The organism is Pyxidicoccus trucidator, from assembly GCF_010894435.1.
Lineage (GTDB): Bacteria > Myxococcota > Myxococcia > Myxococcales > Myxococcaceae > Myxococcus > Myxococcus trucidator.
The window spans coordinates 115,343-576,715 of sequence record NZ_JAAIXZ010000005.1 but is presented as its reverse complement, the minus strand read 5'-3'; the positions used below and the strand labels follow the sequence as shown (position 1 = coordinate 576,715).

At 69.9% G+C, this 461,373-nt stretch carries 372 protein-coding genes, 2 tRNA genes and 4 pseudogenes (1 of these 378 running past the window's edge); 194 read left to right on the top strand and 184 right to left on the bottom strand.

Annotated elements, in window-relative coordinates; translation table 11 throughout:
- Positions 1-6,039 carry the 5' portion of a methyltransferase domain-containing protein gene (locus G4D85_RS18210; RefSeq protein WP_164013545.1) on the bottom strand. 21 nt of this gene lie to the left of the window's left edge, so 6,039 of the gene's 6,060 nt are visible here — the first part of the coding sequence; its start codon is at positions 6,037-6,039; the stop codon falls past the left edge of the window.
- 104 nt (positions 6,040-6,143) lie between these two features.
- Between G4D85_RS18210 and G4D85_RS18205 the strand changes: the two genes are divergently transcribed.
- From G4D85_RS18205 to G4D85_RS18195, 3 genes are all read left to right on the top strand, one after another.
- Positions 6,144-6,953 carry a plant Invertase/pectin methylesterase inhibitor family protein gene (locus G4D85_RS18205; RefSeq protein WP_205525592.1) on the top strand — a complete coding sequence of 270 codons (810 nt, stop codon included), beginning with the start codon at positions 6,144-6,146 and terminating at the stop codon, positions 6,951-6,953.
- Positions 6,954-7,549: 596 nt separating this feature from the next.
- A complete protein-coding gene (locus tag G4D85_RS18200; RefSeq protein WP_420821712.1) occupies positions 7,550-9,910 on the top strand; it encodes a ribonucleoside-diphosphate reductase subunit alpha in 2,361 nt (786 codons plus the stop codon).
- Positions 9,911-9,986: 76 nt separating this feature from the next.
- Positions 9,987-10,997 (top strand): ribonucleotide-diphosphate reductase subunit beta, encoded by a 1,011-nt coding sequence (locus G4D85_RS18195; RefSeq protein WP_164013541.1) that lies wholly within the window; start codon positions 9,987-9,989, stop codon positions 10,995-10,997.
- A gap of 140 nt (positions 10,998-11,137) precedes the next feature.
- Here the strand turns inward: G4D85_RS18195 and G4D85_RS50735 are convergent.
- Positions 11,138-11,272, bottom strand: a pseudogene (locus G4D85_RS50735) (IS481 family transposase); the annotation flags it as partial.
- Between the two features lie 1,316 nt (positions 11,273-12,588).
- Here G4D85_RS50735 and G4D85_RS49490 point away from each other — a divergent pair.
- The 7 genes from G4D85_RS49490 to G4D85_RS18155 all read left to right on the top strand — a co-directional run bounded on the left by G4D85_RS49490 (position 12,589) and on the right by G4D85_RS18155 (position 23,738).
- The gene (locus tag G4D85_RS49490) at positions 12,589-12,768 is read left to right on the top strand and encodes a hypothetical protein (protein ID WP_240359351.1); all 180 of its coding nucleotides are present in this window, start codon (positions 12,589-12,591) and stop codon (positions 12,766-12,768) included.
- A 672-nt stretch (positions 12,769-13,440) separates the two neighbouring features.
- On the top strand, positions 13,441-14,658 hold the full coding sequence (locus tag G4D85_RS18180; RefSeq protein ID WP_164013537.1) for an HlyD family secretion protein: 1,218 nt from the start codon (positions 13,441-13,443) through the stop codon (positions 14,656-14,658).
- A 2-nt stretch (positions 14,659-14,660) separates the two neighbouring features.
- Positions 14,661-17,390, top strand: coding sequence for an ATP-binding cassette domain-containing protein (locus G4D85_RS18175; RefSeq protein WP_164013535.1), 2,730 nt, complete (start codon positions 14,661-14,663; stop codon positions 17,388-17,390).
- Entirely contained in the window at positions 17,387-19,498 is a 2,112-nt protein-coding gene (locus tag G4D85_RS18170) for an ATP-binding cassette domain-containing protein (protein ID WP_164013533.1), read from the top strand. The genes G4D85_RS18175 and G4D85_RS18170 overlap by 4 nt, the downstream gene beginning before the upstream one ends.
- On the top strand, positions 19,495-20,961 hold the full coding sequence (locus G4D85_RS18165) for a TolC family protein (RefSeq protein WP_164013531.1): 1,467 nt from the start codon (positions 19,495-19,497) through the stop codon (positions 20,959-20,961). The genes G4D85_RS18170 and G4D85_RS18165 overlap by 4 nt, the downstream gene beginning before the upstream one ends.
- Positions 20,962-20,967: 6 nt before the next feature.
- Positions 20,968-22,716 (top strand): hypothetical protein, encoded by a 1,749-nt coding sequence (locus G4D85_RS18160; RefSeq protein ID WP_164013529.1) that lies wholly within the window; start codon positions 20,968-20,970, stop codon positions 22,714-22,716.
- A gap of 8 nt (positions 22,717-22,724) precedes the next feature.
- Complete coding sequence (locus G4D85_RS18155; protein WP_164013527.1) at positions 22,725-23,738, top strand: phosphotransferase enzyme family protein; 1,014 nt, start codon at positions 22,725-22,727, stop codon at positions 23,736-23,738.
- A gap of 160 nt (positions 23,739-23,898) precedes the next feature.
- Here G4D85_RS18155 and G4D85_RS18150 read toward each other — a convergent pair whose 3' ends face one another.
- Complete coding sequence (locus G4D85_RS18150; RefSeq protein WP_164013525.1) at positions 23,899-26,121, bottom strand: RCC1 domain-containing protein; 2,223 nt, start codon at positions 26,119-26,121, stop codon at positions 23,899-23,901.
- 107 nt (positions 26,122-26,228) lie between these two features.
- Between G4D85_RS18150 and G4D85_RS18145 the strand changes: the two are divergent.
- A pseudogene (locus G4D85_RS18145) lies at positions 26,229-26,369 on the top strand (ATP-dependent helicase HrpB); the annotation flags it as partial.
- 30 nt (positions 26,370-26,399) lie between these two features.
- Here G4D85_RS18145 and G4D85_RS18140 read toward each other — a convergent pair.
- The 4 genes from G4D85_RS18140 to G4D85_RS49480 are packed head-to-tail and all read right to left on the bottom strand — an operon-like array spanning position 26,400 to position 29,118.
- Positions 26,400-26,924: a methylated-DNA--[protein]-cysteine S-methyltransferase gene (locus tag G4D85_RS18140; RefSeq protein ID WP_164013524.1), complete on the bottom strand. Its 525-nt coding sequence runs from the start codon at positions 26,922-26,924 to the stop codon at positions 26,400-26,402.
- Positions 26,921-28,414, bottom strand: a complete 1,494-nt coding sequence (locus G4D85_RS18135) for a DNA-3-methyladenine glycosylase 2 (RefSeq protein ID WP_164013522.1) — start codon at positions 28,412-28,414, stop codon at positions 26,921-26,923. The genes G4D85_RS18140 and G4D85_RS18135 overlap by 4 nt, the downstream gene beginning before the upstream one ends.
- 9 nt (positions 28,415-28,423) lie before the next feature.
- Positions 28,424-28,816 carry a hypothetical protein gene (locus tag G4D85_RS49485; RefSeq protein WP_420821711.1) on the bottom strand — a complete coding sequence of 131 codons (393 nt, stop codon included), beginning with the start codon at positions 28,814-28,816 and terminating at the stop codon, positions 28,424-28,426.
- Positions 28,708-29,118, bottom strand: coding sequence for a hypothetical protein (locus G4D85_RS49480; protein ID WP_240359349.1), 411 nt, complete (start codon positions 29,116-29,118; stop codon positions 28,708-28,710). The genes G4D85_RS49485 and G4D85_RS49480 overlap by 109 nt, the downstream gene beginning before the upstream one ends.
- Positions 29,119-30,181: 1,063 nt before the next feature.
- On the opposite strand from G4D85_RS49480, the gene G4D85_RS49475 reads away from it, so the two are divergent.
- A complete protein-coding gene (locus G4D85_RS49475; RefSeq protein ID WP_164013518.1) occupies positions 30,182-31,084 on the top strand; it encodes a hypothetical protein in 903 nt (300 codons plus the stop codon).
- Between the two features lie 123 nt (positions 31,085-31,207).
- Here the strand turns inward: G4D85_RS49475 and G4D85_RS49470 are convergent.
- The 3 genes and pseudogenes from G4D85_RS49470 to G4D85_RS18110 all read right to left on the bottom strand — a co-directional run.
- A pseudogene (locus G4D85_RS49470) lies at positions 31,208-32,041 on the bottom strand (transposase); the annotation flags it as partial.
- A gap of 505 nt (positions 32,042-32,546) precedes the next feature.
- Positions 32,547-32,786 (bottom strand): DUF2188 domain-containing protein, encoded by a 240-nt coding sequence (locus tag G4D85_RS18115; RefSeq protein WP_164013517.1) that lies wholly within the window; start codon positions 32,784-32,786, stop codon positions 32,547-32,549.
- Positions 32,787-32,929: 143 nt separating this feature from the next.
- Positions 32,930-35,086 carry a M28 family peptidase gene (locus tag G4D85_RS18110; protein ID WP_240359348.1) on the bottom strand — a complete coding sequence of 719 codons (2,157 nt, stop codon included), beginning with the start codon at positions 35,084-35,086 and terminating at the stop codon, positions 32,930-32,932.
- Positions 35,087-35,355: 269 nt separating this feature from the next.
- On the opposite strand from G4D85_RS18110, the gene G4D85_RS18105 reads away from it, so the two are divergent.
- Positions 35,356-36,003 carry a hypothetical protein gene (locus tag G4D85_RS18105; protein ID WP_164013515.1) on the top strand — a complete coding sequence of 216 codons (648 nt, stop codon included), beginning with the start codon at positions 35,356-35,358 and terminating at the stop codon, positions 36,001-36,003.
- A 12-nt stretch (positions 36,004-36,015) separates the two neighbouring features.
- Here G4D85_RS18105 and G4D85_RS18100 read toward each other — a convergent pair whose 3' ends face one another.
- The 5 genes from G4D85_RS18100 to G4D85_RS18080 form a co-directional block, all read right to left on the bottom strand.
- Positions 36,016-36,648: a LysE family translocator gene (locus tag G4D85_RS18100; RefSeq protein ID WP_164013513.1), complete on the bottom strand. Its 633-nt coding sequence runs from the start codon at positions 36,646-36,648 to the stop codon at positions 36,016-36,018.
- A 518-nt stretch (positions 36,649-37,166) separates the two neighbouring features.
- Positions 37,167-37,994 carry an aquaporin Z gene (gene aqpZ, locus G4D85_RS18095; RefSeq protein ID WP_164013511.1) on the bottom strand — a complete coding sequence of 276 codons (828 nt, stop codon included), beginning with the start codon at positions 37,992-37,994 and terminating at the stop codon, positions 37,167-37,169.
- 206 nt (positions 37,995-38,200) lie between these two features.
- Positions 38,201-38,734, bottom strand: a complete 534-nt coding sequence (hpt, locus tag G4D85_RS18090) for a hypoxanthine phosphoribosyltransferase (protein WP_164013509.1) — start codon at positions 38,732-38,734, stop codon at positions 38,201-38,203.
- 14 nt (positions 38,735-38,748) lie between these two features.
- Complete coding sequence (locus G4D85_RS18085) at positions 38,749-39,564, bottom strand: uracil phosphoribosyltransferase (RefSeq protein WP_164013507.1); 816 nt, start codon at positions 39,562-39,564, stop codon at positions 38,749-38,751.
- A 53-nt stretch (positions 39,565-39,617) separates the two neighbouring features.
- On the bottom strand, positions 39,618-40,217 hold the full coding sequence (locus G4D85_RS18080) for a thymidine kinase (protein ID WP_164013505.1): 600 nt from the start codon (positions 40,215-40,217) through the stop codon (positions 39,618-39,620).
- A gap of 214 nt (positions 40,218-40,431) precedes the next feature.
- Here G4D85_RS18080 and G4D85_RS18075 point away from each other — a divergent pair, with 214 nt between their 5' ends.
- The 12 genes from G4D85_RS18075 to dnaB all read left to right on the top strand — a co-directional run bounded on the left by G4D85_RS18075 (position 40,432) and on the right by dnaB (position 50,219).
- A complete protein-coding gene (locus tag G4D85_RS18075) occupies positions 40,432-40,794 on the top strand; it encodes a DUF5658 family protein (protein WP_164013660.1) in 363 nt (120 codons plus the stop codon).
- Between the two features lie 136 nt (positions 40,795-40,930).
- Positions 40,931-41,230 (top strand): septation regulator SpoVG, encoded by a 300-nt coding sequence (gene spoVG / locus G4D85_RS18070; RefSeq protein ID WP_164013503.1) that lies wholly within the window; start codon positions 40,931-40,933, stop codon positions 41,228-41,230.
- A gap of 44 nt (positions 41,231-41,274) precedes the next feature.
- Positions 41,275-42,225 carry a ribose-phosphate pyrophosphokinase gene (locus G4D85_RS18065; RefSeq protein ID WP_164013658.1) on the top strand — a complete coding sequence of 317 codons (951 nt, stop codon included), beginning with the start codon at positions 41,275-41,277 and terminating at the stop codon, positions 42,223-42,225.
- Between the two features lie 181 nt (positions 42,226-42,406).
- Entirely contained in the window at positions 42,407-43,096 is a 690-nt protein-coding gene (locus G4D85_RS18060; RefSeq protein WP_164013501.1) for a 50S ribosomal protein L25/general stress protein Ctc, read from the top strand.
- Between the two features lie 78 nt (positions 43,097-43,174).
- The gene (gene pth, locus G4D85_RS18055) at positions 43,175-43,750 is read left to right on the top strand and encodes an aminoacyl-tRNA hydrolase (RefSeq protein ID WP_164013499.1); all 576 of its coding nucleotides are present in this window, start codon (positions 43,175-43,177) and stop codon (positions 43,748-43,750) included.
- Positions 43,751-44,018: 268 nt separating this feature from the next.
- On the top strand, positions 44,019-44,489 hold the full coding sequence (rpsF, locus tag G4D85_RS18050; RefSeq protein WP_164013497.1) for a 30S ribosomal protein S6: 471 nt from the start codon (positions 44,019-44,021) through the stop codon (positions 44,487-44,489).
- A gap of 50 nt (positions 44,490-44,539) precedes the next feature.
- Entirely contained in the window at positions 44,540-44,953 is a 414-nt protein-coding gene (gene rpsR / locus G4D85_RS18045) for a 30S ribosomal protein S18 (RefSeq protein WP_164013495.1), read from the top strand.
- A gap of 26 nt (positions 44,954-44,979) precedes the next feature.
- A complete protein-coding gene (gene rplI / locus G4D85_RS18040; RefSeq protein ID WP_164013493.1) occupies positions 44,980-45,423 on the top strand; it encodes a 50S ribosomal protein L9 in 444 nt (147 codons plus the stop codon).
- Positions 45,424-45,592: 169 nt separating this feature from the next.
- On the top strand, positions 45,593-46,762 hold the full coding sequence (locus G4D85_RS18035) for an acyltransferase family protein (protein ID WP_164013491.1): 1,170 nt from the start codon (positions 45,593-45,595) through the stop codon (positions 46,760-46,762).
- 6 nt (positions 46,763-46,768) lie between these two features.
- A complete protein-coding gene (locus G4D85_RS18030; RefSeq protein WP_164013489.1) occupies positions 46,769-47,896 on the top strand; it encodes a sensor histidine kinase in 1,128 nt (375 codons plus the stop codon).
- An 85-nt stretch (positions 47,897-47,981) separates the two neighbouring features.
- Complete coding sequence (locus G4D85_RS18025; RefSeq protein ID WP_164013488.1) at positions 47,982-48,752, top strand: LytR/AlgR family response regulator transcription factor; 771 nt, start codon at positions 47,982-47,984, stop codon at positions 48,750-48,752.
- 99 nt (positions 48,753-48,851) lie between these two features.
- A complete protein-coding gene (gene dnaB, locus G4D85_RS18020; protein WP_164013486.1) occupies positions 48,852-50,219 on the top strand; it encodes a replicative DNA helicase in 1,368 nt (455 codons plus the stop codon).
- Between the two features lie 8 nt (positions 50,220-50,227).
- On the opposite strand, the gene thiD is transcribed toward dnaB, so the two are convergent.
- From thiD to thiE, 3 genes are read right to left on the bottom strand one after another with little or no spacing between them, the layout of a single operon-like run.
- Positions 50,228-50,962 (bottom strand): bifunctional hydroxymethylpyrimidine kinase/phosphomethylpyrimidine kinase, encoded by a 735-nt coding sequence (gene thiD, locus G4D85_RS18015; protein ID WP_164013484.1) that lies wholly within the window; start codon positions 50,960-50,962, stop codon positions 50,228-50,230.
- Positions 50,959-51,720: a gamma-glutamyl-gamma-aminobutyrate hydrolase family protein gene (locus G4D85_RS18010; RefSeq protein ID WP_164013482.1), complete on the bottom strand. Its 762-nt coding sequence runs from the start codon at positions 51,718-51,720 to the stop codon at positions 50,959-50,961. The genes thiD and G4D85_RS18010 overlap by 4 nt, the downstream gene beginning before the upstream one ends.
- Positions 51,721-51,741: 21 nt before the next feature.
- Positions 51,742-52,398 (bottom strand): thiamine phosphate synthase, encoded by a 657-nt coding sequence (gene thiE / locus G4D85_RS18005; RefSeq protein WP_164013480.1) that lies wholly within the window; start codon positions 52,396-52,398, stop codon positions 51,742-51,744.
- Between the two features lie 91 nt (positions 52,399-52,489).
- Between thiE and G4D85_RS18000 the strand changes: the two genes are divergently transcribed.
- The 3 genes from G4D85_RS18000 to G4D85_RS17990 are packed head-to-tail and all read left to right on the top strand — an operon-like array spanning position 52,490 to position 53,696.
- Positions 52,490-52,741: a hypothetical protein gene (locus G4D85_RS18000; protein WP_164013478.1), complete on the top strand. Its 252-nt coding sequence runs from the start codon at positions 52,490-52,492 to the stop codon at positions 52,739-52,741.
- Entirely contained in the window at positions 52,738-53,052 is a 315-nt protein-coding gene (locus G4D85_RS17995; protein WP_164013476.1) for a DUF1844 domain-containing protein, read from the top strand. Before G4D85_RS18000 ends, G4D85_RS17995 begins: the two co-directional genes overlap by 4 nt.
- Positions 53,049-53,696, top strand: coding sequence for a hypothetical protein (locus G4D85_RS17990; RefSeq protein WP_240359347.1), 648 nt, complete (start codon positions 53,049-53,051; stop codon positions 53,694-53,696). Before G4D85_RS17995 ends, G4D85_RS17990 begins: the two co-directional genes overlap by 4 nt.
- A gap of 24 nt (positions 53,697-53,720) precedes the next feature.
- Here the strand turns inward: G4D85_RS17990 and G4D85_RS17985 are convergent, their stop codons facing one another.
- Positions 53,721-54,230: a hypothetical protein gene (locus tag G4D85_RS17985; RefSeq protein WP_240359346.1), complete on the bottom strand. Its 510-nt coding sequence runs from the start codon at positions 54,228-54,230 to the stop codon at positions 53,721-53,723.
- A 252-nt stretch (positions 54,231-54,482) separates the two neighbouring features.
- Between G4D85_RS17985 and clpB the strand changes: the two genes are divergently transcribed.
- A complete protein-coding gene (gene clpB, locus G4D85_RS17980; RefSeq protein ID WP_164013474.1) occupies positions 54,483-57,107 on the top strand; it encodes an ATP-dependent chaperone ClpB in 2,625 nt (874 codons plus the stop codon).
- 87 nt (positions 57,108-57,194) lie between these two features.
- Here clpB and G4D85_RS17975 read toward each other — a convergent pair whose 3' ends face one another.
- The gene (locus G4D85_RS17975) at positions 57,195-58,286 is read right to left on the bottom strand and encodes an alkaline phosphatase (RefSeq protein WP_164013472.1); all 1,092 of its coding nucleotides are present in this window, start codon (positions 58,284-58,286) and stop codon (positions 57,195-57,197) included.
- A gap of 145 nt (positions 58,287-58,431) precedes the next feature.
- On the opposite strand from G4D85_RS17975, the gene G4D85_RS17970 reads away from it, so the two are divergent.
- The 3 genes from G4D85_RS17970 to G4D85_RS17960 all read left to right on the top strand — a co-directional run bounded on the left by G4D85_RS17970 (position 58,432) and on the right by G4D85_RS17960 (position 61,259).
- Entirely contained in the window at positions 58,432-59,370 is a 939-nt protein-coding gene (locus G4D85_RS17970) for a LysR family transcriptional regulator (RefSeq protein ID WP_164013470.1), read from the top strand.
- Positions 59,371-59,503: 133 nt separating this feature from the next.
- A complete protein-coding gene (locus G4D85_RS17965; RefSeq protein ID WP_164013468.1) occupies positions 59,504-60,451 on the top strand; it encodes an NAD-dependent epimerase/dehydratase family protein in 948 nt (315 codons plus the stop codon).
- Positions 60,452-60,587: 136 nt separating this feature from the next.
- Positions 60,588-61,259, top strand: coding sequence for a polyamine aminopropyltransferase (locus G4D85_RS17960; RefSeq protein WP_164013467.1), 672 nt, complete (start codon positions 60,588-60,590; stop codon positions 61,257-61,259).
- Between the two features lie 218 nt (positions 61,260-61,477).
- Here the strand turns inward: G4D85_RS17960 and G4D85_RS17955 are convergent, their stop codons facing one another.
- A complete protein-coding gene (locus G4D85_RS17955) occupies positions 61,478-62,797 on the bottom strand; it encodes a DUF418 domain-containing protein (RefSeq protein ID WP_164013466.1) in 1,320 nt (439 codons plus the stop codon).
- Positions 62,798-62,943: 146 nt separating this feature from the next.
- Positions 62,944-63,924 (bottom strand): TIGR03885 family FMN-dependent LLM class oxidoreductase, encoded by a 981-nt coding sequence (locus tag G4D85_RS17950; protein ID WP_240359345.1) that lies wholly within the window; start codon positions 63,922-63,924, stop codon positions 62,944-62,946.
- A gap of 155 nt (positions 63,925-64,079) precedes the next feature.
- Here G4D85_RS17950 and G4D85_RS17945 point away from each other — a divergent pair, with 155 nt between their 5' ends.
- The 8 genes from G4D85_RS17945 to G4D85_RS17910 all read left to right on the top strand — a co-directional run bounded on the left by G4D85_RS17945 (position 64,080) and on the right by G4D85_RS17910 (position 72,059).
- Positions 64,080-65,711 carry an alpha-amylase family protein gene (locus G4D85_RS17945; protein ID WP_164013465.1) on the top strand — a complete coding sequence of 544 codons (1,632 nt, stop codon included), beginning with the start codon at positions 64,080-64,082 and terminating at the stop codon, positions 65,709-65,711.
- A 134-nt stretch (positions 65,712-65,845) separates the two neighbouring features.
- Complete coding sequence (locus G4D85_RS17940; protein WP_164013464.1) at positions 65,846-66,136, top strand: hypothetical protein; 291 nt, start codon at positions 65,846-65,848, stop codon at positions 66,134-66,136.
- A 78-nt stretch (positions 66,137-66,214) separates the two neighbouring features.
- Positions 66,215-66,505, top strand: a complete 291-nt coding sequence (locus tag G4D85_RS17935; RefSeq protein WP_164013463.1) for a hypothetical protein — start codon at positions 66,215-66,217, stop codon at positions 66,503-66,505.
- Positions 66,506-66,689: 184 nt separating this feature from the next.
- Positions 66,690-68,030: a hypothetical protein gene (locus G4D85_RS17930; RefSeq protein WP_164013462.1), complete on the top strand. Its 1,341-nt coding sequence runs from the start codon at positions 66,690-66,692 to the stop codon at positions 68,028-68,030.
- A 191-nt stretch (positions 68,031-68,221) separates the two neighbouring features.
- The gene (locus tag G4D85_RS17925; RefSeq protein ID WP_205525590.1) at positions 68,222-68,599 is read left to right on the top strand and encodes a hypothetical protein; all 378 of its coding nucleotides are present in this window, start codon (positions 68,222-68,224) and stop codon (positions 68,597-68,599) included.
- 33 nt (positions 68,600-68,632) lie between these two features.
- On the top strand, positions 68,633-69,553 hold the full coding sequence (locus tag G4D85_RS17920; RefSeq protein ID WP_164013460.1) for a hypothetical protein: 921 nt from the start codon (positions 68,633-68,635) through the stop codon (positions 69,551-69,553).
- Between the two features lie 169 nt (positions 69,554-69,722).
- A complete protein-coding gene (locus G4D85_RS17915; RefSeq protein ID WP_164013459.1) occupies positions 69,723-70,325 on the top strand; it encodes a peptide deformylase in 603 nt (200 codons plus the stop codon).
- A gap of 477 nt (positions 70,326-70,802) precedes the next feature.
- The gene (locus tag G4D85_RS17910; RefSeq protein ID WP_164013458.1) at positions 70,803-72,059 is read left to right on the top strand and encodes a zinc metalloprotease; all 1,257 of its coding nucleotides are present in this window, start codon (positions 70,803-70,805) and stop codon (positions 72,057-72,059) included.
- An 89-nt stretch (positions 72,060-72,148) separates the two neighbouring features.
- On the opposite strand, the gene G4D85_RS17905 is transcribed toward G4D85_RS17910, so the two are convergent.
- Both G4D85_RS17905 and G4D85_RS17900 read right to left on the bottom strand, forming a co-directional pair.
- Positions 72,149-75,238 (bottom strand): serine/threonine-protein kinase, encoded by a 3,090-nt coding sequence (locus G4D85_RS17905; protein WP_164013456.1) that lies wholly within the window; start codon positions 75,236-75,238, stop codon positions 72,149-72,151.
- The gene (locus G4D85_RS17900; protein ID WP_205525589.1) at positions 75,235-76,053 is read right to left on the bottom strand and encodes a hypothetical protein; all 819 of its coding nucleotides are present in this window, start codon (positions 76,051-76,053) and stop codon (positions 75,235-75,237) included. The genes G4D85_RS17905 and G4D85_RS17900 overlap by 4 nt, the downstream gene beginning before the upstream one ends.
- 113 nt (positions 76,054-76,166) lie before the next feature.
- Between G4D85_RS17900 and G4D85_RS17895 the strand changes: the two genes are divergently transcribed.
- A complete protein-coding gene (locus tag G4D85_RS17895) occupies positions 76,167-76,583 on the top strand; it encodes a hypothetical protein (protein WP_240359344.1) in 417 nt (138 codons plus the stop codon).
- A 21-nt stretch (positions 76,584-76,604) separates the two neighbouring features.
- On the opposite strand, the gene G4D85_RS17890 is transcribed toward G4D85_RS17895, so the two are convergent.
- The 3 genes from G4D85_RS17890 to G4D85_RS17880 all read right to left on the bottom strand — a co-directional run bounded on the left by G4D85_RS17890 (position 76,605) and on the right by G4D85_RS17880 (position 80,332).
- On the bottom strand, positions 76,605-78,257 hold the full coding sequence (locus tag G4D85_RS17890) for an LVIVD repeat-containing protein (protein WP_164013452.1): 1,653 nt from the start codon (positions 78,255-78,257) through the stop codon (positions 76,605-76,607).
- 176 nt (positions 78,258-78,433) lie between these two features.
- The gene (locus G4D85_RS17885) at positions 78,434-78,913 is read right to left on the bottom strand and encodes an FHA domain-containing protein (RefSeq protein ID WP_164013450.1); all 480 of its coding nucleotides are present in this window, start codon (positions 78,911-78,913) and stop codon (positions 78,434-78,436) included.
- Positions 78,914-78,937: 24 nt separating this feature from the next.
- Entirely contained in the window at positions 78,938-80,332 is a 1,395-nt protein-coding gene (locus tag G4D85_RS17880; protein WP_205525588.1) for a hypothetical protein, read from the bottom strand.
- 443 nt (positions 80,333-80,775) lie between these two features.
- Between G4D85_RS17880 and G4D85_RS17875 the strand changes: the two genes are divergently transcribed.
- Positions 80,776-82,221: a serine/threonine protein kinase gene (locus G4D85_RS17875; RefSeq protein WP_164013445.1), complete on the top strand. Its 1,446-nt coding sequence runs from the start codon at positions 80,776-80,778 to the stop codon at positions 82,219-82,221.
- A 200-nt stretch (positions 82,222-82,421) separates the two neighbouring features.
- On the opposite strand, the gene mtgA is transcribed toward G4D85_RS17875, so the two are convergent.
- Positions 82,422-83,321 (bottom strand): monofunctional biosynthetic peptidoglycan transglycosylase, encoded by a 900-nt coding sequence (mtgA, locus tag G4D85_RS17870; RefSeq protein WP_164013443.1) that lies wholly within the window; start codon positions 83,319-83,321, stop codon positions 82,422-82,424.
- A 274-nt stretch (positions 83,322-83,595) separates the two neighbouring features.
- Here mtgA and G4D85_RS17865 point away from each other — a divergent pair, with 274 nt between their 5' ends.
- A complete protein-coding gene (locus G4D85_RS17865; RefSeq protein ID WP_164013441.1) occupies positions 83,596-85,029 on the top strand; it encodes a S28 family serine protease in 1,434 nt (477 codons plus the stop codon).
- Between the two features lie 83 nt (positions 85,030-85,112).
- Here the strand turns inward: G4D85_RS17865 and G4D85_RS17860 are convergent, their stop codons facing one another.
- Together G4D85_RS17860 and G4D85_RS17855 are read right to left on the bottom strand one after the other, a co-directional pair.
- Positions 85,113-86,216: a PE-PPE domain-containing protein gene (locus tag G4D85_RS17860; RefSeq protein ID WP_164013439.1), complete on the bottom strand. Its 1,104-nt coding sequence runs from the start codon at positions 86,214-86,216 to the stop codon at positions 85,113-85,115.
- Between the two features lie 159 nt (positions 86,217-86,375).
- Positions 86,376-87,689 (bottom strand): hypothetical protein, encoded by a 1,314-nt coding sequence (locus G4D85_RS17855; protein ID WP_164013437.1) that lies wholly within the window; start codon positions 87,687-87,689, stop codon positions 86,376-86,378.
- A 242-nt stretch (positions 87,690-87,931) separates the two neighbouring features.
- On the opposite strand from G4D85_RS17855, the gene G4D85_RS17850 reads away from it, so the two are divergent.
- From G4D85_RS17850 to G4D85_RS17830, 5 genes are all read left to right on the top strand, one after another.
- Positions 87,932-92,110, top strand: coding sequence for an Ig-like domain-containing protein (locus G4D85_RS17850; RefSeq protein WP_164013435.1), 4,179 nt, complete (start codon positions 87,932-87,934; stop codon positions 92,108-92,110).
- A 490-nt stretch (positions 92,111-92,600) separates the two neighbouring features.
- Positions 92,601-93,905, top strand: coding sequence for an AHH domain-containing protein (locus G4D85_RS17845; RefSeq protein WP_164013433.1), 1,305 nt, complete (start codon positions 92,601-92,603; stop codon positions 93,903-93,905).
- A complete protein-coding gene (locus G4D85_RS17840; RefSeq protein WP_164013431.1) occupies positions 93,906-94,493 on the top strand; it encodes an imm11 family protein in 588 nt (195 codons plus the stop codon).
- Positions 94,494-94,555: 62 nt separating this feature from the next.
- Positions 94,556-94,750, top strand: coding sequence for a hypothetical protein (locus tag G4D85_RS17835; protein WP_164013429.1), 195 nt, complete (start codon positions 94,556-94,558; stop codon positions 94,748-94,750).
- A gap of 184 nt (positions 94,751-94,934) precedes the next feature.
- Positions 94,935-98,804 (top strand): G8 domain-containing protein, encoded by a 3,870-nt coding sequence (locus tag G4D85_RS17830; RefSeq protein ID WP_240359355.1) that lies wholly within the window; start codon positions 94,935-94,937, stop codon positions 98,802-98,804.
- 23 nt (positions 98,805-98,827) lie between these two features.
- Here the strand turns inward: G4D85_RS17830 and G4D85_RS17825 are convergent, their stop codons facing one another.
- The gene (locus G4D85_RS17825; protein ID WP_205525586.1) at positions 98,828-99,694 is read right to left on the bottom strand and encodes an energy transducer TonB; all 867 of its coding nucleotides are present in this window, start codon (positions 99,692-99,694) and stop codon (positions 98,828-98,830) included.
- Between the two features lie 266 nt (positions 99,695-99,960).
- Positions 99,961-102,552 (bottom strand): zinc metalloprotease, encoded by a 2,592-nt coding sequence (locus tag G4D85_RS17820; RefSeq protein ID WP_164013423.1) that lies wholly within the window; start codon positions 102,550-102,552, stop codon positions 99,961-99,963.
- Between the two features lie 669 nt (positions 102,553-103,221).
- Here G4D85_RS17820 and G4D85_RS17810 point away from each other — a divergent pair.
- Positions 103,222-104,667 (top strand): serine/threonine protein kinase, encoded by a 1,446-nt coding sequence (locus G4D85_RS17810; RefSeq protein ID WP_164013420.1) that lies wholly within the window; start codon positions 103,222-103,224, stop codon positions 104,665-104,667.
- A gap of 42 nt (positions 104,668-104,709) precedes the next feature.
- Here the strand turns inward: G4D85_RS17810 and G4D85_RS17805 are convergent, their stop codons facing one another.
- The 5 genes from G4D85_RS17805 to G4D85_RS17785 form a co-directional block, all read right to left on the bottom strand.
- Positions 104,710-105,162 carry a sigma-54-dependent transcriptional regulator gene (locus tag G4D85_RS17805; RefSeq protein WP_164013418.1) on the bottom strand — a complete coding sequence of 151 codons (453 nt, stop codon included), beginning with the start codon at positions 105,160-105,162 and terminating at the stop codon, positions 104,710-104,712.
- On the bottom strand, positions 105,152-108,211 hold the full coding sequence (locus G4D85_RS17800; protein WP_164013416.1) for an ATP-binding protein: 3,060 nt from the start codon (positions 108,209-108,211) through the stop codon (positions 105,152-105,154). The genes G4D85_RS17805 and G4D85_RS17800 overlap by 11 nt, the downstream gene beginning before the upstream one ends.
- A 234-nt stretch (positions 108,212-108,445) precedes the next feature.
- Positions 108,446-110,023, bottom strand: a complete 1,578-nt coding sequence (locus G4D85_RS48855; protein ID WP_205525585.1) for a DUF1501 domain-containing protein — start codon at positions 110,021-110,023, stop codon at positions 108,446-108,448.
- 12 nt (positions 110,024-110,035) lie between these two features.
- Positions 110,036-111,085 (bottom strand): hypothetical protein, encoded by a 1,050-nt coding sequence (locus tag G4D85_RS17790; protein ID WP_164013414.1) that lies wholly within the window; start codon positions 111,083-111,085, stop codon positions 110,036-110,038.
- Entirely contained in the window at positions 111,085-112,926 is a 1,842-nt protein-coding gene (locus G4D85_RS17785; protein WP_164013412.1) for a DUF1549 domain-containing protein, read from the bottom strand. The genes G4D85_RS17790 and G4D85_RS17785 overlap by 1 nt, the downstream gene beginning before the upstream one ends.
- 480 nt (positions 112,927-113,406) lie before the next feature.
- Between G4D85_RS17785 and G4D85_RS17780 the strand changes: the two genes are divergently transcribed.
- A complete protein-coding gene (locus G4D85_RS17780) occupies positions 113,407-114,129 on the top strand; it encodes a hypothetical protein (protein WP_164013409.1) in 723 nt (240 codons plus the stop codon).
- Between the two features lie 26 nt (positions 114,130-114,155).
- Here G4D85_RS17780 and G4D85_RS17775 read toward each other — a convergent pair whose 3' ends face one another.
- Positions 114,156-115,544 carry an alpha-amylase family glycosyl hydrolase gene (locus tag G4D85_RS17775; RefSeq protein WP_164013407.1) on the bottom strand — a complete coding sequence of 463 codons (1,389 nt, stop codon included), beginning with the start codon at positions 115,542-115,544 and terminating at the stop codon, positions 114,156-114,158.
- Positions 115,545-115,643: 99 nt separating this feature from the next.
- On the opposite strand from G4D85_RS17775, the gene G4D85_RS17770 reads away from it, so the two are divergent.
- From G4D85_RS17770 to G4D85_RS17760, 3 genes are all read left to right on the top strand, one after another.
- The gene (locus tag G4D85_RS17770) at positions 115,644-116,963 is read left to right on the top strand and encodes an amidohydrolase (RefSeq protein WP_164013405.1); all 1,320 of its coding nucleotides are present in this window, start codon (positions 115,644-115,646) and stop codon (positions 116,961-116,963) included.
- Between the two features lie 198 nt (positions 116,964-117,161).
- The gene (locus G4D85_RS17765; protein WP_164013403.1) at positions 117,162-118,184 is read left to right on the top strand and encodes a hypothetical protein; all 1,023 of its coding nucleotides are present in this window, start codon (positions 117,162-117,164) and stop codon (positions 118,182-118,184) included.
- A gap of 198 nt (positions 118,185-118,382) precedes the next feature.
- Entirely contained in the window at positions 118,383-119,342 is a 960-nt protein-coding gene (locus G4D85_RS17760) for an SMI1/KNR4 family protein (protein ID WP_240359343.1), read from the top strand.
- A gap of 32 nt (positions 119,343-119,374) precedes the next feature.
- On the opposite strand, the gene G4D85_RS17755 is transcribed toward G4D85_RS17760, so the two are convergent.
- The 5 genes from G4D85_RS17755 to G4D85_RS17735 all read right to left on the bottom strand — a co-directional run bounded on the left by G4D85_RS17755 (position 119,375) and on the right by G4D85_RS17735 (position 125,870).
- Positions 119,375-120,469, bottom strand: a complete 1,095-nt coding sequence (locus tag G4D85_RS17755) for a Zn-dependent alcohol dehydrogenase (RefSeq protein ID WP_164013399.1) — start codon at positions 120,467-120,469, stop codon at positions 119,375-119,377.
- A gap of 69 nt (positions 120,470-120,538) precedes the next feature.
- Complete coding sequence (locus tag G4D85_RS17750) at positions 120,539-121,957, bottom strand: aldehyde dehydrogenase family protein (RefSeq protein ID WP_164013397.1); 1,419 nt, start codon at positions 121,955-121,957, stop codon at positions 120,539-120,541.
- Positions 121,958-121,972: 15 nt separating this feature from the next.
- On the bottom strand, positions 121,973-123,154 hold the full coding sequence (locus tag G4D85_RS17745; protein ID WP_205525584.1) for an acyl-CoA dehydrogenase: 1,182 nt from the start codon (positions 123,152-123,154) through the stop codon (positions 121,973-121,975).
- A 5-nt stretch (positions 123,155-123,159) separates the two neighbouring features.
- Entirely contained in the window at positions 123,160-124,365 is a 1,206-nt protein-coding gene (locus tag G4D85_RS17740; protein WP_275900294.1) for a 3-oxoadipyl-CoA thiolase, read from the bottom strand.
- Between the two features lie 5 nt (positions 124,366-124,370).
- Positions 124,371-125,870 (bottom strand): 3-hydroxyacyl-CoA dehydrogenase, encoded by a 1,500-nt coding sequence (locus tag G4D85_RS17735; RefSeq protein WP_164013395.1) that lies wholly within the window; start codon positions 125,868-125,870, stop codon positions 124,371-124,373.
- A 108-nt stretch (positions 125,871-125,978) separates the two neighbouring features.
- Between G4D85_RS17735 and G4D85_RS17730 the strand changes: the two genes are divergently transcribed.
- Genes G4D85_RS17730 through G4D85_RS17715 form a run of 4 tightly spaced genes read left to right on the top strand, consistent with a single transcriptional unit; the run spans position 125,979 to position 130,798 of the window.
- Positions 125,979-126,830, top strand: a complete 852-nt coding sequence (locus G4D85_RS17730) for an IclR family transcriptional regulator (RefSeq protein WP_240359342.1) — start codon at positions 125,979-125,981, stop codon at positions 126,828-126,830.
- 14 nt (positions 126,831-126,844) lie between these two features.
- The gene (locus G4D85_RS17725; protein ID WP_164013392.1) at positions 126,845-127,996 is read left to right on the top strand and encodes an acyl-CoA dehydrogenase family protein; all 1,152 of its coding nucleotides are present in this window, start codon (positions 126,845-126,847) and stop codon (positions 127,994-127,996) included.
- Between the two features lie 25 nt (positions 127,997-128,021).
- The gene (locus G4D85_RS17720) at positions 128,022-128,981 is read left to right on the top strand and encodes an alpha/beta fold hydrolase (RefSeq protein ID WP_164013391.1); all 960 of its coding nucleotides are present in this window, start codon (positions 128,022-128,024) and stop codon (positions 128,979-128,981) included.
- A gap of 59 nt (positions 128,982-129,040) precedes the next feature.
- A complete protein-coding gene (locus G4D85_RS17715) occupies positions 129,041-130,798 on the top strand; it encodes a DUF885 domain-containing protein (protein WP_164013390.1) in 1,758 nt (585 codons plus the stop codon).
- Between the two features lie 13 nt (positions 130,799-130,811).
- Here G4D85_RS17715 and G4D85_RS17710 read toward each other — a convergent pair whose 3' ends face one another.
- Together G4D85_RS17710 and G4D85_RS17705 are read right to left on the bottom strand one after the other, a co-directional pair.
- Positions 130,812-133,358, bottom strand: a complete 2,547-nt coding sequence (locus G4D85_RS17710; protein ID WP_164013389.1) for a serine/threonine-protein kinase — start codon at positions 133,356-133,358, stop codon at positions 130,812-130,814.
- A gap of 47 nt (positions 133,359-133,405) precedes the next feature.
- Positions 133,406-133,963 carry a sigma-70 family RNA polymerase sigma factor gene (locus G4D85_RS17705; protein ID WP_240359341.1) on the bottom strand — a complete coding sequence of 186 codons (558 nt, stop codon included), beginning with the start codon at positions 133,961-133,963 and terminating at the stop codon, positions 133,406-133,408.
- A 416-nt stretch (positions 133,964-134,379) separates the two neighbouring features.
- Between G4D85_RS17705 and G4D85_RS17700 the strand changes: the two genes are divergently transcribed.
- Complete coding sequence (locus G4D85_RS17700; RefSeq protein ID WP_164013388.1) at positions 134,380-136,449, top strand: phage tail protein; 2,070 nt, start codon at positions 134,380-134,382, stop codon at positions 136,447-136,449.
- Positions 136,450-136,561: 112 nt separating this feature from the next.
- Here G4D85_RS17700 and G4D85_RS17695 read toward each other — a convergent pair whose 3' ends face one another.
- The 6 genes from G4D85_RS17695 to G4D85_RS17670 form a co-directional block, all read right to left on the bottom strand.
- Positions 136,562-138,334 carry a sensor histidine kinase gene (locus G4D85_RS17695; protein ID WP_164013387.1) on the bottom strand — a complete coding sequence of 591 codons (1,773 nt, stop codon included), beginning with the start codon at positions 138,332-138,334 and terminating at the stop codon, positions 136,562-136,564.
- Positions 138,331-139,038, bottom strand: a complete 708-nt coding sequence (locus G4D85_RS17690; RefSeq protein WP_164013386.1) for a response regulator transcription factor — start codon at positions 139,036-139,038, stop codon at positions 138,331-138,333. Before G4D85_RS17690 ends, G4D85_RS17695 begins: the two co-directional genes overlap by 4 nt.
- 9 nt (positions 139,039-139,047) lie before the next feature.
- Positions 139,048-140,301, bottom strand: a complete 1,254-nt coding sequence (locus G4D85_RS17685) for a vWA domain-containing protein (protein WP_164013385.1) — start codon at positions 140,299-140,301, stop codon at positions 139,048-139,050.
- Positions 140,302-140,405: 104 nt separating this feature from the next.
- On the bottom strand, positions 140,406-140,960 hold the full coding sequence (locus G4D85_RS17680) for a Uma2 family endonuclease (RefSeq protein WP_164013640.1): 555 nt from the start codon (positions 140,958-140,960) through the stop codon (positions 140,406-140,408).
- A gap of 222 nt (positions 140,961-141,182) precedes the next feature.
- A complete protein-coding gene (locus G4D85_RS17675; protein ID WP_164013384.1) occupies positions 141,183-143,159 on the bottom strand; it encodes a S8 family serine peptidase in 1,977 nt (658 codons plus the stop codon).
- Positions 143,160-143,261: 102 nt separating this feature from the next.
- Positions 143,262-143,684 (bottom strand): arginine repressor, encoded by a 423-nt coding sequence (locus G4D85_RS17670; protein ID WP_164013383.1) that lies wholly within the window; start codon positions 143,682-143,684, stop codon positions 143,262-143,264.
- A gap of 180 nt (positions 143,685-143,864) precedes the next feature.
- Between G4D85_RS17670 and G4D85_RS17665 the strand changes: the two genes are divergently transcribed.
- The 9 genes from G4D85_RS17665 (at position 143,865) to G4D85_RS17625 (ending at position 154,517) form a co-directional block, all read left to right on the top strand.
- Entirely contained in the window at positions 143,865-144,878 is a 1,014-nt protein-coding gene (locus tag G4D85_RS17665) for an N-acetylornithine carbamoyltransferase (protein WP_164013382.1), read from the top strand.
- 52 nt (positions 144,879-144,930) lie between these two features.
- The gene (argB, locus tag G4D85_RS17660) at positions 144,931-145,857 is read left to right on the top strand and encodes an acetylglutamate kinase (RefSeq protein ID WP_164013380.1); all 927 of its coding nucleotides are present in this window, start codon (positions 144,931-144,933) and stop codon (positions 145,855-145,857) included.
- On the top strand, positions 145,854-146,915 hold the full coding sequence (locus G4D85_RS17655; protein ID WP_164013378.1) for a M20/M25/M40 family metallo-hydrolase: 1,062 nt from the start codon (positions 145,854-145,856) through the stop codon (positions 146,913-146,915). The genes argB and G4D85_RS17655 overlap by 4 nt, the downstream gene beginning before the upstream one ends.
- Positions 146,908-148,257 carry an argininosuccinate lyase gene (argH, locus tag G4D85_RS17650; protein ID WP_164013376.1) on the top strand — a complete coding sequence of 450 codons (1,350 nt, stop codon included), beginning with the start codon at positions 146,908-146,910 and terminating at the stop codon, positions 148,255-148,257. Before G4D85_RS17655 ends, argH begins: the two co-directional genes overlap by 8 nt.
- Positions 148,258-148,283: 26 nt before the next feature.
- The gene (gene argG, locus G4D85_RS17645) at positions 148,284-149,477 is read left to right on the top strand and encodes an argininosuccinate synthase (RefSeq protein WP_164013374.1); all 1,194 of its coding nucleotides are present in this window, start codon (positions 148,284-148,286) and stop codon (positions 149,475-149,477) included.
- A 1-nt stretch (position 149,478) separates the two neighbouring features.
- Positions 149,479-150,540: a DUF1611 domain-containing protein gene (locus G4D85_RS17640; protein ID WP_164013372.1), complete on the top strand. Its 1,062-nt coding sequence runs from the start codon at positions 149,479-149,481 to the stop codon at positions 150,538-150,540.
- Entirely contained in the window at positions 150,537-151,604 is a 1,068-nt protein-coding gene (gene argC / locus G4D85_RS17635) for an N-acetyl-gamma-glutamyl-phosphate reductase (RefSeq protein ID WP_164013370.1), read from the top strand. Before G4D85_RS17640 ends, argC begins: the two co-directional genes overlap by 4 nt.
- A gap of 92 nt (positions 151,605-151,696) precedes the next feature.
- Positions 151,697-153,307 (top strand): Na+/H+ antiporter, encoded by a 1,611-nt coding sequence (locus tag G4D85_RS17630; protein WP_164013368.1) that lies wholly within the window; start codon positions 151,697-151,699, stop codon positions 153,305-153,307.
- A gap of 88 nt (positions 153,308-153,395) precedes the next feature.
- The gene (locus tag G4D85_RS17625; RefSeq protein WP_164013367.1) at positions 153,396-154,517 is read left to right on the top strand and encodes a serine hydrolase domain-containing protein; all 1,122 of its coding nucleotides are present in this window, start codon (positions 153,396-153,398) and stop codon (positions 154,515-154,517) included.
- Positions 154,518-154,535: 18 nt separating this feature from the next.
- Here the strand turns inward: G4D85_RS17625 and G4D85_RS17620 are convergent, their stop codons facing one another.
- The 8 genes from G4D85_RS17620 to G4D85_RS17585 form a co-directional block, all read right to left on the bottom strand.
- A complete protein-coding gene (locus G4D85_RS17620; RefSeq protein WP_164013366.1) occupies positions 154,536-156,155 on the bottom strand; it encodes a ChaN family lipoprotein in 1,620 nt (539 codons plus the stop codon).
- A 289-nt stretch (positions 156,156-156,444) separates the two neighbouring features.
- On the bottom strand, positions 156,445-158,055 hold the full coding sequence (locus G4D85_RS17615; protein WP_164013365.1) for a CBM96 family carbohydrate-binding protein: 1,611 nt from the start codon (positions 158,053-158,055) through the stop codon (positions 156,445-156,447).
- Positions 158,056-158,228: 173 nt separating this feature from the next.
- Positions 158,229-161,684 carry an Ig-like domain-containing protein gene (locus G4D85_RS17610; protein WP_205525583.1) on the bottom strand — a complete coding sequence of 1,152 codons (3,456 nt, stop codon included), beginning with the start codon at positions 161,682-161,684 and terminating at the stop codon, positions 158,229-158,231.
- A 198-nt stretch (positions 161,685-161,882) separates the two neighbouring features.
- Positions 161,883-162,509: a hypothetical protein gene (locus G4D85_RS17605; RefSeq protein ID WP_240359340.1), complete on the bottom strand. Its 627-nt coding sequence runs from the start codon at positions 162,507-162,509 to the stop codon at positions 161,883-161,885.
- A 20-nt stretch (positions 162,510-162,529) separates the two neighbouring features.
- Positions 162,530-163,327 (bottom strand): tRNA pseudouridine(38-40) synthase TruA, encoded by a 798-nt coding sequence (gene truA / locus G4D85_RS17600; RefSeq protein WP_164013362.1) that lies wholly within the window; start codon positions 163,325-163,327, stop codon positions 162,530-162,532.
- Between the two features lies 1 nt (position 163,328).
- Positions 163,329-164,552 carry a serine/threonine protein kinase gene (locus G4D85_RS17595; protein WP_164013360.1) on the bottom strand — a complete coding sequence of 408 codons (1,224 nt, stop codon included), beginning with the start codon at positions 164,550-164,552 and terminating at the stop codon, positions 163,329-163,331.
- Positions 164,553-164,588: 36 nt separating this feature from the next.
- Positions 164,589-165,575: a class I SAM-dependent rRNA methyltransferase gene (locus G4D85_RS17590; protein ID WP_164013358.1), complete on the bottom strand. Its 987-nt coding sequence runs from the start codon at positions 165,573-165,575 to the stop codon at positions 164,589-164,591.
- 7 nt (positions 165,576-165,582) lie between these two features.
- Positions 165,583-166,908, bottom strand: a complete 1,326-nt coding sequence (locus tag G4D85_RS17585; protein WP_164013356.1) for an amidohydrolase family protein — start codon at positions 166,906-166,908, stop codon at positions 165,583-165,585.
- 144 nt (positions 166,909-167,052) lie between these two features.
- Between G4D85_RS17585 and G4D85_RS17580 the strand changes: the two genes are divergently transcribed.
- Together G4D85_RS17580 and G4D85_RS17575 are read left to right on the top strand one after the other, a co-directional pair.
- A complete protein-coding gene (locus G4D85_RS17580; protein ID WP_164013354.1) occupies positions 167,053-168,219 on the top strand; it encodes a hypothetical protein in 1,167 nt (388 codons plus the stop codon).
- 12 nt (positions 168,220-168,231) lie between these two features.
- The gene (locus G4D85_RS17575) at positions 168,232-169,737 is read left to right on the top strand and encodes a hypothetical protein (protein WP_164013353.1); all 1,506 of its coding nucleotides are present in this window, start codon (positions 168,232-168,234) and stop codon (positions 169,735-169,737) included.
- A gap of 34 nt (positions 169,738-169,771) precedes the next feature.
- On the opposite strand, the gene G4D85_RS17570 is transcribed toward G4D85_RS17575, so the two are convergent.
- The 3 genes from G4D85_RS17570 to G4D85_RS17560 all read right to left on the bottom strand — a co-directional run bounded on the left by G4D85_RS17570 (position 169,772) and on the right by G4D85_RS17560 (position 174,069).
- A complete protein-coding gene (locus G4D85_RS17570) occupies positions 169,772-170,533 on the bottom strand; it encodes a MerR family transcriptional regulator (RefSeq protein WP_164013351.1) in 762 nt (253 codons plus the stop codon).
- A 281-nt stretch (positions 170,534-170,814) separates the two neighbouring features.
- A complete protein-coding gene (locus tag G4D85_RS17565) occupies positions 170,815-171,075 on the bottom strand; it encodes a hypothetical protein (RefSeq protein WP_164013349.1) in 261 nt (86 codons plus the stop codon).
- A gap of 165 nt (positions 171,076-171,240) precedes the next feature.
- The gene (locus G4D85_RS17560; RefSeq protein ID WP_240359339.1) at positions 171,241-174,069 is read right to left on the bottom strand and encodes a fused MFS/spermidine synthase; all 2,829 of its coding nucleotides are present in this window, start codon (positions 174,067-174,069) and stop codon (positions 171,241-171,243) included.
- Positions 174,070-174,146: 77 nt separating this feature from the next.
- Between G4D85_RS17560 and G4D85_RS17555 the strand changes: the two genes are divergently transcribed.
- The 3 genes from G4D85_RS17555 to mrpC all read left to right on the top strand — a co-directional run bounded on the left by G4D85_RS17555 (position 174,147) and on the right by mrpC (position 177,593).
- The gene (locus G4D85_RS17555) at positions 174,147-175,121 is read left to right on the top strand and encodes a sensor histidine kinase (RefSeq protein WP_164013346.1); all 975 of its coding nucleotides are present in this window, start codon (positions 174,147-174,149) and stop codon (positions 175,119-175,121) included.
- 9 nt (positions 175,122-175,130) lie between these two features.
- Complete coding sequence (locus G4D85_RS17550) at positions 175,131-176,582, top strand: sigma-54-dependent transcriptional regulator (RefSeq protein ID WP_164013344.1); 1,452 nt, start codon at positions 175,131-175,133, stop codon at positions 176,580-176,582.
- 264 nt (positions 176,583-176,846) lie between these two features.
- Positions 176,847-177,593, top strand: coding sequence for a Crp/Fnr family transcriptional regulator MrpC (gene mrpC / locus G4D85_RS17545; RefSeq protein WP_163999786.1), 747 nt, complete (start codon positions 176,847-176,849; stop codon positions 177,591-177,593).
- A 245-nt stretch (positions 177,594-177,838) separates the two neighbouring features.
- Here the strand turns inward: mrpC and G4D85_RS17540 are convergent, their stop codons facing one another.
- Positions 177,839-179,413 carry an aromatic amino acid hydroxylase gene (locus G4D85_RS17540; protein WP_164013342.1) on the bottom strand — a complete coding sequence of 525 codons (1,575 nt, stop codon included), beginning with the start codon at positions 179,411-179,413 and terminating at the stop codon, positions 177,839-177,841.
- A 92-nt stretch (positions 179,414-179,505) separates the two neighbouring features.
- Positions 179,506-180,426 (bottom strand): LysR family transcriptional regulator, encoded by a 921-nt coding sequence (locus G4D85_RS17535; RefSeq protein WP_164013340.1) that lies wholly within the window; start codon positions 180,424-180,426, stop codon positions 179,506-179,508.
- 190 nt (positions 180,427-180,616) lie between these two features.
- On the opposite strand from G4D85_RS17535, the gene G4D85_RS17530 reads away from it, so the two are divergent.
- Entirely contained in the window at positions 180,617-182,548 is a 1,932-nt protein-coding gene (locus G4D85_RS17530) for a sulfatase-like hydrolase/transferase (protein WP_164013338.1), read from the top strand.
- Between the two features lie 9 nt (positions 182,549-182,557).
- Here G4D85_RS17530 and G4D85_RS17525 read toward each other — a convergent pair whose 3' ends face one another.
- The gene (locus G4D85_RS17525; protein ID WP_164013336.1) at positions 182,558-183,151 is read right to left on the bottom strand and encodes a hypothetical protein; all 594 of its coding nucleotides are present in this window, start codon (positions 183,149-183,151) and stop codon (positions 182,558-182,560) included.
- Positions 183,151-184,008, bottom strand: a complete 858-nt coding sequence (locus G4D85_RS17520; protein ID WP_240359338.1) for a metallophosphoesterase family protein — start codon at positions 184,006-184,008, stop codon at positions 183,151-183,153. The genes G4D85_RS17525 and G4D85_RS17520 overlap by 1 nt, the downstream gene beginning before the upstream one ends.
- 342 nt (positions 184,009-184,350) lie before the next feature.
- On the opposite strand from G4D85_RS17520, the gene G4D85_RS17515 reads away from it, so the two are divergent.
- On the top strand, positions 184,351-186,024 hold the full coding sequence (locus G4D85_RS17515; RefSeq protein ID WP_164013332.1) for a hypothetical protein: 1,674 nt from the start codon (positions 184,351-184,353) through the stop codon (positions 186,022-186,024).
- A 19-nt stretch (positions 186,025-186,043) separates the two neighbouring features.
- Here G4D85_RS17515 and G4D85_RS17510 read toward each other — a convergent pair whose 3' ends face one another.
- From G4D85_RS17510 to G4D85_RS17500, 3 genes are all read right to left on the bottom strand, one after another.
- The gene (locus tag G4D85_RS17510) at positions 186,044-187,138 is read right to left on the bottom strand and encodes a vWA domain-containing protein (protein ID WP_240359337.1); all 1,095 of its coding nucleotides are present in this window, start codon (positions 187,136-187,138) and stop codon (positions 186,044-186,046) included.
- A gap of 80 nt (positions 187,139-187,218) precedes the next feature.
- Positions 187,219-188,232, bottom strand: a complete 1,014-nt coding sequence (locus tag G4D85_RS17505) for a sialidase family protein (protein WP_240359336.1) — start codon at positions 188,230-188,232, stop codon at positions 187,219-187,221.
- A 213-nt stretch (positions 188,233-188,445) separates the two neighbouring features.
- Positions 188,446-189,150 carry a hypothetical protein gene (locus G4D85_RS17500; protein WP_164013328.1) on the bottom strand — a complete coding sequence of 235 codons (705 nt, stop codon included), beginning with the start codon at positions 189,148-189,150 and terminating at the stop codon, positions 188,446-188,448.
- 97 nt (positions 189,151-189,247) lie between these two features.
- Between G4D85_RS17500 and dgcN the strand changes: the two genes are divergently transcribed.
- The 12 genes from dgcN to G4D85_RS17440 all read left to right on the top strand — a co-directional run bounded on the left by dgcN (position 189,248) and on the right by G4D85_RS17440 (position 206,500).
- Complete coding sequence (dgcN, locus tag G4D85_RS17495) at positions 189,248-190,264, top strand: N-acetyltransferase DgcN (protein WP_164013636.1); 1,017 nt, start codon at positions 189,248-189,250, stop codon at positions 190,262-190,264.
- Between the two features lie 6 nt (positions 190,265-190,270).
- A complete protein-coding gene (dgcA, locus tag G4D85_RS17490; RefSeq protein WP_164013326.1) occupies positions 190,271-191,254 on the top strand; it encodes an N-acetyl-D-Glu racemase DgcA in 984 nt (327 codons plus the stop codon).
- Positions 191,255-191,336: 82 nt separating this feature from the next.
- On the top strand, positions 191,337-193,175 hold the full coding sequence (locus G4D85_RS17485; RefSeq protein ID WP_164013323.1) for a MutS-related protein: 1,839 nt from the start codon (positions 191,337-191,339) through the stop codon (positions 193,173-193,175).
- 363 nt (positions 193,176-193,538) lie between these two features.
- Complete coding sequence (tssE, locus tag G4D85_RS17480) at positions 193,539-193,934, top strand: type VI secretion system baseplate subunit TssE (protein ID WP_164013321.1); 396 nt, start codon at positions 193,539-193,541, stop codon at positions 193,932-193,934.
- A 21-nt stretch (positions 193,935-193,955) separates the two neighbouring features.
- Positions 193,956-195,707, top strand: a complete 1,752-nt coding sequence (gene tssF, locus G4D85_RS17475; RefSeq protein WP_164013319.1) for a type VI secretion system baseplate subunit TssF — start codon at positions 193,956-193,958, stop codon at positions 195,705-195,707.
- The gene (gene tssG, locus G4D85_RS17470; RefSeq protein ID WP_240359335.1) at positions 195,671-196,717 is read left to right on the top strand and encodes a type VI secretion system baseplate subunit TssG; all 1,047 of its coding nucleotides are present in this window, start codon (positions 195,671-195,673) and stop codon (positions 196,715-196,717) included. The genes tssF and tssG overlap by 37 nt, the downstream gene beginning before the upstream one ends.
- Positions 196,718-196,748: 31 nt before the next feature.
- Entirely contained in the window at positions 196,749-198,893 is a 2,145-nt protein-coding gene (locus G4D85_RS17465) for a type VI secretion system Vgr family protein (RefSeq protein ID WP_164013317.1), read from the top strand.
- 27 nt (positions 198,894-198,920) lie between these two features.
- Entirely contained in the window at positions 198,921-200,228 is a 1,308-nt protein-coding gene (locus tag G4D85_RS17460) for a hypothetical protein (RefSeq protein ID WP_164013632.1), read from the top strand.
- Positions 200,225-204,283 carry a DUF6531 domain-containing protein gene (locus G4D85_RS17455; RefSeq protein ID WP_240359334.1) on the top strand — a complete coding sequence of 1,353 codons (4,059 nt, stop codon included), beginning with the start codon at positions 200,225-200,227 and terminating at the stop codon, positions 204,281-204,283. The genes G4D85_RS17460 and G4D85_RS17455 overlap by 4 nt, the downstream gene beginning before the upstream one ends.
- Before the next feature lie 65 nt (positions 204,284-204,348).
- Complete coding sequence (locus G4D85_RS17450) at positions 204,349-205,098, top strand: hypothetical protein (RefSeq protein WP_205525582.1); 750 nt, start codon at positions 204,349-204,351, stop codon at positions 205,096-205,098.
- 296 nt (positions 205,099-205,394) lie between these two features.
- On the top strand, positions 205,395-206,105 hold the full coding sequence (locus tag G4D85_RS17445; protein WP_164013313.1) for a polymorphic toxin type 44 domain-containing protein: 711 nt from the start codon (positions 205,395-205,397) through the stop codon (positions 206,103-206,105).
- 35 nt (positions 206,106-206,140) lie between these two features.
- Complete coding sequence (locus G4D85_RS17440; RefSeq protein WP_164013311.1) at positions 206,141-206,500, top strand: hypothetical protein; 360 nt, start codon at positions 206,141-206,143, stop codon at positions 206,498-206,500.
- Positions 206,501-206,570: 70 nt separating this feature from the next.
- Here the strand turns inward: G4D85_RS17440 and G4D85_RS17435 are convergent, their stop codons facing one another.
- Both G4D85_RS17435 and G4D85_RS17430 read right to left on the bottom strand, forming a co-directional pair.
- A complete protein-coding gene (locus G4D85_RS17435) occupies positions 206,571-207,743 on the bottom strand; it encodes a thiolase family protein (protein ID WP_164013309.1) in 1,173 nt (390 codons plus the stop codon).
- 79 nt (positions 207,744-207,822) lie between these two features.
- Positions 207,823-210,201 (bottom strand): 3-hydroxyacyl-CoA dehydrogenase/enoyl-CoA hydratase family protein, encoded by a 2,379-nt coding sequence (locus G4D85_RS17430; protein WP_164013307.1) that lies wholly within the window; start codon positions 210,199-210,201, stop codon positions 207,823-207,825.
- Between the two features lie 137 nt (positions 210,202-210,338).
- Here G4D85_RS17430 and G4D85_RS17425 point away from each other — a divergent pair, with 137 nt between their 5' ends.
- Positions 210,339-212,093, top strand: a complete 1,755-nt coding sequence (locus G4D85_RS17425; protein WP_164013305.1) for a M1 family metallopeptidase — start codon at positions 210,339-210,341, stop codon at positions 212,091-212,093.
- Between the two features lie 10 nt (positions 212,094-212,103).
- On the opposite strand, the gene G4D85_RS17420 is transcribed toward G4D85_RS17425, so the two are convergent.
- The 13 genes from G4D85_RS17420 to G4D85_RS17365 form a co-directional block, all read right to left on the bottom strand.
- Positions 212,104-212,982 carry a DNA-methyltransferase gene (locus G4D85_RS17420; protein ID WP_164013303.1) on the bottom strand — a complete coding sequence of 293 codons (879 nt, stop codon included), beginning with the start codon at positions 212,980-212,982 and terminating at the stop codon, positions 212,104-212,106.
- A 214-nt stretch (positions 212,983-213,196) separates the two neighbouring features.
- Positions 213,197-213,493, bottom strand: a complete 297-nt coding sequence (gene rpmE / locus G4D85_RS17415; RefSeq protein ID WP_164013301.1) for a 50S ribosomal protein L31 — start codon at positions 213,491-213,493, stop codon at positions 213,197-213,199.
- 112 nt (positions 213,494-213,605) lie between these two features.
- Entirely contained in the window at positions 213,606-214,544 is a 939-nt protein-coding gene (locus G4D85_RS17410) for a metallophosphoesterase family protein (protein ID WP_164013630.1), read from the bottom strand.
- Positions 214,545-214,616: 72 nt separating this feature from the next.
- Positions 214,617-214,751 (bottom strand): hypothetical protein, encoded by a 135-nt coding sequence (locus G4D85_RS50315; protein ID WP_275899187.1) that lies wholly within the window; start codon positions 214,749-214,751, stop codon positions 214,617-214,619.
- Positions 214,748-215,596: a tetratricopeptide repeat protein gene (locus G4D85_RS17405; RefSeq protein ID WP_164013299.1), complete on the bottom strand. Its 849-nt coding sequence runs from the start codon at positions 215,594-215,596 to the stop codon at positions 214,748-214,750. The genes G4D85_RS50315 and G4D85_RS17405 overlap by 4 nt, the downstream gene beginning before the upstream one ends.
- Before the next feature lie 83 nt (positions 215,597-215,679).
- Entirely contained in the window at positions 215,680-216,924 is a 1,245-nt protein-coding gene (locus G4D85_RS17400; RefSeq protein ID WP_164013297.1) for a CheR family methyltransferase, read from the bottom strand.
- A 66-nt stretch (positions 216,925-216,990) separates the two neighbouring features.
- A complete protein-coding gene (cheB, locus tag G4D85_RS17395) occupies positions 216,991-218,049 on the bottom strand; it encodes a chemotaxis-specific protein-glutamate methyltransferase CheB (RefSeq protein ID WP_164013295.1) in 1,059 nt (352 codons plus the stop codon).
- Positions 218,050-218,130: 81 nt separating this feature from the next.
- Positions 218,131-220,596 (bottom strand): hybrid sensor histidine kinase/response regulator, encoded by a 2,466-nt coding sequence (locus G4D85_RS17390; RefSeq protein ID WP_164013293.1) that lies wholly within the window; start codon positions 220,594-220,596, stop codon positions 218,131-218,133.
- Positions 220,593-222,410: a methyl-accepting chemotaxis protein gene (locus G4D85_RS17385; RefSeq protein ID WP_164013291.1), complete on the bottom strand. Its 1,818-nt coding sequence runs from the start codon at positions 222,408-222,410 to the stop codon at positions 220,593-220,595. The genes G4D85_RS17390 and G4D85_RS17385 overlap by 4 nt, the downstream gene beginning before the upstream one ends.
- A 7-nt stretch (positions 222,411-222,417) precedes the next feature.
- On the bottom strand, positions 222,418-224,226 hold the full coding sequence (locus tag G4D85_RS17380) for a methyl-accepting chemotaxis protein (RefSeq protein WP_164013289.1): 1,809 nt from the start codon (positions 224,224-224,226) through the stop codon (positions 222,418-222,420).
- On the bottom strand, positions 224,223-224,564 hold the full coding sequence (locus tag G4D85_RS17375; RefSeq protein ID WP_240359333.1) for a protein CrdC: 342 nt from the start codon (positions 224,562-224,564) through the stop codon (positions 224,223-224,225). The genes G4D85_RS17380 and G4D85_RS17375 overlap by 4 nt, the downstream gene beginning before the upstream one ends.
- Before the next feature lie 27 nt (positions 224,565-224,591).
- Positions 224,592-225,026 (bottom strand): chemotaxis protein CheW, encoded by a 435-nt coding sequence (locus G4D85_RS17370; protein ID WP_164013285.1) that lies wholly within the window; start codon positions 225,024-225,026, stop codon positions 224,592-224,594.
- 24 nt (positions 225,027-225,050) lie between these two features.
- Positions 225,051-225,803 (bottom strand): OmpA family protein, encoded by a 753-nt coding sequence (locus G4D85_RS17365; protein ID WP_164013628.1) that lies wholly within the window; start codon positions 225,801-225,803, stop codon positions 225,051-225,053.
- A gap of 215 nt (positions 225,804-226,018) precedes the next feature.
- On the opposite strand from G4D85_RS17365, the gene G4D85_RS17360 reads away from it, so the two are divergent.
- Positions 226,019-227,539 (top strand): sigma-54-dependent transcriptional regulator, encoded by a 1,521-nt coding sequence (locus G4D85_RS17360; protein WP_164013283.1) that lies wholly within the window; start codon positions 226,019-226,021, stop codon positions 227,537-227,539.
- 818 nt (positions 227,540-228,357) lie between these two features.
- Here G4D85_RS17360 and G4D85_RS17355 read toward each other — a convergent pair.
- Together G4D85_RS17355 and G4D85_RS17350 are read right to left on the bottom strand one after the other, a co-directional pair.
- Positions 228,358-228,666, bottom strand: coding sequence for an AzlD domain-containing protein (locus G4D85_RS17355; protein ID WP_164013282.1), 309 nt, complete (start codon positions 228,664-228,666; stop codon positions 228,358-228,360).
- Complete coding sequence (locus G4D85_RS17350; RefSeq protein WP_164013280.1) at positions 228,663-229,391, bottom strand: AzlC family ABC transporter permease; 729 nt, start codon at positions 229,389-229,391, stop codon at positions 228,663-228,665. The genes G4D85_RS17355 and G4D85_RS17350 overlap by 4 nt, the downstream gene beginning before the upstream one ends.
- Before the next feature lie 146 nt (positions 229,392-229,537).
- On the opposite strand from G4D85_RS17350, the gene G4D85_RS17345 reads away from it, so the two are divergent.
- Together G4D85_RS17345 and G4D85_RS17340 are read left to right on the top strand one after the other, a co-directional pair.
- Complete coding sequence (locus G4D85_RS17345) at positions 229,538-229,816, top strand: hypothetical protein (RefSeq protein ID WP_164013278.1); 279 nt, start codon at positions 229,538-229,540, stop codon at positions 229,814-229,816.
- 183 nt (positions 229,817-229,999) lie between these two features.
- Positions 230,000-231,517, top strand: coding sequence for an Hsp70 family protein (locus G4D85_RS17340; RefSeq protein WP_164013276.1), 1,518 nt, complete (start codon positions 230,000-230,002; stop codon positions 231,515-231,517).
- Between the two features lie 66 nt (positions 231,518-231,583).
- Here the strand turns inward: G4D85_RS17340 and G4D85_RS17335 are convergent, their stop codons facing one another.
- On the bottom strand, positions 231,584-232,999 hold the full coding sequence (locus G4D85_RS17335) for a cytochrome P450 (protein ID WP_164013275.1): 1,416 nt from the start codon (positions 232,997-232,999) through the stop codon (positions 231,584-231,586).
- A 118-nt stretch (positions 233,000-233,117) separates the two neighbouring features.
- On the opposite strand from G4D85_RS17335, the gene G4D85_RS17330 reads away from it, so the two are divergent.
- Positions 233,118-234,164, top strand: coding sequence for an AraC family transcriptional regulator (locus G4D85_RS17330; protein ID WP_205525580.1), 1,047 nt, complete (start codon positions 233,118-233,120; stop codon positions 234,162-234,164).
- Between the two features lie 46 nt (positions 234,165-234,210).
- Here the strand turns inward: G4D85_RS17330 and G4D85_RS17325 are convergent, their stop codons facing one another.
- The 3 genes from G4D85_RS17325 to G4D85_RS17315 all read right to left on the bottom strand — a co-directional run bounded on the left by G4D85_RS17325 (position 234,211) and on the right by G4D85_RS17315 (position 237,825).
- Entirely contained in the window at positions 234,211-235,095 is an 885-nt protein-coding gene (locus G4D85_RS17325) for a nucleoside hydrolase (protein WP_164013271.1), read from the bottom strand.
- A 195-nt stretch (positions 235,096-235,290) separates the two neighbouring features.
- Positions 235,291-236,226, bottom strand: coding sequence for a zinc metalloprotease (locus G4D85_RS17320; RefSeq protein ID WP_164013269.1), 936 nt, complete (start codon positions 236,224-236,226; stop codon positions 235,291-235,293).
- Positions 236,227-236,412: 186 nt separating this feature from the next.
- Positions 236,413-237,825 (bottom strand): neprosin family prolyl endopeptidase, encoded by a 1,413-nt coding sequence (locus G4D85_RS17315; protein ID WP_164013267.1) that lies wholly within the window; start codon positions 237,823-237,825, stop codon positions 236,413-236,415.
- A 173-nt stretch (positions 237,826-237,998) separates the two neighbouring features.
- Between G4D85_RS17315 and G4D85_RS17310 the strand changes: the two genes are divergently transcribed.
- Positions 237,999-238,388: a DoxX family protein gene (locus G4D85_RS17310; protein WP_164013266.1), complete on the top strand. Its 390-nt coding sequence runs from the start codon at positions 237,999-238,001 to the stop codon at positions 238,386-238,388.
- 9 nt (positions 238,389-238,397) lie between these two features.
- On the opposite strand, the gene G4D85_RS17305 is transcribed toward G4D85_RS17310, so the two are convergent.
- Positions 238,398-239,072, bottom strand: a complete 675-nt coding sequence (locus G4D85_RS17305; RefSeq protein WP_164013265.1) for an SOS response-associated peptidase — start codon at positions 239,070-239,072, stop codon at positions 238,398-238,400.
- A 97-nt stretch (positions 239,073-239,169) separates the two neighbouring features.
- Between G4D85_RS17305 and G4D85_RS17300 the strand changes: the two genes are divergently transcribed.
- The 4 genes from G4D85_RS17300 (at position 239,170) to G4D85_RS17285 (ending at position 242,818) form a co-directional block, all read left to right on the top strand.
- Entirely contained in the window at positions 239,170-239,385 is a 216-nt protein-coding gene (locus G4D85_RS17300; RefSeq protein ID WP_164013264.1) for a hypothetical protein, read from the top strand.
- A gap of 51 nt (positions 239,386-239,436) precedes the next feature.
- Positions 239,437-240,111: a hypothetical protein gene (locus tag G4D85_RS49465; RefSeq protein ID WP_240359331.1), complete on the top strand. Its 675-nt coding sequence runs from the start codon at positions 239,437-239,439 to the stop codon at positions 240,109-240,111.
- A 214-nt stretch (positions 240,112-240,325) separates the two neighbouring features.
- Positions 240,326-241,084: a spermidine synthase gene (locus tag G4D85_RS17290; RefSeq protein WP_240359330.1), complete on the top strand. Its 759-nt coding sequence runs from the start codon at positions 240,326-240,328 to the stop codon at positions 241,082-241,084.
- A gap of 198 nt (positions 241,085-241,282) precedes the next feature.
- The gene (locus tag G4D85_RS17285; protein WP_164013263.1) at positions 241,283-242,818 is read left to right on the top strand and encodes an MBL fold metallo-hydrolase; all 1,536 of its coding nucleotides are present in this window, start codon (positions 241,283-241,285) and stop codon (positions 242,816-242,818) included.
- A gap of 11 nt (positions 242,819-242,829) precedes the next feature.
- On the opposite strand, the gene G4D85_RS17280 is transcribed toward G4D85_RS17285, so the two are convergent.
- Together G4D85_RS17280 and G4D85_RS17275 are read right to left on the bottom strand one after the other, a co-directional pair.
- The gene (locus G4D85_RS17280) at positions 242,830-243,645 is read right to left on the bottom strand and encodes a LytR/AlgR family response regulator transcription factor (protein ID WP_164013262.1); all 816 of its coding nucleotides are present in this window, start codon (positions 243,643-243,645) and stop codon (positions 242,830-242,832) included.
- Positions 243,638-244,774 (bottom strand): sensor histidine kinase, encoded by a 1,137-nt coding sequence (locus G4D85_RS17275; protein ID WP_164013261.1) that lies wholly within the window; start codon positions 244,772-244,774, stop codon positions 243,638-243,640. Before G4D85_RS17275 ends, G4D85_RS17280 begins: the two co-directional genes overlap by 8 nt.
- Before the next feature lie 117 nt (positions 244,775-244,891).
- On the opposite strand from G4D85_RS17275, the gene G4D85_RS17270 reads away from it, so the two are divergent.
- Both G4D85_RS17270 and G4D85_RS17265 read left to right on the top strand, forming a co-directional pair.
- Positions 244,892-245,464: a hypothetical protein gene (locus G4D85_RS17270; RefSeq protein ID WP_164012805.1), complete on the top strand. Its 573-nt coding sequence runs from the start codon at positions 244,892-244,894 to the stop codon at positions 245,462-245,464.
- 38 nt (positions 245,465-245,502) lie between these two features.
- A complete protein-coding gene (locus G4D85_RS17265) occupies positions 245,503-246,294 on the top strand; it encodes a hypothetical protein (protein WP_164013260.1) in 792 nt (263 codons plus the stop codon).
- Between the two features lie 10 nt (positions 246,295-246,304).
- On the opposite strand, the gene G4D85_RS17260 is transcribed toward G4D85_RS17265, so the two are convergent.
- Together G4D85_RS17260 and dgt are read right to left on the bottom strand one after the other, a co-directional pair.
- Complete coding sequence (locus G4D85_RS17260; RefSeq protein ID WP_164013259.1) at positions 246,305-246,826, bottom strand: YkgJ family cysteine cluster protein; 522 nt, start codon at positions 246,824-246,826, stop codon at positions 246,305-246,307.
- 7 nt (positions 246,827-246,833) lie between these two features.
- Complete coding sequence (gene dgt, locus G4D85_RS17255; protein ID WP_164013258.1) at positions 246,834-248,333, bottom strand: dGTP triphosphohydrolase; 1,500 nt, start codon at positions 248,331-248,333, stop codon at positions 246,834-246,836.
- A 187-nt stretch (positions 248,334-248,520) separates the two neighbouring features.
- On the opposite strand from dgt, the gene G4D85_RS17250 reads away from it, so the two are divergent.
- Complete coding sequence (locus G4D85_RS17250; RefSeq protein ID WP_164013257.1) at positions 248,521-249,036, top strand: OmpA family protein; 516 nt, start codon at positions 248,521-248,523, stop codon at positions 249,034-249,036.
- A 3-nt stretch (positions 249,037-249,039) separates the two neighbouring features.
- Here G4D85_RS17250 and G4D85_RS17245 read toward each other — a convergent pair whose 3' ends face one another.
- Together G4D85_RS17245 and G4D85_RS17240 are read right to left on the bottom strand one after the other, a co-directional pair.
- Complete coding sequence (locus G4D85_RS17245; RefSeq protein WP_164013256.1) at positions 249,040-250,686, bottom strand: GMC oxidoreductase; 1,647 nt, start codon at positions 250,684-250,686, stop codon at positions 249,040-249,042.
- A gap of 258 nt (positions 250,687-250,944) precedes the next feature.
- Positions 250,945-251,841 carry a PilZ domain-containing protein gene (locus tag G4D85_RS17240; RefSeq protein WP_164013254.1) on the bottom strand — a complete coding sequence of 299 codons (897 nt, stop codon included), beginning with the start codon at positions 251,839-251,841 and terminating at the stop codon, positions 250,945-250,947.
- Positions 251,842-252,085: 244 nt separating this feature from the next.
- Between G4D85_RS17240 and G4D85_RS17235 the strand changes: the two genes are divergently transcribed.
- On the top strand, positions 252,086-253,306 hold the full coding sequence (locus G4D85_RS17235) for a M20/M25/M40 family metallo-hydrolase (RefSeq protein ID WP_205525579.1): 1,221 nt from the start codon (positions 252,086-252,088) through the stop codon (positions 253,304-253,306).
- On the opposite strand, the gene G4D85_RS17230 is transcribed toward G4D85_RS17235, so the two are convergent.
- The 7 genes from G4D85_RS17230 to G4D85_RS17200 form a co-directional block, all read right to left on the bottom strand.
- Complete coding sequence (locus G4D85_RS17230) at positions 253,307-253,513, bottom strand: hypothetical protein (protein WP_205525578.1); 207 nt, start codon at positions 253,511-253,513, stop codon at positions 253,307-253,309. It abuts the gene before it with no gap.
- A gap of 110 nt (positions 253,514-253,623) precedes the next feature.
- Positions 253,624-254,091, bottom strand: a complete 468-nt coding sequence (locus tag G4D85_RS17225) for a hypothetical protein (RefSeq protein ID WP_164013250.1) — start codon at positions 254,089-254,091, stop codon at positions 253,624-253,626.
- Between the two features lie 108 nt (positions 254,092-254,199).
- The gene (locus G4D85_RS17220; RefSeq protein ID WP_164013248.1) at positions 254,200-254,751 is read right to left on the bottom strand and encodes a response regulator transcription factor; all 552 of its coding nucleotides are present in this window, start codon (positions 254,749-254,751) and stop codon (positions 254,200-254,202) included.
- Positions 254,738-256,111 (bottom strand): ATP-binding protein, encoded by a 1,374-nt coding sequence (locus G4D85_RS17215; protein ID WP_164013246.1) that lies wholly within the window; start codon positions 256,109-256,111, stop codon positions 254,738-254,740. Before G4D85_RS17215 ends, G4D85_RS17220 begins: the two co-directional genes overlap by 14 nt.
- Before the next feature lie 131 nt (positions 256,112-256,242).
- Positions 256,243-257,745, bottom strand: coding sequence for an endo alpha-1,4 polygalactosaminidase (locus G4D85_RS17210; protein WP_164013243.1), 1,503 nt, complete (start codon positions 257,743-257,745; stop codon positions 256,243-256,245).
- Between the two features lie 209 nt (positions 257,746-257,954).
- Positions 257,955-259,493 carry a DUF1501 domain-containing protein gene (locus tag G4D85_RS17205; RefSeq protein ID WP_164013242.1) on the bottom strand — a complete coding sequence of 513 codons (1,539 nt, stop codon included), beginning with the start codon at positions 259,491-259,493 and terminating at the stop codon, positions 257,955-257,957.
- A 5-nt stretch (positions 259,494-259,498) separates the two neighbouring features.
- The gene (locus G4D85_RS17200; RefSeq protein ID WP_164013240.1) at positions 259,499-261,169 is read right to left on the bottom strand and encodes a DUF1800 domain-containing protein; all 1,671 of its coding nucleotides are present in this window, start codon (positions 261,167-261,169) and stop codon (positions 259,499-259,501) included.
- A gap of 193 nt (positions 261,170-261,362) precedes the next feature.
- Here G4D85_RS17200 and queD point away from each other — a divergent pair, with 193 nt between their 5' ends.
- Entirely contained in the window at positions 261,363-261,761 is a 399-nt protein-coding gene (queD, locus tag G4D85_RS17195) for a 6-carboxytetrahydropterin synthase QueD (RefSeq protein ID WP_164013238.1), read from the top strand.
- A gap of 6 nt (positions 261,762-261,767) precedes the next feature.
- Here the strand turns inward: queD and G4D85_RS17190 are convergent, their stop codons facing one another.
- The 4 genes from G4D85_RS17190 to G4D85_RS17175 all read right to left on the bottom strand — a co-directional run bounded on the left by G4D85_RS17190 (position 261,768) and on the right by G4D85_RS17175 (position 265,876).
- Positions 261,768-262,475: an SDR family oxidoreductase gene (locus G4D85_RS17190; protein WP_164013236.1), complete on the bottom strand. Its 708-nt coding sequence runs from the start codon at positions 262,473-262,475 to the stop codon at positions 261,768-261,770.
- Complete coding sequence (locus G4D85_RS17185; RefSeq protein ID WP_240359329.1) at positions 262,468-262,995, bottom strand: 6-pyruvoyl trahydropterin synthase family protein; 528 nt, start codon at positions 262,993-262,995, stop codon at positions 262,468-262,470. The genes G4D85_RS17190 and G4D85_RS17185 overlap by 8 nt, the downstream gene beginning before the upstream one ends.
- A gap of 93 nt (positions 262,996-263,088) precedes the next feature.
- Entirely contained in the window at positions 263,089-265,533 is a 2,445-nt protein-coding gene (locus G4D85_RS17180) for a protein kinase domain-containing protein (RefSeq protein WP_240359328.1), read from the bottom strand.
- Between the two features lie 151 nt (positions 265,534-265,684).
- On the bottom strand, positions 265,685-265,876 hold the full coding sequence (locus G4D85_RS17175) for a hypothetical protein (protein WP_164013229.1): 192 nt from the start codon (positions 265,874-265,876) through the stop codon (positions 265,685-265,687).
- A gap of 197 nt (positions 265,877-266,073) precedes the next feature.
- On the opposite strand from G4D85_RS17175, the gene G4D85_RS17170 reads away from it, so the two are divergent.
- Positions 266,074-268,467 (top strand): glycoside hydrolase family 31 protein, encoded by a 2,394-nt coding sequence (locus G4D85_RS17170; RefSeq protein WP_164013227.1) that lies wholly within the window; start codon positions 266,074-266,076, stop codon positions 268,465-268,467.
- 44 nt (positions 268,468-268,511) lie between these two features.
- On the opposite strand, the gene G4D85_RS17165 is transcribed toward G4D85_RS17170, so the two are convergent.
- Both G4D85_RS17165 and G4D85_RS17160 read right to left on the bottom strand, forming a co-directional pair.
- The gene (locus G4D85_RS17165) at positions 268,512-269,006 is read right to left on the bottom strand and encodes a hypothetical protein (RefSeq protein WP_164013225.1); all 495 of its coding nucleotides are present in this window, start codon (positions 269,004-269,006) and stop codon (positions 268,512-268,514) included.
- A gap of 9 nt (positions 269,007-269,015) precedes the next feature.
- Positions 269,016-269,909, bottom strand: a complete 894-nt coding sequence (locus tag G4D85_RS17160; protein ID WP_240359327.1) for a DUF2381 family protein — start codon at positions 269,907-269,909, stop codon at positions 269,016-269,018.
- 194 nt (positions 269,910-270,103) lie between these two features.
- Here G4D85_RS17160 and G4D85_RS17155 point away from each other — a divergent pair, with 194 nt between their 5' ends.
- Positions 270,104-270,493 (top strand): DUSAM domain-containing protein, encoded by a 390-nt coding sequence (locus G4D85_RS17155; protein WP_164013620.1) that lies wholly within the window; start codon positions 270,104-270,106, stop codon positions 270,491-270,493.
- Positions 270,494-270,526: 33 nt separating this feature from the next.
- Here G4D85_RS17155 and G4D85_RS17150 read toward each other — a convergent pair whose 3' ends face one another.
- Positions 270,527-271,297, bottom strand: coding sequence for a LamG domain-containing protein (locus G4D85_RS17150; protein ID WP_240359326.1), 771 nt, complete (start codon positions 271,295-271,297; stop codon positions 270,527-270,529).
- A 209-nt stretch (positions 271,298-271,506) separates the two neighbouring features.
- Here G4D85_RS17150 and G4D85_RS17145 point away from each other — a divergent pair, with 209 nt between their 5' ends.
- Positions 271,507-272,817, top strand: coding sequence for a monooxygenase (locus G4D85_RS17145; protein ID WP_164013221.1), 1,311 nt, complete (start codon positions 271,507-271,509; stop codon positions 272,815-272,817).
- A 25-nt stretch (positions 272,818-272,842) separates the two neighbouring features.
- Here G4D85_RS17145 and G4D85_RS17140 read toward each other — a convergent pair whose 3' ends face one another.
- Positions 272,843-274,015, bottom strand: coding sequence for a threonine synthase (locus G4D85_RS17140; protein ID WP_164013219.1), 1,173 nt, complete (start codon positions 274,013-274,015; stop codon positions 272,843-272,845).
- 127 nt (positions 274,016-274,142) lie between these two features.
- Here G4D85_RS17140 and G4D85_RS17135 point away from each other — a divergent pair, with 127 nt between their 5' ends.
- Positions 274,143-276,965: an alpha/beta hydrolase gene (locus tag G4D85_RS17135; protein ID WP_164013217.1), complete on the top strand. Its 2,823-nt coding sequence runs from the start codon at positions 274,143-274,145 to the stop codon at positions 276,963-276,965.
- Positions 276,937-277,476, top strand: a complete 540-nt coding sequence (locus G4D85_RS17130; protein ID WP_164013215.1) for a hypothetical protein — start codon at positions 276,937-276,939, stop codon at positions 277,474-277,476. Before G4D85_RS17135 ends, G4D85_RS17130 begins: the two co-directional genes overlap by 29 nt.
- A gap of 16 nt (positions 277,477-277,492) precedes the next feature.
- On the opposite strand, the gene G4D85_RS17125 is transcribed toward G4D85_RS17130, so the two are convergent.
- Together G4D85_RS17125 and xth are read right to left on the bottom strand one after the other, a co-directional pair.
- Complete coding sequence (locus G4D85_RS17125) at positions 277,493-279,454, bottom strand: PAS domain-containing sensor histidine kinase (protein ID WP_164013213.1); 1,962 nt, start codon at positions 279,452-279,454, stop codon at positions 277,493-277,495.
- A gap of 230 nt (positions 279,455-279,684) precedes the next feature.
- On the bottom strand, positions 279,685-280,455 hold the full coding sequence (gene xth, locus G4D85_RS17120) for an exodeoxyribonuclease III (RefSeq protein ID WP_164013211.1): 771 nt from the start codon (positions 280,453-280,455) through the stop codon (positions 279,685-279,687).
- 215 nt (positions 280,456-280,670) lie between these two features.
- Here xth and G4D85_RS17115 point away from each other — a divergent pair, with 215 nt between their 5' ends.
- The 24 genes from G4D85_RS17115 (at position 280,671) to G4D85_RS17000 (ending at position 306,514) form a co-directional block, all read left to right on the top strand.
- Positions 280,671-281,732, top strand: a complete 1,062-nt coding sequence (locus tag G4D85_RS17115) for a tetratricopeptide repeat protein (RefSeq protein WP_240359325.1) — start codon at positions 280,671-280,673, stop codon at positions 281,730-281,732.
- Between the two features lie 96 nt (positions 281,733-281,828).
- On the top strand, positions 281,829-284,450 hold the full coding sequence (locus G4D85_RS17110) for a penicillin-binding protein 1A (RefSeq protein WP_205525577.1): 2,622 nt from the start codon (positions 281,829-281,831) through the stop codon (positions 284,448-284,450).
- Positions 284,447-285,811, top strand: coding sequence for an FG-GAP repeat domain-containing protein (locus tag G4D85_RS17105; protein WP_164013207.1), 1,365 nt, complete (start codon positions 284,447-284,449; stop codon positions 285,809-285,811). Before G4D85_RS17110 ends, G4D85_RS17105 begins: the two co-directional genes overlap by 4 nt.
- The gene (locus tag G4D85_RS17100; RefSeq protein WP_164013205.1) at positions 285,808-287,178 is read left to right on the top strand and encodes a periplasmic substrate-binding domain-containing protein; all 1,371 of its coding nucleotides are present in this window, start codon (positions 285,808-285,810) and stop codon (positions 287,176-287,178) included. Before G4D85_RS17105 ends, G4D85_RS17100 begins: the two co-directional genes overlap by 4 nt.
- Before the next feature lie 10 nt (positions 287,179-287,188).
- The gene (locus G4D85_RS17095) at positions 287,189-288,868 is read left to right on the top strand and encodes an ATP-binding protein (RefSeq protein ID WP_164013203.1); all 1,680 of its coding nucleotides are present in this window, start codon (positions 287,189-287,191) and stop codon (positions 288,866-288,868) included.
- 161 nt (positions 288,869-289,029) lie between these two features.
- On the top strand, positions 289,030-289,443 hold the full coding sequence (locus G4D85_RS17090) for a response regulator (RefSeq protein WP_164013201.1): 414 nt from the start codon (positions 289,030-289,032) through the stop codon (positions 289,441-289,443).
- 202 nt (positions 289,444-289,645) lie between these two features.
- Positions 289,646-290,158, top strand: a complete 513-nt coding sequence (locus G4D85_RS17085; RefSeq protein ID WP_164013199.1) for a hypothetical protein — start codon at positions 289,646-289,648, stop codon at positions 290,156-290,158.
- A gap of 202 nt (positions 290,159-290,360) precedes the next feature.
- On the top strand, positions 290,361-291,737 hold the full coding sequence (locus G4D85_RS17080) for a phage tail sheath C-terminal domain-containing protein (protein WP_164013197.1): 1,377 nt from the start codon (positions 290,361-290,363) through the stop codon (positions 291,735-291,737).
- Positions 291,738-291,752: 15 nt separating this feature from the next.
- Complete coding sequence (locus G4D85_RS17075; protein ID WP_164013195.1) at positions 291,753-292,142, top strand: hypothetical protein; 390 nt, start codon at positions 291,753-291,755, stop codon at positions 292,140-292,142.
- A 3-nt stretch (positions 292,143-292,145) separates the two neighbouring features.
- Entirely contained in the window at positions 292,146-292,997 is an 852-nt protein-coding gene (locus G4D85_RS17070; RefSeq protein ID WP_164013193.1) for a hypothetical protein, read from the top strand.
- Positions 292,998-294,295: 1,298 nt separating this feature from the next.
- Entirely contained in the window at positions 294,296-294,544 is a 249-nt protein-coding gene (locus G4D85_RS17065; protein ID WP_164013191.1) for a hypothetical protein, read from the top strand.
- A gap of 4 nt (positions 294,545-294,548) precedes the next feature.
- Positions 294,549-295,577: a contractile injection system protein, VgrG/Pvc8 family gene (locus tag G4D85_RS17060; protein WP_164013189.1), complete on the top strand. Its 1,029-nt coding sequence runs from the start codon at positions 294,549-294,551 to the stop codon at positions 295,575-295,577.
- A 1-nt stretch (position 295,578) separates the two neighbouring features.
- Complete coding sequence (locus G4D85_RS17055) at positions 295,579-296,463, top strand: DNA circularization N-terminal domain-containing protein (protein WP_164013186.1); 885 nt, start codon at positions 295,579-295,581, stop codon at positions 296,461-296,463.
- Complete coding sequence (locus tag G4D85_RS17050; RefSeq protein ID WP_164013184.1) at positions 296,460-297,008, top strand: hypothetical protein; 549 nt, start codon at positions 296,460-296,462, stop codon at positions 297,006-297,008. The genes G4D85_RS17055 and G4D85_RS17050 overlap by 4 nt, the downstream gene beginning before the upstream one ends.
- Complete coding sequence (locus G4D85_RS17045; protein ID WP_164013182.1) at positions 297,005-297,637, top strand: phage baseplate assembly protein V; 633 nt, start codon at positions 297,005-297,007, stop codon at positions 297,635-297,637. Before G4D85_RS17050 ends, G4D85_RS17045 begins: the two co-directional genes overlap by 4 nt.
- Before the next feature lie 2 nt (positions 297,638-297,639).
- Complete coding sequence (locus tag G4D85_RS17040) at positions 297,640-298,290, top strand: hypothetical protein (RefSeq protein ID WP_164013180.1); 651 nt, start codon at positions 297,640-297,642, stop codon at positions 298,288-298,290.
- Complete coding sequence (locus tag G4D85_RS17035; protein ID WP_164013178.1) at positions 298,287-298,700, top strand: DUF2634 domain-containing protein; 414 nt, start codon at positions 298,287-298,289, stop codon at positions 298,698-298,700. Before G4D85_RS17040 ends, G4D85_RS17035 begins: the two co-directional genes overlap by 4 nt.
- A 32-nt stretch (positions 298,701-298,732) precedes the next feature.
- Positions 298,733-299,218: a hypothetical protein gene (locus G4D85_RS17030; protein WP_164013176.1), complete on the top strand. Its 486-nt coding sequence runs from the start codon at positions 298,733-298,735 to the stop codon at positions 299,216-299,218.
- Positions 299,215-300,774 (top strand): baseplate J/gp47 family protein, encoded by a 1,560-nt coding sequence (locus tag G4D85_RS17025; protein ID WP_164013174.1) that lies wholly within the window; start codon positions 299,215-299,217, stop codon positions 300,772-300,774. The genes G4D85_RS17030 and G4D85_RS17025 overlap by 4 nt, the downstream gene beginning before the upstream one ends.
- Entirely contained in the window at positions 300,771-302,162 is a 1,392-nt protein-coding gene (locus tag G4D85_RS17020; RefSeq protein ID WP_164013172.1) for a hypothetical protein, read from the top strand. Before G4D85_RS17025 ends, G4D85_RS17020 begins: the two co-directional genes overlap by 4 nt.
- Positions 302,159-303,799: a tail fiber domain-containing protein gene (locus G4D85_RS17015; RefSeq protein ID WP_164013170.1), complete on the top strand. Its 1,641-nt coding sequence runs from the start codon at positions 302,159-302,161 to the stop codon at positions 303,797-303,799. Before G4D85_RS17020 ends, G4D85_RS17015 begins: the two co-directional genes overlap by 4 nt.
- Positions 303,800-303,825: 26 nt before the next feature.
- Complete coding sequence (locus tag G4D85_RS17010) at positions 303,826-304,032, top strand: hypothetical protein (protein WP_164013168.1); 207 nt, start codon at positions 303,826-303,828, stop codon at positions 304,030-304,032.
- Between the two features lie 25 nt (positions 304,033-304,057).
- On the top strand, positions 304,058-305,740 hold the full coding sequence (locus tag G4D85_RS17005) for a hypothetical protein (protein WP_164013166.1): 1,683 nt from the start codon (positions 304,058-304,060) through the stop codon (positions 305,738-305,740).
- Between the two features lie 12 nt (positions 305,741-305,752).
- Positions 305,753-306,514: a hypothetical protein gene (locus tag G4D85_RS17000; protein ID WP_164013164.1), complete on the top strand. Its 762-nt coding sequence runs from the start codon at positions 305,753-305,755 to the stop codon at positions 306,512-306,514.
- Between the two features lie 52 nt (positions 306,515-306,566).
- Here G4D85_RS17000 and G4D85_RS16995 read toward each other — a convergent pair whose 3' ends face one another.
- From G4D85_RS16995 to hpf, 4 genes are all read right to left on the bottom strand, one after another.
- Positions 306,567-307,310 carry a PEGA domain-containing protein gene (locus G4D85_RS16995; protein WP_164013162.1) on the bottom strand — a complete coding sequence of 248 codons (744 nt, stop codon included), beginning with the start codon at positions 307,308-307,310 and terminating at the stop codon, positions 306,567-306,569.
- Positions 307,311-307,334: 24 nt separating this feature from the next.
- Positions 307,335-308,849 (bottom strand): GspE/PulE family protein, encoded by a 1,515-nt coding sequence (locus tag G4D85_RS16990; RefSeq protein ID WP_164013614.1) that lies wholly within the window; start codon positions 308,847-308,849, stop codon positions 307,335-307,337.
- 158 nt (positions 308,850-309,007) lie between these two features.
- A complete protein-coding gene (locus tag G4D85_RS16985) occupies positions 309,008-311,002 on the bottom strand; it encodes an MXAN_5187 family protein (RefSeq protein ID WP_164013612.1) in 1,995 nt (664 codons plus the stop codon).
- A gap of 143 nt (positions 311,003-311,145) precedes the next feature.
- Positions 311,146-311,505 carry a ribosome hibernation-promoting factor, HPF/YfiA family gene (hpf, locus tag G4D85_RS16980; RefSeq protein WP_164013160.1) on the bottom strand — a complete coding sequence of 120 codons (360 nt, stop codon included), beginning with the start codon at positions 311,503-311,505 and terminating at the stop codon, positions 311,146-311,148.
- Positions 311,506-311,662: 157 nt separating this feature from the next.
- Between hpf and G4D85_RS16975 the strand changes: the two genes are divergently transcribed.
- Both G4D85_RS16975 and G4D85_RS16970 read left to right on the top strand, forming a co-directional pair.
- Complete coding sequence (locus G4D85_RS16975; RefSeq protein WP_164013158.1) at positions 311,663-312,055, top strand: response regulator; 393 nt, start codon at positions 311,663-311,665, stop codon at positions 312,053-312,055.
- Between the two features lie 87 nt (positions 312,056-312,142).
- The gene (locus G4D85_RS16970; protein ID WP_164013157.1) at positions 312,143-312,589 is read left to right on the top strand and encodes a putative signal transducing protein; all 447 of its coding nucleotides are present in this window, start codon (positions 312,143-312,145) and stop codon (positions 312,587-312,589) included.
- A 27-nt stretch (positions 312,590-312,616) separates the two neighbouring features.
- Here G4D85_RS16970 and G4D85_RS16965 read toward each other — a convergent pair whose 3' ends face one another.
- Positions 312,617-313,576, bottom strand: coding sequence for an N-acetylmuramoyl-L-alanine amidase-like domain-containing protein (locus G4D85_RS16965; RefSeq protein WP_164013155.1), 960 nt, complete (start codon positions 313,574-313,576; stop codon positions 312,617-312,619).
- A complete protein-coding gene (locus tag G4D85_RS16960; RefSeq protein ID WP_205525576.1) occupies positions 313,573-314,556 on the bottom strand; it encodes a HEAT repeat domain-containing protein in 984 nt (327 codons plus the stop codon). Before G4D85_RS16960 ends, G4D85_RS16965 begins: the two co-directional genes overlap by 4 nt.
- A gap of 151 nt (positions 314,557-314,707) precedes the next feature.
- Here G4D85_RS16960 and G4D85_RS16955 point away from each other — a divergent pair, with 151 nt between their 5' ends.
- Complete coding sequence (locus G4D85_RS16955) at positions 314,708-315,025, top strand: DUF4398 domain-containing protein (protein ID WP_164013151.1); 318 nt, start codon at positions 314,708-314,710, stop codon at positions 315,023-315,025.
- A 17-nt stretch (positions 315,026-315,042) separates the two neighbouring features.
- A complete protein-coding gene (locus G4D85_RS16950; protein WP_164013149.1) occupies positions 315,043-316,476 on the top strand; it encodes an OmpA family protein in 1,434 nt (477 codons plus the stop codon).
- Between the two features lie 106 nt (positions 316,477-316,582).
- Here G4D85_RS16950 and truD read toward each other — a convergent pair whose 3' ends face one another.
- The 3 genes from truD to G4D85_RS16935 are packed head-to-tail and all read right to left on the bottom strand — an operon-like array spanning position 316,583 to position 319,979.
- Entirely contained in the window at positions 316,583-317,629 is a 1,047-nt protein-coding gene (gene truD / locus G4D85_RS16945) for a tRNA pseudouridine(13) synthase TruD (protein WP_164013147.1), read from the bottom strand.
- Positions 317,626-318,978 carry a DUF4388 domain-containing protein gene (locus tag G4D85_RS16940; RefSeq protein ID WP_164013145.1) on the bottom strand — a complete coding sequence of 451 codons (1,353 nt, stop codon included), beginning with the start codon at positions 318,976-318,978 and terminating at the stop codon, positions 317,626-317,628. The genes truD and G4D85_RS16940 overlap by 4 nt, the downstream gene beginning before the upstream one ends.
- A gap of 8 nt (positions 318,979-318,986) precedes the next feature.
- Complete coding sequence (locus tag G4D85_RS16935; RefSeq protein WP_164013610.1) at positions 318,987-319,979, bottom strand: DsbA family protein; 993 nt, start codon at positions 319,977-319,979, stop codon at positions 318,987-318,989.
- A gap of 73 nt (positions 319,980-320,052) precedes the next feature.
- On the opposite strand from G4D85_RS16935, the gene G4D85_RS16930 reads away from it, so the two are divergent.
- Both G4D85_RS16930 and G4D85_RS16925 read left to right on the top strand, forming a co-directional pair.
- Complete coding sequence (locus G4D85_RS16930; protein ID WP_164013143.1) at positions 320,053-321,114, top strand: asparaginase; 1,062 nt, start codon at positions 320,053-320,055, stop codon at positions 321,112-321,114.
- A gap of 70 nt (positions 321,115-321,184) precedes the next feature.
- Positions 321,185-322,096 (top strand): GGDEF domain-containing protein, encoded by a 912-nt coding sequence (locus G4D85_RS16925; protein ID WP_164013141.1) that lies wholly within the window; start codon positions 321,185-321,187, stop codon positions 322,094-322,096.
- Between the two features lie 19 nt (positions 322,097-322,115).
- On the opposite strand, the gene G4D85_RS16920 is transcribed toward G4D85_RS16925, so the two are convergent.
- Entirely contained in the window at positions 322,116-323,705 is a 1,590-nt protein-coding gene (locus G4D85_RS16920) for a HEAT repeat domain-containing protein (protein WP_205525575.1), read from the bottom strand.
- A gap of 132 nt (positions 323,706-323,837) precedes the next feature.
- Between G4D85_RS16920 and rpsU the strand changes: the two genes are divergently transcribed.
- The 9 genes from rpsU (at position 323,838) to G4D85_RS16875 (ending at position 332,223) form a co-directional block, all read left to right on the top strand.
- Positions 323,838-324,032 carry a 30S ribosomal protein S21 gene (gene rpsU, locus G4D85_RS16915; protein WP_002614080.1) on the top strand — a complete coding sequence of 65 codons (195 nt, stop codon included), beginning with the start codon at positions 323,838-323,840 and terminating at the stop codon, positions 324,030-324,032.
- A 92-nt stretch (positions 324,033-324,124) separates the two neighbouring features.
- Entirely contained in the window at positions 324,125-324,583 is a 459-nt protein-coding gene (locus G4D85_RS16910) for a GatB/YqeY domain-containing protein (RefSeq protein WP_164013139.1), read from the top strand.
- Between the two features lie 340 nt (positions 324,584-324,923).
- Positions 324,924-326,753: a DNA primase gene (dnaG, locus tag G4D85_RS16905; RefSeq protein ID WP_205525574.1), complete on the top strand. Its 1,830-nt coding sequence runs from the start codon at positions 324,924-324,926 to the stop codon at positions 326,751-326,753.
- A 92-nt stretch (positions 326,754-326,845) separates the two neighbouring features.
- Complete coding sequence (rpoD, locus tag G4D85_RS16900; protein ID WP_164013136.1) at positions 326,846-328,981, top strand: RNA polymerase sigma factor RpoD; 2,136 nt, start codon at positions 326,846-326,848, stop codon at positions 328,979-328,981.
- Between the two features lie 80 nt (positions 328,982-329,061).
- Positions 329,062-329,478 carry an MGMT family protein gene (locus G4D85_RS16895; RefSeq protein ID WP_164013134.1) on the top strand — a complete coding sequence of 139 codons (417 nt, stop codon included), beginning with the start codon at positions 329,062-329,064 and terminating at the stop codon, positions 329,476-329,478.
- Between the two features lie 128 nt (positions 329,479-329,606).
- A tRNA-Ile gene (locus G4D85_RS16890) sits at positions 329,607-329,679 on the top strand.
- 332 nt (positions 329,680-330,011) lie between these two features.
- Complete coding sequence (locus G4D85_RS16885) at positions 330,012-330,410, top strand: SRPBCC family protein (RefSeq protein ID WP_164013131.1); 399 nt, start codon at positions 330,012-330,014, stop codon at positions 330,408-330,410.
- Positions 330,411-330,576: 166 nt separating this feature from the next.
- Positions 330,577-331,047, top strand: coding sequence for an MOSC domain-containing protein (locus G4D85_RS16880; RefSeq protein WP_164013129.1), 471 nt, complete (start codon positions 330,577-330,579; stop codon positions 331,045-331,047).
- Between the two features lie 297 nt (positions 331,048-331,344).
- Entirely contained in the window at positions 331,345-332,223 is an 879-nt protein-coding gene (locus tag G4D85_RS16875) for a NosD domain-containing protein (protein ID WP_164013127.1), read from the top strand.
- Positions 332,224-332,331: 108 nt separating this feature from the next.
- Here the strand turns inward: G4D85_RS16875 and G4D85_RS16870 are convergent, their stop codons facing one another.
- Positions 332,332-335,181 carry a tetratricopeptide repeat protein gene (locus G4D85_RS16870; RefSeq protein ID WP_164013126.1) on the bottom strand — a complete coding sequence of 950 codons (2,850 nt, stop codon included), beginning with the start codon at positions 335,179-335,181 and terminating at the stop codon, positions 332,332-332,334.
- A gap of 603 nt (positions 335,182-335,784) precedes the next feature.
- On the opposite strand from G4D85_RS16870, the gene istB reads away from it, so the two are divergent.
- Together istB and G4D85_RS16860 are read left to right on the top strand one after the other, a co-directional pair.
- Positions 335,785-336,624, top strand: coding sequence for an IS21-like element helper ATPase IstB (gene istB / locus G4D85_RS16865; protein ID WP_164013124.1), 840 nt, complete (start codon positions 335,785-335,787; stop codon positions 336,622-336,624).
- A 1,224-nt stretch (positions 336,625-337,848) separates the two neighbouring features.
- On the top strand, positions 337,849-338,166 hold the full coding sequence (locus tag G4D85_RS16860; RefSeq protein ID WP_164013123.1) for a hypothetical protein: 318 nt from the start codon (positions 337,849-337,851) through the stop codon (positions 338,164-338,166).
- 192 nt (positions 338,167-338,358) lie between these two features.
- On the opposite strand, the gene G4D85_RS16855 is transcribed toward G4D85_RS16860, so the two are convergent.
- Complete coding sequence (locus G4D85_RS16855) at positions 338,359-339,030, bottom strand: hypothetical protein (protein WP_164013122.1); 672 nt, start codon at positions 339,028-339,030, stop codon at positions 338,359-338,361.
- A 225-nt stretch (positions 339,031-339,255) separates the two neighbouring features.
- Here G4D85_RS16855 and G4D85_RS16850 point away from each other — a divergent pair, with 225 nt between their 5' ends.
- The gene (locus G4D85_RS16850; protein WP_275900293.1) at positions 339,256-340,749 is read left to right on the top strand and encodes a DUF885 family protein; all 1,494 of its coding nucleotides are present in this window, start codon (positions 339,256-339,258) and stop codon (positions 340,747-340,749) included.
- Entirely contained in the window at positions 340,647-341,087 is a 441-nt protein-coding gene (locus tag G4D85_RS50310) for a DUF885 family protein (RefSeq protein ID WP_338052897.1), read from the top strand. Before G4D85_RS16850 ends, G4D85_RS50310 begins: the two co-directional genes overlap by 103 nt.
- 2 nt (positions 341,088-341,089) lie before the next feature.
- Here the strand turns inward: G4D85_RS50310 and G4D85_RS16845 are convergent, their stop codons facing one another.
- Positions 341,090-341,524: a RidA family protein gene (locus G4D85_RS16845; RefSeq protein WP_164013121.1), complete on the bottom strand. Its 435-nt coding sequence runs from the start codon at positions 341,522-341,524 to the stop codon at positions 341,090-341,092.
- A gap of 125 nt (positions 341,525-341,649) precedes the next feature.
- Here G4D85_RS16845 and G4D85_RS16840 point away from each other — a divergent pair, with 125 nt between their 5' ends.
- From G4D85_RS16840 to G4D85_RS16830, 3 genes are all read left to right on the top strand, one after another.
- Positions 341,650-343,902: a S41 family peptidase gene (locus tag G4D85_RS16840; RefSeq protein ID WP_164013120.1), complete on the top strand. Its 2,253-nt coding sequence runs from the start codon at positions 341,650-341,652 to the stop codon at positions 343,900-343,902.
- A 252-nt stretch (positions 343,903-344,154) separates the two neighbouring features.
- Positions 344,155-345,144, top strand: coding sequence for an alpha/beta hydrolase (locus G4D85_RS16835; RefSeq protein ID WP_164013119.1), 990 nt, complete (start codon positions 344,155-344,157; stop codon positions 345,142-345,144).
- 130 nt (positions 345,145-345,274) lie between these two features.
- Entirely contained in the window at positions 345,275-348,514 is a 3,240-nt protein-coding gene (locus G4D85_RS16830) for a serine/threonine-protein kinase (protein WP_164013118.1), read from the top strand.
- A gap of 1 nt (position 348,515) precedes the next feature.
- On the opposite strand, the gene G4D85_RS16825 is transcribed toward G4D85_RS16830, so the two are convergent.
- Together G4D85_RS16825 and G4D85_RS16820 are read right to left on the bottom strand one after the other, a co-directional pair.
- Entirely contained in the window at positions 348,516-349,751 is a 1,236-nt protein-coding gene (locus G4D85_RS16825) for an ADYC domain-containing protein (protein ID WP_164013117.1), read from the bottom strand.
- 59 nt (positions 349,752-349,810) lie between these two features.
- On the bottom strand, positions 349,811-351,610 hold the full coding sequence (locus G4D85_RS16820; protein WP_240359324.1) for a sigma 54-interacting transcriptional regulator: 1,800 nt from the start codon (positions 351,608-351,610) through the stop codon (positions 349,811-349,813).
- A gap of 211 nt (positions 351,611-351,821) precedes the next feature.
- Here G4D85_RS16820 and G4D85_RS16815 point away from each other — a divergent pair, with 211 nt between their 5' ends.
- Both G4D85_RS16815 and G4D85_RS16810 read left to right on the top strand, forming a co-directional pair.
- Positions 351,822-352,922, top strand: a complete 1,101-nt coding sequence (locus G4D85_RS16815) for a hypothetical protein (RefSeq protein ID WP_164013115.1) — start codon at positions 351,822-351,824, stop codon at positions 352,920-352,922.
- 18 nt (positions 352,923-352,940) lie between these two features.
- Complete coding sequence (locus G4D85_RS16810) at positions 352,941-353,756, top strand: hypothetical protein (protein WP_205525573.1); 816 nt, start codon at positions 352,941-352,943, stop codon at positions 353,754-353,756.
- A 193-nt stretch (positions 353,757-353,949) separates the two neighbouring features.
- Here the strand turns inward: G4D85_RS16810 and G4D85_RS16805 are convergent, their stop codons facing one another.
- Positions 353,950-355,119, bottom strand: coding sequence for a linear amide C-N hydrolase (locus G4D85_RS16805; protein WP_275900296.1), 1,170 nt, complete (start codon positions 355,117-355,119; stop codon positions 353,950-353,952).
- Positions 355,120-355,859: 740 nt separating this feature from the next.
- Here G4D85_RS16805 and G4D85_RS16800 point away from each other — a divergent pair.
- Positions 355,860-356,525 (top strand): DUF4386 domain-containing protein, encoded by a 666-nt coding sequence (locus G4D85_RS16800; RefSeq protein WP_164013109.1) that lies wholly within the window; start codon positions 355,860-355,862, stop codon positions 356,523-356,525.
- Here the strand turns inward: G4D85_RS16800 and G4D85_RS16795 are convergent.
- Both G4D85_RS16795 and G4D85_RS16790 read right to left on the bottom strand, forming a co-directional pair.
- Positions 356,503-357,108: a Crp/Fnr family transcriptional regulator gene (locus G4D85_RS16795; RefSeq protein ID WP_164013107.1), complete on the bottom strand. Its 606-nt coding sequence runs from the start codon at positions 357,106-357,108 to the stop codon at positions 356,503-356,505. The genes G4D85_RS16800 and G4D85_RS16795 overlap by 23 nt on opposite strands.
- Before the next feature lie 66 nt (positions 357,109-357,174).
- Complete coding sequence (locus tag G4D85_RS16790) at positions 357,175-359,754, bottom strand: hypothetical protein (protein ID WP_164013105.1); 2,580 nt, start codon at positions 359,752-359,754, stop codon at positions 357,175-357,177.
- Between the two features lie 387 nt (positions 359,755-360,141).
- On the opposite strand from G4D85_RS16790, the gene G4D85_RS16785 reads away from it, so the two are divergent.
- Both G4D85_RS16785 and G4D85_RS16780 read left to right on the top strand, forming a co-directional pair.
- Positions 360,142-360,687 carry a hypothetical protein gene (locus tag G4D85_RS16785; RefSeq protein WP_164013103.1) on the top strand — a complete coding sequence of 182 codons (546 nt, stop codon included), beginning with the start codon at positions 360,142-360,144 and terminating at the stop codon, positions 360,685-360,687.
- Between the two features lie 213 nt (positions 360,688-360,900).
- Positions 360,901-361,212: a hypothetical protein gene (locus G4D85_RS16780; protein ID WP_164013101.1), complete on the top strand. Its 312-nt coding sequence runs from the start codon at positions 360,901-360,903 to the stop codon at positions 361,210-361,212.
- 17 nt (positions 361,213-361,229) lie between these two features.
- On the opposite strand, the gene G4D85_RS16775 is transcribed toward G4D85_RS16780, so the two are convergent.
- The 3 genes from G4D85_RS16775 to G4D85_RS16765 all read right to left on the bottom strand — a co-directional run bounded on the left by G4D85_RS16775 (position 361,230) and on the right by G4D85_RS16765 (position 364,145).
- Entirely contained in the window at positions 361,230-362,060 is an 831-nt protein-coding gene (locus G4D85_RS16775) for an alpha/beta hydrolase (protein WP_205525571.1), read from the bottom strand.
- A 209-nt stretch (positions 362,061-362,269) separates the two neighbouring features.
- Positions 362,270-363,079 (bottom strand): GNAT family N-acetyltransferase, encoded by an 810-nt coding sequence (locus G4D85_RS16770; protein WP_164013099.1) that lies wholly within the window; start codon positions 363,077-363,079, stop codon positions 362,270-362,272.
- Between the two features lie 145 nt (positions 363,080-363,224).
- A complete protein-coding gene (locus G4D85_RS16765) occupies positions 363,225-364,145 on the bottom strand; it encodes an MBL fold metallo-hydrolase (protein ID WP_164013097.1) in 921 nt (306 codons plus the stop codon).
- 111 nt (positions 364,146-364,256) lie between these two features.
- On the opposite strand from G4D85_RS16765, the gene G4D85_RS16760 reads away from it, so the two are divergent.
- On the top strand, positions 364,257-365,174 hold the full coding sequence (locus G4D85_RS16760; RefSeq protein WP_164013094.1) for a LysR substrate-binding domain-containing protein: 918 nt from the start codon (positions 364,257-364,259) through the stop codon (positions 365,172-365,174).
- A gap of 38 nt (positions 365,175-365,212) precedes the next feature.
- Positions 365,213-366,427, top strand: coding sequence for a methyltransferase (locus tag G4D85_RS16755; protein ID WP_164013092.1), 1,215 nt, complete (start codon positions 365,213-365,215; stop codon positions 366,425-366,427).
- 151 nt (positions 366,428-366,578) lie between these two features.
- Here G4D85_RS16755 and G4D85_RS16750 read toward each other — a convergent pair whose 3' ends face one another.
- Positions 366,579-370,325, bottom strand: coding sequence for a carboxypeptidase regulatory-like domain-containing protein (locus G4D85_RS16750; RefSeq protein WP_164013089.1), 3,747 nt, complete (start codon positions 370,323-370,325; stop codon positions 366,579-366,581).
- 342 nt (positions 370,326-370,667) lie between these two features.
- On the opposite strand from G4D85_RS16750, the gene G4D85_RS16745 reads away from it, so the two are divergent.
- From G4D85_RS16745 to G4D85_RS16735, 3 genes are all read left to right on the top strand, one after another.
- A complete protein-coding gene (locus tag G4D85_RS16745; protein ID WP_164013087.1) occupies positions 370,668-371,927 on the top strand; it encodes a hypothetical protein in 1,260 nt (419 codons plus the stop codon).
- A gap of 201 nt (positions 371,928-372,128) precedes the next feature.
- Positions 372,129-372,524 carry a hypothetical protein gene (locus G4D85_RS16740; RefSeq protein WP_164013085.1) on the top strand — a complete coding sequence of 132 codons (396 nt, stop codon included), beginning with the start codon at positions 372,129-372,131 and terminating at the stop codon, positions 372,522-372,524.
- A gap of 93 nt (positions 372,525-372,617) precedes the next feature.
- Complete coding sequence (locus G4D85_RS16735; protein WP_164013083.1) at positions 372,618-373,163, top strand: hypothetical protein; 546 nt, start codon at positions 372,618-372,620, stop codon at positions 373,161-373,163.
- 130 nt (positions 373,164-373,293) lie between these two features.
- On the opposite strand, the gene G4D85_RS16730 is transcribed toward G4D85_RS16735, so the two are convergent.
- Positions 373,294-373,962: a hypothetical protein gene (locus G4D85_RS16730; protein ID WP_164013081.1), complete on the bottom strand. Its 669-nt coding sequence runs from the start codon at positions 373,960-373,962 to the stop codon at positions 373,294-373,296.
- Between the two features lie 34 nt (positions 373,963-373,996).
- Here G4D85_RS16730 and G4D85_RS16725 point away from each other — a divergent pair, with 34 nt between their 5' ends.
- On the top strand, positions 373,997-375,034 hold the full coding sequence (locus tag G4D85_RS16725) for a helix-turn-helix transcriptional regulator (RefSeq protein ID WP_164013079.1): 1,038 nt from the start codon (positions 373,997-373,999) through the stop codon (positions 375,032-375,034).
- A 48-nt stretch (positions 375,035-375,082) separates the two neighbouring features.
- On the opposite strand, the gene G4D85_RS16720 is transcribed toward G4D85_RS16725, so the two are convergent.
- From G4D85_RS16720 to G4D85_RS16705, 4 genes are all read right to left on the bottom strand, one after another.
- The gene (locus G4D85_RS16720) at positions 375,083-376,144 is read right to left on the bottom strand and encodes a DUF3466 family protein (protein ID WP_164013078.1); all 1,062 of its coding nucleotides are present in this window, start codon (positions 376,142-376,144) and stop codon (positions 375,083-375,085) included.
- Between the two features lie 147 nt (positions 376,145-376,291).
- Entirely contained in the window at positions 376,292-376,945 is a 654-nt protein-coding gene (locus tag G4D85_RS16715) for a response regulator (RefSeq protein WP_164013076.1), read from the bottom strand.
- An 89-nt stretch (positions 376,946-377,034) separates the two neighbouring features.
- The gene (locus G4D85_RS16710; protein WP_164013074.1) at positions 377,035-377,556 is read right to left on the bottom strand and encodes a hypothetical protein; all 522 of its coding nucleotides are present in this window, start codon (positions 377,554-377,556) and stop codon (positions 377,035-377,037) included.
- Positions 377,549-378,409, bottom strand: a complete 861-nt coding sequence (locus G4D85_RS16705) for an AraC family transcriptional regulator (protein ID WP_240359323.1) — start codon at positions 378,407-378,409, stop codon at positions 377,549-377,551. The genes G4D85_RS16710 and G4D85_RS16705 overlap by 8 nt, the downstream gene beginning before the upstream one ends.
- A gap of 100 nt (positions 378,410-378,509) precedes the next feature.
- Here G4D85_RS16705 and G4D85_RS16700 point away from each other — a divergent pair, with 100 nt between their 5' ends.
- Complete coding sequence (locus tag G4D85_RS16700) at positions 378,510-380,744, top strand: M9 family metallopeptidase (protein ID WP_164013072.1); 2,235 nt, start codon at positions 378,510-378,512, stop codon at positions 380,742-380,744.
- Positions 380,745-380,794: 50 nt separating this feature from the next.
- Here G4D85_RS16700 and G4D85_RS16695 read toward each other — a convergent pair whose 3' ends face one another.
- The 8 genes from G4D85_RS16695 to G4D85_RS16660 all read right to left on the bottom strand — a co-directional run bounded on the left by G4D85_RS16695 (position 380,795) and on the right by G4D85_RS16660 (position 390,421).
- Positions 380,795-382,360: an aldehyde dehydrogenase (NADP(+)) gene (locus tag G4D85_RS16695; protein ID WP_240359322.1), complete on the bottom strand. Its 1,566-nt coding sequence runs from the start codon at positions 382,358-382,360 to the stop codon at positions 380,795-380,797.
- A 23-nt stretch (positions 382,361-382,383) separates the two neighbouring features.
- Complete coding sequence (locus G4D85_RS16690) at positions 382,384-383,274, bottom strand: dihydrodipicolinate synthase family protein (protein ID WP_164013068.1); 891 nt, start codon at positions 383,272-383,274, stop codon at positions 382,384-382,386.
- Positions 383,271-384,548, bottom strand: coding sequence for an NAD(P)/FAD-dependent oxidoreductase (locus tag G4D85_RS16685; RefSeq protein WP_164013066.1), 1,278 nt, complete (start codon positions 384,546-384,548; stop codon positions 383,271-383,273). Before G4D85_RS16685 ends, G4D85_RS16690 begins: the two co-directional genes overlap by 4 nt.
- Positions 384,541-384,801, bottom strand: coding sequence for a (2Fe-2S)-binding protein (locus tag G4D85_RS16680; RefSeq protein ID WP_164013064.1), 261 nt, complete (start codon positions 384,799-384,801; stop codon positions 384,541-384,543). Before G4D85_RS16680 ends, G4D85_RS16685 begins: the two co-directional genes overlap by 8 nt.
- Positions 384,794-385,912, bottom strand: a complete 1,119-nt coding sequence (locus G4D85_RS16675; RefSeq protein WP_164013062.1) for an NAD(P)/FAD-dependent oxidoreductase — start codon at positions 385,910-385,912, stop codon at positions 384,794-384,796. Before G4D85_RS16675 ends, G4D85_RS16680 begins: the two co-directional genes overlap by 8 nt.
- Positions 385,909-386,844: a proline racemase family protein gene (locus G4D85_RS16670; RefSeq protein ID WP_164013060.1), complete on the bottom strand. Its 936-nt coding sequence runs from the start codon at positions 386,842-386,844 to the stop codon at positions 385,909-385,911. The genes G4D85_RS16675 and G4D85_RS16670 overlap by 4 nt, the downstream gene beginning before the upstream one ends.
- A 167-nt stretch (positions 386,845-387,011) precedes the next feature.
- Positions 387,012-387,494 carry an RICIN domain-containing protein gene (locus tag G4D85_RS16665; protein ID WP_164013058.1) on the bottom strand — a complete coding sequence of 161 codons (483 nt, stop codon included), beginning with the start codon at positions 387,492-387,494 and terminating at the stop codon, positions 387,012-387,014.
- A 458-nt stretch (positions 387,495-387,952) separates the two neighbouring features.
- A complete protein-coding gene (locus G4D85_RS16660) occupies positions 387,953-390,421 on the bottom strand; it encodes a WD40 repeat domain-containing protein (RefSeq protein WP_164013056.1) in 2,469 nt (822 codons plus the stop codon).
- Positions 390,422-390,656: 235 nt separating this feature from the next.
- Between G4D85_RS16660 and G4D85_RS16655 the strand changes: the two genes are divergently transcribed.
- Entirely contained in the window at positions 390,657-391,640 is a 984-nt protein-coding gene (locus G4D85_RS16655; protein WP_164013054.1) for a hypothetical protein, read from the top strand.
- A gap of 72 nt (positions 391,641-391,712) precedes the next feature.
- On the opposite strand, the gene G4D85_RS16650 is transcribed toward G4D85_RS16655, so the two are convergent.
- Entirely contained in the window at positions 391,713-392,369 is a 657-nt protein-coding gene (locus G4D85_RS16650) for a DinB family protein (protein WP_164013052.1), read from the bottom strand.
- 164 nt (positions 392,370-392,533) lie between these two features.
- Between G4D85_RS16650 and G4D85_RS16645 the strand changes: the two genes are divergently transcribed.
- The 3 genes from G4D85_RS16645 (at position 392,534) to G4D85_RS16635 (ending at position 397,558) form a co-directional block, all read left to right on the top strand.
- The gene (locus G4D85_RS16645) at positions 392,534-393,460 is read left to right on the top strand and encodes a hypothetical protein (protein WP_164013050.1); all 927 of its coding nucleotides are present in this window, start codon (positions 392,534-392,536) and stop codon (positions 393,458-393,460) included.
- Positions 393,461-393,599: 139 nt separating this feature from the next.
- Entirely contained in the window at positions 393,600-394,496 is an 897-nt protein-coding gene (locus tag G4D85_RS16640) for a transcriptional regulator (RefSeq protein ID WP_164013048.1), read from the top strand.
- Positions 394,493-397,558 carry a protein kinase domain-containing protein gene (locus G4D85_RS16635; RefSeq protein WP_164013046.1) on the top strand — a complete coding sequence of 1,022 codons (3,066 nt, stop codon included), beginning with the start codon at positions 394,493-394,495 and terminating at the stop codon, positions 397,556-397,558. Before G4D85_RS16640 ends, G4D85_RS16635 begins: the two co-directional genes overlap by 4 nt.
- A gap of 119 nt (positions 397,559-397,677) precedes the next feature.
- Here the strand turns inward: G4D85_RS16635 and G4D85_RS16630 are convergent, their stop codons facing one another.
- Positions 397,678-398,067 (bottom strand): hypothetical protein, encoded by a 390-nt coding sequence (locus tag G4D85_RS16630; protein WP_164013044.1) that lies wholly within the window; start codon positions 398,065-398,067, stop codon positions 397,678-397,680.
- Positions 398,068-398,694: 627 nt separating this feature from the next.
- On the opposite strand from G4D85_RS16630, the gene G4D85_RS16625 reads away from it, so the two are divergent.
- On the top strand, positions 398,695-399,354 hold the full coding sequence (locus G4D85_RS16625; protein ID WP_164013042.1) for a VOC family protein: 660 nt from the start codon (positions 398,695-398,697) through the stop codon (positions 399,352-399,354).
- Positions 399,355-399,419: 65 nt separating this feature from the next.
- On the opposite strand, the gene G4D85_RS16620 is transcribed toward G4D85_RS16625, so the two are convergent.
- The 5 genes from G4D85_RS16620 to G4D85_RS16600 all read right to left on the bottom strand — a co-directional run bounded on the left by G4D85_RS16620 (position 399,420) and on the right by G4D85_RS16600 (position 403,383).
- Positions 399,420-400,637: a hypothetical protein gene (locus G4D85_RS16620; protein ID WP_240359321.1), complete on the bottom strand. Its 1,218-nt coding sequence runs from the start codon at positions 400,635-400,637 to the stop codon at positions 399,420-399,422.
- 118 nt (positions 400,638-400,755) lie between these two features.
- On the bottom strand, positions 400,756-401,166 hold the full coding sequence (locus G4D85_RS16615) for a peptidase inhibitor family I36 protein (protein ID WP_164013040.1): 411 nt from the start codon (positions 401,164-401,166) through the stop codon (positions 400,756-400,758).
- A 240-nt stretch (positions 401,167-401,406) separates the two neighbouring features.
- Positions 401,407-402,201 (bottom strand): hypothetical protein, encoded by a 795-nt coding sequence (locus tag G4D85_RS16610; RefSeq protein WP_164013038.1) that lies wholly within the window; start codon positions 402,199-402,201, stop codon positions 401,407-401,409.
- A 139-nt stretch (positions 402,202-402,340) separates the two neighbouring features.
- The gene (gene lepB, locus G4D85_RS16605) at positions 402,341-402,778 is read right to left on the bottom strand and encodes a signal peptidase I (protein WP_164013037.1); all 438 of its coding nucleotides are present in this window, start codon (positions 402,776-402,778) and stop codon (positions 402,341-402,343) included.
- Between the two features lie 35 nt (positions 402,779-402,813).
- Positions 402,814-403,383, bottom strand: coding sequence for a hypothetical protein (locus G4D85_RS16600; RefSeq protein ID WP_164013035.1), 570 nt, complete (start codon positions 403,381-403,383; stop codon positions 402,814-402,816).
- Positions 403,384-404,353: 970 nt separating this feature from the next.
- Here G4D85_RS16600 and G4D85_RS16595 point away from each other — a divergent pair.
- Complete coding sequence (locus G4D85_RS16595; RefSeq protein WP_164013033.1) at positions 404,354-405,217, top strand: alpha/beta fold hydrolase; 864 nt, start codon at positions 404,354-404,356, stop codon at positions 405,215-405,217.
- 245 nt (positions 405,218-405,462) lie between these two features.
- Here the strand turns inward: G4D85_RS16595 and G4D85_RS16590 are convergent, their stop codons facing one another.
- Positions 405,463-406,437 carry an aldo/keto reductase gene (locus G4D85_RS16590; RefSeq protein WP_164013031.1) on the bottom strand — a complete coding sequence of 325 codons (975 nt, stop codon included), beginning with the start codon at positions 406,435-406,437 and terminating at the stop codon, positions 405,463-405,465.
- Between the two features lie 196 nt (positions 406,438-406,633).
- On the opposite strand from G4D85_RS16590, the gene G4D85_RS16585 reads away from it, so the two are divergent.
- The 3 genes from G4D85_RS16585 to G4D85_RS16575 all read left to right on the top strand — a co-directional run bounded on the left by G4D85_RS16585 (position 406,634) and on the right by G4D85_RS16575 (position 409,065).
- Positions 406,634-407,704, top strand: a complete 1,071-nt coding sequence (locus G4D85_RS16585; protein ID WP_240359319.1) for an alpha/beta fold hydrolase — start codon at positions 406,634-406,636, stop codon at positions 407,702-407,704.
- Complete coding sequence (locus tag G4D85_RS16580; protein ID WP_164013029.1) at positions 407,701-408,564, top strand: MerR family transcriptional regulator; 864 nt, start codon at positions 407,701-407,703, stop codon at positions 408,562-408,564. The genes G4D85_RS16585 and G4D85_RS16580 overlap by 4 nt, the downstream gene beginning before the upstream one ends.
- 147 nt (positions 408,565-408,711) lie before the next feature.
- Entirely contained in the window at positions 408,712-409,065 is a 354-nt protein-coding gene (locus G4D85_RS16575; protein ID WP_164013027.1) for a hypothetical protein, read from the top strand.
- 436 nt (positions 409,066-409,501) lie between these two features.
- On the opposite strand, the gene G4D85_RS16570 is transcribed toward G4D85_RS16575, so the two are convergent.
- Positions 409,502-409,699, bottom strand: a complete 198-nt coding sequence (locus G4D85_RS16570) for a hypothetical protein (protein WP_164013025.1) — start codon at positions 409,697-409,699, stop codon at positions 409,502-409,504.
- A 10-nt stretch (positions 409,700-409,709) separates the two neighbouring features.
- Here G4D85_RS16570 and G4D85_RS16565 point away from each other — a divergent pair.
- Positions 409,710-409,997, top strand: a pseudogene (locus G4D85_RS16565) (transposase domain-containing protein); the annotation flags it as partial.
- A gap of 80 nt (positions 409,998-410,077) precedes the next feature.
- Here the strand turns inward: G4D85_RS16565 and G4D85_RS16560 are convergent.
- From G4D85_RS16560 to G4D85_RS16535, 6 genes are all read right to left on the bottom strand, one after another.
- On the bottom strand, positions 410,078-410,554 hold the full coding sequence (locus G4D85_RS16560; RefSeq protein ID WP_164013023.1) for a transposase: 477 nt from the start codon (positions 410,552-410,554) through the stop codon (positions 410,078-410,080).
- A 168-nt stretch (positions 410,555-410,722) separates the two neighbouring features.
- Positions 410,723-412,888 (bottom strand): Z1 domain-containing protein, encoded by a 2,166-nt coding sequence (locus tag G4D85_RS16555; RefSeq protein WP_164013022.1) that lies wholly within the window; start codon positions 412,886-412,888, stop codon positions 410,723-410,725.
- Positions 412,881-413,378: a hypothetical protein gene (locus G4D85_RS16550; RefSeq protein WP_205525570.1), complete on the bottom strand. Its 498-nt coding sequence runs from the start codon at positions 413,376-413,378 to the stop codon at positions 412,881-412,883. Before G4D85_RS16550 ends, G4D85_RS16555 begins: the two co-directional genes overlap by 8 nt.
- A 460-nt stretch (positions 413,379-413,838) precedes the next feature.
- Complete coding sequence (locus G4D85_RS16545) at positions 413,839-414,078, bottom strand: hypothetical protein (protein ID WP_164013020.1); 240 nt, start codon at positions 414,076-414,078, stop codon at positions 413,839-413,841.
- Positions 414,079-414,589: 511 nt separating this feature from the next.
- Positions 414,590-414,961 (bottom strand): cupin domain-containing protein, encoded by a 372-nt coding sequence (locus G4D85_RS16540; protein WP_164013019.1) that lies wholly within the window; start codon positions 414,959-414,961, stop codon positions 414,590-414,592.
- A 207-nt stretch (positions 414,962-415,168) separates the two neighbouring features.
- Positions 415,169-415,372 carry a cold-shock protein gene (locus tag G4D85_RS16535; protein WP_164013018.1) on the bottom strand — a complete coding sequence of 68 codons (204 nt, stop codon included), beginning with the start codon at positions 415,370-415,372 and terminating at the stop codon, positions 415,169-415,171.
- Between the two features lie 334 nt (positions 415,373-415,706).
- Between G4D85_RS16535 and G4D85_RS16530 the strand changes: the two genes are divergently transcribed.
- From G4D85_RS16530 to G4D85_RS16515, 4 genes are all read left to right on the top strand, one after another.
- The gene (locus G4D85_RS16530) at positions 415,707-416,213 is read left to right on the top strand and encodes a periplasmic heavy metal sensor (protein ID WP_164013017.1); all 507 of its coding nucleotides are present in this window, start codon (positions 415,707-415,709) and stop codon (positions 416,211-416,213) included.
- A 62-nt stretch (positions 416,214-416,275) separates the two neighbouring features.
- Positions 416,276-416,542: a hypothetical protein gene (locus G4D85_RS16525; RefSeq protein WP_164012803.1), complete on the top strand. Its 267-nt coding sequence runs from the start codon at positions 416,276-416,278 to the stop codon at positions 416,540-416,542.
- A 15-nt stretch (positions 416,543-416,557) separates the two neighbouring features.
- Positions 416,558-417,238, top strand: a complete 681-nt coding sequence (locus G4D85_RS16520) for a response regulator transcription factor (protein ID WP_164013016.1) — start codon at positions 416,558-416,560, stop codon at positions 417,236-417,238.
- Between the two features lie 230 nt (positions 417,239-417,468).
- On the top strand, positions 417,469-418,809 hold the full coding sequence (locus G4D85_RS16515; protein WP_164013015.1) for a HAMP domain-containing sensor histidine kinase: 1,341 nt from the start codon (positions 417,469-417,471) through the stop codon (positions 418,807-418,809).
- 11 nt (positions 418,810-418,820) lie between these two features.
- On the opposite strand, the gene G4D85_RS16510 is transcribed toward G4D85_RS16515, so the two are convergent.
- The 6 genes from G4D85_RS16510 to G4D85_RS16485 all read right to left on the bottom strand — a co-directional run bounded on the left by G4D85_RS16510 (position 418,821) and on the right by G4D85_RS16485 (position 426,867).
- Complete coding sequence (locus G4D85_RS16510; protein ID WP_164013013.1) at positions 418,821-420,425, bottom strand: lipase maturation factor family protein; 1,605 nt, start codon at positions 420,423-420,425, stop codon at positions 418,821-418,823.
- 19 nt (positions 420,426-420,444) lie between these two features.
- Positions 420,445-421,299, bottom strand: a complete 855-nt coding sequence (locus tag G4D85_RS16505) for a carboxypeptidase regulatory-like domain-containing protein (RefSeq protein ID WP_164013011.1) — start codon at positions 421,297-421,299, stop codon at positions 420,445-420,447.
- Between the two features lie 86 nt (positions 421,300-421,385).
- Complete coding sequence (locus G4D85_RS16500; RefSeq protein WP_164013009.1) at positions 421,386-422,255, bottom strand: ABC transporter permease; 870 nt, start codon at positions 422,253-422,255, stop codon at positions 421,386-421,388.
- Positions 422,252-423,241, bottom strand: coding sequence for an ABC transporter ATP-binding protein (locus G4D85_RS16495; RefSeq protein ID WP_164013007.1), 990 nt, complete (start codon positions 423,239-423,241; stop codon positions 422,252-422,254). Before G4D85_RS16495 ends, G4D85_RS16500 begins: the two co-directional genes overlap by 4 nt.
- A 27-nt stretch (positions 423,242-423,268) precedes the next feature.
- Entirely contained in the window at positions 423,269-424,153 is an 885-nt protein-coding gene (gene cyoE / locus G4D85_RS16490; RefSeq protein WP_164013005.1) for a heme o synthase, read from the bottom strand.
- 326 nt (positions 424,154-424,479) lie between these two features.
- The gene (locus G4D85_RS16485) at positions 424,480-426,867 is read right to left on the bottom strand and encodes a tetratricopeptide repeat protein (RefSeq protein WP_164013003.1); all 2,388 of its coding nucleotides are present in this window, start codon (positions 426,865-426,867) and stop codon (positions 424,480-424,482) included.
- 207 nt (positions 426,868-427,074) lie between these two features.
- On the opposite strand from G4D85_RS16485, the gene G4D85_RS16480 reads away from it, so the two are divergent.
- The 4 genes from G4D85_RS16480 (at position 427,075) to G4D85_RS16465 (ending at position 432,609) form a co-directional block, all read left to right on the top strand.
- Positions 427,075-427,150, top strand: a tRNA-Ala gene (locus G4D85_RS16480).
- Positions 427,151-427,255: 105 nt separating this feature from the next.
- Complete coding sequence (locus G4D85_RS16475) at positions 427,256-427,882, top strand: DUF2760 domain-containing protein (RefSeq protein WP_164013001.1); 627 nt, start codon at positions 427,256-427,258, stop codon at positions 427,880-427,882.
- A gap of 61 nt (positions 427,883-427,943) precedes the next feature.
- Positions 427,944-429,806: an Hsp70 family protein gene (locus G4D85_RS16470; protein ID WP_164012999.1), complete on the top strand. Its 1,863-nt coding sequence runs from the start codon at positions 427,944-427,946 to the stop codon at positions 429,804-429,806.
- 25 nt (positions 429,807-429,831) lie between these two features.
- Positions 429,832-432,609, top strand: a complete 2,778-nt coding sequence (locus G4D85_RS16465; RefSeq protein WP_164012997.1) for an Hsp70 family protein — start codon at positions 429,832-429,834, stop codon at positions 432,607-432,609.
- Positions 432,610-432,807: 198 nt separating this feature from the next.
- Here G4D85_RS16465 and G4D85_RS16460 read toward each other — a convergent pair whose 3' ends face one another.
- The 3 genes from G4D85_RS16460 to G4D85_RS16450 all read right to left on the bottom strand — a co-directional run bounded on the left by G4D85_RS16460 (position 432,808) and on the right by G4D85_RS16450 (position 436,556).
- Entirely contained in the window at positions 432,808-433,194 is a 387-nt protein-coding gene (locus tag G4D85_RS16460; protein ID WP_164012996.1) for a hypothetical protein, read from the bottom strand.
- Positions 433,195-433,420: 226 nt separating this feature from the next.
- Positions 433,421-435,235 carry a bifunctional metallophosphatase/5'-nucleotidase gene (locus G4D85_RS16455; protein ID WP_164012993.1) on the bottom strand — a complete coding sequence of 605 codons (1,815 nt, stop codon included), beginning with the start codon at positions 435,233-435,235 and terminating at the stop codon, positions 433,421-433,423.
- Positions 435,236-435,290: 55 nt separating this feature from the next.
- Positions 435,291-436,556, bottom strand: coding sequence for a myxosortase-dependent phytase-like phosphatase (locus G4D85_RS16450; protein ID WP_164012991.1), 1,266 nt, complete (start codon positions 436,554-436,556; stop codon positions 435,291-435,293).
- Positions 436,557-436,698: 142 nt separating this feature from the next.
- Here G4D85_RS16450 and gmd point away from each other — a divergent pair, with 142 nt between their 5' ends.
- From gmd to G4D85_RS16425, 5 genes are all read left to right on the top strand, one after another.
- Positions 436,699-437,673 carry a GDP-mannose 4,6-dehydratase gene (gene gmd, locus G4D85_RS16445; protein ID WP_164012989.1) on the top strand — a complete coding sequence of 325 codons (975 nt, stop codon included), beginning with the start codon at positions 436,699-436,701 and terminating at the stop codon, positions 437,671-437,673.
- Positions 437,674-438,603, top strand: coding sequence for a GDP-mannose 4,6-dehydratase (locus G4D85_RS16440; RefSeq protein ID WP_164012987.1), 930 nt, complete (start codon positions 437,674-437,676; stop codon positions 438,601-438,603).
- A 43-nt stretch (positions 438,604-438,646) separates the two neighbouring features.
- Positions 438,647-439,174 carry a class I SAM-dependent methyltransferase gene (locus tag G4D85_RS16435; protein ID WP_164012985.1) on the top strand — a complete coding sequence of 176 codons (528 nt, stop codon included), beginning with the start codon at positions 438,647-438,649 and terminating at the stop codon, positions 439,172-439,174.
- The gene (locus G4D85_RS16430; RefSeq protein WP_164012983.1) at positions 439,171-439,830 is read left to right on the top strand and encodes a glycosyltransferase family 2 protein; all 660 of its coding nucleotides are present in this window, start codon (positions 439,171-439,173) and stop codon (positions 439,828-439,830) included. The genes G4D85_RS16435 and G4D85_RS16430 overlap by 4 nt, the downstream gene beginning before the upstream one ends.
- A gap of 157 nt (positions 439,831-439,987) precedes the next feature.
- Complete coding sequence (locus tag G4D85_RS16425; protein ID WP_164012981.1) at positions 439,988-440,581, top strand: DUF998 domain-containing protein; 594 nt, start codon at positions 439,988-439,990, stop codon at positions 440,579-440,581.
- 23 nt (positions 440,582-440,604) lie between these two features.
- On the opposite strand, the gene G4D85_RS16420 is transcribed toward G4D85_RS16425, so the two are convergent.
- Positions 440,605-441,330, bottom strand: coding sequence for a hypothetical protein (locus G4D85_RS16420; RefSeq protein WP_164012978.1), 726 nt, complete (start codon positions 441,328-441,330; stop codon positions 440,605-440,607).
- A gap of 116 nt (positions 441,331-441,446) precedes the next feature.
- On the opposite strand from G4D85_RS16420, the gene G4D85_RS16415 reads away from it, so the two are divergent.
- Positions 441,447-441,965, top strand: coding sequence for an NADAR family protein (locus G4D85_RS16415; RefSeq protein ID WP_164012976.1), 519 nt, complete (start codon positions 441,447-441,449; stop codon positions 441,963-441,965).
- A 10-nt stretch (positions 441,966-441,975) separates the two neighbouring features.
- On the opposite strand, the gene G4D85_RS16410 is transcribed toward G4D85_RS16415, so the two are convergent.
- Together G4D85_RS16410 and G4D85_RS16405 are read right to left on the bottom strand one after the other, a co-directional pair.
- Complete coding sequence (locus G4D85_RS16410; RefSeq protein WP_164012974.1) at positions 441,976-442,488, bottom strand: hypothetical protein; 513 nt, start codon at positions 442,486-442,488, stop codon at positions 441,976-441,978.
- Between the two features lie 14 nt (positions 442,489-442,502).
- On the bottom strand, positions 442,503-443,594 hold the full coding sequence (locus G4D85_RS16405) for a glycosyltransferase family 4 protein (protein ID WP_240359318.1): 1,092 nt from the start codon (positions 443,592-443,594) through the stop codon (positions 442,503-442,505).
- 41 nt (positions 443,595-443,635) lie between these two features.
- Here G4D85_RS16405 and G4D85_RS16400 point away from each other — a divergent pair, with 41 nt between their 5' ends.
- From G4D85_RS16400 to G4D85_RS16390, 3 genes are all read left to right on the top strand, one after another.
- Complete coding sequence (locus G4D85_RS16400; RefSeq protein ID WP_164012970.1) at positions 443,636-445,873, top strand: glycosyltransferase family 4 protein; 2,238 nt, start codon at positions 443,636-443,638, stop codon at positions 445,871-445,873.
- The gene (locus G4D85_RS16395; RefSeq protein ID WP_164012968.1) at positions 445,870-446,706 is read left to right on the top strand and encodes a hypothetical protein; all 837 of its coding nucleotides are present in this window, start codon (positions 445,870-445,872) and stop codon (positions 446,704-446,706) included. Before G4D85_RS16400 ends, G4D85_RS16395 begins: the two co-directional genes overlap by 4 nt.
- 271 nt (positions 446,707-446,977) lie before the next feature.
- On the top strand, positions 446,978-447,826 hold the full coding sequence (locus tag G4D85_RS16390) for a glycosyltransferase (RefSeq protein ID WP_164012966.1): 849 nt from the start codon (positions 446,978-446,980) through the stop codon (positions 447,824-447,826).
- On the opposite strand, the gene G4D85_RS16385 is transcribed toward G4D85_RS16390, so the two are convergent.
- Together G4D85_RS16385 and G4D85_RS16380 are read right to left on the bottom strand one after the other, a co-directional pair.
- Positions 447,804-449,696 carry a hypothetical protein gene (locus tag G4D85_RS16385; protein ID WP_164012964.1) on the bottom strand — a complete coding sequence of 631 codons (1,893 nt, stop codon included), beginning with the start codon at positions 449,694-449,696 and terminating at the stop codon, positions 447,804-447,806. The two genes, G4D85_RS16390 and G4D85_RS16385, sit on opposite strands and share 23 nt — an antisense overlap.
- Positions 449,697-449,708: 12 nt before the next feature.
- Positions 449,709-450,644, bottom strand: a complete 936-nt coding sequence (locus G4D85_RS16380) for a class I SAM-dependent methyltransferase (protein WP_240359317.1) — start codon at positions 450,642-450,644, stop codon at positions 449,709-449,711.
- A 262-nt stretch (positions 450,645-450,906) separates the two neighbouring features.
- Between G4D85_RS16380 and G4D85_RS16375 the strand changes: the two genes are divergently transcribed.
- Positions 450,907-454,686 carry an FAD-dependent oxidoreductase gene (locus tag G4D85_RS16375; protein WP_164012962.1) on the top strand — a complete coding sequence of 1,260 codons (3,780 nt, stop codon included), beginning with the start codon at positions 450,907-450,909 and terminating at the stop codon, positions 454,684-454,686.
- Positions 454,687-454,717: 31 nt separating this feature from the next.
- Here the strand turns inward: G4D85_RS16375 and G4D85_RS16370 are convergent, their stop codons facing one another.
- Positions 454,718-455,236 carry a hypothetical protein gene (locus tag G4D85_RS16370; RefSeq protein WP_240359316.1) on the bottom strand — a complete coding sequence of 173 codons (519 nt, stop codon included), beginning with the start codon at positions 455,234-455,236 and terminating at the stop codon, positions 454,718-454,720.
- 335 nt (positions 455,237-455,571) lie between these two features.
- Here G4D85_RS16370 and G4D85_RS16365 point away from each other — a divergent pair, with 335 nt between their 5' ends.
- Together G4D85_RS16365 and cyaY are read left to right on the top strand one after the other, a co-directional pair.
- Complete coding sequence (locus G4D85_RS16365; RefSeq protein WP_164012958.1) at positions 455,572-456,066, top strand: SixA phosphatase family protein; 495 nt, start codon at positions 455,572-455,574, stop codon at positions 456,064-456,066.
- Positions 456,067-456,079: 13 nt separating this feature from the next.
- On the top strand, positions 456,080-456,412 hold the full coding sequence (cyaY, locus tag G4D85_RS16360) for an iron donor protein CyaY (RefSeq protein WP_164012956.1): 333 nt from the start codon (positions 456,080-456,082) through the stop codon (positions 456,410-456,412).
- Here the strand turns inward: cyaY and G4D85_RS16355 are convergent.
- From G4D85_RS16355 to rpsB, 5 genes are all read right to left on the bottom strand, one after another.
- Entirely contained in the window at positions 456,400-457,767 is a 1,368-nt protein-coding gene (locus tag G4D85_RS16355; protein ID WP_164012954.1) for a diguanylate cyclase, read from the bottom strand. The genes cyaY and G4D85_RS16355 overlap by 13 nt on opposite strands.
- Positions 457,767-458,324, bottom strand: a complete 558-nt coding sequence (gene frr / locus G4D85_RS16350; protein ID WP_164012952.1) for a ribosome recycling factor — start codon at positions 458,322-458,324, stop codon at positions 457,767-457,769. Before frr ends, G4D85_RS16355 begins: the two co-directional genes overlap by 1 nt.
- 45 nt (positions 458,325-458,369) lie before the next feature.
- Positions 458,370-459,122, bottom strand: a complete 753-nt coding sequence (pyrH, locus tag G4D85_RS16345) for a UMP kinase (RefSeq protein ID WP_164012950.1) — start codon at positions 459,120-459,122, stop codon at positions 458,370-458,372.
- Between the two features lie 209 nt (positions 459,123-459,331).
- A complete protein-coding gene (gene tsf / locus G4D85_RS16340; RefSeq protein ID WP_164012948.1) occupies positions 459,332-459,985 on the bottom strand; it encodes a translation elongation factor Ts in 654 nt (217 codons plus the stop codon).
- Positions 459,986-460,139: 154 nt separating this feature from the next.
- Positions 460,140-461,135 (bottom strand): 30S ribosomal protein S2, encoded by a 996-nt coding sequence (gene rpsB, locus G4D85_RS16335; protein WP_164012946.1) that lies wholly within the window; start codon positions 461,133-461,135, stop codon positions 460,140-460,142.
- Positions 461,136-461,373 lie beyond the last annotated feature (238 nt).

Sequence of the window (461,373 nt, the reverse complement as noted above, 5' to 3'; positions counted from 1 at the left end):
CTTCGGAATTGTTGGGGGCGGCAGGTCGAGCGCGGGCATGGCGGTGCGGCCCGGCCTGGCCTGGGGAATGGTGGGCAGGCGGCCGGCCGTGCCCCCGGGCGCCCCGGGCGCGGGCGGGGTGCGTCGGGACAGCTCGTTCTTCACCGCGTTCAGCTCGGCGTTGGCGCGCTCGTAGATTTCCTGGACGGGGTTGGCACCGGCACGGGCCGCCTGACGACGCAGCGCCCCCAGCTCCGTCTCCTGGGCGGCGAGCTTCTTCTGGAGGTCCTCCACCACCGTCTGGAGCTGCTCCATCTCCGCGGCCATCTCCAGCACGGCCTCGGGCTGGGCGGAGGACTTGAGCTCCTCCACGGCCTTGAGGAGTTCCGTGCGCTCGGCGTCCAGGGAGTCCAGGCGGGCCTGCTGCTCGCGCACGCGGGTCTCCAGGCGGCCACGCTCGGCGCGGTCCTCCAGGAGGGTCTGCTTCTCCGCGCCCAGGGCGACCACCTGCTCCTTGAGGGCGGTGACTTCGGTGAGGAGCGTCTTGAGGCGGTCCGCGGAGCTGCCCTCGCGCTTCTGGAGCTGCTGGCGGGCTTCTTCCAGGGCCTGGGTGAGGCGCTCGCGCTCGACGCGCTCGGTGTCGAGGATGCGCACGGCGTCGGTGGACGTCGTCTCGATGGCGGCGATGCGGCCTTCGAGGCGGACGCGGGCCGCGCGGGCGACCGTCAGGTCCGACTGGAGGCGCTCGCGCTCGGAGGCGACGCTGGTGCGCTCGGCCTCGGCGCGGCTGAGGCGCTCCGTCGCGGACTGGAGGGCGGTGGCGTTCTCGGAGGCGGAGGACTCCAGCGCGGCGAGGCGGGAGGCCAGCTCGGACTTCTCGGCCTCGGCACGCGCGGTGGCCTCGGCGAGCTGCTGCTCCACGGTGGCCCTGTCCGCGTCGGCGCGGGTGGTGACCTCCGCGAGCCGCGACTCCAGCTCGGTGCGCTGCGCCTCGAAGCGGGCGGTGGCCTCCGTGAGTTGGGCCTCCAGCGCTTCGGCGTGAGCAGTGACTTCGGTGAGTCGTGCCGACAGCTCGGAGCGCTGGGCATCCGACTGCGCGGAGCCTTCGGCGAGCCGGGCCTCCAGCTCGGTGCGCTGCACCTCGGCCTGGGCTGTGAGGTCGGCGAGCCGCTCCTTCAACTCGGCGCACTGCGCCTCGGCCTGAGCCGTGACGTCCGCGAGCCGTGCCTCCAGCTCGGAGCGCTCTGCCTCATGCCGCGCGGAGAGCTCCGCCAGCCGCGCCTCCAGCTCGACGCGCTGGGCCTCCAAGCGAGCCGAGGCGTCCGCGAGCCCTGCTTCCAGCTCCGCCTGCCGAGCCTCGAAACGGGAGAGGTCCGCGTTCCGCGCCTCCAGCTCGGCGCGCTGCGACTCGACGACGGCGGTGCTCTCCGCCAGGCGCGAGTCCAGCTCCGCCCGCGCGGCGCTCAACCCGTCGGTGGCCTCCGCGAGGCGGGCCTCCAGCGAGGTCGCGCGCTCCTGCTCGGACTGCGCCAGCTCGGTGGCGTGCGCCAGCTCGGACTTCAAGGTCTCCAGTGCGGCGCGCTCGGCCTCCAGCGAGCTCTCCATCGCGGTGGCCTTGCCCGCGAAGCGCCGCGCCGTCTCGAGCTGCACCATGAGCAGCTCGGCGTTCTCCCGCTGCGCCGCGAGCCGCTCGCGTGCATCCACCAGCTCCGCATCGAGCCGGGCAAGGTGCATGCCCCGCTCGTGGAGGGCGGCCATGGCGCGCTGATGCTCCGCGCTCAGGCGCATGATTTCCTGCCGCGCGGCGCCCATGTGTGACGCTTCCGCGCGCAGCGCCATCAACTCCTGCTGCGCGGTCTCCAGGGCGAGGCGGGCCTCTTCCTGCTCGCGGGCGCGCTCGGCGCTCTGGGTGTCCAGGGCACGCTGCTGCCGCTCCACCCGGATGAGCGCCTCCTCGACCTCGGCTTCGAGCGAGTCCAGCTTCGTGCGCGACACCGCTTCCTGCCGCGCCAGGGCCTCGCGAGCCCCGGCCAGCGCCAGCTCGCGAGCCTCGGCGGCCTCCGTCAGGCGGCGGACCTCGTTCTCACCCTCCCCTGCCTGCTCCCGGAGCCGGGCCACCTGCGCCTGCAACTCCTGGAGGGACCAGTCGCGCTCGGAGACCAGGGCCTCCGCCGCGCGCCGTGCAGCCTCCATCTCGGTGAGGGACTGCTCCAGCGCGACACGACGAGCAGTCTCCGCGTCCTGGGTCTCCGCGAGCCGGGCCTCCAGCTCCGAGTGCCGGGCCTTCGCACCCTCCTCCACCGAGGAACGCTCCGACTCCAGCCGCGCCACCAGGGCCCGCAGCTCCTGCTCCCGAGCCGTGGCGGCGGCGCGCTCCTCTTCCAGGACGCGCTGCTGCTCGGCCATGACGCGCTCGGCGGCGTCCAGGCGCTCCTGCCGCGCCAGCTCCCGGGCGGCGCTCTCGGCACGCAGCGTCTCCAGTGCGCCAACAGCCTCCGCGCGAGCCTCCTGCTCGGTGTCGAGCCGCGCGCGGACCTCGGCCAGCGTGGCCTCCGCCTCGGCGCGAGCGAGCTGCTCGGCCTCCAGCTTCGTGCGCAGCTGCGCCTGACCCGCTTCGCCTTCGCTGCGTCCCTGTCGCTCGGCCTCCAGCTCCGCGCGAGCCTTGACGAGCGCCTCATCGAGCCGGGTGCGCTCCTCGCGCTCCGCCTCCAGCTGGGTCCGGGCCAGGGTGAGCGCCGCGTCCAGCCCGCTCCGGGCCTCGCGCTCTCCCTGGAGCTCCGCATGCGCCGCCGCGAGCGCCGCATCGACCCGGGCGCGCTCCTCGCGCTCGGTCTCGAGCGCATCCTGAGCCTCCGCACGCGCAGCCTGCGCCCGGACACGGCCCTCGCGCTCCGAGGTTGCCTCAGCCTGGAGTCGGGTGACGACCTCGTCCGCGCCAAAGGCGCGCTCCCGCATCGAGGTGAGCTCCGCCTCCACCCGCTCACGCTGCTCGCGCTCCGTGGCCAGCGCGTCCCGAGCTTCGGTCAGGGCCGCTTGAGACCGGGCCTCCAGCCGCTCGCGAGAGGAGACCAGCTCCTCCCGGGCCTCGACCAGCGAAGCCTCCGCCCGAGCCCGCTGCGCCTCTTCGTCGACGAGCGCCGACTCCAGCCGTGAGCGCTGCTGCGCCTCGGCCTCCAGTCGGGTCCGCGCTTCCGACAGCGCCGCTTCCGCCTGAGCGTGCTGCGCCTCGAGCTCGGCCGCCGCGGCCTCCGCCTGGGTGCGAAGCTGCGCCTCCTGCTGGAGCCGGGCCTGCACCTCCACCGCCGAGGCCTCCGCCTGGGCCCGCTGCCGCGCCTCCTGCTCGAGCCGGACTTCGACCTCCGCGGATGCGGCTCCCAGCTGAACGCGCTGCTGCGCCTCCTGCTGAAGGCGCGCCTGCACCTCCGCCGCCGAGGCCTCGGCCAGGGCGCGCTGCCGCGCCTCCTCCAGAAGCCGTGCCTGGGTCTCCGCCAGCGCCGACTCGGCCTGCGTGTTCCGCTGCGCTTCCTCCTGGAGCCGGGCCTGCGCCTCTTCGAGCGCCGCCTCCGCCCGGGTGCGCTGAGCGCCTTCAGCCTGAAGCGCCGCCTCCGCCTGGGCGCGCCGCTGCCCCTCCTCTTGGAGCTGCGCCTGCGCGTCCGCGAGCGCCGCCTCCCACCGCGCGCGCCGCTCCTGCTCGGTGGCCAGCGCCTCGCGAGCCTCGGCGAGCGCCAGTCGCGCCTCGTCCAGCCCCGCGCGGGTCTCCGCGAGTGCCTTCTCCGCCCCGCCGCGCTGCGCGTGCTCCGCGTCCAGCTTGGAGCGCAAGGCCTCCAGCGCGGAGCCGGACTGCTCCCGCCCCTCGCGCTCGGACTCCAGCGTGGCGCGAGCCTCGGCCAGCGCCGACTCCAGCTCGGTGCGCCGCAGCACCTCGGCGTCCAGCGACTCCCGGGTGCGAGCCAGGGTGGACTCGGCCTCGGACAGCCGCCGGGCCGCATCCTCCAGCTGCTCGCGAGCCAGCCGCAGCGCCTCCTCTACAGAGACGCGCGCCTGCCGCTCCTCGTCCAGCTCGCCGCGCACCTGCGACGTCCGCGCCTCCAGCTCCGTCCGCGCGGCCTGGAGCGCCAGCTCCATCTCCTCCCGCTGCGTCCGAGCACGTGCGGAAGCCTCCGCCTCCAGCTCCACCACGCGTCGGACGAGTGCCTGGCGCTCCTCCTCCAACTCCAGCCGCTGGGCCTCGCTGTCCGCCCGCGCCGCTGTCTCGTCACGGACCTTCCCGGCCAGCGCCTCCGCCCTGGCACGCGCCTCTTCCAGCGCCTGCTCCTGCGAGGCCAGCCGCTCCCGCAGCTCCGCCCGCTCGGTCTCCAGCGCCTGCCCGAGCCGCTCCTCGGTCCGCGCGCGCTCCGCCTCCAGCGCCGTCAGTCGCTGACTGGCCTCGTGGAGCGACTCCTCCAGTTGTGCCGCCGTGGCCCGCGCCGCCGCCTCGCCGCGCGTCAGCGTCTCCACCTCGCCGCGCAGCCGGGCCTCGGCCTCGCGCGACGCGGTCAGCTCCGTCTCCAGCCCACGCCCTTCGGACTGGAGCGCCTCCAGCCGCGCCTCCGCGTCCTTGCGCGCGCCTTCGGCCGACGCGGTCCGCTGCTTCGCGTCCACCAGCTCACGCGCCACGCGCGCCAGCTCGGCCTCCTTCACCGCCACCGCCGTGCCCGAGTCGCGAGACAGCTCCTCCGCCCGCGTCGCCTCGGCCTTCAGGTGCTCCACGGCCGCGAGCGCCGCCGAGTACTGCTCGGCGATGCGCAGCTCCCGCTCGCGCGCGGCCTCCGCCGCCTTGCGCCGGTCCTCGGACAGCTCGACGGCGCGCTCCGCCGCCAGCCGGTCCTTCTCGCGGTCGATGCGCAGCGTGGACAGCTCGTCCTGCACCTCGCGCACCTGCGCGTAGGCCTGGGTCAGCCGCTCCCGGGCCTCGTCCAGGGAGGCGACAGTCTCCTCGCGCCGGGCCCGCTCCAGCCGCAGGGCTTCCTGCGCGGCCAGCACCTGCACCCCCGCGTCCGCCTGGGCGCGCTGCGCGGCTTCCACCTCCAGCCGCTGCGCCGCGAGCCGACGGTCCGCGTCCGCCAGCCGCTCCTGCGCCACCTGCAACTCCAGCTCGCGTCGGCGCAGCTTCCCGGACAGGTCATCTCGCTCACGCTGCGACTCCTGCGTGCCGCGCGCCAGTTCCAGCTGCGCGGTGAGCCGCGCCACCGAGTCCCGAGCCACTTCCAACGCCGGCCGCAGCGACGCCGCCTCCGCCTCGCGGTCCGTCAGCTCCGCGCGGAGCTTCGTCAGCGACTCCTTCAGCCGGGCGCTGCGGTCCTCCCAGGACTTCGCGCGCGCCACCACCTCGTCCAGCTTCCCGCGGGTGAAGGCCAGCGGCTCCGGCGGCAGCTGCACCCACGTGGGGTCCACCACCCGCGACGGCTCCTGCCCTGCCACCACCAGGAAGTAGGCGGCCTCGCTGCCATTCACCAGCGTGCCGTCGACCTGGAGCCCCTCGCCGTTCTCGAACGCGAGCTGGTAGCCCAGCACCGGCGACTGCGTGGCCACCGCCACATGAGGGAAGTGGACGGAGAGCGCGTCGAGCAGCAGCCCGTACGTGGGCGGCACGCCCTCCTCGGGCTCCAGCAACTGCGGCAGCGCGAGCCCCGCCACGTTGCGCAGGCCGCCCAGGAGGTAGCCCTGCTTCGTCACCAGCCGCGCCAGCTCCGCCAGCAGCTCCGGAGCCTTCACGTACGGCGCCAGGTCCGCCACCAGCACCACGTCGAAGCTGCCGGACTCGAAGTCGTCGTAGACGTTGGCACGGAAGCGCAGCGCCGGGCCCCCGTGGGCCTTCTGCGCCGCCTCCACCGCCGTCACGTCCGCGTCGCACGACACCACGGCGCGCGCGCCGCGCTCGACGAGGAAGCGCGCGCTCTCGCCGCCCGTCGAGGCGACGGCGTCGACTTCCAGCACCCGGCGACGGGCGAAGAGGCTCTCCGCGAAAATGTACCGGGGCAGCAGTTCACTGGGCCCCATGCGGCGGAATGTGTGATGCATGGGTGTGTTCGGGGGTGGGAGTATAGCCGTGGGCGACCGAGCCCCAAGTTAAGCGCCAGGGCCGAAAATCGGCCTCGCGCCTGGACGACAGGAGAGCAGGCGACATGAACGCAGCGGGACAACAGGGTTTCGGCTACCGGGCCAGGCGCACCTTCACGCGGCTCATCGTCTTCACGCTCATCCTCGGCCTGACGGGTGTGAGCGTCTTCCTCCTCTCCCAGCTCAACGCGCGCACCTTCACCCTGGCCCTCCTGGACGGGCAGCTGGCGGTGATGAAGGGCCGCAACGCCCCCATGGGCGCCGTCCCCTACCGCCCCGGGGACCCGCGGCTGGCGGACGCCTACGCCCCCATCGCCGTGGAGGGCCAGGACGTCACCGCGCTCGTCCAGCAGAAGTTCACCGAGCGCGACGAGCTGGACCGCGCCCTCTTTCCCCTCCTGGAGGCCCTGGCGCGCCCCAGAATCGCCTCGGACGAGCCCGCCAGGGTGGACCAGGGCCTCTACTACCTGCGTCGCGCTGAGAAGCTCTCAGGCATCACCGAGGAGCAGAGCCTGACGCTCAAGAAGCTCATGACGGACGTCGCCTACTACCAGGCCCGCCAGAAGCTGGAGGACGCCCGCCGCCTCGTGGGCGACGCCCTCACCCAGCTCAAGATGGCCGCCGAGAGCGAGAGCCGCCACGCCCGCAGCGCCAACCAGATGCTCACCGCCGTCACGCCCCCCGCCCGGGAACTGGAAGAAGCCCTCCGCCGCGCCGTCCACACCCTGAGCGGCCCCGAGGCGGCACGGCAGCCCCCGCCTCAGCCCGCCCCGGAGCCGCCGGCTCCCGCACCTGCACCTACAGGTAGCACCCCGGAAGGGACGCCGCCCCCGGCGCCGGTTCCGGAGGTCCAGGACGCAGGCGACACCCCCTGACCTGGCGCCATTTCCGGCCGCTCAGGTTGGATTCCAGGAGGCCCATACACTGCGTCGCTGAGGCCCTCACCGAGTGTCGTCAGGAGAACGTGACGAAACGTGTTGGAGATCGATCATAGATTGCAATGATCGAGCCCACCCAAGCACTAGATCTCGCGTTGACAGGCTGGGGACCCCCCCATAGCTTGTGGCCGGTCGCCGGGGCCCCAGCCGGAGACGCCGCCGTGACGTGGGGCTGAGGAGGGGTTGTGGGTTACTTGCGCACAGCGAACTGCTGCCTCATAAAAGACCCCATCCTCCCGGCCTCCCCCAGACCCTAGACCCGTCCCCTCACAGGACGGGTCTCACCTGAACACTTTTCCAGTAGCGTGGCCTGGGGTCCGTCCTCCCCGGGGCAGATACCCGCGTCTGCCCAAGGCCATGCCTTTGTCCGGAGTGAGCCGCTCGTGAACTTCGAAACGCCCGTGAAGCCTGCTGCCGCCAACCTGGCCGTTCCGCCCACCACCAATGGCCACCCGGTGCCGTCCATGACGGCCACGCCAGCGCCAGCGCCAGCACCCACGGAGACCGCTCCCGCCGAGTTCGGCGCCACCACGATGCGCGTGAAGAAGCGCAACGGCGGCGCGGAGCCGGTGGACCTCAACAAGATTGTCCGCGCGGTGGGTCGCTGCTGCGTGGGCCTGCCCCGCGTGGACGTCATGCGCGTGGCCACGAAGACCATCTCCGGCCTGTATGACGGCGCCACCACGCGCGAGCTGGACGGGCTCTCCATCCAGACGGCCGCCGCCCTCATCGCCGAAGAGCCCGAGTACGGCCGCCTCTCCGCGCGCCTGCTGTCCGCCTTCATCCAGAAGGAGGTCAGCAACCAGGAGATCCACTCCTTCAGCCAGTCCATCGCCGCCGGCCACAAGCACGGCCTCATCGCGGACCGGCTGCTCCAGTTCGTCCAGGCCAACGCGCGCAAGCTCAACGCCGCCATCGACCCGACGCGCAACGACCTCTTCGAGTACTTCGGCCTGCGCACCGTCTATGACCGGTACCTCCTGAAGAACCCGCAGACGCGCGAGGTGCTGGAGACGCCGCAGGAGTTCTTCCTCCGCGTGGCCTGCGCGCTCAGCGGCGACAACGCGCGCGAGGCGATTGAGCTGTACCGGCTGTTCAGCTCGCTGGAGTACATGCCCAGCTCGCCCACCCTGTTCAACTCGGGCACGCGCCACGAGCAGCTCTCCAGCTGCTTCCTGCTGGACTCGCCCGCGGACGAGCTGGACGCCATCTACAAGAAGTACTCGGACATCGCGATGCTGTCGAAGTTCTCCGGCGGCATCGGCGTGGCGTACCACCGGGTGCGCGCGCGCGGCTCGCTCATCCGCTCCACCAACGGCCACTCCAACGGCATCGTCCCCTGGCTGAAGACGCTGGACGCCTCCGTCGCCGCCGTGAATCAGGGCGGCAAGCGCAAGGGCGCCTGCTGCGTTTATCTGGAGTCGTGGCACGCGGACATCGAGGACTTCCTCGAGCTGCGTGAGAACACCGGCGACGACGCGCGCCGCACGCACAACCTGAACCTGGCCAACTGGGTGCCGGACCTCTTCATGAAGCGCGTGGAGGGAGACGGCGACTGGAGCCTGTTCGACCCGAAGGTCGTCCCGCACCTGACGGACCTGTACGGCGACGCCTTCGAGAAGGCCTACGCAGAGGCCGAGGCCAAGGGCCTGGCCATGCGCAAGGTGAAGGCGCGTGACCTCTACGCCCGGATGATGAAGGTGCTGGCGCAGACGGGCAACGGCTGGATGACCTTCAAGGACATCTGCAACCGCAAGAGCAACCAGACGGGCAAGGACGGCAACGTCATCCACCTGTCCAACCTCTGCACCGAAATCCTGGAGGTGACGAGCCAGGGTGAGACGGCGGTGTGCAACCTGGGCTCGCTGAACCTGAGCCGCATGGTGGTGGACGGGAAGTTCGACTTCGACCGCCTGCGCGCCAACGCGCACCTGGCCCTGAAGCAGTTGGACCGGGTCATCGACCTCAACTACTACCCCATCTCCACGGCCGCGGACTCCAACCGCCGCTGGCGTCCGGTGGGCCTGGGGCTGATGGGCCTGCAGGACGTGTTCTTCCAGCTCCGCATGCCGTTCGACGCTCCCGAGGCGCGGGCGCTGTCGAAGAAGATCTCCGAGGAGATCTACTTCGCGGCCCTGACCACCTCGTGCGAGCTGGCCGAGCAGCTCGGCGCGCACCCCTCCTTCCCGGAGACGCGGGCGGCGAAGGGCGAGCTGCAGTTCGACGCCTGGGGCGTGGTGCCCGAGGACACGGCGCGCTGGGATGCGCTGCGCCAGCGCATCCTGAAGCACGGCCTGCGCAACTCGCTGATGATTGCGATTGCGCCCACGGCGACGATTGCGTCGATTGTCGGCTGCTACGAGTGCATCGAGCCGCAGGTGTCCAACCTGTTCAAGCGAGAGACGCTGTCGGGCGACTTCCTCCAGGTGAACCGCTACCTCGTGCGTGACCTGCAGGCGCTGGGCATCTGGAACGAGAACGTCCGCAACCGCATCAAGATGGCCGAGGGCAGCGTGCAGGACATCACCGAGCTGCCGGAGAACCTGCGGGCGGTGTACCGGACGGCCTGGGAGATTCCGATGCGCTCGCTCATCGACATGGGCGCGGACCGCGGGGCCTTCATCGACCAGAGCCAGTCGCTCAACCTGTTCGTGGAGACGCCGAACATCGGCAAGCTGTCGTCGATGTACTTCTACGCGTGGCAGAAGGGGCTGAAGACGACGTACTACCTGCGCTCGCGCCCGGCCACGCGGATTGCGAAGGCCACGGTGAACGGGGCGGGCATGGGCACGACGATGCCGGCGACCCCTGCTCCGGTGGAGGCGAAGGCGACCGAGGCCGAGGCGGTGGCCTGCTCGCTGGAGAACCCGGAGGCGTGCGAGGCCTGCCAGTAGGCCCGAGGCGCTGAAGCACCGCAGTTCCGAAGGACAGGCAAGAACCCGCGCGCGCAGCGCAAGGAGCACCGAAGCAATGCTGCTGAATCCTGGATTGAACCTGACGCTGCGCCCGATGGCGTACCCGCAGTTCTTCGAGATGTACCGGAACGCCATCAAGAACACCTGGACTGTGGAGGAGGTGGACTTCTCCACGGACCTGGTGGACCTGCGGTCGAAGATGACGGACGCGGAGCGCCATCTCATCCACCGGCTGGTGGCGTTCTTCGCGACGGGAGACAGCATCGTCGGCAACAACCTGGTGCTGAACCTGTACAAGCACATCAACGCGCCCGAGGCGCGGATGTACCTGTCGCGCCAGCTGTATGAAGAGGCGCTGCACGTCCAGTTCTACCTGACGCTGCTGGACACGTACGTGCCGGACCCGGCGGAGCGGGCGAAGGCCTTCGCGGCCATCGACAACATCCCCTCCATCCAGCGCAAGGCGCGCTTCTGCATGAAGTGGATGGACAGCGTCCACGGGCTGGACGAGCTGCGGACGAAGGACGAGCGGCGGAAGTTCCTGCTCAACCTCATCTGCTTCGCGGGCTGCATCGAGGGGCTCTTCTTCTTCGCGGCGTTCGCCTACGTGTACTTCCTGCGCAGCAAGGGCCTGTTGAACGGGCTGGCGGCGGGGACCAACTGGGTGTTCCGCGACGAGAGCGCGCACATGGGCTTCGCGTTCGAGTGCATCCAGGTGGCGCGCAAGGAGGAGCCGGACCTCTTCGACGCGCAGATGGAGCGCGACGTGGTGGCGATGATGCGCGACGCGGTGGAGTGCGAGACGCAGTTCGCGCAGGACCTGCTGAGCGGCGGAGTGATGGGGCTGTCCGTGCAGGAGATGCGCGGCTACCTGGAGTACGTGGCGGACCAGCGGCTCCAGATGCTGGGCATGGCGCCGGTGTTCCGGACCAAGAACCCGCTGCACTTCATGGACCTGCAGGACGTGCAGGAGCTCACCAACTTCTTCGAGCGCCGCGTGTCGTCGTACCAGGTGGCCGTCGGAGTCGGTGCGGCCACGGACGTGGTGTTCGACGCGGCGTTCTGACGTAAGAAAGTCAGTCGACTCATCAAGGGCAGTGCCGCACGACGTGTGGCACTGCCCTTTTTGGTTTGCCGTGAACGGCGTCACGAGGGAACAGCTCTCGCTCGCAGCCGGCCAGGCGCAGGCGGTGCCGCATTGCCCAGCTCATCGAGCGCCTTGGCGCGGCCTGCGTCCTTGCGCGGCTGGGGCCGCAGGGAGGCGAGGCCGTGCTTGCGGAAGCGGTAGTACCAGCGCTCCAGCGTCGGCACGCGGAAGTGCCGCGTGCGCTCGGCTGCGGGTAGGCCCCGGGGGTGGCCGGCCCGCGCGCGTAGCCGAGCTGCTGCCGCGTGCCCCGCCCGTCGTCCGCCTCCTGCAGCAGTCCGGTGGGCGCGGCGTCGAGCGCCACCGTACGCGCCTTGCCCGCCACCAGGCAGTACAGCTCGGCGTTGCCGCTGCCGACGACGTCCGCGGCCAGCGGCGCCGAGACGCCCATCCCCAGGGATGCGAAGGCGCCCACCGGCTGGGCGACGAACCCGTCGCCGGTGTTGGCGTACAGCGTCGAGGTGCCGCTGCCCGGGCTGTAGAGCAGCGCGTCGGCGAGGCCGTCCTTGTTGGCGTCGGTGAAGGTGACGTGCAGCCCCTGGATGGAGGCGAGCTGCTGCCCTTGAAACATTGAAACCGTGATGACTGGCCGAGGGTGGCTGACTCAGCAGGTCGGAGGATGGCTGACTCAGCAGGCCGGAGGATGGTGCCAAGTCATCTCAAGCAGGCCGATTCACTCATCAATGCTGGCGCGGCACACGGCGGAGCAGGGACAAAATGGCGGGCGAACCTGCCCGACTTGCAAGGTTGAGATTGAGGTACCGCTCAGCTCCGGGAAGCCACGAGACTGACACAACAACCACCCAGGAGCGCCCTGGAATACTCGGCTCAAGCGCATGAGACGTTCTGGAGCAACCTGGCAGGAACGAGCACCTGCAAGATCAAGACGTTGCCAGAAATGAGAGGAGGGGCTGATGGAAAATCCCCATCAGCCCCCCTCTGGTAATCGGAAACGAGGAACGACCAGCTTCGACAGCTGGCGTCAAAACACCTGACTACTAGCGCGCCTTCGGGCCGCCGCGGACGTGGAGCTTGATCTTCATGGTGTGCCTCCTTTCTAGGCTAAACGGTACTTGTACTCAAAGCTGGATGTCAAATCGAACCAAAGATAAATGTGTGGCGCATTGCGGCGATGCGGACGAAGTCTCGCGTCGCATCGAGGCGCCCGTATTCAGACAGGGAGCGTGAATCACAAAAGCAGTGGCCGAGGTGTTGACAGGGCGCGACCATCAAGGCGACCTTGGTTCGCGGACCATGGCATATCCCTTCGCGCGGACCCCTCGTTCCCTGAGCTACGAGTCGGACACGCGCCTCGTGTTCGTCGCTCTGATGGTGGCGTGCGCAGGCGGGCTCATCGCCTGGTCGCTGTTCGCCAAGGTCCCGCTCGTCAAGGCCAGCTCACAGGCCCGGATCGAGCCACACAACGCCGTCCATCGCATCGAGCCGCCCAGCGCGGGCAGGGTCGTGCTCTCGCTGCTCAAACTCGACCAGCAGGTCAAGGAAGGCGGCACGGGTGGACGAGGTCGCGGTCAAGGAGGCGCTGGGGAGGGAGCAGGAGCTCGCGCCCAGGCACCGGCTCGCGGTGGAACGCGCGGAGCTGGCCCTCAAGAGCCCGACGGGCGCGGTCTCGGAGATGGAGAAGCTCGAGCGCAAGTACCCCCAGGCCCAGGCAGCAGTGGCCGCTGCTGCCTGAACCCTTCAAAATCTCTGTGCCGAGGTACTCGCCGAGGGTGGCTGACTCAGCAGGTCGGAGGATGATGCTTGAGTCATTTCAAGCAGGCCGATTTGCTCATCAATGCTGGCGCGGCACACGGCGGAGCAGGGACAAATGGCGGGCGAACCTGCCCGACCTGCGAAGTTGGGGTTGAGGTATCGCCCAACTCCGGGAAGCGACGAGACTGGCACAACAGCCACCCAGGAGCGCCCTGGCATATTCGGTTCAAGCGCCTGAGACGTTCTGGAGCAACCTGGCAGGAACGAGCACCTGCAAGATCAAGACGTTGCCAGAAATGAGAGGAGGGGCTGATGGAAGATTCCCATCAACCCCCCTCTGATGATCGAAAACGAGGGACGACCAGCTTCGACAGCTGGCGTCAAAACGACTGACTACGAACGCGCCTTCGGACCGCCGCGAACGTGGAGCTTGATCTTCATGTCGTGCCTCCTTTCTAGTTGAACGCTACGTGTATTCGAAACTGGATGTCAAATCGAACCAGCACTCAATGTGTGGCGCATTGCGGCGATGCGGGCGAAGTCCCGCGTCGCATCGAGGTGCCCGTATTCATCCAATGGGAGCGTGAAATACAAAGCAGTGGCCGAGGTGTTGACAGGGCGCGACCATTAAGGCGACTTTGGTTCGCGGACCATGGCATATCCCTTCGAGCGGACCCTTCGTTCCCTGAGCTACGAGTCGGACACGCGCCTCGTGTTCGTCGCTCTGATGGTGTTGTGCGCCGGCGGGCTCATCGCCTGGTCGCTGTTCGCCAAGGTCCCGCTCGTCAAGGCCAGCTCACAGGCCCGCATCGAGCCACACAACGCCGTCCATCGCATCGAGCCGCCCAGCGCGGGCAGGGTCGTGCTCTCGCGGCTCAAACTCGACCAGCAGGTCAAGGAAGGCGATCTTCTCATCGAGTTCGACGCACGGGCCGAGCGCCTCGAACTCGATCGGAGCAAGGCGACGCTCACCGCGACCGAGAAGGAGCTCGCCATCATCCGCCAGCAGATCACCAACAAGCGCGAAGAGGCGGCTTTGACGGCACGGGTGGATGAGGTCGCGGTCAAGGAGGTGCTGGGGAGGGCGCAGGAGCTCGTGCCCAGGCACCGGCTCGCGGTGGAACGCGCGGAGCTGGCCCTCAAGAGCCCGACGGGCGCGGTCTCGGAGATGGAGAAGCTCGAGCGCAAGACCGATGTCGATGCGCTCAGCTTCGCGCAGACGGCGCAGGGCCTGGCGCTCACCCGACTGCAGCGCGAGCAGAACGTGCGCCGTCAAGCCCTCGCCGCGCAGCTGCTCGGACTCGAGCGCGAGGAGCTGGGCGCCGAGGGGCGGATCCGGGAGCTTCGGGGCACCATCGACCGCCTCGAGTACCAGATCGAGCGGAAGCTGTATCGGGCGCCGGCCACGGGCCACCTGGTCGACGTGGCGGAGCTCGGCTCGGGAGCATTCATCGCTGATGGGCAGCGGGTCGGCACCATCGTCGCGAGCAATGCCGAGGTGCGGGTGCGCGCCCGTTTCCCGAAGGAGGTCGTCGGATTGATCCAGCCCGGCCAGACGGCGCGCCTCAAGCTCGACGGCTACCCGAACACCATCTACGGGACGGTCCCCGCCAGGGTGACGGCCGTCGGGACCGAGCCCGGTCAGACGGCCACGCCCGAGGCCATCCCCGGTACGGTGCGCGTCGAGCTCAAGTTCGCACCCCCGGACGATCCGCGCATCCAGCTCCGCCACGGCATGACCCTGTCGGTGGAGGTCGAGGTCGCGCGGGCGTCGCCTGTCGCGCTGCTGATGCGGGCGCTCGGCGAATGGAATCCGCAGCCTGAAGAACCGCCCGTGACCGTGTTTCAGCCCGAAGCCGAGGCCCGCTGACCATGACTCCTCCCAGGGTCCGGCGCTCGATCATTCCCGAGGTGATCCAGATCTCGGCGACGGACTGCGGTCCCGCTTCGCTCAAGAGCCTGTTCGCGGGAATGGGCGTCGAGCTCAACTATCGCGTCCTTCGCGAAGTGTGTCAGACGGACGTCGACGGCACCTCGATCGTCACCTTGGATGAAGTCGCGAACCAGCTCGGGCTCGACTCCGAGGAGGTGATGCTTCCGCTTGATCACGTGGTGGTCCCTGAAGCCAAGGCGCTCCCCGCCATCATCGTCACGCTCAGCGCGGGAGGACGGCCGCACTTCGTGGTGCTGTGGAAGCGCGTCGGCCCATTCATCCAGGTCATGGACCCGGCGGCGGGCCGTCACTGGACCCGGATTTCGACGCTGCAGAGCCACCTGTACCAGCACACCACGTCCGTTCCGGCGGCCGGCTGGCGCGAATGGGCCGGGTCCGAGGAGGCGGTCGCGACGTTCGAGCGCCGCCTGCTGGACCTGGGGGCGACGCAGGCGCGGGAGCTGGTTGCCCGGGCGCTCGAGGACCCCGGGTATCTGTCGATCGCCAGGCTCGACGCCGCGTGCCGGGCGTCCGAAGCGATGATCCGCGCGGGCGCTGTCCGGCGAGGCCGGACGGCGGCGGGTCTGCTGCAATCCATGATTGCGAAGGACGCTTCCGGCGAGGTGCCCATTCCCGCTGCGTATTGGTCCGCTCGCCCCAACCCCGAGGTGGAGGGCGAGCTGTCGATGACCGGCGCGGTGCTGATGCGGGTTCGCGGTTGGCGCGAGGCTTCGAGCGCAGGCGAAGACGCGCCGAAAGCCGTGCTCGCGAGCAGCCTGGCGACGGAGCTCGTCGCAAAGCAGGTGAGCCCGGCGCGAACGCTGCTCCGCCTGCGAGGCGAAGATTCGTGGGTCGTTCCGGGCCTGATTGCGGTGGGACTGGTGTTCGCCACCTTCGGGCGGATCCTGCAAGCGCTGATGCTCCGGGGCGTGCTCGACCTGGGGCGCGACCTCGGCACGTTCGCGCAGCGCGCGACGGGCATGGCCGTTCTCGCGGGCGTCGCGCTCTGCTTCATGGTCATCCAAATCCCCATTTCATTGGGATTGCTCGGCATCGGCCGCCGGCTCGAGGTGCGGCTGCGGAAGGCGTATTTCGAGAAGCTCCCCGAGATGGAGGACCGCTATTTCCAGAGCCGGCTCGCCTCCGACATGGCGTCTCGCACGCACAACATCCAGGCGATGCGGTCGCTGCCGCTCCTGCTCGCGCAGGCCGTCATCCTGTCGCTCGAGGTCGCGAGCATCACCGCCGCGCTCATCTGGGCCGCACCGTATGCATGGCACATCGTGCTCGCGCTCGCGGCGGTCACGCTGCTCGTGCCCCTGGTCGCGCAGAAGCTGCTCTTCGAGCCCGACCTGCGCGTGCAGATGCACTCAGGCGCGCTCAGCGGATTCACCCTGAACGCGCTCGTCGGGCTCACGCCGATCCGGATCCACGGCGCCGAGCGGTCGCTGCGCCGCGCACAGGAGACCTTGCTCGTCAGCTGGACCAAGGCGCGCTATTGGATCCAGACGCTGTCGGTCGGGTTCGAAGGCGGGCTGATGCTGGGGAGCTACGGCCTCGTCATGCTGCTCGTCTATTCGTACCTCGCGGGCACCGAGCGGGCTTCGCTGGTGTTGTTGGTCGTCTATTGGGCGCTGCGGTTCCCCATCCTCGGCCAGCGACTGATGGTGCTGAGCCGCGCGTTCCCGAATGCGATGAACCGGGTTCGCCGGCTCCTCGACATCATCGGCGACATCAAGGAGACGCCGGCCCGGCCTGAGGCGCCAATGCAGGAGCCTGTCGCGCCCGCGGCCGCCGCGAGCGGCGTTTCGATTTTGATGGAGAAGGTCCGCGTGAAAGGCGGCGGTCACACCATCCTCGACAAGGTTTCCTTGAACATCGCCCCCGGCGAGCACGTGGCCGTGGTCGGTGTCTCCGGAGCAGGCAAGTCGACGCTGGTCGGCCTTTTGCTCGGCTGGCTCCGGCCGGCGCGCGGCGAGATCAAGGTCGACGGGCAGGTGCTCGATCAGGCCGCTGTCGAGCGGCTGCGGCGCACCACGGCCTGGGTGGATCCGGCGATCAGTCTCTGGAACCAGAGCCTCATCGACAACCTCCGGTATGGCAACGATGGCGCGCACGGCTGGTCACTGTCCGGGGCGCTCAAGGGCGCCGAGATGCTCGACATCCTCGAGGCGCTTCCAGACGGGCTGCAGACGTCGTTGGGCGAAGGCGGAGGGCTGGTCTCGGGCGGCCAGGGTCAGCGCGTGCGCCTGGCGCGCGCGATGCTTCGCTCCGGCGTGCGCCTGGCCATCCTCGACGAGCCCTTTCGCGGTCTCGATCGCGACCGGCGCGCGCGGCTCCTCGCCGAGTCCCGGCGGCTCTGGGCAGACATCACGCTCCTCTGTGTCACCCACGACGTCGAGCACACCCAGGAGTTCGATCGCGTGCTCGTGGTCGAGAACGGCCGGATCCTCGAGAACGGGTCGCCGAAGGAGCTGCTCGCGAACAAAGAGTCGCGGTACGCCGTGCTCCTTCGCGCCGACCAGGAGAATCGCACGCTGCTCTGGGGCGGTGGGCACTGGCGCCATTGGTGGCTTTCGGACGGCCAGCTGGTGGAGAGGCCGGCACCGAAGCCCGTGGAGACGCCGGTCGCGGAGCCCGGCGCAGGCGGCTTGGAGCTGGTGGGATGACGCGCTCGCACTCCGACTTGTTGTGGCCGGTCGAGCGACTGCCCGACGCGCTGGAGCAACTGGCGCAGAGGCAAGGCTATGGCAGGGCCGCGGGTGAGATCGCTCCGCCCGCGGCGGCCGTCGAGCCGAGCCGGGTCTGGATGTTCGCGCTCGGAGATCGACTTGGCGTGGAGCTCGAGCCGATCACGCCGCTCTACCACGAGCTGCCCGACGTCCTCGAACGCGCCGCGCCCTGCATCCTCCAGGTCCGGCGAGACGGCGTCCCGTCCTATCTGGTGCTGCTGGGGACGCGGCGCGGGAAGCTGCGCCTGCTCGCGCGCGACGCCACGGCGGTTTCGGTCTCGACGAAGAGCGCGCTCGCGCTCCTGCGCGAAGAGCAGGAAGCCACCGTCGCCGAGGTGGACCAGCTGCTCGGCGGCGTGGAGATGTCGCCCCGTGCGCGCGAGCACGCCCGCTCCCAGATGCTGCTGCAGCGGCTCGGCCAGGTGCAGCTGCGCACTGGCTGGATCATGCGCCCCAGACGCACCGCGAGTCGGCGGACGCTGCTCGGCGACATCCCGTCGCTCGTCGCCGGCATCCTCGTGAGCCACACGCTCCTCTCGCTGGTGCTGGCTGCCTCGTTCTGGTTGCTCGGTCGCGCCGCGCTCCAGGCCCACCTCGAGACCGGCTGGTTCCTGGGGTGGATCGCCGTGATTGCCTGCGCGATTCCGCTGCGCATGCTCGAGGTGTGGTGGCAGGGCGTGTTCTCGATCCGGCTCGGAACGCTGCTGAAGCAGCAGCTCCTCGCGGGAACCCTCAAGCTGACCCCCGACGAGGTGCGGCTCGACGGTATCGGCCGCCATTTCGGCCGCGTCGCCGAGGCGGAGGTCGTCGAGCAGCTCGCGGTCGGCGGCGCCCTGCTCGCGGTGTTGTCGCTCGTCGACCTGGTCCTGGCGGGCGTCATCCTCGTGCTCGGGGCGGGAGGGTGGCCCCAGGCGATAGTGCTCGTCCTGTGGGTCGTGGTCGCGTTCGTCCTCGCGCGCCGCCACTACGGCGTCCAGCGGGCGTGGTCGAGCGCGCGCGTCGAGATCACCCACGACCTGCTCGAGCGCATGCTCGGTCATCGAACGCGGCTGGCGCAGCTCCCACTCGAGCGCTGGCATGATGGCGAAGACGTCCGCTTGAGCTCCTACTCCGAGATCTCCAAGGTCATGGATCGCCGGACCATGCAGCTGACCGCGCTCCTGCGCGACGGCTGGTTGGTGCTCGCCCTGCTGACCTTGCTGCCGGCGTTCAGCAGCAGTACGGCCAATGCCAGCGCGCTGGCGGTGTCCGTGGGCGGCATCCTGCTCGCGCTGCGAGCCTTCGACGAGGTCGCCGTCTTCTTCCAGCAGGTCTCCCAGGCGGCGGTGTCGTTCGAGCAGATCCGCGACTTGTTGCTCGCGGTGGGCCGCCCCGAGCTCGAATCGAAAGTCCCTCTCGAAATGGAGGGAGGCAAGCCCACCGACGCCGCCGGCGGAGCCCTCATCGAGGCGCGGGGCGTGACCTTCCGGCACGACGCGCGCACCCGGCCGGTGCTCGAGAACTGCTCGTTCCAGATCGCGCAGGGCGACCGCATCCTGCTGGAGGGCCCATCCGGCGGTGGCAAGTCGACGCTGGTGTCGCTGCTCACGGGCATGAGGACGCCGCAGGGCGGGGTGATGCTGCTGCACGCGTTGGACCGCGCGACGTTCGGCTCCTCGGGCTGGCGCAAGCGCATCACCGCCGCGCCGCAGTTCCACGAGAACCACGTCCTGTCCGGCAGCTTCGCGTACAACCTCCTGCTCGGGCGCGAGTGGCCGACCTCGCCCGAGCTGCGGACCAAGGCCGCCGCGCTGTGCAAGGAGCTCGGGCTGGACGAGCTGGTCGCCAAGATGCCCGCCGGCCTCGAGGAGATGATAGGCGAGACCGGCTGGCAACTCTCGCACGGCGAGAAGAGCCGGCTCTACATCGCGCGCACGCTGCTGCAGGGGGTCGAGCTGGTCATCCTCGACGAGAGCTTCGCCTCCCTCGATCCCGAGACCATGCGGGTCGCGCAGCGCTGCGTCCTCAACCACGCCAAAGCCCTCGTGGTCGTCAGCCATCCATGAGACTTCGATTTGCGCTCGCCCTCCTCACGACGTTCTGCGCCGGTTGCGAGGTGATCCGTCCCGTCGTCGTCAAACCGCCTCCGGCGCCGAGCAGCTACTCGACCGCCGTCGATCTGCGCACCGGGGGCGGGGTTCCAAGCCCGCAGCCGTCGAAGGAGGGCGTGCCCGCGCAGCCAGCCGAGCGCGTCACCCAGGACACAGTCTGGTGGTCGGCGTTCGCCGATCCCGCTCTCGACACGGCCATCCAGGAGTGCTTCAGCAACAGCCTGGTCCTGCGCGACGTGCGGGAGCTGATCTACGAGAACCAGCTTGACCCCAACGTGCCGCAAGGTTGGTGGTACCCGCTCCAGGTCGGCATCCTCAACCCGGCGGGGCTGAATCATGTCATCGCCATCGTTCCGCCCGCGCCGGCAACCCGGGTCGAGTACGACATCGCCACCGCCGATTTCGGCGTGGCCTACCAGGTCGACCTGTTCGGAAACCTCGCTGCGCAGCGGCGCGCGGGATTGAACTTCGCCGAGCAGCAGCGGCAGCTCACCGAGGCCCGCGTCCAGGACCTCGCGCTGCGGATCACCCAGGTCTGGTTCGATATCCTCGAGGCCCGCGCGCTCCGGGACCTCACGCTGCGGCAGATCGACTACAACAAGGAGCTGCTCCGGCTGATTCGAGCGCGGTTCGAGCAGCACCTCACGCCCCGGCTCGCGGTGCTGCAGCAGGAGCAGTTGCTGGTGAACCTCGAATCGCAGGTGCCGCTGATCTCCACCCGGAACGCGCTCTTGAATTCGGAGCTGAAGGCGCTGCTGGGCCGGGTACCCAGCCCCGCGGACGACATCGTTCCACTGGAGCGACAGCTTCCCGATCTCCCGCCTCCGCCACAGCTCGGAACGCCAGGCGACCTGAACGTGAACACGCCCGAGATGCGGCTCGCGGAGCTGCGCCTCGCCGAGGTCGGGCACCGCATCAACGCGAACCGGGCGAGCTGGCTTCCGACGATTCAAGTGGTGGGCAGCGTGGGCGCCGCGAAGGTTGGCCTCTCGGAGCCGGTCCTCGGCCAGTCCGTCGTCGGGGTGAACCTGACCTGGGCCCTTTTCGATGGAAGGCGATTCACCGAGCACATGCGACTGCCGATCCAGCTCCAGCGTCGCGAGGTCCAATACCAGCTCGCGCTGCACACCGCGATCGGACGGGTGCAGGATGCCGTGGTCCAGGAGGAGAACGAGGCGACGAGCCTGCGCAGCCTGCGTGCGCAGGTCCAGCTCGGGCGGCAGCTCCTGGACGAGGCGAGGCGGCTCTTCGAGCAGGGGCAATCGGACTATCTGACGGTGCTCTCCGCCCTGACGAATCTGGTCGGGCTCGAGCGCGCGAGTCTGCAAGCGCAACGGCTGCTGCTCAACCATCGCGTCGAGGTCTATCGTTCGCTCGGCGGCACCTGGTCGCGCGACGTCACACTGCAGCGGGAGTGAGAAGCCATGGCACAGCTACAAGCGGATGAGTTGCTCTACATTCCCAATCGAAAGCGGCTCACGCACGACCGGCTCGACGCAGGCAATGGCCAGCAGGTCCTGCACCTCTTCTATGGCGAAGTGGAGCTCATCTTCGACGAGCCGGACATCGCGCCCTTGGGCGAGAAGCTGCTCCAGGTCGAGCAATTTCAAGCCTCCGACGCCATGGCGTGGTCGGACGGCGCGCCCCATTCCTGGGACAAGATCCGGGACCTGCTCGAAACCTTGATCGAACAGCGGGTGCTGAGGCGGGTCTCGGATGCGCCCACGGGCCGCACCGCGGTGTCCTACCCTGAGCGGTTGGGTGAGGTGCCAGCCGGGCGTGAGCCGCTCACGTTCAGCGCCCACGACAATCGTTGCCCCGTGCTGACCGAGCAGGCGTACGGACGGGCGTTGGAGCTCTCGAACCTCGAGGTGGTCGTGCCGGTCTACCGCGTGGCGCATCCGGCGCTCGACGGTGACGGCCGGCAAGTGGGCGAGAACAACGTCGGACCGCGCACCTTGTTCCTCGATCTCCCCACCGTGCGCAAGCAGTGCCACTACGCGGGGAGCCGGTACCAGAACGAACTCCCGATGAACGTGACCGCGATGAAGGCCATGGCACGTCAGTGGCCGGACCTGCTCTCGCTGACCGAGCAGTTCCGCAAGGCCTTCTTCGCGCGCATGCCGCCCCGGACCCCGGGCGTGCTCACCGCGGGCGAGCTCCACATGATGGTCGTCTGCACGCTCGCGTCGGTCGGGTACGTGATGGTGCGGGGCAACCAGCCGGTGCCGAACGGAGAGCTCGACAACGGGCTCGCGGCCATGTTCCGGCTGATCGACGGAGTTCGCCTGGTCACCAACGACCTGGTGCGCGACGCCCCCGAGCAGCCCGTCACCGTGCAAACGATCGTGGACTATGCCGAGCGTCACGCGGTCTTCAATGGTCCGCACGGCGTGTGCGCCGGGCCGCCGGCGCTGATCAACGAATACATGCAGGTGTTGACCGGCGCGGCCCCGGCACCGATTGAGGCCCAGCCCGACATCGCGGCGCGCCTCGGCGATCTCGACGCCGCGATCGATTACGGCCTGCTCGGGCAGCGCGTCGAAGCGGTGGTCCGCTTCCTCGGCGCGACCCAGGGGCTGCTCCACGAACGGCTCCGGGCGGCGTTCGCCGGACACCTCCCGCGCACCGCGCTGCAAGAGTTCGTGGAGGCGCCGATCGATGTCGCGCGTTACCCGTTGCTCCGGGACGATTTCCCACTCGCCGAGACATACCAGCGCGAGATCAAGCTCAGCCGCTGGTTGTTCGCGCGCATCGGCGAGGCGTTCCCCGGCACGCCACAGGGCACCTCGCTGGACGAGTTGGCGAAGCTGGATCCCGCCGAGCAGGACACGAGCCAGCGGCGACTGGCCGAGCTCTTCGCGCATGGGCTGCCGGGAGACAAGGTCGTGGCGGAGCCCATCTGCGGTGAGCTCGCTGGCGTCACTGCCAGCGCGTTCGCCCTCGAGCGCCGGTGCTTGCGCGTCGTCGAGCGCGAGCAAGCGATGCTGAACCAGCGGCTCCGGCGCCCGGATCACCCCCTGACCGGCACAGACCTGGCTGTGTTCACGCGGCCGCGCAATGGCCCCCCGTTGGCGGAGACCCTCGCGCGCGGCCTGGGCGTCTCGGTCACCAGCCACTCTGCCTCGACCGTGCTGGGCTACGGTGAGAGCAGCCTCACGTTGAAGGATTAGAGGGTTCGATGCATCCAGAGCTCGTCCGCCGCTTCCACGAACCGATTCGCGATGAGGCTGCGCGCCGGTATGGCCTGTCGCCCGAGCAGCTCACCGAGCTCGCGGCCTTCGAGAACTTCGTCTACGAGGCGGAGAACGACGACGGCGAAGGCCTTATCTTGCGCATCTCGCACAGTACGCGGCGAACGATCGACTACACGCTGGGTGAGGTCGAGTTCGTTCGCTATCTGGCCGCCGCGCGCATTCCAATCGCCTCGCCGGTCCTCTCCGATTCGGGGCAGTTCGTGGAGCGGATCGAAGACCGCGAGCCCGGCAGCTACTTCGTCGCCACCGCGTTCGAGCGCGCGCCGGGCATCGTCTTCGACGACGCGCCTCCGCTCAAGGAGCGCTACTGGCAGCCCCCCCTGTTCCGCGACATGGGCCGGCTGTTCGCGCGGCTCCACAACCGCGCCCAGACCTACGCGCCTTCGAGCCCCAGGCTCAAGCGCCAGGAATGGCATGAGTACGACGTGGTCGACATCGACCGGTTCGCGCCTCCCGAGGAGAAGCTCGTTCGCGAGCGCACCGCGGCGATCATCGCGCGATTGAACCAGCTACCGCGAACACCGGAGAGCTACGGGCTGATCCACGCCGATCTCCACATGCACAACTTCTGCTTCGCCGAAGGGAAGATCACCGCGTTCGACTTCGACAACTGCGAGTACGCGTGGTTCGTCAAGGACATCGCGGTACTCCTCTTCTACATCGCGCGAGGCGAGGCTCGAGAGGCGCGCGACGAAGCGGTCGCTGCGTTCCTGGGGCCGTTCCTCGAAGGGTATCGGGAGCTCCGACGGATGGATCGCGAGTGGCTCGCGGCCGTGCCGGACCTGCTCGCGCTCCAGCGCTCGATGAATTACGCGCTGTTCCACCAGTATCGCGACCCGGCCGTGCTCGACGAGAGCACGCTCGACCGGTGGGGGCGGTTCCGGCGCGACATCGAAGCGGACACACCCGTCCTGCAGATTGATTTCACGAGCTTCTAGCGCATGGCAGGAGCCTGGGCCTGTTGGCTGTCTACTCTTGGAAGTCATTCCCGGGCTCAGGCCGTCATCCGGGAAAATCCTGAGTAAAACCGGATATCTGGGTTGCGGGCCCCGGGGGTGAAAAATCCCGGGGCCCGGGTTCATCCGAGCAGGCCGCGTCTCAATCCAGGAGGGAGGGAGACGGGACGAGGACGCCGTCGGGCTGGCCGCGGCCGAGCTGGCCGTAGAGGTTGTCGCCCCAGGACCACACGGTGCCATCCGGCTGGACGGCCATGGCGTGCCCGACGCCCACGGCGAGGGACGTCACGCCACTGGTGATGACGGGGACCTTGGTGGGCAGGTTGCTCATGTACCAGGAACCGTTGCTCGCCAGGTCCCAAGCGAGGTTGCCGCCCGCCCACACCTGCCCGTTGGCGGTCACCGCCATGCCCGTGTTGTTGCTGGCCGTGACGTCGATGAGCCCTTCGACCGCCATGCGGACCGGAACGAAGTTGACGGCCTGCAGGGTGGCCATGCTCGTGGTGTGGTCCGAGCCCCAGCTCCAACCACTTCCGTCCGCGCGCACGGCCATGCCGAAGTTGATGCCTCCCGCGATGGAGACGACGTCGTTCAGCCCCGAGACCTGGACCGGCGTGCGACGAGTCGTGGTCGTGCCGTCGCCCAGCTGGGCCCAGGCGTTCCTACCCCACGCCCAGGCCGTCCCGTCATAGAGGATGGCGTAGGAGGTGTCGGGCCCGGCGAAGACCTTCATGACGCCGTTCAGGTTGGAGACCTGGACCGGCGTGTTGGAGTAAGCCGCCGTCGAGCCATGGCCCAGGCTGCCGTGGTCGTTCCTGCCCCAAGCCCAGACCGTGCCGTCATCCCGCAGCGCCAGGGCGTGGGTGGAGCTGAGGGAGATGGCGATGATGACGCCGAGCCCCGAGACCTGGGTGGGAACAATCCGGTCGGCGGGCAGTGTCGTGCCGCCCCAGCTCCACACCGTGCCATCCGAGCGAAGGGCGAGCGACTTCGTACTGCTCGCGGCAATGGCGGTGACGTCCGTGAGGCCCTGGACCGGGACGGGCGCCAGGCGCCACACCTGGGTTCCATCTCCGAGCTGTCCAACGGAGTTATCTCCCCATGCCTGGACCGTGCCGTCGTACTGGAGCACCAGGGAGTGCGCGTCTCCGGCCGCGACGGCGAGCGCGCCGGTCAGTCCTCCCTGCACGAGCCCGGGCTCCACGTACTGGAGGGTGGCCCCGTCCCCGCGTTGCCCGTCGCCCTTGCCGCCCCACGTCCAGAGGGTTCCATCCGTGCGCAGCGCCAGCACATGGCCCGCGCCCGCGGCGAGGACCGAGGCCCCCGTGAACCCTGGCACCTGAGCGGGGGTGGACCGGGTGACCTTGGTGCCGTCCCCCAACTGGCCCGTGAAGTTGTAACCCCAGGACCACACCGTGCCGTTGGATTTGACGGCCAGTGAGAAGTTGCCGCCCGCGGTGACGTCGACGACCCCGCTCAGCCCCGGCACCTGGGCGGGCGTGGGGCGGGAGAGCGCGAGGTTGTCGCCGAGCTCGCCGGTCCAGTTATCGCCCCAGGACCACACCGTGCCATCGGCCTTGACGGCCAGGGTGTGCTCACCGCCCGAGGCCGCCGCGACGACGCCGGTCAGGACCTGCACGGGGACCGCGACCGGGCTGCTCGTGGCGCCGGTACCCAGTTGCCCGGTCCAGTTGTCACCCCAGGCCCAGAGGGTTCCATTCGAGCGGATGGCGAACGAGCTGTCTCCGGCGGCGAATACGGCCACGACGCTCGTCAGGCCCTGGACCTGCACGGGCGTCTCGAAGCTGCCGTAGTAGGTGCTGCCGAGCTGGCTGTCGGTGTTGCTGCCCCAGCCCCAGACCGTGCCGTCGGGCTTCAGCACGAGGGTATGGCTTGCGCCCGCGGCGATGGAGACCACGCCCGAGAGCCCGGGCACCTGGGCCGGCGTGGTGCGCGAGGTCTGGCTGCCATCACCGAGCCGACCGCCTCCGTACCAGCCCCAGGTCCAGACGGTGCCTCCGGAGCGGAGCGCCACGGAGTGGCGGTCGCCCACCGCCACCGAGGTCGCCCCGGTCAACACCGGCACCTGCACCGGAGTCGACGTGCGGTAGAAGCCCGTCGCGCCGAGCTGGCCGTACACGTTGGAGCCGGACGCCCAGACCGTGCCATCCGAGCGGATGAAGAGTGAATGATAGTTGCCCGCGGCGACCCGGACTCTCGGCTTGATGCGCTGGAGCGCTGCCTCCTGCTGGCCTTCGACCTCGGATTCGGACTCCTGGGCCTGATGTCCGCAACCCACGGACAACAGCAACCCCAGCGTGAGACCCACTGCACTTCGCAACCGCGAGAACGATGTATGTTTCATGGACTCCCCTTGACTGAGAGGCCGTCGAGACGGAAGTCCGAATTTCTTATTCAGCCCGTATACGAGGAACAGCCTGCAAGCGGAGATATCAGGCCCGGTCGGGATGCTCCGGCAAGCCGTTCTCCAACGCGGAGCTGCTGTCGCGCCAGGCGTCCATGTATCGCTACACGCAGGAGTTGGACCTGGTGGGCAAGGTGGTGGAGAAGGCCACCACCGGCCTCAAGGACGTGGTGAAGACGCAGGTGTAGTGGAGAGCGGGACGATGCGATTGCGCGGCGTTACCGCCCCGCGATCGATACGTTGTCGGACTGAGCGAACAGGTCGTCCTGCGGCAACGCGCCTTCCAGCGACAACAGGAATTGCTTGGTCGGCAGCCCGCCACCGAACCCGGTGAGGCTGCCATCGCTGCCGATCACGCGATGGCAGGGCAGCACGATCGGCAGTGGATTGCGGCCGTTGGCGGCACCGACCGCGCGCGTGGCGCTGGGTTTGCCGACGCGGGTTGCCAGCTGCGCGTAACTGATCGTCTCGCCGTAGGGGATCGTCGCCAGCGTCTGCCACACACCGCGCTGAAAATCGGTGCCGCGCGGCGCCAGCGGCAGGTCGAACGCACGACGCTTGCCGGCGAAATACGCATCGAGCTGCGCACGCGTTTCGCGCAGCACGTCGTTGTCGCCTTCATTCCAATCGCTGCCGCGTTGCATCGGATGCCGCGGCGAATTGAATTCGATCAGGCGCAGGCCCTGTTCGTCGGCGGCGATCAGCAGCGGGCCGACCGGGCTGGGCATGAACCGGTAAATCATGGTGCACCTGCCTTCTTGGGTTGCGTCATCGTGTCGCGCCACAGGTGGATCACCGCGTACGCGCGCCACGGACGCCACGCCTCGGCGTGTGCGGACAACACTTTCGCTGTAAGCCGCGAGCCGTCGTTCGGCAACGCCCGCTGCAGCACCAGGTCCTCGGCGGGAAACGCATCGGGATGACCGAGTGCGCGCATCGCGACGTATTGCGCGGTCCACGGGCCGATGCCGGGCAACGCGACCCAGCGTGCCGCGAAATCATCGAGCGTGCGCTCGGGCTTGAAGTCCACCCCGCCGTCGAGCAACGCGCGTGCCATCGTGCGCACCGTTTCAGCCCGGGCGCGGGTGAGGCCGATCGCAGAGAGATCGGCATCGGCAAGTGCTTCGGGGGTCGGAAACAGATGCTCGAGTCCAGGTGCAAACGCTGCCGGCAAGGCCTGCCCGAACCGCTGCGCCAGCCGCGCCGCCACGGTGCGCGCCGCCGCCACGCTCACCTGCTGCCCGATGATCGCGCGCACCGCGATCTCGAAGCCGTCCCAGCCGCTGGGCAGGCGCAGCCCCGGGCGCCGTTTCAGCAACGGACGCAAGCGCGCATCGGTCGACAGCGCAGCGGCGATTGCCTGCGGATCGGCATCGAGATCGAACATCCGCCGCAGCCGGTTCACGATGTCCAGTAGGCGCGCCGGTGCGACGCCGTGCAGCTCGAGCTTCAACGCATGCTCATCGCCGGGCCATGCCGACACGCGCAACCAGCCCGGCGTTTCGACGGGTCCAATCACCCTTGTATAGCTCGCAGCGTCGACGACTTCCACGCCGGGCAACGCACGCCCGCGCAGGAAATCCAGCATCGCTGCGAAGTCGTACGGCGGCCGATAGCCGAGGCGCAGCGACAGCGCTTCGCCGCGTTCCTTCAGCGGACGCTTGCGCAGGTCGCGCGGCGCCATCCGGTACGCCGCCTGGAACGTCGTGTTGAAGCGCCTCAGGCTGCCGAATCCGGCGGCGAGCGCGACCTGCGTGATCGGCAGCGTGGTCTCGGTCAGCAATTGCTTGGCGAACAATAATCGCCGCGTCCCGTGCACGCCGATCGGCGGCGCGCCCAGGCGCTCGACGAACAGGCGTCGCAACTGGCGCTCGCCGATGCCGATGCGGTCCGCAAGCGCTGACAGCGGTTGCTCGGCAAGCGCGCCGGCATCGATGAGTTTCAGGGCGCGCGCCACCGCGGCGTCGCCGCGTCGCCAGCCACCGTCGCCCGGAGCGAGCTCGGGACGGCAGCGCAGGCAGGGGCGGAACCCCGCGGCTTCCGCGGCGGCAGCGGTGCCGTAATAAGTAATGTTCTTGGGCTTCGGCGTCGGCGCCGGGCAGACCGGCCGGCAATAGATGCCGGTGCTGGTCACGGCAATGAAAAACAGGCCGTCGAAGCGCGGATCGCGACTCAGGCGCGCCTGCTCACAGACGTGCGCGGCGGGGACGGTATTGCTGGTGACGCTCGACATGGGAGCAGGCTAGCACCGGCCGGCAGCGCGGACTCGCCGGATTCGGACGTTGGTGTTTTCTGGCAGGAAGGCGACGAACAGGCCGGTGGCGAGATCCACGGCCTGGCCGGTAATGCGGCCCGCGTCGTCGATGTCGTTGGCGGTCAGCACGAAGTCATCGTCGCCGGAAACGATCAATGCCTGCAGGTCCGTCATCACGCCGTTCTGCCACACGAACCCGCGGCACACGTCGTTCGCGTCGCAGGACTGGCCGACGATCCGGCCCGCGTTGTTGATTCCGCTCGCCTGGCTCGTCACGTCACCGGGCAATGTTCCGATGTCCTGCATGCCGCCGCGCTGCGTCCACAGGAACGCGTGCGGGTTGAAGGCGGTACCGGGCGCGGTATTGGCGAAACCGACGATGTCGCCGCGCTGGTTGATTGCGGTCGGCGTGTTCCATGCATCGCCACCGATATTGCCAGGTCGGTGATCGTCGCGCCATCCCAGCGCACTGCATGGATCGCGCTGCGCTGACCGACTGCGATATCGCAGATACCGGAGATGCCGACCGCCTGGCCGCGGTCGTTGACGGCGGTGGCGGCGCTGACCGTGTCGTCGCCGAGCGGCGGTAGTTCGCGGATCTGGTCGTTCGTACCCCACATGACTGCGCGGAACTGCAATACCTGCGGTGCGACGCAGGTCGAGTCGTGCACGGTGTTGCGCATAAGAGGGATGGGGGCCCTGTTGAGGGGGAGGGAGGGTGCAGAGGGGCCGAGGAGGGCCGCTGACGGGGCCGCCCGAGCGCTGCTCCCGGTCGGTGGACAGGCCGCTTGAGCCCCCTTGGGGCACACGCCTGCCCAGGCCGCGCTCCCATCAGGTGCGTGGCAGGAGCCTGGGCCTGGCCCAACTGCCCCCTCATGCGAGCACCACCCCGTGAACGGTTTCGCGGACTGAAGGTCCGTCGGGCTCCCGAGCATTTGCGCACAGGCACCCTCTGCGCAGCCGAGCCCACGCGCCAGACTCGCGCCAGCTCCCTCAAGCAGGAGCGGGGGAGGCGAGCGCGGGGCATGAGGCAGCGGCGAGGAAGGAGAGGAAGAAGGAGGGGACACCGCGAGAGGACTGGGCAGAGTTGCGCAGGAGGACGTTCGACTACAACGTGTTCGCCTGCGTGAGGTGTGGAGGCAGGCTCAAGCGGCCTGTCCACCGGCCGGGAGCATCGCTCGGGCGACCCCATCAGCGGCCCTCCTCGGCCCCTCTGCACCCTCCCTCCCCTCAACAGAGCCCCCATCCCTCTTATGCGTACCTTTGCGGTCGGCTCCTTCCTGTCCACACCTCAGTCCACCCAAACACGTCCATGCTCAGCATCAACAAACGGCGAGCTTCCGACAGGCGCACCATCACTGGCACTGCTCATGTCAGTTCGGCCCCATCGGCCCGGTGGATGATTGAAAATAGACGTACCTGATGCTCAAGCACAAAGTCGTTTGACGAATACTCATTCGTCCTGCAATTTGGAGCGCCCAACAAAAGTAAGAGCAGAGGCGGTTCGCCCGAGGAGGCCCGCGGGGTATCCGAGGGGCGCCACCCTTAAGCCTTACTTTTTCTGAGCTCATATTAGACACAAGGCCTCAGGTAGATCCGGTCCGCAGAATCGGCGAGATGCCCAGGGGAGGGGTTGACTGGGGTGACGATTTGCATCCGGCAGGCCCGCCGGACGCGCTACTGCACCGTGTTCCGGGCGACACGTGGTGCGGCGGAGGCACGCGCTCGCCCAAAGGACGATCAAACATGACCGCAGTCAGCCAGAATCCATTACATCGCATACCGATGCATGCGCGAAATTCTGTCACATTCGCCAGAACAATCACCCTCTTGTCCGTGGCCGGATTGGTACTTCTCGGCATTGCCGGATGCGGAATGCCGGGCGCCACGTCCGACCCGGAGACGGGCACGTCCAGCCCGGAGATGGGCACGTCCACCGCGGCGCTGAGCACCGACCAGTGCAGCTTCTTCGCTGTGAATGGCAAGGTGGATCTCTGCCACAAGACCTGCTCGTCGAAGCACCCCTATTCGCGGATCCGGGTCAGTGAGAACGCGTGCCGCAACGCGCACGCGAAGCATCCGGGCGACTACGTCACGAGCACCGATCCCAACTCGTCGCTGTTCGACCCGAAATGCAAAGGAGGGGGCTGCGTTCCGCAGGGAGCCCCCTGTGATGCCTCCCTTCCGTGCTGCGACGGGCTGACCTGCGCCTCCGGTGCCTGCACGCCCGCCTGTACGCTCACGGACCTCGAGCTGCTCGCCCTTCCGAACGGGTGGAAAGCCACGGGGACCTGCGGGCAGTTCAAGCTGTTCGTCTACGATACGTCCAACAACCTGCTCAACCCAGGGGTCGGGACCGGACTGAGCATCCCCCTCGTGCCGGGGGCCTACGCCTTCAACCTGCAAGGTGACGGCTTCGACAACAACGGAGGATCGGGCGAGGTGCCGCCGACGTTGACACTCTTCACCTCCTGCGGCAACGCAGTGGATCTCGTGCAGGGGAGCAGTGTCAGCATCGGGGGCTTTGCTGTCACGGTCACCAGCTTCTCCGCCGCTCGCGACGGCGATACCGTCAGTCCCTGCGCCGAGGGGCCCAACGGCGCGGATGACATCGCCGGCAGCGTGGTTCTGACGGTGACCGCGCCCTGAACGCACAAGATGAATGGGGGCCCTGTTGAGAGGGAGGGAGGGTGCAGAGGGGCCGAGGAGGGCCGCTGACGGGGCCGCCCGAGCGATGCTCCCGGCCGGTGGACAGGCCGCTTGAGCCCCCTTTGGGCGCTGGCTGAGTCTGCTCTCGGTGCTGACAAACTTCTTGCCATGCCCACGAGTGCGGGCCCTTGGCACCCGCAGCGCCCTCCCGGTCCGCAGGCAGCTGACCAGCTCGCGTCGTAGTGCACCACGGCTTTGCACGTAGAGCGCCTGGTAGATGGCCTCGTGAGAGAGCCTCATCGACTCATCCTCAGGGAAGTCCACCCGAAGTCTGTTGGCAATCTGCTCGGGGCTCCATGAGGTTGCCCATCGCCGGTCCTTCCGTCGTCCGTGGCGCCGACCATTCCATCGCACCGACGGGCCGGGCACGCCCGTCCCGTCGGTAGCGGTGAGCATGCCCGCCAGTCGCTTCTGCACGTACTCGCGCAGCTCGCTGTTCGCTGTGAGCTTCGCGACCTTCGGACGGCTCGCGCGCCGGTCCGCATGCCACTGGGCGGTCGTGGCTCGATACTCCAGGGCGCCGCCCCGGGTTGCGGCATTGCGGCGCAACTCCCGAGAGATGGTCGATGGAGAACGACGGAGCCGACGCGCTATCGCGCGCACCCCGAGGCGCTGGGCGTGCAGAATCGCGACTTCTTCTCGCTCGGCAAACGACAGGTACCGCCCCGACAGCGGGGCCAGACTGCTCGATGGCATGCCGCCACCTTCGCGGAACCACCTGCAGCCAACCACCGGCGATACGCCGGCTTCTCTCCCGGCGTCTTCGCTCGAAAGTCCGCAGGCGATTGCTTCCCAGAATTGTTGCCGGTGCTCACGCCTTCCCACGGATGGACGACCGGGCGACGGCATAGGAGGGCGCCCAGCCCGGGCAGCCCGTCGACGCTTGTTTGCTCCCATCGCAACTCCTCAGATTCGAGCGTTGCGACGACCAGTTGAATCCACCTCAGCCCAGTGGACTTTGAGCTTGCAACACTACCCGGCAAGTTGGCAGCATAACCCTACTGTCCACGTAACCGGGGCAAGCCCACTCCTTGCCCTGCCTCGCCTCACGATGCAGCTCGCCACCCGACAGGCCCACGTCCCGGCCCTCCGGGACACCAAAGACGGCAAGCAGCTCCTCGCGCGAGTAGCGACGCGAGCCGAAGACCTCGACGCTCTCCAGCCGGTAGCGCGAGGGCGCGGGCTGCGAGGTGGGCTTTGTGGCGGGGGCGGCAGGGACCACAGCAGACGCCCTGACGCGAGGGGACGGGGCGCAGCCCGTCAGCAACGCCAGAGCGACCAGCAGGGTGTTGAAGCGCATGCCCTGAATCCACCACGACCGCCGTGACTCCGGAACCCCCACCGAGTGACAACCCTCCCCCTGTCCCGGACTCACACCCATGCGGCCGCCCCCGCCACGGCGCTACCCCTTCGACTGGCGCGGGTCGTTCCCGTAGCTGTTCTTCTGGCTGATGCTGCCTTTGAGCGTGTGGATGGTGTGCTCGGTCTTCCGCGCCTGGGCCAGCTTCCGTCCCGCTTCGACCGCGCGCTCCTTGAGCCGGTGCGAGCTCGTCACCTTCCCCTTCACCTGATTGACCCAGCCCGCGCCATCCGGATTCGGGGTGGTGTGCACACCGCCACTGATGCTGTTGTTCTTCGCCATGTGAGTGCCTCCTGCGGGTCCGCCTCCCATGAGCGCGGACGTTGTTGTTGCAGGAGGTAACGCGCGCGCCAGGGCGCGGGTTCTACGCGTCGGGCAAACCTGCACCGCCGTTGGAGCGCAGTGTCCAGGTCACAACGGCGCCATCAGCGGGCACGCGTCATGATGCCACCCTGCTCCAGCACCCCGAAGAGGTCCAGGAGCGCCTCCACCGGGAAGACGTAGCCGTACTCGGCATAGGCCGCCTCGCGGATGTCCGCCACGGAGCGCCTGCCGTCGGCGTAGCTCGCGATGGCGTCGGGCAGTTGGAAGAAGCGCAGCTCCCCCTCCCCGCGCTCCCGCAGGGCGGTGGCCGCGGCGGTCATCGCGGCCTGCACGGCGGCCACCCGGGGCTGGGCCTCGGGGCTGGCCTTGCCCGCAACCTCGTCGAAGGACGCCAGCTCCTGACCCTTCACGCGGCGGGGGACGAAGGCCCGAGCCCGCTTTTCGGCCTCGGTGGGGGCCGGCTCCTTCAAGGACGCGCCGCGCGCCTTGCCGTCCGCCTCCAGACGCTTCAGCGCCTGCGCCTCGGCGGCCTCGAGCGCCTTCACCATCGCCTGTACCAGCGCGGCAGGCGCGCCCAGGGGCACGCAAGAGCGCAGGGCCTCGCGCTCACGCTGGTAGCCGGTACGCACCACGGCGCGGGCCAGGCGGTAGGTGCCGGGCAGCTCCGCGGCGGGGGCCGAGGCCAGGTCGCGGCGGGCGCGGAACTCGTCCTCCGCCACGCGCCGCGCACCGTGCACCGCCACCAGACGCGCCAGCTCCAGGGCACCCGAGCCTTCGGCCCAGGCGGCAACAGTGACCGAGGCCAGGCCCGCGAAGGCGGAGCGGTGCAACTGGGTGGGGTCCACGAGCTCCGGCTTGTCGCCACTCGTGTGGTAGGTGTCGTCGGGCCAGGTGGTGAAGGACACGCCCGGGATGCGGTAGTCATTGAAGAGCTGGTGGTCCGACCCTCGACTGTAGCGCTCCATGTGCGCGTCCAGCGGGTCCCGCGAGCCGGTGACGGAGCCAATGCGGAAGTCCTTCCTCGGCGGGTAGGCCACGCCGTTGAAGCGGTTCATGAAGGCCACCGTGGACTCGGACACGGCGTTCACGAAGCTGGCGTTCCAGTCCGGCGTGTAGGTCACCATGAAGCGCGAGTGGGCACGGGTCAGGCTCGCGCCGAGCATGTCGAAGTTGAAGTTGGCCACCCGTCGCACCGGGTCCTCGGCGTGGTGGGAGAACCAGTCGCGGGTGCCCTCGAACTCTGGCAGCCACAGCACGCGCAGGGTGCGTACCGGCGGCGGCAGCACACCCCGGCGGATGAGCACGGTGTACGTGCGCACCATCTCCAGCAGGGCGGCCGACCCCGAGGCGTTGTCGTCGGCGCCGGGCTTGTAGTGGTCCAAGTGGGCGGTGAGGACGACCTCCTCACCCGTCCGGGTGCCGGGGATGACGCCGCTGACGATGCTGTAGTGGCCCTCGAAGGTCTCGGTGGCGACGCTCACGTCCACCTTCACCGGGCCCGCTTGCAGTTCGGCGCGCAGCTCACGTCCCTGGCGGTCGGAGACCATGAATGCGAAGGGCACGGGCGTGCCCGGCGGCAGCAGCGACGACGAGACGCGCGCCCAGCCCACCTGGTCCGGGAAGTCGCCGTCAATGCGGTTGGGCGCGTTCCAGGGCGGCGTCGAGTACGACGAAACCACGCCCACGGCGCCGCGCTGCCCCACGCCCCTGCGCACGGCGAACCCGGGAGGACCGCGGGTGAGGACCACCTTGCCCTTCAGGTCCTTGCCCTCGTAGTCCGCGTCCTGCATGCCGGTGCCCACATCGACCAGCTCCAGGCCCGAGCCCTCGAAGCTGCCGCTGCCTCCCGCCAGGGCCATGGGCTGGTCGGCGTAGGAGGTGACGCGATACCTGTGCGGGCCGGACACCCACAGCTCCCCGCGGGTCGCGCGCCACTGAGGGCCGTCCTTCATCGCCTCCAGGCGCACGTCCTGCAGCCCGGCGGCCTCGGCGGCGGCCTTCATCCACACGGCCGCCTCGGCGTAGCCCCCTTGGGTGTCCCGGGCGAGGAGGGAGATCCGCTGCACGTTGTCGTGGATGCGATCTCCGGAGCTCTCATGGATGAGGGCGCGCACCACCTCGTCCCGCAGCACCATGCCTGTGGTGGGCGACACGGGCCCCAGCGGGGACGTGGGGGGCTGCTGGGCGGCGGCGCCAAGCGCGGCGAGGACGACGAGGGAGACGAAGGGGAGCGGGCGGGTGCGCGTGGGGTGGCTCACAGGGCACTACTCAGCAATTGCTCTCGCCGGAGTCCACTAGCATTTGCTGCACGCGCCGCGCCTACCCTACGAACCGATGTCGTAGCGCATGACATGCCGGCGCGAACCCGCAGGGTCGCGCGCCAGGCCATGCACCAGCACGCCTTGGGCCCTCCGCGGCTCTCGAACAACCGCGCGAAGTCGGGCCACCGCTTCGTGTCCACCCAGTGTGCCCTTCCCCGCCCTGCCGGGAATCACCCTCCAAGCCGTGTTAGAACGGGCTGTATCCCATGGACCGCTTCACCCAATTCCTCTGGCTCTGGATGCTGTTCTTCGCCGTCAACGTGCTCTGGGCCCTGGCCCAGGCGGCGGTGGCGAGCACGCTGGGCGCGCGGCCCGTGCTCGTGGACCTGGGCATCGGCCCCGTCCTGCTGTCCGGACGCCTGGGCGGCATCGTCTGGTCCTTCCGTCCCATCGCCGTCGCCAGCGCGGTGGGCTTCACGGAGGCCGTGGAGGACGCACCGAAGCGCAATCGGCTCCAGCAGCTCTCGCTCCCCATGCACGGCGCAGTCATCCTCCTGCCGTGGGTCTCGCAGGTGGCCATCGCCATGGTCTGCCTGGGCGCCGAAGAGGGGCTGCACCAGTTCGTCCACGGCTTCACCGTGCCCTTCGAGCTCTCCGCCCTCCCCGGCCGCATCGAGCGCTTCCTCGCGCTGCTGCGTGACGGAGAGATTCTCCGCGCCTGGGGCGTGATGAGCGCGAAGCTGGCCGCCATCAACCTCCTGCCCCTGCCCATCCTCGCGGGCGGCCAGTTCCTGCTCCTGCCCTGGCGCAACGCCTATCCGGTCTGGGCTGGCCTGCTCAATCTCCTGAGCGTCCTCGCCGCCGTGCCGTGGGCGCTCTACGTGTCGTACCTGGTCGTCACGACCATCTTCTGAAGCGAGGCCGCGCTACTCCCGGCCCTGCAACGCCAGCCGCGCTCCCAGCGCGACGAACACCGCGCCCGTGACGCGCTTCTGCGCCGCTGCCACGCGAGGGTTGCGCCGCAGCCAGCCGCCGAACGCCCCCGCCGCGCCGGCGAGGAACACGAGCCACACGGTCCCCGTCACGTCGAACAGCAGCCCGAGCAGGACGAACTGCATCCCCGTGGAGCCGCGAGTCGGGTCCACGAACTGCGGCAGGAAGGCCAGGAAGAACAGGGCCACCTTCGGGTTGAGCACGTTGGTGACGACGCCATCGCGGAAGATGCGCCACAGGCTCGTGGGCTGAAGTCCCTGCACGGCCTCGGGCCCTGCCTTGCTGCGCAGCATCTGCACGCCCATCCACACCAGGTAGCCGGCGCCCACCCACTTCACCACCGTGAAGGCCATGGCCGACGTCGCCAGCAGCGCGGACAGGCCCAGCGCCGCAGCGGCGATGTGGAACAGGCACCCGGCGGAGATGCCCAGCGCGGAGACGACTCCCGCCGAGCGTCCCTGGCCGATGCTCCGGGCCAGCACATACATCGTGTCCGGTCCCGGGGTGAGGTTGAGCGCGATGCCCGCCAGCATGAACGCGGCGAGGCGGGTCGGGTCGAAGAGCATGACGGTGGCTCCACTCCGTGACACCCGGAGCAAGGTGCGGAACGTCGCGGCCCCGTCCCACGCCCGTCGTATACGCCCGGGCGCGCTCAGCGAGAAGGCCCGGAGTCCGCCAGGCTGCCACTGCCCTGAAGGGCCGAGGTGCGTGGAACGACGATTCCTTCCGGCCACCCACCGCCCCGGGAGGCCCGACGGGAGCGTGGAACGACGATTCCTTCCGGCCACCCACCGCCCCGGGAGGCCCGACGGGAGCGTGGAACGACGATTCCTTCCGGCCACCCACCGCCCCGGGAGGCCCGACGCAGCGAGGAATGAAGATTCCTTCCGGCCATGCACCGCCGGGAATTGGCCCATGGAGTCCGGAGCCACTTCACGCCGGGGCCAGGCTGCCATGCGAAGCGGCGCGGTTGAGGGCATCGCGGGCCAGGTCCAGGCGAGCCCTCGCAGTGGCCCGGCCCACGGAACCGAGTGTGCCGGCGGCGCGAGGTACCGCCGCCGCGGCACACGCGCCCCGCCCCGGCTCAGACAGGAGTCCGGCCCTCCCTCCGGTCCCCGGCCACCCGCTCTGCCCGCTCGCGCTCCGTCGCACGTTCCGCCGTGGTGGCCGTAATCGGCGCCACCGGTCGGAACACCGTGCGGTACACGGCCGCCGCCGTGGCTCCACCCAGCAACGGAGCCACGATGAACAGCCACAACTGACTCAGCGCCAGCCCGCCCGCGAACACCGCCGGCCCCAGGCTGCGCGCGGGATTCACGGACGTGTTCGTCACCGGAATCCCCACCAGGTGGATGAGCGCCAACACCAGGCCAATGGCCAGCCCCGCGAAGCCCACGGGCGCGCGGGCGTCGGTGGCCCCAAGCACCGTCAGCACCAGCAGGAAGGTAAGCGCCACCTCGGTAAGGAAGGCCGCCCCCAGGTTGTACCCATCCGGCGAGGCCGCGCCGAACCCGTTGGACGCCAGCCCCTCCACGGAGGGCGAGTACCCACCGGGCGCCCCCCCGGCAATCAGCAGCACCACCCCGGCCGCGGCAATCGCCCCCACGCACTGGGCCACCACGTAGCCGAGCGCATACCGGGACTCCATCTTCCCCGTGAGCAACAGCCCCAGCGTCACCGCCGGATTCACATGGCAGCCGGAGATGGGGCCCACGGTGTAGACCATCGCCAGCAGCGACAGGCCGAACGCGAGCGACACGCCCAGGAAACCGATGCGGTCCCCCGCCAGCACGGCAGCCCCGACGCCGCCCAGCACCAGCACGAAGGTCCCCACCAGCTCCGCCAGGTACTTCCGGAGCGCCTCTTCGCCACCGGCACGCGCCGGAGCGGACTTCACCATGGATGCAGGCATGCGCAGCCCCTCTCCACGAAGGTCCACGCCGCGGTTGCCCGCGGCAGGTGCCTCGCGGAACAAGCAGTCCCCTCAGGGACGGTGCGCATGTGCAGCCAGACGGCACCAGTGCCACCCTCCGAAGGCTCGGAGGGCGGCGTCCGCGCGGAGCCCTCGGCGTTCCGCCTCCCCGAGCAAGGGCAGGCGCGCCGCCGGGCCCTGGCGCGCTACTTCCCCTTCATCACTCCGATGAAAGGCAGGTTCCGGTACACCTCGCCGTAGTCGAGCCCGTACCCCACGACGAAGTGGTCATCGATGACGAAGCCCTTGTAGTCGATGTCCACCTTCGTCCGGGCCCGCGCCGGCTTCTCCAGCAGCGAGCACAGCTTCAGGGACGCCGGGTGCCGGGCACGCAGGTTCTCCAGCAGGAACTGCATGGTGAGCCCGGTGTCGATGATGTCCTCGATGATGAGCACGTGCTTGCCCGCCAGGGGCTTGCTCACATCCGTGGTGACGCGCACCTCGCCCGTCGTCTCGGTGCCGCCCTGGTAGCTGGACACGCCCAGGAACTCGAGCTTCACCGGCAGGTCGATGTGCTTCGCCAGGTCCATGGCGAAGAACACCGAGCCCTTCAGCACGCAGATGAGCGTCAGGTCCTTGTCCTGGTAGTCGCGCGTAATCTCCGCGGCCAGCTCCCGGACTCGGGCCTGCAACTTGTCCTCGGAAATCAGGACGCCGACTTGCTGCTCGTAGAACGCCAAGGCCTGCTCCTCCGCTACACGTACGCGTTGTTCATGATCTCCCCGAAGCCACCACCTCCGGGGACGATGTACTGCCGGTCATCCAGCCCCCGCTCCTTCTCCCAGAGCGCGCCCGGCTCCGTGCCGAACACCTCCGGCGGGGACAGGCCCCTGTCCAGCCGGAGCGCGTAGATGGTGACGTCCGGGTGGTCCGTCGTCATCCGCCGCAGGTACTCCGGCGTGACGATGAGGTTCAGGGTGATGATGCGCCGGGGCCGCCCCGGCACCTTCGTCTTGTAGAGCGAAATCGCCGTGGACAGGCTGCCGCCCGTGGCCCCCATCGGGTCCGGGAAGAGCACGAAGGCGTCGTCCACGTCGCCGCCAATCTTCGCGCCGCCAATCTCCGAGCCCACCACCGCCTCTGCCGCGTCAATCATCCGGCTCATGATGATGTGGTCCTGCCGCACCAGCGACGCGTCCACCGTGGTGTTCATCAAGTCGTACGTCACCTGCGACGGCAGCGTGCCCGCCCGGGCGATGTTCACCGTCACCACCCTGACTTGAGGGTCGATGACCTCGCCCTGGTAGAGCCCCTGTGGCGTGTAATCAATCATCCGCGTGGGCAGGCTCACCATCTTCCGGGGGAACTCGGCGTTCACCACCGTCTTCACCAGGTCCGCGTAGAGCTGCTCCACCAGCCGGTTGATTTGCGGCTGGATGACGCCCTTCGAACACAGCGTCGCCAGCTGCGAGAGGAGGAACGGATTTCCCACCAGGTGGACGTGCGGTCCATAGTGGTGGGTCATCTCGTTCAGCCGGAAGGGCACGTTCGCGTACAGGGTGTCGCGCATTCGGTCGGCTCCTCTTCGCCCCGGGCACCACGCCAGGCGGACGACACTCCCGCTCAGTCGAACAGCTTCAGCGTCTGCGGCGGAGTGCCCTCCGTGGGCTCCGTCACATGACACTTGCGGCAGCGCGGCTCGTACGCGCCCGCGGCGCCCACCACCACGCGCTCCTCGCTTGAAACAATCCGCTGGGAACGATTGGCCGGATTCCCACACACCACGCAGATGGCCAGCTCCTTCGTCACGTACTCGGACACCGCCATCAGCTGCGGCATCGGCTCGAAGGGGCGCCCCTGGTAGTCCTGATCCAACCCGGCGCAGATGACGCGCAGCCCCTTGTTGGCCAGCGCCTGCACCACCGCCACCACCTCGGCGCCGAAGAACTGCACCTCGTCGATGCCCACCACCTGGGTGTCGGCGGCCAGCCTGTAAAAAATCTCTTCAGCCCGGTCGATGGGGGTGGAGGTCACCTTCAGCTGCGAGTGGCTCACCACCTGGTTTTCATCGTACCGGTTGTCGATGCGCGGCTTGAAGACCTGCACCCTCTGCTTGCCGTAGAGGGCCCGCTGGATGCGGCGGATCAGCTCCTCCGTCTTGCCGGAGAACATGGAGCCGCAGATGACCTCTATCCACCCGATATCTTTGGGGAATTGGTGCACGAAATACTCACGGGCAGGGGGCTCGAAGGGCGCGGATAGTCTGCCACACCCCCAGGGGAGTCAACTTTCGGCGCGGCCCGCCGGGGCGGGGTTCCAACGCGGCCACGGCCCGCCTGCCCGCCTGCTCCCGGAGCCCTGCTCGCGGCGTTGGCAAGCGTCTTGAAGGGACGTCCTTCCGGAACCTGGGCGAGGGAGGTCGGGCGTGGCGACGACGATGGAGCAGGCGCGGGGCGCGGCGTGGAGCAGCAATGCTTCCTTCTACCTGTCACCGGCCTCGGTGGCGCTGTTGGTGCTGAACCTCTTGGACGGGCTCTTCACCCTGCTCTTCCTGCAGCTCGGCGTGGCGGAGGAGCTCAACCCGCTGATGCGCGTGGCCTATGAGCAGTCGCCGCTCTTCTTCATGTTCTCCAAGCTGGTCATCGTGAATGCCGGCCTCTGGCTGCTGTGCCTCCACCGGCGCCTGCGAGCCAGCCGCATCGCCATCCGCGCGGGCGCCGTCGTCTACGCCATCATCGTGGTCTACCACCTCGCCTTCCTGACCCACCTGGTCCTGCACTGGCCCTTCCTCTTCCACTGACCCCACCGGTAGCGACGACGGACTGTGGGTGAATGGACCTTTGGGGCGTGGGTCAGTCGCGTCCCCGCTTGCATTTTACACCCGGTATGTCCCAGGCTTCCCTTCAGCTCCGACCTTTCGGGTTCGGGGGGGGACCATGAACATCACCGACGTCCGGGTGTTTCCGGTCGAAGAGGACAAGCTCAAGGCGTACGTCACCATCACCTTGGATCATTGTTTCGTCATACGCGATTTGAAGGTCATCCACGGCTCCTCCGGGCTGTTCATCGCGATGCCGGCAAAGAAGAGGAAAGATGGGACGTACAAGGATATCGCTCACCCGCTCAATGCGGACACGCGCAGCCAGATGGAGCGCGTCATCCTCATTGAGTACGAGCGCCACCTTCATCAGGCGCAAGCCGGGACGCTCATGGCGGTGGCAGCGGACATGGACTAACGACTTCCCTTCCACGCGTGTCCAGGTTAGTCAGCGGCCCCACCATGCAGCCGCGTGACTTCAAGGTGTTCGCCGGGAACTCGAATCCCGGCCTGGCGCATCGCATCTGCGAGTACCTCAAGCGCCCGCTGGGCAAGGCGGAGGTCGGTCGCTTCTCCGACGGGGAGATACACGTCGAGATTGGCGAGAACGTCCGTGGGCACGACATCTTCGTGCTCCAGTCCACCTGCCCGCCGGCCAACGACCACCTGATGGAGCTGCTCATCATGTGCGACGCCCTCAAGCGGGCGAGCGCGGGCTCCATCACCGCCGTCATCCCCTACTACGGCTACGCCCGGCAGGACCGGAAGGTCGCCCCGCGCACGCCCATCACCGCCAAGCTGATCGCCGACCTGCTGGAGTCCGCGGGCGCCGAGCGAGTGGTGTCCATGGACATGCACGCCGGGCAGATCCAGGGCTTCTTCAACATCCCCTCGGACCACCTCTACGGCTCGCCGGTGTTCCTGGAAGACTTGCGCAAGCGCTTCCCGGACTCGCAGGAGCTCGTCATCGTCTCGCCGGACGCCGGCGGCGTGGAGCGCGCCCGCGCGTACTCGAAGCGGCTGAACACCGGCCTCGCCATCATCGACAAGCGCCGCCCGCGTCCCAACGCCTCCGAGGTGATGAACCTCATCGGCGACGTGAATGGGAAGGACGCCGTCCTGGTGGACGACATGGTGGACACCGCCGGCACGCTCACCCAGGCCGCCGCCGCCCTGAAGGCCAAGGGCGCGCGCCGGGTGGTGGCCTACGCCGTCCACCCCATCCTCTCCGGCCCCGCCATCCAGCGCATCACCGACTCGGTGCTGGAAGAGGTCGTCTTCACGGACACCGTGCCGATGTCGCCCACGGCGCAGGCCTGCTCGAAGATTCGCGTGCTCACCACCGAGCGCCTCTTCGGCGAGGCCATCGCCCGCATCCACCGCGCCGACTCGCTCAGCTCGCTCTTCGTCTGAGCCGGCGCCCGCCCGCCCGCCGGACGGCTTGACTCCGGGCCCTCCGGCTGGCATGTGCAGCCCTCCTCTACCGGACCCTTACACGCAAGGGCGCCGTCTTCGGGGCCCGCCACTGGGGCGGGATGCCGAGGGCGCCAGGGAAGCCGGTGGCAACCGCAGTCCGCTTTCGTGAGGCTTTTCCATGTCCGTCGACAAGACCACCCTCGAGGCCCAGGCGCGTGAAGGCTCTGGCAAGGGCGCTGCCCGCCGCCTGCGCGCGAAGGGCGTGGTTCCCGCCGTGGTGTACGGCAAGCACCTGACCAAGCCGGTGCACGTCTCCGTGGACCCCAAGTCGGTCCGCGTGGCCATCAACACCCCGCACAAGTTCAACACCCTCATCCAGATCAAGCTGGGCGGCGACACCCATCAGGTCCTCCTCAAGGACTACCAGATGGACCCGCTGACCCGCGACATCCTCCACGTCGACTTCATCGCCGTGCGTGAGAACGAGCAGGTCAAGGTCAACATCCCGCTGGTGCTCGTCGGCAAGGCGGCGGGCGTGGCCGACGGCGGTCTGCTCTCGCAGATTCGCCGCGAGATCGAGGTCTGGGCGCTGCCGAACGCCATCCCCGAGCGCATCGAGGTGGACGTGACGCCGCTGAAGATCGCGGAGGCCATCCACATCAACGACGTGAAGTTCCCCGCGGGCGTGTCCGTGAAGTCGAACGTCAACTACACCGTGGCCGTGCTCAGCGCGCCCGAGGCGGCCGAGGCGGCTCCGGTTGCTGCGGCGGCGGCTCCGGCGGCGGCGGCGGCTCCGGCGGCGGGCAAGGCTGGCGACAAGGCGGCGGCGGCTCCTGCCGCGGCGGCCAAGGCGCCCGCGAAGAAGTAGTCTTCTTCCTGCGTTACCCTTCTGGAGCGGGGCTGGCCCGGACAAGGGGCTGGCCCCGTTCTCGTTTCGGAGCCTCTCATGAAGCTCATCGTCGGGCTGGGCAACCCGGGGCGCGAGTACGAGCGGCACCGGCACAACATCGGGTTCATGGTGGTGGAGGCGCTGCTGCCCCGGGCACGCGCACAGCTCAACCAGGAGAAGTTCGCCGCGAAGGTGGGCCAGGGCACCCTGGCCGGCGAGCGCGTCCTCTTCGTCGAGCCCCAGACGTTCATGAACCTGTCGGGCCGCTCGGTGGCTGAGGCCGCGCGCTTCTACAAGGTCGCCGTGGAGGACGTGCTCGTCATCCACGACGAGTTGGACCTGCCCTTCGGCCGGCTCCAGCTCAAGGCGGGCGGCGGCAGCGGCGGCCACAACGGCCTCAAGAGCACCGTCTCCAGCCTGGGCGACGAGGGCTTCATCCGCCTGCGCTTCGGCATCGGCAAGCCGGAGGGCCCCAACGCCCGCGAGCGCGTGTCCGGCTACGTCCTGTCCGGCTTCGACGACGGGGAGCGCCGCCAGTTGGAGGAGCTCATCGGCCGCTCCATGGACATGACGGAGACCTGGATTCGCGAGGGACTGTCGGTGGCCATGAACCGGTTCAACCGGAAGGCGTAGACGCCCGGCTTCAGGGGGCAGGCAGGCAGGCAGACCGTCCGCCCGCTTGACTTGGAGGGGGCCCCCTCCTAGAAGGCGCGTTCGCCCAACGGGTGAAGTTGCCCGGTGGGATGTTCTTTCAAAGCTTCCCGTGTTCGTGCACGGGACGTAGCGCGAAGGCGACGGGCGCGCGGTTTCCCGTCCCCGGCGTAGGGCCTCCTGGCCTTGCGACCGTTTCCCCGCTCCTCGGATTGTCCGGGGGGCACTCGACCCCAAGGGGAGAGAAAACATGGCTGAGACGCAGGCCGCGACGCGGCTTCGTGAGTACGAGACCATCTTCCTGGTCAAGCCGGACCTCACCGACGACAACGTGGACAAGCTCAAGGAGCGCGTCCGCGGCATCGTTGGCCGTGAGGGTGGCAAGCTCCTTCGCTTCACGGTGTGGGGCAAGAAGAAGACCCTGTTCCCCGTGGCCAAGCAGCCCCGCGCCATCTACGTGCACGCCAGCTACCTGGGCGGCTCGAAGCTGGTGGCCGAGGTGGAGCGCAACCTCCGCAACCTCGACGAGGTCACCCGGTACATCTCGGTGAAGATCGCCGACGAGGTGGACCCCGAGTCCCGTCCGGTCCTCGAGGACCTGAAGCTGGCCGGCGACGTCGAGGAGGCCCGTCCGGGCGCCCCCGCGGAGCGCGAGGGTGGCTTCCGAGGCGGCGAGGAGCCCGGTGTCGAGGCGGAAGAGGAGTCGACCGAGGAGGCCTGAGGGCCGCCGGGTCAATTCCCTAGGGACCAACCCAGGAATCGAGAACGCTCATGAGCAACGGAACTGAAAGCAGGACTGGCTCCGCCCCGGGCGGCCGCACTGGTGGCTTCGGCGGCGGCGGTGGCGGTGGTTTTGGTGGTGGTGGCCGCGGTGGTGATCGCGGCGGCCGTGACGACCGCGGTGGCGGCCGTGACGACCGTGGCGGCGGGATGGGTGGCGACGACGACAAGCGTGGTGGTGGCCGCGGCTTCGGCCGCAAGAAGGTCTGCCGCTTCTGCGCCGAGAAGAACGCCTCCGTGGACTTCAAGGACCAGGCGACGCTGAAGTACTTCGTCACCGAGCGCGGCAAGATCATCCCCCGCCGCATCTCCGGCAACTGCGCGAAGCACCAGCGTGAGGTGGCCGTGGCCATCAAGCGCGCCCGTGGCATCGCGCTGCTCCCCTACAACGCGGTGGTCGGCTAGCCGCCGGTCCGCACAGGAGACTGAACATGAAGGTCATTCTGCGTGAGGACGTCGAGAACCTGGGCAAGTCCGGGGAGCTCGTCACCGTGAAGGACGGCTTCGGCCGCAACTACCTCCTGCCCCGCAAGAAGGCGGTGCTGGCGAGCGAGCAGAACCTGCGGCAGCTCGAGCACGAGAAGGGCGTCATCACCGCCCGGAACGCCAAGCTCAAGGGCGCGGCCGAGGAGCAGGCGAAGAAGATCGGCTCCATCAAGGTGACCATCAAGCGCAAGGTCGGCGAGCAGGACAAGCTCTTCGGCTCCGTCACCGCGCTGGACATCGCCGAGGCGGTCGCCGCCCAGGGGCAGACGGTGGACCGTCGCGCCATCCACCTGGCCGAGCCCATCAAGTCGACGGGCAGCTACGAAGTGGAGCTCCGCCTGCACAGCGAAGTGAAGGCGAAGATCAAGGTCGACGTGGTGGCCGAGTAGTCCTCGCCTCCCGTCGTTGAAGTGAGAGAGGCCGTCCGGGGAGACCCGGGCGGCCTTTCGCTTTGTCCCCTCCTCCCGTCCGGCTCGCGCCGCGTCCGGTCCGTCCCGCGACATCCGCGTGGAGCGCCGGGCGCGCGGTGCGTATCCCGGAGTGGAAGGAGGCTCACCCATGAGCACCGCTACCGCTGCGCCGCACCCCGTTGACGAGCACCGCCCCGACCTGGACTGGCTCCGGGTGGTGGCCATCCTCCTGCTGCACCTGTTCCACACGGGGATGATGTTCAACACGTGGGACTGGCACGTGAAGAGCGCCCAGGCGCTGCCCGCGCTGGAGCCCGTCATGGAGGTGATGCACCACCTCCGGATGCCGCTCTTGATGTTCATCGCCGGGGTGGGCACGGCGCTGGCGCTGCGGCGCCGCTCGCTGAAGGGCTTCGCGGGAGACCGCGCGAAGCGCCTGCTGGGGCCGGTGGTGTTCGGCATCTTCGTGGTGGTGCCGCCGCAGATCTACATCGAGCAGCTGTTCCGCGGTCGGTTCCACGGTGACTACGCGGCCTTCTACCCGTCGGTGTTCGACTTCGTGCCCTACCCGGCCGGCAGCTTCAGCTGGCACCACCTCTGGTTCGTCGTGTACCTCTTCGTCTACTGCATGCTGGCGCTGCCGCTCTTCGCGGCGCTGGCCACGGCGCGCGGGCAGGCCCTGCTCACGCGGGTGGAGGGCTGGCTGTGCCGGGGATGGAACGTGGCCTTCCTCTTCCTGCCGCTCGCGCTCAACTGGCTGCTGCTGCGCCACCACCCCACGACGCACGCGCTCCTCGACGACCCGAGGACCTTCGGCCACTACGGCATCCTCTTCCTGCTGGGCCACCTGCTGGGCCGCTGCCCGCGCATCTGGGATTCCCTGGTGGAGCGGCGGCGGGCGCTGCTGGCGGCGAGCGCCGTGCTCTTCGCCGTCATGATGCCGGACTCGGAGTTCCCCCTGGTGCCGGAGGTGCTCGGCGCGCAGGCGGCGCTCTGGCTGTTCATCCTGACGGCGCTGGCGTGGGCCCGGGCGCGCATCCGCGTCCGCCGTCCCTGGCTGAAGCACGCGCAGGAGCTGTCCTATCCCTTCTACATCCTCCACCAGACGGTCATCGTCGTCCTGGGCTACGCGCTCCTGGCGCTGCCGGTGGGGCCGTGGGCGCTGTTCGGGGTGGTGCTCGTCGTGTCCTTCGGCGTCACGTGGGGACTGACGGAGGCCGTGGCGCGGGTGCCCTTCCTGAGGCCGTGCTTCGGGATGAAGCCGCGCGACTCCCGGCCCGTGGCCCTCCGGACGGCGGAGGCGGGGCATACTGCCTGACAGCCCATGTCACCCCGTGCCTCCGAGAACCTTCGGGCCTCCGTCGCCCCCTGGCAGTGGCCGCGAATCCGTGCGCGCCCCGCGCTGGTGCTGTTCGGCCTCTTCCTGGGGGTGGGGCTGTGGAACGGGCTGACGGTGTACCTCACCATCCTCGGCAATGGCGGCAGCATCCCGGTGCTGGAGCCGTTCGTCTGGGAACTCACCGGAGCGCTGGCGGCGTTGGCCGTGCTGCCCGTCGTACAGACGGCGGTGGTCAACGCGCCCGGGCCCCGCGTCGGCTGGGCGCGCTTCCTGGGCGTCCACGTGGCGGGCTTCGTGCTCTTCACCACGCTGCACATCCTGGTGATGGTGCCCCCGAGGTACCCGCTCTACGCGCTGCTGGACCTGGGCACCTATGACTATGGAGACCTGGTCTTCCGCATTCCCATGGAGGCCCAGAAGGACCTCATCCTCTACTCGGTGGGCGCGACGCTGTGGAGCCTCCTGCTCGCCTGGAAGGAGCGGCAGGCGCGAGCCGTCCGGGAGGCCACGCTGGAGAGTGAGCTGCGGGAGGCCCGGCTGCAGGCGCTCACCGGGCAGCTCCACCCGCACTTCCTCTTCAACGCACTGAACACCATCAGCTCGGTGATGTACGAGGACCTGAAGCGCACGGACCGGCTGCTGAGTGATTTGGGCGGGCTGTTGCGCGCCAGCCTGGAGCGCAAGGAGGCCACGTGGACGCTCGCGGAGGAGCGTGCCCATGCGGAGCGCTTCGTCGCGCTGCTGACAGCCCGGTTCGGCGAGCGCGTGACGGTGCGCTGGGACGTGGCCCCTGGGCTGGAGGGCGCGCGGGTGCCGTGCTTCGCGCTGCAGTCGCTGGTGGAGAACGCGGTGAAGCACAACCAGGACCGGAGGGAGCCGCTGGAGGTCCGCATCCGCGCTCGCGAGGACGGGGCGGACTGGCGGCTGGAGGTGGAGGACACGGGACGCGGCTTCGCGGAAGCCTCCCCCGCCACGGGGCCCGGCGTGGGGCTGGCGCACCTGGAGCGCATCCTCGCGTTGCTGCACGGAGGGCGGGCGAGGATGGAGCGAGGGCGCGGCCCGGAAGGCGGTGCACGGGTGTCGCTGTGGCTCCCGCGTGAGGTGGCGGCATGAAGCGCTTCAGCGTGAGGCCCATGGATGCAGCGACCGATGCTCGACCCGTGAGCACGTGTCCTCGGCTCCCGCGTGAGGTGGCGGCATGAAGCGCTTCAGCGTGCTGGTCGTGGACGACGAGGCCCCCGCGCGGGCAAAGGTGAAGCGCCTGCTGGCGGACGACGCGCGCTTCGTCCTCGCGGGCGAGGCAGCGGACGGAACGGAAGCCCTCTCGCGCGTGGGAGCCCTGCGCCCGGACCTGCTGGTGCTCGACGTGCAGATGCCGGGGCTCACCGGCTTCGAGGTGCTGGAGGCGCTCGGCCCGGAGGACTGCCCCGCCGTCATCTTCTCCACCGCCTACGACGCCTTCGCCCTCCGGGCCTTCGACGCGCACGCGGTGGACTACCTCCTCAAGCCCTACGACGCGGACCGCTTCGGCAGGGCGCTCGACAAGGCCCACGCGCTGCTGATCGGCGGACAGCCCGAGACAGGCCGCCTCCAGTCGCTGCTGGAAGACCTGTCCCGCGCCCAGCCCGCGCGCCCGCTGGAGCGGCTGGTGGTGAAGGTGGGCGAGGCCTGGGTGCCGCTGCGCCTGGACACCGTCTGGCGCCTGTCCTCGGAGGACAAGTACGTGCGCCTCTACACCGACCAGGGCGAGCACCTGGTCCGGCAGAGCCTCCGCGCCCTGGAAGATCGGTTGGACGCCGCGCGCTTCGTGCGCGTGCACCGCGGCGACATCATCAACCTGGACGCCGTGGCGCGGCTGGAGCCCTGGACGCACGGGGACGGCATCCTCGTCCTCAAGAACGGCACCACCGTGGTGCTCAGCCGCACCTGGCGTGAAGCCTTCCTCCAGAAGTGGGGCCTGGAGGGGTGAGTCAGGGGGTAGGGTCGCCCCCCTCCACCCACCCGGTGCTACAGGTCTGTGGCGGGAATTTGGAGATGTCAGGCCCGCCTGTAGAGTGGGCAGGCAGCCATGGATAACGTCCTCGACATCAGAGAAGGCCGGCGGGTTCACGAGGACCTGGCCGCGGAGCGAGCGGTGCTGGGCGCCGTGCTCGCGGACAACACCCTCATCGCCGCCGTGGGTGAGGTGGTCTTCCCGGACGACTTCTCCAGCCCCGCGCACGCGCAGATCTTCGCGGCGATGCTCAAGCTGGACGGCCAGTCCAAGCAGGTCGACCACCTGACCCTGGCCGAGGAGCTGAAGGTCCTCGGCCAGCTCGTCGCCGTGGGCGGCCCCGCGTACCTGATGCGGCTGGACCAGGTGGTGCCGCTGGCGTCCAACGCCGTCCAGTACGCGCAGATCGTCAAGGACCAGGCCCTGCGCCGGCGCCTGGCCAACGTGGGCCGGGAGATTCAAGAGCTCGCCAGCTCGGAGACGGGCGAGCTGGAAGTGCTGCTCGACGAGGCCGAGCGCAAGGTGTTCCTCCTCGCGGAGAAGAAGCGCGAGGGCGACCTGCGCCCGGTCAGCGAGCTGATGGAGCAGACGCTCGACCTGCTCGACAAGATGAAGGCCGCGGCCACGGGCATCACGGGCCTGTCCACCGGCTACATCGACCTGGACAACCAGCTCACCGGCCTGCACGCGGGCGAGCTCATCATCCTCGCGGCGCGGCCGGGCATCGGCAAGACGTCCCTCGCGATGAACATCGCCGTGCACGCGGCGCTGAAGGAGAACAAGGCCGTCGGCATCTTCAGCCTGGAAATGCCCGCGGACCAGCTGCTCATGCGTCTGCTGGCCTCCACCGCGCGCGTGGACATGAAGAAGCTGCGCGGCGGCCGGCTGTCGCCGCACGACGAGGAGAAGTTCCAGGAGATGGCGGGCGCGCTCTACAACGCCCCCATCTACATCGACGACTCCGGTGGCTTGTCCCCGTTCGACCTGCGCGCCAAGGCGCGGCGCGTGAAGCAGAAGGACCCCCGGCTGTCGCTGCTGGTCATCGACTACCTCCAGCTCATGCACCAGAAGGGCAAGGTGGAGAGCCGCCAGTTGGAAGTCGCGGAAATCTCCCGCGCGCTCAAGCAGCTGGCCAAGGAGCTGGAGGTGCCCATCATCGCGCTCAGCCAGCTCAACCGTAAGGTGGAGGAGCGCAAGGGCGGCAAGCCCATGCTGTCCGACCTTCGTGAGTCCGGCTCCATCGAGCAGGACGCCGACGTGGTGATGTTCATCCACCGTGAGGATACGGACGAAGGCGGCCCGGACGGCGCGGCTCCGCCCTCCAGCACCGTCATCCCGGTGGAGCTCATCGTCGCCAAGCAGCGTAACGGCCCCGTGGGCTCCGTCGACCTGGTGTTCCTCTCGGAATACACCCGCTTCGAGAGCCGCTCCCGCGGCGAGTAGCCGGTCCGCTACGCGGCGCGCAGGTAGCGCACCACCAGGCCCCGGGCCGCGCGCACCGAGGCCTCCAGCGTGCGGCCCCGCCCCAGCTCCGTGGCCAGCGCGGACGCCAGCCGGCACCCGGTGCCACGGCGTCCGGGCGCGCGCTCCAGCCACTCACCGCGCAGCACCCGCACGCGCTCCGGTGTGGCCAGCACGTCCGCGAGCCCCTCCACGTCCGGCAGGTGCCCGCCCTTCACCAACACCGCGGCGAAGCCGTACCGCGCCAGCGCGGCGGCGGACTCCACGGCCTCCTCCACCGAGCGGGGCGCGGGCCGGCGCAGCAGCCAGCCCGCCTCGTCCAGGTTGGGCGTGAGCACCACGCGCGGGCCCGCCAGCGCCAGGTAGCCCCGCGCGGACAGGCGCGACAGCGGCTGCCCCCGCGAGGTGCGCACCACCGGGTCCACCACCCACCACGCGTCCGAGCCCTCCAGTGCCACGCGCGCGGCGGACAGCTGCGCGGGCCCCGGCACCATGCCCCACTTCACCGCGTGCAGCGGGCCCAGCTCGCGCGCGGCGGCCACCTGCGCGGAAAGCATGCGCGGCGCGGCGGCCACCCAGGTGAACGTCCGCGTGCCCTGCGCCGTCTGCGCCATGGGCACCGCCACCGGCTGGCCACCCCGCGCCAGCACGGCCGACACGTCCGCCAGCAACCCCGCCCTCCCCGTGGGCTCATGCCCGGCCAGCAGGAGGACGCGGGGAATCACCGCCGGTGCTCGCGCGCCTTCTGGATGAAGGACTTGTACAGGCCCAGGTGCACGGGAATGCTGGTGGCCATGTACTCGGGGTGCCACTGCACGCCCACCGCGAAGCCATGCACGGTGGACTCAATCGCCTCCACCACGCCGTCCGGCGCCACCGCGCACACCACCGAGTCCTTGCCCGCGACCCGCACCGCCTGGTGGTGCGTGGAGTTGACCATCAGCTGGCCGTGCCCCACCGCCTCCGCCAGCAGCGTGCCGTTCTTCACGTCCACCGGGTGCTGGGGCTGGGTGCGGTCATGCTTCTGCTCGTGCTCGCGCGCGCCCGGCACCTCGCGGCCGATGTCCTGGAACAGCGTGCCGCCCAGGATGACGTTGAGCAACTGCATGCCGCCGCAGATGCCCAGCACCGGCATGTTGCGCTTGAGCGCGCCGCGCATCAGCGCCGCCTCGAACGCGGTGCGGCCCTCCTTCAGCGCACCCAGGCCCTCGCGCGCCGCCTCCCCGTAGGCTTCCGGGGGGACGTCGAACGCGCCGCCGGTGACGAGCACCCCGGAGACACGGTCCAGGTACGCCTCCACGCATGTCGGGTCGTCTGAGTACGGCAGCACGAAGGGCAGGCCCCCCATGCGCAGCACCGCGTCCGAGTACGGCACCTTCAGCTCATAGCGGGCGAAGGCCTGGTCCTCGGGCTGGCTCCAGTCCGGGGTGATGCCGATGTTCGGGCGGCGCGGCGGCGGCCCATGTCGCGAATGGTTGTGCATGGCGCTCCTGAGCCGTCGAGGCTAGTCCCCCACCCCGCCCTGTTCAAACGCGGCCAGCAACTGCCGCACCCGCTCGGTGATGTCCTTGGCGAGCAGGGCGTCGGACACCACCGCCGCGCCATGCGCCCCCGCCGCCGCCACCCGGCCGATGTTCCACAGCTTCACCCCGCCAATGCCCACCACCGGCAGCGGGCTGCCCCGCACCACCTCGGCGAACGTCTCCAGCCCCAGCACCGGCGCGCCCACCTGCTTCGTCATCGTGGCGAAGACGGGCCCCACGCCCACGTAGTCCGCGCCCGCGTCCCGCGCCGCGCGGGCCCCCTCCACGCCCCGCACCGTGACGCCCACCAGCCGGCCGGGCCCCAGCAGCTCGCGCGCGGCCTCGGGCGGCAGGTCCTCGTCACCCACGTGCACCCCGTCCGCGCCCGCCAGCAACGCCAGGTCCACCCTGTCGTTCAGCAGGCACAGCGCCCCGGCCCGGCGGCACAGCGCCACGACCTCTCGCGCGGCGGCCAGCGCGGCCCTGGGCGGGGTGCGCTTCATGCGCAGTTGCAGCACCCGGGCCCCTCCGGCGACCAGCCGCGCTGCCTTGTCCACCAGCGGGACGTCCGGCAGGACGGTGTCGTCGCACAGCAAGTACGGGCCTCGGGGAAGCATGGGGCGGGACGAGACGTTCATCGGCTCCGGAAGGCGGCTCGGCGGCGTTGACAGGCGCCCCTCCTGCTATAAGGTGCCGCGCTGTTTTCATAGCAATTCTGAGGATTTGAACATGGCGGATTCGGCGGACCCCAAGTACCTCGACAAGCGCACCGCGGAGCGCTACCTGCGCTCCGGCCAGCTCGACGAGAAGGCGTACGAGCGCCACGTCAAGAGCCTGCCGGACGTAGCGGACAAGTCCGTTCCGGTGGAGACGCACATGCTCGACGACGTCGACGACTTCGAGGATGACGAGGACGACATCGACGAGGATGAGGACGAGTCCGACGAGGGCTCCGAGGACGAGGGTTCGGCCTCCGCATGAGCTCCGGGGACGAGAAGCGCGGCGAGACCTTCGTGATGCGGGGGGAAGCGCGCTCCGCGTCCGAGGAGTCCATCTCTTTCAGCACCTTCATCGTGGGGCTGGGCACCGCGGTCATCATCCACCTCGGTGACGCTCCCAATCCGGAGACGGGCCAGCTGGCGAAGGACCTGCCCCTGGCCCGGCAGAACCTGGACCTGCTCTCCATGCTGCGCACGAAGACCCAGGGAAACCTCACTGCCGAAGAGGAGAAGCTCTTCGACGGCCTGCTCACGGACCTGCGCCTGCGCTTCGTGGGGGCGAGCAAGCGGTGACGGTGTCTGCCTCCCGCTCGAGCGGGCTTCCCCGGCGCATTCGCTACGCCGCCATGGTGGGCCTCGTGCTCGCCGCCTTCACCGGCTGGTCCGCCCTGCGCGAGGCCACCGAGCTCGCCCACTTCTACGAGGTGCGCGAGCTGCACCTGGAGAACGAGCCTCCCGCCTGGATGGGGGACCGCGACGTCATCCAGCAGGTGGTGCGCACGCAGTACTCCGCCCTGGAGCCCATGCGCGAGCCGCGCGTGGTGCTGATGGGCATCCTCTCCATCGCGTGCGCCTTCGTCTTCGTCGCCGCCGGCCGCATGCTCCGCCCGGATGGACTGCCGCGCGAGGGCATGCGGCGGATGCTGGGCCGTGCCGCCATCGCCGTGGCGGTGCTGCGCACCATCGACGGCGCTCAGTTCGCCGTGGTGTCGCGCCGCATGGGCACCGTGCTGGCGGAGACGCTCGGCAAGCTGCCGGAGAACCAGGACCCGGTGGCCGCCCACGTGGTGAGCACCATTGCCCCCTGGTTCGCCGTGGGCCTGTCCGTCCTCGGCACCGTCCTGGTGGCGGGCACCTTCGCCCTGCTCGGCCAGTACTTCCGCAGTGCGTCGGTCCGCGACGCCGTCCTCGCCCAGGACCCGCCTCCAGAGGAGTAGCTGCTTCCCCTGCGGGGCGCCTCTCTAGTGGGCGTCCGGCGGGAAGTGCGGCACTCCGGCGCCCGGCAGCAGCGCCTCCAGCGCCGAGGCGCTGTCCTGCTCCGAGCCATCCAGCGCCAGCACGCGGCTCGGCACCGCCAGCGGCAGGCGCAGCAACTCCTTGCGCGTCAGGCCGAAGACATACGCCAGGTGCCCCACGGGCCAGCGCTCCTGCATGTACTTGAAGGCCGCTTCGTCCACGTCCTCGGGACGCCCGGGCAGCTCCACGTCCTCGTAGACCACGCGCTCGCCACCCACGCGCCGGCCATTGCCGTAGGCGATGACTTCCTCGCCCTCGTCCGGGTCGTACATATAGGCGTGCACCGTGACGTTGGCGGCCCGGGACAGCAGCCTCGGCAGCGCGTGGTGCGCCGCGTACCAGTGGGCGCCCTGCCGGCTCGCCGTGAAGGGCCCCACGTACGCCAACCGCACCACCTTGCGGCGCCGGTTCACCGTCACCTGCAGACCCGTGGCGCCCGTGGCGCCGTCCAGCACCAGCGCCTCACGCGCCAGCCGGATCAGCTCCAGGCCGCCCAGGCTTTCGAGTCTTACAAGATAACCGCCGTGCGCTTCCAGGATCAGCCCCCCGAGGATGGGGGCCGCCTATACCCGGCCCCGCGTCTCCTGGCAACTCCGGCTCCGTGAAAGTCCGGTCGCTACCAGGGGTCCAAAGTATTTCACGGCAGGCGGACATTCCGACGCACTGCGCCAACTTGCCAAGAGGGGTCCGACTCTTACGTTCAAGACATGCGACTCGACAAGTACACGGTGAAGGCGCAGGAGGCGATTCAGGAAGGCCAGTCGCTTGCCCGGCGGGCGGACAACCCGCAGTACGAGCCGGAGCACCTGGCGACGGCGCTCCTGGGTCAGAAGGACGGCATCGTCGAGCCCCTGCTTCGGAAGATTGGCGCGGACTCGAAGCTCTTCGCGGCGCGCCTGGGGGAGGCGCTCGGCAAGCTTCCCAAGATGCAGGGCGGCGAGAGCGCGATGCTCGGCCAGCGCCTGCTCAAGACGTTCGACAAGGCCGAGGACGAGGCCAAGTCCCTCAAGGACGAGTTCATCTCCTCGGAGCACCTGCTGCTCGCGCTCACGCACGACAAGGGCGCGGTGGGCGAGGTGATGAAGTCCTCGGGCGTGACGCGCGAGCGCGTCATGGCGGGCCTCAAGGAGGTCCGCGGCTCCGGTCGCGTGACGAGCCAGGACGCGGAGTCCACCTACCAGGCGCTGGAGAAGTACGGGCGAGACCTCACCGAGGCGGCGCGCTCCGGCAAGCTGGACCCCGTCATCGGCCGCGACGAGGAGATTCGCCGCTGCATCCAGGTGCTGAGTCGGCGCACCAAGAACAACCCGGTGCTCATCGGTGAGCCGGGCGTGGGCAAGACGGCCATCGCCGAGGGGCTCGCGCGCCGCATCATCGACGGCGACGTGCCCGAGGGGCTGAAGAACAAGCGGCTGGTGTCGCTCGACCTGGGCGCCATGGTGGCCGGCGCGAAGTACCGCGGCGAGTTCGAGGAGCGCCTCAAGGCCGTCCTCAAGGAAATCGCGGACGCGGCCGGGGAGGTCATCCTCTTCATCGACGAGATGCACACCATCGTCGGCGCGGGCAAGGCGGAAGGCGCCATGGACGCGGGCAACATGCTCAAGCCGGCGCTGGCGCGCGGCGAGCTGCACTGCATCGGCGCCACCACGCTGGATGAGTACCGCAAGCACATTGAAAAGGACGCGGCCCTGGAGCGGCGCTTCCAGCCCGTCATGGTGGGCGAGCCCAGCGTGCACGACACCATCAGCATCCTCCGCGGCCTGAAGGAGCGCTACGAGGTGCACCACGGCGTGCGCATCCAGGACAACGCCCTGGTGGCCGCCGCCACGCTCAGCCACCGCTACATCGCGGACCGGTTCCTCCCGGACAAGGCCATCGACCTCGTCGACGAGGCCTCCAGCCGCCTGCGCATCGAAATCGACTCCATGCCCATGGAGCTGGACGATGTGCGCCGCAAGGTGATGCAGCTCCAGATTGAGAAGGAGGGCCTCAAGAAGGAGACGGACCCGCACTCGCAGGAGCGCCTGAGCCAGATTGAGAAGGAGCTGGCCAACCTGAGCGAGAAGTTCAACGCGCTCAAGGCGCACTGGGACGCGGAGAAGACGGCCATCGGCGCCCTCCGGAGCCTGAAGGAGAAGCAGGAGAAGGCGAAGAACGACCAGGCGGCGGCCGAGCGTCAGGGCGACCTGAACCGGGCGGCGGAGCTGAAGTTCGGCGTGATTCCCTCGCTGGAGAAGGAAGTCGCGGCCCAGAACGAGAAGCTGGCCGAGCTGCAGAAGAACCAGAAGTTCCTCAAGGAGGAGGTGGACGCGGAGGACATCGCCGAAGTGGTCGCCAAGTGGACGGGCATCCCGGTCTCCCGGCTGATGGAGGGCGAGGTGCAGAAGCTGGTCCACATGGAGGAGCGGCTGGCGAAGCGTGTCATCGGCCAGCGGAGCGCGATTGAGGCGGTGTCCAACGCCGTGCGCCGCGCACGCAGCGGGTTGCAGGACCCGAACCGGCCCATCGGCTCGTTCATCTTCCTGGGCCCCACGGGCGTGGGAAAGACGGAGACGGCGAAGGCGCTGGCGGAGTTCCTCTTCGACGACGACTCGGCCATGGTCCGCATCGACATGTCCGAGTACATGGAGAAGCACGCCGTGTCGCGACTGGTGGGCGCGCCTCCGGGATACGTCGGCTACGACGAGGGCGGTCAGCTCACCGAGGCGGTGCGTCGGCGGCCGTACACGGTGGTGCTCTTCGACGAAATCGAGAAGGCGCACCAGGACGTGTTCAACGTCCTCCTCCAGATTCTGGACGAGGGCCGGCTGACGGACAGCCAGGGCCGCACGGTGGACTTCAAGAACGCGGTGCTCATCATGACGTCCAACCTGGGCTCGCAGGACATCCAGGCCGGCATGGCGGGCAAGGACGTGCTGGACGAGAAGACGCGCGACGAGGTGATGGACGCGCTGCGCGGGCACTTCCGGCCGGAGTTCCTCAACCGCGTGGACGAAGTCGTGGTCTTCGAGCCGCTGCGGAAGAAGGACATCTACCGAATCGTGGACCTGCAGCTCGCCAGGCTGTCGAAGCTGCTGGCCGACAAGCGGCTCACGCTGGAGCTGACGGACAAGGCGCGCGAGTTCCTCGCGGAGCGCGGCTACGACCCGACGTACGGCGCCCGGCCGCTGAAGCGGGCCGTGCAGAAGTACCTGCTGGACCCGATGGCGATGAAGGTGCTGAGCGGCGAGTTCCTGCCGGGCGACCACATCCAGGCCGACGCGGGCCCCGACGGGCTCACGTTCGCCAAGGTGCTGGTGGACGCCTCGCGGAACGTGAAGCGCTCCGCGTAGCCGGCGACGCGCGGCACCGCTGAAAGGAAGGGCCCGGAATCGCTCGGCGGTTCCGGGCCCTTTGTCTTTCCACGTGTCGGGACGGGCTCAGAAGCCGGGCGCCGTGCCCTGGGACAGCGCCCTCACCTTCCGGGCAATCTCCGTGTTCTCGTAGAAGCCACCGAACCGCTCCGCGCCGGGCCCCAGCGCGAAGAGGGGGACGAGCGCGCCGGTGTGCAGGGTGGTGCCGAACTCGAGGGACAGCGCGCCGGTGGCGTCCGCCACGACACGCAGTCCTCCCGTCTCGTGATCTCCGACGACGAGCACGAGTGTATTGCCGCGCCGCTTTGCGAAGTCCGCGACAACGCCCACCGCCTCATCGAAGGAGCGCAGGCTGGTCTTCAGGTCTTCCGCCGCATTCACATGGCTGGCCTTGTCCGTGCCCTCGTGCTCCAGGACGAGGAAGAACCCCTCCGGGTCCGTGGAGAGGCGCTCCAGCGCCCAGCGCGCGAGGTCGGGGAGCCGTGCACCCGGGACGTCCCCGTCGTTGCGCTGCGTGGGGAAGACGGCGAGCGCCTTCGACCCGGGTGCCGAGGCGAGCGCGGCGGGCTCGGTGACGAGCGACCAGCCGTGCTTCGCGGCGGCGTCGCGAAGCGCGGGCAGTCCATTCGTGCCGAACAGCTCCGCGCCCGTTCCGGCGATGAGGTCCACCCCACCGCCGAGGAGCTGGCTGACGATGTCCGCCACCTGGTCCCGTCGGGCCGTGTGGACGGCGAAGGCCGCGGGCGTCGCATCGCCGAAGAAGGTGGTCGTCACGAGGCCCGTCGCCTTGCCCTGGGCTTCGGCCTGCTCCACCAACGTGGGGAGCGGCTGTCCCGAGGCGTCGAGCCCCAGCATCCGGTTGTTCGACTTCGCTCCGGTCGCCATCGCCGTGGCCGCCGCCGCCGAGTCGGTCACCAGCGAGTTGGCGGAGCCGGTGGAGACGAGCCCCGTCACCGGGAAGCGGCCCGCCGCGAAGGCCTCGCCCCGGAGCAGCCGGGCCGCCGCGAAGTGCGCGGTGCCCATGCCGTCACCCACCATGAGGACGATGTTCTTCGGGAGGGCCGCGTGGGGCCGCTCCGGCAGGGTGGCTGGAGCGCTCCGGCAGGACAGCACGACGACGGTGGAAGCGGCGAGGAGCCAGCAGCGGAAGCGAGGCATGGGGTGTCTTTCGGGCCAGGACGCCCCGGGCCTGCGGAGCACGAGAGGAGCATGGCTCCCGGGGCTGACGTCATGCGGCGCAAGGTGACGCTCGGGCCTCGCAAAAGCCAATTGAACGTTTTCGCGGACAGGCAAAAATCATTTGATGGACCTGGACCCGCGTTACCTGGAGGCCTTCTTCACCGTCTGCCGCGAGGGAGGCTTCAGCCGCGCCGCCACCGCGATGCACCGGACGCAGCCCGCCATCAGCTACCAGGTGCGGATGCTGGAGCGGCAACTGGGGACGCGGCTCATCGAGCGCGCCCAGCGCCCACTGCTGCTGACTCCCGCCGGGAAGCGGCTGCGCGAGTTGTGTGAGCGCTTCTTCGGCGAGTTCGGCAGGCTGGCCACATCCTTCGCGGAGGGCGCCCCTTCCGCCGAGGAGCCCCTGCACATCGCGGCGGTGAGTGGCTTCGGCCGCTACGTGCTGTTCCCCCTGCTGTGCGAGCCGCGCTTCTCCGAGCTGCGCTACTCGCTGCGCTTCCCCACGGTGGAGGAGGTGTTCGGCGCGCTGGAAGAGGGCCGGTGTGACCTGGGCGTCGTCCATGTGCCCCGCGTGTCACGGCTGCTGCGCGTGCAGCCCTTGGGGCGTGAGGAGCTGGTGCTCATCGCGCCAACGGGCTTTGACGCCACCAGGCACGCGCTCCAGTCCGTGAAGGGCTACGAGTCCGTCCCCTTCATCTCCTATGACGAGTGCGAGTACGTCTTCGGGCGGTGGTTCGATGCGCAGTTCGGGACGCAGCCCGGAATGATGCGCGAGGTGTGTCACTTCGAGGAACTGGAGGAGGTGCTGGAGACCGTTGCCCTGGGCCGGGGCGTGTCCGTGGTCCCCGACCATGTGGCCGCACACTCCGTCCAGCAGGGACGTGTGAAGGTGCTTCGCCCGACTCCGCGCCGGGTGACCAATGCCCTCTACGCGGTGACCCGGGCGGGCGCCGCTCCGCACTCCGGCGTGGAGCGGCTCATCACCGCGCTGCGGGAGCAACGCACACCCCCGCGCGCCGCGAAGCAGTCTCGGAGGCGGACCACGTCCAGCGTGTTGTAGTAGCGCCTGGCGTTGCCGCAAACGAAGTCGAAGCTCGAGCGGACAGGGTGATTGCGACCCGCTCGGTGGTGAAGATGGAAGCCCTGGGCGTATCCTTTTCCACGGAGCAAGGGACACGCGAAGGAGCCATGCCATGAAGGTGCTGGTGACGGGAGCCACGGGATTCATCGGAGGAAGCGTCGTCCGCGCGCTCCAGCAACGGGGCCACGAGGTGCTCGCGCTCGCGAGGGAGAGCCGCGCCTCGCGGGAGCTGGCCGCCTCCGGAGTGCGGGTGGTGCACGGAGACCTGTCGACGGGGGATATCCCCGCGGCCCGGGAGGTGGACGCCATCGTCCACTGCGCCATGGCTCCCTTCAAGGGACTGCGCGTGTCCCGCGCGGAGGAGCGCCGCATCTTCGAGTTGGACCGGGAGTGGACCCTGCGCCTGTTGCGCGCGGGCGCGGGTCGCGCCTCCACCTTCGTCTTCACCAGCGGCATCTGGGTCTACGGAGATACCGGCGAGACCACCGCGGACGAGTCCACGCCCCCACGCCCGTTCCGCATCATGACGACCAAGGTGGTCACGGAGGTGGCGGTGGCCGAGGAGGCCCGGCGGCTCGGCTACAGCTCGCACGTCACCCTCCGTGTGGGCACGGTGTATGGCCCCACCGGCTCCTTCGAGAAGTTCTTCCTCGGGCCCATGCGCCAGGGGAAGAAGGTCCGCTGGTTCGGCTCGGGTGCGCAGTACGCGTCGCTCGTCCATGTGGACGACGTGGCGCAGGCCTACGCCCTGGCGGTGGAGAAGGGCGGCTTCACGACGTACAACGTCGTCGACGACGAGCCCGTGCCAATGCGCACGTACCTGGGCTACCTGGCGGAGCAGCTCGGAGCACCGGCCCCCGGGGCGCTGCCGGCCTGGCTCGCGACGCTCGTCACCGGCGCGCTCGGCGAGCCGCTGACGCATGGGCAGCGCATCAGCAACGCGAAGGCCCGGCGCGAGCTGGGCTGGATACCCGCCTTTCCCACGTACCGCGAGGGGATGAAACACCTGGCGGCCCCGACCCCTGCCCCTGGCGCCGTGGCGAGCACCGCCGCGGCGTGACGACAGGGGTGGTCGCCTGGCAGACGGGAGCGGGCCTGGAGCGGCACCGCCCGGCCCGAAGCTCCACGTCCGCCCGATGAAGCTGGGACACGGAGCACCTTGACCCGGAGGCGGCTCCGCGCGAAGAGCCCGGGGCATGAAGCCCTGGGAGACGCTCGACACCGCGCAGGTCCCCGACGTGGGGGAAGTCACGCTGGCCCGGCGCGGAGACGAGTACGTCCTGCGCGTCCGGGGCCAGACGCTGATGTCCAGCCGCCGTCACGGCTCGGAAGAGGCGCTGGCGGAGGCCGGCTGCGCGGACCTGGTGGGGAAGAGCGGCGGCCGGGTGCTCGTGGGGGGCCTCGGCTTCGGCTACACGGTGCGCGCCGTGCTGAACCGGGTCGGCCCCGGGACGCGGGTGACGGTGGCCGAACTGCTGCCTGCCGTGGTGGCGTGGAACCGGGGTCCCCTCGCCACGCTCGCGGGCGCGCCGCTGGAGGACCCGCGAGTCACCGTGGTGGAAGGAGACGTGGGCGCGCTCATGGCCCGCCAGTCCGCCACCTTCGACGCCATCCTCCTCGACGTGGACAACGGTCCCACCGCCCTCACCCACCCCGACAACCAGGGCCTCTACGGGCTCGGGGGGCTCTCGCGCGCCTTCCATGCCCTGCGCGCCCGGGGCACCCTCGGCGTCTGGAGCGCCGGGCCCGCCCCCGGCTTCGAGCGCCGCCTGGAGCAGGCCGGCTTCACCGTCCAGGTGCTGCACCCCGCGGCCCATGGCACCAAGGGCACGCGCCACACCCTCTTCATGGGCCGGCGCGGACGCTGAATTCCACGCGCCTGTCAGGACGAATTTCGCCGCCCGTCATTCTGGATTGAGCGCGCCCGGCCGAAGAGGTCCTACACGCCTTGAAGACGGTTCAACTCCGTCCGCCTCCACTCCTATGGGGGCGCTGCCGAGGGTCGGCATCTGACTATAACTCAGAACCCCAAATGGCTTGTTCACTCGGGCGCGCTCATTCCTTTCCTTGCTGACGGGTCACCGGCTCACGAGGCCGCCGCTCCCGCCGCTCCATCCATCGCCGACAGGCGCATGGGCTGGGAACGGCCGTAGGTGAGCGAGCGCCACAGCCACTCAGCCGGGCCGAAGCGGAAGCGCGACAGCCACCAGTGGCTGAGCACAATCTGCACGGCGAAGATGCCCAGGGAAATCGCGACGACGCGCGAGGGCGGCAGCGTGCCGATGAGGCCCAGCCCCCAACCGTCGTAGATCCACACACTCACGATGGACTGGAGCAGGTACTGGCTGAGCGCCATGCGTCCCACGGGCGCGAGCGCACCCAGCACCCGCTGCCACCGCACCCGCTGGAACAGCAACGCGAAGACGGCCACGTAGCCAGCGCCCATCGCCAGGAAGCCCAGCTCCTGGAGGTTGTTCAGGATGAATGGCCACACGCTGTCCGTCGACGGTAGCTTTCCCATGCTGCGCAGGCGCGACATCACCAGCCCCGCGCCATTGATGAGCACGCCCGCCCCCAGCCCCCAGACGAGCATCCGACGGAGCAGCGGGCGGTTCCGCTCCACGTCCTGGAGCAGCAGGAGCCGACCCGCCAGCAGGCCGAACAGGAAGCGCGCGAGGATGAGGCCCATCCACTTGATGCGATTCACCCGGAAGAACGTGTCCACGTAGTACGTCACGCGCCCCACCAGTCCCGTCCACGGAGAGTCGCTGGAGAGTGCCGCCAGCAGACTCGCGCGATGGGTGGCCTCTTCGGCCTGGGCCGCCTTCGACAGCTCGGCCGCCGCCTCCTTCCCGTGCAGCAGCACCGGCACGTAGCGCTGGAGGAGAGGGAGCAGCAGCGACATCGCCACCATCAACCCCACCGCCCAGATCAGCACCGTGCGGTTCGAGCGCGCGCGGAACAAGAGCAGCAGGAAGCCCACCACCGCATACGTGTGGAGGATGTCGCCAATCCAGATGCCGAACAGGTGCACCACGCCGATGCACAGCAGGATGAACAGGCGCCGCGAGTAGAGCGGAACGACGGAGCTGCCCCGCGACGCCGCCCGCGAGAGCTGGATGGAGAAGCCCAGCCCGAAGAGGAACGAGAAGAGGGTGATGAACTTCTGGTTCACCAGGAACTGGTAGCTGGAGTTGACGATGACCTCGAGGAGCGGCGCCCCCTGCGCCTGCGCCTGCTCGCGAGGAAGCAGCGTCCGTCCGCTGAACCAGGAAACACTGTTCGAGATGAAGACTCCGCACAGCGCGAAGCCGCGCAGCGCGTCCAGCAGTGTGACGCGCTCCGTGACGGCCACCGGACGCGCCTCGGTGACGGCGGCGTCCGCGAGAGGAGTGTGTTCGGACATGACGCCAGCAGACGCCTGCCATCCGAAAGCGTCAACCGGCGCCTTCGAGCCCGGAAAAACCCGGTGGCACTTCGCGCGTCACCTCCACGATGACGCGCCGTGTGGGCTGCCCATGTCGCACAGCGACAACAACCGTAACGAGGGCACTATTGACCTCGCAGCGCGGGCACCACCTTCTCCGCGAACGCACGGATGAACGCATCCTGCCCGCGGTTCACGTTGTGCAGGTACAGGTGGCTGAACCCGAGCCGCACGTCCTCCGACAGCCAGTCCACGTGGCGCTGGAGGCTGGAGGACACGCGCACGTGGCCCTCGATGTCCTTGGGCTGCACCGTCTTCGCCAGCTCCTGGAACTGCTCGGGCCGGCGCAGGTCGGTGAGCACCGAGCTGGCGAAGATGTTCGGCGCCCACTGCTCCATGGCACCCTTCAGCGCCTCCGCCTCGTCCTCGGCCCATGACAGCTGCACCTTGAGGAACATCGGCTTGCCGTCGCCGCCGCCGCGCCGGAAGGCGTCCACCATCTTCCGCAGCTCCGCGGGGGGCTTGCTCACCGTGATGAGGCCATCTGCCCAGCTCCCCACCCACTCGGCCGTCTCGGGCGTAATCGCGGCGCCCACCAGCAGTGGTGGCTTCGCCGGGCGCGAGTAGAGCTTCGCCTCCTCCACCGTGACGAGCCCCCGGTGTGTCACCCGCTCGCCCCGGAAGAGCGCGCGCATGATGTCCGCGCACTCCTTCAGCCGGGCGTTGCGCTGGTCCTTCGCGGGCCAGGTGTTGCCGGTGATGCCCTCGTTGACGAGCTGACCGCTGCCAAGCGCCGCCCAGGCGCGTCCGGGGAACATCTCCGCGAGCGTGCCCAGCGCCTGCGCGATGATGGCCGGGTGGTAGCGCTGCCCCGGCGCGTTCACCACGCCCACGCTGGCCAGCTTCGTGGTGGCCAGCGCCGCGCCCATCCAGCTCCACGCGAAGCCGCTCTGTCCCTGCGAGTCGCTCCACGGGTGGAAGTGGTCCGAGTTGAGCGCCGCCATGAAGCCCGCTTCGTCCGCCTGGCGGACCAGGCGCAGCAGCTCGCTCGGGAGGAACTGTTCGTGTGAGGCGTGGTAGCCAACGGTGACCATGGGGCCGTGCACGTTGGCGCCGGCCCTCCACCACCGCGAGCCTTGCTCGCGCGCGAATGTCCGCTGATGGAAGCCTCGTCCCTCCGGCTGTGCGCTGGCGCACGGACGTCGCACGTCGTGCTGCCGACTTCCGGGCGGACGCCCCACCCTCTCGTCCGGGAGACGGGATGATTCATGACCTCTGGTACAAGAACGCTGTCGTCTATTGCCTGGACGTGGAGACGTTCATGGATGGCAATGGCGACGGCGTGGGCGACTTCGTGGGGCTCCAGCGGCGGCTGGACTACCTGGCGGGCCTGGGCGTCACCTGCCTGTGGCTGATGCCCTTCCAGCCCACGCCCAACCGCGACAACGGCTACGACATCACCGACCACTATGGCGTGGACCCCCGGCTGGGCTCACCGGGTGACTTCGTGGAGTTCACCCACCACGCGAAGCAGCGGGGCATGCGCGTCATCATCGACCTGGTGGTCAACCACACCAGCGACAAGCACCCGTGGTTCCAGGCCGCGCGCAAGGACCCGGACAGCCGCTTCCGCGGCTTCTACGTCTGGGCGGACAAGAAGCCGAAGGACGCGCACAAGGGCATGGTGTTCCCGGGCTCGCAGGAGAGCACGTGGACGTACGACAAGGACGCGAAGGCCTGGTACTTCCACCGCTTCTTCCCCTTCCAGCCCGAGCTGAACGTGGCCAACCCCGCCGTGCGCGAGGAGCTGCTCAAGGTCATGGGCTACTGGCTGGAGCTGGGCGTGTCCGGCTTCAGGGTGGACGCGGTGCCCTTCCTCGTGGAGCTCAAGGGGCTGAAGAACCACGGCATCAAGGACCCGTACCAGCTGCTGGACGAGATGCGGGAGTTCCTCTCGTGGCGCACCGGCGACGCCATCCTCCTCGCGGAGGCGAACGTCACCATGGACGAGGTGATGAACTTCTACGGCTCGGATGGGGACCGCATGCAGATGGTCTTCAACTTCGCCGCCAACCAGAACCTCTTCCTCTCGCTGGTGACGGAGGACGCCACGCCCCTGGCGGAGGCGCTGGCCTCCGCGCCGGACCTGCCCCACACCGCGCAGTGGGCCAACTTCCTGCGCAACCACGACGAGCTGGACCTGGGCCGGCTGCCCGCCGCCGCGCGCAAGCGCGTCTTCGCGGAGCTGGGCCCCGAGCCGAAGATGCAGCTCTACGGACGCGGGCTGCGGCGGCGCCTGGCGCCCATGCTGTCCGGAGACCGGCGCCGGCTGGAGCTGGCCTTCAGCCTGATGCTGTCCCTGCCGGGCACGCCGGTGCTCTGGTACGGGGACGAGCTGGGCATGGGCGAGGACCTGTCCCTCCACGAGCGTCAGAGCGTCCGCACGCCCATGCAGTGGACGGACGAGCCCCACGGCGGCTTCACCCGCGCGCCCGAGCCCTTCCGGCCCGTGGTGACGGAGGCGCCCTATGGCTACCCGCACTTGAATGTGGAGACACAGCGGAGGGACCCGGCGTCCCTGCTCAACTGGATGGAGCGCATGGTGCGCCTGCGCAAGGAGTGCCCCGAGCCTGGCTGGGGCGCGTGGCGGATGCTGCGCGTGAAGCAGCAGAACGTGCTCGCCCTGCGCTACGACTGGAAGGGCGAGACGCTGGTGACGCTGCACAACCTGTCCGGCAAGGCGTGTGAGGTGAGCTTCTCCCCCGGCGGGCCCGCGGCGAAGCTCGTCCATCTGCTGTCCGAGGCGCACTCCCCGTCCGGCAAGGGCGGCAGGCACCGCGTGACACTGGAGGGCTACGGCTACCGGTGGTTCCGCATGGAGCCCGTGAGCTGACGCACTGCGCCCAGCAAAATCCGCACTACGCGTGAAACCCGATTAATCAGCCAATTGAAACATTTATGTAGAACCTGAGATAATGAGATTCCGTGCCGTGCATGTCGCCGGCACTTCTCCTGGAGTCTCCATCCTTGAAGCTGAAGACCTTGATGATGAGCCTGGCGTTCGGTGCCTTCCTTTCCGCCTGTGGCGGCCCCCTTCCTGAGGAGGGCGCGGACAGCTCGGTGGAAGTGGAAGTGCTCGGCGACACGGAGCAGGGCGTATGCGAGGGCTGGGACGCCGGCGGGCGCCGGTGCACCTGGAAGTGCAGCTCCAACGGCATCTGGATCTACGCCACCAGCCCCGTGGCCTATGGCGGGTGCAACGCGTACGCGAACAACTTCTGCAAGGGCAACGCGGTCTCGGTCTGCTGGAGCCGGTAGCACCTTCCGGGCGGCCAGGGCCGTGCGTCGCCGCCCTCCACCTCTGAACCTCAACCACACCCCGAGAAAGACATCCCCATGAAGCTGAAGACCCTGATGATGAGCGTGGCGTTCGGTGCCCTCCTCTCCGCCTGCGGCGGCCCCCTCCCCGAGGAGACCGAGAGCACGGAGCCTGTGCTCGGTACGACGGACCAGGCCCTCTGTGAGGGCTGGGACAGCGGCGCCCGCTACTGCACGTGGCGGTGCACCTCCTCGCAGACCACGCACTACTTCGCTGGCTACGGCGACGTGCCCTACGGCAACTGCCGCGAGCACGCCGACAGGCAGTGCGGCCGGAGCGCGTACAGCGTCTGCTGGAGCAAGCTCTAGCGTGTCCCCGGGCTGCCCGGTCCGAGAGGTCTCGGACCGGGCGGCCTGAGTCGTCAGCACGGCGGAGGCCCCGGCGCATCCTCGCGGCGGAGGCCCGGCATGCGCCGCGGCAAGCCCGCCGGCCGCCCGCCATCAGGCTGTCACGCGCGTGTGGTATCCGGGTGCTTCCACCCGGAGACTCCACATGAAGCTTCGCACCCTCGCACTCGCCTGCCTCGCGGCGCTGGCCGCCTGTACCAACACCACTTCCGAGCCGGCGGAGGAGACCGGAGAGGTCACCTCCGCGGCGGTGACCAACCGCCTCTACGCCACCGTCGGTGACAACGAGCTGAGCTTCGAGACGCTCGGCACCTTCGAGGTGCGCAACGGCGTCCGCTCGCTCATCATCCGCGCCACCGCCAACCGCTACCTCTCGGACGTCTACAGCTTCGTTCCCGACGACATCTTCGGGACCGCGAGCATCATCAGCGAGCGCCGGTTCGAGATTGCCCTCGCGGAGGGCCACGAGCTCAACACCGTGCTCTCCGGCCTGCCCCTCTTCGTCTCCGTCCACACCTTCACCGGCACTCCGCGCTCGTACACCGCGCGCATCGTGATTGCCCCGCGGTTCTTCGACTTCCGCGGCTCCAGCGCCATCTGGATCCAGGAGGAGGTCAATCCCATCTACGTCGTCCAGGGCACCACCAACCTCCTCTACCGCGGCCGCGCCAGCGTGCACTCCGACTGGCTCACCGTCACGGCGCCCGACGGCATCCCCTCGGTCAACGGCCGGCCCAGCTACCGCCTCGACTGGGGCTACCCGGGCATCTATCAGGCCATCGACCCGCACACCGTCCCGCTCACCTTCTCCGCTGGCGGCGACAACGGCGTGGAGTGGGAGAAGACGGCCCGCCTCGTCGCTCGCGTGACGGAGTTCGAGGTCACCGACGGGGACGCGTACGAGGTCTGGCCCCCCGCGCCCTGCGCCCCCGCCGTCTACACCTGCTATCACTCGGCACCCGCGGGTACGCGGGACTTCAGCCACTGCGGCACCTACCGCCAGGTCCAGCGCTGCACCTACGCCAGCGTCTGCGAGGTGTTCCCGCAGCCCTTCTCCGTCACCGGCACCGACGCCTCGTCCCTCGAGCCCGCGCGTCTGGCCTGGAATGTCGGCTCCAACCCCCTGTCCTGGCGGGAGCTCACCAACATCGACACCTACGCCACGCCCGAGTGCCCCGCCGAGCCGGTGACCGTCCAGGCGGTGGTGGAGCGGCTGGTGACGGACGGAGTCCTCTCGCCCCGCGACGCCGGCACCTACACCGACCGGAGCGGCCTGGCGCAGACCTTCTTCTTCGCGGATGCCCGTGGAGCCGCGCTGCTGGCGGAGTTGGATGCCTTCGCGGGCGGCGGCCCGGTCCAGGCCTGGTTCTACGGAGACGAAGTGCCCTGCCACAACTGCCACGACTTCCAGGAGTGGGGCGTCCTCTACTACCCGAACAGCGGCAAGGTCATCCTGCTCGACGGGCACCACGGCTACGACTCCTGAGCCTCGGCTGACCTGGGGGAAACAGTTGCGCCCCAGCGCCTATTGACTGCTCATTGCGCGCCTGAACACATTTCGCGCCACAACTGCGAGCCATCATCAACGGAGCGATGAAGAAGCCGAACCCAGTTCTTTTCTGACAAAGGAGCCGCAAGATGGGGCGTTACGGGCAAGGACAGGTAAGCAGCGCTGACTTGAGCAACGTGAGCATCCTGTTGCGTAACCTCCTCACGGAGCTGGGAGGGTTCCGGGGAGCGGCCATCAACAACTGGCGCCGGGTGGCGGGCGGCAAGCAGGCCTCAGGCCAGGTCGTCGACCTCAGGACCCCCGGCAACCTCGCTGCTGGGGGAAAGCAGTCCCTCGGCATCGGGGTGGACGTCATCAACATCCTTCGCGAGCTCAATGCGCGCATCTCGGTGCTGGCGGAGCGCAGTGGCGTGAGCTCGTCCCAGCTCGGCCTGGCCGCGAGCCTGCGTGACGTGTTCAGCAACGCACGCGCCGCTGGCATCGACCGCAAGCTCGTGACGGCCGCCATCGAAGAGCAGCTCGAACGCGCATACCGCGGCAAGTAGAGGCGTACCGTCCTGACGCGGAGGGCTGAGCGAGTGACTTCGAACGCTGGATTCACCATTCTCGACTGGACGCTCAGGCCGGACTACCTGGCGCGTCAGCTCCTCCGCGACGCGCGGCTCGTCAAGGTCAAGCCCGGCATCCCCGCCGCGGCCATGGCCGAGGAGGTATTCACGAAGGCCGGGGGACCCGGCAACGTGCTCCTCCATATCGACGCCAGTACGCCCGCGGACTTCATCCGCCCGCTCGAGGCCTTCTGCGGGTTGCTCGGAGACGCGGGCTATGCCGTGTGGAACGGCGCGATGCACGACATCCGCAAGCGCTCCATCCACAGCCTGCTGCAACGGCTCAACCTCCCCTGCGCGGCGGCGAAGCGCGACGGAGACCCGGACACCCGGGTCATCGTCAAGACCAACCTCAACAGCCGGGGGATTGCCGAGTGGGAGGTGCCCGATGAGCACCGCTCGGCGATGGGCTGGCCGGAGCGCACGCCTTCGCCGCTCGACGGCATCCAGGGCTACCGTGTCATGCGTCGCAAGGAAGTCGACGCGAGCTGGTGGGACGACCCGCGGCTCGTCCTCGAGGAGTACATCGACAACCGCGACGGCGCCTTCTGTCGCGTCTACTTCTGCGGCGAGCAGATGGTCATCTGCGAAGGCAAGGCGCTGACCGAGGTGCGCCGCATGGCCGATGGCTTCGACCGCTATGATTATCTCGCCAACCGGAAGTCCATCCTGGAGCCGGTGCTGGCCGGTGTCCTCGCCCCTCCCGTGGTTGCCGCCGCGCTCGCCGCGCTGGCCGTGGCCGAAGCGGCGGGGCTCGACTATGGCTCCATCGACCTCGTCCGGGACGATGCCGGAATCCCCTACGTCGTGGATATCAACCTGACCCCCTACTGGGGCCGCCCCGACGGTGACGTCCGCATGGTCGACCATCTGCGGCACGGCCTGGGGTGACGGGAGAGGCCACGCGCAACAGGAGGGCGCTGCGTGCTGGCCAGCCCGGCGCCGCGGCCGTGGCAGGCAACCGCCCGCGCCTGCCCGGGCTCCTGGCGAGGCCTGGCAACGGCTGCTAGCGTCCGGTCGGGCGCGAAGCTTCACACCGCCGCGCCTCGAGAGGCACATCATGAGCCAGGTGGCACAGCCGGAGGCGAAGCAGGCGTGGCCGGTCTTGCAGTTCGATGATGCGCGGCTGCGCCAACTGTCGGCACGGGTGGATGAGGCCGATCTTGGCGGCCCGCGGCTGCAGGAGTGGATAAGCCAGCTGGACCTATCGCGGCGGGTTCATGGCGGCATCGGGATTGCCGCCCCCCAGACGGGCCTGTTCCGGCGTTTGGTGGTCATTGAAATACCGGCACACGAGCGGGTCGGCTTTGGGCAGGTCCAGGCGGTACCGTTTCACGCGCTGGTCAACCCGGAAATCGTCTGGCGGGACGGTCCTGAATTCAAGGCCGCCGAGGCGTGTCTGTCGGTCGAGGGATACGAAGGTTTCGTGATGCGCCCCCCTCGCGTCGGCGTGGTGGCCTACACGCCACAAGGTCGAAGGCTGGAGATTGAAGCCAGCGGCTTGTACGCCCGCTGCCTCCAGCACGAAATCGACCACCTGGACGGCATCCTCTACCCCGACCGCATCGCCGAGCTGGGCGACCTTCGCAAGGTGGTGCAGGTCGCAGCCAACGACCCGGTACTGGCCCGCAACACGAAGCTGGCGTTCGACACGGGTGGGTAGAACATCCCTCTCCCTACCTGGCGACGTCCAGGAGTGGGGCGTCCCCTACTACCCGAACAGCGGCAAGGTCATCCTGCTCGACGGGCGCCACGGCTACGACTCCTGAGCCGCGGCTGACCTGGGGGAAGGAGCCGCCTGTCGCTCCTTCCCTCTTCGTGGACCTGTTACCACGTTCTCATATTTCGATGACGAATGTGATAAAGGGAAGCTGCGACGACAATGTCTGACGTAAGGGTTTCCCCTGAGTCAGGATTTGTCACACCGGACCAGGAAGAAGTTGTCTGGCTTCGCGTGACACGGCAGGAGTACAGCCGCGCGGTGCCTCCTAAGGGAAAACCGACGGTTTCGTGCCCGGTCCCGCCCAATCCCTGCCTCAGTCGTGTGAATCTAGACAAAAAAGAATAGCCAAAAAAACCTGCTTGCGACAATCACGGGGCGGTTGGCGCGATGCCAATTCTTTGTAAACAAAGGAATCCCATGTCCAAGCTTCAGAAGACCCTGCTAGCAGCTTCCGTCTCGCTCCTGGGTTTCAACGGTTGTGGCAGTCCCGACCTCCCGGATACGGAGACCACAGAGACGGTCAGCACCCGCCAGGGCGTGGAAGTCGCGACGGCCATTCCCCTCCCAATCCCCGCATGCGCGCTTCTCCCCGATACGGACGGCGACGCCGTCTGCGACGTCGTGGAGACGTTGTTGGGCACCAATCCCAACAACCCCGACACGGACGGAGACCGGCTCAACGACTACGCGGAGTCGTTCGGCTTCGGCGGCGGCCTGGACCTGACGGCCCTCGGCGCGAACGCGCGCAGGAAGGACATCTTCGTCGAGGCGGACTACTACCCCAACCAACAGCCCACCCAGGCCATGCTGAACCGGGTCATCAACGCCTTCGCCAACGCGCCGGTGACGAACCCGGATGGCTCCACGGGCATCACCCTGCACATCGTGGTGGACCAGCAGATCACCGCGGCGGACGCGGACCTGGACCTGAGCCCCGTGTGGACGGACTTCGACGTCATCAAGGGGAAGTACTTCGCCGCGAACCGCGCGCCCTACTTCCACTACATGCTGTTCGCGCACCGGTACGACGGCGGCAACTCCAGCGGCATCTCGCGCGGCATTCCCGCGCATGACTTCGTGGTGACGCTGGGCTTCGCCGCGGTCACGGAGGTGCAGCTGGCCGGCACCCTCATGCACGAGCTGGGGCACAACATCGGCCTGCGCCACGGCGGCACCGACAACGCCAACTACAAGCCCAACTACCTGAGCATCATGAACTACCAGTACCAGTTCTACGGCTTCGGCATTGGCGGCTTGAACAACGTGCTCGACTATTCGCGCGTGCGGGTGGCTTCCATCAGCGAGCAGAGCGTCAACGAGGTCTCCGCGTTCACGCCCGTCGCCCCGACCACCGAAGCGGACCTCGCGAAAATCAGCGCGCTTCGCTTCAACAACGCCCAGGTCACTGGCAACGCGAGCACCAACCTGGACTTCAATAACAACGGGAGCATCCAGGCCACGTCCTACGCCCGGGACCTCGACGGCAACGGCTCCACCGCCAACGTGTTCCCCGCGTCGCAGAACGACTGGTTGGCCCTCGCGTATGACGGCGGTGGCCAGATTGGCTTCGCCACGTCGGGCATCACCCAGGACCTGGGCCGCGAGGAGCTGTACCTCGTCCCCCCCGAGAAGATGGAGCCCTGCCTCACCGTGGACGCGCGCGACGCCCGGTAGTCACCGCCGTCCCCGCTGAAGCGTCGCATTCCGCCGCCGGGCCCTCCTTCACGCGGGGGCCCGGCGAGCACCCGTGCTTCGCTGAGGCCTCACCGCCGGGACAGGTCCTGCTGCCACACCCGGACCTTCTCCAGCTCTGGCCTGGCTCGGGTGCCCTGGGCTTCGAGCGCGACGCGGGCCTCCTCGGCGAGGGCCATCGCGCGCGCCCGGTCCGGCGCACGCTGCGCCACCAATGCCCGCGCCATCAGGAAGCGGGCCCAGGCTGAATACAGCTTCGCGGTGGAGACGCCATCGAGGAACTCCCGGGCGCGCTCCAACAGGGGGCGGGCCTTCTCCGGCGCGCCCAGGCCGAGGTGTGCTTCCGAGAGGCAGACGAGGTCCAGCGCCACGGCCATGGAACGGGGCCCCTGGGCCTTCTCATTGAGGGCCAGGGAGCGCTCGCAGATGTCGAGCGCCTCCTTCGGGTGTCCCTCGGCCAGGGCCACCTGGCTCAGCGGCGCGGCCACCAGGGCCATGTTGACGTTGTCGGGGCCGTGCTCCTTCTCGAGGATGGCCTTCGCGCGCTGGAGGTCCTTCCGGGCCTCGGCGTAGCGGCCCACCCGGGTGTACGCCGGCGCACGGAAGAAGAGCACCGCGGTGAGCCGCTGCGAGTCCGGGCCCAGGGCGCGCTCGAAGCGCTTCTCGGCCTCGGCGAAGAGGGCGAAGGCCTTGTCGGGCCGGTCCGCTTCACTGGCCAGCCGGCCGAGCTGGGAGAAAGCCAGGGCGGTGAGCGGGTTGTCCGGGCCGAGGGTGCGCTCGAAGATGGCGCGTGCGCGCTCCATGCTGCGCTCGGCCTCCTCCGCGCGGCCCTGGTCCCTCAACTTCGTGCCGAGGGTGCCGAGCACTACCGCGAGGTTGATGGGCTCCTCGCCCTCGACGTCCGAGTACAGGCCAACGGCCCGCTGCAGGGCGGCGAGCGCCTCGTCGGCGCGGCCGAGGGCGTCGTAGTCGTAGGCGAGGCTGTTGAGGCTGATGGAAAGCTCGGGGTGATGGGGCCCGAGCTGGCGCTCCATGATCTGGAGCGAGCGGAGATGGGCGTCCACGGCCTGCTGCAGCCGCTTCTGCCGGTAGTGCACCCGGCCGAGCGCGTGGAGGAACTCGGCGGCCTGAAGGCTGTCCTCGCCGTGGGCGCGCTTCGCCAGCTCCACCCCCTTGGGGATTTCCGCCTCCGCCTGGGTGTACTTCCCCTGCTGGAGGAGCACCGAGCCCCACCTCAGGTGGTAGTCCGCGGCAATGTCCGGGAAGCGCTCACGGCCCAGTCGAGCCACGGCGGCCTGGGCATGCTGGGCGATGCGCTCCGCGTCCTCGGAGCGGGCCAGCTGGTCTCCCACCACCCAGAGCAGGTAGTTCCACGCGCGCGCCACCGTCTCGTCGTCATGCCCGGCTTCGGCCGCGAACACGGACTTGTAGAGGGCGTCCTCCGCGTCCTTCGGCTTGTCGCCCAGGTGCAGCAGCTCCCCGTGGGCGAGGAGCACCTCGGCCTCGAGGGGCTTGTAGTCCAGGTCCTGGAGGTCCTTCAGGAGGGCGGACGTGAGCGCGAGCCCCTGCGCATACCGGCCCGCGTCAGTCTCCGCGCGGGCCTCGGCCAGCTTGCGCCGGGCGGCGTCCACGCGGGGCTGGAGCGCCTCGGGCGGCTGCGGGCGGGTGGCGAGCTCCGGCGCATCGCGACACCCCGTGAGCCCCTCCAGGGACATGACGAGCCGCCGCGAGTTGCGCACCGTCTGCGCGTCCGCCTGCTTCAGCACGCCGGTGACGGCGGCGAGCTGCCACAGCCGGGCGTCGAGGCAGGCTGCCGTCTGCCACACGTTGCTCGCGGGCTGCTCGTGGGACGTGACACAGGCCTCGGTGCGCAGGGTGCGCCACTGCGAGGCGTGCGCGTCCAGAAACCCCGCCACCTTCTCCCAGGCGTCGGCCGCATGAGGCGCGCCCGTGGCGAGGAAGGCCGCGCGCACCTGCTCGCGCTGCACGGGGCCCCACGCCGCGCCAAGCTTCTCCGCCTCCTGCGCGCAGCGCGCCTCGGCCCGGTGCGCCAGGGCCCAGGCGCCCACCGCGCCCAGTACGCAGGCCGCGCCCGCGAGTGCCGCCACGCGGGCCCACACACGCCGGGGCGGAGGCGCGAGCGCCGCCAGCAGCGGCTCCATGGAGGGGTAGCGGTCCTCGGGGCGCGGCTTCAGCCCGCGAAGCACCACGCGCCGCACCCAGGCGGGCACCTTCGTGCCGTGGGGCGCCGGGCGCAGGCGTTCCTCCTGCGCGGCGCGGGCCACCTCCTCCAGGCTGCTGCCCTCGAAGGGACGCACGCCGTAGAGCGCTTCGTGAAGGGCCACGCAGAAGCTGAACTGGTCCGACAGCGCGTCCGCCCGCCTTCCGTCGAGCAGCTCCGGCGCCATGTACGCGGGCGTCCCCAGCAGCACGCCCGTGCGCGTGAGCGGGCTGGCCATGGAGGCGGCCGCGCCGGGCGCCCCTGATTTCGACGCGGCGACCTGCCCCCGGTTGAGAGGCCTTGCCATGCCGAAGTCCGTCACCCGCGCGCGCCCGTCCCTGCCGACAAGGACGTTGGCGGGCTTGAAGTCGCGGTGCACCAGTCCCGCCGCGTGCGCGGCCAGGAGCCCCCGCCCCGCCTCGGTGAAGACGCGCAGCACCTCCTGCCAGGAGCGCGGCGTTCTCAGCCACTCCGCGAGCGTGACGCCGTCCACCAGCTCCATGGCCAGGAAGACGCAGCCCTCATGCGTGCCCACGTCGAAGACGGAGACGACGTTGGCGTGGGAGAGGCGGGCCAGCGACTGGGCCTCCAGCACCAGCCGCTGGCGCAACTCCTCCACCTGCCGGCCCTCCGGACGCAGCATCTTGAGGGCCACCTGGCGGTCCAGGTCCGGGTCATAGGCCGCGTACACCACGCCCATGGCCCCGGCGCCGATGCGCTCCAGCACCACGTACCGAGACAGCGTGGCACCGCGCTCCAGCGGCGCGGGGGGCGACCCGGCGGACACGCTTTCGCTCATCGAGTCGGCTTCCGCCGCCGCCAGGACCCGCTGGCAGTCGTGACAGCGCTCCACGTGCGCCAGCACCTGCGTGCGCTGCTCCGCCGGGAGCAGCCCCGCCAGCAAATCACTCAGCGTCGTCTCAGCAGGACAAGCCGTCATCCGGTGGCAAGCGTATCAGCCTTGGCCGTGGGCATGACGAACGTCAACTTCCGGTTGCCCTGCTGATAGGTCATCCGCGTGCGTCCGGCACCCGCCGGTCCCTGCGCGGTGGGAGGCCCCTGCCACAGCTCGGCGCGCAGGAGGCGGCCCAGGGCGTCGAGCTCGGGCTCGACGGCTTCCGTCCTGGCGACGAGCGACAGTGCGGCCTCCACTGGAAAGCGGGCCCGATGCGTCCGGCGTGTGACGCCCAGCACGAGCCCCGTCAGCGCGGCGCCCGCCTCCGCGGCGACGTTCGCGGTGGACTCCGCCGGATAGAACCGGACGCCATCCGGCTGAATCACCACGGCGCCGGGTTGAATCTGGAAGCCAGACACGAGCCACGCGGAGAGCACCCGCAGTGCCGGGGTTGAAGACGTGGAGGCGGGCGGCGTCCAGCGCTGGAGCAGGGCCAGCCCGCCCCAGAGCTGCTTGTACTTCCACAGCAGGGGCATCGAGGCCTTCCGCGCGCCGCGCAGGCTCACGCTCCGCAAGCGAGTCCCGATGTCGACGTCCAGGGTCCGTAGCTCCTCGCGGGAAACGATGACCGGCTTGCCCAGGTTCGGCCTCCAGATGAGGCGCTGGCTGGTGAGCAGGAACTTCCCGGACCGCCCCCAGAAGAACCAGATGCCCAGCAGGGGAAACACCACTGTTGGCAGCAGCGTCAGGGCCACCATGAACGCGAGGAAATACGCCATGAACCACGGCCCCCCGCTCGCCAGCACATGCTCGCCTTCCTCGGGCGGGAAGTTCTTCGCCCACGAGGGCCAGTCAGACATCTGGGGTGCAGGGGTCATGGCGTGGACCGGAGCGCACAAGCCTCTCCGGAGTCAAGCCGACGCGGCGCCTCACCGCGACGGCGTGAGGGCCACGACCCAGGAAGAACCATGTTATGGGCGCCGCCCCGCGGTTCGAGACCCAGAGGTGGAACCACAACGCCAAGGACGGCAGCGAGCAGTACGAGATGCCCGAGGACACCGCCTCCGCCCCCGTGTGGAGGAAGGAGTGGACCTGGAGCCATGACCGGGACGTGAAGGCGAGCGGGAAGACGCTCGAGACGCGCTGGCCCGCCGCCGCCGAGCTGCGCCCCGCCAAGGCGCTGCCCAAGGGCGAGCAGGAGCGGACCTCGCGCGACGCGAGCTACACCGTGGTCCTCCAGGGCGAAGGCCATCCGCCCGTCACGTACTCGCCAGAGACGCTGGAGGAGCTCCAGCGCTTCGCCATCGGCAGCACCCACACGCTCCAGCAGGAGAACGGCGAAGTCTCTGTCGTCCCCCCGAAACAACCGCCGCCCGCTCCAGCGAAATGAAGCGGGTACGAGCCGCCTGGCTCAGGGCTCGTCGAGGATGAGCAGCCCGCGAGCGGACTCCACGACGTAGAGGAAGTCATCCCCGGGAATGCGGATGCCGTAGGCGCCCACGAAGATGCCGTCCGACCGGCCGGGGTCCGACTCGCGGAAGGTGTTGAAGTGCGCCACCTCGCGCGGCTTCGTGGGGTTGGACACGTCCAGCACGCGCAGGCCCTCCTGGTACCAGGCGATGTAGAGGCGGTCTCCGCGCAGAATCATGTTGTGGATGGAGGAGACGGGGCGCTTGCGGTGCTCGCCAATCTTCACGATGTGGGCCGGGTCCGTGACGTCCAGCACGCGCAGGTGGGAGGCGGCGAACTCACCGCCCTCGAAGGCAATGGTGCGGCCGGCGAAGGTGCCCACCGCGCTGTGGTGCGAATAGCTGCCATGCACGTACTGCCCCAGGTGTCGCACGTCATCGAGGTTGGAGACGTCCACGATGGAGAACCCGGCGTAGGTGTTGTTGATGTAGAGGCGGCCCTGGTAGGCGAAGTGGTCATGGGGGCTTCCCCCTGCGGCGAGGACCGAGTCCAGGCTGATGGTCTGCCGCAGCACGGGATCCAGCGGGCGCGAGACGTCGTAGACGCGCGTGAGGCCCTCATTGTCCGCGGCATACAGCCGGTCTCCGTCGACGAGCACGGTGTGCACGCCGTACTGCCCCGAGGGCAGGGCGCGCAGGAAGGCGGGCTCGGCGGGCCGGGAGATGTCGTAGACGATGGTGCCCGAGACATCACTGGCAACGTACAGGGCGTCGCCGAGGGCCCAGGCGCCGTTCCAGTTGGAGTCACCGGGGATGCTGATGGACGTCTTGAAGACAGGGTGGCTCCGGTCGCTCACGTCGAAGACGGTGAGGCCTCCAGCGCGGCCCGGCCTGTCGAGCGAGACGACGTAGGCATGGTCCTTGGTGACATAGATGTCCGCGGGCTGGCCCAGTTCCACCCGTGACTCCGAGCGCAGCACCAGCCCGCCGGAGGACTCCGCCTCGCCGGGAGGCCAGGCCATGCGATGCGCCTCGAAGGTGCCAGTGCGGGAGAACCGTCCACTGACGCAGCGGATGAAGCAGCCGGTGATGACGCCGGGCGAGGGAGTCTTGCAGCCGGCGAAGGCGAAGTTGGTGGAGGGCGTACTCGGAGGCCGGCTGGCGATGAAGAAGGTGCCGCCGTCGGTATGCCGGGTGACGACGGGCCGGGTGGCCAGGGTGTCGGCGCCGCCGTCGGAGTGGAGCATGAAGCCGACGGCGGAGAAGAGCACGGTGGTGCCGCCGTCCTGGGCGACTGTCTCCGCGCGCATGCCGGCCTGGTAGATGCCATGGGGCTCCACGCTGGCGAGCGCGTCCGCGTCACACGACGACAGGTCGAACATGGACGGTGTCAGGTCATCACAGCTCGGCGTCGTCCCCGGGTTGAGGGTGCACGGGGCATGGGGACCCCGGTCCAGCCAGTCACCGCGCTCCTCCAGCACGGTGTAGCCGCCGTCCCACGGCTCGGGCCCCGCGTCGACTGTCCCCGAGTCCTCCACAGGGGAAGTGCCCGCGTCCACGACGGGGGCCGGGGTGTCATCGCAGCCAGCGAGGGTGACGAGCGCCAGCGCACAGGCGAACAGCCATACGCGCGGAGAGAGCGAAGGGGACGCCATGGTGCACTCCTCCAGTTTCCCGAGGAGTGAAGCACCGGGACGGCGTGAGCCTCCGGAATGGTTGCCGCGTGACGCACAACTCACCGCGTGGAGGCGTACACGGGCCGGACGCCTGCCTCCGGGTGCCGGAATTGCAGTGGCGACGCTCAGCCTCCGTGCGCCCTGAGCCTTCCGGCTTACTCAATCTCCACGACGCAGGGTCCCACCTCCAGCAAGAGCGGCTGGCGGGCTGGGACCCGCAGGCGTTCACCGGGCGTTGACGCGGAGGTCCCTCCCGCCGAGGTGAGGCCTTCCACCACCTCGATGAAATAGCAGGGGTGGTGACCACCGCCGACCGTCACCCGGGCGTGCACCGGCGCCACCCCTTCCTGGTCCACGACAACGGTGTTGGTGCGGTCCCGCCCGAGGGTGAGCCCCTTCGACCAGACCTCGCCCCTGCCGCCGAGCAGCACCGAGGAGAGGACGGTCCCGTCCTTCCGGCGGACGGTCGCCTTCACCCGGTATTTCTCCACGCGCCAGTACACCAGCGACGCGCTGAACGGGCGCGCGTCGCCCCAGGCGAGCGTGCCTGTTTCGGCATCTACACGGACGGTCTGGAAGTTCTCCGGCGAGCGCAACCAATCGCGGGTTTCGGCGGTGAGGTCCGGGACGCGCACGGCCTCCCAGTCGAAGAGGCAGGGCTACTGGAAGCTTACCTTCCCATCCCGCTGATAGCAGACGTGCGGCGTGCCATCCGTGGGACGGATCGCCACGCTCGGGCGCGTGGCATCATCCACCGTTCCCAGCTGGGTATACGTCCAGAACCCCTGCGTGTCCGGCGTGCTGAGCTCCATGGCCGTCCCATTGCGCAGGACGGCGACCGGCTTGCCCCCGCCATACGCGAGGTCCGACGACGCGTACCGGTAGTCGACCGGGGAGGAGCTCACGGTGCTGGCCGACAGGGGCGTGCCGACCGTGATGTCATCGATGGCGGCCCGCTCGCCTTCATTGATGCCGTTGGCCAGCGCGAGGAGGTGCTGGCCCTGTCCCCAGACGAGCGCGTTCCAGGGGATGAAGGAGCCGGTGTCCTCCACCTTGAAGGAGTCGATGACCGAGCCCCGGATGACCCGCAGGTGGCTGGCACCGATGCCGCCGGTGGCCTGATTCGTCATGACATACAGCCCACCGGCCGCGTCGAAGACCGGGTCGCCCGTGAGGTGGGCGGTGGTGAGGGGCAGCAGCGAGCTGGCCCAGGTGTTGGCCGCCGTCCGGGTCGCGACCCGGATGGTCCCGATGGAATTGCTGGCGGAGACGATGACCGGTTGCTGGCCCTGTGCGGGGTTGAGGGCGATACCCAACCGGTTCGTCGCCGCGGTGTCCACGCTCTCGCGAGTCCATGCGCCATTGACGCGCGTGGCGTAGCCGATGCGGAACGTGGCGACCGCAAGAGGGCCGGTGCTCTTGAGATAACCGACGTGCGGCGTGCCGGTCGCCGCGTCGAGCGCCAGCACGGGCTTCGTGACGAACATGCCACCGGTGTTGAAACCGGGACCGTCAATCTGCTCTGTCTTCCACGTCGTGCCGTCCCAGGTCGCGTACCAGAGAGTGTTGTGGGTGTCGTTCGTGTAGACGACGTGTCCCTTGCCCGCGTCGTCGAACGCGAGCTCGCAGGTGCTGCCCGTCACGTCCGGCCCCGGGTCGATCACCGTACTGGCGGCGAGCGGAGACGCCACCACGCTGAAGTGGAAAGCCCCCTGCGCCGTCTTGCCGGACTCCGTCTCTACCAAGACAGACAAGGAAGCCGTCCCCGCTGGGGGTAGCGTCCAGGTGACATGCTCCGCGTCGGACTCGAGCGCCCCGGCGTTGGTGCTCCAACGCACCGACTTGAAGGCCTCGCCCGAGGCGACGATCCGGAATTGTTCCTGCGTGCTTTCGACGTAGGGGCCTGCTCCGCCCTCCCGCTCAATGAGCAGCATCAGGTCCCCGGGCCCATGAGAGGAAATGACCTCGACAAGCCTGGGCTCACGGTCGCATGCCGTGAGCAGCGTCAGTCCTGTCAATATCAGGGTCCAGGGGAAGTACTTCTTTTGCAGCATCACTCGCGTTCCTTGTTGGGGGGAAACAGCCGCTCCGTGAACGGACAAGCGTCCCAGAAGGTCTACGCGAAATGACTTTCTTGCGGAGGAAGTGCGAGGAATGGATGTATCAACGCGTCTTCGGTCGCTTCGGCCGGAACCGGGCTTCCGCCTCGGCCTGCGCGGACCTGTACTCCGCGAGCACCTCCTTGTCCCGTCATCCACCGGGGCGACATCGAGCGGACCGGGAGCCTCGCGAGCGGCGCACTGACCGAAGCGCGCGTCACCCCGTTGCTGCGCGACCTGCGGCGGCGGTGAGTCCTGCGCTTTCACCTGTGGCGCTCCGGACTCCCCATGTCAGTCCGGTGGGGAGGGCTGTCGTCCACCTGCCGGATGGGGTTGGAGTTCCACTACCTCGCGAGTAGTCTCCTCGGGCGCGGTGCGACCGCCTCACGAGGTGCCTCATGGAGTCTGATTACCTCAGTCCGGGAAGCCTGCCCCCCGGGACGCGACTCGGCCCGTGGCTGCTGCTCGGGCAGCGCGGCCGGGGCTCCTACGGCGTCGTCTACCGCGCCGTGCTCGAAGCGCAGCAGGAGTCCGCGCACATCGTGGCCCTCAAGCTGGCCCTGCACCCGGGGGATGGGCGCTTCGCCCGGGAGGCCGAGCTGCTCTCCCGCGTCCACCACCCCGCCGTCCCACGCCTGCTGGATTATGGCCACTGGCAGCCCTGCGAGGGCGTCTCCTACGCCTGGCTCGTCATGGAGTGGGTGGAGGGCACGCCACTCTATGCGTGGGCCCAGGCACAGCGCCCGTCTTCACGACAGGTGCTTCAGCTTCTGGCCCGGCTGGCCCGCGCCCTGGACGCCACCCATTCGGCAGGAGGCCTCCACCGCGATGTGAAGGGTGACAACGTCCTCGTCCGGCGCGCAGACGCGCAGCCCTTCCTCATGGACTTCGGCTCAGGACACCACCTGGGCGCCTCCACCCTCACCTCGCACCTCTTTCCTCCCGGAACCCCGTCCTACCGCTCGCCCGAGGCGTGGCGCTTCGTCTTCGGCTCCCGTAAGCCCCCGCCCGTCCCCTATGCCCCGGGGCCCGCGGATGACCTCTTCGCCCTGGGTGTCACCGCCTATCGCCTCGTCACCGAGAAGTACCCTCCGTCCGCCCACCCCTGGGAGAAGGCGGAGGCCTGGCTCTGGCGCACCGAGGAGCTGGCGCACTGGACGGCGCGAGTCTGCAACCCCCGCTGCATTCCGGAGCTCAGCGCCCTGGTGTCCCGGATGCTCTCGCCCCGCCCCGAGGCGCGAGGCAGCGCGCGCGAGGTGGCGGAAGCGCTGGAGCAGGCCGCGCGCAACGCGGGACGCGAGGCGGATGTGCCGCTCTTCACGGGAGAAGAGCCTCGGCCCGCCAGCCTCCTTCCCGTCCCCCAGCGCGTCACGGTGCGGCGCCCTCCTCCCATGCGCAGGTGGCCCAGGCTCGCCGCCGCCGGCCTCGGAGGTGCACTGGCGCTGAGCGCCGGGGGGCTGCTGAGCGTGAATCGCTTCGAGGAGCCCGCGACGTCCCACCTCGCGCAGCAGGAAGAGACGAAGGATGCCGGCACCGTGGCCGTCGGGGACTCGGTCCTGACGGCGCCGGTGGCACCAGAGCGAGTTCCCTCCATGTGGTCCTCCATCGCGGTAGACCTGCCACCGAAACCCTTTCCAGGGCAGCAGCGCCCGGACGCCAACGGCCGCTGTCCCGGCAAAGAGCAGGTCGCCATCAACGGCGGTTGCTGGAGGAAGCTACCCGTGGACCAGAAGGACTGTGATGGTTGGGACAGCTTTGAATACAGGAGCGCGTGCTACTTCCCAGCCATGACTCGGCAACGCCCTGCCACCTCAGGCCCCGCGGCTCGAGACGACCATCCATAGCCAGCTGCTCCAGAGTCCGACCTGTGCTCCCGACCGGTGCAGCGGGCCGCGCAGCCCCCTTTGAGTACGCCTGCCCCGTGGCGATGCCGACGGTCGGCGCGCGGCTGCCCATGTGCCCGCTTCCCTCCACGGCTCCAGCCACAGCGCGGAGGGCAGCGCCGTAATGGAGCGCTCCAAGCTCCTGCCGCGAGGCGTGTGGCTCAGCTTCCCGCGGGCAGCCGGGAGATGGCCTCCGCCACGGAGCCGGGCGCGGGCGGTGCGCTGAAGAAGCGCGAGAGCTCGGCCTGGGCTTCGCGGGCTTGCTCCCCGCTGATGCGCCCCTCGCGCTCCAGCCTCCCGAGGATGACGCTGGCGCGGGTGCGCAGGGCCTCTGGCCGCTGGGCGGGCAGCCAGCGGCGCGGGGCGGGCAGCATGCCCGCGAGCATCGCGCCCTGCGCCACACTGAGTGCCCGCGCCGAGGTGCCGAAGTGCTCGCGTGCCGCCGCCTCGATGCCGTACACGCCGTCTCCCCACTCCACGACGTTCATGTACAGCGCGAGGATGCGCTGCTTGGACAGGTCGGCCTCCAGCCGGCGCGCGAGCAGCAGCTCCTTGCCCTTGCGCAGCAGGCTGCGGTCCGTGGAGAGGTAGAGGTTCTTCGCCAGCTGCTGAGTGAGGGTGGAGGCGCCGCGCCCCAGGCGAGCCTGGCGCACCGACTGCTCGAGGGAATTCTCCACCTCGGTCCAGTCCACGCCTTCGTGCTGGTAGAAGCGCGCATCCTCGGAGAGCAGCACGGCGTCCACCGCGTGCGGGGCCACCGCGCCGAGGGACACCCAGGCCTGGCGCACACGGGGCTTCTTGCCCGCCTCGCGCGCCTCCTCGGCCCGCTGCTCCATGAGCGCGGTGGTGGGCGGGTTCTGCGTTCGCAGGGGGCTCACGTCGGGCAGCCGCGCGTACCCCACGCTGAGCCAGACGACGAGCAGCAGCCACCCGCCAAGCGCCCAGCGACTCCAGCCCGGGCCGGAGCGCTTCCCCACGACGCGCCGGGCGCCAGAGGGGAGCTGCTTCGTCTTCTGCGTCCGGACGGAAGAGGCTCGCGCGGAGGGCGGACGGGAGGCCATCGGTGCACACATCTGCCCCGGTAAACAGCCACTGTCCAGAAGACCGCCGGGAGCGGCACTCGGCGCCGCGGCGAGGTTCGTGGACATATGGGCCGTCCGGAGCCCCCGGTCCCGGAGTCGCCGGCCCACCGGAGGACTTCTCGCGAAGTCCTCCGGTGCTCCGTACATGGAGTGTGGATTTTCACGACTAGCCAATATTTCTTGTTTTGTGAGAATATCCCGGACTGGTTCCTGACTGAACCCGAGTGACGTTGTTCATCGCGAGGAGTTGGACATGCTGGGAGTGAAGTATTGGTTTCGAGGTGTGGTGGGCGCGCTGGCGTTGTCGTTGCTGGCGGCCTGTGGTGACACGTCGGAGGCGGGACGCGAGGTAGAGCCGTCGGCGGAGGCGCCGTCGGGCGTGAGCAACATCGACGGCGACATCCGCGCGAGGCTGGAAGCGCTTCCGGGCGTCACGATTCTGGGGGACGAGCAGATCGACGACTTTCGCTTCTTCACGCTCGACTTCGAGCAACCCGCGGACCACCGCAATCCGGCGGGCGAGAAGTTCCTCCAGCGCATGACGCTGTTCCACCGCTCGGTGGCGGCGCCGATGGTCATCGACACGGAGGGCGCGGAAATCTTCGCGGAGCCCATCGCCGCGGAGCCGGTGGACCTCTTGAAGGGCAACCAGGTGACGGTGGAGCACCGCTTCTACGGCACGTCGACGCCGGCCTCGCGCGACTGGAAGTTGCTGGACGTCTGGCAGTCCGCGGCGGACGCGCACCGCGTGGTGGAGGTGTTCAAGACGATTTACGGCGCGCGCTGGCTGTCCACGGGCGTGTTCCGGGGCGGCACGGCGGCCATCCTGCATCGCTACTACTACCCGAACGACGTGGAGGGCACGATTCCCTACGCGGAGCGGCACAGCCTGGGCTTGCAGGATGTCCGGACGCCGCACTTCCTGGCCAACGTGGGCGACGCGACGTGCCGCGAGCGGCTGAAGGCGGTGCAGCGGGCGGCGCTGGAGCGTCGCGAGGCGCTGACGCCGATGGTGGCGGCGCAGGCGGAGTGGGGCTTCACCTTCGACACGGTGGGCGTGGACAAGGCGTTCGAGTTCAGCGTGGTGCGGCTGCCGTTCTACTTCTGGCAGTACATGGGGCTGGCGCCGTATGACTGCGACACCATTCCGGAGCCCACCGTGTCGGACGAGGAGCTGTTCGCCTTCGTGGACCTGGTGGCGGGCCCCGCGTACATCTTCTCGGACCAGGCGCTGCACAGTGTCACCGAGCCGGAGAGCTACCAGTGCGCCACGGAGCTGGGCGCGCCGCTGTTTCCGGAAGCGGAGCTGGGCTCCCTCCTGCGCTACCCGGGTGGGCAGGTCCCCACGCTGCTGCCGCCCGAGGGCGTGACGAAGGTCTACAACCCGGTGCCCATGCTCAAGGTGGAGGTGTGGATGCGGTGGCACGCCCGGCGCGTGCTCATCGTCGACGGCGCCCTGAGCCCGTGGAGTGCTTCGGCCTTCGGGGTGAGCCCGTGGAATGACGCGTACCGCATCGTGGACCCGGCGGGCATCGGCTTCTACGGGACGCTGAGCGCGCTGCCCGAGCCCCAGCGCACCTTCTTCTTCCAGCGGCTGTCGGAGTGGGCGGACGCGCCGGTGCACGTGCCCGAGGTCTCCCAGGGCAAGCTGAGCGCGCGCTACGAGAAGCGGCTGCGTCGGCGGTAGTCCCGCGCGGAGGAGCCCCGAGGGACACGCCCGCACGTGGCGTGCACCCTCGGGTGAGCTCCGTCTCGCTCAGGGCAGGCAGCTCAGACCGCGTCCTGGATGTTCCCCAGGTACGTGTCGATGCCGTGCTTGCCTTCAGGAGCGAACACGTCCGAGTCCTTCCCCGCGGAGTCGAACGTGTGGATGGTGGCGCCCTCCGGGGCCTGCATGGACGAGCCCCCGTTGAGGCCGCCAATGCCGGGGAAGAGCCCGGACACGATGCCACTGACGATGTCCGTGACGGGGTTGAACTCGTGCGTGCCCAGCCACGTCGGCACGGGGTCCTGCTTGTTGACGTAGAAGGTGTAGTTCGGCCCGTCCGGGAACGTCTTGCCCGCGCCCGCGAACATGGAGGCGTTGATGTTGCCGAGCAGCTCCTCGCGCTTCTGGCGGTTGCCGTCGCCGAGGATGGGCAGGTTGCCCCAGAAGCCGCCCATGTCGTCCTTGATGCGGTTGTCCACCTCCCGCAGCGCGCTCGCCACGATGGCGCCGCCCTGGCTGTAGCCCGTGACGTTGACCTTCTTGCCCGCCTGCAGGTCGTTGTAGATGGCGTCCGCCAGCGTCTGCGCCGCCTTGTTGTCACCGAGCCCCAGCCGGTCCATGCCGGTCTGCGCGATGTCCGCGGGCAGGCCCTCCGTGGCGTTGTAGATGGGCACCACGTTGGTGCCCGTCTCGTTCGCCATCTTCTGGGCGTCGCCCGTGGCGCTGCCCGGCGGCGTGCAGATGCCGTTGACGTGGTACGTCGTCGGCGTCGGGCTGGCGAGGGGTTGCTCCGGCTGGAACGGCGGCACCTCCGAGATGGAGAACTTGTCCGGCGGATAGGCGTAGCCGTCCGAACCCAGGTACATGCCGTCGTACGTCTTGGGGTCGGCGTTCGCGTCGACCTTCAACGCGCCGCGCGCCACCTTCGTCGCCTCGTCCAACACCACCGTGCCGGCCTGGACCGTGCCCTGGTTGGACTGGACGGGGGGCAGGTTCGCGTTGTCACGGGTGGAGGCCTTGGCCGTGGCGCTCGCCCCCACGAACACGTCCGAGCTCGCCTGGGAACGGGCAACCTGGTTGCTCGCGGCCACGGGCGTCGCCTTCGGCTCCGGAGGGCGCGGCGTCACCGGGCGGCTGATGCCCTTTCCAACTCCGCTGATGGTCATCGCTGGGACTCCTGGCTCTCGGGTTCCAGGGGTTATCGGGACCTGAGAGAAAGAGTTGCCCCGTCAGGTCAGGACGTTGACGTGGAGGGCCGGCGTGCGGCCCTCGGAGGCCCGCTCCACCCCGCGGCCCAGGCGCGGCGGGCCCTGGCCCCAGCGAGCTCAGGGCCCGTCGCACCCGGGGGCCCAGTGCCCATCGATGTGGGGGCCATGCCAGCGGAAGGTGTAGCGGCCGGGCAGTGAGGGCACGAAGACGAGGGAGGCACCCGCTCCGCCCTTCTGCTCGGACCGCAGTGACCTGGCGCTCTGGAGGGCCGACGGCGAGGGGCAGCGCAGCGGGCCTCGACGCGGCAGGGACTCCGTCTCGCAGGACCAGAGGGCGTCACTCCCTTCCAGCACGACGCAGCGCGCTCCCTCGGGAGGGGATTCCTGGCGGGGACCCTGGTGCGCCCTCAGGTGGAGCCGGACGCCCGGGCCCAGCGCAGCCCAGAAGGACTGGGCCTCCCCCTCGGGCCACTCCACCCGCACGAGCAGGAAGCCCTGCACCCGGGTGCCCACCTCGAAGCCCTTCGCTCGCGGCGCCCAGTGGGAGGAGAGCTCCTGCCCATCCACCCAGAGACGTGGAGGCGCGGCGCCGTCCACGGTGAAGAGGGCGGCCTCGCCTCCCTCCACCGAAGCCCGGGCCACCAGGTCCAGCGCCGCGGCATCCCTGGGGGCGAGCCGCTTCATGAGCAGCAGGGTGCGCAGGGTGCCCTGGGCGCTCCCGTCGAAGTGCTGCCCTTCGGTGGCGAGGAGTGTCACGGCGGCCTGACGCTGGCGCGAAGGCGCTTCACCGGGAGCCAGCAGCCCGAGGAGGAGTTCCTGCATGACCTTGGAGACGCGCGGGCGCGTCAGGGTACTCCAGGTGTGCTCGGACGTGCCCTGGGGGAGGGCGAGGTCGAACTCGAAGTTCCGTGAGGGGTGCTCGGCGATGAGGCGGGCCCGCGGGCGCCCGGCTTCGCGGCTCCAGGCGACGACGAGTTGCGGGATGCCAGGGAGCTGAACGGGCTTCGTCCGGCCTCCCGCGGACAGTCGAAGCTCCACGCGCCAGGGGCCCTCGAGGGCCAGCGCGCCCTCCTCGGTGGAGAGCGGGTCCGCGCCGTACTGACGGAGGGTGAGGCAGGCGCCGGGCTCCAGGGCGAACGAAGCCGAGAGCCGGAAGGGCTCGGGGACCGCGAGGCGGACGCTCCAGCCGGACTGTGAGGGCGGTGGCGCGAGATAGCGTCCCTCCGAGCCTGACCACGAGACCTGCTCCCAGTCGAGCGCGCCGACGAGGTGGGCGGCCTCCGGGCCGAGGTGACTCCGGGCCCAGCGGACGAGCGTGGGCCGGGAGGGAACGCCGTCATCACCGGGAGCGCCGTCCACGGGCTCGCAGGGTGTGCCGGCGGCCTCGGCGGAGACGGCGGTGAGCAGGACCAGCAGCGGGAGCAGGTTCACCGGGAGGATTCTCACCCGATGGTGGGGCTGCCCCCAAGGCCGGCCGGACCCGGAGTGTCTGGGCTGCGCCCCCGGGCGCGACGCAACCGGCGACCGGGCGCGGCGATAATCCCGCCACGACAGCCCCTTCCACGCATTCCCCACCCAGGCAGTTCCCACCGGCCCTGGAGAGAGCAATCTCCGGGGCCGTCGCCTTTCGTGCGCGCACGGCCTGTCGCACTCCCCCCTGAAGGACCCACCCCATGCATTCCCCCCCTCCGGAGCGGACCGTCCGCTCCCTCCTCGCGTCGCGCTCGGGCCTCATCGGCGCGCTCACCTGCGTCCTGCTCACCGGCTGCGTCGCACCCTCCGGCTCCCCCGAGCCCACCGAAGCGCCTGGAGCAACCCCCGTGCGACAGGCGCTCGCCTGCAGCGGCGGAGGCAGCATCGACCAGCACGCCGCGCAGTGCGACGGCACGGGGAAGCTCCTGTCCTGGGCGCCACCCACGAACCCGGGCTCGTCCGCCGCGTATGACTACGTGCTGGACCTGAACCAGAACTACCTGCTCGCGCTGCCCAACCTGTCCAACCTCACGAACCCCTCGGTGCCCAAGCCCGCCTACTACGCGCACTCGTACCTGTGCAGCGGCACGGCGCCCGGGTGTTCTCCCGCTGGCCAGCCGGTGGGCTGGCCCCACAACCCCGCCGGACTGAATGCGATGCTCATCGAGTCCGGCCTCGCGTACTCGCCCTACAAGAATGACCCGCGCCTGCGGGACGCCGCGCTGGCGCTGCTGGACTGGCACCTGGCGCACGGAATGACGGCCGTGGGAGACCACTGGTCGCAGGTGCCCTACGCGAGCGGCGCCAGCGGCACGCTGACGTACGCCGGTGCGCAGGCGGGCGGGTCGGTGGGAGTGGGGGACGGCGTGGGCTACCTCCAGCCGGAGAAGGTGGGCGCGCTCGCGTGGGCCGCCGTCCTGGCCTTCAAGTTCAATGGCAACACGGCCTACCGCGACATGGCCATCCACGCGGCAAACCAGCTCACCAGCCACCTGCGCACCCCGAGCGCCACCGTGTCGCCGTGGCCCTACCGCGTGCGGGCCTCCGACAACGTCGTGCGCACGGGCGCGAACATCGTCGACAACTACGCGTCCAACGTCGTGGAACCCCTCAAGCTCTTCCAGGAGCTCATCCGGCTGGGCCAGGCGGGCGCCCTGGACGGCGCACCCGGCTACACCGCCACGCGGCTGTCCCAGTGGCAGAGCACCCAGGCCACGGTCCTCGCGTGGCTGCTCGGCGCCAACGGCCCCATCGCGACGCAGAACTGGACCCAGTACTTCGAGGATGTGGGCTCGGACGCCACCAACAACCTGAACCAGCTCGTCCCCGGGGAGACGGCCAAGTTCCTCATGGACAACCCCGCCCTGGACCCGAGCTGGCAGGCGCACGTGCAGAACATCATCGCCTTCATCGAGACGAACTTCGGGGACACGCTCGAGTTCGGCGCGCGGCCCATCAAGGAGCAGTACGCCTTCCACTACAAGATGGGCAGCCACACCGCGCGCTACGCCGCGGTGAATGCGCGCTACGCGGAGCTCACCGGGGATGCGGCGGCGAAGGACAAGGCCTTCCGCGCGTTCAACTGGGCCACGTACATGGTGCGCAACAGCGGGCTGACCATCGACGGGCCCTACCCCAACAACGTCTGGTTCACGGATGGCTGGGGTGACTTCATCCGTCACTTCGTCATCGGCATGGGCGCGCAGCCGGACTGGGCGCCCGCCGGACAGAACCACCTGCTGCGCTCCACCTCCGTCGTGAAGAGCGTCACCTACGGGCCCGGCAGCGAGGTCCGCTACACCACCTACGACGCCAGCGCGACGGAGGTGCTCCGCCTCGCCTTCGTTCCCTCGACGGTGACGGCGGGCGGTACCGCCCTCTCCCAGCGCACGGACCTGGCCGCGGACGGGTGGACCTTCGACACCGGCAACCACGCGCTCCGCATCCGCCACTCGACCAGCGGCGTCATCGTCATCTCCGGGGCGCCTCCTACCGCGCCCACCGTCGCCATCACCACGCCCTCCGCCGGGCAGAACTTCACCGCGCCCGCGACGCTCAGCCTGGGCGCCACGGCCACGGCCATTACGGGCCGCACGCTTGCCAGCGTCACGTTCCGCGCGGGCGCCACCGTGCTCTGCACCGTGAACGCCCCGGTCTCCAATCCCGCCACCTGCACGGCCACGAGCAGCCTGGGCAATGGCAGCCACACCGTGAGCGCGGAGGCGGTGGACTCCCTGGGAGAGAGCGGCTCCGCGTCGGTGGCAATCACAGTCGCCGGCCCGCCCACGGTCAGCATCCTCAGCCCCACCTCCGGCGCCACGTTGCCCACGGGGAGCATGACGCTCAGCGCCTCAGCCAGCGCGGGCGCGGGGCGGACCCTCACGCGCGTGGAGTTCTTCCAGGGCACCACGTCGCTCTGCTTCACCACCACCGGCACGGGGTGCACCTGGAACGCGACGGCCGGCACGTATTCCAACGTCTTCGCCCGCGCGACGGACAATGGCAGCCCGGCGCTCGTCACGAGCTCCGCGCCGGTGAGCTTCACGGTGAGCCCCTCCGTGGGCGGCGTGCGGCTCGTGGGCGTCGACACCGTGGGGACGCAGAACGACTTCGACAACGGTGGCTCGGTGAACGTCTTCCAGTACACCGCCGTCGCGACGGGGACGCTGGGGACGCTCAAGGTCTTCGCGGCGCCGGGCAATGCCAATGGCTCGCTGTCCATAGGCGTCTACAGCGATGCCTCGGGCGCTCCGGGCACCCTGCTCTCCTCCTGCACCACCTCCGTGGTGGACCCGCTGCCGCTGGTGACGGGCCAGTGGTACGGCTGCACCGCCTCGCCGCAGGTGACGCTCACATCGGGCACCGTCTACTGGCTGGCCCTGCTGGGCGCGAACGGGGGCGGCGTCTTCCGCTACATGGACCTGCCCACCGGCTCCATGCGCTACTCCCCCACGGGACTCTCCGCGCTGCCAGGCCCCACGTTCGGCACCTCCACCGTGTACGCGGGCGCGTCCAGCGCGTCCATGTATGGCCTCTCGGCGGGCAGCTCCACCGCGCCGACGGTGTCCATCACCCAGCCGGCCGCCAACGCCAACTTCACCGCGCCCGCCAACCTGAACCTCCAGGCCACCGCCACGGCGGGTCCGGGCCGCACGCTCACGAAGGTCGAGTTCTTCGACAACGGCACGACGCTGCTCTGCACGGTGAATGCGCCCACCACGACGTCCGTGAGCTGCGGGGTCAGCTCGCTCCAGGACGGCGCGCACAGCGTGACGGCGAAGGCCACCGACGACACGCTCCAGGCCACCACCTCCGCCGCGGTGCCCCTGACGCTGTCCAACCCGCCCACGGTGAGCCTCACCTCGCCCGTCGCCAATGCCACGTACACGGCGCCAGCCTCCGTGCCGCTCTCCGCGACGGCCACCGCGGGTCATGGCCGGAGCATCGCGCGGGTGGACTTCTACGCGGACGGCACGTCGCTCATCTGCACCAGCAACACCAGCCCCTATGGCTGCACCTGGAGCAATCCCGCCCAGGGAAGCCACACGGTGCGCGCCGTGGCCGTGGACACCGGCAACCCCGCCGCCAGCACGAACTCCGCCACCGTTTCCATCACCGTGAGCAGCGCCGCCACCGCGCCCGCGGCGCCCACCGGGCTGACGGCCACGGCGGTGTCGTCGGGGCAGATCAACCTGGCGTGGACCGATGCCTCGACCAACGAGAGCGGCTTCCAGGTGGAGCGGGCGCCGGACGTCTCCGGGGTCCCGGGCACCTTCGCCCAGGTCGGGGCGCCGGGCGCCAACGTGACGACGTTCAGTGACACGGGCCGGGCCGCGAGCACGCGCTACTGGTACCGGGTCCGGGCCACGAACGCCGTGGGGAGCTCGGCCTTCACGGCCAACGCCAGCGCGACGACCCCCGCCGCGCCCACGGCCCTCGTCGGGAACAGCACCGTGCTGACGACGTCCGACTTCGAGCACGCGGGCGTCGCGGCCGCGTTCGACTACGTGGCGAGCGCCACCGGCAACGTCACGCAGCTGCGCGTCTACGTGGATGGACAGACGGCGGCCACCACGCTCCAGCTCGGCCTGTATGCGAATGGGAGCGGGACGCCCGGCGCGCTGCTGCGCAGCTGCACCGTCGCGACAGTCACGCCCGGTGCATGGAACGTCTGCACGATTACGTCCCAGGCGGTGACATCGGGCACGACGTACTGGCTGGCCGTCCTCAGCCCCACCGGCGGAGGCGACATCTACTGGCGACACACCAGCGGCACCGGTTCCTACAAGGTGCAGCCGGGTCTCGCCACGCTGCCCTCCACCTGGTCGGGCACCGGCGGCTATCCGGGCAGCAATATGTCCGCCTACGCCGGCAACTGAGCCACCACGCGGCCAGGCGACGCCAGCAGCTCGCGGAGGGCATCACGGGTCGGCCTGGTCGAATCGGGGACCACCGACTCCAGCATGCCCTTCGCGCCTTTCGCCGCCTCCTCCCGCGCCCCGGCAGCGCATAGGGCGAATAAATGGCCGCTGGATGGTGAGGGCTGGAGCAGAGGGGCCGAGGAGGGACGTTGACGGGTGGAGCCTGGGCTGAATGCCAGGCCGGTAGACAGACCGTACAGCCCTCTTTGGACACGCCCCTGCCCAGGCAGTCCTCACAGTGCGTGCTCTCGTCTCCATAGGGGTAGCCGCGCACGCGGTGAACCCGAGGCGCCATCACTAGTGCCGCGCTCCAATCCTCCGAGGAGCTGTCCAACTCCCCGGAGCCTGGGAGACAACACCGCTGGCGTGGTGTTCAAGCTTTCCTGACTAAACTGATATGTGACTGCCCAGCTCCTCCTCCCGGGGAGCCACGCGCTTGGGGGGCATCATGCGAATTTACGGAGTCGTTTTACTGGTCGTACTCGCAACGGGATGCGCGACCACGCGGGTTGTCCACCTTGACACCGGGCAGGGAGCGCCCATCGCCTTCACGCCGTTCGAGGCCGAGCCAGTCGAAATTGGCGAGGAGGAGTTCAAGGCTGCCCTCTCGCGACTCATCCTCGACATGAGGCTGGATGTTGCGTTCCGCGAGACGGACGAGGCGGACCAGCGGGGGTGGGCCCAGTCCAGGACCCTGCTCGCATCTTCGAAGGGCCTCGCCGATTCTGGCTCCAGAGCTTCACCTGAGTCGTTGTACGCGCGCATCTGCCCAGAGTCGGAGGACTGCTTGCCCCTGGTAGCTGGGACGGGGCTACCGTTCGGAAGGAAGGATCGGACGCTGATGGCGTTATCGTTTGCGCTTGATACCGTCTGGGAGAGCGTCGAAGCGGAGGTCGGTAAGATGCTAAATCCGGCAGTGCTCAAGGCAATGTTGACGTCGGCTGCACTGACCGTACTCTTCGCGATGACCCTGCCCGAGCCTGTCACGAAGGTCCTCGCGGTCGCGTTTACAGCCGCCATGGTGGCTTACCTCGGCATGATTCCGGTATGGGAGATTGGTCGTGGGTTCGTCCGTCTGTGGGACGACGCTGGGAAGGCAACAAGCGTCATCGAGTTGCAGGACATCGGCCACAAGTTCGGGCGCGTGTTGGGAACGAACGGCGCACGCGTCCTGGTGCTACTCGTCACTGCGGCCCTTGGCGGAAAGAGCGCGATGGCGGCTCAAGGCCCCAAGCTCCCCGGCTTCTCCCAAGCCGCACTTCGCGCGCAGGCCGAAGGTGGATTCCTGCTTTCAGGTGCGCTGAATGGCGCAGTGGGCTCGATCGCGGTGCCGGCTGCCGGTGTGCTTCATGTGGCGCTCACGCCGGGAGCCGTCGCAGCGATTGCGATGTACTCGAACGGCCAGAATCCTGGTGACGCGGAGGGACCGGTTCACCACATCTGCACGAACAAGAACACGATTTCTGCAGCGTCCGGAGGTCCTTGGACTCCGTTGTGCGAGGAGGTGTTCGGCCGTGCCGGGATGTCCCTCGATGACGTCGCCAATCGAGTCCGGCTTGGAGGACATCAAGGCCCTCACCCGCGCGAATACCACGAGGCAGTACTGAGACGGTTGAATCACGCTCTAGGGAAATGCAGGAATACAGAGACGTGTCGGGCTCGCCTGGTCGAGGAGCTTGCCACACTCGCGGATGAACTTCTGACGTCTGGCTCTGAGCTTCGGCGTCTGGTTGTGCCGAAAGAGGGCAATTAGATGGCTCATCATTTTTACGACGTAGGAATTGCCGACCTCCCTCAATGGGTTCTGGAGTTACCCGTCCCTGCGTCCGGCGGCGAACTGGATGACCCGTGGATGTTTGGCGATGGCAGGCCAGTGCCAGATCCCGGACCACTCAAGACCAAACTGCTCCGAGCAGGGCCCCAGCGCTCCTTTTCAGTGGCTAATTCCGGGAGGACGCCTATCGCAGATGAACGGGTCGCGAGTGCTTTCCGTGAATTCGCCCCTGATGACGTCCAGGTATTTCATATAGCCGTCGAAAGTTGCACGAATCCATTCTTCATCATCAACGCAACAAAGTGCTTCAAGTGCGTTGACGAAGCGAACTCCCGCGAGGTCCAGCTCTATCCTCCAGACGGAGCTGCACTTGAGCGAGTCGGCACATACCGCGCAATCTACGGGCTGAGGATCGACACGTCGAAGACTGAAAACGCGCGGGTCTTCCGAATACAGGGTTATCAGTCAGCTCTCATCGTGTCTGAGGAAATCAAGAACGCGCTTGAGAGAATCGGGAACCTGGGAGTGCATTTCGAGCGCGTGACAGGCCATCACCCACCGAGATAGTGGTCGAGCCCCCCGGGGGCTCTCGCTGGGGCCAGGCTCGCACCTGCCGTGGGCAAGCCCAGGTGCTGCTGCGGCATCTTCATGGCCGTGGTGGTGACGAGGATTTCCTGCGTGCGCGACTGCACGAGCGCCAGGTGAAGCGGGTGGCCCCTTATCGCTGGGGCCGCAAACGAAAGAGCATGCTGGATGGCCGGGAGTTACGCCGCTACAGCGGCGCCGGATCAAGCGATGATTGCATTGATGAACTGCATTTGTAGTTACCTGTGCTCCCAGTCGGAGCAGAGGCGGTGCAGCCCCCTTTGGGTACACGCCTGCCAAGGCTGTCCTCACGGGAGGAGATGGCAGAGGGTCGGGCCCGCGATTTGACGGCCCCCTGTCGAGAGCGCCATAAACCCGACAATGAAGACTTCACTGTATAAATGGACTCTGCTGCTTTCCTTGGTGGTACTGGCGTTCCCTGACGGCGCGGTCGCCGCCAGCCTGAGCTCCGCATCCTCCACGGCCTTCACCGTTCCCAACGGGACGTTCGAGACGCCGGCCCTCCCCGCTTCGCCCGGGTATGCGTACGCGCCCGCGGGCTCTGGCTGGGACATGGTCAACGGCGCGGGCCTGACCAGGAACACCACCCCCTTCACCGGTAACACCCAGCTCGCTCCAGAGGGCGCCCAGGTGCTCTTCCTCCAAGGGGTGGGCGCCGCTTCGCGGACGCTCAACTTCGCGGCGGGCTCCTACCTCTTCAGCTTCTCCGCCGCGCAGCGCGCGAACATCCCCAGCGCCCAGCGCATCGAGCTGCGAGTCGACGGCGCGGTCATCCAGACGTTCACCCCCGCCGGGACGGCCTACCAGCGCCTCACCTCGGTCGCGGTGCCGCTGGCCTCCGGCCCCCACTCCATCGAGCTGCGCGGAGCCAACACCGTGGGTGACCACACCGCCCTGGTGGACGCGCTCCAGGCCACGCGTATCAGGGACCTCGGCATCAGCGGCTTCGAGTCCCCTGCCCTCCCCGCCTCGCCAGGGTACGCCTACACTCCGGCGGGCGGGCCGTGGACCTTCTCCGGGGGCAGTGGCCTGTCCCGCAACGCCAGTGCGTTCACGGCGGGAAACCCGAACGCACCCGAGGGCGCCCAGGTGCTCTTCCTCCAGGGCGCCACCTCGGCGTCCACCCCCGTCACCGTCCCGCGCGGTGGCTACTACCGGGTCCGCCTCCGGGCCGCCCTGCGCGCCGGCGACCCGACCCAGCCTCCGGCCAAGAACGTACGCGTCACCCTCGGCGCCACCCAGCTCGGCGAGTTCCGCCTCACCAGCATCCAGTACCTGGAGTACCTCTCGCCCGCCCTCTACCTGGACGCGGGCACCAGCACGCTGAGCGTGATGGGCGTGGACACGGCGCCCGGGGACCACACCGGGCTGGTGGATGACCTCCGGCTGGAGATGCTCCACGACTGGCAGGACCCGTACGTCTGGGGCGGCGCGGTGCCCGGCGCGAGCGACGACGCCACCGTGAGCGTCGGCAGCGCCGTCGTCCTCCAGGGAACGGCCACGCCCAGGACCGTCACCGTGAGGGGCGAGCTGCTCGGCGCCCAGAACCGGAACCTGAACGTCACCACGAAGTACGTGATGGTGATGGGCAGCGGCTCCCGGCTCGAGGTGGGGCAGGAGCTCACGCCCTATCCGGGCTCGGCCACCTTCACCCTCAACGCCACGGCGGCCGACCCCGAGGTCATGGGGATGGGCAACAAGTTCATCGGCGCCATGGACAACGCCACCCTCCACCTTCACGGCCGGCCGCGCGTGAGCTGGACGCAGCTCAACGGGAACGTGAGCGCGGGCAGCGCCACCGTGAGCCTGAAGGAAGCCGTGGACTGGCAGGCGGGTGACAAGATCGTCATCGTCTCCAGCCGCCTGCAATGGAACGAGGCCGAGCAGCGGACCATCGCGAGCGTCCAGCCGGGCAACACCACGCTCACGCTGTCGAGCCCGCTCACCTGGCCGCACACCGGCGTGGTGAAGACCTACTCCAACGGCGCGCGCTCGTGGACGGCGGACCTGCGCGCCCAGGTGGGACTGCTGACACACAACATCCTGGTGCAGGGGGATGCGGCGTCCGCGACCTCCGGGTTCGGCGGACACGTGATGATCATGGACAACTCGACCGCGTACTTCAGCGGCGTCGAGCTCTACAACATGGGCCAGAAGGCGCGCCTGGGGCGCTACCCGTTCCACTGGCACATGCTGGGCAGCGCGGGCGCGGGCCAGTATTTCAAGAACTCCAGCGTCCACCGCTCCTACAACCGGGCCATCACCATCCACGGCACCGAGAGCACGCTGGTCGACAACAACTTCTTCTATGACCACATCGGTCACGGCGTGTTCCTGGAGGACGGCAGCGAGCGCTTCAACGTCATCCGGCGGAACGTGACGCTGCTCACCAAGAGGCCCGCGCCGGGCGAGCAGGTGACTCCGTCCGACAACGAGCTCGACCAGGTGCAGAACCGCACCCCGGCCAGCTACTGGATCACCAACCCCCAGAACACGTTCGAGGACAACGTCGCGGCGGGCACCCAGGGGACCGGCTTCTGGTTTGCCTTCCCCGAGCGCCCCATGGGGCAGTCCGCGACCGACCCGCGCTTCTCGTCGATGCGTCCCAGGACGCTGCCGATGATTGCCTTCCGAGGCAACAGCGCCCACAGCAGCATGACGGGCATCGACATCTTCGACGGGCTGGACGCCAACCACTCCATCCAGCCGAACCTGGGCTGGTCGGACACCGCCCCGCACCTCATCGAGAACAGCACCTGGTACGCGAACGACATGGCCATCTACACGGGCATTGGCGCGGGTGGCCCGTCCGACAACCTCTTCTTCCGCAACAACGTCCTGGTGGAGAACACGGTCGGCACCATGCTGGCCAGCTACAGCGTCGTCGACCAGAGCGTGTTCGTGGCCAACTCCGGCGAGAACCTCAACGGCGGGCCCCTTCACGCCTACCGGGTGTATGACGGCGCGGGCCAGGTCCGGGACTCCCACTTCATCGGGTGGGACGCCGCCAACGCCAACTTCCTCATCAACACCGGCGCGGCCATCAAGCACACCAACCACTTCTTCTCCGGGAACACGATGTCGCCCGCCGCTCCGCCCCGCACGGTGCTGGAGGACTTCGACCTCCGCCCCGCCCCGGGCACGCACGCCAACCACGCCGGGCACCCGCGGTACTGGTCCATCGCGCTGAGGGATCTCACCGGCGGCATCACCGGCAAGGCCAACACCACCCTCGTGTCCAGCCAGCCGTTCATGCGCGTGGGCGACGAGTACCGCCCGCCGAACTGGGTGAACGCGTACCGGAGCGACCACCGGTTCGTCCTCTCGCGGCTCTCCTACAACGTGCCGTTCGAGCAGACGCCCAACCTCACCTGCACGCGAGAGAAGGCGGGAACGCCCACGGTTCCTTTCTTCTACATCGAGAACTCGGGCTACCACGAGTGGCACCAGCTCCCGTTCATCGTCAACGAGGGCTTCGAGTACACGTATACCTACGAGTCCCTCCCCGCCGTGAAGGTGGTGACGATGAACATGGAGGACGCGAGCGTGGGCGACAACTACGTCGCCCGCTTCAAGGACTTCGGGAGGCTGGGGGGGCTCGCGCTCTCCTCCAGCCAGGGCGCCCTCACCTCCCACGCCTCGCTCGCCAACCTGCGCGGCGCTGGCACCTCGGGCTACTACGTGCAGCCGGGCGGCGACCTCTACATCAAGGCGGTCGCCACCGGGAAGAACCAGTCCTTCACCCTCAGCTGGAGCACGAACTTCGCGGTGCCTCCGCTGGACACGGACGGAGACCAGGTGACGGACTCCGTGGAGATCGCCGCGAACCGGCATCCCTTCGACGCCGCCGACCTGGGGGCGGAGTTCAACGCGCCGGGAGGCTTCGAGGGCTGGACGACCTTCGGCAACATCGCCGGGCAGGCGGTGGCCAACGGCGTGCTGACCGGCACCTCGTCCAACAACGGCGACGCGGTGGTCGTGAACAGCGACTACAACTTCAGCGCCAGCCGCGTGCCGCGGATTCACGTCCGCATGAGGGCCTCGCAGAACACCGGCGTGCAGCTCTTCTTCGCCACCAGCACCCAGCCCGGCTTCTCCGCCACGCGCGTGGCCAGCGCCGTCTACTCCGGCAACGGCGCCTACCAGACCGTCACGTTCGAGCTGGCGGGCCTGCCCGACTGGAATGGGACCATCACCGACCTCCGGCTCGACCCGGTATCGGGGTTGGGCATCCAGTTCGACATCGACTGGATTCGCGGTCCGGGGCTGTAGCGGGAGCCCTGCTCCCCCGGTCGCTATCGGGGGAGCAGGAAGTTGGTGGTGAACGTGTAGTCCACGTCGATGGGTTCGCCGTGGGCCGTGACGGGCGTGAAGCGAGCGCTGTGGAAGACCTTCAACAGCGCCTCCTCCATGTGCGGGAGCGGCTTCAGGACGCGGCAGCTCTTCACCGAGCCCTCACGGGTCAGGACGCACCGGGTGACCATCTGGCCCTGGACGCGCGCGGCCAGGGCCTCCGCAGTGTACCTCGGCGTGCCGCTGCACAGCCGCTGAGGAGCCGTCATCTCATCCCTCGCGAACTGCGGGATGGCGGGGCGCTCCTTCGGTGCGTCCGGTCCGAAGAAGGGGTCGCCGAAGCCGCGTGCCCGCTCCGGAAGCTCGAAGTCCGCGCGCCAGGTGTCCGCCGAAGTCCGGGAGAAGACCCACCGATACGTCTTCGTCACCGGTGCTGACGACACCTCCATCCAGTGCCGCAGGATGGCCCGCCGCGAGTCGAGGGACTCGGACTCACTCAGGGCCGCGGTGGGAAAGGCCGGGTCCTCCCAGCGGGGCCGGGTCTGCCAGAGGGTGACGGCCGCCGTGCAGGCGCGGACCTCAATCGACGCCACCTTGCAGCGGATGTGGTTCGCCACCTCGGCGAAGACGGCGGGCTGGTCCAACGGCGTGCGCGCCACCACGTTGGGGAAGTCCCGGACGTGGAAGAGGTCCGCCTCGCGGATCAGCTCGTAGGGGCGCGTACCTCGCGGCAGGCGCGACATCGCCGGAGCGTCGACCTGGTGGTGCCTGCAGAGGAACTCCGCGCGCTCCTTCAGCGCGGCTTCGTCCCGGAGCCGCGGGTCTTCCTCCGGACTCAGGCGCTTCGCAGTGGGAGGGGCGCCCGCCAAGGGCTGCTGTTCCGGCAACACTTCGACTTTGGGGGCGCTGGACACGCAGCCGGTGAGCGAGAGGAGACAGAGGAGCGCGGTGCGCATGGGTGATGGAAGGTGCATGGTCTGAAAAGGAGTGGGCCGGCCCCCACCCTCAAGATCTCGGCATTGCGTATCGCATGGCACAGTCCCTCTCCACAGCTGATTGGGGGAGCGGGTCCGATTCCCGCCGCGTCCACGCTGTTTCCCGCGTCCCAGCTTCCGCGTCCCAACCCACGCTCCACTCACGATTTCAGATTCTGTCGCGACCACCCGCGCAGCCGGAGCAGACACAGGCCACAGAAATACTGGCTGTTTCTGTGGTAGCCCATGAGGCAGGTCATCATCCGTGAATCATGGAAGCCTGGCTCCACCCCTGCAGTAGAGCCCGGATTGGAAGGACGATCTTGCTCATCGAGCGGCGCGTGCGCCAGGAAGAGCGAGTGCCCGAGCTCATGAGCCGCGGTGACTCCCATGCTCTGCTCGACGTCCTTATTCGCACCGGAGAGCTTCTTGGCCCCGGCATAATCAGAGGAACTGCACAGGTTGGCGAACACGGCCACCTTCCCCTCCATCGAGGGGAAAAGCATGGCATAGCCCAGGATGGTCACTTCCAGGGAGTTGCCACCCTCCTCGCGATCACGACGGCAGCACCCTGGCAGGTCCAGGAAGTAGACGCCCTCTGACGCACCGTGCAGTTCCTTTTCGATGACGCACTCGAGGATCCACTGGGCCCACCCCTTGTTGCTCTTCTCATAGAGATCGCTCAGCTCCTCCTCGGTCGGGCCCATCATCCGCTTCTGTCTTTCATCGGGCCCATTCGAGGAGAAGTATTCCAGCAGGTTTTCAATGGTCTTGCCGCTGGACTCTCTCAGATATTCCTTCCTGAATTCGGAGTAGCTGCGGAAGTGCAGAACATAGGCTCCCTTGCGCCACTCTTTTTCGTCGAGTTTCACCGCCGCGGAGAGCACAGCGCTGTTGCGGCCCTGGACCTCGGTGCTGACTTTTTCATGGAAGCTCTCAATGGACGTGGGCTGCTCGAACAAGCACACAAACTCAGTGAATGCGTGTGTGTAGCGTCGGCGGAGTCGCTCGATTTCCAGCTTCCAGGCGGACTCGGACGGCTCAGATGATGGAGATGGTGAATGGGTGACCTGGCTCGACGAGATCTGGCCATGAAGCTCCCGGAGTCTCCGAGCCTTGCCCTCGGCATCATCCATCTCCAGCTCCGTGAGGGTCCACTCGGGATCCTTCCCGGTCTTGAACCAGTGCTCACGCCATTTGCCGTAAGAGAAGTTGCCGCTCTCGAAAGCGGCCGTCAGCGCCGCGTCGAGTTCCTCGAACTCCTCTTTCGGCGACTTGCCGGAAATGCTCGCTTCAAGAGAAGGAGCGAGCGTCATCACCTGGAGAGCCTCCGGCTCCTGGACGAGGTATTGGACCAGGTGGAGCTGCCTCCAGACCTGGAAGGTACCAGTCGTGCCAATGACGGTCGCCTGGATGTCCTCGTGGGCATCGTCGAGTTGATGGACACCGGTCCCGGCTCCGTCGTACCTCCAGCAGGCGCTCACCCGGTACGAGTCTCCCGCGATGCGTGAAGGTTGGAAGATCACCCCGGTCTTGCCAGGGCATGGCCCATCGTTCGGGATTCGGCTGATGGCGGCCCATGAGCGGGGCCCGGGGCGCCGCACCTCGAACGGAAATCCGCTCCGGTTCTCCTGGGAGACCAGGGCGAGGACGCGGTCCTTGTCCGCGCTCGAGCCACTCTTTCCGCCATGGTCGACATGGCAATTATTGCCCTTGAGAAACGCAGAAGAGGACGCCGTCCCCTTCAGGTAACGCTTCAGGTATTCGTTGATCTGTTCCTCGTCCTCACTGGCCGTGACTCCCCCGTTGAGCGTGACCGGTGGCGAGGGAGGCTCACTCCAATCCCAAAGGAGTTCAGTCCCCGCCACAGCCTTGGGTGCGGACACGGACTCGCCTTGCGAATTGCTCACGAGGAGCTCCGCGACGAGAGGGAGCTCCGGCCCATTCCCCCATGCTGCCTCGTACTTCGCGAAGGGGACGTCGGAGTCCAGCGCGTGCCACTCGTCGGTATTCACGCTGAAGATGTTGCTGGGAAGCAGGACCTTCGCGAAGCTCCCCTTCTCCGCGGGAAAGGACTTCGCCTCCCACATGGCCCGGGTGATTGCCCGGTCCTTGTCCCCATCCGGAGACGCGCGCAGCCAGTCCTCGTCTCCCGGAGAGAGCCGCACCTCCGTCGCAACGACGTCCAGATAGATCCATGCGGAGCCCACCTCCGCGACCGCGCCGGATTCGGGCGTGATCGTCATCTTCAGCAGATACGGCGCATGTTCGACGCTCAGACACTCCAGCGGGAACTTCTCCTTTGGGACGTTCACCGCGAGATCCAGAATCGAGAGCCCGCCCTCTTCCCGCTCGCCTCCATGCAGCGACCCGTCGAAGGCACACTCGCCTGAATCCGCGCGGAGCTCCACGGACTTCCAATCGATCACCCTCTGCCAGAACGGCTCGGAGGGGACCGACGAGCGCATGTAGAGCTCGATCACCGCCGAGCGGATGTGCGGGGCGCCGTCGAAGGTCCAGGAGAGCTTGAGCTCCTCTTCCGCTCCTGGCGCGAGCCGATACCTCCCCGCGGCCTCCGGCTCGAGTGGAGAATGGGGCGCCGTGAAGCAACGAGCTTCGGCCGGATGGGGTGTCAGGGCGAGGCTCCTGATGCCACACCGTTTGACGCTCTCGAGCGGGCAGGAGAGCTCCAGGGACAGGGAGGAGAGATTGACCGATTGGAAGTCGTCGACTTGGAGTTTCGGCGGATACATCCAGGCTCCTTCAATATAGGCCAGAGGGTGATGGCCCCATGCGCCAACGCCTCAATGAGTCCATGGGGATGCCGGCCCCTCCGCCCAGGCCGATTCGTCGCGCGCTCGCTGGACCTCCTCCCAATCCGCTTGCGTCGCGAGCGCGACCATCTTCTGGAAGCGACGCCCAGGAGGATCTTCACTCGACCTCAACACCTTTCCGAGGCGCGGGTGCTCATCGAAGTTCGGCGCGAACCGGAACATGAGTGAAATGAACGAGAGGAGCATGCGCTCGTCACTCAGGCCATGCTTCCGCCCGCGCGCGAGCCCCACGAGCACTCGTCGTTCGAGCTCGGCGTCATCGAGGCCCGCGACAGCGCCAGCATGGTTGTCACGGAGGTACCTGGCCACATCACGAGCGAACTGCCGCTCCCTATCGGAGCGGAGCGCGTCCAACTGCCCCTGTCGAATCCGTAGCACGGGTCCAAACATAGCCCCGCTCCCGCCACGCCAGGACATGCCCACGGCGGGCGGGAACATTTCCAGAACAGCCGTGGGTCCCCTGGCGCTCCGGACTCCCACGTCAGTCCGGTGGGGAGGGCTGTCGTCCACCTGCCGGATGGGGTTGGAGTTCCACTACCTCGCGAGTAGTCTCCTCGGGCGCGGTGCGACCGCCTCACGAGGTGCCTCATGGAGTCTGATTACCTCAGTCCGGGAAGCCTGCCCCCCGGGACGCGACTCGGCCCGTGGCTGCTGCTCGGGCAGCGCGGCCGGGGCTCCTACGGCGTCGTCTACCGCGCCGTGCTCGAAGCGCAGCAGGAGTCCGCGCACATCGTGGCCCTCAAGCTGGCCCTGCACCCGGGGGATGGGCGCTTCGCCCGGGAGGCCGAGCTGCTCTCCCGCGTCCACCACCCCGCCGTCCCACGCCTGCTGGACAGTGGCCACTGGCAGCCCTGCGAGGGCGTCTCCTACGCCTGGCTCGTCATGGAGTGGGTGGAGGGCACGCCGCTCTATGCGTGGGCACAGTCACAGCGCCCGTCTTCACGACAGGTGCTTCAGCTTCTGGCCCGGCTGGCCCGCGCCCTGGACGCCACCCATTCGGCAGCAGGCCTCCACCGCGATGTGAAGGGTGACAACGTCCTCGTCCGGCGCGCGGACGCGCAGCCCTTCCTCATGGACTTCGGCTCAGGACACCACCTGGGCGCTGCCACCCTCACCTCTCACCTCTTTCCTCCAGGCACCCCGTCCTACCGCTCGCCCGAGGCGTGGCGCTTCGTCTTCGGCCCCCGTAAGCCCCCGCCCGTCCCCTATGCCCCGGGGCCCGCGGATGACCTCTTCGCCCTGGGTGTCACCGCCTATCGCCTCGTCACCGGGAAGTACCCTCCGTCCGCCCACCCCTGGGAGAAGGCGGAGGCCTGGCTCTGGCGCTCCGAGGAGCTGGCGCACTGGACGGCGCGAGTCTGCAACCCCCGCTGCATTCCGGAGCTCAGCGCCCTGGTGTCCCGGATGCTCTCGCCCCGCCCCGAGGCGCGAGGCAGCGCGCGCGAGGTGGCGGAAGCGCTGGAGCAGGCGGTGCGCAACGCGGGACGCGAGGCGGATGTGCCGCTCTTCACGGGAGAAGAGCCTCGGCCCGCGGGCCTCCTTCCCGTCCCCCAGCGCGTCACGGTGCGGCGCCCTCCTCCCATGCGCAGGTGGCCCAGGCTCGCCGCCGCCGGCCTCGCAGGCGCACTCGCGCTGAGCGCCGGGGGGCTGCTGAGCGTGAGTCGCTCCGAGGAGCCCGCGACGTCCCGCCTCGCGCAGCAGGAAGAGACGAAGGATGCCGGCACCGTGGCCGTCGGGGACTCCGTACTGACGGCGCCGGTGGCACCAGAGCGAGTTCCCTCCATGTGGTCCTCCATCGCGGTAGACCTGCCACCGAAACCCTTCCCAGGGCAGCGGCGCCCGGACGGCTACGGCCGCTGTCCCAGCAAGGTACAGGTCGCCATCAATGGCGGTTGTTGGACGAAGGTGCCCGTGGACGTGAAGTACTGTGATGATTGGGACGGCGTTGCATACAGGGGCACTTGCTACCAACCCGCCATGACTCGGCCACGCCCTGCCACCTCGGGCCCCGCGACTCGAGACGACAATCCATAGCCAGCTGCTCCAGAGCCTGACTTGTGCTCCCGGCCGGGGACCTCATTCCAACAGATTGGAGGACGCCGCGCTCCCGGCCGGTTGCAGGCTCTTGTGCCGACCGGCCTCGAGGGCCCCGCGGATGAGGTTCAGCAGGTCGTCCATGTCGAAGGGCTTGGAGATGTAGCCGTACGCGCCCTCGAGCAGACAGCGGGTCGCGGTCTCAGCGGAGGCGTAGCCCGTGGCGATGATGACCTGCAGGTCGGGATGGCTCCGCTTCAGCCGCACCAGCGTCTCCACGCCATCCATGCCAGGCATCCTCAGGTCCGAGATGACCAGGTCGAAGCGCCCCGCCTCCACCAGGGCCACGGCCGAGGCGCCGCTGCTCGCGGTGCTCACGTCGTAGCCCTCGAGCGAGAGAATCGTCGCCAGCGTGTCACGGATGTCCTCCTCGTCGTCGACCACGAGGATGTGCTCGCGCGCGCCACCGTGCTCCCCTGGGAAGTCAGTCCCCATGGTGTCCCCTGGCCTCCGCGGGCATCCAGAGGCGCACCCCGGTACCGTGGCCCTCCTCGCTCTCGACCTGGACGGCGCCTCCCTGGTCATCGATGAACCGGCGGGCCAGCGACAGGCCAAGCCCCATGCCCTCGCCCGGGGGTTTCGTCGTGAAGAAGGGGTCGAAGACGTGCGGCAGCACGTGCGCTGGGATGCCGGGCCCGCTGTCTCGTACCGTCACCTCCACCCCGTCCCTGCCGCCCCGCTCCCGCGGCTGCACCTCGACCTTGACCCTGGCCCCCGGCGCGCTCACTTCCAGCGCGTTGGTCACCACGTTGCCCAGAGCGGACTCCACCTCCGCGGCATTCACATGGACCCAGGGCGAGCCGGCCGGGGGAAGCACCGCCTCCAGGTGGATGTCGCGCCGCTGGGCCTCGGGGCGGAGCGTCTGGAGCACCCGGTCCACCAACACTCCCGCCTGGAGCCACTCGCGCCTGGCGGCCGCCTGACGCGAGAACTCCAGCAGCGCCTTCAGCACCTGCGAGCACCGCTGCGACTGACGGTCGATGGCGAGCAGCGACCGGCGCAGGCTCGCCGGATCCATCATGTGCTTGCAGAGGAGCTGGGAGTTCATGCGGATGACCGCGAGCGGGTTGTTCAGCTCGTGGGAGAGCCCCGCCACCAGGGTGCCCACCGCGGCCCGCCGGGCGCTCTCGACGACCTGCGCCTGCGTGTCGCGCAGCGTCTGCAGCGCGGCCTGCAGCTCGCGCGTGCGAGCATCCAGTTCCAGGTAGACCCGGTGAAGGCGCACGGCGGCGCGTACCCGTGCCCTCAGCTCCGTTGGACCGAAAGGCTTGCCCAGGTAGTCGTCCGCGCCCGCGTCCAGGCCCCCGACCACGTCCTCGCGGCTGGCCTTGGCCGTCAGCAGGATGATGGGCACGTCCCGGTACCGCGGGTCCGCCTTCAGCCGGGCCGCCAGCTCGATGCCGTCCACCTCCGGCATCATGAGATCCGACACGATGACGTCCGGCCTCCGCTGCTGTACCGCCTCCCAGGCCTGCCGGCCGTTCTCCACCAGCACCAGGTCGTACTCGTCGGCCAGCAGGTCCGCCAGGTACGCCCGCATGCCGGGGTTGTCGTCGGCGACGAGCAGGTGCGGTGCCGGGTGCGCGGGGCGCCGGGATACCTGATGAGTCCCTGGCGGAGTCTCGAACCGCCGGAAGGAGCCTTCCGTGGGAGAGACGGCGGCCATGCCGCGGGGGCCTGGCTGGGAGGAAGCCACCCCGGCCCCCGGCAGCCTCACGGTGAAGCACGCACCCGCACCGGGCTCGCTCCGCACGGCGACATGGCCCCCCATCAGCTCGGCGAACTCCTTCACGATGGCCAGGCCCATTCCCGTGCCCTCGTGCTTGCGTGTGGCGGAGCCGTCGAGCTGCTGGAACCGCTGGAAGATCATCTCCTGCTTGTCCTTGGGAATCCCCGGCCCGGTGTCGCTGACCGCCAGCACCAGGCCCTCCCCCTCCCGCCGCAGGGACACGGTCACCCGTCCCCCGGCGGGAGTGAACTTGAGGGCATTGCCCAGCAGGTTGACGACAATCTTCTCGAACTTGCGTCCGTCCATCAGGACGACACCGAGGTCGGGGCCCGCCTCGAAGCGCACGTCGAGCCCTCGCAGGCTCCCCGCGGGACTGGCGTCGTCCACGATGCCCGCCACGAAGTCCACGATGTCCATGGGCTGCGGGTCGAGCAGCAGCTGTCCTGCCTCCAGCTTCTGATGGTCCAGGATGTCGTCGACCAACTGGAAGAGCCGCACGGCATTGCCGTGGATGCGCTCGAGGTCGCGCCGGGCGCGCTCCGGGAGCTCGCTGGCGCGGGAGGAGAGCAGCGAAGCCAGGGGCCCCAGGATGAGGGTCAGCGGCGTGCGCAGCTCGTGGCTCATCACGGTGAGGAACTCGCTCTTGGCGCGGGCGGCGTTCTCTGCGACCTGCTTTGCCTTCTCCAGCTCCACCTCCAGCCGCTTGCGCGCGGTGATGTCCACGTAGATGCCCAGCAGGCCCGTGACGTGTCCGGCCTCGTCCCGGATGGGGACCTTGCTGGTCAGCAGCGTGCGCTGCGAGCCGTCCGAACGGAGGACCGGCTCCTCGATGTCATGGAACGACCGGTCCTCCTCCATCACCTCGCGGTCGATCTTGACGAAGAACTCCGCCTCTTCGCGCTTGCTCCACACGTCGAAGTCAGTCTTCCCGACGAGGTTCTCCAGGCTGCCCACGCCGGTGTCGTTGATGAAGTTCTGGTTGCCGCCCAGGAAGCGGCCCTGCCGGTCCTTCCAGAAGACGGCGTGGGGCACGTTGGCGATGACGTACCGGAGCACCGACTGCTGGTGGCGGAGAACCTGGATGGCCTGCTCACGCTCGGTGACATTGTTGGCCACGCCGATGACGCGGGTCACCTCTCCCGTGGCATCACGGACCGGGGTGTAGTGCACGTCGAACCAGGTCTTCTTTACCGCCCCCACCACCGACACCTCCTCGCCCCCCAGCGCCCGATGGGCGCTGTCGACAATCCACTCGACGTCCCGATAGATGTCGAACAAGGAAGAACCGACGAGCTGCCCGGACCGCAGCCCGAGGCCCTCGTGCCCCTTGCCCTCGGCGTGGGTGAGGATGCCTTTCCTGTCGAACACGAACAGGAGCACGGGGGCGTGGCTGAGCACCAACTGGAGGCGCTGCCGCGACTCCTCGCACGACACCTCCTGTGCTGCCGGCCCGGAGCGCTCGTCGCCCCGGATGACGTCGCGCAGGAAGAGCCACCCCTGGCCACGCCGCGGATGAAGCCGCAGCTCGAGCCTTCGCCCGGAGGCTCCAACGGAGACGACCCTCTTCACCGGCGTCCCCTCGGACCAGGCGCGGGCCGCCTCGTCGGAGATTGAAGTCAGCGCGCGACCGAGCAGCCGGGCCCGGGGACACAGGAGGAGCCGCTCGGCGGCCGGGTTCACCGCCTGGATGTGGCCGGCGGCGTCCACCGCGATGAAGCCGTCTTCCAGGGTCTCCGCCAGTTCCAGGGCGGACACACCTTCCAGGCTGCGTTCCTGGCCAGGAGGACCCGACGGGGACTCATCAGTGGGGTGCGGCTCCATTGCACGGTGCCTCGGGGGACGTAGGCCTAAGGTACGCATGTGCTCGTGCTGGAGCCACGCGGCCCTTCGGCTGCCCTCCCAGGCGAGTCAGGCCCCCGAGCAGCAGCCGAGCGGTCCCTTCCTCGGCTTGCCCGCCTTGCCCGGGACGTATGGAAGCCGCCGGCGGGATTACGCCTTCCGGAGTCCCACCACCTCGCCGTAGCCACCGGGGATGAAGAACTGGTGCGGCTCCATGCCCATGATTCGCAGCGCGGTGGTGGCGACGTCCGCGGACCTGGGGACGCGCTTCGAGGGCTGCCCCGTCTCCTCGATGAGGTCCACCGGAACGCCAAGCCCGCGCGTCGTGTACGAGCCCACCTGCCGGTTCCCCGCCACGTTTCCGCCCGCGAAGCAGACCGAGGTGTAGGGGTGGTGATCATCCGGCAGGGCGTAGCTGCCGTCACCCGCGCGATAGGCCCAGCTCCGGCCGAACTCGCTCATCACCAGCACCAGGGTGTCGTCGAGCAGCGTCTTGCCCGGCTTGCCGGGAGCCGGCGTGGCCTTCATCTCACCCAGGAAGCGCGCGACGCAGTCCATCAGCCCGCGGCCGTGCGCGCAGCTGAAGGCATGGCCATGGCCATTGTGGGTGTCGAAGTCGAGCTGCAGTGAGACGTGCACCGAGGTGCACAGGTCCGACTTGAGCAGCCGCAGCGCCATGTCCATCCGCGGGTCGAGCCCGGTGAGGTGGAAGTTCGCGAGGCCGAACGTATAGGTGAAGGTCTCGTTCAGGTAGCTCGACAGGTACGAGGGACGGCTCGTCTTCAACGTGTCGATGCCCTTGGTGCTCTCCAGCAGGGAGACGACATCCGTCGCCAGCACGCGGGAGACGGACGACAGCGAGCCATGCAGGCCCTCCAGGTAGTTGTCCACCTTCGCCGTCGAGCGGCCCAGGAACTGCTCGGCGCGCGAGAGTGAGAAGCGCTCCACTGTCGTCGTCTTCAGGGTGCTTCCGGTGGGCCGGCCGTGCGCGTCCAGCTCCGGCGCTGCGGTGCGCGCATCCAGCCCCGTCCACCAGGCGTTGTCCGCGGGCTTCGCGGAGAGCATCGGCTTGAGCGCTTCGATGGATGGAACGCGAACCGGCGAGGCGTGGGAGGGCAACCCCATGCCAACCGGCATGCCCCGGTCTCCGGAGACGACCACGAACGGCAGCGGTCGGCTCTCGCGGTACCGCTCGTACAGGTGGTTCGCGATGACCGAATGCACGGCGGGCGCCCGGTAGTCCGCACCGGCGACACCACACATCGCGGAGATGAAGGCGCTCGCGTGGTCGTTGGTGCCCTGGTCGATGCCGTGCAGCACGCTCAGCTGCTCATGCAGCGCGAAGTGCTTGTAGCCATACATGAGCGGGCTGTAGCTGCCGCGCGCGGCGGGGTCCTGGGGATTCCAGGACTGCCAGGTCCGCAGCGGCTTGTAGGGGCCGCTCGCGGGCGCGAGGCTCACCACCTTGCTCGCATCGAAGAAGACGGGCTCGCCGCTGTAGCCGGCGGGCGCCGGGACGCAGAGCGGAATCTCCGCATCCTCCAGCGGGGTGAAGTAGTACGCCGGCCGGTAACCGCCCGGGATGTAGAGCACCACGAGCCGGGAGGGGACGTCGGAGTCCGCGGCCTGCGCGATGCCGGAGCCAAGGAGCCCCGCGCGTTCGAGGAGCGCGAGCTGCCCCGCTCCGAGAGCCCACTTGAGCAGCGTGCGTCGAGAGGTGTTCGGCATGGGGTCCTCGGCTCAGTAGGTAATCCACAGCGGGTGACGGATGAGCGCGGAGCAGACGCCAATCCAGGCCAGGCGCGTGCTCTGCGTTTCGAGCGGGAGGTAGACCTGCTCGTGCAGCGCCGTCAGCTCCGCGTCCGGAGGCGGCTGTCCGAGCATGCGCAGGTAGAGGTTGCGCAGGTTCTTCTGCACCGCGTCCGGGTTCTTGGCGGAGGTGTCCGCGAGCGTCACGTAGCGCAGCACCGCCGGGTTGTTCCTCTTGTCCACCGCGCGCGCGCACCAGGCCTGGGACATCTGGACCAGGGACTGCGCGGCGGAGGGGCCGAAGCTCACGTCCCTCTTGCGGTACAGCAGCGAGTTGCCACCTCCGAGCGCCTCGAAGCGCTCGACGGTGCGCGGGTCGGAGACGTACTCGCCCGAGATGCCGGGCGCCCAGTCACCCGGCCACACGAAGAACTTGTTCCAGTTCACCACGTACGCTCTGTTGCGCCAGTCAGGGTTGCTGGTGCTGACGAAGTCCTCGAGCGTGAGCCCGAGCTGGTCCATCAGGCTCACCACCATCTCCTCGGCGGACAGCCGGCGGACGCGGAACTCCTCGGGCGAAGGCGTCTCCAGCTGCTCGGGTGGAGCCGGAAGGTCGCGAATCCAGGCCTCCACCTGTGAGATGGTCAGCGTGACGCGGCCGTTGGCGACGAGCTCGTCGTAGGGCTGGCCCGGCGGCATCTGGGGATAGCTGCCGGGGGCAGTGCCCTTGAGCATCTGGACGAGGAGGCTGTTCTCCGGGTCCCCTCGCTTCACGTACCGCTCGTCGTAGACGAGCCCGCCTTCGAACGCGGCGAGCGAGGCGAAGATGGGCTTGTTGCCGGTGAGGTGGCAGCCCTGGCACGCGGGCGCGAGCGCGAGCCGAATCTCATCGTTCTTGCTCGTGGCCTCGCAGGCGGTGCCGCCATCCCCGGGGGTCGCCGAGTCATTGATGCGGGCCGCCTCCTGTTCCAGGCAGGCCGTCAGGGTGAGCGTGAGCGAGGCCAGCACGGCCGCGCCCAGCGACGAACGCCACGTGCGCATCACAGGCCCCTCCGAAGTTCGGGCTGTTCGAAGAGATAGCGGAGGAAGGGCCGGAGCTTGCGCTCCCCGCCGACGAACTCCCGCGTGAGCTTGTCGAGGAAGCCCTTCTCCGTGGCCGGGTTCAGCTCCCGGCCGATGAACATCGCGTAGAGCCTGCGCGTGGCGCAGCGGTCGAACTCGCCGGAGCGGACGAGGAGCTTGCCAAAGCCGAGCGGGCCCATGGTGCCGTCGCCGTGCTCCCCCAGCAGCGTGTACGACTCGGGCATCGTGTCGAGCAGCACCGCTTCCGGATTGGCTTTGAGCTGCTCGGGGGTGACCGGGGTCAGCACGGTGTTGGGCAGAAAGGCGTTCTTCCAGCGGAAGCCCGGCATGGTGCCGATGTGCGGATACTGCCCGGACAGCCACTCCTTCGTGACGCGCTGGTTGCCCACGCCCGGGATGAAGGGCCACGGGACGTAGTAGCTCGGGGCCGGGTTGAAGTCCCACCGCTTGAAGGAGATGGCCGCGGGGTCCAGCGTTTTATGGCAGTGCAGGCACGTCCCGCCGGTCGCCGGGTCGATCTCCAGCGGAGGGAAGTGCACGTCCGCGGGAGGCGGCGAGAAGCTCTGGCAGGCGAAGATCTCCAGGAAGCGCGCGGCCCGGACGCGCTCGCGCGGGAACGAGGACATCGCGCCCATCATGGTGAGCACCCCGGCGGCGGGAAGCCCCTTGGGCGCCTCGGTCGTGGTGCGTGGATCGAAGCGGTAGGTGCGGTCGAGGCTGCCGGAACGCGACCGGTCGGCGGTGAGCGCGAGGTGGAAGGGCTCCAAGTCCTCCACCACGAACTCGCGCCACGCCTGCGGGTCGTTCGGCGCCGGGTGCAGCGGGTCTCTCGGGGCGTTGTCCGCGTCCGGGCGCCACCACGTGGTATTCGCATCCACCGCGTTGCTGCCCATCTGCCGGCCGAAGCGCACGTACAGCGCACGCAGCCAGTTGGTTCCGACCGAGTAGTTGCCGATGACGAGGTCCGAGAGCGGCCGGTCATGCCACGCGAGGTGCGCGAACAAGCGCGCGGGCTCTTCGTACGGGTGGCGGCGTTGACTGCCGATGAGGTCGAAGGTGCTCGTGCCGCCCAGGCCGGAGAGCGGCGAGCACCACACCAGGTTCGGTCCGCAGCCGCACCCCTTGGGGAGCCCGGGGTCGTAGTAGCCACCGCTGGCGACGCCGCAGTCGAACACCCGCCCATTGGTGGAGTCGACGACCTGGGTGACGCTGGAGCCGGCCTTGCCGAGCACCTGGACCGAGGTTCCCGGAGCCCACCAGGGCTCGACAGTGTGCACCTCGGGCACGGCGGCGATGCCGTCCGCATCCTTGTCCGAGCACTGCTGGCCCGGGTCCTTCGAGCCGAACTCGTTCACGGCGTAGAACGCGCCCGGGTGCAGGCTGTTGCCAGGGCACCTGAACAGGTGGCCGGACATGTCTCCCTGGTATGCGTCACCGGCGGCGCCGGTGGTATACGCGCCCACCGCGAGCCACTCGTGTCCGAAGCGCAGCATCCGCTCGTAGAACTTCGGCGAGGTGAGCACTTCATCGAGCGTCGAGCGCAGGAGCACGGCGCGTGCTTCGGGCGTGGCCGCGGCCGCCATGGCCTCGTACTGCTCGACGGTCGGCGTGGTCCCCGTGAGTCCGAGCGCGATGCGCCGCAAGAGCCGCGTGTCGCTCAGCGAGTCACGGGTCGGCTTGACCGGCGGAGGCGGCTCGGGAGTGCATTGCTGCGCGTGCGCGTCGGGCCCGACGAGCCCGGACGTCGCGAACAGCACGGCCAGAATGGCCGCGCTCTTCAGGTGCAGGTGCCAGTGCATACATGCATCAGTAGCATGAAACACTGCATTCGGGCGCAAGGGAGTCTGTCTGTCATTCCGTGAGAAAGCGGGGTGGACTCCCCTCTACACCTGTCTGTCTTTCATGACGCCCGCAGCCGTAACGCACGGATGCTGGAAGTTGCTGCCACCAACGCGCGCGGGCCGCGCACCAGCGTCCCGGGCGGCAGGTCGGTGTCTCCCACCGGAGTCCTCCTCAAGCGCCGGGTGCCCGGGTGTACGTCGACGCCAATACGGTCAGTGCATCCGTTCAGGGCCGCGACCGCTCCAGCGTCGCGCCACGCGCGGCTGGCCCCTGACTTCGTTCAGCCCCGACAACCCGACCAGGCCGCTCGCGACGTATGTACCGTGAAGGCCTCTCGGGTATGTTCCCGCCCGGGAATCGTCATCCCACCCGTCTTACCCTCGCCGCCCCTTGGCGAGCCGTGCCCGGCCGGGTGCACCCGCTCAGGGGACGCCTCCATGCCACGATCCACTGCCTCCTTCCTCGTCGCGTTGCTGCTGCCCTGGGCTGTCCTGGCCCAGGACCTCCCGCCCGTCACCGAGCCCGCCTCCGCCGAGGACAGCGTCGCGGCGCCTCCGCTCATGCAGGCGCCGGAAGACGCTCCGGCCGAGGCCTCGCCCGCCACGCCCGTGGCGACCGGCTCCAGTGAGCCAGAGGCCTTCCTGACACCGCGGAAGAAGCGAATCCTGGTGGGCACCGTGGCGGGCTCCCTGGGGACGGTGGCGGGGGGAGCGCTGGGCGGCACCCTGTCCCTCCAGCGGCTCGCGAGCTGCGGCTCGTTCCCCGGTACCATCTACTGCGGTGAGAGCCTGGTCCCCCTCTACGTGGGGATGGCGGCCGGCTCCGGCCTGGGGGTCTACACCTCCAGCCGGCTCATGGGCGGCAAGGGCAACCTGCTGCTGACGATGCTGGGTGCGGGCCTGGGCACGGTGCCCGTCGCGCTGCTCTCGGATGGCAATCCCCCCGGCAGGCCTGCGGTGTCGAAGAACGGCACGCACATCATCGCCAGCATGCTGCTGCCCACGGCGGGCGCACTCCTGTTCAACGAAATCTCCCACGCCGTCCTCGGGCCGGAGCCCGTGCCGGTCCAACACCGGAAGGACCCGGGCTTCCTGGTGGCGCCCACCGTCGGCGCGACACCGCGCGGGGACGCGATGGGCGGGCTCGTCGGACGTTTCTGAGCCGGGGACGACCCCGAGGCTGTCGCTCAGGCCCGGCGCAGCACCCTTCCCACCGTGGGCGGCAACGCCCCGAGTTGGAGGCGCCCTCCTCGCGACGAGAAGCGGCGCCCAGACTCCAACAGGTCCACCCACTCCCCTTCCCCGGCGCCGGGCAGCGGAAGATCCACCGGCTCGGAGGGCTTGTCCGCGGCATTCACCGCGACCACGAGCGACTCGCTCCCCAACTCCCGCAGATAGGCGAGCTGCTCCGAGCGCACGAGCAGCTCCCGGTAGCGTCCGCGCCGGAGCACCTCGTGCTGGTGCCGGAGCGCGGCGAAGCGGGTGATGGCCGCGCGCAGGCCCGGAGGACTGTCCGGAGGCCCTGGCGGCTCGGGCAGTGGCGGCCGGAGCGGCCGGTCATTGCCGCCCTCCTTGCGCCCCTGCTGGCCCCACTCGCTGCCGTAGTAGAGCGACGGCGCGCCCGGCAGCGTGAAGAGGAGCAGGTAGAGCAGCGGGAGGTGACGCAGCTCCTTGAGAAGGCTCGCGGCCCGATTCACATCGTGGTTGTCCGCGAAGGTGTAGAGGGTGAGCCCCTCATACATCCCCTCCCCCGCCGCCACCTGCCGCTTCAGCGTGTGGGCCAGCTCGAAGTAGTTCCGGTCGTTGTGGCTGGACCAGAGTGCCTTCCACAGCGCGTAGTCGGTGGTGGCGTGCAGGCGCCCCGGCCGGGCCCACTGGCGATAGTCGCCGTGGATGACTTCGCCCATCAGCCACAACGGACGCTCCAGGCCCCGGCAGAAGGCATGGAGGCCGTCGAAGAAGTCCAGGTCCATGTCGTCCGCGGCGTCCAGTCGCAGGCCGTCGATGCCGAAGCGCTTCACCCAGTGGGCCACGGCGTCGAAGAGGTGCCGGCGGACCGCGTCCTGGCGCAGGTCCAGCTTCACCAGGTCCTCCACCCCGTGCCAGCCCTGGTACACGAACGGGTCGCCGAAGCGGTTCTTCGCATCGAAGCGCAGGCCCGTGAACCAGCTCCGATAGGGCGACGCCTGCCCCTTCTCCCTCACGTCCTTGAAGGCCCAGAAGTCGCGCCCCACGTGGTGGAAGACGGCATCCACCACCACCTTCATCCCCCGGGCATGCAGCCCGCCCACCAGGCGGGCGAGCGCCGCGTCGTCGCCCAGGCGCCGGTCCACCTGGAAGTAGTCCGCCGTGTCGTAGCCGTGGGACGACGACTCGAAGACGGGGCCCAGGTAGACGGCGTTCACCCTCAGCGCGGCCCACACGTCCAGCCACGGCAGCAGCCGGTCCAGCCGCGCGACGGGCGGGCTCTGGAAGTCATTGGGCATGAGGGCGTCGCAGGCCCCCAGCGGGTACACGTGCATGAAGACGGCGTCGTGTATCCAGGCAGGTTCGGCGAGCAGTGTCTCTGATGGCATTTCGACCATGGATGCGCACCCGGAGAGCGAGCCTCAACGCCATGCGTCGAGGTGTGCTCTATTGCCTGCCGTGCAGCCCCTCGGACAGGAGACCGCCTGGTGAAATCGCTCCCCCTGCTTGCCGCCCTCTTCGTCTGCTCCGCCCTGCCCGGCGGCGCGGCCCTCGCGGCGCAAGCGCCCTCCCCCGTGCTCGGTGGCATCGACGCGCTCTACCCGGACCTGGACGCGCTGTACCAGGACCTGCACCAGTCGCCCGAACTGTCGCTCCAGGAGGAGCAGACGGCGGCGAAGCTGGCCGAGCGCCTGCGCAGGCTGGGCTTCGAGGTGACGCCGAAGGTGGGAGGGCACGGCATTGTCGCCCTGCTGCGCAACGGCAAGGGTCCCACGGTGATGCTGCGCACGGACCTGGACGGGCTGCCGGTGGAGGAGAAGACGGGCCTACCGTACGCCAGCAAGGTGAAGGTGAAGGACGCGGCGGGAGCGACGGTGTCGGTGATGCACGCGTGCGGGCATGACGTGCACATGACGTCGTGGATTGGCACGGCCACGCTGCTGGCGAAGTCGAAGGACAAGTGGCGCGGCACGCTGATGCTCATCGGCCAGCCCGCCGAGGAGATTGGCGCGGGCGCCCGGCAGATGCTGGCCGACGGCCTGTTCAAGCGCTTCCCCAAGCCGGACTTCGCCGTGGCCCTCCACACCACGGGCACCGCCGCGGCGGGGACGGTGCAGTTCACCCCCGGCTATTCGATGGCCAGCGTGGACTCGGTGGACGTCACCCTCTACGGCAAGGGCGGGCACGGCGCGTACCCGCACACCACGGTGGACCCGGTGGTGCTGGCGGCGCGCACCATCCTCTCGCTGCAGACGCTCATCAGCCGCGAGAAGCACCCGCTGGAGCCCGCGGTGCTGACGGTGGGCTCCATCCACGGCGGCACCAAGCACAACATCATCCCGGATGACGTGAAGCTCCAGCTCACGCTGCGCACGTACAAGCCCGAGGTCCGCAAGGCCCTGCTGGCCGGCATCGAGCGCGTGGCGAAGGCCGAGGCCATGGCCGCCAACGCGCCCCGCCCGCCGGACGTCTCCGTCACCGAGGGCACGCCCGCCAACTTCAACGACCCGGAGCTCACGAAGCGACTGGTGGGCGCGGTGGGTCGGGTGCTCGGCCCGAAGAACATCAGTGAAACGCAGCCGGTCATGGGCGGTGAGGACTTCGCCGAGTACGGCCGCACGGGCATCCCCGCGGTGATGCTGTGGCTCGGAATCACGGAGCCCAAGCGCCTTGCCTCGGCCCAAGCCGCGGGGGAGGCGCTGCCCTCGGCACACTCGCCCCTCTACGCGCCGGACCGCGAGCGCACACTGCGCACCGGCGTCACCACGCTCACCACCGCCGCGCTGGAGCTGCTCGGCAAGCCCTGAGCACGGCGGTGCAACCCACCTGCAAGAGTACGTGGGTTATTCAAAAGTCTTACATCCTCGCGGCAGATTTTCGTGCTGCCGCCCGCGCCTGGTTCCTGGCGGATGTGTGGCTTGCGGCGAGGCGGGAGGACCATGTTAGCGGTGGGCCGCGCACGCGGTCCGCCGTGGCGCTGTCCACTACCCCTCGAGGTCCACATCATGAAGACACTCCTCACGAAGACGCTGCGTCTGGCGGCGCTGGGCGGGCTGGCGCTGCTCGGCGCTCCGGCCGCGGCGCAGACCGTCCCCTTCTCTCCGTTCGTTCCCTTCGAGGTGCGGGTGAACTTCCAGCCCGCCAACGCGCCCGTACCTGCCGGCTTCGTCGTGGACTCGGGACAGGTGTTCGGGAGCCGGGGCAATGGCTACACGTACGGGTGGAGCGCGGACAACACGACCAACACGCGCGACCGGAATGACGCGAACACGCCATCCCAGGCCTACGACACCGTCATCCGCACGCAGAACGGCGGCAACTTCACCTGGGAGCTGGCCGTCCCCAACGGCTACTACGAGGTCCGGCTGGTGGCTGGCGACCCGGGCTTCTTCGACAGCGACTACATCTTCAGCGTCGAGTACTACGGCCACGTGCTGAAGGGCACGCCCACCGACGGGCAGCGCTTCGTCGAGTCGGTGAGCACCGTCGATGTGAATGACGGCCGGCTGACCCTCCGCAACGACAGCTTCGCGGTGAACAACAAGCTGGCCTTCGTGGAGGTGAAGCGGAAGTTCGGGGTCGACATCAACTTCCAGCCCGCCTCGGCCTCTCCCGTGGAGATCTACGGAATGCTCACCGACTACGGCCAGGTCTATGGGAGCCGCGCCTACGGCTTCTCCTATGGGTGGAACGTGGACAACACGGCCAACATGGTGGACGCGGGCTACGACATCGACATCCTCGCGCAGCGGCACGCGCGCATGCAGCAGGGTGGAGACCGCGTCTGGGAGATTGCCGTGCCCAACGGCGTCTACGCGATTGACCTCATGGCGGGAGACCCCAGCACGAAGAACGGCTCGTACCGCATCCAGGTGGAGGACTCGGTGCTGCTCAGCGGCGTGCCGACCGGCTACGGCTTCACCAATGGCTCAGGCGTGGTGGCGGTGTCGGACGGTCGCCTCACCGTGCGCAGCGCGCCTGGCGCCGCCAACAACAAGATCAACTTCATTCGCATCCACCAGAAGTAGCAGCGAGCGGCGCCCCTCTGCAGCCGCGAAAAACGCCCTGGGCAGTGCGCGGTCAAACACGTAGCGTCTGGCGCAATGACTACGGAGCCACGCCCCAAGGACGTCCCCCCCGAAGCCACCTTCGATGCCAGCGCCAACCTCTGGCGAGACGGTGGCCCCAACGACGCGCGCGAGCGCCTGTGGATCCATCCGTCGGGCATGCTGCTGCTCGATGCCACCCGGAAGGACGGCAAGCTCGACGGGGAGATCAAATGGTCGCTCGCCATCCACCAGATGTCCGAGCACGCGCCGCGTGTGGCCATGCAGGCTGCGCTCGGCCTGCCGAAGGGGCCGACCAACACGATGCTCGCAACATTTGCGAACGGTGCACTGGTCGAGGTGCGCTTCCGAGCCGGCTTCGACTTCCCGGACACGCTGCGAGTCGAGCTCCGTGACGGCGTGATTGACGGCACCGTCGAATGGGTCATCGGACCCGCCAACGGTGCACTGTTCGAGTACGCCGGCACCACGCTTCTGCCCAAGGTCTTCAAGGTTCCCAAGCCGTGGCCCCATCGCCTGACGGCGGTCTTCGTCAAGGGCAAGCTGAAGAACACGACGTACTTCGCCAAGGACGGCACTCCTATCGACACGGGCGTGACCTCGCTCACCGAATGGGGCGAGAACGTCGAGGCGAGCACCCTCACCGGCTACATCGAGCGCGGCGACTTCGCGTCGGACGCGGCGCGCTTCTTCCCGAAGGCGCCGCGCGTGTCGAAAAGTGGCAGCGAGAAGGTTCGCGCCGTTCCCGCGGGTCGCGCGCTCGACGACGTGGTGACCGGCGGGGGGGTGCCGTCGATGACCCTTGCGTTCGACTTCGACAGCTATGGCTTCGACTGCAAGAAGGAGGATTTGTACGGAGCCAACGACGACAAGTACGTCGGCATCGCGAGCGACGGGTCCGGCGAGATGTTTCTTCTCGACGTCACCACGGGTGAGGTCGTCCGCTACGCGCACGAGGAAGGCACTGTCGCTCCGGCCTTCACGTCGCTCGACCAGCTTGCCTTCTCGCTCCTCCGCGTCGAGGCGTCCGCCAAGAAGCTCATCCCAAAGGCGAAGCTCTCGGCGCTGTTCAAGCGGCTCGGCCTCACGATGGGCAGCGCGCTCCTGAAAGAATACTGAGCGCGCCTGCCCTCGAGCTGGCGAGAGTCGGGTCAGAAGAGGACGACGCCGCGGGCATTCACCCCGCTCTGCATGTCGGCGAAGGCCGCGTCGAGCTGGTCGAGCTGGTACGTCTTCGTCACCAGCTCATCCAGCTTGAGCTTCCCCTGCGTGTACAGGTCGACCAGCTTCGGCATGTCGCGGTGCACGTCCGCCGTGCCGAACCACGAGCCGAGCAGCCGCTTCTCCATCAGCGGCAGCACGAAGACGTTCAGGCTGATCTGCTCCTTCACGCTCCCCACGCCGACGACGACACAGGTGCCCGCCTTGCGCGTGCACAGGTACGCCTGCTCGATGGTCTCCTTGCGGCCCACGGCCTCGTACGCGTAGTCCGCGCCACGGCCGTGGGTCAGCTCGCGGATGGCGGCGACCGGGTCTCCGGCCTTCGCGTCCACCACGTCCGTCGCCCCGAAGACCTTCGCCAGCTCCAGCTTCTGCGGGTGCACGTCCACCGCGATGATGCGCTCCGCCTTCGCAATCGCCGCGCCCTGGATGATGTTGAGCCCCACGCCACCGGCGCCGAACACCGCCACCGTCTGCCCTTGCGGCATCTCGGCCGTGTTGAACACCGCCCCCACGCCCGTCGCCACCGCGCAGCCAATCAGCGCGGCCTTGTCCAGCGGAGCCTCCTCGGGCAGCCGTACCGCCGCGCGTGAGTGGACGACGGCGTACTCGGACAGGGCCCCCAGCGCGGAGAAGACGTTCAGGTCCTGCTCCCCCTTGCGCAGCCGGGTGCTCCCGTCCGGCATCCGGTTGCTGGCGTTGATCTTCTCACCGAGCAGACACAGGTTCGGGCGCTGGATGCGGCAGTAGTAGCACTCGCCACACTGCGCCACCCACGAGAGGACGACCTTGTCGCCCTTCTTCAGGTGGGTGACGCCCGCGCCCACCTCCTCGACGATGCCCGCCCCCTCGTGGCCCAGCACACACGGGAGCTTCATCTTCACGGTGCCGTTCAGCACCGACAGGTCCGTGTGACAGACGCCACACGCCACCATCCGGACGAGCACCTCCTGCGCCTGCGGCGGGTCGAAGCGGATGTCGTCAATGGTCAGCTTGTCCTTCTCGAAACACACGGCAGCCTTCATGGTGGCTTGCTCCAGATGCGGTGGGGAACGGGGACAGCGAAGAGGTCAGCGGACTTCCGGAAACGGGATTCAGAGCTGCATCGCCTTGTGCTCCAGGAACTCCTCCAGCCCGTGCCGGCCGAACTCGCGACCATGGCCGGACTGCCGGTAGCCACCGAAGGGCGCCAGCGGGTTGAAGCGACCGCCGTTGATGTCCACCTGGCCGGTGCGCATCCGGCGGGCCACACGCTTCGCCCGCTCGACATCGCCGGACCAGACAGCGCCCGACAGGCCGTAGATGGTGCTGTTGGCGATGCGGATGGCGTCGTCCTCGTCCTCGTACGGCATGATGACGAGCACGGGCCCGAAGATCTCCTCCTGGGCGATGGTCATCTCCGGCGTGACGCCAGCGAAGACCGTGGGCTTCACGTAGTAGCCCTTCGGGAGCCCCTCGGGCTGCTCGGGCCCTCCTGCGACGAGCGTGGCCCCCTCACGGAGGCCCTGCTGGATGTACTCGCGCACGCGCGCGCGCTGTGCCTCGGAGGTGAGGGGGCCGAGCTTCGCCTCGCCCTTGAACGGGTCTCCCACGGTGAAGCCAGCAGCCGCCTCGGCCGCGAGCCGCGCCGCCTCTTCATGCAGGGAGCGCGGGACGAGCAGGCGCGTGTGCGCCGAGCACGTCTGCCCGGAGTTGAGGAAGCAGTTGCTGACCACCCGCTTCACGGTCGTCTTGAGGTTCGCGTCGTCCAGGACGATGGCCGCCGACTTGCCGCCCAGCTCCAGCGCCACGCGCTTGATGGTGGCGGAGGCCAACTCCGACACCCGCCGCCCGGCGCGCGTCGAGCCGGTGAAGGACACCATGTCCACCTCGGGGTGGCGGACCAGCGCCTCGCCCACGACAACGCCCGTCCCAGACACGAGGTTGAAGACTCCCGCCGGGACACCGGCCTCGTGCACGACTTCCGCGAGGATGAAGGCGTTGAGCGGAGCCACTTCGCTGGGCTTGAGGACGACGGTGCAGCCCGCGGCCAGGGCCGGGGCCACCTTGGCGATGATTTGATGCAGCGGGTAGTTCCAGGGGGTGATGCAGGCCACGACGCCCACCGCCTCACTCACCACCAGTGAGTTCCCCACCTGCTCCTCGAAGGCGTACTCTTGGAGGAGCTGCACGTAGGTGCCCGTCACGGTGATGGGCGTGCCCACCTGGATGGGCTTCGCCAGGGCGAGGGGCATGCCCACCTCGCCCGTAATCGTGCGCGCCAGGTCGTCCTGCCGCGCCGTCAGGCCCTGCTGGAGCCGCGCCAGCACCTGTGCGCGCTCGGCGGCGGGCCGGGTGGACCACGCGTCGAAGGCAGCGCGCGCCGCCTTTACCGCGCGGTCCACGTCCTCCTCGGTGCCGTCGGGGATGCGGCCCATCACCTCCTCCGTCGAGGCACTGAGCACGTCGAAGTGCCCCGTGCCCCGCGAGGGGGTCCACTCACCGTTGATATAGAGCTTGTCGAAGCCTTGCATGGGTGTCTCCCAGGGTCAGCTGAAGGCCTGGATGCCCGTCTGTGCGCGCCCGAGAATGAGCGCGTGGACATCGTGGGTGCCCTCGTAGGTGTTCACCGCTTCCAGGTTCATCACGTGCCGGATGACGTGGTACTCGTCCGAGATTCCGTTGCCGCCCAGCATGTCGCGAGCGGTGCGTGCGATATCCAGCGCCTTGCCGCAGTTGTTGCGCTTGAGCAGGGAGATGGCCTCCGGCGCCGCCTTCTCCGCGTCCTTCATCCGCCCCAGGCGCAGCGCCGCCGTCAGCCCCAGGGTGATTTCCGTCTGCATGTCCGCCAGCTTCTTCTGGATGAGCTGGTTGGCGGCCAGCGGCCGGCCAAACACCTGGCGCTCCAGCGAGTACGCGCGCGCCGTGTGCCAGCAGAACTCCGCCGCGCCCATGGAGCCCCAGGAGATGCCGTAGCGCGCGTTGTTCAGGCACCCGAACGGCCCCTTCAGGCCCTTCACCCCGGCGAACAGGTTCTCCTCGGGGACGAACACGTCGTCCATGACGATGCCGCCCGTCGACGAGGCGCGCAGCGAGAACTTGCCTTCAATCTTCGGCGCGGTGAGCCCCTTCATGCCCTTCTCCAGCACGAAGCCGCGAATCTCGTCGCTCTCGTCCTTCGCCCAGACGACGAAGACGTCCGCGATGGGCGAGTTGGTAATCCACTGCTTGGTGCCGGAGAGGCGGTAGCCGCCCGGCGCCTTCCGGGCACGGCTGCGCATGGCGCCAGGGTCGGAGCCGGCGTCGGGCTCGGTCAGCCCGAAGCAGCCGACGAGTTCCCCCTTCGCCAGCCCTGGCAGATACTTGCGCCGCTGCGCCTCCGAGCCGTACGCGTGGATGGGGTACATGACGAGCGACGACTGCACGCTCATCGCGGAGCGGTAGCCGGAGTCCACGCGCTCCACCTCGCGCGCGAGCAGGCCATAGGACACGTATGACGCGCCGGCCCCTCCGTACTCGGGCGGCAGCGTGGAGCCGAGCAGGCCGAGGCTGCCCAGCTCATTCATGATTTCGCGGTGGAACACCTCGTGGCGGTTGGCCTCGAGGACGCGCGGCAAAAGCTGCCGCTGGCAGTAGTTGCGAGCGGTGTCGCGGAGCAGCCGCTCCTCCTCCTTCAGCTCCTCTTCGAGGAGGAACGGGTCTTCCCAATGGAACGTGGCGCGCTGGCTCATGGTGTTCAGGCCCTCTCCAGGATGGCGGCGATGCCCTGCCCCACACCGATGCACATGCTGACGAGCGCGTAGCGGCCTCCACCCACCTGGAGCTGGCGCGCGGCCGTCAGCGCCAGGCGCGCACCCGACGCGCCCAGCGGATGACCGAGGGCGATGGCGCCCCCGTTCGGGTTCACGCGGCTGTCGTCCTCGCTCAATTCGAGCAGCTTGAGGCAGCCCAGCACCTGCACGGCGAAGGCCTCGTTGATTTCGATGACGTCCAGGTCCGCGAGCGTCAGCCTGGCCCGCTCCAGCGCCTTGCGCGCGGCGGGGACGGGGCCCAGGCCCATGGTGCGCGGCGGCACTCCCGCGACGGCGGCCGAGACGATGCGCGCCAGCGGCTTGCACCCGGCCCGCTCGCCCACGCCCAGCGTGCCCACCAGCAGGGCCGCCGCCCCGTCGTTGATGCCCGACGCGCTGCCCGCGGTGACGACGCCGTCCGCTGCCAGCGGCTGCAGCGCGGCCAGCTTGCCGAGCGTGGTCTCCGGACGTGGGTGCTCGTCCACCTCCACGCGGATGACAGTGCCCTTCCGGCCCGGAAGCTCCACGGGCACCAACTCCCCCGTGTAGAAGCCGGAGGCCAGGGCCGCCGCGTACTTCCGCTGCGAGGCCAGGGCGAAGCGGTCGCTCGGCTCGCGGCCGATGCCCAGGTCCTTCGCGACGTTGTCCGCCGTCTGCGGCATCGTGTCGTCGCCGAAGCCCGCGATGAGGCGAGGGTTGGGAAAGCGCGCGCCCATCGTCGTGTCGTAGATACGCGCGTCGCGGCTGAAGGCGGACTCGCCCTTGGCCATGGCGAAGGGCGCACGGCTCATGCTCTCCACCCCACCGGCGATGAACAGCTCCCCCTGCCCCGTCATGGCGGCGCGCGCCGCGTCGAGCACCGCCGCCAGCCCGCTGCCGCACAGGCGGTTGACGGTCAGCCCCGCGACTTCGATGGGCAGTCCGGCGAGCAGCGCCGCGTGCCGCGCGACGTTGCGGCTGTCCTCGCCCGCCTGGTTCGTGCAGCCGATGACGACGTCCTCGACCTCGTGGGGCTCGAAGGGGCCGCGCGCGAGCACCGCGCGGATGACGCCGGCCAGCAGGTCATCGGGGCGCACCGGCGCCAGCGTGCCGGCGTGGCGGCCGAACGGCGTCCGCAGGCCATCGTAGATGTAGGCACTCATGGGGCTCATGGGATTCATCCCTCCGGAGTGAGGAGCGAGACGCCGAGCCGCGCCCGGCGGGACAGCCATGGACTGGTGCGGTAGCGCGCGTCACCCGTGGCGGCATGCAGCGCCTCCAACACCTTCAGCAGCCGTCGGGGCCCCAGCGCGTCGCCCCAGGCCAGCGGGCCCCGGGGGTAGCCGAGGCCGAGCGTCACCGCCGCGTCGATGTCCTCCGGGCTGGCGATGCGCTGCTGCGCGAGGTCGCAGGCGATGTTGACGATGGTGGCGAGCACGCGCTGGGAGACGAAGCCCGGACTGTCGTGGATGCGCGACACCGCCGTGCCATCAGCAGCGAGCAGCGCCCAGGCCGAGTCCAGGAACGCGGGCCGCGTCACCGGCGTCGTCATCACCGTGCGGCGGCGCTCCGGGCCGAGCAGCAGGTCCACCGCCACCGTGCGCTCGGCGTCCAACTCCAGGGCCAGCGCGGTGGTGGTCGCGTCATGCCCCAATGGAGCCACCAGACACAGGGACTCCGGACCGGGACGCGCCCCGCTGTCGAGGGGCAAGCCCGCCGCGCCCACCACATTGCGAAGCGCTTCGGTCCACCCCGCCTCCTCCGCACCCACCCACACCGGGCGACGCTCGCCTTGCGGCACCGGCGGTGCCGGAACGGGCTGCTGCTTGCCGCCCTCATGCACGTAGAAGCCGCGTCCCGTCTTCCGGCCGAGCAGCCCCGCCGCCAGCCGCCGACGCAGCACGTACGACGGGCGGAAGCGGGGCTCCTGGTAGAACTGCTCGTAGACCGACTCCATCACCGGGTGCGAGACGTCCAGCCCCGTCAGGTCCAGCAGCTCGAAGGGCCCCATCCGAAACCCGGCCGCGTCGCGGAGGATGCGGTCAACCTCGTCGAAGGAAGCGATGCCGTCCTGGAGGATGCGCAGCGCCTCCGTGCCGAAGCCCCGGCCGGCGTGGTTGACGATGAAGCCGGGCGTGTCCGAAGCGCGGACCGGCCGGTGGCCGAGGCGATGCGCGAGGGAGACCAGCGCCTCGCCGACCCAGGGCTCGGTGCGCGCGCCCTCGATGACCTCCACCACCTTCATCAACGGCACCGGATTGAAGAAGTGGAACCCGCCCACGCGCCCGGGCCGCTCGCACGCGGCGGCGATGGCCGTCACGGACAGCGACGAGGTGTTGGTCGCCAGCAGGCACCCGGGGCCGACGATGGGCTCCAGTCGGGTGAACAGCTCCTGCTTCGCCCGGAGGTCCTCGACGATGGCCTCCACCACCACGTGACAGCCGGCGAGCCCGGCCTCGCTCTGGATGGGCTGGAGCCGGGCCGTCGCCGCGCGCGCCTCCTCGGCGGACAGACGGCCCTTGGCCGCGAGCGAGTCCAGCGTCGCGCCCACGCCGGTGCGTGCTTCCTCGGCGGCGTTGAGGCGCGAGTCCAGCAGACGCACGGAGATGCCAGCCTGCGCCGCCAGCTGCGCGATGCCCCGGCCCATGGTGCCGGTGCCGACGATTCCCAGTTCCATAAGCGGGTTTTCCCTAATTTCGCACAGCGAAATTGAGTTTCGCAAAACCTTGACCCCTATCTACCGACTGTTTATGGTCCTTGCAATCCCACTCTTTCCAGGACCGCCATGTCCCGTCCCCCTGGCTCCTACGCACCCACGAATGACACCGGGATCACCTTCATGGAGTCGCTCGAGCAATCGGGCGACGAGGAGGTCAAGGACCGTCAGTTCGTGACAGCGCTGGCGCGCGGGTTGGAAATCCTGCGCGCCTTCACGCCGCAGCGGCCGATGCTCGGCAACCAGGAGCTGGCGGCGAGCACGGGCCTGCCCAAGCCGACCATCTCCCGACTCACACACACGCTGACGCGGCTGGGCTACCTCACCTATTCGGAGCGGCTGGGGAAGTACCAGCTCGGCACGCGGGTGCTGGCGCTCGGCTTCGCGGCCCTCTCCAACATGGGCGTGCGCGACGTGGCGAGGCCACTGATGCAGGACCTGGCGGACTACGCCAACGTCCCCGTGTCGCTGGGCAGCCGCGACAGGCTCAACGTCGTGTACGTGGAGCACTGCCGCTCCACCGCGGCGGTGACGCTGCGGCTGGACATCGGCTCACGGCTGCCGCTGGCCACCACGGCCATGGGGCGGGCGCTGCTCGCTGCCCTGCCCGAGGCGGAGCGCAACTACTTCATGGACCACATGTCCAAGCGCGAGGGGGACAAGTGGCCCCGCATGCGCGACGGCATCGAACAGGCCCTCGCGGACTACCAGACGCACGGCTTCACCCTCTCCGTCGGGGACTGGGACCGGGATGTGAATGCGGTGGGAGTGCCCTTCATCCCTCCGGATGGCAGCGGAATCCTCGCCTTCAACTGTGGCGGCCCGTCGTTCCTGATGCCCCGCCAGAGGCTGCTGCTCGACCTGGGCCCCCGGCTGGTGAACCTGGTTCGCAATGTCGAAGCCGCGCTGATGCGCCGCTGAGGAGTACGCACCCCATGGCCTGTGATGATGACACCCTGGCCCAGCTGCTCTCCACGCTGGACCGCTTCGTCAAGGAGCGGCTGGTGCCGAACGAGCACCGCGTCGCGGACGAGGACGCCATTCCTCCGGAGCTGGTGGAGGAGATGCGCCGACTGGGTCTGTTCGGCCTGTCCACGCCGACGGACTACGGCGGCATCGGCCTGAACATGAGCCAGGAGGTGCAGGTGGCCTTCGTGCTCGGTCAGACGTCTCCCGCGTTCCGCTCGCTCATCGGCACCAACAACGGCATCGGCTCGCAGGGCATCGTCCTGGACGGCACCGAGGAGCAGAAGAAGAAGTACCTGCCCCGGCTGGCCTCCGGAGAGATTGTCGGCGCCTTCGCGCTGACCGAGCCCAACGCCGGCTCGGACGCGTCCTCGCTGACCACCTCCGCGCGCCGCGTGGGCGACCACTACGTGCTCAACGGCACCAAGCGCTACATCACCAACGCGCCGGAGGCCGGGCTCTTCACGGTGATGGCGCGCACCAACCCCGAGGACAAGGGGGCCGGTGGCATCTCCGCCTTCCTGGTGGAGGCCGGCACGCCGGGCCTGCACATCGGTCCGTACGACAAGAAGATGGGACAGAAGGGCACGCACACCGCGGACGTCCTGTTCGAGGACTGCCGCGTGCCCGTGTCCCAGCTGCTGGGTGGCAGCGAGGGCCAGGGCTTCAAGACGGCGATGAAGGTGCTGGACCGCGGCCGGCTCCACATCGCCGCCGTGTGCGTCGGCGTCGCCGAGCGCCTCATCCGCGAGAGCCTGCGCTATGCAATGGAGCGGCAGCAGTTCGGCAAGCCCATCGCCGAGTTCCAGCTCATCCAGGCCATGCTGGCCGACAGCCGCACCGAGGCCTATGCCGCCCGCTGCATGGTGCTGGACGCGGCCCACAAGCGAGACCTGGGACAGAACGTCAGCACCGAGGCCTCGTGCTGCAAGCTGTACGCGAGTGAGATGGTGGGGCGCGTGGCGGACCGCGCGGTGCAGATTTTCGGCGGCGCCGGCTACATCGCCGACTACGGCATCGAGCGCTTCTACCGCGACGTGCGCCTGTTCCGCCTGTACGAGGGCACCAGCCAGATTCAGCAGCTCGTCATCGCGCGCAACATGATGCGCGAGGTGAGCTGACCTCTCGAAAGCCCTGGGAGCAACCATGTACCTGGCCATCGGACTTCTCGTCGCTACCGTCGTCCTCGTGCTCGCCCTGAGGCAGTGGCTGCTGCACCGGGAGTGCGCACCGAGCAAGAGCGAGCCCTTCGACGGGGATGTCTACCCGGTGGGCAAGGCCGCCATCGCCGAGCGCCGCTCCGACAACCCGCGCGCCACCGTCATCTGCATGCACGGCTTCGTGGCCGACATGCGCTACTTCACGGACTACTACAGCGACCCCGACCTCCAGCTCATCCTGCTGACGAGCTGCGACTACCACGTGCCCATCACCGCGCCCCGGTACAGGTCCGCGCCGTGGGCGAAGGTCCCCACGGAGCGCGAGGGCTCCATCCCCTACGACGCCGCCGTCCTGGTGCAAGCGCTGGAGCACCTGCCGAAGACAGACACCCTCCGCGTCCATGGCCACTCGCGCGGCGGCGCCGTCATCCTGGAGGCCGCCGCCATGCGGCCCGACTTGTTCAAGCAGGTGGAGGTGGTGCTGGAGGCGCCCGTCCTCCCCCAGGCGCGCCCCTACACGAGCACCACGGCCATCCAGCTGTGGCTCATGTCCTTCGTCGTCCCCCTGTGGCGCAGGGAGCCCATCTCCCAGCGCAACCGGGGCGCGTGGGGCCCGCTGGAGAACGCTCGCAAGCGCGAGCTCATCATGGCCTTCCCGTTCAATCCCAAGCGCGTCGCCACCATGGTCGCCAACCTGCGGGGGATTGAGGACTGGATTCACGGGCGCGACCACTCCCTCTACCAGCACCTCCCGCGCGGCACGGTGCTCGTCCCGGGGAAGGACCGCGTCCTCGATACCCACTCCATGCTGGAGAGCGCCCAGCGGGCCGGGCCGCACGTGAAGGTGGTGCAGCTGGAGGGCTGCAGCCACTTCCCCCTCTGGGACCGCCCGGAGTCGCTGCCGCCCCTCGCCTTCTCGGCGGAGCGCCCGGCCGCGCGCGGGTGAGCCCAGGCGCACGGGGCCTTCGCCTCCCATGGCCCCTCTTCCGTTGGTAGAACGGCGCCATGCGCGCCTTCCCGTCCCTCCGCTGTCTGCTGCTCGTCTCCGCCTGTGGCCTGCTCGCCTGCGCCCGGCAGGGGCCCGGTCCCACCGCCACGCCGCCCGCCACCGAGGCGCCCCTGGCCGCCTCCGCGAAGGGCGAGAAGTTCCCGGAGCTGGTGGACGCCGTCTTCGCGGCGGCCTTCGATTACTCGCCGACGAATGCCACCTCGTACGGACTGCATGAGTATGACGGCCGGCTGGACGACCTGAGCCGGCCGCGCATCGAAGCCCGCATCCGCGAGTTGGAGGCGCTGCTCGCCCGCGTGCGCGCGGTGGACCGGGCCTCGCTCTCCTTCGACGAGGCCATCGACGCCGAGGCCCTGGAGCACCAGCTCCTCGCCGACCACTATGAGTTGAGCGTGGTGCGGAGCTGGGAGAAGAACCCCATGTCCTACGCCGGGCTGCCGGGCGGCGCGGTGGACGGCCTGATGAAGCGCGACTTCGCCCCGAAGGTGGAGCGTCTGCGCTCGGTCATCTCACGCCTGAAGGCTGTGCCCGCCGTCTACGCCGCGGGCAAGGCCAACGTGCAGGCCCCGCCTCGCGAGTTCACCGACCTGGCGCTCCGCATGGCCAAGGGCTCGGTGGGCTTCTTCGAGGGCTCGGTGACGCAGTGGGCGACGGACGCGGCCGGCGGCGACACCGCGCTGCTGGCCGAGTTCACCCAGGCCAACGCCCAGGCCGTGGCGGCGGTGAAGGACTTCGCGCGCTGGCTGGAGCAGGACCTGCTGCCCCGCTCCACCGGCGGCTACGCGCTGGGCGAGGAGCGCTTCCTCACCAAGCTCCGCTACGAGGAGATGATTTCCCTGCCGCTGCCGGAGCTGCTCGCGCGCGGCGAGGCGAATCTGGAGAAGGACTACCAGGCGTTCGTCGCCACCGCGAAGCGCATCGACCCGAAGCTCACGCCCGCGCAGGTGATGGCGTCGCTGGAGAAGGACCACCCCACGGCGGAGGACCTGATTCCCTCCGTGCGCCGCTCGGTGGAGGGCGTCCGGAAGTTCCTGCTGGAGAAGGACCTGGTCACCATCCCCTCCGAGGTCCGCCCGCGCGTGGAGGAGACGCCGCCCTATGCGCGCTCGGGCAGCTTCGCATCCATGGACACGCCGGGCCCGTTCGAGACGAAGGCCACCGAGGCGTTCTACTACGTCACGCCGGTGGAGCCGGAGTGGACGGCGCAGCACAAGGAGGAGCACCTGCGCCTCTACAACAAGCCCGTGGTGGACCTCATCAACATCCACGAGGTGTGGCCCGGCCACTACCTCCAGTTCCTCTATGCGCCGCGCTTCCCCACCAAGGTGCGCAAGCTGGTGGGCGTGGGAAGCAACGCGGAGGGCTGGGCCCACTACACGGAGGAGATGATGCTCGACCAGGGCTACGGCAACGGGGACCCGAAGCTGCGGCTGGCTCAGCTCTCCGAGGCGCTGCTGCGCGACTGCCGCTACGTCACCGGCATCAAGCTCCACACCGCCGGCTGGACGGTGGAGGACGGGGCGCGCCTCTTCCGAGAGCGCTGCTTCCAGCAGCCGGCCAATGCCTACGAGGAGGCCCGCCGTGGCGCCTACAACCCGACGTACCTCTATTACACGTTCGGCAAGCTGGAGATTCAGCAACTGGCCCGTGACTACACGACGACCCAGGGAGCCAGCCTCAAGCAGTTCCACGATGCCTTCGTGGCCCAGGGCAGCCTGCCGCTGCCACTCGTGCGGCGGCTGCTGATGCGCTGACGGAGCGCGCTATCTAATGATGCGCCAGGAGCGTCGCCAGCTCCGGCACCGTCTGGAGGGAGGTCATCGTCGGGTCCTCCAGCGCGACCTTGCGTGACAAGCCCGCGTCCAGCGCCAGCTTCAGCTCCCGCGTCGCCGCCGCAAGGTCACCGCGCTTCGCGTGGAGGTTGGCCAGCGCCACCCGGACGCGGGGCACCAGCAGGTTGCGGGGCCCCACCGCCGCGTCGTAGCCCTGCATCGCACGCAGGAAGAGCGCCTCCCCTTCCGCGTACGTCCCCGGGGTCTCCGACAGCACCAGGCCCAGGTTGTACGTCGCGTGCAGCGTCTGCATGTGATTGGGCCCCAGCACCCGCTCCAGGCCCGCGTGCGCCTCGCGCATGAGGGGCTCCGCCTTCGCGTGCTCGCCCTTGCGGCGGTACAGCAGCGCGAGGTTCTGCTGCGACTGAAGCGCCTCCGGGTGCTCCGGCCCCTGCACCTCCCGGCGGGCGGCGAGCACCCGCTGGTTCAGGGCAATCGACTCGTCGTACCGGCCCAGGCTCTTGAGCGCCACGGCCAGGTTCGAAGCCGTGGCCAGCGTGTCCGGGTGACGCTCCCCCAGCAAGCGCTCGCGCCCATGAAGGACGGTGGTGAACAGCTCCGCCGCCTCGGCATGGCGGCCGGACTGCCCTCGCGACGCGGCCAGGTCACTGCCCACCGCCAGCGTCCTCGCGTCCTCCAGGCCTGGTCCGGCCCTCAGTCCCTCGAAGGCGGCCTCCAGCAGCGGCGTCGCCTCCGGCAGCCGCTCCTGGCTGAGGTACACGGTGGCGAGCCCGCTGGTGGCCATCCACACCTCGGGGTGCCGGGGCCCCAGGGCCTTGCGCGCCGCCGCGAGCGTCTCCTGGAAGGTGGCCTCGGACTCCTTCAGCCGGCCCAGGCGGCGTTGCAGCAGGGCCACCTCGCGCCGCAGCACGAAGGTGCCCTCCGCCTCCTCTCCCCTCACCTGCCGGCTGTCGGAGAGGGCCCGCTCCACCAGCGGCATCGCCTCCGCGTACAGGCCCAGGTTGAGGTGCGCGCGGCCCAGCGTCTGGAGCAGCCGCGCTCGCGCGGGCGAAGGCGTGGGCAGGTCCGCCAGGACGCGCTTCGTGCCCCGGTCCAGGAGCTGCCGCGCCGTGAGGTCCGCGCCCGAGCCCCGCGCGCCCGGGTCCGCCGCCCGGAACACCTCGGCCAGCAGGTCCGTGACTCGGTTGGCGGTGGCGGCCTCGGCGTTGGCCCGGTCCCGCTCGCGCGCCACCTCGCGCGCCTGCCGGGCCAGCAACACGGAGGAGAGCGAGAGCACGGCCACCACCAACGCCACGGCCCCGCTGAAAGCCCGGTGCCGGCGCAGGAACTTGCCCAGGCTGTAGGTCAGCGACGGCGCGTGGGCCGCCACGGGCTCGTCCCGCAGGTGCCGCGAGAGGTCCTCCGCCAGCGCCGCCGCCGTGGGGTAGCGGCGTCCGCGGTCCCTCGCCAGGGCGCGCAGCACCACCCAGTCCACGTCCCCCGACAGGCGCCGCGCCAGCGCCCCCTGCGAATCCAGTCCACAGCGACGCGCGTGCGCCGTCCCCTCCTCCGAGCTGCGCACCCGGGCGCTCGGGCGCGGCGGGTCCACCTCGCGCAGCCGGGCCTGCACCTCGGAGAGCGCGTCTCCCCGCCGGCCGAAGCCATGGGGCGTGGCGCCGGTGAGCAGCTCGTGGAGGATGGCCCCGAGCGAATACACGTCCGTGCGCGTGTCCACATCCAGGGGCGTGCCCGCCGCCTGCTCCGGGCTCATGTAGTCCGGCGTGCCCATCATGTGCCCGACGCGCGTGTGCAGGCTCGAGTCCGTGAGCGGAGCGCTCGTCGCCTTGGCGATGCCGAAGTCGATGACCTTGGGGTGCGGCTGGCCGTCCACCTCGGTGACGAGGATGTTGGAGGGCTTCAAGTCGCGGTGGATGACGCCCTTGTGGTGCGCGTGCTGCACGGCCGCGCAGACGTCCTGCATCAACCGCAGGCGCGCCTCCACGCCCAGGCCGGCCTCATCGCAGTAGCGCGTCAGCGGCACCCCGGGCACGTACTCCATGACGAAGTACGGGCGGCCCGCCTCGGTGGCGCCCGCGTCGAGGATGCGGGCGATGTGCGGATGGGACATGAGGGCCAGCGCCTGGCGCTCGGCGTCGAAGCGCGCCAGCACCTCGCGGCTGTCCATGCCGGGCTTCACCACCTTGACGGCCACCAGCCGCCGCACGGGCTCGGACTGGGCGGCCAGGAACACCTCGCCCATGCCTCCCTCGCCCAGGCGCTGCACCACCTTGTAGCCGCCGATGCGCTCCAGCGGCACGCCGTCGGGGGTGTCTCCTCGTGACGACAGGGAGCGGGAGGCCACCTGCGCGTGCAGGGCCAGCAGGCGCCGCAGGCGCTCCACCAGCACCGCGTCTCCCTCGGCAACCAGCACTTCAAGCCGGGCCGTGCGCGCCTCGGGCGCCAGCTCCAGGCACTCCAGGAACAGCTCCTGCTCGCGCTGCTGCTCGGCCGCGCGCACCTGCTCTGCTGACTCGCTCGACACCGGCGTCCCCCCCGCATCGGCGGCCGGGCACGGGGGCCCGCCGCCGCTCAGTTGCTCAGGCGCTCCAGCAGCCAGACGCGCGCGTAGGCCCAGTCGCGCTTGACGGTGGCGGGCGACACGCCCAGCGCCGCCGCGGTCTCGAGGATGCCCAGGCCCGCGAAGTAGCGCAGCTCCAGCATGCGCGCCAGGCGCGGCTGGAAGCTCTCCAGCTCCGACAGCGCCCGCTCCAGCTCCAGCACCTCGATGTGGACGCCGGCCGGGGCCTCCACCTCCACGTCGCTGAGGCTCATCCGCTCATGCCCCGCGTCGCGCTTCTGCGCCCGGCGCACCCGCGCGCGGTCCACCAGGACCCGGCGCATCGCCTGGGCCGCCGCGCCGAAGAAGTGGCGTCGGTTCTCGAAGGCCACCCCGCCGCTGGACAGGCGCATCCACGCCTCGTTCACCAGCGCCGTGGGCTGTAGGGTGCTGTGCGACGCCTCGCTCCGCATGGCGGAGTGCGCCAGCTGCCGAAGCTCCTGGTAGGCCACCGCCATCAGCGCGTCGCGCGCGCTCATGTCCCCCTTGCGCGCACCATCCAGCAGCACTGTCAGCTCAGACATACTCATGGTGCCCTCCAGGGCATGTGGAGCGCCGACGGGCCGAAATTCAAATTCGGAGCTCCATATGACCTACGGCTTCGCGGGAAATCCTTGAGTAGGAGCCGCCGATACTCCTCACCGGACAATCATTTTTTTGTCCCCCGGCCTGGAGGCCCACAGCGCCACACAGCTGATGAAACAGGGAATGAGCCACTTCTCGCCGCCGCTGCGCATGAGCGGATGGGAGGCGCCGCTGGCAAGGGTGCCGGACGGGCCCTCCCCTATTCGTCATGGAGTGGCAGATGAAAACCAAGGTGAGAGGGGCCCTCGGGGCCCTGTGGGTGGCGGTCTTCTCGAGTGTATTCCTGGGCACGCCGGGCGCGGCCCACGCAACCGAGCCGGCGCCGGGCGGAGTCATCAGACAAGGAGACGGGTGGCAGGTCATGCCGGCGAATACCGTGGAGGACGGAGACGGGGAGGTCTCCACCTCCAGCGCCACCGGCCACATCGTCGTCGTGGAGAACCTGATGGGCCTGGGCGGCGCACCGCTGCCCGAGTCCATCAAGGCGGAGCTGGCGGCGGAGTTCCCTCCGTCCCTGGCGTCGGACGGAGAGCAGCAGGTGGCCATCGCCGTCCACCTGGAGGCGGCCCTGGCGGTGGCGGCTGGCGACGAGGCCACGGCCTTCGCCGACTACGTGGAGCCGGACGAGCCCACGGGCGAGGTGAGTGGCCTGGGCCTCTTCTGCGACACCGGCTGGCGGGAGCGGACCATCTCCAAGACGAAGAGCCTCAACGGCTTCGGCTACGACTTGAATGAGAGCATCGGCCACTTCAATGGCACGCTGGACGTCAACGTCCCCATCAGCGGCCAGGCCGGCTTCGACTTCCGGTACGCCTTCAAGAAGTCACGGCTCTGCGTCCCCTACGCGGTGAAGTTCATCAACACCCGGGCCTGGGGTGAGCTGGACCTCAACGGGACGCTCCTGTCGGCACAGGGCTCGCTGAGCTACCAGAATGACTGGCGCAAGACGCTGGGAGACATCTTCAACTACGGGCAGACGTTCTTCATCGGCCCCGTGCCGGTGCACGTCGGCCTGAAGATGCCGGTGGGCGTGGGCTTCCAGTTCGCGGCGAGCGCCTCGGGCTCCATCGACGTCTCCAGCGCGGGCGCGGGCACGCTGCGCTTCGACTACACGTGTGATTTGTCTTCCTGCAGCCGCACGCCGGGGACCCGCACGTCCGACTTCGCGTTCAGCAACCTGGCCTCGCCCACGTTCACCGGCGGAGCGAGCGTCCAGGTCGACGCCAAGCCGTATGCCTTCCTGGAGCTCAAGGCGTACCTCTATGACGAGTGGTTCGCCTCCGCGGGGCTCGGCATCGAGGCGTCCGCGCCCACCCGGTTCTGGTACGCCCTGGGCCAGGTCTGCGGTGATGCCAACGCCGATGGAGTCCTCGACTCGGTGAACGGCGGCTTCGTCGACGTGCAGGGCCAGCTGTCGCTCTACTACTTCTACAAAGTGGCGGGCCAGGGTGACTGGGACTGGATTGACTGGCCCTTCGGCGACGTGCTGCCCGGCACGTGGCGGGTGCACGACACGCAGGAACTGCTGCGTGGCAAGCAGCCCTTCAAGTCGCTGCGGCTGACGTTGATGTTCCAGCCCATCGGCCCATCGGGTGCCATCCACCCGCTGAGCCCCATGGTCTCCGGCCCGAAGTCGCCCGGGGTGAACACCGCGGCCAGCTACACGCTCACGCCGCGCGAGTGCGTGCCGCTCCCGGAGCCCGTCGACTTCCGCATCAACTGGGCTGACGGCAGCGCTCAGACGAACGTGAGCGGTGCCACCGCGACGGCCAGCCACACCTGGGCCACCGCGGACAGCCGGAACGTCACCTTCACGGCGCTGAAGGACTCGGCCGGGCGCAACTTCAACCGTGCCACGACGCGGACCCTCACCGCGGTGGCGACGGTGCCCCCGCCGGTGCCGGCGGCCATCAACGTGCCGGCGCAGGACAACGACGGCACCTTCACGGTGACCTGGAGCTCGACGCCCAACACGCTCGACTACGACCTGGAGGAGAAGAAGGGCAGCGGGACCTGGGTCGCCCGCGCGAGCCAGCCGGAGACCTCGTTCCCCATCACCGGCCGCGTGTTTGGCCTGTACCAGTACCGCGTCCGTGCCTGCAACGCGTACGGCTGCAGCGGCTGGCTCACCTCGTCCACCGTGCAGGTGGGCACGCCGCCCGCGGCGCCCACGCTGACCGTCCGCTCGCAGCTTTGCCACGGCTGGAATGACCTGAGCTGGACGGCCATGCCCGGTGCCACCGAGTACCGGCTGTACTCCAGCACGACCAACAACCCCGCCGGCTCCACGATGGTGTCCCAGGGAGCGGGCACCACCTACACGCTGAACGTGAGCGGCACCACGTACCTGTGGGTCAAGGCGTGCAACGGCGCGGGGTGCAGCGCCGTGTCCGCCTCCAAGGTGGCCAGCGTCACCCAGGGCTGCCTGTAGTCGGTTGAAGAAGCATTGAAGCCAGGGGCGCGCGCCGGGGACGAGCCTCCCGGTGCGCGCCTTGCGGCGTTTCCGCGCCGGGCCCTGGAGCCGTGTTCGACACGCCGAGGCGTCAGGCGGACGGAAGCCACAGCACGAACCGCGCTCCGCCCTCGGACATGCGCTCGTAGCGCAGGTCCGCGCGCATGCTCCGCGCCAGCCGCCGACACAGCGCCAGTCCCAGCCCCACGCCCGGGGCCGTCTTCGCCGCCGTCTGCACGGACTTGGAGAAGGGCTCGAAGAGCCGCCTCGCCGTCGCCGCGTCCACTCCGGGCCCGTGGTCCCTCACCGACAGGCCCACCCGGCCCCGCCGCTGCTCCAGCTCCACGTGGATGCGCCGGTCCACCGCCGGGGCCGCGTACTTGGACGCGTTGTCCACGAGGTTGAAGAGCACCTGCTCCACGGCGGAGGGGTCCGTCAGCACCGCCACGCCCGAGGGCACGTCCACGCACAGCTCCATGTCCGCCTGCGCCGCGCGCTGCGCCAGCCGCTCCTCCATCCGCTCCAGCATGGCGTCCACGGGCACCCGCTCCAGGCGCGCGGGGGCGCGGCCCCGCTCGATGCGGGCGTAGGCCAGCACGTTCTCCACCAGGTGGCTCAGCCGCTCCGCCTCGCGGTGGAGGATGTCGAAGTACTCTTGCCGCCGGGCTTCGTCGGGGACCATGCCCGCTGCCAGCATCTCCGTGTACATGCGGAACGTGGTCAGCGGCGTGCGCAGCTCGTGCGTCACCGCGGACACGAAGGCGCCCCGCCGCTCGCTGAGCGCCACCACGCCCACCAGGAGCGCCACCACCGCCACGCCCGCCAGCAGCACGCCGCTCCACGCCACCGTCAGCACCACCGGCAGCGAGGAGATGGACGCCGTCCCGTACCCGCCCTCCGGCGCCTGCCCCGGCACCAGCCGCACCGGCAGCGCCGCCAGCATCCGGCCATCCCCCTGCGCCTCACGGCCCCGCACCGGCTCCAACACCGCCGAGGGCAGCAGGTCCCGAATCTGCCCGAGCAACCACGTGCGCAGGCCGGGCCAGTCCAGCCAGCAGCCCTGGATGTACTCCTGTCCTTCCAGGCGCACGCGCCGACCCAGCAGCAGCGTGTCTCCCACCCAGACGGCCCGCATCACGTCCCCCTCCTCGGTGGGAAGTGGGGCGTCCGCCTCGGGAAACACGTCCGGGTAGACGTTGGAGTTGGACATGCCCTGGCTCTGGCGGACGGCCTGGTTCGCGCTGCGCGAGCGGGCGCTGTACTCGCTCACGTTCTTCGCCACCTGGGAGATGTCGGCCAGCGTGTTCGCGGGCTCGGTCCGGGCCTCCGCCCTGCGAGTCTGGAGCGGAGGTTCCGCCAGCGCCCGCCGGAGGTCCGTCCCGCGCAGCAGCGCCGTCAACTCCTGCAGGCGGTCCTCCAGCACCGTCGCATCCTCCACGGGCAGCGCCGCGCCCACCGTGTCGCGCAACCCGGGCTCCACCACCTGCGGCGAGGACACCGTCCCGTCCGGAGCGAGCTGGAAGTGGAGCAGCACATGCTCCGGCAGCCGGGACAGCAGCGGCGAGGCGAGGAAGACCGTGCCCTCTGGCATGGGCCGCCGCCGAGAGTCGAGCACGCCCCGCGCGGGAGAGACGGAGTCATACGCCTCCGCCGCCACCGCGCTCTCCCGCGCCACCAGCGGCAGCAGGTCCGAGTCCAGCCGCCACAGCGCCAGCCGCGCGTTCTCCTCCCGCGCCGCGCTCTCCCGGGCCTGCCGGTCCGCGCGGTCCAGCCGCAGGGCGAAGGCGGAGAGCCACACCACGCCCGCCAGCGCGAGACACAGGCATGCGCTCACCGCAATCCAGATGCGCCAGGAGCGAATCACGACACGGAGCCCTTCACGGCGAACATGTATCCCTTGCCCCGCACCGTGAGGATGACGCGCGGCTCCTCCGAGTCGTCGCGCAGCTTCTCCCGCAGGCGCGCCATCGTCATATCCACCGTACGCGTCTGCACACCCCGAGCGGGCAGGTGCCACACCCGCTCCAGCAGCTCCTCGCGGGAGATGGCGCGCCCGGCGTTGTCACCCAGGTAGCGCAGCGCGTCCGCCTCACGCTCGGAGAGGTCCACCCGGGTGCCGTCCTCGAAGCTCAGCTCGCGCCGCTCCACCTCGAAGTGTCCGCCCGGGAAGTCAATGCGGCCCACACCCGCGGGCCGCTCCGCCGAGCGCCGGAGCACCGCCCCCGCTCGGGCCAGCAACTCCCGCACCGAGAAGGGCTTCACCACGTAGTCATCCGCGCCGAGCTTCAGGCCGTTGACCCGGTCCTCCTCCTGGCCCCGGGCGGTGAGGATGATGACCGGCAGCGTGGGCCGGCTCTTGCGCACGGCCCGGAGCAGCTCCAGCCCGTCGCCGTCGGGGAGGACGAGGTCCAGCAGCACCAGGTCCACCGGGGTCCGCTCGGCCAGCTGCTGGCCTTCCGCGCGGGCCCCGGCTTCGAGGACCTCATAGCCCTCGAAGCGCAGGGCATCCACGATTCCGCGCCGGATGGCGGGGTCATCCTCCACGACAAGCACTCGGCGCGCGGCCATGGCGACATCCTACTCCAGGGTGAGCTGGCGCTTCTGGGCCTCGCGCTGGACCACCTGACCGATGGCGCCCTCCAGCGTGTCCGTCCCCTGGGCGGCCTGCTGCTTGCGCGCCTCGGTCAGGAACTTCTGGCGCTCGGCGCTGAGCGTCTGGATGCGCTGCTGGAGCTTCGCCCGCTCCTGCTCCCGGGCCTCCAGCCACGCCTTGCGGCCGGCGGCGTCCAGCCCGCGCATCGGCTCGGGCAGGTCCTCGTCGCGGACGGACGCCACGTCCACCTGGTTCTTCTTCACGGCGTCCACCAGGTCCCAGCTCTCGTTGGAGTAGTTGCGCGACGACTTGGCGACGGAGCGGGACACCATGTTGGAGATGGACACGCCCATCGAGTTGCTGTCCTGGGCCACCTGCCGCGCTTGGGCCTGCTCGCCGGCGGCGCCGTAGGCCACGTAGGTCTTGTTCAGCTCCGCGCCCAGCTGGGCGATTTCCGTGTCCTGCGGCGCGGGGATTTCCACCACGCGCTGGTTCTGGTCGATGTTGAGGTAGCTGCCATCGGCGAGCACCGCCGCATCCTTCCACTTCCCGGAGATGCCCTCTTCGTAGTCGCCGCAGTGGATGGTGTTGACGGTGATGCCGCGCTCCCGGGCCGCCTTCACCGAGGTATGGAAGTCCACGGAGCCCTGGGTGAAGGGTTCGTTGCCGGCGATGAAGATGAGCCGCATCGCGTCCTTGTCCTTGCTCCAGGCCAGCTGCGTGGTGGCGTCCCGGATGACCTCGCCGCAGTTCTCGTCACCGCCGGACGTGCGCAGCGAGAAGAGGTGCTCGGAGAGGAGGTCCAGGTCGGTGGTGAACGGGAGGACCTGGCGAATCTCACTCGCGTTGGCGCCCCGGTCGGTGTTGCCGTAGGCGTACAGCGCAATCTGGAGCTGCGGCGCCACGCCGTTGCGCTTCGCGTGGGAGAACCGGTTGACGATGTTCCAGAGCTGCGAGCGCGCCTGGTCGAGCAGGCCGTCCATGCTGCCGCTGGTGTCCAGGAGCACGGCAATCTGGATGACGGGCTGGCCCTGCCCCTGAGTCACCACGGGCGCCACTTGAGGCGCGACCGGAATCAGACTGGTGCGCGGCTCGGCCGGAGGTGCGGCGGGCCTGGACGGGGTGTGGGCCGGCACCGGAGGCGGCGCGGCGGGCGCCGGCTTGCCGAGCAGGAGCGCGGAGACCGCGAGCACCGCGGCGGAGCCAAGGATGACGGGGAGCTTGAGGGCCGATTTCATCGTGCGTCCTTTCGTACTGCGGTGCCTGCTTGGGCACGCAGGAACAGTACGAATGAAGGAGCGCGAAGGGTGTAACCGGCTTGTAACCGGTGGTGACGGGAGCGCTACGCGTCGTCCCAGAGAAAGGCCAGCTCCAGTTCGATGGCCTCGAAGGGCTCGGCCCGGACGGGTGCGCTTCCGGAATGCGTGGCGAGCAGTGCGTAGCCCGTGGCCTCCAGCCTGAAGACCTCCAGCGCACGCGCCCTGGGGTCCAGCAGCCACACATGCCGCACGCCCTCACGCGCGTAGACCGGAAGCTTTTCCTTCCGGTCCAGGGTCTTCGTCGAGGGCGAGAGCACCTCACAGACCCAGTCGGGAGCCACCGTATAGGCCACATGGCTCGTGGGCCTGGGCATCCGCTCGCGACGCCAGCCCACGAGGTCCGGAACGAGGACATCGCCTCCCAGGTGAAGCTCGGGTTCACCCATCAAGACCCAGCCGCCCGGACCGTTTCTGCCACGGTCGAATGGTCCTCCCAGCTCGACGCCGAGTCGGAAGGCCGCAATCCCGTGCGGCCCCGCAGGCCGGGGGCTGGCGTGCAACACGCCGCCGACGATCTCCCCCACGACATTGTCGGGAAGCGCCTCCAGGTCCGCGTAGGTCGCCGGTTTCCGTTCCATCTCCCGCCCATGTTCCCCGACGCCCGTCTCCAGTTCCATGCACGCGGAGATAACACCGGGGTCTGACGTGTGAGGGCACCCATCCCTCACCCACCCTCAAAGGTTGTCCCCACCCGTAAGAAAGCGCAAGGCCCCCCGGCGTCAGTCGCGGAAAACACGACGGGGGCACGCCCCTCCCAGCCTGGAAGGACGTACCCCCGGATACTTCAAGTCACTCCACGGCTACCCGGCGCAGAGGTCGTAGTGCGTGGTCCACGCCACGCCGTAGTAGCTGAAGAAGTCCGAGGGGACGCTGAAGCCACGGACCTTGATGGTGTACGAGCCAGTCTTCTTGGGCGTGAACTCCACGAACTCGTGGCTGCTGTCCCAGGTGCTGGACGTCGCCACCTGATTGCCGTCCGCGTCGTACACGTACAGGTCCAGGTCTGCGTCGAGCTGGCTGCTGGACGGCGTACCCGAGGAGGAGCCCGTCTTGCTGTTCCACGTCAGCGCGACGCGGACGCGCGAGTTGGTGTTGGTGACATGAGCCTTCCACACCTTCGACAGGTACCCGCCGCTGAAGCTGGAGGCCGTCATGCTGCCGTAGTCATGCGCCCGGAACTGCGGCGTGGAGGTGGTCTCCCGGCGCAGGGCGGCCCAGTGCGCGTACTTCGTGTTCGTCATGCCGGTGCCGTCCTTGCCATCGCTCCACTTGCTCCAGGTGGCACCGTCGGTGTTCTGGTAGTTCGCAGTCGCGAGCAGGATGGCGCGCACCGCCTCGGGCCAGCTGCGCAGGGCCGGCTTCGCGCTCATCAACACCGTGGCGATGGAGGCCGTCACCGGCGTGGCCGCGCTGGTGCCCCCGAAGTTCGTGCCCAGCAGGTCGTGCCGGCTGCCAGGTGAGGCAATGGCCGGGACCTCGCGGTCACCATGGATGCTGGTGGGGTCCTTCCAGGTGCTGGAGGCCGTCATCGTGTCGTTGCAGCGGTTGCCGTCCCCGTCGTTGGCGACATTGCCCACGCCGAAGAAGTTGAACCCCTTCCCGGAGGCGAACGCGTCACTCGCCGACTGGTTGCCCGCCGAGGTGAAGACGGAAGGCCACGGGAAGTGGGCCACCGCGTGGTCGAAGAAGACGTCGCGGGCATGCAGGTCTCCGTCCGTCTCCTCATCCCCGCAGTGCCAGCTCATGGTGATGACGTTGGCCCCCTGCGCCTTCGCCCACTTGTAGCGGTCCGCGTAGCCGGAGCAGTTGCCGCCCTTGTTCGCCAGCAGCACGGTGGCCTCCGGCGCATAGCCCTGCCAGGCGCCATTGCACCCTCCCGTGACGGAGTACCGGTTGCCGATGATGCCGGCGCTCTTCGTCATGTGGTCATTGGAACCCGCCGCCGCGTCCTGCGTGGCGCCGATGTTGAAGCACGCGGCGGGCACGTTCAGGGTGCCGCCCTCCAGGATGGCGATCTTCACCCCGGCGCCCTTCGCCCCGGCCGCGTGGACCACGTCCGTCTGCGTGGTGGGCAGCGACTGCGGAATCGTGGGGTAGTCGAGCACGTCCAGGCCCTCGTTGAGGCCGAGGAAGCCCACCCGCCCGTCCTGCGCCAGCCGCAGGAGCGCGGACGGCGCCAGCGTCATCTGAACGAAGGGGCCCGTCTGCGGCGGCCGGTACGTGAGCCCCACGCCCGCATCCCTCAGCGCCGCCTGGAGCAGCGAGTACGACTCGTCCTCCACCCGAGTGTTGTAGGCGACCGCCTGCGTGGCCGCCTCCTCCAGTTCGCGGCCGGGGGTGAGCTGCGCCTTGTCCAGCACGGGCTCCGAGGCGTTCATCTTGATGAGCACCTGCACGGCCGTCTGCGTGTTGGTGGTGACGCGGCGGTGCAGCGCCAGCTGCATGCTGCCGTAGCGCGCCTTCCGGCGGCCCTCCTCGTCCCGCAGGAGCTGCTCGTAGTCCACCACCGAGCGGCCCTGGATGGCCAGGCGCACGGACTCGTCGGTGCGCGGGTTGCGGACCTTGAACACCTCCAGGGAGGTTCCCAGGTTCGGCAGCGTCACCGCCTGCTGCTGGAGGATCTGCACGTCCGACAGCGGGAAGCCCGTGGCGCCGGCGATGATGCGCACGGCCTCACTCTCGGAGAGGTCATCCTGCGTGTCCGCCACCTGCGCCTGGACGCACAGCGGCGCGAACAGGATGCCAGCCGTCACCGCGAACTTCTTCGACCACGCCATGGTTCAGCCCCGTCAGAAGGAAAAGGACCCGGAAATGGGCCTGCCCTCCCAACGAAGCGAGCCGGGAAAGTTCCTCACCGGAGGCTGGCGTGTCCCGCGGACCTACGTCCCCCGCGCCATCAGCTCCTCCACCACCTCGCGCACCTCGCGCAGCCGCGAGGGGTCCGTCACCGCGACGAAGATGGTGTCGTCCCCCGCCACGGTGCCGGCGAGTCCGGGCACGTCCGGCTCCCGGTCCAACGCCAGCGCGAACACCTGCGCGTAGCCGGGCGCCGTCTTCAGCACCAGCAGGCTGGGAGGCGCTTCGATGATCCTCAGCCAGGGCCTCGCGGGGGCCACCACGGGCGGCGCCTCCACCCGCTGGTAGCGCCCCGCCACCTTCTGCACCCCCAGCTTCTTCAGCCGCCTCGACAGCGTGGACTGGCTCGGTGCCTCGCCCTCTGTCTCCAGCAGCTCCTGTAACACCGCCTGATCACTGATCTCCCGCTCGGAGATGAGCCTCAGGATGGTCTCGTCCAGGGTCATTCAGTCACCATGCATTTGCATGCATATTCATGCAAGAGTCTGCATGAAAAATTTGGGAACAAGAGGCTTGCGCGCTGCGTCTTCTTGCATAATATCCGCCCCTCTCAAAGAGGATGCACGCATTTTCGTGCATATTCATCCACTCTGCATCCGGCCCGCAGCCGGTTGGAGCACAGGCCCATGAAGCACGTCACCCACATCAAGGACCTCGGGCCCGAGGGCGTCGAGGCGGTGCTCGCGCAGGCGGCGGCGTGGAAGCTGAAGGCGCCGGGACAGCCGCTGTTCCCGGGCAGCATCCTCGGCATGGTGTTCTTCAACCCGTCGCTGCGCACGCGCACCTCGTTCGAGGCCGTCATGCTGCGCGGGGGTGGCAACGCCATCATCCTCGACGTGGGCTCGGGCGTGTGGAAGCTCGAGCACCGCGAGGGCGCGGTGATGAACGCGGACCGGGCCGAGCACCTCAAGGAGGCGGCGCCCGTCCTCTCGCGCTTCGTGGACATGCTGGGCGTGCGGACCTTCTCGCAGGGCGGCGGCGACGAGGAGGACGAGGTGGACCCCATCATCGGAGCCTTCCGCAAGTGGGCCACCGTGCCGGTGGTGAGCATGGAGTCCGCGCGCGAGCACCCCTGCCAGGGCCTGGCGGACGTGCTCACCCTGCGCGAGACGTTCGGCGGAACCAAGAAGCTGCCGGTGACGCTCACCTGGGCCCCGCACATCAAGCCCCTGCCCAAGGCCGTCCCCAACTCCTTCCTCCTGAGCGCCGCCGCGGCGGGCTGTGAGGTACGCGTAGCGCACCCTCCGGGCTTCGACCTGCACCCCGCCGTGCGGGCGGAGGCGGAGGCGTACGCCAAGGCCACCGGCGGCAGCATCACCTACACCCATGACCAGGACGAGGCGCTCGCCGGCAGCCGCGCGGTGTACGCCAAGTCGTGGGGGCCGTCGGCCGCGGCGGCGTACTCGCTGACCGACGTCAACACGCTGCTGGCCTCCTACTCCGGGTGGATGCCCACGCGGCGCACCATGTCCCGCGCGGCGAAGGACGCGGCCTTCCTCCACTGCCTGCCCGTGCGCCGCAACGTGGAGGTGGCCGACGAGGTGCTCGACCACCCCAGCAGCCGCGTGGTGGACGAGGCCGGCAACCGCTACCACGTCCAGCGCGCGCTCCTGCACTGGATGCGCACGCAGTCCCGCTAGGCGCAGCGCGCCCGAGCTTCCCTCCCCTTCCTTCCTTTTTTAGAGGTGCCCCGTGCCCCTGTCGCCCGACCCGTACTCCGCGCTTCGCCACGCCGCGCGCTACGTGCAGCAGTTCCGCCGCAAGACGTTCGTCGTGAAGCTCGGCGGCGCCATGCTGAGCGACCCGAAGCTGCGCCGCTCCGCGTGCGAGCAGATTGCCCTCCTGTGGACCTTCTCCATCCGTCCCGTCGTGGTGCACGGCGGCGGCCCGGAGCTGGACACGCTGTGTGACGCCCTCCACCTGCCCATCGAGAAGGTGGCGGGCCGCCGCATCACCTCCGCGCCCGTGCTGGACGCGGCGAAGATGGTGCTCGCGGGCAAGCTGCACACGGACCTGCTGGCGGACCTCCAGGCGGCGGGCGTGCCCTCCGTGGGCCTGAGCGGCGTGGACGCCGGCCTCATCAAGGCGCGCAAGCGCCCGCCCGTCATGGTGACCGAGCCCGGCTCCACCGAGGGGAAGCTCGTCGACTACGGCCTCGTGGGTGACATCGAGTCGGTGGACACGCGGGTGGTGGAGCACCTGCGCTCGGCGGACTACGTCCCGGTGGTGGCGCCCCTGTCGGGCGGCCCCGACGGCGCCGTCTACAACACCAACGCGGACACGGTGGCCGCGGCGCTCGCGGTGGCGCTGTCGGCGGAGAAGCTCTTCTTCCTCGTCCAGGTGCCGGGCCTGCTCAAGGACCTGAATGACCCGACGTCGCTCGTCACGCTCGCCAACCTGACGGACCTGGCCACCATGGAGAACACGGGCGCCATCTCCGGCGGCATGCGGCCGAAGGCGCACGCCATCCGCCACGCGCTGGTGGGCGGCGTGGGCAGCGTGCACCTCGTCAGCGGGGTGCTGCCCAACGCGCTGCTGGAGGAGGTCTTCACCAACGAGGGCAGCGGCACCATGGTGGTGCGCGAGTCCGCGCCCAAGCCGGCCGGGGCCGTGGGATGAAGGCGGCGGAGCTGCTCCAGGCGCTGGTGGCCATCCCCAGCGTGTCGGGTGACGAGGGCCGCATCGCGGACACCGTGTCCGCGTGGGCCGAGGGCTGGGGCGCGCGCGTCCAGCGGAAGGGCCACAACGTGTGGTTCTCCGTGGGAAGCGGGCCGCGCCGGCTGCTCGTCAACTCGCACCTGGACACGGTGAAGCCGTGCGCCGGGTGGACGTATCAGCCGCACGCGCCCGATTGGCGCGAGGACCGACTGTACGGCCTGGGCAGCAATGACGCCAAGGGCTGCGTGGCGGGGATGCTCCTCACCGCCCGCGCCCTGTTGACCGAAGGAGCACCCACCGGAGGCGAAGTCGTCTTCGCCTTCACCGCCGAGGAAGAGACGGGAGGCCAGGGACTGGGAACGCTGCTCTCCGAGCTGGGGCCGCTGGATGCGGCCGTGGTGGGCGAGCCCACGGGGCTGAAGCCCTGCACCGCGCAGCGGGGCATGCTGCTCTTGCGCTGCACGGCGCATGGCAAGAGCGGCCACGTGGCCCACGTGCACAGCACCCCGGCGGTGAACGCCATCCATATGGCGGCGGTGGACATCTCCGTCCTGTCGGAGCTGCGCTTCCCCTCGCACCCGCTGCTGGGCGAGGCCCGGGCGCAGGTGACGCAAATCAACGGTGGGCTGGCGCGCAACCAGGTGCCGGACAAGTGCGAGTTCTTCGTGGACCTGCGCACCACGCCGGCCATGGAGCACGCGGAGGTGGCGAAGCAGGTGGCCGGGGTGCTGAAGAGCGAGGTGCAGGTGCACTCGGCGCGGTACCTGCCGAAGGCGACGGGGGCGAACCAGCCCATCGTCCGCGCGGCCGTGGCGGCGTCGGGCGCGGAGCCGGTGGGCTCCAGCACCACGTCCGACTGGGCCTTCCTCGGCGAGCTGCCGGCGGTGAAGGTGGGCCCTGGCGACACGCTGCGCAGCCACCAGGCGGACGAGTACCTCACCCGGGCGGAGCTCGAAGCGGGCGCCGCCTTCTACACGCGCCTGGTGCGCGCCTACTTCGAGGAGGTGGCCCGTGGCTGACACGCTGTGGGGAAAGGGTACGCCGCTGGACGCGGCCATCCACCGCTTCACCGTGGGCAATGACCCGGTGGTGGACCTGGCGCTCGCGCCCCATGACGCGCTCGGCAGCGCCGCGCACGCGCGGATGCTGGCGCACGTGGGCCTCCTGGGCGCTGACGAAGCGAAGACGCTGGTGGCGGCGCTGAAGGTGCTGCACGACGAGGCGCGCGCCGGGGCGTTCACCATCCGCCCGGAGCAGGAGGACGGCCACACCGCGCTGGAGGCGGCGCTCGTGGAGCGCGCGGGTGAGGCCGGCAAGCGCATCCACCTGGGGCGCTCGCGCAACGACCAGGTGCAGCTCGCCCTGCGCCTGCTCCTCCGCGAGGAGGTGCTCGCCATGGGCGCGCGCACGGTGGAGCTGGCGGGGACGTTCCTGGACTTCGCCCAGGCGCACGCGGCCGTGGCCCTGCCCGGCTACACGCACCTGCGCCGCGCCATGCCGTCCACCTTCGGCCTGTGGGGCATGGCCTTCGCGGAAGGGCTGCTGGAGGAGTTGGAGGCGCTGCGCGGGGTGTGGGCCCGGTTGGATCGCTGCCCGCTGGGCGCGGCGGCGGGCTTTGGCGTGCCGCTGCCCATCGACCGGGAGTATGTGGCGGCGCTGCTCGGCTTCAGCCGGGTGCAGCGCAGCCCCATCGACGTGCAGAACGGCCGGGGCCGGCACGAGTCGGCGGTGCTGGGGTGGGCGTGCTCGGTGGCGGGCACGCTGGAGAAGTGGCTGTGGGACGTGCAGCTCTACAGCATGGACGAGTTCGGCTTCCTGGCGCTGCCGGACGCGTTCACCACCGGCTCGTCCATCATGCCGCAGAAGAAGAACCCGGACGTAGTGGAGCTGGCGCGCGGCCGCTGCCGCGAGCTGCGCGGAATCGCGCACCAGGTGGAGGCGGTGGCCGGCGGCCTGCCGTCCAGCTACCACCGTGACTTCCAGCTCCTGAAGTCCCCCACCCTGGCGGCGCTGGGCTCCATGAAGGAGCTGCTGGAGGTGCTTGCCCGCCTGGTGCCCGTGCTCCAGGTGAAGGCGGAGGCGGCGGCACGGGCGAGCGATGACTCGCTGTACGCGGCCCACCACGCCTACGCGCTGGTCGCCCAGGGCCTGCCCTTCCGAGACGCCTACCGCCAGGTGGGACGCGAAATCGCGGGCGGAACGTTCCATCCGGACCGCGGGGCACTGACGGCCACCCACCTGGGTGGCGCCGGCAACCTGGGCCTGCCCCAGGCCCGTGAGGAGCTGGCCGCCGCGCGCGCCTGGCTCGACGACACCCACCGCGCCATGGCCACTGCGGCCGAGCGCGTGTGGGCGCTGTGAACCCCTTCCCCGTGAGGAGTGAAGACATGAGCAAGAAGAACGTGGTGCTGGCCTTCTCCGGCGGACTCGATACCGCTTTCTGCACCGTCTACCTGCGTGAGCAGGGCTACGACGTGACGACTGTCACCGTGGACACGGGCGGCTTCCCGCCCGAGCAGCTCGCCAGCATCGCCGCGCTGTCCGCGAAGCTGGGCGCGGTGGCGCACCACACGGTGGACGCGCGCGACACCCTCTTCCAGGGCTACCTGCGCTACCTCATCGCCGGCAACGTGCTGCGCGGGCAGGTCTACCCGCTGAGCGTCTCCGCCGAGCGGGCCTGCCAGGCGGTGGAGGCGGTGCGCATGGCGCGCGAGCTGGGCGTGCAGGCGATTGCCCACGGCAGCACGGGCGCCGGCAACGACCAGGTGCGCTTCGACGTGGCCTTCCGCTCGCTGGCGCCGGAGCTGGAGCTGCTCACCCCCGTCCGCACGCTGGGCCTGAGCCGGCAGCAGGAGCTGTCCTTCCTCGCCGAGCGCGGCATCCACATGCCGCCGAAGCTGGGCTCCTACTCCGTCAACGAGGGCATGTGGGGCACCTCGGTGGGCGGCCGGGAGACCCTGGACTCGTGGAGCGCGCTGCCCGAGGCGGCCTTCCCCGGCGGGGAGATTCCCACCGACCTGAAGCCCCGCACGCTGACGCTGTCCTTCGACAAGGGCGTCCCCGTGGCGCTGGACGGCGAGAAGCTGTCGCCCGTGAAGCTGGTGGAGGTGCTCAACGCGCTGGGGCGCACCTACGGCATCGGCCGGGGTGTGCACCTGGGGGACACGATTCTCGGCATCAAGGGCCGGGTGGGCTTCGAGGCGCCGGCGGCGCACCTGCTCATCACCGCGCACCGCGAGCTGGAGAAGGTGGTGCTCTCCGGCAAGCAGCTCTTCTGGAAGGAGTCGATGGGCAACCTCTACGGCTCGCTGCTGCACGAGGGGCACTTCTTCGACCCGCTGGTGAAGGACCTGGAGGCGTTCCTCACCTCGTCGCAGGACCGGGTGACGGGCGAGGTGCGGCTCGTCATGCACCCGCGGACGCTGGTGGTGGAAGGCGTGCGCTCGCCGCACTCGCTGATGGACGCGAAGGTGGCGACGTACGGGGAAGCAAACGTGCTGTGGACGGGTTCTGAAGCCGCTGGATTCGCCAAGCTGTACGGCGTCGCGCAGATGCTCTCTCACCGGGCCAAGGGAGGTTGAAATGAAGGTCTTCGTCGACAAGGTGGGTAGCGTCACCCGGAACCTGGGCCTGGGCCGCACGGTGCATCTGGCACCCGAGGTGAAGGCCGAGGAGGGCGCGGTGGTGGCCGTGCGCATCCACGGGGAGAAGAGCGTCTACAACCAGCTCGAGGACCCGCACGGGCGCCTCGTCACGCTGCACGCGGGCGACATCGTCGTGGGCGCCCTGGGGCACCGCAACGCGCTGCACGGCTACGAGGGCGTGGTGCCCGAGTCCGTCACCGTGGGCGAGCGGCTGCACGTGCTCAACATGGGCGGCGTCATCGGCAAGTGCACCTCGCACAACCCCGGCGTGGGCACGCCCTTCGAGGCGGAAATCCTCGGCCAGGTGCTGGAGTTCCCGGAGCTGATGTCGCGCACCGGCCAGCCGGCGCACGTCACCTCGGGCGCCCTCAAGGGGACGTCCACCCCGGTGAAGTGCCCGGTGGTCTACGTCGTCGGCACCTGCATGAACGCGGGCAAGACGTACGCGGCCAGCGCCATGGTGCGCACGCTGGCGCAGGCCGGCTACCGCGTGGGCGGGGCGAAGCTGACGGGCGTGTCGCTGATGCGGGACACGCTGGCCATGCAGGACTCCGGCGCGGACGTCGTCATGGACTTCACCGACGCGGGCGTCGTCTGCACCGGCGCGCGCACGGGTGCGCGCGTGGCGCGGGTGCTGTTCTCCGAGCTGGCGGCGGAGAACGTGGACGTCATCGTCGCGGAGACGGGCGACGGCATCATGGGTGAGTACGGGGTGCAGGGCATCCTCGCGGACGCGGAGCTGCGGAGCCTGGCGGGCGCGTGGGTGCTGTGCGCGAACGACCCGGTGGGCGCGGCCGGCGGCGTGCGGCACCTGCGCGAGGCGTACGGCATCGACGTGGACATGGTAGCGGGCCCCGCCACGGACAACGCGGTGGGCGTGCGCTTCGTGGAGCAGGTGGTGGGGATTCCCGCCCGCAACGCCCGCGCCAACGCGGCGGCGCTGGGTGGGCTCATCCTGGAGAAGCTCACGCCCAAGCTGGGCGCGGGGAGGAAGTCATGACGCGGGCGAACATCTACATCCTGGGGGCCTCCGGCTTTGGCGGAGGCGAGCTGCTGCGCATCCTCTCCGGCCATCCGGCGGTGGCCGGCATCCGCGTGGTGTCGCGGCACCACGCGGGCGAGCCCATCCACAAGGTGCACCCGCACCTGCGCGGGCTGGTGGACGGCCGCTTCGAGGCGGAGCCGGACTGGCGCTGGCTGTCGGACTCGGAGCAGCCGGTGGTGTTCAGCGCGCTGAGCCATGGCGAGCTGGCGAAGCAGTTCGTCGACATCGAGAAGAAGTGGGCCGAGGCCGGCATCGCCGAGCGCGTGCTCCTGGTGGACCTGTCCTCCGACTTCCGGCTGGACCACCCGGGCCGCTACGCGGGCGCGTACGGCCGCCCCCACCCCGCTCCGGACCTGCTGGGCACCTTCACCTACGGCCTCACCGAGTGGAAGCGCGACGCCATCAAGGGCGCGAAGCGCATCGCCAACCCGGGCTGCTTCGCCACGGCGGTGCAGCTCGCGCTGCTGCCGATTGCGTCCACGCCGGGCCTGGGGCTGCTGGCCGTGTCCGGCGTGACGGGCTCGTCCGGCTCCGGCTCGCTGCCGGGCGAGGGCACGCACCACCCGACGCGCGCGCATGACTTCCGGGCGTACAAGCCGCTGGAGCACCAGCACGAGGCCGAGGTGGAGGTCATGCTGGTGGCGCACGGCGCGCAGCGGCACCGGCTCGCCTTCGTCCCGCACTCGGCGCCCATGGTGCGCGGCATCTTCGCCACCGTGCAGTTCGAGTGGCCGGAGCATGGCGGCGCGGTGGTGACGGCGTCGCTGACGGAGAAGTTCCGCCGCTACTACGAGGGCTCGAAGTTCGTCCGCATCGTCGAGGGCACGCCCCGCGTGGCCGCGGTGGCGGGCAGCAACTTCTGCGACATCTCCGTGGCCACCAAGGGCCGCTCGGTGGCCGTCATGGCCGCGCTGGACAACCTCGTGAAGGGCATGGCCGGCCAGGCCGTGCAGAACTTCAACGTCGCCCTGGGGCTGCCGGAAGACACGGCCCTGCGCCAGGCGGCCTGCTACCCGTAGTACGTCGGCAGGCAGGCGGGCCCGGACGCAGCGTGTCCGGGCCCGGTGCGCCGGGGTTGCAATGACGTTGGTGCACAAATTAAACACCAGCAATGCACTTCGAGCTGGCCTTCGTCCTCATCTTCGCCGTCGCGACCGCAGTGGCCATCGTCGCGCGCCACTTCAAGTTCCCCTACACGGTGGCGCTGGTGGTGGCCGGGTTGTCGCTGGGTGCGGTGCAGGCCTTCGAGCCGCCCCACCTCACGAAAGAGCTGCTCTTCGCCATCATCCTCCCCGGACTGCTGTTCGAGGCGGCCTTCCACGTCGAGTTCCGCAAGTTCTGGAAGAACAAGCTGGCCATCCACTCCATGGCCATCCCCGGGGTGGCCGCGTCGGCGGGCCTGACGGCGCTCATCCTCTCTCCGGTGGTGGAGGGGATGGACTTCGTGAGCGGCTTCGGAATGTTGCCGGCGCTGGTGTTCGCCGCGGTCATCGTCTCCACGGACCCCATCGCGGTGGTGGGCCTCTTCAAGACGCTGGGTGCCCCCAAGCGCCTGCTCATCCTCGTGGAGGGAGAGAGCCTGCTGAATGACGGCACCGCCGTCGTGCTCTTCACCCTCGTCGTGGCGGTGGCCACCGGCGGCAAGTTCACGGTGGGCGGAGCCATCTTCGACTTCATCAAGGTGGCGGGGATGGGCGTGCTCGTGGGCAGCGCCGTGGGCTTCGTGGTGGCGCAGGTCATCAAGCGCGTGGACGACGCGATGGTGGAAATCACCCTCACCGTCATCGCCGCCTATGGCTCGTTCGTGGTGGCGGAGAACTTCCACTACTCGGGCGTCATCGCGACGGTGGTGGCCGGCATGCTGTGCGGCAACTGGGCGACGCATGCGGGCATGAGCCCCACCACGCGCGTCGCGGTGGAGAGCTTCTGGGAGTACCTGGCCTTCGCGCTCAACTCGGTGGTGTTCCTGCTCATCGGCCTGGAGGTGGAGCTCGGCTCGCTGCTGGCCTCGTGGAAGCCCATCCTCGCGGCGTACGTGGCGGTCATCGCCGGCCGCGCGGTGGTGGTGTTCGGCATGTCCGCGCTGCTGCGCCTCACGTCGGAGCGCCTGCCCTGGACGTGGAGCGCGGTGCTCACCTGGAGCGGGCTGCGGGGCGCCATCTCCATGGTGCTGGTGCTCGGTCTTCCGGCGGACTTCCCCCACCGCGAGCTGCTGGTGAACATGACCTTCGGCGTGGTGGTGCTCTCCATCATCATCCAGGGGCTCACGATGGCGCCGCTGCTGCGGCGGCTGGGCATCACCGGCCTGAAGGACGCCTACCAGGAGCAGTACGAGCTGGCGCGGGGCCGCCTGGGCGCCGTCCACGCCGCCCTGGCCGCGCTGGAGGGCATGCGCCGCAACCGGGAGATTCCCGCGGACGTGCTGGGGCAGCTGGAGCGGGAGTACCAGGAGAAGGAGACCACCGCCGAGAAGGAGCTGGCGTCGCTGAAGCAACAGTCGATGCGCTTCCATGAGGAGGAGCACCAGGAGGCGGTCCGCCGCATGCTCATCGTGGAGAAGGAGTCGCTCTTCAAGGCCTACCAGTCGGCCACGATTGGCAAGGAGGCCTTCGAGCGACTCTCGGCGGAGCTGGACGAGCGCATCGCCCATGCGGACGCCGCGGAGAGCCACGCGCCCGCGCCGGGAGAGCCGCGCACCGCCACGGAGGCCGTCGGCACCTGAGTCGTAATCGCCACGCGGAGTGACAGCAGCGGAGTCCCCCAGTGTTCGAGTGCGCGCAGCGTGCACTCATTCATCTGGAGGACTTTGTATGTTCGTCAATCAGCTCCTTGGGCGTGCCGTGCTCGGCCTGACCCTGACGCTCTGGCTCGCGGGATGTGGGGACGACGGAGACGACCCGCGGCCGCGCGTCTCCTGCGAGGAGCTCTCGTCCCGCTTGCAGGACGCGCTCACGCAGGCGGTGTCCGAGAAGGCGCTCGTCGGCGCCACCGCCTCGGTGCGGCTCCCGGACTGCACCTGGAGTGGAGCGGCGGGCGCGTCCCGCATGGAGCCCGCCGTGGCCATGGTCCCCGGGGACCGGCTGCGCGTGGGCAGCATCACCAAGACCTTCATCTCGGTGGTGGCCTTGCAACTCCAGGCCGAGGGAAGGCTGTCGCTGGACACGCCGCTGGCGACCTGGCTCCCCGACTTTCCCCGCGCGGACCGCATCACCGTGCGGCAGCTCCTCAACCACACCAGTGGCGCGGCCAACTACACGGACCACCCAGGCTTCCTGGAGCGGGCGATGGCCGAGCCCGGCAGGGAGTGGACCGTCGAGGAGCTCATCCTCCTGGGGGCCGAGCACTCCCCGCTCTTCGAGCCGGGAGCTGGCTGGACCTACTCCAATACCAACTACATCCTCGCCAGCGTCGTCATCGAGAAGGTGACGGGGACGCCCTTCGCCCGGCAGGTGCGCGAGCGCATCCTCGAGCCGCTGGAGCTGCGAAGCACGGGAATGGATGGCTCCGAAGCCCTGCCACCCCTCACCGTGCGCGGCCTCGCGCACGAGGACGGCGCCTGGGTCGACCTCACCGAGCTGCTCCACCCTTCCGCCATCGGCGCGGCCGGCGCCCTCATCTCCAGTGCCGAGGACATCAGCCGGTTCTACCTGGCGCTCTTCGAGGGCTCGCTGCTGTCCCCGGCGCAGCGTGCGGAGCTGACCCGCTGGGTGCCCGCCGAGCCCGGCGGCGCTCCGGCGTATGGGCTGGGGCTCCTGCTCGGCACCAGTCCGCTGGGGCCGCTTCATGGCCATGAAGGCGGCGTCCCAGGGTATTCCGCCCTGGCCGGCTACTACCCCGACCACAAGGCGGCGGTTTCCGTGCTGACCAACCACGACGACGGCGACCCCTCCGCAGTCACCCTGAGCCTGCTGGAGGTGCTCGCCCGGCGGTGAGCCGTTTGCCCGGCGACGTCAGCGTGGCACCGGAGCCGCTGGAGGTTCCGGCGCCACTGCGCCAGGCGTCGTCGCCTTCGGTCCACTCGGAGCCGCAGGAGGTTCCGGCGCCACCGCAGCAGGCGTCGTCGCGGGGGTAGGCGACTCATGCCCCCGCAGCGCGATGGCGGGCAGCGACGCCGTGAGGGCCCCCACGTCCAGGAAGCCGTGGAACCCGTCATCGTCGTCCAGCGTTGGAATCAACCGGATGGCTGGAGGCCCCTCCGCCGGGGCCGCGACGAGAGGCCCGGGAGTAATGCCCATGACGTCGCACTCCAGCTCTGCGTTCGGCGCCAGGTCGCAGCCCCACCGCCGTCCCTGGGCGTAGCCGACCTCCAGGACCTTCAGCGCCTTGTCGGTCTCTGCAATGTGCCGCGACATGGGGATGAAGTCCTCGTTCCAGGCCGCCTCCGCCACCAGCCGCGTGTGCGCGTTGCCCGCGAGCACGAGGAGCACATCCCGGGGACGCGCCGTGCGCGCATTGAGCACCGCCCGGGCCATGCGGGCATCGCGCGCGCTGCCGTGGTTCATGTCCGTGTCGATGGCCACCACGGAGACGGAGTGCCCGGCGGCACGCAGCGCCCGCGCCCGGTCGATGAGGTCCATCATGGCCCGGCTGCCACGGCCGTCCTGCTGGACCTTGCGCCAGAAGTCTCCGCTCAGCAGCGCATCCTGGTCCGGCGGCCCTCCCGCGCTCGCCAGGTACCGGCCGATGCGCTCCTGCTCCTTCTGCGGAATGGAGAGCCCCACCGTGACACCCAGCCCCGCCCCGGCGGCCTCGCACAGCAGGTCGCCCACGGCGGCGGGGACCTCGCGCGTGCCGAGCTGCTCGCCGACGAGCACCGTGAGCCCGGCGCGAAGCATTGGCTGGAAGCCCTGGACCTTCCGCTCACACGGCTCCTGGACCTCCTGGCGCCAGCGCTTCAGGTAGAAGGACGGGTCCCTCGCGAAGGCGTCATCGCGCGTCAGGCGCAGCGTGCCGGTGAGCGTCTCCAGCGAAGGGCGCGACTCCAGCCGCAGCGTCAGGTCCCGCTCCAGCTTCAGGTCCCGGGTGCCCTGGATGGCGCCGTCCAGCTCCACCCACGGCGCGGTGTCCCGCTCCCGCTGGGCGAGGTCCACGGGGGCGCCCTTCCGTCGCAAGCTCTGCTCAATCTGGTCCATCAGCAGGTGCTTCGGGACCAGCTCCCCGGTATGCCCGTCGTAGCGAAGCTCCGCGTCGTTGCCGAAGGCCACCCGCTTCATCCGGAAGATGCGCACGACGGACCGCCGCACGCCGAGCGGCTCGCCGGCCACGAAGTACCGCGTGTGGTCGCCGTCGCTGCTCCAGCCCCACGACTCGTAGCCAATCTGCGCGGACTTCCACTCCGTCAGGAGGTACTTCGGGTCCTCCATGGGCTTGAGCACCCAGCCATTCTCGCTCAGGAGCTTCGTGGCCTCGGCCAGCGCCCGCTCCACGGGCATCAGGAAGATGTGCTCGTAACGCGGAGCCACGAGCTCGGGCTCCTGGGCCGCGGCGAGCGCCGCCTCCTCGGGACGGGCGTTCCTCGCGCAACCCGCCATCAGCACGACGGCACAGGCCAGGGCACGACGCATCAACATCCCCTCTCTTCTCTTCCGTGGGTGCGCCTGGAAACGCCAGCGCCCCCGGAGGATATCGGAAGCGCGGGGCCCCGGCCCGACGTGCCCTCGGAGGCCGGGCGGCAGTCCACGACTGGATGGAACACTTCCGAACCAACCAGCGAAACTAGAAAACCATGAGTCCCCGCGCGAGGTCCGCATCCCCGAGCCGACAGGCTCCACCATGCAAGGCGACCTGGAGTCCCTGAAACAGCCGTGGGCCCGGAGCGCTGACTCCGGACCCATGAGGCTCACGGCAAGACGGCGCTGACTACCGGCCCGTCCAGGTGGGGGAGACCCAGGCCACGGGGTCGGTGCGGCCCTCCCTGTAGACGAGCAGGAAGAAGTACTTGCTCGTGCTGTCGTTGACTGTCGGGTTCCACGAGACGGAGGCCTGCGGACTTGCTGGGGAGTAGTCCTGCACGAAGGCGCCGTTGTCCTTGAGCAGCTCGAGCTTCGTGATGCGCTGCCCCGCGTCGGAGTCGCTGGCGGTGATGGCGAAGTCGAACGTCGACGGGCTGGCGAGGGTGGAGCCCATGATGGCGCCGTTGACCGTGTATTGAATCTGGATGTTGTCATCCAGCGCGGCATAGGTGCGGCGGTTCCTCATCGCATCGAGGATGGCCTCCTTCGTGCGGGCGGTGGCCACGACGAAGGTGCGCGCGGTGTGGCGGGTGATGCCCCAGAAGCCATGGTTGTCATTGCCGCACACGGGCGACACCTTCCAGCCCTTCTGCAGCGCCGCGAGCCAGCCGTCGTAGTGGATGTTGTCGTTGGAGTTGATGACCTCCAGCATGGTGATGACGTCGGTGATCGCCTCGTCGCGGTAGGCGAAGCTGTTGTAGCTGCCCGAATCCGGGTGGTTGAACGTGGCCACCGCGCCGGACTGGGTCTTCAGCCACGTGTAGAGCTGCTGGAGGCCCACGCCCGACTCCAGCGCATCCAGGTACGCGGGGCTGTTGATGACGTTGATGTGGCCATTGCCATCCGGACCATTGTTCTCCGAGTGCTCATAGCCCCAGAGGCCCACGTACGCAGGCGTCGTCGCATCCGTCGCCTGCTGCTTCGTCGCCACCCACGCGGCATTGGTCGCGCTGGTCGGGTTGAAGGCGACCTCCTGCGAGTGGTCCGTGGTGGCGTAGAAGTCGTAGCCCGCCGCCTTCGCCTGGCTGTGGTGCGCCTCCGGCAAGCCGTTGCGGGTCGGGTCCCCGCTGGAGACCTGGTCGCCGTGCGACGACGTGTAGCTGGTGTGCGAGTGGGTGTTGCCCCGGTAGACCTGATACGTCACGGCCGTGTCGTAGCTCACGACGAGCGTCGGCACGGTGACGCCCTCGCTCGACGTGAAGTTCGTATCGCCCGAGTAGGCGCTGTCCAGGCCGAGGGTGAAGCTGCCATTGCCGTTGATGTGGGCGCTGACGTCCCAGACGGAGACCTGGCCGGCGGTATGGCTGGACACGGTGGAGAGCGCGGTGCCCATGGGCAGGCGCGTGTTCCAGTTGATGGCCGTCTCGCTCCAGCCCGTGTTCGCCACCGCGTGGGCCGTAATCGCCCGTCCCGTCCCGGTGGTCGTCGAGCCCATCCGGAGCTGCGCGGAGATGTTCGTGGCCCCCGCCGGAAGGCCGGTGACGTCGAACTGCAGGTAGACCCACTTGCGATAGCCGGGCTGGTTGGAGGCTTGGAGCAGGTTCTGCGTGCCGAAGTTGGAAGCGGGCGCGGCCTCCTTGACCATGGCGTCGTTCACGGGCGTGAAGGTGAGCGACGCCAGCGCCGTGTTCAGCGCCACGGGCTCCCTCTCCGGCCGGGAGAAGGTAACCGAGGACGCATGCGCCACGGACGACACGGTGAGCGCGAGCCCCAGCAGGAACCCACGGGAAGCAGCCACAGAGCGGATTGACTCATTCATGCGGCCGGGAATACCCAACCGGGTTCTCACAGCGCAAGAGAATAAACGAGATTTTCCTGTAATTTAGGAATAATCCCGAGACTTCCCCCCACCCTGACAAGGCAGCGCGGCACGCCCGTGTCCACCGGGCGTGCCGCGCGCTCAGCCCCGCGTCAGTGGACGCGGCCTGCCGGCAGGTTGGAGCGAGCCGGGAAGCCCGGGACGGCGGAGGCCGCTGGCCGTGCTGGCGCGAGCAGCGACTCGCCCACCGCGTCCCGCGCCAGCGACGGAGGCACGCCGCACACCAGGGCCTTCAGGTCCACCGTGCGCCGGCCCAGGTCATTGAACACGCGAGGCGCCCCGGTGAGCGGGTCCGGAATGGGCGCTGTGCTGACCATGAACGGAGACAGGAAGGCAGTCTGGCCAGGGCTGCGCGGCCCGACGTGGAGGAAGACGGTCTGCGTCTCCCCTGCGTGGCAGCCGTTGCACGTGTTGAGCGAGAACTGATGCCGCGCCTCCGAGTCCACGCCGGGAGCGTCCCAGAAGAAGAAGAACGGGGTGAGCGCCGAGCCCCAGAGGAAGGGCTGCCCCTGGAAGAACTGAGGCACGTCATGCGTCCCGGTGAGGATGGCAGGCCGGTTCTGCAGGATGTAGTCCGTCAGCAGCGGGGAGCCGTTGAGGAAGAAGGCGGGCGTGAGCGCCACGTGCGCGGGGGCGAGTCCTGCAGGGCCGAAGTGGAACTCGCGCAGCTCCCACTCCGGCTCCAGCGCGTTCTCGTTGGTGCGCACCTGGCTGATGGCGCTGCCGAGGAAGCGCCCTCGCGCCACGAACGCCTTCGTGAAGCGATCCGTCACCGCCTGGAGCTTCGCGTTGTAGTCCGGGTGTGACACCCCGAGCCGCCCCAGTTCGTGCCAGTCACGCGACCAGCGCTGGATTTCGTCCGGGCTGCCACCGGGCAGGGTGTACTCCAGGATGACGGTGAACGGCGTCGGGTTACCCGCGGGGTCCAGGACGCCGAACACGAACCGTCCCTCACCCGCGTGAGTGCCCTCGTTCCGCAGGTCCATGCGGTTGACGATGGCCAGCAGCCGGAACGGCGCGGAGTTGAAGTCCAGGGGAGCGTTGGCACCGCCGCTGCGCGCCTCCCAGGGCCCGAGCACCAGGCCCCGCATGCCCGGCCGGGCCGGCACGAAGGTGGCCTCGATGAACTGGTCCTGCTCCCACGTCCGGAGCCAGTTGCGCACCAGCCCGGACGGGTCCGCGCCTCCGTTCATCGCCCTCATCAGGGTGCCGAAGGTCCACGCGCCAGCGCCGGTGGTGCGCACCGGGTCCTCCACCACGGACAGGGCGTTGATGAGCAGTTCCTCGGGAGCGTCCACCTGGCAGACCGCCGCGTTGCACGCGGAGGCGGACTCGCAGCCGTTTGCCGCGAGACCGTCACAGTCGAAGGTCCCCACCACGCAGCCCAGGCCACAGGTGCCGGCGCCACACACGCCGTTGGCGGAGAGTGCTCCGCCGCACGTCGTTCCACAGGCGCCGCAGTTCGCCTCGTCCAGCAGCAGGTCCGACTCGCAGCCGTTGACCGGGTTGCCATCGCAGTCCGCGAAGCCCACGGCGCAGCCTACCTCGAAGGACACGCAGACAGAGCGATTGCCCGCCGCGTCGTGAGCCACGGCGAACACCGTGACGTCGATCTGGGCCTGCGTCAGCGCCACGTGCGCGGTGCCGCTCGCATCCGCCTGCGCCACCATGCCCGGGGGCGCCACGGCGGTGCAGGCCGCGTCGGTGAACAGGCTCACCCGGCCCTGGGGCTCCGTCTGGGTGCGCACCACTCCGACGAAGGGCGAGGTGTCGATAGGGATGAAGTCCTGGGCGAACACGGGAGGCGCCGGGGCCACGGTGTCGTGGACGTAGGTGGCGGTGGCGGAGCAGTTGGAGACGTTCCCCACCGCGTCCACCGCGCGAGCGGAGAAGCCCGTCGCCGCGTTCGTGGCGACGGCCACCGAGGTGGCGAAGGCGCCCGTCGTGGCGTCCGCCGTGAGGGTGGCCAGCACCGGCGCCAGACACCCGCCGCCGGAGAAGAGCCGGACGGAGGAGCCCTGCTCCGCGGTGCCGCGCAGCTGTGGCGTCAGTGACTGGCCCGGCGAGGCCGGCGTGAAGCCCGTCAGCGAGGGCGCCGAGGGCGGAACACTGTCATGCCGGTAGCCGAGGCTCGTGGAGCAGGCAGAAACGTTGCCCGCCGCGTCCACCGCCCTGGCGGTGAAGGTGGACGTGGTGTTGGCCGTCACGGAACGCAGAGAGGAGAAGGTGTTGTCCGCCGCGACGGGCACCGTTGCGAGCACACTGCCCGCGCAGGAGGCCCCGGAGAAGATGCGTACGGAGGCGCCCGCTTCGGCCGTGCCAGAGAGAACGGGCTGGGTGCTGTTCGACGGCGACGCGGGGGTGAAGCCCGTCAACACCGGGGCGGCCGGCACAATGCTGTCATGCCGGTAGCTGAGACTCGAAGAGCAGACGGACACGTTGCCCGCCGCGTCCGTCGCGGTGGCGGTGAAGGTGGACGTGGCGTTCAAGGTCACCGAGCGCGTCGATGAGAAGGTGCCGTTGGCAGCAACCGTCACCGTGGCCAACGCCGTGCCAGTGCAGGAGGCTCCGGAGAAGATGCGCACGGTGGAGCTCACCTCGGCCGTGCCAGAGAGCACCGGCTGCGTGCTGCTGGACGGAGACGCCGGCGAGAAGCCCGTCAGCACCGGCGCGGCGGGCGCCAGGCCGTCGTGCAGGTAGCCGAGGCTCGTCGAGCACGGGGACACATTGCCCGCCGCGTCCGTCGCAGTGGCGGTGAAGGTGGACGTGGCGTTGGCAGTCACCGGCCGGACCGAGGTGAAGGCGCCGCTCGCGTTGGCCGTCACGGTGGCGACCGCCGTGCCGGAGCAGGAGGCGCCGGAGAAGATGCGCACGGTGGAGCTCGCCTCGGCGGTGCCCGCCAGGACGGGCTGGGTGTTGCTGGACGGCGAGGCCGGCGTGAAGCTCGTCAGCACCGGGGCGGCCGGCGCCTGGGTGTCCATGATGCAATTGAGGAGCTCGAGCCGACCGATGGAGACGGTCTCGATGGTCGGGGCACGGCTGTCATTGTCGTCCGTCACGTTCAGGCGGTATTGGGTGAAGCTGCCCGGTGAGGCGACCGCGTACTCACGCCGCTCGCTGCCGCCCCAGCCCACCTCATTGGGGCGCGTATCCACGACGACCCACGCGGTGCCATTCCACCCCTGGAGCGTCCAATTCCGGGGCGCCCGCGAGGTGAGCGAGCCGTTCACGAAGCGGATGGCGTAGTGGGTGGCGCGCTTCGCGCCGTCCGCCCACTGGTAGCCAAGCCACGCGGGCGTCTGTCCCACCTGGGAGAGCCACATGGAGGGTGCCGAGTCATTGCTGTCGAACGCCAGCCACGCCTCATAGCTCGAGCTGAGCACCCCCGAGCGCGTCACGTTGCCCGAGGGCAGCGTCGCGCTGGTCATGAAGGGCACCAGGCTGGTGCAGGTGAGCTGCTGGGTCCGGGTGGCCAGTGGGCTCTCGGACCCGGCCACTTCGACGGACGCTTCATCGCCCTGGCATCCGGACGTGGACGCCAGGAGCACGGCTCCTGAAAGAAAGACACTTCTGATGGCTGAGACCGATGTCATACGACGACCCCCTCTGCGGAGTGACTTGAAACACGAACCACGCGTGTTCAGTACCCGCAGGGGTCGGCCAGCCAGCGCGGAATGTGATGAAGGCGCCCGGCCCCGGGACGAAGCACGCCAGGGACGGGACGAAACTCCGGGCCGCGGTTCGGCTCAGGCCGCCGGAGTCTTGCTCGTGTCCGGGGCTTCCGGCGCGGGAGCCGCCTCGGGGGCCGGGGCCTGCGCCGCGGACTCGCGCTGCTCCAGCCGGGCCGCGCCCGCCTCCGCCGCGCGGAGGAACTCGTCGTACTCGGACTTGCGCTCCTGCGCCTTCTCCTGGGCCTTCCCGGACTGCTGCGCCGCGGCGGCCCGGCCCAGCATCACCGCGCGGGCGCTGAGCACCACGCCCACGGCGAAGGCCACCACGTTGAGCACCGAGCCCAGGCCGCCCAGCCACAGGCCCCCTGCCCCGCTCTGCACGTAGTTGAGCGCCAGGACGAACGTCGCGCCGGACACGGCCGCGCCCGCCGCCGTGGACCAGGGCTTCAGCTCCATGACGCGCGCTGCGCCATAGCAGAGCAGCGGCAGCACGCCGAGCACCCAGAGGTTCTCCAGCAGCACCGCCATCAGCACCCGCATCAGCCCGGTCGGCAGTGCCTGCACCCGCACGCTCAGCCGCAGCGTCAGCGCCACGCTCAGCACCGAGCCGCCGACGAGCGAGATGAACCCCAGCCCCACGATGAACTGGAGGCGGCGGATGCGTACGCGCAGCGGTTCGAGAACACTCGTCTTGGAGCTCACGGCCGGCAGCCTACCCCAGTTCAGCCCTCGTCCTCGTCCGCGTCCGCCGAGCCCCCCGGCGTGCGAGGAGGCGGGCCATCCCCGTAGAAGACCTCTTCCATCACCAGCCCCTGGGGCGGCGCCGTGGGCCCGGCCCGCTTCCGGTTGCGCGAGGCCAGCACCTCCGCCACCCAGGCCTCCGGCCTGCGCCCCTTCCCCACCTCCACCAGCGTCCCCACGAGGTTGCGCACCATGTGCTTGAGGAACGCCGTGCCCTCCACCACGAAGGACACCTCGTCCCCGGACTGGCCCTCCACCGTCAGGCTGCGCACCTCGCGCACCGCGTGCTTCGCCTGGCAGTCCGCCGCCCGGAAGGCGGAGAAGTCATGCCGGCCCAGCAGGTGCACCGCGGCCCGCCGCATGGCGTCCACGTCCAGCGGGGCGAATACCTCCCAGTGCGTCAGCCGGCGCAGCGGCGAGCGCGTGGCGCGGTTGCTCAGCCGGTACCTGTAGCGCTTGCCCCGGGACCAGCGGCGCGGGTCGAACCCCTCCGGAACCTCCATGGCGGACACCACCGCGAGGTCGTCCGGCAGCAGGCCATTGAGGCCCCGGACATAGGCCTTCATCGGCAGCACCCTCGGGGTGTCGAAGCAGGCCACCTGCCCGGCGGCGTGCACCCCCGAGTCGGTGCGCCCCGCGCAGAACACGGACACCTGCTCGCCCAGCAGCCGGGCCAGCCCGTCCTCCAGCGCCGCCTGCACGGACGGGCCGTTGGGCTGCACCTGCCAGCCCACGAAGCGCGTTCCGTCGTATTCGAGCGTCAGCTTCAACCGAGGCATGTCAGCGGTACTTCAGCCAAGACTCGAGCAGCTCTGAAATCAGCTTGCCCGGCGAGATGTCGTTGCGGCGCGCCGCCGCCTCCAGCGCCTCGTATGCGGCCGGGCTGAGCGGCACGGCCACCATGCGCGGCTCGGTGTGGTCGTCGCTCGTGGCCTGGGGCGCGACGGGCTCCGGCGCGGGGGTGCCCTTCACCGTGTCGAGCGCGGCCACGACGTCGGACAGCTCCAGCGCCTCCTCGGACGTGGGCGCGTTCGAGGCGCGCGCCTGCATGCGCCGCTGCTCCTCCTCGAAGAGCTGCTTGAGGAAGTTGGACAGGTGCAGCGGCGTGGGGGTGAACTCGTACGCGTCCAGGAAGGCGTCCAGGTCCTTCTGCATCTGCGCGGCCGTCTGGTAGCGCTTGTCCTTGTCGCGCTCCAGCGCCTTCATCAGGATGAGCTCCAGCCGCTCGGGCAGGTCCTCCCGGAAGTACGAGGGCGCATAGATCTTCCCCTCGGTGATGCTGCGCATCACCGCCACCTCGGACTCGCCGGTGAACAGCTTGAAGCCGGTGAGCCACTCGTAGAGCACCACGCCGAGGGAGAAGATGTCGCTGCGGCAGTCCAGCGGGGTGCCCAGACACTGCTCCGGGCTCATGTAGCTGAGCTTGCCCTTGATTTCGCCCGTGCGCGTCTGGCCCACCTGGTTGGCGGCCTTGGCGATGCCGAAGTCGAGAATCTTCACCGAGCCGTCGAAGGCGACGACGATGTTCTCCGGCGACACGTCCCGGTGGACGATGTTGAGCGGGTTGCCGTACAGGTCCACCTTGGTGTGCGCGTGGTGCAGCCCCGCGCAGACGCACGAGGCAATCTTCACCGCGTACACCAGCGGGAAGGGAATCCCGAGCGCCTCCGCCTTGGGTACCACCCGGCGCATGTCACGCCCGGCGACGTACTCCATGGCGATGAAGTGGCTCTCGGCGATCTTCCCCAGGTCGTGAATCTGCACCACGTTGGGGTGGTTGAGCTGCGCGGCGAGCCGGGCCTCGTTGAGGAACATCTTCACGAAGGCCGCATGCTTGGACAGGTGGGGGCGGATGCGCTTGATGACGACGGGCGACTCGTGCCCGTCATCGTGCTTCTGGTGCGCGAGGAAGATCTCCGCCATCCCCCCCACGGCGATGCGCTCGATGAGCCGGTACTTGCCGAAGCGGGCGGTGTCGCGCTGCTGCTGTGCCGCGGGAGCCATGACGCCTGGACATTACCCGCGCCGGGGCCCGCGGGGCTAACGAAGTTCCACCACATGCACCTTGAGAGCGGGCTCCTGTCCCGGGGGCGACGGGAAGTCGAGCGGAGAGGGGCCGAGCGAGCCCACCGCCTTCCCCTTCCGGCCCGCGAGGGCGACGCCCTCGGCCACCATGGTCTCGAAGCGGCGCGCGGGCAGCCCCGCGTGGTTGCAGCAGGCGACCAGCCGGCCTCCGGGAGTCACCACGCGCGCGGCGGCCTCCGCCAGCCGGGCGTAGTCGCGCGCGGCGGAGAAGCGGGCGGTGCGGGTGGTGGAGAAGGACGGGGGATCCGAGATGACGACGTCGAACGTCTCGCCCTTCTTCGCCAGCCGCTTGAGCCAGTCGAACACGTCCCCGGCCACGTAGTCGTAGCGGTCCACCGGCTGGCCGTTGAGGCGCGCGTTCTCCTCACCCCACTCCAGCACGCGGCGGCTGGCGTCGAGGTTGAGCGCCCGCTTCGCGCCGCTCGCGGCGGCCACCACGCCGAAGGCGCAGGTGTAGGCGAAGAGGTTGAGCACGGTGAGGCCCCGCACCCGCTCCTGGAGCCACGCGCGCGTGTCGCGCATGTCCAGATACAGCCCCACCGACAGCCCCTGCGCGGGGCGGATGAGGAACGACAGGCCATTCTCCAGCGCGGTGAGCGACTCCACCGGCTCGCCCCGGGCCGGCACCTCCGGCGCGAGCTCCTCCTTCGCCACGTTGGCCAGCACCCGCGCCTCGCGGGGACGGCGCTTCAGGTAGACGCCGCGCGGCGCCCACGCGGCCACGGCGGCGTCCAGGAGCGCCTCCTCCTCGGCGGTGGAGAGGTCGCGGTAGAGGCTGATGACGTACAGCCCGCCAAAGACATCCGCCGTCACGTCGGGGACGCCGTCCGCCTCGCCGTTCAGCACGCGAAAGGCCGTGGTGCGCGGGTCCGTCAGCAGCGGTCCCCGCCGCTCACGCGCGGCGCGAAGGGTGTCCACCAGCGGGGAAGGCGCGGCGCTCATGGAGCCCTCAGCTGCCCAGCCGCGCGCGCGTCCACACCCGGTGGAGCGCTTCCGTCGCGCCGCGGGCCAGGTCCACGTAGTCGAAGCCGAGCAGCTGGCCCTCGCGCACGCAGACGCGGCCGTCCACCACCGTCCACGCCACCGGCGAGCGGGTCATCTGCCCGAGCAGGTGCGGCGAGTAGCCCGTCTCCGGGTCCGACGGGGGCACGGAGTCGTAGACGACGAGGTCCGCGATGCTCCCCTCTTCCACGTTGCCCGAGGGCAAGCCGAACAGCCGCGTGCACAGCTCCGCGGGGCCGTTGACGAGCAGGTGGGCCAGCGAGCCGTCCACATCCGGCAGGCGTCCGGCGCGGGAGATGCGCAGCGCCCCCACCAGCGCGGCCAGCAGCTCGTCCTGGAGCGTGCCGTGGCCGCCCGTGCCCAGCCCCACCATGTGGATGCGCGCCAGCACGGCCTCCATCGGGTCCGCGCCACGCTCCAGGGTACGGAGGCCGCGGGGCGCGAGCGCCACGAAGGTGCCGCTCTCCTCCAGGCGCCCTGCTTCCGAGCTGTCCAGCGTGCGCGCATAGGCGGCGATGGCACGAGGGTTGAGCAACCCCAGCGCATCCAGCCGGGGCACCACGCGCTGGCTGTGCCGGGAGTAGGTGGTGGTGAGGTCGTCCTCGCTCTCCGCGAGGTGGAAGACGGTGGGCACGTCCAACTGCCGGCTCAGCCGCGCCACGCGGGTGAGCAGCGCGTGGTCGCACGTGTACGAGGCATGGAAGCCGATGGCCCCGCGCACCAGCGGGTGCTCCCGCCGCTCGCGGGCGAAGTCGGCGTTGGCCTCCAGCCACGTCTCCGCCTGCTGGGCGCCATCCAGGCTGTGGGTGGCGTGGCTGGTCAGCAGCCGCAGGCCCAGGCCTTCCGCCGCGCGGGCCTGGGCGGCGAGCCCTCCAGCGACGTCCTGACAGGACAGGTGCTCCACGACCAGGGTGACGCCATCCCGCAGGGCGCGGGCCGCGGCGAAGCGGGTGAGGGCCTCCACGTCCTCGTCGGCGAGGAGCCGGGCCACGCGCAGCATCCGCTCCAGCCGTTCAGCCGGCGGCATCAGCAGGAAGTGTCCGGAGGGCGGGAGGAGCTGGCCGTTGACGAGGTGCGAGTGACAGTCCACCAGCCCCGGCGCGACGAGACGTCCCCGGCAAGCGACTTCCCAGTCCCCGGGCAGCACGGGCACCTGGGCGTCCGGCGCGACGCGGCGGATGGTGTTGCCCTCCACCACCACGGCCATGCCGTTGCGGACCCGACCATCCGCGCGGAACACGGCGCAGTTCTTCAGCAGCAGGCGGCCTTCCATGAACGGGTCTGTCTTAGCACGAGCCCCGGCGGCGAAACCGGCCAGAAGGTGAAGGGATGTTCAAATTGGCTGGAATTCCTGGAGGCCCCCGCGCGTGGGGCCCGGGGGCGCGGCCCCCGCCAGGCGTGGTAGGATTCCGCCTCGATGACGCCGGTGCTTCCCGCCGCCCCTTCGCGGACCCATGCCCCCGCCCCTGGCCTGCCGGGCACCCTGACCTTCCGGGGCCTGTGGCTCTTCTCGGCGCGGGCGGATGTCCTCATCTTCGCCATCCCCCTGCTGCTCGCCCTGAGCGTGGCAGCCTCCAGCGCACTGTCCGCCCCCGCCTCCGACGCGGCGCACCGGCTGGCGGGGTGGACGGCGCAGAACCTGCTGGGCAATGCCACACACGTGGTCCTCACCTTCCTGCTCTTCGCCGTGCACCGGGACGTGCTGACGTCGGCGCCGGGTCAGCCCCGGCAGGTCCTGGCGGGGGCGCTGGCCATGCTCGCGGTGGGCACGGGCCTCTTCTTCAGCTTCTACGCGGACCGCACGGCGCACATGTACGCGGTGGCCGTCATCTTCAACGTCTTCGGCCTGCACCACACGCTGTCCCAGCACCGCGGCCTCTGGTCGCTGCACGGGCTGCGTGAGAGTGACGCCGGGCTGCCGGCCCCCGCCTCACGGGAGCGCCAGCTGCAGCGGATGTACGTGCCCCTGATGCTGACGCTGCTCCTGGTCCGCATCCTCTTCGTCTCCGAGTCCTCCGGCCCCGCGTCCTCCGCCTACCTCGACGTGGGCCAGGGCACGGTGCTGCCGCGCGAGACGCTCGCCGTCCTGCTGGCGGTGTGGATGGGCTACTTCGTGGTGCTCTTCCGGTCCGTGCTCGGCACGGGGCCCCGGAGCGGGCCGAAGGTGCTCTACCTGCTGGCCATGGCGACGGCCACGGGGCTGGCCCTGGTGGCGCCCTCCTGGGGCTACGTCATGCTGCCCGCCATGCACGGCCTGGAGTACTACGTCCTCACCGCGCGGATGCTGGAGCCGCGTCCGGGTGACACGTCCCGCCTTCCCCGCGGGCTCATCGTCCCGGCGATGATTGCGAGCATGCTGCCCCTGCTGGCCCTGGGCGTGCTGCACGGGCTGATGCAGGAGGGGGCCACGTTCGGCGTGCTCGCGAGCAACGCCACCCTGCTGAGCGCCCATCCCCTGCTGCGGGCCGTGACTTCGCTGAGCTTCGCGGTGGTGCTGGCGCACTACTTCGCGGACGCGCTCATCTACCGCTTCCGGATTCCCTCCATCCGGGCGGTGATGCTGCGCCGGCTGGGGTTCCGCTAGGCAGTGGGCTCCATGCGGGCGCGGTCCTTCCTTCTCCCCGGGCCGGCGGCCCTCCTGGCCCTGGCGCTCGTCGTGCGGCTGGGGATGTCGCCGCTCAAGCACTTCGACCTCTTCTTCCACCTCGCCGGGGGCCGCTTCCTCCTGGAGCACGGCTTCACCCGGGTGGACCCCTTCAGCGTCACGGGGACCGCGGGCTGGGTGCCCCATGAGTGGGGCTTCGGCGTGCTGTGCATGCTGCTGGTGCGCTGGCTCGGCGCGGGAGGGCCCGCGCTGTTCGTCGCCGCGCTCGTCTGCGCCAACGTCCTGCTGCTGTGGAGCGCCCTGGGCCGGGCCGCCTCCGGGCGCCGCGGGCTGGTGGCCCTGGCCACGCTGGGCCTCGTCCTCTGGGTGCACCTCCCCACCTGGAACCAGGAGCGCCCCTTCCATGTGGGGCACCTGCTCTTCACCGTCTCGGTGCTGTGCGTCCAGGCCTGGCGCGCGGGCCAGCACCGCGTCCTCTGGGTCTTCCCCTTCCTCGGCGTGGCCTGGGCCAACCTCCACGGGAGCTGGCCCCTGGGCCCGGCCCTGCTCGGCGCCACCGCCGTGGGTGCAGCGCTGGACGCCCCGAGCCCCGAGTCCCGGCGCCGCGCCCTGCGGGCCCTGGCCTTCGGCGCGGTGGCCTTCCTCGCGGCCGGCCTGGGCCCGGATGGCCCCGCCATCTACCTCTATCCCCTGCTCCACTCGGTGCTGGAGTCCACGCAGGGCATCAACGAGTGGCGGCCGCTCGGCCTGGACGAGCGCTGGAGTTGGGCGTACCTCGCGCTGGCGGGCGCGACGCTGTTCGCCGTGGGGCGGGCGCCCTCGCGCCGGGTGGCCATCCTCCTGCCCGCGGCGGTGCTCGGCATTGCCGCCATCAAGGTGCAGCGCCATGCGCCGTTCGCCGCCGTGCTGCTGGCGCTCGCCCTGCTGGAGCATGCCGTGCAGACCCCGGCGAGCGAGGCGGGCGCATCCACCCTCGGAGCGTGGAGGCGGCTGTGGAAGGGGCTCGATGACGCGGTGGCGGGATGGAGCGCCCGGGGCCGGGGTGCCCTCTGGCCCGCCCTGCTGCTGGCCGCGCTGACCGTCGTCCATGCGCGGCAGCCGACGCCGATGGAGCAGGGCGTGCTGCGCACGTGGATTCCGCTGGGTGCGCTGGACGCGCTCCGCCGTCTGCCGCCAGGCCGGGTGCTCAACCCGTTCGTCATCGGCGGCCCCATCTCGTTCTTCGCCGGGCCGGACTACAAGGTCTTCATCGACAGCCGCAATGACCCGTTCCCGCTGGCCATCCACCAGGACTACAACAAGCTGGTCTGGGGCGAGCCGGGCTGGGAGGACGCCCTCGCGAAGTACGACCCGGACTACCTCCTCTGGAAGCTGGAGAACCCGGGCAACATCCTGCTCGACAGCCTGCGCGCACGAGGCGGCTGGCGCGAGCAGTTCCAGGATGGCGACTACGTCCTCTGGGTGAGGGAGCGGCCCGCCGCGACGCGGAGTCCCTGACGTCGCGGCGGTGTGCGGGTCGCGCGGCCCCGGGCTACTCGCCGTGCCGTTCCGCGTTGGCGATGATGGCCTCCCGCAGGAACCGGGCGAGCCCGGGCCGCACCCGGTCGATGTTCTCCGTGAAGCGCTGGTCCGCCACGTACATCTCCCCCAGCCCGCGGTGCATGACGTACGAGCAGGGGTAGAACCACCGGGAGATGTGCTGCCGGTACTCCTCGGCCAGGTCCATGGCCGCCGCCTCCGTGGGTGCGCGGCCCGCGCCGAGCAGCTCCGCGAGCGACTTCTGGATGCGGTCCATCTCCTCCTTGATGGCCGTCCAGTCCTGCTTCGTGTAGCGCGACGTCCTGCGGGCGGACTCCTTGTAGGCCTCCGTGTCGCCCCAGCGCTCCTTCACCTCGGCCTCGTACTTCGTCGGGTCGAAGTCCCCGAAGGCCTCGAACATCTTCTCCTGGTCCATGCTCTTCCCCTTCTCCAGTGCGTCGAGCGCCGCATCCACGGCGCCCAGCAATGCGTCCAGCCGTGCGGACCGTTCCGACAGCAACTGCCGCTGCATCAGCAGGGCCGAACGCAGGTCAAAGGAAGGATCCCCCAGGATGCGGCGAACCTCTTCCAGCGGGAAACCCAGCTCCCGGAAGAAGAGCACCTGCTGCAACCGCTGCAGGTCCACCTGGGTGTACAGCCGATAACCGGCCTCGCTGCGCTCCGAAGGGCTCAGCAGGCCAATCTCGTCGTAGTGGTGCAGCGCCCGGACACTGATCTTCGCCAGGCGCGCCACCTGACTCACTGTAAGGGCCATATCCCTCCACCTCGGAAGAGAGGGTCTAAGGTCTCACGTCGCGTGAGGGTCAAGCCCCCCTCGCGGCGGACCTGCGGCGGGGGACCACGCGAAGCCCTGGCTGCCCGGTACTGGATCAGCGCCTCGACGGGGGAATCACCACGTCGGGTGCCAGCTACCAGGCGCAGGGGGCGCCTTCAGCCACGGCACGGCTCGCAGCGGCGAAGCCAGAAACGACTGAAGGCGCCATCCCATGGCAGATGCCAGGGGATGACGCCTCCGGAAGAACGACTCGGAACGGCTCAGTACGTGTTGTTCTGGCCGAACGTCTTCATCGTCTTCTTGTTCAGCGCGTCGTTCGACTTCACGCCGTCGTTCAGCACGTTGTCGTTACCGGCGAGGGCCGCGGCGGAGGCGCCGAACAGCTTGCGGATGTTGTCGCCGAACAGCGTGATGACGCCGATGGCGGCGATCGCGATCAGCGCGACGATGATGATGTACTCGGTCATGCCCTGACCACGGGCCTTGCGGAGGTTCTTCTTGGGAAGGGGAAGGGTCTTCATGAGAGTCTCCAGGGGGTTCAGGCGGGAAAGCGAACCCTGACTACTCAGGGTTGCAAGTACACTAGGATGGATGGCCGCCCGCCCTCCATCCGTCATCGGGAGGATGCCCGGAATCCTTAGCGATTCCCGGGATTTAGCAAAATCGTGACAGCTCCGACCCCCCTTTCAGGGGGGATTGGGGCTGGCGGCGGGGGCCGGAGCCGGGACGCAGGTGGAGGTCGGCAGGGCCTTGCAGAGCGAGGTCAGCGCCTCGGCCAGCGCGGTGTCTCCGGGGTGGGCGCCGGCCACCTCGCGGCCCAGCGCCAGCGCCGCATCGGCCTCCGCGGGCGTCCAGACGGTGCGCGTGGCCCACAGGCGCGTGGTCGCCATCTCCAGGTAGGCAGTCACCAGCGCCGGCTCACGCCCGCCCCGCGCCACCTCCGCCTCCAGCAGCGAGGCGGCCAGCGACAGGTCCTGCTGGGCGAGCGCCGCCTTCGCCAGCGCCACCGCCGCGTCGCGGCTGTCCGGGGCCAGCGCGTGCCACCGCGCCGCCACGCCGCGCACCAGGGGGTCGTCCACCCGGTGATAGCGCGACATGTTGCGGTGCAGCCGCGCCAGCTGCTCCGCGGTGGGCGGATGCTGGCGCACGTAGTCGTTGATGAGCAGCCGCGAGCCGCCGTCCGGGGCGCGCCGCTCGTCGTGGTAGCGGTCCAGGTCCCCGACGAAGAACGCGATGGGCGAGGCGTACTCCAGGATGTTGTCGTCGTCGGTGTTGATGGGGCCCTCTCCGGCGAACTCGAGCTGCCCCTGCTCGCTGTGCACCTGCTTGGACAGCAGCGCGAAGACGTCGTGGATGTCCACCCGCGCCAGGTCCTCCTTCACTGCGGGCAGGGCCATGCGCGCCGCCATGCGCTGCGCGTCGAAGGTCAGCGGCTTGCGGCTGGCCACCAGCACCAGGTCATACGGCCCCAGCCACGTGGTGGCGTGCGGGAAGGTGTCCCGCAGCGTGCGCATCACCAGCTGGATGAGCTCCTGCCGGTTCTCGTAGGTGTGGATCCACTGCACCAGGATGCCGTCGTCCGCCAGGTGCCGGTCCACCGTCTGGAAGAAGTCCCGGGTGAAGAGGCCCGACACGCCCGCCACCCATGGGTTGGAGGGCACGCTCACGATGATGTCGTACTTGCGGGGCGCCAGGGCCATGAACGTCTTGGCATCGTCCACGTGCACGTGCGTGCGCGGGTCGTCCACCGCGTTGCGGTTGGCGTCCTTGAACAGGCGCGCCGCGTCGATGACGGCCGGGGAGATTTCCACCAGGTCCATCCGCTCCACCGGGTGCGCCAGCACGCTGCCGGCGGTGATGGCGGCGCCCGCGCCCACCACCAGCACGTTCTTCGGCTCACGCGGGTGCAGCAGCGCGCCCAGGTGCCCGGCCACCACCTGCGTCTCCACGTCGCTGCCGGTGGAGGCGTCCACCTTGCCGTTGAGCTTCATGAAGCGGTGCTTGCCCGTCATGTCCGCCACCAGCACCGTGGCGAAGGTGTCGTCCTTGTAGAAGACGGGGGCGGTGTTGCGCTCCGTGCTCGCCACCAGCTTCTCGTAGCTCGGCGCCCGCTCGTGGATGCGCGGCGAGGTGATGCTGCTCAGCCGCACCGCCCAGCCCTGCATGCCGCCCAGCACCACGGCCGCCAGTCCCGCCGCCGCCGCCACCGGCCAGAGGGCGCGGACGGGGCTGGCCGGGCGTCCCGGCACGGCGGAGAAGGCCAGCGCCGCGGCGGCCAGGTTGACCACCGCCCCCGCCACGAAGTTGCCCTCCATGCCCCACCACGGCATCAGCACCAGCCCGCCCAGCACCGAGCCGGTGATGGTGCCCACCGTGTTCCACAGGTACACGCCGCCGAGCTGCCGCCCCACCTCGGACACCTTGGCCGTGGCCACGCGCGCGGCCGCCGGGAAGGCCGCCCCCATGAAGAAGGTGGGCACCAGCAGCACCACGCAGCAGAAGGCGAAGGTGACGAACTGGAACACGGACCACGTGTCCAGCGACGGTGTCAGCATCCAGCGCGCCGTGCGGAAGTAGTACGGAAGCCGGACGTACAGGGGCAGCGCCACACACAGGCTCACCACCAGCGCCACCTGCATCCGCGCATACAGCCGCAGCGAGTCCACCTTCGCGGCGCGCGTCATCAGCCAGAAGCTGCCCAGGCCGATGCCGAGGATGAAGGCGGTGAGGATGAGCGTGAAGGCGTACGTGGACGCGCCCAGGACGATGGACAGCAGGCGGATCCACGTCACCTGGTACAGCATGGACGTGAAGCCCGACAGCGCCACGCCCACCAGCGCCGCCCGCACCGCCGCCCGGGGGTAGACCACGTCCGCCGTCCCGTCCACGTCCGGTGCGGACTGACCCGGGGCCAGCGTCGGCGGGTGCTGCCGCGCCAGGGCCAGCGCCGCCAGGGCCAGGAGCACGTTGAGCGCCGCGGCCCCCTGCGCGGAGGCCGCCAGCCCCACCGCCGGCACCAGCTTCGTGCCCGCGATGAACACGCCCGTCGCCGCGCCCAGGCTGTTGACGGCGTAGAGGCGGGCCAGCTCGCGCTGGACGCCCGCCAGGCTGGAGGCGAAGTGCCGCACCAGCGCCGGCAGCGTGCCACCCATCAGCAGCGTGGGCACCACCAGCGACAGCGAGGCCACCAGCAGCCGGGGCGCCACCCGGAAGCCGTCCGGGACGGCGGGCGCCAGCACCAGCCAGAGCGAGCTCAGGGCGTCCAGGACATAGGGGAAGGCCAGGGCGTAGAGGCCCACGCCCAGCTCCAGGAGCCCGTAGAGGGCCAGGGGGTTCTTCACCCGGTCGGCTGTCCTCCCAAAGACAGATGCCCCGAGCGCCAGTCCACCCATGAAGGTAGCGAGCACCACGGCATGCGCCTGTCCGCTGTTCCCGAGGACGTTCCCGAGGTACTTGGACCAGACCAGTTCGTACACCAGAGCCGTGGCGCCCGACAGGAAGAGGAGGGCCGCCACAAGGTTCTTCGGAAGACGTGTCGTGATGGACATAGGGACAGCGCGCGACCTTACTCGGTATGTTTCAGGCCCATCAAATGAACGCCCACCTCCTGCAAGCCGTGTTGCTCGCCTGGTCTCCAAGCCTGCGGGTGACCCGTGTCGAGGGTGATACCGCCACCGTGTTGCGGCGCCCCGCCTCGGAGCTGCTGGAGCGCCCGCTCCACGCGGTGCTCGGCGTCACGGCCGAGCGCGCACGCGAGCTGGACGCCCGCGCCCGTGAAGACCGCCGCGCCGTGGAGTTCGTCTCCGCGCAGCTCGGCGGCGAGGACGCCACCCCGCTGCGCCTGACGCTGGGCCTGGACGCGGGCGAGGCCTGCGCCGGCGTGCTCGACCTGAACACCGTGCTGGAGGACGCGCCGCCGGTGCAGATCTCCCGCCTGTCCTCCTCGCTCAGCCACGAGATTCGCAACCCCCTGTCCTCCGTGAAGATGGCGGTGCAGACGCTGGCCCGGAACACCGGCCTGTCGGACCGCGACAGGCGGCGGCTCACCATCGCCAACCGCGAGATTCGCACCATGGAGCGGATGCTGTGGCTCCTGTCCGAGTACGGCCGGGACACCACGCCCAACCTGGACGCGCACCCGCTGCGCTCGGTGCTACAGGAAGCTACAGGCATGGTGGCCCCCGAGCTGGCCGAGCGCCGCATCGAGGTGCGCGTGGACGAGGAGCCCGACCTGCCGCGCGTGAGGGTGGACCCCAACCGGCTGCGCCCGGTGCTGGCGCAGGTGCTCCTCAACGTCGCCATGGGCCAGCCCGAGGACAGCCCGGTGGAGGTCGCCCTGCGCCGGGGCGGCTCGGGCCAGGTGCTGATGGTGCTCAAGGACCCCGCCGCCGCCCTCCCCCCCGAGGAGCGCGGCACCCTCTTCGAGCCCTTCGGCTCGCGGCTGGCGAGGGGGGCGGGCCTGTCGCTCGCGGCCCTGCGCCGGGTGATGACGGGCCAGGGCGGGGACCTGGCCGCCGAGGGCAGCTCCGAGCCGGGAATGGTCTTCACACTGACGTTCGCCACCTGAGACGACGCCATGGAGACCCTTCTCATCGTCGACGATGACGTCTCGCTCCTCGAAACGCTGAAGATGCACTTCGAGGAAATCGAACACGACGGCCAGCCGCGCTACCACGTGGCCACGGCCACCAGCGCGGCGGCGGGGCTGCGCGCCGCCCAGGAGGCCATGCCCAGCGTGGTCATCCTCGACATGATGCTTCCGGACCGCACGGGCCTGGAAATCATCGAGGAGATGAAGGGGCTGTGCGGGGACGCGCGCATCATCCTCGTCACCGCCTACCACGACATGGAGACGACCATCCGGGCCATGAAGGCCGGAGCCTTCGACTACATCCACAAGCCCTTCCCGGACCCGGCCGCCCTGGACCTGGTGGTGCAGCGCGCGCTGGAGTACCGCCAGCTGTCGCGCCGCGCGGACGAGGTCAACCGCGAGAATGCCGCCGCCCGCCTGGGCGACATCGTCGGCACCAGCGGCTCCATGCAGAAGCTGGTGAAGGAGATTGGCAAGGTGACGGGCAGCGCCGCCACCGTGCTGATTACCGGCGAGAGCGGCACCGGCAAGGAGCTCATCGCCCGAGTCATCCACAACTACTCGTACGACGAGGCCCGGCCCTTCATCGGCATCAACTGCTCGGCCATCGTCGACACGCTGCTGGAGTCCGAGCTGTTCGGCCACGAGAAGGGCGCCTTCACCGGGGCCTCCTCCGGCAAGCTGGGCAAGTTCGAGGTGGCCGAGGAAGGCACCGTGTTCCTGGACGAGATTGGCGACATGTCGCTGATGCTCCAGGCCAAGCTGCTGCGCGTGCTGCAGGAGCGCGAGTTCGAGCGTGTGGGCGGCGTCAAGCGCATCAAGCTGCGCGCGCGCGTCATCGCCGCCACCCACCGCAACCTCGCCGAGGAGGTGGCGGCGGGCCGCTTCCGCGAGGACCTCTACCAGCGCCTCAAGGTGATTACGCTCCTCATCCCCCCGCTGCGCGAGCGGCGCGACGACATCCCCCTCCTGGTGAAGCACCTGCTCGAGCGCATCAACGAGAAGGTGCACAAGCGCGTCACCCGCGTGCCCATGGAGGTCATGGAGCGGCTCACCCAGCTGCCCTGGCGCGGCAACGTGCGCGAGTTGGAGAACGTCCTCACCCGCGCCGTGGTGCTCGCCCCGGGCGACGTGCTGCGCGGCGATGACCTGCCCGCGCTGGAGGCCGCTCCCAGCCCGGACGCCGGCCGGCCGGCCCCAGCCGGGGCCATGTTCGCCGCCCCGGCCGTGGACGACCCCAGCCTCATCCCCACCCTGGAAGAGGCCGAGCGTCAGCTGATCGCCCGTGCGATGGCTGTCACCAAGGGGCACAAGGGTCGCACCTGCCAGATTCTTGGAATCAGCCGCCCCACCCTGGAGCGCAAGCTCCAAAAGTACGGACTTGCACAGGGCCAGGGCCCTCAAGTGCACACCTTCCCCGTGAAGGACGCTTCCTGAACATTGTCGCGGGCGCGACAGTGGGGGGCCCGGATTGAACGTTCCGTTCAACTTGATCAGACTGTTTGAACGTTCTGTTTCAGGTTTTGGACACAGAAACCCGGGTGATGCGGGGCTGTAGCGCTAAGTACCCGGCATTACTGAATGTGTTCCCCCGCTGGCACTTCATTCCTGGCTGGCACGTAACTTGGAAAAGGAAACCCCCGTCCGCCGCTGAGGCAAGCGGCCAGTCGCCCTCTTCCTTCCTTCCCCGGAGTGAATCCCATGCACGGTTTCAATCGCCCCCTCGGCCCTATCGGTTCCAACGTCGTGGCGCCGCTGCAGACGACCTCCTCCGGGATGATGGTCACCGCCAACAAGCTCATCCCCGGCCAGGAGGCCATCGACTTCAAGGGGTACTTCAAGGTCGAGTCCTTCCCCCACAACTCGACCATCTACCGCCCCGGCGACAACACGGACCGCGTGTACCTGCTCAAGTCCGGCCGCGTGCGTCTGATGCGCATCGGCAAGAACAGCACCCGCTCGGTGGTGTCCATCCTCCGCCCCGGTGACTTGTTCGGCGAGCTGTTCCGCCCCGAGGGCACGCCCATCGAGGAGATGGCCGTCGCCGCCGGTGAGGCCGAGGTGTGGAGCATCGAAGGCCGTGACTTCCGCGCCCAGCTGGAGGCCCGTCCGGCCCTGGCGGTGGACGTGGTCCGCGCCTACGCCGAGCGCGTTCGCTCGCTGCGCAAGCGCGTGCTGGGCCTGACGTTCAAGGAAGTTCCGGCCCGCTTGGCGGACACCCTGCTCACCCTGGTCGAGGCGCACGGCGAGCGCTGCCCGCACGGCGGTGAGACGGACCTGCGCGGAATCACCCAGCAGGACCTCGCGGACCTCGTCGGCGCCTCGCGCTCCTTCGTGTCCACGCTCATCAACGAGATGAAGCGCGAGGGCGTGCTCGGCAACGTCGGCCGCATCCTCTGCGTGCGCGACCAGAAGGCGCTGCGCAAGATTGCTTCCAAGGAGAAGTGAGTCACCGCTCCCTCGCGGGAGCTGATGCCAGACCTCGGGCCTGACCGCGCGGAAAACCGTGTGGCCGGGCCCGTGGCGCTTTTGCGGGGCCACGTGACGCCCCGCGCACGCGCGCTCTGAGTTGCACGAAACGTCGACGCCCCCACCCGCGAGGAGCACCGGAGCCGTGAGCCTCGGGCCCAACGCAAACGCCCTCCACTCGAGAGGAGCAGAGGGCGTCCGTGGTGCGGGAATCGGGGCGGACTTCAGGCGCGGGGTGCGCGCAGCTCCTCCACCTCGGTGCGCAGCAGCCAGTCGTCGGGGAAGTCGGTGACGGCGGCGGCGATCTGCGCCAGCCGCTCGGGCTTCACGGTGCGCGACTCACGCATCTGCCGGACCTCGCGGTAGAGCGCGGCGAGCGACGGGTGCAGGGCGTGCGCCTTGCGCGAGCGCGCCTTGGACTCGCCGTCACCCTCCGAGAACGCGCTCAGCTCGCCGAACCAGTGGTCCCACGCCTCCGGGTCCGCGGGCCCGCCCGCCACCGAGGGCAGGTGCGTGGTGATGAAGAGCCTGGCCACCGCGGGCAGCTCCAGCTCGCGACCCGCCAGCCGGCCTCGCAGCACCAGCACCTGGCCGCCGTCCGTGGCGAAGCCCTCCAGCTCCAGCCCGCTCGCCATCGACAACTTGAACGACCCGCGCTCCGGCAGCTTGCCCGCGCCAAAGGCGACCAGGGCCGGCCCGTTCCACGGCTTGCTGTCCTCGGCCTTCCCGCCACGCGAGGCGAGGATGGGGCCATCCAGCCGGACCAGCGCGGTGGACAGTCCCTCGGCCACCGCCTTCGGCGCGGCCACCATGCCCACCACCCGACCCGTCACTTCGCGGCCATCCGCGAGCACCAGGTGGTTGACGGTGCGGGCGCGCAGCGCCTGCTCCAGCCCGTAGTCCCCACCGCGCTTCCACGCCAGCGTGGACTCGAACTCGCGCAGCACCTCGAAGAGGTGCTCGAAGTCGCGCGCCACGAAGAGCTGCGGCTGCATGCGGGTGATGTCGAAGTCCGTGTCCACGCAGCCCACGCTCAGCGGCAGCTTCGTCACCGTCGGGGTGAGGCAGTGGTGGGCTTCACCGATGCTGGACAGCAGGCCGGCGCCGTAGATGCGCGGACGCTCCACGTCGCCGATGAGGCCGTACTCCGCCGTCCACCAGTACAGCCGCGTGGCGCGGGTGCTCTCGCTGACGTAGCGGCGGCTGGCGCTGGCCGCCTCCAGCCGCGCCTGCGCGTGAGCCTGCTCCTCCTCGCTGGCCTCCGGGTCCTCCTTCACCACGGACAGGTTGCGGATGGCCTCGAAGACGGCCTGGTCCTCCACGCTGGCGATGGACTTGAAGCCCACCATCCCGCACCCCTTGACGTACTCCGCATAGCGGCGGTTCGCGATGATGGGGGCGTGGCCCGCGCTCTCGTGGACGATGTCCGGCGCGGGCGTGTATTCGATGTGCTCGTGCGTGCGGATGTCCGCGGCGATGGCCAGCACGCCCAGCGCCTGCAGCTCCGTGAAGACCGCGGGCGGGATGAAGCCACGCACGCCCACGCAGGCCCAGCCCAGGCGGGCGAGCTTCTCGTTCATCTCATCCAGGCTGGGGATGGACTCGGCGCCGATACCGGTCGCCTCCAGGCCCTCCAGGTAGACGGGGTGCGCCTTGTCCGCCAGGTGGCCGCGCAGCTTGCCCAGGATGTTGCGCCACACGGCATGGTCCCGGGCCGTGTACGCCGCATAGTCCTGGCTCACCACGTACCGACGCAGGTGGGCGGGAAGGCGTGCAATCGTCCGTTCCGTGGCTGTCATCCTTGTGCACCTCTGGTGTAATCTTCTACAGACTAACGATATCCCTTCTCAAGGCAAACGGAAATCCGACAGAATTCGACGCCTTCGTCGTTTTAACGACGAGGCGAGTGGATATGCCTCACCCCATCCAGGAGGGTGCGAGCGCCCGGACTGAGCGAGCCGGAGGGCCAGAGGGCGACGACTTCCACGGCCTGGGGCTCCTCCTCTCGCAGGGGCCAGGCGCGGATGTCCGGTGGAAAGGGGTGCATCAGGCGCAGGTCCGGGGCGATGGCGCAGGCGTTGAAGGCGCGCAGCAACTCGTAGATGAGGAGGAAGCTCTCCGCGCGGGCCACCTCCACCACCGTCACCCCGTGGGTGGTGAAGCGCGCGCTGTTGGCGCCCCCGTACGGGTCGTCCCGCAGCCAGTCGACGAAGGGCTGGCCCTCCAGCTCCTTCACGTGCAGCGTCCGACGGGAGGCGGCATCGCGGACCAGCGCGTTGTCGGGCCCGGCCAGCACCACGAAGGGCATGCGCAGCAGGGACTCGGACTCCACGCCCTCGTGGGGAGGCAGGGGCGTGAAGTCCAGGGCGAGGTCGAGCTGCCGCGTCTGGACCTGCCGGGTCAGGTCATGCGGCCCGCCGAAGCTCAGCACCAGCTTGAGGCCCTGGGCGGCGGCCTCCCGCGCGACGTTGCCCAGCAGGGACAGGGACAGGGTGGGATTGAGGCCCAGGCGCACCACCGGCTCGGCGCTGGCCAGGTCTCGCAGCCGCTTCATGTCCAGTTGGTGCAGGGGCGTCTGCGTGCCCGCGAAGAGGCGCTCGCCCCGGGCGGTGAGCTGCAGGCGGCGGCCGGGGCCGCGCTCCAGGAGGGAGGCGCCTTCCGCCAGGGCCACCTCCAGGGCGCGGATGTGCTCGCTCACCACCGAGCGCGCCACGCCCAGGTGCTCGGCGGCGGCCTCGATGCTGCCGGCCTCCACGGCGGCGGCGAAGGACTCCAACCAGACGAGGTGTCGTACGAGCTTGCGCGGGGGCATGCGCCCATCCTGGCACCGGGCTTCCCGGGCGACACGGGCTTCCTCCAGCGCGACCCGACCTCGCCGCAACGCGTCTGGCTCCGCGCCCGGGTGGCGGGTAGAAGGCCGCGTCACGCCCCCTGGGTGGAGGAGCGGCCGGGCATTCGTCACTTCTTGAACATCCGCCAGGGGCGGGCTAGCAGGAAGCGCGATGTCTCGATTGCCTCACGCCCCTCCCGCCACGGCAGGGCTCCGCCGCCGGCTGGAAGCGGCCCGGCCGTTCCTGGGCCCCGCCCTGTTGTGGTGCGTGCTGCATGGGCTGCTCTCGCTCGGGTTCTTCGGCAGCTCCCTGCTCTCCGCCGCCGAGCGACTGGCCCCGGCCCTGCGCCCGCTGGTGCTGGCGGGAGGCGTCGTCCAGTCGCTGTTCCTCGGACTCCTCGTCTTCGTGGTGGCGCTGCCGCTGGTGCTGCTCGGCCGCCACTACGTGGTGGGTGTGTCGGTGGTGGTGGCGGTGGGCGTGGCGCTGCTCGGGGTGGACTCACTCGTGCTGTCGTCCCTGGGCTTCCACATCAATGGACTCGTCCTGGCGGTGGCGCTCCAGCCCCGCGCGCTGGCGGAGACGGGCCTCTCTTCCGCGGAGGTCCTGCTCGTCGCGGCGGGGGCGGTGACGCTGCTGGGGCTCGACGTGTGGGCGGGGGTCCTCTTCCTGCGGCGGCGCCACGGCCCGCGCCGGGTGCTTCGCGCCGTGCTGCTGCTGACGGTGCTCTGCGCCGGAGAGCGGCTGATGAGCGCGTACCTCATCTTCTCCCACGGCGGCGCCGTCCAGCACGCCGCCACCACCCTGCCCCTCCAGGCGCCGGTGCGGATGAACACGCTGCTGACGCGCTTCACCGGCCAGACACCCGCCGCCGGGCTGCGCCTGGGCGTGAGTCCCGAGGCCGGAGTCCCCGCGGCGACCATCGACCCGGCCGCCGTGCGCTTCACCCGTCGGCCCGACATCGTCATCATCCTCGCGGAGAGCCTGCGCGATGACTTCTTCCGCCAGGACGTGATGCCGAACCTGTGGCGGCGGGCCGGGGATGGGACGCGCTTCCTGCTCCACCACAGCGCGGCGAGCTCCACCGACTACTCCCTCTTCGGCCTCTTCTTCGGGCTGGAGGCCCAGCGGCGCGACGCGGTGGTGGGCGCCGGGCGTACGCCCCTGCTCTTCCCCGCGCTGCGGCAGAACGGCTATCACCAGGTCTTCTTCGCCGCGTCGTCGGTGGACTGGATGGGCCTGAAGGACACCGTCTTCCGCGACGTGCAGGGCGGCCTCCGCACCGACTACGAAGGCCGCAGCCACCTGCGTGACGAGGCCATGGTGAAGGACGCGCTCGCAGTGGTGGAGACGGCCCCGTCGGACACGCCGCTCTTCCTCTTCCTGTTCTTCGCCGGCACGCACTTCGACTACGACTACCCGCCCCGCTCGGAGGTCTTCTCGCCGGCGTGGGACGGCACGGGCGGCCTTGCCACGACGCGCGTCCCCGGGGAGCACCTCAAGGCCCGCGCATGGAATGCCGCCTACGAGGTGGACACCAAGGTGGAGGCGCTGCTGTCCCGCATCGAGGCCGTCCGGGGCAGGCGGCCGCTCACCCTCTTCACCGGAGACCACGGCGAGGAGTTCCGCGAGTACGGCCGCGTCGGCCACGCCACCGACGTGACGGCGTACCAGCTCCACGTCCCCATGCTCATCTTCGACGAGCGGCTCGCCCCGGGCGAGGTGGACGCCGTCACCGGCCACGTCGACGTGGTGTCGACGCTGTTCGACCTGCTCGGCGACACCCATGACCCGGCGCTGCTGGGCGACGGGATTCCCATGACGCGGCCGGACCCGTCGCGCTACCTGCTCACCACCATCGGCTGGGAGCCCCGCTACGCGCTCATCGGCCAGCACCTCAAGATTCGCTTCGGCGCGGGACTCCCGGGCACGGAGCTCACCGACGTGAGGGACCAGCCGCTGCCCGACGCCCAGGCCCGCTTCGCCGCGGAGGCGCCGCGCATCCTTCGCCGGCTGCGCGGTGGAGCGGAGCACCCCGGCTCCGCGCCGGTGAGCGCACCCGACTCCCGGTCCACGCCCGCGGCGGCAGGCCCCGCCGCGCCGTGAGCCCCGGCGTCAGAACCGGAGCTTCGCGCCCAGGGCCAGCGAGAACAGCCCCGTCTCCACCGTCACGGGGTTCCGGAGGAAGTGGACCAGCCGGTAGTCGGTGGCGACGAGCTCCACGTACCCCTCCAGCAGTCGCAGGCCGAGCGCGGACACCGGCCGCCCCGCGCTTGCGCCCAGCAGCACGGCGGGCCGCAGCCCGGTGCGGAACCAGTAGTACCCGTCGGGATAGCGGTCCGGCAGCCCCACGAAGTACGCGTCGCCGAAGGTGTAGCTGAGCAGCAGTCCCACCGTGAGCGGCCGGAGCGTCCAGCCCCGCCAGTCGAGCCGGAACGGGTGCCACTGCCCCTTGAGCGTGACGGTGAGGAAGTCCTCTCCCGCCACGGCGGGCGGCGCCCAGCCCAGCAGCAAGCCGGCCTCCACCTTGTCGTCGAAGAAGCCCCAGCCCGGCCCCGCGGAGAGGAAGCCGATGGAGCCCGCGAGTTGGAGCGCCGCCTGGTCCGGCACGAACCACGGCCGCTCGTCCTCCGGCGACTCCGCACGGGCCTCCGCCGAGACGAGGAGGAGCGCCAGGAGGAGCCCTCGCAGGTGCCAGGGCGCCGGCATCAAAAGAAGACCTGCTCGACGCGCACCAGGGGTCCATCGACGGTGACCAGCAGGTAGTTGCGGTGGTCGAGCGAGTCCGCGACGAAGTACCGGACGCCCTGCCGCACCTCGCTGCCGAATTGATGGATGTGCGCGTGGAAGGAGACGGAGACACCCTGCTCCGCCTGGAGCTGCTCCAGTGGCCCGGCCAGGGAGGCGTCGAAGTCGCCGTGCCCGGGTGGCACGTGGGAGAAGGTGAAGGTGTGGAAGAGGCCCGGCTCCGGCGCGAGCGCCTCGCGCAGGGCCTCCAGGTCCGGGACGTTGCCCGGGAAGCCATACTCGCGGGAGTTGGAGTCGAAGAGGACGAAGCGGCTGCCCGCGTGCTGGAAGGAGAAGAAGGTCGGCCCGAAGGTCCTCCGGTAGATGTCCGCCCCGGTGCCCAGCACGTCATGGTTGCCGAGCACCGCGAAGGACGGCACCCGCAGCCTGTCGAGGAGCCGGGCCACCCACGCGTACTCCTGCGCGGAGCCGTACTCCGTGAGGTCGCCGACCTGCACCACGAAGTCCACGTCCCGCTGCTCCAGGTCCTCCACGGCGGCGCCCGACTCGTCCAGGAAGAGCTGGATGTCCCCGAGCACCGCGAAGCGCAGCGGGCCGTCTCCGGCCTCGCTTCGCAACCGCTCGAGGGCCCGCGCATGCCGGTCTCCGTCCATCCCGCGAAGCTCGTAGGGGTGGAACTCGAAGACGCCGCAACCCGCGCAGAGCAGCAGCCATGGCACCCAGAAGCGCACGGGCTGCGAGCTAATGACGGTGCCCTCCGCCTTCAACCCGCGGTGCCCACAAGTCGATGAGGCGACACGCTGACGAGGCAGTCGCATCGACTGCCGGACACATACCCCGGGCCTGGGACGCCCTCACCGCCAGGGCCGACAGCGCGGCTCAGGCTCGCTCGCCGGGAGGACCACCCGCCCTCGGCGCCGTCACATCCGGAACTTCACGGCTCGGCCTCCTCGGGAGCGGGAGCCGGAAACGAGCCCCCGCGAGGGAGAAGCGTCATGGAATGGGCAGAGAGGCTCTGGAGGAGCGGACGCTCGCGCGAACGCTCCAGGAGGGACGGAGCTCCATCGCCGAGCGACCCACGGGCGGATGCGGCCTCCAGCGAGGTTCCCCCACGCCTGCTGGCGCGGTGTGTCCGCCGCCTGGACGAATCCACGAGCCAGGTGAAGGGCTACCGCATCCGGCACCCGGGGCTGTCCCGCGCGTATAGCGCCTCCCTGCTCCTGGTGCTGCTCGCCGGAGTGGCGGCCTATCTATTTTGTCTGGGGCCGGCCCAACCCGGGCAGCTCGGCGGCACCTTCCAGCCGGAGCGCTTCCAGGGAACGGGCCAGTTCATCATCAACAACCTCGCCGCGCTGCTCGCCGTCACCCCCAGCCTCCTGGCCTTCGGCTACTACGCGCTGGGCCGCAAGCGCGAGTCCCTGATGCGCCAGGAAAACACCCTGTATTACCTCGAGTTCCGACGGGACTTCGCGAGGTCCCGTTCGGACGGACAGCCGTTCTTCCTGGAGACGGGCTACCGGGACAGCGACTCGCGGACGAACCGCCTCCCCGTGGAAGAGGAGCTGGAGCTCCACCGCCCTCGTCCCCTCGAATACCTGCTGGGCGCGATGCTCCTGTCCGGCCCCTTCCTCGGACTGGCGGCGCTCTCGGACGCGCTCTTCTTCACGCGTGGCTACCTGCCGGGCGTGGAGTTTGGCGACCCCGCGCTGCAGCCGGCCTTCAAGAGAGGCATCGAGGGCATCGTCTTCACGGGCTACGGCGTCTACACCTATACGGTGGTGGTCCTCATCCACCGCATCAACGCCTCCGCGCTGTCCACCGAGTGCCTGATGAGCGCGACACTCCGGGCGACGCTGATGATGGTCATCGGGTTCGCCATCGGTCTGACGGGCATCTTCAGCAGCGAGGACACGATTACGTCAGGCATGGGCCTGTTCGTGTACTTCGTCGTCGGGGCCTTTCCCTCCTGGGGCTATGAGGCCCTGCGCGACAAGGCGCGACATTTCCTGAGGCCGGAGGCCGCCGGCACGAGCAACTACTCCCTGGAGTACGTGGACGGGCTGGACGAACCCACCATCGAACGGCTCGAGGAGATGGGCATCGCCAACATCCAGCACCTGGCCACCGTGGACCCGGTGGAGCTGACCCTCAGGACGCTCTATCCCTTCCACCGGGTCATCGACTGGATTGACCAGGCCATCCTCATCACCTACCTGCGACAGAAAATCGTCCCGGCGCGAGAGCTGGGCATCCGCGGGGCCATTGATATGTGCGCGCTCTATCTCGGCGTCCTCGAGGCCCGGGCCTGTGCACCGAACGGTACACCCAAGGCCGCTGGCAACGACCATGCCCAAGGCCCCGTCTTTCCCGACCCGATGGCGGTGTTCCAGGAGCTGTCCACGCGCGCGGAGCTCGGGCTGCCCGTCCTCTTCCACATCGGCGCGAACCTGTCCGAGGACTTCCATGTCCAGCTCCTCACCAACCTCTGGCACCACCGGGGCGTGAAGACCTCCGCGCTGCGCGGCCGTCTCGTCCAGGCCATCAGCCGGGCCCTGAACCGCTGTGGAGTCCAGCTCGGTGACGCCCTCCACACCGGACAGGCTCCTTCCGGGAAGAGCGCGAAGTGCCTGGGCCAATTCCCCCTCTTCGCCGAGCACTTCGGGACCTACCTGGAGGAAGAGCTGAAGCTGCTCGCCGTCCGGTGGAGCGGCACGCCCCAGGAGCTCCAGCGGCTGAGCCAGTTCGCCGATATCTACGAGGCCATCCTCACGCAGCTCGACGCTCCGCCACGCCCCGGAAGCTCCCCGGAAGCGCCTCCGGAGGCCAGGGCGTGAAGGGCTCCGAGGCGGCCTGCTACGCCGCGGCGGCCTTCCCGCCGTCCCAGTCCTCCACCTCGTAGAGGAACTTCGAGTTGCCCATCAGCTTGCGGTTGGCGGACGTGCTCTGGACGAAGACGGTGTACTTCTCCAGGCTCGCGGGGCGGATGCGCACCGTCTCACCCTCGGGCAGGCCGAGCAGCTCCCGGGCGCGCTCGCCGCTGTAGAGGTCGCCCGTCTTGCGGTCCATCAGCACCACTTCCTTGTGGCCCTGGATGGTCTCCGTCTTGGTGAACTCGTAGAAGCCGCGGCCCGTCTTGAAGCCCAGGCCGTTTTCGTGCACGAAGTCCTTGATGGGCATGGCCTTGTCCACGTCCAGCACCTGGAAGCGGCCCGGCGGCACCGAGCGCAGGTCCGCCTCCCCGTAGATGGACGGCGTCTTGCGCTTGAGCATCGTGCTGAAGATGGCGTTCAGCCCGCGGCTCATGCGGCCTTCCTTCACCACCTCCGCCTCGTAGGCCTGGAGCTGCGTGTCGGACGACTGCTTGTAGCAGACGGCCAGCAGCATGTCGGTGACGTGGGCGAACTGGTCCAGGCTCAGGTGGAAGCCGCCCGACTTCTCCGCCAGCTCCTTGTAGAAGGGCGTCGCATGGCGGCGCGCGAGCGCCTGCACCCCGTACACCGGCACGCCCATCTTCCCCAGCGCGTCCACTTCCTTGCGCCAGTCCAGCTTCTTCGGGTTCTGGTTGGGCGCGTGCGGCACGTCATCGCCAATCAGCACCAGCGCGCGCGTATACCCCGTCGTCCATGAGAGGGATTGGGCCTCGCGCAGCACCAGCTCGTAGCACTCCGGCGCGTCACCGCCGCCCGTCTGCCCCACGCGGTCCACGAAGCGGACGACCGCGTTCTCGTCGTCCGTCAGGTCCAGCACCTTGGTGACATAGGTGGAGCCTGCGTCGCAGTAGTCCCCGTGCGCGATGACGCCGATGCGGATGCCGGGAATCTCCTTCATCAGCCGGGACACGGTGCCGCGCAGCTTCTTCCGCACCTGCGCGAGACACGGATACATGCTGCCCGTGGTGTCGAAGCTGAAGGCGATTTCGACGCGGTTATCAATGACTGACGTGCCCATGTGTATGGCCCCCTCGTGTGTGCCGACGAGGAGAACCATACGTGTCGGGTCTGACATTCGACGGGCGTGGAACCGCCCCCTCAGCGCCGGAGGACGCGATTGTCTCCAAGGGCGTCAATCAGCACGATGACGTCGTTGGAGGCGCGCTCGAAGAGGCCCGGCGTGTAGTTGCGCGAGGTCGCGGTCCAGACGGCGCTCGGAGCGGACCAGGTCTCGAAGTTGACCGTGGTGCTGACGTACCCGACGTGGCAGTTGCGCTGGGGGACTGGGGCGCTCGCGGAGTCGGGCGGCCCCGCCTTGTCCTCGTCGGTGCAGAACGCGACGCCCACGGGCCCGTTGCCCACCCGGATGGCGGAGGGCACGTAGGCGTTGTAGCGCCGTCCCGAGCCCGAATCGACGCGGGAGCGGTAGACGGTGCGGCGCAGCGACTCGTCCCACGTCCTTCCACCGTCCCACGACTGGACGGCGTTGATGACGTTGGCGTGGGCGCCGCCGGTGGCAAAGGGCTCGACGCCCTCGACGACAGCCATGAGGCGGTCTCCCCCGAGCTGTACGACGGTGGGCATGCCCTCGCGGTTCAGCGCACCGGCCCGCTTGTCCCAGGCCACGGCGACGACGCCGTAGGCCGTCCAGGCGCCGGTGGTGCCGCTGCGGCCCTGCATGGCAATCCACTGGTGGCCGGGGTAGCCCCGCTGCGCGGCGAGCGGCTCGGAGTCGTAGTAGACCTGCAGGTCGCCGTTGGCGCGCTGGAAGAGGTACGGCGCGCCCACGAAGCGGCTGACGGGGCCGATGACGGTGCTGTCGTAGACCCAGTGGTCGCCGTCGTTGTCGCTGCGGGTGACGGTGATGCGCCACTGCCCATTGGACAGCTCGCGGAAGGCACAGAAGATGGTGCGCGTCCCGGGGATGGCTCGCATCATCACATCGCCGAACTGCACGGCCGGGTTGTTGGCGACGGAGCCGCGGAGCTGCCAGCTCGCGCCTCCGTTGGCGCTCGTCCAGACGTCGATGCGAGTCCCCGCGCTCACGCCGCCAATCAGGAGGCCATCGGAGCGGCGGGTGATGTGCCGGACCGGAGCGCCCCCGCTCGCCATCAGCGTGCTCCAGCCTCCGGCCGGGAGCTCCGCTTCGTGCTGTGCAAGGGGCGCTTCGCCATCCGCGGCGGGGGCCTCCGGGGCGCACGCGGCGAGTGCTGCCGCGAGGAGGCCCACTGCCAGGAAGTATCGGGAGGGACGGCGAACTGGGGGCTGCTGCGTCAGGTGGGGGAAGGGCATGGCGACCAGCGTGCCGGAAGGTGACCGTCCAACTCAATTCGCAACCTGTAAATCGTGATGGTCAAGACAGACCCGTCCGGACACGACAGCGCGCATTTCCGCCGCCCCACCCGTGAATCGGGGTTCCAGTGGGGCAGAGAAAGCTGAGCCCCCCGTCGCTCGCTTGAGCCTGCGGCGGGCTACTCCCCCACCGAGACGAAGCGGTACCCGTCGCCGGCCTCGACGAGATCCATGTACCGTTGTTGGGAGTGGTGCTGGACGTCCGGGCACAGCCCGGCCACCTGCGCCACGGCCTCTTCCGTCCAGGATGGGGCGGATATCGGAGACACCGCCCTTCGCGCCGTAGTGACGGTTGCCGAACCACACCTCCAGCCGCTCCAGGCTCGGCCACTGCGCCCGGGCAATGGACTTCACCGCGGCCAGTGGCAGCCCGCCCGTCTCCATGACGAACTCGCGCAGTTCCGGCAGTCGAATCTTTCCCAGCACCACGCCGCCACCGCGCAGCCGCAGCGTGCCCAGCCGGGGCAGGACGGCGTACAGCGGCTCGACATTGCCCACCGGCGTCCACGAGATTTCCGTCTCGCCGGGGTACTTGAAGTCTCCGATGAACAAGCTCCGCAGCGAGCGGGAGCCGCCCGCCTCGACGATGGCCTGGATGGCGCCGCCGTAGGAGCTGTCGCTCTCGTAGTTCGGAATGCCCAGGGTCAGCTCCCGCAGGAAGCGGGCGGACGGATGCATCAGCTACGGGGTCGCTCGCCGGCCTTGCCCGGACCCTGCGGGCATGCTGAAACGCCCGGCCCACAGCCCCCGGACGTGGGGCGTGCGGAGGTCCCAGGTGGAGATCGAGAAGCCGTACCTTCTGTTTCTGGGTGACGTGCCGGACCAGCTCGCCGCGAAGACGGCGCATGGCATCGTCGACTGGCGGCCCGACTGGTGTGTCGGCCAGCTCCGCCTGGAGGGCTGCAAGGCGGACTGCGGCCTCCCGGACCTGGACATCGCCCAGGCGAAGGCGAAGGGCGCGAAGACGCTCATCGTCGGAGTGGCCAACGCGGGCGGCGTGCTGCCGGAGCACTGGATTGGCAAGCTGGTGGAGGCACTCGACGCGGGCATGGACATCGCCACCGGCCTGCACAAGCGGCTGAGCGCGTTCCCCGCCATCGCCGCGGCCGCCGCGCGCACGGGCCGCAAGCTGCACGACGTGCGCATCCCCGACATGGACTTCGCCACCGGCAAGGGCACGAAGCGCCCGGGGCTCCGCCTGCTGACGGTGGGGACGGATTGCTCGGTGGGCAAGAAGTACACGGTGCTCGCGCTGGAGAAGGAGATGCGCGCACGCGGCCTCAAGGCGGACTTCCGCGCCACCGGGCAGACGGGCATCTTCATCTCCGGGCGCGGCGTGGCCATCGACGCGGTGGTGTCGGACTTCGTCGCGGGCGCGGCCGAGTGGCTCACCCCCGCCAACGACGCGGACCACTGGGACCTGGTGGAAGGCCAGGGCTCGATCTTCCATCCGTCCTTCGCGGGCGTCACCCTGGGGCTGCTCCACGGCGCGCAGCCGGACGCCTTCGTCGTCTGCCACGAGCCCACGCGCACGAAGATGCGCGGCGTGCAGCATCCCCTCCCCTCCATCCAGGCCGTCATCGACCGGACGATTCTGGAGGGCCAGCTCACCAACCCGGGCATCCAGTGCACCGGCCTGGCCATCAACACCGAGCACCTGGGCGAGCAGGAGGCCCTGGAGCTGCTGGTGAGCACCGGCCGCGAGTACGGGCTGCCCTGCGTGGACCCCATCCGCACCGGTGTCGGCCCCCTCGTGGACGCGCTGGAGCACCACTTCCCCGGCAAGAGCTGAACGTCCATGCGCAAGCTCACCGTCAAGCACGAGAGCTGGCCCATCGCCGGGAGCTTCACCATCTCCCGGGGCTCGAAGACGTCGGCCGAGGTGGTGGTCGTCACGCTGGAGCAGGACGGCGCCGTGGGCCGCGGTGAGTGCGTGCCGTATGCCCGCTACGGCGAGACGCTCGAGGGCGTCATGGCCGCGATGGAGGCGGCGCGGCCGCGCATCGAGGCAGGGCTGGAGCGGGACGGCATCGCGCAGGTGCTGGAGCCCAGGGCCGCGCGCAACGCGCTGGACTGCGCGCTGTGGGACTTGGAAGCCAAGCGGAGCGGCCGGCCCATCTGGCAGCTGCTGGGCATGGAAGAGCCGCAACCGCTCGTCACCGCGTACACGCTGAGCCTCGACACGGCGGAGGCGATGCGCGCGGCCGCGGAGAAGGCCGCGCACCGGCCGCTGCTGAAGGTAAAGCTCGGGCGCGGCGAGGAGGACATCGAGCGGCTGCGGGCCATCCGCGCGGGCGCTCCGCGAAGCCAGCTCATCGTGGACGCCAACGAGGGGTGGAAGCCGGAGGCGCTGCCCGCGCTGTTCGACGCCTGCGCCGAGCTGGGCGTGGTGATGGTGGAGCAGCCCCTGCCCGCCGGGAATGACGGGGCGCTCCAGGGCCTGCGCCGGGCCGTCCCGGTGTGCGCCGACGAGTCCGCGCATGACCGCCATGGGCTGGCGGCGCTCCTGGGGAAGTACGACGCCATCAACATCAAGCTGGACAAGACCGGGGGCCTGACGGAGGCGCTGGCCCTGGCCGACGCCGCGCGGGCGGAGGGGCTCCAGCTCATGGTGGGCTGCATGGTGGCGACGTCGCTGGCCATGGCGCCGGCGATGCTCGTGGCCCGGCACGCCACCGTGGTGGACCTGGACGGGCCGCTGCTGCTCGCCCGGGACAGGGAGCCGGGCATCCGGTTCGAGGGGAGCCGGATGTACTGGCCGCCCCGCGAGCTCTGGGGCTGACGAGGCACCGTCCTCTCCACGTCATGCGGCCGAAGGTGCCGCTTGCCCTGGGACCCGTGGGCGCACAGCATGCGCGGCCATCGTGTCCGCCACCGCCGAGAGCCCCTCCCCGCACCGCACGTACACCGAGCGCCGCGCCTCCGCGCAGGCGGACCTGGCCGCGCTGGACCGCGTGAGCGCCCGCTACGCCAACCTGCGCACCGTCGCCTTCCTGGCGGCGGTCGGCATCGCGGGCTTCATCCTCGCCGGGAGGCTGCCGAAGGTCTGGTGGTGGGGCGCGGCGGGGGCCGTCGGCCTCTACGGCGTGCTCGCCGTGCTGCATCACGGAGTCTTTCGACGCGAAGCCCGGGCGAGGCTGTACGTGCTGCTCAACGAGCGCGGCCTGGCTCGGCTCGGACGCGGCTGGCACGAGTTCACCGAGCGCGGTGAGCGCTTCCTCTCCGGCAGCCACCTGTACACCCCGGATCTGGACGTGTTCGGCCAGGGCAGCCTCTTCCAGCTCATGAACGAGACAGCCACGCGCGCGGGCGAGGAGCGGCTGGCGGCCTGGCTGTCCGGCCCCGCCGCGGCGGCGGAGGTGGAGGCGCGCCAGGGTGCGGCGCGCGAGCTGGCCCCGCGCGTGGACTTCCGGCAGGACCTCTGCGTGGACTCGCGGGTGGTGGCGAAGGAGAAGGCGGAGCCGAGCCTGTTCATCCGCTGGGCGGAGTCGGGGCCGTCGCTGGACGCCATCCGCTGGGCGCGGCCCGTGGCGGTGGTGCTGCCGCTGGTGACGCTGACGCTCTACATCCTGGGCGAGACGGGCGTGCTGCCGGACTCGTCGGTGTGGGCCGGGCTGGCGGCGCAGCTCGCGGTGGCGGTCATCACCCGCCGCACGTTGCAGGCCATGGACCAGAGCGTGGAGGTGGGAGAGCGCGGCTTCGTGCGCTACGCCCCCCTCTTCGAGCGCGTGGAGGGCCAGCGCTTCGAGCATCCCAAGCTGCGCCAGCTCCAAGCCGGCCTGCAGCGGCAGGGCGAGAAGCCCGTGTCGGCACACTTCGCGCGGTTCAGCCGGCTGTTCTCGTTCATCGAGTTCAAGCGGCACCAGTTCCACCCGGTGGTGCACTGGCTCACGCTGTGGGACATCCACGCGCTGTTTGCCCTGGAGCGCTGGCGCAAGGCGCATGGCGCGCAGGTGCGGCAGTGGTTCGAGGCGCTCGCGGAGCTGGAGGCGCTGTCGTGCGTGGCGGGCCTCGCGCACGACCGGCCGGAGTTCGCCTGGCCGGTGCTGGAGGCGCAGGGTCCGCGCGTGGAGGCCACCGCGCTGGGACACCCCCTGCTGGACGCACCGGTGCCCAATGACGTGTCGCTGCCAGGCACACGGCACGGCCTGCTCATCACCGGCTCCAACATGAGCGGCAAGACGACGCTGATGCGTGCGATGGGGGCCAACGTGGTGCTGGCGCTGGCGGGGGCGCCGGTGTGCGCGAAGACGTTCCGCCTGTCGCCGCTCCAGGTGCTCACGAGCATGCGGGTGAAGGACTCGCTGGAGCGCGGTGTGTCGTACTTCTACGCGGAGGTGCAGCGCATCAAGGCGGTGCTGGATGCGGCGGAGGCAGCGAAGGGACAGGCGTTGTTCCTGCTCGATGAAATCCTGCTCGGCACCAACACGCGGGAGCGGCAGATTGCCTCGCGCGAGGTGCTGCGGTTGCTCCTGGGCACGGGCGCGTGCGGCGCGGTGACGACGCATGACTTGTCCCTGGCCGTGCTCGCGGACGACCCAGGCGCGCACGTGGTCAACGTCCACTTCCGGGACCACCTGGAGGACGGGAAGATGGTGTTCGACTACAAGCTGCGGCAGGGCGTGGTGGACACGACCAATGCCTTGCGCGTGCTGAGGCTGGCCGGCGTGCCGGTGGACGACCCCGAGGCTCCGGCGCGGTGAGGAACAACCGCAGGCCCGCTCCAACGACAAACAGCGTACTCCTCCAAAGCGTGGCGTCATTCACGCCCCAGGCGGTGTCATAGAACACCCGCCAAAACAGCGAGGTCCTGACGCCTTACGCCTGTGAATGCATTGCAGAGCCTGAGCACGCGCCCACAGAGGGCTTTGCAATGGCCCTGCGGGGCAACTTCCCCATGCCCACTTCAGACAAGGCATAATTTTCAGACGGAAGCGCACTTGGGCAACAGTTGCGTCTGAGTATTGAAATAGCTAAAAGGTCTAGTTATAAATGAATCAAGGTGCATTCCACCGTGCGCCCGCTCCAATTTGAGCGATTGATGTGAATTGCAGGAGCCTTGGCGCATGGCCATCCGCGGACTTCTGTCCCGCCTTGACGTGGTGGACCCTCATGCGCCCCGACAGTCCAACCCCGTGGAACCAGTCGTTGAGCACCTGAAAATGCTGCTCAACACGCGCAAGGGTCAGGTCGCGTCCAACCCGGACTACGGCATTCCGGACTTCAACGAAGTGGTCCACAGCTTTCCGGCGGCAATCCACCGCCTGCAGGGCTTCATTCAGCAGGCGATCGAGGCATTCGAACCGCGGCTGAACAACGTGATTGTCCTCCACGTGGAAGGTGAAAACGAGCCCTTCGCTCTGCAATTCGAAATCACGGCGCAGCTCGTACACCAGGACTCACAGGGACAGGTGCGCCTGCGCACGCGAGTGGGGACCAATGGGCGGATGGAGTTGAGCTGACGCTCCTCTGCTGGGAAAAGCATGTTCAGCAAGTACTACATGAGTGAGCTCGCCTACCTGCGCGAGATGGGACGGGCGTTTGGCCTATCCAACCCAGGCGTCGCCGGCCATCTCATCGAGGGAGGGGCGGACCCGGATGTGGAGCGCCTTCTGGAGGGCTTTGCCTTTCTCACCGCGCGCATCCGCGAGCGGGTCGAGAATGACATTCCCGAGCTGGTGCATGTGCTGGCGGACCTGCTGCTTCCCCACTACCTGCGCCCACTGCCGGCGTGCACCATCGTCGAGCTGACGCCGCAAGTCAGGGCCCTGCGCGGGCGCACCCGGGTCGTGGCGGGCACGGAACTGGCGGCGCGCCCCATAGACGGCACCTCCTGCACCTTCCGCACCACGGCGGACGTGGATCTGCTTCCCATCACCCTGGAGGACGTGGTGCTGGACCGCTCCTCCGCCACGTCGCCCGTCCTGCACCTGGTCTTCGAGACCACCGAGCAGGGCCGCACGGAGCTCTTCAAGCCCGGCGGCAGCCTGAGGCTGTTCATCCACGCGGAGCTGGTCACCAGCTCGCACATCTTGCTGTGGCTGCTGCGCTACTGCGGCGGGGTACAGCTGCGCGGAGCATCAGGGCGCACGGTACGGCTGGGGCCAGACGCCATCCACCCGGTCGGCTTCGACCGGGACTTCCGCCTGCTCCCCTGGCCCAATGCGCCTGAGGGCTACCGCCAGCTCCAGGAGTACCTCACGCTGCCGGACAAGTTCGTCTTCTTCGAGGTCCGGCACCTGGAAGCCGCCCGGGGCATCATCCAGGAGGACCGGTTCGAGGTGTCCTTCCTGCTGGAGCGTCCACCAGCGACGGAGGCGCGCATCGGCCGGGAGACGTTCCGGCTCCACTGCGCGCCGGCCATCAACCTGTTCCCCGCCTCTGCACACCCCATCCGCCACCGGACACTGGACCGCGAGCACCTGCTGAGGGCCGCAGACCTGCCTGCGGAGCACGCGGAGATCTACTCGGTGGACTCGGTGACGGGCATCCGCACGGGTCGCAACGAGCGGCACCACTACAAGCCCTTCTACGACTTCGCCCATGCAATGGCCGAGGAGGACCGGCAGCGAACCTTCTACCGCCTGCGGCGCGCCCTGTCGCCCGTGCACGAGGGTATCGACACGTGGCTGCAGCTGGACACGGCCCGGGACGTCGCGGCGCCGCTCGGGGAGGAGCTGCTGTCAGTGGAGCTGACGTGCACCAACCGCTCCCTGCCCGCGCGGCTCCAGGTGGGGGACGTCTGCCTGCCCACGCCCTCGTCCCCCATCAACGCCCGCTTCCGCAACATTACCCCCGTGAGCCGCCCCACCCGGCCCCCCCTGGGCACCGAGCTGCATTGGCGCCTGCTGTCGCATCTGGCCGCAAACCAGCAGTCCCTGTCGGACGCCGCGGCGCTACGACGGCTGCTGGACCTCTACAACTTCCATGCGCTGACGGACAACCTGGCGGCGCGTACCAACCGGCTGCGAATCAACGCGCTGCGCTCGGCCCAGGTGCGCGCGGGCACCCGCTTCCTGGACGGGGTGGCCGTGCGCGGCAACCGCACCCTGCTGGAGCTAGATGAGTCCGGCTTCCTGGGCGTGGGAGACGCCTTCCTCTTTGGTTGCATCCTCGACGAGCTGCTCGCCACCAACGTCACGCTCAACGCGTTCCACGAACTGGCCGTCCGCCTCCACCCCTCTCAGACGGAGTACACGTGGACACCGCGCAACGGCGCGAAGATGATCTGCTAGCCGCGACGGCGCAGCAGCTTGCGCCGCAGGCCTCGCAGTTTGGCTTCTTCGAGCTCGTGGCCTACCTGGAGCGGCTGACGCCGGACGCGGTCCGCGTGGGAGACCTCGGGCCGGTGTTGGAGGAGCGCATCCGCTTCCGGCATGATCCGTCGCTGGCCTTCGCGTCGGGAGATGTCAGCGCAGTCACGCTGCGCCAGATGCCCGCCCGGCCGGACGTCCCGGACTCGAAGCGGCCGCTCTTCGAGGTGGTCACCACCTTCCTCGGGCTCACCGGCGCGAGCAGCCCCCTGCCCTCGCAGATGGCCGAGGAGGTGGCGCAGGAGGACCCGGACCACCCCGTCCGCCGCGAGTTCCTGGACCTGTTCCACCACCGGCTGCTGTCACTCTTGTTTCGGGTGCTCTGCCGCTACCGGGTGACGAGCGAGCTGACCTCGGACTGCACGGACGAATGGTCCCGGCGGATGCTGAGCCTCGCGGGCCTGGACACCTACGAGAAGGAGCGGCCGGGCACGCTGCCGCCGTGGCGGCTCTTGCGCATCGCACACCTGCTGGCGTGCCACACGCGCTCGGCGGAGCGGCTGGAGCTGGCACTGACAGACCTTCTGGGCGAGCACCTGGGCGAGGCGCGAGTCACGGTGAACCAGTTCGTGGGGCGGTGGGTGGACATCGACGCGCGCACGCAACTGGGGCGGGCGCACCGCCAGCTCGGCCGCAACTTCCTGCTGGGAAGCAAGGCGGTGGACCGCATGGGGCGCTTCCAGATCGAGATTGGCCCGCTGCCGCCGCGCACGTGGCAACGACTGCTGCCGGAAGGAGACCTCTTCCCGCAGGCGCGCGAGCTGGTGGAGCTCTTCATCCGCGACCCGCTCGAGTACAGCTTCGAGCTGTTCCTGGCAGAAAGCGTGCAGCAGTCCTTCCAGCTGACCAGCAACGAGCCGCGCCGGCTCGGCCGCGACACGTGGATTGGCACGAACCGGCGCATGCACGTGAGTGTTCCCGGCTCTTCGTGAGCCCCTCCCCTCTCCTTCGAGGTCCGTCACCATGGTTGCAAGGTCCTCATTCCTGAGCAGCACGGCGGTGTTCCGGTTCGAGGTGACCGGCTGCGCGGCGGAGCTGCGGGTCACGCGCTTCTCCGGGCAGGAGGCGCTGTCCGGCCTCTTCGAATTCCACCTGGAGCTGGCCAGCACGAGCCCGGCGCTGGACTTCGACAGCATCGTCGGCAAGCCGGCGCTGCTGACGGTGCTGGGAGACAAGGGGCCCCGGAGCGTGCACGGCATGGTGTGCCGCTTCGAGCAGGTACAGGCACTCCCCCGCTACACCCTGTATCGGGCCACGCTGGTGCCGCAGGTCTGGCGGCTGAGGCACCGGCAGGACTGCCGCATCTTCCAGGGGATGACGACGCCGGACATCCTCAAGAAGGTGCTGGCGGCGGCGGGCATCGCGGGCGACCAGTACCGGGTGGCACTGAGCGGCAGCTACGAGCCGCGGGACTACTGCGTGCAGTACCGCGAGTCCGACTGGGCCTTCATGAGCCGGCTCATGGAGGAGGACGGCATCTTCTACTTCTTCGAGCACTCGCCGGACGGGCACGTGCTGGTGATGGGAGATGCCGCAAGCGCCTTCAAGGCGATTCCAGCCGAGCTGATTCCCTTCCGGCACAGCACGGGGATGGTGACGGACGGGGACCACGTGGAGCGCTTCCGCTTCACGGAGGAGGTGCAGCCGGGGCAGGTGGCGCTGCGCGACTTCAACTTCAAGCGTCCGAACATGCCCATGGAGGTGAAGGGCACGGGGGCGAAGGACGCGGACCTGGAGGTGTACGACTACCCGGGCGAGTACCAGCTGCCGGGCCGGGGCTCGCCGGCCAAGGGCGCGACGCTGGCACAGGTGCGGATGGAGGAGTGGCAGGCGCTACGGGTGGAGGGGCACGGAGAGAGCGACTGCGAGCGCTTCGTGCCTGGAGGAATGTTCACGCTGACGGGCCATGCGCGGAAGCTCTTCAATCGCCGCCATCTCCTGACAGGGGTGGCGCATGAGGGCTACCAACCGCAGGTGCTGGAGGAGGAGTCTGGGGTTGGCGGGCAGCTGAGCTACTCCAACCACTTCTCGTGCCTGCCGGAGGACGTACCGTACCGGCCGGCGCGGGTGACGCCGAAGCCGGTGGTGCGAGGTATCCAGACGGCCATCGTGGTGGGGCCCTCGGGCGAGGAGATCTACACGGACGAGTTCGGCCGGGTGAAGGTCCAGTTCCACTGGGACCGCGAGGGCAAGCGTGACGAGAAGAGTTCCTGCTGGGTCCGGGTCAGCCAGCCCTGGGGCGGCGAGGCCTGGGGCGGCATGTTCATCCCGCGCATCGGCCAGGAAGTGGTGGTGGATTTCATCGAAGGAGACCCGGACCGGCCACTGATTACGGGGCGTGTGTACAACGGAATCAACCCCACGCCCTACCCGCTCCCTGACGAGAAGACCAAGAGCACCTTGCGCACCAATACCTCGCCCGGGGGCCAGGGCTTCAACGAGCTGCGCTTCGAGGACAAGAAGGGTGCCGAGCAGGTGTTCATCCACTCCCAGCGCAACATGGACGTGCACGTCAAACACGACTCCATGGAGAACATCCTCAACGACCGTCATCAGACCATCGGCGGCGAGGGAAGCAATGGGAAGGTCGGAGACCAGAACGAGCTGGTCTTCCGGGACAAGAACCTCAAGGTGCACCGCCACAGCCAGGAGCACATCGGCGGAGACCTGAAGCTGCTGGTGGGTGGCATTGATGGACCGGGCAACCAGGACGTCCACATCCAGGCCAGCCGCAAGGAGAAGGTGGACGCGGACAGCCACCTGTCGGTGGGGGGCAAGCGCAACGAGCAGGTGGGGGACACCTGGTCCATCACCGTGGGCAAGGACGTGCAGCTCAAGGTGGGCAGCAACCACGCGCTGGAAGCCGGCAAGGAGATTCACCTGAGCGCCCCCAAAGTGGTCATCGAGGCGTCGCAGGGCCTGACCTTGAAGGTGGGAGGCAACTTCATCACCATCGACGCGGCGAGCATCTCCGTGATGGGGACGGTGGTGAACCTCAACAGCGGAGGAGCGCCGCTCAACGGCAGTGGCGTGAACGCAGCCGCGCCAGAGACACCGGCGGATGCGCAACCCACGGCGCCCACGCCGGCCGACAGTGGGCGCCAGTAAGCCAGCCCCGTCCCCCAGGAGCGGATGATGGTGAGCAAGAACGCGGTGGAGCGGCGGCTGGATTTGCTACACGACCAGTGGACGGAGTTTGCCCAGCTTCCCGAGGCGCGCCTGCTGCGCTGGGTGGTGGAGCCGGACGAGGTGCGGATGGTGGAGGCCTTCCTCCACAAGGAGGGAGATGAGCGGCTCGGGGAGTGTCCGGACCTCTTTCTCCGCCTGGAGGAGCCCTTCGATGAGCCGGCACGGTACGGGTACGCGCTGCGCGAGGCCCTGGTGCGGCTGGCGGAGGAGAGCCGCGCGGACCTCGACGACGCAGGGCTTCCAGGCTGGACGTGCCCGCCGGTGCAGGCCAGTGGAACGGACGTGGACGCCTTCCTGGCCGCGTGCGACTCGCTGCGGGCCCACTCCGAGAGCCTGTGCGAGCACCTGGCGGTGGTGCTGATGCCAGCGCGCGGAACGGACGCAGGCGCGTGGCTGAAGTGGCTGGAGGACGCGGTGCGGAAGGCCGCGTCGGCGCACGTCCGCCTGGTGGTGCTGGACGACGCGAGGACACTGGGGCTGGAGCCGCTGGCCGAGGTCTGGCCCGAGCGGGTGGTGACGATACCGGCGAAGCTGGCCATGGGGCGGGCCCTGGAGGAGCTGTCTCAGGAGGCCGGGCACCTGGACACACCGGGAGGGAAGTTCCGGGAGCTCTTCGTCCGCATGGGGAACGCGGCGACGAAGGGCGACGTGGGACAGGTGGAGCGGCTGGGGGCCCAGGCGGTGGCCGTGGTCGCCGGGCAAGGTCTGTACGCGTTGGTGGTCGCGGCGCGCTTCGTGATGGGCGGCGCCCTGCTGGGGGCTGGAAGGCCGAAGGAGGCGCTCGAGCACTACCGCCAGGCGGAGGCAGCAGCCGAAGAGTCGGCGGCGAAGGGCGAGCCACAAGGCGCACAGCTGCGGTTGAGGTCGCGCCTGGCTCAGGGAGCCGCCTGGGTCACGGCGCAGGAGCATTCCCAGGCGGCGACGCTGTACGAGGAGACGGCGCCCCTGGCGCGCCAGTTGGAGGACGCCCGCCTGGAGCTGGAGTGCTGGCGCATGGCCAGCTGGTGCCGCGAGGTGACGAAGGAGGTGGAGCGGGCCTGGGAGCACGGCCAGCGCGCGTGGGAGGTGGGCCGGGCCATGGCTGCCACGACGCGGGAGACCTCGACGCTGCCCTATGTGGGGGAGGCGCTGGTGCGACTGAGCCACGAGAGACAGGGGGCACGCGCCGCGGAGGCGATGGAGTCGGAGGTGCGGTCGGTCCTGGGAGATGACTGGCGTCCGGAGACTCCGGCCGCGGGAGGTCAGGCAGCATGATGCCCGCGGTGAAGCATCTCGACCCGGTGCTGGGAGTGGACATCCACTTCATCATCACTCCGCCCGGCCCGGTGGTGCCCATTCCCCACCCGCATATTGGAATCGTGTTCGACCCGTTCGACTACCTGCCCATCATCGGTGCCACGGTGAAGGTGAACGGGCTGCCGCGAGCGCAAGCGGGCACGGGCGGTCGCACGCTGCCTCCGCACTTTCCCATTGGAGGGGTCTTCGCCAAGCCTCCAGGGAATGAGAACGAGACGTTCATGGGCAGCTCCACCGTGGTGGTGGATGAAGAGCCCTTCACCTACATGCTGCTGCCGGTGCTGAGCTGCCAGGACATCGGCATGCCGTCGCCGCCGCGCAAGAAGGGGCCGGGAGCGAAGACGCTGCAGCTGCCCACCTCCATCGCGCTCTCCATCCCCGCGGGGCCGCCCGTCATCGTGGGAGGCCCCCCCACCATCTCCCTGTCGGTCATGGCGGGGAAGCTGGCGATGGGAGTCCTGGGCAAGGGACTCAAGAAGCTCCGCAAGGCGCAGAAGGCCAGCCGGAGGATGAAGGCCCTGTCCCAGCGCCTGCACCGCAAGGCGGCCCGGGTGATGAACAAGCTGGGCCTGGGCAAGCGCGCCCGCGACTGGACCCACAAAAAGCTCTGCTCCATGACGGGGCACCCGGTGGACGTGGTGACGGGACGGGTGGTGACGGAGGCGACGGACTGGGAGCTGCCGGGGCCCATTCCGTTGCGGTTCACGCGTCACTACTCCTCCAGCCTGGGGTGGCGGGACACGGCCGTGGGGTACGGGTGGAGCCACTCGCTGGACCTCGCTGTCTGGGAGGAGCCCGGGCGCGTGGTGTACCGGGCGGAGGACGGGAGGGAGCTTGAGTTCAACACCGCGAGCCTTCCCAGGCAGCGGATGCCGGTGCAGACGGAGCTGTATGACCCGGTGAACCGGCTGACGCTGCGACGGGAGGCGGAGCAGCGCTGGGAGGTGGAGTCGGCGGAAGGCCTCACTCATGAGCTGCGGGGCGTTCCCGGGGAGCGGCAGGCCGGCGTGTGCCGGGTGGTACGCACGCGCAACCGGGTGGGCCACTCGGTGGAGTACGAGTACGACGGGCAAGGGCACCTGCGGTGGGTGCGGGACAGCGCGGGCCGGCGGGTGCTCTTCGAGTGCGACGCGGCGGGACACCTGCTCCGGGTGGCACTGCCGCATCCGCGCGAGCCGGGACAGGTGACACACAACCGCTACGTGTACTCGGAGTCAGGGCACCTGCTGGAGGCGCAGGACGCCCTGGGCCAAGCCACGCGCTACGCCTACGAAGGTGGCGTGCTGGTCCGGGAGACGGACAGGACGGGGCTGTCCTTCCACTTCGAGTACGACGGCCAGGGACCGGATGCCTGGTGCGTGCGCACTTGGGGGGACGGGGACATCTTCAATCACCGACTGCGCTACGACAGGAAGGCCGGCGTCACCGAGGTGACGGACTCGCTGGGCCACACCACCACGTACGCGTCGGACGGGCGCGGCGTGGTGGTGAGGGAGGTGGACGCGCTGGGCGGGGAGAAGCGCAAGGAGTACGACGAGGCGCTGCGGCTGGTGGCGGAGACGGACGCACTGGGCCTCGCCACCTTCTACGAGTACGACGCGCGCGGCAACCGCACGAAGGTGGTGGGTCCGGACGGGGCCTCAGTGGTGCTGCGCTACAACGGCCACAACCTGCCCGAGGAGGCCACTGATGCGAACGGTGGCGTCTGGCGTTGGCGTTACGACGTACGGGGACAGTTACTGGAGGAAACCAACCCCCTGAAGGAGGCGCGGCGCTACGAATACGAGGGCGGCCTGCTGGCGGCGGAGGTGGGTGCGGGCGGCGAGCGGACGGAGTACGCGTACGACGCGCAGTGCAACCCCATCCGTGTGCGCTTTCCTACCGGGGCGCAGGTGCGCCTGGAGCATGACAGGCGAGGCCGGAGAACCTCCCTGCGAGACGCGCGCGGTGGAACGGAGCGGGTGCAATACGACCTGCTGAACAGGCCCGTGCGAGTCGAGGGGCCCGGCCGCGACACCTGGGAGAGCCGCTATGACGCGGAGGGCAATCTCCTGGAGGTGAAGGGGCCACTGCGGCAGGTGCGCATGGGTTATGCGGGCTTCCACTGGCCTGCCTTCCGCGAAGAGGCGGGCACCCGACTGGGCATGACCCACGACGCCGAGGGCCGCCTGGTGGAAGTGAAGAACGAGGCGGGCGAGGTGTATCGCTATACGCGGGATGAGCTGGGCCGCGTCGCGAGCGAGGAGGGCTTCGACGGGGCCACGTGGCATTACGTGTACGACGCGGCGGGCCGGATTTCGAAGGCCACCCAGCCCAGCGGACGGACTCGGCACTTCTCCTACGACGAGGCCGGGCGGCTGACACGGGTGGACTACGGCGACGGGACCTTCCGCGCCTTCCGCTACCGGCCGGACGGAGCGCTGCTGGAGGCGGAGAACGAGTCAGGCAAGGTGGCGCTGGAGCGGGACGCGCTGGGACGGGTGGTGTCGGAGAAGCAGGCGGATGGCGAGGTGACGTCACGCTACTCGTCGGCCGGTCACCGGGTGGAGGTGGAGAGCACCCTGGGGGCCCACCAGAAGCTGCTGCGGGATGCACTGGGCGCGGTCAGTGGCGTGACGTACAGCTCGCCGGGCCGGGCGGAGTGGACCGTCCGGATGGAGCGGGACGCGGGCGGGCTGGAGGTGACGCGGTGGATGCCCGGCGGTGTGGTCGCCGCCTGGAAGCACGACGAGGCCGGCCTTCCCACCGAGAGACGGACTCTCGTTGGTGGGAGGAAGGAAGCTCAACGCACGTGGCGCTGGCGCCCCGAGGGGCAGCTGGCGGCCATGTCGGACACGGCGCACGACCGAGCCACCGAGTACTTCCACGACATCCGGGGACGGCTGGTGGGGGAGCGAAGGCCGGACGGCAGCCTCCAGCACCGCGCCATGGACGCGGTGGGCAACCTCTACCGCACCCGAGAGCGGCAAGACAGGCGCTATGGACCGGGCGGGCGGCTGCTGGAGGCGGACGGTACCCGTTACGAATATGACGCCGACGGCAACCTGACGGAGAAGCAGACGGCCCAGGGAACCTGGCGCTATGGATGGAACGGGGCGGGCCTGCTGCACGAGGTGCAACGGCCGGATGGCCAGCGTGTGCTCCTGGGCTATGACGCGCTGGACAGACGCACCCAGAAGGTGGTGCTGGGCGCGGAAGGAGCAGGCCCCGTGGCCGCCTCCAAGCGCGAGGTGCGCTTCGTGTGGGACGGGCACGTGCCCCTGCACGAGGTGGCTTCAGCTGAGGGAGTCACGACGTGGTTGTTCGAGCCGGACAGCTTCTCCCCGATGGCGCGGGAGGACGCGACTGGGCGCTACTCGGTGGTGACGGACCACCTGGGTGCGCCAACCGAGATGTACGACGAACTGGGTCAGCTCGCCTGGCGGATGCAGTTGGATGCCTTCGGGGTGGGAAGGTCCGACGTCGCCGTTCGTCACTGCCCCTGGCGCTGGCCTGGCCAGTACGAGGATGAGGAGACGGGCCTCCTCTACAATCGCTTCCGCTACTACGACGCAGAGGCTGGGCGCTACATCAGCCAGGACCCGCTAGGGCTGGCGGCAGGGCCTCGTCTTTACGGCTACCCCGAAGATCCACTCTCTGCCACCGATCCCTTGGGGCTGAGCAAATGTGGTGATGCCGCGAAGGGTGCGCTACAAGCCTTCGGTGGGCTTTCTCGGGCGGGCGAGTTCGGCCTGAAGTCCTACGGGCAACTCGGCAAGGCGATCAAGGGGACCGGTCTCCAGGCGCATCACCTGCTCGAGAAGCGCTTTGCGAAGGTTATGAACGAAAAAGCGCGTCAGATGGTGTCTGTTGCGGTTACGCCGACGGAACACCAAGTATTCACGAATGCGTGGCGGGCGCTGATTCCCTACGGAACAAAGGGAACAGGCGCAGCGAATCCTGAGATGGTTAGGGATGCCGCGCGGCAAATATACTCATCGTACCCCGGGATATTGAAGGCGCTGGGCCTATGAAAGTTGTTCATCGAATCGGACTTCGGGCGAATCCGGAGCAGCGGCGCGAGATTGAGACACTCGGCGTGAAGCTTCCCGAGGGGGTCGCCCTCCCTGGTGGCGGCGATTCACTCCTGGCCTTCGACGTGGACGAGGAGCACCAGAACTGGGGAGCACTCTCATCGCTGTTTCAGCGGTGGCGAGCTTCCGACGTGACCCGTACCGAATTCACGAAGAAGGAGATCGATTCTGCGCGCTGGTTGGAGATCGGCGCATGGCACCACGGCTACCCGCAGCCGGCAGAGGACGTCTTCGGGTATCGCCAAGCGACGTACGACCTCACGGACTGGTGCGAGAAGTGCGGCATCGGAATGAAGCAGAAGGCGCCCTTTCAGATGAAGGGCGAGCCCAAGTGGGGGCGCAATGCGATCATGCAACTCGTGTGGATCTACGGCGAACTGTTCGTCACCCCCGACGTTTGGAATCGGGTCTTCGAGCCTGCTCACGTGGAGTGCCGCCCCGTCCTGAACACGAAGGGAGCCGAGCTCAAGACGGTGGTTCAACTCGTCGTGCAGACTACAGCGAGCATCATCACCGAAGGCCTCCCTGCCGAGCAATGCGAGCGGTGCGGACGCACGAAGTATCTGCCCATCACCCGCGGGCCGTTCCCTGCACTCCGCGACACGCCGGTTGGTTCAATGTTGCGCACCGCCGAGTACTTCGGAAGTGGCGCGCAAGCCGACCAACACGTGCTCATGTCCCAGGACCTCGCTCGCTCGCTCGCGAAAAGCGGCGTCCGTGGGGCATCGCTCAAACCCGTCGTGGAGCCCAAGTGAACGATTCATCCCGCAGGCTGCCGGATCTCCGCGCAGCCGCTCCGCAAGCGAGGCTCTGCCGGCGCGGCAGGTGTCGGCGATTACCTGCTACTCGATTTCGATCAGTTGCCGGAGTTCGTCGAAGCAGCGCTCGACCGTAGTGATGAACTCCTCACCGGGGCATCAAGATAACGTCACCCCGCGAGTTCCGGGTTGCCAACTCTCAACATTGAGTTGTCCGATTTGACGAGGGCAACTCCAACAACACTCATGCCCGTGCCACGCTGCAAACCCATCATGAGCCAAGCTTGAATCTCATGGACTCCCAGCAGGTCATCACCGTCGAGCAGCAAGGCGCGTCACCGCCGCGCGGTGACGAGGTCACTCCCATCGCCCGCTACATCGTCGGCGAGATGATCAACAACGCGCGCTCCCGTGCGGCCACGAGCATCCAGCGCCACAACGCCCTGGCCAGACAGGACTGCATTGCCGAGTACCGGGCGATGCCGTGGCTGCAGAGGTTCCTGGCCGGCGGACAGTTCCTGGAGTCCTGCCACCAGACGACCATGAGCGGAAAGCTGCTGGCCTTCGGCGAGTGGGCCTACCAGGTCCGCGAGAACGGCCCCTGGGACCACAAGCCCCACATCAAGAAGACCTTCCGCCAGGCAGACGCTTCCGCCAGCGAACAGCACTGGCACCACCTCAATGGCTGGGTTTACTACTTCGACATCTGGTCCAACATCCACTACGGCTACGTGGGACGGGCCTGCGGCTTCTCCGCCTCCGAGCTGCTGGATGGCGCCGGGCTCGAGCAGATCGGCTCCAACATCGTCGCGGGCAAGCACTTCTTCCGCCACCCCTCCTCTCCGGGCACAAGGGGACTGCGGCGCTTCGACGCCCCATCCGACCGGCTCTCCATCGACATGGGCATCAAGCTCTACCCGCGCGACCCGACCGTCGCGGAGATCTTGCACCTGGTGCAGAACACGCAGGGCCTCAGCCGCAGGCCGCTGAGGGCCGCGAGGTAGAGACGCCCGTGCCTGAGCCGTCCTCACGCAAGCGAATGCCCCGATGGCTCACCGGCGCCGCACTGGCCGCCGTGCTCCTGCTGTGCTGGGCGTTCCTCCAGGCACGCCAGGCCGTAGTGACGGTCCACTTCATGCCGGAGCAGGACGCCGTCCTGGCTCCCCTCTACGTCATCGTGGGCGCCGAGAAGCAACACGCCACGGAACTCCGGCGCGGGCAGTCCGACCGCTTCCGCTTCCAGCCGGACCCGGAGTTCCCCCTCGACCTGGCTTTCTGGATTGGTCCCCACAATGGCGGCTGGACCGGCCCCTTCCTGCGCCCGCGCCAGCGGTTGGACGTCACCATCGACGGGCAAGGCAACGTCACCTCTCAGGAGTGCGACTGGCCCTGCTGGTAGACCCCACAAAGCAACACGGGCCCCGGGGAGTGTCCCCGAGGCCCGCGCTCACTTCACACCGGCATACTGACTACTTCGCCGCCTCAATGAGGCACGCGAAGCCCATGCCGCCGCCGATGCACATGGTGACGACGCCGTAGCGGCCATTGCGGCGCTTCAGCTCGCGCAGAATCGTGGCCACCATGCGCGCGCCGGACACGCCCAGCGGGTGGCCCAGGGCGATGGCGCCGCCGTTCGGGTTCGCCTTGTCCATGGGGACGCCCAGCTCACGGATGCAGTGCAGCGCCTGCGCGCCGAAGGCCTCGTTCAGCTCGAAGACGTCGATGTCCTTCACCTCGAGCTTGTTCTTCGCCAGCAGCTTGCGCACCGCCGGCACCGGGCCCACGCCCATGATTTCCGGAGGCACGCCCACCACTGCGGAGTCGATGAAGTAGCCCAGCGGCTTCACGCCCAGCTGCTTCGCCTTCTCCTCGCTCATCAGCACCGCCGCCGCGGCGCCGTCCGTCAGCGGCGACGCGTTGCCCGCCGTCACCACGCCCTTGGCGTTGAACGCCGGCCGCAGCTTCGCCAGGCCCTCCACCGTGGTGTCCGGACGGAGGATGGTGTCCACCGTCACCGTCACCGTCTTCGGCGTGCCGTCCTCCTCGTAGTACGTCGTGGTGACGGGGACGATCTCATCCTTGAGCTTGCCCGTCTCGCGCGCGGTGGCGGCACGGCGCTGGCTCTCGGCGGCGAACTTGTCCGCGTCCTCACGGGAGACGTTGTAGCGCGAGGCGATGTTCTCCGCCGTGGCGCCCATGGAGGTGTAGACCTCCGGCAGCTTCGCCATGATTTCCGGGTGGGCGCTCGGCTTGTTGCCGCCCATGGGCACCATCGTCATCGACTCGGTGCCGCCGCCGATGCCCACTTCAATCGTCCCAGTCATGATGGCCTGGGCAATCTGGGCAATCGCCTGCGAGCCCGACGAGCAGAAGCGGTTGATGGTCATCGCCGCCGTCGTCACCGGCAGGCCCGCCAGCAGGGCCGCCTGGCGAGCGACGTTCATCCCCTGCTCCGCCTCCGGCATGGCGCAGCCCAGGATGACGTCCTCGACCTCCTCCTGCTTCAGGCCGGGCACCTGCGCCACGGCCTCCTTGATGGCCACGGCGGCCAGCGTCTCGGGCCGCGTGTCCTTGAACTCTCCCTTGTGCGCGCGGGTGAAGGGCGTGCGCACCGCGCTGGCAATCACGACTCGACCAGGCATCTTGAGTGTCTCCTCGCCCGGGTAGCACCCGGGCAGTCAGCGAAATTCAAATCAGTGGTCAATGGATACCGGCCAGCGCTCAGTTCCGCAGCGGCTTGCCCTTCTCAATCATGTGCTGCAGGCGGTCCTGGGTCTTCTCCTCGCCGCACAGGCTCAGGAAGGCCTCCGCCTCCAGCTCCAGCAGCCGCTCCTCGGTGAGGAGCACGGACGTGCTGGTGTCGCCGCCCGTCAGCACCCGGACCAGCTTCTGGGCAATCTTCCGGTCATGGGCGCTCACCTGGCCGTTGAGCTCCATGTCGTAGAGCATCATGTCGAAGGTGGCCGCGGCGCTGGGGCCCGGCAGGCGGAAGCGCGTGGGGCGCGGCGGCTTGAAGCCCGCGTCGGCCATGCCCAGCACCCGCGCCTTCGCGTCCGACAGGAGGAAGTCGCGGTTGGACGTAATCCCGTCCTGCTGCGACAGGAAGCCAATCTCCCGGGCCTCCTCGGCGCTGGTGGCCACCTTCGCCATGCCGATGGCCAGGAACACCTTCTTCAGGAAGGGCATGGACTCGAAGTCCTTCTCCGCCGCGTACGGGCCGAAGACATTGCGCAGCAGTTGCATGTTGCCGCCGCCGCCAGGGATGAGGCCCACGCCCACTTCCACCAGGCCCATGTACAGCTCGGCGCTGGCCTGGACGGCGTTGCCGCCCATCGTCACCTCGGAGCCGCCGCCCAGCGTGAGGTTGAAGGGCGCCGTCACCACCGGCACCGGGCTGTAGCGCATGCGCTGGTTGGCGGTCTGGAAGTCCTTCACCATCTTCCGGATGGACTCGAACTCGCCGCTCTTCGCCGCCCACAGCAGCGCGACGATGTTCGCGCCCGCGGAGAAGTTGGACCCGTCGTTGCCGATGACCAGGCCCTTGTGGTTCTTCTCCGTCTCGTCCAGCGCGGTGTTCATCATCTCGATGATCTGGTCATCGATGGAGTTCATCTTGCTGTGGAACTCCAGCAGCGTGGCGCCGTCGCCCATGTCCCACAGGGTCGCGGAGTCGTTGCCGGCAAGCTTCTTGTTGCCGCGCTTGAGGTACTCCACGCGCTGGGTGCGCGCGTTCTCCGGCACCATCTTCTCGGACTTCGTGGGGATGTCCCAGTACGTGTCCTTGCTGCCCTCCACGCCGTAGAAGGACGTGCGGCCCGCGGCCAGCATCTCCTCCACCCACGCGGCCGGCTTCAGGCCCAGCTCCTTCATCCGCTCCACGCCCTTCTTCACGCCGTAGGCGTCCCACGCCTCGAAGGGGCCCAAATCCCACGCGTAGCCCCAGCGCATGGCGCGGTCCACGTTCACCACGTCGTCGGCGATCTCCGGGATGCGCCGGCTGGTGTAGGCCAGGACGTCCAGGGTGATGCGCTCGGCGAACTTCGCGGCCTTGTCCTGGCCGTTGAGCACCACGGCGACGCGCTCGCGCACGTCCTCGACGTCCTTGGCGGCGCCCAGCGACTCGAAGCGCACCTTGTTCTGCGCGCGGTACTCCATCGTCTTCAGGTCGAGGACCTGGATGTCCTTGCCCTGCTTCTTGTAGAAGCCGCCGCCGCTCTTGTCGCCCAGCACCCCCTTCTTCACCATGTCGAGGATGAACTCGGGCATGCGGAACGCCTCGCGCTCCTCGTCCTGGGTGAGGGTGTCGTAACAGTTCTTCGCCACGTGGACGAAGGTGTCCAGGCCGACGATGTCCGTGGTGCGGAAGACGGCGGACTTGGGACGGCCCATGGGCGGACCGAAGAGCTTGTCCACCTCTTCAATCGTCAGCTCGGCGGGGCCCATGCCGGCGATGGTCTTCATCATCCCGTACGTGCCGATGCGGTTGGCGATGAAGTTGGTGGTGTCCTTGCCGTAGACGATGCCCTTGCCGAGCACCTCCTCGCCAAAGCGGTGCAGCGTCTTCAGCACCTCCGGGTCCGTCTCCTTGCCGGCCACCAGCTCCAGCAGCTTCATGTAGCGGACGGGGTTGAAGAAGTGCGTGACGAGGAAGTTCTTCCGGAAGTCCGCGCCGCGGCCCTGCGTCATGCCCACAATGGACATGCCGGAGGTGTTGGAGGAGACGATGGTGCCCGGGCGGGCATGCTTCTCCACGCGCGCGAAGAGGGACTGCTTGACCTCGAGGTCCTCCTTCACCACCTCCACCACCCAGTCGCACTCGGCGATGCGGGGCAGGTCGTCATCGAAGTTGCCCACCTCGATGTTGGCGAAGACCTGCTCGGAGACGATGGGGCTGGGCTTCTGCTTGCGCATGTTGGCCAGCGCGCCCGCCGCGAACTTGTTGCGGAAGGCCTTGGACGAGGTGTCCTCGCCCGGGTTGGCCTTGGGGGGGACGATGTCCAGGAGGAGCGCGCGAACGCCCGAGTTCGCCAGGTGCGCGGCGATGCCGCTGCCCATGACTCCAGCGCCCAGCACAGCCACTTTGCGGATCCGCGTCGTCATCTTGAAAGGCTCCCTATGAGGGAAGGTTGGGAAGGAGAGGACTGCACAAATGTAGGCGATTGACTCGAAAGTCAACCGAATCAGATGGCCGGATGGCTCGCCATGGGGTCGTGACACCGACTACAAACCGGACCTCCATGGCGCGCCTCGACCCACACTCCTACAACGACAGCACGCAGCCTGAGACGGAAACCCTGGACTGGAAGGCGCGCGTCGATTTCCGGACGCACCGCCTGCACGCGGAGGCCACGCTCACGCTGAAGGAGGCCTCCGCCGGTCCCCTCGACCTGGACACCCGGGATTTGGAGATTCGGGGGGTGGTGGACCCGAGTGGTCGCCCCTTGCCCTACATGCTGTCCCCTCCAGAGGCGATTCTGGGCAGCCGCCTGCGGGTGGAGCTGCCACCCGGGCTGCGGCAGCTCACCGTGCGCTACCGGACGGCGCCGGGCGCCAGCGCGCTCCAGTGGCTGACCCCCTCGCAGACGGCCGGCGGGCAGCACCCCTTCCTGTACAGCCAGTGTCAGGCCATCCACGCCCGCAGCGTGGTGCCGCTCCAGGACACGCCGCGCATCCGCATCCGCTACCGGGCGTCGCTGCGCGTGCCCAAGGCGCTGAAGGCCGTCATGGCCGCCAGCTTCGTGCGGCGCGAGGAGCACGGCGTGGAGGCGGAGGAGCACTACGAGATGCCGCAGCCGGTGCCTCCGTACCTGCTGGCCTTCGCCGTGGGCAGCCTCGCGCCGAAGGAGCTGGGCCCGCGCTCGCGGGTGTGGGCGGAGCCGGAGCTGCTGGAGGAGGCGGCGGACGAGTTCGAGGGCGTGGACGACATGCTCCGCGCCGCCGAGGCCCTCTTCGGCCCATACGACTGGGAGCGCTTCGATTTGCTCACCATGCCCCCGTCCTTCCCCTACGGCGGCATGGAGAACCCGCGCCTCACCTTCCTCACGCCCACGCTCATCGCGGGCGACAAGAGCCTGGTGAATGTGGTGGCGCACGAGCTGGCGCACTCGTGGACGGGCAACCTGGTGACGAACGCGTCCGCGGAGCACTTCTGGCTCAACGAGGGCTTCACCGTCTTCGCCGAGCGCCGCATCCTGGAGGCGCTGGCGGGGCCGGAAGTCGCGGCGCTGCATGGGGCGCTGGGGCGGCGCGCGCTGGAGGAGGCGCTGCACCACTTCCGCGCCCACCCCCACCTCACCGCGCTGCGCACGCACCTGGCGGGCGTGGACCCGGACGAGGCCTTCTCCCAGATTCCGTACGAGAAGGGCTACCTGCTGCTGCGCGCCATGGAGGACGCCGCGGGGCGCCCGGCCTTCGACGAGTTCCTCCGCCGCTACCTCGCCACGTACCGCTTCCGCGCGCTCACCACCGAGGAGTTCGTCGCCTTCGCCGAGCGCGAGCTGCCCGGAGTGCTGGCGAAGGTGGACGGAGACGCGTACCTGAACAGGCCGGGCGTGCCGGCGGGTGCGCCCTCCCCCCGCTCGGGCCGGCTGGAGGCGCTGGTGCGCGTGCGCGGCACCGTGCCCTCCCTGGACACGGTGAAGGACTGGACGCCCACGGAGTGGCAGCTCTACCTGGAGTGGCTGCCGTCGGACACGCCGAGAGACATCATCCGGCAGCTCGACGAGCGCTTCAGCCTCACGAAGAGCCGCAACTCGGAGGTGCTGGTGTCGTGGCTGGTGGCGGCGCTGCGCGCGGGCTGGGAGCCGGCCCTCCAGCGCACCGAGGCGTTCCTCGGCGAGGTGGGCCGCATGAAGTACCTCAAGCCGCTGTATGGCGTGCTCGCCTCGTCACGCGAGTACCGGGGTGTGGCCCGCACGCTCTTCAAGAAGCACGCGGAGCGCTACCACCCCATTGCACGGCAGGGCGTGGAGCTCATCCTCGCCCGCACCTAGAAACGCGGGGCTACTTCGACACGGCCTGCAGGCGCTTCTGCGACAGGGCGAGGTACTTCTCGTCCATGTCGATGCCCACGTAGCGGTGGCCCAGCTTGAGGGCCGCCACGCCGGAGGTGCCGCTGCCGTTGAAGGGGTCCAGCACCAGCGCGTCCTGGGGGCAGCTCGCCTCGAGGATGCGCTCCAGCAGGGCCACCGGCTTCTGCGTGGGGTGGCTGCCGTGGGCCTTCTCCTCGCCGCCGCGCGGGACAGTCAGCGTCCACAGCCGGCCCTCGCCGTCCGCGGTGAGCTCCGCGTCGCCGGAGGGCGGCAGCACCCACGCGTCGCGCATCTGCTTGCCACCGTTCTCCGCCTTCATGCGCGAGTAATTGAAGGTGTGCTGCAGCTTGCCGCCCGACTTCGGAGACGCCCAGATGAGCAGCTCCGTGGAGTGGGTGAAGTAGCGGCACGCCAGGTTGGGGCTGGCGTTGGGCTTGAACCAGGTGACGGTGTTGAGCAGCTTGAAGCCGAGCTTCTGCATCGCGAAGCCGACGTTGAAGATGACGTGCTGGGTGCCGCTCACCCAGAGGGTGCCCGTCGGCTTGAGCAGGCGCTGGCAGGCGGCGAGCCACGCGGTGGTGAACTTGTGGTCCTCCTCCACGCCGCGCGACTCGTCCCACTTGCCCTTCGCCACGGACACGCGCTTGCCACCCTTGCAGGTGGTGCCGCCGTTGGAGAGGAAGTACGGCGGGTCCGCGAAAATCATGTCGAACGTCTGGGGCTCGAACTGCTCCATCAGCTCCAGGCTGTCGCCGTGCAGCAGCGTGTAGTCCTCCCCCTTCGCATAGACGCTCTCGCTCAGGGAGCGGCGGACAACCTTCAGGGAAGGGGCTGCAGCGTGCGCGGACATCTCGCCTCCGTCGGACTCTCGTCGTGGACGCGGCGGAATGTGCGGTGACTTCACTGCTACGTCTAATTTCTGGTCTGTAGCACCCTGAAACTTGACGGTGACTTCAGGCCGTAGAAGCACCGCGAGCAGGGCGGGAGCGCCTCTCGTGGAGGCCCTCCGACACCCTGCTCGACGGGCACTGCTCAGGCTGTGAAGAAGGCCCTGGGGCCGTGACTCAGGCCTCGGCCTTCTTGCCCTTCTTGGCGGCGGCGGGCTTCTCGGCGGGGGCAGCCTCGGCGCCCTCGGCGGCGGCCGCACCCTCGACCTTGACCGGGTTGTTCGCGTACTTCTTGCGGAAGCGGTCGATACGGCCGGCCGTGTCCATGAGCTTGTACTTGCCCGTGAAGAAGGGGTGGCAGTTCGAGCAGACTTCCACCGAGAACGAGCCGCGGGTGGACTTCGTCTCCACCGAGTTGCCGCAGGCACAGGTCACTCGGGCAGCGGGATAAACCGGATGAATCTCGGGCTTCATGACGCTCTCTCCAGTGTGCCTTTCCCCTACCCGCTGGCGGGTAGGAGGTCCGGCACTGAGGTTGGCCGGCGCTTATAACGGCGCGCCGGCCGGTTCACAAGGCCAGGCCGGGTCAGTGGGCCGCCGAGCCGGGAGGCTCGATGCGTTCCACCAGCTTCTGGACAGCCGGATCCGCCGGCACGTCGCTCCCGAGCTGGATGTACGACAGTAGATGCGTCCGGGCGGCGCCCGTTGCGCTCCCCTCGGCCACTTTCTTCAAGGCCGCCCGCCGGGCTTCCAGGCCGGCAACCGCCTGCTCATAGGAGGCCTTCTTCGCCGCGTCCTTCTCGGCCGCGAGCCGCTCCTTCGCCTTGGCGAGGTTGTTCTCGACGATGCCCAGGTTCTGCCGGGCCCGGTTCTGCTCGGTGATGTCGGTGAAGCGGCCGGGGCCGTCCAGCCCCAGCTCCAGCTTCGCCAGCTGCCTGCCCCGGTCTCCGGGAGGGATGAGGGTGGCGAACGCCTGGCGCTGCGCGATGCCCTGGCCGCGCCCCTCGTGGGACTGCACCACGAAGTCCACGCCCTCCACCCGCTCGGCGACGCGGAGGGCCTCGTCGTAGGGCACGGCCGCGAGCACCACGACCAGGTCCACCTTCTCCTGCTCGCGCAGGCGCTTCGCCTCGGCCGCCACCGCGGGCTCCACCGGCAGCCCCTTCATCATGGGCGTGGGCCGGCCCTTCACGGGCGGAGCCGCGGCTACCGGCTGGGCCGTGGCGGGAGACACTCCCACCACGCCGACCTTCACCCCGCCCACGTCCGTCACCAGGGAGGCCGGGAAGAAGGGCGTGCCCTTGTCGTCCACGAGGTTCGCGGACAGCAGCTTGAGCTTCGCCTTCTTCGTCCCCTTCTTGAGGAAGTCCACGCCGAGCACGAGGTCGCGCGTGCCCACGGCCATGGCCGCGGTGCCCTGCGCGTCCAGCTGCGACAGCAGCAGCTCCGCGCGCGCCTTCGCGTCCGGGGCCTCGCCACTGTCGCGGCTGCGGAAGAGCGCATTGCCCGCGTCCAGCACGAGCACCGGCACGCCCTTCGCGCGCTCCTGCTCAATCACCTTCTTTCGTCTGGCCAGACCGCCAGACGGGTTGTGCCTTCAACCACAGGGGGCGATTTCGCCCCCGTTGTCTCCGGTGAAGAGCAGCGTGAGCTGCTTCGGCGCCGCCCCCGCCACCAGGGGCAGCAGGAGCAGCAGCGCGAGCGCGGCGAGCCGCGGCGGACGCAGGTTCATTTCTTCCCCTTCTTGGCGGGCGTCTTCGCGGCCTTGTCCAGCTCGGCGAGGCGCTCTTTCGCCGTCTTGGCCGCCGCGGACTTCGGGTAGCCCTTCACGAGCTCCTCGAGGGCCAGCCGCGACTCGTCCTTCATCTTCAGCTTGGAGAAGCACTCCGAGGAGCGCAGGTACGCGTCCGGCGCGGACGACGCCTTGGGGTAGTCCTGCACCACCTTGCCGTACTCGAAGAGGGCCTCGCGGCAGCGGGACTCGGTGAAGTACGTCTCGCCGAGGCCATAGTGGGCGTCCGCCACCAGCGCGTCCTTGGACCACTTCTTCAGGAACTCGTTGTAGAGCTGGCGCGCCAGGGGCACGTCGCCCGCCTTCGCCTTCTCCTGGGCGAGCGCGAGGAACTCCTTCTTGTCGGCGGGGCGCTGGAGCTCCTCGGCCTTCTTCTTGGCCTCGGCCTCCTTCACCGCCTCCGCGCCCTGCATGGCGACGAGCTTCTTGTCCTGCTCGCCCAGGGCCGTCTCCAGCTCGGTGATTTTGTGGAGGTAGGTCTCCACCTGGCCACGGAGCTGGGCGAGGTCCTCGACGGACTTCTGGAGCTGGATGCCGATGTCCGCGTCCTTGCGGCGCGCGGCGGTGTCCAGGCCCTGGAGGGCCTTGGTGACCTCGGCGACCTTCTCATCGATTTTCGGCAGGGTGGCGGCGAGCTGGCCGCGCGCTTCCTTCAACTCCGCCTGCATCTGGGCAGTCTCCGCGCCGAGCCGGTCCACCTTCGCCTCGAGGGCGCGGCCACGGTCGGCGGGATAGAAGCAACCAGGGAGTGCCAGCAGCAGGGCGAACAGGACGAGCCTTCGCATGGGGCACGCATCTTACGGCCGAACGCCCCGCCTGTCCGGACTTCTCGCGGGGGCCGGGGTGGAGAGCCCGCCCGGCTGCTCCTTCAGCCCGTCCGGCCGGCCGCCTCCAGGCGCTCGGTGGCGTGCGCGCAGGCCACCTGGAGCCGGGCGGGGTTGAGGAAGAAGGGCACGGCCCGCGCACGGCCCGCCTCCAGGGACTGGAGCGCGCGGCGGTACTCGACGCAGGCCTCGTCGGGCCGCCCCCCCTGCTCCAGCAGCAGCCCCAGCAGGTAGCGCGCGGCGGCGTGGTCCGGGTCCAGCGCGAGGCAGCGGCGAAGGTCCTTCTCGGCCACGTCCTCCGTGCCCCCGGAGGACGTCCCGTCGAGGACGCCCGCGAAGAGGTGGTCCGCCTCGGCGGAGGCGGGCTCGACGCGTGGCGGAGGCCGGGCGGACGGAAGCCCCCGGCCCGCCTCACCCGGACGCCCGGCGTCAATCCCCTTCCGCCCGTTCGCCCCGGGCCCCGGAGCCCCCACCGTCGGGAAGCTGCCGGAATCCCGCTTCCGCTCCAGGGGGAAGGCCGGGGCGCCCCCACCTTCGGGGGCCTCGTCCGCGCGCACGTAGAAGAAGGCCTGCTCGCCGCGCAGCACCCGCAGCGACGTCGGCAACTGGAGCAGCGGCTCCGAGGAGGAGAGCACCAGCGTGCCGCCGGGCGCCAGACTTCCGGCGAGCACCTCCACCGTCCGCTGGAAGGCCTCCACCGTGAAGTAGATGAGCACGTTGCGGCAGAAGATGACGTCGAAGCCGCCGCCGCCCGCCGGGGCCGGGTACGGCGTGTCCATCAGGTTGTGGAGCTGGAAGGTGGCCCGCTCGCGCAGGGCGGGCGCCAGCGCGACGCGCGCTCCCGCCTGGACGAAGTAGCGCTCGCGCGTCCCGGCGGGCACCCGGCGGAGCTGCTCCGGGGCGAAGCCCAGCCCCTGGGCCTGCCGCAGCGCGGGCGCGGAGATGTCCGTGCCCAGCACCGTGCTGCCCGCCTCCGCTCCCGCCTCCGCCAGCAGCACCAGCAGCGTGGCCACCTCCTCGCCCGTGGCGCAGCCCGCGCTCCACACGCGCAGCGGCCGCCGCGCCCGGTCCACCAGCGGAACGAGCACCTGGGTGCGAAAGGCGGAGAGCTGCACCTCGTCCCGGAAGAGGTCCGTCTTGTGGACCACCACCGCGTTGATGAGCGCCTCCAATTCCAGCGCGCCGGACGGGGACTTGAGGTGGTTGAGGTACTGCTGAGGGGTGAGTCCGTGGCTGCGCGCGGCCAGCCGCTCATCCAGCCGGCGGACCTGGGGCCCGCTCAGCGACATGCCCGTACGCGCCGTGAGAAAGGCACGCACAGCCGCCCATCGCGCCTCGGCGGCCCCCACCCGGACTCAGCGCCCCACGGCGAGGGACTCACCCCGGGCCAGCCGCGCCAGCGTGCTCGCGACGTCGTCCCCGTGGATGAGGTGGTCCACCGCCTTGCGCTCCACCGCCGCGCCCGGCATGCCGAAGACCACGCAGGACTCCTCGTTCTGCGCCAGCGTCAGCCCTCCGGCCTGTTTGATGGACAGGAGCCCCTCCGCGCCATCCGCGCCCATGCCCGTGAGCACCAGGCCCACCGCGCGCCGGCCATAGGTCCGCGCCGCGCTCTCCAGCAGCACCGTACCGGAGGGCATGTGCCCGTCGCGCTCCACGCCCGGCTTGAGCCCCACCCGCCCCCGGAAGGGGATGACGAGGTGCTGCCCCGGCGGGGCGATGAGCACGTGCCCCGGCATCAGCGGCTCGCCGTCCTGCGCCAGCCGGACCTTGAGGCGGCTGGTGCCCCCGAGCCACCCCGCCAGCGACTCCGCGAAGGCCGAGTTGATGTGCTGGACGATGACGATGGGCGCCGGGAAGTCCGCCGGCAGCTCCGACAACATCCGGAAGAGCACCTGCGGCCCGCCCGTGCTGGCCGCCACGGCCACCACGCCCATGGACACCGCCGGCAGCACCGAGGTGGCCACCCGGGGCGGGGTGATGTTGCCCTTCTGCGGCCGGCGGATGTGGCGGATGACGCGCACCGAGGACAGCAGCTTGATTTCGCGGACCAGGTTCCACGCGTCCGGCCCGGCGTCGATGGCGGGCTTTATCTGCAGGGCGAGCGCCCCCAGCTCCAGCGAGCGGTACGTCAGCTCCGGGGCCTGCGAGCGCGGGTCCGCCGTGAGCACCAGGATGGGCGTGGGACACTCGGCCATGATGTGCTCGGTGGCCGTCAGCCCGTCCATGACGGGCATGTCCACGTCCATGGTGATGACGTGGGGACGCAGCTCCTTCGTCATCTCGATGGCCTGCTTGCCGTCCGCGCAGGAGCCCACGACCTGGATGTCCGGGTCCTTCGTCAGCGCGTCGCAGATGAGCTGTCGGCAGATGAGTGAGTCATCGACCACCAGCACCGACACTTTCTTGCCCATGCCCTGTCCATACCCCGTGCGCGAGTCGGGGAGTATAGCCAATGCGCGGGACTGTCCTCAGGACGTTGAGGGCGGTGCCTGTCAGCCCAACAGGCGCCCCACCACATCCACCAGGTCCTGTCGTACCAGGTCCCCCTTGGTGATGTAGCCGTCCGCCCCGGCCGCCAACCCACGCCGCCGGTCCTCTTCGCCACCACGCGTGGTGAGGATGACGACGGGCAGGCGGGAGTGGGTGGGGTGGTCCTTGAGGAGCCGGGTGAGCTCCAGGCCGTCCACCCCCGGCATCTCCAGGTCCGTGACGACGAGGTCCAGCGGGTGGGAGTCCACCGTGTCCAGGGCCTCGGCCCCGTCGCCGGCCATGACGGTGTCGTACCCCACCGCCTCCAGGAGGTTGGAGATGAGCTCCCGGGTGAGGGGCGAGTCGTCCACCACGAGGATGCGACGGCGCCGGGAGCCCAGGCCCGGGGACGTCGAGCGGGGCAGCCGCAGCGGGCCCGTGCCATGGGCGCTGGCGGTGAGGTAGGCGGCCGACAACACCATGGCCAGGCGCCCGTCCGCCAGGCACGTGGCGCCGGCGAGGTGGGCGAAGCGGGCGAGCACGCCCCGTACGGGGAGGATGGCCTGGACGCGCTCCTCCAGCACCCGGTCCACCATCAGCGCGGCGGCGCCGCCCTGGCTCCGCACCACCAGCACCAGCTCCCCCTCGCGCACGGGGCGCTCGGGCGCGAGCCCCAGCAGCGAGGCCAGCGGCGCGAGCGGCAGCACCCGTCCCTCCACCAGCAGCGAGGGGCGGCCGGCCACCTCGCACAGGTTCATCGACTCCACCTTGACGGCGCGCGAGACGTGGGTGGCGCTGAGGGCCAGCGTCTCCTCGCCCACCTGGATGAAGAGCAGCGGCGCCACGGTGAGGGAGACGGGCACCCTCACCTCGAAGATGGTGCCCCAGCCGGGCGCGGACTCCACCCCCACGTCGCCGCCCAGCGCCTGGATGGAGGTGCGCACCGCGTCCAGCCCCACGCCCCGACCCGACAGGTCGGTCACCACCTCGCGGGAGGTGAAGCCGGAGAGGAAGATGAGCTCGCGGGCGGCGGCGTCCGACAAGGCGTTGGCGGCGCCCTCGTCCAGGAAGCCCCGGCGCACCGCCACCTTGCGCAGCTGGACGGGGTCCAGCCCCATGCCGTCGTCCTCCACGCGAAGGACGATGCGGCTGCCCTCGCGCGCGGCGCGCAGCGTGAGGCAGCCCCGAGGCTTCTTGTCCGAGGCCACCCGGTCCACGCGCGTCTCCAGCCCGTGGTCCAGCGCGTTGCGCACCAGGTGCATGAGCGGCTCGCGCAGGGCCTCCACCACCGCCCGGTCCGCGCGGGTGTCCTCGCCGTCGACGACGAGCTCCACTTCCTTGCCCAGCGAGCGTGACAAGTCCCGCACCATGCGCGGGTAGGGCTCGAAGAGGACGGACAGCGGGAGCATGCGCAGCGTCTGCACCTCCTCCACCACCATCCCCAAATCTCGCAGCTCCGCGTTGGACAGCAGCTTGGACTCGCGGTGGAGCGCGGCGGCCAGCTCCTTGGCCGTGCCCAGCCGCGCGGCCAGCGCCGCCCCCGCGGGCCCCAGGTCCTCCGCCTCGCGCGCCAGCTGGCTCAGCTCGCGGGCCAGGGCCAGGCGCCGGGCGTTGGCCAGCTCCCGCCGCCGCGCCACCTGCGTGAGGTTGGTGACGGCGCTGGTCAGCACGTCCAGGCTGGCCACGCCGATGCGCACCGCCGTGTCCGTGCGCGCCTCCCCCTGACGGGCGGGCGTCGTGGCCCCACCGGGCCCCCGCCCCGCCGCGGCGTTCGGGGCCGGCATCCGTCCCATCGTCGCCGCCGCGCTGGACGTGGCGGTGGGGGGCGCCGTGGCCGCCGCCGCGAGCGGGAGTGCCGGTTCCCGGTGGGTTGCCGGGGCGCCGGAAGCACCTCCCGAGGCCACGCCGGGCGCGCTCTTCAACAGGAGCGCCCTGCGCGCCGTACCGCTCGAGGCCCCAGGCTCGCTCCGCACCGGGCTTCCCGAAGTCTCGCCCCCCCCCGGCGCCGGCGCGCCCGCGGCCTCCCGTCCGGCGTCGCCGCGCGGGCTCGTGGCGGAAGTCGCCGGGACGGGCGCGGACTGCGGCATGACGAGGAGGGCGATGCGGTCCGCCTCCGCGCGGATGCAGGCCCGCAGCGAGCCGACGAGCTTGTCCACCTGCGGCGGCGCGTCCACGGAGGGCAGTGCCCCGGACAGCAGCAGCACCGCATCGGCGGCCAGCAGGAGCGCATCGGCGGACGGCGCGGAGAGGCTGTAGCGGTGGGACTCGGTGCAGCGGACCAGCTCCTCCATCTCGTGGACGAGCACGTTGATGTCGTCGAAGCCCATCATCCGGGCCTCGCCCTTGAGCCCGTGCAGCTCGCGAAGCACGCCCCGCCCGGCCTCCGCGGTCGCGCCGGCCTCCAGCTCCATGAGCGACCGGTTGATGCGCTCCAGGCGCACCGTCACCAGGTCCCGGAACTGCTTGAGCAGGCGGTCGCTCGGGTTCACCCGCCATCCTCCCGGAGCGTGTCCTGGCCAATCTGGAAGCGCTCCACCACACCGCGCAAGTCCCTCGCCAGCACCAGCAGGTCCGTGTTGGCGGTGCTCACCTGCTTGGTGGCGTTGAGGCTCTGCTGGGTGATGCGGAGGATGTCCGCCATCGTGTCCGCGAGCTGGTCCGTGCCCGTCTGCTGCTGCTGCGTGGCCAGGGAGATGGTCCGCACCGCGTCCGACGTCTGCCCGGCCAGGTCCACAATCTGCCGCAGGGACTCGGACACCTGCTGCGCCAGGTTGGTGCCCGTCTCCACCGCGCGCACGCCGCCCTCCGTGGCGGACACGGCCGCGGCGGACGCCTCGCGCACCTCCTCGATGAGCCCCTCGATTTCCTTGGTGGACTCCAGCACGTTCTCCGCGAGCCGCCGCATCTCCGCGGCCACCAGCGAGAAGCCCCGGCCCACCTCGCCCGCCTTGGTGCCCTCCAGCTCGGCGTTCAACGCCAGCAGGTCCGACTTGTCGGCCACGCCGTTGATGAACTCGACAATCTTGCCAATCTGCTGCACGCGCTTGTTGAGCCGCACCACCGCGGAGGCGATGGCGCCATTGTCCTGACGCATGCGGGCCATGGAGCCGAGGAAGGCCTCCGCGCTGCCCTGTCCGTGCTGCGCCGCGCCCAGCGTGCGGTGGGCGATTTCCGCCACCGAGCCCGCGTTCTCGGCAATCTGCCGCGCCGAGCGCGCCAGCTCCTCCGTGGTGGCGCTCGTCTCGTCCAGCGAGCTGGCCTGCTCCGCGGCGCCCGCCTCGTAGCGCCCGGAGGTGGAGAGGATTTCCTCCGTGGTGGCCGAAATCTGCGCTCCGGCGCGCTGGAGCTGGGACATGACGTCCGCCAGGTGCGCGCGCATGGTGGTGAAGGCGGCGGACACGTCCCAGATTTCGTCCTCGGCCGGCACCACGCGCGGGCTGGCCAGGTCACCCTCGGCGATGCGCCGCGCCTCGCTGGACAGCTCGCGCAGGGGCCGGCCCAGCAGCGTCCCTCCCAGCCAGGCGGTGGTGAGCGCCAGCCCGAAGACGAGCACCACCAGCACGCCGCCCGAGATGAGCGCCTCCATGAGCAGCCCGTTGGCCATCGACTGCTGTGTGGCCAGGCTGGGCTCCGCCTGCAATCGCGCGAAGAGCTGCTCCCTCAGCGCCGTGGCGAGCTGGGCGGACAGCACCGCGGGCGTCACCACGCAAATGAAGGTGAAGGCCACCAGTCGCGCGCGAATCTCTCCCCGGCGGGGCATGGCGGCGATGAGCTGCGGGTGCGTCATGCCCAGCTCCGCCAGCCACAGCACCACCCTGCGGGAGCGGAGGATGACGAGGCAGTGGACGAGCAGCGCGGTGAGCGGGCCGAACAGCAGCCCCAGCCCCGCGATGTGCCCCGCCACCCCCCACGGCACCCCACCCAGGCCCCACATGACGCCCCCCAGGGAGATGGTGGTGAGCAGCCACAGCCCCAGCGAGCCGAGGAAGGCGTCGTCCGGAGCCCGCGTCACCTCGGCCACCGCCGCCGCCAGCTTCTCCGGCGTGGAGGGCACGTCCCCGCGCTCCAGCCCGCGCAGGGTGCGCATCCGCCCCAGGGATATCGCCGCGCCCGCCAGCAGCGTCATCGTCGTCAGGAACGCGCCCATGCCCCCGAAGAAGGCCATCTGCTCTTCCAGCGGCCCGGCCAGGGTCAACGAGGCGAAGTACAGGCTGAGCACCGCCCCTACCAGGTTGGCCAGGGGGATGGGAATCATCAGGTGTCGGCTGAAGGAGGCCCGCCGGGAGCCCTCGCGCGTGCTCATGGTCCCCTCACGCCCCATTTCCAGAGTCCACGCCAGAGCCCACGTGGAAGCGCTCCACCACCCGCTTCAAGTCCCGGGACAGCGAGGACAGGTCCGCGTTGGCCGCCGCCATCTGCTTGGTGGCCGCCGAGTTCTGCTCGGTGACGCGGAGGATGTCGCCCATGGCGGCCGCGAGCTGGTCCGTGCCCGTCTGCTGCTGCTGCGTGGCCAGGGAGATGCTCCGCACCGCATGGGACGTCTGCCGCGCCAGCTCCAGGATGAGGCTCAGGCTCTCGTCCACCTGGGCCGCCAGCACCGTGCCCGCGTCCGTCGTCTTCAGCCCCGCCTCGGTGGCCATCACCGCCGCGTGGGTGGCGTCGCGAATCTCCTCGATGAGCTGCTCAATCGCCTTGGTGGAGCGGATGACGTTCTCCGCCAGTCGCCGCATCTCCGCGGCCACCAGCGAGAAGCCCCGGCCCACCTCGCCCGCCTTGGTGCCCTCCAGCTCGGCGTTCAACGCCAGCAGGTCCGACTTGTCGGCAATCTCGTTGATGAACTCGACCACCTTGCCAATCTGCTGCACGCGCTTGTTGAGGCGGACGACGGCGTCGGCGATGGCCTGGTTGTCCTCCTTCATGCGCTGCATGGCGCCCAGGAAGGCGGCCGCGCCGCGCTGGCCCGTCTGCGCGGCGCCGAAGGTCGTCTCGGCGATGGCGGACACGGACTCGGCGTTGCCGGCAATCTGCTGCGCCGAGCGCGCCAGCTCCTCGGTGGTGGCGCTCGTCACGTTGAGCGAGCTGGCCTGCTCGTCCGCGCCGGACTCCTGCTCGCCGGAGGTGGCGACGAGCTGCTCGGTGGTGGTCGAAATCTGCAGGCCCGCGCGGCGCAGCTGGATGAGCGCCTGACCCAGCTGCGTCTGCATCTGCGCGAAGGCGGCGGAGGTGGCCCACACCTCGTCCTCCGCGGCGATGACGCGCGGCGGGCGCAGGTCCCCCTGGGCGATGCGCGTGGCGTCCTCGGTGATGGAGCGCAGCGGCTGGGCAATGACGGTGCCGCCCAGGTATGCGGTGAGCAGCACCAGCAGGGCGACGAGCCCTGACACCTCCAGCCTGGAGTTCTCGTGAGCGCGCTCCACGGCCCGCGCGTTGTCATCTTCCGTGGACGCCTCCAGCACCTGGTCCACCGCGCTCAGGGTGTGGAAGACAGACGCATCGAGGATGAAGAGCGAGGGGCTGAGCACCGCGATGGCGGTGAAGAGCACCATGCGTCGGCGCAGCTGCATGCGCCGGGGAGGCACCGTGGCCACCACCTCCAGCGGCGACAGCCCCTGCGCGGCGATGAGCTCCACGGCGTTGCGCGCGCGGCGCGCGACCAGCAGGTAGAGGAACAGCGCGCTCAGCGGCCCCAGGGACACGCCCATCAGGACGATGCGAATCCCCATCAGCCAGGGGGAGGGGGCGTCCACCAGGGGCACGAAGAGGAGGGCCAGGACCAGCGCGCCGCCCCCCCAGTTCTGGAGGATGAAGGCGAAGGTCTTCTCGGGGAACGCGCGCGCCTCCAGCAGCGCGGCACGCAGGTGCTCCTTCGTGGGAGGCAGGCGCTGCTCGCCCAGCGCGAACAGCACGCGGAGCACGCGCCGGGCATGCAGGCCGATGAGCCAGTGCGACACCCCCAGCGTGGCCGCCAACAGCAGGCCCATCTCGTCCCAGGTGCCCTGTGGCAGTGCATCCGTGCGCCAGCCGTGCAGCAGCGCCAGCACCGTGCCGACGATGCTGCCCAGCCAGGCGGGGCGCGCCGTCCACCGCGCCAGCCCCTTGAGTCCCTCGGGTGCCTTCATGTCGCCTCCACGAGTCCGCGCAGGAAGCGCTCGAAGTCCACCAACCCCACCAGCGGCCACAGCTTGCCCTGCACCAGGACGAAGCCCTGGAGGCTGCCGCCCGAGGCGACCACGGCCACCGGCGGCGCGGGCAGGAGCGGGTGCGGCTCGGCTTCAATCTCCAGCGTGTCCACGCCCACCGCCCCGCCCGTCGCGGACACCAGCACGCGGGTGGCGCCGTCAGGGACCTGGAAGGCCCGCCGGGCGGACGCCGCGGCCTGCCCCACCGCCGTGGAGATGGAGGCCACCTCGTGCGCGTGGAAGGCGAGGCGGTGCGGCCCCGCATGACACAGGAGCATTCCTCGGACGCCGGGAGGCCCCATGACTCAGGCGCCCTGGCTGAGGTGGTCGAAGAGGCCTTCGGGGTCGATGACGGCCACGTCCCGGGGGCCGCTCTTGGCGGGGCCGCGCAGGTGGACGTGGACGCCGGTGGGGCCGAGCGGGTCCAGCGTGCCCGTCACCGGGGAGACGCCGGCCACCGTGCTGGCCGTGAGGGCAAGGGTGCCGCGCGGGAGCCGCACCAGCACCGCCCGTCGGGACGACTGACTGGCACCGCCCACCAGCAGGCCCATGTCCACCACCGGGATGACTTCTCCCCGGTGGGCGAACACGCCGAGCAGGTGGGCCGGAGAGCCGGGCACCCGCGTGAGCTCGGGGAAGGTGACGACCTCCGCCGCGCTCTCCGCGGGCACCGCGTACCAGCTGCTACCGCAGGCGAAGACTAGATAGGACTGACGCGCTTCCGGCTCGTGGACGGCCATGACGCGCGCCAGCCTACCCCAGAACTACCGCTGGAACTCCACGCGGCGATTCTCCGACCACGACTCCTCGCTCGACGCGTTGGCGACGGGACGGGTCTCACCATAGCCCACCGTCTTGACCTGGTTGCCGGAGACGCCCAGGTCCGTCAGGTACCGCTTCACCGAGGCGGCGCGGCGGTTGGAGAGCTGGAGGTTGTACTCCTCCGTGCCGCGCTCGTCCGCATGCCCGGCAAGCGTGAGGGCGCCCTGCTGACCCGTCTTCATGCACTGGGCCAGGTCGGCCAGGCGCTGCTGGGCCTCGGAGGACAGCGAAGACTCGTTGAAGCCGAAACGGACGGGGCTCCAGTCGCAGCGGCTCGCGGAGGCCGTCACGCACTTGCCGGCCTGGCACTCCTGGCCCTCACCGCAGTCGGTGTTGGCGGAGCAGGTGTCCGACGGCACCTGGCAGCGGCCGGCCTGGCACTTGCCACCACCGGGGCACGCCGAGTCGTCCTTGCACTGGGCCTCGGCGCACTTGCCGGCCTCGCAGATGCGGCCCTCGCCACAGGCGCCGTCCGTCGTGCACTCCGGCGGCTTGGGGGCGCACTTGTTGGCCTGGCAGGTGAAGCCCTCCTTGCAGTTGGCGTCGGTGGCGCACTCCTGGCAGGTACCCTGGACGCAGACCTCGCCCTTCTCGGTGCAGGTCGAGTCGTCCTTGCAGTTGGGGTACGAAGGGGGGCAGCCGGTCAGCACGGCCAAGGCGAGGGAGAGCCCCGCCCAAAGGGTAATCCGACGCATCATTCCTCCCGAATTCGTGAAAAACGAATACACGCCCGCTAGGGGCAGGTTGCGACGCGTGTAGTCCCAGTGGCCGGGCGAGTCAAAGCATTTGTCCCATCCGCGACACCCCCTGCGCGCCCCGAAACCCTTGAATCTCCAAATATTTTCCGTGAAATTGTGCGGTCTGCCCGTGAGTGGCCGCGCCCCGCGGCCCAGCGCCGGGAACGCCCGCCATGCCCGCCTCCGTCCTCATCGTCGATGACGAAAAGAACATCCTCCTCACCCTGAGCCAGTCGCTGCAGCTGGCGGGGTACCAGACGCACCTGGCCAGCAGCGGGCAGGTGGCGCTGGACGTGGTGAGCGCGCGCCCGGTGGACGCGGTGTTGATGGACGTGAAGATGCCGGACATGGACGGCCTGTCGGCGCTGGCGCGGCTGACGGAGCTGCGGCCGGAGCTGCCCGTCATCATGATGTCCGGGCACGGCACGATTGACACGGCGGTGAAGGCGACGCAGCTGGGGGCGCGGGACTTCCTGGAGAAGCCCATCGCCCGCGAGCGGATGCTGGTGGCGCTGCGCAACGTGCTCAAGCACCAGGCGGCGATGGAGGAGTTGCAGGAGCTGCGGGCGCAGCTCGGGCGCTACGACATGGTGGGCAGCGGCCCGGCCATGCAGCGCATCTTCTCGCTCATCCAGCGCACGGCGCCCTCGGAGGGGCGGGTGCTGATTACCGGGGAGAACGGCACGGGCAAGGAGCTCATCGCCCGGGCGCTGCACCAGAACTCGCGGCGCAAGGGCCAGCCCTTCGTGAAGCTCAACTGCGCGGCGGTGCCGCATGACCTCATCGAGAGCGAGCTGTTCGGCCACGAGAAGGGCGCCTTCACCGGCGCGGTGAGCGTGCGCCGGGGCAAGTTCGAGCTGGCGCACGAGGGCACGCTCTTCCTGGACGAGATTGGCGACATGCCGCCGGCGATGCAGTCCAAGCTGTTGCGCGTCTTGCAGGAGGGCGAGTTGGAGCGCGTGGGCGGCGCGGAGACACTCAAGGTGGACGTTCGCGTCATCGCGGCGACGAACAAGAACCTCGAGAAGGAGATTGCCGCCGGGCGCTTCCGCGAAGACCTGTACTACCGCATCAACGTCGTCCAGATTCACTCGCCGCCCCTGCGCGAGCGACGTGAGGACCTGCCGGACCTCATCAACACCTTCTTGAACGAGGCCTGCGCGAAGAACGGGCGCCGGCCGCTGACGCTGTCCCCCGACGCGCTCGCGGTGATGAGCGCCTACGACTACCCCGGCAACGTGCGCGAATTGCGCAACCTGGTGGAGCGGCTGGCGATTCTCTGCGAGGGGCCGCTCGTCACCCGGACGGACGCGCTGGAGCTGCTGCCCCGGGGCCGGGCGCTGATGCCCGCCGCGCCCGCTTCCGAGGGGGCGCCCTCGAATGTCACCGCCCTGCCCTCCCCTGGCTCGGAGGCGGCGCTCGCGGTGGCCGCCACGGTGCCCGCGCCGGCACTGGGGGCTCCGGCAGTGTCGATGCCCCTGGCAGCGGCTCCCGCGCAGGTGGGCTTCCGGCCTCGCGCGGACCGCACCTTCCGCGACCAGGTGGAGGACGCGGAGCGGGACATCATCCAGTACGTGCTCGCGCACACGCACGACAACGTCACCGAGGCCGCGCGACTGCTCGACCTGGAGCGTGGGCACTTCTACAAGAAGATGAAGGCGCTGGGCCTGCGGCGGGGACAGTCAGAGTCGTAGGGGCTCGCGGCTCCTGCTCCGCGCCACGGGAGTCAGGCGTGGCAGGGATTGTCCAGAACTCACCAACTCGTGATGGCGCCTGGGATATAGTCCAGGTGTGCCACCAGGACCGCTCGCGGCCGGGCGTTCGGATGAGTCATCTGGCAAGGCACTACACCTGCCGCAAGAAAGAATGGCGCATCCTTGCAATTCCAGCTCAGGACAGCCCTTGTTGCCGCCGTCGTGCTTCTTACCGCCTGTGGCGTAGACGAGAAGGATTACCAGGAGTCGACTGGAGCTGAATCACAGACGCTTTCGCACAACAGCGTGGAGCAGACGGGCGCGCTCGCCTGCACTCCCTACATTATATCAGAGTATACCCCCCTCTGCCAGGACATTACAGTGCTGCTGGCAAACGCAGACGTGCACTGCGCCGAAATGGGCATGACGCGAGCCAACCACATGTTTTCTACCTGGTGCGACACGCCCTCTCCCACCTGCCAGGGCTACCCCGTCGGCTACGTTTGCCGTTTCGGATACTTCTGTTGCGAGTAGTGCCCAGGCGGGGCGGGGGTGTGCAGGGCCCGCAGCTCTCGGATGATATAGGGCTCCTCTCACCTCTCCACGTGTAGCTCGCGGGTGTGCTGCGACCGGGCCCGGCGATTCCGGGCCCGGCCTGGCACGCCACTCTCCCGGTGGGGTGTTGACCTGGAGGTCGCACCTGACATGCCATGGCGCTTTCACTCGTGAGCCGCCGGACGCAATCGCCTTGAGCCGCAACGGGCATGTCGCATCAATGCGTGGCACCGACGTCATGAGGACCGCAACCGCGACGCGGCCTACGAAACGCCAAGCATGCGCAGCACCGCCGCCGTCCCGGCCGCGGCGACCACCACCACGACGAAGGGCAGCCGCCACCAGGCCACCAGCGCCCCCACGGCCACGCCCGCCGTCCGGGCCCAGCCCGTGAAGCCGCCATTCGAGGTCAGCGTCGCCGTGGCCACCAGCGCGGAGAGCAGGGCAATCGCCGACAGCGTCAACAGTCGCTGCACTCGCGTGGATATCTGAATGCGCTGACTGAGCAGCGGACCCGCCAGCCGGAAGGCGTATGTGCCGGCGGCGAGCACCAGGATGGTCAGCAGCGTCATCGCAGGGCCACCGCCACGCCGAGCAACGCCAGGAGCACCGGCAGTCCAGCGGGAAGCACGGGCGTGGTGACCAGCGCGATGAGCGCGCCCACGAGCGCCACCCGGCGTGCCATGGCCGCCGCATTCCCCGACCTCGGCGCCGCCGCTCCCGTCGCGTCCTGGCCACCCTCCGCCGGAGCCTTCTCCTCGGGTGAAGCCCTCAGCGAGGGCAGCAGCAACGCGAACATCGCGGCCGGAAACGCGGCATCCAGCCCCAGCGCATCCGGGTCCCCCAGCGCCCGCCCCGCCAGCGCGCCCACGAGCACGCCGACGTTCCACGCCACGAACAGCGTCCCGCCACAGAGCCAGTACGCGGCGCGCCGCCGGGCCGGGTCCTTCTGCGCCAGGGCGAAGGCCACCGACTCGTCCACCATCAGGTGTGAGCCGAGCAACCGCAGCGGCCACGTCCTCCCCAGCACGTCGGAGACCACCAGGCCGAACGGCAGGTGCCGCGCATTCAGCAACAGCCCGGCGAGCACCGCGGCCACCGGGCTTCCACCGCCAGCCACCACGCCCACCACCATGAACTGCGAGCCGCCCGCGAAGACCAGCACCGACATCAGCGAGGCGAGCCAGACGGACACGCCCGCCGCCACCGCGATGGCGCCGAACGACACGCCCACCACGCCCGCCGCCGCGGCGATGGCTGCGACATCACGGACCAGGGCGCGCTCGACAGTGGCCATGGCGGCGCATGCTACACGCGCGCTCCCTGCCCGGTGTCCGGACTCGCGCTTCCCGCGAAGCAGCTTCGCCGTGGGCGCAGGCTCTGAAACTTGATAAACTGGGATTACCCGTCTACTTCATTTCTACAGACAGGCAGGAGCCCATCATGTTGACGAAGCACGTCCTCATCGTCGGTGTCGCCGCCCTCCTCCTGGGTGCTTGTGGTGAAGGTTCTCCGGAAGAGCTGGCGCAGGAGTCGCTCGATAGCACCGAGCAGGCCCTGCTCTATCAGTGCCCCTGGAGCAGCAGTTGGAAGCGCACCTGGTATTCGACCACCACGGGCCTGGAAGTCGGCGTCGAGTACTGCTCGTGCGAAGGCACCCTCGAGAAGTATGGAACGACGCGAGGCCGCTACGAGCAGCAGCTCTTCTCCTATTGCCAGTGAGCCCTCGCGGCCCCTGCTGGCAGGCGACGGAGCCAGCGGTGCGCGGTAGCAAGCCGGGAGCACCCGGCAGAGACGCGGAGTAGCGGCCCCGGGCGGCCGGGCGCACAAGGCCCCGCCATTCACACCATCCCGGCACTTCGGGGGCTGAAGCGGGCCCCCGGACGTGGGAGACTTCGGGCCGTCATGAGCACGGCCTCCATCCTCGGCATCGACTTCGGGACCACCAACACCTCGGCGGCCTTCTTCGACAAGACGGGCAAGCTTCGCGTCGTGCCCGTGACGGACAAGAGCTTCACCCTGCCCTCGGTGGTGTGGTTCCACGCGGCGGACAAGTCCATCGTCGGCCACGCCGCGCGGCGGCAAATCATCGACGACCCGCGCCACACCGTCTTCGGCGCGAAGCGCTTCCTCGGGCGCCGCTTCCAGTCCGAGTACGTCACCCAGCACAAGGACAAGTACGCCTTCGAGCTGATGGAGGCCCCGGACGGCTACACCGCCGTGAAGATGTACGGGAAGATGACCTCCCTCACGGAGGTCGCCCACCTCATCATCCGGCAGATGCTCACCCTGGCGAACCACGCCGCCGGAGAGCCCTTCCGCGAGTGCGTCCTCACCGTGCCCGCCCACGCCAGCATCCGCCAGCGCGAGGCGGTGCGGCAGGCCGCGGAGCAGACCGGCCTCCAGGTGCGCGCCATCGTCAACGAGCCCACCGCCGCCGCGCTCTACTACGCCAACCTGCGCAACCCCGAGCAGACCGTCATGGTGTTCGACCTGGGCGGCGGCACCTTCGACGCCACCCTGCTCGCCGTGCAGAACAAGGTGGTGAAGGTGCTGGCCACCGGCGGCGACGCCTTCCTGGGCGGCGCCAACTTCGACGAGCGAATCGTCGAGATGCTGGTGCAGGACTTCCAGCAGAAGCACGGCATCGACCTGCGCGGCAACAAGGTCGTCATGCAGCGGCTCGTCTTCGCCGCCGAGTCCGCGAAGATGTCCCTGAGCCAGCGCGACGCGACGGTGCTCCGCGTGCCCTGCATCGCCCAGAAGGACGGCGGCTTCATCGACTTCGACTACACCCTCACCCGCAAGCAACTGGAGGAGATGGTGTTCCAGCTCGTCGAGCGCTCCGCCTCCGCGTGCGACGACGTGCTGGAGCGCGCGAAGCTGAAGGCGGACCAGATTGACGAGCTGGTCATGGTGGGCGGCCAGACGCGCATGCCCGTCATCCGCCAGCGCTTCTCCCACTTCAAGCGCCTGTCCTCCGAGAAGGAGGTCCACCCGGAGCTGGGCGTGGCCGTGGGCGCCGCCATCCTCGGGCGCAACCTGGCGCGCGGAATCACCGGCCTGGCGGACGTGGTGCCCATGCCCATCAGCATCATGGTGCCCGGCGGCGCCCAGCACGAGGTCATCCCCGCCAACACCCCCGTGCCCGCCACGAAGTCCATCACCCTGGAGCTGCCCCTCATCCCCGGCCCCATCTCCGTGGCCCTCTTCGAGTCGCTCGACACCACCACCGTGGACCGCGAGCTGCTGGGCACCGTCCGCATCGACCTGGACTGGCGCACCACCCACAAGGGGCCCACCACCCTGGAGCTGCGCATGGGCCAGGACTTCGTCCTCAACGCCGCCCTCGTCGCCCCCCAGGGCGCCCGCCACCCGCTCCCCATCACCGACCTCCGCGCGCCCAAGCGCACCGCCTCGTAGCGCGAAGCGCGCCCCCGGGCCGGTCCGCACCGCGAGTCGGTGCGGGCCCCCGGCTGTTGGCGGCACTCACGCCGCGCTGGAAGGAGCATTCCTTCCGGGAGCACGCCGCTCCAGGAGCATGGGCAGGCCTCCCTTGGGGCGCAGGGTGATGAGCGGCTCGGGCGTCAGCACGTGGCCCGGGACACACCTCGGCCGGTAGCGCTGGGCCACGGTGGCGAGGATGAGCTGCGCCTCCATCATCGCGAAGCCGTTGCCGATGCACTGGCGCGGCCCGCCGCTGAAGGGGAAGTACGCGTAGCGTGGGCGCTGCGCGGAGGCCTCCGGCGAGAAGCGCTCTGGGAGGAACTCCTCGGGGCGCTCCCAGAAGTCCGGGTGGCGGTGGGTGACGTAGGGGCTGAGGTCCACCAGGGTGCCTCCGGGAATCCGGAAGCCGCCGATGACGTCGTCCTCCTTCACCGCCCGGCTGTAGACGTAGGCCGGCGGGTAGAGCCGCATCGCCTCCTCCACCACCATGCGCGTGTAGCCCAGCCGGGGCACGTCCCCTGCCGTGGGCAGGCGCCCGCCCAGCACCGCGTCCAGCTCGGCGTGCAGCTTCGCCTCCACGTGCGGGTGCTGGTCGAGCAGCGCCCACACCCAGCTCAGCGTCGTGGCCGTCGTCTCGTGGCCCGCCACCAGCATGGTGAGCACCTCGTCGCGCAGCTGCGCGTCGTTCATCGTCTCGCCCGTCTCCTCGTCCCGCGTCAGCATGAACATGGAGAGCAGGTCGCCCCGGTCCTCGCCGCTCCGGCGCCGCTCCGAGATGAGGCCCATGACGGCGCCCTGGAGCGCCCGGCTCGCGGCACGGAACTCGCGGTCATAGCGGGTGGGCAGCACCGGCGGCAGCAGGCGCAGCGTGCGGAAGCGGGTGGTGGTCTGCTCGCTCAGCACGTTGAACGCGGGCCCCACCACCGCCGCCAGGTCCCCCACCGCCGTCCCGAAGAGGGCCTCCCCGACGATGGTCAGCGCCAGCCGACTCATCTCCTCCATCACCCCCACGGGCTCCCCTCGCTCGGCGTGCGCCGCCCAGCGCTCCAGCATCTCCGCCGTCGCCCGGGTCATCCCGTCGGCCATGGCGGAGATGCGCTGCCGGTGGAAGGCGGGCTGGGCCAGCCGCCGCTGCCGCAGCCAGAAGGAGCCCTGACTCGTCAGCAGCCCGTTGCCGGCGACGCGGCTCACCAGCCGGTACGACAGGTGGTCCTTGGTGTAGTTGCCCACGTGCTCCTGCAGCACGTGGCGCACCCCATCCGGATGGGCGATGAGGTGCGACGTCATGGGGCCCAGCTTGTAGCGGACCACGTCTCCGTACTGGCGCGCCGACCCCAGCAGCATGCCGAGCACGTCCCGGCGCGCCTCGGGCAGCACGCCCATCAGCAGGTGGCCCCGGGGACCCGGGGCGATACGGGGAGCGGTGGTGTCCGGCGTTCGCGTCGCGGTGGTCGACATGGCGTGTCTCCTTGTGCGCCAACACATGCCCCGGGCTGGCGCCCGCTGCATTGTCCGCCGCCGCCAACCCGTTGTCCCCTGCCGCCAGGACACATTGCGGCCCCCTGGCCGCTCGGCCATGCTCCTCCGTCCGATGCGTCCACAGGCGCTCCAGTCCTCCGTCTTCCGCACGTTGTTCCGCGTCGGTGAGTCGCTCGGCATCTCCCGGGCGCGCCTGCTGGAGGCCACCGGCGAGCCGGAGGAGCGGCTGGCGGCCCCGGACACCCGCGTGCCCTACGAGGCGCTGCGCCGCGTGTGGGAGCTGCTCGTCTCCGAGGGTGGCGCACAGCCGCTCGGAGTGCGGCTGGCGGAGTCCCTGGAGCCCACCCACTTCGGTCTGGTGGGGTACGTGCTCGTCAACAGCCCCGACCTGCGCACGGCCATGCGCCGCCACTGCCGCGTCTACACCCTGGTGGACCCGCGCACCGAGTGGCTCACCCACGACACGCCCACCGGAATGCGCGCGGAGCTGCGGCTGCACCCGGAGGACGCCTGGGCGAAGTCCCTGCGCCACCCCACCGAAGGGCTGCTGCTGGGAATCGTGGCCACGGGCCGTGCCCTCACCGGGACGCACTGGAGCCCCCGGAGGGTCCGCTTCGCGCACCCGCGCCATGCGGCCTCCCAGGCCGTGGAGGACTTCCTCGGAGCCCCCGTGGAGTACGAGGCGGGCGCCTACGTCATGGAGGCGGATGAGCCCATCCCCTCGCTTCCCATCCGCCACGCCGACATCGACCTGGGCAACCTCCTCCACGCCCGCGCCGAGGCCGCCCTGGCCGATGCCCACGCCGCCGAGCGCCGCGCCTGGAAGGAACGCGTCAGCGCGGTGCTGGCGGCCCAGCCCCGCACCGGCGAGCTCGGCCCGGCGGACGTGGCCTCACGGCTCGCGGTGAGCGAGCGGACCCTCCAGCGCCGCCTGCGTGAGGAGGGAGCCTCCTTCGCCGGGCTCGAGGATGAGGTGCGCCGCGAGCGCGCCTTCCAGCTTCTGCGCGACGGGCAGCTCGCCCAGTTCGAGATTGCCTTCCTGCTCGGCTTCAGCGACCCGAGCGCCTTCACCCGCGCCTTCCGCCGCTGGAGCGGTGAGACGCCGCAGGGCTGGCAGAAGGCTCATGCCGCCTCGGCGTCCTGAGCACCGGGCCCCTTCACCGCGGCCACCGCTGAAGTGGGCCCTGGCTTCAGCGGGGCCGGGCGCGAACGAAGGTCTGGAAGAAGGACTCCCTGTCGAGCGCCACGGAGATGGAGGTGCGTGAGCCCGGCGCCAGCTCCGCGCCCCACTCCCCGCGCTCGCGCACCATGTCGACTTGCGCCCAGGTGATGAGGTCCCGGTCGATGGCCGCGCACGCCGCGATGGGGTCATGCAGCAGCTTGCCTTCCGGCTTCTCTCGCAGGTAGCGCTCCATGGCCTCGAACACGAGCGCGAGGCCGGCCGTCGCGTCCCGGTGGGGGCGCATCCGCTCGTGAAAGGCAACGTCGTAGGCCACGCCGTGGGTGACGTTCTTGGACACCAGGTCTCGCGAGCCGATGCGGTCCGTGGACAGCGCGAGCAGTGCCCCCTTGGGGTCGCCATTGAAGTTGAACGTGGGGCAGGTGCGGCGGCCCGCGAACTTCGGGAGCCGGTGCTCCGGCGGCACCACGTTGTCACCCGCGAAGCCGCCCTGGGCCACCCAGCGGGACACCCGCGCTTCGGGGTGCTCCTGGAGCAGCAGCCGCAGGTTCTGGAGCGGCGCGCCCGTGAGCAGGGCCGCGTCCGGGTACTTCGCGAGCGTGACGGCCAGCACCTCGTGTGCCAGCGCATCCGGCTCGGCGGGCGACAGCGCTCCGAGCCACACCGTGTGGAAGCCCGAGACACTGTCGCGCTCCGCGCCCGGGTTGCGCGCGCCCACCGGCACATCACTCCTGCCCGCGCGCGAGAGCAGATGGCGCACCAGGCCGACCTGCGCCCGGGAGCCGGGCGTCACCGTTACCGCGCGCAGCGCCACGTCCGGATGGGTGGCCAGCAGGCAGAGGGTGAGCGCGTCATCCGGGTCGCTCGTCTCCATGTCGAAGAGAAGGTCTTGCATCGCACCGTCACCAGGAAGGGGCCGGCCTCCCGGGCGGGACTCGCCAGAGACACGCCAGGCGGTCTGCCCCCCTGACGGGGGCGTCCCCTCCGCCTGACGGACCCGGGCGGGGCGCGTCGTCCGGCGAAAAGGAAAACGCCACCGGGACTCAGGGAGCCCCGGTGGCGCGGTGGTACGGCTCAGCTCGGCAGGTGACTACTTGTTGTAGCGGTACGCGCTGAACATCTCGTCCATGCGCGTGTCCTGGCCCGCCGAGAAGCGGTCCATGCAGGAGTCGTCGGTGTAGTCCATGAAGTTGGTGATGGGGTCCACGCCCGTGCCGTTGCACGTGTCGCGGCCGGTGGGGCAGCCGAACGCGGCGCTCCGCTCGGAGGGCGTGTCACTCACGGAGTCGCCCGTCTTGGCGCAGCCGCCCTGGAACGTGTGGTACAGGCCCATCCAGTGGCCGACCTCGTGGGTGGCCGTGTCGCCCAGGTTGTACGGGGCCGCCGAGCCGCCCGGCACCGACGCGAAGAGCAGCACCACGCCGTCATCCTTGGGCGCGCCGGCGTACCAGTTGGGGAAGGTCGCCCAGCCCAGCAGGCCGCCCCCCGGGTTGCAGCTGTAGATGTTCAGGTCGTCCGCCGTGCCCTGGCGGAGCGCCGTCTTCATCGCCGTCTCCACCGAGACGACGTCGCAGGTGTTGAACCAGGTGCTGTTGTTGGTGCGCGTCGTCGTCACCAGGTTGAACTGCCAGCCCCACGCCCGGTAGGCGTCGTTCAGCACGTTCATCTGGTCGGTGATCATCGCCGCCGTCAGGTCACCGTTGGACACGCCGCTGCCCTGGTTGATGACGTGGAAGTACACGTTGATGGTGCCCCCCGTCACCGACGCGCCGCCGCCACCACCGCCCGGCTTCTTCTCCGCCATGGCCGCGGAGAACTTCGACAGGTGCGACTTGACCTGCTGCTCCTCCACGTCCGTCAGCGGACGCGTGCCGCAGCGCTCGCCGGCGACCTTCGTCTTGGAGAGGCTCTGCTCCTGCGCGGGAGTCTCCGTCTCCGTCGGTGCCGGCGTCGGCTCCTCCTTCGAGACACAAGCCGTCGCGAGAAAACACGCACCCAGCACACCGAATCGGGAGAAACCCTTCATTGATACGCCTCCACTTGGGGGAAGGCGGAGGGCCATTCGCGGCCCTCCGCTGAAGGCTATTATCAATGATTTGGGCTCAGATGTTTCCGCCCCCGCATTCATTTTCTCAAATTACTGAACAACCCTCCCGTGAGTTCAGGGCGTCGCACGGAGCGTCCCAGGCGGTGGGGGAGGCGCGAGGGCGGGCTACGTGCAGTTGGCGTTGTAGCCAGGGCCGCCGAAGAAGAAGTAGCGGCCCCAGTTCCCCGGGTCGTTGTTCAGCGAGATGTCGTAGCAGAACGCGTCGTCACGGTACGCGGTGAGCCCGGACGGGTCCGTGTAGACGTTGCTGGTGTTCACGTAGAGCAGGTTGCGCTGGTACGCCGCATACCGGTACCACGACGCGGGGTAGGCGCCGCTGCCCATGTCCGTGGCCGTGTGGAGGTTGAGGTTGCGGTTGTCGATGATTTCGCCGCCGAAGTCGATGGACCAGGCGCGGTCCGCCAGGCCGTTCGCGTCGAAGCGGGTGCGCGGGTAGTAGCCCACCCAGATGTCGCCGTACTTCAGCCACCAGTTGCCCGCGGTGCCGTCCTTGAACCAGAGGAGCTTGAACTCGCGCTGGTCGCCACCGGCCACGCTGTAGAGGTCGAACCGCCCGCCGATGGGAACGGTGTTGTTGACCTGGACGAAGGCGCCGCAGCTCAGGTTGTAGCAACCGCCGCTGCCGTAGTTGTCCGGCGTGAAGTAGATGAAGAGGCGCGAGTTGTCGTCACCGTACAAGTCCCGGTACTTCTGCCAGCCAGCCTCCACCGTCTCCAGGGACGCGCCCGAGCCGCGGACGACCCACATCTGCGACAGGCTGAACTCACTGGTCAGCTCGGTGTAGGGATTCCAGACGTTGAAGATGCTCTCCGCGCCCATGTTGTCCACCCACTGGTGGGCGTGGGCGTACTGGTGCAGGGCCGTGGGGCCGCTGCGCGGCGGCTCGATTCCCTCGAAGCCCCGGGGCTTGCCGGTGTCCTCGGGGAGCCGGCCGGACAGGTGGTTGGGCACCTTGCGCCGGAACTCGTCCAGCGTCTCGAAGCGCTTCAGCGTCTCCAGCTTGAGCTGGACGATGGGCACGGTGCCTTCCGGGCAGCGCCGCATCGCCCCCGTGCCGTCCACGTCACCCGGGCCCGAGACTCCGGCCTCGAGCGTCGCGGGCAGCGTGTCGCGCCGGGGCGCCGCCGGGTCCGCGGCCACGGCCTTCGCGTCCGGCTGGGGAAGCGTGCTCGGCGCGAGCTGGATGCGGTGGCCCTCCATGCCCGGCTGCCGCAGCGCGGGCTGCAGGTGCAGCGGCACGCAGTCGATGTCGTCCCCCGCGCGGCTCCTGAAATGGTGCACCACGTCCTTCGCGTCGTAGAGCGACTCGAGGTGCCGCTGCATCTTCGCCAGCTCCCTGCTGTCGCGGACGCGCTCCACCAGGCCGATGCTCGCGGAGGAAGCCTCCGGAGCGGACGCCGCCCCACCCTCGTCTCCCGCCGCGCCACACCCCACGAGCCCCAGGCCCACACACGAGACGGCTCCGAGTCGCAACAGCCAGCGCTGCTCGGGACGACGGGTCTGCTTCGTCTGCTTCATGGCATGCCCCTGCTGACCACGGGTTGAAACCTGCTATCAGCGCGATACCTGAATACCGCGCCAAACCAGACTCTAGCCGGGGCTCTGACATGGACCGCGCGCACGCAACCGTCTGAAACGGGACGCTTCAGCGCGACCATGCGAGGCTGGCGCAAAATTGGAGGGACACACGAATGGTGGGACGTTCAGCGCTGGGATGGACGCTGGTGAGGGTGGTGTTCGGGCTCACGCTCGCGCTGGGGCACGGGATGTCGAAGGTCCGCGGCGACATGAGCCAGTTCGCGCAGGGCGTGGCCGCGCTGGGCTTCCCCTTCCCGCTCTTCTTCGCCTGGTGCGCGTCGCTGGCGGAGTTCCTGGGCGGGCTGCTGGTGGCGGTGGGCCTCTTCACCCGTCCCGCAGCGGCCTTCGCCGGCTTCACCATGCTGGTGGCACTCTTCCGCCACCGCGCGGACCCGTTCGGCCGCATGGAGCTGTCGCTGCTCTACCTCACCGTCATGGTAGCGGTGGTGCTGGCGGGCGCCGGGCCCTGGAGCCTCGACGCCCGCGTGCGCCGCAAGGCGTGACGGGGCCGCTCAGGCGGCCACGCGCTCCACGCAGGCGGGCACGTCGTTGCCCGGCGAGTTGACCACGCGCGCCACCTCGTACACGTCCAGCGTGTCGCCGGAGAAGGGCACCAGCAGGGGCAGCAGCGCGGCGGGGTCCTGGGGCTCGGGGCGCAGCCACAGCTCTCGCGCCTCGGGCGGGAGGATGACGGGCATCCGGTCATGGATGGGCGACATCAGCGGGTTGGGGCCGGTGGTGATGATGGTGCAGGTGTTGAGCACCTCGCCGGTGTCCGGCGCCGTCCACTCCTCCCAGAGGCCCGCGAGGGCCAGCGCCCCGCCATCCTTGCGGTGGAAGAAGTACGGCGTCTTCGGCTTCGTGGACTGCTTCCACTCGTACCAGCCGTCCACCAGCACCAGGCAGCGCCGCTTCTTGAGCGCGGTGCGGAAGCTGGGCTTCTCCGCCACCGTCTCACCGCGGGCGTTGATGAGCTTGCTCCCGATGCTCGCGTCCTTCGCCCACGAGGGGATGAGCCCCCAGCGGAAGGCGTCCAGCATGCGCGCGCCGTCGTTGGGCACGACGGGCATCAGCTGGGTGGGACACAGGTTGAAGCGCGGGCGATCCACGGAGGCGCGGATGCCAGCAAGGCCCAGCTCCGCTACGAGCTGGTCGGGAGAGGTCCGGACGGTGACACGGCCACACATGGCGTTGGATTATCGCCCCGTCTGGCGCGAGGCCCAAGAAAGTCATGGTGGGAGTGCCAGGAAGCAGGCGAACGGCCGACGCGGTAGGCTGGGGGGCATGAGCGACGACAGCAAGTCGAAGTTCGGCACACCCTCGGAGCCGAAGAAGAACCCGAAGGTGTTCGGGGTGCCGGTGAAGATAGACCCGTATGCCTCCGTGCGGCCGGACCACCCCACCGGGGAGTACGGCATGCCCGACAAGAAGAAGAAGCGGGACGACTCGCCGTTCGATCCGTTCGCCGTCGTCATCGAGTCACCGAAGGGCGGCGGCTGAGCGCCTGAAACCGGTGCCTCCCTCGCGCGCCCTGAACTACAAGGACGCGCCATGAACCGGTTCGCGCTGCTGTCCGCCTGCTTCGCCGTCTCACTCCTCGCCTGCTCGGAGCGCTCGCCGGGCCCCACCGCCGATGCCGGCGCGGCCCCCGTCCAGGCCCGCCCCGAGGTCGTCGATGCCGGGGCCCCGGAGCCTGTCGTGGAGGCGGCCCCCGCCGACGCGGGCGCCCTCGCCGAAGCGCCGGACGCGGGTGCCCCGGACGCGGGGAGCGGAGCGTGCTCGGCCAGCAGGCTGAGCGCGAAGACGCAGATTCCGATGCCGCCTCCTCCGCCCCCGGTGGAGCGCATGCGCCGCCGCATCATCGCCGCGGCGGTGGCCTGCGACTATGCGGCGCTCGAGAAGCTGGCCGACGAGAATGGCAAGGGCCTCACCTACACCTTCGGGGATGGCGAGAGCCCGACGGCCTACTGGCGCGAGCATGAGAAGGAAGGCCAGCCCGTGCTCGCGCGGATGGTCCAGCTCCTCAACCTCCCCTATGCCAAGGAGGACGAGATGTTCGTCTGGCCCGCCGTGCACGTCACCGTCACGGAGAAGAACTGGCAGGCCCTCTCGGGTGTCTACCCGGAGGAGCAGCTCCGCGAGATGAAGAAGGAGGGGGGCTACCTCGGCCTGCGCCTGGCCATCAGCGCGAAGGGCGACTGGCTGTTCGCCGTGGCGGGGGATTGAGGCGGCACAGTCAGCGCCTACTTCGTATGCTCCAGGCGTGATGTGGATGCGCCACGGAGGCCAGGGAGGGCGAGAGCGCTTCTGGAAGCCCTCCCCCACCTGCTGGCCTCGACCGAGACTGGGAAGCCCACCGCCGGAAGGCGCGTCCCGGCGGGCCGTGATGGCCCTGGCACGAGTCTCCCGCGCGTACGAACACCCCCGTAGGGTGCTGCACGTGGCGACGTCGCCGAGCGGCCTGCTCGTCGTCACCCAGGACGACGAGGGCCGGCGCTTCCTTCAATTTGGCTGGCTGGGCGCTTCCCAGAGCGTGGTGTGGCCCGGGTTCCCGCTGCGGCTGGAGTCGGACTACACGCGGGCCATGGTGGCCGCACTGGCCTTCGTCGAGGAGCCCCGGCGCATCCTGGTGGTGGGCGTGGGAGGGGGCGCCATTCCGATGTTCCTCCGCGCCGTGCTGCCCCAGGCGCACATCGACGCGGTGGATATCCACCCCGAGGTGCTGGAGGTGGCCCGGCGCTACTTCGGCTTCCGGGAGGATGCGGCGCTGCATTCCCACGTGGCGGATGCGCGGCGCTTCCTCGAGACGCCCGGGCTCCCCTATGACGCCATCCTCCTGGACGCCTTTGACCCCCGTGGAATCCCCCCAGTGCTGGCGACGCGGGAGTTCCTCCTGGCGACCCGGGCTCGCCTGGCACCGGGAGGCGTGGTGGTGGGCAACGTGTTGAGACACCCGAGCAGGCGGAACTCCTCCATGGCCCCCACCTGGAAGGAGAGCTTCGCCCAGCTCCACGCCTTCACCGTGGAGGAGTCCTTCAATCAGGTGCTGGTCGGACTGCCGGATACGGGGAAGCGCTCCCGCGCGGAGCTGAACACACGCGCCGAGCGGCTCTCGCGGGAGTGGGGCGTGCCCTTCAACCTGCGGACGCGGCTGCCCCGCCGGTATCACGGAAGCCCCCCGTCCCGCCGGGGCGCGTGAGCCGGCGGGTGCCTCGGCCCGTTCAGCGGCAGGCCGGCCAACACGGACGGTGCGGAGAGGTTTCGGAGCCCCGCCCCGCGGTGGACGGGCATCGCTCCGGCATCCACTCGCCGCGCCGCGCCTACCGTTCGCCGCGTGCCGCCTACCGTTGGCAGCATGCCCCGGCAGCGGGCCTTCGCACCTCGCCATCCTGGCGCCATGCGAAGAACCGCCCTCCTTCCCCTCGTCTCCTTCTTGTTGCTCGCCCTGCCTGCCCTCGCGGCCGATGACGGGGCCCGGGCCCGGGTCCAGGCCGCCGCCGAGGCCATGGGCGGAGAGGCCCGCCTCCGGGCCCTCTCCAGCCTGCGCATCCAGGGCCTGGGCCACTGGAACCTGATGGAGCAATCCGAGCGCCCCGCCCCACCCTGGCTCGTCATGTACGAGCAGGTGGATGAGCTGCGAGTCCCCGCCCGGCGGCGCCTGAGCCAGAAGACCGAGAGCCGGGGCACCGCGGGGCTTGCCACGTGGCAAGCCCTGTCCCTGGTGATGGATGGCGACGTGGTGGCCGTGGAGCGCGGGGGGACGTTCCGCCCCACCAGCGGCGCCCAGCTCCGGGACCTGCGCGAGCGGCTCGACTTCGCGCCCGAGCGCGTGCTCCTCACCGCCCTGGATGCGGCCGACCTGCACGCCGCTCCGGACACGGTGGTGCAGGACGTGCCCCATCACGTGGTGACCTTCCACCACGGCACCGCCGCCGTGCGCCTCTTCCTCAATTCCCACACGGGGCTGCCCACCCAGGTGGAGACCGAGGACGCCCACCCCGCCGACTTCTTCTGGAGCGTCTGGGGTGACGTGCGCACCCGGCTGTCCTTCCAGTCCTGGTCTCTGGAGCCGGGCGGGCTGCGCTACCCACGCAACTGGGAGTGGGAGCGCAACGGCCACGGCTACCACGCGTTCACCGTGACGGCGCTGGAGCTGGACCCGAAAGTGTCCGACGCGGACTTCGCCATTCCGGACGACGTGCGCAAGGGCTTCGAGGCGCGCCGCCACACCACGGCGGACGCCACACCACTGGGCCGCCCGGACCGCCCCGCCGTCGAGCTGGCCCCGGGCGTGGTGCACCTGCCCGGGCCCTGGGACGTGGCCCTCGTGAAGCAGGAGGACGGGCTGGTGGTGATTGAAGCGCCCATCGCCCCGGGCTACTCGGCTCGCGTCCTGGAGGAGGCCGCGAAGCGCTTCCCCGGCGTGAAGGTGAAGGCGGTGGTTTCCACCAGCGACGCGTGGCCCCACGTGGGCGGCCTGCGAGAGTACGTCGCGCGCGGCATTCCCCTCCAGGTGCTGGACCTCAACCGCCCGCTGGTGGAGCGGCTGCTGAAGGCACCCCGGACGCGCGTGCCGGACGCGCTGGCGAAGGCGCCCCGCGCCGCGAAGCTCCAGTCCGTGGGCCGGCGCACGACGCTGGGGACGGGCACGAACCGGCTGGAGCTGCTTCCCGTGCGCACGGAGACGGGCGAGCGGATGCTCTTCGTCTGGCTGCCGGAGCACCGGCTCCTCTACACCAGTGACCTGGTGCAGCCGGTGCCGGGCGGTGGCTTCTTCAACCCGCAGCAGGTGGCGGAGGCGGCGGACGTGGCCACGCGCGAGAAGCTGGATGTGGCACGCGCCTTCGGCATGCACCTGGACGCCACGGAGTGGAAGGCCCTCGCCGAGTCGGTGGAGAAGACCCGCGCTCCGGCGGCGGCAACCACGCCCTGAGAGGTGGAGGGCTACCGGGCCCGGCCCAGCCGGCGCTCCAGGTGCTCGCGGCGGTTGCGGCTCACCCGCAGCCGCTGCCCCGAGCCCAGCACCACCACCGTCTCCATGGGCGAGGCATGGTGCAGCTCGCGGATGCGCTCCACGTTGACGATGGCCGAGCGGTGGATGCGCACGAAGCGCTCCGCGTCCAGCCGCGCCTCCAATGCCGACAGGCTCTCCCGCAGCACGTGATCCTGACTGCCCACGTGCAGGGTGACGCAGTAGTCGTCGGCTTCAATCCAGTCGATGTCCGCCACGGCCACCAGCACGGAGCGGGTGCCCACCTTCACCAGCAGTCGCCCCGGGGACTCCGCCGGACGCTCGGGCTTCGGCTCCGGGAGCTCGAGTGCCGGTGCGCGGGGACCGGGGGAGTCCGCGAGCAGGCCCGCGAGCCTGCGCCCCAGCTCCACCGCCTCGTCCTGGCGCAGCCGCTGCCTGGCGCGGTGGAGGGCCTCATCGAAGCGCTCGTCCGCGAAGGGCTTCACCAGGTAGTCCACCGCATGCACGTCGAAGGCGCGCACGGCGAAGGCGTCATACGCGGTGATGAAGATGACCGCGGGCATGTGGTCCACGCCCACCTCGCGGATGACGCCGAAGCCGTCCAGCTCCGGCATCTGCACGTCGAGCAACACCAGGTGGGGCCGCAGCTCGCGGATGGCGGCCACGGCCTCGCGCCCGTCCCGACACTCCCCGCACACCTCCACCTCCGGGTGCCGGGCCAGCGCATGCCGCAGTCCCCGGCGGGCCAGCGGCTCGTCATCCACCAGCAGGGCGCGCAGCTCAGCCATGCGCGCGCTCCGCTCCAGCGGGGGTGGACGCGCCCAGGGGTAGCAGCACGGTGGCCACGGTGCCGGTGCCTCCAGGAGGGCTCACCACGCGGAGGCTCCCCGCGTCACCATAGAGCTGGGCCAGCCGGGCGCGCGTGTTGGACAGGCCGATGCCAGGGCTGCGCTCCAGCTCGAAGCCCGCCGGCAGCCCCGGGCCGTCATCCACCACCTCCAACGACAGTACGTCTCCCTGCCTCCGCGCGCGGATGCGCAGCACGCCCGCAGCCGAGCGCATGGACACCCCATGGCGGATGGCGTTCTCCACCAGCGGCTGGAGCACCAGGTGCGGCACGCGCGCGTCCAGCACGCCGTCGTCCACGTCCCAGTCCACGCGCAGCCGGTCCTCGAAGCGGAGCTGCTGGATTTCGAGGTAGCGCGACAGCACGGCCACCTCGTCGCGCAGGGGCACTTCCTGCGTGGCCCCCTGCTGGAGCAACTGGCGGAGGATGTCGCTGAGCAGCACCAGCATGCGGGCAGCGGTGTCCGTCTCCCGCTCACGCACCAGCACGACGATGGCGTTGAGGGTGTTGAAGAGGAAGTGAGGGTGGAGTTGCGTCTGCAGCGCCTGGAGGCGGGCCTCGGCGAGCTGCACGGAGAGCGCCGCGGCCTGACGCTCGTTCTCCCGGGCGCGCCGCTGCGAGTCCACCGCCTGCGACACGCCCAGCACCGCCGCGTACGTCATCGCCGTCATCGGCAGCCAGCCCAGCCAGAAGCGCAGCCCCAGCATCCACCAGGGTGTGGGGGTGCTCATGGGAGGCATGAAGGCCAGGTGGGCCAGCGTGTACACCCCTCCGAAGAGAGCGCCCACGCCAAGGCACGCGGCCAGGTGGACACCTACCGCGCGGGCCGAGGGCGGGAGCCCCAGGCGCAGGCGGCGGGACAGGTGGACGACGAGGGGCGTGGTGGGGACCCACACGTACCAGGCGGGCACCTGCGAGGCGAACGCCCGCCACAGCGGCAGTGACTGGGGGCCCGAGCGGCTGAAGAAGTACGTCTCCAGTGCGGCGAGCGTCGCGGGTGCGGTCCAGAGCGCGACCTGCCACGCCCACCGACGCCAGGGGACTGGCGGTGCATTCTCCGTTGGGGACACGATGCCCCAAAGTCTACCCCAGGGCCGCGTCGGCGTACCGGAGGTGCCGACGAGCGCGAGACCGGAGCGCCACGTTCAAGCGATGCTCCACGCCATGGGCCTTCACACCACCAACTGGTGATTGGCGGGCTGCTCGCGGCGGGGCTCGCGCTGCTGCTGGTCTCTTGCGGTAGCACTCGCCATTCCGCGCCTCCACGCGCCGAAGAGCTCACCGGCTACGTGCTCGTCATCGAAGAGGCACCGGATGGTCAGGTCCACCACTCCTGGCAACTCGCCACCGGGTTCGACCTGTCCCGGTATGACCTCCGAGCCCGCGTCGGCGGTACAACTGGAAGCATCCTGCTCGCGTCATCCCGCCCGAGAGACTGTGACCAGGAGCATATCGACTGCTTCCGGGACTGCATGAAGCGCAGGCTTCCGGCCAAATGGAATCACCTCAAGCGCGAAGACGGCAGCAAGAGCCGATACTGTTCGACAGAGTGCCTGAGGCAGTATCAGGACTGCCTCAAGCTGCAGCAATCACACGCCCTGCAATTCACCAGCACGAACGAGGCGGTCGACTGGCTGAAACGCCACCGCACGGAGCTCCTCGTTGGCGGCATCGTCGTCATCGCGGGTGCTGCTTTCGTGATTCTCTCGGCTGGCGCGGGACTGGTGGTCCTGGCACCCGTCGTGCTCGTGGCCGGTTGAACCAGGATGCCTACTTCGCGGCGCAATGGAGTGCCCCCATGACCCCCGAGTTCATCCAGCGCACCCTGACCGTGCTCCGTGAGTTGGAGCGACAACCATCCACCTCGGAGCAATTCGACGCGCTCCAAGCCTCTCGGACCCTCCTGCACTTCATCCTTGGAAGAGGCGACTCAGGGGAATTCACGAAGTTCGTCGAAAACTTCGGCACCGCGCCCCTGACACCCCTCTTCTCCTTCTCCACGAGAGAGGAAGCGGATGACTGGCTGCGGAATCACCCTGCCCCGCCTCACGGCGCCATCATCCGGGCAGCCAATGACTTCTACTCCGTCGCCGATGTACGAGAACTCAACCACCGGAAGTTGCTCCGCCTCCCCCCGCCGGAAGAATACGGCGCTCTGGATGCGGCCGAGGACGAGGACGAGCCCGTCCCACCAAAGCCGCGCCCCGGCGAGCGGTTCAGCTTCTTCGAGCTCTACAGCAGGACCTGCCACCACCTCCACGAGCTGGAAAAGCGAACGTCCTCGCCCGAGCAGCTCGAAGCCCTCAGGACCGCCAAGATCTCTTTTGATTTCGTGATTCACATAGGGGAGGAGCGTGGCTTCGAGGACTACGTGGAGAGCATCCGCTCCGCCAGGACCGCCCCTCCGCTCAGAGCCTTCGCGAGCCAGGAGGATGCTGGCGCATGGCTGATGACCCAACCAGAGCCTCCGCCTCCAGCGGTGGTCGCCATCGGAAACGAGCTCTATGCGGTGGGCTACAATCGCCGCCGAGGGCAGCGCGTGCTGACCCGCATCCCCACGCAACAGGAACTGGCCGCCGGAACGCCCTGACCTGAGCTCCTCACGGGTGGGCCGCGAACCACTCGAACAGTGTGGAGGTCGGCCCGCCCAGCGCGGCCAGCGTCTGTTCGAGCGCGTCCTGGTTGGCCCAGACGATGTCGCCGTCACCATGCTGCTCCAGCAGGCCGGTGATGAAGTGACACCAGCGGCCTCCGTCCCGCGCGGCGGCGAAGCCGTAGGAGCGACAGGCCAGCGGCCGGTGCGCATAGACGCGGCAGGCGCCCGACTCCCGGTCCAGCAGCGGGCAGGTGTACGGCCGCGTGGCCCCGGTGCGCTCCAGCTCCGCCACGCGGGCGCGGACCTCCTCGCGCTCTTCCGTGGACAGCCGCTGGAAGCCCTCCCACAGGTAGCGCCACTCCAGCTCCGTCAGTGGCAACGGGGCGGACAGGTGGCGGCAGCAGTGGTCACACCCCCTACGGCAGGGCCACCACGCGTGCGCGCCGGTGATGTCCGCGGCCCGCTCGCCTACGCGCTTGTACAGCGACTCCAGCGCCTCCCGCTGCGCATCTGGAATGGGTTCCATGGGCCACCTACGTCGGCAGCTTGATACCCGACAGGCGCTGGAACAACTCCACTGCGAAGCCGTCTGTCATCCCGGAGATGTAGTCCGTGACGCACAGCAGGCGCTGGTACTTCGACAACCGCTCAATCGCCGCGTCGCGCTCGGGCGGTTTCTTGGCGTCGTCCTCGGCGTGCTCCGGCCGCTGGAAGGACTCCATGGGCAGCAGCTGACGCAGCTTGCGCTGCTCGCGGTTGGGCTGGTCCGTCACCACCGCCAGCGCGAACATGTCCAGCAGGCCACCCAGCGTCTTGAAGCCCGCGCTCTCAATCTGGAGCACCCGCTCGCTCTCGTAGCCCTGGCGCCGGGTGATGCGCTTGATTTCGTCGAGCTGCCCGCGCACGTCCGGATGCGCCGACACCAGCGGCGTCTCCCACTCGCCCTGCTCCATCTCCTCCGCGTGCTCCAGGAACACCTTCACGCACGCCGGAATCAGCATGCCGATGGCCCGGGCCCGCGCCTGCGCCATGCGCGTCTCCAGGTGCGGGGGCGGAGGCCGCGTCGGCCTGCCCGGCGAGGGCAGCGACGGCAGCACCTGCTCCAGTAGCTCGCACGCCTCCTTCATCGGAACCAGCCCCAGCTTCGCCGAGTCCTCCAAGTCGATGACCGCGTAGCAGATGTCGTCCGCCGCCTCGACGAGGAAGGCCAGCGGGTGGCGGGAGAACACGCCGGGCTCACGCTCCCGCAGGCCCAGCTTCTGGTACGCCTCCACGGCCAGCTTCTGGTCGTCCTGGAAGTAACCGAACTTCTTCTCCGACACGCGCCCCTTCACCGGCAGCCGCCCGCCAGGGAGCACCGAGGGACGCGGGTACTTGCTCATCGCGCCCAGGGTCGCCGCTGTGTAGCGCAGCCCACCCCACCGCTCCCGCGACTGGAGCCGGGTGAGGATGCGCAGCCCCTGCGCGTTGCCCTCGAAGCTCTGCAGGTCCTTCCACTCCGCCGGCCCCTGAAAGGGGCTCATACCCTCCTCCGCCGGTGGCGCCAGCTGCTGCTCCACCCAGTGCTGGATGGCCGCCTCGCCGGAGTGGCCAAAGGGCGGGTTGCCGATGTCGTGCGCCAGGCACGCCGCCGCGACGATGGTGCCCAGGTGAGAGGGGTCCACCTCCACGCCCTGCTCGCGCGACAGGTGGCGCCCGGCAAGATGGCCCAGGGAGCGCCCCACGCACGAGGCCTCGATGCTGTGGGTCAGCCGCGTACGCGTGTAGTCGCTCGTGGACAGCGGGAACACCTGCGTCTTGTCGTGCAGACAGCGGAACTCGCTGGAGAAGACGATGCGGTCGTAGTCCTTGTCGTAGTCACTGCGCTCGTCCGGAAGGATGCGCTCGTCCGGAGGGGGCGCGGCCTTCTCCGGTGTCCCCTCCTTCGGCGCGGGGGTGCCCACCCGGTGGGGCGAGAGAAGTTCCTTCCATCTGTCCGTTCGACTGCTGCTGCCCACGGCTGCCTCGCTGTGCGGAAGGACCTGCCGGCCCATGCTGCTCCGGCCCCCGGCCGAGGCAAGTTTTCCCGGGCGCCCACCCCATGCGCGCCGCCTGGCGGGCAGACAGTCGGGCCCCCTGCCACCTGCTCCGGGGACTTCTCCGCGCTGGACGTGGCGGGCCCGCGTGGGCAGCCTTGCGCGCCGTTCCACCCTTCACCCTCGAAATCCAGGAGTTCTCCTCATGAAGCTCAAGGCGCTGTGTCTCGCCGTGTCGCTGCTGGCCCTCCCTGGAGTGGCCTCCGCGCAGGGCGCGCTGGACGTCATCAAGAAGACCGCGGGCGACGCCGGCAAGGGTGCCGTCGAGAAGCGAGTCAACACGAAGCTGATGGACGAGGGCCGCAAGAACCAGTGCAGCTTCAAGACGGGCACCGCCGAGTTGGACGCCGGCTGCGACGCCAAGCTGAAGAAGCTGGCCTCCGCCCTCATCGACGCCAAGAAGCAGCTCGATGGCGCCGGTGCGAAGAGCTACAAGTTCGAGGTCTCCGGCCACACCGACTCGTCCGGCGACGCGGCGAAGAACAAGAAGCTCAGCGAGCAGCGCGCGGAGACCATCGTCAAGGAGCTGGTGTCGCGCGGCGTGCCCCGCAACGAAATCGTCGCCGTGGGCCTCGGCTCCGAGAAGCCCCTCGTCAAGCCGGACGACACCGCGGCCAAGAAGGCGAAGAACCGCCGCTACGAGCTGCAGGTCCGCCTGTAGCCGTCAGGCTCCGGCGGCCATGGAGCCCGCGGTCCTCTTCGCGGGCTCCACCACGGCCTCGGTGTCCCCGCGCGGCAGCTCCTTCGCGGCGGGGATGAAGGTCATGGCCCGCTCGGCCAGCGCCGTAATCGTCAGCGATGGATTGACGCCCGGGTTGGCGGAGATGGCCGAGCCGTCCACCACGTAGAGCCCGTCGTAGCCGTAGACGCGATGGCGGGGGTCGATGACCCCCGTCTCCGCCGAGTCCCCCATGCAGCAGCCGCCCAGGATGTGCGCGGTGGTGGGGATGCCCAGCAGCGTCTCGCTCACCATCGTCATGGGGTAGCCGTCCACCTTGTCGGATACGCGCTTCGCCAGGTCGAACGCCTCCGGCATGTTGGAGGTGGGAGCGGGCCCCGACTGCAGGCCCGTCGTCAGGCCCCTGCGCAGCGCCGTCGTCAGGCCGCGCCCGCGCCGCATGCGCAGGTGCCCCTCCAGCGTGCGCATATAAAGGAGGATGAGGGTCCGCCGGGCGAAGTCCGGGACGAACCACGCCTTGAGGAAGCGCACCGGGTGGCGCGCGAGGACGCTGAACAGCCCCGCCAGCCGCGCGAACATCGTGGCCCCGGGCACCTGCGGCGCCATCAGCAGCCGGAAGAACCCCGAGCCCTCCGAGTAGCGCACCGGCTCCAGGTGGGAGCGCTCGTCGGTGTGGAGGATGGAGCCGATGGCGATGCCCTTGGACAGGTCCTGGTCCTCGCGCCCGCTGACGATGCCGATGAGCGCCTCGGAGTTGGTGCGCACGCCGTCTCCCAGCCGGTCCGACAGGCGAGGCAGCCCGTCCTGGCGCTCCTTCAGCCGCGTCAGCAGGTCCACCGTGCCCAGCACGCCGCCGGCGAAGACGACGTTGCGCGCGGTGAAGCGCACCTTCTCGCGGAAGAAGTGCCGGGCCCCCCGCAGTGCCTCCACCTCGTAGCCACCCTCCGGCAGCGGGCGCACCCACGTGACTTCCGTGTCCGCATGCAGCGTGAGGCCGCGCCGCTCCGCCAGGTACAGGTAGTTCTTGTCGAGCGTGTTCTTGGAGTCATGCCGGCAGCCAAGCATGCAGCCGCCGCACGAGATGCAGCCGGTGCGCTCGGGGCCCTCGCCGTTGAAGTACGGGTCCTTCACCGTGACGCCGGGCTCGCCGAAGTAGACGGCCACGGTGGTGGGCTGGAAGTCGGTGCGGCCGAGGTCCTCCCCCACTTCCTTCAGCACCTTGTCCGGGAAGGTGGTCAGCGGGTTGACGGTGGCCCCGAGCATCCGCCGCGCGGTGACGTAGTGGGGCGCCAGCTCCTCCTTCCACCCCGCGAGGTGCCCCCACGAGGAGGCCTGGAAGAAGTCGTCCTTCGGAATGGGCAGCGTGTTGGCGTAGACGAGCGAGCCGCCGCCCACCCCCACGCCGGACATCACCGTGACGTGGCGGAAGAACGTCATCTTGAACAGGCCGCGCCAGCCGAGCTGGGGCATCCACAGCCAGCGCTTCAAATCCCAGTTCGTCTTCGGGAAGTCCGGGCCGCGCAGACGCCGGCCCTTCTCCAGCATCACCACGCGGTAGCCCTTCTCGGTCAGCCGCAGCGCGCTGACGCTGCCTCCAAACCCCGAGCCGATGATGAGCCAGTCGCAGTCCATGACGTCCGCCTCCCAGTCCCATAACGAGGCCACTCCCGCGCACGTCACGCCAGGCGGCCCCTCGGGCGTGCCCACTCTATGCCAGACCCGGGGCATCCCCGGACGCGGAACCCGGGGCGCCCGCCTGCTCGCGGGACTGGCGCACGGCCAGCGCGGCCGGACGCGCTCCGGGTCGCACTGCCGGAGTGCGCGGGTGGAGTCGGCGGCCCCGACCCCGGCTCCGAGCGCGGCGCGGCACGGCAGCCGAGACGCGGGGCCTCAGCGTGGCTCGGTGGGCCCCAGCAGGCGGGCCACGGCCTGGAGCACCGAGGCCGCCGTGGCCGGATGCTTCACGTAGGCGGCGGGGTTGAGGTTCGTCAGCCGGCCCACCAGCGAGTCCGGGCCGCTCACGTTCACCATGACGATGCGCGCGCCGGGACGGCCGGCGGCCCGCAGCACGTCGAGGGCCGTGCCCGTGTCGACGACGATGATGGACGCGGGCTTGTCCGTCTCCGCGACGATGCGCAGCCCCTGCTGGGTGAACAGCTCCGTGACGAGCGCCGTCAGCCGCGCGTCCAGCAGCCGCACCAGGACGATGGGCCGCGTGTCCACCTCCTGCGCCTGCGCGGCCTGGGGCGCCGGTCCCTTGCCCAGCTCGCGCACGTCCGTCTTCAGCAGCTCGATGACGTCTGTCTTCAGCACGCTCCGCACGCGGTTGAGCAGCGACGCGTCCGCCGCGAGGAACGTCTTCAGCCGGCGCTCCCCCTCGGGAGGAAGCTGGGTGAAGGCCACGCCCATGCCGTCCTCGCGAGACCAGGCCACCTGCCCGTGCGCCAGCAGCGGCTGGGGCGCGTCCGGCAGGGTGATGCGCAGCTCCAGCGTGCTCCCTACCGGCAGCGCCCGCGAGGTCCGGATGGCGAGGCCACCCGCGCCGATGTTCTTGCTGTAGGCGCGCACCACGTCCTCATGCGTGGCGAAGGACAGCTCCAGCACCACGTCCGCGCGCGCGGGCCGGACGGGCAGCCCGCTCCCGGCCGGAGGCAGCGCCCCCAGCTCCAGCAGGACGTCCCGCAGCAGCTCGAGTCGCTGCTCCTCGTCGGCACTCAAGGACCTCGACTTCTGCTGCGCCACAAGCGCGTTGTACTCGTCCAGCGCGCTCCCACCCTGTCTCGCCATGGCATCCCCCCGGAGGAGAGACGACTTTACCGCCCCGGGCTGCGCGCTGAAGCCAGACACGCGTGGCGAAGCTCCCCAGGTCGCCGACCACCCAGGTCGTTTGTCTGTTCGGTTCTGAACGCTCCAATTATTCCCAAATATCCACGGAATTCGCGAGAAGCAGGATGCGCGTCCGGCTGGGGGCAACGGGTGAACCGAAGCCCCCGGCCGGCAGCGCACCCCCGTCGTCCCCCGCGGAGCAACGATGCGCCTGAAGAGCCTGATTCCAGTGGCCATGATGCTGAGCACCACGCCTGCCCTTGCCGAGAAGGGCAAGCCGGAGGCTCCCGACCGGGAGGTCTGGGTCACCATGGGCGCCGATGCCGTCGCGCCGATGCGAGAGTCCTTCAAGAGCGCGGGCTGGGAGGAGCCCACCGCCGTCGTCGCGAAGGAGCAGGCGGCGATGTTCCGCCTCCGCGAGTCGCAGCTGTCGCGGCTGGCGACGCTCATGCACGAGAAGTTCAACCGGTGCGCGGGCTTCATCACCTCCGAGACGCGCGAGGAGGCCCTGGCCACGCTCGAGCCCGCTCTGGCGGTGGCTCCGCAGAACCTGGTCACCTACACGCTGAACAACGCCACCACCGTCAACACGCTGATGGGGGCGATGACGGAGGCCAACGTCCGCGGCACCATCACCATGCTGTCCGGCTATTCGACGCGCTACTACACGTCCCAGGGCGGCGTGGACGCGGCCAACTCGCTGCTCGCGAAGTGGAAGGGCTACGTCCCCGCCGCGCGCACCGACGTCAAGGTGGAGCTGTTCCGGCACACGGCCTGGGCCCAGCCGTCCGTCATCCTCACCATCACCGGCACCACCCTGGCGAGCGAGGTGGTGGTGGTAGGCGGGCACCTGGACTCCATCAACAGCTCGGGAGGCAACGCGCCGGGCGCGGACGATGACGCCTCGGGCGTGGCGTCCTTCACCGAGGTCATCCGGGTGGCCATGGCGCGCAACTACCGGCCGCAGCGCACCGTGAAGTTCATGGCCTACGCCGCGGAGGAGGTCGGGCTGCGCGGCTCCAAGGAGATTGCCGCGTACCACAAGAACAACGCCATCAACGTGGTGGGCGTGCTGCAGCTCGACATGACGAACTACAAGGGCAGCACGACGGCGGATGTCGCCCTCATCACCGACAACACCAACGCCGCGCAGAACACGTTCCTCCGGAACCTCATCACCACGTACGTGAAGATTCCGCAGACGAACTCCACGTGCGGCTACGGCTGCTCGGACCACGCGTCGTGGAACGCCCAGGGCTTCGCCGCGTCCATTCCCTTCGAGGCGACGCTGAGCACGAGCAACCCGTACATCCACACGGCGAACGACACGCTGGCGCGCTCGGCGAACAACGCCAACCACGCGCTCAAGTTCTCCAAGATTGCCGCCGCGTACGTGGCCGAGCTGGCCAAGGGCACCGCGCAGTAGTCACGCCGTCCCGCCAGCGCGCGTCCTCCGCGCGCTGGCGTCTTTCGGGGCCGCAGCGCTTCGCGCGGGCCTCAGCCGCTCGCGGCGCTCACGCTTCCGCTTCGGGTTTCCCGGTGGCGAGCGCGGGCCCCCCAGTCCCAGCGGAGTGCCGGACTTCGGGTCCGGCATCTCGGGCATCATCCAAATCATCCAGAGCACGTCGAGCATGGGGTGCGCCTCTTGGAGCGTGGGGAACTGCGTCAGGGAAGACGAATAACCGCGACCGGAATTACGCGGCATGCGTCAAATCGACGCGTGGCGGGGTGAGCGGCCCGGCCTCAGAAGCCCCGGAACAGGGGCCGGCCGTGGGACAGCGCGGGCCAGGGAATCCCGAGCGCGACGAGGAGCAGGGCGATGAGGAGCCCCACCGCCCACACCCGATGCCTCGCGGTGGGTGCTTCGGCCCGGCGGCTGAGCGCGGACGCCACGTGCGCGGCGGTGAGCGCCAGGAGCATCAACAGCGGGTGCTCCAGGCTGAAGAACCGGAGGAAGGAGACGGACATGCTCATCCGGAGCGCGTCCATGGACCTGGGCGAGAGCGGGCTGAGGCCGAAGTAGAGCGTCAGCCCGAGCAGCAATTGGAGGTCGAAGGCGGAGACGAAGAGGAGCTGGAGTCGCCGGTCGGAGCGCGTCCAGTCCCGGCCACGCAGCCAGCCGGAGAGGGAACCTCCGAGCGCCAGCACGCCAAACACCACGACGCCCCAGCGCACCCACGAGTGGAGGAAGAGAACCAGCGAGTACAGCATGTCGTTCACCTGTCGGCCCGTATGGGCATGGCGGTGCCGCGACACCCTAACGGCCCCCGCGAAGCGCCTCGTGCGTCTTGATGACGCACCACGCGCCGACGCGCGGGCTCACTTCGGAACGGGGTGCTTGGCCAGCTTGCGCTGCAGGCTGCGGCGCTGGATGCGGAGCAGCCTCGCGGCCTGGGAGATGTTGCCTCCGCAGTCCGCGAGCACGCGCTGGATGTGCTCCCACTCCGCGCGCGCGAGCGAGGGCACCTGGTGTCCCCGGGCCGCCTCCTCGCCCTCGGGCAGCGTGGCTCCGGCGAAGGCCAGCAGGATGTCGTCCACGTCCGCGGGCTTCGTGAGGTAGTGCGTGGCGCCCCGCCGCACGGCCTCCACCGCCGTGGCGATACTCCCGTACCCCGTGAGCACCACCAGCGTGCTGCGCGCGTCCAGCGCCCTCAGCTCGCGCACCACCTCCAGCCCGGAGCCGTCCGGCAGGCGCAGGTCGATGACCGCGTAGCCCGGACGCAGCTCGCGGGCCCGCTCGAGCGCCTCCTGCGCGCTGGCCGCACCGTGCGCCGCGAAGCCGTGCCGCCCGAAGGCCCGTACCAGCCGCTCGCGGTAGGGCTCGTCATCGTCGACGACGAGCACCGAGGGAGGCGCCTCACCCGGCTGCATGGAAGACCTCCGTCCGGCAGGGCAGCTCCAGCGTCACGCGCGTCCCCTGCCCCTCCTCGGAGGCCAGCTCCAGGCGCCCCCCGCACAGCTCGGCATAGGTCTGGCTGAGGAACAACCCCAGCCCCATGCCCTGCCCGGGAGGCTTGGTGGTGAAGAAGGGCTCCCCCAGCCGCGACAGCAGCGCGCGGGGGACGCCGGTGCCACGGTCCTCCACCGTGAAGTGCACGCGGTCCGCGTCTCCACGCGCCGTGACGGTGACGGTGCCCTGCGTGGCCTCGCTGGCCTGCAGCCCGTTGCGCGCGAGGTTCGCCAGCACCTGCACCAGCCCTCGCGCGGGGCACCAGAGCGGCAGGTCCGGCCCCGCGTCGAAGTGGAGCCGCGCCAGCTCCGCGGCCCCGAGCTGCTCACGCAGGCGCGAGAGGACGGCGCCCGTCGTGGTCCGCTCCGGGAATTCTCCGAGCGACCGACCCGCGCGCGCGCTCATGCGCTCCAGGATGTCCCGGCACCGCTCCACCTCGTCGCGGATGAGGCGCGCGTCCTCCAGTGCCTCCTGGGGCTCCTCCTGGATGAGCGTCTCCAGCTCGTTGGCGGCGATGGCGATGGTGCCCAGCGGCGTGCCCAGCTCGTGCGCCGCGCCCGCGGCCAGGGTGCTCAGCGACGCGAGCTTCTCCGCGCGCGCCGCGAACTGCTGGGAGCGCACCACCGCCTCCTGTCGGTCCTTCAGCGCCGCCGACACCCGGGCGACGACGAAGGCGATGACCAGGGCCGTGAGCACGAAGGCGATCCACGTGCCGAGCAGGTGGAGCGAGTCCAGCCCCCTGGCTCCCTGGACGTGCGTGGCCTCCGGCAGGGGGACGTGGAAGGCGAAGAGGCTCGCATGGCCCAGCACGGCCAGCAGCGCGATGAGCCCCGTCCAGCGCGGGCCCAGCACCAGCGCGGCGAGCGTCACGTGGACGAGGTACAGCATGCCGAACGGGTTGGACGGCCCGCCGGAGAGCGCCAGCAGCCCCGTCAGCAGGAGCAGGTCGAGCGCCAGCACGCCGCCCAGCACCTCCGGGCGCACCGTGGGGGCGCGGCGGAGCCAGAGCACGAGGAGGAGGTTGGACACCGCCGTCGTCGCCACCAGCGCCAGCAGCGGCACCACGGGCAATTCCAGGCCGAGCCCCCGCGTGGCGACGGCCACCGTCAGCGCCTGCCCGGCGGCCGCGTGCCAGCGCAGCCGCACCAGCCAGCCCAGGGCGATGGCGCTGGACGAGAGCCGCGCCACCACCTCCCGCGCCGTGCGGTGGAAGGCACTGCGCGACGGCTCCTGCTTCAGCACCGGAGCGCCTTGCAGGACCGCCCGGGCGTCGGTCGGCATGCTGGACACCCCTCCTTCATAACCCGGCCTGCTTCGCGGGCCGAGTGCGTCAAGTTGACGCACTCGGCCGGCACCTGAGCCCCAGGCAGCGCTCGCACGACGGCGCGCCCGGGAGGCGTGGAGGCCCCTGGCTACTGCGGGTCCCAGCCGGCGTTCACCGTCATCCGGTCCAGCGCACGCACGCTGACGTAGGGCACGAAGCCCGCGGCCCGGGAGCGCGTGTAGGCGTCCGCCACGTGCGCGGCCTGCACCGCGTAGTCGGTGGAGAGCACCAGCTTCCCCGCGGCGCGCACGCGCGCGGCATTGGTCCGGTTCTCCGCGCACCAGCTCTGGCTGCACGCGACGTCATCCGACCAGTACATGTCCTCCATGCCCAGCCCATCGATGGCGGCGAGGTAGCCGGTGTAGTCGATGAGCTCGGGAGAGTTCTGCGGCATCACCTTGAAGCCCGGCTCTCTCGCCTTCGCGTACTGGTTGATGCGGGCGATGAGGGCCACCATCTTCCGCGCGAGGTCGGCGCGGTTGGTGCCGGCGGAGTTGGCGGGAATCTCCTCGTACGTCACCACCATGTCGAGGTAGCAGCCGGTGAAGCCCGCGGCGAGCGCCTGGTCGATGCGGCCCTGGACGATGGGCCACCAGCGCTCGTCCCAGTACTTCACGTACTGCTCGTCCGGCCACCCATCCACGGGCCCGAGCTTCAGGTCCGCGGGCACCAGCGGCCACTCGGGGCGGTACTCCTCGATGGCGCCAATCTCGAAGTACGCGAGCACCTGCTTGCCCCCTGCCTTGAGCGCCGCGATTTCGTCCGCGCGGAAGTAGTCGCTGTGCCCATCGCGCGACAGCTCGACGATGGCCAGGTCGAACTTCGAGCCAGCAATCTGGTCCAGCCGGTTGTTGGCGTAGTTCGTCAGCTGGTACGTGAAGCTGCTCACCCCCTCCCAGGGCACGGGGGTGCCCGCGTCACCGGACGTGCCGGCATCGGTGGGCGTGCCGGCATCCACCGGGGAGCCCGCGTCGACCGGAGTCCCCGCATCCTGGGGCGCACCGGCATCGGTGCTCGCGACCTGCACGCGCACCACCCACAGGTCCAGCAGCGACGCGTCGGCGGAGGAGTCCGTGCGATAGCGCAGCTTCACCGGCCCACCGTCCAGGAAGCGGCCCACCGGCGCGGGCAGCGCCAGCGACGTCGCCGTCCACTTCCACGACAGGGCGAAGGTGTTGTCCCCCACGACGACCCAGGCGCCCGCGGTGTAGTCCCAGGCCTCGAAGACCCAGCGCATCTCCGCCTTGCGGGGCCCGCGGTAGTTCACCCCAATCTCGGCGGCCTGCACCGTCGCGGCCGTCACGTCCACGGGCAGCGGGTAGCTGCACGTGGCCGAGGTGTTGGGGGAGAACTCCACGTACTCCGCCCAGCGGTCCTGCGTGCCCGTGAGCGTCTGGGTCGCAAGGCCCTGGACGCCCTGCCCCGAGCCGATGGAGCCACGCGCCACCTGCAACGTCGCGCACGTGAGCGTCCGGGCATTGGCCAGCACCTCTCCGTGCAGCGCGCCGACCTCATCCTCCGGCGAGGCACTCCCACAGGCGGCGAGCACGGCAAGCAGGGCCCAGGACAGGCGGGCGCAGACGACTCTCATGTGAAGGCTCCCTGGAAGGAACGCGGAGCGGCCATAGAACATCCCCACCCCGTGGCGGCAACGCCTACCTCACTCCGGCCGAGCCACTCGTACGGGGCCAGACGCGTTGCGGGCTCCGCACCCGCAGACCCATGGCAGAGGAACAGGGACATCGGAATGCGGACACGGCGGAGGCCGGGGCGCGACGACGCCCCGGCCTCCGTGGGGCCTTACGCGTCCGGCAGCATGAACGCGACCTTGTAGGCCTGCGCGGACAGCGGGAAGCCGCCGGTCTTCGCGGCCTGGACGTAACCATCCAGGTTCGGGAACACGTAGTCGCGCTCCGCGGCCGTCGACAGCCCCAGCCAGGAGGCGATGGAGAAGGAGTACTGGTCCACCGTCAGCGTGGGAATCCAGCGCCCCTTGGCGTCGGTGGTGTTCGGGTTGTTCGCGGCGCCACCCGACAGGTCCAGGCTGGGGAAGGTGCCATAGAGACGGCGCCCCTGGACACGCTCCCCCAGGACGATGGCGTGATTCCCCCAGCCGTGGTCGGTGCCCCGGTCCGAGTTCTCCAGCAGGGTGCGGCCGAAGTCGCTCATCGTGAAGAGCGTGGCCTGAGGCGGGTTCCCGCCAAAGGCGGTCTCCGCCCGGAGCAGGTCCACCGACCGGTAGAAGGCGTCGAGCGCGAAGTCGAGCTCCGCGAGCAGCTCGTCCTGCGTCTGCCGCTGGTTCGCATGCGTGTCGAAGCCGCCCAACCCTACCGAGTACACCTGCCGCCGGACGCCCAGGCCGCCCTGCGCCGCGGGCATGGCTCCCGCGATGAGGTCCTGAAGCACCTGGTAGAGCTGGTCTCGCAGCTGCTGGCTCATTCCCGCCGGGGTGGTGAACAGCGTGTCGATGCTGTTGCGCGTGGCCAGCGGGAGCACGCTCCAGGCCGCCGCCCGGGCGGCGGTGCGCGCCGCGGCGAACGTCTGCGCCGTGGTGAACACCCCGCCGTAGGAGGCCTCCAGGGCCACGCCATTGTCGAGCGCCACCGCCTGGGCCAGCGCGTCTGCCCGGAGGGCGCTGAAGCCGACATCGTTGAGGTCGGTGAACTCGAGCACGCCGCTGGGCGACACCACCATCGGCTGGCGGTCCCCGCCCACGGAGAAGAGCGGCTTGCCCCCGAACGAGGTCACCTCCGGGTACTCCCCCGGGTTGAGCGTGTGCAGCTTGTCGGCCGTGCGGCCGGCCCACCCGGTGACCTTGCCGATGAGCGACGGGGGCGGAGCCCAGGTGGAGGGGTTCGCGACGGCGCTCGCCCAGGCATCCTGCTGGTCGGCGTGGGAGAACAGGTTGTCGGGCCGGGCCACCGTGCCCGTGGTGAAGTCCTCCTTATCCATGGGCAGCACCATGGGCCCCACGTTGCAGAGCAGCGCGGCGCGGTCCTGCTCGAAGAGGGTGCGGAGCTTCGTGAGCGACGGGTGCAGCCCGTAGGAGGCCGCGGCCTGGCCCACGGGGTTGATGGCGAGCAGCTCGGTCGTCTCGAAGCCGATGTTCGGCCGCGCATCGAGGTAGCGCCCGTGCGGGCCGCTCGTCAGGGGAACGAGGACGTTGTTGCCGTCGTTGCCGCCCAGCAGGAAGACACAGACGGCCGCGCGGTAGCCGGCGTACCCGCTGAGGGTGGCGGCCTCGGCCGCGCCGAAGAACCGGGGAAAGGTCGAGGAAGCAGCGAGGAGCCCCAGGGTGCTGGAGGTGCCACGCAGAAACAGGCGTCGTGAGATGGGCATGGGGCTTACCTCTGGATCTGGAACTCGGGAGAAAGGGTCGTGAGGTAGAGGGCCAGCTTCTTCTTCCGCAGCGCATCGCCCGCGCGCGAGTCCGCGAGGGAGGTCTCGAGGAGGAGCTGGAGGTCCGAGGACATCGTGTCGTGGAGGAGGTAGCGGTCCAGCCAGGTCACCAGGTCCGTGGACGCCGAGGGGACGACGGCCAGGTCGATGAGGACGCCGACGCTGGCGGGAGAGGTGGAGTGGAGCAGCTCGTGCACGAAGTTGGCGCGCGCGGTGACGGTGGCGGTGTCGAGGATGGCGAACTCGGGGCCGAGCAGGCCGTTGGCGCCGGGCGCCGGAGCGTTCGGGGGGTAGTAGCTGAAGACCGACGGCGGCCGGGGCACGTACTGCCCCATGTTGCGGCTCCAGGTGGTGAGCTTCGCGCCCGGGTCCTTGCCCCCGGTCGTGTCGAGCGTCCCGTTCAGCCACCGGATGACGGTGGTGACGAACAGCGCGGGAGAGCGCAGGTGCCCGTACGCTGCCTGCTGCGAGGCCGGCGCCAGCGGGCCGCGGGCCTCGGCGTCCTCCAGAACCTTGCGCACCACGAAGCGCAGGTTGCCGCGCTCGCCGGTGCCGTCGTTCTTGAAGGCGTTCACCACGCGCTGGACGTAGGCGGGGGTCGGGTTGCTGGTGACCAGATGCTGGATGAGCTGCTTGCAGATGAACGGCGGGAGGTTCGGGTCGGCGAAGACGTTGTCGAGCGCCTCCTCCAGGTGCTGCGCGGCGCCGGCTCCGGCGGTCGTAAGCTGCCCCCGCAGGAGCAGCTGCGCGCGGGAGTCGTGGTTCACGTCACAGCCAATCATCGGCTCCGGGTAGTTGGCCGGGTTCGAGCCGCCCCTCGCCGGGCAGCCCGTGGCGCTGGCATAGGTCCACCCGGAGAGGGCGGCCGCGAACGCCTGCACCTGGGCCTCGGAGTACGCGGGAATGCGCGCGCCGGTGATGGGGTCCAGCTTCTCGGTGCCGTCCTCGTTGAGCTGGTGGAGGCCGAGCGTGAAGAGCTGGAGCATCTCCCGCGCGTAGTTCTCGTTCGGCTCGACGCGCTGGCCGTTCGCCTTGAAGGCCTTGTTGTTCGCCATGTCGAGGAACGTCCCCATGGCGGGGTCCAGCGTGACGAACTCCAGCAGCTGGCGGAAGTTGCCGAAGGCGCGCTGGGAGAGCAGGTTGAGGTAGCCCGCCATCGCGAGCCGCGGCTCGTTCTCCGGCGTGCCCCCCGGGTTGGGGATGCCGTTCTGCGAGACGACCAGAATCTGGCTCAGCGCGAACGCCACCCGCTGCCGGAGCTGATCCTGCCCATGGACGGCGTTGTAGAAGAACTGCGAGCCCAGGTCCGGAGCGGCCGCCGGGTCGAACGTGGAGCGCGGGGCGTTGAACTGCGCGGTGATGGAGGCGGAGACGCCGACGGCGACCACCTGCTCCACCGAGTCGATGGGCAGCGGGCTCGCGCCCTGGGCGAGGCGCGGGCCGAAGGTGGCCTGCTCCAGGAAGCGGATGGCGTTCTGCTCGGCGGGAACCGCGAGCGTGTCGACGGCCTGCCGAGCCTCGGTGAGCGGGGCAATGGTGGGTGCGTCGGGTGGGCGCTCATCCGGTGCGCAGGCGGTCGCGCATACGGTGAGAGCCAGGGCGAAGCGTCGTTTCATCCGGAGCGGCTCCTTGAGGTGATGAATCACCTCAAAGTCCCACAAAACGACCAATTCTGTAAGTCGTGTATTCCACGCCAAGTCCGTGTCAGACCGCTCTGCCAGGCTGCCTGGCCGGAGGGGCCCGGATGTGCCGCGCGGGTGCACCGCGTGCGTGGCCTTCCCGCCGGCTCCGAAGTAGAAGCCAGTCCCCATGGAAGCCCATCCTTCGAAGAAGGTCGCTCTCGTCACCGAAATCTCGAAGGAGTTCACCTTCGAGGCCGCGCACCGGCTGCCCAACGTTCCCGAAGGGCACAAGTGCGCCCGGGTGCACGGGCACAGCTACAACGTCGAGTTCACCATCCGCGGCCCCGTGGACCCGAAGCTCGGCTGGATTGTCGACTTCGCCGAGCTCAACGCGGCCTGGCAGCCGCTCCACGCGCAGCTGGACCACCGGCTCCTGAACGACGTGCCCGGTCTTGAGAACCCCACGAGCGAGCTGCTGGCGGCGTGGCTCTTCGAGCGACTGAGCCTGCCGGGCGCGCGCGTGGTGCGCATCCGCGTGGCGGAGACGTGCACGTCGTCGTGCACCGTCTACCCCGCCGAGGGCTGAGCAGCGTCAGCTCTCTATCTGCCCCAGGTTCGCGTGGAGGACCGCGCCGTTGAGCACCGGCGTGTTGGCGCACAGCCAGACCACGTCGGCGATTTCCCGGGGTTCGATGAGGCGGCCGAACGTCGTCCGCTTCGCCACGGCCTCGAGGATCGCCGGGTCCTCGCCGACGTGCTCGTGGAGCATCTCCGTGTCGGTGAAGCCCGGGCAGATGCAGGCGGTGTGGACGCGCGTCCCGACGAGGTCCTGGCAGGTGGCCCGCATCAGCCCGACGAGCGCGTGCTTGGACGTCACATACGAGGCGTTGCCCCGGACCGCCTTCTCCGACAGCGTCGAGCCCACGTAGAGGATGGAGGAGCCGTCGGTGAGGCGCTCCCTGACGAGGCGGTTGAGCACCGCCGGGACGACGACGTTGACCTCCAGCACCCGCCGGAAGTGCTCCGCTGTCAGCGACAGGGCGTCGTCATGCTCGTAGAGCGCCGCGTTGTGGACGAGCGAGAGGCGCCCGGACGGAGGGCCCACCGAGTCGCGCAGGGCCTGCCCCACCTGCGCCTCCCAGCCCGGGGCCGCGAGGTCCACGCCCACGTTCACCACGCCCGGTACCGGGCAGGGCCTGCGGGAGAGGTTCATCACCCCCCAGCCATGCTGGCGGAAGCGCACGGCCAGCGCCTGTCCGATGCCCCGGCTCGCGCCGGTGATGATTGCCCAATCAGCCATGGTTCTCCCACTCCCAGGACGACCACTGGCCGGGGCCCGAGGCGCACTTCACCACGACGCGGGTGATGCCCGAGCTCTTCAGCACGGCGCCATCCGCCACCAGCTCCTCACCGAAGACGCGGGCCAGCTCCTCCAGCGTCACGTTCTCCACCGGGAGCACCGTCACATCCCTGGCGAGGAACCGCAGCTCCTCGTCATGGAACCGCGCGAGGTAGTCGCCGCGCACGTCCTGCTCGAGGCGCAGGTAGGGAGAGCGCCCCGGCAGCAGGAACGTCTCGTTCCAGGCGCGGCAGCGGGAGATGACGGCCTGCTTCAGCGGGCCGTAGTCCGACAGGAGCCCGTTCTCCACCACCGCGCCCGTCAGGGCGACGTAGACGGTGAAGTTGTGGCCGTGCAGGTTCTCCCGGTGCGTGGCGGAGAAGATGGTGAAGTGCCCGGCCGAGAACTTCATCTCTTCCTTGTGCAGCTCGATGGTGGTCGTGCGCGACATGGGCAGCCCGAAGCTGAAGGGAAAAGTCACGCCTGAGTTAGCACCAAGCCCCGATGGCCGCTAGCCACTGCGGCCCCCAGTGAAAAGCTCGCGGGCGGAGGTGGCGCCAACGTCAACTGCGCATCACGCGGACCAGATGGCTTCCACGCGGGCGCGCACCTTGCGCCGGGCCTCGGGGAAGCCAGGCAGCGTCCGCAGGGGGGTGAGCGCCGGGCAGCGGTCCATCCACTCGAGGTCGATGAGCGACGCGTCCGCCGCCCGCTGGAGGTACCGCAGCGAGTGCTCCGTGGCCCCACGCAGGCAGAGCTGCTCGGCGGCGAGCTGGCACAGCAGCGATGCGAAGCGCGGGCTCAGCCGCAGGGAGAGGAGCGTGTCCAGCGACTCCACCGCGTGGTCCACGTCCGTCTCTCCCAGCACGACGGAGCAGTAGCTGGCCGCATGGTTCGCGACGGGGTCCAGCTCGTCGCGCAGCCGCTCCCGGCAGCGACGGAGCTCGTCCAAGTCTCCGCTCCAGGCGGCCACGCGCATGCGCAGGGTGAGCGTCACCAGCGCCAGCCGGGGCTGCGCCTCCAGCCGCTCCAGGCACCAGCGGTAGGTGTCGTGGTCCCCCCGCAGCGCGCTGCAACGCGCGACGTCCACCAGGGAGATGACCAGCCCGGGCTCCAGGGCATACGCGAGCCGCAGCCGCTCCAGCCCCTCGGCTGCCCGACCCGCCTCGCACTGCAGGTTGCCGAGCTGCTGCATCGCGGGCGCGAAGGCGGGAGCCACGTCCAGCGCGGCGCGCAGCGCCACCACGGCCTCGCGCCACTGGCCCTCGTGCATGGCCAGGATGGCGCGCGCCAGCTGCGTGTCCACCAGCTCCGGCGCCACCCGCAGGGCATGCTCCAGGGCATTCCGGGCCTCTGCCTCCCAGTCACGCGCCTTGTCCGACAAGCGGAGGAACCAGGCTCGCACGGCCGCCACGGCGTACTGCGCCACCGCGGGAGGGAAGTCCGGCGCCAGGTCGAGGACCTGCCGCAGCGGCGCGAGGAGGTCCTCCGTCACGCCCCGCGTCGTCGAGCGCTGCCGCGTCAGCACCTGCCGGTAGAGCGCCCTCGCCTCCTCGGGCACCGTGTCGCGGTACGACAGGAGGAGCAGCTCGTTGCGCAGCCCCTCCGCCATCCGCTGCCCCAGCCGGTCCTGGAGCGTGAAGACGTCTTCGTCCGTCTCGTCGAACCGGTCGCTCCACAGCTGGGTGCCGGACGCGCCCTCCACCAGCCGCAGCGTGGCGCGCACCGACCTGCCCATGCCCTGCACCGTCCCATCCACCAGCAGCTCCACCCCCAGCTCACGTGCCGCCGCCCGGGGCTCCCGCTCCTGGCGAAAGCGGGCCGTCGCCCCGCTGCTCTGCACCCGCAGCCCGCGCGTGCGCGACAGCAGGTCGATGAGCGACTCCGTCACCCCATCACCCAGCGCCTCCTGCTCGCGAGGCCCCATGAAGCGCAGCGGCAGCACCGCCAGCGACTGCTCTCCCGGGCGCAGCGGTGTGCGCGGCGTGAAGCGCTGCGCCCCGGCCGGCGGGGGCGTCACGGGTGGGAAGGCCCTTCCGGTGGAGGTGGCGCCCGGGACTGGCGTGCCCGTCGGCTCCACCGGCTCACCCACGGACGCCAGCCAGCCCCGCAGCGCCACCGCCACGGCGAGGGCTCCGCCGGGCCGGTCCGCCGGCTCCCGCGCCAGACAGGCCAGGACCACCTCCGCGAGCGCATCCGGCACCGAGGCGCGCAGGCGCGGGTCCGGAGGGGGCTGCCGCAGCCGGGCGAAGGCCACGGCCATGGCCGACTCGCCGGTGAAGGGCGGCTCGCCGGTGAGCAACTGGTAGAGCAGCAGCCCCATGGCATAGAGGTCCGCGCGTGCGTCCACCTCGCCGCTCTCCAGCTGCTCCGGCGCCATGTAGAGGGGCGTGCCCACCAGGCCCTGCGTGCGCGAGGACACCTCGCCCGCCACCGCACGGGCAATGCCGAAGTCGGTGAGCACCACCCGGCCGCCGGCCTCCACCAGCACGTTGGCCGGCTTGAGGTCCCGGTGCACCACTCCCGCGGCATGCGCCGCGGCCAGCCCCTCGCACAGTGCCAGCGCGATGCGCGCGGCGCGCGCTGGCGCCAGGGCCCGCTCGCGCTCCAGCAGTTGCTGGAGGTTCTGCCCCTCCACGAACTCCATCGTCAGGTAGAGGCGCCCGGCGTGCTCGCCCAGGTCGAAGGTCCGGGCCACGTGGCCGTGGGAGATTCTGCGGGCCAGGCGGACCTCGCGGCGGAAGCGCTCCATCCACTCGGGAGCGGGCGCGGGGCCCACCTCCAGCACCTTCAGCGCCACCACGTCGCCCACCAGCGTGTCCCGCACCCGGTACACGGCGCCCATGCCACCACGCCCCACGAGGCCGAGCAGCTCGTAGCGGCCGGCGAACAACTCCGAGCCCGCCGCGGCCTCGAGGCCGGGGGTTTGCTTGGGGGTGAGCACCGTCACATCGGTGCCGCCTGGGGGTGCGGTGGGGTTTTTCTCCTCGGACACGGCGCGGCGAGTGTAGCCCCACATCCGCCCGCTCGCCCGCCAATCTCCAGGGTGACGCCTGACCTCCAGGCTGCTTCCCGGAGTGGACGCAAGCCGCACGGTCCGTCCGCCTGGCGTGACGGGAGCGCGTCTCTCGTTCCTGGTCTGGAAGCGGGGCCGCGCCTCCGCAGCGTGCTTACCGGGACGTCTCGGGGTCCGCGGGGCGGAAGAGCGCGCAGACGCGCACCGGCTGGGGCGGGTACTTCTGGGGCAGCAACGGGCACATGATGAACGTGGTGGTCCGAGACTGGACGTAGCGCGGCGGCGCGGCGCAGCGGTGGCAGAGGCTGTCCGGGAAGGGCAGGGATTCGGGCGGGGGCTTCGTCATGACTTGTTCCGCAAGGAGCATCGCATGGGGCCGCTCGAGTGGCGCCACCTCGTGAATCACTTCCGCCAGCCGCGTCCAGTTCCTGCACGACCTTGCACACCCTCTCGGGCGGAGTCAGGTGTCCGGGAAGAACATCTCCCACGGTTCTGAGACTCAAGTCTCGCCGTTTGGCCGTGTGCCCTCCGTACAATCCCCGCATGCGCATCGAAGAGCTGACCGTCGAGCCTGCCCGCCTGCGGTCCTGGGGCCCCCGGGCCACCCTCGAAGTCACCTGTCCCCTCCCCGGCGTGCTGCGACTCCGCCACGCGCCGACGTCCGCCACCGTCGGCTTCCTGCATCCCCAGCTGCCCGCGAAACGCTCTTGGGCCGTGGTGTCCGCGGACGGGCTCCGCCCGCTGGACGTCACGCGCGAGGAGGGACGCGTGCGGGTGCGCGCCGAGGGCGTGACGCTGGAGCTGGCGACGGACCGTGGCACCTGGAGCTTCGGGGACGCGGACGGGCGCGAGCTGGCGCGCTGCACCCGCGTGGCGGGCGAGACGAAGTCTGGCTACCCGATGAGCACCCACCGCTCCTGGCTGACGCTGCACGCGCCTCCAGGCGAGGCCTACCTGGGCTTCGGCGAGAAGGTGGGCCCCCTGGACAAGCGCGGCATGCACTTCACGTTCTGGAACACGGACGTGATGCCGCACCACCCGGACACCGACCCGCTCTACCAGTCCATCCCCTTCTTCGTCGGCCTGCGCGACGGCGTGGCGTGGGGCATGTTCCTGGACGAGACTTGGCGCTCCGAGGTGGACGTGGCGCTGGCGGACGGAAGCGAGCTGGCCTGGGAATCCTGGGGGCCTGAGCTGGACTGCTACCTCATCACCGGCCCTCGCCCGGCGGACGTGGTGCGGCGCTACACGACGCTCACCGGCCGCATGCCGCTGCCACCGCTGTGGAGCCTGGGCGCGCAGCAGAGCCGCTGGGGCTACGAGAACGCGCAGGACGTGCGGGGCGTCATCCGGGGCTACCGCGCCAGGGACCTGCCGCTGGACTGCGTGTACCTCGATATCGACTACATGGACACGTACAAGGTCTGGACGTGGGACCGGACCCGCTTCCCGGACCCGGCGGCGCTGGTGCGAGACGCCGCCGCCGAGGGCGTGCGCGTGGTGACCATCATCGACCCCGCGCTGAAGCAGGAGCCGGGGTGGACCGTGTACGAGGAGGCGCGCAAGCGCGACTACCTGGTGCGCTATGACCGGGGCGACGTGTTGGTGGGCGAGGTGTGGCCGCGCCCCGCCGTCTTCCCGGACCTGACGCGCGAGGAGGTGCAGCGCTGGTGGGGCGGCCTGCACCGTGACTTCGTGGCGCTGGGCGTGGCCGGCTTCTGGAACGACATGAACGAGCCGTCCTGCTTCGCGGTGCAGCCCGACGTGGGCCTCTTCACCATCGCCAACGAGCGCGCAGAAGGCGTGGGCACCGTGGAAGGCAAGACGCTGCCGTACGACGCCCGGCACGGGGACAAGCGGCACCTGGAGGTCCACAACGTCTATGCCATGGGCATGGCGAAGGGAGCATGGGAGGCCCTGCGGGAGATGCGCCCGGAGGCCCGGCCCTTCCTGCTGACGCGCGCGGGCTCGGCGGGCATCCAGCGCTACGCGGCGGTGTGGACGGGGGACAACTCCAGCCACTGGACGCAGCTGGAGACGTCCATTCCCATGCTGGTGGGGCTGGGCATGTCGGGAGTGCCCTTCACGGGCGTGGACATCCCCGGCTTCATCGGCATGCCCAGTGGCGAGCTGCTCGTCCGGTGGATGCAGACGGGCACCTTCTACCCGCTGATGCGCAACCACGCCGGCAAGGGCACGCAGCCGCAGGAGCCGTGGCGCTTCGGCGAGCCCTATCTGTCCCTGGCACGCGAGGCACTGAAGCGGCGCTACCGGCTGCTGCCCACGCTCTACACGCTGATGCACGAGGCGTCGGAGACGGGGCTGCCCGCGCTGCGCCCGCTGGTGATGCACGCGCCCAAGGACAGGGAGGCGGTGACGGCGTACGACCAGTTCCTCTTCGGTGGAGATTTGCTGGTGGCGCCGGTGGTGCGCCCCGGACACACGAAGCGGCTGGCGTACCTGCCGGAGGGCCTGTGGATGGAGTGGCCCGGGCTGGACCACCCGGGCTCGATTCAGGAAGGCGGCCGGCACGTCATCGCGGAGGGTGCGCTGGACACGGTGCCCCTCTGGCTGCGCGCGGGCGGCGCGGTGACGCTGACACGGCCGGCGAAGCACACCACCACCGCCAACTGGGACCACCTGGAGTGGCACCTGCACGCCGCCCCCGAGATTCACGGGCGGCTCTACGAGGACGTGGGGGACGGGTACGGCGACTTCCGACTCACCGTGGTGGAGGGAAGCCTGGGCGAGGGCGTGCTCAAGCTGACGCGGCGGGTCGAGGGGCGGCTGCCCCTGTCACGCACGGAGGAGACGATTCGTGTGTACGGACTGCCCTACGCGAGCAGCGTGGCGGGGGCGCTGTCGTTCAAGTTCGAGCGCGGCGTGCTGGAGATGCGCGTGGCTTCCGCCTGGACGGAGCTGACGGTGGACACGTGAGGGACTTCACGCGTCGCGGCGTGAGGCAGGCACGGAGCCGTGCCTCACCTGAAGGTGTCGACGATGAAGACTGCTGCCCGCGAGGACCCAAGGATGGCGGTCCCGGGCTTGGAGTCAGGCCGCTTCCTCATTTGCCCCAGCCCGAGCCGGGCTACCGCGCAGATGGGCACCGTGTCGCCCCCATCCAGCGGCTGGGCTTCGTAATACCGGATGACCACCTGCGGACCATCCGTCCAGACCCGTCCGTAGAGTCGGGCAGGCGCGTCAAGCAAGCCAAGGTCATCAATGAGCATGCTTTCGACGGGGCCTTCGTACAGCGTGACCAAGTCTGTCATGCCCTGATTCGCGTCGAGCTCGGCCTGCGCGGCCTCCCCGACGAACAGCCGGAGATAGCGCATGGCCTCGCGAGCTTTCTGCGAGCATTCCTCGGGCCCCGGGGTTCCATCCGCCCGAAGCGATACGCCACCGGGAGTCGTGCACCCCAATGACGTCACGAGCAGCACGGCGCGGCCCAGGAGCGCGAGTCGACGGGAGCACATGGTCCGCTCTTACTTCCCGGCAAGTTGGTGAGCCAGTGGAATGTAGGCCTGCAGAGCCCCATCGTGCCGGTAGACCTCCAGGATGAGGTTCGTCACCTTGCCCTCATCCACGAAAGCGCCCTTGTCCACGACGATGGCAATCACACCGGATGCGCCGGGAGTGAGGGAAGAGGCCGTCGCGCGGAAGGCCAACGCCCGGTCTCTTCCCGTTGATTCGGTCACGAGGCGCACCGTCTTCATGCGCCACGATTGTTCCGGATCAAGGTTCAAGACCTTGAACACCACTGCGGCCTTGCCCCGACCTCGAAACAAGAGGGCGTCGATGCTCGCGCCCTCGTCCTTACCTGAGACCTGGGACGAGAGCCTGAACGGGGTCTGCCTCACGGCCCCCGACACCAGCAACGCGGCCAGGGCGTGGTCCTCGGAGGTCTCTTCCTTGCGGTAGCGCTCGACCTGATCCGCGAGGGCCCGCTTCTCCTTGAGCGCATCGTTCAGGGCCGAGGACATGGCCTCGTAGCTCTCGCGGTCCTTGAATACGTTCACCTGCTGGTCCGGCCACCGTCCTCCCTTCGGGTCCAACGGCCTGAGGAGGAATGGAACCTCCGTTCCGCTCTCGAGCGTTACGAGCAGGGGAATTCCTTCATCGGGGTCCAAGTCACGCAGGGGTTTCAGGACCACCATCCGGCCGAGAATCCCCACCTGCTCGAACCGACCTTCCCATCCCAGAAGCTTCGTCCGCGTCGGATCGCAGGGCATCTCGAACTGAAGGACCGTCACCACCTGCCCCTTCACATAGATACGGTGGGTGGCGTCGTCAGGGCTCTCGGACAACAACAGGGTCCGCACGTTGCCCCCGTCGCGGCCCTGGGCGGACGCGACGGCTGCAACAAGAACCAGCAGCAAGGCACACCGACCGGGCAAGGACATCCGCATGGGGCGAAGAACCTACCAGTGTGGTCGGCGAACGGACAACTCCATGGATGTGGAGAGGTAGAATCCGTCCATGACAAGCAGGTGCGCGAGTCCCGCCTTTCGCTCCGGCGCAGGCTGGATACGTTGCTGCAAAAGCACCGCTGGCAGAAGGTTCGGTGACCAGGATGGTCGAGGCTCGTGATTGGGATCGGCTGATTGAGTGGGGCCAACGGCTGCAGCGCGGCGAGACACTGGAGTTGACTGACGACTTCCGCGAACTGCTGCGCCGGGTTGCTGGAGACCTGGCTGTCAGCGACGCCGAAGCGCTGGACGCCCTCTCCGCTCCCGCAACCGCCACCGCGCTGGTACGTGAGCTCAACCGAAGAATACGAGACGGCTCACGGCGCCTCTCTCGCACCCTGGCCGACGCCAACAGGCGCAAGGAAGCAGGAGATATTGAAGGAGCGCGCGCGGTGCTGGAGTCCGTGCTCAGCGTGGAGGTCGTGCCCCTCTACCGGGAGCAGGTTGAAGTCGCACTGGCCCACCTCGAGGGACCACAAGGAGACCTGAGCTGACGGTGGACACGTGAAGGCGCGCCCCCGCCGGGGTCAATCGAGCCGGTACTTGCTCTTGAGGTAGTGCTCCACGGCCTCGCGCTCGCCGCCGAGGAGCGCGTCGTCGTAGACGAGCACCTCGGCCAGGTCGGCCTTCGCGAAGTGCTCGCTGTAATACCCGCCGACCTGCGCGAAGGTCCACGGGCCCTGGGTCGAGAAGTCGTGGTTCCCGACAGGCTTGCCATTCCTGTAGAGGCGCAAGGTCGACCCATCATAGTGGAGCGTCAGCAGGTGCCAGGTCCGCGTGTCGCCGATGGACGTCCTGACGACGGGCATGTTGTTTCCCGTTCCGACCGCCAGCACCTCGGTGCCGTTCTGCCAGCGCAGCTGGTTGTTGGCCTCGTTCCCGCCGGGGCCGAGAATCATGCTGAAGGCATGCTCCTCCGTCTCGTTGTTCTTCCCGACCACGAAGACCGTGAAGACCGTGGGCTCCACGAGAGCCTCCAGATACAGCGACTGGGCCCCATCGAAATGGACCACCGGGTTGTCATTCAGCGCACCGCGCCGGAGCGAGGGCTGGCGCGGCACGCTGCTCATGATGGCGTCACGACCGCCGCCGCTCTGGTCCTTCCAGCGGGAGACCTTGCCGTCGCTGGCGACCACGCCCTGGTCCGCGCGAAGCCACAGCCGCATCGCCCGCCGTGACATCCCCGGCTTCACCTCGGCGTCCTGGGGCATTCCCGCGTCGGCGGGTGTCCGGGCAGGGCTCGCACAGCCGGCCCACAGCACGACGAAAGCCACCCACACCCAACTGCGCGTGTTCATCCAGACGCCCTTTCGTTGCACCTGCCATGAGCCTAATGGCGCGGTCGCGAAGGAGTCCAACGTTGTCCGGACCACGAGCCCCAGGTCACCGCCCGGCGCACGACGCGGTTCGAGTTGAGGGAGGGCCAGGCGGGACTCGCGGCGGACCCCTGAAGTGCGCGATGCTGCCCGGCCCGCCTCGTGCGGGCGTCCGCGCAGTGGAGGTCTCCATGTCCCGCACGTCCCGCCTCCGCCTGCTCGCGGGCGCCTGTCTCGCCGTCCTCGCCGCATGCAGCGGAGGGGACGGCGACCCCACGCCCACCGAGCCCCAGACGCCGGCCACCTGGCACAAGGACGTCGCGCCCGTGGTGCAGGCGAAGTGCGGCGCCTGCCACACCGAGGGCGGCATCGCTCCCTTCGCCCTCCAGACGTACGCCGACGCCTTCGCCCACCGCGCCGCCATCAAGGCCTCCGTCCAGTCGGGAACCATGCCGCCCTGGCCCCCGTCCGAGGACTGCTCCACGTACAAGCAGGACCGCTCGCTCGACGACGCGCAGCAGGCCGTGCTCACGCGCTGGGTGGACGAGGGCGCCGCCGAGGGCAGCGCGGCCGACGCCGTCGCTCCCGCCACCCCCACCGGAGGCCTGTCCCGCGCGGACGTCGTCCTGCAGATGCCGGAGTCCTATCTCCCCACGCAGGCCCCGGACGACTACCGCTGCTTCATCATCGACTGGCCTGAGACGCGGACGCGCTACATCACCGGCTTCCGCGCCGACCCGGGCAACCGCGCCACCGTCCACCACGTCATCGCCTTCCTCGCGAAGCCCGCCCAGGTCTCGGGCTTCCAGGCGCTCGATGACGCCTCCGCGGGCCCCGGCTACACCTGCTTCGGCGGCCCGGGAGGAGACGCCCGCCGCGCCACGTGGCTCGGCGGCTGGGCCCCCGGCAGCCTCGGCCAGGACTTCCCCGAGGACACCGGCCTGCGCGTCGAGCCCGGCTCCAAGGTCATCCTCCAGGTCCACTACAACGACCACGGCCAGCGCGCCTCGGCGGACCGCACCTCCGTCGCCTTCAAGGTGGATGACACCGTGAAGAAGGTCGCCATCGTCCAGCCGTGGACCAACCCCGACTGGGTCAGCGACAAGGTCCCCATGCGCATCGCGGCCGGCGCGGAGGACACCACCCATGTCTGGTCCATGGAGCCCACGCCCTTCATGTCCTTCATCAGCGAGGGCGTCTTCGTCAACAACGTCCCCATCACCGTCCACTCGGCCGCCCTGCACATGCACACCCGGGGCACGCACGCGCGCGCGGAGGTCCAGCATCCCTCCGGCGCACGCACGTGCATCCTCGACATCCCCCGCTGGGACTTCCACTGGCAGGGCAGCTACGCCCTCCAGCGCCCCGTGCAGCTGTGGAACGGGGACCGGCTGACGGTGGAGTGCCACTGGGACAACAGCGCCCCGGGCGCCACCGAGCGCCGCTGGGGCGAGGGCACCGACGACGAGATGTGCCTCGGCGTCTTCTACCTCACCCAGTAGCGGCCCTTCGCGGCGCGGCCCCGCGTCACCAGAGCGGGGCCATGTTCTCCACGTACTTGAAGCCCGTGCCGGTGTTGAACACCACCACGGACTCGTCGGGCGTCACCTGCCCCGCCGCCTGGAGCTTGCGCAGCGCCGCCACGCACGCGCCGCCCTCCGGCGCGACGAAGAGGCCCTCCGCGGCGGAGATGTCCTTCACGCCCTGGATGATTTCCGCCTCCGTCACGGCCACCGCCGTGCCCCGGCTCTCCTTCACCGCGCGCAGAATCAGGAAGTCACCCAGCGCCTTGGGCACCCGCAGGCCGTGCGCGTGCGTCGTCGCGCCCTGCCACATCGGCGCGTCCGGCTTCCCCTCCTCGTGCGCCTTCACAATCGGCGCGCAGCCCTCCGCCTGCACCGCCACCATGCGCGGCCGCTTCGAGCCGATGAGCCCCATGGCCTCCATCTCCTCGAAGGCCTTCCACATGCCGATGAGCCCCGTGCCTCCACCCGTCGGGTAGAGGATGACGTCCGGCAGCGTCCACCCGAGCTGCTCCGCCAGCTCGTAGCCCATCGTCTTCTTGCCCTCCACGCGGTAGGGCTCCTTCAGCGTGGCGCACTCGTACCAGCCGTGCTCCTTCGCCAGCCCCGCGCACACCCGCCCGGCGTCGGTAATCAGCCCCTCCACCGTCTCCACGTGCGCGCCGTACGCGCGTGTCTCCATGAGGAAGAGGCTCGCGATGTCCTTCGGCACGAAGACGTGGGCCTCCAGCCCGCCGCGCGCCGCGTAGGCCGCCAGCGCGCTGCCCGCGTTGCCCGCCGAGGGCAGGCACACCGCCTTCGCCCCCAGCACCTTCGCCATCGTCACCGCCGCGGACAGCCCGCGCGCCTTGAACGAGCCCGTCGGGTTGCCGCCCTCGTCCTTCACCCACACCTGCTTCATGCCCAGCCGCGCGCCCAGCCGGGGCGCGCGCAAGAGCGGCGTCCAGCCCTCGCCCAGGCTCAGCCACTGCGCCGGGTCCTCCACCGGCATCACCTCGTGGTAGCGCCACATGGAGCGCTCGCGCGTGGCCAGTGCCTCCGGCCGCAGCGTGCGCGCCGCGCGCTCCAAATCGTACCGGGCGAACAGCGGCGCGCTGCACGCGGTGCACAGGTTCAGCACGACGCCCGGCGCGTACGTCCGGTCGCACTTCGTACAGTCGAGTCGAATCATGGCCATGGGGGCTGAATCTATGCCCCGGGCGCGCGGGAAGTCGCAACGAGTGAGGAAGAAATCCCGGGAACCCCGTTCACTGCATGCAGTCCCTGCATTCGCAGCACTACACCCATACAGGTCAGGAGTTCCCATGAGGCGTCTCGCATGGCTCTGCGTCCTGCTGTCCGCGGCTGTCGCCGGTGGCGTCATCCGCGAGAACAGCAGTCACGCAGGAGCGTCGTTCAACGTGCTCCCCAAGGAACCGGGGGTCTACCCTGTCGACACACAGGGCAATCCCATTGAGTCCCTTACCATCGGCCAGTCCCTGCACGTCGGCGTGGTGGGGCTGAAGCCGAACACCGTCTATGAATTCCGCATGGGCGTGGACGAGGCCGAATTGCCCAACCTGGAGCGGGCGGTGGCCTTCGGCCGTGCCATGACGAACGCGCGGGGGCAGATAGAGCCGTTCATCCTCTGGTACCAGTCCGGCGTCGTGGGCTGCAGCGACCGGCCCCGCTTCAAGGAGGCGCCGTTCCGCTTCCGCGACTTCGAGGAGGCCATGAAGGCGCTCGAGGGGCGCACCCTGACGGTCTCCGTCCACCCGGTGGCGCGGGACGCCAAGGGCACCACCCCTCCCATGCAGCTGCCGGTAGGTGCGGCCGAGGGAGGCTTCCGCCTGCCGCTCAAGCTCGTCGCCGACGCGCCCCTGGTCTTCGCGTCCAACGACTCCGGCTGCCTGCTCAACGCCAGCGAGGCGAACGGCTCGGAGATGTACGTCAGCGGCCGCGGCTTCCAGGCCGGTGAGGCCCTGGAGGTGGCGGTGGTGCCCAACCAGCGCGCCTGGCGCGAGGGCGACACCCTCACCGACGTCACCGGCGAGAACTTCGCCCCCGCCGTCGAGCGCGTCTTCGCCGACAGCGCCGGCCGCTTCACCGCGCCCGTGTGGAAGCAGACCCTGCAGCGCCGCGGCGTCTACGACATCGTCGTGCGCCGGCTCCAGTTCGAGCCGCCGCAGGGACAGCTCGGCCGGCTGGACGTGGTGTCGTACGGCATCGACACCGGCTACGTCCTGTACCTCATCTACCCCATCGGCGGCCCCACCATGGACATCGCCGGCCGCCCGGTGCCTGGCTTCCCGTACTTCGAGTTCGCGGACGCCTTCGCGGACACCAACGACCCCGTCTGGGGCGCGGTGGACCCGACGTACGTCCCCGCGGGCCACCCCGGCGGGACGTGGGCCGCCTACTACGTGGTGAACCACCGCAACCCCATCCAGTGGGGCGCCAACAACACCCTGGTGGACGTGTCCGGCGGAATCGAAATCCACCCGGTGAAGGCCGGCTGCATCAACGGCACCGACACCATCATCTGGAACGCGCCGCTGAACGTGGGCAAGTACGACGTGGTGGTGGACTTCGGCTCCACGGTGGCCAACACCGCCGCGGCCTTCTCCACCGACGGCCAGTACAACAGCGCGCTCGACTTCCTGGACGGCGCGGACCAGATCGGCTTCGAGGCGGGCAAGGACCCGTACACCCTGGGCACCTTCCCCGTCGGGCAGGACAGCTACAGCACCGACAACTTCTTCCCCACCATGGGCGCCGCGTCCAACGTGGACCTGCGCGCGGTGATTCGCTACCCGGCCACCGTGGCGGGAGTCGGCACGGCGGTGGCCGCCGGCACGCACCCCATCTTCATCATGGAGCACGGCAACCATGGCTTCTGCCGCAACGCCGGCCAGACGCATGCCACGTGCACCAACCGCGTGCGCAACCATGAAGGCTACATGCGGCTGCTCGACAACCTGGCCAGCCACGGCATCATCGCCATCTCCATCGACGCGTACGACTTGACGGGCCCGGTGCCGCAGTGGATTACCGAGCGCGGCACGCTCATCCTCAAGCACCTGGAGCTGTGGTCGCACCTCAACAACGCGGCCACCTTCCCCACGTACCCGAACTACTTCGCGGGGCGCTTCACCGGGAAGGTGGACATGACGAAGATCTCCATCTCCGGCCACTCGCGCGGTGGCGAGGCCTCCGTCGCGGCGTACATGCTCAACACGACGTTCAACATCGGCTCGGTGTCGTCCATCGCTCCGGTGGACGGACAGGCCCACACGCTGCCCGCCGCGGTGCCCTACTTCGTCATCCTGCCCGCGGCGGACGGCGATGTGTCGAGCCTGTCCGGCACGAAAATCTACGACCGGGCCCTGGGGACGAAGTCGAGCATCGACGTCTACGGCGCCAACCACAACTTCTTCAACACGGTGTGGGCGCTGGACGGCGACGACTCCTCCCCCGCGCGCCAGGACTTCATCGCCGCCGCCAACCAGCAGCGCATTGGCGAGGCGTGGCTGGCGGCCTTCACCCGGCTGCACCTGAAGAACGAGGTGGTGTACGGCGACATGATGCGCGGGCGGCTGGTCTTCCCCTCCTTCTCCGGGTTCAAGATCTACCCGACGCACCATGAGAACCAGCACCTGCGGCTGGTGAGCGGCAACGCGGCGGCCTTCACCGGCGCGGGCGCCCTCACCCTGGCCAGCGTCAACAACCCCGCGCCCCACCAGACGCAGGTGGTCCGTGCGAATTGGACGGCCGGCACCGCCACGGCAACGCACACGGTGCCCGTGGCCCTGCGCGACACCACGGGCCTGGAGGTGGTCGCCTTCCGCGTGGCCAGGACGACGTCGGCCCTGAACCCGGCCGCCGGCAGCCAGGACTTCACCATCCAGTTGGTGGGCGGCGGCATCACCCGCGGCACCACCGTGGCGAAGTTCGACACCATCCCCAAGCCCTACCCGCACCCCTACGGCTTCACCCACACGGTGATGACGTCCGTGCGAGTGCCCCTGCATACCTTCATCATGAACAACTCCGGGTTGCCGCTGAACAACGTCGACACGGTCCGCTTCATCTTCAACAGCCCCACCACTGGAGAAATCTATGTCGACGACGTCGAGTTCTCGCGCTAGCCGGCTGCTGGCCCTGGCCTTCACCTGCGCCGCGCTCACCGGTTGCGCGGAGGAGCCCGGCTCCATGGCGGACAAGGCTTCCAACAACCCACCCGCCGAGGCCACGCCGGCCCGGCTCCAGACCTCGCCTGGCGGAACGAGCAGCCCGGAGGCACCCCGGCCCGTGGAGCTGCGCTCGGTGGCGGTGCGCCGCGTCCGAGGGGACTCCGAGCTGGCACGCATGGCGGGCGAGGGCCTGCTCGCCGACCGTGCCGAGCCCGTGGCCATCGAAGTACGGACGGCCGAGCCGCTCGGCAACCTCGAGCGCAGCGCCTCGCCGGAGATCTACGTCAACGGCGTACGGCTGGGGGACACCTGGGCTCCGAGCCAGGACCGGCTGGTCGTCATCGTCTCCGAGAGCGACCTCAAGAAGCTCCAGGACGTGAATGAGGTGACGGTGGCCTGGCTCGGCGCCGAGCCGCAGACGCGCAGCCGCACGCCGCTGCGGTTCGACAGGTCAATGCTGCCGTAGTGATGCCGTAGTGCCTCTAGCGGGCCCCGGTGGCAGGTGTGCCGGGGCCCGCGGGGCGCGGCGTCAGCGGCAGCTCCACGGTGAAGGAGGAGCCCTGGTCCTTCACGCTCTCCGCGCGGATGGTGCCGCCCAGGGCCTCGACAATCTGCCGGGTGATGTAGAGCCCCAGGCCCAGGCCGCCGTAGTGCCTTTCACTCACCGCGCGCTCGAACTTCTCGAAGATGCGCGGCAGCGCCTCCGGGGAGATGCCGATGCCCTCGTCCCGGACCACCATGCACGCCACGCCCCCTTCCTCCCACACCCGCACCTGGACGGGCCGGCCTCCGCCGTACTTGAGGGCATTGGACAAGAGGTTCGTCATCACCTGCTCCAGCCGCTGCCGGTCCCACACTCCCACCAGGGCGTCGGGGACGTCCGCCACCAGCCGGCCGCCCATGCGGAGCACCTCGGGCTCGAAGCGGCCCATCGTGTCCCGCACCAGGGAGCAGAGGTCCATCACCTCCAGCGTCAGCGAGAAGCGCCCGGCGTTGATGCGTGAGATGTCCAGCAGCTCGTCCATCAGCGAGGACAGGCGCTTGACCTGCTGGAGCATCATCTCCACGTCGCCCGGCAGCCGGGGGAAGCGCTCGCGCGGGAAGGTCTCCGCCGCGCGGGCCAGCATCTGGAGCTTGAGCGACAGCGGCGTGAGGGGCGTCTTCAGCTCGTGGCTGGCCACCTGGAGGAACTCCTCGCGCACGCGCACGGCCTGCTGCGCCTCGCGGTACAGCCGGCCGTTGTCCACGGCGAGCGCGGCGCGGCGTGCCAGGTCCTCGGCCGTCTCCAGGTCGGCCTGGGTGAAGCGCCGGCCGGGAGCGATGGCCAGGAAGGTGAGGACGCCCAGCGTGCGGCCACGCGCCACCAGCGGCACGGACATCACCGACTGGAAGCCGATGGCCCGCATGTGCGCCAGGTGCTCGGGGCCGAAGGCCGCCTGCTGCTTGTAGTCGTCGCCCGCGTCCTCGACGAGGATGGCCCGGCCTTCCACCAGGGCCCGGCTGGGCGAGTGCCTGGGATGCCCCGTGACGGCGGGCGGGAAGCGCACGGTGTCGCGGACCAGCGCGTCCAGCGTGGGGTCCACGCAGGACACCTTCACCCGCTTGATGCCGCCGCCCTCCTCGAGGATGTCGAGCATGCACCACTCCCCCAGGGTGGGCACGGCGAGCTCGGTGGCGTGCGCCAGCGTGGCCTCGTAGTCGAGCGACTCGGCGAGGATGCGGCTCGCCTCGGACATGAAGGCCAGGCGCTCCTCGCTGCGCTTGCGCTCGTGGATGTCGGTGACGGTGCCGATGTAGCCCAGGAACTCGCCGGAGCTGCCAAGCCGGGGGCTCGCGGCGTCGATGGCCCAGCGGTACTCGCCGTGGCGCGAGCGGATGCGATACTCCACGCGGAACGGCTCGCGGCTCACATTCGACCCAAGGAATGCCTCCGCCGTCCGCTCGCGGTCCTCGGGGTGGACGGAGTCCAGCCACCCGAGCCCCAGTCCCGCCTGCTCCGACTGGCCGGTGTAGTCATGCCACTGGCGGTTGAGCCAAAGGCAGGCCCCCGTCTCATCCGACACCCACAGCATGACGGGGGCGTTGTCCGCCATGTTGCGGAAGCGCGCTTCACTCTCGCTCAGGGCCTGCGCGGCGCGGCGCCGCTCCGTCACGTCCCGGATGAAGAGGATGAGCCCCGTGGCCGAGGGCGAGGCCCGCGACTCGAACCAGGCGTTGGAGCTGGGGACGAAGTCCTCGTGGACCACCTCGACGCCGTCGCGCATCGCGCGCCGGTAGACGTCACCGAAGGAGCTGGTCCGCAGGGTTGGAAATTCCGTCCAGAGCTCCCGGCCCAGCAGCTCCTGGCGCGAGCGCCCGAGCACCCGCTCCATCCACGCGTTGACGAAGGACAGGCGCCACTCGCGGTCCACCGCCACCACGCCGTGGCCCACGCCGTCCAGCATGGCCGCGAATCCGGCCGAGGTCGGCTCGCTCTCTGGTTCCGAAGCCCTGGTCGAATCCACGATGCACTCATATCCCTGGCCCGCCGCCCCGCGGCTTCACGGGGCAGGCGGATGTCCAGGAGGATTCACAAAGCCGCGCCCCGCTTACGCGCAAGCGGAGGGTCTTCTGCTCCCTGCACGCCCCCTGGACGCACCCTCCACCGGGCTTGAACACAGCCCCGGGCGGCGGGTCATCCGCGCAGCTCCAGCCAGACCGGAGCGTGGTCGGACGGCTGCTTCCCCTTCCGCTCCTCGCGGTCCACGTCCACCTGCACGACGCGCGGAACGAGCGGCGCCGAGACGTAGAGGTGGTCGATGCGCAGACCGCGGTTCTTCGGGAAGGCGAGCATGCGGTAGTCCCACCAGGAGAACTTCTGCACGTCCGGGTAGAGCTGGCGGAAGGCGTCCTTCAGGCCGAAGTCGCACACGTGCTGGAGCGCGTCCTTCTCCTTCTGGGTGAAGAGCGTCTGGCCCTCCCACTCCTTCGGGTCATACGTGTCGATGTCCGCGGGAGCCACGTTCCAGTCGCCACCCAGCACCAACGGCTCGCCCGGCTGGTGGCGCGTGTCCAGGTACTTCCGCAGCCGTGCGTACCACTGGAGCTTGTAGTGGTACTGCTCGGAGTCGACGGACTGCCCGTTGGGCACGTAGGCGCTCACCACGCGGATGCCGCCCACCGTCGCGGCGATGAGGCGCGAGTGCGTGTCATCCACGCCGTCCGACAGCCCCCTCACCACGTCGCGCGGCTCCTCCTTCGCGAGGATGGCGACGCCGTTGTACGTCTTCTGCCCGTGGGTGACGGCGTGGTAGCCGACCTCGCGCACGGCCTCCATGGGGAAGTCGGCGTCCGAGCACTTGAGCTCCTGCAGGCACAGGATGTCCGGCTGCCGGGTCTTCAGCCACTCGAGCAGCCGCTCCTGACGGGCCCGCACCGAGTTCACGTTCCAGGTGGCGATCTTCATCGCGCGGACCGTCGCATGACACCCGCGCCCCCGCCACGCTTTTCCCCCTCCGTGTGGCTGGGGGGACACACCCCCTCTCGTCCCCCCGGGCGGAGCCTCTGGCATGGCCGTCGCAATACCCCCAGGTGGGAGCCCGACACACGGCCCCCGCCGCGCCCTTTCCGGGCGCACCGCAGCAAGTCGAGGTCGTCACCATGAGCCCCACGAGTCGCAGGATGAGCAAGGCCGCCGCGTCCCCCTCCTTCACCCTGCCCCCTGCCCTGAAGAAGGCCCTGCTGCCCGCCTGCCTCGCGGCGTTCGGACTCGCCACGTGGGACGACGTGCCCCTGCCCTCCTCCTGGCGCCCGTGGCTCGCCGTGGCCCAGCAGGTGCGGCCGCACGAGGGCGGCGCGGGCAACGGCCTGATTCAGGAGACGCCGGCCGCCCCTTCCACCACCCGGGAGGAGCCGCGGGACGACGGGCACGTGGAGCCGGCCCCGGCGAGCGAGGTGGCGCGCGAGACGTCGGCGGACACGGGGCTCGCCCTGGCGCACACGCACGGGCGGCGCGTGGACCACCTGGCCCGGGCACGCACCCTGCGCGAGCTGGGAGACCTCTCCGGTGCCCTCACCGAGTGCCGCCGTGCCCTGCATGACGACCCGTCCGACACGGACGCCCTGACGCAGGCTGCCCGGCTCGCCCGCCTCAACGGGCAGACGGAGCTGGCGGTGCTGGCCTACGAGCGGCTGGGCCGACTCCTCCCGGAGGAGGCCGGCGCGCTGGTGCAGCAGGCACGACTGCTGGTGTCCCTGGGCCGCTACACGGAGGCCGTGCACGTGGGCGAGGAGGCGGTGCTGCGAGGCCCCGAGGACGCGGAGGTGTACCAGGTGCTCGGCCGCGCCCACCTGGGCGCGGGGCAGCTGTCCGCCTCCATCCTCCGCTTCCAGCAGGCGGTGCACCTGGACCCGGAGCATGGCTACGCGCTGAACAACCTGGGCTTCGCCTACCTGCGCGCGGGGGAGGACGGGAAGGCGGCGGACGTGCTGGCCCGGGCCGCTTCCCTGCTCCCCCATGTGGCCTACGTGCACAACAACCTCGGGGTGGCCTACGAGCGGCTGGGCCGGGTGGACGAGGCCCGCGCCTCGTACGCCACCGCCACCCGCCTGTCCCCGCGCTACGTCCAGGCGCGCGTCAACGGGGACCGCGTGAATCGGCTGGCCCGCGCGGACGTCCCCCAGTCCGAGGGTCTGGAGAGGGGGACTCCAGCGCCCGGGGTGCCCGAGCCCCTCGCGCCGTAGCGCCTCCCCGCCTGGAGGCCGTCCCGGGACGGCCTTCCAGGCCGGTTCCCGTTCCCGTCCCCCCGGTCTAACGTGCAGGCCCCTTCCGAAAGCGCCATGAACCCGGCTTCCCAGACGCCCTCCTCGCCTGACTCCTCCACGCCCTCCCCCGCGACGCCTCCCGCGCGCCCCGGGTTCGGTGCCCGGCTCTGGCGCTGGACGAAGCGGCTGCTCATCACCGGGGTGGTGGGCTTGCTGCTGGCGCTGCTCGTCGGCGTGGGCGGCTACTTCTATTACAGCCAGGACCTGCCCTCGGTGGATGCCCTGCGCAACTACCAGCCGCCGCAGGTCACCAAGGTGACGTGCGCGGACGGGAGTCTCTGCGCGGAGTTCGCCCACGAGCGGCGCACCCTCATTCGCGTGGAGGACCTGCCGCCCCACGTGCGCTACGCCTTCCTCGCCGCCGAGGACGCGGACTTCTACAAGCACCAGGGGCTGGACCCGTTCGGCATGGCCCGCGCCGCCGTCAAGAACCTCATCCCCGGCAGCCGCAAGTCCGGCGCGTCCACGATTACGCAGCAGGTGGTGAAGAACCTGCTGCTCACGCCCGAGCGCAGCTTCACGCGCAAGGCCCGCGAGTGGATTCTCACGCCGCGCGTGGAGGAGGCGCTCACCAAGGACCAGATTCTCGCGCTCTACATCAACCAGTCCTACTACGGGCAGCGCCGCTACGGCCTGGAGGAGGCAGCGCTCTTCTACTTCGGCAAGCACGCGAAGGACCTGGCCATCGGAGAGGCGGCGGTGCTCGCGGGCACCGTGCAGATTCCCCACCGCATCAACCCGGTAACGAACATCACCCGGGCGAAGTCGCGCCAGACGTACGTGCTGCGGCAGATGGCGAGGAACGGCTGGGTGCCGGCGGCGGTGGCGGAGGCGGAAATCGAGAAGCTCATCGTCCTGGCGCCGCGCAAGGAGAAGCCCATCGGCCTGTACTACGGCGAGGAGATTCGCCGCACCCTCATCGAGCGCTATGGCGAGAAGGCCGTCATGGAGGGTGGCCTGCGCGTGGACATCGCCATGGTGCCGAAGCTGCAGGCCGCGGCCGAGCTGGCGGTGCGCGAGGGCCTGGAGGCGGTGGACCGGCGCCAGGGCTACCGCGGGTCGCGGGGCACGCTGACGGACGGGCAGTGGACGCGCTACCGGGCGCTCATCGCCACGCGAATCGAGGAGGCGGGGCGCCGGCAGAAGGACCAGGGCTATGTGGCGGACCTGTCGCCGCTGGCCCGCGCGGAGGCGGAGAAGGAGGAGCCGAAGGCGAAGCCGGGCGCGGCGGAGCTGGAGGAGGACGGCTCCGAGGAGCAGCTCCCGGAGCTGACGCCCGAGGAGGAGGCCGCGCGCACCGAGGAGGAGCTGCTGGCCCGCGCCGTGCGCCTCAAGCCGCTGGAGGAAGGGCTGCGCCTCACCGGCTACGTCACCGAGGTGGACGAGAAGCGGAACATCGCCCGCGTGGACCTGGTGGGCCGCACCGCCGAGGTGCCCTTCTCCACCGCGACGTGGGCGCGACAGAAGAACAAGGCCTCGCCCAAGGGCATCGCCGACGTCTTCACGAAGGGGCAGCTCGTCTACGTGCGCGTCCTCAAGGCGCCGCCCGCGCCGGCCTTCGTGGAGGCCGCGCTGGACCAGGTGCCGGTGGTGCAGGGCGGCCTCGTGGTCATCAACCCGGAGAACCGCAACGTGGCGGCGCTGGTGGGCGGCTATGACGCGGAGCGCTCGTCCTTCAACCGCGCCACGCAGGCGAAGCGGCAGCCGGGCTCGTCCTTCAAGCCCTTCCTCTACGCCGCCGCCATGGGCAGCGGGCGCTACACGCCGCTGTCCAAGGTGAACGACGCGCCCGAGGCCGTTCGCGACCCGTACACGGGCAAGACGTGGAAGCCGCGGAACGACGACCGCCAGTTCGAGGGGCCGATGACGCTGCGCGCGGCGCTCACCAAGTCGAAGAACACGGTGTCCGTGCGCCTCATCGAGTCGCTCACCCCGGCCAGCGTCATCGACTTCGCGCGCCGGGCCGGCTTCCACTCGCCGCTGCCGGAGAACCTCACGCTGGCGCTGGGCACCGGCGAGGTGACGATGCTGGAGGCCGTCAACGCGTACGCGACGCTCCAGGCCAACGGCCGCTACGCGGAGCCGCTGCTGCTGCTGCGCGTGCGCGACGCGAAGGGCAAGGTGCTGGAGGAGCACCAGCCCGCCTTCGAGGAGACGCTGCCCCCGCCGGTGGCCTTCCTCGCCACGTCGCTCATGCGCAGCGTCGTGGAGGAGGGCACGGCCAAGGCGGTGCGCGAGCTGAACCGCCCCGCCGCCGGCAAGACGGGCACCACGCAGGAGTCCAAGGACACGTGGTTCTCCGGCTACACGGCGGACTGGGTGGCCAGCGCGTGGGTGGGCTTCGACGACAACTCCGCGCTCGGCGGCGGTGAGTCGGGTGGCCGCGCCGCGCTGCCCATCTGGCTCAAGTTCATGCGCGTGGCCCACGAGGGGCTGCCCTCGCGCGAGTTCGAGGTACCGCCCGGCGTGGTGCAGGTGCGCATCGACCCCGTCAGCGGCCTGCTGGCCGGCGCCTCCGTCCCGGGCCGGCTGGAGCCGTTCCTGGAGGGCACGCAGCCCACCGCCGAGGCGCCCCCGCCCGGCCAGGTGACCACCGACCAGTTCTTCCTCGAGGAAGGCAACAGGAAGGGATTGTGAGCCGAGCCCTGCTCCTCGCCCCGCTGCTGGCCGCGCTCGCGGCCGGCGCCGCCCCCCAGTCCGCTCCCACCCCCGCCCCACAGGACGCCTCCGCCGTCGACCGCCTCGCGAAGTCGCTGGCGGACGCGGTGCGCGCGCTGCCCGCCGAAGCCCCCGTGGCCCTGCACCTGTCCGGAGGCTCCGCCGAATTGCGGCGCGCCGTGGGCACGGTGCTCGCGGCGCAGCTGTCGGGCCTGGGGCTGGCGCCGGTGGTGGTGGACGCGCCCACCACGGAAGCCGCCGAGGCCGCCGCCCGCGCGCAAGGGGCTCGCACGCTGGTGCGGCTCACGCTGGACGTGGAGGGCGGTGAGCTGCGCGCCCGGGGCGACGCGCTGGGCACCTGGGTGAACTTCTGGTCCGGCCGCACGGCCACCCGCCCGCCGAAGCCCGCGGGCGCGCTGGCCCAGGCAGTGGAGGCGGACGCGGCCGTGCTGGTGCTGGCCTCCATCGGGGCCACTTCGGCGCCCGCGACGAATGGCACCGCCCCCCGGGGCGTGCGACTGCTGGGCGCGGCCCTGGCCCGGCTGGAGCACCCGCTGGCGGCGCTGGCCGCGGGTGATTTGGACGGGGACGGCCGGGACGAGGTGGCCGCCCTCACCGAGCATGACGTGTCCGTCTTCGCCGCCGACGGCCGGCTGCTGGCCCGCCGCGAGCTGGACGCGCTGCCCTTCTCCAACGCCACCACCCGCGAGCCCTTCGGCGCACTGGCCGTGCTGTCGGGCCCACCACGCCTAGCCGCGTGGAGCACCCGGCACGCGCACGGCGAGCTGCTCTCGCTGGACAAGGCGCGTGGCACGCTGAAGCCGCTGGGGACGCTGGACGCGGTGCCGCTGGGCCCTGGCGAGCGCGGGAGCTTCGTGCCCGGACAGACGGCCTTCGCTCCGGAGGTGCGGCTGGCGGATGGGCGCTCGCAGACGGTGCCCCTGCCCTTCACCACCGCGAGCCTCGTGCCGCCGCGCCTGCTCTTCGTCCACCCGGACGGCTCCGCGTCCCTCTACGCACGGGCCGGTGCCGCGCCCTCGCGGTTGAGCGGCCTGGGCGCGGGCAGCGCGCTGGGCGACGTGGACGGCGACGGGGCGCCGGAGCTGCTCACCACCTCGCCACAGCTCCAGCCCTCGCCGGACGTGCTGCGCGTGTTCTCCTCCACCGGGGACGACCCCACCGCGCGCGAGCCGCTGTGGCAGGGCTCACTGCCCGCCGGCCGCGCGCTGTACGTGGTGACGGCCGACCTGGACGGCGACAAGCGCCGCGAGGTGGTGGTGGGCCTGACGAAGCCGGACGGCACCGGCGAGCTCTTCCTCCTGCGCCACGGTGCGCCATGACGCTCCGCTCCGCCCTCGCGTGTTTCCTCCTCCTCTCCGCCGCGCCCGCGCTGGCCGCCGGCCGCCCCCGCTATGGCGGGGAGCTGCGCGTGGCCCATGACGGCCCTCCCGAGGTGGGCGAGCCCGCGCTCGCCGACACGCCCCTGGAGGCCACGCTGCTGGGCCTGCTGTCGCGCCCGGTGTGCCGCGTCATGCCGGACGGCACCGTCCTTCCCGCGCTCGCGCGCGAGCTGTCGCGCCCCACGCCCCAGTCGGTGCGCCTCACGCTGCCCAACGCCGCCACCGCCGGAGCGCTGGCCCGCGCGTGGATGCGACTGGCCAGCGCCGAGGCCGCCTCGCCCTACCGCGCCCTGCTCTACCCGGTGCGCGGCGAGGCGCGGCAGGTGAACGCCAACGGCGCCACGCTGGAGCTGGCGCTGTCCTTCCCGTGGCCGGATTTGGAGCGCGCGCTGTGCCACCCGGCCCTGGCCGCGCCCGTGTCGGCCACCACCGCGGGCCCCTTCAGCGCCGCGGGCCGGGGCGCGCTGGAGGCCCAGCTCGCCTGGCCCCAGGGCCGTCCGTACCTGGACCGGCTGCTGCTCACCGGCACGGACGAGCGGGGCCTGGCGCGCCTGTGGTCCTCGCGGCAGGTGCAGCTGGAGCTGGGCGTCTCCTCGGAGACGGACACCACGGCCGGCGTGCCCCTCTACGCCACCTACCTCGCCTTCTCTCCGCGCAAGCTGCCCGCGGACTTCCGGCAGGCGGTGGAGAGCGCCATCGACCGCGAGGACCTCACCCGCCTCTTCGTCCACGCGCCAGCGCTGCCCATGCCCCACCTGCTGCCGCCCCAGCTGGTGCAGCAGGGGCCCCGGCCCCGCCCCACGCCGCCCACCGCTGGAGCTCCGCGCACGGTGACGCTGCTGTACGACGCCTCGCTGGAGGACCAGCGCGCGGTGGCCGAGCGCATCCAGGTGAAGCTGCACGAGCGCGGCTACACCGTGGCCCTGGAGCCGATGCCGCGCGCGGCGCTGCGCGCGCGCTGGGCGAAGGGCGACTTCGAGCTGATGCTGCACGCGCTGCTGCTGCCCCCCGTGCCCGGCCCCGCGCTGGCGGTGGTGCTGGAGGCGGGCGGACGCAGGGACTTGCTCGGCGTGGAGCTGCCCGCCATCGGCCACCTGGCGGACGCGGGGGCCCGGGACGCCCGCGCGCGAGAGCGGGCCCTGGCGCTGGCGCCGTCCGTGCCGCTGGTGCCGCTGTACGCGCAGGGCCTGGGCGTCCGCGCGGTGCCCGAGGTGGGCGGCCTCAAGTTCGACGCGCAGGGCCTGCCGTCGATGGACGGGCTCTACCTCGCGCCCTCCGAGGGCACGGCCACCGGAGGCCGTCCGTGAGGAACCCCGCATGCGCCTGAGGACCCGGCTGGCGCTCGCCTTCGCCCTGCTGGCGGTGGTGCCGCTCGCGGTGGTGGTGCCCCTCACCCTCACCCGCTTGCGTGACACGCTGTCGCGCGAGCTGGACGCGCGCATGGAGGCCGCCACCACCTCCGCGCAGGAGTCCCTGGAGCGCTCCGGCGCCACCGCCCGCCGCGCGGTGGAGGAGCTGGTGGACAGCCCCGCCATGGAGGACCTGGCCCGCGAGGCGCGCGAGCGTCCCACCCGCGCCATTCAAGCCGGCACCGCCGAGGGGCTGATGAAGAGCCGGGGCCTGTCGGTGCTGGCCCTCTTCGACCGGGACGGCACGGTGCTCTCCTCGGGCCACCTGCCCGCGCGACGCGGAGACCCGGACCCCGCCCTCTTCGCCGTCACGCGCGAGAAGGCACCCAAGCCCGTGCCGGTGCGCGTGGAAGTGCGCACGCCGTCCGGCCTGCGCCAGCTTCCCGCGCTCGTCACCGCGCGCCCCGTGGACTACGGAGACCTGCGCCTGTGGGCGGTGGGCGGCGTGCTGCTGGACGAGGGGCTGGCGCAGCACCTGGCGCGGCTCACCCAGGCCCAGGTGTCGCTGGTGTCCGGCGACACCGAGCTGGCCCGCGCGGGCGAGGCGGAGCCCCCCACGGTGGCGCGTACGCTGTCCCTGGGAGATGCGGCCAAGGTGCGACTCGTCTTCAGCCGCGCGGCGGCACGCGAGGCCGAGCAGGGCGTCATGCGCGCCTTCCTCCTGCTGGCCGGGCTGGGCGGCGCCTTCGCGGTGCTGCTGGGCCTGCTGGTGTCGCGGTGGATGACGCGGCCGGTGGAGGCCCTCACCGAGGGCGCCCGGCGCGTGGCGGAGGGCGCGCTGGACGCGCAGGTGGACGTCGAGGCCAGCGGCGAGGTGGGTGAGCTGGTGCGCACGTTCAACCGCATGACGGGGGAGCTGCGGGCCACCACCGAGCGGCTGGTGGCCAGCGAGCGCATCGCCGCGTGGCAGGAGGTGGCGCGGCGACTGGCGCATGAAATCAAGAACCCGCTGACGCCCATCCGCATGTCGCTGGAGACGCTGCTGGCCGCGCAGGAGGCCCGCCACCCGCGCTTCCCGGACATGTTCAAGGAGAGCGCGGGCGTGGTGCTGGAGGAGGTGGACCGGCTGCGGCGGATTGTCGACGAGTTCAGCCGCTTCGCGCGGATGCCCAAGCCGCAGCTCGCCCCGGTGGACCTGTCCGAGCTGGTGCAGAGCGTGCTGTCGCTGTACGCCGCACCGCCCGAGGGCATCCAGATACTTCCCACGCTCCAGACGGGCGTGGTGGCGAAGGTGGACAGAGACCAGCTCACGCAGGTGCTGGTGAACCTCGTGAAGAACGCCGAGGAGGCGATGAAGGACAAGGGCGGTGCGCTGCGCGTGCGCGTGAAGGGCACGGAGGCGGACGCCGTCATCGAGGTGGAGGACAGCGGCCCGGGCATTCCACCCGAGCACCGCGCCCGCATCTTCGAGCCCTACTTCACCACCAAGGACGGCGGCACCGGCCTGGGGCTGGCCATCGCCGCGCGCATCCTCCAGGAGCATGGCGGCAAGCTGGACGTGGGCGGAGAGCCCGGCCAGGGCGCTCGCTTCAGCGTGGTGCTGCCCCGCGCGGAGGGCCTCGGCCCCGTGAGGCTGCGCGCGGAGTGACAGGGCGGGTTGTTTCCACCCCAGACGAACGTACAACCCAGACGTGCGAACAAGGCTTCCGCTGGCCGCGGGCAGGTACTTGGAGTGCGAACGGCCTCGCCGCGGCACGCGAGGCCCTCTCGCGAATTTCGTGACAAGGGCAATCTGGCTACACTCGCGGCATGCAGTCGCAGCGTCCCCGCGCCCTCATCGTGGATGACAACGTCTTCTTCGCACGGAACCTGGGCGCCTTCCTGGAAGCCGAGGGCTGGGACGTGCAGCTCGCGAACCACGCGCTGGATGCGCTCGGCCGACTGAAGTCGGGCCCGCCTCCGCATCTCCTCTTGCTGGACCTGGACCTGCCGGACATCAGCGGCTGGGGCATCTACGGGGAGTTGCTGCTCAACCCGTCGTTTCCGAAGGTGCCCGTCCTCATCGTGTCCCGCGCGACGTGGCTCCCGCAGGACGTGCCGCTCTCCGGCATTCTGGGGATGGTGGAAGCGCCCACCAGCCCGAGCGCCTGGGAGCACTTCCGCGGCGTGGTGCGCCCGATTCTCCAGGCGCGCGCGGAGCAGGTCCGCACCCAGCCTGAGTAGCGTCTCCCTGCAGTGAGCTGACGCCGAACGCGCGAGGGGGGCGTTTCTGTTTTTTCTAGACCTACTCAGTAAGCCCTTTCTTCCAGACTGTTAACCTGTCTACTGTTACCTCGGTTCGTCGCTCAGACGCACAGTGGTTCGGACTCACCGCAGCAGCATTCCCATTGCAGTCAGCGCGCTGTCTCTTCCGAGGGGAATCGTCATGCCGGATCCAGTCACCACGGCCTCCAACGTCCTTGCCACCGCCGACAACGTGGCCATCAAGGTCGAGCAGGCGCTCTACAAGCTTTACCTCGCGGTCAGCGGCGACGGCTTCAAGAGCCTCACCGAGAAGATTGCCGTCATCTGGACGCCGGTGCGCAACGTCCTGGCCACGGTGCTCAAGTCGGTAGAGAGCATCGTGAAGCCCCTGACCGACCCCAAGATCATCGACTCCATCCGGAGCGTGCTCGAGGCGGGGCGCGACCTGGTCTCCTCGACCCTGGACCTGCTGCCGGACTCGGCGCGCGAGCTGGCGACCACCGGCCAGAAGTTCCTCAACATCATCGTCGACTTCGCGAGCGCCGGCGCGCTGCATGTCGCCGCCATCGTCGACCTGCTCATCAACGTGGGCAAGGCGCTCATCAACGAGGCCTCGCGTCTGGCGGATACGACGCTCACCGCGCTGCGCAACTCGGGCGTCAACGTCCTGGCGGCGGGCACGCCGGCCACCTAGCCCGCGCACCGGCGGACAGGCTTCCGCCGCCGCACACCGGGCGCGTCGTCACGACGCCGCGCACGCCACCGGGCTTCATCCCAACATGAAGAGGACCACGCCCCCGCGAGGGGTGGGCACGAATCGCCCAGGCACGTGGTCCGGGGAACCTGCACCCTGAGCAGGAGCATCCACCCCCTCGTTCGCGAGGGTCGGAGAGCGTATGGCCACAGGCCTCATCATTCCGGGTGTCCAGGTAACGGTCGTCAAGGAAGTGCTGCCGCAGCAACTCGCGCCGTCCGGCGTCCTGGGCATCACGGGCTTCACGGAGGTCAACCCGGGCAAGGTGGTCCGCGCGGGCAGCTGGTCCCGCTTCGTGGAAGTCATGGGCCGCGCCAGCGCCTACAGCCTCCCCGAGGCGCGGCAGGCGCTCGACAACGGCGTCTCCGAGCTCGTCATCTCCCCGCTGCCAGCGAGCGCGGGCCTCTCCGCCACCATCCCCCTTCCCGGGGACGCCACCAAGGCGCCCAATGGGACCACGGCGGAGAAGTCCGGCTTCACGTTGACGGCTCGGGCCCCGGGCCCCTGGGCCAACGGCATCACCGTGAAGGTGGAGTACCGGAACAACATCGACAAGTCCGTCTCCTTCGACGTGGAGGTGACGCACCCGGCCAGCGGAGCCACGGAGGTGTTCCGCAACCTCGCCCCGGGCGCGCTGGCCGCGGGGCTGGACGGCGGCTCGTCGTTCGTGAAGGTGGACGCGTCCAAGACGGTGGGCTGGCCCACCGCGGGCACGTACACCCTGGCGGGCGGCAAGGATGGGAGCGCGAGCGACTACGCCACCGCGCTGAACCGGCTGCGCAACGAGCCCGACGTGGACATGGTGCTGGCCGCCCTCCAGGACTTCGGGGACCGGACGAAGGTGACGAGCGTCTACGGCGACGTCATCAGCCACTGCAACAGCCTGAGTGGGGACAGCAAGGGCCGCCTCGGCTTCGGCCAGATACCGCCCACGGGCACCACGGACGAGCACGTGCAGCTCGCCAGCAACCTGGTGAGTGACCGCTTCGTCCTCGTAGCGCCCAACGGCGTGGTGGGCGCGGTGGCGGGGCTGGTAGGCAGCCTGCCCGCGCATCAATCCCCCACCTTCAAGCGCGTGTCCGGCGTGGGCGAGCTGCCCGCGCTGACGGTGGAGGACCAGAAGGCCTTCCTGCGCGGCTATGTGGTGCCGGTGGTGACGGAGCGCGGCCGGGGCACCATCGTCGTGCGCGGGCTCACCACCGACGGCGACCAGATCAACGTGCGCCGCGTGGCGGACCGGGCCGTGCGGACACTGAAGATGATTGGCGACCTCTTCATCGGGTTGCTGAACAACGCGGACGGGCGCAGCGCGCTGAAGCAGAAGCTGGTGGAAGCGCTGGTGCAGATGGAGAAGGACGGCGCCATCGTCCCCTCCACGGACGGCAAGGACCCCGCCTTCAAGGTGGAGGTCTACTCGTCCCAGCAGGACTTCGCGCTCGGCATCGTCCGGGTCAACATGGCCGTCAGGCCCGTGCGCGCAATCGACTACATCTACGCGACCATCACGGTCCAGGTTTGATGAGGGGATGGACTGATGCCAACGGTATTCTCCGCCAACCGTAGCAGCGTCCTCGTCGACGGTGAGGCCGTGGAAGGCCTCCAGTCGCTCGCCTTCCGGGTCGTCACCGAGCGAGAGGACATCCGTGCCATCGGCACGAACGAGCGCGTGGACGTCATCTTCGGCCTGCGCACCGTGCAGGGCGAGATGGTGATTCGCTCCGCCAACGTCAAGCTGGACGGGCTGCTGCAGGCCCGCGCCAAGTTCCAGCTCGTGACGAACCTCAAGCGCACCGAGGGCAACGAGGAGACACGGACGCTGTCGTTCGACGACTGCTTCGTGGAGGGCAAGTCCTTCCAGTTGGACGCGCACGGCAGCGCGGCCACGACCTACGCCTTCACGGCGACGCGGATCCGCGAGGAGTAGCGCGTGACGGAGGTGCCCGCGAGCTCGCGCTGGGAGACCGCCGACATCCAGGTGGACGGACGTGACTACCGCGTCCACCTGGGCGGTCCGGGTGGGGCCGGGGAGGTCGAGGCGTCCACCGGCGCACGCATCCGGCTGCGCCGCTGGCGCTTCGACGAGCACCTGCGCGCCCTGGACCGCCATGCCTGGGCGGATGGGGCCGGGCTCCAGTTCGATGCCGGCGGCTTCGCGCAGGACGTGCTGCGCGACTCGGGCGTCCCGGACGCACTCTTCGACGAGCTGGCGCCGGTGGCCCTCTGGTGGGCCACGGGCGGCGCGGCACCACGGGGCCCGGAAGCGGAGGCGGACGGCTGGGTGCGCGCGGGAGCGGTGCGCGCGCGGCTCCGGCCGTGGACCTTCTCCGAGCGTGCGAAGGCGCTGGGCTCGAGCATGACGTCCCAGCCGGATGGCGCGAAGGAGCTGAGCCTGGAGCGCTACCTGCGGGCCATGCTCGCCGCGTCCGTGGTGGCCCTGGAGCCGCCCGGCGTGGAACTGGCGGCGCTGGACGGCGCCTCCGCGGCGCTGCTGCTCGACGCGGTGGTCTCCCTCAACGACGCCGGGCAACGCGACGAGGATGCCACGCTGAAGGCCGCGGATGGCGAGGCCCGGGCACTGGCCCAGGTGACGCTGCGGCTATGCCGGGCCCTGGGGTGGACCCCTTCGCAGGTGTGGGCGGCGCCCGCGGCGGAAATCGACCGGCTGATGGTCCTGCTCCAGCTCACCGAGGCTCCGCCTCCCGCGCCCGCCCCCGCGGCGAGGCCGCCACGGCTGTCGGAGTACCCGGACGCGGTGGTCATCCAGGTGGAGGACGGGTGATGCGCACGTCCCTCACGACCCGAGACCTCACCGCGTTCCTCGCGCGCCCCGCGTTCCGGGCGCTGGAGGGCGTCGCGAAACAGCTCGGCGTCCGGCTGCCAGCTTCCTCCCCCGAAGAATCGGCGCCCGCGGAGACCACGGGCCTGGCTGCGGCGACAACCCGGGCTTCACTGACCACGGGTGGCTCCAGCGTGGAGACGGCGGCACGGGCAGCGCAGGCCACGGGTGGCGCTCCGGCGGGCACGGCGGCGTACAGCGCCGGAGCTGCTGAAGACGCTCGCGGCCCGGGCAGCACCTCTTCCGCGACGCTCGAAGCGGAGGGCGCCGTGCCGCGAGCAGAGGCGCACGGTACCGCTCCCAGCCCGGCCACCGCGCCGGCTCCCATCCGGAGGGCCGGGGACGAGGAGTCCTCCGTCGCGCCTCGCGCTGCCTCGCCGCGCTCCTCTCCCTCCGCGCTCTTCGGACAGGCCCGGGTGCCCGAGACCTCGCCTGGGAACCCACGCGCGCGGTCCGAGGACTCCCCGGCGGGCCCGGCAGCAAGGACGGGCAGCGCCGACAGTCCCCCCCTGGGCACGGCCCCTGGAGCCTCCGCCCTGGAGGCCGCGACACCCGCACCGGGCACACAGTCTCCCGAGGCCACGCGGCGCATCGTCCGGCTGCTCAAGCCCGCAGCCGTCAGACAGGAGGCTTCACCCTCCCCGGCTCCCGCTCCACACGCCGAGACGAGGGAGCAAGGCTCCTCCGCTCCGTCGACGCTCCGCGAGGGCGTCCCCAGGGCTCCCACGGCGGGGCAGCAGGGTGTGGCGCCCGCGGCAGTCACGATGGAGCAGATGGGCTCCGTGCCCGTCGCGACCACCGCGGCACAGCGGGGAACCGCGCCAGTAGCGGGGAGCGAGGGGCACCGGGAAGCAGCGTCAGGGTCAGCCAGGGCGCAGCAGCAGGGAGCAGTGCCAACAGCAGTCACGGCGGAGCAGCGTGGAGCAGTGCCTACGGCAGTCACGGTGGAGCAGCGTGGAGCAGCGGCGCCCGCCACCCGTACGCCCGAGCCGGCCCGCCGTGGAGTCCGACTGCTTCCCCCCGCCCCTCCTCGCAGCGCGGCGCTGTCCCCTGTCAGCGCTCCGGTGAGCCCGCCCGCCCAGCCCCGGGACGTGGGCACGCCCCACCCGAGAGCCCGTCTCACCTTCGCCAGTGAGGCCCCGGCGGCTGGCTCCCTTCCCTCCTCCTCTTCGAGCCCGGAGGCACCAGCGCCCCAGCGGGATGCGGCGACCCTCCGGCTCGGCGAGCAGGTCACCCGGGGCATGACGCCCGTCTGGGAGCAGGCGCACCAGGTCACCCACTCGGCCCTCACCGTGGCGCGGGCCTCCACGCCACCGGCCAGCTCGGGCACTCCGGCCGCTGGCACCGGGGCGGCCGTGGCCAACACCTTCAACGTCAACGTCCATGTGGACCCCGCCCATGGCCAGGGCGGTCTGGACCGGCGCACGCTCGAAGACGCGCTGGTGGACATCCTCCGCGAGACGGCACGCCGTCACGGGCTGGAGGTCTGAGCCCATGGCTGGAATCGCCTACTCGGTGACCATCGGCTCCTTCAAGGCCTCCAGCAAGGCCGGCCAGGGCAATGGCGCCGTGCGCTCCATCGTGAGCGAGCTGACCATGGACGGCGCTGGCGGGCGCTGCACGTTGGAGCTGGCGACGTCGGACTCGGCGCTGCCCTTGCCAGGGGACGCCACCACCGTCTCCCTCGACGCGGGGGATGGGAGCGTCACCGTCTTCACCGGCGTCGTGCTGGAGACGCGGGCCACACCGGACTCCGCCACGGTCGTGGGCACGGATGCCCTGGCGAAGCTCGCGCGGCTCGACGTGTGCGGAGCCTACGAGAGCACCACGGCCGGCTCCATCGTCAGCGAGCTGGTGCAGAAGGCCGGCGCCACCGCGGGCACCATCGAGGACGGCCCCACCTTTCCCAGCTACGTGCTGCACCGCGGTCCCCGCGCGCTCCGCCACATCCAGCGACTGGCCGAGCAGTGCGGCTTCGACGTCTACACGGACGGCAAGGGCCAGGTGCACTTCGTCCCGCCCGCGGACGGCGGCCCGGACCACACCTTCGTCTACCGCAAGCAGGTGCTGCGCGCCGAGCTGCGGGAGACGCCCCCCGCCCTCGACGGCGTGGAGGTGTGGGGCGAGGGCGCCGCCAGCACGCAGGGCACGGAGAAGGGCCACTGGCTCGTGGCCGACCTCGCCTCCGTCAGCGGCAAGGCCGCGCTCGGGAGCAACGGCAGCGTGCAGGCCGGCAGCGCGGGCTCGCTGCCTCGCGAGGTGCGCGACGGCGCCCTGCGCACCGGCGACGACGCGGCCACCCACGCGAAGGCGCGGATGACGGCGCTGGCGTCACGCCCGGTGCGCGGCTTCATCGAGGTGCTGGGAGCCCCGGCCGTGAAGCCGGGCGACACGGTGCAGCTGAATGACATTCCCAAGGGCCACCCGGTGGAGTCGCTCGCCTCCGGCAAGGTGCTCCGCGTGCGCGGGGTGCGGCACACGCTGAGCGCCAGCGCGGGCTTCGTCACCCGGATGGAGCTCTGAGATGCCAGTCCGCATCGGAAGAATCGAGCTCACCGGACTGACGAACGTCTACACCGAGGACGCGCGCAACCTCGTGCAGCAGCGCGTGCCCGGCCAGTCCGGCAGCGTCTTCCAGGACCTGGGCCGCGAGCCCGTCACCATCGTCATGGAGGGCATCCTCCTCGGCGATGACACCCAGGCCGAGCTGGAGGAGCTGCGCCAGGCGCAGATGAAGACCACGCCGATGTCGTTCGCCGCGGACGCCATCGCCGGGGCCGACCTCACCGACGTCCTCATCGCCGACTTCCAGGTGAAGCAGCTCGCCGGCCACGAGAGCCGCTTCAGCTTCTTCCTCCGCGTGAAGGAGTACCTGGAGCCGCCCGCCGCCGCCGACGCGGGCGTGGCCGCCGTGGACGACGCGGTGGCCGACGACGCCGCCTCGTGGGCCGAGGGCTCCGTGGCCGCCGCGGGCGTGCTGCAGGACCCCGGCTCGCTCATGGAGGCAGTGGACGCCAACCCGGAGCTGCTCGGCCACCTCACGCCGGACGAGCTGGGCTCCGTCGTCAACCAGGGCAAGGACTCGCTGACCGGGAAGAACTTCAGCAGCCTGCTGGGCTCGCTCGGCAAGGTGAACCCCGCGGCCATCGGCGGCTTCGTCGACTCGCTGCGCAGCGCCGGCAGCCTGGGCGAGTTCATCCAGAAGCTCGCCTCCGAGGGCGTCAGCCTCCTGGAGATGGTGAAGGGCATCGACTTCGGCGCGGCCCTCAGCCTCATCAAGGCCATTGCCGGCGCGGGCGACTTCCTGGCGAAGCTCCAGCGCGTCGCCAAGGAGGCCACCGAGCTGGGCGGAGTGCTGGCGGACTTCGACCCGCTGGGCCCCTTCAAGGACCTGGAGGCCAAACCGTGAGCACCACCACGGCCGACATCCTCGCCGGCATCACCCGGCTCATCGACGCACTGGACGAGCTGCTCAAGACGCAGACCGTGGAGGCCCTGGTGGACCTCGTGCGACAGCTCGGCATTGGAGAAGCGGTGAAGTCAGCGCTCCAGGCGCTCACCGGGGTGCTGGACCTGATTACCTCCTGGATTGCGAAGCTGGAGCAGGTGGCGGCCATCCCCCGGCTGCTGGAGAACCTGGAGCCCGCCTTCGAGGGGATGCACCAGCTCGCGGACTCCTCCGGAGAGGAGCTGCGACAGATGGGCATGGAGCCCCTGGCGCCCCTGGCGGATGCGAGCCGGGCGGCGCTCGCGCTCCTCGAGAAGCTCCGCGCCGGCGCGACGGCCATCCTCCAGGGCTTCCTCCCGGAGGAGTCCCTGAAGCAGCTGCGCGCGTCCGTGACGGACATCACCGCCACGCTGAAGACGCTGGGAGAGCGGCTCGTGCAGGCTCCGGCGAAGCCCGTGTCCCCCACCCCTGGCAAGGCGGCCCTCGCCGCGGGAGGCGCGACATGAGCGACCTGGTCACCATCATCCGCGCCATCATCCGCGACGAGCTGGCGTCCCTGCGCCAGGGCGACATCGGCGTGGTGACGAGCTCCTTTCCCCACGCGGACGGCGACACGCACAACCACGAGTGCAACGTGAAGCTGCGTGAGAGCGGGCTGGAGCTGCGGCGCGTGCCCATCGCCACCCCGCACATCGGCATGGTGAGCGCGCCGCGCGCGGGAGAGCTCGTCCTGCTCTCCTACCTGGGCGGAGACCCCAACCGCCCCATCGTCGTGGGCCGCCTCTACTCGGACGAGGTCAACCCGCCCATCCACGAGGCGGACGAGTGGCGCGTCGTCGCGCCCCCCGGAGGCAAGACGTCCATCTCCATCGACAAGGACCAGTCCGTGGTCCTCACCGCCGGGGAGACGGTGGTGACGGTGAAGCAGGACGACGTCATCACCATCAAGGGCAAGACGGACCTGATGTTGGAGGTGGAGGGTAACGTCCAGCTCAAGTGCACGGACTGCACGGTGGATGCGTCCGGGAAGATTGACCTGGGCACTGGCGGCAGCGGCGTCATCACCGAGAAGAGCCACAAGTGCTACTTCACGGGCGCTCCGCTCAAGGGCTCGCAGGACGTGAAGGCCAAGTAACCATGCCGGCACCGAGCGGAAGTGAAATCGAGAACCTCGCCAAGGCCGCCATGCAGTCGGCCAGCCTGCGCGGGGAGAACGCGCCCGACCTGGCGGCGGCGCTCGGGAGCACGTGCGGGCAGGCCTTCACCCTCTTCGTGTCCATGGCCATGGTGGCACCGGGCATTCCCGCCGCGGCGCCGCCTCCGGCGGGCTCCGGCAGCACGGCGGGCCCGGGGATGATGCTGCCCCCTCCCGCGGGCGGCCCGGGGGCCTCGCAGATAGAGCCCATTGCGCAGGGGATGCTCGCCGCCAACAAAATCAACGGCGAGAAGCAGGGCGCGCTGGCCAAGGCGATTGCGCAGACGGTGGAGCAGGCGCTCATCCTCTTCACGACGATGGTCATGGTGGCACCGGGCATCGCCATCGCGGGCTTCACCACGGCTGCGCCCGGCAGTCTGATGGGCGCGGCCCCGCCGAAGCCCCTGCTGCAGCCCCTGGCCCTGGGCTTCCTCCAGGCGGGTGGCATCCAGGGGGAGAACGCGCCGGACCTGGCCTCGGCCATGGCCGAGACGCTGTCCAACGCGCTCACGCAGATGATGACGCGGCTCAAGGTGTCTCCAGGCATCGCCAGCTCGCCCGGCGCCACGGCCGCGCCCGGGAGGTTGATGTGAGCGCGGACGAGCTCAAGACGGACCTGCGGCTCTCCTTCAAGGAGTCCGGCGACGTGGACCTCGACTGGTCCACCGACACCGGGGCCACCACGGTGAGCGGCAAGGAGAACCTCATCCAGGCGCTGACGATGCGGCTCATCGTCTACCGCGGGCACCTGGTCGAGCTGGGCCACACGCGCTACGGCAGCCGCGTGGCGGACCTCATCGGCGAGCCCCTGGACCGCGCCAACCTGGAGCTGCTGCGCCGCTACGTGCGGCAGGCCCTCAAGGAGGACCCGCGCGTGGAGGAGGTGACGGCGCTGACCGTCAGCGCCCGCGCGGACCTGCCCGGGGCGGTGGACGTGCGGGCCAGCATCCGGGCCATCACGGGAGATGCGGTGGAGCTGGGACTGGCGCTCGACCTCGGTTGAGCGCACGGCACGAACGACTTCGGGAGAGCGCCATGGACCTCAGGGAGAAACAGGCAGTGAGCGGGGTGCTGACCCTCGAGCTGCTGGGCACGGACGGCACGCTGGTGGAGCGCCGCACGGTACCCAACCTCATCACCACCGCCGGCAAGCAGCTGCTGGCCAACCTCCTCATGGGAAAGGTGGATGCGCTGCCCACGCGTTGGGCCATCGCCGTGGGCACGGGCACCGCGCAGGCCCAGGTCTCCGACACCCAGCTGGGCACCCAGGTGGACCAGGCGCTGGACGCCGCTCCGAAGGTGGAGGTCATCACCCGCGCGGACGGCCTCAGCGTCATCCGCGCCACGGTGACGGCCACCCTGCCCGCCCTCACCCAGGCCACCGTGCAGCCGCTCACCGAGGCCGGCATCCAGATTACCCAGGGCGCCACCACCCGCGTCCTCTTCAACCGCGTGCGCTTCGAGGAGGTCAACCGCGGCCCCAACATGGTGATGAAGATGACCTGGGAGATCTCCTTTTGAGCCTCATTCCCCCAGAAGAAACCTCGTTCAGCGCCATCGTCGACCGGCTGCTGTCGAACCTGGGGCCGGGGACAGACACCCATACGGGCAGCATGGCGCGCACCCTGGCGGAGGCGTACGCCCGGGAGATGGCCACCTTCTACGCCATGATGGAGCTGGCCCACCACTCGGGTTACCTCAACACCGCCGAGGGCGCGGCGCTGGACAACGTGGTGGCCGTGCTGGGCCTGGAGCGCGCCCGCGCGGGTCGGCTCACCGGAGAGGTGGAGTTCAGCCGCGCCTCGCCGGCGCCGGACGACATCGGCATCCCCGCCGGTCGGCAGGTCACCGGCCTGGCCGCGGACTCCAAGCCCCTGCCCCTCTTCGAGACGATGGAGGAGGCGGTGCTGCGCCGCGGGGAGACGCGTCTGGTCGTCCGCGTGCAGGAAATCCAGGACGACTCGGAGGCCTCCCGCCAGGCCCCCACCGTCATCAACCCCGGCCGGCTGAGCGTCATGCCGCGGCCGGTGCTGGGCATCGAGTCCGTCATCAACCGCGCGCCCCTGCGCCGCACCGGCGAGGACGAGACGGACGACAGCCTGCGCGCGCGCGCGCGCACCGCCCTGCGTGACGGGGAGAAGGGCACGCTGGAGGCCATCGCCGCCGCCGTGCGCCAGCAGGGCGTGCGGCAAGTCACGGTGCGCGAGCCGGAGGACGCGCCGCCGGGCGTCATCGACGTGCTGGTGGGGGATGCGGGCTTCGAGGAGAACGCGGCGGGCGTGACGCTCGTGGAAGGGGCCATCCGCGCCTCCAAGGCCGCCGGCATCCGCGTGCGCCTGCGCTACGCGCGCACCGTCTACTTCCAGGTGGCCTTCCAGGTGGAGCCGGTGGACCCCGACATGGACGAGGCCACCTTCGACCGGCTCCGCCGCGAGCTCCAGCAGGCCCTCTCCCGCTTCGCGCGGGACTTGCCGGTGGGCGACACGGTGAGCCGCCGCAAGCTGGAGGCCATCCTCTTCGGCAACCCCGCCGTGCGCCGCATCAGCGACCTGGAGGTGGAGACCTTCGGCTGGGGCGTGGACCCCGCCAACCCCCTGGACAAGGTGCTGGTGAAGGAGGACCGCAGCCGCGTGTACGGCCCCGGCCGCGACTGGCGCATGGACGCGCTGGAGACGCCCGCGGTGGACCTGGACCGCAAGCCGCCGCGCATCTCCCGCCTGCGCCCGCTCACCTGGAGCCTGGAGCTGGTCGTCTCCCTGCCGGCCGCAGACGTGCGCACGCCCGAGCAGGTGCGCCAGGCGCTGCGCGCCGCGGTGGACGTGTACGCGGCCCGGCTCGCCGAGGACGTCCAGGCGAACCGCGACGCGCGCATCACCTGGGAAGACCTGCAGGCGACGTTGAAGGCCCAGGCCCGGGTGGAGGGGCTGCTGTCCTGCAACGTCACCCTGGACACCGGCCTGTCCGTCACGCTGGTCCGGGTGGAGACGCCGCCGGTGCAGGGCGCGCTCACCACCCTGCCGCTGAAGAAGGACGTGCGCCTGGTGCTCGGCAACGCCGAGCTGGTGGGGGTCGGATGACGCCCGAGCAGCGCGCGCGCCGCATGGTGGGCTACCTGCCGCTGGTGCTCCATGGCGGCACCCGGCTCAACCTCTTCTTCTCCACGCTCGCCGCGGAACTGGGGCGGATGGAGACCGGGCTGACGCGGCTGATGCGCTCGCGCTGGTACACCCTGGCGCGGGGCTTCGGCGTGGAGGACTCGCTGGAGGTCAAGGGGGCCTCCGAGCTGGGCCGGCTGGGCGAGCTCTACAACCTCCAGCCGCGCCGGGGTGAGCCGGACGCGTACTTCCGCCAGCACCTCGCCGCGCTGGTGGAATTGCACCGCACGGGCCTGGGCTCCGCGCCCGCCCTGCTGCAGCTGGTGTCGCTGGTGTACCTGGCCCAGCAGCCCCCACAGCTTCACTGGGAGGGCTCCACGGCGGTGGGCCACTTCACCGTGCAGAAGGCGGATGGTACCTGGCGCCCGCTGCGCGTCGAGCTGGACGACAACCCACCCACCTCCCAGGCGGCGCAGTTCCGCAACGTGCTCGGGGGCCAGCACCTGCTCACCGCCAACGGCGGCCTGGAGACGGCCACCCCGGAAATCTCCCTCAAGGCCACCGAGGCCGACATCGCCGTCCCCGTCCTCCGCCACAAGCAGTCGGGGCTGGACCTGTTCTTCCTCGGACTCGTACCCAAGGGAGGAACCCTCACGCTGCGCAATGACCGCCCGCCGGCCATCGACGGGCGCCCGGCGAAGGAGCCCCTCATCCTGGCGCACCCGACGCGCTTCTCCAGCAAGGACGACGTGGGGCCCCTCACCCGCTTCGACGCACCCGGGACGCGCTTCTCCGTCTTCGAGGAGAACAAGCGGCTGCCCGAGCTGGTTCCCGGGGAGAGCCACTGGAGCTACGACACGCTGGTGCGCGGGGAGATCCGCTCCTACCTGCTGGGCTGGTCCGAGGCGCGGCTGAAAGAGGCGGAGGCCCAGGCGAAGGTGACTCGCGCCACGCCCCGCGCGGACCTGCGCTTCGACTGGACGGAAATCACCCCCGCCACCTGCGTGCTGCGCATCCCCGCCGACTACGTGCCTCCGCACCTGCTGGAGCCGGACGCGGAGGGCCTGGTGCCCGGGCTGCCAGGGCTGGTGCGCGAGCTGGCGGCGGCGCTGGAGTACGGGCGCGCGGCGGGGGTGCGCACCCGCATCGAGCTCACCCTGCCCATGCCGTCCGAGGTCGTCTCCATGGAGGAAGGCCCCGCCCGGCAGGAGGTCTCCATGTCCTTCCCGGAGAAGCTGGAGCCGAAGGATGCCCTCACGGACTTTGGCTACACCATCCAACTGAGCGACCAGCTGCCGGAGCCCCAGGAAGAGCTTTCCTGGGCCGGCGTGTTCGGCGCGACCCGCTTCAACTCCTCGAGGTTCCCATGAGTGACCCCTTCTACCCCGCGAAGTCCGGCGACCCCATCCTCGCGGACATGTGGAACAACATGCAGATCAAGCTGCGGGATGAGGTCCGCACGCACACGCACCGGGGGGCCGACGACGGCAAGCAGCTCGACGGGGACAGCATCGTCCCCACCGCCTCGCTGAAGGTGAACCGGGTGGACGCCTCGGTGGCGCTCACGGTGAAGAGCATCGACGTGCTCACCCGCCTGACGGAGCTGGGCACGTCCATCACCGGCCTGGGCAACACCAAGCTCAACGTCACCGGTGGCGGAATCACCGGCGCGCTGACGGTGACGGGCAACCTGGGCGTCGGCACCACCGCGCCCGGCTCGAAGCTGGACATCCAGGGCAACACCCGCACCGGCACCCACGGCAGCAACCGCACGCTGTACGTCACCGGCGACTTCGCGGCCGACGACGGCGTCGAGTTCCGGCACTCCAACGGCACCCAGGGCGTGGGACTCGGCCATAACACCGTGTACGCCACCGGCTCGAACGCCGACCAGGACCTGAACCTCAAGGCCCGGGGCGCTGGCAGCGTGCGCGTCACCCGCGGCGCGCTCGTCCCCACGGTGGGCAACGCTCCCACCGCGGGCATCCAGTTCCCCTCCGACCCGGGCGGTGGCAGCGGGGACCAGGCCTTCATCCGCTACTACGTCATCTCCGGTGAGACGACCAAGCTGATGATTGGCTGTGACAACGACCCGGACGACTCCATCGGCCTGTGGCAGTCGGGGGCCGAGCGGCTCACCGTCATCAACGGACGCGTGGGCATTGGCACGACGGACCCGCAGGGTGCGCTGGACGTCCGCATCCCAGGCGCCCCGGCCGGCTGGGACCGGCTGGTGGTGACCGCCACGGCCAACTGGGGGAACGGGAACTCCCACGTCACCCTCGGCGCCGGCGGGGCCGCCGGTGGGGCCGCCGGCATCATGTTCAACAACCCCCACGTCTCCTGGATGGCGAGCGAGGCCCGCGCCTCCATGCGCTACGGCATCAGCGGCGGCGTCCCGGCGGGGCGCTGGTGGGACGTGGGCGTGCGCACCAGCGGCGCGTTCTCCATGGCCCTGGAGAACTCCTACCAGGCGATGTGGCTCTCGCCGGACGGCAACGTGGGGCTCGGCACCAACGGGCCCCAGGCGCCGCTGCACGTGCAGCAGCGGGGCGTGGCCGGCATCCGCCTGCAGGAGCACAACAACACCGGCCGCTTCCTCAACATCCTCTACGAGGGCCAGGGCACGGCGGTCTTCTACCACCAGAACGGCCAGGGCTATTACATGCCGCAGGACGGCTCGTGGAACCGGAACTCGGACGTCTCGCTGAAGGAGAACATCGCCAGCATCGGCGGCGTGCTGGAGCGGGTGCTGGCGCTCCAGCCGGTGAGCTTCGACTGGAAGGCCACCGGCACGCGCAGCATCGGACTGGTCGCCCAGGCCGTGGAGCCGCTGTTCCCCGAGCTCGTCGCCGAAGCCGAGCCCGAGCCGGGCCGGCGCATCAAGAGCATTTCCTACGACACCATCGGCGTGCTCGCCGTCGCCGCCATCCAGGAACTGAAGCGCCAGTACGACGAGAAGCTCCGGACGCTGGAGGAGCGCATCCAGGCGCTCACGGCCCGCTGACCTCCCTTCTTCCCAGGAACACCTCCATGAAAGACTCCCTCGAAAAGCGCCTCGCTACCCTCGATGCCGAGCACGAGGCCGGCCAGAAGATGCTCGCGGAGCTGGACGCGAAGCGGATGCAGCTCGTCCAGACGATGCTGCGCATCGAAGGCGCCAGGCAGGTGCTCAAGGAGCTGCTGCAAGGCGAGCAGCCCGAGGCCACCGTCACGGACATCAAGGACGCGGCCCGCTGAGCCCGCGCCGCGCTGAGACAGGCCCATGAGTGACACGCGCGTCGCCGCTACGTTGACCTATGCCGGGACGGCGAAGCCCCCCGCGGACACGGTGGTGCCCGTCGACCCCGCCGGACTCGTCCTCACCCTGGACGTGCCGCCCGGCGTGGAGCTGCGCCGCGCGGCCCTCACCGTCCAGGCACCGGGGGACGACGTCACGGTGGACGTCACCCCGGGCGCCACGCTGGCCACCAGCACCGGCAAGAGCGTGCTCAACGCGGCGGAGACCCTCACCTGGCTCAGCCTGGACTGGGGCGTGCGTCGGCCGCTCCTGTCGTTGGAGCTCCAGCCCAAGAACGACACGAAGAAGGGCCGCCTCAGCGTGGCGGAGGGCGGCCCGTGGTACCCGCCCACGCCGTCGGACACGGTGTCGCTGGGGCTCGTGGAGGCGCTGCCGGGCCTCATGGCGAGCCGGCTGATGGTGGAGCTGGTGGAAGCCACCAGCACCCCGGCGGCACCCGGAGCCCCGAAGACACTGGCGGCCACGGCCATCTCCGGCGTGACGGCGAGGGCCGCGGCGCGTCCCGCGGACCTGTCGGCCACGCTCGGCACGGGCACCCTCTTCTTCCACCACGCCATGCCGCTGTTGCCCCGCCAGGAGCTGACGCTGGGGGACGCGCTGGGCACCGCCCTCCAGCGCGCGTGGCCCGCGGACCTCGCGGGCGGCAAGCTCGCCGTCACCCTGCGCTCCTCGGCACTCGGCATGCTGGAGCGCGTGCGGCTCACGCTGGAGACCCTCGCCGTCATCCGGACGTGGACGGGCGGACAGGAGGCCCTGACGCTCGCGATGGACACCGACGGCGAGGTCGTGGGCCGCGCCACCGTGCCGCCCGGCCAGCCGCTGTCGGAGGTCCGCTTCACGGTGGCGCACCGGCCAAGGGACGAGCGCCTGTCGCTCGCGCCCCGTCCGCCGGCGCTGCCCCCGCTGGCGCACAGGTGCGGCTCCGGCTTCGCCGCCGCGCAGGCCTTCTCCGCACCGGAGGACGGTGGCGCGCTCGTGGGGCTGGACCTCCACCTGCGCCCGCTCACCCGAGGCGTGAAGGGAACGCTGGCGCTGTTCCCCGACGCCCACGGCCGGCCCGGTGACGTGCCGCTGAAGGGCTCCACGCTGGAGCTGGACTTCGTGGAGAAGGGCCCGCCACCCTGGCCCGCGCGCTGGGTGTCCCTCCAGTTGCCCAGGCCCGTCACCCTGGGGCCCGCCACCTGGTGGGCCGTGCTCACCGTCACCGAGGGTGATGTCCTCTGGAGCCTGGCCCCGCTCGACGGCGCGCCCGCCCCTGGAGTCCTGGGGCCGCTCACCGCCCTCTACCGCGCCGAGGAGGCGGGACCGTGGCTGCCGCGCGAGGCGCCCACGCAGGACGGCGGCACCACGGCGCGGCTCTGGGCCTGTACGCGCCCGCGGCTGAAGGCCACCGCCGCCCAGCCCCCGCCCCCGCCCCAGGTGCGACTGCGCTGGGGGACTCGCGTACTGGACGTGACGCCCGGGCAGGACGGCGTCGTGTCGCTGGACACGGCGGCGCTGGCGGCCCTGACGCCGCCGGGAGGCACGGGGGACGGCCCCCCGCTGGAGGTCCTCGTCCGCTCCCGGGTGGCAGGAGAAGTCACCCTCTCCGCGCCGCGGGTGACGAGCCCGCGCGGCGACGCCTACGCGCTCTTCCCGCGGAAGTGAGGTCCACCCGCCATGCTGGTCGCCATCGAGTCCTATTTCCACGACGCGCTCCTGGCCGCCGTCCCCGACACGGTGGACGTGACGACCGGGCCCTCGCGGGGCCCCGGGGCGGAGGCCACGCTGCTCGTCGAGGTGTTCGCGTCCGGGCTGAAGCTGGAGCTGCCCCAGGGCGAGGACCTGGCCGCGCAGCGCGAGACGGCCTTCTTCACCCAGGTGCAGCGCTGGAAGACGGATGGGAAGCGGGTGGACTTCGTCGTGCCGGCGACGGCCCTGGGGCAGGTGGTGGACGTGGAGTCGCCTCCAGGCCGCCCGCTCCGGCGCGGAGACGACTACGCCCTGGAGGAGCGCACGGTGCGCCTCTACCGGCCCCCCGCGTCGGCGGAGGTGGGCGTGGTGGCGTTCCTGCGCGGTGAGCGCGCGGCCGGCTTCCGGGAGCGGCGGCGGTGTGAAGTCTCACTCGTCACCCGCGCGTGGGGCCGGGACGCGCACGCCGCGGACACGCTGCTGGCGAGCGTGCTGCCCGCGACGCTCATCGCCTCCAGCGACCTGGGCAACCTGGATGCCGGGCTCGCGGATGACTCGGGCGTGCGGCTCCGGTTGCTACGGCCCGTGATGAGCCTGCTGGGCATCCAGAGGAGCGGGGAGCAGCGCGGGGAGACCTTCTTCTGCCGCGCGCAGGCGGAGTTCCTCCTCCGAGGAGAGCTGGAGCAGCTCGTCACCATGGGCGAGCCCGAGCCCGAGGGCCTCATCCGCGAGGTGCGGCGCGTGGATTGAGTGGCACGGTGGGGCGCGGGGTGGCCCGGCCCGCGCGCCGCGACGCGGGCCGCTAGCGACTGCCCCGGGCCTTGCGCAGGCGCGCGGTGAGCTTGGTCATCGTGTCCTCCCGGCACACCGTGACGTGCTCGAGTGAATCGAAGCCCTTGCGGACGAGCTTCACGCGCAGGGGGTTGCCCGGGTTGCAGATGGGCGTCAGCGACAGGGGCGTGGAGCCCTGCTTCACGCCGTCCACCGTCACCGTGGCGCCCGGAGGCTCGGACTCAATCATCAGCACGCTGATGCCCCGGAGGGTGTCGTGCTGCTCACGCACCTGGCCCTCGGCCACGGGCGCGGAGCTGTCGAAGCGCGGCGCGAGCGTCGTCTCCGCCCCCTGCGCGGCCAGTACCTCATCCGACGACGTCCCCAGGTGCCGGAACTCGGGCAGCACCAGGAGCACGGCCGCCAGCAGCGCACAGGCCCCGGAGCCGAGCGCCAGCACCGCCGCCAGTGGACGGGCGGGCGGCGGCGGAGGCGGCTCCGGAACCGCCTTGCGCGGCGAGGCGGGCGTCGCGCCCGGGGGCGCCTTCACGGCACCCGGAACGTCGACCCCTCGCATGGGTGGGGCGTGTATCCCGCCCGGCGCGGCGAACTCCGAAGGCGAAGGTGGGTCGTTCCGCCGGTCGGCCACCGGGGCGGTCTGCGCCTGGACGTGGCCGAGCTCGTCGGTGCGGCGCAGCAGGGACGCCTTCCACACGTCCGCCTCGGACTCCTCCTCGGAGGGCTTGCCGCTGCCGGGGTCTTGCGTGTTGCTCATGTGCCCTCGCTCCACCCGTGTGGCTCAGCCACCGACGACCCGGAACACTTCCCGCAGCGTCGTCGCCCCGGCGCGCGCGCGCTCCACGCCCGCCGCCAGCAGCGGCACCATGCCCTCGCTGGCGGCAATCTCCTGGATGCGGGCGCTGGGCACCTTCGCGTTGACGGCGTCGCGGATGGCGGGGGTGACGACGAGCATCTCGTAGAAGGCGACGCGGCCCAGGTAGCCGCTGCCCTCGCAGCGCTCGCAGCCCACCGGCCCGTAGAAGGTGCCACGAGCGATGCCCGCCGAGTCCAGCCGGACGGCCTCCTCGGGCGTCAGCGGCATCTCCGTGCGGCAGTGCGGGCACAGCCCGCGCGCCAGGCGCTGGGACAGCGTGGCGGCCGTCGCGGAGGCGAGGAGGAAGGGCTCCACGCCCATCTCGATGAGGCGGTTGAACACGCCCGACGCCGAGTTGGCGTGGATGGTGCTGAGCAGCAGGTGGCCGCTCAGGCCCGCCTGGATGGCGGTGCGCGCCGTCTCGGAGTCGCGAATCTCGCCCACCATGATGACGTTGGGGTCCTGGCGCAGCACCGCGCGCAGGCCGTGGGCGAACGTGAGGCCCTGCTCCGCGTTGACCTGCGTCTGCGCGAAGAGGGGCACGTCGAACTCGATGGGGTCCTCGATGGTGGCGATGCGGGTGAGCTCTCCGCGCGACTGCTGGATGTGGCCCAGCGAGGCATACAGCGACGTCGTCTTGCCGCTGCCGGTGGCGCCCGCCACGAGGATGAGCCCCTGGGGCAGACCGAGCAGCTGCTGGTACCGCTCCCGCAGGCCCTCGGGGAACCCGAGCGTCGTGAGCTGCGGCAGCCGCACGCCGGTGCGGGCGATGCGCAGCGCCAGCGCCTCACCGTGGTTGGTGGGGAGGAGGGAGACGCGGATGTCCGCCGGCCCCTCCTGCGTGGCGAGCGGGAAGTGCCCGTCCTGGGGCTTCTCGAGCTGGTACAGGGGCAGCCGCGAGAGGACCTTCACCCGGTTGATGAGCCGGGAGTGGTGCTCGCGCGGGAAGATGAACACCTGCTCCAGCACGCCATGCACGCGGAACGCGACGCGGGTGCCCGCCTCCAGCGGGTGGATGTGCACGTCGCTGGCGCCCACGCGGATGGCTCCGTCCATCAGCAGGTCCATGATGGCGATGATGTCCGGCTCGGCCCGCACGGACATGCCGCGCAGCTGCCGCCCCAGCACCAGGAGCAGCTCGCGCACGGCGATGGCCAGCTCCGGAGTCTCCGCCGCCAGCGGAGGCAGCGCGGGAAGCTTCAGCGCGGACCGTGCCCTGCGCCGGGGTAGCGCGGCCACCGCCCCGGACGCGAGCCCGAAGACGAGCGCGAGCGCGGCGCTCCCCACGAGCAGCGGCGTCAGCGCGCTCTGGAGGTAGAGCCTGCCCAGCGTCACGGCGGGCCCCGCGCCCAGGGACGCATTCCGGTAGAGCCACGAGCCGAGGCCGACCACGAGGGCCAGCGCCGCGAGAGCCCACAGCACTCGGGCAAGTCTGTTCATCAGCGCGGTCATGAGGGCGACCCGAACGGTAGCACCGCGGGCCGAATCGCTCCACCGAGCAAGCCCTCCCGGCCCGGACGCGCGCCCTCCAGACGCGACAAGGCCCGTGACTTCCGGAGAGGTCACGGGCCTTCACCCACCACGGGTGTGGGCGAGCGTCAGTCCTTGACGGGCGTGGCCTTGAGGGCGGCCTTGCCCTCCTTCACGTAGACCTGGAAGCGCACCGTCTTGCACGCGTACTTCTGGACGAGCTGCTCCTTGTTCTTGCGGAGCTTCTGCACGAACTTGTCGTACGTCAGGCCGTCTGCCGGCTCACCGCACCGCTCGCGGGTGGTGAGGAACTCACGGAACACTTCCTGGAAGTGCTGCTCCTCGGAGAGCGCCACCGCGGAGTTGCCCAGGCCGGGCAGCGGAATCGCGGCCGGGGGCGGCTGCGAGGAGCGCGGGGCCGGCATGGGAATGGCCTCGGACGTCGGGGGGCGGACGCTGGCCTGGAGCAGCTCGCGTGGAATCGCCGCCACGCGCGTGGTCTCCGGGTTCTCCGGCGCCTGCGCGGCCGCCAGGGTGAACGGGTCCGCCGCCTGCTGCAGCGAGTACGCCGCCGTGGGCTGGTCCTCGAAGGCGAACGCGCCGCGACGCGGGGACGCCGGAGACAGGGGCTCGGACGGAGGGAAGGCCGAGGGGTCCGGCTCGAACGGCATGGCCGCGGCGGCGAACGGCGCCGGAGCCTGAGCGGGCGGCGGGGCGGGGAACGGGAACGCGTCGCCCGCGCCAAACGGGTCGGCCGAGGAGTACGGGTTCGCCGCGGGCGCAGGCGTGGGCACCGGCGGCGGCAGCGCGAACGGGTCGCCCAGGGGCGCCTGGGCCGGCGGGGACATGGAGAACGGGTCCGCCATGGCCGCGGGCGGAGGAGCCGCCATCGCGAACGGGTCCGCCGACGGCGCGGACATGGAGAAGGGGTCCGCCAACGGCCCGGGCGTCGGAGCCGGAGGCGCCATGGCGAACACATCCGCCGCGGGCGCGGCCTGCTGCGGCGCGGCCTGCTGCTGGAACTGCGGCTGCTGCGGCGAGGCGGCGGCCATCGCGGCCGACAGGCTCAGCGTGTCGGAGTTGCCCTGGACGTCGTCACGGGCGCGACCGGAGCCCATCAGCGCCGTCCACACCAGGGTGAGGGCCAGCAGGCCCGCCAGGCCCATCAGCGCGTTCTGCTGGTAGCCGGCCAGCGCGCCCAGCACGGCGTCGGTGCCGGCCACGGCGAGCACCTCCAGCGGAGTGCCCTCCAGCGCGCGGCGCGAGCCCACCATCAGCGGCGCCTGGCCGCCCATGAAGTCGCCATTCGTGAGGAGGGGCAGCTTCACCGGACCGAGGGCCTGGAGCTGACCGCTGCGCAGCACCACGCCGCGGGTGTTGGCCTGCACCTGCGCCAGCGAGCCCTCCGCCAGCGCCTTCTCCGGGCCGGCGCCGCCCACCACCGCGTCGCCCTTCACCAGCACGAGCGCCGCGACACCGGACGCCTCCACCGCGGCCTGGAGCGTGCCCTCGTCCACCAGCGGAGCGCCCACCACCAGCGTGGCCAGCGGCTGCGTGCTCGAGTCCCCGTTCCACACCAGCGGCACCGAGGCGAACACGTGCGGAGCGCCAAAGGCCTCCACCACCGTCGTGCCGGCCTTCGCCACCGCCGCGACGTCCAGCTTCGCGGTGTCCGAGGACGGCTCGCCGGCCCCGACGGCGTGGAACTGCGCGTCCTGCGCCACCACGGCCACCACCGCGTTCGTCCACGCCTTGGGGAGCACGGCCTGGGCGGCGGTGCGCACCGCGGCGAAGCGGTCGGCGGTCAGCGGCAGCGGGCTGGCGGCGTTGTCCTCGGCGGCGGCGCGCTCTCTCGGGCTGCGAGGCGCGGGCGCGGCGCGAGGCGGCTGCAGCGCGGCCACCGCGGAGACCACGTCCGGCGTGGCGGCCAGCTTCAGGGCCAGGGACTGCACTTCGGCGCGGCGGGCGTCCACCTGACGCGCCACCTCGCTGGCGCCAGCCGCCGTCTGCGACGTGGCTCCCGCCACGGCGCGCTCGCGCAGCGGTCCCGACAGCATTGGCAGGTGAGCAAGGCCCAGTCCGATGACCAGGAATGCGAAGACCAGGAACTTGAGGCGGACCATCGCCATCCTTTAGCCCGAAGGTGAAGGGTTCCGCTTATAGCGTTCACCTTTCGGAACCAGCAAGATTCGGGCAATGGACGCGACAGGCCCGGTCGCCAGGTGAACGACCTGGAAGACCGGGCCCCCGCTGCCTCCCATCCCAACTAGTAGGTGGGCACGTCGGCCCCAGTATCCTGCGGCAGGCCGGCGGTATGCGCGTCGCGCCGCTTCTCCAGCGTGCGCTTGAGCGTCTTCTCCAGCCGATCACGCGATGCGTCGATGGCGGGGAACAGCGAGTCCGCCGTCTCCGTCACGTGCACCGCGGACAGGCCGGGCAGCCGCACCGTGACGCGGCACTCCTTGTCCACGCCCCCCTTGGGGCCGTTGGTATCCACGAGAGAGATGTCGATCTCCGCCGCCTCATCATCCGCGAACCGTTCGATGTGGCTCACCAGGTGTTCATCGACATACGCCCTGAGAGCATCCGACAGGTCCAGGTGAACTCCACGCAGCAACACCTTCATTGGCATCACCTCCGGGCCCAAAGATGGACAGTCCCGCATCCTCCGGTGAGAGGGAGCCCCGCTGCTCCCCTGCCCCCCTGCCCTCCTGACGGGAAGGCGGCAGGGCCGAGGTGGGGACAAAGGACGTTTCACTCCGACACGTGGGTTTCCCAGGCACATGGGTGCCGCGCGAATCAAGGTCCTGCTGGTGGAAGACGACGGGGACAGCCGGGAGCTGCTGGCGGAGCTATTGGAGGCCGAGTTCGACGTCCGGACCGCTCCCGACGGCATCGCCGGGCTCCAGGCCTTCGAAGCCGAGCACCCCGACGTGGTGGTGACGGACGAGTCCCTGCCCGGAATGCTCGGCACGGAGCTGGCGCAGCGGGTGAAGGAGCGCGAGCCCCGGGCCCGCGTCATCCTCGTCTCCGGCTACACCCAGGTCCAGGGGGCCGAGCACTGCGACGTGGTGCTGCGAAAGCCCATCGACGTGGACCGCCTCTGCGCCGCGGTGGGCACGCTGGGCGAAGAGGCCCGCCAGTGGGGGGGCAGTGGCGACGACGCACGCCACTGAACGAAGCGTCTGGACGGGGGTGCGGCTCGCGAGGGCCGGACCTACCATGTCCCTCCAGACACCACCACACGGGCAGGAGGGACCGTCATGAAATACTGCGCCAGGTGCGGCTCGGAGTATCAGGACAGCGTGCAGGACTGCGCGGACTGCCCCGGCAATCCGCTACTCGTGAGCGAGCAGGAGATGCGCGCACGGGGGCTGCCCATGCCTCATGAAATGGACAAACGCATCTTCGTCCGCGCGGCCACGGCGGAGGACCCGTTCACCGCGGAGGCCTTCGTGGAGCTGCTCCAGGAGGCCAACATCCCCGTGCTGGTACGGGCCGGCCGCTCCGGAGTCGTGGACAAGCTGACCACCGGCAACCTCCTCCCCTGGTGGGAAATCCTCGTGCCCGAGGACCTGGCCGCCCGCGCCGTGCCCCTGCTGGAGCAGGAGCGCGTGCAGGAGCTGGCCACCACCGACGAGGCCGTCATGGCCGCCGAGGAGGAGGAGCGGGAGAGCGAGCAGCCTCCCGCCCCACCGCCCGCTCCCTGAGCAGGCGAGCGGGCAGGCCGTCCGGCGTCAGGGCGAGCGCACCACCGCGCCGCTGCTGGCCCCGGCCGGCCGGCGCACCTCGAAGAGGCTGACGCCCGTCACCTTCCACTTCGCATAGCGCGCGTTGCGGGCGAGGAACGTCTCCAAATCCTCGTCCACCACGCGGTTGTAGCCGCCGCGCGAGGCGTGGCGCAGGTACGTGCGCTTCTTGCGCTGCACGACGAAGCCCAGGTGCGTCACCCGGGTGGCCTTCAGCGGCAAATCCTCGCGCAGCACCACGAGGATGGTGCCGGAGGGGAGGGAGCGCGCGTGCGTCAGCACCCGCTCCAGCGGGAGCATGTTGAGCGGGTACGTGCCCACCGGCCGCCGCTCCTTGGGCAGCCCCAGCGCCAGCGAGGAGCGGGACTGCCAGGTGAGCGGGGTGAGCGTCTTGGTGACGGGCACCGCGTCCTCACCGGCGTAGCGCCGCGTCACGTCCACCAGGAAGCCCTTGCGGATGTTGTTGGGCAGCCACTGCGCCTCCATGAGGTGGTTGCGGTCCTCGTAGGAGGGGGAGCTGGCGTAGCGGAGGGTGTCGAGCAGCGGGCCCACGTCCGCCTCGCTGCGCGCCAGCCCCAGCGCCAGGGACTGCTCCACGAAGGTGAGACAGTCCACCGCGTCCAGCCGGAACGTCGGGTCCGGGTCCACGCCACTGCCCTCGCCCAGCGGGGACAGCACGTAGGGCGTGTTGATGAAGCGCTCGCTCATCCGCAGCACGCGCGCGGCAGCGGGCGCGTCCGCGTCCTCGGCCACGAGGGCGGCGCGCTGCTCCGCGGTGAGCCCCTCCCAGCCATTGGGCCGGGCCGGGGTGGCCGTGGCCGTCTGCGAGGACGCGGCGGGGGACTCGAGGATGGCCTCGGCGCCGGGCGGGACGTCACCCGCCGGGGCCGGAGTCGGGGCCTTGGGCGCCTGGGACAGCAGGGCCAGGGTCAGCAGCGCGGCCTTCATTTCGCGACACCCGCCTTGCGGAGGATGACCTTGCGCCGGTCGTCCTGGAGCTGGAGCGTCTCCAGCTCCTTCTCATAGGCCAGCTTCTCCTCGCCCTTGGCGTTCCACGAGGCCAGCACGAGCCAGTCCAGCATGGCGGCCTCTCCGCCCTGGTAGAGGATGCGCGCGGCGGTGGCGGCCAGCGTGCGGTCCTTGTCCTCCAGCAGCGGCTTGAGGGAGGGGGCGGCCTTCTTCGCGCTGACGCCCTCGTACAGCTCCAGCCCCTGCCGGCGCACGAAGCGGTCCTGCGAGCCCAGCAGCTTGCCCGCGAAGGCGAAGCCGTCCTGCGAGCCCAGCCGGCACAGGCCCCGCGCCGCCGCGAAGCGGGTGCTCTCCGAGTCACTCGCGAGGAAGGTCTTGAGGGCCGGCACCTGCTTCGAGTCCCCGGTGTCGCCCACGGCGGCCAGCATGGCGGCGCGCACCTCCAGCTCCTGCTCCGCCTTCGCCGCCTTCACCAGCGGGGGGCCCATGCGCGCGTTGCGCGAGGCGCCCAGGGCCCGCGCCGCCTCCTTGCGCACCCCGCTGCTCTTGTCCTGGAGGAGGGGCAGCAGCACGCCGGTGTTGCGGGACTTCAGGCGGGCCAGGCCCTGCGCGGCGTACATGCGCACCGCGCTGTCGTCGTCGGAGGCGAGGCGCGCCAGGGTGGGCTCGGCGGAGCGCGTCTCCAGCCCGGCCAGCACGGCGGTGAGGTTTCGGCGTACCCGCTCGTCCAGCGCCTTGCGCATGACGAGGCCAATCTCCTCGGCGGCGTAGGACTCCTCCCGGAGGAAGCGCAGGCGGGAGATGGCGGCGGGCACGGGACCGCCCTGGAGGACGCCGTGGAGCACCTGTTCCGTCTCCGCCCGCCGCTCGCCGCGCTTCGCGGTGGAGGCAGGGCCGGACAGGGCCAGCAGGGGGAACAGCAGCGCGAGCAGGAGGGCTGGGCGGACGGGCGGACGCACGGGGGCGGAACGATGGCAAGCGCGGGGCCGGCCGTCAAAGTCCCGCCTCCACGCCCGGCCCCCCGGCCAGCACTGTCTGCCCGATTCTTGACCCCCCAAGGGGTGATTGATACGACCGGCGAGTCCTTCCCCTCTCTAGAGGCGCCACCCTATGAAGAAGCTGATGGTGCTGGTGGCGGTGTCGGGGGCGCTCGCCGCGTGCGGCCCCGTGAAGTCCACCGCGAACATCCTCGACGCCGAGGTGCAGATCCAGGCCGCGCGCACGGCCGGGGCCGACAAGCTCGCCCCATTCGAGTGGACCGCCGCCAACCTGTACCTCGACAAGGCGCGCGAGGAGGTGGGCTACTCCGACTACCAGGCCGGCGTGGACTTCGCGGTGAAGGCCTCCCGCTACGCCAACGAGGCCCGCGAGAAGGCCATGGCCACCGCCGGCGGCACCGACTCCAGCGGCCGTCCCCAGACCCCGTGACGCCCGAGCGAATCCCGATGAAGCGTCCCTCCCTGGCCGCGCTGCTTCCCCTGCTCCTCTCCATTGCCTGCGTCAGCGGCAGCAAGATTCGCGCTGATACGGAGGTGCTCGCGGCGGACGTCGAGCGCGCCCGTCGCAGCGGTGCCATTCGCTGCGCCCCGGTGGAGTTGGCCACCGCCGAGGCCCACCTCGACTTTGCCCGGGGCGAGCTGAGCCAGGGCAACAGCGGCCGGGCCAACAACCACGTGCGCACCGCGGACACCGCGGTGGACCGGGCGCTGGAGCTGTCCAAGAACTGCGGTCCGCGCCAGGTGCTCGTCCGGGACAGGCCCGAGCCGCAGCCCCAGCAGCCGCAGCCCCAGCAGCCGCAGCAGCCCCAGCCGAAGCCCCAGGAACAGGTCGTGGTCCGCATCGAGGAGACGGACAACGACGGCGACGGCACGCTGGACAAGGACGACCCCTGCCCCGACCAGGCCGAGGACAAGGACGGCTTCCAGGACGAGGACGGCTGCCCCGAGCCCGACAACGACAACGACGGCGTGCTGGACGGCAACGACAAGTGCCCGCTCGCCGTCGGCGTGCTGGAGAACCAGGGCTGCCCGCAGGAGGCGCCGAAGGACCGCGACGGTGACGGCATCTTCGACGCGCAGGACAAGTGCGCGGACCAGGCCGAGGACAAGGACGGCTTCCAGGACGAGGACGGCTGCCCCGAGCTGGACAACGACCAGGACGGCCTCGTCGACAGCGCGGACAAGTGCCCCACGGAGACGGGCCCGGTGCAGAACGTGGGCTGCCCCATCCTCGACAAGGACGGCGACGGGCTGAATGACCCGCAGGACAAGTGCCCGGACGAGCCGGAGGACAAGGACGCCTTCCAGGACGAGGACGGCTGCCCGGACCTGGACAACGACAGCGACGGCATGCCGGACGGTCAGGACAAGTGCCCGCTGGAGGCCGGCCCCGCGGAGAATGGCGGCTGCGCCGACAAGGACCAGGACAACGACGGCATCGTCGACCGCCTGGACGCGTGCCCGGACCAGCCCGGTGTGAAGGAGGAGCGCGGCTGCGCCAAGCAGTACAAGATGGTCGTCATCAAGAAGGACCGGATTGAAATCAAGAAGCAGATCACCTTCGGTTCCGGCTCCGCGAAGATTGTCGGCAAGCAGAGCTTCGCCATCCTCGACGACGTGGCCCAGGCGCTCCGCGACGCGCCGTGGATCAAGAAGATTCGCGTCGAGGGCCACACCGACTCGCTGGGCAAGGACACCTCCAACCTGCGGCTGTCGCAGAAGCGCGCGGACGCGGTGAAGGCGCAGCTGCTGCGCCGGGACATCGACCCGGGCCGCATCGAAGCCGTGGGCTTCGGCGAGACGAAGCCCATCGGCCCGAACAACACCAAGGCCGGCCGCGCTCAGAACCGCCGCACCGAGTTCAACATCGTCGAGCAGTGAGCCGCCCCGCCCCGGCCCTCATGTGGCCGGGGCGCCGGGGTGAATGAAGCGAAGCGCCTCCGCGGCCCCGTGCCCCGGAGGCGCTGCTGTTTTCAGGAGGACGGCCTCAGCCGCCCTTGAGCAGCTCGTGGAGGACCTCGGTGGCGTACGCGCCCCGGGGCAGCTCGAAGGTGAGCCACAGGTCCTCTCCGCCCTCGGGCTCGGAGGACGGCTCGGCGGTGAGCTCGGGCGAGCCCAGGCGGACGCGGTAGGCCCTGCGCGCGCCTTCCGTCTCGCCGCCGCCGCGCTTGAAGTCGTCCACCGTGACGCCCTCGGCGACCAGCAGCCGCGCCTCGGCCTCGGCGACGTCCCCGGCGGAGGCCGGCATCTTCGGGCCGAAGATGGGCCCGGCCGGGCTCACCTCGAAGGCGGCCACGCGCGGGCCGTCCACCTCGGGCGCCTCGCAGACGAAGAGGCCGCCCGTCTCTTCCTTGCGCAGCACGTCCCCGCGCAGCGCGGTGGCCAGCGTGCCCGCGCGCAGGCGCTCCGCCAGCGCCCGGTTGAAGAGGCGGGACTGGAAGGCGGACAGGTACAGCTTTCGCTGGAAGCGTTCCGGCCGCTTCGGCAGCCGCTGGCCCAGCACCAGCAGCCGGCCCAGGTCCGCGTTGTCGCCCGCGCGGCCGAAGCGCTGCTCGCCGAAGTAGTTGGGCAGGCCCCGCTCCACCAGCCGGGAGAAGGTCTCCCGCGCGGCCCCCACGTCCTTCACGCCCCGCAGCCGCAGGCGGAAGCGGTTGCCACGCAGGTGGCCGGTGCGGAGCTTGTTCCCGTGCCGCTTCGTCCAGAGGAGGCTCACTCCGTCCAGGGCGAAGTCACCCACCTTCGCCTCCGCGCGCGCGGGCACGGAGATGAGCTGCCGGGTGACGGCCTGCCGGTCCTTCATCCCCGCCACGCCCACGTCGTCCTCGGACACGCCCAGCGCCAGCGCCAGCGCCTTCACCACCTCGCGGGTGTCCCGGCCGCGCTTCTCCACCCAGAGGTAGAGGTGCTCGCCCTCACCGGAAGGGAGGTACGCGGGCACCTCCTCCACCTCGAAGTCCTCGGGCACCAGCTTGAAGGCGCCCCCGCAACCGGGCACGTCCGCCGTCAGCCGGGGCAGCTCCAGGTCCGCCGTCACGGTGCCTCGAGCGTGGCCAGGAGTTCCTTCACGCGCCGGGCGAGGTCCTCGTCCGCGCGCGACTCCAGCAGCTCGCCGGCCTGGAAGAGGAGGAAGAACATCACGTCGCTGAGCGCCTGCTTGAAGGACGCCAGCGGCTCGCTGCCCAGCTGCGAGCGGTGCCGCTCGAAGCCCGCAATCAGCTTCGCCTCGGGCAGGCTGCCATCCGCCGCGAAGGCCAGCCCCTCCAGCACCGGCGAGGACGACAGCGCCTGGCCGGAGAGCGCGGCGTTGGCGGCGGCGATGAACTCGCGGTCCATGCCCTGCTTGGACACCTCGTCGCGAATCTCCCGGAAGATGAAGTTGAAGACGCGCGCCACCGGGCGCGGGTCCACCACCGGCACGGCGCGCACGGGAGGAACGGGCGGAGCCACTGGCGCAGCGGCCACGGGCGCAACCTTCACCGGCACGGGCGTGGGAGTGGTGGCGGTGGCCCCGGGCGCCATGAGGGGCTTGTCCGTCACCGACGCGAAGCCCCCCTCCAGCAGCCGGAACACCACCTTGGTGATGTCGAACTCGGACAGCCGCGCGGCGTGGCCCAGCTCGAGAATCGTGCGCCGGCCGTCGAGCAGGCCCAGCACCCGGTCCTCGTCCTCCTCCAGCTTCCCGTCCGAGGGGCGCTTGCGCGCCACGTACAGCCGCCCGTGGGGGATGCGCTTCCGGAAGTGCGCCATCTCGTCAATCTTCCGGATGCTGTCCATCAGCAGGCTCTGCGTGGAGAGCTGGATGATGTGACCCGTCTTCTCGTCCACCGGCTGGTCCACGAGGAAGAAGCTCCCCTCGCGGCACAGGACGATGGCGTGGAAGATTTCGCTCACCTGGTGGGTGACGCACTTGAAGAGGTCATGCGCCTGCAGGAGCCCCTTCTCCACCAGCGCGCGGCCCACCTTGGAAGGGGGGTGCTCGCGCAGCACCGTCTCCACCTGGGGCCGCTCGACGTAGCCCAGGCGCACCAGCACCTCGCCCAGCCGGTCCGCCGGGTCGTCGGAGGAGGCGCCCCGCACCTCGCCCTCGCGAAAGGTGACGGAGCGCTCGCCACCCGGCGAGGTGACGCGGATGACGCCGCTCCAGCGCGACTGGCTGAGGAAGGCGATGAGGTCCGACAACGGAAAGCCGCCCGCGTCCCCGGACAGCACCACGCGCGGAACGGGGATGGAGCCGCCCTCCGCGGGGGTGCGCGAGAAGACCAGCAGGTCGGGCGCCGTCGGCATCAGCGCGTACGTCCCCGAGCGCCCCGCGAGTGGCGAGGGGGCCTGTCTATCCTCGGGGGCGAGCTGACCCGTCCCCTCGATGCGGAAGCGCGCCATCATGCCCGCGGTCAGTCAGCGCCCCAGGCGTTGTTGTTCGTGCGCCACTCCAGCTCGTCCTCCAGGCTGTGGGAGAGCATCTCGTCCTGGATGAAGCCCAGGTCGAGCGGGCGCCCGTTGAAGTGCACCGCGGGCGTGCCGGTGATGCCGGCCGCCCGGCCCTGGTTGCGGAAGCCCTCCAGCTCCTGCTTGTACATGTCCGACTTCAGCACCGCGGCCAGCTTGTCCCCGTCCAGCCCCAGCCCCCTGGCCAGCGCGGGCAGGGCCTCGGGCTTGAGGTTCTCCTGGTGCTCGAAGAGGGCGTCGTGCATGGGCCAGAACTTGCCCTGGTCCCTCGCCCACAGCGCCGCCTGGGCCGCCGGCACCGCGTTGACGTGGTTGGACAGGGGGAAGGGCAGGTAGCAGAAGCGCACCTGCTGCGCGTTCTTCTTCGCGAAGGCCTCCAGCACCGGGCGGGCCTTGGCGCAGAAGGGGCACTCGAAGTCGGAGAACTCCACCACCGTCACCGGGGCGCTGGCGGGCCCGATGCACATGCGCTCGTCCACCTTGAACTGCGCCCGGGGGCTCCGGAAGGCGGCGTAGTACTGGGACAGCGAGACGATGACCTCGGTGGCGGGGTTGCCGTCGGACACCATGCGCGCGGCCACCCGGGCCATGCGCTTGGCGTGCCGGCAGCCGGTGTGCTGCTTCAGGCAGGCGCCCAGGGTGTGGGGGCAGCCGCAGTAGCAGAACTCGTCGCTGAGGACGGTGGCCAGCTCGCGCTTCGCCGTCGGGGGCAGCGACGAGAAGTCCATGCCCGGGATTCCGCTGAGGGCGGCGGCCGGGTCCGTGGGCGCGGCGATGGGCGCCGGGGTGGGGGCCGCGACCGGGGCGGGAGCGGCTGGCGCCGGGGCGGCGGGAGCCTGGGCGGCGGCCGGAGTCGCGCCCTCGGGGCTCTTGCACCCGGGGGCCGTCAGGACGACGGCCAGCAGGGGAATGACACGCTTCCAGCAGGAAAGGAGCACGCCGCGGGTCTTAGCCATGCGCGCGGGGCTTGTAAAGGAAGGCCAGCCTTGGCAGGGAAGCCCCCTGCCCATCATGCCCAGAGTCCTGCTGCTGCATACCGGGGGAACGCTTGGAATGGCCGGAGGTCGGCCGTCCGCCCTGCGTCCGTCGGCCTTCTTCAAGACGCTCAAGGCCCGCGCCCCGGAGCTGTTCCAGCTCGCGGACATCGAGCTGGAGCTGTTCAGCAACCTCGACAGCTCGGAGATGCAGCCGGAGCTGTGGAGCCGCATGGCCGCCCACCTCCACCACCGCCTCCCCCACTTCGACGGGGCCGTGGTGACCCATGGGACGGACACGCTGGCGTACACGGCGAGCGCCCTCTCCTTCATGCTGCGCAACCCGCCCTGCCCCGTGGTGCTGACGGGCTCGCAGCGGCCGCTGGGGGAGATTCGCTCGGACGCGCGGCTCAACCTCATCGACGCGGTGCTGTCCGCGCTCCAGGGGCCGCGCGAAGTGACTATCTGCTTCGACTCCCACCTCTACCGGGGCAACCGGACGCGCAAGGTGAAGGTGGCCGAGTACGACGCCTTCGAGAGCCCCAACTGCCCCGTGCTGGGCACCCTGGGCGTGGACGCGACATTCGAGCCGGGCCTGAAGCCGCGCGGCGCCTTCCGCCTCTTCGAGAAGCTCGACTCGCGCGTCTTCCTCCTGAAGGTGTACCCGGGGCTGGACCCCGCCCTGCCCCTCCAACTGCTGCCCCATGTGCGCGGGCTCATCCTGGAGGCGTACGGGGCGGGCAACTTCCCCATCGACCCGGAGCTGGGCCGGTCCCTGAAGCCCCTCTTCACCCAGGCCCGGGAGCGGGGGGTGCCGGTGGTGGTGGTGAGTCAGGCGTACCGCAATGGGGTAGACCTGAGCTTGTATGAGTCCGGGGCCGAGGCCCTGGCGGCGGGGGCGGTGGGCGGCGCGGACATGACCCCCTCGGCGGCGCTGGTGAAGCTGATGCAGGGGCTGGCCTACCACCCACACTCCCCGGACGCCCTGGCGCGCTTCATCCAGACCCCGGTGGCGGGAGAGCTGACCGTCGGACGGCCGACAGTCTCCCCGCCCGCCCCCGGACGCCGCCGGCCCGCGCGGAGGGTGCGTGCGGAGTGACGGCCGGTGGTGAAGAGTAGGGCAGCATGCTTGCCGATGTGAAAAGGCGGCCCGTAAGATGGGTGATGCGATGTCCGAGGAGAAAACTTCCGTCCATAACATTTCGGACCTGCTAGGCAGCGCCCAGCAGCAGAGCGCATATCTGATCGTCATCAGCGCCAAGTCCGCTGCGGGCATCGGGCGGATGTTCAAGCTGGACCGCTCCGAGGTCGTCCTGGGCCGCAGCACCGAGGCCCAGTTCCAGGTGGAGGACGACGGCATCTCCCGCAAGCACGCCAAGGTGGTGGCGCTGGGGGATGGGCGCTTCCAGTTGGTGGACCTGGCCAGCACCAACGGCACGTACCTCAACGGCCTGAAGGTCAACGCCGCGCCGCTCTACGACGGCGACAAGATTCAAATCGGCTCCAACACCGTCCTCAAGTTCTCCATCCAGGACGAGCTCGAGGAGCAGTACCAGCGCAGCATCTACGAGTCCGCCACGCGCGACGGCCTCACCCGCGTCTACAACAAGAAGTACTTCCTGGAGACGGTGCGCAAGGAGTTCAGCTACTGCCTGCGCCACCGGGTGCCGCTGTCGCTGGTCCTCTTCGACGTGGACCACTTCAAGAAGATCAACGACGCGTACGGCCACCCGGCTGGCGACTACGTGCTGACGCGCATCGCCCAGCGCGTGAGCGACACGGTGCGCACCGAGGACCTGCTGGCGCGCTACGGCGGCGAGGAGTTCGCGCTGATGCTGCGCGAGTCCGCCGAGGACCAGGCGCTGGCGTGTGCCGAGCGCTGCCGCTACGCGGTGGACAAGGCCGACTTCGTCTTCGGAGGCACGCCCATCAAGGTCACCATCAGCCTGGGCGTGGCCACGCTGCTGGACTCGGACTTCTCCCAGCCCGAGGACCTCATCGCCGCGGCGGACAAGTACCTGTACCGGGCCAAGCGCGCGGGCCGCAACCGCGTGGACGCCAAGGCCGTCAGCGGCATCTGACGCCCTCCCCCACTCCTTACTAGAGGCCGAAGCCCAGCCGGCGCAGTCCCTCGCGCGACACGTGCTGCACGTGGGTGTCCGCGTCGCGGGCCGCCGCGTCGGACAGGGCGGCGGCGGCGTGGGGCCCTCCAATGCGCACCAGGGCCTGCGCCGCGGCCACCCGCACGGCGGACACCGGATCCTGGCGAAGGCACACGGCCAGCCCCTTCACGTGGGCCGGGCGGCCGATGTGCTCCAGCGCCTTCGCGGCGGCCGCGCGCACCACCGGGTGCTCCGAGTCGAGCAGCACCGCGGCGTCGTCCCCACGCGGGGACAGGCGGTGGCCCCCCACCACCTCCAGCGCGGCGGCCACCACCTCCGGCGCCGGGTCCTCCAGCGCGTGCGAGGTGGCCTCCGCCACCTCCGGGTTGCGCGCCGGCAGCACGCCCAGCACGCGGACGGCGCCGGCCCGCACCAGCGCCTCGGAGTCGCGAAGGTAGGGTGTCAGCGTGCCCAGGCGCTCGCGGCTGCCCTCGTCGCAGTCCGCCAATTGCGCCAGCGCGTCGCCGCGCAGGGCCGCGGGCAGCGCCCTGTCCCGGGCCGTGCCCACGAAGAAGGCCGCGCAGCCCTTCTCGTGCACCATGGCCTCCAGCCAGGGCCGTGCCGCCGCGGCGTCCTTCGTCGCCAGCCGGCGCTCGGCGGCCTGGCGCAGCGACAGTCCCTCCACCTCGGCCAGCACGCGGGCGGCGTCCTGACGCACCTGGCGGTCCGCGTCCCCCAGCGACTGCTCCAGCTCCCGGCGCGCCAGCGGGCCGTAGACGCGCAGGGCCTGCACCGCCTTGCGCCGCTGGAGGGGCCCCGCTCCGGACAGGTCCGCCTGCAGCGCCTCCAGCTCTCGCGAGTACACCGCGAAGAGGCGGTTCACCCGCGCCTCGTCCGCCGGCCGGGCCTCGTCCAGCAGCAGGCGCCCCACCGAGGTGCGCTTGCGCTCGGCCACCACCTTCAGCGCCCCGGCGGTGATGGCGTCACCCGCCTCCGGCCGCGTCTCCAGCGCGTCCAGCACCACCCGCGCCGGCCGCCTGCCGAGGAAGCCGGACAGGTGCGCGAGCGCGACGCCCCGCACCTTCAAATCTTCCGCGTACAGCTCCAGCTCCAGCGCCTTGCGGATGGCGTCCCGGCGCGCCCACACCCGGGCCGCCGCGTCCGGGCCGCGCGCGCCCGCATCCTTGAGGAAGTCCGCGGAGGACTGGCCCGCCTCGGCGGCGGCACGGGCGGCGGTGAGGCACGCGTCCAGGTCCGCGGCGGCGGGCGACGCCGACACCCACTCCGCCAGGAGACGCCGCTCGGTGATGCCCCGGAGTCGGGCCTCCGCGCGCACCGCGGCCCACCTCACCCGCCAGTCCGCGTCCTTCCGGGCCGAGACGAGCGCGTCGCGATTCGACGGCCGCATGCCCTCCAGGGCACCCACCCACGCGTCGACACGGCCGCCGGGCAGGCATGCCCTGCAGACCCTCGCGCGCTGCGCGGAGTCCAGCACGTGCCGCTGGCATGACGTCCAGCAGTCCTTCGTCCCGGTGCCGGCGCTCTGGCCGGTCGCCAGGAGCACCACCAGGAGGAGGGCAGGGCTCACGATGCGGCCACTCTAGTGCATCGGCCCTAGCGTTTCCCTCCAGCGCCCTTGCGTTTTGCCCGGCACTGGGACATACCCGCTGCCCCTTTAAAGTCACACCCACATCTACGCATGGCGGAAGGAGGTGACAGTATGCCCGGTATCCGAGTTAAGGAAGGAGAGTCCATTGAAAGCGCCCTCAAGCGCTTCAAGAAGGCCACCGAGAAGGCCGGAATCCTTTCCGAGATCCGCAAGCGCGAGCACTACGAGAAGCCTTCCGTGAAGCGGAAGAAGAAGGCCCTCGCCGCCAAGAAGCGCGCGGTGAAGAAGGCCCGCAAGTCGTTCTAAGCGAGGCCCGCGCTGGAGCCGGGGCCCCGTCAGGTGCCCTGGCTCCCGCCGTCCAGTCCCCGGAACACACTTTCCCCCAGCGGAGTCGCGACATGGCAACCCTGAAGGAGCGGATCGACGCGGACCTGAAGGACGCGATGCGGTCCAAGAACGAGCTCACCCTCCTCGTCCTGCGGATGCTCAAGAGCGCGGTGAAGTACAAGGAAGTCGAGCCGGGCGCTTCCGCCCTCGATGACGCGGGCGTCCTGACGGTCATCGCCGGCCTCATCAAGCAGCGCCGTGACTCCATCGAGCAGTTCAAGTCCGGCGGCCGCCCCGAGCTGGCGGAGAAGGAAGAGGCCGAAATCGGCGTCCTCCAGAACTACCTCCCCAAGCAGCTCAGCGCCGACGAGCTCGCCGCCGAGGTCCAGGCCGCCATCGCCGAGGTCGGCGCCAAGGGCCCCAAGGACATGGGCGCGGTGATGAAGAACCTCAACCCCAAGGTCCAGGGCAAGGCCGAGGGCCGCGTCATCTCCGAGGCCGTGAAGGCCCAGCTGGCGAAGCTGTCCTGATCCACCTGAGGCTAGGTTGAAGCCTGCCGGCGCTGTCGGGAAACCGGCGGCGCCGTTGCTTTTGGGGCGGCCCTGGGGGCGGAAACTTGCCCCTCCGCCCCCCCGTCATTAAGTGCCTGGGCCGGTCCCCACCGCGTCCCGCCCTTGTCCGGCGGACGTCGTGTCCCAGGGCCGTAGGAGTCCGTGCCGTGCCCCATCCCTCCCCTCGCCTCCGCCGCTCCCCTCCTCCCACGCCCGTGGGCAGGATCTGCCAGGTCGCCTGGCGGGCGGGAGACGTCAGCCTGGGCTGTGATGATGTCAGGCGTGCGCCCACCTGTGCGTGGGCCAGGGGGTGGGTGCTGTGATTCCGGAACACAAAATCCAGGAAATCCTAGACCGGGTCGACCTCGTGGGCGTGATTTCGCGCCACGTGGAGCTGAAGAAGGCCGGGCGTGAGTGGAAGGCCTGCTGTCCCTTCCACCAGGAGAAGACGCCCTCCTTCTACGTGGTGCCGGAGAAGCGCTTCTATTTCTGCCATGGCTGCCGGGCCAGCGGCGACGCGGTGTCCTTCATCCAGCGCTACCTGGGGAAGACCTTCGTCGACGCGGTGAAGGACCTGGCGCAGGAGCTGGGCATCGACGTGGAGGGCGAGGAGGACCCCGGCGTCCGGGAGCGGCAGCGCATCAAGGACGCCACGGACTTCGCCGCCGAGCACTTCCGCGCCCTGCTCTGGCAGCACGACGAGGGCCGCGCCGCGCGGGCCTACGTCGCCAGCCGCGGCGTCTCCGAGGAGACGGCCATGGCCTATGGGCTGGGCTGGGCCCCCAACGCGTGGAGCACCCTGGCGGACCGTCTCCAGAAGCAGGGCATGCTGGAGTGGGGGCAGCAGGCGGGACTGGTGACGCCGCGCTCCAGTGGCGAAGGCTACGTCGACTTCTTCCGCAGCCGGCTGGTCATCCCCATCCGCTCGCCGGAGGGGCGCTCCATCGCCTTTGGCGGCCGGCTGGTGGGCTCGGATGACGGGCCCAAGTACCTGAACTCGCGCGAGTCCCGCATCTACAACAAGAGCGAGACGCTCTTCGGGATGAACCAGGCGCGCGACGAAATCCACAAGCGCAAGGCCGCCATCCTGGTGGAGGGCTACTTCGACTGCATCGGCCTGTACCAGGTGGGCATCCGGCACTCGGTGGCGCTGTGCTCCACCAACCTCACGCCCGGCCACCTCCAGGGGCTGCGGCGCGTGGACGCGAAGCGGCTCTACCTCCTGCTGGACGGGGACAAGGCCGGCCTTGCCGCTGTCGAGCGACTCGCCGGTCCCCTGCTCGCCGCGGGGGCGGACGCCCGGGTTGCGTTGCTGCCGCAGGGCGACGACCCGGACACCTTCGCGCGTCGCGAGGGTTCAGAAGGTGTGGAGCGCCTGCTCGACAGCGCCCAGCCGCTGACCACGCACCTCTTCACCACCGTCCTGCCCGACGGTACCCGGTCACCCTTCGAGGAGAAGATGGCGGCGTTGGACAGGCTCAAGCCGATGATTGCCCAGGTCCCCCCGGGGCTGGTGCGCAAGGACCTCTTCGAGGCCCTGGCGTCCTGGTTCGGCTGGACGGCGGCCATCGTCGACGAGTCCCTCCGCAACCTGCGCCCCAAGCCCACCACCGTGGGGCCCCAGGGCGCCAACCCCGGCGCCGGCACCGGCCCCGGGCAGCAGCCGCCCCGCCCCACGGAGAAGCCGCCGCCCTGGCTGGAGACGCTCTACGTGGCCTCCGTCCTGAGGGACGCCCGCCTGCTCGCCCGGGACACGTTCCGGGTGTGTGATGAGCTGTCACACATGGGCCTGCGGATGGCGCTTGCTCATGCCACGTCCGGGCATGGCACCGAGGATGCGCTCTACGAGGCCTCGGACGCCGTGAAGCGCTCCGTCGCGGAAGCCTGGCGCCAGCTGCCCGAGACAGGGGCGACGCTGGAGCACGACTTCTCGAACATCTGCAGGGAAATCATGGTGCGGCGCATTGACGAACGCCTCGTTTATATAAGGCGAGCGACGGAGCAGACGGCGGGAGCGTTCGACCTGACAGAGGAGACGCGCCAGCTCCTTTCGGAGCGCGTGGAACTGTTGGCGCTCAAGAAGCGTGTCCTGGAGGAGCTCAGGCCCTCCTCCACGTCGGGAACAAAGGCGCCCATGCAACCGGTTTGAGTTCGCGTTTGTAAGAAACCCTGACTTTGCGGTAGATCGGCCGGCTTGCCCCTGGCCTCAAGCCCCTGAATTTCCTAAGGAGAAGTACCCGAATGCCGACGCAGAAGCCCACGAAGGCGTCCGTGAAGCCCACCAAGAAGAAGGTGGATCCGGTGATCCGTAAGAAGAAGGCTCCGGACAGCTCCGCGACCTCGTCGGCGAAGGGGACGAAGGCGGGCACCGAGGAGAAGGAGGCGATCTCCGCGAAGTCGGACGTCGTCGCCGAGGCCACGGAGAAGCTCAAGAAGAAGAAGGGCGTCACCTCGGCCATGGCGGATGACGTGGACCCCGAGGAGGCCGCGGAAGAGGCTGCCGCCGCCGTCCAGGTGGACCCGGACGCCGTCGAGGACGACGTCGAGGAGGATCCGGTCGCCGAGCGCAAGGAGGTCAAGGACCTGCTCGCCGCGGGCCGAGAGAAGGGCTTCCTCACCTACGACGAGGTGAACGACGCGCTCCCCGCCGACATCGTGTCGTCCGATCAGATCGACGACGTGATGAGCATGTTCGGCGACAACGACATCGAGATCGTTGACGCCCAGAAGGCCGCCCAGAACAACGAGATCAAGCCCACCGTCACCGTCGAGGAGGAGAAGGAAGACGCTGACGAGGACGAGAAGGACGAGGACGACGAGCCGGGTGGCAAGTCGAACGACCCCGTACGCCTCTACCTGCGCAAGATGGGCAGCGTCAGCCTGCTCACGCGCGAGGGCGAAGTCGAAATCGCCAAGCGGATTGAAGAGGGCGAGAAGGAAGTCCTCCGCGCCCTGCTCGCCTGCAAGGTGGCCGTCGAGGAGATCCTCGACATCGGCAACAAGCTGAAGACGGCGAAGCTGCGCGTGCGCGACGTCATCAAGGACGCGCCCGAGGAGGCCCAGGCCGAGGGCGCCGAGGAGGCTCCCGAGGAGGTCGGCGAGGGTGACGCTCCGGCGCAGCTGGCGCAGAGCGAGCTGAACAAGATCGAGCAGATCTGCAAGCAGATCGAGCGCTTCCGCAAGTTCGCCAAGGACTGCGAGGTGCTGGAGGAGGAGCTCGCCTCCAAGAAGAAGCTGACCGAGGTCCGCAAGAAGGAACTGAAGCAGGAGATGAAGGACCTGCGGACCAAGATGATGGAAGTCCTGGAGGAGATGCGGCTCAACAAGAAGCAGGTTGACCGCATCGTCATCAACCTCAAGGCCCTCATCGAGCGCGTGGACAAGGCCGAGGACGAGCTCCGCGAGCTGGAGCGTCGCTACGGCATCTCCATGAAGGAGCTTCGCCCGCAGCTGAAGGAGTCGCGGGAGAACCCCAACATCGGCAAGAAGCTGCAGAAGCAGCTCAACCTCACGCCCGAGCAGCTCGAGGTCCTGGACCGCGACGTGCGCACGGCGGTGCGGAAGATCAAGAAGGTCGAGGAGGAGGCCAACCTCCCCGTCGAGTCCCTGCGCCGCAACTACGACGCCATCCGCCTGGGTGAGCGCCGCGCCGAGCGCGCCAAGAGCGAGCTGGTGGAGGCCAACCTCCGCCTCGTGGTCTCCATCGCGAAGAAGTACACGAACCGCGGCCTGCAGTTCCTGGACCTCATCCAGGAGGGCAACATCGGCCTCATGAAGGCCGTGGACAAGTTCGAGTACAAGCGCGGCTACAAGTTCTCCACGTACGCCACGTGGTGGATCCGCCAGGCGATTACTCGCGCCATCGCCGATCAGGCCCGCACCATCCGCATCCCGGTGCACATGATCGAGACCATCAACAAGCTCATCCGCACCAGCCGCTACCTCGTGCAGGAGATTGGCCGCGAGCCGACGCCGGAAGAGATTGCCGAGAAGATGGAGCTGCCGCTCGACAAGGTCCGCAAGGTCCTGAAGATTGCCAAGGAGCCCATCTCCCTCGAGACGCCGATTGGCGAGGAAGAGGACAGCCACCTGGGCGACTTCATCGAGGACAAGAGCCTCGTGTCGCCGGCGGACGCGGTCATCAACATGAACCTGGCGGAGCAGACCCGCAAGGTGCTGGCCACGCTGACGCCTCGTGAGGAGAAGGTCCTCCGCATGCGCTTCGGCATCGGCGAGAAGAGCGACCACACGCTGGAAGAGGTGGGCCAGGACTTCGAGGTGACGCGCGAGCGCATCCGTCAGATTGAGGCCAAGGCGCTGCGCAAGCTGCGCCACCCGAGCCGCTCCAAGCGCCTGCGCTCCTTCGTGGAGAGCTGAGGCTGGAGTGAGCTGAGCAGCACGAGGCCTCCGGTTCCTTTCGTGGACCGGGGGCCTTCGTGTTTCTAGAGTCCGGGGCCATGGCCGCGCGCGCGAAGAAGCAGAAGCCCGAGGCGAAGGTGAGGTCCCAGACGTCGAAGCTCGGGTCGGCAGCGAAGCCCGAAGCCTTGATGTCAGGACCGGTGCCGCGTCCGCCATTCTCGGAGACGGTGTTCCGCGCCGTGCGCGCGATTCCGCGCGGGCAGGTGCGCTCCTACGCGCAGGTGGCGCTCTACGCGGGCCGCCCCGGCGCGGCGCGGGGCGTCGGGCACGAGCTGACGGGGCTGTCCGAGCAGCGGCAGCATGACGTGCCCTGGTGGCGCGTCATCCGCTCGGACGGGACGCTGGCGCCCCTCGTCGCGCATGAACAGGCGAAGCGCCTGCGTGCCGAGGGCGTGGAGGTGCGGCAGCGTGGCGAGGTGTTCCGCGTGAAGCTGGAGGACGACGGGCGCGGATGACGGCTGTCCTCCTCTGGGGCCTCCCTTGCGTCCGAGGGCAGTGCCCCGGGCGGAAGACAGCCGGCGGGCGTCCCTCTTGCCAGCGGCGCGGGCTGGGGGTTATTCACCCTGCACAGTTGCGTGTTTGGGGGCCCTTAGCTCAGCGGTTAGAGCTGTCGGCTCATAACCGATTGGTCCCTGGTTCGAATCCAGGAGGGCCCACTCCCCTTAACCCCGCGCACCGACTCGGGAATCTCCACCGAGGCACCGGGGCGAAAATCCGCCTCCGCCGCGCTCCGCACCACCGGCGCACCAGGCGTCCGGCGGCTGCCAACGGGAGCACCTCGGCAAGCAAGCAGTCGGCTTCGAACCGGGCGCTCTGTTCCGAGGGGCCCGGTGCGTCAATGAGAGGCTCTCAAGGGAGCGGTGAGCCGCCAAACGGCATCCTCGCCCCTGCGACACCGGATGGCATCGCGCGGAGCTCGCAATATTCTCCAAGAGAAGATGGCGAGCACCTCCTAGAAGTGGGCCTCGACCCAACAGGAGCAAACAACATGGCTTCCATCCGCAAGGAGATTACGACGCGTGCCGCACCCGAGTCGGTGTGGGATGCGATTCGTGACATCGGCGCTCTTCACACGAGATTGGTTCCCGGCTTCGTTGTCGACACGCGCCTGGAGCCGGGAGCCCGCGTGGTCACCTTCGGCAACGGGATGGTGATCAGGGAGCCCATCGTGACGGTCGACGAAGACGGACGGCGCCTCGTGTGGGGCGCAGAAGGTGGACCGCTGACCCACTACAACGGAGCGGTCCAGGTCTTCGCGGAGGGCATGGGGAGCCGGGTCGTCTGGACTGCCGATTTCCTGCCTCACGAGGCCAGCGTCGTCGTCGGCTCGATGATCGAGGACGGCATGGCCGCCATGAAGAAGGCGCTCGATGGGCTGGTTACATAGGCCGTACTCCGCCCTCGCAGTCCCGGCATTCGAGGCCCGTGGCCCCAGGAACCTCCAAGCCGTGAAGCGGGTGCCCGATGTCGAAGCATAGAACTCGGCGACCGCGGTGAAGGCGCCCCTCGCTCCGCTGGACACCCGGCGCCGCGACTGCTTTGTCCCGCGGGCAATGGACTCCAACACGCCTCGCATCCTCGCTCAGCGCGTGGGCCTGCCCCGCGAGCTGGGCACGGCCGGTGCCACGTCGCCGCTGGAGCGGCCGTGGACGAGCGCCATCTTCAAGGAGCCGGTGGCCGGGCCGGTGTGGCTGTCCCGCACGGGCCTGGCCGGAGATGGGCAGGCCGCCCTGAAGGTCCACGGTGGCCTGGAGAAGGCCGTGCTCGCGTACGCCGCCGCGCACTACGACTTCTGGCGCGAACGACTGGAGCGCGCCGACGTGGGCCCCGGGGCCTTCGGCGAGAACTGGGTCCTCTCCGGCGGCACGGAGGACGGCACGTGCATTGGCGACATGCTGCGCATGGGCGGCGCGCGCGTGCAGGTGTCCCAGCCGCGCCAGCCGTGCTGGAAGCCCGCGCGCCGCTGGGGACGCAAGGACCTGGCGCTGAGCATGAGACGGATAGTGCCTCTGGCTATGGCTTGAGCCTCAACACCCGCGGCCTGGGGTGGCCCTCGCGCCGGGGCCCGCCATGCACTCGCCGGGGGCAGTCCCAGGGGCTCCAGAATCGCTCGCACCCCTCCCGCTTCCGTCACATACGCCAGCACCTTTCGTGTGCCTCCACACCGCGGACAGGCGAACACGTCCAGGTCGAACGTCCTCCTGAGCAACTCTGCCCAGTCCACTCGCGGTGTCCTCTCCTTCATCCGCTCCTTCCTGGCCGCTGCCTCAAGCCCCGCGCTCGCCTCCTGCGCACCTGCTTGAGGGAGCCTCACCTGCGCCGTGCTCAAGGCGTTGCCGACCTTCAACGCCAATGTCGGTGGGTTCCTCGCCGCCGAGTCGACGCAGGATGTGAACATCGACCATCTGGTCCTTGACGGTAACCGGGCGGCGCGCCTGGGAACGACGGCGGCCTCGCAATGCGCCGGTGGCAACAACCGCTACGGCTTCAACTCCCGGATGAGCGACTGCACCTTCTGCCGCTTCACCCACAGCGTCAGCAAGAACGCGCTCTGCGGCACCGGGCTCGAGTTCTGCGGCAACGACGGCACCCTCATCAACAACGTCTTCCGCTCGAACGGCCAGAACGCGACTTCCAACATGTGGGCCGACGGGCTGACCATCCACTTCTCGGATCGCGCGACGGTGAGCGGCAACACCTTCGTCGACAACAGCGACGTGGCCCTCATCCTGGGGGGCGGGCGAAACGCCGTCGTCACCCACAACTCCATCAGCCAGCCCGATCAGGTCGTCTTCGCCGGACTGATGCTCGACAACTTCAACGGCGGTACCTCAGGCGACTTCACCGGCGCCATCGTCACTGGCAACACGATTGACTGCGCGGCGGCCCGTAACTGCCACTTCGGTATCAACCTGGGACCGCATGCCTGGTATCGGTCGACCAACATCCTCGGCGGTGACGTGTACGGCAACACCGTCTTCGCGGCCCGCCAGGGGCTCAACGTCGATGGCGCGGGCACAGCGGTCGCCCCCCTTCTCCTCTACGGCAACACGGTGAGCGGATCCGCCCCCGGTTCGGCGAATTTCCTCTGCGGTAGCCACAGCACCTCCAATCTGAACATCAACACCGCCGATTCGGTCGTGAACCGCAACGGCGACACGACTCCGATGACGGCCTTCGCCTGGCACGACTGCCCCTGAGCCACCCGAAGAGAACACTTGCCGGCGCCGGCACGTGTGCTCCGAGCAGTTCGAGGAGCGCACCTGTGCCACCGTGCACGGCGCCGGTCTTGGAATGTCACTGCCGGGTCAGCGCCCGTCCACGGACTTCGAGTCCGGGGCTTGCCGGGGCAGGGGCGCCAGCGTGCGCAGGGGGGCGTCGCTGCCCACGGCGATGAAGGGGGCCCAGTAGTGGGGATGGGCCTGGGTCAGGCGCATCTCGCGCATCGCTTCTCGCAGGGCTGTGGCGCGGCCCTGCCCCGCGAGCAGGTTGCGGTAGTAAGCCTCCATGAGGGTTCCCGTTTTTGCGTCGTTCACCTTCCACAGGCTCATGACGATGGTCTCCGCGCCTGCCACGACGAAAGCGCGGCGCAGGCCGAAGACTCCCTGGCCCAGCTTCACGTCGCCTCGGCCGGTGTCGCAGGCGGACAGCACCACCAACTGGGTGCCCCACAGGTTGAGGCCCGCCAGCTCCAGGGCTGTCACCAGCGCGTTGTCAGGCGGAGGCCTGGCCGCGCCCGGGGCGTCAGGCGCCGTGGGGCGTGCGCCCGCGAGAATCAGTCCCGAGCGCAGCAACGGGTCGGGAGAAGGCGTTGCGGGGCCCTCTTCGCTCAGCACACCAAAGCTGACGACAGCTCTGGAGCCCTTGGGGACGGGGGCGTCCTCGAGGAAGAAGCCGTGGGTGGCCAGGTGCAGCACGCCGGGTGTGGGCAACTGGAGCAGCCGCTGCTTGGTGGCCTCGGTGCCGAGGAAGAGCTGGGCCTGAGGAAGGAGGCGTTTGATGCTCTCGGCCTCCTGGCGAGAGCCTGGCAGCGGCGCCCAGGGGGTGGCGGCGAGGTCCGAGCGCGAGGTGGAGAAGAAGCGCTCGAGGGGGGCGGAGCGCTCGGCCGGCGTGGGGGCGGTGCCGGAGGACAGGGACGCGGTTGCAGGTGACGCCTGGAAGTCCGGGTCGGCGAGGACGACGACGGAGGATGGGGGGAGATTGTCCTGGGGGCGCGGCAGCAGGTCCTTGCCTGAGGTGAGGTAGGTGAAGTCGAAGGAGTCGAGGAGGAAGCGGCGGCCGTCGTGGAGCGCGGCGAAGGGGACGAGGCCCAGATGCGCGTCGGGAGAGAGGAAGAGGCGGCGGGTATCGCCCAGCAGGGGGAGCAGGGGCCGGAAGGCGAGCCGGTAGAGGGCTTGAGCCGAGGTCAGGAATTGAGCGTCGCGGCTGGCGAGGGCATCGCGCAGGCGCGTGGCGGCGCGGTCAATGGGCGCCGCGGGGCCGAGGTCCAGGGCCTGGGTGGAGCCATCGGGGAGGAGTACCAGCGCCAGGTAGCGGAGCTGACCCGGAGTCTTCGCGCGTAGCTTGTAGGGCTTGGGAATGAGGGGACTGTCCACGTAGGCGATGAACTCGACGAGGGCTCCGTCCTTGGGGAGGGAGGCGGCGACACGGTCGACGATTTCGGCGGGAGGTGGCAGCGCGGTGAGTGCACGCAGGGGTGCGGAGCGTTTTGCAAGGTCGGCTTCGAGGGGCTCGCCCTCGTCGGCGAGCTTCTGGAGTCGCTGTTGGTAATCTGCCGGGGAGAGCGAGGCGGGGCCCGCGAGCGAGAGGGTGGCCCGTTGGGTGCGCAGGCTGCGCAGCCGCTCGAAGGTGTCGCGATCCTCGGCCCCCAGGCTCCGGTAGATGGTGCGGGAGATGTCGGCGGTCTCCTCGACGGAGCGGCCCTTATGCAGGAGCACCGCGCTAAGGGCCAGGCGCCGCACGCGAGCGTCATTGGGATGGGCGCGCAGCAGGGCATAGAGGACCTGCTCATCCGCGCGCAGAAACTGGAGGAAACTGGACAGGCGCGACTCGGAGAAGTCGAGCGCCTCGTGGCGCAAGCGCTGCTCGGTAATGGCAAAGGCGCGGGTATAGAGCGGGAGGGCGTCGGCGAGTCGATGCTGGGCCAGGCGGAGCCGCGCGAGGGCGTTGAGCGTTGCAGCGACTTCGGGGTGGTTGTTGCCTTGGGTCGCCTCCAGGATGGCGAGCGCGCGCTGGTAGAGGGGCTCGGCCCGGCCGTACAACCCCTGGGCCGCGTAGAGGTCGGCGAGGACGTTGAACCCAATGGCGACGGCGGGGTGGTTGTTGCCGAAGGCCGCCTCCAGGATGGCGAGCGCGCGGTGGTAGAGGGGCTCGGCCCGGCCGTACGACCCCTGTTCAAAGTAGAGGATGGCGAGGTTGCCGAGCGCGCCGGCGACCATGGGGTGGTTGTTGCCGAAGGCCGCCTCCAGGATGGCGAGCGCGCGCTGGAAGAGAGTCTCGGCCCGGTCGTACAAACCCTGTTTCTCATAGAGGATGGCGAGGCCTTGGATCGGCTCGGCGACGATGGGGTGGTTGTTGCCGAAGGCCGCCTCCATGAGGGCGAGCGCGCGCTGGTAGAGGGGCGCGGCCCGGCCGTATAGCCCCTGCCGCAGGTAGAGGGTGGCGAGGAAGTGGAGCGAGGAAGCGACGTCGGGGTGGTTGTTGCCGAGAGCCGCCTCCCGAATTGCGAGCGCGCGTTGGGAGAGGGGCTCGGCCTGACCGTACAGCCCCTGGGTCGCGTAGAGGATCGCGAGATGGTGGAGCGAGGAGGCGACGTCGGGGTGGTTGTTGCCGAGGGCCGCCTCCCGGATGGCGAGTGAGCGTTGAAGCAGGGGCTCGACGTGTGCAATGTCCGCTTGCCAGAAATGCAGTTCACCTACCAACTGCAGACCGTGGGCGACGTCTGGATGCGTGCCCCCGAGCGCGGCCTCCCTCAGCGTGAGCGCATGCTGAGCCGGTGCAAGGGCCTCCGAATAACGACCTGCGTCCCTGAGCTTCGTCGCCTCGTCAAACGCTGCCTGCGCCTCCAGAAGCCTCGCATCCCTCGGCTCCTCCGCGATTGCTGCTCCTGCCGAAAAGCAGAGCATGACGACCGTCATCCACCCGAATACGGTTTTCATGGTCCCCCTCGTGAATGCAACGTTGCTGCTCTATCTCTTCCGCAGCCGCGCACGAATCAGTTCGACCACGGCACGAGATTGAGAGAGTCAAGGTCGCAAGTCATGTGCTTCCGCTCCTGAGAGGATGTTGGCTCGTCCCGAGCTCACGTCGTGGAGGCGAGCACTTCCCCCCTCGAGTTGAATGAGCCGACGCAGTGGAAAACGATGCAGGGAATCCGCGCCTGCACTCGCGGCGTTCGGCGACCTGCCTCACACGAGATGCAGGAGCGCGTCGATTTCCCTGCATGATTTTCCGGGTCACGGCCTCTTGGAGTCGAGGACGGTGAACGTTCAATGGCCGCTCCTGGGGTCACGCATAAGAGGGATGGGGGCCCTGTTGAGGGGGAGGGAGGGTGCAGAGGGGCCGAGGAGGGCCGCTGACGGGGCCGCCCGAGTGATGCTCCCGTCCGGTGGACAGGCCGCGCAGCCCCCTTGGGGTACACGCCTGCCCAGACCGCGCTCCCATCAGGGTGGTGCTCTCCGACGACCCACGCATCCGCGCCTCCCGCGTCACCCCTCACAGCCTGGCCGACTACGACAAGCTGCTCTCCAAGGACTCTCCCAATGACGACTCCACTCGCTGAACGCCTCGCCTCCCTCGGACTGCACTCCACCGCGGGCGCCCTCGATGACCTCATCGCCCGCGCCACCAAGGCCCGCTGGGGCCCCGCCGAGCTGCTCGAGCACGTCGCCGACGAAGAGCAGCAGGAGCGAAGTCGCCGCAGCCTGGAGCGGCGTCTCACCCGAAGCCGTCTGGGCCGCTTCAAACCCATGGCGGATTTCGACTGGGCCTGGCCCAAGAAGATTGATCGAGAGGCCGTCGAGTCCGCCCTGCGCCTGGACTTCATGCAGGGCGCTCGCAACGTCGTCATCGTCGCACCCCAGGGGCTGGGCAAGACGATGATTGCCCAGAACATCGCCCACGAGGCCGTGCGTAAGGGCTCCTCCGTCCTCTTCACCTCCGCCTCCCAGATGCTGATGGACCTGGCCAGCCAGGACTCTTCACGCGCGCTGGACCGGCGCCTGCGCCACTACACCAGCCGCACCGGACTGCTCGTCATCGACGAGGTGGGCTACCTCTCCTACGATTCCAGGAACGCCGACCTGCTCTTCCAGGTCGTCTCCAGGAGGTATGAGCAGCGAAGTCTCGTCCTGACTTCCAATCTGGCGTTTTCCGACTGGCCCGGCATCTTTCCCAATGGGGCGTGCGCCACCGCGCTCATCGACCGCGTCATCCACCACGCGGACATCATCAGCATCGAGGGGCAGAGCTACCGGCGCAGAGCCGCCGAGGAGAGTGCGGCCGCGCGCAAGACGAAGGCGAAGCGCAGAGCCGGACGCCGGGGCGGTGGACTCGCGGAATCAGTCTGCCGTCCCGGTCCAAATTTCCGCGCTTTCGCGTGAACGCCAACACACTGAAGCCCTCGTCCACGTAACAGTGCTGCGGGGGCACCTGCGGCCCCAACTCCGCGGCAGCTTTGTGGAGCGCCGCCACTTGCGAGGCGACCGTCTGTTCCTGCTCCTGCCGCGCCGAGGAAACGCGAGCGTAGAGCGCAGCCCTTTCAGCCATCAGCGGCTCCTCGCTTGGTGCCCAGCTCAACGACGCCGGGACTTGTGACTTCGATTGCCTCGGCTGGAGGCCCTCGGGGCCTTCCGGCCGCGCCGCGAGCCGCGTCCAGGAGCAACTGCACGGCGCGCCCCATCCGCTCGCGGCCGTCGGCCGTCGGGGCGGGCTTCCACTCGATGCTCCATTCTCTCTTGCGCACCCTCCTCGCCTGGCGCAGCCGAACGTGGACGGCTAGAGCTGCCGCCCTCCTGCTTCACCTCAGGAGGTGGAGCCGAGGGCCAGCTACGCTTGGGCACCCGACGGTACAGGGCGAACCGCACCAGCCTCTTGTCGATTGTGGCTAAACCGCCAGCATGAACGTCCTGCGCAGCAGCCCGGCCCCATCCACCCGCGCCGTCCTCTGCTTCCTCGGCTCCTCCACCGTCGCGGCCAACGAGAGGCTGCATCCGCGATGATGCGTGCCCCTGCGACGGCACACCGCACCGCGGACAGCTCAGCGGACAGGCTGATGGCCTTGGTAATCGTGCAGATTCCTTCTGGGGTGAGTGGTGTAGTCGCACCTCGACGATGCGGCCGTTTCCAAAGGCAAGCGGAGCCCCGCCCATCCGCAGCGGGACTCCTCCCCAGGCACTCCTGCCCGTGCCTCACCCGCTCCCTAAGATGCTCGGCCGGGGCGAAGAGGACGGCTGACGTCATCCTCCGGGTGAGTGTCGAGGCCAGCAGCTTCCTCACGGCGCGCAGCATGGCGTTCACTCCCTTCCCGCCCGACTGATCACGCCTCGCCCACACCGTGACAGGTACGGAGACGAAGCCTTCACTTCTCTTCTGCCCTTATCCCACCGGGACGAGGAGACTTCCTGCCCGAGACACGCCAAGTGGCTGGAATTCCTTGTATTCCACGGGAGGCGAGCAGATTTTCTGCATCATTTTTCTCCGTGCCGACTCACTTCGGGAAAGCACCACTCGACCAATTCCCAATGAGTCCTGAGTCGGCCAGGGGGGCTCCTGCTCAGGGAAGTGCAACATCAGCTCCTCCACTCTCAGATGAGCAAGGAAAGAAAATGAACATGCAAAACAAAGCAACAGTTTCCGCGCTGCTGGCAGTTGCAATGCTGGCGGCTGGGTGCGGCGGGGGCGACATCGCCGTGAATGAGCAGTCCAATCTCGCAACCCGGACGGATGCTGCTCGAGCTTACTCGTACGACGTCTACTACTATGACGGTCCAGACCTAGTCATGCAGGCCGGCTTCAAAATGGTCGGTTGCAGCGGGCCCATCCAGATGTACGGAGTAGAGACTGAGTATTCAGTGACGGAAAACGTGGCCCAATGCAGCTACGGCGGGTATGAATGCCCGGAACTTGGCGTGCCCTGTTTCTAACCCCTGCATTGTCCCAACCTTCAGGTCTTGAAGGCCAGAGGCACTCCTCCTGAAGGGCTTGTAACTGTTTGCCGTGCCCCGTCCTGACACTGAGCCGGCCGGGACGGGGGCTCGGCCAGAGCGGTGGTCAGTTCTGGCTCTTCGGGAGCGTGACGGTGCCCGGGTTCTCGATGGCGGCGAGCGCAGCGCGCTTCAGATAGTGGCCTGGGTCCTCGCCCCGCAGACGTGCAGTCTCGATGAGGGAGTAGAAGAGAGCGGCCACCTCGGTGCCGCGCTGGGACTTGCTGCCGGAGTGGTTCTTGCGGCCCACCACCCCATGTTGGCGCCCACCTTCACGGGCCCCTTGGGGAACGCGTCGACGAGGGCGTCCTCCACGCCCAGCCCGCTCAGCTCGCCGAGCACCTTCGACCGGACCTCCTCGTCCGTTACCGGCTTGCCGTCCGCGTCCGTCACCTGGGTGCGGCCGTTCACGGATTCGCCCACGTAGGTCCGATGGCTGATGGGCGATGGCGTGCGGGTCTCCCGGCCCGCCGCGGACTTCGTCACGTGCACCACCTCGCCGAAGGTGACCTTCGCGCGGGTGATGAAGTCCCCCTTCACCGCGAGCACCGTGTAGACCCACGATTCAATCGCCTCGGCGAACAGGAAGAAGGGCTCCGGCTCCATGCCCGGCCCGGTGAGGTGGAAGTCCTGATGCACCGCTATCCGCCTCGTCTGCTCGTCGAACTCCCCCACCACCGCGTCCGGCGCCGTGAAAAGCAGCGTCCGCGCCTTGGCCTCAGCGCCCACCTTGGGCGCCTCCCTGGCCTGCACGGTGAGTGGCGACAACCCCAGCACTCCCACGACGACGGCCCACGGCCCCATTCAGTGCATGTGCTCTCCTGTCGACACAATCCTTTCACGACGGTGGCCCGGGCGTCAGCGGGCCGCGCGGGAGTGGGAGGTCCGGGCGCGGTGATGACAACGCATAGAGGAATACTGAGCGCGCGGCCCCGGGCGGCGTCGGGTCGTGCGTGAAAACGCGTGCCACGTCCGGAATGCCCTGCTACCCCACAGGTTCACGCCGCCGTCCCGTCGCCTGGAGTGCACATGCACAGCAGGTCCCTGGCCCTGGTCGTCTCCCTTGCCCTCGCCTTGCCCGCGGCGGCGCTGGCGCAGTCCACGCCCCGCGCGAAGGGCCAGGTACAGGCGAAGCCGCGGCAGCTGCCCGCGTGGGTGCAGCAGAGCAACGTCCACACGAAATACGTGCTGGACGCGCTGTCGAGGTTCGACCCCGAGGACTCGGCCAAGGCGGGCGTGGAGGGACTGGACGAGGCCATCCTGGACCGCACCCCCGGCTACCGCGACCGCATGCGCCAGGCGAGGGAGGCCGTGCTGGCGGAGCTGCGCACCCGGCTCGCCGCGGAGCAGGACCTCAAGGTGCGCCAGGACCTGCAGATCCTCATCGAGGCGCAGGAGCGCGCGCTGAAGGCCGCCGCGCTCGAGCAGCAGTACTTCGTGCCCTACGCGAGCGTGGCGCAGGGGGTGTTCAACGGCGTGCGCCTGCTGCTGGATGAGCAGGTGGCCCCGCAGCGGCGTCAGGCGGCGCTGGTGCGCCTGCGCAGGTACGCGGGGCTGGAGAAGGGCTACGCGCCCATCGCCGAGCTGGCCCTGGCGGACACGCGCGCGCACCTGGCGAAGCCCGGGCGGCTCCTTCCCATGAAGGCCGAGCTGGAGCGCCACCTCGAGACCAACGCCTTCCTGCTCGACGGGCTCGACCCGCTCTTCCAGAAGTACGGCCTCCAGGGCTACGAGGAGCCGCTCGCCACGCTGAAGAAGCAGCTGCTGGACTACGACACCTTCGTGCGCACGGAGCTGCTGCCGCGCGCGCGCACGGACTTCCAGCTGCCGCCGGAGGTCTATGCGCACAACCTGGTGGAGCTGGGCGTGGACGTGCCGCCCGCCGAACTGGCCGCGATGGCGCGCAAGGCCTTCGGCGAGCTGCAGGCGGAGATGCAGCAGGTGGCCGCGCAGGTGGCCAGGGCGCGCGGCTGGAAGGATGCCGACTACCGCGCCGTCATCCGCGAGCTGAAGAAGGAGCAACTGGTGGGCGAGGCCATCCTCCCCCACTACCAGTCACGGCTGAAGCAGCTGGAGGCCATCATCCGCTGTGAGCGCCTGCTCAGCCTGCCCAGGCGCCCCGCGCGCATCCGGCTCGCCAGCGAGGCGGAGAGCGCCCGGTCCTCGGGGCCGCACATGGTCCCTCCCCGGCTGCTGGGCAACACGGGTGAGCAGGGCGAGTTCGTGCTCCCGCTCAACCTGCCGTCCAAGGCGCCCGGCGGGGCGAAGAAGCTCGACGACTTCACCTTCGCCGCCGCGAGCTGGACGCTCACCGCGCACGAGGCGCGCCCCGGCCACGAGCTGCAGTTCGCGCGCCTGCTGGAGGACGGCGTGTCCAACGCCCGCGCCTTCTTCGCCTTCAACAGCACCAACGTGGAGGGCTGGGGGCTGTATGCCGAGCGCATCACCCTGCCCTTCCTCCCGCCGGAGGGGAAGCTCATCAGCCTGCAGCACCGGCTGATGCGCGCCGCGCGCGCCTTCTGAGACCCGGAGCTGCAGCTGGGCCGCACCACGCCGGAGCAGGTGAAGCAGCTGCTGATGACGGACGTGGTGCTGTCCGAAGCAATGGCCACCCTGGAGGTGGGGCGCTACACCTTCCGCCTGCCGGGCCAGGCCAGGCCACCAGCTACTTCTACGGCTTCACCCGCCTCAACGAGCTGCGCGCAGAGGTGGAGCAGGCGATGGGCAAGCGCTTCGACGCGCAGCGCTTCCACGACTTCGTGCTCGCCCAGGGCCTGCTGCCGCCGGACCTGCTGCGCCAGGCGGTGTTCGCGGACTTCGTGCGCGGCCCGCTGCCGACCCAGGGCACGATGGCGAAGTAGGCTCACGCGGGAAGGACGGCGACGGCCTCGATTTCGAACAGCATTCCGTCGAGCGCCAGGCGTGGGACGGGAATCAGGGTGCAGGTCGGCTTCATGCGGCCGTTCCACGCCCGCTCCAGCTCGGCGCCGAGGACCTTCAGCTTCTCCTCGGAGTGGTCCACCACGAGGACGGTGAGCTTGGCGACGTCGCCGACGCCAGCTCCCGCGGCCTCCAGCGCCGTGAGCAGGTTGTTCATCGCCTGTCGCACCTGCGACGGGAAGTCTGGTGCCAGGGCGCCGGATTCGCTCTCACCGCCCTGCCCCGCGATGAAGACGAGCCGGCTGCCAGGGGCGACCTGGGCCACGTGGGAAAAACCATAGGGAGCAGGGTCGAAGAGCCCCTTCGGGTTCAGCAGGGACAGGGGAGACTTCTTCGCCGGAGCGCCGGTCTGGGACATGGAGGCCTCGCTGAATCTGGATGAGTTCCATCCTGGTTTCAGGGCAGAACATAAGGAAGCCGAGGTGTCTTGTCAGGCAGCAGGCCGCTACGCTCGCGGACTCCCGCGACAAAGGGGTTGGCACGATGAAGAGCGCCTGGCTGCGATGGGTTTCCTGGCTGAGCCTGGGGGCCCTGTGCCTCACGGGAAATGCCCTGGCGCAGGTTCCCGCCACGGCCTCGCCCGAGGCGCTCCGCGCCGAACGCCGGGGGCGCCTGGTGAAGCTGTGGGGCGAGGTTCGTTTCCGCCACCCCCGGGCCTTCTCCATGCCCGCCGAGTGGGACGCTGCCTTCCTCTCCGCGCTGCCCAGGGTGGAGGCAGCGCGGGACGCGGAGGCCTATGCCGCCGCGGTCCAGGGCATGCTCGCGGCCCTCGGGGACCCGGCCACGCTGGTGGAGCGTGAGAAGCCCCCCTCCTCCTCCGGCCCGGCCCCCGCCCTGCGCGCGCTCAAGAGCTGGGAGAAGGACGTCCTCGTGCTCGATTTGCGCAACCTCCTGGGGCCGCAGGGGGAGGCCTCCATGCAGGAGCTGCAAGAGACGCTGGATGCGGACGCCGCGAAGGCTCGCGCGGTGGTGATGGACCTGCGCATGCGAGGACTGCGGCGCTATGGCCTCTCGTGGATGGTGCCGCGGCTGCTGCCTCACTTCATCGACGGCGAGCTGAGCGTTCCCGGCCTGCGCGAGGTGCACCACCTGGGCCTGAGGCCGCAGGATGGCGCGCAGAGCTTCTATCGAACCGAGCTCACATTGCCCACGGACGAGGTGGTCACGGGCACTCCGGGCAAGAAGCCGGCCCTGCTCGTCTTCCTGGTCGACGAGGACTCCGCCATCGACCTGTCCATCCTGGCCCTGCGCGCCCGTGGGACGGCGCTCCTGGTGGCCGAAGGCCCGCTCAATGAGGGCGCCACGAACACGCAGGACTCCGTGCCGCTGGGCGAGGGGTACCGCGCACTGGTGAGTCTCAATGAGACGGTGCTGCCCCTGGAGGCGGACGTGAAGCGGCCCGCGCGCGCCCGTCTGGATGGCCCGGACGAAGGGATGCGGCAGGCCCTCTTGCTGGCCGCCCGCCCCCCCAAGCGGAAGGCCGGCGTGGCCGCGGCCCTTCGGCCCACGGCCGCCTGGCGCTTGGAGCCGAGCTACAAGGACGCGCTCCAGCCATCCCGGGAGATGCGGCTGCTGGCCGGGGCCAAGCTGTGGACGGTGGTACGTTTCTTCTTCGCCTACCCGGACCTGATGGACCGGCCGTGGGAGGCCCGCCTGCCGGAGCTGCTCGAGAAGCTGGACGCGGCGAAGGACGCGACGGAGTACGCGCTCGCATTGGCCGAGGCGTGCACCTGGCTCCAGGACGGACACGCCTCGGTGCGAGGCCATCCGGAGCTCCAGCGCTTCTTCGGCGTCGCCCCGCCGGTCTGGGTGACGGACATCGGCGGCAAGGCCGTGGTGGTGGAGGTGCTCGATGCGCAGTCCGCGCCCGGACTCGTGCCAGGCGACGTCATCGAGAAGATTGACGGAGAGCCCATCGACGCGCGGGTGCGGCGGTTCACCCCGTACGTGTCGGGCGCCCTGCCCGGTCATCGCCGGGACCTGACCCTGCTGCGCACGCTCGCGGGAGAGGAGGGCTCCACGGTCGTCCTCGGCGTGCGCGGCGCCCAGGGGGCCAGGGAAGTGAAGCTCACTCGCACGCCCCGGTGGAAGCTGCCTCCCTCGAAGGCGGAGCCCTACCGGGTGCTGGAGGGGAACATCGGCTTCGTGGACCTGGAGAAGCTGGAGGCCTGGCAGGTGCCCGCGATGTTCGAGAAGCTCAAGGACACCCGCGGCATCGTGTTCGACCTGCGCGGCTACCCGCGCGGCACGATGTGGGAACTCGGGCCCTTCTTCGACGTGAAGGGCTCGCGCCCCTATGCCTGGTACGAGCGCCCGGTGGCGGGAGGCCAGCACACGGGTTGGCTGAAGCTCAGCGATTCGCTGCCAGAGGTGGACATTCCCAAGTACAGGGGCCGCACGGTGACGCTCATCGACTCGCGAACCATCAGCCAGGCCGAGCACACCGGGCTGATGCTGGAGGCCGCGGCGGACACCGTCTTCCTGGGCAGCGCCACCGCGGGCACCAATGGCGACGTCACCCAGGCGGTCCTGCCCGGCGGCATCACCTTCCATTTCACCGGACAGCAGGTGCGCCACGGGGATGGACGGCAGCTGCAACGCAAGGGGCTCGAGCCCCACGTGAAGCTGCGGCCGACGGTGGCGGGACTCCAGGCGGGCCGTGACGAGTTGCTGGAGCGCGCCGTCCAGCTCCTGCGCGAGGAGCCCGCCAACGCGCCGGCTTCTTCGAGTCGCTGAGTCCGCGTCCAGGAGAGAGAAGGCAACCCTCGCTCGAACAGGAGCCACCCACGCCTTCGCGTGCCTCCGCGGAAGGACTCTCCGTGTGAGCGTCCTGGCCCATTGGCGACCAGGCGACGAATTTTCGTTTAATCCTGTTAATCCGCTTTACGCCAGCAGCGATTCCGCCACAATGCGGCTGAAGGTCGTCGTGAGTCGCTCATCCACGACAGCCCGGTAACCCTCCTCGCATCGACAACTCCTGAGGAACTCATGGACACTCCCTCCAAGCCTCGCTCGAACTTCACCCGTCGGCACTTCATGGCCGGTCTTGGTGCCACAGCGGGCGCTCTCGCTGGCGGTCTCGGTTTTCCGGGCACGGCCCGGGCCGCCGGTGACGGCTTCGGGCTGCGCATCGTCGATAGAAACGAAAACGGCGGTCGCCTGCAGTACTACCGCTTCGCCACCGACGCCATCGAGTGGGACCCGGCGGTCAACGTCCTGCTCCCCGACGGGTACCACACCAGTGGCAAGAGGTACCCGGTGCTGTACCTGCTCCATGGAGGCAACGCGGACTTCCGCACCTTCCACATGCAGGACAACATCATCAACCTCACGGCCTGGCGCGACGTCATCGTCGTCATGCCGGATGCCTCGACGGGCTGGTACTCCAATCCCGTGAGCACCAACTCCGGCCCCCGCAACTGGGAGACCTTCCATATCGGCCAGTTGCTGCCCTGGATCGACGCGAACTTCCGCACCTGGGCCGAGTACAACGGTCGAGCCGTTGCCGGGTTCTCCATGGGTGGCTTCGGTGCCTTGAAGTACGCCGCCAAGTACTACGGTCACTTCTGCTCGGTCAGCTCCCACTCGGGCCCGGCGAGCCTTCGGCGCGACGGCGGCCTCGTCGTCCACTGGGCGAACACAACCTCGGCGGCGATGGACCTGGCCGGAGGGAGCGTCTACGGCGTCCCCTTCTGGGACGAGGCGAGGGTGAACGCCGACAATCCCATCCAGCGCATCCCCAGCTATCACAACAAGCGGATCTTCCTCGCGGCCGGCACGTCACCCGACCCGGTGAACTGGTTCGACTACGTCAACGAGACCCAGGTGCTCGCCGGACAGCGCGAGTTCCGCGGCGCACTCGGTCGAGCCGGGATTCCGCATGAATGGCACGAGGTTCCGGGAGGGCACTACTTCCGGCACGAGCTGTTCGTCCGGGACCTCAACGGAATGCTGGGCCGGCTTCGCAGGGCGGGCTGACGCCGAGCGTTTCGGAGACGCGGGCTTCCGTGCCCGCGTCGCCTCCCATCCAGCTCAGTCCCCCTGGCCCGGAGCCAGGGACGCCCAGTCGCGGGGCTGACGACGAGCATGAGACGGCTACACTGGCGGCATGGCGAACGCTGGGGATGACGAGACTCCGTCGGGGCCACGCGCGGCTGGGCCGGGCGACCTGGCCACGATGGATGGAGCGCTCCCCGTCCCGGACCGGAGCCGGGCGCTCCCGTTCTCCGACTGGGAACGCTACGAGCTCCTCGAACGCCTGGGTCAGGGAGGCATGGGCGAGGTCTTCGAGGCGAGAGACCGCAGGCTCGGGCGCAGGGTGGCGCTCAAGTTCATCCGGGATGCGAACACGGAGCGCGCAGACCGCTTCCTCCAGGAGGCGAGGACGCAGGTCCGCGTCGACCATCCCCACGTGTGCAAGGTGTTCGAGGTCGGCGAAGTCGGCGGAAGGCCGTACATCGCCATGCAGCTCGTCGCGGGACAGGGATTGGACCACGCGGCCTCCGGGATGTCGCTGACCGAGAAGGTCCAGGTGATGCGGGACGTCGCCGCCGCGGTCCACGAGGCGCACCGGCTGGGCGTCATCCACCGGGACCTCAAGCCCTCCAACATCCTCGTCGAGCGGCACGAGGGCGGGCGCTGGTTCCCCATCGTCGTGGACTTCGGCCTGGCCTACGACGACGCCCACGGGCACGGCCTCACCCATACGGGGGCGCTGCTGGGCACGCCTTCCTACATGGCGCCCGAGCAGGCCCGGGGAGACCTGGCGCACATCGATCGCCGCACGGATGTCTACAGCCTCGGCGCCACGTTCTACGAGCTGCTCACCGGCGTGACGCCCTTCTCCGCCGCCACGGCCGCGGACGTCGTCACGAAGGTGCTCCAGGAGGAGCCGCCCTCGCCACGCGCGCACGTGCCGGACCTGCCGGGGGATTTGGAGACGCTGGTCCTCAAGTGTCTCAACAAGGAGCCAGAGCAGCGTTACGCGTCCGCGCGCGCCCTCGCGGAGGACCTGGGGCGGTACCTGGATGGCGAGCCCATCCTCGCGCGGCGCCCGAGTCTGCTGTACCGCTGGCGGCGCCGCGCGCGAAAGCACCGCGCGCTGGTAGGGGTCTCCGCGCTGTCGCTGGCCAGCATCCTCGTCCTCTCCGTGCTGGGTGCGCGCTCGTGGCTGGAGGCCCGGCACACGCGCGCCCAGCTCGCGACGCGGGCCCGGCTGGCCGAGCAGGTGGGCCAGCAGGTGACGGAGATTGAGTGGTTCCTGCGCACGGCCTACGCCCTGCCGCTGCACGACACCCAACGGGAGCAGCAGCTCGTCCGCGAGCGGATGGCGCGCATCGCCTCGCAGGCGCGGGAGCTGGATGAGTACGGCAAGGCCTTGATTCACTACGCGCTGGGGCGGGGCCACCTCGCGATGCAGGAGTTCGAGCAGGCGCACGCGGAGCTGACGCAGGCGCGCCAGCGGGGCCTGGACTCACCCGAGCTGCACTACGCCCTGGGCCAGGCGCTCGGCGCGAGGTACCGCCAGGGGCTGGAGGACATGCGACGCGGTGGCGACAAGGCCTGGGTGGCGAAGCGCAAGCAGGCCCTGGAGCAGGAATACCTCGTGCCCGCGCTCCAGTCCCTCGAGCGCAGCCGCGCGCTGGAGCTGGAGTCGCCCCACTACCTCGAGGGCCTCATCGCCCTCTACCGCAAGGACTATGACGTGGCGGCGCGGGCGGCCGCGCGAGCCACCGTGTCCGCGCCGTGGATGTACGAGGCCCGGAGGCTCGCCGGAGATGTGGCCCTTGCCCGGGCGGTGGAGCGGCGGGAGCGCGGGGACTACGACGCGGCCCGGGCGGGACTCGAGGAGGCCGCCACGCTGTACACGCAGGCCCTGGAGGCGGGGCGGAGCGACGCGAGCAGCTACGAGGCGCTCGCGCAGACCTGGCTGGAGCGCGTGGACGTCGAGCTCGACCAGGGCCGGCCCGCCCGGGACGCGCTGGAGCGCACGCTGGTGGCCACCGCCCAGGCCACCCGCGCCGCGCCCCACCGCTCCATGTCCTACCGGCAGCGAGCCTATGCCCTGATGCGCCAGTACAAGGTCGAGAACACCCAGGGGGCCGTCGAGAAACTGGAGCCCATCCTCACGGATTGGATTGCCTCCGGACTGCGCGCGGTGGAGCGGGCCCCGAACGACGTGTATGCCCATGACGCGCTCGCCAGCGGCTACTACACGCGCGGGCTCTACGAGTGGCGCAACCAGCGCGACCCCCACCCCTTCTGGGACGAGGCCATCGTCCGGCTGGAGCACGCGCTCCAGCTCCAGCCCGACTATCCGTGGGCACTGAACGATTTGGCGCTCATCCACTTCAACAAGGGCAACCACCTCCGGGAGCACGGCGAGGACCCCCGCCCGGAACTCGAGAGGGCGGCGCGGTACTTCGAGCAGGCCGCGCGGGCGGACCCTCAGTACCTCTATGCCTGGTCGAATCAGGTACACGTCTACAACGCGCTGGCCGACTACGGCCTCGGGCGCGGGCTGGACCCCGAGGAACACGTGCGCAGGTCCATCGAGGCGGGCGAGCGCAGCCTCGCCATCAACGCGAACCATTCCTCGGCGCTGGGCGGCATGGCCGCCGCGGAGCTGATGCGCGCGCAGTACCTGCTGGAGGCCGGAGGGGACGTGCGCCCGCCGCTGGAGCGCGCCCGCCAGCAGTTGGAGCGCGCGCTGCGTGGCAACCCCACGGACGGACGCAGTCACCTCCACATGGCGGAGGCGCACCACCTCGCGGCGCTCCAGGCGATGCGGGACGGAGGCAATCCCGCCGCCGAGCTCGAAGCGGGCCGCGCCGCGCTGGAGCGGGCCTACCGGGGCGCGCCCGGGTGCGTCGACTGCCGCGTCGTCGGCGCGCGGGTGGCGCTCGCGGAAGCGGAGTGGGCGCGGCGGCAGGGCAGGCCCATCCTGCCGCTGCTGCACGGGGCGCGGGCCGAGGCCCAGCGCGCCGTGGACAGGGTTCCCTACTTCGAGGCCCACCAGGAGCTGGCGCGCGTCTACTGGCGGCTGGCGCAGGCGCTGCCGCCCGCCGGCGCGAGAGCGGCGATTGCGAGCGGCCTGGACCAGGTGGAGCGGGCCCTGAAGCTCGATGGGAACCTGGCGCAGGCCCACCTCATCCGTGGGGGCCTGCTCCTCCTGCGGGCCCGGAGGACGGAGGGCCTCGCCACGCGCCAGGAGGCCGCGCTCCAGGCCCGCGCCGCCTTCGCGCGGGCCTTCGAGCTCAATCCGCTCCTGCCGCCGCGGCACCAGGAGCTCGCGGGCGAGGTGGAGTCGCTGCTGGCCCACCTCGCCGCGAGCCGGGGACAGCGCTGAGTCAGGGCGCGGCCTTGCCGGTGATGATGCGGTGGGGCTGGAGGTCCTCCGCGGTACAGGCGGGGAGCAGGGGCAGGGCCTCCGGGTTCCAGTCCTCCAGGACGAAGAGGTCCGGCCGGCGCTGGTTGGACGGATTGAAGCAGACCGCTCCCGAGGTGTCCCAGATGGCCTCGATGTTGCCCTGCTCGATGCTGAGCTTCGCGAAGTTGATGACGTTGTCGCGGATGCGGATGTCGGTTCCCTCCACCGTGTAGCTGTTGAAGTCCTGATACGGGTGCGTCTTCGGGTGGGCGAAGTAGGCGGCACGCTTGCCCTGGATGCAGGCGCCGAGGAACCGGGTCGGGTTCCCGTTGGCCTCGAGCGTGGGGTTCCAGGGCACGTAGTTCCAGTTCTCCATGCAGGTGACGATGGCGCCCGAGACGCAGGCCATGGTGACCGAGCTCGCAGAGGCCTGGATGACGCCCGTGGCGCCATTCACCTGGTGCGCCGGCAGGACGGAGAGCGCGAGCGGCGTCTTCTCGCTCTCGGGAGTGGCCTGCGCGTCGCCCGGGAGCGAGCAGTAGTACCCGGAGATATTCCGCCTGGTGTTGTCGTACCTGGCCCGATAGCGGAAGAGCTTGAGCTGCGTGTCTGGCCTGTCCGGGTTGGTCGCGCCCGCGAGCGCGACCTCCGTGAAGGTGAGCTCGAGGGTATAGGCGTCCGGGGTGTCGACCATGAAGAGCAGCGTCAGCTTCGGCAGCGTCGAGCCCACCACGTGAGCGGGAGTCACCGCTCCCTGGAGCAGGTAGGTGAAGCCGAGCCGGGACGTGTCCGGCACGGTGGAGGGCTCCACCTTGAGCAGGCTGCCCTTCTTGTCGCCGTCGTAGCGGACCTGGATGGGGGTGCTGAGGACCTCCCTGTCCTCGCCTCCGGACCAGAGCCGCCCCTTGAGCCGCACGCTGCTCACACCGCCAGTCTTCGCCGGGAGGTTCTCGAAGGACTCCGGGCAGAAGCGCAGGTTGCTCGCGGGGTTGAGCCAGAGGCAGTAGCTGCCGGTGTCGGAGACGTAGATGCCGGGACCGTTGCCGTCGCCCGGGCAGGTCGTCCCACCGGGACAGTGTGTGGCGAGCTCGCTGACCTCCGGAGTCCCGCCGCCCGTCGCCGTGCTCGAGATGCTTCCGTGGGCCACGCACCCCACGAGTGAAACCAGGATGGCCATCAGTGCCACCGCGCTCCGCTGGTCGAGTCCGTCCTTCATGACCGTTCGCCCTTTCGTGCTGTTCGTGGAGGCGGATTGCACGAGGCGTGCCCGCGCAATCAATCGCGAGCGGCGCGCGGGCGCGGGAGCTGGTAGCGCCGGGCCTTGAACTTGAAGGTCCGCAGCGGCATGCCGATGAGCTGCGCGGCGCGCGTCTGTACGCCGCCGGTGGCCTCCAGGGCCTCTCGCATCCGGCGGTACTCCAGCTCGCGGACCTCCTCGGCGATGGGGCGGAAGCTCGCGGGGGCCGTGTCCGGGGCGGGCGCCGTGGGCGGGAGCGGAGGGGCTTCCTCTTCCGGGGGACGCTGGAGGGAGTCCGGCAGGTGGGAGGCCTCCAGCATGGGGCCGGTGGCGGTGGTGGCGGCGTACTCCATGACGTTCTTCAATTCGCGCACGTTGCCCGGCCACGGGTGCGCCCGGAGCACGTCCATGGCGGCGGCGGAGATGCGCGGCGCCGTCCTGCCCGCGCGGGCCAGGGCCTCCTGGAGGAAGCGGGTGGCCAGCAGCGGCAGCTCGCGGGGACGGTTTCGCAAGGGCGGCAGCACGACGACGGAGGCCGACAGGCGGAAGAAGAGGTCCTGGCGAAAGCGGCCGGCCTTCACCTCGTCCGCAAGCACGCGGTGGGTGGCGGCGACGATGCGCAGGTCCACCGGGCGCTCGCGCGAGTCTCCCAGGCGGGTGATGCGCTGCTGGTCCAACGCGCGCAGCAGCTTGGCCTGCACGGAGAGCGGCAGCTCCGCTACCTCGTCAAGGAAGAGCGTGCCCCCGCTGGCCCGCTCCAGCAGGCCGGCCCGCGAGGCCACCGCGCCGGAGAAGGCGCCCCGCTCGGCGCCGAACAGCTCGCTCTCCACGAGGCTCTCCGGCAGGGCCGCGCAGTTGAGGGAGATGAACGGCCGCTGCGCGCGCGGCGACCAGTGGTGCACGGCCCAGGCGGCGTTCTCCTTGCCCGCGCCCGTCTCGCCATGGATGAGGACGGGGATGGGGCTCGAGGCCAGCCGTCGGAGCAGCTCGAAGAGGCGCACCAGGGACTCATCCGCCACCATCACCGAGCGCTCTCCGAGCGCGAGCTGATACAGGTCCGGGCCGCTGATGCGAAGGCCGCCGGAGGGCGCTGTCAGCGCCACCGCCCGCGCCGCGGAGATGAGGGTGTCCGCGTCCAGCCCGTCCTGCGGGGCACAGGCCACGCCCGCCCGCACCTCGGGCGCCAGCGGGACGAGGCCCTCCAGCATGGGCTGGACGACCTCCTCCGCCTCCTCCGCCGTCAGCTCGGGCAGCAGGACGAAGAGCTGCGTGGGCCCGCCCCGTCCCACCAGGTCCATCAGTCGCAGGCCGCCGCCGAGCGCGCGGACCAGTTCCTCCAGGGGGACATCCGTGGGTCCCAGGGCCAGCGCGACGACGCTCAGCGCGCGCTCGTAGCGCAGCACCCGCTCCAGCTCCTCCGCCAACCTGTCCCGCAGCGGGGCGGCGCCCAGCAGGAGCCGCTGTGGCGGGGGGATGTCCCTCCGGTGGAAGACGAGCGTGACGTCTCCCAGCATCACCACGTCTCCGCTGCGCAGCACCTGCTCGCCGGAGATGAGCTCGCCGTTGACGCGGACGCCGTTGTGGCTGTCGAGGTCGGTGATTCGGGCCTCGCCTTCCACCACGCTCAGCCGGGCGTGGCGCCGGCTCACCGAGGCGTCCTGTACGAGGAGCTCGACGCCCGCGCCGCGGCCGATGGTGAGTGTGCCGTCGCGAGGCAGGGGCACAATCGAGGACGAGCCCCCCTCCATCACCAGCAGGGAGAGGCGCTCCGGCTCGCAGGGAGAGGCGCGGCGCTGCTGGCCCGAATCCACGGTTTCTTTCGCGCTGGGGGGCTCCATGGGGGAAGCAAACCACGGCGGGCCCCGTGGGCGGGGCAATGGTTGCCCCATGGGCAAGACCTGCCTCGCGCGAGGCCCACGCGAAGGGCAGTCATTGCCTCTCCTGCGCGAGCGGGGTGGGCACTCCAGGGCGCACGAGCCGTTGGCAGGCCGGCTGCAATGGCCGTCCCCCGCGGGCGACCTCCTGCCCGGCTTCGCAAAGGACACACACATGAAGGCACATTCCTCCAGCCGCCCCGCGTCCCGGAAGTGGGCCGTGGGGCTCGCGCTGGCCGCGATTCCTCTCTTCGGCTTCGACCGGGGCTGCGTCACCCAGCCCCAGACGGACATCCTGGTCACCAGCTCCTCGGTGAACGTCCAGGGCTACATCCATCGGTTCGACGACAACACGCTCCAGTGGCAGGAGAACATGGCCGGCTGGGCCCACCTGCGCGTCAACGGGGGCGGCTTCATGGTGTGGGACCAGACGGACGCCAACAACGTGTGGCAGCAGTCGGGGGTGCCGCTCTCGCTCGGCGTCAACGTGCTGGACGGCGAGACCTGGCGCGCGACGCCCAACGGTAACATCGTCGGCAGCATCGATGGCTTCATCCTCGAGCGGAAGAACGACCTCGCCGCCAACGGCAGCCAGCCGGTGTTCCTCGACTGGTCCGCGTCCGGCGTCGACGCCGAGCTCAAGGCGATTGCCACGGGCACGCTCAACGGGCCGCTCACCGCCGCGCAGCAGACCGCCTTCGTCAACGACGTGAAGGCTGGCGTGGCGAGCTTCTTCGCCAACGCCTACGCCGGCACGTCCATCACCCTCGCCAGCGCCCCGGGCATTGGCGTGCACACGGTGAAGTTCCTCGTCGGCGACACGACCAAGTGCAACCTCCTCGGCAAATCACCCGGGGACTACAAGAACACCAACAAGACGCAGACGTCGCAGGTCTTCGTCGGCGTGTTCCGCTGCATGCTGGTGAAGAAACTCGTCTCCACCACCCCGGCGGAGCTCACCGACACGCTCGCCATGCGCGTGCAGGACGTGGCGACGGCCATCGGCCGCACCGCGGCGCACGAGGCGGGCCACAGCTTCGGCCTGGTCTCCATTGGCCCGACGCGGCTGCACGGCTGCGAGGACTCACACAACTGCGAGGCCTATGACGATGCGAACCCGTCGGACCGCTTCGACGTGGGCCACCACATCATGGACCCGGGCAACAAGTCGCAGTTCTACGCCCGCATCGGCCAGGCAAACCCGACCACCCGCGCCACGAAGAAGCCGTACTTCGAGCGCTACGGCAAGAGCTACCTGAAGATCATCCACCCCTGATTCCAGGCGAGGCATTCCATGAAAAATCAAATCCTGCTCAGTTCCATTCTCTGCATGACCCTCTTCGTCGGCGCGGGCAAGGCGCTCGCGCTGGACATTGCTCCCGGAGGCGATGCGCTCGGCGGCCAGTTGGAGGACTCCAGGTCCGCGGTCATCGCGCAGCTGACGTCCAACGGCAGCACGGCGATGGTCTTCACGACGTCGGTGCAGCTCACCGGCCAGACGCCCACCCTGTTCACGCTCCCGCATGACACGTACACCGCGGACAGGCAGCTCGTGACCGGCAACTACTACCTGCTCTTCCTCTCGATGGACGCGGCGGGCGGGCTCGAGTTGGCAACCAGCGCGTACTCCATCGTGGCCGTGAGCCTCCACGAGGCCGAGAGCTACCGCACGGCGATTGCCAACTACCAGCAGACCTGGAGGGACCCGCAGGCGTTCAAGCCGGTGGCGCTCGCGCAGCTCGACGCGTCCGTGCCCTACCTGCGCTACAGCGCGATGGCCGACCTGGCGCACCGCGGCCTCTTCACCGCCGCCGACGGCGCGCTCCTCTCCCAGCTCGCGGCCTCCAGCACCTCCTCGCAGCCGGAGGTGCGCAAGCTCGCGCTGATGCAGCTCGGCGGCCTGGGGCTCGTCGCGTACGCGGAGCAACTTGGCGCCGTGCTGGGCAACGCGGCGGAGCCCACCTCGATCCGGCTGGCCGCGCTGGACGGCCTGCGCTTCATGGGCCGCACCGACGTGATTCAGCGTCAGGCGGCCTCGGTGGGGGACAGCCCGAGCCCCAAGCTGAAGACGCGCATGCTGGAGGCGCTGGAGCAGCCGCAGCCGCAGTAGCCCCCGGGCTCCGGTCAGCGCCAGCTGCCCGGAGCCCTGAAAGGAGACAGCGTGGCGGGACGTACCTGCTCGCTGTCTCCTGCTGCTTCGCGGTCATGTCCTCATCAGGCGCCGTGCTGTCTGTCTTTCAGGCACCCGTGTGATATGCCCTGGCATTCCAACGACAGGTGTGGACGAACCCGCGACGGGAAGCTCACGCGGCTGCGGGCGTGAGCATCTTCGTCGCATCCACGCGCCACGGCGCGCCCCCCTGGGGCATGATCGCGATGCTCGCGGCCTTCGGGTACGCCGGTGTGGTGGCGAAGTTCAGCGAGTTCAGGTCGATCATCGTGAGAATCCCGCTAAACGCAGACATGAAGTAGTACTTGAGATTGGTGTGGTCGCGTACGCTCGTCCACATCGTGTAGTCGCCGTACGTGGTCGTATACGAGGGTGGCATGGTGTCTGGAGTGCCCGTCGTGGACGGCGAGTTCTTCACCGTTTCCAGCAGCATCCCGTACGGCGTCCCCATGCAGATCTGCGTGAGCTGCAGCGCGACCATGACCGCGGTCTGCTCTGGACCGGCGAAGCCGGGCGGGGTCTTCGACGGCGGCGACGTCTGGAAGATGCCTGGCGCCGGCAGCCAGCCCATACCGTCCGCCGGGAGCTGGCTGATGCCCTGGGAGAGGATGGTTGCTCTGACGAATCGCGAGGCGGACAGCGAGTCTCCGGGCAATCCGACCAGACCGCCCCCGACGGGATTGCCGGCACCCGAGGTGGAGGTGGCGCTGCCGACGAGCGTCAGATTGTAGTAGTTCTTGACGTTCGTCAGCTGCCAGTCGTAGGTCGGCCAGTTGGTCATGACGCCGTTGGTGCACTTGTAGATCTGGGGCGTGCCCCCGATGAACTCGATGACGGCGCTCTGACCGGTGTTGTCCGTCACGATGTAGTGCAGCGGGACATAGAACTTCTCTCCCGGCTGAGGCCCGACGACGATGATCTTCTGAAAGGCTGACAGGAAGTCATTGACCGACGCGAAGTTGCCGAGGATCCACGCGGGAAAATCCAGGAACGACACCTGATTGCTCTGCGTCCCAGCCCCAATGGTGCCGTACTGGGTACCGGGGGCGAGCCACAGCGCTCCGACGGACAGCCCCTCGCTGTTGATGCCGTCGTTGAAGGTCGGCAGAGTGTCCCAGTTGCTCCCGGAGGGGGCGATCCCCACGAAACCATAGGGATTGGTCCAATTGAGCGTCGTCCACCCCTGGGCTGCCGCCGCGCCGGGAGCGGCCGGTGTCAGCGGCCAGGACTGCTTGCTCGGCATTACGTAGACGCTCTGCTCAATCACTCCCGGCATCTCCAGCGCTCTCGCGCTCACGAACATCCGCGTCGCGTCTGGAGAGCTCTGACCGGGATTGGCGGGGACGCTGATCATCAGACTCGTGCACATTCTGGGGCCTCTCTCTGGGTGGTATTTCACCGCTATGCGCGACGCCTCAGCGTATGTTGGAGGATGCCGCCCCGCACGAGAATCGCGGCGTCTCCTGCGCGATCCGGCGGCGAGGCCGCTCAATCTATGAAATGAAAAGTGGCACACCCAGACGGGCGAAGCATGTCTTTGCGAAATGTTGCGACACGGACATAAGCAGGCGCGGCACCCGCGAATGGAAGTGCGGCGTCACCTGCATACCCGCCTCAGGGTGTCTTGTCGAAGCGGGCCTCCAGCTTCACGTCCGAGCAGGGCGTGCGGGCCACGAGCATGAGGTAGTAGTAGGCGCCGCGACGCAGTCAATCCACTGGTGGAACTCCGCGTCGTTCGCCGTGCCCAGCGCATCCAGGGACGGGCGTCGTCTCCGAGTATGTGGATGGGAACCCTGGCACGAAGGACGCCTATCCCATGCACGTGTGCGGGGCCGGCGGGTACGCGATGAGCGGCATCCACGTCAGCAACAACCTGTTCAACTGCGTCAGGTAGCTTCGGGCACCGCGAGGACCGCTCGACGCAGAGCGGTCTTCGTCATACGGGTACGAGCAGGTCTTTATTAACCCTCGTCAATGCGGGCGAGGGCGCCCCCTCCCTACTCTCGAGGCCACAACGTCGCTGAACGTTCTGGAGCCCTCGCGATGAACACCACCCGCCTCTACTCCCGCTCCCTGGGAATTCTCTTTCTCCTTCCGTTCTTCGCCTACGGCATCGGCACCGCGCTCGTCACCTCCGTCCTGAATGAGCCGGAGCACCTGGCCGTGGTGGCCGGGCAGAGGACGCTGTTCGTCGGGGGCGCGCTGCTGCTCCTGTTGAACTCCATCACCGTCGTCGGGCTTGGCGTGCTGTTCTTTCCGATACTCCGCGAGCGGAGCCCGAGCATCGCCATCGCGTACGTCTGCACGCGGGTGATGGAGGCGCTGCTCCTCATCGTCGGAGTGGTGTTCCTTCTGTGCATCCTTCAGCTCGGAGAATCCGCGCAAGGGCAGACGACGCCGGAGCTGGTGACCCTGTCCAGACTTCTCTCGAAGGGGAACTTCTGGGCGTACCAGCTCGCGATGATCATCCTGGGGGCCGGCAGCGTGGCGTTCTGCCTGTCGCTGTACCGCTCCCGGCTTCTTCCCTCGTTGCTCCCGCTGGTGGGCGCGGTGGGCTACGGGCTTCTGGCGCTGGGGGCCGTCCTCGAGCTCTTCGGGCTGCCGTGGGGCATCCTCTTCTCCGGGCCCGGGGGCCTGTTCGAGCTGTTCCTCGGTGGCTGGCTCATCGCCAAGGGGTTCCGGACGGTCACGCCTTCCGTCGCGGCGTAGCCGGCTTGCCGCGCGTGGCAATACGCTTTCGGATCCGGCTCAGCGACTCGGGCTTCACGCCGATGTAGCTGGCCAGCTGGTACTGGGGAATCCGCTGGAGGATGTCCGGCCGCGTCTTCGAGAGCTTGAGGTAGCGCTGCTCCGGGGTATCGGTGAGATAGGAAGCGAACCGCTCCTGCTGCTCCGCCAGGACCTTCTGCATCACCCTCCGGGAGATGCTCTCGAAGCGGGGGAAGCGTCGATAGAGGCCCGCCTCGCGTTGCTCGGTGCCCACCACCATCGTGGTGTCTTCCGCGCAGACCAGGAAGTGCTCCGCCGGGGTCTGGTTCATCATGCTGTGAATCGAGAGGACCCATTCGTCCTCGGTGAAGAACCCGTTGCTCCGCTCTTCACCGTCGACGACGTAGTACTGGCGGACGCAGCCCTGGAGGACGAAGTAGGCCTCGGTGCAGACCTGGCCCGCCATGAGCAAGTGCGTGCCTTTCGGACAGGTCTTCACCACCATGCTGTCCAGAATGGCCTGGGCCTCCTCGTCCGACAGAGGAGAGATGCGGCGGAAGTAGTCGACGAGCTTGTGTTTCATAGGAAACCAGGGCCTTCCGGGGAGGGGCAAGCTCAAAGAGGAGCACCTGACGGCCGACTCCCGCGGCTATGCGTCCTCCTCCCGGAAGGACTCGACGCTCGGTCCATCGATGCCGCTGGCGGCGCTCAGGAAGCCATCGCGCGCTCCCACTTCGTCGACAGGCGCTCCTCGAAGGAGCGCCTCCAGCCCCGCGCGCGTCGTCGGGAGCCCCACCTCGCGGAGCACCTCGGCGGCGTTGACATCGAGCCTCCAGAAGCGCTTGTTCGCGAGCAACGCCTCGAGCACCTCGCGCCGTGCAGCGGAGGGCTCCGCGTCGGCACCCTTCTCCCGTGTGACGGAGAGCGCCGCCCGGGCAACTCCGTAGACGGTGCTCAGGTCCGCCTGGAGCAGGGCCTGGATGAGCACGCCCTGGTGCCGCGCCCGCTCCCCGGCGGGGAGCAGCGTGAGAATCACCGCGGCTTCCGCCTTCCCCGCCCGCACCTGCTCCAGCAGCACCGCGACGGCCCTGTCCGTGTGCGGAAGGTGGAGGCGCAGCCAGCTCTTGGCGGCCTCGCTCCGGAGCTTCCCATCCTCCGAGCCCAGTGCGCGCTCGAGCGCCGCGCGAGAGGCGTCCTTCGCCGGATGGAGCGAAAGCATTCGCGCCGCGAGCGCCTGCTGGCTCGGGGTGCCCGCCCGGCCTTCGAGGAGCACGCACAGCGCACTGGCGGCGCGCGCGTCGTCGGTGAGGCCGAGCAGCACGGTCGCGGGCTCGCAGACACTCGGATTCGCATGCCGGGACAGCCGGACCCAGGCCTCCGCATGCTCGACGAGCGCGTGGAAGAAGAGGCCGTGGCCGGGTTCGAGGGCCCCCTTCCGCTGGCGGAAGGCCTTCTTCAGCGTGTTCGCGGCGTCGAGGTTGTAGCCACGGGTGCCCACGTCCGAGAGAAACGTGAGCAACTGCTCGAGCGTCTCCTCGTCCTTCATGTGCGAGGTGATGGCGCACAGGAACGGGAGCACCGGGCCCGCGAGCTCCGAGAGGGTGCCCTGGTGGTACAGGTCGTCGCCCAGCGCCCTGAGGCCATGCTCGACGGCCGCTCGTGTGTCGAGGGCGATGACGCGCAGCAGGCCGGGGACCTGCTCCGGGTCCAGGTTGAAGTGGCTCTTGAGGTCCGCCCACTCCAGGTCCATCGCCTGCTCCAGGAAGGCAGGCACGGGCTCCTCCTGCATCCGGGAGATGAGCGGCAGCAACGTCCCCAGCTCCACGGACGCTTCGAGCGACAGCCCGCCGACGTCGAGCTCCCGCGCCTCCGCGTCCCCACCATGGAGTTTCCAGGTGCCGGTGAGCCGCTCGCCCTCGACGGCACCCTCGGCCACCACGGTGCCGTGCTCGTCGAAGACGCGTCCGTGCCCTTCGCTCGACACCAGCTCCGTCCTCAGCCGGCCCTCGTCGTCGAAGTAGCGGACGCTGACGAGCTCATCTTCGGCGTCCCAGTGCTCCTCGCTCCAGATGCGGTCCGGGAGCTTTCCCTGGCGCTTGATGGACTCGCCCGAGGGGAGCGACTCGAGCTCGGTGAAGCCCTCCGGCCGGTCGAAGCTTCGGCGCCGCACCTGGCGGCCCGCCTCGTCGAACCAGGTCTCCTCCTTCAGCTCACCGTGCTCGCCCGGGGGCCGGTACTCGCGCTTGTGGCGCGTGCGGCCGCCCTGGAACTCCACCACCTCGAGGCCGCCCTTCAGCGTTCCGTCCTCGGCCTCTCCGGTAATCCACCACACCGTCCAGGTCCCCACCGGTCCCTGCTCGGCGTCCACCGTGCCGACCACCCACTGCTGACGGGTTGGAACCCAGACGGCCTCGGCCGGGAGGGCACCGGGGCGCGTGTGCTCGCCACGCGGATGGAAGGGCTCACCGGGAGGGAGCGCGAGGAGCCGCTTCGCCAGCTCCGGCTGACCCGCGAGCGCCGCGTCCAGCGCGGCCCCCGGCTCATGCCCGAAGCCCAGCGCGAGGAGCGCTTCGACCGCCTCGGTGTCGCCCAGCTCCGTGGCATGGACCAGCAGGCTGCCATTGCGCTTGACGTCTGGCAGGCGGCTGTCCGCGCTCCTCCGATTACCGGAGTGGTACGCCACCGTGACGAGCTCGCCCTCCAGCGTCCAGAACCGGTGCAGCCCCTTCGCCGTGCGCTCGTTCTTGAAGAGGCCCGTCTTCCACGTGCGCACGTCGTCGGTGAGGTAGGCGTCTTCCGGAAGGCCGGCGGGCCGCGTCGGAGCCGGCCTGCCGTCCACCGTCAGGGGCAGGTCCGCCGCGTCGAAGAACTGGATGCGCTTCTGCCAGCCGTCCTCGAACAGCACGCGCATCTTCCGGATGGCGGGCGGCAGCCTGGGGTTGTCCTCGTCCGTCGGCTTGTCGGTGAGGTGGAGCATGACCTCGATGACCTGCCCCTGGTGGCACTGTTGCTCCGCGGACCGCGAGCCGTCGGGGTGGTAGCGCACCGCGCGCCCGTGGGGGAGGTCGTCCTGGTGCTCACACTCCTCCTGGAGCGAGCCGTCCTGCCGCCAGAAGCGCCAGAGGCCCTGCTTCTTCCCGTCGACGCGTGGACCGTCGCTCCACTGCTTCGTGTCTCGGAGGTACTCGGCGCTGGACGGGACGCTCGCTGGACGGGCGGGGAGAGTCATGGAGGGGCATGACTATCAGCCGCCCGAAGGTGTATCCAGGTTGCAATCAAGAGTGCCGCTACAGCCGTCGGAGCCCAGGCCGCTCCCGCCCAGGGCCGTCCGTGCCAACGCAGACGTCTGCGGTGGCACGCTCCGATGCAGTGGCTGGAGGAAAGCAGGGCTGCGTAGTGCCACCAAGCCCGAAAATCACGGCGCTGCTAGACCTTTGGCTTGAGAGGGATGCAAGCCCAAATCCCGTAAAATAGCGGAAACCACGTAATTCAGGTTAAGTCCACCACACTTGCAATGGTGTTGCAGTATCTCCCAACCCCTGGATTCCGCATAGTGGTCGTGCCGCAGAGGCCCACAGCGGGTCTTCGCGTGCATCACCGCCAGGAGCTCAACGCCATGAAGAACATTCTGGGTTGTGTCTTTGCAGCCGCCGTGTCGCTCGTCGCCGCCGGGTGTGGGGGGGAGTCCGAAACCCCGTCGATGAGCCGGGAGGCCGCGCTTCGGGAGGCCTTCCGTCACGACAACTTCCAGGCCACCTACCAGATGCTGGAATCGCGCGGCGACGTGCTCGAGCCCTCCGCGGCCATCGTGGAGGAGGGGGCCGGCGCGCTCGTGTTGCGCATCCCCGTGACGGGAGAGAGCAAGACGGAGCTGGTCTTCCAGCGCCACGGGGAGGACGCGCCCCTGGTCTCCGTGCGGCGCGAGCTGCCGGAGGAGGACGTCTCCGCTGCGGCCGCCTGTGGCACCTATCTCAGCGCGAACTCGTGCAGCTTCGGTCCCTGGGACTCGGGCTCGGACTGCGACGGCGGCGCGCCGCTGTACAAGTATGACAAGTACACCCGCCGGTACTACAGCAACGGCCGGACCATTTCGTACGAGACCACCTGGTACGACTGCCGCTGGATGGCGCAGCCCAGCGACTGCAACAACACCTGCGGCTGAGCCCACGCCTCGCATCGCGGCGTCACGGCACCTGTCGCGTGCACGTCGCGCCCGGGGAACCGGCGGCGGGTCCGCCGGTCCCCGCCGCGCTCCGCCCGCCGGGAAGTATAGGAGAGATGGAGGCGCTGTTGAGGGTGGTGGCAGGTGCAAAGGGGCCGAGGAGGGCCGCCGACGGGTGCCGCTCGGGCTGTGCACCGGGCCGGTGGCGACGCGGTGCAGCTCCCTCTCATGGCGGTGATGACGACGTGGCGTGCCACCTACACCACCATCCTCGGGAGGGACCCCAAGGAGCACCCGGCGACGCTCGCACTGCTGCTGCCGGTCTCCCGGCAGCTCGACGACGCGGTGCTGCAGTCACAGCTCCCCAAGCCCTCCTGGCCCCGGATCCTGGCGGACCTGCAAAGGGTCGCCAAGGGCTTCGAGGCCGTGAGCAAGGGAGTGAAGGCGGGCTTCCCGGTGACGCCCGCCGACCGGATGGCCCTGACGGAGGTGGATGACGCCCTGAGCGAAGTGGGCACCGTGTAGGCCACGGACCCCCAGGCTCATCTCGCCGCGCTCGTCTCGCGGAGCCAGTCGGCGGCAACGCGCGCCACCTCGGCGGGAACCGAGTGGCCGCCCGAAAACTCGTGGTAGCGCACCTCGAAGCCCGCGGCGCCCAGCTCCGTGACGATTCGGCGGCCCGTCTGCTCGACAGGAAGCGCCGCGTCCTTGTCGCCATGTGCGATGAAGATGCGCGGCTCGCCTCGGGGCTCAGCTGCGTGAACGAAGCTCGGCGAGAAGGCGATGATGCGCGGGAACAGGTCGCCGTTGAGGATGCCCAACGACAGCGCATAGGACGCGCCAGCCGAGAAGCCCGCGAGGCTGATGCGCTCCGGCGCCACGGCGTAGCGCGCGAAGACGTGGGCCAGGGCCTGGTCCAGGAAGGCCAGGTCCTGACCGTGACGGCCCATCTTGTGGTCCCACGTCGTGTCCCGTGACTCGGGGAGCAGAAGGAGGAAGCCCTCGGCGTCCGCCAGAGGCTCCATCACCTCCAACATCTGCCGCGCGTTTCCACGCGAGCCATGCAGCAGCACCATCAGCGCCGCGGGCTGCTCCAGGCGATAGGAGCGAGGCACGTACAACAACCCATCGCGCTTCCCACCCAGGCCCAGGGGATGCAACCCCAGGGGGCCGTGCTCGCCTTTCACCGGCCCTGGGCGGGCGTGCACGCGCGCACTGGACTCGGGAGGGAGGACCTCGGCCGGAGCCTCGGCCGCGCGTGTCGTCTCCCGCTTCGCTCCACAGCCAATGAGGCACAGCAGCACCAGCATCCCGGTGGCGCGCAGAGCGCCCCTCGGGAAGGCTCGAGCACTTCCTGGAGTCCTTCGCTTCATCGCGTCGATTCCTCCCTCATGCGCGACTCGACGTTTCGAGTCTGAGCGTCACGTGGCCGGGACGCTTCCGCGCCCTGAATGAGCCTCCATGGGCGACGAAGGCATGCCTGACGAGCAGCGATGGAGGCGCCGCGACTCCGGCCGCGCCCCTCTCGCCCCATGGAGGAGGCCCCGTGCCGCGCCACCGGAGTACGCGCGCCCCGTCCGACCTATCGTCCGCTCGCCGCTGCCATGTAGAAGTGGATGCGCGTCACCGGCCGGTAGCCCATGCGGAGGTAGACGGGATGACCCGCCGGGGTCGCGTGCAGTACCGTCCGTTGCAGCCCCTGCGAGCGATGCGCCTCGGCGAGCGACTGGCGGATGACCGCCTCGGCGCAGCCGAGCCGGCGGTGCTCCTTCATCGTGGCTACCAGCGCGACGTAGGCAATGCCCTCAATGGGGAGAACCGTCGCGCAGCTCGCCACCTCCCCGTTGCGGTAGGCCACATAGCCCACCCCCTGCCCCTCGCCCGCGAAGTAGGCCGGCACATCGAGGGCCGCGCGTACCACGTCTCCCGGCGCGTCGTAGGCGTGCGCATTGGTGTCCGCCACGTCTTGCCGGCCCCGCGCATCCGCGGCCTGGCGGAAGTCGAGCGATGGCAGGGGCCGCACGGGTTCCATGAGGCGGTCGGTGACCATTCCGATGGTGTCCATGCCGGTCTGCAAGCCATGGGAGGCAAGCAATTCCGCGGCCCGCGGTCGCAGCCCGGGAGCCAGCCAGTCCTCGCAGACAGCGAGCATCCACCCGTTCCCCCGGGGCGCGAAGTAGCGGGCGGCGGCGGCCGCGGCGCTCCGCAGTTCCGCCTCCGTCTCCAGCGGGGCCGGGAGGAAGGCCACGTTCAGCATCATCCAGGAGACGTTGGACGAGGCGATGTGCACCTCGGGCAGGTCGAGGACCTCGCCGGTCGGGCTGTGCCGCGCGAAGTAGCGCCAGGCATTGAGGAACTGCGTATTGGATTCGAGAATCTCATCAACGGGCATGTCGTTTCCCTGACTCGAGGAGCTGCCATCCTACCTCTGGAGGCCCCGTCAGCCTCCCTCCGCTGCCGCTCCATGCCCCTCCCTCGCACGCAACAGTGCCCCTGTCCCTCCTATCGAAGATTCTCGCAAGGCCTGTATGTGAGGCTCAGGTCCGGGGCCGCCAGGTCAGCCACTCCCCCGGGCGTGCCAGTTCCACGTTCACCTTCCGCTTCCGCGCCGCTGCCAGGAGCAGCGCTTCCGCGCCCGGGACCTCCTGGTAGTCCTCGGAGGCCGCGACGCCATAGTGGATGGGAACGAGGAGCCGGGCCCCCAGCACCACGGCCGCCGCGACCGCCTGCTCCGGTGTCAGGACGGCATGTATGTCGCTCACGGGCTTCCGCCAGCCAAAGCGTGCCCCGTTGATGGGCAGGAATGCCGCATCGAAGGGGCCGAACTGACGCCCGATGTGCCACCAGGACCCGTGCCACAGCGTGTCGCCGCAGTGGATGATGCGACGGCCTCCTCCGGAGACAACCCAGGACACCTGGGTATCGCCGTAGCCGTCCGCCGCGGGAACGGCGGTGGCGGTGAAGTCATTGAGCAGGACGGGCTCGTAGAGCGGAGCGGACCGCACTCGGAACCCCGCCGCGGCGGCCGCGGCGGCCGTGTCCGGGGCGCACACCAGCGTGCCAGTGTCCCCCAGCACCTTGCGAACGGCCATCCGGTCGAAGTGGTCGGGATGGCGATGGGTCACCAGCACGAAGCGCCCGCCGTCGGCCACGTCCAGGGGGACGAGCGGGTCCTTCAGCGCGGGCCCCCACACAGCGGGGTCGAGCAATGGGTCCAGGAAGAGCGTGTCCTTCCCCAGCTGCAACCGCACTCCGGCCCAGGCCAGCCGCTGTGCGCGAAGCGCTGCGCTGTCGTCAGGCTTCGCCGCACGGCCCGTGCCAGGGGGAAGTAGCGCCGCGCCCGCGGCGAGGGAGACCGCCGCGCGTAGGAAGTCCCGGCGGCCGGTCCGCTCGGGCCGTGATGCCTCTGCCGAGGCCTGGAATGGCGTCATGCTCGTGAAGCTGTCTGTCTGGGGCATCCGTCCGCCTTCCTGGCAATGGGGCGCCAACGTTAAGGAGGCCCGCCTCCTGAGTGCAGCGAAACGATTTCGCGAAGTTGATGAACGGGATTCATGTGAAGCTGCCCTGGCATGCTCGAGCTTCGTCACTTCAAGCTGATTGCCGCGGTCGCCGACACCGGAAGCCTGGCCGCGGCGAGCCGACATCTTCACCTCACATCCTCGGCCCTGAGCCACCAGCTCCGCGACGCCGAGGAGCGTCTGGGCGTGCAGCTCTTCCTGCGCCGCCAGCGACGTCTGCTCCTGACCGGCGCGGGCGAGAAACTCCTCAGCTCGGCGCGACGGGTCCTGACCGAGGTGGCCCAGGCAGAGGCGCTCTGCCGTGCACACCCGCAGGACGACCTGCTCCGGCTCAGCACGGGCTGCTACACGGTGTATGGCTGGCTGCCGCCCATCCTGGGGCAGTGGCAGGCGGAGTACCCGCGCTCCGAGCTGCGCATCGTCCTGGAAGCCACGCGTCAGCCCCTCGACGCGCTGCTGAGCGGAGGGCTGGATCTCGCGTTGACCACGGACGTCCCACGGCAAGCCCGCCTGGCGCAGACCCCGCTCTTCGAGGACGAGCTCCTGCTGGTGGTTCCCGCGGGCCACGCGCTGGCGCGGCGCGGCCATGTCACGGCGGAGGAGCTGGTGTCGGAGCACCTGCTCACCTATGCCGCGCCCCGGGAGCAGCTCGATGTCTTCACGCGCGTGCTCTGGCCCGCGAACGTCGAGCCACAGCGGGTTTCACCCGTGCCCCTCACCGAGGCGCTCATCGAGTTGGTGCGAGGGGGGGTCGGCGTGACGGCTCTGCCCGGATGGATGCTACCGGCCCAGCGCCATGGACTGCACGCCATCCGGCTCACGCCCCGCGGAGTCCGCCGCCGCTGGAGCGCTGTCACCCGCACGTCCCGCCAGCGCCCCGCGTCGTTGACCCGCTTCATCCAGCTCCTGCGCGAGCGCTTCTCCTCGGGCGGACCGAAGGCGCCCCAGCTACCGGTGGGCATCGTGTGACGACTCACTCACGGGCGCGGCGCATAGGATGCGCCGACATGGACTTCCAGGAGCGACTCGAGGCGCTCACGCACCAACTCCGGCCCTGGTCCCCGCTCTGGTCCCGCTCCATCCTCCAGGGCTGGCCCGGGTCCGGCGCCGCCTATCCCGAGGACTGGTTGGCCTATGCCCGGTCGCTCGATGACGCGGGCGAGCGGCGCCTGGACCAGGGAGCGCTCGTGGGCGTCCCGCCTCCGTCCCTGGACGCGCTCCTGGGCGCGCTCCAGGAACTGACGGCGCTGCCCTGGCACGAGGGCCTTCACGCGCTGACGGTCTCGGAGACGCAGGGACTCAGCGCCAAGAAGACCCACGAGCTCGAGCGGGTGCTCGCCCTGCTCGCGCCGAGGACGCGCTTCATCCACCAGGCGGTCGATATCGGCGGCGGCATGGGACATCTCGCCCGCCTCTGTGCGCGGACGTTCGGGTGGACCTTCCACAGCATCGATCGGGACGCCGCGCTGCAGGACAAGGGCCGGCGGTGGCTGACGAAAACCCACCCCCCGAGCGGGGGCACCCTGTGTTTCATCCAGGCCTCCGTCGAGGACGGGCTCCAACCACAGCTCGATCCGCTCTTCTCCGGCCGGGACCGGGCCTCCATCGGTCTGCACACCTGCGGGCCGCTCGCCCTCACGCAGATCCGCAAGAGCCAGGGGGCGGGCTTCATCCTGAACATCGGCTGCTGCTACGACAAGCTGGAGGCCCCGCGGGATTACCCCGTCTCACGCTTCGGGGGCGCGCATCCGCTGCCCTTCACCCCGCATGCCCTGGCGCTGACGACGCGGGGACGGCATCACAAGACCGAGGTGGAGTTCGCGCGGATGAAGCGGGTGTACGCGTGGCGCTTCGCGTTCGATCTCCTATCGAGGCAGCGCTTTCCCGAGCGCGGCTTCGTGAGAGCAGGGGACGCGCCCCGGACGCTCTATGCCGGACGCTTCGCCGTCTACGCGCGCGACCGCCTGGAGCACCTGGGCCTCGCGCCCGGCATGACGGACGCCGAGCTGGATGCCTTCGAGGTGTCCGTTCGCGCCGAGACGCGGGAGCTTCTGCTCTGCCACCTGCTGAGGGACCGCTTCGCGAGGGCGTTGGAGGTCGTGCTCCTGCTTGATCGCGCGATCCTCCTGGAGGAGCTGGGCTTCCAGGTCGAGCTCCTCCAGCTCTTCGATCCGCGCCTGTCTCCGCGCAACCTCGCGCTCATCGCGTCGCGGAGCGCTTGAGCACGTGCCGGGCCGGCCCCGCCCGCCCCGCGTCTTGTCCGCGCAGCAAGGCCCACCGACCGGGCCGAAGCGCCGCACCGGCCGCGAGCGCTGACCCGCGAGGCGGGCCCCGGCACTCCAGGGCCCGCCCCTCACGGCTCACGTCACCCCATCACGGCAGGGCGCCGCCATTGATCCAACTGGAGATGCTGCTCAGGTTCCCCGCGGACAGCGGCGGGGCCCCCCCGGCCGGCATCTGGGCACCGCCGCCATTCGCCGGCGGACCCGCCTGCGTCCCGTTGAGCTTGTGCCACACGTAGCTGTTGTTCGGGCTGAACGGCTCGATGCGGTCCAGCGTGCTCTGCGTGGCGCCCACGTTGACGAGCTGCGCGTAGGACACGGCGGACGCCAGGCTGAGCTCCCCCGGAGGCGAGCCACCCGTGTGGCAGACCGTGCAGTTGGCATTCCAGATGGGCTGGATGACCGTGGTGTAGTCCGTGATGGGCGTGGAGCCACCGCTCACGTACGTCCCGCACAGCTCGCCGTCCCACCCGTTGCCGACGTTGCCGTAGGTGTCGCCGAAAATCTGGAGCAGACCGGGCTGGTGCGGCCCCGTGCTGTCCCAGAACAGGTCATGCGTCTTCTTTGCGTGAGGCATCACGTGCTGCACGCACACGCGGGCCTCGATGCTGCCCAGCCGGTTGATGAACTGGGTGGTGGTGGTGAAGGCCAGGTCCGGGTCCAGCTGCGAGACGTGGCACGTGCGGCAGCTGCGCCCCACCATGTCCCGGTACGTCTGTCCCTTGAGGGGCTCCGCGGGCACGTTCCAGCCCGGCACCACGTAGGCCTCGTTCTGCACCAGCGCGCCGCCCGCGTACCAGCCGTTGATGAGGTCGGTGGTGGCCGCGCCCGGGTTGGTGGGCAGCACGTAGTTGATGTTCAGCGACTTCATCTCGTCCTGCATGTCCGCCTTGGTGAAGCCCGCGAACGTGGAGAACTCATACGACTGCAGGTCGAACGGGAGGAACCTCGAGCCCATCTTCACCGACTCACGGTCCGGGAACGACGGGAAGCCGGGAGCGGGGACGTCGCCGCCGGGGTACGCGCCGTTGTGGCACACCATGCAGAGCTGGGGAATGGGCCGCGTGCCCAGGTTGTCCAGGTTGGCCTTGCCCACGCGGGTGCCCGTCTCATCGTAGACGTAGAACTTCACCACCCGCTCCGGGTCGTCGAACTCGTCGGGATTGCCGAGCTCCGACTCGACGGGAGAGAACTCCATGGCCACCGTGGCCACCGGCGTACCCGCCAGGCGCGCCTCCTCCACGTCCGCCGAGTCGGCCGTGCCGATGTTGCCGTAGTTGCTGACGTAGCAGGCCACCTCGTCCTGGCCGAAGAAGTCCAGCCGCTTCCGGCAGTGCATGTCACGCCCGAAGCCCAGGTCCACGTGGTTGGCGTACACGCCGCGCACCTCGCCCGCCGGGAAGCCGTTGTAGGTCTTGAACGTGTCCAAGGTGGGCCGCTTCGAGCGCGGGTCCGCCTGCGTGTAGTAGTTATCGGAGGCCTGCTCCAGCGCGTCCTTGAGCGCGTCCTGCACCGGGTCCGCCTCGTTCAGCTCGTCCAGGTCGATGGCGGCGAACGAGTCCAGGCCGTGGAGGAAGTCGATGGTGGGCGGCGGAATGACGCGGTCCTCGAAGTCCACCTCCGTGGCGCACGCGGCATACGGGAAGGCGGGCGCGTTGGGCGTGGTGGGGTTCTGCTCGCCGCCCGTGTTGACCACGAACGTGCCGATGGGGACGTTGCTGCCCTGGCGGATGGGCACCAGGACGATGTTGGTGTTCGTGGGCAGGTTATAGAGGGCGTGCAGCTGCGCCGCCGCGTTGTCGATGAGGACGGTGCGGTACACGGGCGCGGCGCCGGCCGGCATGGGCACGGCGATTTCCAGCGTGTACTGCGCGTCCGCCAGCGCACTGCTGTCCACGCGCACGCACGCCTGGTTGGTCTTCACCAGGTCCATGTTGATGATGGAGAAGTGCGGCGCCTGCGCCACGTACGCGGTGCGCGCGGCGTTGAGCGTGGCGGTCAGCTCCTCCTTCCAGATGCCCGCCACCTCGTCGTAGTAGAGCACGGGGATGGTGTTCGGCAGCACCGCGCCGGTGGCCAGCTGCGTCGGGTCCACCGGAATCGTCACGGTGGCCGTGACGCCGGGCTTGAGGTTGTACTTCGTGTTTCCGCTATAGATTTCCACCGTGCCGGCGCCATAGCTCTGCGCCACCAGCGTCTGTCCGTTGAGCGCGGCGGTGGTGAAGTCACCGGGCATCTGCGCGGACTTCAGGTCGATGGTGGTGAGGGCGATTTCGACGTTGCCCGTGGGCGCGCGGCCCAGCGAGTCCACCAGCCCGTTGGCGGGAATCTGCACGCGCATGCCGGGGCCGCAGGAGGGCTTCGGAGGCTGCGGGTTGGGCAGCGGCAGTGCGCCCTGCTCCCTCGGGGGCGGGATGACGTTGCCCTTGCCGTCCTGCCACTGCGGGGTGAGCGCGGAGGCGTACTTGCCCCTCCAGTCGAGCTTCTCGCTGGGCCGGCCCGGGCACTCCGACGCGCTGCGCTGGCTGGTCAGGTCGATGGCCAGCGTGGGATTGACCACCACCACGGTGGCGCGCTGCATCCTCCACCGACCGCCGGTGATGCCGCGGTCGTAGTTCTGCGACACCATGCCGTAGCCCGGCTTGCGCAGGTTGAAGACGTAGCGGTCCGCGTCTCGCGCGAAGACGCGGAAGAAGCCAGAGGTGTTGGTCGTGGTGGTGGTGTTGCCGGCGCTGGTGAGGATTTCCACCTTCACGGCGGACAGCGGGGCGCCGAGGTTGTCGGTGACGAAGCCGGAGAAGAGCACGAAGGCACCGTCGGTGCGCAGCGACAGCGACTGCTCCGAGTAGCCGCCGTGGCCGTCGTACACCAGCACGCGCGCGGTGAAGAGGCCGCGCACGTTGGGCAGCGTCCACTGCACGGACGAGCCCGACGTGGCGCTGAGCGAGCCCGCGCCCGCGTCCAGGCTCCACAGGTACTCGAGGGGGTGGCCCTCGCGGTCCTCCGCGGACGCCTTGAGCGTCACCACGGCGCCAGGTGCCGCGGACTTCACCCAGCGGCCCCCCGAGTCGCCGGCGTGGAGGGGCTTTACCCGGGGCGGAGTGTTGCCGAACCTCAGGTCCACCTGGTGCCAGGGCAGCCCGGCCAGGTTGGCGTCGGGGTGGAGGGGCTGGAGGACCTTGGCGCTCTCCATGGAGCCCCGCAGCACGACGGGGTCCTTCTCCGGCACCCGCGGCAGCAGGTACTCGCCGAAGTTGTTCACATACGTGTCGTACAGGCGGCCGCCGGACTTGTCCTGAAGCTCCACGCGGGCGAAGGCGTTGACGTTGTCCAGGGGGGACAGCTTGCGCGGCTTGGAGCCGTCCGCGAGCGACACCTTGCCCCAGACGACGGCGGTGGAGCCTGACGCATCGACGGGAATGAGCACCGTGCCCACGTTCTCCACCGGGGCGTTGACGGTGAACGCGTGCTGCGAGTCACAGCCGGTGATGAAGCCCGGAGCATCCCAGCACACCTCGAAACGGGTCTTCAGCTCCGCGGGGAGGGTGAAGCGCCCGCTCAGGTCCGTCTCGTCGGTATCGGTGGTCGCGCCCGTGGAGAGGTTGCGCAGGAACACCTTCACACCCGGCAGGTACACGTCGTGGCGCGGAAGACGGTCTCCGTCACCCACCCGAGCCGCGATGTAGCCCCGCACCAGCGGAGGCCGCGCGGTGCTGGCCGCCTGAGACTGCTGCGTCGGCGTCTCGGGCTCCTCCGGACGCGGGGAAGACTCCTGTTCGCCGACACAGCCGCCGAGCCATAGGGCGAGGAGCAGGGAAGCCCCCGCCGTACCTCTCATATTGGGTATCACGTCGTCCGCCTGTCTCTTGATGTGGACTGGGAGGCAACGACTCAGGCCCATCCCACGACGCCGCCCCCCAGCTGCTCCGGCGCGTGTCTCACGTGCCCTCCCTCGCGTGCACGACAGCGCACGCCAGGGCTCGGCTCATCCGCGTGTGGATGACACGGCCTGCGCGTCATCATGGGACGTGTCATCTGAAACAGTAAACACGACCCCGCAAAATCATTAACTCACGACAAGTCGGACAGGCACTGACATTCGCCTGGTTCACGTGCGGCCCCGGAATGGTGTCGCGCCATTGGAAACGCACATCTGCGGTTCCAGGCTAGACTTTGGCCTGTGCCTGCCAACAGGACCTTCGATTTCTTCGCGCTCGACCAGCAGCTGCTGCGCCTTGAATCACCGCGCTTCCAGGAAGCGCTCATCGAGGTGCGGGGCACCAAGGACGCTGGCGCGGCATGGGACCGGCTTCTCGGGCGGGGGTTGCTTCCGGCGTCCTGGGCGGAGCCGGGCCGGTGCGTATTCCGCGTCCCGCGCATTCCCACGCGGGGCCGCAACTCGGAGTATCGCGAGCAGCCCCGTCCCCGCTCCACGGAGGCCGTGGCGTGGGTGGCGGCCTCGGCGGAGGTGATGCTCGCGGTGGAGGCGCTCGCGTGGGAGGTGGCCGAGGCCCTGGTGCCCTGGGGCCAGTCCCTGCCGCGCAGGCTCGTGTGGCACGTGCTCCCGCGCCGGAAGCTCAAGCAGTTCGAGCTCCGGAGAGAGGGCACGCTCTGCCACGCGATGGCCATGCTGGATGCCCACACCGGCAAGGCCGCCCCGCGGACGCCCGGTGCCCCGGCGAGCACCGTCGCGAGGCTGTCCAGGCTGCGGGCCCGGGACGCCGCGCGGCGTGTGTTCACCCAGGACGTCTCGATATACGAGCACTGGGCACGGGCCGTCGCCGCCGGGGCGCTCGTACCTCGTGGCCCCTACCACGCCCAGTACCGGCGCGTAGGAATGGAGTACGTCCGCTTTCCCTTCTCCCTTCCCGAGGCACTCGTCGGCAGGCCCTACGCGGAGCTGCCGGACCCCTGCTCGCCGCTGATGGCCATCTGGGACGCAGGCTGCATGCTCGGCTGGATGAGCGATGACGCGCTGGTTCTCCACCTTCCGCCCCCGCCCCTCGACGCCAGCGCGGCCCGCGAGGCCCAGGTGGCCCGGATTCCGAAGTACCGCGTGGGGACCGCGCGGGCCGTGCCGAGGGACGCGGCGCTGGAGTTCTTACGGCCGTTCCTCGCGGGCCCGGTGGACCCGGGCGCGTCAGTGTTCCATTGCGACGATGGTTCGGTCGTGCACTTCCGTGCGTCGGATACGGAGGGGCTGGTGTTCGTGGAGCTCCAGTGCCAGTTCCACGTGCGAGAGCGTGGCGTCAGCACCGGGCACCTGACGGACTTCGCGCGGTTCTGCGAGCGGAGCGGGAGCCAGGTGAAGCGCCGTCGCAACGGGCACCTCATCCCCGCGTCCGGGGCGGCGCTGTTCTCCGACGCCAGGAGCTCGCCCGCGTTCAGGATGGCAATGCACCTGGCGGGGCACCCGAGGGACGTCCGAATCCCGGAGTGAGCGCGCCGTCAGTCGTGTTCGGGGACGGTGAGGTGCTCCACGGCCCCTCAGCGTTGGCGACCCTGCCTGCCGCAGGCTCCACGACACCGAGGTGCGAACCGTGTCAGACCGGGTGTCTACGGTGCGCTTCGCCATGGGGCCCACAGGGCCATCCATGGGCGGATGGCCCGTGCGGGCCCCGCATCCGAAAGGAGTGTTTCCATGATGAAGCGAATGGTGGGGATGGGTCTGGTTCTGTCGTTCCTCGGTGTTGGCGGCACGGCCTGGGCCGGGTACCGGGACAACTTCCCCGTGGTCGTCGACAGCACGAACCGCATGTTCTACGCCAGCATGGGCGGGGCCCGTAACTCCTCCGACAACTTCTCGTTTGTCGAAATCGTGTTTCAGGGCGACAGCAGCACCGGCGAGCGCGCACTTCTCGCCGCCCGGAATGCGTCGGGCCAGATGGGCTTCTGTATCGCGACCTCTGCTTCGGTGCTGTCGGCGCTGAAGGGCATCACGGACGACGGGTATCTTGTCGTGTATTGGGATGCGAACCTCAACTGCACCTCCGCCGAGGTGCGCGCGACGTCCTACCTGGACCCGAGGAATCCGTAGCCCTCACCGGCTCGGCCCGCGCCTCCTGCCTGCCGTGAGGAGGCGCGACGAGCGCTCGCTGGTGGCACGCCGTTTCCCGGCCGAGAGGTTCTCATGCGCATCCCATCGACAGTGTCTCGCATCGGCATCCCGCTCCTGACAGCGCTGGCGGGCTTCTACCTCGCCCAGGCGTTCACTTCAGGTCCACCCGCCGACGAGCTGATGATGCGGCTCGAGCGGCAGGAAGCGCGGATGGAGGCGCTGGCGCGCAGACTGGAGGCGCTACCGACGAGCCTCTCCGTCGCTCCCGCCCCACGGGCCACGGTGGGCATGGACCTCTCGGGACTGCGAGAGGAACTGCGCCAGATGCTGCGGGAGGAATTGCGCACGGCGGTGGCCTCCGCGGATGACGGCCCAGTCCCGGAGAAGGAGCAGACTCCACTCCCGCCCACTCCGGAGAACGTGGCCGCCTACGAGAAGGTCCAACGGCTGGTGGACGACAGCCTCGTCTCCGGAAGCTGGGGCCGCACCCAGATTCAAGAGCTGCGCAAGCTTCGGGGCCAGATGACCGACGCGCAGTACATGGAGCTGGTCCGCAAGCTGCTGATGGCCCTCAGCAACCAGCGGCTCCGGCTGGAGGACCCCGGTTCACCCATCTGAGGACGCATAGAGGGATGGGGGCCCTGTTCAGGCCGTGGCCCCGAGAGACGCGCTGGAGCTGCTGCTGGCACGCACCCGGGAATCGGTGCTGGGCGTGCAGCCGGTGGCTCGCTGGGCCCTCGCTTCCGGGCTAGCGAAACGGGGTGAGGTAGACATAGGTCACGTCAGCGTCCGTGGCGCGCCCATCGTGCATCGGGGGCACGCGCCCGTGGTACGCGATGATCTGGTCATCCGGGCCGAGGTGGAGCTCCATCGGGGCAATCGCCAACCCGACGAAGAAGCTCGTCGCACGCATCCGCACGGTGTCCCCATTCAAGGTCAGCTCGAAGCCGTAGGTGCTGCCTCGGTCCCAGAACGTCAGGGGGACGGCCCGGCCTGCGCGCAGCTCAGGCAGGTGCGTGCGTACGAAGCGAAACAGCGTCGGCCCGACGACGAGGTCTGCCTCGCGGGCCTCTCCGCCATCGAAGGAATGTGCTTCGCCGCGTTGACCGTGCACCTCATCGAACGCGATGAGCCGACCGTCAACGTCTTGCGTCGCCTGTTGCAGCACGACCGTCGTTTCGCCAGCGAAGGTGATGTGTGTCGAGACGCGCTCGCCATTCGCGCGCTCGATGACGCGTCGTTCGTAGCGAAAGGCGGGCGCGGTGCTCCCCTCTGGCGTCACCGTACCGACGTAGACCAACTCACCATGATTGGCTGCGGGAGTCGTCAGTCGCGACGCCTGCGCGGAGGAGAGGGGGACGTGCCCACAGCCCACTGCGCCGCATGCAAAAAAGAAGAGCGAAACCAGTCGGTTCATGCGGAGATGATGCTGAACGAGGGAGCCGCCAACAATGTCGCAGGCCGCCAAACCACTGTCCGAAGGCGACATCGCCGCATGCAACGTCATCCCGGCATTCGAGACGTCGCTCCGGTTCGGCGCCACCGAGGGCGAACTGGCAAGTCGGCTCGGCTGGCGCCGACAGGCGTTGCTCGAGCCTGACGCGCGCGTCAGCGGCGCGTCGACGTACGCGCACATGGAGCTGATGTTCGAGAAGCCCCGCTATCCCGAGTTCGTCGTCGCAGCGGTGCGAGCGTATGACGCCAAGAGCCTCGGTGTTGTCGGCCTCGCCTGCAAGACCGTGCCGACCCTCGGCGTGGCGATGGCATGTCACGCCCGCTTCCAGAGGCTGACCAACCGCACCGCGACCTACCAGACGGTTCTCGCAGCCGACGGTTTGCACATCCGCGAGCAGCGAGACGATCCTCGCTTCGGCAGCGAGCTCATTTCCGACTACACGATGCTCGTTGCCGTCCGACTGCTTTCCCTGCTGAGCGACTCCCCCATCCCCGTGAGGGCGGTGTACAGCCGCCGGGCGGGGATTCCCGCGCGGGAGCGCGCGCTCTACGCGGAGACACTCGGCGCCGCCGTGACGACCGGCGCTGACTGCGCCGCGCTGGTCCTGGAGCCAACCGTCTCGGAGTTGGGCGTGCGCAAGGCGGACGCCGAGATGGAGAGCTACTTTCTCGGCATCCTCGAGCGCGCCCTGCCGACGCCCGATGACGCTCCGAGGCTGCTCGTCCAGGTGCGCGCCGTCATCCGAGACCACCTCCAGCAGGGCGCGCCGACCCTGGGGGGTGTCGCCCGAGTCCTGGGCCTCGGTGAGCGCACGTTGCAGCGCCGCCTTGGCGAGCTCGGTCTTGGCTTCCAATCGCTGGTCGACGACACGCGCAGGGCGCTGGCGGAGGGGTATCTGAAGCAACCGGAGCTGTCACTGGCCGAGGTTGCATACCTGCTCGGCTTCGTCGAGCAGGCGTCGTTCTTTCGAGCCTTTCGACGCTGGTACGGCATGACGCCTCAGGCCTACCGGAAGCGTCTCTCGCCGCTGTGACGCCCGCCGCCCGCGCTCTGGGCGAGAGGCGCGGGCCTGCCTCTTCTTCTACTTGGGAATCATCGCGTAGGCATGGGTCGCGCCGTTGTGCACGCCGGTGCCGACGATGACGCCGGTTTCGCTGATGCCGAAGGCCGAATTCGAGGTGCCCGTCAGGAGGTTCCAGCCGGAGCCGGCCGGCAGGAGGTCACCCAACCGATAGGTGGTGACACCGTCGAAGAGGAAGGGGACCGACGACGCGCTGGAGGCGTTGCCCACGACCCAGCCCGCCGAGTTCACGCCACGCGCGGAGCCCTGCGACGTGCCCGCGGGGAGGGGAATCGCCCGCATCCCATTCGCGCTGTCCCAGATGAAGGGCACCCCAGAGCCCTGGTTGTTCATGCTCACACCCACCACGCGGCCGTTCTCGCTCACATCGTAGGCGATGGCGCCGTTGCGTCCCGGCAGGCCGCCCACATCGGTCGCGGTGTTGGTCACCGAGTTGTAGACGATGCCCACGTTGCGCGCGCTGTTGTTGGGGTCGACTCCGATTCCCACAACCAGGCCGGCGTTGTTGATGCCAAAGGCCGAGACCAGGTAGCACCCGGTCGGCGTGGTCTGGGTGATGAGCTTGCTGGCGCCGCCCGAGTACAGCACTGCGCGCTCCGAGGTTCCGCCTCCCGCCGAGCCGACCGCCACCATGGAGCTGTTCACGTCGTTCGCGCGCCCGGCCGACTGTCCGGGCGGGAGCGGCAGCTGCGAGACGGCTCCGCCCTGCCAGAGCAGCGGCAACGGGTTCACGCCGGACGCGGTCGTCGTCCCGGTGCCAACCACGGCGCCGGCATCATTGGCCCCGTTGCCCGCGCTGTAGATTCGAGACGGGGAGGTGAGGTTCGGCAGGCCGACGAGCCCGGTGGCCTGGGTCCAGCGATAGGTCCGGTTCTGGCTGGTGCCGAGTGAGCGCCCGGTGACGACGCCGCCCGGGGAGATGCGAAAGGCCTGCGAGGCGATATCGGACGACTGGACGGTGCCCAGGTCGATGATTGTGTACTGCGGCGGGGCTGCATTCGCCACGCCGCCCAGGGCCAGCAGGGACAGGGCGAGGGTTCCCAACCTTGAAGCATTCCGCATGGTGCTCCTCCTGATGAATGGTGCGCGAGCTGCCCGACTCCCCGAAAAAGCCGTGAGCCGGGTAACTGTTGTAGCTTCACGTGGAGTGCGCGAGCCATCAGGGCGCCCCCTAGAAGGGCCTAAGGAATCCCCTACACGCGCCCGGGCTCAGGAGGGTTCGCCCGGCACCAGCCCGTGCCAGACAGCGAGGCGGACGAGGGCCGGCACGTCGCGGATGTCGAGGCGCTCCATCAGCTGTGCCCGGTGGGCCTCCACCGTCTTCACGCTCACGCGGAGCCGCTCGGCGATGGCGCGGGTGGCATGCCCCTCCGCGATGAGCTGAAGGACCTCGCGCTGGCGGGGCGTGAGGAGGTCGAGGGGGCGCGCGGCCGGCGCCTCCTCGGTGACACGCAGGAAGCCCTCCACCACGCTCTGCGAGACGGCGGGGCTCAGGTACGTGCGGCCCTGGCGCACCGCCTCCAGCGCCACCTTGAGCTCCGCCACGGCCGCGTCCTTGACCAGGTAGCCGGCCACTCCCGCGCGCAGCGCCTGGGCCACATACTCCGCCGCGGTGTGCATGGAGAGCACGAGCACGCGGGTGGAGGGGCTGACCTTCGGCACCCGGCGCGCGACCTCGATGCCGTTGAGCCCCGGCAGCGAGATGTCCAGCAGGAGGACGTCCGGCTGCAGGCGGTCCGTCAGCGCAAGGGCCGCCTGCCCATCACCGCACTCGGCCAGCACCTCGATGTCGCCGAACGTGTCGAGCAGGGCCCGCAGGCCCGCTCTCACCAGTTGGTGGTCATCCGTCAGCACCACTCGCATGATTCTCCTCCATGGGATTCTCGTCCCGGGCCATCGGCACCTGACGGGGTCGTCCGAGCTGTGTGCCAGGCCGGCGTCGGCTCGAACTCCTACGACGTCTGCAAGAGGAGGGTGGCGTAGGTGCCGCTACAATCCATCGCATACAGCTGCTCATTGCCGGTTGCCATGATTCTGCAGGCCTGGCTCGGGTCTCCCAGGCGCTTCCGGCCTGAAAAGATGTTGCGCCCAGTCACTCCCTTGGCGAAGTGTCCAAAGAGCGTCTTCCATCCCTTCTCGGGCACGAACAGCTCCAGCTCGACGCCGCGGAGGGTCTGGGCTCTACGGGTTTCATGGACAATCACCGTGGCCACGAAGTGCGCGAAGCTTGGAAAGCGTCCCCCCTCGTACGCGTCGATGGAAAATGAGGCATCGCCATACATGACGATTCCCGCCCGCTTGCCCTCGGAGAGCGCCATGAAGCTGATGTTCTGCTTCGTGCCGGTGAGGTCCGAAAAGCTGTCCTGGCTTCCGGGGTTCTTCGTTCGGAGCTCAAGAGCGGCGCCGTCAGGGCTGGTGATGAGCATGTGGGGCGAAAGGAGCCTGATGACTTCATCCCGAAGATTGTTACCCATGATGGCCTTCCCTTGTTGACCGCGTGGCACGGTGTCTCTCGACGAGGTCATGGGTGGGCTCGACATGACGCGCTCCCTGGGGGCCTCCGGGGGTGGCCACGAGCTGCCGGTACTGGCGCGGGCTCAGGCCCGTCACCTGCTTGAACTGGCGTGACAGCGCGCTCTGGTCGCAGAACCCCACCGCCAGGGCGATGGCGGCGATGGATTGCTCCGAGTCCACCAGCCGCTCCGCCGCCGCGTCGATGCGCGTCTTCATGATGAACTGCCCGGCGGAGAGCTGGAAGATGCGCCGCATCCTTCGCTCGAATTGCGCGGCGGACATCCCAGACCGACGTGCCAGCGCGTCGATGCGCAGCCGCTCCCCGTAGTGCGCCTGGATGTGGTCGATGGTCGCCGCGAAGCGCTCGTCCACGCGCCCGGCCCGTCCGGGCTCGTGCACGTCCCTGGACAGGCAGGCGAGTCCCATCACCTTCCCCGCGGCGTCGAACAGGGGCACCTTGCTCGTCAGGCACCAGCCCGGCTTCCGGTTGTTGAAGAGCGTCAGGTCCAGGTTGTCGACCAGGGCGCGCCCCGTCCGGAACACCCGCTGGTCCTGCCGCACGTAGCGGTCCGCCATGTGACGGGGAAACAGGTCATGCGCCGTGCGGCCCACCGCCGCCGCCTTGCTGTCCAGGCCGCAGCGCTCCGCGCAGGCCTCGCTGATGCACACGTACCGTCCCCGGGTGTCCTTCACCGAGAAGACGATGTCCGGCACCCGGTCGAACAACGCCTCCGCGAAGAACGGATTCGCCACCTGCCCCATGAAGTCCGCTCGCCAGTGCTCCAGGTCCGCGCGTGCTTTGGTGGTTTCCATACGCCCTCGCAAGGGAAAGACACAAGAATCACAGATTTACTCACGACTACCTTGATTACCGCGTGAAACCCCACGCGTCCCAGTCGAGGAGCACGAAGCCATGAGCCCCCCATTCACGAACGGGTATCGCTGTCATATCGCCCTCGCAGTCTGTCTCACCCTGTTCGGAGCCGGCGCATCCGCCCGCCCCGGCGGCCCCGCTCCCGCCGAGGCCCTGAGGACACATGGAATCGACCACCCCCACCAGCGAATCCGCACCGACGAGCGCCCGCCGGATGTCTCCCCGGAGCGGCTGCGGGAATCCCTCGTGCCGCATGCCCCCGCGAGGGCGCAGCTCGCCGCCTGTGACACGGCGGCATTTGCTTCCGCCAGTGGCAGCGCGCTCGTCACCCTGGTGAAGGGCTCCACGCTGGAATGTGTCAACACGCTGTTCAGTGTCACGGGCACCCTCGCGGCCCAGGTGTTCGTCGAGAGCAAGATGGTCACCCTCGCCAACGCGCTCACCACGGACGCGCGAGCCTACACGGGAAGCAACACCGGCGGGACACTTCAACTCATCCTCTTCCTTCGAGCCGGCTACTACGTGCAGTTCTACAACCCGGACGTCGTGGGCAGCTACGGCACGGCCCTGAAGAATGCCATCCGCCCTGCCCTGGCCGCCTTCGTGGCCAACAGCCACTTCACCGATGTCAATGACAGTCATGGCAGCGTGCTGCGCGAGTTCGTCACCCTCATCGACAGCGCGGGCGAGAACGCCCTTCACCTGGGCACCTTCAAGGGACTCCTCGACCGTTTCAACAACACGGCGCTGTCCTATTGGTACATGCGCAGCGCCACCAACAACGTGTTCGTCGGCCTGTTTCGCGGCCACTACAACGCGGACTTCGTGGCGGCGGTGAACCAGGACACGTCCATCGTCGACACGCTGAGCAGCTTCGTGAGCCGGAACGAGCACCTGCTGGGAACCGACAACCAGTACCTCACCGTCAACGCCGCACGCGAGCTGTCCCGCTTCCTGCAATACACGGGCGCGCTGCTGGACAAGACACGGCCCCGGGTGAAGGCACTCATCGTCGGCCACTCCATGACGGGACCGGGCGCGGGCGTCTGGGTGGGCGCGGCGGAGATGGCGGACTACTACGACGGCGCCAACTGCGCGTACTACGGCATCTGCGACTTCCGGCGCGCGCTGGAGCAGGCCGTGCTCACGGTGTCCTACTCCTGCGGCGCCACCCTGCGCATGCGCGCCCAGGACATGACGGCCCCGCAGCTGAGCCAGAGCTGCGGCCAGCTCGCTACGCAGGAGACGGACTTCCACGACACGCTGAAGACGAACCGCGTGCCGGTGGCCGGCGACGGCAACACGGCCCTGGAGATGGTCATCTTCGACAGCAGCCTGGACTACCAGACCTATGCCGGGGCGCTGTTCGGCATCGACACCAACAACGGGGGCATGTACCTGGAGGGAGACCCCGCCGCCGCGGGCAACCAGGCCCGGTTCATCGCCTACGAGGCGGAGTGGCTGCGCCCCACGTTCAAGGTCTGGAACCTGGAGCACGAGTATGTCCACTACCTGGACGGCCGCTTCGACCTGAAGGGCGACTTCGGCGCCAGCATCAGCCAGCCCACCATCTGGTGGATTGAAGGCCTGGCCGAGTACGTCTCCAAGAAGGACGACAACACCCAGGCCGTGTCGCTCGGCACGAGCAAGAGCTTCCAGCTCAGCCAGGTGTTCCGCAACGACTACAACAGCGGCACGGACCGCGTGTACTCCTGGGGTTACCTGGCCGTGCGCTTCATGTTCGAGCGCCACGCGGACCAGGTGGGCACCATGCTCGGCCACTTCCGCGCGGGCAACTATACGGCCTACCGCCAGTACCTGGACGGGATTGGCACCACGCGCGACGGGGAGTTCCACCAGTGGATTGACTGCGTGGCCACCGCGACCGACCCGACCACCTGTGTCAATCCCGGTCCCGGCCCTGGCCCGAGCACGCCGCCCTGCACGGACCCCGACGTCCGGATCCTGGGCAACGGCTGCTACCGGGACACCCTGGCCTCCACCTACGAGCTGTACTTCTACCTCTGGGTGCCCTCCGGCGCGCGCAACCTGCGCGTCCAGATGAGCGGGGGCACGGGCAACGCGGACCTGTACACCCGCGCCAACCAGTGGCCGACCCTGACGGCGTATGACGCCCGGCCCTATCTGCCCGGCAACGACGAGACGGCGGTCATCTCCAACCCGGCGACCGGCACCTGGCACTACCTGATAGTCAAGGCCCGCGCCCCCTACGCGGGCGTGAGGCTGGAGGCCCGCTTCGACACGGGGCCCTGACCCAGGGCAGGAGCGGGGCATCCCGGGGGCCACCGCGCCACCCGGGATGCTCATTCCCGATTCAGAACGCCGTCCACCGTGCGCCACAGGCCCAGCGGGTTGGCCTCGCGCAGCTCCACGGGCAGCAGCGCCTCGGGAACGTCCTGGAAGCACACCGGCCGGACGAAGCGGCGCAGGGCCCCGGTGCCCACGGCGGTGAAGCGGCCATCCGCGCTCGCGGGGTACGGGCCGCCGTGCACCATGGAGGGACATACCTCCACCCCCGTGGGTACGCCGTTCACCAGCACGCGGCCCACCCGGTCCGCGAGGACGGGGAGCAACTCCGACGCCAGCGCGTGGTCCCCGGCCTCCACCATCAACGTCGCGGTGAGCTGGCCCTCCAGGCGCGAGGCCACGCGCGCGAGCTCCCGTTGCTCCCGGGCGCGGGCCAGCACCGCGCAGCTCCCGAACACCTCGTCCGTCAACGCCGCGTCCGTCAGTACCGCGACCGCGTCCACCTCGAACAACGCGGGCGCGCCCCGGGCCTCGCGGCACTCGCCACGGAGCCACGTGCGGGTGTCCTCGCGCGCGGCGAGCCGGTCCACGCCCTCGCGGAAGCGCTCGGCGATGCCGGGCGTCAGCATGGGCACCGCGGAGGCGGGGCCCAGCCGCTCCACGAGGCGGGCCCGGAAGGCCTCGTAGCCCGTGCCATCGGCGGCCACGAGCAGCCCGGGCGAGGTGCAGAACTGGCCCGCCCCCTGGAGGATGGAGGCGGCCAGCGCGTCCGCCAGCGCCTCGGGCCGCGCGGCCAGCGCCTCGGGCAGGAGGAAGACGGGGTTGATGGAGCCCATCTCCGCGAAGACGGGGATGGGGACGGGCCGCGCGGCGGCCAGGTCCATCAGCGCCCTGCCCCCGGCGCGCGAGCCGGTGAAGCCCACGGCGCGGATGGCCGGGTGTTGCACCAGGACGCGGCCCACCTGCGTGCCGGCGTCGAACAGGAGCGAGAACACGCCCTCCGGCAGGCCGCACGCGGCCACCGCCGCGCGCACCGCCTCGCCCGCGCGCTCGGACGTGGCCGGGTGGGCGGGGTGCGCCTTGACGACGACGGGACAGCCCGCCGCCAGCGCGGACGCGGTGTCGCCGCCCGCGACGGAGAAGGCTAGCGGGAAGTTGCTCGCACCGAACACCGCCACTGGCCCCACCGCGCGCAGCATGGAGCGCAGGTCCGGCCGGGGCGCGGGGCGCCGCTCGGGCAGCGCGTGGTCGATGCGCGCGTCCACCCAGCTTCCCTCCTCGAGGAGGCGGGCGAACTGACGGAGCTGTCCGGCGGCGCGGCCCAGCTCTCCCTGGATGCGTGCGGGAGGCAGGCCCGTCTCCCGGGGCGTGACGGCCAGGAAGTCGGCCTCGGCCGCCAGGAGCGACTCGGCGATGTGCTCCAGGAAGACGGCGCGCTGGCGCGAAGGGAGGGCCGCGAAGACGGGCGCGGCCTCCTCCGCGAGCTGACAGGCCCGCTCCACCTCGCGAGGGTGCGCCGAGTGATAGCGGGGCTCCAGGGCCAGGCCCGCGTCCGGATTCCATCCGGTGAAGGGCGTACCGCCGGGCTCACCTCGCCCGGCGCCAATCAAGGACAATCCCATCCATTCCATGCGCGGGTCCTCGCTTACAGGTTCGGCCGGTTCGCCAGCGCCTCTCGCAGCACGCGCAGGCACTCCTCGCGCTCGGCGCCGGCCAGCTCCAGCCGGGGGCCGCGGACGCGCTCGTGTCCCCAGCCCACTTCCTGCTGCACCAGCTTGATGAGCTGGACGAACTTCGTCACGGTGTCCAGCCGCAGCAGCGGCAGGAACCAGCGGTACAGCGCGAAGGCGGCGTCCTTCTTTCCGGCCATGGCCAGCTCGAACAGGCGAACCGATTCGTCCGGGAAGGCATTCACCAGCCCCGCGACCCAGAAGCGCGCGCCCGCCTCCACGCCCTCGACCAGGCAGTCATCCACGCCCACGCCCAGGGTGAGCCTGTCTCCGAGCAGGGCGCGGATGCCGGTGACGCGCCGGGCATCGGTGGAGGACTCCTTCACGGCGGAGGCGTTGTCGAACTCGGCGGCCAGCTCGGCCAGGTGCGCCGGGGTGAAGTCCGTCCGGTAGGCCACGGGGTTGTTGTAGAGCAGGCACGGCAGCTTCGTGGCGCGGAGGACGGCCGCCACGTGGGCCTTCATCTCGCGCCAGTCGCTGGAATAGACATACGGCGGCAGCACCATCAGCCCCGCGCAGCCCGCGTCCTCGGCGGCCTTCGCCAGCCGCACGGCCTCCACGGTGGAGAGGGCGGCGATGCCCGGGACGACGGGGGCCGTCACCGCCTCCGTGCAGGTGCGCATCAGCGCGACCTTCTCTTCGAAGCTCAGCGTCGCGCCCTCGCCCAGCGAGCCGCAGGGGATGATGCCGGTACAGCCCCGCGACACGAGCCAGCGCACGTGTGCGCGCACCGCGCCATGGTCGACGGACAGGTCCGCGTTGAAGGGGGTGGTGATGGCGGGAAGGACACCAGTCCAGGGGCTCATGACGCTCTCTTCGGGGTGGGTGGGGGTTCAGGAGGAAGGCGGAGGCTGCCGATGCGCGCGGGCAGACAGGGCGGGCGCACGTCCTCGGCGGACCAGCCGAAGAGGGCCTCCGCCGCGGCGCCGCAGGTGCGGCCCTGGCAGGCGCCCATGCCCAGCCGCGCGTACAGCCGGGCCTCGCGCAAATTCTGGCAGCCCTCCAGCGCGGAGAGCGGCACGTCCTCGCAGCGACACAGCAGCGTCTGTGGCGTGGCGAGCCGGCTCAGCTCGGGGCGCGGGGCATCGTGCCGGGCCAGCGCTTCAGCGAAGACGCGCACGCGCCGCCAGGCGCTCACCAGCGCGTCCGGGACGGGTTGCTCGGACGCGGCGAGGCCGGCCATTTCTCCGGTGACGAGGGCCTGGTCCACCCCGCCGATGCCGAGCACCTCGCCCACGGCGTGCACGCGCGGCACGCGTGTCTCCATCCGGTCGTCCACGACTACCGCGCCACGCGACACCTCGCAGCCCAGCAGCCGCGCCAGCTCCAGGTTGGGCACGAGCCCCCAGGCCGCGCCCAGGTAGTCACACGCGAGCTCCTCTTCGCGGCCGCCCACGGACATCCGGACGCTTTCGAGCCGGCGCTCGCCGCGAGCCTCCAGGACCCAGGACTCCGTGGCCGTGCGCACGCCCGCGAGCCCCGCCGACAGCACCGCGCCCTGGAGCAGCTTGTCCGGGTAGCGCCAGAGCTGGAGGGCGAAGCCCCAGTGACGCGCGGCGGGGGCCTGCTCGGCGATGAGCAGGACTTCGCCTCCGTGGGCATGAATCGTCGCGGCGGCGGCGAGCAACAGGGGGCCGGTGCCGGCCAGCACCACGCGCCGGTCGCGGATGGGAAGGCCGTCCTTGACGAGCACCTGCAGGCCGCTGACGCCCAGCACTCCCGGCAACGTCCAGCCGGGGAAGGGCAGGAAGCGCTCCCGCGCGCCCGTGGCGAGCACCAGCCTGTCATAGCGCACCGCGAGCGAGGACGCTCCCTCCTCGACGAGGAGCAGCCCCGGCTCGGGGGCGGCGACGACGCGCGCTCCGGGGCGGAAGCGCGCGCCGGAGGCCGCGAAGCGCGACAGCCAGCGGCGGGCGAGCCGGTTCGTGCCCTTCCGTGCCTCGCCGCGCCAGACCTGCCCACCGGGCTCCGGCTGCGCGTCCAGGACGAGCACGTCCAGTCCCGCCTCGGCCGCCCGGCACGCGGCCGCGAGCCCGCCCGGCCCCGCGCCGATGACGACGAGGTCGCACGCCTCACGCATCGGTGACCACCTCCAGGTCCTCTCGGCAGGGCGTGAGGCACGTCAGCACTTCGGGCACACCGTCCACGGTGGCGCGGCACTCGAAGCAGACGCCCATGCCGCAGGACGGCCCGCGCGGGCGCCCCGCCAGGTCGCTCCGGCTGATGAAATCTCCGGCCAGGGCGAGCGCCGCCGCCACCGAGGTGCCCGCGGGTACCGTGAAGGCGCGCCCGTTGATGCGCAGGGTGATGGCCTTCACCCGGGGCTCAGGCATGGAGGGCCTCGAAGCGCGAGGGCGCATAGGGCCGGGCGTCGATGGCGCTGGCGCGGCCGAGCAGTTGGTCCGCCACCAGCCGCGCGCTGCCGGTGGCGGTGGTGATGCCGAGCCCCTCGTGTCCGCAGGCGAGCCACAGCCAGGGCTTCCGGGGATGGGGACCGAGCAGCGGCAGGCCATCCGGAGTGGCCGGGCGCAGCCCCGTCCAGACGCGCAGGGCTTGCAGCGCATCCAGCCCCGGCAGGAAGTCGGCGGCGCGCTTCAGCATGCGCTCCAGGATGGCGGGCTCGACCTGGCCGCTCCCCACGCCCGGCTGGCGCGAGGAGCCCAGCAGGAGCTGCCCGGTGACTCGCGGCTGGGCGTTGAAGGCGACCGACGCGCCGTCCGAGCCATGCGCGCTCTTGAGATAGCCCAGCTCCACGAGCTGGTGGCGCACCACCGGCGCACCCCGCCGGGTGATGAGCAGGTGTCCCTTGCGAGGGGAGATGGGCAGGTCCGGGCAGAGCCGGGGGCTGGCCACGCCCGCCGCGAGCACGACGTGTCCCGCGGCCAGGACCTCGCCGTTCTCCAGCACCACGCCGTCGGGGCGCAGGGCGGCCACGGGGCAGCCGGGCATGAGCCGGGCGCCACGCTGCTGAGCGCGGCGCGCGAAGTGGAGCGCGGCGAGCGGCGGGTACACCACGGCATCGTCCGGAACCCGCAGCGCGCCGACGAGGTTGGGAGTGAGCGCGGGCTCCGCCTCACGGAGCGCGGCGGCGTCCAGCACCTCGGCGCGCACGCCCGCGCCACGGTAGCTCGCGACCTTCGCGGCGATGGCGGCCAGCTCCTCCTCGTCCGTGGCGAGCCAGAGCGTTCCGCACGCGTCGTACTCGACGGCCATCGGCAGCTCGTCCCGCAGCTCGCGCCAGAGCGCCACGGACCAGGCCGTGAGCGCGAGCTCCGGCGCGTTGTCGTCCATGGCCACCAGGTGGCCCATGCCGCAGGCGGTGGTCCCCGCGCCAATGGAGCGGGCCTCCACCAGCGCCACGGACATCCCCTCCGCGCACAGCACGTCCGCGAGCGCCGCGCCGACAATGCCACCGCCGACGATGACGCAGTCGACGGCGCTCATCCGATGCCCCAGGCGAAGGGGTCCGAGTCGTCGACGAGCAGCGTGGCCTCCGCGTTCACCGACGCCGTGCCGGTGATGGTGGGCAGGATGTGGTCTCCGTCGCGCACGTAGCGCGCCTCGAAGCGGCTGCCGATGATGCTCTCCTGCACCCACGTCGCGCCTTCAGCGAGCGCGCCCTCCGCGGCGAGACAGGCGAGCTTGGCGCTCGTTCCGGTGCCGCAGGGCGAGCGGTCATAGGCGAGCCCCGGGCACAGGACGAAGTTGCGAGCATCCACGCCGGGCGTGGGCGAGGGCGCGTACAGCTCCACATGGTCCACCTCCGCGCCGCCGGTGCCGGTGAGGCCCTGGACCGCCAGCGCGTGCTTGATGGCGGACGTGTACGTGGTGAGCGCGGGGATGTGTCGCGGCTCCAGGGGCAGGTGGTGTGCCCGGGAGAGGAAGAACCAGTTGCCACCCCAGGCGATGTCTCCGCGCACCTCGCCGTGGCCGGGGACGGAGAGGGCCACGTCGTGGGCTAGCCGGTGACTGGGCACGTTGGCGATGCTCACACGCCCATCCGGGTGCAGCGTGGCCCGGACCACGCCCACGGGAGTCTCCAGCGCGTGGACTCCGGGCGTGATGCGGCCCAGGTACTCCAGCGTCTTCACCACGCCGATGGTGCCGTGGCCGCACATGCCCAGGTAGCCGACGTTGTTGAAGAAGATGACGCCCGCGACGCTGGAGGGATGGGTGGGAGGGCACAGCAGCGCGCCCACCATGACGTCCGAGCCGCGAGGCTCGCAGACGATGGCCTTGCGAAAGGCGTCGAACCGCTCCCGGAAGCGCTCGCGCAGGGTCGCCATGTCGCCCGCTCCCAGCTCCGGTCCCCCGTCGGTGACGACGCGAGTGGGCTCGCCGCCGGTATGGCTGTCGATGACACGAATGCGCCGCATGTGGGGCCCTCCCTCCGAGCCGCTCGGAAGGCTACCCTAGGACCCCTGGAGAGCGGTTTCTTGAGGGTTTCGCGCACGGCGGCGAGGGAATCGCGCAAATGCGGCGTGGTCCCCGTCGTGGGAGCATACGACGGATACGATGCGGCTGGTGAGCTCGGTGAGCCGGGCTATCTGTCCAGGTCTTGCCAGACCTGAGCCGGCCCACCGGTACATTCCTCTTGTTCCAGCTGGACATCGTGCGCCACGGGGTCGGCGGTGGCACAGAGCCCACTCTTCTTGTTCACCAGGCACTGGCCACTCCCGTCAGGGCACCTGTCGAACTTCCATTGCTGATTAGCATTATTGTCGCACTCGAACTGCTTAAGGTTCGCGCCGGGTTTCTTGCTCGCCTCATTCACTCCCATGCACAGACTGGACGCGTTATTCCTCAACCTGAAATAACCCGACCCTTTGTCCTCTTGGGACCACCCTTGATTTGCTCTGTTATCACACCTGAATTGTTTGATGTTCGCGCCGGCAACCTCACTCGCGTGATTGACGCCGATGCAGTATTGGGAGTTTCCGGTCTTGAGCGAACGCGCCTCCGCCGCGAATGACGCGAAGAAGCACAAGGGAACGGCCCACAGCAGAGCCTGCATCGAACGTCTCATGACTATCTCCATGGATGGATGAGCACCGGGCGTTTCGAGGGAGCAACTCATGCCGCCGTGGCCATGCACATCTTGCTGGCGCTATTCCTGGCTGCCTGGCACGGGACTTCCCCGGCATGTGTGTCTTCCCTTGCACCTCAGGTGGAAACGATGGGCAGCCGCCGCCAAGAGACAGAGGGACGGGCACTGCCATCCACGGCTGCCGCACTCGCCGCGCCAGCCTCGGTTCTTCGCGGCGTCTCCGCTCCAGGCGCAAATCTGCTCTCTCAGGAAAGGGAGGAGCCTGCAGCACGCCTGTCCACCCGGGGCATGCCAGGCGGGTCGCCTACCCCTCTCGCGCTCCACGGAACCGAGAGCGAGCAGGCGACTGAGCCTCCGCGACACCACCGGCGCACCACGGCGACTCGAAACCGTGGAAGCGGTGCCAACCGGCACCGCCCCTGCTCCTTGTCCGGTCCTCAGGCCCCGCCCGGGGCGTCGTGGAGCTTCAGCACGTAAAGGAAGTCCGGGAGGGTGCGTCCACGGGCCACGACGAGCCCGTCGCGCAGGATGACGGTCTCCTCCAGGGTGTCCTGGAAGTGCGCCATGGGCGCGGGGCTCCTCCGGCGATGGAAGGCGACGGGGCCCTCTCCCAGGGCCTCCCAGTACTCGCGGCGCATCACCTCCTCGGGCTCCGCGTTGCCCTGGAGCACCGCGCGGGGCGCGCCCGTGGCGAGGTCGAAGAAGCGCGTCGTCTGGTCATCGGAGCAGGTGACCAGCAGGTCTCCCTCCATGGCCACCGAGAACGGCAGCGCCGCGTGCGGCACCTCGTAAAGGAGCCGCCCCGTGCCCGCGTCGTACAGGCGCACGACCTCGTCCAGCGCACAGGCCGCCACCCGCGTCCCATCCCCGGAGAGCCGCGCGGCGATGACCGGCTCCCTGGAGACCTGGAGGACGCGCCGGGAGCCCGCGGGCAGGTCGAAGAGCTCGAGCTCCCCCGAGGCCCGTCCCACGGCGATACGGGGCACGAGCGTCGCCGCCCCGTAGGCCGGCGCGGGCTTCATCAAGGCCTGGGTGTCGAGCACGAGCGTGCCCGTCCTCGCGTCGTGCAGCATGAGCCGGGAGGCCTCGCCGTAGCCCGAGATGACATGCACCCCATCAGGCGTGAACTCCACCATCGTGACGAGCTGCGGCGGCCCTCGCAGCGTGTGCAGCAGGCCCCCGTCGGCGACGCGCCACACGCGCACCACGCCCACCTCGAGGACTCCCGCTACCAGCTGCCCATCCGGCGAGAAGGCCATGGGCGGCTCCATCGTCATCCGCTTCGACGCGTCCCGTCCCTCCAACGTCGGCGCGGACAGCTCCTTCCCCGGCGACAGGCGCCCCACGTCGAACAGCTGGATGGCCCGGCGTCGTGGCTCCTCATGGAAGCGCACGACGGGGTACGCGGCCAGGGTGCCGTCCGGACTGAAGCGCCAGGGCTGCAGCCCGGACTCGTCGGAGCCGGGGGGCAGCGCCCGCACCTGGCCCCGGGCGTCGATGGCGACGGCCGCGTCCAACCGCTTCGCGATGGCGACGCCGCCCTCCGGCTGGCCCCACAGGTGTTTCACGCGGTGCTGCTCGGACAGGAGGGTCGGCGGCACGGGCGCATCGAGCGCGCTCAGGAGCACGCCGCCGTCGGCCGCCGTCAGCGCGAAGTGCTTCAGGTCCGGGGAGAAGGCCGCGCCGCGCTCGCGGCCGTCCGAGGTATAGGGGCGCGACCACACCGAGGCGCCCTCCTTCACCTCCAGCACCTCCAGCCGGTCGAACCCCAGCAGGCCCAGGCGCGACGTTCCCAGCCAGTGCAGCTGCGAGTAGCGCGAGTTGCCTTTCAGGCCCCTCACCCGCTTCCAGTCTCGCGTCTCCACCAGGGCGACGTCATCGAGGTCCGCCCACGCGAGCCACTCGCCATCCGGACTGAAGGCCAGCGTGCGGACGGACATCTTGGAGTCCAGCCGCGCCACCTGCGCGCCCGTGGCCACGTCCCAGACGCGCACCGTGTCGTCCGAGGCGCCCGAGGCCAGCCAGCGGCCGGAGGGATGGAAGTGCACGCTCAGCACCGACTGCTGGTGTCCCTTGAGCGTGCGGACCTTCTGGCCCGAGGCCACGTCGTACAGGTGGACGCACCAGCCCAGGTTGGCCACCGCCAGCAGCCTCCCGTCGGGGCTGAAGGCCACCGACGTCACCTGGCCCTCCTGCCCGGTGAACGCATGCAGCTGCGCCCCCGTCTCCACATCCCAGAGGCGCGCGTCATGGGCCCGGGAGCCCGACGCCAGGCGCTTGCCGTCCGGGCTCCAGGCAACGTCCCGCACCTCACCCTCGTGGCCCGCCATCACCTGGAGGCTCCGTGCCGTGGCCACGTCCCAGACGCGCACGTTGTCCCCGTCGGACCACGAGCCGGTGGCCAGCCGCGCACCTGACGGGTCGAAGGCCGCGCACAGCACATGGGCGTCGTGCCAGAGGAGTTCGTCCACGCCCTCCAGGGCGCCTCGCAGGGGCAGCAGCGACTCCACCCAGGGCGCGCCGCCACCGGCGGCCTCGCGCTGCCGGCGCCACCAGGTCGCCAGCTGGTACAGGTGCGCCTCCGGGTCGCTCCAGGGCGCCGAGCCCTGCGTGGCAAAGTACGGCGCGGCGTCCGGCGCGTCGTACCAGCGCAGCCGGTTGTAGAGGCACTGGAAGAGGGCCTCGGGGTGGGCGCGCAGGAAGTCCGCGTCGAGCGCGACGGCCTTGCGCAGCACGCGCAGCGTCCTGGGGCCCACGGTGGGCCCGGCCTCCATGAGCACGCGGGCGTCGGCGGGCGTCTGGGCGAGCGCCGTGTCCAGGGCGGCGAGCAGCGCGTCCACGCCTTGGGTGCTCACGAGGGTTTCGAGGGTGGAGAGCTCGATGAGGGAAGAGAGGTCGTGGGGCATGGAGGGTCCTTCGCCGCGAGGCGTGGGGCGCATTCTCGCGGCGACCCTCTTCCGGGTCCAATGGACGGGTCGCGAGTGCTGCTCAACGGCCCCATGTCATTCCAAAGGGGGGCTTTACTCACGGAGAAGTCAATCATCACCCGTTGTGAATAACCCCTGAGACATGCAGGCTGCCGCGGCAATCCCCTCACGGAGGTCCTGCATGCAGCCGCACCCGCTCTTGTCTCAGTCGAGAATGTCGACGTTCGTACTCCTGGCGTTCCTGGGCAGCTTCGCCTGGAGCACGCCGGTCTTCGCCCACGCGAAGGGCGTCATCGGCTATGGGTATCTGGGCTACCGGGACCCGCCGAGAGGGTTTGAGGAGTATTGCAAGTTCAAGGAGACTCGCACCTGTTTCTGCAAGTGGGCCAACAGCACCTGGTTCGACACCGTCGATGGCTGCTCCAACGTGAGCCAGGAGATGGCCGAAAAGGAAGCTGTGAACACCTGCACCATCCTCTGCATGAAGGCGCAGCAGGAGTCGGGGAACAACAACACCGGCGGAACCCTTGGACGGCCCGGTGGCTCGACGGGCGGGGGCGTCGTGCTCGAGGGCGCGGGAACCGTCGCCTTCAAGGAGTCGTGGAGCTTCCTGGCCTACGTAGCGTCCAGCCTGGAGCCCGTCGCCTCCTCGAACGAGCCGGAGCCACTGGCGGCGCTGCTCGCCGAGCAGACCGCCGTACCCTGGGTGTTCCTGGAGGGGCCGTGGGACCAACTCGAGTGGAATGACCCGCACGGCTCGGCGGCCTTCGTGCAAGCCTTCTGGAGCAAGAACGGTTCGCCCAAGCCCATGGGCAAGTGCGAGTACGCGGTGCAGCTCCCCTGCCCCCTCGAGGACGTGGACCTGGGCGACAGCATCCAGGTGTGCTCGGGCGAGGGCGAGCAGGACGCCCTGCTCGTGGCGCAGACCAGCTGCGCGCCGCTCCGCTACAACGCGCTGGGCCGGGACTGGCGGACCTTTGCCGTCTTCGGGGAGACTGCGGAGGGCGGAGAGCAGCTCACCCCCGCGGCGACGCTCCTGGCGGTGGAGCAGGGGCAGTTCCTGGGCTTCGAGCCGGGGAGCCTGGAGGCCATCGGCCCGTCGGAGGACTGGGCGAAGCTGGCGGAGGAGCTCCTGGAGCGGACCCAGGGCAACGCCGTGAGGCTCGCGGGACCGCCGGAGTTCTACGCCCCCAAATAGTGACGGCGTACGCCCCAACCCGGGAGGAGGTGGCAGGTGGCCTCCCCCGGTTCTCCCTGTGAGCGGACCGCGCTACTTGCTGGCCGCCACCGGGGCGCCAGCCCCTGACTCCTGGCCGGTCGTGAGCATGGCCTCATGGAGCGCCTCGGCCATTTCAAAGTAGGGAATCTTCGGCTCCAACCCCAGGCCGCGCGCGTACTGCGCCAGCGCGCCCCGGTGATGTGCCGTGTGGTCGATCAGGATCTCGAAGACATGGGATGCCGTGAACCACGGCGGGAAGATGGGATTGGGAGGCAGGGGCACCTGCACGAGTTCTTCCATCGTCCTCGCGCCGAACATCGCGCTGGCGGAGTCCATCGACCGGTCGAACAACTCCGCCGCCTTCTTGAGCGAGCGGCCAGCCTCCTGCACCTCGGGAGCAGTGCTCCGTTCCTCGATGCCGGTGTTGGTGCCCTGCGTCCAGGACATGTCGACGAAGCCCCGCTGGCGTTGCGACATCGCAGACCAGCCCTCGAACACGCCGAACACGCCCGAGAGGAAGAACTCGATGGCCGCCGCCGCGTGCAGCACCTGGCCCGCGGCGGTCATGGTCTCCGGCGCCACTCGGAAGCTGGCGTCCTCATCCCTGAAACACTCCAGGGTGCGGTGAAAGAACTCCCGGTGCATGCGGAGCTTCTGGACGAAAGGGTGGGTTTGGGCCGGGCTCTCGGCGCGCTGGGAGGTATCCATGGACTGCTCCTATCCTGATGCTCACCTGATTCATGACATGTCCCCCTGACAGGCGAGCGGGGCGCGGCCACCGGGCGCTACGTGCTGGCCTGGGCCTCGCGTTCCACCGGAGGGCCGTGGCACAGTCAGTCCACTTCACACGTTGGCAGAGCACAGAGGCTTCCATGGGTATCGATTCCGTCGGTGGTTCAAGTCGGAGCTCCTCGTCGTCGTCCGCGAGCGACACGTCTTCGAATGCCACATCGGACGCCGCGAGCGCCGCGGAGACGGCGAGGGCGACCGCCGCCGAGGCCGAGAGGAAGGCCACCGAGGCCGCCGCCGCCGCGGAGAGGGCCGCGATTGCCGCGAAGGTGAACTTCGACGTCAGCTCCTTCACCCCCGCGGCCGCGCCCAACGGGATGCCCGCGCTGACGGCGCCCCAGTTCACCAAGGACATGTTGAACCCCGCGCCCGTCGCGACGACTCCCACGCTGACGGCCCCCCAGTTCACCGACAACCTGCTCCAGGCCACGCCCATGGGGCCGCTCGCTTCCTTCGAGAAGCCCGCGCCCATTCCCATGCCGAGGCCCGAGCGGCCCGCGGAGGCCACCAACCTGACGTTCGGCGCCAACGCCGACGCCGCTGCCGTCAGCGCGCACTCCCAGCAGGTGCTGGGAGACATCATGACCACCGCCGGAGTGACGTCCGCGCGCATCACCAGCACGGCGCGGACGCCCGCGGACCAGGCGCGCGCCATGTACGACAACCTCCAGTCCCAAGGCGTCGCGGCGCAGAAGGCCCTCTACGGAAGGTTTGGGGACCAGGTCATCGACACCTACTCGGCCTCGGTGGCGGCGGGGATGACGCGGGCGCAGACGGAGCAGGCCATGGTGGACACCATCAACGCGGTCGGGCCCTCCAACGTGTCGCGGCACCTCGCGGACCCCGCCCGGAGCAACGTCGTCGACATCGCCCCCAGCTCGATTCCGGCCGACAGGCGCGAGGCGTTCATCGCGGCCATCCAGGCGCACCCGGACGTCTCGCGGTTCCTGGGCCCCGCCGACGGCGACCCCGCGTACCACGTCGAGATCCGCCAGCCCCAGGCGGAGTGAGCCGACGCGGACGGCCTCGCTGCCCGGCTGACACGAGGGCAGCGACGCGCCTTCCGCCGCTACGGCTGGGTGGCGTGGCCCCGGCCCCGTCGAATCGTGGGCATGATGTACCGTGGGCATGATGTCAGGAGTGCTTGGGATGCATGGGGCTGACTCCGAGTCCTTCGAGAGGGTGTTGCAGTCGGCCGGCGAGCTGTCCTCCGCCCGCCTCCGTGAGGCTCAGGGAGCCAGGGAGGCCGTGGAGCGCGCCGTCTCCCAGGCCGCGGCCCTCCACGACGCCGCGCCCGAGCCGAGGGCCTTCGCGCGACACCTCGGGGCCCTGCTTTCGCGGGCGGAGGACCCGATGCTCGCGCTGGGGCGCCTGCATGCCCGGGACCTCGCGCTCGCGCTCTCCTGCGCACAGGGGCTGCCGGCGGCCCGTGCGCTCCTGGAGCAGGAGGTCTTCCTCAAGCTGCGCGTTCCCCTGTCTCGCATCCATCCCTCGCCGGTGTTCGCGGACGAGGTGCTGCAGGTGCTCCGGGCCAACCTCCTGATGCCTCGCGCGGAAACACCCTCACGGCTGCTCGGCTACGCGGGCGTGGGCCCGCTGCTGCACTGGGTGAGCATCTCCGCGACGCGGCTCGCGCTGAGGATGCGCAAGGCGCTGGGAGAAGAGTCGCAAGTCGAGGCCGAGGTGCTCGCCGCGCACCCCGCACCGGGAGGGCTGGAGCTGGGCTTCGTCCGGGAGGAGGCCCGGGGGCATGTGCGCGCGGCCTTCATCCGGGCGGTGGCCTCGCTGGACGACGAGGACCGGGAGCTGCTGCGACTGCACTTCGTCGAGCGCCTCTCCCTGGAACGCATGGGCGCCCTCTACAGCCTGCACAAGTCCACCCTCTCACGCCGGCTCTCCGCGGTGCAGGCGCTGCTGGAGAAGCGGACGCGGCGCGCGCTCGTCGAGCGCCTGTCGCTGCCCGAGCCGGAAGTGGACAGCCTGATGCGCGCCATCCATGGACGGCTGGACCTGAGCCTCTCCGGCCTGCTGGCAGGGCGCGAGTGAGCTGCCCGGACGAGAACACGCTCTCGGGTTATGCGAGCGGAGTGTTGGACCCCGAGGGCACGACGAGCGTGCGCCAGCATGTCGCTGGCTGCCCGGAGTGCCGGAGCGTGCTCGCCGCGCTGGGCGGGCTGGAGGCGCCTCCACCGCTGGTCGACACGGGGCTGCTCGTCTCCGGCGCACGCGTGGGGCGGTACATCGTGCTCGGGCTGCTCGGCGAAGGCGGCATGGGGCGCGTCCATGCCGCCTATGACCCGGAGCTGGACCGCAAGGTGGCGCTCAAGCTGCTGAACCTCGCGAGGCTCGGGGAGGGCTCTCTTGCCCAGGCGCGTCAGCGACTGGAGCGCGAGGCCCGCACGATGGCCCGGCTGTCGCACCCCCATGTCGCCCGACTGCACGACGTGGGGGAGTTCCAGGGGCAGCTCTTCCTGGTGATGGAGCTCGTCGAGGGGGGCACGCTCCGGCTGTGGCTGGCGGAGAAGCCGCGCACGCGCCGGGAAATCCTCGCGCGCTTCATCCAGGCGGCGGATGGGCTCGCGGCCACCCACGCGCTGGGCATCATCCACCGCGACTTCAAGCCCGACAACGTCCTGCTGACCCGCGACGGGCAGGTGCGCATCACCGACTTCGGCCTGGCCAACGCGGCGGTGGCGCTGGAGCCTCCTCGGGAGGACATGGCCTTCGTCTCCGGCGAAGCGCCGCTCACCGTCACCGGGGCGTTCCTGGGGACCCCCGCCTATGGCGCGCCGGAGCAGCTTCGCGGAGAGCGGGGGGATGCCCGCTCGGACCAGTTCGCCTTCTGCGTCGCGCTCTACGAAGCGCTCAACGGGCAGCGGCCCTTCGCGGGAGCCACGCGCGAGGAGCTCCTGTCGTCCATGGTGCGCCAGGAGGTGCGCCCCGAGAAGAGCGGTGTGCCCTCGTGGCTCAAGGCCGTGGTCCGGAGCGGCCTCTCCGTGGACCCGTCGCGGCGCTTCGAGTCCATGCAGGTGCTGCGGGCCCGCCTCTCACGGGAAGTGGGGGGCTGGAAGCGCAGCGCCGCCACGGCGGTGCTCGCGGGAGGACTGGTGGGCCTGGGGTTCCTCGTGCTGGGGCCTTCATCGGAGACGCCGAGCGAGACCTGCCAGGGCAGTGAGCGGCACCTCGCGGGCATCTGGGACGCGTCCGTGCGTGAGTCCACACGTCAGGCCTTCCTGAAGACGGAGGACCCCGCGGCCGAGGCCTCGTTCCAGGCCGTGGCCTCCACGCTGGAGCGGTGGACCCAGGACTGGACGCGTGCGCATCAGTCCGCGTGCGAGGCGACTCGCGTCTTCGGCGAGCAGTCGGAAGCGGCGCTGGGACTTCGGATGACGTGCCTGGACCAGCGCCTGGGAGAGCTGTCGCGGCTGACGGTGGCGCTCCAGGGCGCGGACACGCGGACGGTGGAGCGGGGCTTCGGGCTGGGGGCCTCGCTCGGAGGCGTCGGCCGATGCGCGGACGTGCGCACGTTGCAGGAGGCCGTGTCTCCTCCTGAAGACCCGACGGCGCGCGCGGAGGTGGACGCGGTGCGCACGGAGCTCGCGCGGGCGAACGCGGAGCTGCTCGCGGGACATACCGCCGAGGCGCTGCGAATCGCGCTGCCCGCCCGGGAGCGTGCGCTCGCCACCCGTCACCGGCCCCTGGAGGCGGAGGCGCATCATCTCTGCTCGCGATTGCAGGAGGACGCTGGAGCGCTCGAGGACGCGCGCGCGTCCCTGGCCCAGGGCTCGCTGGCAGCCGAAGCGGGGCGACATCTGGGCGTGCTCGCGCGGGTGCTGAATTCCCAGGCCTGGCTGCATGGGTACGGCTTGGGGCGCCCCAAGGAGGCGTGGCCCTTCCTCCAGCGCGCCCGTGCCGTGGCGGAGACGCTGCGAGACACCGAGCTGGACACCCTGCTGGACCAGGTGCAGGCGGAGCTCCTGGAGCAGGAGGGCCGATTCTCGGAGGCGGAGCCGCTGCTGCGTGCATCGCTGGAGACCGCCAGCACGCGGGGCCAGACCCACGCGCACGCGGAGCTGAGCGGTCGGCTGGGCCTGCTGGCCCGGCAACAGGGGCGGCTGTTGGAGGCGAAGCATTGGCAGGAGGAGGCGCTGCGGCTCCATGAGGAGCACTTTGGTCCGGCGCACCGGGACACGGGACGGGCCCTGGCGAATCTGGGGGGCACGCTGGCCTTCCTGGGCGAGCTGGCGAGGGCCGAGGCCGTCCTCCAGCGGGCGCTCGGAATCCTTCGCAAGACGCTGGGCGAGGAGAACCTGTCGGTGGCCCGGACGTTGTCCAACCTGGCCGTCGTCTACTTCGAGTGGGGGCATGGGTCCCAGGCGCGGGAGGCCGCGGAGGGAGGCTGGGCGCTGGCGCGCAAGAGCGTGGACGCCGACAGCCCGGTGCTGATGGTGATGAGGTCGAACCGGCTCGGCGTCCTGGGAGAGCAGGGCGAGCGTCTGCTGGAGCTGGAGCACGTCCGACGCGTCCTGGCGCATCGCGAGCGCGTCTATGGCGCCTCACACCCGGAGGTGGCCCTGGACGTGCACGAAGTGGGGAGGCTGCTGCGCCTGCTGGGACGTCCGGACGAGGCACGCGGCTTCCATGCGCGCGGCGTCTCGCTCCAGCGGCCCCTGGCCGACAAGGGCGAGATGGATGGCGCGGGGCTGCGCTCCCTGGCCGATGCCCTCCTCTTCCTGGGGCAGGTGGACGAGGCCCGGCGTCATGTGGAGCAGGCGCTCGCGAGCATCGAGCGGGACCTGGGGCCTTCGTCGTCCGAGCGCATCGAGGCGCTGCTGCTGCTGGGGGACGTCCAGCTCGCGCGAGGCCAGCCCGCGGAGGCCCTGCCGCCGCTGCGGACCGCGCTGGAGGTGCTCACGGCGCGGCAGGTGGTCTCCGCGCGCGTCCCGAGGGTGCGTCGCCGGCTCGCGCGGGCGCTCCGGCTGACGGGCGCGGTGGAAGAGGCCTGCGAGGAGGCACGGCGCGCCTGGGAGGAGCTGACCGTGTGGCACAAGGCCTATGCCCAGGAGACGACGGAGACGCGGGCCGAGCTGGGGCACTGTCGCGGGTAGCGGTCGACTTCATGCGCCGCGGGGCCGGCGACCCGCCCGTAGCCGTCACGCTCCGGGTGGCGGCGCGGCGCGGCGGGGAACTCCGCCTGACCGCGCCGCCCCGACTCCCGCGAGGCTCGTCAGGCGAACCGGTAGATGTAGTTCGCGACGTCCCGCACCGGAGCCACCCAGTACTTGTTCTCCTGGGTGATGGCCTGCGACAGGCTGCTGACGAACCGGGTGAACTCTGCCTGGCTCACGGGGATGACGCTCCCACCGATGCTGTGGAAGATGACCACCGCCCAGCCCCCGACGTCAGCAGCGGCGCTGCAGTAGCTCAGCAGGTGATCGACGGTGACCGAGCCGTCGACATAGGCCTTGGCCTGGATCTTCAGCGGCTGCTGCCTGACGCTCGTCGGCGTGTTGATGTAGGGGCCGATGTCCTGGGAGGTGAACGGTGCGCCATCCCCGATACGGGCCGCGAAGTGAATGTTCCCAGACAGCCCCGCTCCGCCCTGACGGCCAGCCAAACCCACCGCTGGTCTGCGCGACGCTCACCCCGGGCGTCACGACGGTCGCTGCCCCCAGCGGCAGCGCAGCAAAGAGCTTCAACAAAGTGCGCTTCGAATCATCCACCTTCATTTGCATTCCTTTTGCACCGGCCCCTGCGGTGGCACGGTAGGTGAGCGCCCCACCCCACACAAGCCAGGACCGGGAGACCTCCGCGGACTCGCGTCCGCCGGAAATGAAGCGCCTGGGCAACATCGCCGGAGGCAATGCGCTCGTGCGAGGAGGGCTGGAGCCGGAGCGACTCTCCCTGGCCGTCAACGTCGATGCCGAAGGAATCATCGCAAGGGCGGCGTCCTGTACACGCAGGAGCTGGACTTCTAGGGCATGCCCGTCATGGCCTGGCGCAAGGTGGAGAGCCTCTGTGGCGAGGCCCTCGTCAGGGGGAGAGGCCGCGCAGCCGCCTGACTCCTACGGCTGGCCGTGCTCGCAGCCTCACTTGCTACCGACGCCACGAGCGCCAGCTCGCGCGTGCTGTCGAGCGTTGCGCACTGGCCGTTTCCCCCTGCAGTCCTCACCGTTGCACCTGGGTGCGACACACTCCGCGCCGAGCGGCGACCTTCCTCCGCGGTCGCATCCAGGAGACAGTCATGCGTGCCACCACCGTCGGTAGTCCCAGCGAGACCCGCCCAGCAAGCATCGGGAGCGTCGACCTGAAGCTCGAGGCGGTCGTCATTCCAGTCTCGAATCTCGACCGCGCGAAGCAGTTCTATACGGGGCTCGGATGGCGGCTCGACGCGGACTTCAGCAAGGGCGATGCCCGCGTGCTTCAGTTCACCCCTCCGGGCTCCCCTGCTTCGTTCCAGTTCGGCACGAACCTCACGCCGGCCACGCCCGGCTCGGCCCAGAACCTCCTGGTCGTCACCGACATCGAGGCTGCGCACAACGAGCTGGTGGGGCGCGGCGTCCAGGTGAGCGAGGTGTTCCACTTCTCCGAAGGCCCGGGGCCCTTCGGTGACAAGGTCCGGGGTCCCGCGCCCGCCCACCAGAGCTACGGCTCGTACGCGTCGTTCAAAGACCCGGACGGCAACTCCTGGCTCTTGCAGGAAGTCACAGCCCGGTTCCCCGGGCGGGTGGACCGCTCCCAGATGTCGTTCAGCTCCGCAAGGGACCTGTCGAGCGCGCTCCGGCGTGCAGCGGCCGCCCATGGCGAGCACGAGAAGCGCATCGGCAAGGCTGACGAAAACTGGCCCGACTGGTACGCGCGCTACATGACGGCGGAGGAGTCTGGAGAGGGCCTGCCGTCGTAAGCGATGACCTCAGTGCCGGATGGCGCCCGCCCGCCGGGGCAGCGAGCGCGGGGGAAGCGGCCGGCCTACAGCCCTGCCTGGAACAGGAGGATGAGCCGCGAGAAGGAGTCCGTGCCCTCCTGAAGCGCCGGATAGTGGTCCCAGCTGAGTGCGGCTCCCAGCGGACCGAAGTGAAGGTCCGCGAGGAGCCGCAGACCCGGCCTGACTTCGGGAAGCACCTGCACCGGCACGCCCAGCCCGAGCCCGAGACTCGGGATGATGACGACCTGTGGCGTCGCATACTGCGTGAGTGGCGTGAGGACGAGCTGCTCGCGAAAGTCCGTTTCCACCGAGAGCGAGTGCAGGAGGGACTCGGGCGCGGCGAGCTGGTAGCCGAGCCGCGCCATGAAGCGGGAGCCGTCCCCGAGCCGCGCGCCCAGGCCCAGCTGCACACCACCCGGAGTCCACCCCGGCTTGCGCTTCGTCAGCGTGACGTTGAGCCACTCGGGCGCGCTCGCCGCCTCGAGGCGCCGCTCCGCCACCGCCTGCGCGCCCTCGTGCCGGAGCCGCCAGTCCGTGGCCACCGGCAGGGTGCGCGCAGATGCGTCCGGGCTGCTGCCCACCTCCCACGCGGAAGGGACACGCACCGTGACGTGGAGTTCGGGGTTGCCCGCCCAGGTGCGGATGGGCCCCAGCAGGTAGTCGATGTCCCAGTGCGTGGCCCGCCCCGGTTCGGGGGACAGCAGCACGTGGCGCACCTGCACCGCGGGCCACACGTACCCCGAGGGCAGGAAGCGCCGCTCGAGCTGCACCACGCCGCGCACCACCAATTCTCCCTCCCGCCCGGGTGGAAGCGTGAGGGTGAAGCCGAAGCGCTCCACCGGAGTATCCGCGAGCCGCCCGAGCGCTTCCCGCGGTGACGACGGCGCCGGTGCGGCCTCCCTGGAGCCTGACGTGGGGCCGGGTGGGTCCGCCTGCGCCTCTGCCACCGGAAGAGGCTCCCCGTCGAATCGCACGCTCACCTCGCGCGTACGGAGCCCCAGGAAGGCGGCGTCGATGACCTCCGCCTCGGAGGTTCCGTTGCGCAGCCGGTAGCGCGCCTCGAAGCGGCAGGCCGCCTCGCGCTCCGCCTCCGCGCAGTCGAAGTCCAGCTTCTCGCCGAGCACCTCCGAGCGCGTGCGCGCAGTGCCCGAGGACAGGGTGAAGGCCGCCGGCGTGCGTGTGGATGCGGCCACATTGGCCGCGGCGGGCAATGCAGCGAGGAGACAGACGAAGGAAGCGAGGCGGACCACCATGTCCGCCATTGTCGCTCAAATCCAAGGTCCGGAATCAGTCCCCCTGAGGACGAGCCCCCGCGACACGCCGGCAGCCGTCCCCTTTCCCCGATTGACTCGGACCTCGGGAATCGCGGACTCGCGGCGGTCAGTAGACCCAGACGCTCCTGGGCGCGAAGTTCAGGGGGCTGACCCACTCACCGGGGCCAATCGGATAGGGCCCGCCGACGCAGTCCTCATTGAGGAACAACGACGCGGTGTAGGGGCCCGTGTTGATGGCGGAGACGGCCCTGTCCTCCCAGCCGTGCTCGGGAAGATTCACACACGTCCCCGAGCCGGGCGGCCAGGCCATGACATTCCAGACCTCGCCGGTGAAGTCCGGGCCATCGAACAGGCAGAGGACCCCGGAGAAGGGACACGGGTTGCTCTCCTCGGCCTCGGCGGCCGCGGGCGCCAGCAGCGCCACGGCGGAGAGCCCAAGTGTCACCGCGGCGCCAAGCCCCAGGAGTGCGGAACGCTTGAAGCTGTCATTCTGTTGCCGGAACGTGAGCCAGTTCATTCGGATGTCTCCCCTGCCCGGAATGGGCGCGCAATGCCAGTACACGGTGGCACGGCGTCTCAAGGACAGCCGGGGAGATTCGGACAGGGCGCGGTGTTCATCCGGTGGTGAACGCCACGACTTCACTGCCCTGGCGAAACTTCAACTTCATTGCATCTACATCCGAATTTCAAACACTCCGCCACGCGCGAAGTTGGGACAGGGGCCTGCCCTCACGGCTGACCTCAGCCGGGTTGGACATCACCAGCCATTGCAGCCGTCGTACCCCTCCGAGCACGGCGGCGTGCCGTAGCCGCTCGGGGCGAGGATGGAGCTGCACTCCGACGCGTTGTCGACGAAGTCGACCACCCTGACCGAGTAGCTGCTCGACGGGGTGCCCGACAAATCAATCGGCATGTAACAGAACGAATTCGAGCCAACGGTCGACTCCGCCACCGGCCTGCCCTCGCAGGAGTCGCCCAGGTAGACATAGACGTAGTCGTTGTATTCGGAGGTAACCTCCAGGACCGGGCTCCCCGAGGAGTACTGGCCGGGCACCCACTTCAGCACTGGCCGGGGCGGCGGGTTGAAGTCCACCTGGAACCGCTCCCTCCCCACGTGGGAGTTGTTGCCCTCCCTCCCCTCGCTGACCCGTAGGTCTTCATCCGCGACCGCGACCAGGTGATAGCGCGCGGACGGGACCTCCGGCTGCGGCAACCACACACTCACAGCCTGACAATCGCCTGCCGTCACGAAGTGAGGCCCCGTCGTGGCCACCGGTTTGTCGAATGGCTCGAAGGCGTCGTTGTAGGAGAAGTAGAAGGACACCTCGGTGCGGCCATCGGTGTCCCCGCGATTGCAGAGCAGCGCCCGCAGCGGGCCACTCGCCCTCGGTGACAGCTCGGCGGGGCCCTCCACGTCGGCGAACTCGAAGTCCGGACGGCCCGGGATGAGCTCCTCCTGCCCCGGAGCGTCAGGCGCGTCCGGAGGAGGTGCTTCAACACAACCCACGAGGGACCCTACGAGCGCACCCAGCAACGACCGACACAGCTTCATGGGCGGACTGCCTTCTGAGGTGAAGAGCTTCCGGTCGCGCCCCGTGTCCTTCGCCCCTTCTGCCCCGCGAACCTGACCGCTGTGTGGACGTGGACCCGGCGAAGGTATTCAAACCATGCTCGCCCAGGCCCGCGCGGCCTCAGTCCCCGTGCGGCTCCAGCAGCCGGGAGTCTTCGCTGCCCGGGGTGAGCAGCAGCCACAGCCGCTCGGCGCCAGAGAGCCCATCGCGCGCGCTGTACACCACCGCCACCGCGCGCCCGAGCAGCTTCGCGCGCGGCACGAGGCCCCACATGCGGCTGTCGGCGGAGTTGCCCCGGTGGTCGCCCAGCATGAGGTACTCGTCCGCGGGCACCTGCAGCGGGCCGAAGCCCGGGCCCTGGTCCTCCTCGGAGGCGAGCGGGTGGGGCGCGCCGGGCAGCGCCTCGTGCCGCACGCCCTGGGCGAGCGTCTGCGCCACCGGAGCACCGTTGAGCCAGAGCTGCCCCTGGACCAGGGCCACACTGTCTCCAGGAAGCCCGACGAGGCGCTTCACCATCGTCTTCCCCGTGCGCGCTCCGGTGGCGGGGCCGTGCCACAACGCTCGCCTGCTCCCCCAATTCCCGCGCCCTGCCGCTAGCGTCGGGCGCTCTTCGCCTTCGGCGTCTTCTTCGCCTTCGGCGTCTTCTTCTTCGCCGCGGGCTTCGCACGCTTCATGGCCGCCGGCCCCTTGCGCGCCGGGCGCTTGGCGGCGCGGACCGGGCCTGCCCACACCTCGAGCGCGGCGCGTGTCTCGGCCGCGCGCGTCTTGTTGTTCAGCGCCTCCTGCAGTAGCGCGAGCCCCTCCATGGCGTGGCGCACCTGCGCGTCCGTGAGCTCCTCGTGCTGGAAGAGGTTGCGGTAGGCCTTGGCGAGCCGGGCAAGCGCGACGACCGACTCGGTGACCACGCCGCTGCCCGTGGCCTGCGGGGAGCGGAAGTGTCCGAGGCGATAGCTGATGCTGCCCCAGTCCCAGCGTTCGCTCACGGGGCGGCCCTGCGCCAGCCGGTCACGCTCCAGCGTCGCCTGCCAGTCGGCGCCGAACTGGGCGCGCAGGGCCTTCTCGAGGAAGGCCTGGAGCGCGTCGCGGGCGCTGCTCAGGGCCGGGTCGAGCATGGCGCTGATGGTGGCGTTGCGGTTGCTGGAGGTCGTTCTGCGGATGGACACCGGGTGCAGCTCCTTCGAGAGAACGGGGTGCACAGGGTACCGGAGCTGTCCGGGGGCAGCCAGGAATGGGCCCTCCGGACTCGAGCGCGTCGACGATGCGGCGCATCCTGCCCGCGGCGACAACCAACTCGTGCCCGTCTCGCGGGCGCAGCCAGAACTCGCCGCGCGCGCCCTACCGCAACTGCCAGTACGCGTGGGAGAGCAAGCTGGCTCCTCCGCACGCCGGACGGCCCGGCTGGCCGTCCGTTGGCCCCGAACTCACAACCTCCTGCGGGTGAACTTCGTCAAACGTGGGAGCAGGGTCCACGCGACCGTCGACTGGCCGCGGAGACAAACCACCCGGCTTCCTCAAGGCTGCCGGACGAAGTGATCGCGGGCGGGTCGCTGCACGGGAAGGACTCCATCGAGGCCTCCAGCACGAGGTCGCGCTGTCCCCCGTCCATCAGCGTCTCACCGGGCGCGATGTCCCAACCGCCCACCCACCCGCGTGCCTCCAGGCTCGGGAGCTCGGCCGCCGCGACCGGCTCCGCCCGGCGACGGCGTCCCGCATTCCCCGTTGGCCGGCCGCGTGCCCCCCAGCCGTACCCCAGGAAGCCACCTGCCAGGGCTCCGAGAGCGAAGACGGCGCTCCAGGAAAGGCGATGCCATGCTGCGCCCGTGCCTCTTCTCGTCAGCTCCATGATGCGAAAGCTAGGTCCAGCCCCCCACACCGCAGCAGTCTGGCAGACGGGCGTGCCGTCCCCTGGTGTGCTCGGACTGTTGTTGACGATACGACCCCAGCGTCTACGACACGCAGGTGACAGGCCCCTTCGAGGTCATCCGCCACACGACGAAGCTCCCGGGTCGCTACGCCACGCTGACGTGAGTCGCCCTGGGCCCGTCGAAGCGCTGGCCCGAGAGCCAAACCGCCTGCTGGCGGCGCAGCAGGCAACCCTGGCCGAGCCCCTGCCCCTCCTGCGAAGTTGGGAGCATGGAACGCTTCGTCGAGGTCGCCGAGGGAGTCTCGCTCTGGGTCGAGTCAAAGGGTCCGGAGGATGCGCCCGCCATCCTGCTCATCATGGGCTCCACCGTCTCGGGACTGGTCTGGCCCGACGAGTTCGTGGAGTCACTGGCCCGCGAGCACCGGGTCATCCGCTATGACCACCGGGACACCGGCAAGTCCACCTGGGCTTTCGACACGGCCCCCTACTCCACGACCCGGATGGCCGAGGACGCACTGGCCATCCTCGATGCGCTCGACATCGAGCGCGCGCACGTCGTGGGCCTGTCGCTGGGAGGCTTTCTGGTGCAGTGGCTCCTGGTGGCGCATCCCGAGCGGCTGCTCAGCGCGGCGGTCATCGGGGCGCCCGCCCTCGAAGGCGCGCCCGCCCGCGCCAACATGACGGCGCGAGCCCCCATCGACCCCGGCCTGTACGCGTTCTGGGGCCACATGTTCGAGCCGCGTGAGCGTGAGGCGCAGATTGAATGGCGGGTCGAGAACTGGCGCAGGCTCAACGGTGGGGCGATTCCCTTCGACGCCGAGGAGTTCCGTGCGCTCGAGCGGCGCATCATTGCCCATGCCAGCCGTCACGACACCTCGACGGCCCATGCGCGGGCCGACCCCTCCGGACTGGCGCGGGGGGCGGAGCTCACGCACGTCACCGTGCCCACGCTCGTCGTCGCCACTCCGGAGGATCCCACCAACCCCGAGTCCAACTCGCGGTTCCTGGCGGAGACCCTGCAGCGGTCGACCCTGGTGACCATCGACGGGATGGGGCACGCGATTCCTCGTGCCGTCGTGCCCCAGCTCGCGGCGGCGCTCCTGAGCCACATCGAGGCCGTGGAACGCCGCTGAGCAGCTCCGACTCCACGCCTCCCAGCCGGTGGACCGCCCCGAAGGCCCACAGGCGGGAAGCGGGTGCACAACGTCCTCGACCCTGGTGGATGGGAGTGCGCTGCTTGCCACGCTGCCGGCCCTGGTCGCGCGCGACATCCTCCTGCTGCGGCCGCACCTGCGGACGACGCCGGTGCCCCTCGCCCTGCGGGGCGCTCCGCTGGAGCTGCTCTGGCGGGGCGCTGGCGGAGGCTCGCGGGCTGCCGTCAGCGGAACATCGAGCGCAGCTCGTCCTGCTGCGCCTCGGTGAGCAGCGGGCCGGTGCCTCCCTCGAGGTTGTCGGCCTGCCGGTTCGGCTTTCCCGTGGCCGGAATCACCGCGGTGACCGCGGGGTGACTGATGGCGAACTTGAGGAACAGCTGCGCCCAGGAGCCGGCTCCGGCCTCCGCGGCCCACCCGGGAAGCGGGCGGTTGGAGACCTGAGCGAACAACTTGCCGTCCTCGAAGGCGCGGTTGACGAGCACCGCCACGCCGAGCTCCTGCGCCATCGGCAGCAGGGAGCGCGCCGCCTGCGGCGAGGCGACCGAGTAATTGATCTGCAAGAAATCCGGCCGCTCTGCCCGTACGATTCGCTCGAGCTCGGCGTGGCTGCTCTCGCGAAAGTGGGTGAGGCCAATGTACTTCGTCAGTCCCTGCGCCTTGAGCTCACGCGCGTAGGGCAGCTGAATCTCCCAGGCGCGCAGGTTGTGCACCTGCAGCAGCTCCACGCGGTCCGTCTTGAGCCGGCGCAGGGACTCGGCCCACTGCGCCTTCGCGGTGGCCAGGTCGTCGGCGGCAAGCTTGGTCGCCAGGAAGCAGCGCTCGCGATGGCCGCCCCGGGCGAGCAGCTCGCCCAGCACGCTCTCGGCGGGGCCGTAGTTGGGCGAGGTGTCGATGAGCCGTCCGCCCCCGGCGAAGAAGACCTTCAGCACCTCTTCGAGCGCGGCGTACTCCGGCGTTCCGGCGTCGACCTCGAAGCTGCCGGAGGTCCCCATGCCGATGACCGGAATCGCCTCGCCCGTCGAGGGAATGGTGCGGGTGAGCAGCGCGCCACGGGTGGGCCGGGAGGTGGAGGCCGCCGGACTCCTGGGCTGCTCGGGCCGTGGGGCAGGTCCCGGCTCTCCGCCCTTTCTGCAGGCGCCGAGCGCGAGCCCGGCGGCGGCGAGGGTGCTGTGGGTGAGGAAGTCGCGGCGACTGCGCATGGGGGCCTCGCTTTCGAACCGGCGCGTACTCCTTCCACTCCGGGGTGTACAGCCTGCGTGGTCGCCTCTGCATCGTCGTGGACACAGGCCTCCTTCCTCGGCTCCTGCCTCGCCACTGCCTGGGACGCTTGACTCTCCCCCAGGGGGAGACCGCCACCCTCCGCGCATGTCATCCAGACAGCGGTTGCGGAGGAACATGATGGTGTTGGCATTCGGAGCACTCGTCCTGCTGGTGGGCGTGGCGGCAGGCGCGTGGTGGTGGATGGGTCGCGGACTCTTCCAGCCGGGCACGGTGGAACAGTCGCTGGCCGCGCGGAGTGAGACGCTGGAAGTGCCCCCCGGACAGCGGGCCGACGCCTCCCACTGGCAGGTTGCGCCGGACGTGCAACTGCACCACGTGGCCGTGGGCCAGGGCCGGGACGTCGTCGTCGTACACGGCGGTCCAGGACATCCTCCAGCAGCACCGTGGCGCGCGGCCGTCCTCACCGGAGATGCGCTGCGCTGGCACTTCTACGACCAGCGCGGCTGCGGTGCGTCCTCCCGGCCCCTCACCCACGCTCCGCCGGACGGAACATGGAAGGCCATGCAGCAGGTGGAGGCGCGGCTGGGGCTCGCCGCGCAGCTGGCGGACCTGGAGCGCATCCGGCGCCTGCTCGGGCAGGAGCGCCTCACGTTGGTGGGGCACTCCTTCGGGGCGCTGGTGGCCGCGCTCTACGCGGCGGAGTGGCCAGAGCGGGTGGAGGCCCTCGTGCTGGTGGCGCCCGCGCCGCTGGTGACGATGCCCGCGGGCGACGGGGACCTCTTCACCCAGGTCGGCGCGCGGTTGGACGCGGAGGGGCAGCGAGCGATGGATGCGTGGATGACGCACACCTTCAACTTCCCCGCGCGTTTGAAGGAGGATGAGGCCACGCTGGCTGAGCACTTCGCCCGCTTCGGTCCCCTCTACGCTCAGGCCGTGCGGAAGGAGCGTCCCGGAGCACGGCTGCCCGACTCCGGCACACCAGGAGGACTGCTGTCCCTGGGGCTCTACCTCAGCCTGGGGCGCCACCACGACTGGAGTGCCTGGCTCGGGAGGGTGCGCGCGCCCACCCTCGTCATCCATGGCGCCGAGGACCTGCAGCCGCGTGCCGCCACCGCCCGCGTGGTACAAGCCCTGCCTCATGCGCGGCTGGTGGAACTCGCGGGCAGCGGGCACTTCCCCTTCGAGGAGCAACCCGAGGCCTTCGCGGCCACCCTGCGCGCCTTCCTCACGGAGGAGAAGCGGTGAGTGGACTGCTGTACGCCATCGGTGAGGTGTCACGCATCACCGGCTTGAGCGTGAAGGCGCTGCGCCTCTACCAGGAGAAGGGGTTGCTGCTGCCCTCGCGCGTGGACCCCTCCTCCGGCTACCGCTATTACACCGAGCGCGACATCGCCCAGGCCCACACCCTGCGGGCGCTGCGAGACCTGCGACTGTCGCTGGAGGAGATTCGTGGGGTGCTCGAGGGGCTGGACCAGGGCGCATCCCCATCCGAGCAGCTCGCAAGGGTGCGCGCCCGGCTCGCCGACGAAGCGGCCAGCGCCCAGCGGTCGGTGCTGGCCCTGGACACACTGCTGCGACACCAGGAGCAGGCGGAGGCGTACCTGCGCGCGCCTCCTCCCTTGCTGGAGCGGTGGCTTCCCGGGGTGCGTGCCGCCGTGCACCGCGCGAGGGGGCGCTATTCGGACGCGTCGGTGGTCTTCCCGCGCCTGTTCGCCGCATGCGGCCCGCACGTAGGCGGTGCGCCCTTCTGCCTCTACCACGAGGCGGAATTCCGCGAGGACGACGCGGACATCTCCTGGTGCGTGCCCCTGGTCCCTGGTGCCCGGCCCGAGGGCGTCCACGTTGAGGAGGTGCCCGAGGTACAGGCGGCCACGCTCGTCCACACCGGGCCTCCCGACTCGGTGGGCCCCTCCTGGGCGCGACTTTTCGCCCAGCTCCATGCGCACGAGCGCGTCCCGGCCGTCCCCCTGCGCGAAACCTTCCTGCGCGTGGGCGCGAACGAAGCGGCGTCCTCCGCCACCTGGCTTACCGAGCTCGCGCTGTCCTGGGAGGCGTCGGGCCTGCGCGCGCCTTGTCCATCGGGGACCGGATGGCCGAAGAAGTAGCGTCGGCCGGGCACGTACTTCTTCGCTCCGCCACGGGCTTCGAACTCTTCGATGATGGCGTGCAGCAGACTAGGATGCGATTGGCGGAAACGAGGTGGCCCCATCAAGCCGCGAACGCTGTTGATGCTGCAGTGCCTATATCCGGCGATGGCGATTGCCTACCTGGCGGTGAGCTACCTGCAGGTGAGGAGCGGCGGCGCGCAGCTGAGTCGGGCGCCGCCCCTTCCGGCGATGGGGCTGTTCGTCGTGTATGCCGCCTGCCTGCTGTTCGGCGTGTACCGCAAGCACATGCCCTATCGCATCGCGATGGGGGCCGCGATACCGGCATTGGCGTATGGCGGTGTGCTGATGAACATCGTGAACTACGTCCAGACCGGATTGGACGGCTACAGCTCGTTTGCCGCGTGGGCCATCGGCACCGCCATCAACACCTATGGCCTGCTCTGGAACGCCGTCGCCGCGGCAGGCGCTTACAGGCGTCAGGCGCGGTTCCGCCCGTGATTCACCTCCTCGGCACGCGACTCTCGACGGACAAGGCGCTCAGCGTCGAGCCGTGACTCCAGCCGAAGTACGCGCCGCTCAGTCCTCCACGGTGACGCCGCGCCAGAAGGCCACGTGTCCCCGGATGTTGGCGGCGGCGCTCTTCGTCTCCGTCGCCGTGCCCTTCCAGGGGCACCGGCACTCCAGGGCCGGTGCTGGATGGAGTTCGGCGCGGGCAGTGGCGTGGTGTCCTTCCTGCTCGTGAAGAGCATAAGACGGATAGGGACGCTGTTGAGGGTGGCGGGCTGGAGCAGAGGGGACGCGGACGGACCGCGGACGGGTGATGCAGTCGGACCACGTGAGCGAGCGCGTGCTCCCACGGGCAGGCCGTAACGCTTCGCCGTGCCCCGTCCCGGTGCAGGCCTGACCCGGCCGGGAAGTCCGGCGGGCGTGGACGTCAATCCTGGCTCTCGGGGAGCGTGACAGCTTCCGGGTTCTGAATGGCAGCCAGCGCGGCACGCCGGAGGTAGTGGCCCGGCTCCTCACCGCGCAGGCGTGCCGTCTCGATGAGCGAGTAGAAAAGGGCGGCCACCTCGGTGCCTCGCTTCGACTTGCTGCCGTAGTGATTTTTCCTGCCCATCACCATGTCGCGCATCTGCCGCTCGACGTGGTTGTTGTGTGCGCCTTGGCAAGGCGCACACAACAACCGGGCGGAGGGCGCGCTGAGAAAGGCGGCCCTGGGCCGGAAGAACTTTCTCTTTGTCGGCCACGAGGCCGCGGGGGAGAATCTCGCCGGCCTCTACGCGCTGGTGGCCACCTGCGAGGCCAACGACGTCAACCCCGAGGAGTACCTCGCGGACTTGCTGCTGCGTGTGCGGACGCACCCGCAAGCGCGCATCGGCGAGCTATTGCCTCACGAGTGGAAGCGCCTGCGCGCCACCGACTCCTCCTGAATTCCACCGCTGGGACGCTTCCCCGCCGCCAGTTCACGTCCCGGCTCGAGAACATCGCCGAGCCAGCGACCGTCCGCCCCTCAAGTGGCCCGGCCACGGCATTCACCGGACGGATACGTGCCGTCCACCGTGAAGTGCTCGGCGGACATCAGCCCCTGGCCCTTGGCATGGCCCACCATGCCCTCGAAGAATCGCCGGGCTACGTCGGCTTCCAGCAGCCGCTGCTTATTCTTCGCGAAGCTCGACGCATCGAAGCCTGGCTCATCCAGGCCCATGTCCAGGAAGAAGCGGAAGAGGAGGTCGTACTCCAGCCGCTCACGCAACTGCCGCTCGCTTCTGACGCTGTAGAGCGCGATGAGCAGGCACGCCTTGAGCAGCACCTCGGGCGGAATGCTCGGCCGCCCCTTGCCCGAGTACATGGCGTCGAAGACGGGCGAGAGCGCTGCGAGCTGGGCGTCCGCCAGCGCTTTGATGCGCCGGATGGGGTGGCCCTGCGGCACTCGCTGCGCCGGCTGCACCAGGCTGAAGCTCGACTGACCCCTGACCTCTCCGCGCATACCTGCAACCCTCCAGGTAAGGAGCAGATCAATGCCCCGGTGCGGGAGGTCGACTCCGCACCGGAGTTTTTCAGCAGCCTGTTAGTCGGGCTGGAGACTGCACAGCCCTGTGCTCAGTGTGTATACGGGACTGTGCGGCCATCCGCCCTTATCACTCGTTGGTGGCACTTATACGTTGCTGAACATGAACGCGAACTTCCCCCGGGGCAATGCAAGCGTTGGAGCATAAAATGGGCAGTCATCCCATTTGTACTTCTTCGCCGTTCCTCTTTGCTTGCGAAGAAAGAGGATTGGCACAGTCTGACCATACAGTTTTTTTGCTTGTGCGAGTTCCTTGCCGTCGGCGGTATCCGTAGGAGTTCCTATCTTCCTTTCGACTTCGTGACCAGCGCCCTTTTTTGTTGAGATATGCAGCAGCCCGCGGTTGATGCCAATCTTCGTCCCCTCTAACGCGCGTAGGATTTCCCGAACACGTCCATCGGTCCAAATCCAACCGTCTCGCTCTTCCCCGGGAGTCAAGGCAAGGATTTTAGCGATAAAACTCACGGACACGTCGTGGTATTTCTTGTCTTCATATCCCTCAAGAAGGCTATCAAGCTCCTTGGTGAGGGAGACTACTTCTGTGGCCTTGTATTTTGGGCACCAGGGATAAATGTTTCGCCCAGGCAAAACCACCCCTAACTCAAAAGGATTCAAGACGTTGGCGCGGGTCGGCTTCAACTTAGGACCGATCCATACCGGCTTGAGCTCCAAGTTGGTCGGGTCCTGACCAATCGCCTCGCGCAAGCCCTCGTCTGCGTCATGAATGATTTTAAATGAATCCAAGATTGCCCGCGTCGAAAACAAGCGTGTGGTCGCCCGGAGTTTTTCGCGATAGCCAAACATTCGAGCGTGCTGATGCACTGTATCCATCAACTTAACCTTTGCATCTCGTCCGTAATAGGTGACCATGAGATTGTCGATTCGGACGCCGCGACTAAGACGATTTCCGCCGACAAAAATGTTCGGTCCGTTTTGATATGGGACCTGTTGTCCACCCGTGTCGGAATTGATGATCTCCGCACGGACGTTGCGAAGGCTGCGCTCGACACTCTTCCGCAATTCATTCAACGGCCTCAGCCCTTTTGTTGTCTTCTTTAGGTCGTCGCACGCGCGAGCCAAGTCGGCTTCCGCATCTTTGGTGTCGCTGGCGGACAGTCGCCCGCGAAGGGATTTGTCGAGCCAGGTTACGTGGTCGTTAATGACGGTTCGAAGCTCCCCATGGTTCACTCTTGTGATATCGATGTGTGCCAAGAATGAAAAGCGAACCAAGCTTGGATCCTGTAGGCGCATTTGCGCGCACCCGAGAAAGAACAACGTGAGCGCGTCGCGCAAGCCGCGGGGTGCCCTCGGTCCAGTTCCGACTGTTATTTTCCCGGAACGAAGCGCGTCGAACTCGTCGGGATCGACCTCGCGCTGCATTACGGAATCCTCTGAGAAAAAGTCGCGGCCGCCGACGTATCCATCTCCCGGCTTCGACATCACGCAAAATCGGGGTTTGCATGGGTCATCAACCGCCTGCAGAAACAAACTCTGCGGAGTAGCGGTTATTTGAAGATACACATGTTCCACTAGCTCTTTTCGAATGTCGCCGATACGGGCGTAAGTCGCTCCGGGCTCAATCTCGTTCCCGCGGGAGCGAGAGGCCTTGGTGGTATCGAGGCTTGCGTTATCAGCTTCGTCGTCCAAGATGAGGGCCGGGAAATTGCGAGCCCGGGCTTCTCGGAGCACGACGGAGAGGTTCTTAAGGTGATGGGTGTTCTTGGTAGTAATGAAGACGACGCCGGTGTCTTCGAGGCGGCTGTCCTGGCGGATGCGCTTGCCGAACTCCTTGGGATCGGTGTGCCACTCCTCCCAGTCATAGACAACCGGTCCTGAGGCGAGTTGATCCTTGAAGTCCTTTGCGATCAACGTTCCGAGCAGCGTATTGTCCGAGGTAAGGACTACAAAGCAGCGGAACCCGTTCTCCAGAGCCAATGCTACCGTAGCCATGGATGTATTCGTCTTTCCACTCTGGACCTTTCCATAGAGAAGCCCTGTGACGTTCGCGACATTGGAAGACTCGCCAGGGGCCTTCGGAGCAAGCTTGCCTGAGGCATTCTTGCCCACGCGCCCTTCGCCAAAAGCTTCTACGTACGCGGACACGCAGTTTGATACCACGGAGATCGCGGTCTCCCTGGTCTGCGCTGCTGCTGTGTCGCCCATGCTTGATGCGATGCTTTCTAAATACTCATTAAACAGGTCCCCCACTTGCGTGATGCGGGTTGATTGCTGGGGATGAACAGGCTTACTCATTATTTTCCACCTCGCAACTGGTAACAGTCTGGTTTTTGGTCCACAAGGCCCGAGGCCATGCGCTTTTGGGAATGATTTTTCGCAGTAGGGTTTTTCCAGGTCCACTGAGCCGGTAGCCGCTATCGGGTGGTCGAGCAACCGACAGTGATAGTCCAGTCCATTTACCTGGACCCATCACCAACCGGAGGTCCGCCACGGGCACGCAGCAAACCCCGTCCTTGCCACAGATGAGTGTGATGAAGGTGGCCGTTTCTTCATATTGAAGGGCGAGAGCCTCTATGGCGGCATCTTCAGCTGGTGAAAACCCGAAGCGCCATGGTGTCTTCGCCGCAGTGGAGTACTTGAATAGGACGGCCTTGGGCCCATCCGTTATTCGCTGAAACATGTAGGCATAATCATGCATTTTCTCAAGATGGTGAATCGTGACCGGACCCTCCGCGTTAATGAGTGCGGTCATGGCTGCACCATGCAGGAGTTGCCTGTCGTTCATTGAATCCTCTCGGAGACGCCTCCTCCTCCAAGCAAGAAGGTCTCACCGGCCGACTGGGTCCTCAATTAGCAAATCAATAACCCCACCGCAGGCTGGCGTCAACCCGCACTCGCAGCTGTTTGCAGACGTGTTCTGCAATAGCGCGATATCGATTTTCTCAGGTGGGGAAGGCGCGCCGAAGAGGGTAAGTCGGTACGTTTATCGCCTCGTTTCCCCTTGGCACTAAGGCCTATTGGGCGTTATTTCGTCGGTTGGTCCTCGGCCGAGGTGAGTCCGAGTAGCATCGAGTGTGCCAAGAAGATTTCGACCAACTCTCTGTCGAGGACAAGGCGCGGGAGAATTTCAGGATGCTGGGGGAATGCAGAACGTAGGGTTGAGCGAGCACGGCAACCATTCAAGGCTGCTGGGCTTCTCGGAATGAAGGCTGCGGAAATCGAACCCGCCGCCTCATGCCCGCTTCTCAGCTCTTCGGGAGGAACGCGCCTTCCACCATCTCCGGCTCGAAGCCCTGGCTGAAGGTGCCTGCGGCGGCGTAGCGAGACAGCGCCACGATGTAGATGCCGGACAGCGTCGCATTCACCAGCATCAGCAGGTGGAAGCTCAACACCAAGCCGCCCACTTTGCGCCCGATGAGCGCGCCCGACTGCCTTGCCGCCGCCAGGAAGCTCAGCGGACTGCCGATGATGATCAGCCTCATCATGGGATGATGAGGCCCTGTAGTCGTGCTGTTTCGCCATAAGGCCAGGGACCGGGAACCGCTGGCCACGCGTCAGCGACGCCCCCAGGGCAAGAAGCGCCTCCAGCGACGCGGCCTGGATCAGATGGACCGCCCGCCCCACACCCGCTCCATTTCCTTGCGTGCGAGGAACGCTTAGATGGTGGCCCGGCAGGCGGCCAATTCTTCCGCTACCTCACGCACCGTGAGCATCCACTTGGCCACTGGCCGCACTACGTTCCGAACCACCGGCGCACCACGCCGAGTCGAAGTCGTGGAAACGGTGCTAGCCGAGACCACCCCCATCCCTTGGAAGCCCCAATCTTTTCCGCAGGTTGCGAGGCGCCGACAGGAACTGCTAGCCCCTACCAACCGGCCCCCTCGACTCATACCCGATTGGTCCCTGGTTCGGATCCAGGCGGGCCCACTCCTCTTCCCTGCCTCGCAGCAGTCGCACCGAAGAGCCGGAACGCACCGGCTCCCCGGGCAGCGCCGCTCACGCCTTGGCAGGCTTGCCGTGCGCGTCCTTGCCCTCGTCGCGGCCATGCACCGAGGCCGGCGGGCTGGTGGCCTCCACGGCGGTGAACGTCTCCAGCACCTTGTACGTGTGCGACGAGCCGCGCGGCACGAGCCACGAATCACCGGGGTTGAGCAGGATGACCTGCCCCTCCAGGTGCAATTCGGCGCGGCCCTTCATCACGTAGCCGACCGTCTCGTAGTCGCGGGCGGAGGCGGGCGCGGGCTCACCGGGAGGCTCGTCCTCCCACAGCCGCATGGACAGGCGGACGCCGGACGCCAGGTACTTCTGCCCCATGTCTCCCTTGGGAGAGTGCCGACTCTCGACCTTCTTCACGCTGGTGTCGCCCATGCCTGCGTCTCCTTCGCCTGAGGCGGTGAATGGCGGCGGGTGCGCCGCGCTCCTGCCGTGAAGGTAAGGAAGGAGGCCGGGAGTCGACGGGTGGACACCCCAAGCCCGCCTGCATGCCCACCTGGGAGGCGGAAAGACGAAGGCCCAGCCTCCACGTGGGAGACCGGGCCTCGAAAACCCCTGAGGGGTGGCTGCGGTGGGTAGGAGCTACCCTGCCGCGCGGACGTTCTGCGCCTGCAGGCCCTTGGGGCCCTTGGTGACCTCGAACTCCACCTTCTGCCCCTCCTGGAGGGTGCGGAAGCCATCCATGTTGATGGCGGAGTGGTGGCAGAACACGTCCTCACCGTTGTCCTGAGCGATGAAGCCGAAACCCTTGGCGTCGTTGAACCACTTCACAGTACCGATTGCCATGTGACCTTCTTCTTTCTGCTTTGCGGCGGTCCGGACTTCCGGGCCGCCCGTGCGGAGCGGACATCGCCCCAACACCGAGACGACAATCCACCCCGAGGTAGATGTCCACCGACCCCCGCCCGCCGGGCAGGCAGGCGTCAGACGGAGGACACTCCGGGAGCGGAGCATCGCTCGATATCAGAACCGGCCGGGCATTTCCCTCCATTCCGGAGCCCGCGGCCCCCTTCACACTTCTTCACGGGGCTCGGGCGCGCCCTTCACACCCGTTTTCTACCTTTCTCCCCGTCAACAGCGCCGGCCCCTCCCGGGCACGGCCACTCTGGGGAGCAGCACCATGTTCGGATTCTTCTTCGGTACCGCATGCCTCGCGGGCCTCATCTACACGCTGCGCGGCGGGCGTCGCTGGCACCACCATCACCGCGGCGGGGGGCGCTGGGGCCGCGCCCGGCTGCGCTGGCTGTTCGAGCGGCTGGAGACTTCGCCCGGCCAGGAGAAGGTCATCGTCAAGACGGTGGAGGAGCTGACGGAGGCCTTCGCCAAGGTGCGCGACGAGGTGGGCCCGAGCCGCACCGCCCTGGGCAGCGCGCTGCGGGGTGAGCAGTTCGACGGGGCCGCGCTGCGCGAGCTGTTCGCGCGTCACGACGTGGCCATGGACAACCTGCGCCGCACGGTGCAGGGCGGCCTAGCGCAGGTGCACGAGGCGCTGGACCCGCGGCAGCGCCGCGAGCTGGCGGACCTCATCGAGCTCGGCTTCGGCTACGGCTGGCGCGGCGGCTACGGCGGCCACGGCCGTTGTGGCGGGCGCGGGGGCTGGCGCGGCGATGGCCAGCAGATGGTGTGAGCCCCGGACCTGAAGCCTGAAACGAACGAGAGCCGTCCCGTCCACGTGAAGGAGAGAGCACCATGCGCCGTCGCCTGCTAGTCGTCCTGCTCGCCCTGGGTACCGTCGGGGGCTATGCCTCCGGCTTCGCCAGCGTTGCCCGCCACCGCTACCGCTGCCACGCGTCCAGCTCCTGGGGAGAGCGCTGGGAGAATCGGGGGGAGCACCGCTGGGACTCGCGAGGCCCTCGCGAGTCGTGGGAACCTCGTGGCTACCGGGGGAGCGCGCCCCCGCCCGCTGAAGCGCCCATTCCCCCCGCGTCCCCCGCGTCCGCCGAGGGGCCGCGCTAGAGTCAAAGGCCGTTCATGTCCACACGAGTCCTGCTCATCGACGACGACACCCGGCTGTACGAGCTGCTCGCGCAGTATCTCGGGCAGAACGGCCTCAGTGTCACCCACGCACCCGACGGAGGGCGCGGACTGGCGGCGCTGGAGGCCGGGGCCTACGACGCGGTGCTGCTGGACGTGATGATGCCGGGCATGGACGGCCTGGAGGTGTGCAAGCGCATCCGGGCGAAGAGCCGCATCCCCGTCGTCATGCTCACCGCCAAGGGTGACGAGACGGACCGGGTGGTGGGACTGGAGCTGGGCGCGGACGACTACCTGCCCAAGCCCTTCAGCCCGCGCGAGCTGCTGGCGCGCCTGAAGGCCGTGCTGCGGCGCTCGCAGCCGTCGGCGGTGGCGGACCGGCTGGAGGCGGGCGGCGTATCCATCGACGTGGCCGGGCGCGAGGTGCGCGTGGAGGACCGGCTGGTGGACCTGACGGGCCTGGAGTTCGACCTGCTGGTGGCCCTGGTGCGCCGGGCCGGGCGCGTCATCCCGCGTGACGCCCTGCTGGGCGAGGCGGGCCGCAGCGACACCGTGGTGGGCGAGCGCACGGTGGACGTGCACATCTCCCATCTGCGCCAGAAGCTGGGTGACGCCGGGACGCGCCTCATCAAGACGGTGCGCGGCGTGGGCTACGTCTTCGCCAAAGAGGGGCCATGAGCGGCCGGCGACGCTGGGGGCACCGGCACGACTGCGGGCCCGACTGTGGCCCCCTGGGAGCGGAGCAGGAACACGCTCCCGAGGACGAGGCCCCGGAGGAGCTGGGGAACGGGCACGGCCCTTGGAGCCACCGCGGGCACGGCCCCTGGGGACACGGGCACGGCCCCTGGGGACACGGGCATGGAGACGGCCCCTGGGGGCACGGACCCCGGCATGGGCCCTGGGAGCACATGCGCGCCCACGCACGCTGGCGGCACCAGTACTGGCGCATGGGCCGGCTGGGGCACTTCGTGCGCGCGCGGCTGCACCGGCGCCTCTTCCTCTGGTTCGGCCTGTCCATCCTGGCCACCGGGGCAGTGGTTGCCACGGTGATGAGCCTGGTGGGCGGCAGCGCGTGGAAGCAGGAGCAGGACCGGCTGCGGACCTTCACGGCCCACCGCTTCGAGGAGGTCTGGGACGAGCCCGCGCGGCGCGACGCGCTGGTGCACTCCATCGCCACGGACCTGGAGGTCGGCGTGGCGGTGCATGACACCGCGGGCGCGCTGCTGGTGAGCGCTGGAGAGCCCTGCCGCCGGCAGGAAATCAGCGTGCCCGTGGAGCGCGCTGGCGCTCCGCTGGGGATGGTGCGGGCGTGCTACTCGCACTTCCGGCCGAAGAACTTCTGGCGGATGGTGCTGCCGCTGGCGCTCGCGGGAATGGTGCTGTGGCTGGCGGCCGGCAAGCTGGCTCGGCGGCTGGCAAAGCCGGTGGATGCGCTGGTGCGCGCCACGCAGCAACTGGGCGCGGGCAAGCTGAGCACGCGAGCGGAGGTGCTCCCCCGCGCCACGGGAGAGTTCGCGGTGCTGGCCGAGGCCTTCAACGACATGGCGGGCCGCATCGAGAAGCAGGTGGCGGACCAGCGCGAGCTGCTCGCGGCGGTGTCCCATGAGCTGCGCACGCCGCTGGCGCGCATGCGGGTGTTGACGGAGCTGCTGCGCGACGGCGGAGGCAACCCGAGGACGTTGGACCAGGTGGACCGCGAGGTGGTGGAGCTGGATGCGCTGGTGGGCGAGCTGCTGGCCAGCTCTCGTCTGGACTTCGGGCAGCTCACGTCTCGGGTACTGGATGGGCGCACGCTGGCGGCGCAGGCGTTGGAGCGCGCGGGACTGCCGGTGGACCTGCTGGACGTGGAGGCGGTGGACGCGGGGCTGCTGGGAGACACGACGCTGCTGGGCCGGGCGCTTGCCAACCTGCTGGAGAACGCACGCAGGCATGGCGAGGGCGCGAAGGCGCTGCGCGTCCAGGACCGGGGCGAGCACCTGGCCTTCTTCGTGGACGACCGGGGCCAGGGGCTCCAGCCGGGCGAGGAGGTGCGCATCTTCCAGCCCTTCTACCGGAAGGACCGGGGCGGCGAGGCGCGCGAGGCGGGCTCGCTGGGACTGGGACTGGCGCTGGTGCAGCGCATTGCCCGCGCCCACGGCGGCGAGTCCTTCGCGGAGAACCGGCCCGACGGGGGCGCTCGGGTGGGATTCACCGTGCAGAAGGCGGGTCCGCCCGGCATCAGCGCCCCGACCCAGGGCGCCGTGGCCTGAGCGACGAGGACTCACGGGTCCGCGCGCTGGAGCTGGCCGTCCTTCAAGGTCAGGGGTGGACAGAAGGGCCCGACCGCCTGCCGTGTCCACCAGGATCCCGTCGCACGCAGGGTGGCGAGGTCCGTGAAGCGATAGTCGAAACGGCGCGTGCGCACGTAGCGCGGAGGGCTGTCCGGCAGCGAGCCTTCGCGAAAGAAGTCGCGCACCCGTGGCTCGCCCCTGAGCAGTGCGTCCTGGAGGCGCAGCAGCCACGGGTTGTCGCGGCAGGTGGAGAGCGCGGCGAACCACAGCTGCCAGTCCAGCCGGGGCATGTGCGGCGCGGCGACGCGCGGGCGCTCGTCCACCGGGCCGGGGCGCCAGCGCAGGAGATACTCCTGCCACGTCTGCCCGTCGTCACTGCCCTCGATGACCACCTCCTCGCGCTTCGTGGTCATCACCGCAAAGAGGCCATAGGTGTTGATGCTCCGGAAGGGGCTGACGACTCCGAGCCCCGTCGACACCGGCTCCGGAGGGCTCCAGCGGAAGACACGGCGCGCATCCTGGGACAGCGCGAGCACCGCATAGACCGAGGCGAAGACAGCGAAGGCCCCGGTTGCCCACCGCGAGCGAGGGGCGGGCTCAGTCATCTTCTCCATGGGACCGGTGGATGATGATGCAGCTTCCGCAGAGGCGGAAACAGCCGCACCACCCTGCCCTTCTCCGCGCCGCACCGCCGCATCCTGCGCTTCCGTACCACGCACGTCGCCAGCCACTCGAGGCCCGGGGACCCGCAGCCAGCGCAGCGCGTCGTCATCCAGCGCGGCGATGCACAGCACGAGCGTCAGCAGGTTGAAGAAGCCGTAGCTCCCCGTGGCGAGGATGCCCACCTGGAGCTGCGCCAGCAGCGCCACGGCCGAGAGCCGCACACGCCGGGGACCGAAGAGGAAGAACGGAGCGACCAGCTCGATGGCGAACATGGCCACCGTGCTGGCGCGCTGGAGCCCCACCGGAAGCTGGTGCGCGAAGTACGCCAGCACATTCGGCAGCGGCTGCGTCCAGTAGTGGTACTCGAGCGCGGTGAAGTCGCGCCACGTCGGGTCGCCGCTCACGAGCTTCACGAGCCCCGACATCAGCATCAGCCGGAACAGCAGGAAGCGGACGAGGAACACGGCGCCACGCCGGGGCTCGGAAGCCACCCGTGGAGGCCACAGGTGCCCGGGCGCGAGCGGCAGGGAGACGAGCGCGGTCTCCAGCAACAGCACGTCCCACTGGAAGCTGAGGAACTCGCCGCCCACGGTGGTGATGGACAGGTACGCCACCCACGCGCCCACCAGCGCGTAGCGCGGCGCCACGTCCACCAACAGCAGTGTGCCACACAGCAGCCCCAGGAGCGCCACGCCCCACAGGGCCCCGGTGCCCGCCCCCGTGAGCCACAGCAGCGTGGGCAGGCGCAGGACGCGCTCCACACCGCCCAGGGACCTACCGGCCCAGTCGAGCCATGCGGAAGCGGGGCTCAGCCCTTCGGGCCCCAGCAGCTCCGGCAGCTGGGGCAGCAGCGACGCGAACGCGAGACAGAAGACGAGCCCGAGCCCGCGCAGGTACCACCACCGCACCCGCGCGAGCCCATGCGTCCTCATGTCCGCGCCAGCGACATCCTCACTTCTTCGTGGAGGCGTCCGTCGCGGCGAACGCGAACGAGACCTCGGCCGGAGCGCCATCCTTCACGGTGACCTCGGCCGTCTTGGTGCCGAGCGACTCGTGCCAGGCCTCCACCGTGTACGTCCCGGCGGGCAGGCCCTGGAGGCTGAACGCCCCATCCTCCCCCGTCGTGGCGAAGTACGGGTTCGGGTTGGTCACGACATACGCCGTCATCCACGGGTGCACGTCGCACTTGAGCTTGAGCACGTCCGCGTCGGCGGGCACGGGCTTCTGCACCGGCGCGCCCGAGGGCGGCTGCGCGATGTTGAAGGCGGACTTCGTCCCCACCATGCCGCGCACGTTGTGCAGCGTGCCGTCGCTGTTCTTGAAGGCCACCGGCTGGCCCGAGACGGCGCCCTGCACGCGCGGCACGTAGGTGCACTTCGTCTGGTCCACCATCACCGGGGTGCTCGGCGCGGGCGGCGCGCCCGGCACCTGGCCGCGCACGCGCACCAGCACGTTGGCCAGCTTCCCGTCCTTCACCAGCACCGACGCGTCCTGGGTCGACATGCCCTCGCAGGCAGGGTCATTGCTGGGCGGGACGTCGGCCGCGGCGGGCACCGCACCGGTGAAGGTCACCGCCCCACGCACCACGCCCCGGCCCTCGGGCACGGTAGGCGCGGGGCCCTGCGCACCGGGCTCCTGGATGGGACTGGCCGCATGGGGCTTTGGCTCAGCCGAGGGCGCGGCGGGCGCCGGAGCCGCGGGCACCGGAGTCGCCGGAGCAGTCGCCGCCTCCTCCTTCTGGCAGGCGGGAAGGACCAGCAGGCCCGCGGTTCCCAGCAGCGTCAGGCCGAGCGTGCGCAGCGTCATCGTGCAGTCTCCTCGGTAAACAGGTTCATCATCCGCCCCCGTCGTACTGAATGGGGCGCCGCATGTCCAAGCCGCAGGCGCCCCGCCTACTCGCGGCGGCTGACGCTGAAGGCGGCCAGGCCCACGAATACGGTGGCGAAGGCCAGCAGCACCGGCACCTCCAGGCCCGCCACGGACGTGGGGCCCACGGCCACCGCCGCCTCCGCGCCGTACAGCGCGCGCCGCACGCCCTCCACGGAGAAGCGCATCGGGTTCACCCGCATCACCCACGCCAGCCACGAGCCCGCGCCCTTCAGGGGGAACATCGCCCCCGACAGCACCCACATGGGCAGCAGGACGATGCTCATCACCGCGTGGTAGCCCGCGCTGGAGCGCACCCACCACGCCAGCGACATGCCCATGCCGGTGAGCGCCAGCGCCGACAGCACCATGACGGTCAGCAGCAGCGGCAGGTTCAACGTGGCCGCGCTCACCCCGGCCAGCGGGGCCAGCAGCAGGAACAGCGACGCCTGCATCAGCGCAATCGCCGACGAGCCCAGCGCCTTGCCCAGCACCACCGCCAGCCGTGAGCCGGGGCCCGCGAGCACCGCCTGGAGGAAGCCCTCGCGCCGGTCCTCGATGACGGTAATCGTCGCGAAGATGGCGCTGAACAGCAGCACCATGGTGACGACGCCGGGGAAGAAGAACTGCTGGTAGCCCAGCCCCTGCGCGCCCTCCACGCGGAACGAGCCCGCGAAGCCGGAGCCGATGACGAACCAGAAGAGGATGGGCTGCGCCAGCGCGCCGACCACGCGGCTGGGCTGGCGGAAGAAGCGCACCACGTCCCGCACCAGCAGCACGCGCACCGTGGCCCACTGGAGCGCCAACGAGCCGGGCGCCACGGGAGCCGGCACCCGCGTCTCCACCGCGGGAGGGACCTCGAGGGGCTGGGGGGCGGCGGAAGCCTTGGCGTTCATCGGCGTTTCCTCGGTGCGGGCTCCGCGGTGGGCCTGTCCGCCCCCAGGGCGCGCCCGGTGAGCTGGAGGAACACGTCCGCCAGCGTGGGCCGGCGCAGCGACACGGAGGTCAGCCGCCCGGCCGGAAAGGCCTCCACCAACCGTGGCACCAGCGCATGGCCCTGCGCGGCCTCCACCTGCACCCGCCCCTCCACCACCTTCGCGTCCAGCCCCAGCCGCTCGCGCACCTCGCGCGCCAGCGTCTCCGGCTCGAGCGCCTCCAGCGTGAGGATGTCCCCGCCCATGCGCGAGGCCAGCGCCGCCGGCGTGTCGCAGGCCACCAGCCGGCCCGCGTCCAGCACCGCCAGCCTGTCACACACTTCGGCCTCGTCCGCGCGGTGCGTGGTGAGCAGCACCGTGACGCCCTCGCTGTCGCGCAGCCGCTTCAGGTGGGCCCAGAAGGCGCGGAAGGCCGCCTCGTCCAGACCCTGCGTGGGCTCGTCCATCAGCACCACGCGCGGCTGGTGCACCAGCGCCCGCGCCAGCTCCAGCCGGCGGCGCATGCCTCCGGACCACGTGGACACGCGCTCGTCGCCCCGGTCCGCCAGGTCGATGAGCGCGAGCATCGCCTCCACCCGCGCGCGCGCCCGCTCGCCGTCCAGGCCGTACAGCCGGGCCCCGAGCATCAGGTTCTCCCGCGCGGTGAGCAGGTCATCCAGGCTGCTGCGCTGGAAGATGATGCCCATCTGCCGCCGCAGGGACGGGTCGCTCAGCGCCAGCACGCGCCCGGCGAAGCGCACCTCGCCCGCGTCCGGCGCGAGCAGCCCCGCCAGCACCTGGAACGTGGTGGACTTGCCCGCGCCGTTGGGCCCCAGCAGGCCCAGGATTTCGCCCGGCCGCACGGACAGGGAGAGCCCGTCCACGGCGGTGCGGCCCTTGAAGCGCCGCGTGAGCCCTTCAATCTGGAGCAGCGGTGCGGGCGGGGTGGAGACCGAGGTGTCAGGCATGGGCGGTGTCCCCCCGGGCTCCCCGCGCTAGCCGCGGGGGATGCGGTCGAGCGTCATCGCGACGAACAGACCGGTGAGGTAGATGAGCGAATAGAAGAACGTCTGGCGCGCCCAGGGCTTCCCGAGCCGGCGGAAGAAGCCCCACGCCCCCAGGCCCAGGAAGCTCAGCCCCAGCACCACCGCCGACGCCAGGTACCACGGCCCGGAGATGTTCAGCTGGAAGGGCAGCAGCGACATGGGAATCAGCGCCACCAGGTAGAGGACGATTTGCGCGCGGCTCGACTCGTCGCCCCGCTCCAGCGGCACGGACTTGAGGCCCGCCGCCGCGTACTCCTCCTTGCGGAACAGGGCGATGGCGATGAAGTGAGGCATCTGCCAGAGGAACAGGATGGCGAAGAGGGCGAAGCCGCCCGCGTCCAGCACGTTCGTCACCGCCGTCCACCCCATCAGCGGGGGCAGCGCGCCGGGCACCGCGCCCACCAGCATGGCGGCCGAGGTGCGCGCCTTCAGCGGCGTGTAGGCCAGCACGTAGCTGAGCAGCGCCAGCAGGCCCAGGCCCGCGGTCAGTAGATTCGCGCCCAGCGCCAGCGCCGGCAGGGACACCAGCGCCAGGGAGATGCCGAACCACAGCGCCACCGACGGCTCCATCCGCCCGGCGGGCAGCGGCCGGTTGCGGGTGCGCGCCATGAACTGGTCGCTGTGCCGCTCCCAGTAGCAGTTGAGCGCGTTGGCCGCGCCCACCGTGCCGGCCGTGGCCAGCAGCGTCACCAGCGCCCTCGGCGTGGCCAGCGAGCCGGGGGCCAGGAACACGCCGCCCGCCGTGGTGATGAGCACCAGGCTGGACAGGCGCGGCTTGGTCAGGGAGATCAGGTCGGACGCGGTCGTCGACACGGTCTCTGCACGCGCGCTCACGCAGACTCCAGGGCAGGGCGCGACAGGCGGGCTGCCGGCGCGGTAACGGCCTTCCCATACAGGCACCACCGGGGGGTGGGCAAGGACACGGCGCCCCGGCGTGACGACGGCGGACGGCCGCCCGGCGGGCAACCCCGCCAGCCCAGGAGGCCTTCCGGCCCCCACTTCACGTCCTGGTGCGCTCGGGAAGGCAAACGCCCTGGGCATACCGCCCACCGGAGGCGCCTTCAAGAACGGCGACGGGGCTGACCGCGCGTCGTACTGCCCGCGCGCATCAGCCCCGCTTGTCCGGCATGGCCCCCGGAGTGGGAGCCGGCCGTGTCGCCTCAGCCGCCGGCCAGGGCGCGGGCCGCGTTGGCGTGCTCGCCGCTCGGCTCGCGCTTGAGGTACTCCTGGGCCAGCATCTTCGCCTTGGGGCCCTGCTTCGCGTCCTTCGACAGCAGGGTGGCGTAGAAGTAGTAGGCCGGGCCGTAGGCCTCGTCGGCGGTGAGGGCGCGCTGGTACGTCTCGTCCGCCTTCGCCGCGTCACCCTTGCCCTGGTAGACGCGGGCCAGCTCGGTGAGGGCCATGGCCGCGCGGTCCGCCTGGCCGAGGAACTCCTGGCTCGCCCGCTCCAGCTGCTCCTGGGCCTTCGCCCAGTCAGAGCGCTCGCGGTAGATGGCACCCATGGCGAGCCGGGCCTCCGGGTTCTTCGCCTTGGGCTCCTTCACCGCGCGCTGGTACTGGGCGAGGGCCTCGTCCAGCTTGCCCTGGCGGCGGTAGGCGTCGCCCAGCATGACCACCAGCTTGGGGCTGTCGCCCATCGTCTTCAGGGCCGTCACCAGCGCCTCGGCGGCTTCCTTCTCGCCGCCCTGCTTGCTCATGAGGGCGCGGGCCAGCTCGACGTGGAACTGGGCGCGCGAGGAGTCCATGCGGATGGCCTTGCGAATCTCCTCGGCGGCCGCGTCGAAGCTGTTCTCCGCGCGCAGCCGGCGGCCCTTGATGAGGTGCAGCTCCGGGTTCTGCTTGTCGAGCGCGAAGCCCGTCTCCTCGCTCTTGAGCATCTCCGCGCGCGCCTTGTCCTTGTCCAGGGGCACGGCGGTGGCCTCGGACAGCTTCTGCTGCACGTCCGGCTTCAGCGCCGCCATCTCCGCCGACACGCGACTGATGAGCAGCGAGCGGGCCAGGTGCGCTGCCGCGAGCTGGCGCGGCGACGGCGGCGGGTCGGACTCCAGCAGCTTCTTCAGCATGGTGTGGACCAGGCCGTAGTTGGGGGCGTCCTGCTCCAGCATCAGCAGCGAGCGGCCCAGCAGCGACTCGGGGTGGTCCTTCTCGTACCGGAGGGCGAAGTCGTAGTTCTTCCAGGCGGTGTTGTCCTGGCCCAGCCGGCGGTACACCGCACCCAGGCTCGCGTAGATGCGCGGGTCGTCCGGCGACAGCACCTGCGCGCGCTCCAGGCTGTCCCGCGCGCGCTCCATGTCGCCCGCGTTCATCTGGATGAGGCCCTGCGTCAGATAGAGCAGCGAGCTGGAGCGGCCCTGCGCGTCCAGGCCCTTCACCGTCTCCTCCAGCTTGCCCAGCGCCTCCTTGCCCTTGCCCCCGTACGTCAGGATGAGCGCCTCGGCGGCGATGAGGTGCGAGCTGACGTCCTTGCCCTGCTTGCCCGCGGCCAGGTGCTCCTCGGCCTTGCGGCGCGCGTCGTCACCACCGCCGTGCTCACCCCAGCGGATGGCGTATGCGTAGGCCAGGTAGCCGTGCGCCACGGTGGAGTCGGCATCCACCTCCAGCGCCTGGTCCGCCGCCTCACTCGCCTTCTTGTAGCTGTCGAACGAGTCGTGCTTGAGCAGGGCGCTGGCCCCGTCGAGCGACTTCTTCAGCGCGCGGGCAGTCTCCGTCGAGTGCTTGGAGTAGAAGTAGTAGCCGCCGAGGGAGAGGACGATGCCCGCCACCAGGGCCATCGTCACCGTCCTCTGACCGCGCCCTGCCGAGGCCGGGCGGCGCCGCGAGGACGACACCTCGTCGTCATCGTCCTCGTCCACCTCTTGCACCACCACCGGCGCGCGGCGGGGCTGGGGTGCGGGACGGGCCGGCTGGGCCTCGCCCCGGGCGGCGTTGCCGGCACCGGGGGCGCGCTGCGGCGGGGCCGCCGGGGCGGTCCTCGGCGTGGCGGACGGCTGCGAGGAGGTCCCTCCCGTCGCCGCGACACTCGCGAGGGCGGCGGCGGACTGCTGGGTGGCGGACGGGGCCGGAGGCGCGGTCGGCGCGAGCACCGGCGGCGCGGCCACGGGCGCCGGGGCCGCCGGCCGGGGCAGGTCAATCTTGTACTGCTGGAGGAGCGTGACGGTGTCCGGGTCACCCGGGTCCGCCGCGTACGCCTTGAGGAGGTTTGCCTTGCCGGGCTCGGCCTCGCCCGTCTTCAACTGAAGGGCGCCGGCCATGCGCAGGGCGGCCTTGTCCTCGGGCTGCGCCTGCAGCGCGCCGAGCGCCTCTTCCAGCGCCTTCTTGTCCTTGCCCTGCTCCGCGTAGACGCGGGCGAGCAGCAGTCGTGGGTCGGAGGCGTTCGGATGCGCCTTCACCCCCTTCTTGCAGACGACCATCGCCTCCATGAAGCGACCCATGCTCAGGTACGCTTCGGCGAGGGGCTTGTAGGCGGCGGACGAGGGGTCGGAGGCGAAGGCGTGCTCCAACTTCGCGAGCTCGGCCGGGCTCAACGTCTTCGAGGGGGAGATAGACATTACCGGGGGAGGTGAAGCGGGCGGGAAGGATACGCCTGAGACGAGGGGTTTTTATGGCACCCGCTGCGCGGCACGTCAATCGCAGGAATTCTAGTTGGCTCCTTGCGCTTGACAGCATGAAAGGGCTCCGGTACTAGCCCATCCACTTCGTCGGTCCCAACACCGCCGGGGCGCAGCAGGCAGGCAGGCAGTCAGCAGTCCGGTTGTGGGGGTGTAGCTCAGTTGGGAGAGCGTCGCGTTCGCAATGCGAAGGTCGTCGGTTCGATCCCGTCCACCTCCACCATGAAGTACGAAGGGCCTCACGGGCAACCGTGAGGCCCTTTGCATTTGGGGCACATCCCTCGAACTGCTGAATTGCAAAGCAGGCGGGCTTTGTTATCCGGAGTCGATGACCGACCCGTCCGCCTCCCTGTCGTTCTTCGCACGCTTCTGGCTCGCCTGGCTGTGCTTCTGGCGCTGCCTCGTGTCCCGCGAGTTCGCCCAGGCGGTGCTGCCGGCCAGCCGGGCCTATGACGCAGGCCAGCTCGCCCAGCTCCCCGCAGGCGGCTCCTCGCCCGCTGCCCTTCCGAAGGAGCCGCCCAAGCCGGCGGTGGTGAAGGCCCCCGAGCCGCCCCCCGCCCCGCCGCCCGAGCGCGAGCACGCCAGCGCCCTCTCCCTGCTGGGCATGCTCCAGCGCGAGGGCCGCTTCGTGGACTTCCTCCAGGAGAACGTGGCCGCCTTCTCGGATGCCGAGGTGGGAGCCGCCGCCCGCATCGTCCATGAGGGCTGCCGTAAGGTGGTGAACCAATACCTCACCCTGAAGCCCGTGCTGCCCCAGTCGGAGGGGGACGGCGTCACGGTGCCCCCCGGCTTCGACGCCCAGCGCACCCGCCTCACCGGAAACGTGGCCGGCCAGCCTCCCTATAACGGAACGCTGCGCCACCACGGCTGGGTGACGACGGAGGTGAAGTTCCCCTCCGTGAGCCCGGCGCTGGACCCGCGCGTGCTGGCGCCCGCCGAGGTCGAGCTCGCCTGACCGCCGCGCCGCCGTCCCGCTGAGCGAACAAAGGGGAGCCCCCCAGGAGTTCACGTCCGATATGGCCCGCTATTCCATCGGCATCGACCTTGGCACCACGCACTCCGCGGTGTCCTACTTCAACCTCGAGGAGGGCAAGCCCCGGGGCCCCGCGCAGTCCATGCTGCCCATCCCCCAGCTCACAGCGCCCGGCACCGTGGAGGCGCGCCCGCTGCTGCCGTCCTTCCTCTACCTGCCCTCCGGCCAGGAGTTCCCCGCCGGCAGCCTCGGGCTGCCGTGGAACCCGGAGGCCAGCACGATTGTGGGCGAGTTCGCCCGCACGCACGGCGCCAAGGTGCCCACGCGCCTCGTGTCCTCCGCCAAGAGCTGGTTGTCCCACCCCGGCGTGGACCGGCGCGCGGCGCTGCTGCCCTGGCAGGCCCCGGAAGAAGTCCAGCGCGTGTCGCCACTGGATGCGTCCGCGCGCTACCTCCGCCACCTGAAGGAGGCGTGGGACTCCACCTTCGCCCGCGCCCGGGAGGAGTCCGGCAACGCGCTGGCCGAGCAGGACGTCATCGTCACCGTCCCCGCGTCCTTCGACGCGGCGGCCCGGGACTTGACGCTGGAGGCCGCCAAGGCGGCGGGCCTCCACCACATCACCCTCCTGGAGGAGCCCCAGGCCGCGCTCTACGCGTGGCTGGAGGCCATGGGGGAGAACTTCCGCAAGCAGGTGCAGCCCGGCGAGGTCATCCTCGTGGTGGACGTGGGCGGCGGCACCTCGGACTTCTCCGTCATCACCGTGAGGGACCGCGAGGGTGACTTGGAGCTGCTGCGCGTGGCGGTGGGCGACCACATCCTGCTGGGCGGTGACAACATGGACCTGGCGCTGGCGCACACGCTCAACCAGCGCCTGACGGCGGAGGGCAAGAAGCTGGACGCGTGGCAGTTCAACGCCCTCACCTACGGCTGCCGGCACGCGAAGGAGACGCTGTACGGCGACCCCTCCATGGAGCGGGCGCCCATCTCCATCCCCGGCCGGGGCTCGTCGCTCATCGGCGGCACGCTGCGCACGGAGCTGACGCGCGAGGAGTTGGACCGGGTCCTCACCGACGGCTTCTTCCCGGTGACGTCCGCGGACGAGCTGCCCCGCACCGCGCGCCGCACGGGCCTGGCGCAGATGGCGCTGCCCTACGCGCAGGACCCGGGCGTCTCGCGGCACCTCGCGGCCTTCCTCACCCGGCAGGCCCAGGCGCTCGCGGCCAGCCAGGACGCGCCGGTGGACGTGAGCGGCAAGGCCTTCCTCCACCCCACCGCGGTGCTCTTCAACGGCGGCGTCTTCAAGGCCGGTCCGCTGAAGGCGCGCGTCATGGAGGTGCTCAACGCGTGGCTGGAGGCCGACGGCGGCCAGCCGGCCAAGGAGCTGGAGGGCGCGGACCTGGACCTCGCCGTGGCGCGCGGCGCCGCGTACTACGGCTGGGTGCGCCAGGGCCACGGCCTGCGCATCCGCGGCGGCACCGCCCGCGCCTACTACGTGGGCGTGGAGACGGCGATGCCCGCCGTGCCCGGCATGGAGCCGCCCGTGAAGGCGCTCTGCGTGGCCCCCTTCGGCATGGAGGAAGGGACGCAGGCGGACGTGCCGCCGCAGGAGTTCGGCCTCGTCACCGGCGAGCCCACCAGCTTCCGCTTCTTCTCCTCGTCCGTCCGCCGCGACGACAAGGTGGGCGTCATGCTGGAGGACGTGGACAGCGAGCTGGCCGGCGGTGCGCTGGAGGAGCTGGCGCCCATTGAGACCACCATGCCCGGCAAGCCGTCGGCTTTTGGCGACCTGACGCCCGTCAACCTCCAGGCGGCGGTGACGGAGGTGGGCACCCTGGAGCTGCGCTGCCTGCAGAAGGACGGCCCGGGACGCTGGAAGCTGGAGCTCAACGTCCGCATGAAGGAGTAGAAAGCCGCCCGTCAACCGGAGGCGTATGCGAATCGTCGGAATCGACCTGGGAACCACCCACTGCGCGGTGGCATCCGTGGACCCCACGAAGGGCGCGGGCGCGCCCGTGGAGGACTTCCCGATTCCCCAGCTCGTCCGGCAGGGAGAGGTGGCGCCCCGCGCGCTGCTCCCCTCCACCGTGTACGTGCCCGCGGGCCACGAGCTGGCCGCCGGGTCTCTCGAGCTGCCCTGGGGCGATGACGGCAGCGCGTGGGTGGTGGGAGAGCTGGCCCGCTGGCAGGGCGCCCGCGTGCCTGGGCGGCTCATCGCCAGCGCCAAGAGCTGGCTGTGCCACCCGGGCGTGGACCGCTCCGCGCCCATCCTCCCGTGGGGTGCTCCGGCGGACGTGCGGAAGCTCTCCCCGGTGGACGCCAGCGCCCTCCTGCTGACGCACCTGGCGCGCGCGTGGGACTTCGCGCACCCGGACGCGCCCCTGTCGAAGCAGGAGGTGGTGATTACCGTCCCCGCCTCCTTCGACGAGGCGGCGCGCGCCCTCACGGTGAGCGCCGCGCGCAAGGCCGGGCTTGAGAAGTTCACCCTGCTGGAGGAGCCGCAGGCGGCCTTCTACGACTACACCGCGCGCCACCGGACGGGCCTGGAGCAGACGCTCGGCAACGTCCGGCTGGTGCTGGTGGTGGACGTGGGCGGCGGCACCACGGACTTCACGCTGGTGCACGCGGGTGTCTCTCCCGAGGGCCCCATGCTGCGGCGCCTCGCGGTGGGCGACCACCTGCTGCTGGGTGGCGACAACATGGACGCCGCCCTGGCCCGCCGCGTGGAGGAGAAGCTCTTCACCGACGGCCGCCGCCTGTCCGCCACGCAGTGGACGCAGGCCATCCAGGCCGCGCGCACCGCGAAGGAGGCGCTGCTGGGCAACGTACCCCCGGAGAAGTACGGCGTCTCCCTGGTGAGCGAAGGCAGCCGGCTGCTGGGCGGCACGCTCTCCACCGAGCTGCTGCGCGACGAGGCGCAGGCCCTGGTGCTGGACGGCTTCTTCCCCGCCACCGGCCCCACCGAGCGCCCGCGCCGCGCCGCGCGCATGGCGCTCCAGGAGCTGGGCCTGCCGTACGTGCAGGACGCGGCGGTGACACGGCACCTGGCGGCCTTCCTCGCGCAGCACGCGGCGGCGGGCTTCGCGGCGCTGGGGGAGACGGCTCCGGCCGAGGGCGCCCTGCCCCGCCCCGACGCCATCCTCCTCAATGGAGGCGTCTTCAACTCGCCCCAGATTTCCGCGCGGCTGGTGGAGGCCCTCTCCGCATGGTGGCCCGGCGCGCCGCGCATCCCCCTGCTGCGCCATGAGTCGCTGGAATTGGCGGTGGCGCGGGGTGCCGCGTACTACGGGCTGGTGCGGCGCGGGCATGGCCTGCGCATCGGCGGTGGCGCGGCGCGCGCGTACTACGTGGGCCTGCAGCGGCCGGCGGACAGCGCGGAGCAGCCGGCGCTGTGCCTCATCCCCCGTGGCTTCGAGGAGGGACAGAAGGTGGACCTGGGCGAGCGCCCCTTCACGCTCACCCTGGGGCGGCCGGTGCAGTTCCAGGTCTTCTCCACGACGAGCGACCGCATCGACAAGCCGGGAGACCTCGTCCCGCTGGCGGAGGACCTCAAGCCCCTGCCCCCCATCCACACCCTGCTCAAGGGCGCGTCCGGCAAGGTGGCCGAGGTGCCCGTGCACCTTCAGGCGGCGCTGACGGAGATTGGCACGCTGGAGCTGTACTGCGTCTCCAACGTGGCGGACGAGCGGTGGCGGCTGGAGTTCGAGCTGCGCGGCACGGGCGGCTCGCACGAGCTGACCGTCACCGAGTCCATGCCCGCGCGCTTCGTCGAGGCGAAGGACAACATCGAGCGCGTCTACGGCAACAAGCCCCTGCCCATCGGCCCCAAGGACGTGAAGCAGCTGGGACGCACGATGGAGAAGGCGCTGGGCCCGCGCGAGACGTGGCGCGTGCCGGTGCTGCGCGAGATGTGGAGCACGCTGTACGCGGGCGCCAGCAAGCGGCGCCGCACGGAGGACCACGAGCGCGTCTTCTACAGCCTCACCGGCTTCAGCCTGCGCCCGGGCTTCGGCTACCCGCTGGACGGCTGGCGCGCGGAGCAGACCTTCAGCCTCTTCGACGCGCTGGTGCAGCACCACACGGACAAGGCGGTGTGGACGGAGTTCTGGGTGATGTGGCGCCGCATCGCCGGCGGCCTCACCGAGGCGCAGCAGCAGAAGCTGTACGCGTACCTCCAGCCGCACCTAGCGCGGAGGGTGCCGCCGGACGCGCCGCCCGCTGGGAAGCTCAAGGGCATCCAACCGGAGGGGCTGGAGGAGATGGTCCGCACGGTGGCCTCGCTGGAGCACCTGTCGCCCGGAGACAAGTCGGAGGTGGGCCGGTGGATTGCCGCGCGGCTGAAGGCCGAGGCGAAGTCCGGTGGCCCCTGGGCCTGGGCGCTGGGCCGGCTGGGTGCGCGCGTGCCGCTCTACGGCAGCAGCCACAAGGTGGTGGACGTGGAGACGGCCGAGGCGTGGCTCACGCTGCTGCTGGAGCTGGATCTGCGGAAGGTGGACGGCGCTCCCTTCGCGGCGGCGCAGCTGGCCCGGCTCACCGGCGACCGCACCCGGGACCTGGACCCCGCCCTGCGTGAGCGCACGGCGCAGGCCCTGGTCGCGGCGAAGGCGTCCGAGGCCTGGGTGCGAATGGTGCGCGAGGTGCTGGCGCTGGAGGAGGCGGACGAGGCCCGGGCGCTCGGTGACACGCTGCCGGCGGGCCTGCGCCTGTCCTGATCGGGCTCCCGTCCGGGTGCAGGCCAACGGCGGTGGAGAAGGCCCACCCGGGCGGCCTGCGCTGAAACGGAGACGACCCGGCGAACCCAGGGCCCGGAGCTACCGGGGCGTGAGGTTGCTGCTCGTGGTCGGATCACTCCCATCGGGTCGGTGCGGTGAGCCCGACCCTGCGGGAGTGTGGCTCAACGGTGGATCAGCTCAACCCTGTGCGGCGACGGGCGGAGCGACGACAGTCTCCGCGGCGTCACCCGCGCCGGCGACCACCTGGAGCACCGGCGGGGCCTCGGGGGCCTTCGCGGCGGCTTCCTGGCCGGCCTTCGGCTTCTTGGTGCCCGCGCCCGAGCGGCACGTGCGGCACCAGGGCTGGTTGCGGATGGCGCCATCCGCCATCTTCCGCAGGCCGAACTGCGCCAGCGGCTTCAGGGTCCTGCACTTGATGCACATCAGCGAGATGAGCACCTCGTGGCCATCCGCGTCGTAGACCGCGGACTTGCGCCGCTTCCGCGGCTGACCCTGCCCCGGTTCACGCTGCTTGGCCTTGTCAGGCGCAGGCGGCGCCATCATCGGGGTCACTTTGTAAAGCATGTCGGTCCCTCCCACTCACGCGCGCCCGCACTCGCAGGCCCAGCCAAGGGCCACCTCGGTTCAAGCGCTCGCCTGCCCTAGACTAGGGACTCTTCCTCCCGTTGAAAACTGATCCAAGGCCGAAAAATCGGGCCCTGGCGCGTTTCCGCTGATCTTTCGCCGGGTTGGCTCTCCTCGTTCAGTCCCAGCGGATCACACCCGAGCTGAATTTTCGGCCCGGGCTCCCTCAGCGCGACGCGCCAGGACAGTCCGCGACACCCATGTAGCGCACACGCCCCAGCGGAGGTGCCTGGAGGGTGCCGCCACGGGCCTTCCCGTAGGCGATGACGGCCTCGCGCAAATCCATGTCGCGCACGGGCGTGAGGTCCACGCGCTCGGGAGGCAGCGCCCGGGTGACGGGGCCCACGCCATCGCCCCCCCGCGCGAGGAAGTCCGGCACCGCCACCCGGTAGGTCTTCCCCGGCGCCAGCGCGGTGCCACCCACCAGGGTGGCGCCCTGGAACCGCTGGGGCCCCGGGCAGCGCGCCAGCGTCAGCTCCAGCCCGGAGACGGCGAAGACGGCGCCCCGGTCGGACGCATGGGCCAGCTCCAGCAGGCGCCGCAGCTCCGCGCCGGTGAGCTGGAGCAGCGCCACGGTGTTGTCGAAGGGCAGCACCTCGTACACCTGGCCGAAGGACAGCGGGCCTGCGGGCAGATCCGCGCGGATGCCGCCGGGGTTCATCACCGCCACGTCCGCACCGGCCGCCTCGCGCAGGGCATCCGCGATGAGGTTGCCCAGCGCGCCCTCCGCCGTGTAGCCGCGCGCCAGGGGCGTCGCCGCGGAGACGCCCAGCGCGCGCTGCTGGGCTTCGCGCGCGGTCGCCAGCGCCGGGGCCAGCAGCCGCGTCACCTCCGCGTCCGGCACCACGGGCGCTCCCAGGAAGGTGGCCGGCACCAGGCGCACCGCGGGCTGCTCCCGCAGGCGGCGCCCGTCACACGTGCCGCGGGTCGCGTCCACCTGGGCGCAGAGGGGAATGGCCGCCTGGATGCGGGTGCGCTCCGTCAGCACGCGCCGGCTCGCCGGGTCCACGTACAGCTCCACCACGCCCAGCGAGCGCGCCTGACCGGACGTCTCGATGACGGGCACGCCGCCGAAGAAGTGGCCCATGGGCTGGTGCGTGTGCCCCGCCACCACCGCGTCCAGCGTGCCCGGCGGCAGCGCGTCCAGCATGGTCAGGATTTCCGCGTCGCCCCCCCGCTCACAGCTGGACGTGTCGCGTGGGTTCTTCAGGTCCGGGCACCTGCCCCCCGCGTGCGCCACGGCCACCACCACCTCCGCGCCGCGCGCACGCAGGGAGCGGGCCCCCTCCATCGCGGCGGGCGCCAGCGGAAGGAAGCGCAGCGAGGCCACGTTGGCGGGGTTGGTGACGTCGGGAGTGGCCTCGGTGGTGAGCCCCACGAGGCCCACCTTCACGCCCTTCACCGTCAGCAGGCGCGTGCCGTCATTGCCCGTCCACGCCGGGCGCTGGCCGGTGGCCGCCTCGCGGAGGTTGGCGGACAGCAGCGGGAAGCGGGCCTGGCGGACGCGGGCCTTCAGGGCCCCCAGCGCGTCATCGCCGGGGCGGGTCGCCATGGCGCCGGGGCCCACGGGCCCGTAGTCGAACTCGTGGTTGCCGATGGCCGCCGCGGCGACGTCCAGGTGGTTGTACACGTCGATGACGACGGCGCCCTCGGTGAGGTTGGACGGCAGCGTCCCCTGGAAGAGGTCCCCGGCGTCCACCAGCAGCACCCCGCCCGGGTTGTCCTGGCGCAGCCGGGCCACGTAGGCCGCCAGGGTGGCCGCCCCACCCTCCTCCACCACCTGCCCGTCCTTGAGGGGCGTGCGGTGGGGCTCCACCTGGCCGTGGAAGTCGTTGAGGCCCACCAGGGTGAGCCGCACGGGCCCGCCCAGCGCGGCGCTCGCGGTGGGGCCGGCTTCGGGAGCCGGGGCCGTGGGAGGAGTGCTGGCGCAGGAAGCGGCGAGGGCCGCCAGGACGAAGAGGACGGGGTGCGGGGAACGCATGGAGGCGCGCACTTCAGCGCCTCCCGTGTGCCCTGGCAACGCGCTTCAGCTCCCTTCAGCTCCGGCGACGCCGACGACCCGTCATCGCCAGGGCGAGCAGCCCGAGCAGCGCCGTCGCGGGAACGGAAGCCGAGGCGCAGGAGCACCCGTCGCCATCATCGGGAATCGTGATGGGGTTGGAGGGAAGCGGCTCAGGCCCGCCCACCACGGGACCGGCGTCCCTCCCCGTGCCTCCATCCGTCCCGCCGTCGGTGTCCTGCCGCGTGTCGATGCGCAGCGGCGGGTCGAAGGCGTTGGCCACCGCCGGCCAGGAGACGAGCTTGAGGTTCTCCGGGCCGGCCACGCTGTCGTGCGCGATGAAGAGGCCATCCGGGAAGGTGGCACCCACCGGCAGCGAGGTCACCGACAGGGCGAGCGGTCCGTCCACCGCGTCGCGGATGCCGGCGTCCGCATTCGACGCCACGCGGAACGCGCCGATGAAGGCGAGCGAGCGGCGCTCGAAGACGACGAACGCGTTCGCGTCCCGGTCGGCGGCGATGAGGTAGCCCTCGCTGCTCCCCGCGCGGTACAGGCCCACCCGGCCGATGGTCGTGGAGAGCTGCCCGCCGTCCGCCGCCGCCACCACGCGCCCCTCGCTGCCCGCGTCGGGCTCGGCGCCGAAGCGCAAGAGTCCCTGACCGGACACCATGGCGAACAGGGAACCGGTGTCCTCGTCCGCCGTCAGACCGGCGATGGTGCCGAAGGCGGTGCCGACGCGCGTGTCGATGCTGCGCACCTGGGTGCCCGACACGCCTCCATCCGCCCCGCTCAGCTCGAACTGGTCGATGAACCGCTCCGAGGCCCTGAAGGCGTAGAAGCGGCCCGAAGCGGCGCTGCGATAGAGCGCCACGGACTGCAGGCCCGAGCCCGAGACGTCGAAGGCCACGGGACCGATGGGCTGCACACGGTCCGAGGCCAGGGTGGAGAGCCGGTAGGCCATCACCCTGCCAGCCTGGGCCGACAGCAACAGCGTCTGGTTGCCCCCGGCCAGCGGAAAGCCGTCATGCACGGCCAGCCCGCGGGTGGGCCCGTCCGCCTCCAGCTCCAGCCGGTCCCCATTCAGGCCATAGGTGACGAGCCCCGAGTTGACGCTGTCGTACGCCGTGAAGATGAGGCTCGAGCCTCCATCCGGGTTCACCCAGAGTGCCACGTCCCGAAGGGCATTGGCTCCGGCGGCGACCTCTACGTCCGTCTGCGAAGTGGGCACCACGGAGACCGGCTGCCCGGACACGGACGCGCTCGCGAGCAGCGCCACCAGGGCCAGGGGAAATGGATTGCGCATGACTGGCTCCTTGAGCGTCTTGGGAGCACCTACCTTGTCACGGGAGGTGTGCCTTTCAAGTACGAAGTCCGTGGGAACGGTTGGCTATAAGAACAGCCTCGGGTAGAACGCCCGCGTCCTCCAGCGAACATAGAAAAAGACCATGGCGACCAAGCGCGCACTGATTACGGGCATCACGGGGCAGGACGGCAGCTACCTCGCGGAGCTGCTGCTTTCGAAGGGCTACGAGGTGCACGGCATGGTGCGCCGGTCCTCGGAGGAGAAGTTCGAGCGCATCCAGCACCTGCACGGGAAGATCCAGCTCCATCAGGGCGACCTGCTGGACCAGTTCTCCCTGGCGGCGCTGCTGAACCTGGTCAAGCCCGACGAGGTCTACAACCTGGCGGCGCAGTCCTTCGTGCCCACCAGTTGGAACCAGCCCGTCCTCACGGGTGAGTTCACCGCGCTGGGCGTGACGAAGATGCTGGAGGCCATCCGCCACACCCGCCCGCAGGTGCGCTTCTACCAGGCGTCCTCCAGCGAGATGTTCGGCAAGGTGCTGGAGGTGCCCCAGACGGAGGAGACGCCCTTCTACCCGCGCAGCCCGTACGGCGTGGCCAAGGCGTACGGCCACCACATCACCGTGAACTACCGCGAGTCCTTCGGCCTGTTCGCGGTGAGCGGCATCCTCTTCAACCACGAGTCCCCGCGCCGGGGCCTCGAGTTCGTCACGCGCAAGGTCACCCACAACGTGGCGCGCATCAAGCTGGGCCTCCAGGAGAAGCTGCCCATGGGCAACCTGGACGCCAAGCGCGACTGGGGCTTCGCGGGCGACTACGTGGACGCCATGTGGCGCATGCTCCAGCAGCCGGAGCCGGACGACTACGTGGTGGCCACCAACGAGACGCACACGGTGCGCGAGCTGGTGGAGATTGCCTTCGGCCGCGTGGGCCTGGACTACCAGAAGTACGTGCACATCGACCCGGCCTTCGTGCGCCCCGCCGAGGTGGACCTGCTCATCGGCGACTACGCCAAGGCGAAGAAGAAGCTCGACTGGGAGCCCACCGTGCGCTTCAAGCAGCTGGTGGAGATGATGGTCGACGCGGACCTGGAGCGGGTGAAGGCGGGGCAGCGGTAGATGCGCATCCTCGTCACCGGAGCGGACGGCTTCGTCGGCCGGCACCTGTGCGCCATGCTGCGCGCGGCCGGTGACGACGTGGTGGAGGCGCATGGGCCTCGCGGGGAGGGCATCAACAGCAGCGCCCTCCACTTCGACGTGTCCAACGAGGCGGCGATGAAGGCCGCCGTCGCCGAGGCGAAGCCCGAGGGGGTCATCCACCTCGCGGGCTTCAGCTCGGTGGCCAAGAGCCACAACAACCCCTCGCGCGTGTTCGCGGTGAACACGATGGGGGTGGTGCACCTGCTCACGGCACTGCGCGACACCGCTCCGAAGACGCGGGTGGTGCTGGTGGGCTCGGGCGAGGTGTACGGCCCGGTGCCCGAGGGCACGCGCGCCGACGAGACCACGCCCGCGGTGCCGCTGAGCCCCTACGCGGCCTCCAAGTCCGCGGCGGAGCTGGCGGGGGTGCAGTTCCACCGCAGCTACGGGCTGGAGGTGATGATGGCCCGACCCTTCAACCACCTGGGCGCGGGACAGGACCCCACCTTCGTGGTGCCCTCCTTCGCGTCGCAGATTCGCGCCATCGGCCTGGGCACGGTGGACCCGGTGCTGCGCACCGGCAACCTGGAGGCCGTGCGCGACTTCTCCCACGTCCGCGACGTGGTGGAGGCGTACCGCCTGCTGCTGCTGAAGGGCGAGGCTGGGCAGGCCTACAACATCTGCAGCGGCGAGGGCCGCACCATCCGCAGCCTGCTGGAGGAGATGCTGGCGCTGGCCGGGGTGAATGCGCGGATTGAGCTGGACCCGGCGCGGCTGAGGCCCTCGGACATCCCGAGCCTCGTCGGCGCGCCGGACAAGCTGCGGGCGCTGGGCTGGACGCCGAAGCTGACGGTGACGGACGCGCTGCGCGACGTGCTCGGCCCCAAGGTGCCGGCCCGCGCCGGCTGACGCCGCGTGGAGCCCCGTGGCCCCCTTCTGATATTCCAGGGGGATGCACGAAGGCGCCTACAAGTTCGTGGCCCGGGTTGTCACGCAGCTCGAGCCACGCAAGCAGGTCCTGGAGCTCGGGAGCCGGACGGTGGCGGGGAACTGGCCCTACTCCGGCTCCATCCGCCCGCTGTTCCCCGGCTCGGAGTACGTCGGCGTGGACATCGCCCACGGGGAGAATGTGGACTTCCTCGGGGATGCCGCCACCTGGCGCCCGGAGCCCTTCCGCCAGTTCGACACCGTCGTCTGCACCGAGACGCTCGAGCACACGCCCGAGGCCGAGCGCATCTGCCACAACGCCCTGGCCCTGCTCCACGTGGGCGGGGTGTTCATCCTCACGGCCGCGGGTGTCGGGCGCACGCCCCACTCGGCGGTGGACGGCCAGGGGCTGCGGCCCGGTGAGTACTACCGCAACGTCAACCGCGAGCAGCTCCGGCAGTGGCTGGCGCCGTTCGGCTTCGCGATGATCGACACGGCTTCCACACCCGGGGACATCTACGCCCTCGCGGTGAAGTTGGGGCCCGGGACGTGAAGCCGGGCGTCACGGTGGTGATGGTCGCTTACGACAACGAGGACCGGGCGCTGACGCGCCTGATGCGCGACCTCATGCCGTCCCTGTTGCTGTACCGGAGCGCCCTCGACGCCGAGTTGCTGGTGGTCGACAACAGCGCGAAGCCGCAGCCGAGGCTGGCGGAGGCGGTGCGCGAGAATGGCGTCGTCCCCGCGAAGTACCTCTGGAACGAAGGCCGCAACCTCTACTACGGCCCGGCCCTGAACCTCGCGGTGAAGGCCGCGGCGCACCCGTTCCTGCTCTACGTCTGCGCCAACCACGGGCGGATGGTGGACCCGACGTGGCTGTGGGACCTCCTCGCGCCGCTGGTGAACGACACCACGGGCAAGGTGGCCCTCACCGGCACCCACGCCCCGAGCGGCCCGCCGTCCAAGCTGGGCTTCCCGAACTCGCTGCCGCACCTCCACATCCAGGGAGGCCTCTTCGCCGCGAGGACCGGCGTGCTGGCGCAGCACCCATTCCCTGATGGCGAATACGCCCACTGGAACTCGGACGTCTACCAGTCCCTCCAGCTCCTGCAGCGGGGCTACCGGCTGGTGGACGTGCCCACCGTCAAGTCCGTGTGGCGCTCCCGGGTGACGCAGGGCCACTACAAGTTCATCCACGACGAGGGCTGAGAGGGTGTGAAGCGCTCGGCCGAACCGGCCCGCGAGTGGCCGACTCCCCGGGGGCGACGTAGCAACGGCTCCGACTCAACCCACGGGCACTGAGTGCTCCCGGGCCGCGCGTGGCGCCGGCTTTCTCCGTGCGGGCCACGCGCTTATGCGCTGGAGGATGAACCTCTGGGTCCTGCTGGCGGCGGTCCTCGCCGGGCTGCTCGCCGCCGTGCCCCCGTGGTGGTTCGCTCGCCGTCGCCCCGGCTACAGCCACCTGCGGCACACGATTAGCGAGCTGGGGGAGACAGGGGCTCCCGACGCGAGGCGGGTGGCCTGGCTCGCGTTCGCGCCCCTTGGCCTCGCGGTCTGGGTGTTCGCGGCGCTGCTGGGTTCCCGGCTGCCCGAGGATGCAGGGACGGGCCTCGTGCTGCTCTCCCTGCTGGGCGTGAGCTACGTGGGCGCCGCGGTGTTTCCGTGTGACGTCGGAGCACCGTTCTGGGGAACCTGGCGGAACCAGCTTCACAACCTCGGCGGCGCGGCCGGCTACTTCGGCGCGGGAGCCGGCTTGATTGAGCTCGGGCGCGCCTTCGAGGACCTGGCGTCGCTGTCGGACCTCGCCACCGTCACGGCCACGCTTGGGAAAGCGGTCCTCGCCGGCATCTTCGTGCTGTCGTTCGAGTCGCCCGTGCGCGGGCTCGTCCAGCGCGTCATGGAGGCGATGGTGTTCGGTTGGATGTTGCTGGTGGGCGGGTGGCTGGTGCTGGCCTCCTGAGACCCGCCTCAGCCAGGGCGAGCTCAGACGTCCAGCGCCTGCCAGGCTTCGAGGCGGCGGTCCAGGGCGGTGAGGGCCCAGAGGTCCGCCGGGTTGTCAGGCCGGACGGCGGCCAGGTCCCGCTGGAGCGCGTCCCGGGCCCGTACCACGCCCCACTCGGACAGCACGCGCAGCGCCATCAGCGAGGGCTTGCGCGCCACCAGCGCGACGAGGGCCTCCACCACGCGCGGGCTGCGCTCGGCGGCGAGCCGCTGCACGGCCTCATGGCGCTCCTCGTTCGTGGAGCCCGCGTCCTCCAGCGTCGCCGCGAGCGACTGGAAGCGCGCGTCGTCCAGCAGGGGGCTCGGGCCGGGCCGCTCCCAGTGCTCCACGGTGACAGTCGTCTTCCCGAAGGAGACGCACTCGCGCTGAAGGCCGTCATCGCCGATGAGGTCGAGGATGCGGTCCCTGGAAGGCGTGCCCCCTTCGAGCAGCCGCTGCGCCCGCCCCGCCAATTCCGCCGAGGTGCCGAGCAGGTGGACGCGCAGCACCGTCGCCTCCGCCCCTGCGCTCTGCGCCAGCGGGACGCGCCCCCACTTGAGGAACACCTCCGCCAGGCCGCGTGCGTGGGCGTACCAGCGGTACTCCAGCCACACGGCGCTCTGGCGCAGCGTGAAGCGCGGGTCTCCAGGCTCGGAGAGTCGGGGCGCGCCTTCCGGCATGCCGGCGAAGCAGCGTTCCAGCAGGGACTGGGCGTCGGGGAGTTTCATGAGGGCGAGAGCCGGGACCTGGGCGGTCCGGTACGGAGGGACAGTGTAGTCCCCTTGTCAGGCTCGCGCGCCCGGAACGTTAGTGTATGCTCCACACCAAGCAGGAGACACGACACATGGCTGGAACGGAGCAGCGCGGGTTCACGTTCTTCTGGCGTGAGGAGTCCCCCTTTTCGCAGTGGCACCGCTCGGACTTCGTCGTGGATGGCGTCCGCTACATGTGCGCGGAGCAGTACATGATGGCGGGCAAGGCGCGCCTCTTCGGAGACGCGGAGGTGCTGGCGAGCATCCTGAAGTCCGCCTCGCCGAAGACGCACAAGGCGCTGGGGCGCAAGGTGCGTAACTTCGACGCCGCGCTGTGGGAGCGCGAGCGGGAGCGCATCGTCTACGAGGGCAACCGCGCCAAGTTCACCCAGCACGCGCAGCTCCTGGAGACGCTGCTGGCCACGAAGGGCACGGAGCTGGTGGAGGCCAGTCCGCTGGACCGCATCTGGGGCGTGGGCCTGGGCGCGGAGGACCCTCGCATCCAGGACCCGTCGAAGTGGCGGGGGCTGAACCTGCTGGGCAAGGTGCTCACGAAGCTGCGTGAGGACCTGCTCGCGGAGGGCGTCACGGAGGCCCGCCCCGCGCGCTGACTCGCGCCGCTCAGAACTCGTAGCGCACGGTGGGCTGGCCTTCCAGGGCCAGGTCCACCGCGCCAGTGGCCTTGCCGTACTTCTCGCGGAAGCGCTGGGAGATGGGCTTCAGGTCGAAGCGCGGCGTGGCCATGACAATGGCCTTGCAGCGGTCCTCGTTCCCATCGTGCACCAGCACGAGGTTCGCCACCGGAGTGCCGTCCGTCCCCCCCTGGAACTCTCCGTCCCACGCGAGCGTGTACGTGTGCTCCTTGCAGCCGCCCCCGTGCGTCACGCTCACGTCCATCACATCGCGGAACGCGCGGAAGCCCTCGATGTTGACGGAGTCCTTCGGCGCGAGCTGCTGCCCGATGACGAGCTGCTGGATGGGCGCCTTGCCCTCCTCGGACGTCGTGTTCTTGGGAGACTCGCCGGGCTGGAACTCGGGCTGGGTCGGCGCGGGCTCCTCCGTCCGCTCCGGCGTGCTCGCGCACCCGCCCAGAAGCCCGCACAGCACCACGCCAGTCCAGATGAGCTTTCGCATCGTGTCTTCCTCCGCTAACGCCGAAGCGCGGCCTCGTACGCCGCCAGGGTGCCCTCGGCGGTCCGCTTCCAGGTGAACTCCGCGGCGCGGGCCTTCCCCTTTTCCGCCAGGGCCCTCCGCTCCTCCGGCGAGCGCAGCAGCCGGTCGATGGCCTGGGCCAGCCCCTCCGCGTCGTCCGGCCCCACCGCCAGCGCCGCGTCGCCGCAGACCTCCGGGAGCGAGCCCGCGTTGGAGACGATGGTGGGCGTGCCCAGGCGCATGGCCTCCAGCGGAGGCAGGCCGAAGCCCTCATAGCGCGAGGGGAACACGAACACGGCCGCGCGGCGCATCAGCTCGTAGAACACGGGGTCGGCCTGGTAGCCGAGCGAGCGCACGTCGTACCCCTCCGAGCGCAGCCGGGCGATGCGCTTCTCCACGCGGCCGGAGCCGAACCAGCTCTGCCCCGCCAGCACCAGCGACACCGGCCGGCCGCGCGTGCGCAGCCGCTCCATGGCATCCAGCACCAGGTCCACGTTCTTCCGCGCGTCCAGCGAGCCCGCGTAGAGCACGTAGTCCTTCGGCAGCGACAGCGCGCGCAGGAAGTCCACGCTGGTGGAGTCCAGCACCGGCACGTCGACGTGGTCCACGCCGTTGGGCACCACCACGGTGCGCGCTTCCGCCTCAGGGAGGCGGGCCAGCAAATCCTGCCGGGTGCGCTCGCTCACGCACACCACCCGGTCCGCCAGCGCCACGCTGCGCGCCAGCCACAGGCGGAACTGCCAGCGGAAGGCGTTGGACACGGTGTCCCGCATCAGCAGCGGAATCAGGTCATGCACCGTGAGCACGTAGGCCGTGCCGGGCACGCGGGTGAGCGGGAGGTTGAAGTTGCCGTGCGCGTGGTACAGCGGCGCGCCCGTGTGCTGGAGCACCCGCGGCAGCCGGCCGAGCGTCCACGCGGTGCGACCCGCGTCACCTCGGGGGTGCTCGCCGGAGCCGTGCGCGCCCAGCTTCTCCAGGCGCACGCCCAGTCCTTCCAGGGCGGAGGCAAGACAACGGGTATACAGGCCGATGCCGGTGGTCGGCTCGTCCCAGAGTGTCGCGTCGAAGGCGATGGGGCCGGTGGACACGGTGCGCCTCATACCACGGTCGTGTGATAGGCAGGGCGCGCATGGCGATCCACCAGTTGATTCCAAGCTTTGTCCCCGGCGACGCCACCGGGCAGGCCGCGCTGCACCTCCAGCTCTTGCTGCGCCGGATGGGCCACGCGGGCGCGCTGTACGCGGACGAGGTGGGCTCGGGCCTGGAGGGTCTTGCCAGCCCCGCCTCCGCCCTGAAGCCCGGGCCCGAGGACCTGGTCCTGTACCACCACGGCATCGCCTCGCCGCTGAGCAGCCGGCTGATGCACCTGCCCTGCCGGCGCGGAGTCGTGTTCCACAACATCAGCCCCGCGCGCTTCTACACGGGCCTGCCGCTGGCGGATGCGCTGGTGGCGGGGCGGGCCCAGCTCGCCGCCATGGCGCCCTTCGCGGACGTGGCCATCGGCGTGTCGGACTTCAATGCCGCGGAGCTGCGCGCCGCGGGCTACCGCAACGTCCACACGGTGCCCCTCTTCATCGAGCCGGAGCGCTTCAGCCGGGCCAGCGCGGACGAGAAGCTGCTGAAGCAGCTCTCCGGCCCCGGCCCCGTGCTGCTCGGCGTCAGCCGGGTGATGCCGCACAAGCGCTTCGAGGACCTCCTCACCCTGCACCGCGAGCTGCTGCGGCTGCGGCCCCAGGCGCGTCTGCTCATGGTGGGCGGGTACGAGCCGGGCAGCCGCTACTTCCGCTCGCTGAAGCAACAGGCCCGGGGCTTGAGCGGGGTGCAATTCCTCGGGCGGCTGAGCCACGCGCAGCTGGTGGCGGCGTACCGCTCCGCGTCCGTCTTCGTCTCCATGAGCGAGCACGAGGGCTTCGGCGTCCCGCTCATCGAGGCCATGGCGGCCGAGGTGCCGGTGCTGGCGTACGCGGCGGCGGCGGTGCCGGAGACGCTGGGCGGCGCGGGGGTGGCCTTCGACCAGAAGCGCTTCGCCTTCCTCGCCGAGCTGGCGGTGGACCTGAGCGAGGACCTGTCCCTGCGCGCGCCGGTCATCGCCGGACAGACGCGCAGGCTGGAGCACTTCTCCGCGGCGTCGGCGCAGCTCGCCCTCTCCCGCGCGCTGGAGGGGCAGCTGCCCCGGCCCGCGCCGCGCCCGCGCAAGGCGCCGAAGCGGCCTCGGGTGGGGCTGGTGGTGCAGCGCTACGGAGAGGTGACGGGCGGCGCGGAGAAGCTGGCCGCGCAGATGGCCGAGCACCTGGCCCCGCACTGGGACATCACGGTGCTGACCACGTGCGCGAAGAACCACCTGTCCTGGGACAACGTCTTCCCGCCGGGGCCGGACGAGGTGGACGGCATCAAGGTGCTGCGCTTCCCGTCGACGCGGGTGCGCAACATCCGCGGCTTCAACGGGCTGTCGCGGCAGGTGTTCGACAAGCCCAACGAGCGGCTGCGCGAGGAGCAGTGGGTGGCCGAGCAGGGCCCGCTGTGTCCCGGACTGCTGGACCACCTGGCCACCTCGCGCGACGCGTACGACGGCTACCTGTTCTTCACGTACCTCTACGCGCCGACGGTGTGGGGGCTGCCGCTGGTGGCGGACCGGGCGCTGCTGGTGCCCACGACGCATGACGAGTCGCCCATCCGCTTCGGCGTGTACTCGGACGTGTTCGAGCGCCCGCGCGCGCTCCTCTGCCTCACGCCGGAGGAGCTGACCATCATCGAGAAGTACTTCCCGAACCACGCGCGGACGCGGGTGGTGGGCGTGGGCGTGGACCGGCCCGAGGCGGACGGCGCGCGCTTCCGGGAGAAGCACGGCATCCGCGGGCACTACCTGCTCTACGTGGGGCGGCAGGAGCCGGGCAAGGGCGTGGGAGAGCTGCTCCAGTACCACCAGGCGCTGAAGCAGCGGTACGCGGACGCGCCGGACCTGGTGCTGGCGGGCGACACCAACATGGAGCTGTCCGGCGAGGGCGTGCGCTACCTGGGCCGCATCGACGAACAGGACAAGCACGACGCGCTGGCCGGAGCGCTGGCGGTGGTGGTGCCGTCCCGGTACGAGAGCCTGTCGCTGCTGACGCTGGAGGCCTTCGCGCAGGGCACGCCGGTGTTGGTGAACGGGCGCTCGGACGTGCTGGTGGGGCAGGTGGAGCGCAGCGGGGCGGGCCGGACGTACACGGACCTGGACTCGTTCATCCGGGGCCTGCGCGAGGTGGGCGACGAGCGGGGCCCGCTGGGGAAGAAGGGGCTCGCGTACGTGAAGAAGCAGGGCTGGCCACAGGTGGTGGCGGCCTACCGTGAGGAGCTGGAGCGCATCCTCGAGGAGAATCGCCAATGAAGCTGCTGGGACGGGACATTCCCGCGAGGGAGCTCATCTCCCGCATCGAGGAGCGCCTGCGCACGCGCGGCCTTCCTTCCTCGGAGCCGGTGGAGGTGCCCGCCGGGGGCGTGGAGCCCCGGGTGGAGCCGCTGACGTTCAATCTGCACGCGCTGGAGGAGAACGCGGACGCCACGCGCTCGCTGCCGCTGCACACGCACCGGGGCGGCGCGGGCCAGCTGGTGCTGGTGGCCAAGTGGGCCTTCCGCAAGTCGTGTCAGGTGTTCATCAACGAGGCCCTGGGCCGGCAGCGCGTGTTCAACGGGCACGTGCGTGACTCGTACGCCCAGCTCTCCGCAGAGGTGATTCGCCTGCGGCGCGAGGTGGAGGAGCTCCGGACGCGCGGCGGCGGCAGGCCGCCCGAGGACGACCGGCGGCCCATCCCCGCCCAGACGTCGCCGGTGACGAAGGCGGCGCCGACGGAGAGGGCCGTGGAGAAGGCAGCGTCCTCCGCGACGGCGGGACCGGTTGCGAAGCCGACTCCGTCCCCCGCACGGGAGTCCGCCGCGAAGCCTGGCCAGCGAACCGCTTCTCCCCCGAAGCCGCCAGCTCAGGCGAAGCCCGCTACCAGCCGGAAGCCCACTCCCGAGGCCAAGGCCCCACCGCCGGCCGCCGGAGAGCCCGTCCTTCCCAAGCCCCGCCATGCGAGGTCCGAAGAGGGACAGTCTCCTCGCACACGGGAGGGCGCCCCTCGTGCACGGCCTGAAAGCCCGGCCCCCGCGACTCCCACGACAGGGAACGCCAATCCGCGCTCTCGCAAGCCGGGCGCCCGGCGTCGCGGTCGCCGGAAGTAGCGTCCACGGCAGCGCCGTTACTCAAGCGCCAGGCGCGGAACTCTCTCCTGGAATGAACGTTCCGTCCGCGCCCATCCACCCGGGGCGCCCTCGTCTCCGGGCACCCTGCCCTGGAATGAACGTTCCGTCCGCCCATCCGTCCGGGGCGCCACCGCCAGTTCCTCCGAGGTCGCTCGCGCGCTCGGCGCAGACACCTGGCGCGAGCGCCAGGGCGTCGTAACCCCGGATACCGCGCGTTGACGCCCCGGCGCCCGCGTGTCAAACCCGCCGCGTGGACCAGCCATTCATCAGCGTGGTCATCCCCGCGTACAACGAGGGCCAGCGCCTGCCACGCTTCGTGGGCGAGCTCACGCGTGTCTTCCTGGAGCGCCCCTCCCCGCCGGTGCAGTTCACCGTCGTGGATGATGGCAGCGCCCCCGAGCACTCCACCCTGCAGCGCGCCTGTGTGGAGGAGGCCCAGGGCCGACTCGCCGCGAAGGGCGCGCCCCACCGCTTCACCTACGTGGCCGCGCCGCGCAACCAGGGCAAGGGCTCGGCCATCCGGCTGGGCTGGCGCTCCGCTCCGCCCGGCTCCACGTGGCTCGCCTTCCTGGATGCCGACGGCGCCATCAGCGCCGAGGAGTTCCACCGGCTCGTGGAGCTGGCCACCAGCCCCACCGGCCGCGACGTGGACGTGATTGCCGGCTCGCGCATCCTCATGGCCGGCCGCCGCGTGGTGCGCAACCTCCACCGCCACCTGCAGGGACGCATCTTCGCCACGCTGACGGACTCCAACTTCGGCCTGCACTTCTACGACACGCAGTGCGGCGTGAAGCTCATCCGCGGCGCCCTGCTGCGCCCGCTGCTGGACGTGCTGCGTGAGGAACGCTGGCTGCTGGACATCGAGCTGCTGGTGCTGCTCAAGCGTCAGGGGGCCCGCGCCCTCGAGGTCCCCATCGACTGGGAGGACTTCGGCGGCTCCAAGGTCATCCCCGGCCTGGACGGACTGCGCATGTTCTGGGGCCTGCTCCAGCTCCGCCGTCGGCTGGAGCGGCTGTCCCTCCCCGCCCCCACGGCCCCCGAGTCCCTGCCCGCGAGCGAGTCGTCCCCGGCCGGTGTCATGGGAAGCGATAGACAGTGACGTAGCCGTCCTGGTGCGCCAGTTCCCCGCCCAGCTCCTCCACCACGAAGCGGTGCCGCACGGGGTGGTGGTAGTGCGTGACGTACCAGCGGAAGTGGTTCTCCTTCAGGAAGCGGCGCATCTCCTCGCGCTCCTCCGGAGTCACCCGCCCCGCGGAGCCGTGGAGCCCCTCCAGCGCGCGGAAGATGCGTGACTCCAGCATCTCCGCCTCGCGCACCGGCAGCCGGGACAGGCGCGCGAAGGACACCGGCTTGCCGTGGTAGATCTGCTCCCACTGCCCCACCACGTGGTCCGTGAAGACGGCCGCGGGCATGGGCGCGAAGCGAATCTCGTCGAACACGGGTGGCAGCTTCGGCAGCGCGGGCATGGGCAGCGGCTGGCCGCGGTACTCCAGGTTCGGCACCAGCGCCACCGCGAGCGCCACGCCCAGGCCCGCCCACGTGCCGCGCCGGGACGCAAGTCTCCCCAGGTGCGCCGCCGCGAAGGCCACGAGCACGCCCAGCGCCAGCGTGGTGAGCAGCTCGAAGCGCACGGGCATGCCTCCGCGCGAGAAGAGCGGCACCACGTGCTTGAACACCACGTACGGCATCGGCACCTGCACCAGCAGCGGCTGCTCGAAGGCGGTGAGCGGCGACCGCGACGACAGCAATGTGCACAGGCCCAGCAGCACCACCACGTCCCGATGCCACGGCCGACCGCGCCACGCCGGCGCCCAGCCCACCAGCAGCGTCACGGCCAGGAGCAGCACCACCGGGGACAGCTTGTCACTGAGGTTGATGTTGAGCACCGTGCCCATGGACAGCACCGCGAAGCCCAGGCCCAGGCCCGCCCAGCGCCGGCCCTCGGGCACGCCGCGCCAGAGCGCGAACACGGCCAACAGCGGCGTCAGCCACCCGAGGAAGGTGCCCGCCTCCTCCGCGTTGCTCGACATCTTCCCGCGCACCACATTCACCGCGAACTCCCGCGCCGGGTCCGGCATGGACTCGTGCCACCTGGAGAGCGTGTCCGGAACGAAGAAGGCGTACAGGTCCGTGAAGTAGTCCGAGTCCCCGTGGTGGATGGCCAGGGGCGCGGGGAACATGTGCAGCACCAGCGGCACCACGGGCGGCACGCACACCAGCCCCGCCGCCAGCGCCGCCAGCCCCGCCCTGCGCACGCCCACGTCCTTCAGCGTGTCTGGCGACAGCAGCGGCCCTCGGCGCCAGCGCTCGGCCACCACCCAGAGGAAGGAGAAGAGCGCGATGTAGAGCAGGTAGTAGTAGTCGGACAGCAGCGTGTAGAGCGCGGCCAGCGCCAGGCCCGCGAGCCACCGGCGCTTGCCCTCGTCCAGATAGCGCAGGAAGAAGTACAGGTAGAGGGGGATGCCCTCCAGCGCGGACAGGTTGAGGTGCGCAACCGAGTGGCTCAGGTGGTAGCGCGAGAAGTTGAACACGCACGCACCCGCCACCGCCGCCACCGCCGCCAGCCCGGGAGGAAAGTCCGCGCGCCGCAGCAGGTAGTCCAGCAGCAGCCACGCCGTGTACCCCGTCAGCACGAAGGTGCTGAAGAGCACGAGGTTGTAGGCCGTCTCCACGCGCATGAACGGCAGCAGCACCACGCCCCACAGCGTCTTCGCGGGCGACAGCGTGTGCCAGTACAGCTCCGCCCCCAGCGGCCAGTGCAGCAGGGGCGAGAAGAAGGGGTTCTGGGGGTCCACCCACGCCGACTGGCGCATCCACCAGAGGTGCCACATGTTCATCAGCACGTCTTCGCGCCCGCCCGCGACGTGGCCCTTCAGCTTCGACAGCAGCGGCCAGGTGTGGAACGCGGACAGCAGCGAGAACGCCAGCAGCACCAGCGGGTGGAGCACCCGCCGCGGGAGTGGTGACATAGAAGGTGAGGGTCAGGCCGGCCGCTCGGCGGCCATCAGCATGTTGTCGCCCAGGTTGAACGGAATGGCCCACGCGCCCGGCACCACGCGGCGCGCCAGCTCCAGCACCGGCGCCACCGGGCGGAAGCTCGCGCCCACCTTCCGCAGCAGGTAGTCCGCGGAGATGATGTGCGTGTACGTCCGCGTGTCCGTCACACGGAAGCCCACCTCTTCCAGCAGCGTCGCGAGCGTGGCGCGGCCGAAGTAGAACAGGTGCATGTCCATCAGCCACGGCCACTGGCCCCCGAGCAGTCGGGCCACGAGGCTTCCAGCATCAATGGTGGACAGGTAGATGCGCCCACCGGGCCGCACCAGCCGGAAGGCCGTCTCCAGCTCCGCGCGCGGGTCCGCGAAGTGCTCCACCACGTCCCACAGCGTCACCACGTCGTACTGCACGCCCCGCTCCGCCAGCTCCGCCAGCGGGACGCCGTGCACCGTGAAGCCCAGCGAGCGCGCGTGCCCCGCCGCCCAGCGCGACAGCTCCAGCCCCTCCGGGCGGAAGCCCGCCTCGCGCGCCACGTCCAGGAAGTAGCCACAGTAGGCGCCCACATCCAGCACCGTCCGGCCGCGCGCCGGCCCCAGCGCCTCCACCACCTTGCGGAACGTGTGGTAGCGGTTGTCCTTCTCCGCCACGTAGAGGGGGTCCTCCACGTCCTGGTAGGCCGACAGCAGCTCCTGCGCCGAGCGCATGGGCCACTGGAAGAGCATCCCGCAGTCCAGGCAGTCCCAGATGGGCGGGTGGCTCCGGTGGCCGAAAGAGGTGCAATTGTAGGCCGCCGCCCCCTCCGACTCCCCACCGCCGCGAGCGGGGAACTTCATCCGCAGTCGCCCCCCCTTGCAGAGGTAGCAGGCGTCGGGCACCGGGGCCAGCTGGGGCTCAGGGTGGCGGCGGTAGGCGCGTTCCGTCATGGCGGCGCACCGTATCCTCGGGAAATGCCCCCCACAACACGGCAGGTGGGGAAGAGCCGCCTTCCGCCCGCCCCCTCCCCGGGTACGACGCGAGGCGGAGTGCCTCCGGCGGCCCGACGCGTTACAACCGAAGCCGGGCCCATCGCTTCCATCTCAGCCCTTCACGCACGGTGTCGAGCCCGCTTGCTTTCCGGGCGACTCACCGCGAAATAGGCCCCGCCCGGGAGCCGTTCCCCCAGGTTCCTCCCACACCTTCAGTGATATGCGCGCCTTGACCGACCTGCCCACCGACCCCGCCCCCACGCTGACCCTGGGCCTGCCGGGCTTCACCTTCGAGGACCTCTACCGCCCGCGCGGCCTGCGCCGGCTCATGGAGCGCTTCGACGCGCAGCTCGCGGAAGACGAGCCCGAGCTCTTCCAGGCGTATGACGCGTACCGCAAGGCCGGGGGCACGGGCCTCGCCGGGCCCGCGGAGTCGGACCTGCTCATCCGCGTGTCCCGCCACGTGTCGCGCTTCGTCGCGAAGCTCTTCCGTCTCGAGTCCGAGCTGGAGCGGCTGGCCGGCCGGCTGAAGGGCGAGCTGCCCCTCTTCGACTTCAAGCGCGAGTTCATCACCCGCCGCGTCTTCAAGAAGGGCGCCGCGGACCGCCCCTCCCTGGCGGAGTTCCCCTCGCTGGACGCGCGCATGCGGCTGCTGATGCAGCTGGGCTTCCCCGAGGCGCTGGCCACCGGGGACCTGGAGCGCGGCCTGGCCGAGTCCGTCCTCACGCTGATGGACCTGGAGCGCCTGTTCGCCGGCAGCCTCCCCGCGGAGCTTCAGCCTCGCGCGGAGGCGATGCGCGCCCGCTGGGCGGCGCTGCGCGAGGGGCTCGTGTCCACCCCCGAGGGCCGGGACGCCTTCGGCTCCAGCCTCGTCACCCAGGGCGATGACGCCGCGGAGCTCCAGGCCGTGCGCGCGCTGCTGGCGCTGGCGGACCGCTGGACGTACGCGCGCGCCCTGCACCCGGAGACGAAGGACGTCTTCCACGCGTGGTCCACGCACCGGATTCCCAAGCCGCTGGTGTTCGACCAGCTCGTCCAGCTCAAGCGCCCGGACGCGCAGCTGCCCGAGGTGATGGAGGGAGACGAGCACCACCTGCGCCACCGCGATGGCTTCAAGCTCACCGACCGCCGAGGCACCCCGCGCGACGTGATGAACGAGGTGGACTACTGCGTCATCTGCCACGAGCGCTCGAAGGACTCGTGCTCCAAGGGCTTCCCGGCGAAGGACCCGGTGGCGGAAGGGCACAACTTCAAGAAGAACCCGCTGGGCATCCCCCTCAACGGGTGCCCGCTCGACGAGCGCATCTCCGAGGCGCACGCGCTCAAGCGCGAGGGCGACTCCGTGGCCGCGCTGGCCATGGTGACGCTCGACAACCCGATGTGCCCGGGCACCGGCCACCGCATCTGCAATGACTGCATGAAGGCGTGCATCTTCCAGAAGCAGGAGCCGGTGAACATCCCCCTGGCGGAGACGGCCACCCTCACGGACGTGCTGGATTTGCCCTGGGGCTTCGAAATCTACGGCCTGCTCACCCGGTGGAACCCGCTCAACGTCCGCCGCCCGTACGCCCTGCCCTACGTGGGCCGCAACGTGCTGGTGGTGGGCCTGGGCCCCGCCGGCTACACGCTGTCCCACTACCTGCTCAACGAGGGCTTCGGCGTCACCGGCGTGGACGGCCTCAAGATTGAGCCCTTCCCGGATGACCTGGTGGGCCGCAACGGCCGCGCCCTGCGCCCCATCCGCGACTGGTCCGCGCTCACCAGCGAGCTGGACGAGCGCGTGCTGGAGGGCTTTGGCGGCGTGTCCGAGTACGGAATCACCGTGCGCTGGGACAAGAACTTCCTCACGCTCATCCACCTGACGCTGGCGCGCCGCGAGGGCTTCCGCATCTACGGCGGCGTCCGCTTCGGTGGCACGCTGACGATTGACGACGCGTGGGAGCTGGGCTTCGACCACATCGCCATCGCCGCCGGCGCGGGGCGCCCCACCATCATCGGGATGAAGAACAACCTCATCCGGGGCATCCGCAAGGCGAGCGACTTCCTCATGGCGCTGCAGCTCACCGGCGCCTTCAAGAAGGACTCGCTGGCCAACCTCCAGGTGCAGCTGCCCGCCATCGTCATCGGCGGCGGCCTCACCGGCATCGACACCGCCACCGAGCTGATGGCGTACTACCCGGTGCAGGTGGAGAAGACGCTCTCCCGCCACGAGCGACTGGCGGCGGACCTGGGCGAGGAGGCCGTGCTGGCCCGCCTCGACGCGGAGGAGCGCGTCACCTACCAGCTGTTCCTGGAGCACGGCCGCGCGGTGCGCGCCGAGCGCGAGAAGGCCCAGGCGGAAGGACGCAACCCGGACTTCATCAAGCTGGTGCGCGGCTGGGGCGGGGTGAGCCTCGTCTACCGCCGCGGCCTCACCGAGTCCCCCGCCTACCGCCTCAACCACGAGGAAGTGACGAAGGCGCTGGAAGAGGGCATCCGCTTCATCGAGCGCATGAGCCCGGTGGAGGCCCTGCCGGACGCCTCGGGTGCCGTGCGCGCCCTGGTCTTCGAGCGCATGGTGACGAAGGACGGCAAGCTCAAGGGCAGCGGCGAGTTCTTCGAGCTCCCCGCGCGCACGGTGTGCGTCGCCGCCGGCACGTCCCCCAACGTCACCTACGAGAAGGAGTACCCGGGCACCTTCCAGCTCGACTCGCGCGGCGAGTACTTCCAGGGCCACGAGCTGGTGGAGGAAGGGAACGGCTTCGTCCTCAAGCCCGTGCAGGCGAAGGAGGACCCGGCGGCGAAGGCGGGCTTCTTCACCTCGTACCGGAAGGACGACCACCTCATCTCCTTCTACGGCGACAACCACCCCACCTACGCGGGCAACGTGGTGAAGGCCATGGCCAGCGCAAAGGACGGCCACCCCGAGGTGGCGCGCCTGTACGCGAAGGAAGTCGCCTCGCTCGACTTCACCGACGAAGTGGCCCAGGCCCGCCGCGAGGAGCAGCGCGCCGCGCACTTCGCGAAGCTGGATGACGCCTTCACGGCCACCGTCGTCGCCGTCAACCGCCTGACGCCCACGATTGTGGAGGTGGTGGTGCGCGCGCCCTTCGCGGCCAGCCACTTCTCGCCCGGCCAGTTCTACCGGCTCCAGAACTTCGAGCGGAACGCGCCCGTGGTGGACGGCATGCGCCTCACCATGGAGGGCCTGGCCCTCACCGGCGCGTGGGTGGACAAGGAGAAGGGACTGATGGGCACCATCGTCCTGGAGATGGGCTCGTCCTCGCGCCTGTGCGCCGCGCTCACCCCCGGCGAGCCCGTGGTCCTCATGGGCCCCACCGGCGCGCCCACCGAAATCGGCCACAACGAGACGGTGGCGCTCGTCGGCGGCGGCCTGGGCAACGCGGTGCTCTTCTCCATCGCCCGCTCGCTCAAGGCGGCCGGCTGCCGCGTCATCTACTTCGCCGGCTACCGGCAGAAGTCGGACTCCTTCAAGCAGGACGAAATCGAGGCCGGCACGGACCAGATTGTGTGGTCGGTGGACGGCGGGGACACGATTGAGCCCCGCCGCCCGCAGGACTCGGCGTTCCGCGGCAACGTGGTGCAGGCCATGCTGGCCTACGCGGAGAACCGGCTGGGCCCGGCGCCCGTCCTCTCCCTGGCCGAGGTGGACCGCATCATCGCCATCGGCTCGGACCGGATGATGCGCGCGGTGGCCGAGGCGCGGCACGGCGTGCTCCAGCCGCACCTCAAGCCCGGCCACGAGGCCATCGGCTCCATCAACTCGCCGATGCAGTGCATGATGAAGGAGATCTGCGCCCAGTGCCTCCAGCGGCACGTGGACCCGCTCACCGGCAAGGAGACGTGGGTGTTCTCCTGCTACAACCAGGACCAGCGGCTGGACCAGGTGGACTTCGTCAACCTCAACCAGCGCCTGCGCGGCAACACCGTCATGGAGAAGGTGGCGGACGTCTTCCTGGCGCAGCTGCTCAAGAAGGCGCCGCACCTCAAGCGCGTCTGAGGCGGGGCCTCCGAGCCCGAGCCCGAGGTCTTCACCGGCGCGTGCCGGTGAAGACCCGCAGCATCTCCTGGTAGTTCTTCATCAGCTCGTCCTCGCGGGTGAGGACCACGTCCACGTTGGCGTCGCCGTACTCGCGCCGCGCGTCGGCCAGCTTCTCGAAGGCCTCCACCTGGCGGCGCATGGAGGCCACCTGGGCCGCCATGCCCTCCTGCTGCTCGGGAGGAAGCCTCGCCTGGAGCGCCTCCAGCTTCTTCAGCTCCTCCTCGTACTGGAGCGTGCGCCCGAGCTGACGCTGGCTGATGACGGCCGTCACCACCTCGGCGATGCCGTTGACGTCCGCCTCGCTCAGCCCCGCCTGCGCGCGGGCCTCGGCTTCGGCCTTGGCCTTGGCCTCCACCACCTTCAGCCCGGCACGCGCGGACGCCATGGCCTCGGGCGTGCCCGCGTCCACCAGCGCGCCCAGGCCGTGCAGGCCCTTCAGCAGCGAGCCGTACACCTCCAGCATGCGCTGCTGGTAGCCCACATAGGCGTCCAGCTTTTCCTTCGTCACGGAATAGGGGCCCGCCGCGTCCTCGCCAGGCGCAGGGCCGCCCGTGGCTGCCTCGGCTGCCTCCCCAGGTACCGGGCGGGATGGACCCTCTTCCTTCTTACAAGCCGAGAAGGCCAACAGTACCAACAGTCCCGAGAGCACCTTGCGCATGCGTTCTCCTCCAGACGGGCCAGGCCCTCCAGGCGCTCCCGCCCCTTGCGCGGCGGGAGGAGGCGCCCTTCTCTCTCTGTCACGACGGGGTTGTTCCGGCCACTGAACAATCGCCGCATTACCTTTGACCAACCGGGCCACGCTCGTGTACGAACCGCGGTCCTGTCGAAAGCGGTGGAGGGACTTTGAGGATTTTCCTGGTTAGGCACGGCGATGCGGACGCAGAGATCCCCGAGGGTCTTGGCGACGAGGCGCGCGCGCTCACCGCGAAGTCCCGCGCCAGCACGGCCCAGCACTTCTCGTCCCTGTCGGAGCGCATGGGGCAGGTGGGGCTCATCCTGACCAGCCCGCTGGTTCGCACCGTGCAGACGGCGCAGATCCTCTCCTTCGTCACGAAGCACGAGGGCCTGCTGAAGGCGCACCGCTGCCTGCTGCCCGACATGCCCGTGGGCGCGGTGGAGCCGGTGCTGCTGGAGCACTCGGACCAGAACCTGGCCCTCGTGGGGCACCAGCCCTCCATGGGCGCGCTCGCGGCCCACCTGCTGGGCATGCAGTCCTTCCCCAAGCCCGTCAACCCGGGCACCGTCATCGCCCTGGAGCGCACGGAAGGCGAGACGCCGCAGCTGAAGTTCCTGTTCTACGCGGCTCCTGGCCAGCAGGTGCTCGACGTCATCCAGTGAGGCCCACGCGGCCATGATGGACGAAGCCCGCTACAACCAGCTCGCCACCGCTGCCTTCAAGCGCATCCTCGCCGCGGCGGACGCCATCGACCCGGACCTCCTCGAGGCCGAGAGCACGGGCGACATGGTGACGCTCACCACCCGCTCGCGCGAGAAGTGCATCGTCAACACCCAGCGCGCCGTGAGGCAGATCTGGGTGGCTGGCCGGGGCCAGGGCATCCACTTCACCTACGACACGGCCACCAGCACCTGGAAGGACGACAAGGGGCGGGGCCTGGAGCTGCTCGCCTTCGTCGCGGACGTGGTGCACGACATCAGCGGCGTGGACTTCGTCTACCCCGGCTGAGGCTTTCCGCCCGCCGGCTCCACCCGGTCTCCCCCGGCCGCCTGCGCGCGGCGCAGCGCCTCGCCCGCTTCCTTCAGCAGGCTGCCGAAGCTCACCTGGGCTCCGGCACCCGACGCGGGCGCCTTGCCCCCTGGCGGCTCGGACACGGCCACCCCCACGGACGCAGTCGCGCCCTGGAGGCCACGCAGGGTGCCCACCCGCTCGCGCAGGCGCCCGGCCACCACCAGCGCGCCGGAGCGCGGGGTGTGCGGCAGGAACACCACGTAACGGCTGTCCGCGAAGGGCACCGCCACGTCGATGTCGCGCACGCCCGCCACCAGCAGCCCCAGCGCCTCGGCCAGCACCGCCGTGCGAGCCGCCGGGGACAGCGACGCGGAGCGCTCCGGGAAGCGGTCCAGCTCCACCAGCAGCAGGGCAATGGGGTAGCGGTAGCGCCGGCTGCGCTTCACCTCCATCAGCATCAGCCGCTTGAGGAACTCGAAGTCCGGGGACGTGCCCACGGCGGGCATTTCCGGGCGGGTGATGCGGCGCCCCTCGGACTCCAGCGTCGTCAGCGAGCCCGGCACGGGCGTAATCGCGAACCCGGAGGCCCGCTGGGTAACGGACGCGGAGCCCGCCCCCCGCGACGCGGCGGATGCCACACCGGGCGCCACATCCGCGCCGACGAAGGACGCGCCATGCGCCGCGGCGACACCAGCGCCAGGTGCCCCACCCGCGCCTGGCGCGGCACTGGAAAAGGCTCCAGGCGTCAGGCCCAGGCCCGGGCGAGGGGTGGCGCCGGAGGGCACGCCAGGAGCGACCTCCGGGCCCGCCCCAGGAGCCTCCAGCTCCCCACTCAGGGCACCGAAGTCCTCGTCAGGAACCTCGGCCGGAGAAGTACCCGGGACGACGGGATACGGGCCCGGCGTCAGCCCCAGGTTGGCGCCGGGGGAGCCGGTGGAGATGGCGCGAACGGAGCCATCGTAGGCCGCGCTCGCCGCCGCCCCCCGCCGGGCCTCCTCGCGTTGCAGCAGCAGCGCCACGCAGGTCAGCACGTTGGCGCGCTTGAGGGGCCCCACCAGGCACCCGTCCGCGCCCGCCTCGGTGGCGCGCTCGTCCGCGTAGTCCTCCTGCGGCGGGTACAGCAGCAGCATCGGGACGGTGACGCCCTGTGCGCGGAATTCGCGGCACAGCGCCTCACCGTCCAGCGTCCCCGTCCCGGCGGCCAGCACCAGGGCGGGTGGACGTGCCCTGCCGGCGCGCAGCGCTTCATCCGCGCTGCTCACCGAGAGCACCTCGTGGCCGGCGCCTTCCAGGTAGCGACGCAGCGCGCCCGCCACCGGCACGGAGGGCTCGGCCAGGAGAACGAGGGCCATCAAACCTCCATGACCTCCTTCTCCTTCTTCTTCACGATGTCATCCACCTGGGCAATGCCCGCGTCGGTCTGCTTCTGGACGACCTCGGTGATGCGCTTGTGGTCGTCCTCGGTGATCTTCTTGTCCTTGAGCTGGACCTTGAGCGCCTCGTTGGCGTCGCGGCGGACGTTGCGGATGGCGACCTTGTGGTCCTCACCCTTCGTCTTCACCTGCTTGGCGATGTCCTTGCGGCGCTCCTCGGTGAGCGGCGGGAAGGGCAGGCGGATCATCTCCCCGTCGTTCATCGGGTTGATGCCCAGGTTCGCCTCGCGGAGCGCCTTCTCGATCTCCTTGAGGACGGTCTTCTCCCACGGCTTGATGGTGATGAGCCGGGGCTCCGGGGCGTTGACGCTGGCCACGCCGGACAGCGGCGTGGGGGTGCCGTAGTAGTCCACCCGGATGCCATCCAGGATGGAGATGCTGGCCCGCCCGGTGCGGACCTTCGTCAGCTCCCTCTTCAAGTCCTCGAGCGACTTGTCGATGCGGGTCTTCAGTTCGGCGACGACGTCTCCACTCATTGCGGTCTCTCCTTGAGTGATTTCCGGCGGCGGGGGCTCCGGGCGCTAGGCCCAGGCCGTTTCCGTCCCACCCACCAGCGTACCAATGTCCTCAGTGCCGAGCACCGCGCGGCGGATGTTCCCAGGCACGGTCAGGTCGAAGACGATGAGGGGCAGCTTGTTGTCCATGCACAGCGAGATGGCCGTGGAGTCCATCACGTTGAGGTTCTGCCGCAGCACGTCCATGTACGTCAGCGTCTTGTAGCGGCGCGCGGTGGGCTCCTTCTTCGGGTCCGCGTTGTAGATGCCGTCCACCTTCGTCGCCTTCAGGATGACCTGCGCGTTGATCTCCATGGCGCGCAGGGAGGCGGCGGTGTCCGTGGTGAAGTACGGGTTGCCGGTGCCCGCGGCGAAGATGACGATGCGGCCCTTCTCCAGATGACGCACCGCGCGGCGGCGGATGTAGGGCTCGGCGATCTGCTCCATCTTGATGGCGGACAGCACCCGCGTGTGCACGCCCTTCTTCTCCAGCGCGTCCTGCATCGCCATGGAGTTGATGCAGGTGGCCAGCATGCCCATGTAGTCCGCGCTGGCGCGGTCCATGCCCTCGGTGGCGCCCGCCACGCCGCGGAAGATGTTGCCGCCGCCAATGACGAGGGCCACCTCCACGCCGGCCTTCGACACCTCGATGACCTCCTCGGCGATGGCGAGCAGGGTGGGCGGGTGGATGCCGTACTTCCCTTCGCCCATCAGGGCCTCGCCCGAGAGCTTGAGGAGGATGCGCTTGTAACGGAGAGGGCTCTTCGTGTCGGAGGACATGCGCGACCGCTTCTATCCCCCGTCCCGCGCCCGATCAACGCCAGTGTCGGCCTGGAGGGCTTCTATCGTCCGCTGTCGGTCGCACGGGCGGGGGGCCGCCCGCAAAGACGAGGGCCGCGCCGCCCGGTTCCCCCTGGGGGAGTCCCGTGCGCGCGGCCCTGTCTACCGGCGTTCCACCCTGGCGCCCCGGAAGGGGGCGCGGGGGAGGACTACGCCTGGCCCAGCGTCTTGGCGACCTCGGCGGCGAGGTCGTCCTTCTTCTTCTCGATGCCCTCACCCACCTCGAAGCGGGTGAAGCGGCGGATGGCGACCTTCTCGCCAATCTTCGCGGCGCGCTCGGTGACCATCTCCCCGACCTTCTTCTTGTCGTCCTTCACCCAGGGCATGTCCACGAGGCACACGCGCTCGTAGAACTTCTCCATCTTCCCGACGAGGATCTTGTCCAGCATCGCCTCGGGCTTGCCCTGCTGCTTGAGCAGCTCGCGCTCGATTTCGCGCTCCTTGTCGAGGTTCTCGGTAGGAACCTCCTCGCGGCGGACGTACTTGGGGTTGGTCGCGGCGACCTGCATGGCCACGTCCTTCACCAGGTCCTGGAAGTCCGGGTTGCGGGCGACGAAGTCCGTCTCGCAGTTGACCTCGACGATGACGCCGATGCGGCCACCGTGGACGTAGGTGCCGATGATGCCCTCGGCCGCGACGCGGTCACCCTTGGAGGCGGCGCGGGAGATGCCCTTCTTGCGCAGCCACTCCTCGGCCTTCGTGAAGTCCCCGGCGCTCTCGGCGAGCGCCTTCTTGCAGTCCATCATGCCCGCGCCGGTCTTCTCGCGGAGCTCCTTCACCATCTGGGCGCTGACCTCAGCCATGTTCGTCTCCAGCCTCCACCACTACGAGGGCGCGGCGCGCCGGGCGGAGCATCGGGGTTTGAAAAAGGGGTACTGCGGTACACAGGAAACAGGGGCGGCCGGGTCGCAGCTGCGCCACCCGGCCGCCTTGAAACCGACGTGAGGGAGGGGGCGGCTACTCGGCCGCCGGCGTCTCGCCGCCCGCCTCGGCGGCCGGCTGCTCGGCGGCCGGCTGCTCGGCGGCGACGGGGGCGCCCTTCATCTCCACGAGCGGACCCCGGCGGTCGCCACCGCGGTCGCCGCCACGGTCACCACCACGGCCACCGCGGTCGTCACGGCGGTCGCCGCGGCGCGGGCCCCGGCGGTCGTCACGGCGGTCACCGCGGTCGTCACGGCCCTCACGCTCCTCCTGCTCGTCGCGCTCGGCGGCGCCGGACGCGCGGTAGCGCGCCGCACCCTCGAGGCACGCCTCGGCGATCTTCGAGGTGAAGAGCTTGATGGAGCGGATGGCGTCGTCGTTGCCCGGGATGACGAAGTCGATGCCGTCCGGGTCGCAGTTGGTGTCCACCAGGCCAATCACGGGGATGCCCAGGCGGCTCGCCTCGTGGATGGCGATGTGCTCCTTCTTCGGGTCGATGACGAAGACGCAGCGGGGCAGCTTCGACATCTCCTTCACGCCGCCCAGGTTCTTCTCCAGCTTCTCGCGCTCACGCTCGAGCTGGGCGACTTCCTTCTTCGGAAGCCGGTCGAAGGTGCCGTCCTCGGCCATCTTCTCCAGCGTCTTCAGGCGGTCGATGCCCTGCTTGATGGTCTTGAAGTTGGTCAGCGTGCCACCCAGCCAGCGGCTGGTGACGAAGAACTGACCGGCGCGCGCGGCCTCCTCGCGGATGACGTCCTGCGCCTGCTTCTTGGTGCCCACGAAGAGCACCGAGCCGCCCCGCGCCGTGATGTCCGCCACGAAGCGGAACGCGGAACGGGCCATCGTCACCGTCTTCTGCAGGTCGATGATGTAGATGCCGTTACGCGCGCCGAAGATGTAGGGCTTCATCTTCGGGTTCCAGCGCTTCGTCTGGTGGCCGAAGTGAACACCGGCCTCCAGGAGCTGCCGCATCGTGATGCCGCTGGCTGCGGCCATCGCCTGGCCCTGCGTCTGCGTGTCCTGCGTTTCCATGTGAGTCTCTCTCCGGTTGGTTTCCGCCACGCTCGCCAAGCTCCAGTCGTGACAACCGGGAGGGAGTCCCCTCCGAAGAGGGCCCCCCACTCACGGAAGCACCGGCGACCGGCACGAGCGTGTGTGTAGTGGGTGCTGCCTGCTACCAGGGGTGTAATACCCCCGACCCCATACCCAGGGGCGGGGGGTCCTTAACAGAACCCTTCCGGGCGGCGCAAGCTTCACGGCGCCCCCCGTC

Bases quoted from the DNA above. Each gene is read 5' to 3' on its own strand.
- G4D85_RS18205 (WP_205525592.1), top strand. From the start codon at position 6,144: ATGAACGCAGCGGGACAACAGGGTTTCGGCTACCGGGCCAGGCGCACC.
- G4D85_RS18200 (WP_420821712.1), top strand. From the start codon at position 7,550: ATGCGCGTGAAGAAGCGCAACGGCGGCGCGGAGCCGGTGGACCTCAAC.
- G4D85_RS18195 (WP_164013541.1), top strand. From the start codon at position 9,987: ATGCTGCTGAATCCTGGATTGAACCTGACGCTGCGCCCGATGGCGTAC.
- G4D85_RS18180 (WP_164013537.1), top strand. From the start codon at position 13,441: ATGGCATATCCCTTCGAGCGGACCCTTCGTTCCCTGAGCTACGAGTCG.
- G4D85_RS18175 (WP_164013535.1), top strand. From the start codon at position 14,661: ATGACTCCTCCCAGGGTCCGGCGCTCGATCATTCCCGAGGTGATCCAG.
- G4D85_RS18170 (WP_164013533.1), top strand. From the start codon at position 17,387: ATGACGCGCTCGCACTCCGACTTGTTGTGGCCGGTCGAGCGACTGCCC.
- G4D85_RS18165 (WP_164013531.1), top strand. From the start codon at position 19,495: ATGAGACTTCGATTTGCGCTCGCCCTCCTCACGACGTTCTGCGCCGGT.
- G4D85_RS18160 (WP_164013529.1), top strand. From the start codon at position 20,968: ATGGCACAGCTACAAGCGGATGAGTTGCTCTACATTCCCAATCGAAAG.
- G4D85_RS18155 (WP_164013527.1), top strand. From the start codon at position 22,725: ATGCATCCAGAGCTCGTCCGCCGCTTCCACGAACCGATTCGCGATGAG.
- G4D85_RS18150 (WP_164013525.1), bottom strand. From the start codon at position 26,121: ATGAAACATACATCGTTCTCGCGGTTGCGAAGTGCAGTGGGTCTCACG.
- G4D85_RS18140 (WP_164013524.1), bottom strand. From the start codon at position 26,924: ATGATTTACCGGTTCATGCCCAGCCCGGTCGGCCCGCTGCTGATCGCC.
- G4D85_RS18135 (WP_164013522.1), bottom strand. From the start codon at position 28,414: ATGTCGAGCGTCACCAGCAATACCGTCCCCGCCGCGCACGTCTGTGAG.
- G4D85_RS49480 (WP_240359349.1), bottom strand. From the start codon at position 29,118: ATGCGCAACACCGTGCACGACTCGACCTGCGTCGCACCGCAGGTATTG.
- G4D85_RS49475 (WP_164013518.1), top strand. From the start codon at position 30,182: ATGACCGCAGTCAGCCAGAATCCATTACATCGCATACCGATGCATGCG.
- G4D85_RS18115 (WP_164013517.1), bottom strand. From the start codon at position 32,786: ATGGCGAAGAACAACAGCATCAGTGGCGGTGTGCACACCACCCCGAAT.
- G4D85_RS18105 (WP_164013515.1), top strand. From the start codon at position 35,356: ATGGACCGCTTCACCCAATTCCTCTGGCTCTGGATGCTGTTCTTCGCC.
- G4D85_RS18100 (WP_164013513.1), bottom strand. From the start codon at position 36,648: ATGCTCTTCGACCCGACCCGCCTCGCCGCGTTCATGCTGGCGGGCATC.
- aqpZ (WP_164013511.1), bottom strand. From the start codon at position 37,994: ATGCCTGCATCCATGGTGAAGTCCGCTCCGGCGCGTGCCGGTGGCGAA.
- G4D85_RS18085 (WP_164013507.1), bottom strand. From the start codon at position 39,564: ATGCGCGACACCCTGTACGCGAACGTGCCCTTCCGGCTGAACGAGATG.
- G4D85_RS18075 (WP_164013660.1), top strand. From the start codon at position 40,432: ATGGAGCAGGCGCGGGGCGCGGCGTGGAGCAGCAATGCTTCCTTCTAC.
- spoVG (WP_164013503.1), top strand. From the start codon at position 40,931: ATGAACATCACCGACGTCCGGGTGTTTCCGGTCGAAGAGGACAAGCTC.
- G4D85_RS18065 (WP_164013658.1), top strand. From the start codon at position 41,275: ATGCAGCCGCGTGACTTCAAGGTGTTCGCCGGGAACTCGAATCCCGGC.
- G4D85_RS18060 (WP_164013501.1), top strand. From the start codon at position 42,407: ATGTCCGTCGACAAGACCACCCTCGAGGCCCAGGCGCGTGAAGGCTCT.
- pth (WP_164013499.1), top strand. From the start codon at position 43,175: ATGAAGCTCATCGTCGGGCTGGGCAACCCGGGGCGCGAGTACGAGCGG.
- rpsF (WP_164013497.1), top strand. From the start codon at position 44,019: ATGGCTGAGACGCAGGCCGCGACGCGGCTTCGTGAGTACGAGACCATC.
- rpsR (WP_164013495.1), top strand. From the start codon at position 44,540: ATGAGCAACGGAACTGAAAGCAGGACTGGCTCCGCCCCGGGCGGCCGC.
- rplI (WP_164013493.1), top strand. From the start codon at position 44,980: ATGAAGGTCATTCTGCGTGAGGACGTCGAGAACCTGGGCAAGTCCGGG.
- G4D85_RS18035 (WP_164013491.1), top strand. From the start codon at position 45,593: ATGAGCACCGCTACCGCTGCGCCGCACCCCGTTGACGAGCACCGCCCC.
- G4D85_RS18030 (WP_164013489.1), top strand. From the start codon at position 46,769: ATGTCACCCCGTGCCTCCGAGAACCTTCGGGCCTCCGTCGCCCCCTGG.
- G4D85_RS18025 (WP_164013488.1), top strand. From the start codon at position 47,982: ATGAAGCGCTTCAGCGTGCTGGTCGTGGACGACGAGGCCCCCGCGCGG.
- dnaB (WP_164013486.1), top strand. From the start codon at position 48,852: ATGGATAACGTCCTCGACATCAGAGAAGGCCGGCGGGTTCACGAGGAC.
- G4D85_RS18010 (WP_164013482.1), bottom strand. From the start codon at position 51,720: ATGCACAACCATTCGCGACATGGGCCGCCGCCGCGCCGCCCGAACATC.
- thiE (WP_164013480.1), bottom strand. From the start codon at position 52,398: ATGAACGTCTCGTCCCGCCCCATGCTTCCCCGAGGCCCGTACTTGCTG.
- G4D85_RS18000 (WP_164013478.1), top strand. From the start codon at position 52,490: ATGGCGGATTCGGCGGACCCCAAGTACCTCGACAAGCGCACCGCGGAG.
- G4D85_RS17995 (WP_164013476.1), top strand. From the start codon at position 52,738: ATGAGCTCCGGGGACGAGAAGCGCGGCGAGACCTTCGTGATGCGGGGG.
- clpB (WP_164013474.1), top strand. From the start codon at position 54,483: ATGCGACTCGACAAGTACACGGTGAAGGCGCAGGAGGCGATTCAGGAA.
- G4D85_RS17975 (WP_164013472.1), bottom strand. From the start codon at position 58,286: ATGCCTCGCTTCCGCTGCTGGCTCCTCGCCGCTTCCACCGTCGTCGTG.
- G4D85_RS17970 (WP_164013470.1), top strand. From the start codon at position 58,432: ATGGACCTGGACCCGCGTTACCTGGAGGCCTTCTTCACCGTCTGCCGC.
- G4D85_RS17965 (WP_164013468.1), top strand. From the start codon at position 59,504: ATGAAGGTGCTGGTGACGGGAGCCACGGGATTCATCGGAGGAAGCGTC.
- G4D85_RS17960 (WP_164013467.1), top strand. From the start codon at position 60,588: ATGAAGCCCTGGGAGACGCTCGACACCGCGCAGGTCCCCGACGTGGGG.
- G4D85_RS17955 (WP_164013466.1), bottom strand. From the start codon at position 62,797: ATGTCCGAACACACTCCTCTCGCGGACGCCGCCGTCACCGAGGCGCGT.
- G4D85_RS17945 (WP_164013465.1), top strand. From the start codon at position 64,080: ATGATTCATGACCTCTGGTACAAGAACGCTGTCGTCTATTGCCTGGAC.
- G4D85_RS17935 (WP_164013463.1), top strand. From the start codon at position 66,215: ATGAAGCTGAAGACCCTGATGATGAGCGTGGCGTTCGGTGCCCTCCTC.
- G4D85_RS17930 (WP_164013462.1), top strand. From the start codon at position 66,690: ATGAAGCTTCGCACCCTCGCACTCGCCTGCCTCGCGGCGCTGGCCGCC.
- G4D85_RS17915 (WP_164013459.1), top strand. From the start codon at position 69,723: ATGAGCCAGGTGGCACAGCCGGAGGCGAAGCAGGCGTGGCCGGTCTTG.
- G4D85_RS17910 (WP_164013458.1), top strand. From the start codon at position 70,803: ATGTCCAAGCTTCAGAAGACCCTGCTAGCAGCTTCCGTCTCGCTCCTG.
- G4D85_RS17905 (WP_164013456.1), bottom strand. From the start codon at position 75,238: ATGACGGCTTGTCCTGCTGAGACGACGCTGAGTGATTTGCTGGCGGGG.
- G4D85_RS17900 (WP_205525589.1), bottom strand. From the start codon at position 76,053: ATGTCTGACTGGCCCTCGTGGGCGAAGAACTTCCCGCCCGAGGAAGGC.
- G4D85_RS17895 (WP_240359344.1), top strand. From the start codon at position 76,167: ATGGGCGCCGCCCCGCGGTTCGAGACCCAGAGGTGGAACCACAACGCC.
- G4D85_RS17890 (WP_164013452.1), bottom strand. From the start codon at position 78,257: ATGGCGTCCCCTTCGCTCTCTCCGCGCGTATGGCTGTTCGCCTGTGCG.
- G4D85_RS17880 (WP_205525588.1), bottom strand. From the start codon at position 80,332: ATGCTGCAAAAGAAGTACTTCCCCTGGACCCTGATATTGACAGGACTG.
- G4D85_RS17875 (WP_164013445.1), top strand. From the start codon at position 80,776: ATGGAGTCTGATTACCTCAGTCCGGGAAGCCTGCCCCCCGGGACGCGA.
- mtgA (WP_164013443.1), bottom strand. From the start codon at position 83,321: ATGGCCTCCCGTCCGCCCTCCGCGCGAGCCTCTTCCGTCCGGACGCAG.
- G4D85_RS17865 (WP_164013441.1), top strand. From the start codon at position 83,596: ATGCTGGGAGTGAAGTATTGGTTTCGAGGTGTGGTGGGCGCGCTGGCG.
- G4D85_RS17860 (WP_164013439.1), bottom strand. From the start codon at position 86,216: ATGACCATCAGCGGAGTTGGAAAGGGCATCAGCCGCCCGGTGACGCCG.
- G4D85_RS17850 (WP_164013435.1), top strand. From the start codon at position 87,932: ATGCATTCCCCCCCTCCGGAGCGGACCGTCCGCTCCCTCCTCGCGTCG.
- G4D85_RS17845 (WP_164013433.1), top strand. From the start codon at position 92,601: ATGCGAATTTACGGAGTCGTTTTACTGGTCGTACTCGCAACGGGATGC.
- G4D85_RS17840 (WP_164013431.1), top strand. From the start codon at position 93,906: ATGGCTCATCATTTTTACGACGTAGGAATTGCCGACCTCCCTCAATGG.
- G4D85_RS17820 (WP_164013423.1), bottom strand. From the start codon at position 102,552: ATGTATCCGCCGAAACTCCAAGTCGACGACTTCCAATCGGTCAATCTC.
- G4D85_RS17810 (WP_164013420.1), top strand. From the start codon at position 103,222: ATGGAGTCTGATTACCTCAGTCCGGGAAGCCTGCCCCCCGGGACGCGA.
- G4D85_RS17805 (WP_164013418.1), bottom strand. From the start codon at position 105,162: ATGGGGACTGACTTCCCAGGGGAGCACGGTGGCGCGCGCGAGCACATC.
- G4D85_RS48855 (WP_205525585.1), bottom strand. From the start codon at position 110,023: ATGCCGAACACCTCTCGACGCACGCTGCTCAAGTGGGCTCTCGGAGCG.
- G4D85_RS17790 (WP_164013414.1), bottom strand. From the start codon at position 111,085: ATGCGCACGTGGCGTTCGTCGCTGGGCGCGGCCGTGCTGGCCTCGCTC.
- G4D85_RS17785 (WP_164013412.1), bottom strand. From the start codon at position 112,926: ATGCACTGGCACCTGCACCTGAAGAGCGCGGCCATTCTGGCCGTGCTG.
- G4D85_RS17780 (WP_164013409.1), top strand. From the start codon at position 113,407: ATGCCACGATCCACTGCCTCCTTCCTCGTCGCGTTGCTGCTGCCCTGG.
- G4D85_RS17775 (WP_164013407.1), bottom strand. From the start codon at position 115,544: ATGCCATCAGAGACACTGCTCGCCGAACCTGCCTGGATACACGACGCC.
- G4D85_RS17765 (WP_164013403.1), top strand. From the start codon at position 117,162: ATGAAGACACTCCTCACGAAGACGCTGCGTCTGGCGGCGCTGGGCGGG.
- G4D85_RS17760 (WP_240359343.1), top strand. From the start codon at position 118,383: ATGCTGCTGCTCGATGCCACCCGGAAGGACGGCAAGCTCGACGGGGAG.
- G4D85_RS17755 (WP_164013399.1), bottom strand. From the start codon at position 120,469: ATGAAGGCTGCCGTGTGTTTCGAGAAGGACAAGCTGACCATTGACGAC.
- G4D85_RS17750 (WP_164013397.1), bottom strand. From the start codon at position 121,957: ATGCAAGGCTTCGACAAGCTCTATATCAACGGTGAGTGGACCCCCTCG.
- G4D85_RS17745 (WP_205525584.1), bottom strand. From the start codon at position 123,154: ATGAGCCAGCGCGCCACGTTCCATTGGGAAGACCCGTTCCTCCTCGAA.
- G4D85_RS17740 (WP_275900294.1), bottom strand. From the start codon at position 124,365: ATGAGCCCCATGAGTGCCTACATCTACGATGGCCTGCGGACGCCGTTC.
- G4D85_RS17735 (WP_164013395.1), bottom strand. From the start codon at position 125,870: ATGGAACTGGGAATCGTCGGCACCGGCACCATGGGCCGGGGCATCGCG.
- G4D85_RS17730 (WP_240359342.1), top strand. From the start codon at position 125,979: ATGTCCCGTCCCCCTGGCTCCTACGCACCCACGAATGACACCGGGATC.
- G4D85_RS17725 (WP_164013392.1), top strand. From the start codon at position 126,845: ATGGCCTGTGATGATGACACCCTGGCCCAGCTGCTCTCCACGCTGGAC.
- G4D85_RS17720 (WP_164013391.1), top strand. From the start codon at position 128,022: ATGTACCTGGCCATCGGACTTCTCGTCGCTACCGTCGTCCTCGTGCTC.
- G4D85_RS17715 (WP_164013390.1), top strand. From the start codon at position 129,041: ATGCGCGCCTTCCCGTCCCTCCGCTGTCTGCTGCTCGTCTCCGCCTGT.
- G4D85_RS17705 (WP_240359341.1), bottom strand. From the start codon at position 133,963: ATGAGTATGTCTGAGCTGACAGTGCTGCTGGATGGTGCGCGCAAGGGG.
- G4D85_RS17700 (WP_164013388.1), top strand. From the start codon at position 134,380: ATGCCGGCGAATACCGTGGAGGACGGAGACGGGGAGGTCTCCACCTCC.
- G4D85_RS17690 (WP_164013386.1), bottom strand. From the start codon at position 139,038: ATGGCCGCGCGCCGAGTGCTTGTCGTGGAGGATGACCCCGCCATCCGG.
- G4D85_RS17685 (WP_164013385.1), bottom strand. From the start codon at position 140,301: ATGAAATCGGCCCTCAAGCTCCCCGTCATCCTTGGCTCCGCCGCGGTG.
- G4D85_RS17680 (WP_164013640.1), bottom strand. From the start codon at position 140,960: ATGGAACGGAAACCGGCGACCTACGCGGACCTGGAGGCGCTTCCCGAC.
- G4D85_RS17675 (WP_164013384.1), bottom strand. From the start codon at position 143,159: ATGGCGTGGTCGAAGAAGTTCGCGGTGACGGCTGGCATCCTGTTCGCG.
- G4D85_RS17670 (WP_164013383.1), bottom strand. From the start codon at position 143,684: ATGACCCTGGACGAGACCATCCTGAGGCTCATCTCCGAGCGGGAGATC.
- G4D85_RS17665 (WP_164013382.1), top strand. From the start codon at position 143,865: ATGAAGCACGTCACCCACATCAAGGACCTCGGGCCCGAGGGCGTCGAG.
- G4D85_RS17655 (WP_164013378.1), top strand. From the start codon at position 145,854: ATGAAGGCGGCGGAGCTGCTCCAGGCGCTGGTGGCCATCCCCAGCGTG.
- argG (WP_164013374.1), top strand. From the start codon at position 148,284: ATGAGCAAGAAGAACGTGGTGCTGGCCTTCTCCGGCGGACTCGATACC.
- G4D85_RS17640 (WP_164013372.1), top strand. From the start codon at position 149,479: ATGAAGGTCTTCGTCGACAAGGTGGGTAGCGTCACCCGGAACCTGGGC.
- argC (WP_164013370.1), top strand. From the start codon at position 150,537: ATGACGCGGGCGAACATCTACATCCTGGGGGCCTCCGGCTTTGGCGGA.
- G4D85_RS17630 (WP_164013368.1), top strand. From the start codon at position 151,697: ATGCACTTCGAGCTGGCCTTCGTCCTCATCTTCGCCGTCGCGACCGCA.
- G4D85_RS17625 (WP_164013367.1), top strand. From the start codon at position 153,396: ATGTTCGTCAATCAGCTCCTTGGGCGTGCCGTGCTCGGCCTGACCCTG.
- G4D85_RS17620 (WP_164013366.1), bottom strand. From the start codon at position 156,155: ATGTTGATGCGTCGTGCCCTGGCCTGTGCCGTCGTGCTGATGGCGGGT.
- truA (WP_164013362.1), bottom strand. From the start codon at position 163,327: ATGCCTCGGTTGAAGCTGACGCTCGAATACGACGGAACGCGCTTCGTG.
- G4D85_RS17595 (WP_164013360.1), bottom strand. From the start codon at position 164,552: ATGGCTCCCGCGGCACAGCAGCAGCGCGACACCGCCCGCTTCGGCAAG.
- G4D85_RS17590 (WP_164013358.1), bottom strand. From the start codon at position 165,575: ATGAGCGCCGCGCCTTCCCCGCTGGTGGACACCCTTCGCGCCGCGCGT.
- G4D85_RS17585 (WP_164013356.1), bottom strand. From the start codon at position 166,908: ATGGAAGGCCGCCTGCTGCTGAAGAACTGCGCCGTGTTCCGCGCGGAT.
- G4D85_RS17580 (WP_164013354.1), top strand. From the start codon at position 167,053: ATGACGCCGGTGCTTCCCGCCGCCCCTTCGCGGACCCATGCCCCCGCC.
- G4D85_RS17575 (WP_164013353.1), top strand. From the start codon at position 168,232: ATGCGGGCGCGGTCCTTCCTTCTCCCCGGGCCGGCGGCCCTCCTGGCC.
- G4D85_RS17570 (WP_164013351.1), bottom strand. From the start codon at position 170,533: ATGGCCCTTACAGTGAGTCAGGTGGCGCGCCTGGCGAAGATCAGTGTC.
- G4D85_RS17565 (WP_164013349.1), bottom strand. From the start codon at position 171,075: ATGAAGACCCTTCCCCTTCCCAAGAAGAACCTCCGCAAGGCCCGTGGT.
- G4D85_RS17555 (WP_164013346.1), top strand. From the start codon at position 174,147: ATGAACGCCCACCTCCTGCAAGCCGTGTTGCTCGCCTGGTCTCCAAGC.
- G4D85_RS17550 (WP_164013344.1), top strand. From the start codon at position 175,131: ATGGAGACCCTTCTCATCGTCGACGATGACGTCTCGCTCCTCGAAACG.
- mrpC (WP_163999786.1), top strand. From the start codon at position 176,847: ATGCACGGTTTCAATCGCCCCCTCGGCCCTATCGGTTCCAACGTCGTG.
- G4D85_RS17540 (WP_164013342.1), bottom strand. From the start codon at position 179,413: ATGACAGCCACGGAACGGACGATTGCACGCCTTCCCGCCCACCTGCGT.
- G4D85_RS17535 (WP_164013340.1), bottom strand. From the start codon at position 180,426: ATGCCCCCGCGCAAGCTCGTACGACACCTCGTCTGGTTGGAGTCCTTC.
- G4D85_RS17530 (WP_164013338.1), top strand. From the start codon at position 180,617: ATGTCTCGATTGCCTCACGCCCCTCCCGCCACGGCAGGGCTCCGCCGC.
- G4D85_RS17525 (WP_164013336.1), bottom strand. From the start codon at position 183,151: ATGCCGGCGCCCTGGCACCTGCGAGGGCTCCTCCTGGCGCTCCTCCTC.
- G4D85_RS17520 (WP_240359338.1), bottom strand. From the start codon at position 184,008: ATGCGACTGCCTCGTCAGCGTGTCGCCTCATCGACTTGTGGGCACCGC.
- G4D85_RS17510 (WP_240359337.1), bottom strand. From the start codon at position 187,138: ATGGGCACGTCAGTCATTGATAACCGCGTCGAAATCGCCTTCAGCTTC.
- G4D85_RS17505 (WP_240359336.1), bottom strand. From the start codon at position 188,232: ATGGCGAGCGGGGGCGCTCCGGTCCGGCACATCACCCGCCGCTCCGAT.
- G4D85_RS17500 (WP_164013328.1), bottom strand. From the start codon at position 189,150: ATGCATCCGTCCGCCCGCTTCCTGCGGGAGCTGACCCTGGGCATTCCG.
- dgcA (WP_164013326.1), top strand. From the start codon at position 190,271: ATGCGCAAGCTCACCGTCAAGCACGAGAGCTGGCCCATCGCCGGGAGC.
- tssE (WP_164013321.1), top strand. From the start codon at position 193,539: ATGGCCATCCGCGGACTTCTGTCCCGCCTTGACGTGGTGGACCCTCAT.
- tssF (WP_164013319.1), top strand. From the start codon at position 193,956: ATGTTCAGCAAGTACTACATGAGTGAGCTCGCCTACCTGCGCGAGATG.
- G4D85_RS17465 (WP_164013317.1), top strand. From the start codon at position 196,749: ATGGTTGCAAGGTCCTCATTCCTGAGCAGCACGGCGGTGTTCCGGTTC.
- G4D85_RS17460 (WP_164013632.1), top strand. From the start codon at position 198,921: ATGGTGAGCAAGAACGCGGTGGAGCGGCGGCTGGATTTGCTACACGAC.
- G4D85_RS17455 (WP_240359334.1), top strand. From the start codon at position 200,225: ATGATGCCCGCGGTGAAGCATCTCGACCCGGTGCTGGGAGTGGACATC.
- G4D85_RS17445 (WP_164013313.1), top strand. From the start codon at position 205,395: ATGGACTCCCAGCAGGTCATCACCGTCGAGCAGCAAGGCGCGTCACCG.
- G4D85_RS17440 (WP_164013311.1), top strand. From the start codon at position 206,141: ATGCCCCGATGGCTCACCGGCGCCGCACTGGCCGCCGTGCTCCTGCTG.
- G4D85_RS17435 (WP_164013309.1), bottom strand. From the start codon at position 207,743: ATGCCTGGTCGAGTCGTGATTGCCAGCGCGGTGCGCACGCCCTTCACC.
- G4D85_RS17430 (WP_164013307.1), bottom strand. From the start codon at position 210,201: ATGACGACGCGGATCCGCAAAGTGGCTGTGCTGGGCGCTGGAGTCATG.
- G4D85_RS17425 (WP_164013305.1), top strand. From the start codon at position 210,339: ATGGCGCGCCTCGACCCACACTCCTACAACGACAGCACGCAGCCTGAG.
- G4D85_RS17420 (WP_164013303.1), bottom strand. From the start codon at position 212,982: ATGTCCGCGCACGCTGCAGCCCCTTCCCTGAAGGTTGTCCGCCGCTCC.
- rpmE (WP_164013301.1), bottom strand. From the start codon at position 213,493: ATGAAGCCCGAGATTCATCCGGTTTATCCCGCTGCCCGAGTGACCTGT.
- G4D85_RS50315 (WP_275899187.1), bottom strand. From the start codon at position 214,751: ATGAACCTGCGTCCGCCGCGGCTCGCCGCGCTCGCGCTGCTGCTCCTG.
- G4D85_RS17405 (WP_164013299.1), bottom strand. From the start codon at position 215,596: ATGCGAAGGCTCGTCCTGTTCGCCCTGCTGCTGGCACTCCCTGGTTGC.
- G4D85_RS17400 (WP_164013297.1), bottom strand. From the start codon at position 216,924: ATGTCGCTGAGCGGGCCCCAGGTCCGCCGGCTGGATGAGCGGCTGGCC.
- cheB (WP_164013295.1), bottom strand. From the start codon at position 218,049: ATGGGCAAGAAAGTGTCGGTGCTGGTGGTCGATGACTCACTCATCTGC.
- G4D85_RS17385 (WP_164013291.1), bottom strand. From the start codon at position 222,410: ATGAGCACGCGCGAGGGCTCCCGGCGGGCCTCCTTCAGCCGACACCTG.
- G4D85_RS17380 (WP_164013289.1), bottom strand. From the start codon at position 224,226: ATGAAGGCACCCGAGGGACTCAAGGGGCTGGCGCGGTGGACGGCGCGC.
- G4D85_RS17375 (WP_240359333.1), bottom strand. From the start codon at position 224,564: ATGCTCCTGTGTCATGCGGGGCCGCACCGCCTCGCCTTCCACGCGCAC.
- G4D85_RS17370 (WP_164013285.1), bottom strand. From the start codon at position 225,026: ATGGCCGTCCACGAGCCGGAAGCGCGTCAGTCCTATCTAGTCTTCGCC.
- G4D85_RS17365 (WP_164013628.1), bottom strand. From the start codon at position 225,803: ATGCGTCGGATTACCCTTTGGGCGGGGCTCTCCCTCGCCTTGGCCGTG.
- G4D85_RS17360 (WP_164013283.1), top strand. From the start codon at position 226,019: ATGCCCGCCTCCGTCCTCATCGTCGATGACGAAAAGAACATCCTCCTC.
- G4D85_RS17355 (WP_164013282.1), bottom strand. From the start codon at position 228,666: ATGACGCTGCTGACCATCCTGGTGCTCGCCGCCGGCACATACGCCTTC.
- G4D85_RS17350 (WP_164013280.1), bottom strand. From the start codon at position 229,391: ATGGCCACTGTCGAGCGCGCCCTGGTCCGTGATGTCGCAGCCATCGCC.
- G4D85_RS17345 (WP_164013278.1), top strand. From the start codon at position 229,538: ATGTTGACGAAGCACGTCCTCATCGTCGGTGTCGCCGCCCTCCTCCTG.
- G4D85_RS17340 (WP_164013276.1), top strand. From the start codon at position 230,000: ATGAGCACGGCCTCCATCCTCGGCATCGACTTCGGGACCACCAACACC.
- G4D85_RS17335 (WP_164013275.1), bottom strand. From the start codon at position 232,999: ATGTCGACCACCGCGACGCGAACGCCGGACACCACCGCTCCCCGTATC.
- G4D85_RS17330 (WP_205525580.1), top strand. From the start codon at position 233,118: ATGCTCCTCCGTCCGATGCGTCCACAGGCGCTCCAGTCCTCCGTCTTC.
- G4D85_RS17325 (WP_164013271.1), bottom strand. From the start codon at position 235,095: ATGCAAGACCTTCTCTTCGACATGGAGACGAGCGACCCGGATGACGCG.
- G4D85_RS17320 (WP_164013269.1), bottom strand. From the start codon at position 236,226: ATGAAGGGTTTCTCCCGATTCGGTGTGCTGGGTGCGTGTTTTCTCGCG.
- G4D85_RS17315 (WP_164013267.1), bottom strand. From the start codon at position 237,825: ATGAAGCAGACGAAGCAGACCCGTCGTCCCGAGCAGCGCTGGCTGTTG.
- G4D85_RS17310 (WP_164013266.1), top strand. From the start codon at position 237,999: ATGGTGGGACGTTCAGCGCTGGGATGGACGCTGGTGAGGGTGGTGTTC.
- G4D85_RS17305 (WP_164013265.1), bottom strand. From the start codon at position 239,072: ATGTGTGGCCGTGTCACCGTCCGGACCTCTCCCGACCAGCTCGTAGCG.
- G4D85_RS17300 (WP_164013264.1), top strand. From the start codon at position 239,170: ATGAGCGACGACAGCAAGTCGAAGTTCGGCACACCCTCGGAGCCGAAG.
- G4D85_RS49465 (WP_240359331.1), top strand. From the start codon at position 239,437: ATGAACCGGTTCGCGCTGCTGTCCGCCTGCTTCGCCGTCTCACTCCTC.
- G4D85_RS17285 (WP_164013263.1), top strand. From the start codon at position 241,283: ATGCGAAGAACCGCCCTCCTTCCCCTCGTCTCCTTCTTGTTGCTCGCC.
- G4D85_RS17280 (WP_164013262.1), bottom strand. From the start codon at position 243,645: ATGGCTGAGCTGCGCGCCCTGCTGGTGGATGACGAGCCGCTGGCCCGC.
- G4D85_RS17265 (WP_164013260.1), top strand. From the start codon at position 245,503: ATGACCCCCGAGTTCATCCAGCGCACCCTGACCGTGCTCCGTGAGTTG.
- G4D85_RS17260 (WP_164013259.1), bottom strand. From the start codon at position 246,826: ATGGAACCCATTCCAGATGCGCAGCGGGAGGCGCTGGAGTCGCTGTAC.
- dgt (WP_164013258.1), bottom strand. From the start codon at position 248,333: ATGGGCCGGCAGGTCCTTCCGCACAGCGAGGCAGCCGTGGGCAGCAGC.
- G4D85_RS17250 (WP_164013257.1), top strand. From the start codon at position 248,521: ATGAAGCTCAAGGCGCTGTGTCTCGCCGTGTCGCTGCTGGCCCTCCCT.
- G4D85_RS17245 (WP_164013256.1), bottom strand. From the start codon at position 250,686: ATGGACTGCGACTGGCTCATCATCGGCTCGGGGTTTGGAGGCAGCGTC.
- G4D85_RS17240 (WP_164013254.1), bottom strand. From the start codon at position 251,841: ATGGCGAGACAGGGTGGGAGCGCGCTGGACGAGTACAACGCGCTTGTG.
- G4D85_RS17235 (WP_205525579.1), top strand. From the start codon at position 252,086: ATGCGCCTGAAGAGCCTGATTCCAGTGGCCATGATGCTGAGCACCACG.
- G4D85_RS17230 (WP_205525578.1), bottom strand. From the start codon at position 253,513: ATGCTCGACGTGCTCTGGATGATTTGGATGATGCCCGAGATGCCGGAC.
- G4D85_RS17225 (WP_164013250.1), bottom strand. From the start codon at position 254,091: ATGCTGTACTCGCTGGTTCTCTTCCTCCACTCGTGGGTGCGCTGGGGC.
- G4D85_RS17220 (WP_164013248.1), bottom strand. From the start codon at position 254,751: ATGCAGCCGGGTGAGGCGCCTCCCTCGGTGCTCGTCGTCGACGATGAC.
- G4D85_RS17215 (WP_164013246.1), bottom strand. From the start codon at position 256,111: ATGCCGACCGACGCCCGGGCGGTCCTGCAAGGCGCTCCGGTGCTGAAG.
- G4D85_RS17210 (WP_164013243.1), bottom strand. From the start codon at position 257,745: ATGAGAGTCGTCTGCGCCCGCCTGTCCTGGGCCCTGCTTGCCGTGCTC.
- G4D85_RS17205 (WP_164013242.1), bottom strand. From the start codon at position 259,493: ATGCCCATCTCACGACGCCTGTTTCTGCGTGGCACCTCCAGCACCCTG.
- G4D85_RS17200 (WP_164013240.1), bottom strand. From the start codon at position 261,169: ATGAAACGACGCTTCGCCCTGGCTCTCACCGTATGCGCGACCGCCTGC.
- queD (WP_164013238.1), top strand. From the start codon at position 261,363: ATGGAAGCCCATCCTTCGAAGAAGGTCGCTCTCGTCACCGAAATCTCG.
- G4D85_RS17190 (WP_164013236.1), bottom strand. From the start codon at position 262,475: ATGGCTGATTGGGCAATCATCACCGGCGCGAGCCGGGGCATCGGACAG.
- G4D85_RS17180 (WP_240359328.1), bottom strand. From the start codon at position 265,533: ATGTGGGGCTACACTCGCCGCGCCGTGTCCGAGGAGAAAAACCCCACC.
- G4D85_RS17175 (WP_164013229.1), bottom strand. From the start codon at position 265,876: ATGACGAAGCCCCCGCCCGAATCCCTGCCCTTCCCGGACAGCCTCTGC.
- G4D85_RS17170 (WP_164013227.1), top strand. From the start codon at position 266,074: ATGCGCATCGAAGAGCTGACCGTCGAGCCTGCCCGCCTGCGGTCCTGG.
- G4D85_RS17165 (WP_164013225.1), bottom strand. From the start codon at position 269,006: ATGTGCTCCCGTCGACTCGCGCTCCTGGGCCGCGCCGTGCTGCTCGTG.
- G4D85_RS17155 (WP_164013620.1), top strand. From the start codon at position 270,104: ATGGTCGAGGCTCGTGATTGGGATCGGCTGATTGAGTGGGGCCAACGG.
- G4D85_RS17150 (WP_240359326.1), bottom strand. From the start codon at position 271,297: ATGAACACGCGCAGTTGGGTGTGGGTGGCTTTCGTCGTGCTGTGGGCC.
- G4D85_RS17145 (WP_164013221.1), top strand. From the start codon at position 271,507: ATGTCCCGCACGTCCCGCCTCCGCCTGCTCGCGGGCGCCTGTCTCGCC.
- G4D85_RS17140 (WP_164013219.1), bottom strand. From the start codon at position 274,015: ATGGCCATGATTCGACTCGACTGTACGAAGTGCGACCGGACGTACGCG.
- G4D85_RS17135 (WP_164013217.1), top strand. From the start codon at position 274,143: ATGAGGCGTCTCGCATGGCTCTGCGTCCTGCTGTCCGCGGCTGTCGCC.
- G4D85_RS17130 (WP_164013215.1), top strand. From the start codon at position 276,937: ATGTCGACGACGTCGAGTTCTCGCGCTAGCCGGCTGCTGGCCCTGGCC.
- G4D85_RS17125 (WP_164013213.1), bottom strand. From the start codon at position 279,454: ATGCTGGACGGCGTGGGCCACGGCGTGGTGGCGGTGGACCGCGAGTGG.
- xth (WP_164013211.1), bottom strand. From the start codon at position 280,455: ATGAAGATCGCCACCTGGAACGTGAACTCGGTGCGGGCCCGTCAGGAG.
- G4D85_RS17115 (WP_240359325.1), top strand. From the start codon at position 280,671: ATGAGCAAGGCCGCCGCGTCCCCCTCCTTCACCCTGCCCCCTGCCCTG.
- G4D85_RS17110 (WP_205525577.1), top strand. From the start codon at position 281,829: ATGAACCCGGCTTCCCAGACGCCCTCCTCGCCTGACTCCTCCACGCCC.
- G4D85_RS17100 (WP_164013205.1), top strand. From the start codon at position 285,808: ATGACGCTCCGCTCCGCCCTCGCGTGTTTCCTCCTCCTCTCCGCCGCG.
- G4D85_RS17095 (WP_164013203.1), top strand. From the start codon at position 287,189: ATGCGCCTGAGGACCCGGCTGGCGCTCGCCTTCGCCCTGCTGGCGGTG.
- G4D85_RS17090 (WP_164013201.1), top strand. From the start codon at position 289,030: ATGCAGTCGCAGCGTCCCCGCGCCCTCATCGTGGATGACAACGTCTTC.
- G4D85_RS17085 (WP_164013199.1), top strand. From the start codon at position 289,646: ATGCCGGATCCAGTCACCACGGCCTCCAACGTCCTTGCCACCGCCGAC.
- G4D85_RS17080 (WP_164013197.1), top strand. From the start codon at position 290,361: ATGGCCACAGGCCTCATCATTCCGGGTGTCCAGGTAACGGTCGTCAAG.
- G4D85_RS17075 (WP_164013195.1), top strand. From the start codon at position 291,753: ATGCCAACGGTATTCTCCGCCAACCGTAGCAGCGTCCTCGTCGACGGT.
- G4D85_RS17065 (WP_164013191.1), top strand. From the start codon at position 294,296: ATGACGCCCGTCTGGGAGCAGGCGCACCAGGTCACCCACTCGGCCCTC.
- G4D85_RS17060 (WP_164013189.1), top strand. From the start codon at position 294,549: ATGGCTGGAATCGCCTACTCGGTGACCATCGGCTCCTTCAAGGCCTCC.
- G4D85_RS17055 (WP_164013186.1), top strand. From the start codon at position 295,579: ATGCCAGTCCGCATCGGAAGAATCGAGCTCACCGGACTGACGAACGTC.
- G4D85_RS17045 (WP_164013182.1), top strand. From the start codon at position 297,005: ATGAGCGACCTGGTCACCATCATCCGCGCCATCATCCGCGACGAGCTG.
- G4D85_RS17040 (WP_164013180.1), top strand. From the start codon at position 297,640: ATGCCGGCACCGAGCGGAAGTGAAATCGAGAACCTCGCCAAGGCCGCC.
- G4D85_RS17030 (WP_164013176.1), top strand. From the start codon at position 298,733: ATGGACCTCAGGGAGAAACAGGCAGTGAGCGGGGTGCTGACCCTCGAG.
- G4D85_RS17020 (WP_164013172.1), top strand. From the start codon at position 300,771: ATGACGCCCGAGCAGCGCGCGCGCCGCATGGTGGGCTACCTGCCGCTG.
- G4D85_RS17015 (WP_164013170.1), top strand. From the start codon at position 302,159: ATGAGTGACCCCTTCTACCCCGCGAAGTCCGGCGACCCCATCCTCGCG.
- G4D85_RS17010 (WP_164013168.1), top strand. From the start codon at position 303,826: ATGAAAGACTCCCTCGAAAAGCGCCTCGCTACCCTCGATGCCGAGCAC.
- G4D85_RS17005 (WP_164013166.1), top strand. From the start codon at position 304,058: ATGAGTGACACGCGCGTCGCCGCTACGTTGACCTATGCCGGGACGGCG.
- G4D85_RS17000 (WP_164013164.1), top strand. From the start codon at position 305,753: ATGCTGGTCGCCATCGAGTCCTATTTCCACGACGCGCTCCTGGCCGCC.
- G4D85_RS16995 (WP_164013162.1), bottom strand. From the start codon at position 307,310: ATGAGCAACACGCAAGACCCCGGCAGCGGCAAGCCCTCCGAGGAGGAG.
- G4D85_RS16990 (WP_164013614.1), bottom strand. From the start codon at position 308,849: ATGAACAGACTTGCCCGAGTGCTGTGGGCTCTCGCGGCGCTGGCCCTC.
- G4D85_RS16985 (WP_164013612.1), bottom strand. From the start codon at position 311,002: ATGGTCCGCCTCAAGTTCCTGGTCTTCGCATTCCTGGTCATCGGACTG.
- hpf (WP_164013160.1), bottom strand. From the start codon at position 311,505: ATGAAGGTGTTGCTGCGTGGAGTTCACCTGGACCTGTCGGATGCTCTC.
- G4D85_RS16975 (WP_164013158.1), top strand. From the start codon at position 311,663: ATGGGTGCCGCGCGAATCAAGGTCCTGCTGGTGGAAGACGACGGGGAC.
- G4D85_RS16970 (WP_164013157.1), top strand. From the start codon at position 312,143: ATGAAATACTGCGCCAGGTGCGGCTCGGAGTATCAGGACAGCGTGCAG.
- G4D85_RS16965 (WP_164013155.1), bottom strand. From the start codon at position 313,576: ATGAAGGCCGCGCTGCTGACCCTGGCCCTGCTGTCCCAGGCGCCCAAG.
- G4D85_RS16955 (WP_164013151.1), top strand. From the start codon at position 314,708: ATGAAGAAGCTGATGGTGCTGGTGGCGGTGTCGGGGGCGCTCGCCGCG.
- G4D85_RS16950 (WP_164013149.1), top strand. From the start codon at position 315,043: ATGAAGCGTCCCTCCCTGGCCGCGCTGCTTCCCCTGCTCCTCTCCATT.
- G4D85_RS16940 (WP_164013145.1), bottom strand. From the start codon at position 318,978: ATGATGGCGCGCTTCCGCATCGAGGGGACGGGTCAGCTCGCCCCCGAG.
- G4D85_RS16930 (WP_164013143.1), top strand. From the start codon at position 320,053: ATGCCCAGAGTCCTGCTGCTGCATACCGGGGGAACGCTTGGAATGGCC.
- G4D85_RS16925 (WP_164013141.1), top strand. From the start codon at position 321,185: ATGTCCGAGGAGAAAACTTCCGTCCATAACATTTCGGACCTGCTAGGC.
- rpsU (WP_002614080.1), top strand. From the start codon at position 323,838: ATGCCCGGTATCCGAGTTAAGGAAGGAGAGTCCATTGAAAGCGCCCTC.
- G4D85_RS16910 (WP_164013139.1), top strand. From the start codon at position 324,125: ATGGCAACCCTGAAGGAGCGGATCGACGCGGACCTGAAGGACGCGATG.
- rpoD (WP_164013136.1), top strand. From the start codon at position 326,846: ATGCCGACGCAGAAGCCCACGAAGGCGTCCGTGAAGCCCACCAAGAAG.
- G4D85_RS16895 (WP_164013134.1), top strand. From the start codon at position 329,062: ATGGCCGCGCGCGCGAAGAAGCAGAAGCCCGAGGCGAAGGTGAGGTCC.
- G4D85_RS16885 (WP_164013131.1), top strand. From the start codon at position 330,012: ATGGCTTCCATCCGCAAGGAGATTACGACGCGTGCCGCACCCGAGTCG.
- G4D85_RS16880 (WP_164013129.1), top strand. From the start codon at position 330,577: ATGGACTCCAACACGCCTCGCATCCTCGCTCAGCGCGTGGGCCTGCCC.
- G4D85_RS16870 (WP_164013126.1), bottom strand. From the start codon at position 335,181: ATGAAAACCGTATTCGGGTGGATGACGGTCGTCATGCTCTGCTTTTCG.
- istB (WP_164013124.1), top strand. From the start codon at position 335,785: ATGACGACTCCACTCGCTGAACGCCTCGCCTCCCTCGGACTGCACTCC.
- G4D85_RS16860 (WP_164013123.1), top strand. From the start codon at position 337,849: ATGAACATGCAAAACAAAGCAACAGTTTCCGCGCTGCTGGCAGTTGCA.
- G4D85_RS16855 (WP_164013122.1), bottom strand. From the start codon at position 339,030: ATGGGGCCGTGGGCCGTCGTCGTGGGAGTGCTGGGGTTGTCGCCACTC.
- G4D85_RS16850 (WP_275900293.1), top strand. From the start codon at position 339,256: ATGCACAGCAGGTCCCTGGCCCTGGTCGTCTCCCTTGCCCTCGCCTTG.
- G4D85_RS16845 (WP_164013121.1), bottom strand. From the start codon at position 341,524: ATGTCCCAGACCGGCGCTCCGGCGAAGAAGTCTCCCCTGTCCCTGCTG.
- G4D85_RS16840 (WP_164013120.1), top strand. From the start codon at position 341,650: ATGAAGAGCGCCTGGCTGCGATGGGTTTCCTGGCTGAGCCTGGGGGCC.
- G4D85_RS16835 (WP_164013119.1), top strand. From the start codon at position 344,155: ATGGACACTCCCTCCAAGCCTCGCTCGAACTTCACCCGTCGGCACTTC.
- G4D85_RS16830 (WP_164013118.1), top strand. From the start codon at position 345,275: ATGGCGAACGCTGGGGATGACGAGACTCCGTCGGGGCCACGCGCGGCT.
- G4D85_RS16825 (WP_164013117.1), bottom strand. From the start codon at position 349,751: ATGAAGGACGGACTCGACCAGCGGAGCGCGGTGGCACTGATGGCCATC.
- G4D85_RS16820 (WP_240359324.1), bottom strand. From the start codon at position 351,610: ATGGAGCCCCCCAGCGCGAAAGAAACCGTGGATTCGGGCCAGCAGCGC.
- G4D85_RS16815 (WP_164013115.1), top strand. From the start codon at position 351,822: ATGAAGGCACATTCCTCCAGCCGCCCCGCGTCCCGGAAGTGGGCCGTG.
- G4D85_RS16810 (WP_205525573.1), top strand. From the start codon at position 352,941: ATGAAAAATCAAATCCTGCTCAGTTCCATTCTCTGCATGACCCTCTTC.
- G4D85_RS16805 (WP_275900296.1), bottom strand. From the start codon at position 355,119: ATGTTCGTGAGCGCGAGAGCGCTGGAGATGCCGGGAGTGATTGAGCAG.
- G4D85_RS16800 (WP_164013109.1), top strand. From the start codon at position 355,860: ATGAACACCACCCGCCTCTACTCCCGCTCCCTGGGAATTCTCTTTCTC.
- G4D85_RS16795 (WP_164013107.1), bottom strand. From the start codon at position 357,108: ATGAAACACAAGCTCGTCGACTACTTCCGCCGCATCTCTCCTCTGTCG.
- G4D85_RS16790 (WP_164013105.1), bottom strand. From the start codon at position 359,754: ATGACTCTCCCCGCCCGTCCAGCGAGCGTCCCGTCCAGCGCCGAGTAC.
- G4D85_RS16785 (WP_164013103.1), top strand. From the start codon at position 360,142: ATGAAGAACATTCTGGGTTGTGTCTTTGCAGCCGCCGTGTCGCTCGTC.
- G4D85_RS16775 (WP_205525571.1), bottom strand. From the start codon at position 362,060: ATGAAGCGAAGGACTCCAGGAAGTGCTCGAGCCTTCCCGAGGGGCGCT.
- G4D85_RS16770 (WP_164013099.1), bottom strand. From the start codon at position 363,079: ATGCCCGTTGATGAGATTCTCGAATCCAATACGCAGTTCCTCAATGCC.
- G4D85_RS16765 (WP_164013097.1), bottom strand. From the start codon at position 364,145: ATGCCCCAGACAGACAGCTTCACGAGCATGACGCCATTCCAGGCCTCG.
- G4D85_RS16760 (WP_164013094.1), top strand. From the start codon at position 364,257: ATGCTCGAGCTTCGTCACTTCAAGCTGATTGCCGCGGTCGCCGACACC.
- G4D85_RS16755 (WP_164013092.1), top strand. From the start codon at position 365,213: ATGGACTTCCAGGAGCGACTCGAGGCGCTCACGCACCAACTCCGGCCC.
- G4D85_RS16750 (WP_164013089.1), bottom strand. From the start codon at position 370,325: ATGAGAGGTACGGCGGGGGCTTCCCTGCTCCTCGCCCTATGGCTCGGC.
- G4D85_RS16740 (WP_164013085.1), top strand. From the start codon at position 372,129: ATGATGAAGCGAATGGTGGGGATGGGTCTGGTTCTGTCGTTCCTCGGT.
- G4D85_RS16735 (WP_164013083.1), top strand. From the start codon at position 372,618: ATGCGCATCCCATCGACAGTGTCTCGCATCGGCATCCCGCTCCTGACA.
- G4D85_RS16730 (WP_164013081.1), bottom strand. From the start codon at position 373,962: ATGAACCGACTGGTTTCGCTCTTCTTTTTTGCATGCGGCGCAGTGGGC.
- G4D85_RS16725 (WP_164013079.1), top strand. From the start codon at position 373,997: ATGTCGCAGGCCGCCAAACCACTGTCCGAAGGCGACATCGCCGCATGC.
- G4D85_RS16720 (WP_164013078.1), bottom strand. From the start codon at position 376,144: ATGCGGAATGCTTCAAGGTTGGGAACCCTCGCCCTGTCCCTGCTGGCC.
- G4D85_RS16715 (WP_164013076.1), bottom strand. From the start codon at position 376,945: ATGCGAGTGGTGCTGACGGATGACCACCAACTGGTGAGAGCGGGCCTG.
- G4D85_RS16710 (WP_164013074.1), bottom strand. From the start codon at position 377,556: ATGGGTAACAATCTTCGGGATGAAGTCATCAGGCTCCTTTCGCCCCAC.
- G4D85_RS16705 (WP_240359323.1), bottom strand. From the start codon at position 378,409: ATGGAAACCACCAAAGCACGCGCGGACCTGGAGCACTGGCGAGCGGAC.
- G4D85_RS16700 (WP_164013072.1), top strand. From the start codon at position 378,510: ATGAGCCCCCCATTCACGAACGGGTATCGCTGTCATATCGCCCTCGCA.
- G4D85_RS16695 (WP_240359322.1), bottom strand. From the start codon at position 382,360: ATGGGATTGTCCTTGATTGGCGCCGGGCGAGGTGAGCCCGGCGGTACG.
- G4D85_RS16690 (WP_164013068.1), bottom strand. From the start codon at position 383,274: ATGAGCCCCTGGACTGGTGTCCTTCCCGCCATCACCACCCCCTTCAAC.
- G4D85_RS16685 (WP_164013066.1), bottom strand. From the start codon at position 384,548: ATGCGTGAGGCGTGCGACCTCGTCGTCATCGGCGCGGGGCCGGGCGGG.
- G4D85_RS16680 (WP_164013064.1), bottom strand. From the start codon at position 384,801: ATGCCTGAGCCCCGGGTGAAGGCCATCACCCTGCGCATCAACGGGCGC.
- G4D85_RS16675 (WP_164013062.1), bottom strand. From the start codon at position 385,912: ATGAGCGCCGTCGACTGCGTCATCGTCGGCGGTGGCATTGTCGGCGCG.
- G4D85_RS16670 (WP_164013060.1), bottom strand. From the start codon at position 386,844: ATGCGGCGCATTCGTGTCATCGACAGCCATACCGGCGGCGAGCCCACT.
- G4D85_RS16665 (WP_164013058.1), bottom strand. From the start codon at position 387,494: ATGAGACGTTCGATGCAGGCTCTGCTGTGGGCCGTTCCCTTGTGCTTC.
- G4D85_RS16660 (WP_164013056.1), bottom strand. From the start codon at position 390,421: ATGCCCCACGACCTCTCTTCCCTCATCGAGCTCTCCACCCTCGAAACC.
- G4D85_RS16655 (WP_164013054.1), top strand. From the start codon at position 390,657: ATGTCGACGTTCGTACTCCTGGCGTTCCTGGGCAGCTTCGCCTGGAGC.
- G4D85_RS16650 (WP_164013052.1), bottom strand. From the start codon at position 392,369: ATGGATACCTCCCAGCGCGCCGAGAGCCCGGCCCAAACCCACCCTTTC.
- G4D85_RS16645 (WP_164013050.1), top strand. From the start codon at position 392,534: ATGGGTATCGATTCCGTCGGTGGTTCAAGTCGGAGCTCCTCGTCGTCG.
- G4D85_RS16640 (WP_164013048.1), top strand. From the start codon at position 393,600: ATGCATGGGGCTGACTCCGAGTCCTTCGAGAGGGTGTTGCAGTCGGCC.
- G4D85_RS16625 (WP_164013042.1), top strand. From the start codon at position 398,695: ATGCGTGCCACCACCGTCGGTAGTCCCAGCGAGACCCGCCCAGCAAGC.
- G4D85_RS16620 (WP_240359321.1), bottom strand. From the start codon at position 400,637: ATGGCGGACATGGTGGTCCGCCTCGCTTCCTTCGTCTGTCTCCTCGCT.
- G4D85_RS16615 (WP_164013040.1), bottom strand. From the start codon at position 401,166: ATGAACTGGCTCACGTTCCGGCAACAGAATGACAGCTTCAAGCGTTCC.
- G4D85_RS16610 (WP_164013038.1), bottom strand. From the start codon at position 402,201: ATGAAGCTGTGTCGGTCGTTGCTGGGTGCGCTCGTAGGGTCCCTCGTG.
- G4D85_RS16595 (WP_164013033.1), top strand. From the start codon at position 404,354: ATGGAACGCTTCGTCGAGGTCGCCGAGGGAGTCTCGCTCTGGGTCGAG.
- G4D85_RS16590 (WP_164013031.1), bottom strand. From the start codon at position 406,437: ATGCGCAGTCGCCGCGACTTCCTCACCCACAGCACCCTCGCCGCCGCC.
- G4D85_RS16585 (WP_240359319.1), top strand. From the start codon at position 406,634: ATGATGGTGTTGGCATTCGGAGCACTCGTCCTGCTGGTGGGCGTGGCG.
- G4D85_RS16575 (WP_164013027.1), top strand. From the start codon at position 408,712: ATGGCGATTGCCTACCTGGCGGTGAGCTACCTGCAGGTGAGGAGCGGC.
- G4D85_RS16570 (WP_164013025.1), bottom strand. From the start codon at position 409,699: ATGCGCGACATGGTGATGGGCAGGAAAAATCACTACGGCAGCAAGTCG.
- G4D85_RS16560 (WP_164013023.1), bottom strand. From the start codon at position 410,554: ATGCGCGGAGAGGTCAGGGGTCAGTCGAGCTTCAGCCTGGTGCAGCCG.
- G4D85_RS16555 (WP_164013022.1), bottom strand. From the start codon at position 412,888: ATGAGTAAGCCTGTTCATCCCCAGCAATCAACCCGCATCACGCAAGTG.
- G4D85_RS16550 (WP_205525570.1), bottom strand. From the start codon at position 413,378: ATGAACGACAGGCAACTCCTGCATGGTGCAGCCATGACCGCACTCATT.
- G4D85_RS16545 (WP_164013020.1), bottom strand. From the start codon at position 414,078: ATGATGAGGCTGATCATCATCGGCAGTCCGCTGAGCTTCCTGGCGGCG.
- G4D85_RS16540 (WP_164013019.1), bottom strand. From the start codon at position 414,961: ATGGGCGACACCAGCGTGAAGAAGGTCGAGAGTCGGCACTCTCCCAAG.
- G4D85_RS16535 (WP_164013018.1), bottom strand. From the start codon at position 415,372: ATGGCAATCGGTACTGTGAAGTGGTTCAACGACGCCAAGGGTTTCGGC.
- G4D85_RS16530 (WP_164013017.1), top strand. From the start codon at position 415,707: ATGTTCGGATTCTTCTTCGGTACCGCATGCCTCGCGGGCCTCATCTAC.
- G4D85_RS16525 (WP_164012803.1), top strand. From the start codon at position 416,276: ATGCGCCGTCGCCTGCTAGTCGTCCTGCTCGCCCTGGGTACCGTCGGG.
- G4D85_RS16520 (WP_164013016.1), top strand. From the start codon at position 416,558: ATGTCCACACGAGTCCTGCTCATCGACGACGACACCCGGCTGTACGAG.
- G4D85_RS16515 (WP_164013015.1), top strand. From the start codon at position 417,469: ATGCGCGCCCACGCACGCTGGCGGCACCAGTACTGGCGCATGGGCCGG.
- G4D85_RS16510 (WP_164013013.1), bottom strand. From the start codon at position 420,425: ATGAGGACGCATGGGCTCGCGCGGGTGCGGTGGTGGTACCTGCGCGGG.
- G4D85_RS16505 (WP_164013011.1), bottom strand. From the start codon at position 421,299: ATGACGCTGCGCACGCTCGGCCTGACGCTGCTGGGAACCGCGGGCCTG.
- G4D85_RS16500 (WP_164013009.1), bottom strand. From the start codon at position 422,255: ATGAACGCCAAGGCTTCCGCCGCCCCCCAGCCCCTCGAGGTCCCTCCC.
- G4D85_RS16495 (WP_164013007.1), bottom strand. From the start codon at position 423,241: ATGCCTGACACCTCGGTCTCCACCCCGCCCGCACCGCTGCTCCAGATT.
- G4D85_RS16485 (WP_164013003.1), bottom strand. From the start codon at position 426,867: ATGTCTATCTCCCCCTCGAAGACGTTGAGCCCGGCCGAGCTCGCGAAG.
- G4D85_RS16475 (WP_164013001.1), top strand. From the start codon at position 427,256: ATGACCGACCCGTCCGCCTCCCTGTCGTTCTTCGCACGCTTCTGGCTC.
- G4D85_RS16470 (WP_164012999.1), top strand. From the start codon at position 427,944: ATGGCCCGCTATTCCATCGGCATCGACCTTGGCACCACGCACTCCGCG.
- G4D85_RS16465 (WP_164012997.1), top strand. From the start codon at position 429,832: ATGCGAATCGTCGGAATCGACCTGGGAACCACCCACTGCGCGGTGGCA.
- G4D85_RS16460 (WP_164012996.1), bottom strand. From the start codon at position 433,194: ATGCTTTACAAAGTGACCCCGATGATGGCGCCGCCTGCGCCTGACAAG.
- G4D85_RS16455 (WP_164012993.1), bottom strand. From the start codon at position 435,235: ATGCGTTCCCCGCACCCCGTCCTCTTCGTCCTGGCGGCCCTCGCCGCT.
- G4D85_RS16450 (WP_164012991.1), bottom strand. From the start codon at position 436,556: ATGCGCAATCCATTTCCCCTGGCCCTGGTGGCGCTGCTCGCGAGCGCG.
- gmd (WP_164012989.1), top strand. From the start codon at position 436,699: ATGGCGACCAAGCGCGCACTGATTACGGGCATCACGGGGCAGGACGGC.
- G4D85_RS16440 (WP_164012987.1), top strand. From the start codon at position 437,674: ATGCGCATCCTCGTCACCGGAGCGGACGGCTTCGTCGGCCGGCACCTG.
- G4D85_RS16435 (WP_164012985.1), top strand. From the start codon at position 438,647: ATGCACGAAGGCGCCTACAAGTTCGTGGCCCGGGTTGTCACGCAGCTC.
- G4D85_RS16425 (WP_164012981.1), top strand. From the start codon at position 439,988: ATGAACCTCTGGGTCCTGCTGGCGGCGGTCCTCGCCGGGCTGCTCGCC.
- G4D85_RS16420 (WP_164012978.1), bottom strand. From the start codon at position 441,330: ATGAAACTCCCCGACGCCCAGTCCCTGCTGGAACGCTGCTTCGCCGGC.
- G4D85_RS16415 (WP_164012976.1), top strand. From the start codon at position 441,447: ATGGCTGGAACGGAGCAGCGCGGGTTCACGTTCTTCTGGCGTGAGGAG.
- G4D85_RS16410 (WP_164012974.1), bottom strand. From the start codon at position 442,488: ATGCGAAAGCTCATCTGGACTGGCGTGGTGCTGTGCGGGCTTCTGGGC.
- G4D85_RS16400 (WP_164012970.1), top strand. From the start codon at position 443,636: ATGGCGATCCACCAGTTGATTCCAAGCTTTGTCCCCGGCGACGCCACC.
- G4D85_RS16395 (WP_164012968.1), top strand. From the start codon at position 445,870: ATGAAGCTGCTGGGACGGGACATTCCCGCGAGGGAGCTCATCTCCCGC.
- G4D85_RS16385 (WP_164012964.1), bottom strand. From the start codon at position 449,696: ATGTCACCACTCCCGCGGCGGGTGCTCCACCCGCTGGTGCTGCTGGCG.
- G4D85_RS16380 (WP_240359317.1), bottom strand. From the start codon at position 450,644: ATGACGGAACGCGCCTACCGCCGCCACCCTGAGCCCCAGCTGGCCCCG.
- G4D85_RS16375 (WP_164012962.1), top strand. From the start codon at position 450,907: ATGCGCGCCTTGACCGACCTGCCCACCGACCCCGCCCCCACGCTGACC.
- cyaY (WP_164012956.1), top strand. From the start codon at position 456,080: ATGATGGACGAAGCCCGCTACAACCAGCTCGCCACCGCTGCCTTCAAG.
- G4D85_RS16355 (WP_164012954.1), bottom strand. From the start codon at position 457,767: ATGGCCCTCGTTCTCCTGGCCGAGCCCTCCGTGCCGGTGGCGGGCGCG.
- frr (WP_164012952.1), bottom strand. From the start codon at position 458,324: ATGAGTGGAGACGTCGTCGCCGAACTGAAGACCCGCATCGACAAGTCG.
- pyrH (WP_164012950.1), bottom strand. From the start codon at position 459,122: ATGTCCTCCGACACGAAGAGCCCTCTCCGTTACAAGCGCATCCTCCTC.
- tsf (WP_164012948.1), bottom strand. From the start codon at position 459,985: ATGGCTGAGGTCAGCGCCCAGATGGTGAAGGAGCTCCGCGAGAAGACC.
- rpsB (WP_164012946.1), bottom strand. From the start codon at position 461,135: ATGGAAACGCAGGACACGCAGACGCAGGGCCAGGCGATGGCCGCAGCC.